This is a genomic window from Clostridium sulfidigenes (assembly GCF_052067195.1).
Lineage (GTDB): Bacteria > Bacillota > Clostridia > Clostridiales > Clostridiaceae > Clostridium_J > Clostridium_J sulfidigenes.
Window position 1 is genome coordinate 1 of the sequence record NZ_JBQHQR010000001.1, and the last position, 406,988, is coordinate 406,988.

A 406,988-nucleotide genomic window follows, 5' to 3' on the forward strand; every position below is an offset into this window, starting at 1 on the left:
ATTTGTTGCTCATATAATCACTCCTAAAGCTATATATTAATTTTATTATACATAAAAATACCCTATATAATAGACTTTTTTTAAAGTGTCTACTATATAGGGTACATTTTAAAATTTGAGAAGACTTTAATTTTACAATAAAATAATTAACCTCTTATACCATTACTAAATATTTTAGGGATCATAGTATAGATATTTAACAGATGATTGAAAGCTTCAGGCTTAATTTCACTATTTCCAGTGTTGCCCTCATTACCCTCATTACCTTCATCTCCAGTATCATCACCAGGATCAGATGGTTCTACAGGAGGTGTAGTTGTATCACCAGGATTTGTATTTTCACCTGGTTTATTAGGGTTAGGTATTTTATCTTTATCCTTGTCTTTTTCTTTTTCTTCAACTTTATATTCTGTAGGATCTTTAGTCACTGGAGCTAGATATTTATTATCTAGCATGTTACCAGAATATAATCTAGTATCACGAGTTATAAATACTACCTTTTGTATTTTATCTTTAGGTGTTTTATCAGAAGGTAAGTAGTATTTACCATCAGCAGCCTTTACAACGTCAAGTTCCACATGGATATTATCCAGAGTAGTTGGTTGAGTACCACTTATAAAGATTTCAGAGTAAATTCTATTTCCCCTAGGATCCCTCTTAGTAAGCGCCGTTGGAAGGGTTCCAGAATCTTTAGAAATATAAGCACTAGTTAATCCACCAGGAGCCTGAAGAGATTTATATTCAAGTCCCTCATGAGCTGCTGCCATAATCTTACCCCATAGACCAGCTGGAACGCTACTACTAGTAAAAGGTAATTCCTTACTATTATCATAACCCATCCATACAGCGCCTGAGTAGTAAGGAGTTAATCCACTGAAATAAAGGTTTTTGGTAGATTCAGAGGTACCAGTTTTACCCCTAACTTCCATATTCCCAAATCTTGCTTGTGGACCTGTATTGTTCACAGAACCTTCAAGCATATCATAAACAATATAAGCTGTTTGTGGAGAAATTACTTGCTTAGATTCAAGTTTTGGTTCAAGTAGAACTTTACCATCCTTATCAGTAACCTTAGTGTATATTCTTGAAGTAGTCATATTTCCTTGATTTCCAAAGGTACCAAAGGCTTGAGCCATTTCATAAGGTGTAGTTCCATCTATTTCACCTAGAGATAAAGCAGAAATACTAGTTCTATCTCTATCAGTTATACTTAACCCAAATTTTTCTCCATAGGATGCTGACGTATTTAGACCTATTCTGTCAACTACAGATACAGCAACAGTATTTTTAGAAAGAGCAAGAGCATCACGGATAGTAATATATCCGTCAAATGCACCATTCCAGTTTTGTGGATTATAAGGACCGTTACCACCAGGATATTTAGAACCAATAGAAGTTGGTAATGGACCATCTACAAACACTGATCCGGCAGTTAAAGTTTTACCTTCAATAGCTGGAGCATATACAGTAAGTGGCTTTATACTAGAACCTGGTGAACGTAGGAAGGTTTGACCATCCTTTCCAACAGAGATAGCTCTATTATAAGACATAGCTGGTTGATCACCAATACCACCAATTATAACTTTAACTTCACCCTTAAGATAATCTGTTATTACAGCAGAGGTTTGAACTCCATCTGCCCTAGAGCCTTGAGTCTCTTTAAGATAATTGTTCATAATTTTTTGTACTGAATCCTGAAGTTTTCTATCCATGGTTGTATATATTCTTAAACCACCAAAGGTGATTTTTTCATAGGCTTCAGCTTCAGTATATCCATAGGTTTTCATTAAATCTTTTGCAACTTGTTTTATTACAGGTCTTGAAAACCATTCATAAACCATTTTGTCACCCTCTAAAGTTGAGAAATTTAGCATAAGAGGTTCTGCTAAAGCAGTATCATATTCCTCTTGAGTTATTTTTCCAAGCTCTAGCATTTTAGCAAGAACCAATTTAGTTCTTGGTGAGTCAAAGGCTTCTTTCTTTTCAAAGGCTTCATAGGCATTCATATAAGATATAGTTGGATTCTGAGCAGCACTTGCTAAAAATGCACATTGCTTAAGGGTTAAACCATCTGCTACAGATTTTCCAAAATACATGGTTGAAGCAGCTTCAATTCCGTGAGCGTTACCGCCTAAAAAGATAGTATTCATGTATTCGTTAAGAATTTGTTCCTTAGATAGAAGCTTTTCTAACTTACGTGCCAAATAAATCTCTTGAACTTTTCTTTCTATATTAGCCCTATTATTTATAGAATCTTCAAGGAAAAACTTATACTTAACCAACTGTTGAGTAATAGTTGATGCACCTTGGATTTCATCATTAGATAAACCAAGAATTATTTTAGCATCTTGGATTACAGCTCCTCCAAGTCTTCTTATGTCAACTCCTTTATGTTCTAAAAATCGTTGATCTTCAATACTTACAAAGGCGTCCTGTAGATATTTAGGTACTGTAGATATATCTACAGATATTCTCTTTTCAGGAGTCTTATACTCATCCATTTCTTTTCCTTTATTGTCATATAGAAGTGTAGTTTCTCCATTCGATAAAAATATATCAAGATCAAGCTCTGGAGCTGTTTTAATCATGCCAGATATAATACCAAAACCAGCAGCTGCACAAGTTATGATTAAAAGTAGTAAGACTATATATATTACTTTAAAGACTTTACGACTTTTCTTCTTGGGCTTTTTTTGCTTAGGTTTAATTTTTTTATTTTCTCCCATATTCTCCTCCTTTTATGATGAACATATCTTCGATACTATATTATAACTTATATGCTAGTATAAATACAATATAGTATTCTTCAATGAAGTTCTTATACATATACATATATTATGTATAGAATAATTTTATGTAACATATTATACATATATTAACATTATACCACATTTATAAAGGAGTAATACTATGAAATCATCGTTGAAGTTAAAATTTACCATAATAATTTTTTTAATTATGACCTTTTTAATAACTTTTATATATACTTTAGATAAAATTATAATGCCAACGGTTAAATTAGTGGCAGATGCACAGATGAGAGCAGAGGTCACTAATACAATAAATAAAACAATTTTCCAGGAATACTCTAAGAATTTTAATTATAATGATATAATAAAATTTGATAAGGATAATGATGGAAACATCATAATGATGTCAGCAGATACTTTAAAACTAAGTGAAATTGCTACATTGACTGTATTAAAAGCACAAGATGAATTAGAGGAAAAATCTAAAGTAGACATAAAGATACCAATGGGATATGTGACTAAAAATAATATTTTAGCTAGATTTGGTCCAGATGTAAAAATAAGAATGAGGCCTATAGGGCATATTACTACTAGATATATATCCGAATTTGAAGATGCAGGAATAAATCAAACTAGGCATAAAATTTATATAGAAACCACCACTAGAGTAAAGATGATTATGGCAGTATCTTCTAGTGAGTTAGAAATAGTTAATGAAATACCTATAGTTGAAACCATTATAGTTGGAAGGGTACCAAGTACTGCAATACAAATGGATCTTAACGGTAATTAGAAAGTGTGATGCTAATCACTGAATAAATTCTTTTTATAGTGTACTATTTATGTAAATAAATATAGATATATAAAAATATATAATTAATTTAAATAGTAGGAATTTCCTATAGAATAAATAATTAAAGAACAGGAGATGAGTAGTATGGATCAATGTATAAAATTTTATAATGCCTTAGCTAAATATTATGATGATATTTTTCCAGCACCATTAGGTAAAAAGAAGTTTGCTTTAAAGAATATAGAAAAGGGTGGATTTGTTTTAGATATTGGATGTAGTACTGGAGAAACTACAGAATATATTTCTTCACAAGGATATAGGGCTTTAGGCATAGACTTAGACCAAGAAATGATAAGAATAGCTAAGGATAGGTATAAGGAAAGTGATACTTTGAAGTTTGAAGTTATGGATATGAAAACTATAGCTAAGTCCTTTGGAGAAGAGTTTAATGGTATTGTATGTATAGGGAATGTACTTCCTCACCTAGGAGGAAAAAGTCAAATAAAAGAATTTTTAAAAGGATGCTATGAAGTATTAAAAAAGGATTCACCATTATGTATTCAAACTATTAATTTTGATAAGGTGAAGAGAGAGCATATTAAAGAATTGCCTCTTATTGATGGTCCTAAAGTTAAATTTGAAAGGTTTTATAGTATTAAACCAGATAGTGATATTGTAAAGTTTACGGGAAGAATAACTGATAAAGAAAATAATGAGATTTTAGAAAATACAGTAGATCTATTTATGTTAGAAAATGAAGAGTTATTTGAAATGTTAAAGGAAATTGGATTTGAAAAATCCTGGAGCTACGATGATTTTAATAGAAGTACATATACAGGAAATGCTCTTCCTTTAATAGTAGAGGCTATTAAGTAGAAAATTATAGTAATGTAAATATATAATTTAATAAATAAAAAAACATACTAGAAGTTAATAAGTTAATATTAGCTTTTAGTATGTTTTCATGTTTTTTCTTCTATTAATATATATTAAGTATTTAAAACATTTGTAAGATTATTATTTAGATTCCCAGTTAAATATGTAAGGAATATTTCTGTATAAGTCACCATAATTTAAGCCATATCCAACTACAAATAAATCAGGAATCTCAAAACAACAATAGTCTGGAGATATTTCTACAGTTCTTCTTTCTGGTTTGTCTAAAAGAGTACAGCATTTTACACTTTTAGCACCCAACTTTTTAACGTGTTCAACCACAAAGTTCATAGTAATACCACTATCTACAATGTCATCTACTACAAGTACATCCATACCTTCAATATTATCAGGTACATCTTGAACTATTTTACAAGTACCACTAGTTTCTTCACCATGACCATAGCTTGATGTAGTCATAAAACCTATAGTTGTAGGTACAGTAATTTCTCTAACTAAGTCAGCAGCAAATATGAAGCTTCCTCTAAGTAGAGATAATACGTAAACAGATTTTCCATCATAGTCTTTAGAAATTTTTGCTCCAATTTTAACTACAGCCTCATTGATTTCTTCTCTAGAAAAGAGAACATTTCTTTGTTTATCTTCCATGTAATCACACCTCAATTTATATTTACATTAATGTTTTCATAGTATAAAATTAAGGTGAAATTGTCAATAGTATAAAATGTATAAGAATGCAGTGTTTGTTTAATGTAGAAAAATTATTAATAAAGAAAAAATAAAATTTGGAGATGATTATATGATAAATGGAAATACTGATGGAGTTAAAAACTTCATCTTGAAAAAGTTAGATACTATATATGATATGAGATTTCAAAAATCAGACATATTAACTGAAGAGTTAGCAGAACTTCTAAGAGAGGTTACCCTTGAAATTGAAAGAGAGGTTAGCGTTGCTATAGATAGAAAAGGAAGTGTTGTTAGTGTTGCCATCGGAGACAGCTCAACAGTTGAAGTTCCTATGATTGACACTAGAGAGGGGAGATTATCTCAAGTGAGAGTAATCCATACCCATCCCAATGGAAATCCTAAACTATCTGCATTAGATTTATCTGCACTTCTAAAATTAAAACTAGATTGTATAGTTGCCATTGGTGTATCAGAGGATAAACCTCTAATTTATAATATGGGTTTCTGTGATGTGAAGGATAACATGCTCATAGAAGAAGAAGTTGAAAATTTAACTATCAATAAAGTTTTAAGCTACAAGTTTTTAGATAAGGTTAGATATATTGAAGATGTTTTTAAAGTAGATAACATAGTGGAAGATAATTCAGAAAGAGCAATATTAGTATCTATAGAAGATGAGGAAAGCCTAGCTGAGTTAAAGGAACTTACTAAAGCCTGTGATGTAGAGCCAGTTTTTGAAATACTTCAAAAACGTAATAAAATTGATTCAGCTTATTTTATAGGTAGTGGTAAGGTTGAAGAAATAGCATATTTAAGACAGTCACTAAGAGCCAATGTAGTAATATTTGATGAGGAATTATCGGGATCTCAAGTAAGAAATCTAGAGCAAGCCATAGGAACAAAGGTAATTGATAGAACTACTCTTATCTTAGAGATATTTGCAAGGAGAGCCAGAAGTAAGGAATCTAAAATTCAGGTAGAGTTATCCCAGTTAAAATACAGATTAAGCAGGCTTAGTGGATTAGGAACTATGCTTTCAAGAACAGGAGGAGGTATAGGAACAAAGGGACCAGGAGAGAAAAAGCTAGAGACAGACAAAAGAAAGATCAGAGATACTATCTATGATTTAAATAAAGAATTAGAAAAGATAAAAAGTATAAGAGCAACCCAAAGAGAAAGAAGAAGTAAGGATAATATTTCTAAGATATCATTAGTGGGATATACTAATGCAGGAAAATCTACCCTTAGAAATGCTCTTTGTGAATACTCACCAGTTAAGTCAGCTACGGTAAAAGAAAAAGTTTTTGAAGCTGATATGTTATTTGCAACCTTAGATATTACAACCAGGGCTATGGCTCTTCCAGACAATAGAGTTGCCACAGTGACAGACACTGTAGGGTTTATAAGAAAATTACCTCACGATTTAGTAGAAGCTTTTAAATCAACTTTAGAGGAGGTAGTTTATTCAGACTTATTACTTCACGTAGTAGATGCATCTAGTAATGCAGCAGAAAAGCAAATAACAGTGGTAGAGGAAGTACTTAAGGAGTTAGGTGCAGGAGATAAGCCAACTTTATTGGTGCTCAACAAAATTGATAATTCTAATGATGATATTTTAAATTCTTTAAAGGAAACATTTAATAACTACTCTATTTTAGAAGTTTCAGCTAAACATAAAATCAATTTTGAAGAGTTGCTAAATAGATGTACAGAAATACTTCCTTATAAATTAAAAACCTTTAAGGTATTAATACCATATAGCGATTCTTCATCAGTTGCATATCTACATAGAAATGCTTTGGTAGAAAGTGAAGAGTACGGTGAAGAAGGTACTATTCTTGTAGTTCAAGGTGATGATGAGGTCTACAATAAAAGTTCTAAATATATTATAGAGTAGTAACTAAAGTATCATTATATTGTTAGGATAGAAATTAGAGCATTATTTGAAGGGGAGAGTAGGGAGAAAATTTGAGTACAGGATTAGTTAAATATGATTGGAATTTCATTGAAAATTATAGTGATGAAGAAATCAGCTATTTTCTAAGCTTAGAAGGAAAATCTATAGAAGCCATATGTAAAATTAGAAATTTAGATAGAGCCACAGTTCAAAAACATCTCATAAATTGCAAAATAAAATACAGGTTTTTAGTTAAAAGTGAATCGTCATCAGATCTATTTAAATCCCTAATCTTAGCAGCTAAGGAAGAAAGAATTTTGGTTTTGAATAGTTTAGATAGAGTTAATAAAGAAAAGTTAATTCATTTTTTAGTTAAAAACTATATGGAGCTAGGACTTAAGGACAAAGAAGCCGCCATATGGATCATGGGTGAACTTAGAAGTAATGTCACTGTAGACATACTTATAAAGGCAACGGTTAATAATCATGTAAATATTAGAAGAATGGCAATTTCAGCTCTTGGAAAAATAGGTAATTCAAGAGCTGAGAGAGCCCTTATTAGAGCTTTGGAGGATAAAAATCCTCAAGTAATAAGTTATGCAGTTAAGTCCTTACAGAAGATAAGCAGTGGAGAAGCCGATGATAAAATTCGAGCTTTATTTAATAGTACTGATAAAGAGTATATTAAAAAGGCTTGTGAGAATTATATTAACCAAAGAGAAAATGAAGAATTAAATTTTCAAGATATAAGTGACGGAGATAAAAATAATGATTAATATTTTATTATCTATATTATGCAGTTCTTTAATAGCTATTGTATTTAAGTTTAGTGAAGGCAGAGAAAGTAATAGATATATGGTAACTAGCATAAATTATCTATCAGGAATGATGGCAAGTATAATAATGATGGGAAGTTTAAATATTTTCCACATAAATTGGTTTTCTATGTTTATGCAGGAATTTAATCAGGTACTTATAAGTGGACAACTTTTCTCCAAAGAAGGAACAGGAGCTTTAGCAATAATTCTAGGGATAATAACAGGTATTTTATATTTTTTAAGTTTTATTCTATATCAAAAATCTGTAGGAAAGAATGGAGTATCTGTATCTGCAACTTTTATGAAGCTAGGAGTATTAATACCTACAATTTTATCTGTTATACTATTAGGAGAGACCATAGAATTATTACCTATATTAGGAATAATCTTGTCTATCATAGCTATAATAGTTATAAATCTAAATAACAAAGAAGAACAAAAGGTTAAAGATACTATGAAAGTAGATTTAATACTTCTTTTTATACTAGCTGGTGGAGGAGATTTTGTAACAAAGCTATTCCAAAACTTTGGTATGGTACAATATAAAAATTTATATTTATTTTATACTTTCCTAACAGGATTTACTATAAGCTTAATTATGTTAATTATTAAAAATAGAAAAGTAAAGTTAATAGATATGTGTTTTGGTGTCATGGTAGGTATTCCTAATGTATTAATGCCAAGCTTTTTAATAAAGGGATTAGAAGAAGTAAGAGCAGTTATAGCCTTTCCTATGGTAAGTGCAGGAACTATTTTAATCACAAACTTTTGTGGAGTTATATTCTTTAAAGAAAAGTTAGGGAAGAGGGAGATTACTGCTATAGTGCTTACCATAATAGCCATAATACTTATGAGCTAACAGTCTTCGAGAAATCTTCATTATGGTTTAGAGTACAGGAATCTATTTTAAATATTATAGAGGGGGCTTAAATATGAGTTATTTTACAGTGAAAGGGAGTGCTACTTCAGAATTTCAAGAAAAGAAATCTACATTTATAGGATACATAAAGAGAGTAAATACTGAAGAAGAAGCAAAGAACTTTGTAAATGAAATAAAGAGTATGCATAAAGAAGCAACTCACAATGTTTATGCTTATATAGTGGGAGAAAATAAAGGCATACAAAGATACAGTGATGACGGTGAACCCCAAGGAACAGCAGGTATTCCAGTTTTAGAAGTCATAAAGAAAAATGATTTAACCGATGTAGCGGTGGTAGTTACTCGTTACTTTGGTGGTATTCTTTTAGGGGGAGGTGGGCTAATAAGAGCTTACTCTAAAGGAGCCTCTTCAGCCATTGAAGAAGCAGGTGTTGTAGAAAAAGTAAAGGGCTTAAAATTAAGATTTACTTTAGAATATGATTTAATAGGTAAAATACAATACCTATGTGGTACAAATAATTGGCATATTGAAGATACCATATATACAGATAAAGTGGAGTTATCACTGTTCACAGAGGTAGAAAATAAGGAAACAATAATTGCAGATTTTGTAGAGGCTACTAGTGGAAAAGTAACTATATGTGAAGAGGATGAAGAGTATTTATTTAAAGAAGGATACAGATATTATAGAGCTATTGAAGGATAGCTCTTGAAATTTGAAATTATTAGACATATTATGTTATAATAGGTACATTGATTTTAAAGTTAATAATTATATATATAGTACAGGAGGAAGTTAATATGTCAGGACATTCAAAGTGGCATAATATCCAAGCTAAAAAGGGTAAAGCAGATGCTAAGAGAGGTAAAATATTTACTAAAATAGGTAAGGAAATAGTTGTTGCAGCTAAAAACGGTGGCTCTAATCCAGAGACAAATGCTAAGCTTAGAGACGTTATAGCAAAAGCAAAAGCAGCTAATATGCCTAATGATACAATTACTAGAGCAATTAAAAAAGCCGCAGGAGAGTTAAGTGCAGTAAACTATGAAACTATAATCTATGAAGGATACGGACCAGAAGGAATAGCAGTTATAGTTGAGTGTCTTACTGAGAATAAAAATAGAACAGCAGGAAATGTAAGATACGCCTTCTCTAAACAAGGTGGAAATATGGGAACCGTTGGATGTGTAGGCTTCATGTTCCAAAGTAAAGGTGAAATCATCATAGAAAAAACTGATGAACTAGATGAAGATGAGTTAATGATGATGGCTTTAGATGCAGGTGCTGAGGACTTTGTAGCTGAAGATGAAGTACTTGTAGTAACTACAACTCCAGAAGACTTTGGTACTGTGAGAGAAGCTTTAGAATCTAATGGAATAGAATTCTTAGAAGCAGATGTTAAAATGATTCCAGACACATACACTGAAATTAATGAAGAAGTTGCGACTAAATTCCAAAAGATGTTAGATGTTTTAGAAGATGATGATGATGTACAAAACGTATACCATAATGCTGAATTCCCAGAAGGATGGGAAGGTTAGTAGTGAGTAACCGTTGGTATTACTAACTTTGAAATTTATTCATTAATTACTAATAAATAATATGATTATGACATACAATGATTATGAATGATATGTGTTTAAAATTGCAAGTTGCTTTCTATAAATAGGATAGTAAGTAACTTGCAACCATATAATTTAACTTTAATGTTGCATTATTAATAACAATATACCCTTAATGATACTCTTATTGAATTTCATGTTGCGTTTCATCCATCTTAGGCTTTATTAGTTGTATTATTATTGATTCTAGCATAAACTATAACAAAATATCATAAATGATAATTGAACTAGTTGTCTTTTACATAAAATAACTTCTTATTTTATTAAGTAATCTTAAGGAGGATGTATAGAATGGGATTAATAGTGACTCTAGTGAAAGAAGTAAAACCTTATGATAAGAATAGTATGGAATCATTGTTAATTAAATTTGATTCTATTACTAATAGTTTACCGAGGAAGCTAAGATATGACTGTGCTAAAAATAATTTATTCAATTAAGGAATATCTTTAATTTACCTGAGGGAACATTAGTAAATTACATCAAGAAATCCTTATATTAGATTATTATAGTCTAAATAAGACTCATATTTAATGAAGTTGAAATGGATAATGAATTTTCAGAATTATCAGATAATTTATAACTGTAAAATAGAATACTTTTATATTAATTTATAGGCTTTAGGCATATAAATAATAAACCCAAAATGTGTTCTCTTAGCAAAAAGTCATTACAGTCTTACTAATAAATAAATATATCAAGTAAGGAGTGTGAAATAAATGATGGAGAATGAAATTCTAAAGGTGGCTTTGTCCCAAGGTATTTGGGCTGTACTAAGTATATTTTTATTATTCTATATACTAAAAGCTCAAGAAAAAAGAGATGTGAAGCAAGAAGAAAGAGAAAAAAATTATCAAGATGTAATATCACACCTTACCGATAAATTAAGGATAGTAGATGAAGTGAAAAAAGATGTGGAAGATCTAAAGAAGGATGTAGGGGATCTAAAAAATTATATGAGAAAAAGTTAATAAGTCAAAAATATAATTAAAGCATTAATTCTTATATAAAATCATAACACTCCTAAATGAAAATCCTTGAAACCCGCATGGACAGAACAACTAGTTAACTATTTAACTAGTTAACTAGCAAAAAAGTCATATATTTATATATTTAAAAATTTCCCTATATAATTATTTATATAGGGAAATTTTTAAATAATAGGTCTAGTAAATTAGCAATTTCTATAGAGACTTCTCTGCTAATCTTTATTAATAAGTTATTTCATCCTTCTCAGAATGATCTTTGCTATTAGCGTAGGAGCCTATTTTAACTCCATCTATTATTCCTACATCTGCACCATCCTTAGGATACATTTTTCTTAGTTCAGCTTGACTTCTTTTTTGATCCTTAAGACGACTTTTATTATTATCAACCATAAAAACACCTCCTTAAATTATATAAAGGATAACTACACAATTATTTTGTCCTTAAAGTAAGAAATTATTAAGGAAAGTAAAGGATTAGCTTCCTTAGAAAGAGACATTACCATTTTATTAGAGGTATATATTGAATGATTGGACACATAATAATATTGACAATAAAATTATATGGGAGGTATTAAAAATGGCTAAAAATCATAAAAAGCATGAACATACTCCAAGTAACCCTAAGACTGGAAATGTAAAAGATCATATATCTTCAAAGGCAGGAATTAAATCTCCTAAGGAAAAAGAATAATTTAATATGTTTGTTTATGCCATAGAGTGATTCAAATAAGTAAAGGACTATCTCTTTGTTGAGATAATCCTTTATTTAAATAGGAATATAAAAATTTAACTATAAGACTGTTTATCTGTGGATGCATTCATTAGATAAATAAGTTAAGTCCAGCATCTTCTGTGGAAGCTAAATACGTTGCAACTCCACCAACCTCAACTTCAGGAATTAATTCCTCATGTTTAATACCCATTAAATCCATAGACATAGCACAAGCAATGATTTTAACTCCCATTTTAAGAGCATTAGCAATTAAAGTATCAAGGTCATCTACATTATTTTTAGCCATAATGTTTTTAATCATAGCAGGGCCCATACCAGCCATATTCATTTTAGATAATGGAAGCTTTCCTGTGCTACTTGGAAGCATCATATCAAACATTTTTTCCATAGTATCCTTTTTAACAGAAGGCTTATCTTTTCTTTTTAAGATATTAAGTCCCCAGAAAGTAAAGAACATGGTAACTGGTTTTCCCATGGATGCTGCACCAGTAGCTATGATGAAGGAAGCTATAGCTTTATCAAGGTCACCACTAAAGACTACAAGGGTTGCACCATCTTTTTTAGAAATATCACAACTAATAGGTGATGGGCTACTTGTTAAATCTTGAGAGGTGCCTTTTTTGATTAATGCTACAAAGGCTTTTTCTTTTTTATCAAATTCACCTTTTACAAGAGTATTTCCTGTTTTACTACACCAACTATTGATGTCCTTTTGGAAACCTGGATCAGAAGCTTTAACTTCTAAGATATCTCCACCCTTCATTTTGCCCATTTCCTCAAAAACTCTTCTAATAGGACCTGGGCATTGAAGTCCACAAGCATCAAGACTTACAGTAACTTTACTAGAATCTTCTATATTAGGAGAAGCACTAGTTTCACAAGTGCAGTCTTCAGTATTATTATTTAAGTTAGATTGAGTATCTTTATCATTTAAAGAAGATTTAACGGTAGCATAAGTTTTATAACCACCATCTAAGTTCACACAATTAAATCCATATTGAGAAAGTATTCTACAGCCAATATATCCACGAAGACCTACTTGACAATAAACATATATTGTTTTATCCTTTGGTATCTTATTTAAGTTATTTCTAAGAGTACCTAGAGGAATATTTATAGCGTTTTCTATATGACCAACTTCAAACTCCATCTCTTCTCTTACATCTAGAATAAATTCATTGTTAGCTATTAAATTATCAACTTCATCCCATTGAACTATAGAAACCAAATTATCCATTATATTAGTTCCTATATATCCAGCCATATTAACAGGGTCTTTTGCAGAAGAATATGGTGGAGCATAGCATAATTCAAGTTCTGGTAAGTCCATTATTTTTAGATTTCCTTTTATAGCAGTAGCTATAACATCAATACGCTTTTCTACCCCATCTAAACCTACACCCTGTGCTCCTAATAGTTTTCCGTCCTTTGGATTAAATAAAACTTTAAGAGAGATAGGGAAGGCACCAGGATAGTAACCAGCATGGGAATTTGGATGTAAATGGATTGCTTTATACTCTAAGTTAAGTCTTTTTAAAGTTTTTTCATTATTGCCTGTAGTTGCAACAGTTAGTGAAAATACCTTTGCTACAGAAGAACCTAAAGTACCATTATATTCAGCTTTTTTACCACAGATATTATCAGCTACAACATGCCCTTGTCTATTAGCTGGCCATGCAAGTGGAATCATAGTTGGATTACCATTTATATAATCAATTACTTCTACAGCATCACCAAGAGCGTAGATGTTTTCATCAGAAGTTTTCATTTCTTTATTTACAACAATTGCTTTTCTATTATTAACTTCTAGACCAGCATCTATGGCAATCTTACTTTCAGGAGAAACTCCTATTGATAAAACAATCATGTCTGTTACAATTTCTTTACCACTATTTAAAATTACTTTTTTACCACGGTTTTCAAAGGATTTAACTCCATCTTTAAGAATTAAATTAACTCCATTTTGAAGTAGATGTTCGTGAACTATTGCTGCCATTTCGTAATCTAGAGGAGCCATTACTTGATCTGCCATCTCTACAAGAGTTACAGAAACTCCTCTTTCATTAAGGTTTTCAGCCATTTCAAGACCTATAAAGCCACCACCAACAATTACAGCTTCCTTTGGAGAGTTATTATCAACAAAGGCTTTAATCTTATCTGTATCTGGTATATTTCTAAGAGTAAATAAATTGGTTGCTTCTTTAAGGCCAGGAATAGGTGGAGTTATTGGACTAGCACCCGGTGATAAAACTAATACATCATAACTTTCTTCATAAACTTGAGAAGAACTATGATTTTTTACAGTAACTTTTTTAGCATCCTTATCAATTTTAATAACTTCACTAAGGTTTCTTATGTCAATGTTAAATCTAGAACTCATGCCTTCTACTGTTTGCACTAGAAGATTATCTCTTTCCTTTATAGTTTCGCCTATATAATAAGGAAGTCCACAATTGGCAAAAGAAATATATTCCCCTTTTTCAAACATAATTATTTCTAAAGATTCATCTAGTCTTTTTAAACGTGCAGCAGTAGAAGCGCCACCAGCAACTCCACCAACGATAATAACTTTTTTACTCATAATAAAATCTCCTTTCAATATTAAACAATATAAATAGTATAAACAATATAACCTTTACAATACTTAGGAACATTTAAATCTTAATATTTATATATCATAATAATACGATTTAAAATATTTATAAAAAAGAAGTCTAAAGAATTTTGACTTCTTAATAGTTAAAATAATACTTCTATTAACTTTTTTATATTCTCATCACTAACACTATATATAATTTCAAGACCGTTACGTTGCCAGTCTATAATGCCAAAAGCTTTTAGCTTTCCAATGTGTTGCGATATAGTTGATTGAGGCATATCTAAGCAATTTTGCATATTGGTAACATTGCTTCCACCAGTTTCAATGAGACCTTTAACAATGCAGAGTCTTACTGGGTGGGCTAATGCCTTTAAAATATTTGCTTTTTCTTCAAAAAGTTTTGGGTTAGTTAAAAATGTGTCATTCTCAGTCATGTTTTATACACCTCCATATCACTATATTCATATAATACGATATAGTTCCAAATGTGTCAATGAAAAGTAAAAAAATTTATATATTTTAAAAGAATAACTTATTTTAATTTTAGATATTGTATTGTAATATAAAAAGTTAAACTCAACTAAACTTCAGTGAGAATAAACCTCTCTATGAAGTTTAGTTGAATTACACATTACAAGAAGAATAGGGCTGCTATGGTAGTAACAATTAAACCTAAAACTACTGGTTTAAAGTTGCGCTTTGCAAGCTCAAAAGGTGATACCTTACATATAGCAGAAACGGGGATAATTGCCCAAGGTATTAATGTGCCTCCACCTACCCAAATAGCACCTAATTGTCCAAGAGCGGTTAAAGTAGCCACATTTCCACCAGTGGCTGTTCCAAATAAATTTGCAGTGGAACCAGCTAGAGCTATACCTGAAAATCCAGAACCATCTAGTCCAGTGATTGCACCTACAGTAGTTACACCGAAAGCACTTAAAAAATTGTTTAGTGGAACTGCCTTAGAAAGGGCATAGCCCAAGTCGTTTACTATACCTAAGGAGCCAGTAGGTAAATAGTTACCTATAATAGATGTAAATCCATCACCACCTACATAGAAAAAGGCAGCAATTGGAACTACTATTCCAAAAACTTTAAAGCCAAATTGGAGGCCTTCTACCAGATGTCTAGTAATTTTATCAAGAGAAGCCTTTTTATAAGCTTTTACAGATATCAATATGAGTATAATTAAGGTTGTACCACCGATTAGTGCTGTAGCATCTCCACCTTTTAAGTTTAAAGAAACCATTAAAAATACATCAATAGCAAAGAGAAGAGGAATTAATATTGCAAAAAAGGATTTCCATCCTTTGCTTAAAAGAGTTTCATCTGTAGACTCAACCTCTTCTGAATATTCAGTGTAGGTGAGATTTTCAAGGGTTCCATTTTTCATATCTTTCTTTAACATGATAAAGGCTGTAACAGTAGTCACAATTCCCATAATAATTATAAGAGGAACACTAGCTTTAACTACTTCAGATACAGGAATACCAGCAGCATCCGCAGTTAACTTTGGAGCAGCTTGAATTACAAAGTCTGTAGACAATGCAATACCATGACCGAAAAGATTCATAGCTATAGCAGCACCTATGGCAGGGAGACCAGATTTGATAGCCACAGGAACTAATACAGCTCCAACTAATGCAACGGCTGGAGATGGCCAAAAGAAATAAGAAATAATCATCATTATTATACCTATACCCCAAAAGGCTATAAAATCATTTTTCATAAACTTACTAAAGGGTTCTATCATAACTTTACTTATGCCAGTATAGGATAATGCTTTACTTAATCCAGCAATTATAGATATTATAAGTATTGTTGGCAGTAATTCCGTAATTGAGTAGATAAAACTATTAAAAATACTAATTAGAGATGCAGGAATAGATTTAGTGCTAATTAATGCAATTAATACTACTCCAACAATGCAAATAAGGGAACAGTCTAATTTTTTTATCATTGCTATTAAAATTAATATAATAAAAATTAAATATATATAGTGTATTGCGGTTAATTCAATCATTTGTAGCCTCCTACTAACTTATCCTAATTTAATAATAGAATATGCTGACAGGAGAAATTAGTGTTAAAAAAGCAAGATGGAAATTTTAAAAATTCAGATTTTCATTAGTTAGTTCTATGGACTAAAAATATAAGAGGTTTTATATTATGAATAAAACTGTTTAAATAGTTTTAAATAATATATAATAATAGTATGATATTTTGGAACAAATTGAAGAATTGAGGAGAAATAATATGAATAATTTTAAATTTAAACATAAGGATGAAGAGTTTATTTTATCAGAAGATAACCTTTCTTATATTGAAGCTGAGGAAGTACAAGATTTTACCATAGGAAAAGTATTAGAAATTTTAGAAGAAGGTAAAGAAAAAGTAGAATTTGACTATGAATATTATGCTGATAACTGTGAAGCATGTGGAAATAGTGAAGCTATAGATAAAAAACATTATAGATATTTAGAGTATCATTTTTATATTTTTACTAAAGAAGGAAAATATATAATTAGTAATATAAGTAATGAGTTTGAAACCACTACTTATTCCCAATTAGAGAGAATGAAAAAAATTGATGAAAGTTATATAGTATCTATTATCATCTGTGAAAGTTGTAAGAATTTTGCAATAGAAGTTGAACAGTGTGATATGTAAATAAATAACTGTGATATATAATTAAATAATTGTGACATGAAATTAAATAACTGTGACATGAATTTAAATATCTGTGGCATGAATTTAAATAATTGTGTATATTTTTAGGTTAATTCCATATACTCTTTAATGGAAGAAGAGTGGAGATGTATAATTTATAAATTTTTGTAAGCAATAGTGTATAAACATATCAAAGCTGGATACAATTCCTAGTAGGAGGGATTGTATGATTGAAAGATATAAAAAAAATAAAGGATTATATATTTTTATAGCCTCTGTAGGAATAATAGTTTTTTTACTTAGCTATACTGTGAGTATAGCCTTCTTAAGAAGTTCAAAAGATGGAGGAGCTGGAATTTTAGGCGAAGCATCTCAAGCAAGCTTTTTAAATATGAATGATGTATTAATTTCAGATAAAAGTAATATAGAGTTCATGTTAAACTATAAAAACTCTTTAGGTAAGGTAAAGATTAATGATAAATTAGATAAAACTATAAATGTAGAAAAAGATAATTTGATTGGTCTTAATCAGGAGCAGGCTGAAAAGATATTTTCTAGTTTTGGATACAAGGTAGAAAAATTCACAAAAGAAGATATTATATTTGTAAAGGACATAGAAGGATATTCCTACAAAGAAGATTCTTATTTTATAGGAATAAAGGATGAAAATATTGTTATTTATAATAAGGATTCTAATGGAACAATAAAAGTAGTAGAAGAGAAGATATTGAATCCTAAAGATGATAATGGACAGTCGTATTTAAAAATTAACGACATAGAGAACAGAGGTAATCTTTTGAGGACATTCTACGAAGGACATAAAGATTATCAGTTTTCCAATATACAAGAGGCTATGGAATATGCTCAGGCTCTTTGTAGCACATAGTATCAGAAAAGGAGTGTTTCGAAAGGAATTTTGAAGCACTCTTTTTTCATGAGAAATTGTAGAAATGGTATAAATTTAATTTGAAATAAGTTTAAAATAGTTTTTATTGAATTGTTACATTGTAGATGGTAAAGTATAATATAGTTACGATTGTAAGGTAATATAATTAATTAGTGAAGTTTAATATCAATACATATAGGTATATAATAGATTATAGGTCTAAATTTGCAGATGATGACTATATAGTAATGAAGAATTAACAAATGGTTAAATAAAAAAGATAGGTGACAAAGCATGTATGAATATATAAAAGGAATTTTTAAGTCTATAGAAAAGGAATATATAGTTATAGAATGTGGTAATATTGGATATAAAATTTTCACATCAGGTAGTACAATTTCTAATATGCCAGCTATCGATCAACAAATAAAGATTTATACTCATCAAATTGTAAGAGAAGATTTCATTGGACTTTATGGTTTTTTAACTAAAGATGAAATATCCATGTTTAATCTTCTTATTTCCATTAATGGTGTAGGACCTAAGGCGGCACTATCACTTATGTCTATTGCCAATGTTTCTACATTAAAGTATGCTATAATTACCGATGATGATAAATTAATAACTAAGGCACCGGGCATTGGTAAGAAAACTGCTCAAAGGATCATATTAGAACTTAAGGATAAGATAACCGTAGGAGGCGCCATGCCAAAGGGAACTACTATTAGTGATATTGACATTGATAATGAAAAACTATCAGAAGCAGTGGGGGCACTTATAGCTCTTGGATACTCGGATAAAGAGGCAGAAAAAGCAATAGAAAAAGCTGATAGGAGTAAGAGTGTTGAAGATATTATAAAAGAATGTTTGAAAATTTTAATGGGATAATAACCTTATTAAGGGTTTTTAGTTAAGGAGGGGGATTATGGAAGATAGAGTTATTACATCTAATATTATTGAGGAAGATATAGAAGTAGAATATTCCTTAAGACCTCAGCGACTTAAGGAATATATAGGACAAGAAAAAGTTAAAAATAAGTTAGATATATTTTTAAAAGCTGCAAAGATGAGAAAAGAACCCTTAGACCATTTATTATTATATGGACCACCAGGCCTTGGTAAAACTACATTAGCTAACATAGTAGCAAAAGAAATGGGTGGAAATTTAAAAATTACATCTGGGCCAGCTATAGAGAGAGCAGGAGATTTAGCAGCATTGTTAACTAATCTAAATACTAACGATGTATTATTCATAGATGAAATTCATAGATTGAATAGGTCTGTAGAAGAAATTTTATATCCAGCCATGGAAGATTTCGCTTTAGATATTGTTATTGGTAAGGGGGCATCAGCAAAATCTATAAGACTAGATTTACCTAAATTTACCCTCATAGGAGCAACTACAAGGGTAGGACTTTTAACTGCACCTTTAAGAGATAGATTTGGAGTACTCTGTTCAATGGAATATTATAATGATGACGAGCTTAAAGAAATTATTTTAAGGTCTTCTGAAATATTAGGAGTTGAAATTGATAAGGAAGGTGCCTTTAGTCTGGGAATGAGATCTAGAGGAACACCAAGGATAGCTAATAGGTTACTAAAAAGAGTTAGAGATTACTCTATGGTTAAAGGTATAAATGTAATTGATAGTAACATGGTGGAGCAAGCAGCTGAACTTTTAGAAGTGGATAGAGAAGGCTTTGATAGATTAGATAATAAGATATTAGAAGCCATAGTGGATAACTTTAATGGGGGACCCGTTGGAGTTGAGACACTAGCTTATTTTATAGGTGAAGAAGTCAGTACCATTGAGGATGTATATGAACCATACCTGATACAAAAGGGGTTTATTGTAAGAACTCCAAGAGGTAGAATGGCGGCAAAGAAAGCCTATGAACATTTAGGAAGGATTATTCCAGATCATATATTATAGAAATAAACATATAGATAGAATAGGGAAGTGTATAGACTTTGAAAGTAAAGGATTTTTATTTTGATTTACCAAAGGAATTAATAGCCCAGCATCCTTTAAAAAAAAGAGATGAATCAAGGCTTATGGTTCTAAATAAAAAAAGTGGTGAAGTAGAACATAAAGTGTTTAAAGATATTATAGAGTATTTAAATCCAGGAGATTGTCTTGTATTAAATGATACAAGAGTTATGCCGGCTAGACTTTATGGAGCTAAGGAAGGCTCCGGTGGTAAAATGGAGTTTTTGCTTTTAAATAGGCATGAAGATGATATATGGGAAACCTTAGTTAAGCCTGGCAAAAGAGGAAAAGTTGGAGCTAAATTTGTATTTGGAAATGGAGAACTAAAAGCCGAGGTAGTAGAAGTTTTAGACAATGGAAATAGAAAAGTAAAGTTTTACTATGATGGTATATTTGAAGAAGTATTAGATAGACTTGGTGAAATGCCATTGCCACCATATATAGAAGAAAAACTGGAAGATAGAGAAAGATATCAAACGGTTTACTCAAAGGAAGTAGGTTCTGCAGCAGCTCCTACAGCTGGACTACACTTTACAGATGAGCTACTACAAGCTATCAAAAAAAAGGGGATTAATATAGCTTTTGTAACTTTACATGTGGGACTTGGAACCTTTAGACCGGTAAAAGCTGAAGATATTCAAGATCATGAAATGCATTCTGAGTATTATATTTTAGATAAGGAAAATGCTGAAATAATAAATAATGCTAAAAGAAGTGGGAAAAGAGTTATAGCTGTGGGAACCACATCAAATAGAACCCTTGAAAGTATAGCTAATGAAGAAGGTCAAGTTAAAGAACAATCAGGATATACTAGTATATTCATATATCCAGGGTATAAATTTAAAATAGTAGATGCCATAATAACTAATTTTCATTTGCCAGAATCTACTTTAATAATGCTTATAAGTGCTTTTTCAACTAGGGAAATAGTGATGAATGCTTATAAAATTGCAGTAGAAAACAAATATAGATTCTTTAGTTTTGGTGATGCTATGTTTATCCATGAATAGGAAGGACGATGAATAGGTGTATAAATTACTTAAAAAGAGTGGAAAAGTTAGACGTGGGGAATTTGTTACTCCTCATGGTACAATACAGACCCCTGTGTTCATGAATGTTGGAACTTTGGCTGCAATAAAAGGAGCAGTATCATCCATGGATTTAAAAGAAATCGGGTGTCAGGTAGAATTGTCAAATACATATCATCTTCATTTAAGACCAGGAGATGAAGTAGTTAAAAAAATGGGAGGACTTCATGAATTTATGAATTGGGATAGACCTATTCTTACAGATTCAGGTGGTTTTCAAGTATTCTCATTAGCAAGCATGAGAAAAATTAAAGAAGAGGGTGTATACTTTAGCTCTCATATTGATGGAAGAAAAATATTTATGGGACCTGAAGAAAGCATGCAAATTCAAAGTAACCTAGCTTCAACTATTGCTATGGCCTTTGATGAGTGTATTCCAAATCCATCCTCAAGAGAATATGTAGAAAAATCTGTAGCAAGAACTACTAGATGGCTTGAAAGATGTAAAGTAGAGATGGATAGATTAAATGCAGATCCTAATACTATAAATAAAAAGCAAATGCTATTTGGTATAAATCAAGGTGGAGTTTACGAGGACATTAGAATAGAACATGCTAAGACCATTAGAAAACTAGACCTAGATGGATATGCAATTGGAGGATTGGCTGTTGGTGAAAGTCATGAGGATATGTATAGAATTATTGATGCTGTGGTTCCATATCTTCCAGAGGATAAACCAATTTATCTTATGGGAGTTGGGACTCCAGAAAATATATTAGAGGCAGTTTCAAGAGGTGTAGATTTCTTTGATTGTGTATTACCAGCTAGAAATGGAAGGCATGGACATGTGTTTACTAAGTATGGTAAAATAAACATCATGAATGCTAAATATGAATTAGATAAAAAACCTATAGATGAAGGATGCGACTGTCCGACTTGTAGGCATTATACAAGAGGATACATAAGGCACTTATTTAAAGCCAAGGAAATGTTGGCAATGAGACTTTGTGTGCTTCATAACTTGTATTTCTATAATAAATTAATGGAAGATATAAGAAATGCAATTGATGGGGATTACTTTGAAGAATTTAAAAATCAAAGACTTTCAGAGTGGGGAAAAAAATAATTAGGTATCTATTTTTTAAATATATACATAACTAGTGAAAGGAGAGATATTATGCAAAACTTAATGGCGTTTCTTCCAATGGTACTTGTACTTGTGTTGTTTTACTTCATGATTTTCATGCCAGAAAAGAAAAGAAAGAAACAATACAATGATATGTTGAATTCTTTAGCTATAAATGATGAGATTATGACTAAAGGTGGAATCATGGGAAGAATAATAAATATTCAAGAAGAATATATTATTTTGGAAAGTGGTCCAGATAGAGCGAGAATAAAAATGAGCAAACTAGGTATTGCTTCAGTTACAAAATCAGCTAATGAACCAGAAGAAATAAAGGCATAATCATCATAAAACCCCTTATATAAACATATTTATTAATATAAGGGGGTTTTGGGTATGTATAAAAAGTTTAATTATTCCGCTATAGGAGTAGGGGTGCTAAGAGCATCAATTTTAACAGTAATTTGCGTTTTAGTATATTCATTGGTTACTTCATATTTCCCATTTAGTGACGCAGTCACATCAGTATTTTTAGTTATAGCTACATTGGCTAGTGTGGTATATGGAGCTATATATGCTACATTAAAAATGGGAAGTAAAGGTTGGCTTGTGGGGTTGCTAGTAGCAGTATTTTATATGTTAATACTTTATATAGTATCCTTATGCTTTGGAAATGACTTGGCATTAGGAGGAAAAGACGTAGTTAGATTAATTTTAGCATTAGCAGCAGGATCATTGTCAGGAATGCTAGGAGTGAATCTATAGATATTATCAATTTTAGGAGGAATAAAAATGAAACATATAAAAACTATCAACAAATCTAACATTAAAGAAAGTTTAAAAAAACCAGGTTGTAAAGAGTGTGCTAACTCATGTCAATCAGCTTGCAAAACTTCTTGTACAGTAGCTAATTTAGAGTGTGAAAACTAATCATTTTAAAGGCAGTAACAAAAAGTTACTGCTTTGTGTTTAGTTAGGAGGAAAAACAATGGAATTAATTCACAAATTTAGACAAGGCAATGATTTTTATGTTATAGATGTAAATTCAGGTGCAGTTCATGAAGTAGATGAGCTTGTATATGACATGTTAGACTCAGATAAACTTAAAACTAAAGACGAGTTAAAAGAAATATATAAGGATAGATACTCAAGTGAAGAAATTGATGAGGTATATGAGGAATTAGAATCTTTAGTTCATGAAGAAATGCTTTATTCTAAAGATTTATATGAAAATATAGCAATGATGAGTGGACAAGCAGAGGTAGCTATTAAAGCCCTTTGTCTTAATATAATTCATGATTGTAATTTGAAGTGCAAATATTGTTTTGCAGATGAAGGAGAATATAAGGGTTGTAGAAAAACCATGAGCGCACAAACCGGTAAAGACGCTATAGATTTTGTTATAAAAAACTCAGGGAAAAGAAAAAATATAGAAATTGACTTATTTGGTGGAGAGCCACTTATGGCCTTTGATATCATAAAGGAAATAGTAGATTACGGTAGAGAACAAGAAAAACTTCACAATAAAAACATTAGATTTACTATGACTACTAACTCTACTCTTTTAAATGATGAAATAATGGACTACCTTGATAAAAACATGGGAAATATAATTTTAAGTATAGATGGAAGAAAAGAAGTCAATGATAAAGTAAGAATAAGATTTGATGGAACTGGTACCTATGAATCCATATTACCTAAAATAAAGAAAATGGTAGATATAAGAGATAAGTCTAAGACTTATTATGTAAGAGGTACTTTTACAAGAGAAAATACAGATTTCTTTGAAGATGTAAAGCATATGGTGGAGCTAGGCTTTGATGAAGTATCTATTGAACCAGTAGTACTTCCTGATGACCATGAACTTTCATTAAGAGAAGAGGACCTTCCTACAATTTTTGAACAATATGATAGATTATATGAATATATGGTTGAAAAATATGAAGCAGGAAAATCCTTTAAATTCTATCACTTCAATATAGATTTACAAGGAGGTCCATGCATCTATAAGAGAATTTCAGGATGTGGAGCTGGACATGAGTATGTAGCAGTTACTCCTGATGGAGAAATATATCCTTGTCATCAATTTGTAGGGAATAAAGACTTTCTTATGGGAGATATATATGAAGGGGTTAAGGACTTTTCTATAGTTCAAAATCTTAAGGATGCTCATATATATAATAAACCTACATGTAAAAACTGCTGGGCAAGATTCTACTGTAGTGGAGGATGTCAAGCTAACAACTTTAACTTTAATGGTGATGTTCACGTGCCATATGAATTAGGTTGTAAAATGCAAAAGAAGAGAATAGAGTGTGCTATTGCTTTAAAAGCGAAAACAATGAATAGATAATTGTGTTTTAAAGGATAGAATTAAAAATTCTATCCTTATTTTGATAAAAATGAGGAATATACAGAAAATTAAATTATATATACTTGATTTTATCCATACAATACCTGTAAAATAAATAATAAATAGACAATTAGAAAAATACAATTAAATAACAGGAAGGGGATAACCATGAGGAGGAAAAATAGAAAAAGTGGAATTGTAGTTATCATAGCAATAATATTAATAGGTCTTTTTGCATACGCTGGTCTTTATGGGGTGAATTTAGGTAATTATAGAATCAAAACCTTTGGAAGTAGTATTGATAAAGGTCTTGATTTAGTAGGAGGAACTTCTCTTTTAATGGAGATAAAGGAGGAGAAGGTAGATCAAGCTGTTATAGATAGAACTATAGAGCTTATTTCTATGAGAATAAATAAAGATGGAGTAAGCGAAATTCCCATAACTCAAGAAGGCGAAAATAGAATTAGAATAGAAATACCGGGAGAGTTTGATACAGATAAGGTTTTAGACACCATTGGTAAAACTGGTGAATTAACCTTTGAAGGTCCAGATGGAAAAGTAATTTTAACTGGTAAAGAGGTTAAGGAAGCAGGAGCATATATATCTCAAGATAATAAGTATGTTGTTAATCTTGAATTAAATGAAGATGGAACTGCAAAATTTGCGGAAGCAACTAAGACTTTCTTAAATAAAAGTATAGCTATAAAAATGGATGGTGAAGTTTTAACTAATCCACAAGTTAATGCTGTTATTAGTGATGGAAAGGCAATTATTGAAGGTATGAGTTCTTTAGAAGAGGCAAATTCCATTGCTAGTATCATAACTTCAGGAGCTCTTCCAGTAAAAATAGAAGCTACTTCAGTTAAAACAGTAGGACCAACTATTGGAGCTGAGGCATTATCCCTTAGTAAAAAGGCAGCAATGATTGGTATAGCTTGTATAATACTATTTATGGTTGCATACTATAGAGTTCCAGGAATAATTGCTTCTGTGGCTATAGTTTTATATGTAAGTTTATTACTTGTAATATTCTCTCAATTTGGAGTAGTATTAACTTTAGCAGGTATAGCAGGGTTAATTCTTACCATTGGTATGGCTGTAGATGCTAATGTTCTCATATTTGAAAGAACTAAGGAAGAGTTAAGATTAGGTAAATCTATAAAGACTTCTGTTGAAGCTGGTTATAGTAGAGCATTATCGTCAATTTTAGACTCTAACATAACTACAATTATTGCAGCACTAGTATTATATTTTCTAGGTTCAGGTTCTGTTAAGGGATTTGCAGTAACGCTACTTATAGGTATTATTGTAAGTATATTTACTGCCTTATTTGTTACAAAGTTTCTACTCAATAATGCTGTAAATGCAGGTTGGATAAATAAACCATCATATTTTGGCGTGAGAGAAGGAAAAAAACATGAATTTACTAGTTTAAAAATAATAGAAAAGACTAAAATATGGTTTGCTATATCAATTATTATAATTGCTATTGGAGTTGGATTTATAGCAACTAAAGGTTTAAATTATGGTATAGATTTCAAGGGTGGTACATTAATTACTTTAGATATGAATAAAGAATTCAATAAAGCAGATATAAATAATATTATTGATAAGTATGCTAAAGATAAATACTCTACCAAGTTAGCTGATGAAGGAAAAGAGATACAAATTATTGTTCAAGAAGGGGTATTAAATGAAGAAAAGACTAATGCTCTTATTGATGAAATAAAAGAAAAGTATTCATTAGAAGATAGTGCACTTATTGGCAAGGAAAGTATAGGAGCTACTGTTGGAAATGAATTAAAGAAAAAGGCATTGTTAGCATTAGGAGTAGCATCTATTGCTATGCTTATATATATCACTGCTAGATTTGAATTTAGCTATGCAGCAGCATCTATTATAGCTTTACTTCATGATGTGTTAATTACAATTTCTTTCTATGCTATATTTGGAATTCAAGCCAATTCACCATTTATAGCAGCTATTTTGACTATAGTAGGATATTCTATTAATGATACTATTGTTATCTTTGATAGAATAAGAGAAAATGTTAAGAGAAACAGAAGAATGGATCAATCAGAGGTTGCTAATATGAGTATAACAGAAACTATGACTAGAAGTATAAATACATCCTTAACAACACTTATAACTATAGTGGCAGTTTACGTTTTAGTGCCATCCATAAGAGAGTTCTCACTTCCACTTATAGTGGGAATTGCCTGTGGAGCGTATTCTTCAATATTTATAGCTTCACCACTATGGGTAATAATTAAAAATGCAAAGCAAAAAAAGAAAGCTAAAGTAGTAGCATAATATAAACAAAGTTCATGGCGAAAAACATTTTATCATGTTTTTCGCCATTTTTATAATAATTTGTTTGTAAAATTGTCAGTTTTAAATTATAATATATTTGTTTTCTATAAATAGATTTCTTAAACTCCATAATATGTACAAGTAATATGGAGTTAGAAGTTTTTTGTTCAAGGAGAATGTGATCACTGAAATATATGATGAAATTATAAGGGATCAAAAAACTACTCATGGAACTAATTTGGAGGAGCGCATATGGAGTATAGTATGAATAGGAAAGATAATGATCCGTTTCTATTAGGAAATATGAAAATTGCATTAAACAGAATTGTGAAAGCTATCAATGAGAGAGAAAAGATAGTTATATATGGCTATCATGACTTTGATAGCGTATGTGCCATATCTCTTCTTATGTTAGTATTACGATATGTAAATAGTGATGTAGAGTATTATATACCCAGTGTATATAGAAATGATAGAAATTTAAATAAAGAAGATATAGAGAATAATTTATTATGTCTTGGAGCAAATTTAATTATAACAGTTGGTTGTGGAGTTAAATCTAAAGCAGAAATACAACTTTGTAAGGAAAACAACATAGATATAATTGTAACGGATTATCATAATCACATAGTAGAGGATAATAATTGTATAACAATAAATACCTATCAAACAAATTGTAATTATCCTTTTAAGGATTTTACAGCTTGTTCCCTTACATATAAATTCATAGAAGTTATAGCTTCTTATTATAAGATAAGTTGCACACAAAAGTATTTAGATTTAGTAATGATGGGTATAATTACAACAGAGATAGAAATAGAAGAAGAGAATAAATACTTTGTAGAAGAAGGGTGCAAAAAATTAAAACAAACTAATAACTATGGAGTTAGGGCGTTGATAAGAGAACATGAGCGGAATTATGGTGGTATAATGAAGTTTTATGATGAAGGTATTATAAAGCTCTTACCAAAGATGATTTCCAAGAATAAGCTAGATAATGCAAGAATAATTGTTGAACTTTTTACTACTAATGATAGTTATAGAGCAAAGCAAATATCAAAATACTTATATAAAGAGGTTATGATGAGTTTAGAATAGAATAATATATATAAGCATTTAAATATACATATTTTTTAAAGTATTGCATTAAATATCAAGGTTAATATATAATTTAATTATGGTAAAGATGTGTTTGGGTAAAGGCTTTAGGAGGAGTAGAAAATGAATTTAAAGGATAAAGTTAGAATAATAGAAGATTTTCCGAAAAAAGGTATAAGTTTTAAAGATGTAACTACTTTACTTCAAGATAGAGAGGCATTAAGAGAGTCAATAGATGTTATTGCCAATCATTTGAGGGATAAAAAAATTGATATAGTAATAGGACCAGAGGCTAGAGGGTTTTTATTTGGAGTACCAGTAGCTTATGCTTTAGGAGCTGGTTTTGTGCCAGTTAGAAAACCTGGTAAATTACCCTATGAAACTATTAAAACTTCCTATGATTTAGAATATGGAAGTGATGCGTTAGAAATTCATAAGGATGCTATTAAAAAAGGTCAGAGAGTAGCAATTGTTGATGATTTACTTGCTACAGGAGGAACCGTAGCTGCTGTTGCAAAGCTTGTTGAGGAATCAGGTGGAGAAGTTGTAGCCATAGACTTTTTAATAGAGCTAACAGAACTTAAAGGTAGAGAAAAAATAGCACAATATGATATTATGTCTGTTATAGACTATCCATTTTAGAATTGAACATAAATTGCAATAATTTGGGTTATAGTATATAATTATTACTGAGTTTAAATAGGTGGCTGGTTCATTAACCAGCCTTTAATTTTAGGAGTGTATTACAATGATTGATAAATTGATAGAAAAAATTAATAGTAATTGTCACAATGTAGATATCAATTTTGTAAATAAGGCCTATGAATTTTCTGTAAATGCCCATAAAGAACAAAAAAGAGAGTCAGGAGAGCCTTATATTATTCATCCTTTAGAAGTAGCTTGTATTTTGGCTGAACTAGGACTTGATACCTCTACCATAGTGGCAGGTCTTTTACATGATGTAATTGAAGATACAGAATATACATATGAAGATGTTTGTAACATCTTTTCTATAGAAGTGGCAGATTTAGTAGAAGGGGTATCTAAGCTAGGTAAAATAAAATATAAGTCAAAAGAAGAACAACAAGCAGATAATGTTAGAAAAATGCTTCTTGCTATGGCTAAGGATATAAGAGTAATACTTATAAAATTGGCTGATAGATTACATAACTTGAGAACGTTAAAATACATGCCAGAGAATAAACAAAAGGAAAAGGCTAAGGAAACTCTAGATATATATGCTCCATTAGCTCATAGATTAGGTATATCAAAAATAAAGTGGGAGCTAGAGGATTTAGCATTAAGATACTTAAATCCAACAGAATATTATGACTTAGTAAAGCTGATTTCAGATAAGAGAAATGAAAGAGAAGAGCAAATAAGTCATATCATATCACAACTTAAATTAAATCTTAATATGGGTGGAATTACAGCAGAAATAGAAGGTAGACCAAAGCACTTCTATAGTATTTATAGAAAAATGATAAAAAGTAGTAAAACCATAGATCAAATATTTGATCTTACAGCAGTGAGGATATTAGTAGATGATATTGGAAATTGCTATGCTGCATTGGGAATAGTACATACTATGTATAAGCCTATACCGGGCAGATTTAAGGACTATATTGCTATGCCTAAACCTAATATGTATCAGTCACTTCATTCAACGGTAATAGGACCTTTCGGAAAACCATTTGAAATACAAATTAGAACCTTTGAAATGCACAGAACTGCTGAATATGGTATTGCAGCTCACTGGAAATATAAAGAAAGTGTTCAAGATGAGGATAAATCTCTAGATTCAAAGCTATATTGGCTTAGAGAAATGCTAGAATGGCAAGGAGAGACTTCTGACGCAGAAGAATTTATGGAAGGCTTTAAGATAGATTTATTTTCAGATGAAGTATTTGTTTTTACTCCAAAGGGTGATGTTATAAATTTACCAAATGACTCTACACCTATAGACTTTGCCTATGCTATCCATACTGCAGTAGGTCATAAGTGTGTTGGAGGTAAGGTAAATGGGAAGATAGTACCTCTAGATTATAAGCTCAGAACAGGGGAAATTGTAGAGGTAATTACAGCTACTAATTCAAAAGGACCTAGCATTGATTGGCTTAATATAGTTAAGAGTAATCAAGCAAGGAGTAAAATTAAACTTTGGTTTAAAAAGGCAAATAGAGAAGAGACCATAGCAAAGGGAAAAGAATTAGTAGATAAAGAGTGTAAGAAGCAAAATTGTATATTTTCTCAAGTAATTAATGAGGATATTATTGAGAAAATTATTAGGAGATATAACCTAAAGAACATGGATGATTTATACCATGGTGTAGGCATTGGAGACATAAACCCTAATAATATGATAAGCAAGCTAAAGGATGCTTATGATAAAGAGAGCTCTAAGCAGTTAAAACTTGATGAATTAAGGCTAATTCATGAGGAAAAAAGTAAAAAACAAAAGAATAATACTTATTCTGGAGTTACAGTTAAGGATATGTCTAATATTCAAGTAAGATTTGCAAAATGTTGTAGTCCTGTATATGGAGATGATATTATTGGATATATTACAAGAGGCAAGGGTGTATCTATTCATAGAAGTGACTGTAAGAATGTAATTAACTTACAGGATAAAGAAAGCCACAAAATAGTTGAAGTAGCTTGGGGAAAAGAAAATAAAGATAAATATATTGCTGACATAGAAGTAATAGCTGAGGATAGATTAGGTCTTCTTACAGATATTATAGAGATACTAGGGCTTGTAAAAGCTAATATTTTATCAATAAGTGCTGTAACAAATAAAAAAAATACAGCAGTTGTAAGCCTAAAAATAAATATTTCTAGTATAGAGCATTTAAAGGATATTCAAACTAAACTTAAGAAAATCAAGGATGTTAAGGATGTCTATAGAAAGAAACAATAAAAAGGAGTGCTTAATATGAGAGCTGTTGTACAAAGAGTTAAATCTTCAAAGGTTGAAGTAGATAATAAAGTTATTAGTGAAATAGGAAAAGGAATTAACTTACTTGTGGGAATAAGTAAGGAAGATACTAAAGAAGATATAGATTATATAGTAAGAAAAGTTCTTGGAATGAGAATTTTTGAAGATGAAGATGAGAGAATGAACTTTTCACTTCAAGATATAGAGGGGGAGCTATTAATAATATCCCAATTTACTCTATATGGTGATTGTAGAAAGGGCAAGAGACCTGACTTTATGAAGGCACAAGGTGGAGATGCTGCTAGAGAATTATATAATGAACTAGTAGAAGCCTTTAAAAAAGAAATACCTAATCTTCAAACTGGGGAGTTCGGAGCTGATATGAAGGTTGAAATTATAAATGATGGACCAGTAACACTTTTATTAGAGAGTAAGAAGGATTTTTAAAATTTTAAGAAATATATGGCATTTTGAGGTGATACTATGATTATAAAAAGAATGATGGCAGGAGTTTATGCTGCTAACTGTTATATATTATTTGATGAAGAAACAAAGGAAACTGTAGTTTTAGACCCAGGTGGAGACATAGATGATGTATGTAAAGCTCTTAATCAACTAGAGGCTAAGGTTAAATATATCATATTAACCCATGGTCACTTTGATCATACTACAGGGGTAGATGGATTAAAGGCTGAAACAGGAGCAACTGTAGCTATGGCTAAAGAAGATAATGATATGATTTTAAATAATATAATGTATTATGGACCACTTATTGAAGGAGGAGCAGAACTTTTATTAAAACATGGTGATATATTAAAGTTTGGTAATTATAAAATAGAAGTTTTAGCAACACCAGGACATACACCAGGAGGAATAAGTCTTTTAGTAGATGGAAATGTGTTTACTGGAGATACTCTATTCAAGGGATCTGTTGGCAGAAGTGATTTAGCTGGTGGAGATCACAATGAGCTTATAACAAGTATAAAAAATAATTTAATGCCTCTTAGTGATAGTGTGGCAGTTCACCCAGGTCATGGACCAAGTAGTACCATAGGCCAAGAAAGAATGGAAAACCCATTTCTATAGGTAAAATTAAACTGTATATTGGGTTATAAGAAGGTAATTTGAAATAAGGATTTGATAAATATGACAAAGGATATGAAGTCTATAAAAGTAAAGCTAAGTAATATGAATTTTAGATATGATGTATTTCTTATGATAAATCTATTTTATAGTTTTATTAATATAGAATTTGTAAATGAGGAATTTGACTTATCTATAGATATAGATGAAGAAACGGGAAGTATTATAATTGGAGGAACCGAAGGATTCTTTAATTATAAAATCAATAGAAATTATAAGCTTTCAGAGGAAGTTAAAAAGTCCTTATTCATATATCTTAGAAATATCACTGGTAAGGTTCTTCCATGGGGAACTTTAGTTGGGATAAGGCCTTCTAAAAAAGCACTAGATCTTTTAGAAAAAGGATATAGTGAAGAAGAGGTAATAAAAGAATTTAAGGATAGACATGAAACTAGCAAGGAGAAGACAAAACTTTGTATTGATGTAGCTAAGTACGAAAAAAGTGTAGTTAACAAAGATAAAGATACTATAAGTATATATGTGGGTATGCCCTTTTGTCCAACTAGATGTGTTTATTGTTCTTTTACCTCAAATCCTATAGGCGGAAAATCAGCTTTAGTTAAAGACTATCTTAATGCTATTACCAAGGAAATAAAAGCTATAAGTAAATATGTATCTGAAAAGAATTTAACGATTGAAAGTGTTTATTTTGGAGGAGGAACTCCTACTTCTGTAAATGATGAAGAATTTGAAGATATAATGAATAAGATATATAAGTGTTTTGTTGAAGGTAAGGGTGTTAAAGAATTTACAGTAGAATGTGGAAGAGTAGATAGTATAACAGAAAGAAAACTTCAATCTATGAAAAAATATAAGGTTCATAGGATTAGCATAAATCCTCAAAGTATGAATGATGACACTTTAAAAAACATTGGTAGAAATCATAGTAGTAAGGATGTAGAAAATTGCTTTAATCTAGCACGAAGTCTAGGCTTTGATAATATAAATATGGATATGATAGTTGGGCTTCCAGGAGAAGAGCTAAGTCATATAAATAGAAGTTGCGAAGAAATACTTAAACTAAATCCAGATAGCGTAACTATACATGGTATGTCTATTAAAAGAGGCTCTAGACTACATGAAAATCTAGTTAATAAGGGACAGTTTACTATTCCTAATCAACATGAGTTAAATGCTATGTATGAAGCTACAAAAAATCTTTCTTTAGATTTAAATATGAAACCTTATTATATGTATAGACAAAAAAATATGGTAGGTAACATGGAGAATGTAGGCTACTGTAGAGATGAAAAAATATGTATATATAATATTCAGATGATAGAGGAAAAGCAAACTATTATTGCTCTTGGAGCAGATGGAGTTTCAAAGGTTGTTTTCCTAGATGAGAATCGAATAGAGAGATTTGCAAATGTTAAGGATGTAAAAGAGTATAATAGTAGAATAGACGAGATGATAGCTAGAAAGATAGAATTACTCAATACTCTATATTAAAACAATTATGTACATAGGTTTTAAAGAAAAATTCATTTGGGTAATGATATTATAATATATTTTAGACTTAATAAGTAAATAGGAGGAATTTAAATGGGAGAATCACTTAATGGACTTAAAAGAACCATTATGTGTGGTGAAGTAAGAGAATCAAATATCTCTGAAAAAATCACTGTTATGGGTTGGGTCCAAAGAAAAAGAAATTTAGGAAGTTTAGTTTTTGTAGATTTAAGAGACAGAACTGGATTGTTACAAGTTGTATTTGGTGAAGAAATAAATAAAGAAGCCTTTGAAAAAGCTGATTTAGTTAAATCTGAGTACTGCATAGCTGTTACTGGAGAGGTTATAAAAAGAGAATCTCCTAATAAAAATTTACCAACAGGAATGGTAGAGCTTAAAGGGGAAAGTATTAAAATACTTTCAGAATCAGAAACTCCACCTATATATATTAAAGAAAACTTAGATGCTGGTGAAAATATAAGATTAAAATATAGATATTTAGATCTTAGAAGACCAGATATGCAAAAAATATTAATGATTAGACATAAAGCTGGAAAAGTAGTAAGAGATTATCTAGATGAAAATGGATTCTTAGAAATGGAAACACCAATGCTTACTAAGAGTACTCCAGAAGGAGCTAGAGACTACTTAGTGCCTAGTAGAAATTATCCAGGAATGTTTTATGCATTACCTCAATCTCCACAAATATTTAAGCAATTATTAATGGTTTCTGGATATGATAAATATTTTCAAATAGTTAAATGTTTTAGGGATGAAGACTTAAGAGCTAATAGACAACCAGAATTTACGCAAATAGATTTAGAGATGAGCTTTGTTGAAATGGAGGATATCATAGCCCTAAATGAAGGTCTTTTAAAAAGAGTATTTAAAGAAGTTATAGATGTAGATGTACAACTTCCAATAAAGAGAATGCCTTATGCAGAAGCTATGAATAAATATGGTAGTGACAAGCCAGATTTAAGATTTGGTATGGAGATACAAAATATTACTGAAGCAGTAAGAGGTACAGATTTTGCTGTGTTTAAAGGAGCCATTGAAAATGGTGGTTCAGTAAGAGCTATTGTAGCTAAAAACTGTGCAGACATGGGTAGAAAGAAAATTGATAAACTAGGTGAGTTTGTTAAAACTTATAAAGCAAAAGGTCTTGCTTGGATAGCTTATAAAGAAGGAGAAATAAAATCTCCAATAGCTAAATTCTTCTCAGAAGAAGATATGGCTAAATTATTAAATGCTGCTGGAGCAGAAGTAGGAGATTTAGTTTTAATAGTTGCAGATGTTGATAGTGTAGTACTTCAATCTCTTGGAGCTTTAAGATTAGAACTTGCTAAGGAACTTGGAATCTTAGAAGGAAACAAAGAATTTAACTTTGTATGGATTACTGAATTCCCAATGTTTGAATATGACGAAGAAGAGAAGCGATTCGTAGCTCTTCACCATCCATTCACAGCACCTATGGATGAAGATTTACAACTTCTAGAAACAGATCCAGGAAGAGCTCGTGCTAAGGCTTATGATATAGTATTAAATGGAGAAGAACTTGGTGGAGGAAGTATAAGAATTCATGATACAAACCTTCAACAAAGAATATTTAATCTTCTAGGCTTTACTGATGAAAGTGCGTGGGAAAGATTTGGATTCTTATTAGAGGCATTCAAATATGGACCACCACCACATGGCGGACTTGCATATGGTTTAGATAGAATGGTAATGTTCCTTGCAGGAACTGATAACATAAAAGACGTTATTACCTTCCCTAAAAATCAAAATGCTTATTGCCCAATGAGTGAAGCACCTAATGTAGTTGATAAAAAGCAATTGATTGACTTAGGAATAGAAGTAAGTAAAGTAGAAAAATAATTTAATAGAAGATTTTATTATTATAGAGAATAATAATAAGCTATATGGACATAATAACTTCATAAAACTATTGATACTTAGTGATTAATATTTATTTTACAATTGCAATTTAATTACAATTGCTATATAATAATACTAAAGAATATTCTGCTGTGTGCGTGGAAATGGTTTATGTTGAGCCAACATTTAAACGTTGTGGCTGATGTTCTCATTATGGAGTGTTGACTGACTATTTTATAGTCGGTACCAGAAGTAGTGAGGCGATTCCACCCCTGGTAGACAGGGTTCAAATACATCATGAATACGGCACAGTGGGTATCAATAGTTTTAATATTAAAGAGTAAATACTTTGTATTTACTCTTTTTTTTACATCCATGGATATTATTAAAAAAGTTAAGAAGAAAGTGAAACACTGGAGGGAATATAAATAATAGAATAGGTAAAAAAATTATAAGTCTATTGAATAAAAGAGTATACGTATAAATTAAGTTGGTTACATAATTATAGCGAATTTGCATAATAGTTATTAAATACCTAAGTATTGTGATTTTATAGCAACTACTTCTTAAAGGTGGTATAGCAATCTAAAAATTTATCTCTATTAGCGTTATCACCTAGACCTTCATAACATTCCGAAAGAAGTTTATATACATTAGAATTAGTTGCATCGATAGATAATGCTTTATTTAATAGAAGTATTGAATCGTCATATTTTTTTAGATACATTAACTTTGATACTCCCTTTATTATATTTTCAAGAATCTTTGTGTCTTCAGTAAGATTATTTAATCTATAGATTAGTGAATTAATTTTGTCTGTAGTAAATGGCTTAAGTAAATATTCAACAGCTCCCAATTTAGTACAATCAACAGCATTTTTAACTGTTGGGAAAGCTGTCATAATTATTACCGTAGAAAATATTCCATCTTCCCTAATTCTTTTCAATACTTCAGTGCCACTTAATGTTGGCATTTTAATATCTAAAAAGATTAAATCAAAGGGTTCTCTAGATAATATTTCTAATGCCTCTAATCCATTTAGAGCTTCAGTGACAATGTATTCATTCAGCTCTAATGATGTTTTTAATAATTTTCTTATATTTTTAGTATCATCAACTACAAGTGCTTTTTTCATAGTACCTCCTAATTATATGGAATAATAATTGTAAATGTTGCCCCTTCACCTAAATCACTTTCACATGTTATTTCACCATTGTGAGCAGCTATTATGTCTTTACATATCCAGAGACCAAGACCAGAATTATTTTTAATGTCTTTATTAGTTAATTGAGTATATTTATCAAATATTTTTGTAGTATTATCCTTTAAAATTCCAACACCAGTATCAGTTACAGTTATATTTAATTTATTATCTTTTAAGAATCCTCGTATAGAAATTAAATCGCCATCCTTGCAGTGTCTAATGGCATTTATTGTTAAATTATTAAGTACCCATACTAATTTTTCACCGTCACAGGATAATGGTTTTACATTTATATCTACATTGTATTCAAGAATAATTCCACTATAATTTGCGATACCCTTGTTACTAGAGACTGAGGCTTTTATCAAATCCTCAATGGAATTATACTCTTTATTATAAATCTCAGTTGAAGATTCCAGTTTCGATAATAAAAGCATATTTGAAACAAGTAAGTTTAATCTTTCGCCATCTTCCTTAATAGTGGTTAATATTTTTCTTTGTTCGTAACTTAAATCTCCTAATTTACTACTTTCTAGTAGACCTGTACCAATCATAATTGAAGTTAATGGAGTTTTAAATTCGTGTGAAATTGTTGCAAAGAAATCCTTACTAGTTTGCTCTATTTCTTTTAAGTGTGTTACATCCTTTAATAAAATTACATAGCCAACTTGAAGATCTTCCTCTTTAATTTCTTTAATTGATATATTGTAATAGAGTATATCTCCATTTTTGTTTTTTAGAGTGATAATATTCAAAAAATCCCATTGACAGTTATTCAATGTTATATCATAGATAACTGAAAAAAAACTTCTATCATTAACCAAATGAGTTAAATATCGTCCTTCTGGTTTTTCATCGCTAATATCAAAGGCATCAATAAAATTTTCGTTAACCATGGTAACTTTATAATCTTTATCAATAACTACCATTGGAGAATCTATGCTTCTTAATATGGAGTTTGAATTATTTCTTTCTTTTAATATTTGACCTAGTGTGCTTTTTTCAAAACTTTCAATTCTTTTTGCCATTAAGTTAAATTGATTTGCTAATTCTCCAAGTTCATCTTTTGTTGTTATTTCCAATTCTTTATATGCAGAGTTAGTTTTTATATCTTTAATAGCATCAATGATATTATTTAATGGGTATAATATCTTTTTAAGAAGATGTCTTGATAAGAAAAATGAAATTAATATTGAAGCTAAAGTAAAAAGTATTGTTGTATTTATTATAATTTTAGTTTTATTTTCAACTCTAGCTTTTGAATTAATCATCATAGTTTCATTTAGACTACTTATATTATCTAGAGTCTTTACAATTGTATCATAATTAACTTTAATTTCATCGAAGAAAAAATTATACCCTGATACTTTACCATTATTTTGAATAATTTCAGATAAGGTAAAAAAATTCTGGCTATATTGAAGATAGTAAGTATCAAGACTATTTACATATTCCATTTCTCCATCTTCAGTTATATTATTTTTTTCAAAGTAAAAGTTATCTAAAAATAAAGAGTTATTTTTAGAATATTCAGCAAGACCTTCTTTTTTATCACCAGATATGTAAAGAAATAAGCTCTGTTGTTGATTATAAAGTGCATCTTTCATATTTTCAACAGATTGAATACTTTTATAATTGTTAGTTAAAAGTCCATCTATATCATTTGAAATTGTAATTAAATTTCTAACTGAAACTAATCCTAGCAATGACATTGCTAGGATTATAACAATATAAATAAGTGATAGTTTTCCATTTAAGGTTTTAACCATAGTTTTTCCTCCTTAAGTTAATTCTTATAGTAAAGCAAAGTAAAATATAGCAAAGCTAAGATTAATTAAGCTAATTTAAAAACTCCAATTTCTGAAGTATGGATAAGTGTTAATAGTACTTCTAGCTTACTTTGATATTTATATCTAATAAGATTAGAATTAGTAGGTAGTAAAAATTACGTAGGAAGGTAGTATTATGTATAACTTAATTATAGGTTACAATAACTCAAGTATCAACTTAATTAAATCACTTATTTGTAAAGAAAAAATTGTATTTTTGATTGATGATAAATCACCAGAAGAAATTAAAATAAAGAATAAATTTCTTTATTATTATCAAGTCAATATAACTGATATGAAACAGATACTAGATAAGTCATCGAAAGCAATGTTATCACATGTTTTTATAATAACTGAAGATGATTATTTAAATTTAATGATTGAAGATAATTTAAAATTTTTAGATAATGTACAAGTTGTTTATAATTTTAGAGCATTAGAAAAGATATCTAACAACGGTAATAAAAATTTATATCTTCAAGATTTCTTTGAGCCATTAGGTAAGGAGGTTATTTAATTTGTTTGTTGTTGTTATAAGTGAAAGTAAATTTATTAATCTATATAAGGAAAGTTTAGAAGATTTAAGCTTAGATTTCTCAAATGTAATTTCACCACAAGAACTTTCACCCGCGTCTTCCGATATTTTTAATAATTACTTATTAAAAAGAGCAGATGTGGTGGTGATTATCACACCTAAAGATCAGTTTAATTTCTATATTTCAAAGGTTTGTAAAACTTTCTATGAAACTAGAAAGGTTATTACATCAATTAACAATTCAAACAATAAAGATGTTTTCGCTTCAATTGGAGTTTTTGATGTAATAGATGTTAATTGTTATACAAAAGAAACTTTATATAAATTTTTAGAAAAAGGAGCAATTTAAATATGTATATTATTATTATTGGATGTGGCAAGATGGGAAGCAAATTAGCTGCAGATTTAGCTGAAACATCCCATGATATATGTGTAATAGATAGGGATGAGGAGAAAACGAATAAACTAGGTTCAGGATTTAATGGAAGGATATTAAATGGGGTTGAAATTGATATTGATTTACTAGAAGAAGCAGGTATTGAGGAAGCTGATGTGCTACTTGCTTTGACTCAAAACGATAATATAAATATTGTTGCATGTGAAATAGCACAGAATATTTATAAGGTTCCAACTGTAATTGGAAGAGTATTTAATGATGATAGGGGCCACATTTATAATTCCTTAGGCATTAGAACAATTAATCCTATAAAACTAGCTGTTAGAAATATTAAGGAGGATATAAAATGCGAGCAGTTGTAATTGGTGGAGGTAAAGTTGGGTATTACTTAATAAAAAACCTCTTAAACATTGGGTGTTTAATAACTTTGATAGAAAAGAATTATGATATATGTAAGAAAATATCTAATGAACTAGATATTGAAGTAATATGTGGTGATGGTTCAAATTTAGAAGAATTATCAGAGGCTATAGAAGGAACAAATACTATTGTTGCAGCAGTTACAGGTAAAGATGAGGAAAATTTAATTATTTGCCAAATGAGCAAGCGTAATTTCTCTATTAAAAGTGCTATTGCAAGAATTAATAATCCTAAAAATAGACAGTTATTTAGTAAATTAGGTATAACATCTACTGTTTGTAGTACAGAAGTTATTTCAACTTTAATTGAAAATGAACTTGTAGAGGATAATTTTAAAATTGTAAAAACTTTAGATAGAGGAGAAATGGTAATAATTGAAGCTTATATAGATAAAAATTCCCACTGGAGAGATATGGAGATTAAAAGCTTAATTTTACCAAATGATAGTATAATAGTTTCTATTTTAAGAAACAACGAGATTATCTATCCTAGGGGATATACAAAGATCTTACTTGAGGACACTGTTGTATTGATAACAAATACCAGTGTATCTCATAAATTAAGAAAATCTATTTATGGAGATGGTAGTAATGGTAAGAAATTCGGATTATTTTAAGGGAATATTATTTGAAATCCTAGTTGTAGCTATGTATATAATAGTAATTTTTATTTTGAGTTTTTTAGGGTGATTAAATGAGTGAAAAATATTTAAAGGACTTTAAAGTCATAAATTATTATGTTGGAATTATTATATTGGGAACAATTTCATTAATGATTATACCTATCTTCGTAACTGTTTTTTATAAGGAGTGGAGTTCGCTTGTAGATTTTATTCTTGCTCTATTTATTGGATTATCTATAGCCTTTTCACTGATTCTTTCGGGAAAAGACGAAAAAGAAAATAATAAAATTGAATGGAAACACGGTCTTATAATTGCATCATATTCATGGCTGATTCTAATGCTTTTATGTGCCCTTCCTTATGTTTTTAGTGGACATGCAAAATCTTATATAGATGCTTGTTTCGATGTGATGAGTGGCTTTACTACAACTGGAGTATTTCTTATGCAGGATCTAGATCATATGTCCCTTGGACTTAATATGTGGAGACATATACTAACATTTGTAGGTGGGCAGGGCATGGTTGTATTAGCTTTATCAATACTAATTAAAAATTTTTCTGGTGGATATAAGATGTATGTAGGTGAAGGAAAAGATATTGGGCTTTTACCTAATATTAAAGGAACTACCAAGGCCATTTGGAAAATTAGTATAATATATTTAGTAATTGGTACAGTGGCACTTACAATTAATGGTTTATTTATAGGGTTATCACCATCTAATTCATTTATGCATGGACTATTTATATTTGCGTCAAGTTGGAGTACAGGTGGATTTGCTCCAATGTCTCAAAATATATTGTATTATCATAGTTTTTCATATGAATTAATTACAATGGTATTGTTCATCATTGGTTCATTAAATTTTGGTCTTCATTTTGCAGTTATAAAGGGTAAGAGAAAGGAAATTTTCAAAAATGTTGAAACACAAAGCTTTTTTATAACTTCTTTTATTCTTGCAGGATTATTAGTTATGTTCTTATCAAAGACAGGAGTATACACAGATGCTGTTTCCCTATTTAGAAAGGGTGCTTATCAGCTCTTATCTGCACATACTACCACTGGATTTGGCAACCTTTATGCTAGGCAACTATTATTCGAATGGGGAGATTTTGCAATTTTTATTATGACAATTGCAATGCTTATTGGAGGAAGTGCATGTTCAACAGCCGGTGGATTTAAGGGACTAAGGATGGGGATTATCTTTAAGGGAATAATTGCAGATATAAAAAGAGTTCTTAGTTCTGATAGAAAGATTTTAACTACAAAAGTTCATCACATTAAGGATATAATTTTAGATAATGATTTAGTAAAATCATCAATGCTTATAATACTTTGTTATATTGCTATGTTTATTTTTGCAACTTTACTTGGAACATATTATGGTTACTCACTTGTAGAATCAGCTTTTGAGGCAGCTTCTATATCTGGAAATGTTGGATTATCTATAGGTGTAACTTCTATAACCATGCCTATACCACTAAAGATTTGTTATATCATTATTATGTATCTAGGGAGATTAGAGTTTATTTCAGTATTTGCATTAATAGGGTATTTTATAGGAGGAATTAAAAAGTTATGTGTAAGATACAAAAAATAATGTTAATTGTAATTATTACAGCGATTTTTTCTTCATTTCCAGTATTAGCTAGTGAGGCTATAACTTCTGTAAGTGAGCTTATTGATAAAGGTTGGGAATATGACTCTAAAATTATAAATATTCAAGGTGAGGCTATTGGTGAACTTTTAGAAAGGGGCAAATATTCATTTGTTAATATAAATGATGGAACCTCTGCCATAGGTATTTATTTAAAAACTACAGATGGGGAAATGATTAAATCTTATGGAAATTATCATAAGATTGGAGATTCAGTAAGAATTACTGGGGTTTTCAATAGAGCCTGCAAAGAACATGGTGGTGATATGGATATTCACTGTGATTCAATACAAATAGTTTCAGATGGCTATGAAAGGACTCATGACATAAACAAACATAAGATAATTTTAACTATCGTACTGATGCCTTTTGTAATCTATGGAACAATGAAGACTTATGGAGTAATTAGAAAAAATAGTAAGAATTAAATATGAGTAATTAAAGAGAAAAACCACATCAGTTTATATGTGTTTTTTCTCTTTTGTTATTCCTCAACATTTCCTAGTTTACGTTGAGCTCTTCTGATTTTTAATTTTTGCATCAATCTACTTAAGGTAGATACTAAAATAATTCCAACAGCTATAACTCCTGCTAAAGAAAGAGTTTCGATTCCATTATTTAAGGAACCAAATACATTACCTTCAACCGCTTCAAAAACTGTATAATACATTCCACTTCCAGGAACTAAGGGAATAAGAGAGCAAACTAAAAATAATGTTACAGGATTTTTTAAAACTCTAGAGAAGATTTCAGCATAGATACTGATGCTTATAGATGCTATAAGCATAGCTAAGATGCTAGAGTCAGATAAGTTCATAGTAAGGCTGTAAAAAAACCATCCAACGGCACCTCCAAGGGCTGCAAAGAACAAGTTTTTATCCCTTACATTAAAGAGAACTCCAAAACCTAAAGAAACAATAAATGCATATATAACTTGAAAAAACATTTTACATCCCTCCTATAATAGACATCCATATTTTGAAACTAAAAGCAGCTCCAATAGCAATGGCTCCAGCTATCATAATAGCTTCCAGAGTTCTTGAAAGGCCTGAAAGTAAATCTCCAGCTATGGTATCACGAATAGCGTTAGTTATAACTAAGCCAGGAACAAGTAACATAATTGAACCAATAATTATCTCATCTTTATGAAATATAGGATTTATGTAAGAGAAGAAAAGTCCAATTATAGAGGCTAACGCACCACCTGCCACATTAATGAAAAATTCATTAACGCTTAAACGAGATAACATGGAAGATAATAAATTAATTAAAATTCCTACACCAAAGGCTACAATAAAGTCGCTAAAGCTACCACCAAAAAGTAAGGTAAATGTACCAGTAGTTACTCCAGCAAAGAATGTTTTTATGCTGTTAGAATATTTTGGGAAACTGCGTATATATTTTAACTCTTTTCTAAGTTCATCTAAAGTTAAAGGATGACTTTGTATTTGTCGAGATAAATTATTAATTAAAGCTACCTTTTCTAAATCTGTGGCTCTAGAAGTAATTCTCTTAATTATGGTACTATTCCTACCGTTTTCATCCATAGTAGAGGTGATTATTGCTGTAGGAGATACAAAGCTTTCTGCATTATCTATGCCATAAGACTTACATATCATATTTATTGTTTGTTCAACTCTGTAGGTTTCACCACCATTTTCAAGCATTATTTTTCCCGCCTCTGCAGCCAAGTTTACTATATTATCAGTAATCATAATGGTACTCCTTTTGTTATATTAGGCATCTGAAAATAAATAATAAGTCAAAGATGAGAAGTATATTTTGAGTTAGTCAAGGAAACAGGTTCCGCAGATAGTAGCACTATCTAAGGGTGCTGTTGACACAGGATAGCACAAAATAGACGAGCGTTCTGGCTTATTTATTTTTTGAAGATGCCTTAACTAAAACATATACAATATCTTATTATTAACATTCATCAAAGATATTATAGAACAAAAAACAAGATAATGTATAATTGTTAGAATAATAAATTTATTATATTACAATATTGTGTTAAATTTATTATATAGGCAAATATTATAAGGTTACAATAATCAAGGACAACTTTCAATATGATATTGTTTTCAAGTTTAGGGTCAATTAAAGAGATAGCTAAGGGGGATTTTATGGATAATGTAAATATATTATTAGAAAGTCTAATTAGTAACTTAAAAGAAGGAATTCACATAGTTGATAGTAAAGGAAAGACCATCTATTATAATCATGCCATGGAAAACATAGAAGGTATGAAAAGTGAAGATGTTATGGGAAAGGAAATTCAAGAGTATCTTATAGATATAGAACATTCAACTATATTAGGAAGTTTAAAAAATGGACACACTTATAGAGATACTATACAAAACTATAGTAATGGAGCAGGAAAGATAATAACAAGTGTAAACTCTACTATTCCAGTAATGGTAGATGGAAAAGTTGAAGCAGTAATTGAGATAGCTAGAGATATGACACAAATAAAGAAATTAAATGAAACTATATGTCAGTTAGAAAATAAAAGTAAATCAAAGAAAAATTATTATACCTTTAATGATATCATAGGAAGTAGTAAGGTACTAAATGAAGAAATTTTAAAAAGTAAAAGAGCTAGTATATCTAATTCTTCAGTACTCATATATGGAGAAACTGGATGCGGTAAGGAACTATTTGCGCAAGGTATACATTATGAAGGAATAAGAAGAGACAAGCCTTTTATAGCTATTAACTGTGCAGCTATACCAAGTGCACTGTTAGAGGGAATGCTCTTTGGAACGGTTAAAGGTAGTTTTACAGGAGCAGAAAATAAAAAAGGGCTTTTTGAAGAAGCTCATAGAGGTACTATTCTACTTGATGAAATAAATTCTATGGATCCCTATCTACAATCAAAATTATTAAGAGTACTCCAAGATGGATATATAAGACCACTAGGAAGTAATAAGATTATTGATGTAGATGTGAGAATTATAGCAACAATAAATGAGGAAGCAGACAAACTTATAAGAGAAGGAAAGCTTAGAAAAGATTTTTACTATAGATTGAGTGTAATTAAAGTAATGATACCACCACTTAGAGAACGTAAAGAAGATATAAGCCAGTTATGTGATTTTTTTATAAACTATTATAATGGTATTCTATATAGAAATGTAAAAGGAATTAGTGAAGATGTTATGGAGGGATTTTTAAACTATAGTTGGCCTGGAAACGTAAGAGAACTTAAGAATAATATTGAAAGTGCTATGAACATGGTTGAAGATGGAGAAATATTAACAAAGGAGTGCTTTGGTAATAAGATTAATTCTGTAGTAGAAGTAACTGCAGAAGAAGGGTTTAGAGGAGATACCCCTTTAAATGAATATATAGATAGTCTTGAAAAAAATATAATAGAAAAAAGCTACAAAAAGAACAATAAAAACATAACAAAAACTTCAGAGGAATTAAAAATATCAAGGCAAAATCTTCAATATAAACTTAAAAAATATAAATTACTTTAGTTAACTATTTTTTATGAGGATATAATATGAAAATATAAACAATATGTTAATAAAAAGAATAAATTAAATATTAAAAAGATTTAGAAACATATATGCCTAAAATTCGGCAAAGCGTATGCAAATAATTTTGCATACGCTTTTTAAGTGGATAGAACCTAAGTAAATATAGAAAAATTTTTTGCGGTAAATTTTAAAAAGTGATGAAATTATATACATTTAACCTATTTAAAGTTATGAAAGCATCTAAATAATGTATTTTCTTTGGCATGTAAATTGCTCTAGTAAAATATAGAATTTATAAAAATAATTTAATCATGAGGGGGATTTTACAATGGAAAATGTTAAGGTAGCAATTTGGGGCTTTGGAGCTATGGGAAGTGGAATGGCAAAAATGCTATTAACTAAAAAAGGTGTAGACATAATAGGGGTTTGTGATATGCACCCTGCTAGAGCCGGAAAAAGTATTTTTCAAGTTTTGGGAGTAGAAAGAGGAGATAGGGAAGATGTAATAATAAAAGCTAACATAGATGAAGTGTTAACAGAAAAATGCTGTGATATTTGTTTATGTGCAACAGATTCTTTCACAAAAAATGCTTTTCCAAAGTTGAAATCTGTACTTGAAAAGAAAATAAATGTTATTTCTACAGCAGAAGAAATGTCTTATCCTCAAGCTAAAAATCCTGAACTAGCTGCAGAGTTAAATAGAATTGCAAAGGAAAATGGAGTTACAATTCTTGGAACAGGTATAAATCCAGGATTAATCATGGATTTACTTGTTGTATGTTTAACAGGTTGTATGACTGAAGTAACTCATGTTGAAGCGAAGAGAGTAAATAGTTTATCACCATTTGGACCAGCTGTTATGGAAGAACAAGGAGTTGGTATGAAGGTTGAAGATTTTAATGCAGGAGTTAAGGACGGAAGTTTAGCAGGACATGTTGGATTTATAGAATCTGTAAATATGATAGCTGATTCTATGGGCTGGAAAGTTGATAAGTTTGAACAACAAATGGCTCCAATAGTAACTACTGTAGATAGAAAGTCACCTTATGGCTTTGCAGCTGCTGGAGATGTTGCAGGTGTTAATATGACAGGTCAAGGATATGTTGATGGAGAAGTAAAAATAGATATGATTCATCCACAACAAATAGAACCTGAAATGGAAGGTACATTTACTGGAGATTACATCACAATAAAAGGTACACCAGAAGTTAATATGTCAATTAAGCCAGAGGTTGATGGTGGACTTGGAACAATTGCTATGTGCGTTAATATGATTCCACATGTAATTAATGCAAATCCAGGATTAAAAACTATGATAGATTTACCAGTACCAAGGGCTATAATGGGAGACTTTAGAAATTTCATAGATAGATAAACTTATTTAATTATAGATATTTACTTCGGAGGTGAAGGTGTTGATTAAGAAGGACACATTTATTGAAATAGAAACAGTGGTATTACAATGTGAGGATAGATCGCCAGCAATTCCAGAAGATACAAAGGAAACTCCACTTAAAATGTGGGTTAGGGGTTTCGTAAATTCAGATTGTGAGCTGGGTGATGAAGTTGAAATCACTACAACTATTGGAAGAACTATGAGAGGTATAGCTAAGGTGGTAGAACCTTCATATTCTCATAATTTTGGTAGCTATGTAAGTGAAATAGCCTATATTGGAAAGCAAGCTAAGGAAATGATTTTCAATAAATAGTTATACAGAAAGTAGGTGATTGATATGAATAAGTATGAAGAGGTTATGAGCAGAAAAAATCAAATTATGATTAAGTCTGTAGGAATGGATTTTGACAAATATGAAAAGGGTAGTATAGCTTTTGATTATGAAGCAATGATGAGAGATATAGGATATTCCCTAAGTGATATTATGAAAATTCAACGAGAGGTAGGCGTTGGAAATACACCTCTCTTAGAATTAAGAAATATTACTGCATTGGCAAGAAAGGTATCAAAGACTGGAAAAGCAGCTAGGATATTTGTTAAAGATGAAAGCTGTAATCCATCTGGAAGTTTTAAAGATAGAAGAGCATCTGTATCTGTGTATGATGCTAAGGAAAGAGGCTATAAGGGTGTAGCATCAGCTACTTCTGGAAACTATGGGGCAGCAGTAGCATCCCAAGCAGCTATGAAGGGATTAAAATGTACCATAGTTCAAGAATGTTATGACTCTAAAAAAGTAGGACAACCAGAAATTTTAGAGAAGGGCAGAAAATGTGAATGGTTAGGGGCTGAAGTTTTACAATTAACAGTAGGACCAGAATTATTCTACACCTATCTGGAGACTTTAGAAGAAACAGGTTTTTATAATGCATCCTTATATTCTGCTTATGGAATAGCGGGAGTTGAAACTTTAGGTTATGAGATAGCTACAGAATGTAGAGAGAGATTTGGAAAGGATCCAGAAGCAGTAGTAATTACCCATGCAGGTGGTGGAAATGTTACTGGTACCGCAAGAGGACTTATAAAGGCAGGAGCAAATAATACAAAAGTTATTGGAGCTTCTGTAAATTTACAAGGTCTTCATATGGCAAGTGATAAAGCCTTTAATAGAAAATCCTTCACTACTGGACACACTGGATTTGGTATTCCATTCATGGTATGGCCAGATAGAAGTGACGTACCAAGAAGTGCAGCAAGACCTCTAAGATATTTAGATAGATATGTAACCTTGCCACAAGGGGAAGTTTTCTACATGACTGAGCTTTTAGCACAGCTTGAAGGACTTGAAAGAGGACCAGCTGGAAATACTTCTTTAGCAGCAGCCTTTGTCATAGCTCAAGAGATGGAGGATGATGCAATTTTAGTAGTTCAGGAGACCGAGTATACTGGTGCTGGAAAGCATATAGTTCCACAATTAACCTTTGCAAAGGAAAATGGAATTAAAGTGCTTAGAGGTAATCCAATGGATGAAGTTCCAGGAGAAAATATTATACTTCCAGAGGATCCATCTTATTTGCAAATAGATAATAAAGAGCTAGACGATTATAGAAAATCACTAATTAAAAACACAGTAAAGCTCTTAAAAGAAAAAGAAATTGGACAGGTAGATTTAGATTTCTTATGTGAGGAAACAAAACTTAGAAAAGAATCAGTAACAGATATTCTTAAAGAATTTGGGGTTAATGTGAAATAGGGTTAATAAGTAAATAGGGTAAAGATAAATAATGTGTGAAAAGATAAAAAAACCATTAGGGGGAGAGAAGTAGTGAAAAGAGAAGACGATTTTGAAATAAGAAGAAAACATTTAGAAAGTTTAAGTGATGAAGAATTATATGAAAGATTTTGGAAATTGACAGAAGAAATAGTAAATCCAATGGTGGATTTAGCATATGGAAATACCTCATCATCTATAGAAAGGTCAGTACTTCTTAGAATGGGTTTCTCAAGCATAGAATCTCAAGGTATAGTTCAAGAAGGCTTAAAAGCAGGACTTCTTGGAAAAGGTATGGGAAATGTAGTTTTAAAATATGCAAAATTAAAGAGTGTGCCATATTTAGAAGCTGGTAGAGAACTTGGAGAAGGAAAAGGCTGGAATGAAGTAACTAATTTGTTTGGGGGGGTTAAATAATGCTAGATATAAATAAGAAAATAGATGTAGCAGAAATACTTAAGGACTTAGATAAGTATGAACCTAAAAGAAGAGGTTGGCATTGGAGAGAAGAATATAAAGAGCCAATGGGAGAGTTTGAATATAAGGAGATATCAAAACCCCTAAAAAATAGTAAAGCACTTCCATCAGCAACCAGCTTTGCTAATATAGACCCTCAACCAAAAGCTGTAATAACTTCAGAAATAGCTTCAGGAAGATTTGAAGATGATATTAGAAGAATGAGAATGGCAGCTTGGCATGGTGCAGATCATATAATGGTTATAAGAACATCAGGACAAAGTCACTATGATAGTTTAATTGAAGGAAGTCCAGAAGGAACAGGAGGAGTTCCAATAACTAGAAAAGAAGTTAGAGCTACAAGAAAAGCTCTTGATATGATTGAGGAAGAAGTAGGAAGACCAATAAATTTCCACTCCTATGTATCAGGGGTTGCAGGTCCAGATATTGCTGTAATGTTTGCAGAGGAAGGAATAAATGGAGCTCACCAGGATCCTCAATATAATGTACTTTACAGAAACATAAATATGGTTAGATCCTTCGTTGATGCAGCAGTAGCAAAACATATAATGGCATGGGCTGATATTTTACAAATAGATGGAGCACATAATGCAAATGCAACTGCAATGAAGGGTTATAAGGTAATGCCTGAACTTATGGTTCAACATGCTATAAATTCAAAATTCTCTGAGAAGGTTGGTATGAAACAAAGCAATATATCACTATCTACAGTACCACCAACAGCACCACCAGCTCCATGTTTAAGATATGATTTACCTTATGCTGTAGCACTTAGAGACTTATTTAAAAACTATAAAATGAGAGCACAGATGAACACAAAATACATGGCATCTTGTACTAGAGAAGCTACAGTAACCCATTCATTAAACTTGTTAATATCTGAACTTACTTCAGCAGATATTCAAAGTACAATCACTCCTGATGAAGGAAGAAATGTACCTTGGCATTATAATAATATCCATGCTGTAAATACAGCTAAGCAAGCTTTAATTGGTATGGATGGCTTAATGGATATGATAGAGCTTAAAAAGGATGGATATCTTCCGGGGAAGGTTAGAGAACTTAAGGAAAGAGCAGTATTATTCCTAGAGGAAATGATTGAAAATGGTGGATACTTCAAAGCTGTAGAAGATGGATTCTTTGTAGATTCAGGAGAATATCCAGAAAGAAATAGTGATGGTATTGTAAGAAAGATAGATGGAGGTATTGCTGTTGATACAGTAGTTCCAAGAGATAAAGAATACTTTGCTCCAGTATGTGCTCACTTTGGATATAATAATGTTCCAGAAGAATATAACAAACCATGTGATGCAATAGATGAATGTACATTATGTAATCATAGCAAAATAGTTTATATAGATGAACTTGATGAAGAAGATAATGTTAATGTAAGAATGGCTAAAAATAGTAAAGAGGAAGGAACTATAATTCCAGAAGTAGAGTGGAAGAATGATGGCTACGTATCTACAACATTATTCCTTACTGAAGAGGAAAATATAGCAGAGGCTGCAGCCCTTGAAATAGGAAGACGAATGAATTTAACTGATGTAGAAGTTATTCATAAACAAGTTATGCAAGATGCAGAAGGTACTTTAGTAGAAATCAAAGGTAGAGTAAGCTTTGCAATTAAAAAAGATGAACTTAAGATTCCAGAAAAGCAAGAGCTTTTGCCAGATGATGTAATGAGAGATTACGTTAAGAATAATCCTATTAGAGTGGTAGCTGCTACGGTTGGAGAAGATGAACACTCTGTTGGACTAAGAGAAATTATAGATATTAAGCATGGCGGTATTGAAAGATATGGTATAGATGTAGTATATCTTGGAACTTCTTGTCCAGTAGAAAAATTAATAGATGCAGCTATTGAAACAAAGGCTCAAGCTATAATAATGAGTACTATTATCACTCACAATGATGTACACACTAAGAACATGCAAAAGATTCATGATCTATGCATAGAAAAAGGTGTAAGAGACAAATTCATAATAGCTTGTGGAGGAACTCAAGTAACTAATGAGATTGCTGTAGCTCATGGTATGGATGCAGGCTTTGGTAGAGGAACTCATGGAAATAATGTTGCCTCCTTTATCATTGAAACCTTAATGAAAAAAGAACAATAATAATTTGAAGATTTATTATTAGATAAACTAGATTAAATAATAAAAAATATATGATATTTATATAAAGTATTGGGGGTGTCTCAAATAATTAAACTAAGTTTACCTTAAGGATAGATTAATGCTTAGTAAAATTTTGAGGTATCCCCTTTAAACTAGGAGGGAAGCTATGAGAGTTGAATATTTAATAGCGGAAATCGGAAGTACAACCACTGTAGTAACAGCCTTTAATTTTAAAAAAGGAGTTGAGGTTGTAGGACAAGGTAAGGCCTTTACTTCTGTTTTACAAGGTGATGTAACTATTGGACTTAGAAATGCAATTAATGAAATGGAGGAACAGCTAGGAGAATCCATTGAATATGACAGAATGATAGGTACTAGTAGCGCCGCAGGAGGATTAAAAATAACTGTTCATGGATTAGTGCAAGATATGACAGTTAAAGCTGCAAAGGAAGCAGCCCTAGGTGCAGGCGGAATTATAAAAATGGTAACAGCAGGTAGGCTGAGAAGAACGGATATTAAAAAAATAAAAGAAATAAATCCTAATCTTATAATGATTGCAGGTGGTACAGACTATGGAGAGAGAGAAACTGCCTTAGACAATGCTGAGATTATAAGAGATGCTGAGCTGAATATCCCTGTGGTTTATTGTGGTAATATAGCTAACCAAGAGGAAATAAAAGAGATTTTTGAAGGTAGAGAACTTTATGTAATAGATAATGTATATCCTAGGGTAGATGAATTAAATGTGGAGCCTGCTAGGGGGATAATTCAAGATGCTTTTGAAGTAAATATTGTTAAAGCAGGTGGCATGGATAAAATTAAGGAAATGGTGGATGGAGCTATAATGCCAACTCCTGGAGCTGTAATGGAAGCTACAAAGTTACTCTATGAAACAATTGGTGATGTAATAGTTGTGGATGTTGGAGGAGCTACTACAGATGTTCATTCCGTAACAGAAGGTAGTGTGGAAATTTTAGATATATTAGTCACTCCAGAACCAAAAGCAAAGCGTACTGTAGAAGGTGATTTAGGGGTATATGTAAATAGAGAAAATGTATTAGAACTTTTACAACATCACGAGTTAGAAGGAAGAACTAAGGATAGTATAAGTAGTTTCATTAAGCCCATTCCAACTACAGAAGAAGAGAAATATTGGAGTAGGGTCCTTGCTCAAAAGGCCGTAAACACTGCCATAGATAGACATGTAGGGCAAATTAAAAGAGTATACAATTCAGGAAGAAAGTTTAGTGCCTATGGAAAGGATTTATCAATGGTTAAATATATCATAGGTACAGGGGGTGCTCTAACTAGGTTAGGTAAAGGAAAGGAAATGCTAGAGAGTATAAAGGATGTTAAGGGAGACATTACCATGCGTCCCACAAAAGAGGCAAAGGTACTCCTAGATAATATGTATATCATGGCCTGTGCTGGAGTTTTAAGTAGAGAAAATAAGGAAGCTGCAATAGAATTGCTTAAAGCTAGTTTAAATTTATAATGACAAATTAAATTTTTAGTTTCTGTAAAGGAGGAGAGTTAGAGAATGGAAAAATGTTATTCAGAAGTAGAATTAAATAAAGAAAATTTAACTTATAATACTGCCCTTGAACAAGAATTATGGAAAGAGGAAGAAAAGGATAGATATCCTAGGATTGATATTGATTTAAAAAAATTGACTTACAATACTAAATTTTTATTAAACATGTGTAATGGAAAGATGATAGATGTAGCTGTAGTAACTAAAGTATTTTGTTCACACCCAGATATAGTTAAAGGTGTTTTAGATGCAGGGGTAAAAACCATAGGAGATTCAAGAGTGGCTAATTTAAAAAAGATAGCAAATTTAAATTGTGAAAAGCTACTTCTTAGAATTCCAGCTCTTAGTGAAGTAAGAGAAGTAATCATGTATAGTGATATTTCCCTTAATTCAGAGATAGATACAATTAAGGCATTATCAAAGGAAGCTATAAGAGCCAAGAAAACTCATAAAATAATTTTAATGGTGGATTTGGGAGATTTAAGGGAAGGTGTTTTAGAGAAAGATGCACTAGAAATGTCCAGGAAAATTATTAAATTGCCCAATATAAAGCTTATGGGGATAGGAACAAATTTAACTTGCTATGGAGGAGTAATTCCTGATGAAGTAAATTTAGGAAGGTTGCTAAAAATAAAAAACACCATAGAAGAAGAATTAAATATTAAGATACCTATAGTATCAGGAGGAAATTCTAGTAGTTTATATATGGTAATGAATAAAACTATTCCAGAAGGAATTAATAATTTAAGACTTGGGGAATCAGTGGTTTTAGGAAGAGAAACTGCATATGGAAGAGATATTCCAGGAATGTTTAAAGATGTGTTTACCTTAAAAGGTGAAATTATAGAAATTAAGGATAAGCCATCAGTACCAATAGGAAATATTGGCATGGATGCCTTTGGAGAGGTTCCCACCTTTGAGGATAGAGGAACAATAAAAAGAGCTATAATTTCAATGGGAAGACAAGATGTAAAAATTGATGGAATAACTCCTAGAGATGAAAAAATAACAATATTAGGTGGCAGTAGTGATCATCTTTTATTAGATGTAACGGAAAGCGAAGCTGACTACAAAGTTGGTGATATAATTTCCTTTGATGTAGATTATGGAGCATTATTATCTTCAATGACCTCCTCCTATATAAATAAGTGTATAATGTAAATAAAAAAATAATTTTAGGGAGAGATTTAAATGGTTGATTTTAAATTATTTACTGAAGACTTAAATGTAGCAATAAGGAATCTGCATGAAAAAGGTGCATTTTTAACTGTAAAGGCTGGAGATGAAGTTAATACTATGACAATAGGTTGGGGAAATGTTGGCTTCCAATGGGGAAAACCTATATTTACAGTACTAGTAAGAAAGCATAGACATACCTTTTCTATTATAGAAAAAGCTGATAACTATACAGTAACAATTCCTCTTGATGATAGCTTAAAGGAGGAAATTAAATTCTGTGGTACTAAATCGGGAAGAGATTATGATAAATTTAAGGAATGTAATTTAAAACTAATTCCAGCTAAAACTGTAGATACTCCAATAATAGAAAGATCTAATGTATTGACTTATGAATGTAAAATAGTTTATAAACAAGAAATGAATCCAGAGTTTTTATCTGATGCAATAAAGAACTCAAGCTATCCAGCAGAGGACTATCATGTATTATATGTAGGTGAAGTAGAAGCTTGCTATAAACTATAAAACTGTATTTTAAATTGAATTAATAGCTTCCTATATAAATATTTGTATAGGAAGCTATTTTTATATGGAACTATAAAAATAGTTAACTATGAAGCTATAAAACTATATAACTAGTTAACTATTTGTTCTATTCATGCGGGTTTCAGGGTTTTACTATATAATACCAGTGAAAATACACTGAAAGTTCAAGGAGTATGAAGCCATTTCTATAATTATAAACTGCTAAAATAAGTTAATATAGCTATTTGTATAACAAGGATAAGAGGAATGCCAATAGTGAATTTTTTATGCTTAGTTTTATGTCTAAAAGTGCTCATACCAGCTAACATTCCAATGGAACCTCCTATTATAGATATACATATAAGAGCTTTTTCACTAACCCTCCATTGTCTCTTTATAGCCTTCCTTTTATCTATTAACATTATAAAAAATCCAATTAGGTTTATTACTACTAAATATAAAATAAAATTATTAAACATAAGACCTCCTAAAGTTAATTATATATTTAATTTATATTATATAAAAATAAAAAGCAATAAGGATATATTTAATTTAAGTTCAAAAATAAAAAATAAAATAATAATTAAAAACCAAAGAAAATAGAGTATAATTAGTATGGAATTTAATTTTTTTATGTATGGGGGATAATTTAATGGATGCAGTAAATCAAGTTTTAGTTCTATCTATTATGATGGTTATAGGAATATATGCTAGAAAGAAAGGCTTTATAGATGATAGAGTAGAGAAGGGATTAAGTGCAATATTAATCAATATAACTTTACCATTAATGATAATAAATAGTTTTTGCTTAGAATTTGATAAAGCTATTATGGAAAATGCTATAAAGATATTCTTCTATTCCATAGTTATACATTTGGTGTTACTTATTTTATCAAGATATATTTATATTAAGGCTAGTGATAGAAAAAAACCACTACTTATATTTACAACATCTTTTTCTAACTGTGGATTTATGGGCTATCCAGTATTAAACAGCATATTTGGAGAAATAGGAGTGTTTTATGCTTCAATTTTTACTATGGTATTCACTGCTTTAGTGTGGACCGTAGGGGTATCTTTGTTTACAGGAAAAATATCTATGAAGGAAGCTAGTAAAAACATTTTAAAGAATCCATCCATATGGGCTGTAATTATAGGAATTATAATATTTGTAGGTCAAATTAAACTACCCTTTGCCATTAACTCAACGGTAAAAAGCGTAGGAAATATGACGACTCCAATATCTATGATAATCATTGGCTCTATGCTTTGTGGTTCTAACATAAAGGAAATGATAGGAGATTTTAGTTTATACTATTTATCTATAGTTAGACTAATTTTAGTTCCTATAGCAACATATTTTACTATGAATATGTTTAGTATAGATTCAATGTTGGTAGCTATATGCACTTTACTTATGGCTATGCCAGGAGCGGTGGTAGGACCTGTAATTGCATTATCTGCTGGTGGAGATGGTAAGTATGGCTCACAGTGTGTATTTATAACTACACTTTTATCCATTATAACTATTCCACTATTTATATATTTAGTAAGATAATTAATTATATAGATAATAGGTTTTAATGATTTAGCTATTTTAAATAAGTATAGAAGGGAATGTAAATTATATATGTTTGATTTAGATGATTGCATTGCATTTATAACAAATAAAAGTGCAAAGAAATTAGCTGACGAATTTAATAGAAGATTACAAGAGAATGGTACAACTAGAGTACAATGGATAGCTTTATTTTATATAGGTAAAGCAGGAGAAATTTCTCAAAAAGAACTTTCGGATTATATGGATATTAAAGAGTCTTCAATGGTAAGACTTATAGATAGAATGGAAAAGGAAGAGTTAGTGGAGAGAAGAAAGGATTCAGAAGATAGAAGAATAACAAAGATAATATTAACTGATAAAGGTAAGTTTTTAAAAGAAGAACTTATGCCTAGAGGACAAGAGTTCCAAGATGATGTATTAAAGGGAATATCGAAAGAAAATTTAGAAATTTTTAAAGAAGTTTTGAAAAGGATGACAGATAATATATGTTAGCTATTGACAATACCACCCCATGGTGGTATTTTTATATCATAAATACTTGTAGTGCTAACTATTGCACTAGCAACTATTAAATGATATGGGGGTATAGATATGAAAAAAGATGTAAGAGAAATGTTAAATGACTTTATGAACGGACTTGGTGAATTAGGCGAAACTAATGGAGAGAATGTTAACGCTTTCATGGGACTGTTAGGTAAGACTTATGAAGAGGGTGCATTAGATACTAAAACAAAGGAATTAATTAGCGTTGGAATTGCTGCTTATAACAGATGTGAATATTGTATAGTTTTCCACGTTTACAAAGCTTTAGAAGCAGGAGCAACTAGAGCTGAAATAATGGAAGCTGCTATGGTATCTGTTGCCTTTGGTGGAGGTCCTAGTATGGCATATTCTGTAACTTTATTAAAAGATGCCGTTGATGAATTTGAAAAAGATTTTAACTAAATAAGATTTTAAATTTAAGACCTTGAGTATTATACTCAGGGTCTTAAATCCAGAATCTTAAACTAATATATATTTGGTATTAAAGGAGAGGTTGAAATGGATATTAAGTTGGAAAGTCTATCAGGAAAAAGCAAGTCTGCTAAAGTAGGCAAAATTAATATACAAGTTGGAGAGAATGTTAAGTTAAATGATGTAATGTTCCAGCTAGAAACAAATAAAGGAAATTCACCTGTAAAAGCTAAAGGAAGCTATAAAATTGAAGAAATAAAGGTTACAGAGGGACAAGAGGTAAAGGTTGGAGATACATTACTTATAGTAAGTGGAGAAGCTTTAGCAGAAGAAACTAAAAAAGTTGATTACTTTGGTAGCTTAATAAAGGGTAAAAAAGAAAATTTAAATATAGACCTTTTAGTAATAGGTGCAGGACCAGGAGGATACGTTTCTGCTATATATGGAGCTAAAAAAGGTTTGGAAACTATAATAGTTGAAAAGGATAATTTAGGAGGGACTTGTCTTAATGTAGGATGTATTCCTACAAAATCTCTAGTTAAATCTGCTGAAGCATACAATGAAGCATTAAATGGAGAAGAATTTGGATTTGAAGTAAAAGATATAAAGCTAGACATGAAAAAGGTCATAGCTAGAAAAGATAAAATTAGAAATAATTTAGTTGGTGGCATCGACTATTTATTAAATAAAAATAATATAAGACTTATTAAGGGAGAAGCATCTTTTATAGATAACCATAAAGTATTAGTGAAAAAAGGTAAAGATGAGTATACTATTGAAGCTAAAAATATTATTATTGCTACTGGTTCTAAAATATCAAAAATAAGTATTCCAGGAATAGAACTACCTTTTGTATTAAACAGTACAGAAGCCCTTAGTAACACAGAATTACCAAAATCAATTACTATAATTGGTGGTGGAGTTATTGGTATGGAATTTGCATTCCTTTATTCAAATTTTGGAGTTAAAGTAAACGTGGTTGAATACGAAAATAGAATTCTTAACATGGTGGATTTAGATGTTTCAGAGGAAATACTTGATATAGCAAAATCAAAGGGCATAGGTATATATACAAGTTCAAAGGTTACTAGAATTGAAAAATCTGAATCAGGTGAAGGTATAGTTATATTTGAAAATGAAGGTAAAGAGAAGCTTTTAGTTTCAGAAAAGGTATTAGTTGCAATTGGAAGAGAGCCTAATATGGAAGGACTAAATCTTGAAAATACTGATATAGAACTAAATGATAGGAATAGAGGTATAAAGGTTGAAGGTAATTTAAAGACAAATGTGGAAGGAATATATGCTATTGGAGATGTTAATAGCAAGATCCAATTAGCCCATGTAGCTTCACATCAAGGAATTGTAGCAGTTGATAATATATTAGGAAAAAATAAAGAAATGAAGTATGAATGTATTCCTAATGTAATATTTACAGCTCCAGAAATTGCTTCAGTTGGTCTTACTGAAAAACAATGTATTGATAAAAATATGAATATAAAAATAAGCAAGTTCCCTTTTGCAGCCAATGGAAAAGCCTTAACTATGGGTCAAGAGTATGGATTTATTAAAATAATAAAAGATTTAGATTCAGGTAAAATGGTTGGAGGGTCAATAATAGGTCCAGATGCTTCATCACTAATAAGCACTCTAACTCTTATTATTCAGCAGAATATTTCAGAAGAGAGCATAGCAGAAACTGTATTTGCACATCCAACTACAGGTGAAGGTATACATGAAGCAGTATTAGGATTATCTATAGGAGCAATACATTATAATGAATAAAGTAATTATTTCAAAGGAAGTTAACCCTTATTATAATTTAGCCCTAGAAGAAGAATTGTTAAAAAATATAAAGTCCGAAGAAACCATATTATATCTTTGGCAAAATGAAAATACTGTAGTTATTGGAAGAAATCAAAATCCTTATAAAGAATGCGATTTAGATTATATGAAAGAAAACCATATTACATTAGCTAGAAGAATATCTGGAGGTGGAGCAGTTTTTCATGATTTAGGAAATTTAAACTTTACTTTTATAACAAAGGAAATTGAGAGTAATTTAGATAAACAACTTAAGGTTATAAAAGGTGCTGTAGAGTCCTATGGTTTTAAGGTTGAGTTTTCAGGAAGAAATGATTTACTTTTGAATAATAGAAAGTTTTCAGGACATGCATTTTATTGTGAAGATGGTAATTATTTTCATCATGGTACTCTTATGATTGACGTAGATATTACTAAACTTGAAAAGGTTCTTACTCCATCTAAGTTAAAATTAAAATCTAAAGGCATAGAATCAGTAAAAAGTAGGGTTATAAATTTAATAGAGGTTTGTAGTGAATTAAATGTAGACAATTTAATTCAGTCATTGGTAAGTTCCTTTAATAATATTTATGGAGATTTACAAAACTCATATATTTATAATATGAGTAGTTATGTACCTAAATTATATGATAAATACTCTAGTAAGTTATGGAATTATGGTGAGAGTCCACAATATGATGTAGTTCTCGAAGAAAAAACTGTTATAGGTAATATAGACATAAATTTATCAGTGGAGTCAGGAAAAATAGTAAAGGCTAAAATATTTTCAGACACTTTAGAGAATATAAATTTAGGAAAAGTTGAAGAACAGCTTATAGGCATTATATTCTCTAGAGATGAAGTTGTAAAATTAATAGATGACTATATAAGACAGGTATCAGAAAAATATGTATAAAAATATTTGTATAAACCATAATATTCTTAGACTAAAATATATTTACCTCATCTAGATAAGTCAAGAAAATTTAACATTTTTAATATGGATTATATTTTAATGATATAATCCGTATTTTTATGTAAAATAACCTTGGTAATTAAAAATAATGTAGGGTATAATATGTATATTGTAAATATAGTAGCTAACAAATAAATTTTTGCTAATATATTAACATTATATTTATTATTGTAAAACTATGGAGGATTATAGCATGAGAACAATTTATAAAAACCCTAAAGAATTAGGTGCTTGTTTAAGAGATATTGTAGATTTATACAGAGATGATTTAATGACCTATGAAAAATTATCAGATAAGGTTATTAAAATTGTAGATTCTAATGTAGAAAGATTCTTTAAAAATGGAGATGTTGAAATAAAGATTGCAAATATTCTAGAGGAAGATAGAATAGCAATTATAAAAGATATATTAGATAAAAATAATTAAAAAATCTTATTATAGATTTATAAAAAAAGATGAGCTTTATTGATTAAAATAATGTAAGCTTATCTTTTTTATTTAGCGTTAAAAAATAAGTATATAAAAATATACAAACATTTATATAGAAAGAGTTGTGTATACTAAAGTTAATATATTAAATTTAATTTATATATAGCAATGTTAAATCCGTGTTAAATAATCAGATTTTGTTACAAAATCTATTTAACAAGGTGTATAAATTATATATGATATATGAAGGAAATCAATTACAAAAAACTAAGTATAAAATTATAAGATATTTATTTCAAGACTTATAGACTGGAGGTTATTTTATGGAAAGTCTTAAAATTTTAAAAAAAACTAAATTTAGTGAAGTACAGGTATTAGCCCTTGGGTTTTTTATAGTAATTTTTATTGGAGGTACAATATTAAGTTTACCCATATCATCTGCTAGTGGAGAGGCCACAAATTTCTTGGATTCAATATTTACAGCTACATCTGCCACCTGTGTTACAGGGTTAGTTACAGTAGATACAGGTACTCATTGGAACCTATTTGGACAGACGGTTATTATGATATTAATTGAAATCGGTGGTCTTGGATTTATGTCTTTTGCCACTTTTATATCTGTACTAATAGGAAGAAGAATTACTTTAAAAAGTAGATTATTAATGCAAGAAGCAATGAATACCTTTAATATTCAAGGGTTAGTAAAAATGCTTAAAAAGGTTATGCTATTTACTTTTATAATACAGTTTATAGGAGCATTAATACTATCCACTCAGCTCATACCAGAGTTTGGTGTAGTTAGAGGTATATATATTAGTATATTTAGCTCTATATCTACCTTTTGCAATGCTGGTTTTGATTTATTTGGAAATTTTAATAGTTATACAGCATATTATGATAATTCCATTATACTTTTAACTGTAAGTGCATTAATAGCTATTGGAGGGTTAGGTTTTATTGTATTGTTAGAACTTTATAATTATAAAAGTACAAAAAAGTTATCTTTACACGCTAAGGTAGTGCTATTAATAACTACCATATTAATAGTGGGAGGAACTATAGTAATGTTTATTCTGGAGTATAATAATCCTAATACCATAGGAAATATGAATATTAAAGACAAAATAGTAAACTCTATTGTAGCTTCCATAAGTCCAAGGACGGCAGGAATTAACAGTGTACCAATAGATAAGATGACTACAACATCAAAATTTATAACTGTAATACTTATGTTTATTGGAGGTTCTCCAGGTTCTACAGCAGGAGGATTAAAAACATCCACCTTTGGTATAATTTTATGTACAGCTATTTCTGTAATTAAAGGAAAAGAAAATGCTGACATATTCGGAAGGACCATTCCAAGAGGATTACAATTAAAAGCTGTTACTCTTTTAATAATAGGAATGGGATTAGTAACCACTGTCACTATGGCACTTACTATAGCTGAACCTAATGAAGCCTTTTTAGATGTATTATACGAAGCTACATCAGCCTTTGGAACAGTAGGACTAACTACAGGTGTAACTCAGAGGCTCAGTGAACCAGGAAAAATTATAATCATTATGTTGATGTATTTAGGAAGAGTTGGTCCACTTACTGTAGTAATGGCTCTAATTAGCAGAAAGAAAGGTACTAATTACAAGTATCCTGAAGGAAAGATATTGATAGGATAAACACATTTGTGAGATATTAAAAAAACTATTTTATATACAAGGAGGTTAATATGGTATGGATAATAAATATATGAAAAGAAGTAAGGAAGAGTTGAAAAAAATATTAACCAAGGAGCAATATAACGTAACTCAAGAAAATGGTACCGAGCTACCTTATAAAAATGAATACTTTGACTTTTACGCAGAAGGTATTTATGTAGATATAATAACAGGAGAACCCTTATTTATATCTAGTGATAAGTTTAACTCAGGATGTGGATGGCCAGCTTTTTCCAAGCCAATAGATAGAGATTTTATTAAAGAAAATATAGATAAAAGTCATGGAATGGTCAGAACCGAGGTAAGAAGTAAAAGTGGAGATTCCCACTTAGGTCATGTATTCTGTGATGGACCTGAGGAACTAGGTGGATTAAGATATTGTATAAATTCAGCTTCACTTAAATTTATTCAAAAGGATAAGATGAAGGAAGAAGGGTATGAAGAGTACTTAGATTTACTTGATAAATAAATATACAGATGAGAGTATGGCATTAAGATGTGATTAGATGGATTTATCTATTTAATCACATCTTTTTCTATGTTTAAGAGATTAAATGTGGAAATCTACGGTTGTATTTTAAGGAGAAAAATGTGAAAATAAAGCTATGTTACAAAAAGTCTTAATAAGGAGGGATATAGATGTTTTGGTTTTCAGAAGATAGTAAGAAGGTAGATAAAAATCTTTCAAAAGAAGATGAATTACAGCAGCTAGTATGGAATTTTTTTATGAACAAAATTCCTAAACTAGGTTTTGAACAAAGAGAAGGACAAGAAGATATGGCTTTAGATATATGTAACGCTATAGCGGACAGACAACATACTATAGTGGAAGCAGGAGTAGGAATAGGAAAATCTTATGCATATATAGTTCCCTTACTTTATTATAATAAACTTTTTAATAAACCTGTATTAATAGCTACTTCAACTATAGCTCTGCAAGAGCAACTAATTAAGGATGTAAAAAAAATTTGTTCTTATATTAATCATAAACCAGAAATAGTTTTAGCTAAAGGCATGACTCATTTTGCATGTAAAAGTAGAGCCGATAAATATTTTAAAGAGATTAATAGGAAAGATTTTAATGATAATCTAGAAATACTATGTAATTACATAAATAATGGAGTAGTAGATAGAAAAAATATAAAATTAGATGTAGATAATAATATATGGGACAATGTGAATGTAAAGGCAACAGATCATAATAGGTGTGAACATTATAATAATTGCAGTTTTATGTCTCTAAGAAGAGATATGTTAAATACTGATGGCATAATTTTATGTAATCAAGACTTATTAACTGTACATTTTCAAAAGTTAAAGAAAGGTCAAAAGGGGCTTTTAAATGAGAAAATAGATTTAATTGTTATAGATGAAGCTCATAATTTGGAGGAAAAAGTTAGAGCATCTTTAATAGAAAGCTATAACAAATATAAAATAAAATCTATTTTAGGAGATGTAATTGAAACCATAAAAATATCAGCTATAAGAAGAGAGAGTTACGAAAATTTTAATAATATAACTCATATTTTGAATGTTATTTTTAATAAACTAAATAATCAAGTAAAAAAACAAATTAACTCATCACTTAAGGGTGAAGAAATGGAAAAGTATTTTATTAATATAGATGAAATACGAGAAGAGCTTTTACTTTTAAATAGTAAAGTTGATTTAATAAATTATAAAGTACAATTTTATAGTGATGATAATTTATGTGAAGAAGTATTCGAAGAGCTAGAGAATCTTCAAGACTTTATAAAAAGTTTGATATCTATAAAGAGCAGGGATTTATTTTGGTTAGAAAATTTTAATGATATTCATATATTTGCATGTCCTAAAAATATAAGTAAGGAGATAAATTCTTTATACTTTGATAAGTTAAAAACTACTATATTAACTTCAGCAACTATTGCAGATAAGAGTCAAGGTAGTGAAGAAGAGAGATATGAGTATTTTATTAAAAGTACAGGATTTCCAACTAGTACAGGATTTTTATCAACACCAAAACCATCACCTTTTCCGTACAATTACAATGCCATGATATATTATACAGAAAATATGCCTCATCCAGTAGAGGCGAGAGAAAGGTTTATAAAATTGGGGGCAGAAAAAATAGTAAGGCTTCTGAATATTACAAAGGGAAAAGCCTTAATTTTATTTACATCTAAAAGTGATCTAAAGGAAGTTTATGAGATATTAAAACATAAAAATTTAGAATATAGGCTTTTAAAACAGCAACATATGTCCTCTCAGGATGATATACTTGAAGAATTTAAAAAGGATAAGAATTCCGTATTATTAGCTACAGGAACATTTTGGGAAGGAATAGATGTGCCTGGAAAATCATTATCGAATTTAATTATTTTTAAGCTACCATTTCCGGTACCAGATCCAATTATAGAATATAAAAGGACTTTATCAGAAGATTTTTTAATGGAGGTAAGTGTACCATTAATGATAGTAAAACTTAGGCAAGGAGTAGGAAGGTTAATAAGAAAGCATGATGATAAGGGGATAGTGGCAATCTTAGATTCTAGAATTGGTGAATTGTCTAATAGCCCGTATAAAAATATAGTGTTTGATTCCCTCCCTATTAAAAATAGAACTAATGATATAAGAGAAATAGAAAGTTTTTGGATGAAAATGGATGAATAGAGCTTAAGCAAGATATAGAAAGGAAGTTATTCTATATCTTGCTTTTTATTATAAATATCATGAAATAACGACTTAAAGCACATTAACAGTAACTTGAAAATAATTTATATAAGTAATATAAATTAAAGTATATGGTTATATATTTATAAATATTTAATAATAAAGTAATATTTATTAAATTGAAAAACTATAATTTCTAAAGATAGAGAAATAGTTGTTTACAGTATGTTAAATAATAGTTAAATATATGTTATTTAGTAAATAATATGGTATAATATGGTGTTTAGATAATATGTAGAAGATTTATAAAACTAAATCTTTAATTGTTATTTTTAAGAGGGTAAAAGCTATATAGTATGGCATTTATTTAGGAGGATTTACTATGAAAATAGGAATTGATGTGGGCTCAACCACAATTAAATCTGTTGTTTTAAATAACTTTGGAGAAGTTATTTATCAATCATATGAACGTCATTATTGTAAAATAAAAGAAAAGACTTCAGAACTGCTAAAGAAAATTAGAGACAAGTATCCAAGAGAGAAGTCCATGGAACTAAGCATTTCTGGATCTGCTGCTATGGGCATGGCCGAAAAATGGAAGGTACCCTTTGTTCAAGAGGTTTATGCAACAAGGATTGCTGCAACTACTTTAGAAGATGATGTGGATGTTATCATTGAATTAGGGGGAGAAGATGCTAAAATACTATTTTTGAAGGATGGTATGGAAGTAAGAATGAATGGCTCATGTGCAGGTGGAACAGGAGCATTTATTGACCAAATGGCTACTTTGTTAAATATGTCCTTAGAAGAAATGAATGAGGCTGCTAAGGATTATAATAAGATTTATACTATTGCTTCTAGATGTGGAGTTTTTGCTAAGTCAGATATTCAACCTCTTCTAAATCAAGGAGTTGTTAAAAGTGATTTATCAGCAAGTATTTTCTTTGCTGTTGTAAATCAAACTATTGCAGGATTAGCTCAAGGTAGAGTTATAAAAGGTAATGTATTATATCTAGGAGGACCACTAAGCTTTAACTCAGAATTGAGAAAAGCCTTTGACAAAACTTTAAATTTAACAGGAAAGTGTCCAGATAACTCACTATATTATGTAGCTTTGGGGTCAGCCTATTATGCTAGTGAAAAGATAGATATAGATAACTTGATTATTACTTTAAATAATTATCGTGAAGATGAAACTTATTCTATGGCACCACCACTATTTAAAACAAAAGAAGAGTATGATGAATTTAAGCTTAGACATGAAAAAAGTAAGGTGCTTATCAAGGATGAAATTGATATTGCATCACCAATAACTATAGGAATAGATTCTGGTTCTACAACTATAAAAATTGTTGCTATTAATGAAAATAAAGAAATTGTATCTTCAATTTATAGACCTAATAGTGGAAATGCTGTAGAGGTAGTTAAGGAATACTTAGAAAATATATATAACACATATCCAAAAGTTAAAATTTCAGCAGTTGCAGCAACAGGATATGGTGAACAATTAATAAAAAATGCCTTTAAGGTAGATTATGGTATGGTAGAAACGGTAGCTCATTTTACAGCAGCAAAACATTTTATAAATAATGTTGACTTTATTATTGATATAGGAGGACAAGATATAAAATGTTTTAAAATACATAATGGAGCTATAGATAATATATTTTTAAATGAAGCTTGTTCGTCAGGTTGTGGCTCTTTCTTGCAGACCTTTGCTAATGCATTAGGATATTCAGTAGAAGAATTTGCCAACTTAGGGTTATTCTCTAAAAATCCAGTAGATTTAGGTTCTAGATGCACTGTATTTATGAATTCTTCTGTAAAGCAGGTGCAGAAGGATGGAGCTACCATAGAAGATATATCAGCAGGATTATCTGTTAGTGTAGTTAAAAATGCACTCTATAAAGTAATTCGTGCCAGTAATGCAGAGTCTCTAGGAAAAAATATTGTAGTTCAAGGAGGAACTTTCCTAAATGATGCTGTACTTCGTGCCTTTGAACAAGAATTAAATGTACAAGTCCTTAGACCTACAATTTCTGGGCTTATGGGTGCTTATGGAGCAGCTTTGTATGCTCAGGAAAAAAATAATGATAAAAGTACTATTCTTAGTAAGAGTGAATTAGAGAATTTTAATCATGAAGTAAAAATGACTAACTGTGGGCTTTGTAATAATCATTGTAGATTAACTATAAATACCTTTGGAGAAAGCAGAAAGTATATTGGTGGAAATCGATGTGATAGACCTATAAGTAATAAAAATCATGGAGAAGTGTCCAACATATATGAGTATAAGAGAAGCTTACTAGATAGTTATCCTAAAATTTCAGGTAAAAGAGGAAAAATTGGGATTCCTATGGGATTAAACATGTATGAATTATACCCATTTTGGTATAAATTTTTTACAACCTTACAGTTTGAAGTAGAAAAATCTGAGCCATCTTCAAGAGAAATTTATCTGAAGGGGCAAACAACTATACCATCAGATACAGTATGCTTTCCAGCAAAACTAATTCACGGACATGTACAGTCACTAATAGATGGTGGAGTAGATACAATTTTTTATCCATGCATGACCTATAATATACAAGATAGTTCAGCTGATAACTGTTATAACTGCCCAGTAGTTGCATATTACTCTGAAGTAATTCAAGGAAATATGCCAGATGTTTCAAAGGTAAACTATATTTATGATTATATAGGAATTCATAGACCTAAGGATTTTCCAAAGAAGATGCATAACATATTGGTGAAATATTTTATGGACATATCTTTAAAAGAAGTTAAGGAAGCAACTACTCTTGCTTACAAAGAATATGATAGATATTTAAAAAAAGTAAGGATAAAGGGTGAAGAAATTATTGATAAAGCAGAAAAGGAGGGGAAAGATATAATTGTCCTTGCTGGTAGACCTTATCATATAGATAGTGAAATTAATCATGGAATTGATAAGTATATTAATAGCTATGGAGCTGCAGTTATATCGGAAGATGTGATTTCTCATAAGGTAGATAAGGTAGACCTTCAGGTGTTAAATCAATGGACATATCATGCTAGATTATATAAGGCGGCTAAGTATATAGCAGACAAGCCTAACATGAATTTAGTTCAGTTAGTTTCCTTTGGTTGTGGTGTGGATGCAATAACTACCGATGAGGTAAGAGAAATTTTAGAAGAGTCAAATAAGATATACACCCAAATTAAGATAGATGAAATTACTAATTTAGGAGCGATACAAATAAGACTTCGTAGTTTATTTGCAGCAATCCATCAAGGGGAGGGTGAATAAGTAATGGATAATGAAAATAAAGTAACCTTTACTAAAGAAATGAGTAAAGATTATACTATATTAATGCCTATGATGGCACCCATACATTTTGAAATTTTAAAAAATGTATTCCTAAATAGTAAATATCACATAGAACTATTAACTAATAAAGGTGAATCAGTAGTACAAACAGGACTAAAATATGTTCATAACGATACTTGCTATCCAGCTTTACTGGTTATAGGTCAAATGATAGATGCTTTAAAAAGTGGAAAGTATGATATTAATAAAACAGCTTTAATTATCACTCAAACTGGAGGAGGATGCAGAGCATCAAACTATATATACTTACTTAGAAAGGCATTAAAAAAGGCTGGATATGGACAGGTTCCTGTTATTTCTTTTAATTTAGCTGGAATGGAAAAAGATAGTGGCTTTAAAATAACATTGCCTATGGTTCATAAAATGTTATCAGGAGTCATTTATGGAGATCTTTTGATGCATTTGAGCAATCAAGTGAGACCTTATGAAATAAGTAAAGGTGAAAGTGATAAAGTAATAAAAAAATGGATTGAAGAGTTAACTTTGCAATTTAAAAATAATAAGGCTTATTCTCTAAAAAAAATTAAGACCAATATGGATAACATAACAAAAGACTTTGCAAATATAAAAATTGAAAAAACTCCTAAAGTAAAAGTAGGTATAGTGGGAGAGATATATATTAAATATGCAAGCTTAGGGAATAATGATTTAGAAGCATTTTTAGCTACACAGAATTGTGAAGTTATGATACCAGGAATTCTTGGATTTGTATTTTATTGTACAGATGAAAGAATAGACAATATAAATCTTTATGGTGGAAGTAAGGTAGTTAAGTTTATTGTTCAAAAATTTATGAATTACCTATTGAAAATTGAGAGTTTACTTATATCATCAGTAAAGGAAAATTCAGATTTTATACCACCATCATCCTTTAAAGAAACTAAAAAGTTAGCAAAGGGTGTAGTTGGATATGGTAATAATATGGGAGAAGGATGGCTTCTTACAGCAGAAATGTTAGAGTTGAATAATTTAGGATATAAAAATATTATATGCACTCAACCCTTTGGATGTTTGCCAAATCATATAGTAGGTAAGGGAATGGTACGAAAAATAAAAAACATTCATCATGATGTTAATATCGTACCTATAGATTATGACCCTGGTGCTACTAGAGTAAATCAGGAAAATAGAATTAAACTTATGCTTGCCATTGCAAAGGAACAACTAGATCATAAGGAACTTAATATCAATCCTAAAGATATTAATAGTGATATAGATAAGGAAATTGCATTAGTGTAAAACTACAAATTTTAAAAAAGTTATTCAATTATAAAACTGAATAGATATTAAGAAATCTATTGTATAATAAAATAATTCATAATATGGAATTAAATTAAATTGTATGATATTATTAACAGGTAGAGAAAATAAGTAATCAAACTGTTAATAAGGCTTGTTGGTCAAGTGGTCAAGACGCCACCCTCTCACGGTGGAAACAGGGGTTCGATCCCCCTACAGGCTACCATATATTTGTAATAAGTGGCTTAAATCAATGGGTTAAGCCACTTTATTTTATTAAAAGAAGACAAAATGAAGACAAAAATTCTGCGAAGGTTTTATGAAGACATTTGATGTCTTCTTTTTTATTCTTCTTGAGGTAAATTATTATCATTGGGAGTGTCTTCTTGATGATTAAGAAAGATATTATCTAGAAGGGTGGCAGTATTAGCCTCCATATCGGGTATAACATGCATGTAAGTATTTAATGTAGTAGTTATATCTTTATGACCTAGTCTAGCTGATACTACCTTTACATTTTCACCATGTCTTAATAACATAGTGGCATGAGTATGACGAAGGCCATGAAAAGATATTTGTTTTAAATCCTCATACTTTTGTAATTTCTTAGTAAAGTCCATGGATAAATTACGAGGGTTTGCCATGGATCCATTTCTATCAGGTACAACAAAATCATTATCAAGTGGCTTTATTTCATCTTTAAGATTTTTCAAATATACTCCAAGTGTTTTAGGTGGTATACTTACTTTTCTATTACTTGAATCAGTTTTTAAGATTTCGGTAAATAAAAGTTTCTTTTCTTCTCTATCGTAGATAACTTGACTATTAACGTTGATATATCCTTTCTTCAAGTCTATATTACACCATCTAAGTCCACAAAGTTCAGCAACTCTTAATCCAGTTAATGAATCTATAAAGATAGCATTATATAGATATGTACCCTTTATTCTGTCCAGGAATATATTAAGTTCTTTATCTTCCCAAAATTCAACCTTAGGAGCTTCAACCTTTACTTTATCTATATCAGTAGGCAACTCATATATTAATTTCTGTTTTCTAGCATATTTAAAGCAGCTTATAAGTATTTGAAATATCTTTTCTATTGAAGCTGGCTTCATTTTCTCTATTAGACTATTATAAAATTCTTGCATTACAGAGGGAGTTATATCTCTAATCTTATACTCTCCTAAAGCTGGTATTATATAATTATTTATCCTTCCAGTATATGAGGCCCTAGTGGATATACCTAAAGTATGTTTCTTATAATCTTCATACCATTTTAATATAAAATCTTTAAAAGGGATATTGTTTTCACTAGTTGGAACATATCCCTTATTTTGTTGTTGTTTAAGTTCTGTTACATATTTTTCAGCGTCAGCCTTAGTCCTAAAGCCTTGTTTTGCAACTCTAGTTCTCTTACCACCTTCAAAGCCTAAGGATACAGTAACCTTCCAATTGTATTTAGATAATTGCTTATAACTAGCCATATATTCACCTTCTTTTTATTCATGTGTTTTAGTCATTTTTGACGATAACTATAACAAATTCTAATGTCTTATATAAAGACTTTAAAAAATTACTTTTATACGTATTTAATGAATTCCTTATTTTAGACTTATTGATATAGGAAAATCTTCACGACCATTAAGCTCTTCAATTAGTTGTTCAGTTGATACTTGTGACAATATTTCAGCAATTTTAACCTCTCGCCTTAACCCTTCTAAATCCATTTTCTCGTCAAATTCATCCCATATTTTCAATTCAGGATCTATATCAGTTGGATTAACTTCTAGTATTGATGATATTTTTAAGATTAATTTAGTATTTGGTGTTCTAACACCTCTTTCATATTGAGATATGGCCTGTTCAGTAATTCCTAAATTTTCACCTAATTGTTTCATTGTAATATTTTTATTTTTTCTAGCAATTCTTATATTTTCACCTATTGACATTCTAACACTTCCTTCTAATTTAAATTATATCATAATTTACTTATAATAAACAATTGCTTTAATAAATAGTAAAAAACTCTTGACAACTAAACAATAAGTTTAGTAAAATATATTTAATGACTAAATCAAGTGTTTAGTAAAAAGAGGTGATAATATGAATGCTAAATTAACACGTATTAAACAAAAATTAACTCAGCGAGAAGTTTGTGAAATGACTGGTTTGTCTAATACTACACTAGTAAAAATTGAAAAAGGTAATGTTGATAATATTCAACTAAGAACATTAAAAAAACTTGCTGCAGCTCTTAATAGTTCAGTAGAAGAATTATTTTTGTCTAGTGAAGATTAATCATTTTAAAACCACTATACATGGTCATATCGAGGATTTAAGCACATCAAAATGACATTACATAGTAAAGACACAAACAGAGTATCAGAAGCTCTTAAAACCATTATAAGGAGTGATTAAATGTTAAGAGTTGAATTACCTAAAGACATACAGAAGGTTGAAAAGCAGATTAAGGCTTTGAAATATCAAATATCTAGGGATATAAGTCCAAAGGATAAAAATATACATGAAGCAGCTCTTGGGGAGTTGATGGAGCATAGAGAAAAATTATTGAATAAGGAGGATTGATATTATGGGTAAGCCTAGAGAAATGTTAAAAACAGATGAAGTTGCTGCAGAGCTAGGCAAAAATAGAACTTTTATTACCAATCAAATAAGACAAGGTAAGTTAAAGGCTGTTAAGTCAGGAAAAGAATATTTAGTATCAAGAGAAGATTTGAATTCTTATTTAGGAATTTCAACCAATGAAGAAGAGTATAAAAAAGATTTATACATTAAAGAGCTCGAAGGAAAGTTAAAAGCTTATGAAGTTCAATTCAATACAGTTAAAGGACTTATAGGTACTTTGGGTACTTTAATTAATGTTTAGTAATAAGGAGGATTAACATGAATACTATAATTGAGTTAACAAAAGAGGAAGTAAGAGAATGTCTTAAACGTGCACTGATAAAGAATAACGTTAATAAGTCTGAGAATGAAATAGAAAATATGATAGATGAAATTCTATGCGTAAATAAAAGGTGATAACATGAATACTAGTAAAACTTATGATTTAATATTTAACAAGTATTATCCTTTAATAGCTGGAACTAAAAAACCAAATGTTAAAGAAGTGAATGAGGAATCAGCTCAGAGTTATAGTGACATATCAAAACTAGATGATTATGGAGCTACACTTAATCCTCAGACTATCATGGTTGATATTGATGATATGGTCCAAGCTAAGAGGGTTCAGAAGATATTAGAAAAGTTAAATGTTAATTGTGTAATTATCCAGACTTCCAATGGTATGCATTTTCACTTTTTAAATACAAATATAAAGTCAAATAAGCAGCATTATTATACTGCTTTGGGAATTAAAACAGAAACTAAATATCCACACCCAAATGTAGTAACTCCTATAAAATTAAACGGAGTGGAACGTAAGATAGTAAGAAGTACTGAAAAGTTAGATAAACTTCCAATATGGTTATATCCATTGAGTAAGAAATTCTCTATGGATTTCAGTAAGCTCCAGGAAGGTGATGGGAGAAACGATACCTTATTCTCTTATATACTCACTCTTCAGCAGCAAGCTATGACTAAAGATGAAATAAGAGAAGTAATAAGAGTTATTAATCAATTCATACTTAAAGAGCCAGTTTCAGATAAAGAGCTTGATGTAATTTTAAGAGATAAAGCTTTTCTTAAAGAGTCATTTTACCTTAAAAGTAAATTACAATATGAAAAGTTAGCTGATTATTTAATTAGGGAACACCATATTGTTAAGATGAATGATACACTTCATGTATACAAAGAAGGTTATTATACGGAAAATTTAAATGAAATTGAAAAGATAATGTTTCAATACATTATTAATTCAACTAGAAGTCCAAGATTAGAAATATTAAGATACTTAGAAATAAAATCAGAAGAAACTAAACAATGTAGATCGGAATTAATAGCCTTAAAAAATGGCATATTAGATATTGAAAATAAAACTTTAGGAGATTTCAATCCAGAATTTAAGATTAAAAACAAAATACCAGTGAATTATAATCCAGCTGCTTATTCTGAGATTATGGACAAGACTTTAAATAAAATATGCTGCAATGATAAGCAGTTACGACTACTTATAGAAGAAATGATAGGTTATATACTTTTTAGGAGAAATGAACTAGGTAAGTGTTTCATACTCACTGGTGGTGGTAAAAATGGTAAGTCAACTTTACTTGATATTATTAAAGAGCTAATTGGTAAAGAAAATCTATCAAGTGTGGCCCTTAATGAGCTAAATGATAGATTTAGGACTTTTCAACTTGAAGGAAAACTTGCAAATATAGGTGATGATATAGGTAATCAAATGATTCCAGATAACTCAACTTTCAAGAAACTTGTAACTGGAGAAACAGTAAATGTTGAAAGAAAGGGCAAGGATCCATTTGATTTTAATAATTATAGTAAATTAATTTTCTCATGTAATGAGATACCAAGAATTAATGATTTATCAGATGGATTAATGAGAAGGTTAATTATCATTCCTTTTAAAGCTGAGTTTAAAGAAACTGACGATGACTATGACCCATTCATAATAGACAAGCTAATGAGTAATGAATCACTTGAATATTTATTAAAATTAGCTTTGGAAGGACTAGAAAGAATTTTATATAATAGAGCATTTACTAAGGTTAAGGTAGTTGATGAGGCTAAAAATGATTATGAAAAAAGAAACAATCCCATTATTGGTTTCTTAGAAGAAGGTAAAATTGAGAATGAATCTACTAAGGATGTTTATCTTCAATATCAGACTTATTGCACAGAATCAGGTTTAAAGCATTTATCTAGAATTGCCTTCAGTAGAGAAATATGCAAGCATGGATTTAAAACTAAACCAGTTAAAATAAAAGGGGTAAATATTCAAATATTTAAAAGAAAAGAGGAGTTGTAATAGTGGGTTGGGTTACTATAAATAAATACATTGCTAATATGGAGCGATACCATAGAAGTTGGTCAAAGAAAGAAGGTCATGAAGATCACGTAGATTTTAAGAATATTGAAAGATTCAAATTGTGGTGTATGGCAAATAACGTTGATAAATGGTTTGATGGAGATATTAATTGGACATATTTAAACCCTAGTGGCAAATATATCAAGGACAGTAACGTTAATACTCCGGGCCAGGATCATATAGATCTATTTAAAACCAGCACGGGTGAAAAAATATTTGTATCACAACCTTATGGTATAGATCTATTTACACTATTAGCATGGGCATCAAGTACAGGTATTAAAATTGTAAAAGGTGATTCTTTGAGTTGGCACTCTAATAATTATACACATTTGATTGAATATAGATTAGACGACTTAGATGAATTTGAATCAGCTCTTCAAGAATTAAAATATTAAAGTTAAAGATGGTGAAAGATAGTTGATGATGTTTGAATTATATCTTTAACCTATTTTAACACCCTGATAGCAACGGATAGAATGAGTTAGGGTAAAGATGGTTGAAGATGTTTTAAACTCCTTTATATAAATATAAGAATTCTCAAAAAAAGTATATATATAAATATAAAGAATATATATATATATCTTCAACCCCAAATAATAGTGTAATATAGCTTAGAATATAGATATATCAATGCTTTGGATAGGTTGAATATATGGTTTTATATCTTTAACTATCTTTAACTATGATTTATTGACTAAATGTATAGGCTGACGTGTACAGACGTGGACACTGGTTCAATAAACCCAATAACTGCTTAAATAGTAGCAAATTAGATGGTTATTAGTGTTAATAGCATTAATAATAACTATAAATATGCGTTTAGTGTAAAGTAAAACATGCATTATTTATGAATATATACAAGATGTTAATGTATAAGGTACTCATATAGAGTATGCAAATGAGTTGAAATGCAGTAATATCAACAGTTTAGAAGGATTGAATAAAATTGTTATAATGTCGTGAAACCATTATTTCGCGACATTGATAAAATAATTGAAGTATAAGCTGTGTATTTGAGTGTAGAGCTATGGGGGGGGTGGTACCTTCTAAAATGGAGGTTTATAAATACCCCGTTGACCAGTTACACAATTTTTGAAATTTTTTAGAAAAACCAAGGAGGAAGTATGAAAGATAATCGTAAACGTGTGGAGAAAATATTGTATTCATATCCAATGATGAAAATTGAATTAGAAAACTTAAAATTAGAATTAGAAAACCTAAAAAATGAATATTCTGGAGTTGCTGCAATTAGTTCAAGTTATAATTCCAGTAAAACAAATAGAATAGTATCATCAGTGGAAGTAGAAGTGGAAAACAAGGATGAAGAAGTTAATAGATTACATTTATTAATAAAATATAAAACTAATAAGATATTAATGGTTGAAAGTGCTTTAAAAATTCTAAATGATATTGAAGTTAATATCATACAAATGAAGTATTATGAAAAGGCTGCTAGATATGATATTTCTGATAAGTTACACATAACTCCTGAGCATGTATCATATCTCAATGGTAAAGCATTGGATAAATTACAAAGTATGTTGATATTACAATCATCTTATAAAGTGCTTACCAATTGTTAAAACATAATATAGTATAATTAAGATATAGAAAATTAAGTTTTAACATAATACTCTCCTATTAAATAAATTTGTTAAAAAACAAGCACTTAATAAAATAAGTTCTTGTTTTTTAATTTTAAAGAGGTGATTAAATGTCTGAGTTATTAAAGGTTTCTGAAGTGGCCAGAGCCTTAAAAGTAAATGTAAATTATGTTCATAAATTAATTACTAGAGGACAACTAAAGGCTATTAAATTAGGGTGTTTAAAAGTTCCAGATGTAGAGCTTGATAGATTCATTAAAGACTCTATGGGTAAAGATCTAAGTGATTTAGATAATATAGAAAATTTATGTATGTAAGGTGATTAAATGAGTAAAAGTGTTGAGGTTAGAAATGAAACATTTGAGGAAATAGAAGAGAAACAAAATGAAATGAGAGAAAATCTCGATAAAGTTAGAGATGTGTTTGGAACTAAAAAATATTTAGAAAAGGAATTGACTTGGAATAGAGGTGATAATTCTTATTATGATTCCGAAGGGCACAGATTTTGCAGCGAACGATAATTTAGGGAGGAATGATTTATGTGGAGGATAAAATAAAAGATTTGGAAAAAGTGATTAAGAATTTAGAAAAAGAAGTCAAAGGATTAAGAGTTGAAATTAATAAAATAAATGAAGAGTTATTCCCAAAAATTCCCGAAACAGATATTCGAGGATGCCTAATAAAAAAATAAGGAGAAATAGTAGATGTCAAATATTTTAGAACAAAAGATTAAAGAAAAGAAAGAATTATATAATAATCTTAAGATCGAATTAGAAAAGGTTATTGGTATTGCTCAAAATGATTATAATAGCCTTTTAAATCAGTACGGAAAAGGGCTTGGATATATAAGACATAATAGTAACTTATCTAAGGAAGGTAAGCGAGTTGAAGCTAAGAAACTACATGATGAGTATTTAGAGAAAGTTCAAATGGCAGCAGTTAAGCACCTAACGAATTTAAATAAAGACATAGATAGTTGGACAGAGAAGTATAATGAGCCTTCTCAGGATCCTAAGTATTTGATTGGTAAGAAGTTACCACAACTTATATATGTTACTTCTATGTTGAATTCAATTGATTCTCCTGAGTTATTGAATGAAATGTTCGAGTATGTATCTGAAGATGAAAACTTTAGTGATGAGTTAGTTAATCTTGTATATGCTAAGGCTAAGTCAATGATAAATGCGTATGATAAGCCTAGAAATGAAACTGTTGATAATCCTTGGGAGTCTAAAGACGAGTCTACAAATGAACATACGGTCAATGCTCAAATGAATGTCATTGGTAGAATGAAATATAATAAAATAATTCAAGGTATACTTGATGAAATTAATCAGTATAAAACTGATTATTCTAAAGATGCTGCTGAAATGAAGCAAAGGTTTGAAGGTAGGATTAAAAATAAAGAATATCCAATAAACTTATACGTGACGGCTGATACTCAAAGAGATTTTGGAATACCAAATGATTTGAAAGCGACTTGGGGAGAAACAGAAGTATCCAATAAATTAATGGATCCATGGTCAAGATAATAACTTTCACTATTGAAGGATGACATAAATACCATATCTGAAATTGGACTACAATGAAAAATAATTTGGAATGTCGCGAGGATCTATATGGTGTTTGTGGGGTTAAAAAAATTATAGGTCATGTAGTTATTTTCAGGAATAGCACTCGACTTAATTGTTGGGTGCTTTTTTAATATAAATAGAATGGGTGATATTAATGAATCAAAATATAGAGGTGATTAATAAGTGTCTAATCGGTGTTAGATTTAGTTTAATACCGATTATTAATCAAATAAATTATGAGGGTGATATATCAGAAAATAATCCCTTTTTTTTATCAGATAAAGGAATAATTGTTTTAAATAAAGATCAAAAAAAGATGTATCCAATTATGAAAAAGGAGTTTTCTAAGTTAATTAATAAGTCTAATTTAATATTGAAAAATAAATTAGCTAAATTAGAAATGAAATGTAGTTTAGCACCAATTGAAATGGTTCAAAAGGCTGCTATTAGAGTGATAATAGAAAGTAAAAAATTGAGGTGATATAAAAATGGCAACGATAAGAACTGCAATTCAAATACAGGACAGTATGTCTCCAGCCTTTAGAGCTATGAATAATGCAATGAATATTGTAATTAGTAGTTTTGAAACACTTCAAAATGTATCAGGAAATGCAGTAAACACTAATAGTATTCAAGCTGTAAGAAGAGAGTTAGGTAATGCCAGCGTAGCAATTGACCAAATTGAAGACAATATTAGAAACTCAAATAATCAACAACAACAATTTAATAATAATTTGAGAAGTGGTGAAATTGCAGCTAATGGGCTATTAGGTAAAATCAAAGGGTTCATAGGTGCCTATGTTGGTATGAGAGCAGTTGGAGGAGTTGCTAATATTTCAGACAATTTAGTGCAGACCAAGGCTAGATTAAACATGATGAATGATGGTTTACAAACAACCGAACAACTACAACAAATGATATTTCAATCGGCTCAAAGGTCAAGAGCATCTTATTCAAGTACTGCTGATGCAGTTTCTAAATTAGGAATTCGTGCTAAAGATGCATTTGCAAATAATACAGAAGTAGTAGCATTTACAGAACAACTAAATAAAATGTTTGTAATAGCTGGTGCAAGTCAGGAGGAAATGAGTTCGGCGACATTACAATTAACGCAGGCTCTAGGTTCAGGAATATTAAGAGGAGAAGAATTTAATGCTGTATTTGAAGCAGCGCCTAATGTAATGCAATCAGTAGCAGATTATATGGAAGTTCCAATTGGTAGCTTGAAAGATATGGCCAGTGAAGGTGAGATAACTGCAGATATAGTTAAAAATGCTATGTTTGCAGCAGCAAATGAAACAAATGCTAAATTTGAAAGTATGCCAATAACAATAAGTCAAATGTGGACAAGTATTAAAGATAAAATTATTAAAGCTTTTGAGCCAGTATTGCTTAAAATTAATGAAATTGCAAATAATCCTAATTTTGATATTATGGTTTCTAACATATCAAATGGTATGGCAACATTAGCTAATATTGTTTTATCAACCATAGACATTATAGCTAACATATCAAGTACTATAGCTGATAATTGGGGGAATATAGGACCTATTGTGTGGGCAGTTATCGGGGCATATGTAGCATTTAATACAATAGCTTTAATTACAAATGGAATATTAGGAATTATGTCATTTATGGAATCAATGTCGGCAGCTTCAAAGGCATTACATGCGAGTGCATCATTAACACAAGCAGCTGCCACCCAAACAGCAACTGGGGCTCAAGTTGGATTAAATATAGCATTATTAGCATGTCCACTTACGTGGATAATTATTATAATAATAGCTGTTATAGCAGCGTTAGTTGCTTGGGCAGCTCATACAAACGGATTAAAAGCAACCTGGCTTATGTTTACTGATGCACTCATAACATCATTTGAGATGACTAAGTTAAGTGCATATCAAATGGTTTATGGTGTAATGAATGGATTTGATTCCATGTGTATAGGTGTGCAAGCTGCAACGATAGGAATACAAAATGCATTAGGTAACATGAAAGCTGGAGGACTTATGATAATTCAAAACTTTGTTAATGGAGCTATAGACTTAATAAATAGCTTAATATCATTTGTAAATAATATTCCAGGAGTTAGTATTGATGCTATATCTCACGTTACTTTTGGAGCTGAAGCAATGGCATTAAATGAAGCAGAAAAAAGTGCAAGACTTTCTGAATTTAAGGGATATGCTACAGAAAAAAACAAGGGAATTCAAGATAGAAAAAATAAAATAAATAATATGGCTAATGAAATAGTAGCTAATATGGCTGAAAGAAAAGCAAATATAGAAGCTGCTAAAGCTTCACACGCCAACGGTAAGGGTGAAAGTATACTTGATAAGGCAAAAGGTGCTTTAAACATGGATGATTTATTAGCAAATTCTAATCCTAGTGGTTACGGTGGCGCGCTTGATAATATAGGAAGTGGTGTAAGAGATACTGCTGGTAATACTGGAGCGATAAAAGATAGTCTAGACGTAGCGGAGGAGGATTTAAAATACCTAAGAGATTTAGCTGAACAGGAAGTTATAAATAGATTTACTGGTATAGATATCAAAGTTGATATGGGTGGAGTCAATAACAATGTAAGTTCAAATGTTGATTTAGATGGTATGGTTGCATATCTTGAAGAAACATTAACTGAAACTATGGAGAGTTGTGCAGAGGGGGTACATTAAGAATGGCATATAGTTTTTATATAGATGGTGTGCAGTTGTAACTTATATATTAAAGAATAATTGAAGTGATTAGGAAAATATAATCCACATACATAATTAATTAAACTTATGTATGTGGATTATTTTATAGGTGATGATATGAAAACCGTAGAGAATATGATAAAGGCCTATTGGGACAAGGCTCCTGGTGCTGAAGAAGATTTATATAATTATTTTACTCCTAAAGTAAAACAAATATCTTATGGTATTTTTAATAGAAATAAAGATCTATCATATGATATTGATGATTATTTTCAAGCTGGTTATTTGGCAATATTTGAAGCGTGTAATATGTATCAAGAAAAAGGTTTGCCAGAAAATATTGAAGCATCCATGTATTTAGTAATAAAATATAGAATCCTTAATCGAAGGTGTAGGATTAAAAATAAAAAGGGTGCTATTTTAGAGAGTTTTGATAAGACCAATGAGAATTCTTATGATCTAGTTGAGTTATTGGCTGATAAAAATAGTATAGAGCCTTATGAATTAATTGAAAAGTGTATTGATAATAGTACTCTTAGAAAAGAATTAAATCATATATTGAAAACTAAATTTGATAAATTAACAAGTGAAATAATTAAAATGAAATATGGTTGGTATGATGATCCTAAATCTGATGATTATATTGGTGAAGAATTAAGTCTTGAATCAGATAAAGTAGCAGCTATTCATACTGAAGCTTTATGTAAATTTAGAAAATTAAAGTGGACTAAAGAAGTTGGAGATATTTATTTATATGGATATAAAATTATGAGTATTAAAAATAAAATAGAAAATAATCTTGAAAAAGATAAAGATATTAGTGATTTTAAATTATACACAGATATAATAGATGAAAAAGTAAAAGGGCTGGAGAAATATGATTTAAAATCTATTTGGGGGTTGTAAAGTGAGTTATAGAGAGGCATATTTATGGGGAAAACCATATAAAAAATTAAATGATGAACAAAAAGAAACTAGAGATAAATTAATTAAGGCTTTTAGAAGTTATAAAACTGATATGGCAGATATAGAAAATAAAGAAATTTTATTAAACAATGGTACATTATCGAAAGTTGAAAAAAAGCAATTAGAAATTTCTATTGAGAAGGATAAATTAAGATTAATGTATTTAGATAATTTAATTAAACCTTTGATGAAAAAAGATAAAGAGCTTATTTATTACAAATATATTCAAGGACTAACGCACTCGCAAATAGTTCAATATAGTTCATACTATAATAAGTTAAGAGCAATTCAAGCTAGAGCTTCGAGAATAATTGGAATTTTAACACTTAGAATAGATCCGTTAATTTTTAAGGAGAACTATAATGAGTAAAGTTGGATATAAGCAAAAAAGTGATGCGTGGGGAACTTTTACAAAGGAATTAAGTAATATTCAAATGTATGAATCGGACATTGAAAATTATAAGGTTTTAAAACAATATGCAAAATTAATTAATAGTCCAGAAGAAACAATAAAGAATTATGAAAGAAAAAGTTCTTTATTAATTGAGAGGGTTGAATATATAAATAAGATTTTAAATTCTTTGTATTGGAAGGATAAAGAATTATTGATTAGATGCTATGTAAAAAGATACTCAAATAAATTAGCAGGAAGTAAATTCGGAATGAGTGATAAAGCTGTTAATAAAAGATTAGGATGTTCTTTAAAAAATAAAGTTACTCCAATATTAAATATGGATAAATTAAAGTGAGGTGTAAATTATGATAACTAAAGAGCAATACGATATGATTGATATGATAATACAAGGTACATCAATTGCAGCTATTGCAAGAAAATTAAATAAATCAAGAACAACTTTATATTTGTGGTTAAAGCTTGATGAAATAAATAAGGAAATGGAAAATAGAAAAACAGATATGAAAAATGCTGCTAAAGATAAGATTATTATTAATGTTGATAAATGCGTAAATAATATATTGGAATTAGCAAATCAAGCTAAAGATCCCAGGGTGAAGCTCCAAGCTAATAAGTACCTATTAGACCAGGCTATTGGTTCACCATCTGCAACCAAAGAAGAGACAAATACTCATGAGGGAAAATATAAAGACAAAGATAAGAATGACCTAAAAAGAGAGCTAGACGAGATTAAAAAGCTTACTGTAGTTAAGTAGCATATAGTAATTTTAGAGCCTGGGACTGATCCCAGGTCTTTTCTATTTTAATTGGTTAAGCCTCCCTTTTCTTAAGTTCATCTTCCTTCAAAATAGTTGACTAGGGAAACCTAGTCTTTTTTATTTGAAGGAAATTTATGGTATATGTAGAATAGTATATTGTAGGGGTGGTGTTATGGTTAAGAATAAACTCAAAGAGATAAGGATGAGAGAATATATGTTAAGTTCTAAAGAATTTTGTGAGATTTTAAAGATTCCAGAAAGCACTTATTCTAAGATAGAAGCTAATAAACAACAAGGTAATATAGAAACAATATTAAGAATATCAAAGGCTCTTAATCGCAAGGTAGAAGATATATGGTACCTGGATTAAGGGCCTTATTTTTATGTTTAAAATTCTTTTTAGAAAATTTATTTCTATTTGGAAACTTTATTGATATACATGCATATAGATATATTAAGAGACAAGAGAAAAGAGGAATTTAAAATGATTGTTATAGCTAAGTATGTCGCATTAGGTGGCACATGGTTATTAGTAAGCTATGTAGGATATATCATTAAGAATAATAGTGGTAAGACTAATAACACTAAATTAAAAGTTATGTCTTGTAGAAGGCAAATAAGACGATTTAAAAGGCTTGATGAAGCTGATAACAATAGTATTTTCTAGGAGGTAATGAAGATGTTTGAAAAGTTAAAAGAGGGGAGGGAGATAGCACAATTCCAAAATAAATGGATTAACATTATGTCTAATCTAGGCAAGTTTAATAAAATGAAGCAGACATATAGCCTTAACAATGTAGTGAAAACTCAGTATGGTTATAAAGCAGATATCTTAATTGTAGATGGACTTAGGTTTAAAGAACTAGAAGATATAAAGGACACTATAGAGGATAACTATGGATGTATGTGTGTGCTAAATAAAAATAAGAGAAGTAATGTGGTGTATGCAGATTTTATATTTGCAGAGCCTAACAAAGATAAATATTCAGTTATTACAGGATTAAAGCCTTGGGAAGTTTATTTGGGGAATGGTTATAATGGTGAGCCTATTATTATTGATATGATTAAATACCCTCATATTCTTATCACTGGAGGTACAAGGTCAGGCAAATCTAAAATGACAGATTGTATTATCACAGGACTTATATGTAATTGTAGTATAGAGGAGTTAGAGTTGTATTTAAGCCAAGTTGCTAAGAGTGATTTAATCCTATATGAGGATGTAAAACAGTGTAGAGCTTTTGCAGATACGTTAGAAAAAACTTTAACTATGCTTCAACATTTAGATAAGAAAATGGAAGATAGAGATAAATTAATAAGACCTTACAGAAAAAAGGCAATGGCTGATAATTACCAGGATTATAATAAGATAAATAAGGGAAATAAATTATCAACTGTATTTGTGATTTTTGATGAAATGAGTTCTCTATTTCAAACAAAAGGTGATTGTACTGATATTAAATCTTTAAAAGAAGAAATAGTAAGGTTAATTAGAAGAATAGCACAGTTTGGGGCAAGTCTAGGAGTATTTCTTATATGTAGTCTTCAAAGACCCACCGTAGATAATTTAGATCCATTCATAAAGAGCCAATCCACTTGTATTATTTCCTTTAGGCAGAACAATAGTAAGTCTAGTGAAGTAGCAACAGATGACTCTACCATGGCATTAGGACTAGAACAAAGAGAATTTGTTTACAAGACCAATTTAAGCAACTATGGGATAGTTCCCTTAGTAGATAACAAAAATATTTATAGTTTTATAGAACCCTCATTGCAACCTAATCACAGGACTATATTTATAGATTTAAAGAAATTAAAAAACATAAAAGTTAGTAAAGAAAAGATAGAAGAAAACTCTAAAGAAACACCTATATTTGATAAAGTCGATAAAAAAGAACCTCAACTTAACACATCTAATATACCTAATTATGTTCCATATAAGGACACTAAAGGACTTAAAGTAAAAGAAGAACCTAGGATGCCTATTAATACTCAGAAGCCAATCAAGGGAGGTAAAGAGCGTATATGATTACTAAAAGGGATAGAGAAATTATAAATTTTATCTATGACTTTGGATTTATTACTATAGAACAATGTAGTAAGATATTTTTTAACCAAAGTGTTAGTTCCTATGATTTAGCACGTAGAAGATTAAAAAAGATAGCTGAAAATAATAATTACATTAAATCTAAGTTGAATAGTGAAACTAAACAACTATTATATATACCAAAGGAATCCACAATAAAGGGAATTTCCAAGCATGATTTACTTGTTATAGATTATCTAGCTGAATTAAATAGCATGGGAGCAGAAGTGGAGAATGTTTTTATTGAGAAGAATTATGATGGAGTTATTCCAGATGCACTTTTAATTTTCAAGCTAGGAGGATACCGCTTCTATCAACTTATAGAGGTTCAATTAAGACACGATATAGTGAATATCAACCGATACGTAAGAGTTATGGATAAAATACTGCAAGACACAAACAATGTAATACCTAAAATAGTGATAATTCAAGATACTAAAAAAGACTATAACAAAGATAATACCGATATAGAAGTATTACAACTTAAAACAAGCCTAGAAGATATAGCAAAAGTATTAGTATAACTTAACCGTCACTACCGTAAAGATAGAGCAGTTAAAAGCAAGTAATAAAGCCATTTTAAAATCATCAGTAGGAGGGGTGAAATGGGGATACTTCCCCTTACATAAAACAAAAGAAAGATATATTTGCGAAGGATAGATATAGTTTCTAATGTTTATGTATTTTAAATTTTAATATAGTAATAAGTTATCTTGATTAATTCTTATGGATTACTTATTAGGTATTGTATTGGTGGTTAATTTTAGAGTATATGAGTAAAGGTAAAGTTTAGATACTTAGTCCTAACAAGTATATTCTAACTATTAATTGCTAGTATGATATCTAACAGAGTATTACATAAGTGATTAATTATAGATGTATCTTATTTTCTATCATTAAGATTTTAAAATAAATATTAACTGAGGAGGAAGTGTATATGTTTCAAACTGCTAAAGATGTATTAAAAGAATTACTTATTTTTCTTGCAATGGTGCAAGTTGTGTATTTTCTAATTCCAAGGTCACTAAAGATGATTATAAAAGGAATTGCTAAATGTTTAGGTAGAGGTTTAAAAGGAATTACTCGTTATGCTAAATCGCATATTTATTATCTAAACAAAGAGAAAAAGGTTACCCCAGTACAAATGGAGCAACCTAGCAATGTAATCAAAGTAATATATCCTAACCATAAAGTTAAGAAGTATTACAAAGTCAACTAATTATCTTAGGGTTGTAGATTAATTTCTACTTCCCTTCTCACTAAATATTATATACAGTTTTAAATTAAAATATACAAATTTAAAAAGGTTAAATATGGAGGTAATATATATGAGTACAGCTACAATAATTGCAATGATGTCTATAGGTGTGTCAGCTACAATAGCAGAGAAGGTTTTAAATAGTTTTGGAAAATGTGATATGGCTAGTTTTTGTAACATAGCTGGATTAAGTGGACTTGGGATTACTGCAATAGGACTAATCATAAAATTAATACAAACTTTAGCAACTATATAATAGAGGTGTAATATGGGATTGTTAATGGGGAAACTAGCAAAGGAAATAGTAATAAGTGTTATATGTCAAAAAGCTCTTAAATCTTTCGGTAAATCAGATTATGCAGATGTAGTTAGGCTTGGTGGATGGTGTGTGTATGGATGCACTATTGTTCAAATGTATAAGTGGGTTATGAGTAACAGTGTTATTATTAGTTTCTTTGAGAGTTTATTATAGAGTTAGTACCATTCAATAAGGATAAAGTTAAAAATGGTTCATGATGCAAAGACAATATAGGATCATGTAATTCATTTAATGGAAAAAGATTAAGAAGCTTATAAAAAAGATAAGTGATATTAATAATGGCGTATGAAGTTGGTGAAAACAGATTGACTCTTGATGTATATTCCTTTGAAATGGATACTAGAAATAACATACACGTTTACGCAAAAGGTATGAGATACTTTGGTATGATTGAAAATAGATCACAACTTGAATTAAGTGAATTTAGTGAACTTAAATACAAATGTCAGCAATGGTTAGTAGAAAACAAATAAAAAAGGTAGCACATCCTAAAGAATATACCACCTGTAACAAAGTAAATATAACTTCTAGGGATGATGTTAGTCAACGTTAAGGAGTGTATTAAATTATGGAATTAACAAATAAGATTATATGGAATTCTTATAAATCTTGGCTTGAGAGCAATGAAATTTTAAAAGATAATTTATATAAAGAGATTGATAAAGAAAATAAAAATGTATATATGGAACTTATAAAACTTATATCAGCTGATAAAAAGAACTTATTGATTAAACTTCAAGATACAAGTTTAAATAAGGCTGCCATAGAAAATAAAATTGCATATGAAGTAGGATTTAGAACTGGAGCTAAATTAATAATTGAATTGAGTAGAGAGGTGTAAAATGAGTATCAAAAATCATAAAAATCATAAAAATTGATTATACACTTGCGCCAAATGAATATTTCTTTATAGTGAATATGGAAAGAATAAAAACTATTTAGATTTAGTTAAAAATTTCGCTATATTGAATTTAGGCAGAGCATTGTATGGAATGGAAAAAGAATTTTGGGATAATTTTAAATAGTACACCTGTAGAAATATGGGTGTATTTTTATAGGAAAAAGAAGGAATTTAGGTCTAGGTGTAGAAATTGTAATGTGGATAATGAAAGATATAAGGGGATGATATTGTGGATAATAATAGAAATAGAGATAATGGGAATGGTAGAGGAAGTTATAATGCGCCATCAGAGAAACGTAGTATAAATGAGGGAGTTAGACAAGTACCACCTCCAAGATATGAAAGACCACGAAGACCAGGAGAGAGAGAAAGAAGTGGGAAGTAAGCAATAATTATGGATATTGAAAAAATACAGAAATTAATAGAAATACTACCAGGGATTTTTATAAATATTGCACCTGGATTTATTTTTATTAAAACATATAATTATATTTTTAATATAAAAGGTAAGAGTATAAAAGATTCATTATTAGATTACATAGTATGTAGTTTTATTATAAATTTGATTATTCAATCCATATTTGTATGTTTTAATAGAAGGTTGGTTATGACAAACGGGATTGCACAATTTTTTATTTGTATAATGTCATTAATCCTGGCTTATATAGTATCAATGGCATTACAATCTAAAAAGTGGTTATGTATAATGGAGATACTTAATATAAATAGAAGTAACGCGTCTAATATTTTTGATGAGATAATTGATCTTGAATTTGGAACATGGATTAGAGCATACATACCTTCGGAGAATATTATTTATGACGGTGCGTTTGTAAAATTTGAATATAAAGATTCTTATGATGATAGCTTTATTATATTGGATTCTTACGAAAGCTATTTATATGGAGAATCAAGAATAAATTCTAATAGATTAATAAACGATGGGGAAGAAAGAGATCAGGTTGTTTTGAAAATGTGTGAAATTAGCAGAATAGAAATTGAATATGATGAAGCAAGCAAAAAAATTATAGAGCGCAAACCAGCTAATAGTGTATCTCCAATTCAAGAGAAAAATATTGAAGAATCACAAGCAAGTGCAACAGATAGTGATTCTTATAAATAATAAATAATAGAAAAAGTTAGATTTTAAAAGTTAAACTATTGTAGAGTAATTTATGTGGAGGGGAAAACTATGTATGATATGTCAAAGTTAAATGAAGTTCTTGAATATTTAAGAAATAGATACGATTTATATTGTTTAGATTTATTATGTGAAGATTTAGAGATAATGGAAATAGATTTAAATAAAAGTTTGGTGTATGTTAAGAATATATCATCTAATAATATTAGTGAGGTAATGATATATATATTTACAAAATTCAAAATACATAAAGTAACATTTGAGTTGATGGATAATTGGACTAGTACATTTACAATTGATATATTTGATAAATGTGACATGACAAATGTGAGATATGAACGTAGTTCTAATGAACAATGTAGATTGAAATTTATATTAAAGGAAGAAGAAGAATTTAATCCTTTAAAAGAAAATAATTCATTTAAAAAGACATCCTATGCAATTATAAAATCAATTGTAAAGTATATTAATCAATAGATAGACCAAGAAGACACAAAGAAGACACTTCTCCAACATTAGACGAAAAATATAGTAATTTTAAAGTATAAAATAATAATGATGAACAAAGTAATACAAGTGCTTAAGGGGATATATTAATATATATTAGAATTTATCTAAATGTATAAAAATATCCCCCTACAGGCTACCATATTATATTGAAGGATTTAGCTATTATAGCTAAGTCCTTTAATTTTTTATATTGAAAATAACTTTTAAAGAATAGATAATAATTAAGTTTTTCCATTATATAAATAAGTATATGAATCTTACTTAATGAAGATAATAATATAAATTACATTTTAGGAGGTAAAATTATGACTTTAAAAAATGAACATCATTCTTTATTAAATAATAATCCAGGAACTATAGAAAGAGATCTTGGAAGGGAAGTAAGAAACAAGGTTAGTGATAATGAATTAAAGAGTGAAGCCAATACAAAGAGGAACAAGGAGTCTATAGAAAATTCCATAGAAAAGGGCGAAGGATATCTTTATAACACATTAGAAGATTAGTATTTTGAAATTATTATATCTTGAGAGAAGCAAGTTTACTTTATAAATAAGTAGATTTGCTTTATTTGTTTTAACATTTATAACCCTATAAAATAATTAATTTTAAATAAGTGTTAAAGTTAACTTTATATTCAAGTTATTAACCCTCTTATTGCTATAATTATAGCGAAAGGAGGGGCGATATGGTAAAAATTGATGAAATGGATAAAAAGGTTTGTGAAATGAGACTAAATTTACAAAAGTTAATTAGTGAAAAAACTAATTTACTAGATCCAGAAGTAATCATCGCAAGCCAAAAACTCGATGTGGTTTTAAATGAGTATCATGCAATACTGAGAAAAATCCTCGAGTAAAACAAAAGTTGGAGAGATCTAAAGTCTCTCCTCCAAGGAGATAAAATAAATAAAAGTATCTATATAATCTAAAATATAGATTTTAATGCATATAAGTAGTAGAATGGTAATATGTTGAAAATATAAGCTAAGTAAAATATATATATTTTATTTAGCTTTTAAATTGGATTAGGGGGACATAATGTGAGTGGTAATCAAGGAAAAAGCAAAGTGAAAAGTGGAGGAAAGATTTTAATTCCCATAATAATTATGCTTTTTGTAATTTATGAAGCTAGGAGTATATTTAAGGAGATAGATATAAATCAGGTTCTAGATATATTAAGAAATATACCTAATACATATCTTGTAATATTCTTAATATCTGCAATTATATCTATATCGTTTTTATGCTTTTATGATGTAGTACTAGCTGATCATTATAGATACAATATAAATAAGTTTAAGGTATTTGTAGTTGCATGGATTGCTCATAGCTTTAATGACATAATAGGGTTTGGAGGGCTTACAGGAGCTACACTTAGAACTGTTTTATTTAAAGATGAAAATATTGATACTAAGGACATGATAAATTTTAATATGATACTAATACCTACAACTATAGTGGGCTTATCAGTTATGTGCTATTTAGGTGTATTAGACGTATTTAAAATATATCCATTATTACATAGCCAAAAGTGGCTTTGGATAGTAATATTAATATTTTGTGCTTTTCTACCTATATATTATTTTTTAGATAGGTTCACTTGGTTAAGCAATAAACTTGAAAAATTTAATTTATACTTTGAAGGAAGCATAAATTTAAAGGTCAGATTAACCCTTCTATCTACCTGTGAGTGGATAGTGAGAAGTATGATGTTTTTTACCATAGCTAAATATTTTAAAGGTGATGCAAGCTTTGTATCGGTTACAGGAGTAAATATATTAGCATGTATTGCTGCACTTATAAGCTTTATACCAGGAGGTGTAGGGTCCTTTGATTTAGTAGCTATAATAGGACTAAAGACTCTGGGGTTTTCGCCTAACTCAGCTTTATCTATAACGCTTTTATTTAGACTATATTACTTTATAATACCTTGGGTTATTGGAGTAATTCTATGGGTAGGAAGAGTAGTATTAAGGTCAAATAAATTAGGTAATCATATACGAGAATAAAATAAGTTAATACAATAAAAGAAGAGGATGAATAATGAAAGATATATTAAAATTACTACAAAACAATTTCCTTTTTAAAGGAATTGATTCTGAGAATCTAAAAAAAATTTATGAGGAAACAAAATATCATATTAATAAATATGATAAAGGGGAAATTATCGCCCATGAAGAAGAAGAATGCAGTACTATAGGACTTATATTAGAAGGAACCATTGAACTTCAAAGGATATATCCAAGTGGTAAATATATAGTTTTAAATAAACTTACCCTTGGTGATGTATTTGGAGAAGCCATAATATTTTCAAAGCAAGAGAATTATCCAGCAACAGTTATTGCACTAAATCAATGCAGTATATTATACATTGATAAGGTAGATATGTTAGAACTATTTTCAAGAGAAAAAAGAATTCTTGAGAATTTTTTAGAACTTCTTAGTAATAAAGTGCTAATGCTAAATTCTAAAATTAAAAATATATCATTTAAGAATATAAAACATAGAGTTATAAATTACATATTAGAAGCTATGAAACTACAGAAGAATAGTACAATTAAATTAAAAGAAAGTAAAGAAAGTATTGCTGCAGCTTTAGGAATACCAAGACCATCATTGTCAAGGGAGCTAATAAATCTTAGGGATATGGGATATATAGATTTTGATAGAAGCAATATAAAAATATTAGATATAGAAGCTTTAGAAGAAGAAATGTTTAATTAAACATTATATAAAAGATAAGTATTAATAAATATGGAATACAAACAATGAATAAAAACATTTAAAAAAATATATTATTACAGGAGTTCGTAACATAGGTTACGGACTCCTGTATTTATTTTATGTACAATAAGACCATAGTTCAAATGAATTCAATTATTAAATCAACAAAGTAAAAAATATTATTAAGAAATAAAGGGGAGTTAAATATGGAGAATAAGATGTTTTGTTTTCAATGTCAAGAAGCAGCTGGTTGCAGCGGATGTACTGTAAGAGGAGTTTGTGGTAAGACTCCTGATCTTGCAAAACTTCAAGACTTATTAATATACAGTTCAAGAGGATTATCAGAAGTAGCTACAAGAGCTAGGGAAGAAGGAGTAACTGTTTCTAATATAATAAATAGAGCTGTGACTATGAATCTTTTCACTACAATTACAAATGCAAATTTTGATGACGCAGTATTCTATAAAATGGTTAAAGAAACTTTAAATCTTAAGGAAGAATTACTTTCAAAATTAAGCAATAAAGAAGGTTTAAGTGACGCTGCATTATGGACAGCTAAAACAGAAGCTGAAATGGATAGTAAAGCTGGTTTAGTAGGAGTACTGTCTACTGATAATGAAGATATTAGAAGTTTAAGAGAAATGATAACTTATGGATTGAAAGGATTAGCTGCATATGTTAAACATGCTAATGCATTAGGATATGATGATGAAGCCATATGTGCATTTATGCAAAAAGCTTTAGCTGCAACAGCAGATAATAAGATAACAATAGATGAATATATAGCATTAACATTAGAAACTGGTAAAGTTGGAGTAGACGGTATGGCATTACTTGATAAAGCTAATACTGAAAGCTATGGACATCCAGAAATTACAAAAGTAAATATTGGAGTAAGTAATAAGCCTGGAATTCTTGTGTCTGGACACGACTTAAAAGACTTAGAGCAATTATTAATTCAAACAGAGGGTACAGGAGTAGATGTATACACTCACTCAGAGATGTTACCAGCTCACTACTATCCAGCATTTAAAAAGTACTCACACTTCATAGGAAACTATGGAAATGCATGGTGGAAGCAAACTGAAGAATTTGAGAGCTTTAATGGACCAATTCTTATGACTACAAACTGTATTGTACCACCTAAAGATAGCTACAAAGCAAGAGTGTTTACTACAGGTGCTGCAGGATATACAGGATGTACACATATTGCAGCTGATGAAAAAGGAAATAAAGATTTTTCAGCATTGATAGAATTAGCTAAAACTTGTGAAGCTCCAATAGAAATTGAACATGGTGAAATCATTGGAGGTTTTGCACACAATCAAGTATTAGCCTTGGCTGATAAAATTGTAGAAGCAGTAAAAACTGGAGCTATAAAGAAATTCTTTGTGATGGCAGGTTGTGATGGTAGACAAAAGAAAAGAGAATACTACACTGACTTTGCAAAGGCATTACCACAAGATACGGTAATCTTAACTGCAGGATGTGCGAAATATAAATATAACAAGTTAGACTTAGGTGATATTGGAGGAATTCCAAGAGTACTTGATGCAGGTCAATGTAATGATTCATACTCACTAGCATTAATTGCTTTAAAATTAAAAGAAGTATTTGAGTTAGAAGATATAAATGAATTACCAATAGCATTTAACATTGCATGGTATGAGCAAAAGGCTGTAATAGTTTTATTATCTCTACTACACTTAGGAGTAAAAAACATTCACTTAGGACCAACACTTCCAGCATTCCTATCTCCAAATGTAGCTAATGTTTTAGTTGAAAACTTTGGAATAGGTGGAATAACTAACGTAGAAGATGATATGAAAATGTTCATGGAAATGTAGTTGAAAAAATAAATATATAATTAAGCCCAATATGTAACTATTAAAAGAGGTTCACTAAAATTGATATTCTAGTGGACCTCTTAATTTAGTATATATTTCTTTTATTTAAGACGAGATTCAATCCAATCTAGGGCACCTGGATGCATAGAACCATCATTATCCAAAGTAATTTGAGAAATGAAAAATATTTCATTATCTTCTTTTACTTCATCTAAAGCTAGCTTTATATCCTTAGAATTCATTTCAGTATGTAAAAGAAATGTGGTTGGCATAATGTTTGCCCAAGCCCCTAAAGATTTAATTTTTCTAGGCAGATTACTATGGTGGTGATGATGGTCGTGGTTGCAATTCTCATCATGCTGGTGATCATGGTCACATTCATGATTATGAGTTTCAGCTATATAATAAGTTATTTGATATACTGACATTTTATTACCTCCTCTAGGTAAGTTTATGGTTATTTAACATGTATTATACATAAAATGAAAGTGATTTGCAATTAATAATTCATTAAAATGATAATTAGTAAGAAATATAAAATATAAATTTTGTAGACCTAATAAATAAAATAATTTATTTATTAATAATTTATTATAATGTTTACAACTGAAGTAATGTATGCTATATTATTGGTAAATGATTACAAAGAAAAGGAGCGGTATGAAATGAAAAAATTATTTATAGTTTTAAAGAAATTTAATAAAATCCATACTGCTTATAATAATAGGGTCATTTAAGGCTTTATTTATGTAATTTATAATATTTTTTAATTAAGTAATTATAATACCTTGAGCAGAGAAATGGATAATTTTCTATGCCAAGGTATTTTTTTATTAAATAATTCAAGGTTATGGAGGCGTGTAAGATGAGAATTAAGAGTGGAATTTTTAGTGTTAGATTAAGAGGCTAAAAGGTGGATTTATGAGTTGCCTTAAATGTGGCTATCTAAACATATGATTTAGATAGTAGAATTTACTCCGTATATATCATGGAGATTTCTTTAAAGAAGTAAACTTTAAAGTTAAAATTCTATAATCATGAATCCGTACTATAGTAGTTTAAATAGTATGATTAAAGGAGATTATGGAAATGGAAAGAAAAGGAATAGTTGTAGGGATAAATATAAATAATGAAAATGGATTTGAAGAATCTATGGTTGAACTTAAGAATTTATGTATGGCCTGTGATATTGAAGCTATAGGAGAGCTTGCACAAAATTCAAAACAAATTAATAAGGCACATTATATTGGAAGTGGAAAGCTAGATGAATTAAAATCATTAGTAAATAGTGAAGAAGTAGACATAGTAATTTTTAATAATGAGCTATCGTCATCACAATTAAGAAATATAGAAAAGGCTATTGAATGTGAAGTTATTGATAGAACTGCACTAATACTAAGTATATTTGCTGAAAGAGCAAAAACTAGAGAAGCAAAACTTCAGGTAGAGGTAGCAAGACTTCAGTATTTATTACCAAGACTAATTGGGGCTAATGAAAATTTAGGTCGTCAAAGTGGAGGTGTAGGAACAAAAAACAAAGGTGCTGGAGAGAAAAAGTTAGAGCTTGATCGCAGAAAGATTGAGGCCAAAATAGCTGCCTTAAACAAGGAGCTTGAAGAGCTAAAACATCAAAGAGAAACACAGCGTAACTTAAGAAGAAAGTCTAGTGTGCCCCAAATAGCCTTAGTTGGATATACTAATGCAGGGAAATCATCAATTATGAATAGTATGATAGATACATTTAAAGATAGTGAAGAAAAAAAGGTTTTTGAAAAAGATATGCTGTTTGCAACCTTAGAAACGTCTATAAGAAGCATAAAGTTAGATGATAATAAAAAATTTTTATTGTCAGATACAGTAGGGTTTGTAAGTAACTTACCACACAATTTAATAAAGGCCTTCAGATCTACCCTAGAGGAAGTTTGTGAAGCTGACTTATTACTCCATGTTGTAGATATTTCTAATCCAGATTATAAACATCATCTTAAAGTAACAAATGAAACATTAAAAGAGATAGGAGCAGAATCAGTTCCTATGATTTATGTTTATAATAAGATTGACTTAGTAGATGATTATTTAACTGAAAAAAATGGAGTTTATATATCAGCAAAGAAAAATTTAGGTATAGATAAACTTGTAGAAACTATATCTAATAAGGTATTTAATAATTATATAAATTGTAATATGTTTATACCTTATGATAAAGGAAATTTGTTATCTTATTTAAATGATAATGCAAGAGTTATAGATAGAAAATATAGAAATGATGGTACTGAGTTATCTATTGAGTGTTCCAATATAGATTATGAAAAATATAGGGAATATGTAATAGGCTAAATTAAAAATAATTAAAAAATATTAAAAAGTATTGACAGAAGTTCAATATGCATATAATATTAATAGCATATAAATTCAAGAAATTCTATGAAGAGAAAAAGTAAGTAGTATTTTTGTTCCAAAGAGAGTTGGCATTTTGCTGAAAGCCAATGTTCAATATACAACTGAAAATCATCTCTGAGAAGCAACGCCGAAATATTTTAGTAGGTTTTGCCGGAGTCTTTCACCGTTAAAAGAAAAGCGTATTGTTAGATACGTATCTAAGTGTTGTAATTGAATCTATTAATGTATTGTTTTTAGATTTGTTTACAGAATTAGGGTGGTAACGCGGTTTAACCCGTCCCTTGTTTTTCAAGGGACGGGTTTTTTATTTTACATTAAAATTTGAAAATGTAAATAAGTAAAGGCATAGAAGATCTTTTGGATGTATATCAGTGCTAAAAGAAGAGAACTAAGGCACTAATAAACTGAAAAGGGGGAACATTATGGATATTCAAGGTGATATTATTAGCTAGTAGAAAATTCACAGCATAATCGAGGGGGAATAAAAATGAACAACTTATCAAAAAAAGATTTAGTATTAATAAGCTTAATGCTTTTCTCATTATTCTTTGGAGCCGGAAATTTAATATTTCCACCATTTCTAGGACAATTAGCAGGTGGAGCAACTTGGATTTCTATGGCAGGATTTTTTATAACAGCAGTAGGATTTCCTGTTTTAGGAGTAGTTGCAGTGGCTAAATCAGGGGGACTACATAATTTGGCTAAAAGAGTTAATCCGTTATTTGCAGGGGTATTTACAGTACTTATATATTTATCTATTGGACCTTGTTTAGGTATTCCAAGAGCTGGAAGTTTACCTTTTGAAATGGCTGTAGCACCATATTTGCCAGAAAGTATATCAAAAATCTGGGCACTTTTTATATTTACTTTAATATTCTTTTCAGTAGCTTATTGGCTTTCATTAACCCCTGCTAAATTAGTGGATCGTATGGGTAAGTTTTTGACACCAATCCTATTAGTACTAATTTCACTAATTTTTATAGCATCAATTTTCAGACCATTAGGTAGTTATGGGGTAGCCACAGAAGAGTATGTAAATTCACCTTTTGTTAAAGGCTTTTTAGATGGATACTTAACTATGGATACCATAGCCGCTTTAAATTTTGGAATAGTTATAGCTTTAGCTATAAAATCTAAAGGAATTGAGGATGAAAAAGCAATTATCTCTACATCTGTAAAGGCTGGTGTAGGCGCAGGCGGATTATTAATAGTAGTTTATTCTATACTGGCACATCTAGGAGCAACTAGTGGAGGAAGATTTGGAACTACTGAAAATGGAGCACAAACTTTAACAAATATCATGACTTATATATTTGGAAAACCAGGTGCTGTACTGTTAGCAGTGATATTTACATTAGCTTGTCTTACAACCTGTGTTGGACTTATAACTTCCTGTAGTCAATACTTTTCCGCATTAAATAGTAAATTATCATATAAAAATTGGGTTAGAATATTATCACTTTCCAGTATGATTCTTGCCAATATGGGATTAACAAAAATTCTTGCTATATCAGTACCAGTATTAAATGCAATTTATCCAATAGCAATAATGCTTATAGTCCTTGCAATGCTAGATAAGTTTTTTAATGGAAGTACAGTGGTATATGGATTAACAATATTGTTTACAGGAATTGTAAGTGTAGCTGATGCATTAGGACAAGTTGGAATACAATGGAACTTTATTGTGAATTTATTTAGCAAGTTACCACTCTATTCTAAAGGATTAGGATGGGTGGTGCCAGCGCTAATTGGTATAGTATTGGGAACTGTATACAAGTTAGTTGAAGAAAAAATAAGCTATAGTAAAGTAAGTGAATTATAAAAATACTCTATCACTATAATTTCCAACATAAACTAGAAGAAAGACATGGGATAAGTATATTAAAATTATAAGGGGAATAATTTTAATAAAACTGTTGACATTCACGTTACGTAAAGCTGTATATTGAATATTAGGAGGAGTGAGAATATGGAATATACAGTGCAAAATTTAGGTAAGTTAGCAGGGATAAGTACAAGAACCCTTAGATACTATGATGAAATAGGAATTCTTAAGCCGGCAAGAATTAATTCATCAGGATATAGGATTTATGGGCAAGCGGAACTTGATAGACTGCAACAAATACTGTTTTATAGAGAATTAGGGGTTAGTTTAATAGATATAAAAAATATAATAAATGAACCTTCCTTTGATGGGATTAATGCACTTATAGAACATCGCCTTAAACTCCTTGAAAAAAGAAAACAAATAGATTTATTAATAGCTAATGTTGAAAAGACCATAGCTAACAAAAAAGGAGGAATTAAGATGAGTAATAAAGAAAAGTTTGAAGGGTTCAAACAAAAACTAATAGATAAAAATGAGAAGAAATACGGTAAAGAAATAAGAGAAAAATATGGTGATGAGGAAGTAAATAAATCTAATGCAAAAGTAAAAGCTATGTCAGAAAAAGAATATGAGGAAGTAACAAACCTGGCAGAAGAAATTATGAATACTTTATCAGCAGCTTTTAAAACAGGTAATCCAGCTGGAGAACTAGCTCAGAAAACAGCAGAATTACATCGCAAATGGATAGAATATTACTGGAGCAGTTACAGTAAAGAAGCCCATGCAGGACTTGCCCAAATGTATGTGGATGATGAAAGATTTACAGCATATTATGATGCTAAACAACCAGGAATGGCAGCTTTTTTAAGGGATGCTATATTCATATATACAGGAACTGATAAATATTAATATAAACATTAAAATTTAAGGATATGAAAGGGTGTCTCCAAAGTATAAGTTTACTAAAATAAACTTAAGGTAAGGCTTTGGAGACACCCTTATTTATCAATTAAATGAGTTATAAAAACTTCCCTTTTTACAAAGTAGAGAATCTATATCTGCAAAAGGAATTTTGAAGGTAACAAAACCAGCAGCATAAGGTGCAATCTCATAAGGTGCAAAAAATATATATAGATTATCTTCATCTACATAAAAATTCTGGTTACTAGTAATACCTTTAAATCCATCTTCATATACATAAGAATATTGAGGGTCAGTTTCTATCATATTTTCTATGATTTTATTTATTTCATCTATCCAACGAGTAGTACAATCAAATAAATCAGATAAGGAATAAAACTCTCCAGTTTTTAAGTTAATATTTGGTGTGCTTCTAGCTGTCATTCCATGAGCAGCGCCAAAAGGATAATAATAGGTATTTATTTCTGGAATATATAAGTCTTTTTTAAAGAATAAAGTTTCAAAATTTCCATAGAGATTATAATCTAAAACTTCATTACGATCAACTATCTTAAGAGCACACAATTCCCTTAATTTTGAATTGATGTTTTCAATTACTGTAGATGGAGTAGACTGATTAATTTGAGGATAATATACTAAATAATCTACATTAGGCTTATATTTTAGTTTTAGTATAGTATATTCATCATTTAATTTAATTCGATTATTGGGTTTATAGATTATATCACCCTTCCTATTCAGGTAATAAGGAATATAGTCTATATCGGCATAAACAATGTCACATTGAAGCTCTAAGGTGCCAGTTCCTTTAACTACAGGTAGGTTTCTAACAATTCTACCACTAAGGTCTATAAAGAAACTATTTTCAAGATTATAAGCAGAGGCTAATCCATTTTTAAATTTTTGAATATCTAAAAATTTAAAATCTGTAAGGGTATTGCCCTTGTTGTCTCCTAACGCGTAGATACTATTAAAAGAAGTATTAACATTATTACCACGATAAATGCCTAGGGCAAATCTATTATCTCCAACATATCTTATATAGTCATAAATGAAAGGATATAGAATATGATCAGATAAAGTTACAACTCCATAATTACCTTTATAATTAGGTGCGGTGCTTACTACCATGTATCCATCATTTACAGGAGAAGCAGATGTAAATTTAGGCTTTATAAGAACACGACCATATATGTCTACATAACCAATAAGCCCTCCTAGGCTTTCGGAAAAAGTAAATACACCTTCATTATAATTACCTACAAATTTATAAGGAAAGGTTGTAATAACAGTTCCACTTTTATCAATGACTTGATAGGTACCATCACGAGATTTAACTAGTGCATAGTTATTTTTAAAGTCACTACCTTCCAAATAATTTGGTGGTAGTACTTCATTACCATCCATATCTATATAACCATATAGTTGGTCATCTGAAGAAGTTTTAATACTAACAAGGGCTAGAGAATCACTATAGCTAGAGATAAAGGTATATGGATTTTTAGTAATTATTTTTCCGCCTTCATCTATAACACCCATAATGTCTCCTTGTACATATACAGCTCTAGATTCAACAAAGGGTTCTATAGAATTATATATAGGTGGAATTACATATTCCCCATTAATGTTAATAACACCACAATTATTATATTTGCAAACTATAGCTAATCTATTTTCATTGAAGCTTGATGCTGTAGAAAAGTTAGGCGATATAATGAAGTTTCCTTTAGAATCGATATATCCGTATAAACTTCCTTTTTGTGTATTGGTTAGAGCTGGATATAAATTTATGCAAGCTCCCTTAAAATCACTCATAAATACTCTCCTATTCATTACTTAATATTAGTGTATTTAAGTTTATTTAATATGTTTCAATGAATTTATAAAGTTTAACATTATTAAGAATTAATTATTACATATAGGTATATCATAATAAAGGTTACTAAAAGGTGACCAATTGAAAGGTTAAGTGTATATTGATATATTTAGTGTAAATAACTTTGAAAGGAGTAAGATATGGAATATATTTTATTATTTTTAGAAGGAATTATAACCTTCATATCTCCATGTGTTTTACCAATGTTGCCTATATATATTTCTTACTTTGCGGGAGATAATAATTTAGAAGATGGAAAGAAAAATAATACTTTAATAAATGCTTTAGGATTTGTAATTGGTTTTACAATAATATTTACACTGTTAGGAACCTTAGCAGGGACTTTTGGAAGCTTTATTAGAAATTACTATACACTACTTAATATAATAGGTGGAACAATAATAGTTATATTTGGTCTAAACTATATGGGTTTACTTAGAATTTCATTTTTAGAGAGAAGTTTTAAGATGGATATGAAGATTAAGTCTCTAAAATTTATTTCTTCAATCTTATTTGGAGTAGTTTTTGCCATTGGATGGACGCCATGTGTAGGTACATTTTTAGGATCAGCCCTGATGATTGCTGCTAATAGTCAGCAGGTTTTAAAGGGCACTTTAATGCTATTTGTTTATAGTATAGGATTAGGAATCCCTTTTATTATATCTGCTATTTTGATAGGGAAGCTAAAGGAAACCTTAGATTTTATAAAAAGAAATTATAAAATAATTAACAGGATTTCTGGAATAATTCTTGTAGTTATTGGAATTGCAATGATGACAGGATATTTAAATAAAATACTTTCAATTTTAAGTTTTTAGGAGGCAGTTATGAAAAATAAGAATATAATTATATGGATTATAGGTTTCATTATATTTTTTATATTGGTTTATCTAGGATATAATGAACTATCATCTCGATATAATGAAAATGAGAAAAATAACAATAAAGGAATAAGTGATAGTCTTATCACTGGTGAGGAAGGTAAGACAGAGGATACAAAGGCCAAAGCTGTAGATTTTACAGTATATGATGAAGATGGAAAGGAAGTTAAACTATCAGATTACAAGGGCACACCAGTGGTACTAAACTATTGGGCTAGTTGGTGTGGACCTTGCCAGAGTGAAATGCCGCTATTTAAAGACGCAAATAAAAAATATGGAGACAATGTTAAAATATTAATGATAAATATGACAGATGGACAAAGAGAAACTGCAGAAAGTGCTAAAAAGTTCATGGTAGATAATGAATATGATATGCTCACTTTATATGATAAGGATTTAGATTTTGCTAATAAATACAATGTTGCAAGTATACCAAGAACTGTTTTTATAGATAAGGAAGGATTCATTACTATGGAAAGAATTGGGGTAGTCAATGAAGAATTTTTAGATGCTATGATAGAGAGGATTAAGAAATAGATAAAACTATTAATAATTAGTGAAAAAAGTGTATTAATAGTAGCTAAATAAAAATGATACAGATATAATATATACTTAATAGCGTATACTTATTTAATTATATAAAAATTTTTACAGGTATATACTAAAGGAGAGAAGTTATGTTTGTAGCAAATAATGAAGAATATCACTGCCCAGTAGAAGCTTTAGCAAATATTTTAGGCAAGAAGTGGGTAGCTAATATAATTTGGTCACTAAGTAAGGATAGTAAAAGATTTGGAGAATTAAATCGTCGAATGAAGGGTTGTAGCAAGAAAATGTTATCTCAGCAGCTAGAAATTCTTATAAACAGCGAGATCATAGATAATGAAAAAGAGATAAACAACAATCAAGTAGAGTCAGTTTATTATCTTACACCTAAGGGGAAATCCTTACTCCCAACTATTGAGCAAATGGTTTTGTGGGGTGAAAAAAATTTGCCTTGCAAGTAAGATTATAATATAAATGAGGGAAATCAAAATTAAAAAAATAAAAAGGATATCTTAAAGCTATTAAAGTTAATAAGCTAAGATATCCTTTTATATTAAGCTTACAATTAAATTCAGGTTTTAAAGTATTAATAAAATAAGTTATAATGATTATTAGTAATGATAATTTAAGCTATTTAAATATGAATCTATTTTAAAATATACCTATTTAAATAGGTAACTATATAAATATATAACTATTTAAATAGTTGTTCTGTTCATGCGGGTTTTAGGGGTTTGTCATTTAAGTAGAGCATTAAAAACATGCTAAAATATGAAGATTTAATAGCTATATTGTTAGTTCTTTTCATTAGTATGTTAAGTTAAAAAGCAAACACATAAGAGGATTAAAAAGGAGCTTAAGATGGAAAACTACATAACTAAAGATAATGAATTTTATAATGATGTGAAGAATTCAGATAATTTAAGTAAGTATAAATTAGACATAGATGAAGCAATCAAAGCTATAATTTCTAAAGAAGATAGATTAGTTTTTGCCAGTGTAGTAAAGGTAGCTGATATTACTAATATTACTGTTTTTAAGTATCCTGAATTAAGAGGATATATTTTAGAAAAAATAAAGTTTGAAAAGGAAATTCAAGCTATAGATAAAAAAATAGATAGAGCCATAGCTAGATTAAATAAAGGAAATAGAAGAATTACTTTTATTTCATTAATGAATAGTTGTAAATTTAACTCTGATCATATATATAATAATCCATACATAAAGGAGAAAATTAGAGCAGCTGTTATTGAAAACACTAGAGGCTTATGTAAAAAGAAGTAGATATTTTACAAAAAAATATGTATTAGGGTATAATAGTGATTAAGGAAAATTTTATCATTAAATAGTAATATGGAGGTGCAATATGGCAACAATGGAAAAGATAAAGACAAGAGAAGAAGTCGAAGAAAAATATAAATGGAAAGTAGATAAAATGTACGCCACTGATGAAAAGTGGGAAGAAGATTTTAAAAAATTAAAGGAAAAATCTCCAAGTCTTTTAGAATTTAAGGGACACCTTAGTATAGGAGCTAAACTATTAGATTACTTACATCAATATGAAGAGATGGCAAGTTTATATGAGGATTTAGTAGTATATGCTCACTTAAGAAGTGATGAAAATAAATCTAACTCTAAATATCAAGTTATGATGGATAAAATATCTACTTTTGGAGCTGAATTTAGTGGATTAATTTCATTTTTCCTTCCAGAACTGTTAACTATGGAAGTGGAAGATATTAAGAAGCTTATAGAAAATACTTCTGGATTAAAACATTATGAAAGATATATTACAAATATATTTGAAGGTAAACCTCATATTTTAAGTGAAGCAGAAGAGAATATATTAGCAAATGTTAGTGATTGTCTAAGTGCGCCAAGTAATATATTCACTATGCTTACTAATGCTGATATAACCTTTCCAAAAATAAAGGATGAAGAGGGTAACGAAGTAGAGCTTACAGCTTCAAATTATTCAGTATTTATCACAAGTAAAGACAGAAAAGTCAGAAAAGAAGCCTTTGAGGTGCTATTTAAAACTTATAAGAATTATGAAAATACCGTGTCAACTTCGTATACTGCTTCTGTTAAGAACTTTATTTTTGAAAGTAAAATTAGAAAATATAACTCTTGTCTTGAAGCATCTTTAAAACCTAATAAAATTCCTGTGGAAGTATATAAAAATGTAGTAAACACAGTGAATAAAAGAATAGATTCCCTTCATAGATATGTAGAGTTAAAAAAGAAATTACTTAACTTAGATGAAATTCATATGTATGATTTATATGTGCCAATTATTGATGCACCAAAGTTTAATATAGCTTTTGAAGAAGGAGTAGCTCTTTGTGAAAAAGCTCTAGAGCCAATGGGGAAAGAGTACATTGATATCTTTAGTAAAGGTGTTAAAGAAGGTTGGATTGATGTTTATGAGAACAAGGGAAAAAGAGGAGGAGCTTACTCTAGTGGTAGCTATACCTCTATGCCATATATCTTATTAAACTATAAAAATCAAGTGAATGATGTATCTACTTTAATTCATGAAATGGGGCATAGCATACACTCCTATTATTCAAGAAACAATCAACCATATACCTATGCTGATTATGAATTATTCTGTGCTGAAGTGGCATCTACTACTAATGAGTGTTTATTGATAGACTATTTAATAAAAAATGAAAAAGATAAAGCTAAAAGACTATATTTAATAAATCAACAACTTGAAGGAATTAGAACTACTGTATTCAGACAGACCATGTTTGCAGAGTTTGAAATGATTGTCCATGAAAAAATGGAGCAGGGGGAAGCTTTATCTAGTGATGATTTATGCAAGATTTATCATGACTTAAATGTTAACTACTTTGGAGATACTATGGTAGTGGATAGTGAAATTGACATTGAATGGGCAAGGATTCCTCATTTTTATAGAGATTTCTATGTATATCAATATGTAACAGGTTTTGCAGCAGCTAACTCTTTCTATGAAAAAATTCTTAATGAAGGGGAAGAGGCAGTTGAAAAATATAAAGGCTTCTTAAAAGCTGGATGTAGTGACTATCCAATTGAAATACTAAAAAAAGCTGGGGTAGATATGACTACACCGAAGCCTTTAGAAGATACTATTAATAGATTTGATGAACTTTTGGCTATGCTTGAAAAAGAATTATAAGAAAAATTATACTTGGAATATTGGAAAGTGAATTTAAATATATTAAGATTTTTTAGGTTATAATAGTAAATAAAGATGATTTTAAAATAATTATGTACTTTGAAATCATCTTTATTTTTTATTGCAATATAAAAATTGCTATTATGTGTTTAGAAAATTATCAACTATATTAAAGGTCACTAATGCATTTTTTTATATTAAATGATAAGTGATTATAATATATGCTGTTTACTAATATTCTTTGATTATTTATGAATTTTTTTTCTTTACTGCAGTCTTTTCCAAAGTTAATTAGTTCCATTCTATCTTGTATAAAGGCAGGTAATAAAAATAGATTCATTATGCCATGTTCGCTTTCGCTATCCTTTATATCTTTAATCATTTGATTAACAAGTTCATTATAGGTTTTTACTAACTTTTCACTACCATCCTTAATTTTATAAGGGAGTATGTAATTATTAACTAATAATGCTATTCCAGTTCCTATTATAACAAACATTATTCTTATCAAAGTAATTTTAACAAGAGCACCAGATAATGCAATTGTAGCTATTGATGATACTGTAATGCATATAACTAAGTATTTGTAATTTGTTGCAAAAGGATTTAAATATCCAGTTAAAAGAATTATTAAAAATCTAGCATTAGGATTTTTTATTAAAGTAAATAAAATAATTATTAATAAAGCTCCTATTAATGTTCCTTCTATTCTTTGCCTTGATTTTATCTTACAGTTCTCTGAGTATGGTTGAATTAAGGCAAATATAGTATAAGTAAGCCATCTTCCTTCTGGTAGCTTAAAATATTCAGTTATAAAAGCTGTTAAAGCACCAGCAATACCTAATTTTACTCCATAGGATACTCTTAAGTCCCTTATACTAAAATTTCTTTTTCGAATATGTAAATTTTGAAAGTGATTTGGTATTCTCTCATTATAGTCTATAGAAATTTTATTTTTTTTATTTAAATTTTCTATTTGGCACATTAGGCTGCTTAGTGTTTCTATTATGTTTTTAAATTCTTGTACATATAGCATATTTGAGTCAATATTTAAGTAATTTACACATAAATTATTAGAATTATAGTTTTTATCTTTTATATTTCTCAAGGAAGTGTATAAATCTCCTAAAAAATATATATAGTTTTCGTCTTTATTTTCAAGTTTTAATTTATCTAATAAAATATTAAATCGTTCTATTGTACATATTATATTAGTTATAATTTTTCCATCATTAGTTAAATAAAAGTTTTTTACTCTTTTATCATACACCATCTTTTTTAAAGTTTTTATAGACTCTTCTATACTTAAGTTGATAGTGTTTAAATCTAAGTTTTCTTTTAATAGATTAAGTTTTAATAATACATTTTCTAAAATGTTGTCTACTTTTTTCATACCTACTTTGGACATTTTATCCTTGTTAGCTAACAATTGAATGGCCATGGTAAACAATGCTCCAAAAGCTAATGCTAATATTCTCTTTAAAAAATTATTACCATACACTGGAGTATATAGCATAAATAAGTATTGAAGTCCAAAAGGTACAACAATAGATTTTCTTAAATTATAACTGAATAGATATGCTAGGGTAAATAGTACTAGAAAATTTATAATTAAACCTATCCATATATTACCAGATGATAAAAATGCGGATATTCCTAAAATTAAATTTATAACTAATAATTTACTTAAATTAGCCCATAGGCATGTTGTTAAATCTCTTTCTAATAAACATAAGGCTACTGTTATTATTCCAACTCCAAGAAGTTTATTGGCATCACCAAAAATACCAATAAAAACATTAATGAATAAGATAATAGCAATAAATAATATGGTTTTTGTTAATACATTCTTTTTATTCATTCTACTTCTCTCCTTTTTTGATATACAAGAAGCAATATTATCATAAGTAAAATATAAATTGCAATAATAAATTTAATTATTTTTATTTAGATCCTTATTTTATCTAATTAGCATATACGTGGGTGTGAAATATTTACAAAGATAATAACAATCTATTCATTAGATAGATATATAATTTATGGATATATATGAAAAAAACTATTGACTCTATACTAAGGATAGACTTTATTATGTATAAGGTAGTATAAAAAACAAAGGAGAATAAAGTATGGAAAAAGAGAATAGATTGAAAGAATTTTTTAAATATGCAGTGCCTTCTGCCCTTGCCATGTTCATATCATCTTTATATACAGTAGTAGATGGAATATTTGTTGGGCAAGGTGTCGGTGATTTAGCATTGGCAGCAGTAAATATTGTACTTCCCTTTACCGTGATGTTATTTGGACTTGCTTCAATGTTTGCCATAGGTGGAGGAACTTTAGTGTCGAAAAACATAGGTGCAAATAATATAGATAGAGCAGTAATTATTTTTAGACAAGTATTTAAGTTTCTTTTAATAACTAGCGGCATTATAAGTATTACATGTATTATATTCACAGAACAAATAGTAACTATTTTAGGAGCAACAACTAGTTTGAAAGGATTAGCAGTGGAATATTTAAGATTTTATGCAATCTTTTGTATCCCTAACTTGATAGGAATAGTACTAAGTAGTTTTGTAAGAAATGATGGAAGGCCAAAGCTTGCCATGATATCAACAATTGCAGGAGCAGTAACTAATATTATCTTAGATTATATATTTATATTTAAATTTGGATTAGGCATAAAGGGAGCTGCAATAGCTACAGGCCTTGGTCAAATTATTACAGTATCTGTGTTATTGCCACATTTTATTATGAAGAAAGGTTATTTAACCTTTGGTAATGTAAAAATAAATAAAAGGGATTTAAAAGAATTTTGTTTAATAGGATTTCCGTCTTTTTTTGCTCAAGGAAGTTATTCAATAATGGTATTAATACATAATATTGTTTTAGTTATGTTTATTGGAGAAAAAGGAATTTCAGCCTATAGTATAATTAACTATATAACAACAAATATATATATGGTTCTTTATGGCTTGACTTTAGGAGTACAACCTCTTATTAGCTATAATTTTGGTAAAAAAGATGGAGAACAAATGCTAGGATTTTTCAAGATAACATGTATATCTTCAACAATAATTAGTGGTTTCTCTGTTATAATATGTTTTATATTTGGTCCAGCACTTATAGGTATATTTACAGCAGATCCTGTAATTGCAAATCTTGCATATATAGCGCTTAGAATAGCAAGTGTAAGTTATTTTGCCGTTGGAATAAATTTAAATACATTAGTTTATTTCCAAGCCTTAGAGATGCCAAAATACTCAAATTTAAGTTGTCTTTTAAGGTCTGTTATTTACTTGCCAATTTCACTAATGATACTTTATAAAGTCTTTGGAGCGAATGGAATTTGGGCAGGTACAATATTATCGGAAAGCCTTACATTTATAACTATAAGTATAGTCGCTAATATAAGAGTATCTACTAAAGAAGTATTAAGTGCATAAAATTTAGAATAGTAGAGGGCTGTCCAAAATTTAAGGATTTTGGACAGCCTATTTTTGAAATTTAGGATATAATAATAATGGGGTGAGAGTATATGGATACAAGATTCTCAATTGGTGAAGTATCTAAATTACATAATATTTCTATACAAACATTGAGGCATTATGACAAAATTGGATTGTTAAAGCCGGCCTATGTAAATGAAAAGAGTAAGTATAGATACTACTCAGTAAAACACTTTATAATTTTAGATTTGATAAAACAATGTAAAGCTATGGGGTTATCTCTAGATGAAATAAAAATACTAGTGAATAATTACACTTCCGTTAACTCTATTTTAGATATAATAACAAAGCAAAAAGAAATAGTAGAAGAAAAGATAAAAGAGTTAGAAAGCATAAAAAATAATATATGTTTCTTAGAGGATAGAATTCAAACAGTATTAAAAGAGGGAATAAATGAGCCTTTTATAAAATATTGTACTGAAAGAAAATTTATAAAATATAGTAATACCCATAGATATACAGAAGAATTTGAAATAAATCTATCTAAAACCTTAGGATATATTGAAAAAAAGTATGGAAGCACTAATAAAGAGTTAGTTTTTCCAACATCTTATGAAGACTTTAAAAATCAAGAAAAGTTAACTTATAATAATTTAATGATAAGTATAAATGAAAACATGGATATAGATGAAAAGAAAGTAATTACACTAAAATCAGGAAATTATATTACAATAAATTTTGATGATGATTATAAAGATACAAGTAAATATTACAGAAAGTTAGTTGAGTATATTGAAAAAAATAATATAATAGTTAGTGGAAGTTTTTATGAGATATATATAATGACAAGATGCGGGATAGATAAAGAAGAAAAAGCTTTAGGACAAATTCAAATTTTAATAGATGAGAATAAGTAATTTTAAATGACAATATAGGAGAGATAGCATGAAGAACATTTATTTAATTAGACATTGTAAGGCATATGGACAGCCAGCTGAGGCAGAGTTAACAGAGGTTGGTATAGAACAAGCATTAGAATTAAAGGACTATTTACTAAAGTATAGTATTAATTATATTGTATCTAGTCCCTATGTAAGGGCTATAAAGACAATAACACCTTTTGCAAAGCATTTAGGGTTAGAAATAAATATTGATGAAAGAGTAAAAGAAAAGTTATTACTACCTCATGTGGTAGATGATTACACACCTTATTTATTAGCAGCCTATGAAGATATGGATATAACCTTTCATGGAGGAGAATCTTCAAATGAAGCTACTAAAAGGGCCATTGAAGCTTTAACAGATATTTTAAAGTTGGAAGAGGAAAATGTAGCAATAGTCACCCATGGAGAGTTATTTTCTTTAATAATGAGGTATTTTGATAAGGTTTCAGGTTTTGATTTTTGGAAGAACTTAAGTAATCCAGATGTATATTTATTGAGATTTGAAACTAATGATATAGAAAGTATAGTAGATATTAAGAGAGTATGGAAGGCTTAGAATAAGATAAAAATTTTCTTTGAAGAAACATAATAGATTTTGTTAAAATAAACTCAATTAGATATAATCATAGATGAGGTGGTTAACTTATGAAAGAAAAGATTTTTATTATTGAAGATGAAGAAAAGATTAGAAGAGAACTAGGTACTTTTTTAAATAGATATGGATATGACATTATAACCTCTGATAATTTTGAGAACATAGTAGAGGAGGCTTTAGAGGCAGAACCTAATTTAATATTATTAGATATTAATTTACCATATTATGATGGATACTATATCTGTAGAGAAATAAGAAAAACCTCTAGCGTGCCTATTATTGTTGTAACTAGTAGAGATAGTGATATGGACGAATTAATGAGTATGAATTTAGGGGCTGATGATTTTATTACTAAACCATATAACACTGAAATATTATTAGCTAGGATTGCTTCAATTATTAGAAGAACTTATAGAAGTAATGATATGGAGATTTTTGATTGTAGAGGACTTAAATATAATCTTTCTACCAGTGAAATAGAGTTTGATGATAAAAAACAAGAATTAACTAAAAATGAAAGTAAAATTCTCTATACATTAATTAAAAGTAAGGAAAAGATAGTATCTAGAGATGAACTTATGAAATGTCTATGGCAATCTGATGAGTTTGTAGATGATAATACTTTAACTGTAAACATAAATAGACTAAGAAAAAAATTAGAGGAAATAGGAGCTGTTGGCTATTTACAAACTAAAAGAGGTCAGGGGTATATTTTATCTTAGAACATTAAAATAAGTTAAACCTAAAGGAAGGAAATTTTAATGAGTTTTAAAGAGTATATAAAAGAAAAAATTGTTTTTTTGATTATAAATGCAATAATTTTTCTATTTACAGGAATATTGTTAAAAGCATTAAAGGTAGATATCTATGCCATTTTTTTTGTGGAAGTTCTGAACTTTATAGGCTCATCCTTATTTTATATATATGATTATTTTACAAAAAGAAAATTTTATAATAATCTTTTGCAAGGCTTAAATAATCTAGATAAGAAATATCTTATTTCTGAAGTTATAGAGGAGCCTAACTTCTTAGAGGGAAGAATTTTATACGAAGTAATTCAAGAGACAGATAAGGCTATGAACGATGAAATATCTACATTAACCATTAAAAATAGTGAATATAAAGATTATATAGAGTTGTGGGTTCATGAAATTAAAACACCTATTGCATCTAGTAGATTAACCATAGAAAATAACCCATCTCCCATTACAAAGAGTATAGAGGAAGATTTAGATAAGGTAGAAAATTATATAGAGCAAGCTCTTTTTTATACTAGAAGTAATAATATAGAGAAGGACTATATGATTAGAGAAATAAGTCTTAAAAACTGTATTAATGCAACAATAAAAAGGAATGCTAGAGTTCTTATTGAGAAAGGAATTAAAATTGAAATTGATAATGTAGATAAAATCGTTTATGCGGATAGTAAATGGGTAGAATTTATATTAAATCAAATTATATCAAATTCTATTAAATATATGAAATTTCCTAAAAGTGTTAGAAAAAACTCATTAGGTGAAGAGCATAAAAAACAAGACACTATTAAAATATATTGCATAGAAAAGGAAGAGGACATTATTCTAAACATAGAAGATAATGGTATAGGTATTGGCGAAAGCTCTATTGGTAAAGTATTTGAAAAAGGGTACACCGGAGAAAATGGAAGAATCTTTGGAAAATCCACAGGAATAGGCTTATACCTTTGTAAAAATCTCTGCGAAAAATTAGGGCTTGGTATAAAGATAAGGTCTAAAGCTTATAAAGGTAGTACAGTATCTATCTTGTTTCCTATAAATAAAATGTTCATATTAAAAGATTAACCTAACAAAAACGTAAGATTTCTGTTAGGTTTTTCTATGGATGGATATTTTCTATACATGTAATATATAGGTATAGAGAACAGGAGGAAAGAAAATGAATAAAGAAGTATTAAAAGTAAGTAATATAGAAAAGTACTATGGAAGTAATGGTAATATAACTAAGGCCATAAATAATATTAGTTTCTCTGTGGAAGAAGGAGAATTCATAGGAATAATGGGGGCTTCAGGTAGTGGAAAAACAACTTTGTTAAACTGTATATCCACCATAGATAAGGTAACTAGTGGTCATATTCATATTGAAGGAAAGGATGTAACTTCAATAAATTCTAAGGGATTAGCTAGATTTAGACGAGAAAATTTAGGTTTTATATTTCAAGACTTTAATCTTTTAGATACCTTAACTGCCTATGAAAATATTGCATTAGCACTAACTATTGGAAAGGTAAATCACAAAGAGATTAATAGAAGAGTTGAAGAGGTTGCTAAGAGTTTAAATATAGAGGAAGTCTTAAATAAATATCCCTATGAAATGTCAGGTGGTCAAAAACAAAGAGTAGCATCAGCTAGAGCTATAATTACAAATCCATCTTTAGTTCTTGCAGATGAGCCTACAGGTGCTTTAGATTCAAAATCAGCAAAGATGTTACTAGAAAGCTTGGAGGAGCTTAATACTAATTTAGGAGCTACTATTATGATGGTAACTCATGACGCCTTTACAGCTAGCTATGCTAGTAGAATTCTGTTTATAAAGGATGGTAAAATATTTAATGAGTTAATTAGAGGAAAGGATTCAAGGAAGGAATTCTTTAATAAGATAATTGAAGTGGTAACTCTACTTGGAGGTGACCAAAGAGATGTATTTTAAATTAGCTGCTAGGAATCTAAAAAGAAGTTTTAAGGATTATACTATATATTTCTTAACTCTAGTATTTGGGGTATGTATATTTTACACCTTTAACTCCATTGAAGCTCAAAGTATTTTAATGGAAGTTAGTGAAATGCATAAAAATATGTTTCACTTAATAAGTAAAATTATGGGAGTAGCATCAATATTTATTTCTTTTATACTAGGTTTTTTGATAGTCTATGCCAATAATTACTTAATTAAAAGAAGAAAAAAGGAATTTGGAGTTTATATGACCTTAGGTATGGAAAACTCTAGATTATCCTCCTTATTATTTATAGAGACTATGATGATAGGAGTAATTTCTTTAGCATTAGGTCTTATATTAGGAATATTTTTATCACAAGGACTATCTGTAGTTACAGCAAAACTTTTTAAAGTGGATTTAACAGGGTTTAGGTTTATATTTTCTATGGACGCCTTTATAAAAACTATTCTTTGCTTCGGTGTTATATACCTTATAATTCTTATTTTTAACTCCATTATAGTAAGAAAAGTAAAACTAATAAATCTATTAACTTCTGCTAAGTTTAATGAAAAAATGAAAATAAAAAACATATGGACTTCTGTAGTTGTATTTATAATTAGTGTAATAACCATAGGAAGTGGATATTACATAGTGCTTAAAAATGGAATAGCTAGTTTTGATAAAAATATATTAATAGCCATTGCACTTGGAGCTGTAGGAACATTTCTATTTTTCTTTTCCCTTGCAGGATTCTTACTCAAGGTAGTTCAAAGTAGTAAGAAGTTTTATTTAAGAAATTTAAATATGTTTGTGTTAAGACAAATAAATAGTAAAATTAACACTACCTTTATATCTATGACCTTTATATGTTTAATGCTATTTGTAGCTATATGTACTCTTTCAGGAGGACTTGGAATTAGTACCGCTATGAATACTGAAATTGAGGATTTAACTCAATTCGATATGAGCTTTTGGGACAATGAAGGAGAAGATGTAGACACTGTGTTAAAAAAATATAATGTAGATATATCAAAATATGAAGATAACTATGTAAGCTATAAGGAATATGATAGTGGAGTTAACTATAGAGATTTTTTAAGTGAAAAAGGCTTAGAAGATGGAAATAACTATTATCCTGTATTTAAGAATTTACCAATTAGTGTTATGAAGGTATCGGATTTTAATAAAATAATGAAAATGTTAAATAGAGAAGAAGTAAAACTTAAGGCTGGAGAATATGCGGTCTTTGGAGATATAAGCGATATGATTAAAAATTTACAAGAAACTGTAGATAGTGGAAAAGAAATTACTATAGGTGGTAATAAACTAAAACCATATCATGGTAATGTTTTAGAGGTAGTAACTTATTCTTCTATGATGAAGCAAAATTTTTGTGTATTTTTAGTAGAGGATTCTATAGTAGAGGGTCTAACTCCCACTAGGGGATATTTGAATTTGAACTATAGTGGGGATGGTAGTGAGATAAGAGAAGCTTTAGATGTTAATATTAGAGAATATAATGGCAATGATGATTTAAATACTAGATATATTACTAAGGAAGAAATTAAGGAGCAGTCTACAGGACTAGGAGCTTTAGCATCATACCTTGCCATATACATGGGAATTATATTCCTAATTACTTCAGCAGCGGTATTAGCCCTTCAACAGTTATCAGAATCTGCAGATAACACAGAAAGATATAATCTTCTAAGAAAAGTTGGAGTAGATGAATCTATGATAAATCACTCTGTATTAACCCAAGTAGCAATTTACTTTATGATGCCCTTATCCTTAGCTATAGTTCACTCTATAGTAGGATTAAAATTGGCTTCAGATATAGTAGCTATATTTGGAGGTGCAAGCATGGTGGATCATATAGTAGTTGCATCGGTGGTATTAGTAATAGTTTATGGTGGATACTTCTTAGCCACCTATTCTGGAAGTAAAAAAATGATTAAAGGAAATTAATAAAAAGTTTAAACTTTATAATATATTAGTATAGTAAACTACTTCAAATTAAATAGAATTTGAGGTAGTTTCTTTTTAATGTATAGATATATATAATAGAATATGTTACCATATAAGCTATAAAATTCAATTATATTTAATAGAAAATCTTTTTTAAAAGAAATAATTTGAGGAGCTTGTTGATTAGACAGAACAGATAATATTATCTTTATTCTATTAAGGAGGGGAAATTGTGAATGAATCATATTGGAATGGGAGATTGGATTTTTTAAAAGCTATACGTACTGGATGGTGTAATAATGATTATATAGAATTCCTTGTAGAGAAGGTTTGGAAAATTAGTAAGCCTGTAAATATCATTGATTTTGGTTGTGGCTTTGGATATGTTGGATTACTATTATTGCCCATATTACCTAAAGGAAGTACATATACAGGTATTGATATTAGTGATACTCTCTTAGATGATGCAAAAGACATTTTTGCAAATTCAGGCTATATAACAAAATTTATAAAGGCAGACTTGAATGAGTATATACCAACTGAAGATTATGATATAGCTATATCGCAAGCAGTATTAAGACATATTCCAAATACAAAGAATATTCTTGATAAAATGATACAATCAGTTGTAAGTGGTGGTTTAGTTGTTTGTATGGAAGCAGACCTAGAAATAGAAAAGACAGGTCAATATTTTAGTGGATTAGATTACACTGAACTTGGAATTATACATTTACATCGAAAAATGTATAAGAAGGAATTAGAAAATGGAGGTAGAGATTATAGAGTTGGTGTTAAAATTCCTGAAATTATGCAAGAGTTAGGATTATATAATGTTGATGTGCGAATGAATGATAGGGTTAAATTTATTAATCCCCATGGTAATAAAGAAGAACATGATAAACAATTTGATGCAATTACTACTGCTTGGAGTTGGAATAAACAGCTATCAGAGAATGAGAAGGTTGACTATATAAATTCTCTGATAAATAGAGGATTAAGTGAGCAGGAAGCTAAAGTATTCGTAGATGGTGAGTCAAAAATAAGTGAATATGTTATGAGTAATAAAGATAGTGCATATATTATTCAAACGCCATGTATACTTATATCTTATGGTACGAAGTAGGAGGTATTTTATGAAGATAAAAAAATAATAAAATCCTATAAGTTTAGTACAATTATATTATCTATAGTGTGCATATTTTTAATTTATTCCTTAATCAACATGAAGCATAGAGAAAATGTGCATATTTTAAAAAATTTTAATTATGGATTGGATAGTATCCATTATATTCTGGAAGATTATAATAAAAAAATCTATAATGAAGATAATGTTAATAGCAAGATTGATACTGTAAAAAGAACAATATTGAAGATAGATTTGTGTAGTGAGAGTTTAGATTATGGAATTATTAATAAAAAATTTAATAGACCAATAGAGGGATTTGTTTCTAAATTAATTGCAATTGATTATGATAAGTTAAAAGAAAACCCTGATTATTTAAATCAGGTATTAGAATTTTTAAATGAAGCTTATCTTGTATCTTCTAAAATTCATAAAATACCCCTAGAAGATTTTTATGAAGATAAGATGCTGGATATTTTTAGACTAGAATTAAGTGATGAAATAACAAATTACCTAAATAAAATGAATTCTCTAAAAATGTAAAAGTAGCTAGGTTTGCATCAATACAAACCTAGCTACTTTTATATTGAGATATTAAAGAATTTTAGCTACTAATACTATTATATAAGAAGCTGGTATAAGCAGTGGAAGAGCTGCGAAGGTTCCAATAGTTTTACTTCCTATCATGGCAATAACACAGCTACGAAAATCTTCTTCAGGACACTTACCGTCTATTACATCATCAGTCATAATGGATAGTTGTGGATCTATAAAAATAGACATTAGGATTGTAGCAAATCCATTTATTACTGAGGATAGGGTTATACAAGTTGCTCTTAACTCAGGAACTATGGTACCAGCATAAATTGGTGCTAAGGCTCCTACAGTTAATATTGCAACTGCAATTATATTATAAATTATTATTTTTAAAGGTAACTTTTTAAAATTAATTTTAGTTACACTTTCTTTCACTGGAATTGAAATACAGTCCCTCATATAATGGACACCTGCCTTTGAAAAACTGTGCATAATTAGCTTGGGTATAGATTTATCAATAGAAAATCTGATGACACCTTTATAAAATAATCTTTGAAAAGTAGGAATTAAAAAGGCGCCTACTAGGGTAGCTATACCAGAAACTATTATAATTAACTTAAAAAGGTTTAATACATCACTTCCACCTGTACTATTCTCAACAAACTTTGTTAGTAAAGGAGCTTGGAAGGTTAAGGCTGTTCTTGATACTAAAGATAATATATTAAATACAGCAAAGGTTATTGCTATTTTACCTGTTCTAACACCTACAAGTCTTACAGAGTAAGCTAATGTTCCTATTATGGCAATTATAAAATTCAAAACTAAAACAATTATAATTTGAGTACTCAAAGTTATTCCTCCGTTCCATTTTCAAATATATCTATATTTTTACAACAATTAGAAATGTATTAATAGTATATAACATATTCAGAAATAAAACTAGGTTATTCAATTATTATAAGAAGCACTAGGGAGAGGAAAATTCATATAAATATTTTCTAATATAACTTCACATATTGTTGACAAGCTCCAAGATGGTGCTATACTAGGTGTATATACAGATGTATAGTTACGTGACGGAGGTGTGTAAAATTTGGGTTTAAAAGAAGACATATTAAAGTTAAAAAAAGAGAAGAATACTTTAGTTTTAGCTCATCTTTATGAAAAAGCAGAAATACAGGAAGTTGCAGACATAGTAGGAGACTCATATTTTTTAAGCAAGAAAGCTATGGAAAGTTCTAAAGATATAATAGTATTTTGTGGAGTAAAATTTATGGCTGAGAGTGCCAAAATATTATCACCTAATAAAAGAATATTAATTCCAGTAAATGATACTACATGTCCAATGGCAGATATGGCTACAGTAGATAAATTAAAAGCTATGAAATTAAGAAATCCTAAAGCAAAGGTAGTAACATATATAAATTCAAATGGAGATATTAAAGCGTTATCTGATGTTTGTGTTACATCATCCTCTGCTAAGGTAATTTTAAATAATATAGAGGAAGAAGAAATAATATTCCTTCCAGATAGAAATCTAGGTAGTTATTTGCAAGAAAATATACAGAACAAGAAGTTTATACTTTATGATGGGTTTTGTCCAGTTCATGAGAGAGTTGAAGAGGAAGAGGTTTTAACTTTAAAGAATAGGTATCCAAATTTTAAGGTGCTAGTTCATCCAGAGTGCTCTAAAAAAGTAAGAGATTTAGGAGATTTTATAGGAAGTACTTCTGAACTTATAGATTATAGTGTTCAAGATGGAACTAATGGATTTATAGTAGTAACAGAGGAAGGCGTTCTTTATCAGATGAAAGAAAAAAGTCCCAATAAAACCTTTATCCCTATAGAAAGTGGAATGATTTGTCCCAATATGAAAAAAATATCAATGAAAGATTTATATAATTGCTTAATTAATGAGGAGTTTGAAGTGCATATTGAAGAGGAGCTAAGATTGAAAGCTCATAAATCTTTAGAAAATATGCATCTTCTATCTAATAAGTAAAATGAATAAAAAATATGATGTATTAATTATAGGGACAGGTATTGCAGGACTTTACACTGCTTGTAATTTGAAGGATAATCTTAGAGTTTTGATAATAACTAAAAATAAGTTAAGAGATTGCAATAGTTATTTAGCTCAAGGTGGCATTTCAACCCTAAGGGATATTGGAGACAAGGAAGCTTTTATAGAGGATACTTTAAAAGCTGGCAATTATAAAAATAAATTGGAGGCTGTTACTCAGATAGTTGAAAATTCTACTGATAATATTAATAGATTATTGAGTTTGGGAGTAGATTTTGATAAGGATATTGATGAATTAAACTATACTAGAGAAGGTGGTCATAGTAAGTTTAGAATAGTGCATTCTAAAGATGAAACAGGTAAGGAAGTAATTGAAAAACTAATAAATTATGTTTCTAGTAAAGAAAATATAACTATATTGGAAGACACTACATTACTAGATATAATTCAATATAAAAATAGATGTATAGGTGGAATTATAGAACGCTCAAGTGATATTATAACTATTAATGCTAAGGCTACAGTATTAGCTACCGGTGGCATTGGGGGGATTTTTAATTCTACAACAAATATAGAAACTATCACAGGTGATGGACTTAGCATTGCATTAAAGCATAATATTCTTATGAAGGATATATCCTATCTTCAACTTCATCCCACTGCATTATATGAAGAAGAAGTAAGGGGGCGAAAGTTATTACTATCAGAATCTCTTAGAGGAGAAGGGGGAGTAATAAGAAATGCATTGGGAGAGAAATTTGTAAATCCTTTACTACCTAGAGATATAGTTTCAAGAGAGATTTTAAAGGAAATATGCAAGACTCCACAAACACCCTATGTTTTTTTAGATATGACTAATAAATCTAAGGAGTTTTTAATAAATAGATTCCCATATATTTATGAGCAATGTTTAAAACGTGGTTATAGGATGGAGAAGGATTTATTACCAATTGCTCCAGCTCATCATTATTGCATGGGAGGAATTCAGGTTGATTTGAATTCAAAAACATCTATGAAAGATTTATATGCTATAGGAGAAGTTAGTTGTACTGGGGTACATGGTAGCAATAGACTAGCTAGTAATTCTTTATTAGAGGGCTTAGTTTTCAGTAGAAAGGCAGCACAGCATATTAATTTACTTGTAGATGAAGGTGATGATAAACTAAGTGGAGAATTAGTTGAAAGAATTAATCTTAAGGCTATAAGTGATGTTAAAAATGCAAATGAAGAATATAAGTATAAGTTTATTAGTTATTTGAAGGGAAAGGTAAATGGTGAATATGTTAAACTTTTTAATTGTTGATGATATTATTAAGAGGGCTTTAAAAGAAGATAGTCCCTATGGGGATGTAACTGTATCAGCTATAGTTTCTCCTCTAGAAAGAGCTGAGGTTGATTTAATAGCTAAAGAGGATGGGATAATTTGTGGATTGGATATTTTTAAAAGGGTATTTGAAATCTTAGGAGAAGTTGAAGTGAATCTGTTTGTTAAAGATGGAGACTTAGTTAAGAATACTATGGTTATCGGTAAAGTAACAGGAAACGCCGGCAATATATTAGTAGGAGAAAGAATAGCCCTCAATTTACTTCAAAGAATGAGTGGTATTGCTACATTAACCAACAAATATGTAAAGAAGCTAGAGGGAGCTAATACAAAAATATTAGATACTAGAAAAACTACACCTAATTTAAGGGTACTTGAAAAGTATGCAGTTAAAATTGGAGGAGGAGTAAATCATAGATTTTCCTTATCCGATGGAATACTAATTAAAGATAATCATATTGGATATGCAGGTGGCATAAAGGAAGCCATTGAGCTCGCTAAAAAGAATTCTTCTTTTGTAAGAAAAATAGAAGTTGAAACTGAAACTAAAGATCAGGTTTTAGAGGCGCTAGAAGCAGGGGCCGATATAATTATGCTTGATAATATGAGTCCAGACTTAGCAAGGGATATGGTTAAACTAATTAATGGAAGATCATTAACAGAGTGCTCAGGAAATATCACCTTAGATACTGTTACAGACTACGGCAAAACAGGAGTAGATTATATTTCCTCTGGAGAATTAACCCATTCTGTAAAAGCCTTTGATATTTCATTAAAAAACTTTAGAAAAATATAAATATAAAATGATATAATTGTTTTAAATATGATTACTATGTTGAAATATATGGTAATCATATTTTTTAAGTTAATATATTTAATAAATATTAGTAGGACAAAGGAAAGGACAATACATGAGGATTAATAAATTATTTAGTAATCTTGGAATTTGCTCAAGAAAAGAGACTAATAGGCTTATAGAAGAAGGAAGAGTAAAAGTAAATGGAGAACTGTCTATTCCTGGGCAGTGGGTAGAACTAGAGGATGAAATTTTAATTGATGATAAGCCTATCATAGCTAAAAAGAAAATTTACATAGCTTTCAATAAGCCCATAGGAGTTACATGCACTGCAGCTAGTGATGTGGAAAATAACATCATTGATTTTATAAACTATGAAGAATATATATTTCCAATAGGAAGATTAGATAAAGAATCTCATGGACTAATTCTCATGACTAATGATGGTGAACTAGCGAATAAAATATTAAATTCAGATAATTACCACGAAAAGGAATATGAAGTAAAAGTAGATAAACCTATAGATGATAATTTTCTTAGGAATATGTCTGCAGGAGTATATATACTAGGAGAAAAAACTAGACCTTGTAGCATCATAAAAGTAGATGAATGTACATTTAAAATTATATTAACTCAAGGACTAAATAGACAAATTAGGAGAATGAGTAAGGCATTAGGATATAATGTGGTAGATTTAAAAAGAATAAGAATTTGTTCTATAAATATAGAAGGCATAGAAGAAGGTATGTGGAGGTATCTTACTGAGGAAGAAGTTATGGGCTTAATGACATCAAAGAAGTAATATATTTCCTAATGTATATGCTATAACTTGGAAACTTTTGTTGCAATATTAATAAAAAATTTATATAATATTAATAGAAAATGTAAAAAATAAAATAATATTAAACATTAAGGGGGTAAAAAGGATGTTTTGTAAAAATTGTGGGAAAGAAATAGACAATAATGCAGAAATATGTCCACTGTGTGGAGTAAGAGTAAAAGAAGTCAAATCGGGAGCTGTAGATAATCCATCTCATTTAGCAGGTGTTGCATCATGTTGTTTTCCGGTAGTAGGAATAATTTTATATTTCTTATGGAAAGATGAAAAGCCAAAGTCAGCAAAAGTACTTTGTTACTGGATGATAGGTGGAGTAGTAGCTTGGATAGTATTCTATATTTTATGCGTTGTTATAGGATTTGCATCAGAAGCAATGTATTACTATTAAAATCAAATGAAATCTATAGATAAGTTGCTACATTATATATTTCTGTGTCATAGAATACCTGAAAGATCTTTTTTTTATAAGGGAAAACAGTTTCCAATATGTGCAAGATGTACTGGAATATTTATAGGATATTTATTTGGAATTATATATATTATATTTTCTAAAAAACCGCATCTTTTAATTGAAATTTTACTTATCATGCCATTGGCTATTGACGGCATTGGGCAATTTTATGGTTATTGGACAAGTAATAATATAAGAAGGTTAATAACTGGAATTTTTGCAGGTATTGCTACCATAGGATTTTTAAGAACTGCTATAGTTCTAGGGCTTAATACTGGAAGATACATATTTAAATTAATTACTATGTAAAAAGACATTCTAAATTTTAGAATGTCTTTTTTAAAATTATAACAATATTATATAGAATACCTAAATTAAATTAGCTAATAATAAGTAAATAAATATTTATAATAAGGATGTTAGTGTCATGTATAATAAACTAGTAAAGAAATTCAATATAAATACATATTCCATGATAAAGCATGGCTCAGTAGCTGTAATAACTCTATTTGGAGTAGGTATATTATTTGGAGTAAAGAATATAATGATTGCTTTTCCAATAGCTCTTACTTCAACAGTTATGGGAAGACAAAATTTTCAGGTTAAGACCTTTAATAAAGCAATTAAAATAATCCTTATTGATTTAATCATTGTTTTAACAGCATATTTTTCATCCATGAATATATTTTGGGGGATACCTATAAACTTTTTTGCTATTTTTCTTATAATGTATACTATCGTATCACCCTATGATTTAACTTTTTACAAACCCTTTATAATGTTATATGTATTTACTCAATATGCACAGGTATCATTAGGAGAACTTCCCTTTAGAGTTTTATCTGTAATCTTTGGAGTTTTAATAGTAGTAGGAGCAAGCTATATAAATAGAGTAAATGAAAGATCTGTTTTAGGAAAAAGTATGCAAGAGGCCTTTATTTTAATAAATAATCAATTTAAAAATATCTTAAAGGAAGAGTATGATCATACCATAGAAGATAAATGTTCTAAAATAATGAGAGATATTGCTTATAAAGTATATGTAACAAGGCATAGAAGATATTTGACCACTAATTTAGGAAAGGTTCAATTTCAAATATTTATCAATGTAGAATACTTTAATTTATATATGATTCAACTGTATGGAGGTATTAAAAATCTAAGTATTTCCAAGGAATATGTAGAAAAGTTAAAAGAAATAGTAGAAGCTATAATAGAGTTATGCAAAGATAATATAGAGTTTCAAACTATAAAAGAATCTACTGATAACTTTATAAAAGAGTGGAGTAAAGGTGAAGAATACCATTTAGAGATATCCCTAATACTAGAAAACCTTCTTGGTAGTATTAAGGAATTGAACTCCATAGAAAAAACAGGTTCTAATAAGGTATATAAAGAGTGGGCTAGAGCTGACATAGATAAAACTAGAGTAACCTTTAAAGAATATTTCAGACCTAACACTATAAGGTTTAAATTTGCTATTAGAATGGCAATAACTCTTACTATAGCATTACTAGTAGGAGGGTTTTTAGGATTTTATAAAATAATATGGGCAGCAATAACAATAATGTCTATTATGCAACCTTATTATGAAGATACCATTAAAAAGGCTAAAGACAGAGTTATAGGGAATATATTAGGAATTCTATTTACAGGTGTACTTATTAATGTGGCAGATTCTCAAATAATTACCTTGGGAATTTTAGTTATATCTCTTTATCTAATCTACGCCTTTAAGGAATACTATAAAATATCACTATTTGCAGCTATGGCATCTATATGTATAGCCTCATTAACAGAAAATATAAATGTATTGATTTTATATAGAATAGTATACGTGATTATAGGGGTAGTTGTGGTGGTTATAGTGAATAGAGTTGTTTTCCCATATAGACTAAAGGATGGAGTAGAACAACTTATAGATAAAATTGCTAGGTTGAATAAAAAGCTTATAGAAGATAGTATGGAATTTTTACAAAGTAATAAGCAGATTCATGAAATAAGGGATTTGATTATCCATTCTACGCTTTTATGTCAAAAACTATATATGAGAAATCTTCAATACAATGATGATGAGATTAATAAATTTATAGCTATTAATAATAAATATGTGATACAGGTAGGATATAAGGTATTAATAGTATATGGGAAAAATGAAAATGTTAAAAAGGAAAATATAAAATCTATATTGAATCTATACGAAGACTTTAATAATAATATACGGCATATGTAATGGTAATATAAAATATAGATTAAAGAAAAATATAAAGGAGTTAACAAGATGAAAAGGATTGTATTAGCAGGAGGATGCTTTTGGGGTGTAGAAGAATTTTTTTCTAGAATTCACGGTGTAACAAATACAGAAGTAGGATATGCCAACGGTAGAACAGCAAATCCTACCTACGAAGATGTGTGCTACGGGAATACATATTTTGCAGAAGTATGTGTGATAGATTATGATGAAAGTATAATTTCCTTAGAGGAAATACTAAATAAATTTTGGGGAATAATAGATCCAACCGCACTGAATAGACAGGGAAATGATATAGGAAGTCAATATAGAACTGGAGTTTATTATGTTGATAAATTAGATGAAGAAATAATTCGAAGAAATATAGAAAAAATACAGAAAAACTATATAAAGAAAATAGTTACAGAAGTAAAAACTTTAGAAAATTATTATAGAGCAGAAGAATATCATCAAAAGTATTTAAAGAAAAATCCTAATGGATATTGCCATATAAAATTAGATTAATAATAGGTTCAATGCAGTATTTCTACACTGTATTGAACCTTTATGTTACTATTAAGTATATAAATTTAAAATCATAGCGTGTTATAAAGGAGAGTTAATCATGGGATGGATTGAAGATATAAAAAATTATATTCCATATAATGAGGAAGAGGCACAGGATAAAAATGTAGCTTTATTAAGTATAAGTAAATTTAATAATTTGTTAACTAGAGAAAATCCATTAATTCATGTAACCAGTTCAGGATATATTGTTAATAAAAATAGAACTAAAGTTTTAATGGTTCATCATAATATTTATAAAACTTGGTGTTGGACAGGTGGACATGCTGATGGGGATGAAGATTTACTTCATGTAGCAATAAAGGAAGCAAAGGAAGAAACAGGAGTAGAAGATATAAGAGCTATTACTCCAGAGATATTATCTCTAGATATATTAGAGGTTATTGGACATTTTAAAAGAGGTAAATACGTCTCAGCCCATCTTCATTTATCTCTTGCATATTTGCTAGAAGCTGATGAAGAGGAAAAAGTTAAAATTAAAGAAGATGAAAATAGTGGTGTTAAATGGCTTCCTATTGATGAAATTCACAAACATAGTAATGAGCCTAATATGATAAAATTATATGAAAAATTTAATGATAAAATAAAAAGTAGAGGATGGTAATGAAAAATGGATAATTAGTTATAAGTGCATTTAAGATAGTAATCCTTTTGTATATAATAAAACTAAGAGATTAAATAGGTGAAGAGCATTAATTAACATATACATTATAAGCACTAAATTAGCAGTGATATTTGAAATGAAAAGCCCTTTTAAGGTTGCGCCTTTAAGTCTATAGTTCCAGTAAAGGATAACTAATAATACTATAGATATTTTTAAAAAGAAACATAGAGGAAAATTAGTCACAATGACTTTTGCAATAGCATTAGCCTCGTAAAATATACCACTGTACTTACCCACAAAGAGCCAAGTAAAAAGCAAATCACTAATATTTAAAAAAAGAATAAAGAGTAATTTTTTTCTTATAGGCTTTGAAGTTGTAACTTCTGATTTAGTTGTAAATTTAATAAAATTCATAAAATAACACCTCACAAAGAAATATATCCATTTTATGTTAAAATATGCCATTATATTAAAAGTTTATGTGAGTTACAACTTATATCGTAGAATAAATAGTTCTATGCGATAATGTAAAGGTGTATCAACATAGTTTGTATATTTTATCACTGTAATTTTCAACAGAATCTTTCAAATATAGTGTTGACATATCCACTTTATAAAATATATAATAGTAAAAACATACAATGGTAAAAATAAATATAATTTAATTTGATGATAAGGAAGAGTAGTTTAATTTAGCTTTGATAAAGAGAGCTGGGGATGGTGGAATCCTAGCATGAAGGAATTAGATGAATGGACCTTTGAGAAATAAGGGGAAATTATTGGTGAGAGTACCTGATATCGTAGGCTACACGTTATAGTAGATAGAGTATGTAAGTACTTGAAATTAAGAGGCATATTGATAAATTTGTATTAGTGTATTTATCAATAGCAATTTAGGTGGCACCACGGAAGTATCTCCGTCCTATTTTTATAGGACGGAGTTTTTTTATCTTTTTATTGTTGTATGGAAGTATTTGATTGTTTTAGGTGGTGGTATGTATGAAGTGAAAGTGCGAAGAATTAAAAGCTAAACTTAATATATTTAATGAAAATTATAGAAATAATTTTGGAGAGAAGGAGATTTTATCATGAAAGGATATTTTGGTAAGTATGGCGGAGCATTTGTTTCAAATGAGGTGAAAAAAGCTTTAAATGAGTTAGAAGAAGCTTTTGAAAAAGCTATTGAAGATAAGGACTTTATGAGGGAGTATAATTACTATTTAAAGGATTATAGTGGCAGAGAAACACCCTTATATTTTGCTGAGAACCTAACAAAGTTTTGTGGAGGCCCTAAGGTATATTTGAAAAGAGAAGATTTAAATCATACAGGAGCACATAAAATAAATAATGTTTTAGGACAAATTCTATTGGCTAAAAGAATGGGAAAAAATAAAGTGATTGCAGAAACGGGAGCTGGTCAGCATGGAGTAGCTACAGCAACTTTAGCTGCAAAATTTGGAATGGAATGTGAAATTGTAATGGGAGAGGAAGATATAAAAAGACAAGAGCTCAATGTATTTAGAATGAAAATATTAGGAGCAAAAGTTACTCCAGCAACTAGTGGCACTAAAACATTAAATGATGCAGTGAATGAAGCTTTAGAAAAATGGGTAAATAATATTTCAGATACTTTTTATGTCCTTGGTTCCGCTGTGGGACCTCATCCTTATCCAAAAATTGTTAAGGAATTTCAGAAAATAATTGGTGAAGAGGCTAGAAAACAAATATTGGAAAAGGAAAATAAACTTCCCAATTATGTAGTTGCATGTGTTGGAGGAGGAAGTAATGCCATTGGAATTTTTACAGCTTTCCTAGAAGATAAAGATGTTAATCTTATTGGAGTAGAGGCAGCAGGCTTTGGAGTAGAAACAGAAATGCATGCAGCTACAATAACAAAAGGAAAAGAGGCTATCATTCACGGTATGAATACCCTTGTATTAAAGGATGATAGTGGAGATATTAAGGAAGCTTATTCTATTTCCCCTGGGCTTGACTATCCAGGAGTTGGACCTGAACATGCATTTTTAAGTGAGATTGGTAGAGCAAACTATAAATATATTACAGATGATGAGGCTATAAAAGCTTTTATGCTTTTATCAAAGTTAGAGGGAATAATACCTGCAATTGAAAGTGCTCATGCCATTGCCTATACTATTAAACTAGCAAAAACCCTACAGAAAAATGAAGTCATAGTAGTAAATCTTTCAGGTCGAGGGGATAAGGATGTGTCTGCTGTAAATAAACTTCTTAATTAGTATGATTTTAACTGTTATAAATTTAATCATCTAATTTAAATTGAAAATCCTTTATTTAAAGTATGAAAACTTTACCTAGTTTCCTATATAAATATTTATATAGGAAACTAGGTAAATATAAAACTATTTAAATAGTTGTTTTATTCATGCGGGTTTGAGGAGTCTTTGATTTTCAAAAACATTAATAAATTATATTAAGCCACCTCTCATTGAGCTATATTTTTTTGTGTAATAACCCTTATTATCTACAATTTTCTTTATGGCATATAAGAATTTATCAATTTCATCTATTGTATTGTAAATACCAAAACTAATTCTAACCATACCAGGCTGAATATCCTTAGATGCAAGAGTCATTTCTTCTATCATAGATTTAGGAATTTTTAAAAGCCTTTGTAGATATGGATGAGCACAGAAACATCCACTTCTTACAGCAATGCCAAATTCATAGGCTAGTATTTTAGCCACTATAGTATGGTGTATTCCTTCTATATTAAATGGAATAATACTAACTTTATTTTGAAAATCGGAATAATTACTATATATTTTTACTGAATGTATAGATTGAAGATGTTTTGTAGTATATACAGTTAAATATTTTTCATATTCATCTATATTAGACATTCCAATTTTTGAAAGCTCATTTATAGCAGCACCTAAAGTTATTGAACCAATAAGGTTTGGGGAACCAGCTTCTTCCTTATCAGGGGAAGCGGTCCATATTACTTTATCGTGAGATACAAATTTAATGGTTCCTCCGCCGGTATGGTCAGGTTCATACTCATTAAAAAAATCTTTAGGTCCAATTAATACACCACAACCAAAGGGTGCATACATCTTATGTGCTGAAAAAGCAACAAAGTCAATAGGTCCTAAAGGGAGTTGAAGGCCTATAGAAAATTTACTATGAGGAATCAGTTGAGCTCCGTCCACTAAAATTTTAGCTCCATAACTATGAGCTAAATTTGCTATGGTATATATAGGATTTTTAATACCAGTAACATTTGAAGCTCCGGTTATTGCAACTAAAGAAATTCTTCCATTATATTGTTCTAGTTTAGACTTTAAATCATTCATATCTAAATAACCTTCATCATCTACTTCTATATATTTCACTTCAAAGTTTTTTCTCCATGGTAGATCATTAGAATGATGCTCCATAGAAGTGGATAGAATAATTGACTCCTTATCTTGATTAGCTAATATACCAGCTAGCTTATTTATAGCTTCAGTACAGTTTTTTACATATATAACATCCATCATATCACTATAATCATTAATGAAAAATTTCACAATTTCCCTTGAAGTTTCATACATATAGGTGGATAACTGAGATTTATATCCATCTCCTCGATGTATTGAGGAGTAATAAGGAGAAAAATTTACCACTTCATCAATTACAGATTTTAATGGAGGCGTTGTAGCTGCATTATCGAAATTGATACCTATGCAATATGATTTATCTATCAATGGGACTTTAATATCTACTCCATAAACTAAGTCTCGATATGGATTATCCCTAAAGTTACTCATTTTTTACCTCCTTAATTAAATAGTTGTTATTATATAATATTAAAGATATATTTTATTGGTGCAGATATTAAAAGAATAGTTGACATAAATACTCTGATTTGATATTATTAAACCATAGTAAAGTACTCAACATTAAGGAATGATTTTTATGAAGTTATCAACTAAGGGAAGATACGGGGTTAAAGCTATGGTTGACCTAGCTATTAACTACGGAAAAAGCCCTATATCTATTAAGAGTATTTCAAGTAGACAAAATATTTCAGAATATTATCTTGAACAGTTATTTTCTGTGTTAAGAAAAGCAGAGCTAATAAAGAGTATAAGAGGAGCCAATGGAGGATACATTCTAGCCAAGGATCCAAAAGAAATTACAGTATACCAAGTATTAGAGGTGCTAGAAGGACCTATCGAAATTTCAACCTGCTTAGATAGTGATGGCTGCAATAATATTGATTGTTGCGCAACTAGAATAGTATGGAAAAAAATTAAGGATAGCATTGATTCTGTAACAATGGCAATAACTTTACAGGATATTGTAGACGATTATTCTAACATATTGAAAATTAAAGGAGTGAACCTAAATGAATAAAACAGTTTATATGGATTATGCGGCAACAACATACACAAAACCAGAAGTATTAGAGGATATGATACCTTACTTTACGGAGTTTTATGGTAACCCATCATCTATATATTCGATTTCAAGGGAAACTAAAAAAGCTATAGATAAAGCAAGAAATAGAATAGCAAAAGCTATTAATGCGGATCCAGCAGAGATATATTTCACTGGTGGTGGATCAGAAGCAGATAACTGGGCAATTAAGGGAATAGCCCTTGCTAACAAAAATAAAGGAAATCATATTATAACTACTAAAATAGAGCATCATGCTGTACTTCACACTTGTGAATATCTTGAAAAACAAGGATTTGAAGTAACTTATTTGGATGTAGATGAAGAAGGGTCTATTAGATTAGAAGAACTAAAAAATGCTATAAAGCCAAGTACTATATTAGTGACTATAATGACTGCCAACAATGAGATTGGAACTGTACAACCTATTAAAGAAATAGGCGCTATATGTAAAGAAAGAAAAGTTTTCTTCCATACAGATGCAGTTCAAGCTATAGGTCATATAGATATGGATGTTAAAAATATGGATATAGATGCACTATCTCTATCAGGACATAAAATTTATGGTCCTAAAGGTGTTGGAGTTTTATACCTAAGAAAAGGCATAAAAATTCACAACTTGGTTCATGGTGGAGCTCAAGAAAGAAACAGAAGAGCTGGAACGGAGAACGTAGCTGGAATAGTTGGATTAGGAAAGGCTATAGAGCTAGCTATGGAAAATTTAACTGAAGAAAAAGAAAGATTAACTTATTTAAGAGATAAGCTTATAAAGGGATTACTAGAGATTCCATATTCTAAACTTAATGGTTCTGTAGGAGATAGAAGACTGCCAGGAAACGTAAATATTAGTTTTGAATTTATAGAAGGAGAGTCAGTACTTTTAATGCTTGATGCTAAAGGAATATGTGCATCAAGTGGAAGTGCTTGCACATCTGGATCTTTAGATCCATCTCACGTATTATTGGCTATAGGACTTCCTCATGAAGTTGCCCATGGTTCATTAAGACTTACAATGGGTGCTAAAACAACTGAAGAAGAAGTAGATTATGTAATAGAAACTGTACCTGCAATAGTACAAAGGCTTAGAGATATGTCACCATTATATGACAGTTTCTTAAATGGAAAAATTAAAAGTTTTTTTAACAAGGAGGACAAATAATTATGATATATAGTGAAAAAGTAATGGATCATTTTACAAACCCAAGAAACGTTGGAGAAATAGAAAATGCTAGCGGAATTGGAGAAGTTGGGAATGCTAAATGTGGAGATATAATGAGGGTTTATTTAAAAGTTGAAGATGAGAAAATCGTAGATTGTAAATTTAAGACTTTTGGATGTGGATCTGCCATAGCATCTTCTAGTATGGCTACAGAGCTAATAAAAGGAAAAACTTTAGATGAAGCGTGGACACTTACAAATGTAGCTGTAGCAGAAGCTTTAGATGGACTTCCACCAGTTAAAATGCATTGCTCAGTTCTTGCAGAAGAAGCTATTCATAAAGCTATAAATGATTACAGAGAGAAACAAGGATTACAGCCTTGGGATTACGAAGAACATGATGATATACATGATCAAGTTCATGGAGAATAGGTGTGATACTTAGATGAAGAAAAAAGTTGTAATAGGGATGAGTGGAGGCGTTGACAGTTCTGTAGCAGCATATCTTTTAAAAGAACAAGGATATGATGTCACTGGAATAATGATGAAGTTATCTCCAGATAATCCTGAATATGCAGAAAATGAAGGTGGTTGTTGTTCTCTTTCAGCAGTTAATGATGCAAGACGAGTAGCAGATGTTTTAGATATACCCTTCTATGTTATGAATTTTAAAGCTCCTTTTAAAGAGCATGTAGTAGACAATTTTATAGAGGAATATTTTAGTGGGAGAACCCCAAATCCTTGTATAGAATGTAATAGAAAAATTAAGTTTGAAGAATTTTTGAGAAAAGTTCAAGGGCTAGGCGCTGATTATATTGCTACTGGGCATTATGCTACTATAGATTTCAAAGATGGAAGATATAGATTAAAGCGTTCAGAAGATGATAGAAAAGACCAAACTTACGCCCTATATACTCTAACACAAGATCAATTGGCACATACATTGATGCCTTGTGGAGCTTATTCTAAAACAGAAATCAGGGCTATCGCTGAAAAAATAGGTTTGGAAGTATTTAGAAAGAAAGATTCTCAAGAAATTTGCTTTATACCTGATAACAATCATGGTAATTATCTTTCTAGATTTAGTGGAAGAGAAGTTGTACCAGGAAATTTTGTAGATAGTACTGGAAAAATTTTAGGTAAGCATAAGGGCATAGTATATTATACTATAGGTCAGAGAAAAGGTCTTGGAATTGCTCTTGGAAAACCTGTATTTGTAACTAACATAATCCCAGAAAGAAATGAAGTAGTTTTAGGCGAAGAATCAGAAATCTTTAATACTACGCTTATTGCTAAAAACATAAATTTAATTCCTATGGATAAAATAGAAGGAGAGATTATGGTTGAGGCTAAGGTAAGATATTCAGCTAAACCAGCTCCTGCAAAACTAACTCAATTAGATGAAAATCATATTAAGTTAGACTTTGAAACCCCTCAACGGGCTATAACTAAGGGTCAGTCTGTCGTTTGCTATCAAGGTGACCTTGTTGTTGGTGGAGGAATTATTGAAAGAGTTATAAAATAGTAAATTAAATATAATTTTAAAGTACAATAAAAAGATTGAATGATATTTTAGGGTTGTCTTAAAGAGAATTAGCTAGATTTATTGATATAAGTTTAGCAATCTTTAAGACAATCCTTGAAGTCATTCTAGGAGGGATTTTTATGGATTACAGTGATAAAGTTCTAGAACATTTTTATTCACCAAGAAATGTAGGTACTTTACCTGATGCTGATGGCATAGGTGAATGTGGAGATGTAAGGTGTGGAGATGTAATGAAGATATATTTAATTATAGAAGATAATGTGATTAAAAATGCTAAATTTATGACCTTTGGTTGTGGATCTGCTATTGCATCATCCAGTATTGCCACAGAACTTATTATTGGAAAGACTCTAGAAGAAGCCTGGAATCTTACTAATGAATCTGTTATAGAAGCTTTAGATGGATTACCATCTTCTAAAATTCATTGCTCCGTACTTGCAGAACAAACTATACACAAGGCTATTAATAACTATAGAGAATCTCATGGACTTGAAAAGTGGAAGGATAAGTATAACAATGAATAGATGATGTTTTTGGTTATATAACTTAGTCCACATTAATATTAGTATAAACTCTCTTTAAATAGGCAAGGATAGAAATATCATTTCCTATGAAGGGAGTTTATTTTATGGCTAAAAGTAGAGATTACATCTATATGGATGTAATGAATATCCAAGGAAAAAAGATAGGATATATAAAGGATTTATTAGTTGATTTTAATAAGGGGGAAGTGATAGGATTTAAAATTAGTCCATATAGATTATTGGGTAAGGAGTTTAACGTACTAAAAGAGAATATAGTATATTATAAGTCTCAGCTAGTAATTAACAATATAGTTAAGGATAAGTACTTAGAATTTTCAAGTATTCTGAATATGCATGTTATAGATAAATGTTCTAATATATTAGGTTTAGTAAGTGAGGTTATATTCGGTGATGATGACTTTAAAATAAAAGGACTTGCAGTAAAAGATTATAATATATTCAGCATGTTTAAAAGTAGAAGTATTTTATTAAAACCATACTTGATACTAGGAGATGATTATATATTATATACAGCTGAAAACACTAATATAGCTTTGGAATGTATGCCTAATGTAGGAAAGAAAAAAGCTACTAATAAGGATGTATATTATGAAAAAGATTGATTGGAATTGGAGTAACTTAGGTAGGTTAGCAATAGCTCTATTAATTATAGGTATAATAATATTTTTATTGTGGAAGTTTCCTATTTTTACTGAGGTTTTAGGAGTAGTGATAATATCCTTTATAATTTCATATAGTATTAGACCTTTTCATAAGTTCTTTATGGAAAGGGGACTTAATAGAAAGTTAAGTGCTTTAATAGTAATTCTATCTATTATATTATTTGTGGTTATAATATTTTCTATTTTAGTTCCGTGGATATATAATGAAAGCTCTAATTTTGCTGAAGTAATAGGTGAGATGAAAAGTTATTATGAAAGAATTACTGGAGATATTAAATATGTTACTGATAGTCCTTTCGTTAAGGAAGTATTATATAATTCCTATGAAAGATTCAAAGACGCTCTTATGGTAATTATATCGAATTTTTTATCAAAAATTGTATCTATAGCTGAAAATTTGTTATTGTTATTTATAATACCAACTTTAGTGTATTTCTTTTTAAGTGACGGAGAGAGTATTTCAAAGGGAATCATGAAGTATATGCCTTTTAGCAATAAATATGCCATTAGAAGAGCTTTAAATCACATGGATAAGGTAATGGAAAGATATATAATAACTCAGTTTGAATTGTGTGGAATAATTGGTATATTGACCTTTATAGCACTAAAGGTAAGTGGTATAAAATATGCTTTAATATTATCTTTAGTAAATGCAGTGTTTAATATAATACCATATTTTGGGCCGGTTATAGGAGCTATTCCAATAATTTTAATAGCACTTTTAACATCTACTAAGAAAGCTGTTATTGTTATATTTTGGTTGTTTGTAATTCAACAGCTAGAAGGAGATATTATATGCCCTAAAATTTTAGGTGAAACTGTAGATTCTCATCCAGTAACCATATTATTACTACTTATAATAGGTGGAAGTATAGGTGGAATTTTAGGGATGATTATTGTAATTCCAGTATGGGTAATGATTAAAATAGTTGTAGGAGAAATAGATTATTATTTATTTTAGTTTAGAATTATTGACAATTGCTGAAATGCTAAATATAATTTATCATATAAGTAGAGAACCAGAATCTATGATTTGGTGTGAATCACTTACTCAGTGAACGCAGTGAGTCGAGTTTCAATTAAATATGAAGTTATGATAAGAATTAGTAGATATGGGAAGCTTTCAGAGAGAAAGTGGTAGGTGAAAACTTTCAGTGAAACATATTGAAGCTGTCTTGGAGCTATAATTAATTAAGAGATACTAGTTAATCTAGTATAATTAGGGTGGTAACGCGGAAAACTTTCGTCCCTTTTCAGGGATGGAAGTTTTTTTTTATTTTATTTTAGAAAAATTGAATAAAAGTCATTGTTATTAGAAAGAATTAGGAGGAATGTAATATGAATAATATGGGTTTAAATGAAATAAGAGAAAGCTTTTTAAAGTTCTTTGAAAGTAAAGAGCATTTAAGACTTAATAGCTTTTCTTTAGTGCCTAAGAATGATAAGAGTCTTTTACTAATAAATGCGGGGATGGCTCCATTGAAGCCATATTTTACTGGTATTCAGACGCCACCAAGTAAAAGAGTAACAACTTGTCAAAAGTGTATAAGAACTGGTGATATTGAGAATGTAGGAAAAACCTCAAGACATGGTACTTTTTTTGAGATGTTAGGAAATTTTTCTTTTGGAGATTATTTCAAAGAAGAAATTATAGTATGGGCTTGGGAGTATATAACAGAGGTTTTAAAAATATCTAAAGATAAACTATATGTAACTATATATCTTGAAGATGATGAGGCTTTTGATATTTGGACTAAGAAAACTGATATAGAGCCAAGTAGGATCTTTAGATTAGGTAAAGAAGATAATTTCTGGGAACATGGTGCTGGTCCATGTGGTCCATGTACAGAAATTCACTATGATAGAAAATCAGATCTTCCGCAAATAGAAACTACTGAAGAATTTATTAAAGCTGGTGATGAAGATAGAGTAATTGAATTTTGGAATTTAGTTTTCACACAGTTTGACGGAGATGGTAAGGGTGGATATGAGAGATTAACAAATCCTAATATAGATACAGGAATGGGACTTGAGAGAATATCTACTATAATGCAAGGTGTAGATAATATCTTTGAAGTAGATACAATTAAGGATGTTTTAAGTGCAGTTTGTAAAAAAGCTGGAAAAACCTATGGCGAAAATAAAGATTTAGATGTGTCTATAAGAATAATAACTGACCATGTAAGAAGTATTACCTTTATGATTGGAGATGGAATATTACCATCTAACGAAGGTAGAGGATATGTATTAAGAAGACTTCTTAGAAGAGCTGCAAGACATGGAAGAATTTTAGGAATCACAGGTACATTTCTAAATGAACTTTGTAACGTAGTTATTGATAGTTCAAAGGGAGCTTATGAAGAATTAGAAGAGAAAAAAGACTATATTAAGAAAGTCATTAGTTTAGAAGAAGAAAGATTTGCAGAAACCATAGACCAAGGTATGGATATATTAAAATCCTATATCGATGAAATGAATACTGAAAAGATAAATGTATTAAGTGGAGAAAAAGCATTTAAACTTTATGATACTTTTGGATTCCCAGTTGAACTTACCGAAGAAATTTTAGTTGAAAAGGGAATGAAAATTGATTTTGATGCTTTCCATAAAGAAATGGAAAATCAAAGGAATACAGCAAGAGCTGCAAGAGGTACATCAAACTACATGGGAAATGATGAAGGTGCTTTAAACAATATTCCAATGGAAATAACTACTGAGTTTTTAGGCTATGGCACTATAAGTAGTAAAGGTAAAGTTTTATCTATGATAAAAGATAATGAGTTTGTAAGCAAAGTAGGAGAAGGGGAAAAATTTGTAGTTGTTACTGAAAAAACTCCATTTTATGCAGAAATGGGGGGGCAAGTAGGAGACGTTGGAACTATATACACGGATAAATTCCAAGGGAAAGTTTTTGATTGTAAAAAAAGTACCAGAGGTCATATACTTCACTTTGTAGAAGCTATTAAAGGAGAACTTAAGATAGATGAAATTGTTGAATTGTTAGTAGATTCCACTGTGAGAAGTAATATATGCAAAAATCATACTGCTACTCATATGCTTCATGAAGCTTTAAAAGAAGTCTTAGGAGACCATGTAAATCAAGCTGGATCTTATGTAGATGGGGATAGATTGAGATTTGACTTTACCCATTTCTCAGCTATGACTTCAAAACAACTTAAAGAAGTAGAAGAAAGTTTAAATAGTGAAATTCTTAAGGCTTATGATGTAAACACGGAGATTATGACTATAGATGAAGCTAAAGAAAAGGGAGCTGTGGCTTTATTCGATGATAAATATAAAGAGGATGTTAGAGTTGTATCTGTAGGTGAATATAGCAAGGAACTATGCGGTGGAATTCATGTTAAGAATTCTGGCGAAATAGGGCTGTTTAAGATTCTAAGTGAGAGTGGAGTAGCAGCAGGAATCAGGAGAATTGAAGCTGTTACAGGTATTAAATCTGAAAGCTATGTAAATGAAAAAGAGGAATTATTAAAAGAAATATCTACAACTTTAAAGTGTGGAGAAAAAGATTTAATAAATAAGTTAAATGGATTACTTACTACTTTAAAAGAAAAAGAAAAAGAAATACAAGGATTAAAGGAAAAATTAGCTAGTGGTATTGAAGATGAAATAATTAATAAAGCTGAAAATATTAAAGGAATCAATGTAATTGCAGCTGCACTAGATGATATTGAAGGAGATGCACTTAGAAACCTATGTGATAAACTTAGAAATAAGGTTTCAGATGCAGTTGTAGTTCTTGGGAGTAGAGTTGCTGGAAAGGTTCAATTTGTAGTAATGGCTAGTAAGGAAGCAGTTGCAAAGGGTGCTCATGCTGGAAAGATTATTAAAGAGGTAGCTATCATCACTGGCGGTGGTGGTGGTGGAAGACCTGACATGGCACAAGCAGGTGGAAAGAAACCAGAAAAACTAGATGAAGCAATTTCAAAGGTAAGTCAAATAGTAGAAACTTTAGTAAAATAGTATACTTTTTGCATCCAATGATGGTATAATAGAAAATAAAGTAAGGTTGAGAAGGTGATATAATGGATAAACAACATACAGTTCAGTTTGATGTAATGAAAGATAAGAAAGATATGACAAAAGTTATACTAACTGATGTATATGATGCTCTAATTGAGAAGGGCTATAATCCAGTTAACCAGTTAGTAGGCTATCTTATATCTGGCGACCCAACTTATATAACCAACTATAATGGCGCAAGAGCATTAGTAAGTAAACTAGAGAGAGACGAGATATTAGAAGAAGTTTTAAAATCTTATCTAGATATAAAATAAAAATGCCTTTTAAGGCATTTTTATTTTAAAATTACACATAATATGTAATAGGTAAAAGTGTAATATGGTCCGTTAAAGATGTATATAGTGTTGGAATAATAAATTGATTTTATCCATTAGTGTTAATTATAATAACATATAATTATTAATTTGTAATGATCAGAATAAGGAGCACCTATATAAGGATAAAGAAGAGGTTTATCCGATGACGACCCGCTCTAATACTCCCATCTTCTTCAAAGTGGGAGTAAAGAGCGGCTACGACCCTGGATAACGATTTCCCCTAAAGGACAACGAATTCTAAGTATCGAAAATACTGATACTAAGAATTCTGTTAGTAACCTTCAGAGGGAGTAAATAACTCTGTTTATCATAATGGAGCTCCTATATTTGTAATATACAGTTAGGAGAAGAGCATGAGAGTACTTGGATTAGATGTGGGTGATAGAACTATTGGAGTAGCTATAAGTGACCCACTAGGCTTCACAGCTCAAGGAATTACTACCATAAGACGTAAAAAGGAAGAGGCAGATATAGAAGAAATTATAAAAATATGCAACGAATATAATGTTGATACTATAATTTCAGGACTACCTAAGAATATGAATGGTACTATAGGTGAGCAAGCAGAAAAGGTACAAAGATTTTGTGAAGCTTTAAGGGAGCACGTAAACATAGAAATTAAATTTTGGGATGAAAGACTTACTACTAGGGCAGCACATATGGCTATGTTAGAAGCTGATATGTCAAGAAAAAAAAGAAAAGGCTTGGTTGATAAGATAGCTGCTACTTATATTTTACAGGGGTACTTAGATAGTCTTAGTAAATAATATTATCATGAATAAGATAATATATAGTATAAACTTAAATAGGCACTTATAGCTTACAGAATAGAATTATAATATAGATAATTTCTATATAGAAAAATACTACAAATATGTAGAAGGAGGGAATTTTTATGGAAAATTTTTTAGAAAATATAACATTAACTGACGAAGAAGGTAATGACGTTGAGTTTGAAGTTATAACCAAGTTAGAAATAGAAGATACAGAGTATTTTATAGTAGCGCCTATTGATGATGAAAATGAGGATGCTATTGCATTGAAGGTTCTTAAGGATGAAGATGGAGAAGAATACTTTGCAACAGTAGAGGATGAAGAAGAGTTTAACATGGTTAATGATGCTTTTGAAACTCTATATGATGAAGGCGTTATAGAATAAATATACTTCACCTAGTGGTGAAAGGAGTAGTGTTAATTTATGTCTAATGAGAAAATTGAAAATTTAAAACTTATTCTAAAAGAAAAGGGCTATAAATTGACACCTCAAAGAAGGTCTATACTTGATGAAATTATTAAAAATGAAGGTAGCCACTTAACCACAGAAGAAATATATGATTTAGTAAAGGTTAATTGTCCGGAAATTGGACTTGCAACTGTGTATAGAACTGTTCAGTTATTAGAAGAAATGGGAGTGCTATATAAACTTGATTTAGATGATGGATGCAGTAGATACGAACTTTGTGATGAAGATGAAAGTCATCAACATCATCATTTGATTTGTCAAAATTGTGGTAAAGTCATTGAGGTTGAAGGAGATCTTTTAGAGGAGTTAGAGCAGGGAATAGAAAAAAAGTATAACTTTAAAATAAAAAATCATAGTTTAAAGTTTTATGGAATTTGTGATAATTGTTCTTTACAATAATAACTTTATTATTAGTAGAGATGTTATATAAATCTATACTATATGATATTAAAATTTCTATTAGAAATTAAATGTATATATGTACAGATTAGATTAAGATGCTCAAAAACCTTATCTTTTATATTAATAAAGTTAGGCAGAGCATAAAGAAAATTATGTAGAAAAGGAGGGTAGGTTTTGAAAAAAGAAAAAGAGAAGATTAAAATAATTCCTTTAGGGGGATTAAATGAGATAGGTAAAAATCTAACGGCTATAGAATATAAGAATGATATAGTTGTTATCGATTGCGGATTAAAATTTCCAGATGATGAGATGTTGGGAATTGACGTAGTTATACCAGATGTTACTTATCTAGTTAAAAATGTTGATAGAGTAACTGGAATATTTTTAACCCATGCTCATGAAGATCATATTGGTGCTTTACCATATGTATTAAAGCAAATTAATGTTCCTGTTTATGGGACTAAACTTACACTGGGAATTGTGGAAAGTAAATTAAGAGAGCATGCATTATTAGGAGTGGTTGACTTAAGAGAAGTTAAGCCAAAGGATATCATAAAGCTTACTAGTGTATCTGTAGAATTTATTAAAACAAATCACAGTATAGCAGATTCGGTAGCTATAGCTATACACACACCATTAGGTGTAGTACTTCATACTGGAGATTTTAAGATTGACTTTACACCTATAGATGGCAAGGTTACAGATTTAACTAGATTTGCAGAGCTAGGGAAAAAAGGAGTAACTGTACTCTTAGCAGACAGTACTAACGTAGAGAGACCAGGATACACTATGTCTGAAAGCATAGTTGGAGAAAGTTTCGAAAAGATTTTCCATGGTGCTAAGGGAAGGGTTATTGTTGCAACTTTTGCTTCTAATATTCATAGGGTTCAACAGATAATAACAGCAGCTAGAAAGTATAATAGAAAAGTTGCACTTTCTGGTAGAAGTATGGAAAATATAATCGCAGTTGCTATAGAACTTGGATATATTACTATAGAAGAAGATGCATTAATAAGTATAGATTCTATGGGAAAATATCGTGATGATGAAATAGTTATGATAACTACTGGAAGTCAAGGAGAACCTATGGCAGCTCTTTCAAGAATGGCAGCTTCTGAACATAAGAAGGTAAATATACAAAAGGGAGACCTAGTAATATTATCTGCAACGCCTATACCAGGAAACGAGAAATTAGTTTCTAAGGTTATAAATCAGTTGTTTAAACAAGGGGCAGAAGTAGTATATGAATCACTAGCAGAAGTTCACGTATCAGGTCATGCATGCCAGGAAGAGTTAAAACTTATGCATTCTTTAGTAAAACCGAGATTCTTCATCCCAGTTCATGGTGAATATAGACATTTAAAACAACATGGTGAACTAGCTGTTAAGTTAGGTTTGTCGGAAAAAAATGTGTATATAGGAGAAAATGGAGATCTTATTGAAGTAAGTAGAACATCTATAAGAAAAGCAGGTACGGTAGCTTCAGGGCAAGTTTTTGTAGATGGACTTGGAGTTGGAGATGTAGGAAATATTGTTCTAAGGGATAGAAAACATCTATCACAAGATGGTATTCTAACTGTTGTAGTTACCATGGGTAAGGATACTGGAAGTGTTATTGCAGGTCCAGATATAATTTCAAGAGGCTTTGTCTATGTTAGAGAATCTGAGGATTTAATGGAAAAGGCTAGAGAGGTTGTTAAAGAGGCCCTTGCACATTGTGAAGAAAAACACATTACGGAATGGCCTACTATAAAAGCAACAATTAGAGAAGCTCTTAGAGAGTACCTTTATGAAAAGACTAAGAGAAGACCAATGATTTTACCTATAATTATGGAAGTTTAAAAAGCTTCATTTTTCATTAATTGCTATAAGTTAAGATTACACAAATAGTAATTAATGATAAATCTATTCTGTATTGGGATTTAATAATGTTTTAATAACATTGACTTTTTATCCACATAATATTAGAATTGAAATAGTTAATTTAAATTGGATACTTAAGTATCCAATTTTATTTTGTGGTTTATTATTAAAATAAAATTTTGGAGGAAAAATATGAATTTATATACAAGAGAAGATATAAGAAACATCGCTATAATAGCTCACGTTGACCATGGTAAGACAACTTTAGTGGATGCGCTTTTAAAGCAGAGTAAAGTATTTAGAGAAAATGAAGTAATGCAAGAGAGAGTTATGGACTCGAATGATTTAGAGAGAGAAAGAGGAATAACTATTCTTTCAAAAAATACTGCAGTAATGTATAATGGAGTTAAAATAAACATTATAGATACTCCAGGACATGCTGATTTTGGTGGAGAAGTTGAGCGTGTACTTAAAATGGTAGATAGCGTTTTACTTGTAGTAGATGCTTATGAAGGAGCTATGCCACAAACTAAATTCGTTCTAAAAAAGGCCCTTGAGCTTGGATTAGATCCAATGGTTGTTATCAATAAAATTGATAGAAAAGATGCAAGACCAGAGGCAGTTATAGATGAGATCTTTGACTTATTTGTAGAATTAGGTGCTACAGATGAGCAATTAGATTTTAAAATAATATATGCATCTGCTAGAGATGGAGTTGCAATATCAGAACTTGAAGATGAACCTGTAGATATGGTTCCATTATTCGAAGCAATTATTGAAACTGTGCACCCACCAAAAGGTTACATAGACGAGCCATTACAAATGCTGGTAACATCAATAGATTACAACGAATATGTTGGTAAAATTGGAATAGGTAAGATTGAAAGAGGAACTATTAGAAAGAATCAAACCGTAGCTCAAATGTCAAAGGACGGATCAAAGAAAAATGTAAAAGTATCAAATGTTTATACTTACGATGGATTAAAAAGAGTTGAGGTGGAAGAAGCTAAACTTGGTGATATTATAGCTATATCAGGAATTCCTGGTATAAATATTGGAGAAACAATAGCAGATGCTACAAATCCAGAAGCATTGCCATTTGTTGATATTGATGAGCCAACTCTTAGTATGAACTTTATAGTTAATAACTCACCTTTCGCAGGTCAAGATGGAGATTTTGTTACATCTAGACACTTAAGGGATAGACTTATGAAAGAACTTGAAACTAATGTAAGTTTAAGAGTTGAAGAAACTGATTCAGCAGACTCATTTAAAGTTAGTGGAAGAGGAGAACTTCATCTTTCAATTCTTATTGAAACTATGAGAAGAGAAGGATATGAATTCCAAGTATCTAAGCCATCTGTTATATACAAACATGAAAATGGAGAACTTTTAGAACCTATGGAAAACTTAACAATGGACGTACCAGAAGAGTATATGGGAGTTGTTATGGAAAAAATGGGTCCAAGAAAAGCAGAGATGATTAACATGACTAGTGCTGTTAATGGATACACTAGACTTGAATTTAAAGTTCCATCAAGAGGAATAATTGGATTAAGAAATGAGTTTATGACTGAAACTAGAGGAAATGGAATAATGAACCACGTTTTAGTTGGTTATGAAAAATACAAAGGTGATATAGTAGAGAGAAACAGAGGATCTCTAGTTGTGTTTGAATCTGGAGAGTCTATTGGATATGGATTATTCAATGCACAAGAAAGAGGAAGATTATTTATAGGACCAGGAGTTCCAGTATATCAAGGAATGGTTTGTGGAGAATGTTCAAGAAATGAAGATATCGAAGTTAATGTATGTAAGAAGAAACATCTTTCAAATACAAGATCTTCAGGATCAGATGATGCACTTAAATTAATACCAGTACCTAATATGTCATTAGAACAATGTATAGAATTTATAGCTTCTGATGAGCTTGTAGAGGTTACTCCAAAAACTATAAGATTAAGAAAGAAAATACTAGATCCAACCCTAAGAAAAAGAGCAGCATTAAAGAAATAATATTTCCGTTCATGGGGGTGTAATATGAAGAAAATTGTAGGTATAATTGTAATAGTGTTAATAGTAATATTAACAGTCAGTGGTTTTTATTACAATTATGCGACAAAGTCTCCATTAAAAGGTGAAGAAGTCACCGTAGTTGTAAATGAAGGGGATTCGCTTTACAACGTATTAGATAGGTTAGATAATCAAGGTTTTATAAAAAGTAAAACATTAATCAAGATTTATATGAAGTTGCATAATACTTCAGCAGAACTTGTACCAGGAACATTTAAGTTATCAGGTAATTTAAGCTTTGAGAAGATAATTGCTGTTTTAGAGAATAAAAATAATGAAGGCTCTATATCTGTAACTATTCCAGAAGGATATGATATAGAAAAAATGGCTATATTATTTGAGGAAAAAGGATTATTTACTAAGGATGAGTTCTTAAAAGCTATAAAGGAATATGCAGCTCCTGATTATATTCCAGCAAAGGAAGGAAGGAGATATGATTTAGAAGGATTTTTATTTCCGGATACATATTTCTTTAATCCAGGAGTTGAACCTAATGAAGTTATAGCTACTATGAATAATGCTTTTAATTCTAAAATTAAGAGTATTATTCCTGAAGGAACTAATATTTACGATATAATAACTATAGCTTCTCTTATAGAAAATGAAACTAGAGTAGATGAAGAGAGACCATTAGTTTCCTCAGTTATATACAATAGGTTGAAAAAGGAAATGAAGCTACAGATTGATGCTACAGTTATTTATGCTTTAGGTGAGCATGTAGATACTGTTTTAAATAAACATTTAGAGGTAGACTCACCTTATAATACTTATAAAAATGATGGATTGCCATTGGGGCCTATATCTAGTCCAGGAATATCATCAATTTTAGCAGCAGCTAAGCCTGAAAGTACTGATTATTTATTTTACGTTTTAGAAAAAGATAAAACACATCATTATTTTACTGATAATGATGTAGACTTTATGAATAAGTTAAAAGAATTAGGATACTAAGATATTAAATTTAGAATAAAAAGTTGTAAGCTCAATAATTTTGAGCTTATAACTTTGTATTATAAAATTATTATATTCTTAATAGTAAATGTATATGATATGTATAAGAGATTTTAAATAGAGTATATAAATAATGATTAAATTATATAGGATTATATGGAGGAAGAAATGAGCGGTATTACATATGATTATATGGAAAAGTACTTAAGAGGTCTCATAGGAGATTCTAAAGGGATGTTAAAAGAGTTAGAAGATTTTGCAGAAGAAAATGCAGTGCCTATAGTTCAAAAGGAAACTGCTAGATTAATAGAGTTTATGATTAATTTAAAAAAACCTAAAAAGATACTTGAGCTTGGCACAGCAATAGGATACTCCTCCATTTTAATGTCCTTAGCATCGGAAAATAATGTTACTATAACTACCATTGAAAGAGATGAGAAAATGGTAACCATAGCAACTGAAAATATAAAAAAAGCAGGTTTAGATGAAAAGATATCAATAATACAAGGTGATTGTTTGGAAGTTCTTGAAGGATTAGATGATAAGTATGATCTGATTTTTATGGATGCAGGTAAAGGTCATTATAGTGAATTTTTACCTCATTGCATAAGAATGTTATCAAAGGATGGAATAATTATATCAGATAATGTATTATTTAGAGGTATGGTTGCATGTAAAGACTTGATGATAAGAAGAAAAATTACTATAGTAAAAAGAATGAAGAAATATATGGAAACAATCTCAAAGGATGAAAATTTACTTACAACAGTAATACCAATGGGAGATGGTATAGCACTGACAGTTAGGAGGAATGAAAATGAAAACACCGGAACTATTAGCTCCAGCAGGGAACTTGGAGAAGCTTAAAGCAGCAATAAATTTTGGAGCAGATGCAGTATATCTAGGTGGTAGCAAGTTAAATCTTAGAGCTTTTGCAGATAATTTTAGCAATGAAGAATTATTAGAAGGTATAGAATTTGCTCATTCAAAAGGTAAAAAAGTATATGTAACTTTAAATGTATTTCCACATAATGATGACTTAGATGGTTTAGAAGATTATCTGAAGGAATTATATGAAGCAGGAGTAGATGCAATTATAGTATCAGATCCTGGTATAATTTTGATGGCTAGAGAAACTGTACCAAATATGGAGTTACATTTAAGTACTCAAGCAAATACTGTTAACTGGAAGACTTGTGAGTTTTGGCATAAGATGGGGGTAAAAAGAGTTGTTTTAGCTAGAGAATTATCCCTTGAAGAAATAAGAAAGGTACAAGAGAAAATACCTGAAACTATGGATTTAGAGATATTTGTTCATGGTTCTATGTGTATGGCATATTCAGGAAGATGTCTTATATCTAACTATATGGTAGGGAGAGATTCTAATAGAGGGTCTTGTGCGCAACCATGTAGATATAAATATCATCTAGTAGAGGAAAAACGTGAAGGAGAATATTATCCTATCATGGAAGATGATAAGGGAACATATATAATGAATTCTAAGGATTTATGTATGATTGAGCATATTCCAGAACTTATGGAAACTGGAGCACTGTCATTTAAAATAGAGGGTAGAATGAAGAGCACTTACTATGTGGCAAGTGTTGTTAAAGCTTATAGGGAAGCTATAGATGAATATATGAAGTCTCCAGAAGACTATAAGTTTAATCCAAGATGGTTAGAAGACTTAAATAAACCTAGTCATAGACAATACTATACTGGATTCTATTTCAATGAAGAAAATAAACAAGTTCAAGATAGTTCAGCCTATGTAAGAAATTATGACATTATAGGTATAGTTAAGGATTATAATAAAGAAACAGGAATAGTTACAATTGAGCATAGAAATAAAGTAGTTGAAGGAGCTCAAGTAGAGGTTTTAAGACCAATAGGAGAAAATAAGCAAGTTGTTCTTAGAGACCTTCATGATGAAAAAGGAAATAAAATTGAGTCAGCACCTAGTGCAAAAATGATATATACGGCTAAAGTTAATGAAGAATTAGAAGAAAATGATATTATAATAAAGGCTAAGGAGGAAGTTTAATGAAACGTCCAGTTATAATAGGAATAACAGGTGGAACTGGTTCAGGAAAAAGTACCATAGCAAAGGAAATATGCAAAAGTTTTGATGGAAATTGCATAGCTATGATAGAACAGGATTGTTATTATAAGGACCAAAGCCATTTAACTATGGAGGACAGAGTAAAGACAAACTATGATCATCCATATGCCTTCGATACAGCCTTATTAGTAAATCATTTAAAATCTTTAATTGATGGTAAAGCTATTGAGAAGCCTCAGTATGATTTTGAGGTACATAATAGAAAAAAAGAAACTATACTGGTAGAACCAAGAGAAATAGTAATAGTAGAAGGAATACTTGTTCTTGAGGATGAATCTCTTAGAGATATGTTAGATATAAAAATATATGTAGATACTGATGCAGATGTAAGATTCATAAGAAGACTAGTAAGAGATCTTAATGAAAGAGGAAGAACTGTAGATTCAGTAATAACTCAATATTTAACTGTAGTTAAGCAGATGCATGAACAATTTACAGAGAATACTAAGAAGTATGCAGATATTATTATCCCAGAAGGTGGACATAATAAAGTAGCTATAGAAGTTATTAAAGGAAATATCCACCAGATATTAGCAAGACAAGAGTAATTATTACATAGGTCAGTATAAACAAGTTTCAAAAATTTGGTATTAAACACCTTTCTTTAGTCAAAGATTATACTAAGGGAGGTGTTTTTATTGTTTCAAAAAAGTAATAAAGGACAGGTAACTAAGAGAAATTATTACCTATTATCCATTATGATATTAATGTTTATAGGATTAATTATTAGGTTTATCTATGTTCAATTAATGGAGGGGCCTACACTTTCAGTGTCTGCTAATGAACAATATTACTATGAAGAGGATATAAATAATATTAACTTTAAGTTGCTTGATCGAAATGACAATAATCTTTTTGAAAGTACATTAAAATATTATGTAGTGATAGATCCATTAACTTTTTATACATTAAACGAGGAAGCAGCTTTTATATCAATGAAAAATGTATCCTATATACTGCGAAGTTTTAATAGAGATTATGATATTTCCTTATTACAATATGAAATTGAAAATGGAAATAAGCAATATGAAATTGATAAAGAGTGTTATGAAAAGTTAAAAAATATAGAAGATGTAAGAGGAATGTATGTATACGAATATACTGAATATAAAAAGTATAATGATTGGAATATAAAGAATATACTAGCTAGTGGAGTGAAATATTCTGATAATTCAAAACTGAAAGACGAGGGAACCTTAGAAAGAGAAATATATGAATATATTAAAAATAATAAAAAAGAGCAATTAAAGCTTGAAAAGGATGTTAGTGGTAATATTATTAAAAAAGTATTTAGTGACATAAAAGGTAATAATAATGTAGTTACAACCCTAGATTATAATATTCAAAAAAAAGTAGAAGAGATTTTAAAAAGTAAAAATTATGAAGAGTACGGTCAAATTGGAGCAGTACTAATGGAAAGCACCACTGGGGATATATTATCAATGGCGCAGAAAAATGATAGTTTATCTAATGTAAATATTGGAATACCTAGTGGAAATGGTTTTTTACTTGGTTCTACCTTTAAAACTATACTATATGAAGCAGCTTTAGAAAATCAACTAATAGGAAGAGATGAAAAGTTCTATTTAAAGAAAATTTTCCCCAAAAGTATTGAAAAGCTAGGTTCATATAATATGGAGCAAGCATACATAGCATCATCTAATGATACTTTTGCCCAGATTGGATGGAAGGTTGGAATGGATAGAATATATGAATTATCTAATAGATTAGGGTTATTTAATAAGACGCTAAATCTTCAAGATGAGAAAAGTGGAACTATAGAAGGATATAAGGTAGAAAATAACTTAGATATCATTACTAATACATCTATAGGACAAACGGTGAGAACTACACCGCTAGCAGCATTATCCATTCCTAATACAGTAGTTAATGGTGGTAAATATATTAAACCTAAAATTATAAATAAAATAATAGGTGAAGAAGGAAAAATTTTAAAGAAGTATGAAAGTGAATCTATAGAGGTATTCAGTGAAAGTACTGCTAATATAGTTAAAGAAGGTATGATAGGTGTAGTAAATGATGAGCTTGGTACAGGAAGCAATGCTAAAATAGATAATATAGAAATCGGCGGCAAAACTGGTACTACTGAATATTTAAATGGAGATAAAAAGTGTTCTGATGGCTGGTTTGCAGGGTTTTTCAAATATGAAAACAAGTATTATTCAATGGTTATATATTTACCACAGGTAGAAGAAAAAAGTGGTAGTAGTCAAATTGCATGTTCTGTATTTAAGGATATAGTAGAAAGTTTAATTCATAGTGATATTATGAAATTAAACTAAAGTTAGATTTTACATTGTATAATATAATATTCCTAAAATTTAAAATTTTTCTTTCAAATAAATATTACCATATAGTCACTTTTCCCCTAAAGTAAACATATTATAATAATAAGCACTATTAGGGGGAGCATAAATGTTTTGCTTGAGTTGGTTATTGAATGTAATTAGCGAATATGCCTTACTTACAGGATATGTTTCAGGAAATAACTCTTTTCCACAGCCACTTACAGAAGTAGAAGAAAAAGAATATTTACAGAGATTAAAAGATGGAGATCCTGAAGCAAAGGGTGTCTTAGTTGAGAGAAATCTAAGATTAGTAGCACACATAGTAAAAAAATATTCATTTCCTGGGAAAGAAGTGGATGATTTAATATCAATTGGAACAGTAGGATTAATTAAGGCAATAGATTCATTTGATATGGATAAGGGAACTAGGTTAGCAACTTATGCTGCAAGATGTATAGAAAATGAGATTCTTATGCTTATTAGAAACAATAAGAAAATTAGAAGTGAAGTATATTTGCAAGATCCCATAGGTCTAGACAAAGAAGGAAATGAAATATCCCTTATGGACATATTAAGTAGTGATAAAGATTCCATTTTGGAGGTAGTGGAAAATAAGATACAAGTGAAAAAATTATATTGTATACTGCAAACATGTCTTCAAGAGAGAGAGAGAAGAATAATAGAAATGAGGTACGGGTTAATAGATGGGAAACCAAAAACACAAAGAGAGATAGCTTCAATATTAGGTATTTCAAGATCCTATGTATCTAGAATAGAAAAAAGAGCATTAAAGAAACTACTTAAAGAGTTAAATTTTGGAGAAGGCTAATAATATATATTAATTAATTATTTACTATATAATTATATTTATATTATAAAAGGTATTGATATGTATTGATTCATAAAGATATATGAATCAATACATATCATATTTTTTAGAAAACTTTAACTAATGTTAAAGAATTATATAAATATAAATATATTTAATACGATTATATAAATTGATATACTAATTAAAATTATAGTAAACTTAATGTAAAGTAGATAATTATAAAAATAACAATGTAGGTGGAAATGTATTTTATTATATGTAAGGAGATAAAAAATGGAACTAAAGGAACTTTTAAAATATGTGGTTGAAAATCAAGGTTCAGATTTGCATCTGTCTGTAGGAGCACCTCCTATTCTACGAAAAAATGGAGAATTATTAAATGTAATAGAAGAAGTTTTATCTGAAGAAATAGTTAAGAAATATAGTAAGGAAATCCTTGGAGAAGATTACTTTATATATAATGAAATAGGGGAGAGAGATATACTATATACTCTACCGGATGTAGGCAGGTATAGGGTTAATGTATATAAAGAAAGAAGTTTTGATACTATTGCAATTAGAGTAATACCAGTAAAAGTTCCAACTCTAGAAGATTTAAATATGCCTACAATTATAAAGGAATTTACAAATAAAAAGGATGGCTTAATTCTTATAACTGGGCCAACTGGAAGTGGTAAGAGTACTACTATGGCAGCTATGATAAATGAGATAAATTCAAATAAAAAAACTCATATTGTGACTTTGGAGGATCCTATAGAGTATTTACATAATCATAAGAAGTCTCTAATTAATCAACGGGAAATAGGAAGGGATACGGAAAGCTATGATAGTGGACTAAGAGCCATACTTAGAGAAGATCCAGATGTAATTTTAGTTGGAGAAATAAGAGATTTAGAAACTATGTCAGCAGTACTTCTAGCAGCAGAAACAGGACATCTAGTAATTTCTACATTACACACCATAAGTGCCTACAAAACAATTGATAGAATCATAAATTATTTTCCGTCAGAACAGCAATTAAGGATAAGAAATCAGCTTTCTACGGTGTTAAAAGGTATAGTATGTCAAAGATTATTTAAGAAGGTGGATGGTAGTGGAAGAATTGCAGCTCTTGAAGTAATGGTTAATACCCCAGCAGTTCAAAATTTAATTAGAGAAGGGAAAATACATCAAATACCATCAACTATGGAAACTTCATCAAAATATGGTATGCAGACTATGGAAATGGCTATAAGTAAAATTATAAGATATATTGATAAAGAAGAACTGTAAACAGAGTTCTTTGCTTCTTAGAAAACCTATAATATCAATGGTATAGGGAATTTAACTATTGTGTTTTTTTTAATTAAGTTTTATACTATAGATAGAATATAAATGATTAAATGGCGTATTTATAATATATTGAGATAATTTCGTTATTTACCTGTATATGGTAGTAAGGTATTATAGAGACTAGGCATTATATAAATATATTCTAAAAATATTCTGCTATTTTGAAGGAATTTCATTTTTCATGTTGAATATACCTTTGTACACTGTAAACTTCTTAGGGAGTAGAATGTGGGAGGAATATGTTATATGAATAATTACATTGTTGGAATAGATATAAGTTCTTCAAAGGTATGTGGAGTAGTTGGGAGATTAGACCAAGAAAACAAAATACAAGTTATGGGAATTACTACTTCAGATTATGAGGGAGTTAAGGATAATGTAATGTTGGATGAAGAGGATATTTCTTATATTTTACGCAATGTAGTGGAGCGTTTAAAGGAAATTGTAAATTCACCATTAGAAGAAGCATACTTATCTGTACCAATTTCTTTATGTGAAATCGTAAAGACTAAAGGTGTTTTGTCTTTCCCAGAAATGAAAGAGATTAGCAAAGAAGATATATTAAATGTAGGAGAAGTTGCAAAGTTTTGTGTTGGCAAGGAGCAAGAAATTGTCCAAGTTGATATTGAAGAATACATAGTTGATTCTATGAAGAATATTACTAATCCATTAGGAATGAAAGGGAAGGTACTAGAATCAGAAGGCAACGCATTTATACTAAGTAAAAAATATGTTGATGGATATAAAAAATGTTTAAAAGAAGCTGGAATCGAGATAAAGGGATGGGTAGTTAATGCTATAGGTATAAGCAAGGATATAATTGAAGATCTTGAACTTGCTAAAGGTGTAGCAATTATCGATATTGGAAGTTCTAATATGGAAATTACAGTTTTTAAGAATAATAGATTCTTAGATTACTTTTCAGTACCCTTAGGTGGTAATAATATTACAAATGATATTTCTATTTGCCTAAAGTTATCATTACAAGATAGTGAGAGATTAAAATTTAAATGTAATACATTATTGAAAGATAATTCAACTGAAAATCATAAAATAAAGATTAACACTAGTGGAAATAGTATAGTGGAAATTAATTATGAAATGTTAGTAGATATAATAGGTGAAAGAGTTAAAGAACTACTTGAAATACTAAATAAGCGCATTGAAAAAGAGCAATTAAGTGATCAAATTGGCAGTTTCGTAATTGTTGGAGGTGGAATATCTTTATTTAGAGATATTACGACTATAGCTTCAGAAATATTAGGAAAGCCAGTTAGAATAGGTGTTCCAAATTATGTTGGAGCAGCAAATCCAATATATTCAACAGCTACAGGAATCATAAGAGATGTTTTAAGCAAAGAAGAAATATTTAATAAAGAAAAAAGTTCCTGTGAAAGTTGTAATGAAAAGTTGAGTAGCAGCAATAATAGAAGTAAAGAAAATAAGTTTATAACAAGACTAAAGGGAATTCTAAAGAGTTTTTCTAATGAGGAGGTAATAAAGTGATTGATTTCGATGTTCAAAATGATGATTTATGTAAAATTAAAGTTGTAGGTTGTGGTGGCGGTGGAAACAACGCTGTAAATAGAATGATTGAAGAAGGACTTAAAAATGTTGAATTCATAGGTATTAATACAGATAAACAAGCATTAGTTTTATCTAAGGCTGAGTTTAAAATCCAATTAGGAGACAAGCTTACTAGAGGCTTAGGTGCTGGTGCAAATCCCGAAATAGGAAGAAAAGCAGCAGAAGAAAGTAAGGAAGAAATAATTGAAGCATTAAAAGGTGCAGATATGGTATTTGTTACTTGTGGAATGGGTGGAGGAACTGGTACAGGAGCTGCACCAGTAGTAGCAGAAATAGCTAAATCTATGGGGATTTTAACTGTAGGTGTTGTAACTAAACCTTTCCCTTTTGAAGGAAGAAAAAGAATGATTCATGCAGAAGCTGGAATTAAGGCTTTAAAGGAATCAGTTGATACATTAGTAACAATTCCAAATGAAAGATTATTATCTCTTGTGGATAAAAAAACTACCCTTGTAGAATCTTTTAGAAAAGCAGATGATGTTTTAAAACAAGGTGTACAAGGTATTTCTGACTTAATAACTATACCAGGATTAATTAACTTGGACTTTGCAGATATAAGCACTATTATGGTTAATAAAGGGCTTGCTCATATGGGAGTAGGTGTTGGAACTGGCGATAATAGAGCGCAAGATGCTGCAAGAGAAGCAATAGCAAGTCCACTTTTAGAAACTTCAATTATAGGAGCAACTGGAGTACTTTTAAATGTTACTGGGGGATCTGATTTGTCTTTGTTAGAAATTAATGAAGCTGCACAAATAGTACAGGAAGAAGCTGATCCAGATGCAAATATTATATTTGGTGCTGTAATTGATGAGAGCTTAAATGATGAGATAAGAATAACAGTTATTGCTACAGGGTTTGATTGTGAAAAAGCTAAAATGGAAAGTGGAGTAAGCTTTGACTCTATTAAAAGTCAGAGTCCTAAATCAGAGGTAGCAGCAACTCAATCAAGTGAAGCTACTACACCTTCTAAAGAGGAAAGTGAAGATTTTACAGTTCCTACATGGCTAAGAAAAAGCATGAGATAATATAAGATTATTATTTATTTTATTAAGAGACTATTGCAAAATGATTTTTAATCATTTTGCAATAGTCTCTTCTTATTTAAATTTTTTAAATTCCATGTAAAGGCTGAATTAGAATGATACGTATTCTATTTCAGCCCTTTATTATTTCAAGGACTTTTGTTTAAATTACACAGTTTATTTTTTAACAGATACTTAATTTAAAAAAAAAATCGTAAAATGACATAATTTTCTAGTAATAATATGAAATTTTACCATATGATTTTACAAATTTTACCGTAAGCAACCTATATAATAATCTTTAAGGGGGTAAATAAAATGGTAGTGTACTTAGATATGCTTTTGTTAGAAAATTTTTTAGTGAATTTATTTTTACTAACAATAACTATGCAAACTATAAAAAAGAAGGTTTCAATGGGTAGGTTAATGCTAAGTTCAGCTATTGGTGCTTCATATGTTTTTTCTATAGTTATTCCTAAACTACAGTTTTTTACATCTACGCCCTTTAAAATAGTAGTAGCTCTACTGATGATGATAATATCTATTAAAGATAAAAGTATGGGTGAAGTATTAAAAGCTACTGGAATATTTATATTGTATTCTGTACTTCTTGCAGGAATGTCTTTTTATATAGCCATAAAGGATAATCCATCTTTATCATCAAGTGCTATGATATATAATTTTTCCTATAAAAATCTTATATTGTCTTTAATGATTATTTATATGTTAATTTATAAGTTAACTGTATATGTAAAAGATAGACGCTCATTAACTAATTATGTATATACTACTGAAATATGTATCGATAATGTGAAGACTATAATAAAAGCCTTTTTAGATACAGGTAATGAACTTAGAGAGCCAGCAACAAATTTGCCTGTAATAATTGTAGAAAGGAAGTTTTTCAAAGATTTAAATTTAAAGAACCATAGCATATATAACATTCCTTATTCTGTGGTAAGTGGATGTAATGGAAAACTTATTGGAATTAGACCAGATAGTGTGAAGATAAACATTAATGGAAATATAAAAGAAGAAAGTTTGATATTGGCATTTTGTGATAATAAGCTTAGCAAACATAGTGATTATAATGGACTTTTACCAAGGGGGATTATAGAATAGGAGGAATTTTTATGAATAAAATATCAAAAAAATTTTTAGAAGTGAGAAATGGGTTGCAAAGCATACTAAGTAGATTTTTAAGTAAGTTTAAAGGCTTTGCAAAATCAATTTACTACATAGGGGGAAATGATGCATTACCACCACCATTGACTAAAGAAGAAGAGGAAGTATTGGTAGAAAACCTAGAAATGGGAGATGAAAGCATAAGATCCATATTAATTGAACGTAACTTAAGATTGGTAGTTTATATAGCAAGAAAATTTGAAAATACAGGAGTAAATGTAGAGGATTTAATATCAGTAGGTACTATAGGACTTATAAAAGCCGTAAACACCTTTGCACCAGAAAAGAAGATTAAATTAGCAACCTATTCTTCTAGATGTATAGAAAATGAAATACTTATGTATCTAAGAAGAAATAATAAGATAAAAACAGAAATATCTTTTTATGAGCCATTAAATATTGATTGGGATGGAAATGAACTGTTATTATCAGATATATTAGGAACTGATAGTAATGTAGTATATAACTATATAGAAGAAGAAGTAGATAAGCAACTTCTTGGAATTGCTATGGATAAATTAAATAGTAGAGAGAAAGAAATAATAGAGTTGAGATTTGGACTAAATGGAATTACAGAAAAAACCCAGAAGGAAGTTGCGGATATGCTTGGTATATCTCAATCCTACATTTCTAGATTGGAAAAAAGAATAATTAAGAGACTTAAAAAAGAAATTAATAAAATGTTATAAGGTTGTCTTTAGTATAAAAAAGCTACATCAGGAGATAATTTTAATGTAATTATTCTGAAGGGAATGAGACCTTATGATGATTAATAAAGTAGAAATTTGTGGAGTGAATACTTCGAAACTACCTGTATTAAAAGAGAAGGAAATGAGGGAACTACTAATCAAGATAAAGCAAGGTGATAAGGGCTGTAGAGAGGATTTTATAAAAGGAAATCTAAGGTTAGTATTAAGTGTAATTCAAAGATTTAATAACAGAGGGGAAAATGTAGATGACTTATTTCAAGTAGGTTGCATAGGTCTAATGAAGGCTATTGACAATTTTGATTTAAGTCAGAATGTTAGATTTTCCACTTATGCAGTACCGATGATAATTGGAGAAATTAGAAGATACCTTCGGGATAATAACTCTATTAGAGTAAGTAGATCTTTAAGAGATATTGCTTATAAGGCATTACAAGTGAGAGATAAGCTTGTTAACAAAGATAATAAGGAGCCAACTATCTCTCAAATTGCAAAAGAACTAGAAATGCCTAAAGAAGAGATAGTATTTGCACTAGATGCAATTCAAGACCCCATTTCATTATTTGAACCTATTTACCATGATGGTGGAGATGCCATATTTGTTATGGATCAAATTAGTGATAGTAAGAATTTAGATGATGGATGGCTTGAAAATATATCAATAAAAGAAGGTATGAAGAAGCTTACAGATAGGGAAAAACTAATCTTAAACTTAAGATTTTTCCAAGGAAGAACCCAAATGGAGGTTGCTGATGAAATTGGAATATCTCAAGCTCAGGTTTCGAGATTGGAAAAGACAGCACTTAAACATATGAGGAAACACGTGTAATATGCTTATTTACAGGTAGGTAGCTTAATTTAGAATTAAAACTAGTTGCAATAGTTTATGTAGTGAAATCATATTGTATTAAAATTCATTGCAATGAGGTTAAAATTAAAAATTTATAACTCAGCAAAAAGGAGCCTAGGCTCCTTTTTGCTTTATAAGATATTATAGATTTAGAGTATGTGGCTAATTTGATATGAACCTTTGTATGAAAATAAATATTTATATCTTATACAATATATTAAATAGGTAAGCTTAAAGTTATGAAAATTTCAAATTAAATAAAATTTGATTAAAAGATAGTTGTTCTGTTAAAATATTTTTAGAAGAGATATTATTTAACTTATGTGTTAAATTTTTTGAATTTATCATATCGATAAACAAAAATAGGGTTTTGTAATTTATTCACAAAATAAATTATCATAGTATAAGTTATTTCAGCAGATTTTAGTAATTCTGAAATATTGGATGAAGTTAAGTATATATTTGAAATTGAGGTGATGGAACAGTGGAAGGCGAAAGAATAAAGGAAATAATGATCCAGAGAAAAAATATGAAGTATAGATTAGTTTTTCAAGGAATTATTGTAGGCTTAGTAACAGGAGTAGTAATAGTACTTAATAGGATACTAATAAATAAATTCTCGCTACTTTTTAATAATTTTTATTCATGGGGAAATAAAGATTTATTAAAAGCAATTTTAGTTATTGGAATTTTAGCAACTGTTGGAATAATAGTAGGAATCATGGTTAAACGGGAAGGCATGATTTCAGGAAGTGGTATTCCACAAGTAAAAGGACGAGTTATAAATAAATTAAAAATGAATTGGTTTAGAATATTAATATACAAGTTTATTGGAGGATTTTTAGCTTTGTCAGCTGGACTTTCTGTTGGTAGAGAAGGTCCTTCAGTTCAAATTGGAGCTTCAATAGGTGAAGGAGTTGGAGAAAAAAGTTATAAAAATATGCCAGTTAAAAAGGAATTTTTAATAACAGCTGGAGCGTCGGCAGGTTTGTCTGCTGCGTTTAATTCACCTTTATCTGGAATAATCTTTGCATTAGAAGAAATTCATAGAAATTTTTCTCCATTAGTATTATTGACGGTTATGCCGGCGGCTATAACTGCAGATTTTGTGACAAAAAGATTTTTAGGCATCGAGCCAGCTTTAACTGTGGGTGCAATGGATGCATTGCCATTAAGTTATTATTGGATTTTAATTATATTAGGTATTTTAACAGGAATAATGGGAGTTATATTTTCAAAAGGAATATATTTATTTCAAGATTTATATTCTAAATTTAAAAATATACCTGAAGAAGTAAAAATAATGATCCCCTTTGTACTAACAGCAATTATTGGATTGACAGCACCTATGTTATTAGGTGGAGGTCATGAGCTGATATTACATTTATCATTAGAAGAAAAATCAATCTTATTTTTAATAATAATATACATAATTAAATTTTTATTACTTTTAATTTGTTTTGGTTCTGGGGTACCAGGGGGGATATTCTTACCAATGTTATTGTTAGGAGCAATTATAGGAGCCATAGTTGGAAATATTTCAATAGATGTTTTTGGAATAAACAGCTCATATATTATTAACTTTATAGCTTTAGGTATGGCAGGATATTTTGCATCTGTAGTCAAAGCTCCTATAACGGGAATTGTTCTTATAATGGAAATGACAGGTTCCTTTAATCATTTGTTGTCTTTATCAGTAGTAGTTATAATTTCATACATTACTTCAGAGTTGTTAAGAAATGAACCAATTTATGAGGTGCTATTAGAAAGATTGCTAAAAAGGGTTGGATTAACTAAAGAGGAAAGTGACAGTAAAAAGACCATATTAGAATTTTGCATTGAAATGGGAAGTATAGGTGAAGGGAAATTTATAAGTGAAGTTCATTGGCCGAAGGGCTGTCTTCTTGTCTCTATAAAAAGAGGAGAAAAAGAAATAATACCAACAGGCAATGTAAAATTAATAGGTGGAGATTATATAGTTGTTTTAGTAAATGTAGATAGACGATGTTTTGTAATAGAAGAAATAAATAAACTTACTTTAGTATAAAAAGGAGAGCCTAGGCTCTTTTTTTATGTTCTATATTATTTTAAAGAGAATATAGATTAAATGATATAAAATTTAAGGAGGGAGTTTTTTTATGGAAACTTCAATGTTTGCGATAAATAGTTTAAAAACTATGGAGATAATAGATATTAACACAGGTACTAAACTTGGCTATATAAAAGATTTTAAAGTTAATTGTGAAGAATATAAATTAGAAGCAATAATACTTCCAACACAGAAATCTGGATGGTTTTCAAAAAATGAAGATATAGAATTGCCTTGGGAGAGGATCAAAAAAATTGGAGTAGATGTTATTTTAGTAGATGGAGAGGGAATTGTTGAAAATAATTAGGAGAAAATAATTAATTATATACAAATAGTGAATACTTTGTGTATAATCGTAGTATAAACAGAAAAACTTAGAGGATGTGATTATAGTGAAGTGTCCTTATTGCAATGGAGAAGAAAGTAAGGTTGTAGATTCTAGAGCAACAGAAGATGATGGTGCAATTAGACGTAGAAGAGAATGTCTTAATTGCAATAAAAGATATACTACCTATGAAAAAATAGAGGATATACAAATATTTGTTATAAAAAGAAACTTAACTAGAGAGTTATTTAATAGGGATAAAATCATAAGTGGTGTTATAAGAGCCTGTGAGAAAAGACCTGTATCAAGATTAGAGATAGAGAACTTAGTAAATTCTATTGAAAAAAGACTTAATAATACCATGACTAGTGAAATAAGATCAGAGGAAATAGGAGAATTAATATTGGAGAAATTAAGGTATATGGATGAAGTTGCTTATATAAGATTTGCATCTGTATATAGAAAGTTTGATGATATTAATAGTTTTATAGAAGAGATAAAGGGTTTAAGTGGTGATAAGTAATATGAGATCCTATAACATAGAAAATAATGAATTTCTAACCTATGATTTAGGTGATATAACCATTGGATTTTCTACAGCAAAAAATAATTTAAACTTTAATAAAACATTTAATGAAGGAAAGTCTAGTTTAAATAATTTAAAAAAGTGGTTTAAAGTAAATGAGGTTGTATATTTAAATCAAGTTCATGGAACCAAAGTATTTTCTTACGAAGAAAATATGGATATAGTAAACTATGATGGAGATGGTATTGTAACAAAAGAAAAACAGGTTGCTATTGGAGTATTTACAGCGGATTGTGTACCAATAATTTTAGTAGATACTAAAAATAAAGTAATAGCAGCTCTTCATAGTGGTTGGAAAGGAACTTTGAATAATATAGTTTCTAAAGGAATTAAAGTTATGAAAGAAAATTATGGTTGTGATCATAGCTATATTAAAGCTTTTATAGGTCCTCATAATAAAAGCTGTTGCTATGAAGTAAGCCAGGAGCTTATAGATAATTTCAAGGATTGTGATTTATTTAAAAATCAACAGATTAATTATGGTAGAAATTTAGATTTACAAAAGTGTGTAGAGATACAGTTAATGAATGAAGGTATCAAGAATAGTGATATAGTATGTTTAAATTTATGTACATACTGTAGCAAGGATAAAAAGTTATATTCATATAGAAAAGAAGAAGAATCTCATGGTAGGTTATTTTCCTTTGTATTTATCCATGAGTTTAAGGAGTGATATTTATGGAAAAAACAATATTAGTAGTTGATGATGAGGCACATATTCAGGAACTAATTAAATTTAATTTAACTAAGAATGGATTTAAGGTTATAACTGCTGATAATGGAATTGATGCATTAAAAATAGCTGAAGATGAAAAACCAGATCTAATATTTTTAGACCTTATGTTACCGGGTATGGATGGGTTAGAAGTATGTAAGTCTATTAGAAAAAAATCATCTATAGAGTCTACACCAATAATTATGATTACAGCTAAAGGTGAGGAGTTAGACAAAATTTTAGGCTTAGAGTTAGGAGCAGATGATTATATAACAAAACCTTTTTCGGTGAGGGAACTAGTAGCTAGAGCTAAAGCGATATTAAGAAGAACTAGTTTTAAACAAGAAGATAATAGCTTTAAGTTTGGAGATATAAATATAGATTATCAAAAACATGAAGTATATAAAGGAAAAGAAAAAATAGAGCTTACATTAAAAGAGTTTGAACTTTTAGAAATACTGATAAAAAACAAAGGAAAAGTTATGACAAGAGATTTCCTTTTAGATAAGATATGGGGCTACGAATATGTAGGAGAAACTAGAACTGTAGATGTACATGTGAGACATTTAAGACAAAAGATAGAAGATAATGATAAAAATCCAATTTATATTCAAACTATTAGAGGTATAGGATATAAATTTAATTCTGGGGAAAGTTATGAAAGATAATTCACAAAGAACTATGAAAAAAAGACTAATGCTAAGTGTTTTTGCGGCATTAGTTTTTGTATTAGGATTTCTAACTACAGTATTTTATACAATAGTTACTTATGAAAGTGAAGAGAGTGCTAAAGAACAATTAAATGTTTATGCTTATTTAATAAGTGAGCAGTTACACAACATTGATCAGGCGAGTTTTTCTAATGTAGTAGATAAAATGAAAAATTTGAATATTAGAATTACTATTATAAATAGCAATGGCACTGCCCAATTTGATTCTTTAGGAAATGTGGAAAAATTAATAAATTATAATAATAAAGATGAAGTTATCATGGCTAAATCTAAAGGGGAAGGTACTGCTACTAGATATAGTGATAGGGAAGGAACGTATGTTATTTACTATGCTGTAGCTATAGAAGATGGTATAGTAGTTAGAGTTTCAACCCATGTAAAAGCAACACATAAATTAAATGATACATATATAGTATGGTATGGTAGTGCTATAATTATAATGATTTTTATATCTCTTTGGATTGCCAATAAGTTATCCTATATAATTGTTAAACCAATTAGGGATTTAGATGTTATTACTTCCATGATCACTAATGGAAATTTAAGTAGAAGAATTAAAATTACCACCAATGATGAGCTTGGGAAGTTAGCTTTGAACTTTAATCATATGGCTGATAGACTTGAAAGTAGCTTACATGAGGTAAGTGAAAAGCAAAATAGACTTTCAGCAATTCTTCAAAGTATGGAAAGTGGCGTAATTGCTATAGATAATAGTCACAATATAATAATGATAAACAACTATGCAAAGAAAATTTTTAATATTAAAGAAGATGTAGTAGGCAATCCAGTTGAAAATATATGTAAAGAAGTGAATTTAAAATTTATATTTTCTATGAGAGATAGAGATATTAAAGAGTTTAAGTTAAGTGCTCCTACTATAAAATTCCTTAGGGTTAGAACCGCAGATATTATAGTTCATAATCATCAGCATATTGGAGCAGTAGCAGTAATACAAGACATTTCTGACTTGAAAAAGTTAGAAAATATGAGAACTGAATTTGTGGCTAATGTATCCCACGAACTTAAAACTCCTCTTACATCTATAAGAGGTTTTGCTGAGACTTTAAAAGAGGTTGATGATGATGAGACTAAGAAAAAATTTTTAACTATAATAAATGAAGAAGCAGAAAGACTTACAACACTTATATCAGATATATTATTGTTATCACAAATTGAGCATAAACAAGAATTTAAAAAAGAAGTATTTAATGTAAATAAAGCTATAGAGGATGTATTTTATTTAATGAAGAATACTGGTGAACAAAAGCAGGTGCATGTAAGTATAGTTGGAGATGAGATACCTAATATTCTAGGAGATAAGGATAAATTTAAACAAATGCTTATAAATCTAGTAGATAATGCAATAAAATATAGTGAAGCCTTTGATACAGTAGTAATAACAAAGATAATTTATGATACCTACTTTAAAGTTATTGTAGAAGATAGTGGTATGGGAATTGCAAAAGAATATATACCAAGACTTTTCGAAAGATTTTATAGGGTAGATAAAGCTAGATCTAGGGCAAAGGGTGGAACAGGATTAGGTCTTGCTATAGTTAAACATATAATTATTGGTTTTAATGGTAGTATAGATGTAGAAAGTACTTTAGGCGTTGGTACAAAATTTATTATTACAATTCCATATCATATAGAAAAATAGAATAATTAAGATAAGATATTCATAAAAGACTAGAGAGAAAATTCTCTAGTCTTTTTCTTGTGAACTTAAGAACTTTGTTTATGTTAAGTATTATTAACCTAAGTAAAGTTTTTTTAATATATGGATAATAATAGCTTAACTAAGAAAGAATATAATCAATATTGTAAGATAAATAAAAAAACAAATTGGAGGGGAATTTAAATGAAAAAGAAGTCAATAAAAATATTAATAGCAGGAATAGTTGCAACAATGACCATGGGATTATTAGTAGGTTGTGGCGGAAAGGATACTTCCAATTCAAATAATAGCGGTAATAATACTAGTGATAATAAAGCAAAAGCTATAACTATTAAAATATCAGGTTCAACTTCTGTAGGGCCATTAATGGAAAAGGAAGCAGAGAGTTACAAAGGTGAAAATCCAAATGTTACTGTAGAGGTTCAACAAATAGGATCTTCAGCAGGAATAAAAAATGCTGTAGAAGGTATTAGTGAAATAGGTATGGCTTCACGTGAGTTAAAAGATGAAGAAAAATCAGAACTTGCTGAAACAGTAATTGCTTATGATGGAATAGCCTTAGTAGTCCATCCATCAAATAAAGCAGAAAACTTAACTATGAAACAAATTAAGGACATATATACAGGAGCTATAACTAACTGGAAGGAAGTTGGAGGAGTTGATGCCCCAATAGTGGTAGTTTCAAGGGAAGATGGTTCAGGAACTAGAGATGCGTTCCAAGAAATTGTAGGATATACTTCAGAAGAATTGGAGAAAAATGCAACTATAGCAGAAGGTAATGGAAGTGTTAAAACTACAGTTTCAACAAATAAAAATGCAATAGGATATATTTCTTTTGAACAATTAGATGATTCAATTAAGGATTTAAAAATAGAGGGAAGTGAAGCAACACCTGAAAAAGTATTAAGCAAAGAGTATAAATTATCAAGACCTTTCTTAGTAGTATATAAAGAAGATAAATTAACAAAGGATGGAAAACAATTTATTGACTACATTTTAAGTGAAAAAGGTCAAGGTATTGTTGAAGAAGCTGGTGGAATAAAAGTAAAATAGATAATTTATGCGCCACAATGGGTATAGACCTTTGAGAGAAAAATTATCTTAAAGGTCTATTGAATTTAAATTGGAGGTCAAATATATGTCAGTGAAATCAGTTAAGACGGAAAAACCCCACAAACTTAAGGGGATAAAATATATAATTGATGATGTATCAGAGAATGTTTTTAAAGTATGTGCTTTAATAGCAGTAATAAGTTTAATTTTAATAATAGGTTTTGTATTTTATAAGGGTTTGACACCGTTTATATCTAAAGGATATTCCTTTGGAGAATTTTTACTAGGAACAGAGTGGATACCTAGTTCAGAAAAGTATGGAATTCTTCCTATGATAATTGCTTCTATATATGGAACCCTAGGCTCTCTTGTTATAGGGGTACCCATAGGAATATTAACAGCTATTTTTATTGTTGAAATAGCACCTAAATCAGTAGCAAAGATAATGTCTCAGGGAGTGGAATTATTAGCAGGAATTCCTTCTGTATTATTTGGAGTCTTTGCCCTTGGAATAATAGTACCAGCTATTCAAAGTAAATTATCCCTTCCTAAAGGACAAAGTTTACTTGCCATTATAATAGTTCTTTCAGTAATGATGCTACCAACTATTATTTCAGTGGCAGAAACAGCTATAAGATCAGTACCAAAACAATATAAAGAGGCATCTTTAGCTTTAGGTGCATCTAAAATTGAAACTATATTTAAAGTAATTTTACCAGCAGCTAAGTCTGGAGTTTTAACAGCTATAGTACTAGGGATGGGAAGAGCAATAGGAGAAACCATGGCAGTTATCTTAGTTGCTGGGAATAGCCCCATAATACCAAATAATATAACAGATAGTGTAAGACCTCTCACTACTAATATAGCATTGGAAATGGGATATGCCTTTGGAACACATCAAGAAATGCTTTTTGCAACAGGAGTAGTTTTGTTTTCTTTCATTCTATTGTTAAACTTTGTAATAGCTAAAATATCAGAAAAGGCAGGTAATTAATATGAGAAAAATAAAAGACAATATATTAAAAACTATTTTATGGTTATCTGCAGCTATTACAGCTCTAATTATTGCTATTATAGTAGGATATATATTTAAAAAAGGTTTTGGACTTGTAGATTTTAACTTTATTTTTGGAGATTATTCTCCCACAAATGGTGGTGGTATATTTCCGATGATTGTTACTACATTGTTAACGGTAATATTATCTTTATTAATATCAATTCCGATAGGGATTTGTGGAGCTATATATTTACAAGAGTATGCAAAGCAAGGAAGAGGAGTTAAATTAATTAGGTTTGCAACAGAAAGTCTTGCAGGTATACCATCTATAATATATGGACTATTTGGAACAGTATTCTTTGTATCTACTCTTAAATTGCAATTTTCAATTGTATCAGGTTCTTTAACATTAGCTATTATTGTACTACCTGTAATTATAAGAACCACAGAAGAAGCTTTAAAGACAGTTCCTCAAAGTTATAAAGAAGGTGCAGTAGCTTTAGGTTCAACTAAGTTTGAAGTTTTATACAAAATAGTAGTTCCTAGTTCAATGCCAGGAATTTTATCAGGAGTAATATTATCTATTGGAAGAATTATAGGCGAATCAGCAGCAATTCTTTTAACCGCTGGTACAGTAGCTGCAATGCCACAAAACCTTATGTCTAGTGGTAGGACTCTTACTGTACATGCTTATCTAGTTACTAAGGAAGCCGGAAATATAGAGCTAGCATCTGCAATTGGAGTTATACTAATATTTATAATTTTAGCTTTAAGCTTGATAGCTAAGGGAATCACCAAAACAATAAATAAAGAAAAATTTTAATCATTAGAATGTAACTAGGAGGAAATATAATGTCAATAATATCTGTAAAAGATCTTAATTTACACTATGGAACAAATCATGCTCTTAAAAATATAAATATAGAAATAGATAAGAATAGTGTTACAGCTTTAATAGGTCCATCGGGGTGTGGAAAGTCTACTTTTCTTAGAACTTTAAATAGAATGAATGATTTAATTGATGATGTAAAAATAGAAGGGCAAGTTTTTTTTGAAGATAACAATATCTACAAAGAGCTAAATGAAATAGAGTTAAGAAAAAGAATAGGAATGGTATTTCAAAAACCAAATCCATTTCCAATGTCTATCTATGATAATATTGCCTATGGACCTAGAATTCATGGAATAAAGGATAAAAAGAAGTTAGATGAAATTGTAGAGAAATCTCTTCAAGGAGCAGCTCTTTGGAAAGAGGTAAAGGATAGGCTTAAAAAAAGTGCTATAGGATTATCGGGAGGTCAACAACAAAGACTTTGTATTGCCAGGACCATAGCTGTTGAACCTGAGGTCATACTAATGGATGAACCTACTTCTGCATTGGATCCAATATCAACTTCTAAGATAGAGGAACTTATGGACGTGCTTAAAGAAAAATACACTATAGTCATAGTAACTCATAATATGCAACAAGCAGGACGTATATCAGATAAAACAGCATTCTTCTTAAATGGAGAAATTGTGGAGTATGGAAAGACAGAAGAGATGTTTCATATGCCAAAGGATAAGAGAACAGAAGATTATATCACAGGAAGATTTGGTTAATAATAGAATGAAATTAGGTAGTTATCAATAATTAAAATTTATAAAGTGTAGGTGAAGAAGATGACAAGAAATAGTTTTGATCTTAAATTACAACAACTTCATGAAGATTTAATGGCCATGGGTGAGGCTGTAGCCAAACAAATAGAAGATAGCATTGATGCATTAAAAAAGCAGGATGAAATCTTAGCAGAAAAAGTAATTCAAAAGGATGATGTAATAGATGACTTTGAAGAAGATATAGAGGATAAGTGTATAAAACTAATGGCTACAGAGCAGCCCTTAGCCAGTGATTTAAGAAGGATATTTATTACTACAAAGATCATAACTGATTTAGAGAGAATGGGAGACCATGCTGTAGACATAGCTAAGATTGCAAAAAAACTTATAGGAGAAACTTATATTAAGGAACTTATAGATATACCTAATATGGCTAAAATTGTAGAAAAAATGATTAAAGACTCTTTAGAGGTATATATAACTACAGATATAAGTAGAGCTCATGAAGTAAGTAAAATGGATGATCAGGTAGATAGATTATTTAAGAGTATATTTGATGAATTACTTGTAATAATGAGAAATGATCAAACTACTATAAATCAAGCTAGTCAATTTTTATTTATATGCAAGTTTTTGGAACGCATGGCAGACCATGCTACCAATATTTGTGAATGGACTATATATTTAGAGAGCGGAGAAAAACTAAAATTAAATTAATTTAAATCCACCTTCAAATTACAAGTTGGCTATGTGTAGTCAGCTTTTTTATTTTACTTAGAAATTAAATTATATTTTTGTTGAAAAATAGAAAGCTTTGAGGTAATCTTAATTAGGTGCATTGACTAGGGAATATAATTAAGATAATATAACATAATAGTGGTATAATCATGCTATAGGAATGAAGGAGATACAAATATGAAAAATGAAATAAGTAAGGTTATTCCAAATTCTATTGCAGAAGAAGTAGATATCGAGGTTGGAGATAGACTTTTAAGGATAAATGAAAATGATGTTAAAGATATAATAGATTATAAATTTCTTATTACTGATGAAGTACTTCTTTTAGAAGTGGAGAAGAAAGATGGAGAGATTTGGGAAATTGAAATTGAGAAGGATTATGATGAAGATTTAGGGATAGTATTTAGAGAAGGAATTATTGATAAACCTATGACATGTCATAATGATTGTATTTTTTGCTTTATAGATCAATTACCTAAAGGAATGAGAGAAACTTTATATTTTAAGGATGATGATTCTAGACTATCCTTTTTACAAGGAAATTTTTTAACTCTAACTAATATGAAAGAAGAGGATATAGAAAGAATAATAAAATACAAGATAAGTCCTATAAATGTATCTGTACATACTACAAATCCAGAACTTAGAGTTAGAATGCTCAACAATAGATTTGCGGGTAAAATATATGATATACTTAAGAGGTTATCAGCAGCAGGAATAAAGATGAACACTCAAATTGTTTGCTGCCCAGGAATTAATGATGGAGAAGAATTAGTTAGCACTATAGAAGATCTATATAGACTTTATCCTAATGTTAATAGTGTAGCAGTAGTACCCTTAGGGATAACTAAGCATAGAGAAGGACTAAAAAAACTAAATTTATTTACACAAGAAACTTCTTTAAAGCAAATCAATTTAGTTAAAGAGCTACAAAAAAAGTACTATGAAGAAAGTGGAACACCCTTTGTTAGATTGTCAGACGAATTTTATATAGTATCAGGGGAACCATTACCAGACTCTGAGCATTACCAAGGATTTGAGCAAATTGAAGATGGTGTAGGAATGGTAACTCTATTAAAGGATACCATAGATACTACACTTCCAGATTTAAAGAAAGATGGAGTGGGATCTTTTACCTTTGTAACAGGGGCTTTAGTTTATCCTGAAATAGTACATATAAAAGATAAAATTCAAAGGTTAAATAATAATATAAATATTACCGTAGAGGAGATACCAAATAAGTTTTTTGGAGAGACTATAACAGTAACAGGGCTTTTAACAGGAATAGACATAATAAACACACTTAAAGAAAGAGAAGTTGGAGACTATATAATAATACCTGATAACGTCCTTAGAAAAGGCTATGAACTTTCTAATTCAGATAAAGCCATACTGTTAGATGATTATACTGTGGAAGATTTATCTAGAGAACTAAATAGAAAAGTTATTATTTGTGATTTCACAGGAGATGATTTAATAACTATAATAAATGAACATTTAAGGGAGGATTAATATGGGAAAACCAGTAGTTGCTATTGTTGGAAGACCAAATGTAGGTAAGTCTACACTTTTTAATAAATTAGCAGGAAAGAGAATAGCTATAGTAGAAGATACACCAGGAGTTACAAGAGATAGAATTTATGCAGAGGCTGAATGGCTAAGACATAACTTTACAATTATTGATACTGGTGGAATTGAGCCAGAAAATGAAGACATTATAATGGTTCAAATGAGAAGGCAAGCAAATATTGCTATTGAAACAGCAGATGTAATTGTATTTATAGTAGATGGTAAAGCCGGTCTTCATCCATCAGATTATGAAGTGGCACAAATGCTTAGAAAATCAGGAAAACCAATAACATTAGTAGTAAATAAAATTGATAGAAGAGAATTAGAAGATAATGCTTATGAATTTTATAACTTAGGTATAGGTAATCCAGTAACTATTTCAGCGACTCAAGCATTAGGTCTTGGAGATATGCTTGATGAAGTTGTAGCTCATTTTGATGAGTTAGGAAGTAGCGAAGAGGATGAAGAATACATAAAAATTGCCATGGTGGGTAAGCCTAATGTTGGAAAATCTTCACTTATAAATAAGTTACTAGGTGAAAATAGAAATATAGTAAGTAATATTCCAGGCACCACAAGAGATGCTATTGATAGTAAATTAGAAACTGATGAGGGTAAATTTATATTAATAGATACTGCAGGATTAAGAAGAAAAAGTAAAATTAAAGAAGAGATAGAAAGATATAGCGTTATAAGAACTCTTACAGCCATAGAGAGAGCAGATGTGTGTATATTGATTCTTGATGCTACAGAAGAGTTAAGTGATCAAGATGAAAAGATTATAGGATATGCCCATGAACTTAATAAGGCAATAGTTGTAATAGTTAATAAATGGGATTTAATTGAAAAAGATGATAAGACTATGAATGATTATAAAGCTAGAATCGGTAGAGGATTATCTTTTATGCCATATGCTAATTATCTATTTATATCTGCCTTAACAGGTCAAAGGGTAAACAAAGTTTTAAATGTAGCTAAAGAGTGCTATAATAATTATACTAAGAGGATAGCTACAGGGGTATTAAATGATGTGGTAAGTAAAGCTGTACTTATGAATGAACCTCCAGTAGTTGCATTAAGAAGACTAAAAATTTATTATGTAACCCAAGTGGATATAAAACCACCTACATTTATATTTTTTGTAAATGATCCAGCTTTACTACACTTCTCTTATGAGAGATATTTAGAGAATAAGCTAAGGGAAAGTTTTGATTTTAAAGGTACTGGAATAAAAACTATATTTAGGAAGAGAAAAGAAGATTAATAAAAGTTTTATATCTTTTATTACAAATGGATTTTTAGTAAATAAGAAGGAATTAATAGAGACAATGAGAATAAATAATATAATATTTATTCTCATTGTTTTATATAATTTAAGAAAGTAGGGATAAGGTGAATAAGATTTCTTTTATAGGAGGAGGAAGTTTCGGTACAGCTTTAGCTGTATTACTTTCTAAGAAAGGGTCAGAATGCTCTGTATGGTGCCATAGTGAAAGCACAGTTAATGATATTAATATAAAAAGAGAAAATACAAAGTATCTTAAGGGAATTGCCATACCAGAAAAAGTTACTGCCTATGGTGATCTTGAAGAAACTATAGAAAATAGTAATATAATAGTTCTTGCAGTACCTTCAAAGGCTATTAGAGAGATTTCAAAAAAAGTAGAGCCTTTTCTTAAAGGTGATGAAATAATTGTAACTGTGGCTAAGGGCATAGAAAATCATACATTAAAAAGAATGTCAGAAATAATTGAAGATGAAATAAAAGGTCATCCTATAGTAGTGCTATCAGGTCCTAGTCATGCAGAAGAAGTAGCAATGAATATACCTACTACAGTAACGGTATCATCAAAGGATATGAAAGCTGCAAAAAAAATCCAGGATGTATTTAGTAATAATACCTTTAGAGTTTATACAAATAATGATCTTATTGGAGTTGAAATAGGGGGAGCTTTTAAAAATATCATTGCCCTTGCTGCTGGGATTTCAGATGGCATTGGATATGGAGATAATACTAAAGCAGCTCTAATGACTCGAGGGATGAGTGAAATAATAAGGGTTGGAACTAAGCTCTCAGGAAAAGCTGAGACATTCTATGGGCTTACAGGAATGGGTGATTTAATAGTTACTTGCACTAGTATGCATAGTAGAAACAGAAGAGCAGGAATATTAATTGGAAGTGGAAAGACAATGGAAGAAGCCATAAAAGAGATAGGTATGGTTGTAGAAGGAATTGAGGCTGTTAAAGCCTTTCATGAATTAAAATCTAAAACTGATGTAGATATGCCAATAACTACTGCATTGTATGAAGTTCTTTTTAAAGGGAAGAATGCTAAAGAATGTGTTACAAAATTAATGGGAAGAAAATATAAGGATGAAAACAATGAATTGTAAACATTTATTTAATTAAAATATTTTATTTTGATAATATCTTAATATTTGATATAATGATATAAGGTTAGATAGATGAGAATTAATTTTATTTTCAATGGAAAATTGAAGATAAAGGTAGGAGGCTAACAAAAACGTATGTTGAATAATAAAAATTATACAAAGAAAAAAAATGCATTTTATAAAAGAAAAGATATTTTCTATAAAAAGAAATCAGGTTTTAATAATGGAACTACAATAATTATTGGGTTATTATTTTTAGTGGGTATAATGATTGGACTTGTGTTAAAGGAAGATTCAAAAGTCCTTGATACGGCTAATATATTCAACAATGATTATGAGAATAAAACTTCTAAATATAGCCAAGGGAAAACAACACCTTCTAGGGGCAATAGTATTAATGAACATGAATATAACGATTTAGAAGAAGTACCTGATTTAAATGACTCTACAGTTAGCGCTACCTTAACAAAAGATGAGATAAAAGAAATAAAAGATATTATTAATAGTGATACGACAGGATTATATACATTGGTAAACAAAGAAAATTTACTTTCTAAGGAGTATATGCCAGGTAATTTAGTTATTCCGAATATCAACTTAGTATCTGAAAGAAGTAATGAAAAAAACCTAGTTAGTGGAACTATGATTGAAGATTTAGAGCAGATGTTTTATGATGCTCAAGAAGAAGGTATTAATTTATTTTTAAGTAATGGATTTAGAGGATATGATTCTCAGACATATATCTACAATGAGGATATTCAAAATAAAGACAGTGAACATAGTGAATATGTAGCAAAACCTGGTGAAAGTGAACATCAACTTGGATTAGCTATTGATATTACTAGCAGAGATATGGCCTTTGATTTAAATCAATCTTTTGAGAATACCAAAGAGGGTGCTTGGGTTCTAGAAAATGCTTATAAGTATGGCTTTATTTTAAGGTATACTAAGACTAAAGAAGATATAACAGGTTATAAATATGAGCCATGGCATTATAGATATGTTGGAAATAAAACAATTAGTAAACTCTGTCACAATAAGGACTTAACGTTAGAAGAATTACTTAGTTATGCTAAAAGTGAATAATTTAATTTAAAAACTTATCAAGTATTAAAAGTTTTCCTTTTAAAATAAAAAGGGGAACTTTTTTATTTTATTAATGCATAATATTAATTCTATATCAATATATATATAATGTTAATATGTAGTTGCGGGAGGGTAGCCTTGGAAAATTTTGATATATATAAAGATATAGCAGAAAGAACTCAAGGGGATATATATGTGGGGGTAGTTGGGCCAGTTAGAACAGGTAAATCTACTTTTATTAAAAAGTTCATGGAACTAATGGTTATACCTAACATAGAAAATCCTCATAAGAAGGACAGAGCAAAAGATGAATTGCCACAGAGTGGATCAGGAAAATCTATTCACACTACAGAACCTAAATTTGTTCCTAATGAGGCTGTAGAAATTCAGTTTGAGGACGGAGTGAAATTTAAAGTTAGAATGGTTGATTGTGTTGGATATATAGTAAAGAATGCATTAGGCTATACAGAGGCTGATGCACCTAAAATGGTTTCTACTCCATGGCATGATTATGAAATTCCATTTGAGCAAGCGGCAGAAATAGGAACTAAGAAGGTAATAACAGATCACTCTACAATAGGTATAGTTGTAACTACAGACGGAAGTATTACAGGCTTAGATAGGGAGGATTATGTAGATGCTGAGGAGAGAGTTATAAAGGAGCTTAAAGAGATAAATAAGCCATTTATAATAGTTCTAAACACTGTAAATCCTAATTCAGAAGAGAGTAAAGACCTAGGAAGGGAACTAGAAGAAAAGTATGATGTTCCTGTAAAAGTTATGGATGTAATGAATATAGGAAACAATGAGATTACAGAAATATTTGATACAGTTCTAAGAGAGTTTCCAGTAAAAGAAATAAATATTGACATGCCTCAGTGGATGGAGAGTTTAAATTCATCTCATTGGTTAAAGGTAAACATAATGACTATTCTAAAAGCCATGTGTAAAGATATCTATAAAGTTAGAGATGTTAAGAGATGTCTTGATGCCTTTAAAGGAATTGAATTCTTATCAGACATAAAAGTTAAAGAAATGAATATGGGAGAAGGTACTTCTTGTGTGGATATTAATCCAAAACATGAATTATTTTATAAGATCCTTGGAGAGATTTGTAATACTGATATAAAAAATGAAAATGATTTATTAAGTATCATGGAGAGTTTCTACAAGGCTAAAATAGAATATGATAAGGTTGAGGAGGCATTAAAAGAAGTTAATGAGACTGGTTATGGATTAGTTGCACCACAGCTTACTGAAATGAAACTAGAAGAGCCTGAAATTGTTAAGAAGGGTAATCAATATGGAGTAAAACTAAAAGCCTCAGCTCCATCATTACATTTAATTAAAGCTGATATTGAAACTGAAATTCAACCAATAATGGGTAGTGAAAAACAAAGTGAAGAGTTCTACAAATCAATTTTAGAGCAATTTGAAAATGATCCTTCACAAATTTGGCAAAGTAACATGTTTGGAAAGTCTTTAGAAGAATTAGTTAAAGAAGGACTTCAAAATAAACTTTATAAAATGCCTGAAGATGTGCAAATAAAACTTCAAAAAACCCTTCAGAAAATTATTAATGAGGGAAATGGTGGACTTATCTGCATAATTATCTAATGAATGTTAAGACGTTTTCTTCAAATTCAAAAATATAGTTTTGAAATTAATATTAATTTCAAAACTATATTTTTTATTGTATAATTCTCATCATTGTAATATATTTAATTATGTAAAAGATTTCATTGGAATGATTATAATGGATAAGGTACATTTACAATGCCCTTGATAAAGAGATATAATTAAAATTGATTATAAATAAGTTAAGTGTAATTGAACTTTTATTTTGGATTGCAAATAATAAAGATTTTGGAGGTACATAAAGTATGAGTAAAGTTGTAGTAATATTTAATGGTGGAACTATATCTATGAAGGTAGATGAAAAAATAAAAGCAGCGGTGCCTAATTTAACAGGTGAAGAAATAATGTCCATGGTAACAGGTATTGAATCCTATGCAGAAGTAGAATCATATACATTTTCTAGTCTTCCAAGCCCTCATATGACCCCAGATATAATGATGGAATTATCAAATTATGTTAAGACGTTTTTAGAAAGAGAAGATGTAGATGGAGTAGTAGTTACCCATGGAACAGATACTCTTGAGGAAACAGCTTATTTTTTACAGCTCACTATAAATAGTGAAAAGCCAGTAGTAGTTACAGGTTCCATGAGAAATAGTTCTGAGCTAGGATACGATGGACCTGCTAACTTAGCAGCATCAATTTGTACGGCTACATCTAAAGAATCAAGAAATCGTGGAGTAATTGTATGTTTAAATAATGAACTAAATTGCGCTAGTGAGGTTACAAAGTCTCACTCTATGCACCTTAATACGTTTCAAAGTCCAGAATTTGGGCCAATAGGTATTGTTGACAGTAATGAAGTAAGGTTTTATAGAGGAAGCACTACAAAGGAATATATAAATACTGATGTAATAGAAAATAATGTTCAGCTTATTAAATCCTGTGCAGGGATGGATGGAACACTTATAGATTATTGTGTTAGTCAAGGTGCTAAGGGATTAGTAGTTGAAGCTATGGGGAGAGGTAATATTCCACCGTTAATGGCAAATTCAGTAGAAAAGGCTATAAATAAAGGAGTGGCAGTGGTAATAGTTTCCAGGTGCTATAAGGGGAGAGTTCTAGATAGTTATGGTTATGAAGGCGGAGGAAAACAATTAAGAAATATGGGTGTTATATTTGGGGATAGCATGCCAGGGCAAAAGGCTAGAATAAAGATGATTTTAGCATTGGGAAAAACAAGGAATTTAGATGAAATAAGAGAAGTATTTGAAAAAGGACATTATTAATATACGAACATTATAAAAGAAAATAAAATTAATATACGTAAAAATCATTGACATAGGTATATAAAGTTGATATTATAATCTTGTAAAAAGAAATAACCACTAATTTTCATATAGGTCTAATGCGATGGATTAGATGTTTCTACCGGATACCGATAAAATCCGACTATGAGAATTCCTATGTTAAAAAACTGTCACTGGGATTCTTATCCAGTGACTATTTTTTTGCAATAATACATATTAATAGGAGGACAAGTATTATGGAAAAATTTTTTAGGTTAAAAGAAAATGGTACCGATGTAAAGAGGGAAGTTGTTGGTGGGTTAATAACTTTCTTAACTATGGCATATATAATAGCCGTTAATGCCAACATATTAGGAGATCCTGGCGTTGGAATGAATCCAGGAGCAGTTGTTACAGCAACTTGCCTATCAGCTGGGGTTACTACTATTTTAATGGGAATCTATGCCAATCTACCATTAGGATTAGCTTCAGGCATGGGACTTAATGCATTCTTTGCATATACAGTAGTAATGGAAATGGGGATATCTTGGCAAATAGCTTTAACAGCAGTATTTGTAGAAGGAATTATATTTATTTTATTATCATTAACAAAGGTTAGGGAAGCTATCGTAAACTGTATACCAACTAACTTAAAATATGCAGTTACTGCAGGTATTGGATTATTTATAGCATTTATAGGTTTTGGTAATGCTGGAATAGTAGTTGGAAGCGAAGCAACAAAGGTAACCATGGGTAGTTTAGTAAGCCCAACAGCGTTAATTACAATATTAGGTGTAATGGTTATTGTAATTTTATCTAAAAAAAATGTAAAAGGTGCAATACTTTGGGGAATGGCCGCTAGTGCTATAGCTGCATGGATATATGCTGCTTTATCACCAGAAGCTGCTACAGCTGCAGGAATATATTTACCAAAAGGTATCTTAAAGTTTGAATCTATAGCACCTATTGCGGGTAAATTAGATTTCTCAGTATTCACTAATGCGGGAACTATATCAGAATTTATTTCAGTTGTATTTGTATTCTTATTTATAGACTTCTTTGATACAGCTGGAACTTTAGTTGGAGTAGCGTCAAAGATTGGAATGATAGATAAAGATGGTAAAGTTAAAAATGCAGGGAAGGCATTACTAGTAGATGCAATTGGGACAACTTTTGGAGCTCTTGTAGGAACATCTACAGTTACAACTTATGTAGAGAGTTCTGCTGGAGTTGCATCAGGAGCTAGAACCGGTCTTTCAGCAGTAGTTACAGGAATATTATTCTTACTTGCTATGTTCTTATCGCCATTATTTGTTGCTATACCAGGTTGTGCAACAGCACCAGCTTTAATTATTGTAGGGTTCTTCATGATAGAATCAGTTAAAAATATAGATTTTTCTGATTTCACTGAAGGTGTACCAGCGTTCCTTACTATAGCATTAATGCCTATGACATATAGTATAGGAGATGGATTAATGATAGGAATGTTATCTTACGCTATATTAAACCTAATAGCTAATATTACAACTAGGGAAGCTAAGGATAGAAAACAAGTATCTTTCGTTGTATATATTCTGGCAATAATATTCTTATTAAAAATAATCTTTGGTTAAATAAAGTTTTAAATATATATTTATTAATATCAGTGATGTTATTGAACTAATTTATAAATAAGGGACATAAGCTTAAAATACAAGCTTATGTCCCTTGTTTATAGAGTGAATATTTTAAATTATAATGGTTTTTCTAAGGTTTTCTAAAGAATATTTCATTTTTCTTTAAAATTCTTTTGTTTATGGGTTGAAATAAGCCACATACATTATGTATAATAAATAAAGAATTTAAGAAGGTCTAGAAGGGTGCGTTGTATATGATAAAAAGCATGACTGGATTTGGAAGAGGTACATCAGAGAGCGAAGCATCTAGTTTTATTGTGGAAATAAAGACAGTAAATCACAGATACTTTGAGCTTAATGCTAGAATGCCAAGAACTTTAATATCTTTAGAAGATGGTATAAGAAAATATGTAAATGACAAGATTAAAAGGGGAAAGGTAGATATATTTATTACTCAAAATCAAGGAGCTAACGAGGATATGTCTGTAGTGGTAAATGAGAGTTTAGCTGAAAATTATGTGGAGGTATTACATAATTTAAGGGATAAGTATGATTTAAGGGATGATATTTCTGCTACAACCTTAGCACGGTTTCCAGAAGTTCTAAAATTAGAACAAAAGGAAGAAGATTTAGAAAAAACATGGAAGATATTATTACCAGCAGTAGAAGAGGCAGTACACAATCTTGTGTCCATGAGGCAACAAGAAGGTGAAAAACTTTTGATAGATATTACAAAGAGATGTGAATGTATTTCAAGTAATGTTGATATAATTAATAGAAGGGTGCCAGAAGTTACAGAAGAGTATAGAGCAAGACTTCTAAAGAAAGTAGAAGAAATTTTAGCAGAAAAAAGTATTGATGAAAATCGCATTGCTATGGAAGTAGTTCTTCAAGCTGATAAATCCTGTGTTGATGAAGAAATTGTTAGACTTAAAAGCCATGTTGCGCAAGTCATCAAAACTTTTAAACTAGGAGAGCCAATAGGTAGAAAGCTAGACTTCATTGTTCAAGAAATGAACAGAGAAGCAAATACAATTGCGTCTAAAGTTAACGATTTGGAATTAACTAATATAGCACTTGATATAAAAAGTGATATAGAAAAGATTAGAGAACAGGTTCAAAACATAGAATAAATTTAGGAGGTAGGGCATGGGTATAAAACTTATAAATATTGGATTTGGAAATATTGTTTCAGCAAATAGATTAGTAGCTATTGTTAGTCCAGAATCAGCGCCTATAAAAAGAATAATTCAAGAAGCTAGAGATAGGGGTATGCTAATAGATGCTACCTATGGTAGAAGAACTAGAGCAGTTATAATAACTGATAGTGACCATGTAATACTATCTGCTGTTCAGCCTGAAACAGTAGCACATAGATTGTCATCTAAAGGTGATGATGCTATAGATGAGGTAGAGGATTAATATGGGAAGTAAAGGACAATTATTAGTTATATCTGGACCATCAGGAGCAGGCAAAGGGACTGTATGTAAGGCGCTAATTGAAAAAAGTCCAATATGGATTTCTACATCTTGCACTACGCGTAAGCCAAGAGAAGGTGAAGTAGAAGGAGTAAATTATTTCTTTATAGAGAGAGATGAGTTTTTAAATAGGATTGATAAAGAAGATTTTCTGGAATATGCAGAGGTTTATGGTAACTTTTATGGGACACCTAAATCTGAGGTTTTAAAGATGCTAGAAGAAGGTAAGGATGTAATATTAGAAATAGATATACAAGGTGCATTAAAAATTAAATCTTCATATCCTAAAGGAATATTTATTTTTATTATGCCTCCATCTATGGAAGAACTTAGAAATAGAATAACAAATAGAGGAAGCGAAACTCCAGAGTCATTAAAGACTAGAATGGAATGTGCTTATGATGAAATAAGCTTTGCATCTAAATATGACTATGCTGTTGTAAATGATAAGGTTGAAGATGCAGTTAAAAAAATTGAAAGTATAATAGTCGCTGAAAAATGTAGAGTATTTAAAATTAAAGATGAGCTATTAGGGAGGTTCTAAAAGATATGAGTAATTCAAAGAGCAATTCAATGATTAATCCATCTATTGTGGAATTATTAGAAAAAGTGGATAACAGATATTCATTAGTAGTATCTACTTCAAGAAGAGCAAGAAAAATAATTGACGGTGAAGAGCCAAAAGTACAAGGCGTAGGTGCAAAGCCATTAACTATTGCTATTAATGAAGTTAAACAAGGGATTATAGAAATTAGAGAGGCAGATGATAAGTTTACTAAGGTTCAAGAATTTGAACTAGTAAATGAAGAAGCGGAAGAAGGCTCAAATTTAGATGAGTAAGAAAAATGTAGTTATTGGAGTAACAGGTGGAGTTGCAGTCTATAAGGCTCTAGATGTTATAAGCAGATTGAAAAAGAAAGATATAAATGTGGACGTTATTATGACAAAGTCAGCTTGTGAGTTTGTTACTCCATTAAGTTTTCAATCATTAAGTCAAAATGCAGTAATAAAGAATATGTTTGATGAACCTAAGGTTTTTGAAATTCAGCATATATCTTTAGCTAAAAAAGCGGATGTACTAGTAGTAGTTCCAGCTACAGCAAACATTATAGGTAAAGTAGCAAATGGCATTGCTGATGATATGTTATCAACTACTATTATGGCTACTAATGCAAAGGTAATCTTTGCACCAGCCATGAATACTAATATGTATAACAATCCCATAGTTAAAGAAAATATTAAAAAATTGAAAAGTTATGGGTATGAGTTTATAAATCCTAGTAGTGGGCGATTAGCTTGCGGAGATGTAGGAGATGGAAAACTTGCTGATACAGAAGAAATTGCAGAAGTGATTTTATCACATCTTCATGAACCAAAGGACTTAGTAGGTAAAAAAGTGCTAGTTACAGCAGGACCTACTAGAGCTAATATAGATCCAGTAAGGTTTTTAACTAATAGATCTACTGGTAAGATGGGATATGCAATTGCTGAAGAGGCTAGAGACAGGGGAGCAGAAGTGGTTCTTGTTAGTGGTCCTACCAGTATAAAAGCACCATTAGGAGTTAAAATCATAAAAGTAGAAACCAATGAAGAGATGTTAAATGCAGTTAAAGCAGAATTTGATACCAGTGATATTGTGGTTAAATCTGCAGCAGTAAGCGATTATAAACCTAAGACTTATTCAGATAAGAAGATAAAAAAGGGACCAGGTAATTTAAATATAGAACTAGAAAGAGATAACGATATTCTAAAGGAACTAGGAACCCTGAAAAAACACCAAATCTTAGTTGGATTTGCAGCTGAGAGTAACGATGTAATAGAAAATGCTCACATAAAGCTAAAAAAGAAAAATCTTGATTATATTGTAGCTAATAATATAACTGAAAGTAATGCAGGCTTTGGAAGTGATACTAATAGGGTTACTGTTATAAATAGAGATGGGAAAGAAATATCTCTTGATAATATGAGTAAAAGATTAGTTGGACATGAGCTTTTTAATATGATTTTAAACAATAAATAAAAAGAGCGACTAAGTCGCTTTTTTTATTATTTATTTATATAATATATCTAATGGGTTTAAAAAAGAAAATATGGTTAATAGTTAATTTAGAATGGAGGTAGACACCTCTAGAAGGGGGACTAAAAGTGTATTTAGGAATTATAGTAAATAATGAAGCTGTAAAAGTAGATAAAATATTTACATATAAGGTGCCTGAAAGCTTATATGGTAAAGTAAAAAAAGGCAGAATGGTTACAGTTCCCTTTGGAAATGGAAATAAGAAAATATATGGATTTATAGTTGATATATTTTATGATATAGATGATAATACTAAATTGAAAGAAATTGTTGATATAGATGACAGTATGGAATTTCTTACGGAGGATAATATACGTCTTATAGAAATAATGAGAAGGAAGTATTTATGTACTTATTTAGAATGTATAAAAGTTATGATTCCCAGTGGAATAACTAAAGGAACAACCTTTAAAACTAAAAATAGTGTAATTATTGGTAGACCATTAACAGAAAAATATAGTAAAGAAGAATATATAAATATTGTGAGTTTTATAGGAGAACATAATGGAATTTATAATAAGACAGAACTTACTGGTGAGTTTAAATTTTCTTTGTCTAGGATTAATACATTAATTAAGAATGGATTCTTAGATGTTAAAAAGACTATAGTTAATAGGTATAATGAAAATATATATAAAAAATATGAGGAAAAAATATTAAATTCAATTCAACAAAGATGTGTTGATACTATATTAGCCAAGGGGAGTAGTAATAAATTTCTTATTCATGGTATAACTGGTAGTGGGAAAACTGAGATATATATGAACCTAGTAAAAGAGATGATTAAAAAAAATAAAGATTCTATAATATTAATTCCGGAAATTGCTTTAACTCCTCAAATGGTTGAAAGGTTTAAAGGAAGGTTTGGAAGAGACATTGCTATATTTCATAGTAGGTTATCTATAGGTGAGAGATTTGATGAATGGATGAGAGTAAAAACGGGAAATGTTAAAGTAGCCATAGGTGCTAGATCTGCAATTTTTCTTCCTTTTTCTAACTTAGGTCTTATTGTTATAGATGAGGAACATGAAACTAGCTATAAATCAGATAGTGACCCCAAATATCATGCAAGAGATATAGCTAGTTTAAAAGCTGAAATTGAAGGATGTAAAGTGGTGTTAGGATCTGCTACACCCTCCATTGAGACTTATTATAAGGCTACGGAAGGTGAATATGATATAATTACTTTAAATCACAGAGCCGATGGAGCTAATCTTCCAACTATAGAGATAGTGGATATGAGAGAAGAGCTAAAAGAAGGAAATAAGTCTATGTTTAGTAGAAGACTTTATGAAGAAATGACAGCATGTTTAGAAAAAAAAGAGCAAGCCATAATGTTTCTAAATAGAAGAGGATATTCTACTTTTGTATCTTGCAGAGAGTGTGGTTACGTATTTAAGTGTGATAATTGTGATATTTCGCTTACCTATCATAATGATAACAATTTAACTTGTCACTATTGTGGAGCAAAGCAAAGAGCATTAAAAACTTGTCCAAAATGTAAAAGTAAATATGTGAAATATTTTGGAGTAGGCACAGAGCAATTAGAACATAGTGTTAGAAAGACCTTTTTAGATAGTAAACCTCTTAGAATGGATTTTGATACTACAAGGGGAAAAGATTCTTATGAAAAAATATATAAAGACTTTTCTGCAAAAAGGTACAATGTGTTAATAGGTACTCAAATGATTGCTAAGGGCTTGGATTTTAAAGAAGTAACCCTAGTTGGAATAATTGCTGCAGATTTATCTTTAAATCTACCGGACTATAGAGCTGCAGAAAAGACCTTTCAATTAGTTACTCAAGTAGCTGGGAGAGCAGGTAGAGGTAATAAGGCTGGAAAAGTAATACTTCAGACTTATAATCCAGATAATTATAGTATAGTTTATGCTGCTGCAAATGATTATAAAAGTTTTTATGAAGAAGAAATAATTATTAGAAAGCTAAGGGATTATCCACCTTTTTCTAAGATTTTGTGTATAAATTTAAGCAGTGAAAATGAGGAACATTTAATAAAAAGTATACAAAGTTTAGCAGATAAAGTAAGGATAAAAAACTATAGAAGTGATAAAATTGAGTTATTAGGACCATGTCCTTGTGGGGTTTCTAAAATAAAAAGTTTGTATAGATGGCAAATTATAATTAAAGGTGATTTTGATGATAATTATGCTATGGATATAAAAAATTTAGTCTATGAACAGATTAATTATAAAAATATAAGAATTGGTATTGATATAAATCCAAATAATTTACTGTAAGGGAGAATGATTATGGCATTAAGAAATATAAGAATTAATGAAGACCCAATATTAAGGAAGATTAGTAAGGTAGTTAAAAATATTGATGAAAGAACACAAATATTAATTGATGATATGCTAGATACTATGTATGAATCTAATGGAGTAGGTCTTGCAGCACCACAAGTAGGTATTTTAAAGCGAGTGGTGGTTATAGATATTGGTGATGGACCAATAATACTTATTAATCCAGAGATTGTTGAGGCTAAAGGTGAAGTTAAGGATGTAGAAGGATGTCTAAGTGTACCAGGTAAACAAGGAAATGTTATAAGACCCCAATATGTAAAAGTTAAAGCTGAAGACAGAGATGGAAATTCTATTGAAATTCAGGGGGAGGATCTTCTAGCAAGGGCTCTTTGTCATGAAATAGATCATTTAAATGGAATATTATATACTGATAAGACAGTGAAATAGGAGGTATGAAGATGAATATAGTATTTATGGGTACACCAGATTTTGCAGTACCATCCTTAGAAGCAATTATTGAAAAATATGGAGTTAAGGCAGTACTTACTCAGCCAGATAGACCTAAAGGAAGAGGGAAATCTGTGGCAATGTCACCAGTAAAACAGGTAGCACTTAACCATAATATAAAGGTCTATCAACCAGAAAAATTAAAAAATGAAAAAAGTTTAATAGAAGAATTAAAAAATATGAATTTAGATTTCATAATAGTTGTAGCCTTTGGTCAAATTCTATCTAAGGAAGTCTTAGATATACCTAAATATGGATGTATAAACCTTCATGGTTCACTACTTCCTAAATATAGAGGTGCAGCACCAATTCATTATGCTATTATGAAGGGAGAAAAGGAAAGTGGAAATACCACCATGCTAATGGATATAGGTTTAGATACAGGAGATATGTTGTTAAAGAACAAAGTAGAGATTACAGAAAATATGACTACTGCAGAGCTCCATGATAAACTTATGAACAGTGGAGCTGAGCTTTTAATTGAAACTATAGAAGGTCTTTATAATGACAGGATAACTCCAATAAAGCAAGGAGAAAGTAAAAGTTGTTATGCCAGTATGCTGAATAAAGAGATGGCAAAGATTAATTGGAATCAAAGTTCTAAAGACATACATAATTTTGTAAGAGGACTTTACTCTTTTCCAATAGCTTATACTTATTATAAAGATGAGCCTATGAAGGTAATTGAAACTAGACTTACTAACGAGAAGTCTTCTAAAACTCCAGGGACTATTTTAAAAGTTGATAAAGAAGGAATGTTAGTTTCAACTGAAGATAATAATATATTAATAACTAAGGTTCAATTTCCTAATAAAAAGTCTTTAAGAGTAGAAGAATATATAAAAGGAAATTCTATTGAAGAAAACATATTATTAAAAAGTTCAAAAGAAGAGTAAAAATTAATTAAATAAAATAAGGAGATATATATATGGGATATTATTATGGAAGTTTTTTTGACAGAACGATGATTATTCTTATACCAGCTCTTATCATTTCAATATGGGCGCAGATGAAAATAAAAAGTAGTTATGCAAAGTATTCACAAGTATATAGTAGAAATGGATATACTGGAAGTCAAGTAGCTAGAATGATATTAGATGCCTACGGACTTTTTGATATTCCAGTATTAGTTACAGGGGGTCACCTTACAGATCACTATGACCCTAGTAAAAAGGTGGTAAAACTATCAACAGATGTATACAACGGTACATCACTGGCAGCTATAGGTGTAGCTGCCCATGAGATAGGTCATGCTATTCAACATAAAGAAGGATATGCACCAATTAAAATAAGAACAGCTTTAGTGCCAATTGCTAATATAGGCTCCCAAGCTTCATGGATATTATTCTTTATTGGAATTGTAATGTCTTTTACTCCATTAGTTAACTTTGGTATTATATTATTCTCAGCAGCAGTTCTTTTTCAGATAGTTACACTGCCTGTAGAGTTTAATGCATCCAGTAGAGCTGTAGCCATATTAAGTGCAAGGAATATACTTTATGAAGATGAAGTAAAGGGAGCTAAAAATGTTTTGACTGCAGCAGCATTAACCTATGTAGCAGCAGCAGTTACAGCTATTGCACAGCTTTTAAGACTCATTGCTATAAGAAATAGAAATGATTAGTAGGAAAATGGATAAACACTAGAAATCGTAGATAGGATGATATGAATGATAGGTGCTAGAGAAGTAGCAATAAATACAGTAATACAAGTCTTTGAAAATAAGGCTTATTCTAATATTGTTTTAAACAACAACCTTAGTCAATGTAATCTTGGAGATAAAGATAAAGCATTAGCTACAGAACTTGTTTATGGTACTATAAAATATAGGTATGCAATTGATAAAATACTTAAGACTTTTTTAGAAAAAAAATTTGACAAAACAGATAAATATATTTTAAATTTATTAAGGGTTTGTATATATCAACTTAGATATTTAGATAAAATACCCGAGTTTGCAGCAGTAAATGAGGGCGTTAATTTAGCTAAGACTAATGTGTCTGTGGGAGCTTCCAAATTAGTAAATGGTGTATTAAGAAGTTATTTAAGAAATAAGAATAAAGATTATTATAATAAAGAAAACATTAATGAAAGATTAGCATTTTCATATTCTTTTCCTCAATGGATGGTAAAATTATTTATTGAGCAATATGGAGAGGTAGTTGGAGAAAAGATACTAGATGGGCTTAATAAAAGACCTGCTGTTACAGTTAGAGTAAACTCCACAAAGGGAGATTTTGAACAGGTTTTTCATGAGTTAGAAAAAAATGCATACAACGTAGAAGAGGGGTCTATATGTCCTGAAGCCATAAGAATCGTAAGAGGAAAGAGTGTAGAGGAAAACCCACTGTTTAAGAAAGGTGCTATCACAGTTCAAGATGAAAGTGCTATGCTAGTAGCACCTAGTATGGATTTAAAAGAGCATATGACTATATTAGATTTATGTAGTGCTCCAGGAGGAAAAACTACTCATATAGCTGAAATAATGGATAATACAGGTATAGTTAAGGCTTTTGATATTTATGATCATAAGCTAGAACTTATAAGAAGTAATAGTGAAAGATTAGGACTAACAAACATTGAATTAGATATATTAGATGCTACTAAAGAATGCAAAGATTTAATTGAGGTGGGAGATAGAGTGCTTATAGATGTACCTTGCTCTGGCCTAGGAATAATAAGAAAAAAACCAGAAATTAAATATACAAAAAAAGAGAAAGAATTAAAATCTTTAATAACAGTTCAACGTGAAATAATGAAGAATGCAGCTAAATATGTGAAACCAGATGGAATAATTTTATATTCAACTTGTACTATAAATAAAACAGAAAATCAAGGGAATATAAACTGGTTTTTAAGTAATTTTAAAGATTTTAGTGTAGAGCCTTTAAACTTTGGACAGGTGGAAAATCTAGTCTATGACGAAAAGGGTTCTGTAACAGTGTTGCCTAATGAATATATGGATGGATTTTTTATATCAAAAATTCGTAGAAATAAATAGGAGTAGAAATGAAAAATATATTAGATTTAGATATAGAAGAACTTAAATCATGGATGAAAGAAAATGGTGAAAAAGAATTTAGAGCTAAACAAGTATTCTCTTGGATTTATAATGAAGTTTGGGACTTCAAAGAGATGACTAACATATCTAAAGATACTTTGAAAAAATTAGAAAAAAATTTTTTTATAGGAATACCTAGAATAGTAGAAACATATAGTTCTAAAAATAGTGATACTCGCAAGCATTTATTTCTTTTACATGATGGTAATATAGTTGAAGGAGTAGTTATGCAGTATAATCATGGAAATTCTATATGCATATCAACTCAGGTAGGATGTAATATGGGTTGTAAGTTTTGTGCTTCAACCATTGGAGGAGCTGTTAGAAGTTTAAGTAGTGGAGAAATGTTAGGTCAGATTATGGTTTCACAAAAACAACTTGGGGAGAGAATATCAAATATTGTACTTATGGGAAGTGGAGAACCATTAGATAACTATGACAATGTTGTAAAATTTATTAGGGATGTAAATTCTCAGTATGGACTTAATATAGGACAACGTCATATAACTCTTTCTACATGTGGAATTGTGCCTAAGATAAAGAGCTTAGCAAATTTAGATTTACAGATAACACTAGCAATTTCATTACATGCTCCTAATGATGGGTTGCGTGTGAAAACTATGCCTATTGCTAAGGTGTATTCTATAGCTGAGCTTATTGATAGCTGTAAATATTATATTGATAAAACAGGACGAAGAATTACCTTTGAATATGCATTAGTAAAGGGGGTAAACGACTCTAAAGAGCAAGCTGAGCAATTAGTAAAATTAATAAGAGGTATGTTATGTCATGTAAATTTAATTCCAATAAATGAAATAGATGAAAATGATTTAAAAAAATCAAATGAAGAGCAAGTTAAGTGCTTTAGAGATATTTTAATGAAACATGGGATTGAAACTACTGTTAGAAAAGAAATGGGTTTAGACATAAATGCTGCTTGTGGTCAGCTGAGAAAAAGTTATATAGAGAAAAGGGAGTTGTAGTTTTTAATGGGGAGATTGTTAGGAATAGAAACGGATGTTGGAAATAAAAGAACTTTTAATGAAGATTCCGTTGGTTACTATGAGGAAGAAGATTTCGGTATTTTTGTAATAGCCGATGGTATGGGAGGGCATAATGCTGGTGAAGTTGCTAGTAAGATTGCTATAGATACCATTATTGAATATGTAATTAATCATAAAAAGGATAGGTCAGAAGAGGAAATTTTAAATGAGGCAATCCTAAGTGCTAATAGAAAAATATATAGAGAAAGCTTGTTAAACGAAAGTTGTAATGGAATGGGAACTACTCTTGTGGGAGCTTTTGTGAGAGGAAATAACTTAACTATGGTAAACATAGGAGATAGTAGAGGATATATTTTAAAGGATGGACAGCTTGTTAAGGTTACAAAAGATCATTCATTGGTACAAGAACTATTAGATAATGGAACAATAACTAATGAGGAAGCTAAGAATCATCCTAATAAAAATGTTATAACAAGAGCTTTAGGAACTAATCCAGTGGTGACGGCAGATTACTACAGTTTAGATATAAGAGGGGTTTCCAAAATTCTTCTTTGTAGTGATGGACTTACTAATGAAGTAAGTGAGGAGGATATTTTTAGAGTTTTACAAGGTTATAATGGCAATCAATGTATGGAACTAATAAACATGAGTAAGAAAAATGGTGGAAGAGATAATATTTCTATCATCATTTTTAAAGGAGAGTGGGAGTGCAGATGATAGGAACTATGTTAGGAAATAGATATGAACTCATAGAAAAGATTGGCGAAGGGGGTATGGCAGTAGTATATAAGGCTAAATGTAGAATTTTAAATAGATTTGTAGCAATAAAAATACTAAAGCCAGAGTACTCTAATAATAGTGAATTTATGGAGAAATTTAGAAGAGAAGCTTTAGCTACAGCAACCTTTTCCCATAGCAATATAGTTAATATTTATGATGTGGGTTCAGAAGGAAATATTAATTATATTGTAATGGAATTAGTGAATGGAAAAACTTTAAAAGAATACATAAGAGAAAATGCACCTCTTTCCATGGACTCAACTTTAAAGATTTCAATACAAATTGCTAAAGCTTTAGAATGTGCTCATAAAAATAAAATTATCCATAGAGATATAAAACCTCACAATATATTAATAAATGAAGAAGGTGTAATTAAGGTTACAGATTTTGGAATAGCCAAAGCTACTTCATCTGATACAATAACTCATACTAATAAAGTTATTGGTTCTGCACATTACTTCTCTCCTGAGCAAGCCAAAGGAAAGATAGTTGATAATAGAACAGATATCTATTCTTTTGGAATTGTGATATATGAAATGCTAACAGGAAGAGTTCCCTTTGATGGAGAAAGTGCTGTAGCAGTTGCACTTAAACATATACAAGATACTATTGTGCCTCCTAAGGTTTTAGTTCCTGAAGTACCAGATAGTCTAAATAATTTGGTAATTAAGGCTACCCAGAAGGAAGTTATAAAAAGATATAATAATGTAACAGATATGTTAATAGATTTAATGAGAATAGAGAATAATAATAAGTATATAGTAACACCATCCAATATGGATAATGATTATACTACAGTAATGGATGCAACTCAAATTCAAAATACTATGTATGCTAGCAATCTTGGAAAGAAATTAACCAATAAGGATATGGATGATGAGGAAGAAGAGGAAGAAGACGAGGATTATGAAGATTATGATGGCGAAAAGAGAAAAACTAGCACCTGGAAAAAGGTATTAATAGTTGGAGGGGCTCTTTTATTAACTATTCTTTTAGGTGTATTTGTAGGTACTAGTATATATAACAAAGGTAACAGCAATGTTAAAAAAGACGAATTAAAGGTTCCAAAGATAATTGGTCTTACATCAGATGAAGCTAAAGATGCTGTAGAAAAATTAGAATTAACTTATGTAGTCTTAGGAGAGGAAGCTAGTGATAAGCCAGCTGGAACTATAATTGCAGTATTTCCATCGGAAGGTACTGCAGTAAAAAAAGAAAGTGAAGTTAGAGTAAGGATTAGTACAGGACCAGGAGAGATTGAGGTACCAGATGTTGTGAAACTGGGTAAAAGTGTTGCTCAAGACCATATAGTTACTCAAGGACTTAAGGTGGGAAAGATAACAGAAGACTATTCTGAAGAAATAGAAGAAGGTGCAGTAATAAGTACCAATCCAGTAGCAAAGACTAAGGTTAAAAAAGGTGATACAGTAGATATAGTTATAAGCAAAGGTTCTAGGATAAAGAAGACACAAGTACCAGACCTCATTGGATTAACACTAAAAGAAGCAGAGCAAGTATTAGCCGTAGTAAATCTAAAACTTGGATCTACTACTGCAGTAATAACTGATGATATAAGTAGGGATGGAAAGATATTTAACCAAAGTGAACCTGCCATGACTTCAGTACAAGAAAATGAAAAGATAAGTGTTAATTATTATCAATATAAGGATCCAGATGAAGGTAAGGTTGAAGTTCCTAATTTTATTGGAAGAACCATTGAAGATGCACAAGCAACAGCTAACTCACTTGGATTTAGAATAACTGTTACTGGAGATAGAAAAGGTCTTATAATAAGTCAAGATGTACCTGAAGGTAATAAGTTAGATAAAGGAAGTACTATAAATCTTATAGCTCAAATAAAAGCCCCTAATTTAGGCGGCGATGATGACGAAGATGAAGAACCTTAACCAATGAAGTTAATAATCCTTAGGTAAGTTTTAAACTTGCCTAAGGATTAGTTAAAATTTAGGAGGAATATATGCAAGGTTTAATAGTTAAAGGAATTGGTGGATTATACTATGTAGATGTTGAAGAAGAAGTTATAGAGTGTAAGGCCAGAGGAAAATTTAGGCATAAGGGTGAAACTCCTATGATTGGTGATGAGGTAATCATAGAAGAAGAAAATGGGAAGGGTGTTATAACGGAAATATTAAAGAGAAAAAATCAACTTATAAGACCTGCCGTTGCTAATGTAACTCAAGCTTTTGTAGTAGTTACTAGTAAGAATCCAGATTTGAATTTAAGCTTATTATATAAATTTCTAGTTTTATGTGAGTATAATCATGTAGTACCTATTATTTGCTTTAATAAAATGGACATTGAAAGTGATTATAGCAAGGAAATAGGTAATATGTTAAATGAAGCTGGATATGAAATAATGTATGTACAAGGAAAACATGGTGTTGGCATAGAACAGTTAAAGGAAAAGATAAAGGGTAATATTACTGTATTTTGTGGGCCTTCTGGAGTTGGTAAATCTACTATATTGAATAAAGTTTTAGGTAGAGATGCTATGAAAACTGGTGATATTAGTGATAAACTAAAAAGAGGAAAACATACAACTAGGCATAGTGAACTTATAAGGATAGAAGATGGATTTTTAGTTGACACACCAGGATTTTCTTCCTTGGAATTAGATTTCATAGATAAAGAAGAACTACAACATCTATTTCCAGAATTTGAAGAATTTAAAGATGGATGTAAGTTTAATAATTGTGTTCATTATAAAGAACCAGGTTGTATAGTAAAACAAAAGGTAGAATCTGGACAAATAAATAAAAGTAGATATGAATTCTACATAAAAACATTAGAAGAAATTATTAGTAGGGGGAATAGAAAATGATAAAATTATCACCATCTATATTATCAGCAGACTTTTCAAGGTTAGGAGAGCAGGTTAAAGAAATAGAAAAACATGGAGCGGATTGGGTTCATATAGATGTTATGGACGGGATGTTTGTACCTAACATATCCTTTGGAGTACCTGTTATAAAATCCATAAGAAATCTTACAACCTTAGTTTTCGATGTACATTTAATGATTGAAGATCCAGCTAGATACGTAAAGGATTTTGTAGATGCAGGAGCTGATATGATAACAGTTCATTATGAAGCAGATAGACATATAGACAGAACTATAAAATATATTAAAAGCTTAGGAGTTAAAGCTGGAGTAGCATTAAATCCTGGTACTCCTGTTTCTATGATAGAAAACTTAATTCCAGATTTAGATATGGTACTTATCATGTCAGTTAATCCGGGATTTGGAGGTCAAAAATATATAGAGTATTCAGTAGATAAAATATCACAGGTTAAAGAGTTAAAGGATAAATATAATAAAGAATTATATATACAAGTAGATGGTGGCATAGATGCAACCAATGTTAGTAAAGTTGTAAAATGTGGAGCTAATTCTATAGTAGCTGGTTCAGCAGTATTTAAAAATAATGAAATAGAAAAAAATATAAGTAATATAAAAAGTGGGTTTTAGTATGCAAGCAGTTATAGTTGGAGGAGGAGATCCTCCAAGTAAAAAGATTTTAGATAAATATATAAATGAAAAGTCTATAATTATAGCAGCTGATGGAGGCGCTAACGTTCTTTTAAATCATAAAATACATCCAAATTATTTGTTAGGGGATTTTGACTCTATTGATGAAAAAACGTATATAGAAATAAGTAATAGCTCTAAAACCATTAGATTTCCAAAAGAGAAGGATTATACAGATAGTCATATAGCTTTTAATAAGGCAGTGGAGTTAGGAGCTACAGAAATAATTTTTTTAGGATGTACGGGGAAGAGAATTGATCATTTCTATGCAAATTTATGTATTCTCAATGAAGGTTTAAAAAAATCAATAGATTGTCGTATAATAGATGAGTATAATGAAATCTATCTTATAGATAAACCTACAAATATCTTTGGGAAAAAAGGGGATATATTTTCTCTATTTAGTTATTTAGAAGATACCCATGATTTAACTATAGAGGGAGTCAAATATAAATTAAAGAATTTTGAACTAGCACAAGGAAACAATCTCACTGTATCTAATGAGTTTGAGGAGGAAAAAGTTAGCATAACTTTTTCTAAAGGATGTCTTATAGTAGTGAGAATTCATAAAATATAAATTTAAAATATAGAATTACAGTCATTATTACAATTGATGATTGTAATTTTTTTATTTATGTACCACTTTTTACGTCAATACATATAATGATACTAAAAAGGCTTATGGGGGAAGTAAGTATGAGGAGTAGGACAACTAAAAGGTTGGGACTTATTGTTAGTTCTGTAGGAGCAGGGATAGTATTAGCTATGCTAATTCCATTTTGGGGGTGGATGGTAGCCATAGGTTGTGCCATTATATGTGCTGGATGGTTTATAATGAATAAGTTTTGCTAACAATTGGTTAAGGAGGTTAAAGGGTGACTATAAGAGTAATTAAACTACCTAAGTTTTTATCTAAAATAGTTAAAATTTTTGTAAGAAAAAAACATAGTTATTAATTTTGCACATAAAAAAATGCAACTATAAAGGTAGTTGCATTTTTTTTACCAATTAAACGGCACGTTGAACCTTACCAGAACGTAAGCATCTAGTACAAACGTGTACTGTCTTAGGTGAACCGTTAACTATAGCTTTAACTTTTTTTAAGTTTGGAGCCCATTTTCTTTTTGATTGACGGTGAGAGTGAGAGAATTGTACTCCTGAAACTACACCTTTATCGCATATTTCACATCTTCTTGACATATATTACACCTCCTCAAAATTTCAACATACTGCTATAAATCAAACACAAGTTATTTTAACATAATTACTATGATTGTTGCAAGTATTAAGAAAAATAAACACATACCATTATATTATACATATTGTTATAATAAAATTCAATGATATATATAATTATATTAGTTGAATTAAATCTTAAGTTAATATAAAATGTTTATAAGGTATAATTAAGGAGGAATTGATTATGAAAGCTAATATAACAACTGAAATAGGAAATATATACTATTCTGAAGATGTAATAGCTAATATAGCAGGTGTATCAACCATGGAATGCTATGGAGTTGTTGGCATGGCTTTAAAGAATGCTAAGGATGGTTTATGGGAATTATTAAAAGCTGAAAACCTAGCAAAAGGAGTTAAAATAACTCAAAAAGAGAATGCTATAGCTATAGAACTATATATAATTGTTGAATATGGAACTAAAATTGCAGTAATCGCTAATAATATAATACAAACAGTTAGATACAATTTAGAAAATCTTACAGGTGTTAAGGTTTCTCAAGTTACTGTTAATATTCAAGGCATTAGAGTTTAAGGGGGAACATAAAGTGGCATATACACAGATTAATGGACGTGATTTTTCAAATATGATAAAAAGTGCTTCAAATGCATTAGAGAAGCAGAAAGAATATGTAAACTCCTTGAATGTATTCCCAGTACCTGATGGAGATACAGGAACAAATATGTCTTTAACCTTTAAGGCTGCAGCTAGAGAAATAGAAGGTTTAGAGAATAAGGGTATAGGAGAAGTATCTAAGAGGTTAGCTAAGGGTGCTTTAATGGGAGCTAGAGGAAACTCTGGAGTTATTCTTTCTCAGATTTTAAGAGGTATGGCAAAGGGACTTGAAAATGCAGAGGAGGCAACTATAGAGGAAGTTAAGAATTCTTTTGTAGAAGGCTCAAATTTTGCTTATAAAGCAGTTATGAGACCAACAGAAGGAACGATTTTAACTATAATTAGAGCGGCAGGAGAAGCTGCTATCTGCAGTGAAGCTGAAAACATAGTTGAATTATTTGAAGAAGTATGTGAAGAAAGTAAAAAGATGCTTGATAAGACTCCAGAAATGTTACCACAGTTAAAACAAGCTAAGGTAGTAGATGCTGGTGGAATGGGATTATTAATAATATTAAGAGGTATGTTAGAAGTTCTAAAAAATAAAAGTGAAGTTTCTTTAATTAATGATTTAGAAGGTGAGTCAGAAAATAATTATGATATTCCAGAGCTAAACATGGCTCCGGAAGATATTAAATTTGGATACTGCACAGAGTTTATCATACTTAATGAAGTAAAAGATATACCAAAATTTAAAGATTTCCTTGAATCTCAAGGTGATTCATTAGTTCTTGTAGGATTAGAGGATATAACTAAGGTTCATGTTCATACTAATGATCCAGGAGCAGTTTTATCTAAAGCAGTAACCTTTGGAGATCTTTCAAAAATTAAAATTGAAAATATGAGAGAACAACACAGATCTTTATTAGGAATAGATGAAAGTAGCAATGATGCAGTAGTGGAAGAAATAAAAGAAGATCCTAAAGCTTATGGATTTGTAACTGTAGCTAGAGGTAACGGGATTTCTTCAATATTTAAAGATCTTGGCGTAGATCAGGTTATTGAAGGTGGTCAGACTATGAATCCTAGTACAGAGGATATAGTTAATAGTATCAATAAAATTAATGCTGAGGTAGTATTTGTTCTTCCAAATAATAAAAATATAATAATGGCAGCTACACAAGCTGTAGATTTAATAGAAGATAAAAAGGTTATAGTAATTCCTACAAAAACTATCCCTCAAGGAATTACAGCTATAACTATGTTTAATCCAGATGGCTCTTCAGAAGAAAATGAAGCAGCTATGAATGAAACTATAGAAACTGTTACTTCTGGTTCTGTAACCTATGCGGTTAAGGATACCGAAGACAATGGTAGACATATTAAAGAGGGAGATATTCTAGGATTATTAGAAGGAAAAATAAATGAAATAGGTCAGGATGTATATGCTGTATGTAAAAAGCTTATAGAAAACATGGTAAATGAAGATAGCGAGCTTATTACTATATTCTATGGTGAAGACTGTGAAGAGAATAAGGTTAACCAGTTAATATCAGAATTAGAAGAAGCATATCCAGAGATGGATGTTCAATGTTTTAATGGTGAGCAACCATTATACTATTTTATTACATCAGTAGAATAAAAGCCTTAGGGCTTTTTTTCTATGTTAGCCATATGGAGTTGATAAGGTGAATATTTATAGTAGTGTTACAGCCATTAAAGGTGTAGGGCCTAAAATGGCTGAGAAATTGAGTAAATGTGGAATATATAGTATTTTAGATTTATTGTTATACTTTCCAAGGGATTATGAGAGTATCTTTATTGTTGAAGATTTAGATGAAGTGGATTCTAAGGGAAAGATAATATTGGAAGTTGGAGTGGAGAGAATTTTACCTGACATAAGGACAAAAACAGGCAAAATACTTACAACCATTAGATTTATTCATAAAGGCAGATTAGTTAAGGGAATATGGTTTAATCAGCCCTATGTGAAAAGTAGTTTTAGAATTGGCAGTAGATATGTTATAAGTGGCATTATAGAGAAACAAGGTAGAGATTTTATAATTAAAAATGGAACCATAATGAGGAATACTACTACAGAGAGTACAGATATTATGGCAAGATATCCCTTAAGAGATGATATTTCTAATACTTTTTTAAATAAAATTGTTACAGAAACTTTAAACACAGTAAAAATACAAGAAAATTTACCAAAGTCAATTTTGGATGAACATGATTTTATGTCTTTGGATAGTGCTATAAGAAATATACATAATCCTAAAAGTTTAAAGTTATTAGAAGAGGCAAGAAAAAGATTAAAGTTTCAAGAGTTATTTACATACTCTTTAAAGCTTATGGCCTTAAAAAATAGAAGTATTAATTCTAAGGGAATCTCCTTTTCTATATCAAAGGATCTGAAAGCTTTAAAGGATAAGTTGCCTTTTCAGTTAACAGATGCACAAACTAGAACTGTTAGAGAAATATTAAGAGATCAAAAGAAACCTAGTCCTATGAATAGATTAGTTCAAGGAGATGTAGGTAGTGGTAAGACTATAGTTGCTTTTATTGCCCTTTTTAATGTTATTATGAATGGGTATCAAGGTGCCATGATGGCGCCTACAGAAATATTGGCAAAACAGCATTACTACGAGGCAGAAAAAGTCTTTAAGGATTTTAATATTACCATAGAGTTACTAACAGGTAGTACCACAGAAAAAAATAAAAACCTTATAAAAGAAAAGTTATTAAAAGGTGAGATAGACTTAATAATAGGTACTCATGCTTTAATAGAAGATAATGTCCAGTTTAAAAACTTAGGACTTATAATAACTGATGAACAGCATAGATTTGGTGTTGGTCAAAGAACTAGATTTGGAAATAAGCGTGAAGATATTGATGTACTTGTAATGAGTGCTACACCTATTCCAAGGACTTTATGTTTATATCTTTATGGAGATTTAGAAGTATCGATAATTGATACTTTACCACCAGGGCGAAAACCCATAGATACCTATTACTTATCGACTCAGGAAAAGGGGAGAATATATAACTTTGCTTTAGAGGAGATAAAAAAAGGAAGACAGATTTATGTAGTTTGTCCATTGGTTGAAGAAAATGAAGATATGAAATTAAGTTCTGTAACAGCATTATATGAAGAACTAAAAAAAACTTACTTTAAAAGTATGGAAATCGCCATTCTTCATGGTAAAATGAGTAATAAAGACAAAAATTTAATTATGAATGAATTTAAAGAAGGAAATATTAAGGTGTTAATATCCACTACGGTTATTGAAGTAGGTGTAAATGTACCTAATGCAACGGTTATGATTATAGAAAATGCAGAGCGGTTTGGTTTATCTCAATTGCATCAGTTAAGGGGAAGAGTTGGAAGAGGATCTCATAAATCTTATTGTGTTCTTGTAGCTAATATAAAAAGTGAAACAACTAAAAAGAGAATGGACATAATGAAAAATAGCAATGATGGTTTTTATATAGCGGAACAAGATTTAAAATTAAGAGGAAGTGGAGAAATGTTTGGACTTAGACAATCTGGTGAAAATGGATTAATTCTTAGTGATTTATCAGAGGATTTTCAACTATTTAAAATAGCAAATCAGGAAGCTAAAAAATTTATTAATAACAAGGATGAAGAAAACAAAAGAATACTTAAAGAAATAATGATTAACTTAGAGAAAAGCACTAGTTATATTTGCTTTAACTAAGGTCAAAGGAGATAAAAATGAGAGTAATTGCAGGAAAAGCTAAAGGAAGAAAGTTACTATCACCAGAGGGGATGGGCACTAGACCTACTCTAGATAGAGTTAAAGAATCAATTTTCAGCATAATACAAAATAAAGTAAGAGGCAGTATAGTTTTAGATCAGTTTTCTGGTACAGGAAGCCTAGGTCTAGAGGCTGCAAGTAGAGGAGCTAAAGAGTGTCATTTAATAGACATGGGAGATGTAACTTATAAATATTTAAAAGAAAATATTAAAAATTTAAAGTTTGAAGATTTCTGTACATCTTATAAGGGTGATTCATACAAATACTTAGAGGAGTTTGGGAGAATAGGCAAGGTATTTGATTTAATATTTATAGACCCACCTTATGCAAAAGATATGATTCCACCAGCTCTAGAACTTATAAAAAAACATAATTTACTACAAAGAGATGGCTTAATTGTAACGAAAATAGATTCAGGTGAAGAAATTTGTGAAGGTTATGAAGACATCGTTTTAATAGACCAAAGAAAATACGGAAACACCACTGTATGTTTCTATGAATTTAAGGAGTAAAAAATGATTAAAGCAGTTTATCCAGGCAGTTTTGACCCAATAACAAATGGTCACTTAGATATTATAAAAAGATGTTCATACGTATTTGATCAGGTTACAGTAGCTGTATTACTAAATCCTAACAAAAGTGGCTGGTTTAGCATTGAAGAAAGAATTGATCAAATTGAGAGAGTGGTTAAAGCTTTACCAAATGTAAAAGTAAAAAGTTTTACAGGTCTTTTAGTGGATTTTATGGAAGCAGAAGACAGCGATGTAATGGTTAAGGGACTTAGATCTATGTCAGATTTTGATTATGAGTTTCAAATGGCACTAATGAATAAAAAGCTTGATAAAACAAAAGAAACTATGTTTATGATGACCAACTCTAAGTACTCTTATCTTAGCTCATCAGCTATAAAGCAAGTGGCTTTGTTTAAGGGACACTTGGATGGATTAATTCCAAAAGAGTTAGAAAATGAAATTAGAGAGAGAGCTAAAAGTTTTGAGGGGGAATTATAGTGAAGGTATTAGAACTATTAGATTATCTACAACAAACTATTGACATGTCACCAAAGAATTTAGTAGGTAAAGTATCTATTAATAAAAAAGAAGTCTTAAGAACTCTTAATGAAATGAGAAAATTGCTACCAGATGAGTTTGAAGAAGCTAAAAATTTAATGAATCGTAAAGAAATAATTTTAGACGAAGCAAGAAGTGAAGCAGAACGTATTATTCAGGATAGTAGAAAAAGAGCACAACAAGAATATGAAAACTGTGATGTGTTAGTAGCTGCTAAAAAAGAAGCAGAAGAAATATTAGAAAGTGCTAATGAGGAAGCTAAAAAAATTAAAGGTGAAGCTAATAAGCAAGCTAAGGATTTAAAATTTGGAGTTATGAATTATGCAGACAGCACTTTAAGTAATTTACAAAAGGATATAGACATTATAGGAGAAGAGTCTTTAAAAGTTATACAAAATGAAATGGAAGAAATGCTTGTAAAATTATATAAAGAAATTTCTTCCACTACATCTAAGGTAAGAGAAAATATTAAAGAATTAGGAAATGACTAAAAACAATCTCGTAACTTTTTAAATATTACAGGAATAGAAAATATAAATATTAGTAGGACCAAAAACCCTGGTTTAGATGATAGCATAGTATTGTTTATGAAAAAAGTTTCCTGATTAACTAGAGAAAATGGTAGCTTTAAAAATAACAATGTTATCAAGGTGCATATTATTCCCTGAACAACTTTTAGAAGTATATATTTTTTCATTGATACCTTATATTTGTAAACAAAGGAGTATACTTGGAAGGTTATAGATAACCCACTAAAACCTATTAAAAAGCTGCATATAAGAATTTTAATATTTAGGGTTAAGGGGCTTGTAGCTACAATGTTACATCCATTTGTAATTTCTATAAATCCAAGGAAGATTCCATCAAGTAGATTGTAATTAATAATACCAGAACTACATAAAGAAATAAGGGCAGTGTGATATATTCCACTGCTTTTTATTATGTTTATAATTACAGAGAAAATAACTACAAAGCTACCTATTGATAAGCAGGTTTTGGTAGCATCTTCAAGGGCATTTTTCATGGCTACCCCGAAGTTAAGGCTTTCTTTTATCTGTGTGGCAGCAACAGAAGAATTGCTATATATAGTATATTTATTAGTCTTTTTAGTAGGTAATATTAACCCCATAACAATACAAGATAAAGCATTAGAAATAAGAAGGATATAACCTAAAAATGCACTATGGAGCATTGCAGTACCAACAGTACCTATAATAAACAGAGGGCTTCCATTGGTGGCTATATTTAAAAGTCTTTCAAAAGTTGGTTTATCAATAACCTTCCTTTCATAGAGTTCACAAGCATATCTGGACCCAAGAGGATATCCACAAAACAAACTAGCTAAAATAACTACACTACACTCCTTTGGTAGTCTTAAAGGGGTACATAGTAATTTACCTAAAAACTTTGAATAAATTTCTATACCCCCAAAAGAAAAAATTAAGTTAACTATGACCAAGAAGGGGAATAGTGATGGAAATACCGAGTAAAAAAACAGTTTAGCTCCATTTATAGTAAAGGCTATGCAATCTTTAGGATTTAGTATGATATAAATAATTAAGAGAGAAAATATTGTTGTAAGCAGAAGGTTTTTTGATGATTTTCTAAATAATAAATATATTAAAAATATAATAAGCGCAATTACAATAAAAAATAATGCCTTCATTTAAATAATCCTTTTAAATTGATATACTTAAATATATTTTTTATCTTGGGAATATATGATAACAAAATATAGGTAAAATAAAATCTTCAAGGTACTTTCAAAACAATTCACTAAAAAATAATCTAAGATTTAGGTTGTTTTAGTATGGTTCCTTGAAGAATTATGTTTATAATATAATCGGGCTTTGTAGATAATCTTCCATAGCACTTATGGAAGGATTTAGAATGCTATAGCCACTAGTGCATTGTAAATCTAATTTTAAGGTAGGGTTTATATCCTTTGGTAGTTTTGAATATATTGGTATAGAAGAATTGTTCTTCATTGATTTTAATGCCATAGCTCCATGTTTAGTGAAGCCCAAAATACGAGCATATGGACAAGGTTCTTTACGCATTTCTAAGGTATTGTATTCATAAAAGCCTAGGAAATACTGACATAGTATTCTACTAATTCTAGTATAGGTATATCGTTTGCTTTTTATCATTTCAATACAATGTTCATAATCTTTAGCGTCTTTTATGGAAGCTAATATCTTATTATGGAGACCTTCAGAAGCGTCCGGAATTGATTCGAAAAAGTTGGTTTTGCTAGTTATAGCCTTATACTTTATATATGGATACATCATGTAATCAAAGGGAAAATTATAATTTTTATTTTTAAGTTCTACCATATCCTCGTAAACACTAGGAGGAACATGAGATATTAATTCTTCCATTGAAGTATTTGATTTCAAGGATTTTCTAATAGCAGTAGCGCTTGAGAAGATATTATTTAAATTGGTACTATTGTAATTTCCACCTTCCCTTTTTATGGTATAGGGTACAATATTACTATGAAGTTTTTTTATGCTCTTAAGATATTCAACACCTAAAATATTATTAGAAGAATTTAGATAATCAGCTAAGTCTTTTTCATTATAGTAATTTTTTTTATTTAAATAATGAATTAAAGCTGAAGAACGAGCCTTTGGAAAAGGTAATCCTCTATCTAATTCTTCTTTCAACAAGGACTTGAATAAAGGAGGTTCTTCTACTAGTAGATCAGATACTTCTTTAAGAAAGTCTATATCACCTGCTTCACTTCCAAAGCAAATTGAATCTACTATACCTAGACTATTAAGGAGACTTACGGAACCATAAGAAAAGAATTCCGCAGAAGATAGGCTGTATATTGCAGGGAGTTCTAAAACAATATCTACCCCGTTATTTAAAGCCATTGAAGTTTTTTTCCATTTATCTACTATAGAAGGAATACCTCTTTGATTAAAGTTTCCACTCATAACTGCAATAATTAAATCACTATTAGTCAATTCTTTAGTTTTATTTATATGAAAAAGGTGTCCATTGTGAAGAGGATTATATTCCACAATAATTCCTGATATTTTCATTTAAATTACCTCCTGTACTCATATAACCATAGATTATATCAAAAAAATGTTAATTATCATAGCCTAATTATTAAATTAAGTCAAAAAAATTCAATATAGAGGTTGAAAAATATATATGAAAAGGGGTATAGTAATAAGGGATATTTAGAATATTTTTACTGAAAGGGGTAAGAAAAATGAGTTTTACACAAAAGGTATGGAAATTAGCACAACAAGAGATGAAGACAATAGTACTTCCAGAAGGTGAAGAAGAAAGAAATTTAAAGGCTTCAGAAATTATCCATAAAAATAAAATAGCTAAAGTTATATTAGTAGGTAGCCAGGATAAGATTAAGGAAAATGCTAAGAATTTCGGGGTAAATATTGAGGGAATTGAAATTGTAGATCCTGAAGTATCACCTAAGACTGCAGAGTATGCAAAAGCATTTTATGAACTTAGAAAGAATAAGGGCGTTACAGAGGAAAAAGCATTACAAACAGTTAAGGACCCAGTTTATTATGGAACAATGATGGTTAAACTAGAAGATGCCCATGGATTAGTTTCAGGAGCAGTACATAGCACAGGGGACTTATTACGTCCAGGACTTCAAATTATAAAAACAGCTCCAGGAATAAAAGTTGTTTCAAGTTTCTTCGTTATGGAACTTGAAAATTCTCCATATGGAGATAATGGTACTCTATTATTTGGAGATTGTGCAGTTAATCCTAATCCAACATCAGAAGAGCTTGCATCAATAGCTATAAGTACAGCAGAAAATGCAAAGACTCTATGTGGAATAGATCCAAAGGTTGCAATGTTATCTTTCTCAACTATGGGAAGTGCTAAACATGAAAATGTAAATAAGGTTGTTGAAGCTACAAGAATGGCAAAAGAAGCTAGACCAGATCTTGCAATAGATGGAGAATTACAATTAGATGCAGCTATAGTTGATAAAGTAGCAAGTCTTAAAGCGCCAAATAGTACAGTAGCAGGAAATTCTAATGTTTTAATATTCCCAGATTTACAAGCAGGAAATATTGGATATAAATTAGTTCAAAGATTTGCAGGAGCTGAAGCTATAGGCCCAGTATGTCAAGGGTTTGCAAAACCAATAAATGACCTTTCAAGAGGATGTAGTGTAGATGATATAGTAAATGTTGTAGCAATTACAGCAGTGCAAGCGCAAAATAGTAAATAAATATTATATTGATTTAATTAAAAATATATTGTAATCTAATATAATGATATATTAATATATTACAAATGCGTCAGGAGGAAATGAGAATGAAAGTATTAGTAATAAACTGTGGAAGTTCTTCATTAAAGTACCAATTAATAAACATGGAAACAGAAGAGAGCTTAGCACAAGGATTAGTTGAAAGAATAGGAATTGAAGGTTCAATTTTAACTCAAAAGGTTCCAGGAAGAGATAAATATATAATAGAGCAACCAATGGCTGACCATAAAGATGCAATAAAATTAGTTTTAGGTGCATTAGTAGATGGTAACCATGGAGTTATTTCTTCAATGGATGAAATATCAGCAGTAGGACACAGAGTTGTTCATGGTGGAGAAAAATATTCAGAATCTGTAGTAATTGATGATGCAGTTATGGAAAGTTTAGAAGAGTGTGTAAAACTTGCACCACTTCATAATCCAGCAAACATAATTGGAATTAATGCTTGCAAGAGCTTAATGCCAAACACTCCAATGGTTGCAGTATTTGATACAGCATTCCATCAAACAATGCCAAAAACTGCTTATATGTACCCACTACCATATGAGCTATACACTAAGTATGGAATAAGAAAATATGGTTTCCACGGAACATCACATAAATATGTATCAGCAGAATGTGCTAAATTAATGGGCAAAGACATAAAAGATGTTAAAATCATCACTTGTCATCTTGGAAACGGAGCTAGCTTAGCTGCTATAAAAGATGGCCATTGTGTAGATACAAGTATGGGATTCACTCCACTTGAAGGAATAGCAATGGGAACTAGATGTGGAAACATTGACCCTGCTATAGTTACATTCTTAATGAATGAAGGAAAAATGACAGCTAAAGAAGTTGATAATTTAATGAACAAACAATCAGGAGTTCTTGGATTATCAGGAGTAAGTAGTGACTTTAGAGATATAGAAGATGCTGCTAAAGAAGGAAATGAAAGAGCTATTCTTGCTTTAAATGTATATAACTACAGAGTAAGAGAAATGATCGGTGCTTATGCTGCAGCAATGGGCGGAGTAGATGCAGTTGTATTTACAGCAGGACTTGGAGAAAATGCTATAGAAACTAGAGCAGAAATTTGTAAAGGCTTAGAATTCTTAGGTATTGAAATAGATGATGCTAAGAATAATGTTAGAGGAAAATCTACAGAAGTAAGCAAAGATGGAGCTAAAGTAAAAGTATTTGTTATTCCTACAAATGAAGAGTTAGTAATAGCAAGAGATACTAAAGAACTTACTTCAAAATAGTAAAAAATATTTATCAGCTTGAGTAAAAAATTAGCTTTTTATCTTAAGGAAAAAATATACATGTGTAAATTACCTTGACTTTTATCGGTATAATTTATATAATAACTTGTGTTTGAATGATATATTTAATTAACTTAAGGAGGGAAGTTGGAGCTTTACTCAAGCTATGCATTTTGCATTATATATAACTAGTCTTAGTTATATGAGAAAAAACAGGTATATTATGTTTTTTCAGAGTGTTGTTATGATTATAAACTTTAAAGATTTAAATGATAAGAACTATGAGAGAAAGAATATAGATATCGAAATTGAGAAAGATAAGTTTTACGATGGTAGTGAGATGGTAAAATACTCCAAGCCTATTAAGTTTAATGGGTTTTTGCGTCGCAAAAAGGAAGTTATAGAACTTGTTGGTGACGTAGATACTGAAGTATTATTAAATTGTTCTAGATGTACAAAAGCTTTTTCTTATGAAGTTAAGGTGCACATAGAAGAAGAAATATCAAACACTGATGATTGTGAGATTATCTCAACCAATACTGAGAATATAGATATTTATGAAATTATTGAAAACAGTATTCTTCTTGAATTACCTGTTAAAAGGTTATGTAAAGAGGATTGCAAAGGCTTATGCCAGACTTGTGGGAAAGATTTAAATTTAGGACAATGTTCTTGTACTGATTTTTATGTAGACCCTAGACTTGAAAAGCTATCACAAATGTTTTCTAACCATAAGGAGGTGTAATAATGGGAAATCCAGCTAGAAAATTTTCAAAAGCAAGAAGAGATTCAAGAAGAGCTCAAACTTTTAAACTTGGTTTACCAGGAATAGTAGAGTGTCCTCAATGCCACGAAATGAAGCTTGCTCACAGAGTTTGTAAGAACTGTGGTTACTACAAGAATAGAGAAGTTGTTTCAACTGAGGAATAAGAAGAAAGTCGATAGACTTTCTTTTTATTTTTATGTGGAAATTTAAATGAAAAAAATATATAATGTATTTAAATATTTTAAAATCATGAAAGGAGTTACTATGAAGGTTGTAGTTGATGGAATGGGTGGAGATAATTCACCTGAAGCTATAGTAGAAGGTTGTGTTCTTGCACAAAAAGAATATGATATAGATATAATAATTACAGGTCAAGAAGATCTTATAAAAAAAGAATTAGAAAAATATGAATATACAAAAGGAAGAATAACTATTTTAAATACTACTGAAATTATTTCAACTAATGAAGCACCAGTAAAAGCTCTAAAGACTAAGAAGGATTCATCTCTTGTTAAAGCTTTAGAATTAGTTAAGAATAAGGAAGCAGATGCCATTGTATCTGCTGGAAGTACAGGAGCCTTCTTAGCAGGCTGTACTCTTATTGTAAAGAGGATTAAAGGGATAAGTAGACCAGCACTAGCACCAGTTATGCCAGGTAAAAATGGTCCATTTATGATAATAGATGTAGGAGCTAATGCAGATTGTAAACCCCATTATTTAACTCAGTTTGCTCAAATGGGTAAGGTATACTTTGAAAGTGTATTATCTGTTGAAAATCCTACTGTAGGTCTTATAAATATAGGATCAGAGGAAGAAAAGGGAAATGAATTAACCAAGGAAGCTTATCAACTTTTAAAACAAGAGAATTTAAATTTTATAGGAAATGTAGAACCGAGAGAAATTCCTAAAGGAGAGGTAAATGTCCTTGTATGTGATGGTTTTGTAGGTAATACCGTATTAAAGATGTATGAAGGCGTTGCAGAAACTATATTAAGTGAGCTTAAAAATGAAATAATGAGTTCCACAACAACAAAAATAGGCGGACTATTATTAAAGCCTGTATTTAAGAAATTTAAAAAGCACTATGACTATAAAGAATACGGTGGAGCTGCATTTTTAGGGGTTGATGGTATTTGCATAAAAGCTCATGGAAGCTCCGATGCCAAGGCTTTAAAAAATGCAATTAAACTTTCTAAAACCTACTATGATACAAAAGTATTAGATAAAGTTAAAGATGCTTTTAAAGAAGAAAAATAAAAAAATTAAAATAAGTGAATAAAATTTTGTAGGTTTAGTATATTATAATATAGTATTTGAAAATAAACAGTTGATTATTATCCAATATGCTATTATATTAAATAGTGATATTATATTGAATTTTTAGGAGGTATATAAAATGTTTGAAAAGATAAGAGCAAAAATCGCGGAGCAACTAAGCATAGATGAAAATGATATAACTATGGACTCTGGATTTGTTGATGATTTAGGAGCAGACTCATTGGACTTAGTTGAGTTAATTATGGCCCTTGAAGAGGAATTTGACATGGAAATCCCTGATGAAGATGCAGAAAAAATAACTAGTGTTGGAGATGTAGTTGACTATATAAAAGCACGAGTAGAAGAATAATATCAGCAGGTTCCGTAGAAATGCGGAACCTTATTTTTAGATTTATTCTTGAATTTATCCACTTGAGTTTATTTACTTGAATAATAATATTAAGTTGGTAGGTTATTTAGATAAATTGAAGAATAAACCTTGGCGAAAGAGGTAAAAAGATGAAAATATTAAAAAGTACATTAGAATTAAAAAATAAATTAGGTATTGACTTTAAAGATTTAACTTTATTACAAACAGCAATAACTCATAGTTCTTACGCTAATGAAAGAAACACTGCCTTCAATGAACGATTAGAGTTTTTAGGAGATACAGTTTTAGAATTAATTATATCTGAATATTTATTTACTAATCACATAGATGAAACAGAAGGATACCTTACTAAGGTAAGAGCTTTAATTGTATGTGAAAATTCTTTATTTGAAATAGCTAAGAAGTGGGAACTAGGAAAATACATTTATATGAGTAAAGGTGAAGAATTAACCGGTGGTAGAACTAGAGTATCAATTTTAGCTGACGCTGTAGAAGCTATTATTGCTGCAGTATACTTAGATGAAGGACTTTTAGTAACTAAGGAGTTTGTCCTTAAAAATTTCAATTCAATTATTATTAAAGCAGTTAAAAACGAGATAATTTTAGACTATAAAACAAAGCTTCAAGAAATATTACAAAAGAATGGAGATGTAGATATTTCTTATTCTCTTATTAATTTTGAAGGACCACCTCATAGAAGAGAATTTTTTGTGAAGGTTTTAATTAATAGCGAAGCTAAAGGAAGTGGCTCAGGGTATAGTAAGAAAGAAGCTGAACAAATGGCCGCTAGGGAAGTTCTAATTAAGAGGGGTGATATTAGTGAGTAAAAATCATTATATTATACCTATATTTGTGCCTCATATAGGATGTCCTCATACTTGTGTGTTTTGTAATCAGGATAGTATTACAGGAGATGCAGGGTCAGCAGGTAGCGCAGGAAGTGTAGACGGTGCTTATGTAAAAAAAACCATAGAGGACTATTTAGAAACTATCGATAGTAGTGATGCTATAATTGAGGTATCATTTTTCGGTGGTACTTTTACAGGAATTAATATGTGCATCCAAAGAGAACTATTATCAGTAGCTCAAAACTATAAAAAAATAGGAAAGATTAAATTTATAAGATTGTCCACAAGACCAGATTATATAGACCAAGAGATTTTAAACCACCTAAAAAGTTTTGATGTAGATATTATAGAATTAGGAGTTCAATCCTTAGATGAAGAAGTTTTACATAAATCAGGAAGAGGGCATAGTTCAGAAGATGTGGAGAAGGCGTCAAAATTAATAAAAGAATATGGATTTACCTTAGGGCATCAAATCATGCTAGGACTCCCAGGAGATACAAGAGAGAAGGATATTGAAACTACAAGAAAAAGTATTTCTATGAATCCAGATATCTGTAGGATATACCCATCCCTAGTTATTAAGGAAACTCCTATGGAAAAGCTCTTAAGGGAAGGCCTATATAAACCATATACTTTAGAGGAAGCTGTAGATATAAGTAAGATAGTCTATGGAATGATGGAGGGTAATGATATAAAGGTTATCCGAATTGGACTTCAACCTACAGAGGAGATTAGTGCTGATGGAGATGTGGTAGATGGACCTTTTCATCCTGCTTTTAGAGAGCTGGTGGAGAGTAGTGTCTACTGTGATATGATTTATGATTACTATAAAGATAAAGAAATGGATAAGTTCAAAATATATATAAACCCTAAAGATATATCTAAGCTTTATTCTAATAAAAAGCAATATTTTAATCTGCTTCTAAAAAAATTAAAGAGTAAAGAAATTTTTGTAACTCAAGAAAGAAATATAGGAAAGTCTTCCATAGGGTTTTATAATGGTACAAAGTTAGATATAATTAATCAGAAGGATTATTTAAAACTTAAATATCAATAAAACTTTTGATTATATAGGCTAAAGTAAATATATATTTTAAAGTATCCTAGTAAGATTATAGGATATTTTCTTTAAATTAAAGTTAGGAGTGGATTTTATGAGGATGACTAAGAAGAAAAGAGAAAAGTATATAAAAATAATAACTACTTGTATATGCATTGCTATGGCTGCAGTACTTATTTTACCTATAATCTTAGGAGCTTAGGAGTGTGAATAGATGTTCTTAAAATCTATCGAAATAAGAGGATTCAAATCCTTTGCAGATAAGACAGAGCTTACATTTAAAAAAGGTGTAACTGTAGTTGTAGGTCCCAATGGAAGTGGAAAAAGTAATATCTCAGATGCTGTAAGGTGGGTGCTGGGTGAACAAAGTATTAGGAATCTTAGAGGAGATAAAATGGAAGATGTAATCTTTGCAGGTACTCAATATAGAAAACCTGTAGGGCTTGCTCAAGTTTCTCTTACTTTAGATAATAGCGATTCTGACTTAGATATAGCCTATTCTCAGGTAACCGTTGCAAGAAGATTATATAGATCAGGTGAAAGTGAGTATTTAATAAATAATACTGTGTGTAGATTAAAAGATGTACAAGCTTTATTTATGGATACAGGTATAGGTAAGGAAGGATATTCCTTAATAGGACAAGGTAAAATTGATGCAATCTTAAGTGCTAAGTCAGAGGATAGAAGAAAGTTATTAGAAGAGGCAGCAGGTATAGTAAAATATAAAACAAGAAAAGAAGAGGCTGAGAAGAAACTAGATAACACGGAGCAAAATCTTATTAGAATAAATGATATTATTTCTACCTATGAAGAAAGGCTTCCATCCTTAGAAGAAGATTGTGAAAAAGCCAAAATATTTTTAGAAGCTTCTGAAGAGATAAAAGTAAAGGAAGTTAATATAATCATAGATTTTTTGGAAAAAACTAAAATTAACATAGATAGATACAACAACACAATAAATGCTGTAACTACAGATATAGAAACCTTGAAGAAAGAAAAATGTGAATTAAAACTAGCTTATGAAAATAATAATGAAGAGCTAGAAGCTTTAAATAATATTTTAGAAGAAAAGAAAAAGATTTATTATGAAAGTCAAAATAAACATCAAGGAGTAATTGGAGAAGTTAAACTCTTTGAAGAAAAAATATTACATTTAGAAGACAGTATAAATAGATTAAACAGTGAAATAATGCAAAAAAATCAATATCTTGAAGAGGCGTATTTGAAAATAGAAAACCAAAGAAAGAGTATTGCTGCCTTAAAAGAAGAAGAATTAGACATAAATAATAAAATAGAAAAAAAACAATTAGAATTAACAAATGTATTAAATAGTGTAACTAGTGATAATAATAAATTGAAGGAATTAGAAGAGATAAAATTTAAGTACTATAATAATATTAATTCTAAAACTAGCGAAATAGATATTTTAAAAAATAATATCGAAATTAGTAGTGGAAATGTAGAAAATTTAATATTAGATGTTCAAACTTTTAAAAATTCTATATTAATAAATAACAAGACTAAGAATCATTTAATAGAAGAAGAGAATAAGGCTAGTATTAGTATTGAGAAATATGAAGAGGAAGTTAAGGAAAATAGAAAAAAACTATCTAAGTGTAAGCATGACTTAGAGATCTTAGAAAAAAAATTAAAAGAAATATTGAGAGAGCAAGGAAATAAAGAAGCTAGGCTAAATGCTTTGGTAACTTTAGAGAATTCCTATGAAGGATACAATAGATCTGTAAAACTTCTAATGCAACACATAGAGAATAGTAAAGATTATAGAGCAAATGAGGATTGCTATGTACTTGGAGATATAATAAAGGTTCCAGAGAGGTTTGAAAGAGCTATAGAGATTGCTATGGGAGCTAGCATATCTAATATTGTCACCAAGGATGAACACATAGCAAAAAATCTTATTAATTACTTGAAAAGTAGTAAAATAGGAAGAGCAACCTTTATGCCTATAAATATAGTAAAGGGTAAGAACCTAGTGGTAGATAAAACTGTAAGGGATACTAAGGGATATATAGGCATAGCTAGTGAACTTATAGAATTTGAAGATAAATTTAAGGGTGTAATCGATCAAGTTTTGGGCAAAACTCTTGTATGTGATACTATGGATAATGGACTACATATATCTAAAGTTTGTGGCTATAAATATAGAATTGTTACTTTAGATGGAGAAGTCTTTAATCCGGGGGGATCACTAACGGGAGGAAGTTATTCTAAAAATGCTAACGTAATTGGTAGAAAGAGAGAAATTGAAAAATTAACTGAGGAAGTAGAAGAAAGTCACGGAGTAGTTGCTCTTAAGAATGAAGAAATAACATCAGTTAATGTTAAGATTAAAGAACTAGATGATAGAGGTCTTAACTTAAGAGATGAAATACATTACGAGAGTATTAATATAACAAAGATTAAGGGTGAAATATCCAGGGTTACAGAAGAGGAACTAAGAAACAAAAGAGAACTTCAAAAAGCTAGCGAAAATCTGGGTAAGGAAGAGGAGAAAATTAAAGCCTTAAAAGCTAAATTAACTTTTTCACAGCAGGAATTAACTCAGCTTAAAGATAAGGTAATTGAATTAGAAGGTCAATATGATGAGCATAACAATAAAACTAAAGGGAAAAATTTATATATAGATGCCATTAAAGATGAATTAACCTCTATAAAAATAAATAAAGCAAAGCTTTTAGAAGTTATAAGTAATAATATTCAAGAATTAGATAGGATGACCCAGGCAGTAGATATTGAGAAAAGGCTAGTTGAAAGCAATTTGAAAAATATAGAAACATCCACTTTAGCTAAGGAAGAATATAGAATAAACATATCTAAAAGTACTGAAAATACTAAGGAAATTATTAAGTTACTTAAGGAGTTAGAGCAGTTTTTTGAAGAAACCCAAGTAGAAAAGTTAAAGATAAAAGATAAAATTCCAGTTATAACTTCAAAAATTGAAGATATTGATTTACAATTAGATAAACTAGAAAAAGAAATTCATAAAAATCAGATTTCTTTGGCTAAAATTGAATCAGAAGAAGAAGTTCTATTGAAGAAGCTTAATGAAGAGTATAATCTTACCTTTGCAGAAGGATTAAGCTTTAAACTAGAGGGTTATGATATAGCTATATTAAAGAATGAAGTTGCAGAATTGAAAAAGAGAATAACTGCTCTTGGAGTAGTTAACCTAGGAGCCATAGAAGAATTTAAAGAAGTAAATGAAAAGTATACTTTTATGAGCACACAGAGGGAAGATTTAGTTAAGTCTAAGGAAGAAATAATTGAATTCATAGGCGAGATAACTGAAAAGATGAGAGATGTGTTTATGGAGAATTTTAAGCAGCTCAGGATTTACTTCAATGAGACTTTTAAGGAGTTATTTAAGGGTGGAAGTGCTGATTTAAGTCTTCAAGGTGATGATGAGCTAACTTGTAAGATTGAAATAGATGTAGAGCCACCAGGAAAAAAACTTCAAAATATAAATCTACTTTCAGGAGGAGAGAAGGTTTTATCAGCCATTGCACTACTATTTGCAATACTAAAGATGAAGCCAACTCCATTCTGTATACTAGATGAGATTGAGGCAGCGTTAGATGATGCTAATGTACTTAGATATGGAGAATTTTTAAAAAAATTCTCTGAGAACATACAATTCATAGTAATAACTCACAGAAAAGGAACCATGGAAACCAGTGATATGATTTATGGAGTTACTATGGAAGAAAAGGGTGTATCTAAGGTAGTATCCATGGAATTTAATAAGAAATAAGGAGGCTTAATATGTTTGGAGGATTTTTTGATAAGTTAAAACAGGGGCTTAGCAAAACTAGAAATACTATAAATGATGCAGTGACTCAAGTATTAAAACTTGCAGTTACAATAGATGATGATTTATATGAAGAACTAGAAGAAGTATTAATAACTAGCGATATAGGGGTAGAAACCTCAGTAGAAATTATTGAAAGGCTTAGAAAAAAGGTTGTTTCTGAAAGAATCAATGATACTGAAGAGATACTTCCAGCTATGAAATCTATAATTATGGATATGCTAGGAGACTATGAAACCTCAATAATACCTGAATCAACACCAGAAGTAAGATTAGTCATTGGTGTCAATGGAGTAGGAAAAACTACATCCATTGGAAAAATGGCTGCTAGAATAAAAAATAATAATTATAAGGTTTTATTAGCAGCAGCAGATACTTTTAGAGCGGCAGCTATAGATCAATTAGAAGTTTGGAGTAATAGAGCTAATGTGGATATGATAAAACATCAAGAAGGTTCAGATCCAGCAGCTGTTATATACGATGCAGTACAGGCTGCAAAGGCTAGAAAAGTTGATGTGTTAATTTGTGATACTGCAGGTAGACTTCATAATAAGAAAAATCTTATGGATGAACTTGGAAAGATCAATAGAGTTATCGATAGAGAGTATGGAGAAGCTAAAAAGGAAACTTTACTAGTTTTAGATGCTACTACTGGACAAAATGCAGTTATTCAAGCAAAACAATTTATGGAGGTATGTCCTATAGATGGTATAATTCTAACAAAGCTAGATGGTACAGCTAAGGGTGGTATAGTTATCTCTATAAAACATACTTTAAATATTCCAGTTAGATATATAGGAGTAGGAGAAGGTATAGATGATCTTCAAGAATTTAATTCTAGGGATTTTGTAGAAGCTTTATTTTAACTGTTAAGTAAAAATACTTGACAGCTTAAAATTAATTTGTTAATATAAGTTTTGTGAGTTGGGTGATTATATGGAAAAAAGAGTTGAAATATCAATTTTACTAGATTTTTATAACTCATTACTTACTGATAAACAAAGAGATATTATGGATTTATATTATAATAATGACTTATCTCTATCAGAAATAGCAGAAGTTAATAATACTAGTAGGCAAGCAATTCATGACTTAATTAAAAGATGTGGTAATCTTTTAGAAGAGTATGAAAGTAAACTTCACTTAATGAAAAAAACCTTAGCTATAGAAAACTCTAAGACTGAAATTATTAACAAATTAAAAGGGTTAAAAGGTACTACTTCTGAAGAAAATATAAAAAAAGAAATAGACCATATAATTAAAGATATAGAAGAGAATGTATAGGAGGTTTTCATATGGCTTTTGAAGGACTATCTTCCAAATTACAAGAGACCATAAAAAAGCTAAAGGGTAAAGGTAAGCTTTCAGAGAAAGATATTAAAGAGGCTATGAGAGAAGTAAAACTTGCTCTTTTAGAAGCGGATGTAAATTATAAAGTTGTTAAAAACTTTGTAAAGTCTGTCAGTGAAAAATGTCTTGGTGATCAAGTCATGGAAAGTTTAACACCAGGTCAGCAAGTAGTTAAAATAGTTAATGAAGAATTAACTGAATTAATGGGAACCACTGAAAAGAAAATAGAATTTGTCAACAGTGGAATAACAATGATAATGTTAGTTGGTCTCCAAGGTGCAGGTAAAACAACCATGGCAGGAAAGCTGGCTCTAAATCTTAGAAAAAGCAATAAAAAGCCATTACTAGTAGCCTGTGACGTTTATAGACCAGCAGCTATAAAACAACTACAAGTTGTAGGAAAGTCAATAGATGTACCTGTATTCACTATGGGAGATAAAAATAGCCCAGTAGATATTTCAAAAGCTTCCATTGAACATGCTAAGAGCATTGGAGCTAATGTAGTTATCGTGGATACAGCAGGAAGACTTCACATAGATGAAGCGCTAATGGGAGAACTTGAAGATATAAAAGCTTCAATAAATCCATCAGAAATTTTATTAGTTGTAGATGCTATGACAGGTCAAGATGCAGTAAATGTAGCTGAAACCTTTAATAATACACTAGATATTACAGGCGTTATCGTTACCAAGTTGGATGGTGATACCAGAGGTGGTGCTGCACTATCAATTAAGGCAATCACTGAAAAACCTATAAAATATGTAGGTATGGGAGAGAAGATGACAGATTTGGAAATCTTCCACCCAGAGAGAATGGCATCAAGAATACTTGGTATGGGAGATGTACTTTCTTTGATTGAGAAAGCTCAATCAGCTATCGATGAGAAGAAAGCTACAGAACTCGGTAACAGAATGATGAATCAAGAATTCAATCTTGAGGACTTTTTAGAGACTATGAATCAAATGAAAAATTTAGGACCTATGGGCAAGTTAGTTGAAATGATTCCAGGCTTTAATGCAAAGGAATTAAAAGGCGTAGACTTTTCACAAAGTGAAAAGGCCATGGGAAAGATGGAAGCAATAATACATTCCATGACTGCCAAGGAAAGAAAAAATCCAAGTATAGTATCTTCTTCACCATCTAGAAAGAAGAGAATAGCCGATGGTTCAGGTTCTAACATTCAAGCAGTGAATAAACTTTTAAAAGACTTCGAGATGATGAAAAAAATGATGAAACAGATGAAGGGCATGGGAGGCAAGGCTGGTAAATTTGGTAAAAAAGGCTTGTTTGGAAAATTACCTTTCTAAGTTCAAATACACATAACCTTTGAAGGAGGTGAAAATATAATGGCAGTAAAAATAAGATTAAGAAGAATGGGTGCTAAAAAAGCTCCTTTCTACAGAATAGTTGTTGCTGATTCAAGATCTCCAAGAGATGGAAGATTTGTTGAAGAGATTGGATACTACAATCCAACTACAGAGCCAGTAACTGTTAAAATCGATGAAGAGAAAGCAGTTAAATGGGTAAAAAATGGAGCTCAACCAACAGACACAGTTAAAAGACTTTTCAACAATGCAGGAATAAAATAGGAAAGTTTAATTGATTGGAGGCGCAATCCATGAAAGAATTACTTACAATTATTGCAAGGTCATTAGTTGATAACCCTGATTCAGTGCAAGTAAATGAAATTGCTGGAGAGCATTCTATAATTTTAGAATTAAAGGTTGCTGAAGAAGATATGGGGAAAGTAATTGGAAAACAGGGAAGAATAGCTAAGTCTATTAGAACTGTTGTTAAAGCAGCAGCGATTAAAGAAAATAAAAGAGTTGTTGTAGAAATAATATAAGAGTTAGGAATACCTAGCTCTTATTTTTTTTATATATTGTAGTTGACAAGAATTACAAAGAATTATTATAATAAACAGAGTTTATGAAAATTTTTTTTGTTAATAATATTAAGTAATTAAATAGTGAGGAGATATATGATGAGGGAATTGATGAGCGTTGGGCAGATAACTAAGCCCCATGGAGTAAGAGGAGAAGTTAAGGTACTTTCTCTAACAGATAGCTTAGAAAGATTTAGAGAATTAGATAAGGTATACATAGATGATAAAGAAATAAAAATTACATCAGTTAAGCTTCAAAAGGATAGAGCTATATTAAAAATAGAAGGAATTGACTCTATTGAAGAAGCCGAACTTTATAGAAATAAATATCTTCAAGTAAAAAGAGAAGATGCTATAAAATTACCAGAGGGTAGCTACTATGTTGCAGATTTAATGGATTGTTATGTTTATGATACAGATGGAGAAGAATTAGGGAAAGTATATGATGTTATTGCAACGGGAAGTAATGATGTATATTGGGTTAAATCAGAAGGCAAAGAAGACGTGCTAGTTCCTGCTTTAAAGACAATTGTAGAAGAAGTAGACATAGAAAATAATAAAATTGTAATAAAACCAGTGAAGGTATGGTCTGAATAATGAAGATAGATATTTTAACTTTATTTCCAGAGATGTTTCAGGTATTTAATCATAGTATCATAGGAAATGCTATGGAAAAAGGAATATTATCTATAAATACTACTAATATAAGAGACTTCTCTACTAATAAACATAAAAAGGTTGATGATTACCCTTATGGGGGTGGAGCAGGCATGGTGATGACCCCAGAACCCATTGTAAACTCCATAAAACATCTAAAAGAAAATAATAAAGGAAAAGTTATATTTTTAGGTCCTAGAGGTAAGACTTTAAATCAAGAGTTATGTAAAGAACTTGCCAAAGAGGCGGAGTTAATATTTTTATGTGGTCATTACGAAGGTATAGATGAGCGAGTATATAAATATATAGATATGGAAATTTCTCTAGGGGATTTTGTTTTAACAGGGGGAGAAATGGCTTGCATACCTGTAGTTGATAGTATTGCTAGAATGATCCCAGGAGTTCTATCCTGTAATGAGAGTTATGAAGAAGAATCCTTTTATGAAGGATTATTAGAATATCCTCAATATACAAGACCTTTTTCCTTTGAAGGAGATGAAGTTCCAGAGGTATTAATATCTGGGCATCACGAAAATGTAAGAAAGTGGCGAAGGCTTAAATCATTACTGATTACAAAGGAGAGAAGAAGGGACTTATATAAAAATGTAGAACTGACTAAAGAAGATAAAAAGCTGCTGGAGAATCATCATAAAAAGGATAAATAATATTGCACATTGAAATATTATGTGATAAAATGAGGATTGTGCTAGTACGGGCGGTCCTCTGTCACCCAATGTGAGTAAGAACGTCATAATAAATTTTAGGAGGGAATGCACAATGTTAGATATAATAAAAGCTATAGAAGCAGAACAATTAAGAACTGACTTACCTGAGTTCAATGTAGGAGATACAGTTAAAGTTCACATCAGAATCAAAGAAGGTAACAAAGAAAGAGTTCAAATATTTGAAGGTACCGTTCTTAAAAGACAAAATGGTGGAGCTAGAGAAACTTTTACAGTAAGAAGATTTGCATCAGGAGTTGGAGTTGAAAAAACTTTCCCAATAAATACGCCTGTTATAGAAAAAATCGACGTAGTTAGAAGAGGAAAAGTAAGAAGAGCTAAATTATTCTACTTAAGAGATAGAGTAGGTAAGGCTGCTAAAGTAAAAGAGAGAATGTAAGAAAATGGGGCTAGATAGTCCCTTTTTTTATTACACATATAGAAGTATTTATTGTAAATGTGGTGAATACTAAAATAGTTAATTTAATATATCTAATTATAAAATTCTTAGGAGTGAGATAAATGAGTATAAACTGGTTTCCTGGACATATGGCAAAGACCAGAAGAGAAATAAAAGAAAATTTAAAGTTAGTAGATGCAATAATAGAAATTCGTGATGCAAGAATAGCTTATTCAAGTTCTAATCCAGACATTGAAGATATCTGTAGTGAGAAACCTAGAATAATATTATTTAATAAAAGCGATCTTAGTGAAGAATATGTAACAAAAAAGTGGGTAAATAAATTATCAGACGATAAAACTAGAGTATTGTCTGTTAACTGCCTTACAGGATCAGGGCTTAACAAAATTAAACCCACTCTAGAAGAGCTTTTAAAAGAGAAGCATGACAGACTTAAAAGTAAAGGCGTAGTAAATGTTATTACTAGAGTAATGGTTGTAGGAATCCCTAACGTAGGAAAATCTACATTTATAAATAGGATGGCAAAAAACAGTGCTGCTAAAACGGGAGATAGACCTGGTGTTACAAAGAGTAAACAATGGATAAAAACAAAGATGGGTATAGAACTTATGGATACTCCAGGGGTTTTATGGCCTAAATTTGAAGACGATACAGTAGGGCTTAATTTAGCCTTTACTGGAGCTATAAAGGATGAAATAATGGATGTTGAGGAATTGGCATTAAAGCTTATAGAAAGACTTCAAAGTACCCATGGATCAAGGCTAGTGGAGAGATATAAGCTTAAAGAATTAGACGAAAATCCTCTTACTAATATGGATAACATAGGTAAAAAAAGAGGTGCTATAATTTCAGGGGGCAACATAGATTATAATAGAGTAGCTGTAATGCTATTAGATGAATTTAGGGGGGGAAAGTTAGGTCCTATTTCACTAGAGGTACCTGATACAGAAAATAAATATGAGTAGTATAAATTTTTTAAAAGAAATTAAAACTATGAGATTTAACGATATAAAATCTTCTGTCCGTGGGTTTATGTCATTAAAAGATGTAAGTAGCCATGAAGCAGATTATGAAGCTATATATCAAGTATTAAACAATGATCATAGGAAAAATGTAAGAGCTTTAGGAGAAACCCTAAGAAAATATGTGGAGCATTATAAAAATGAATATGCTAGAGTAGAAAAATTATATGATTTTGATAAAAGCTATGGATATGATATTGTAGCTGGTGTAGATGAGGTTGGAAGAGGTCCCTTAGCAGGTCCTATAGTTGCTGCTGCAGTAGTTCTTGACAATAATTCAAGGAATTTAATATTACGAATAAATGATTCCAAGAAGTTAACTAAAGAAGTAAGAGAAGAGTTAAGTGATATAATAAAAAAAGAAGCAATAAGTTATTCTATAGCCCTAAAAACCAACGGAGAAATAGATAAAGAAGGTATAGGATTTTGTAACAATGAAATTTTCAAGATGGCTGTGGGAGAACTAAAAGTTACTCCTGATATAGTATTATCAGATGGATATACTATAAGAGAATTTAACCTTAGAAATGAAGCTGTAATTAAAGGAGACACTAAAAGTGCTGCCATTGCGTGTGCCTCTATAATAGCTAAAGTATATAGAGATAATTTAATGGAAGAGTATAGTAAGAAGTATACACAATATCACTTTGATAAAAATGTAGGATATGGTACCAAAGAACATATAGATGCAATAATTTGTCATGGTAGCTGTCCAATTCATAGAGAAAGTTTTCTGAAAAATATACTTAACAAATAATTAATAAAATAAAAAATACCTGAATAAAAAAGTTATCTAATTACTTTTTTATTCAGGTATTTACTTTTTAGAAAGCATTTTTAATCAGTGTAATATTAGGGGGTTCACCAGGAGAAATCAGTGTTACCTCTATGGCATCAAATCTAAAATAAGATTTATGTATATTTTTTAAACAAATATAATATTGTGCAGTTTTATACAATTTTCTTTTTTTAGCATTAGTGATACTTTCTAATGGGGTACCGTATCTTTTGCTAGATCGAGTTTTTACCTCTATAAAGCAAATATAATTATTATCCTTAGCTATAATATCAATTTCCCCTAACTTACATAAAAAGTTTTCTTCTAATATTATATATCCCTTTTTTTCAATATATTCTCTAGCTAGATTTTCTCCATAATTACCTATAGTTTTATTTAAAATCTTCATTTAAAACTCCCTTTAATGCAAAGAACTCTGTCTACATCTTAGACAATACAATCCAAAGCTAAACTTTCATTTAATTAAAATTTTTACAAAGTTGATTTATTCTAAATTCAATGGTCAATACTTACACTATTAAAGTTGGAAATTTATATTTAGAGGGTGAAATTATGTCAATTCAAATAAAGACTGCAGCCTTTTCTGGAGTGGAAGGTATATTAATTAATGTAGAGGTAGATATCACCTATGGGTTACCTAATTTTAATATTGTAGGTTTAGGGGATACTGCTGTAAAAGAATCTAAGGATAGAGTTAGATCAGCTATAACCAATTCTTCTTTAGATTTTCCAATTAGTAGAATAACTATAAATTTAGCTCCAGCTCATATACGAAAGGAAGGCTCACACTATGATTTGCCTATAGCTGTAGGAATTCTTTTAGCAACTAATCAACTTTTCTTAGAAGAGCCAGATAATTTTATATTTATGGGTGAGTTGTCCTTAAATGGAAATGTAAATAAAATTAAAGGGGCTCTTCCCATTGTAATTGAAGGTATAAAACATGGCGTAAAGAACTATATAGTACCTATTGAAAATAAAGATGAATGTGCTTGTATTGAAGAAGCCAATATATATCCTATTAGGAATTTGAGTGAGGTAATTCATCTTTTTACTTATAAGGATGTAAAACCCTATACATTTACCAGTAGAGAAAAGTATAAAAATAATAATTGTCCATTAGATTTTGAAGATGTCATAGGACAGCAAGCAGCTAAAAGAGCATTGGAGGTTGCTGTAGCAGGAAATCATAATGTACTTATGTATGGAACTCCAGGATCGGGAAAAACTATGCTGGCAGAGAGGGTTATTTCTATTATGCCGCCTCTTACCGATGACGAAGCTCTAGAGGTTACGAAGATATATAGTATTAGTGGAGAGCTTAAGGAAGAGGGATTAATGGGAAATAGACCATTTAGGAATCCTCATCATACAATTACTAGTACTGCTTTAATTGGTGGTGGCAGAAACCCCTCAGCAGGAGAAGTATCTTTAGCTCACAATGGAGTGTTATTCCTAGATGAAATATTAGAGTTTGATAAAAGGGCTCTTCAAGTTCTAAGACAGCCTTTAGAGAATAAGAGGGTAAGAATTTCAAGAGTAAATGGAACAATAACTTATCCAGCGGATTTTATGCTTGTGGCAGCTATGAATCCTTGCAACTGTGGGATGTATGGAAGTGAAACAAGGTTATGTAAATGTAGTGATAGTGAAGTGAAAAGATATTTATCTAGATTATCTGGACCTTTATTAGAGAGAATAGATATTTTCACTCCAGTAAATTCCATATCCTATGAGACTATAAATAGTGATAAAAAAGAAGAAAAATCAGAGGTTATGGCCCTTAGGATAGAAAGAGCAAGGGAGATACAAAGTGAAAGATTTAGGAATGAACATATAAAATATAATAGCAATATGTCTTCTAGTCATATAAAAAAGTACTGTAAGCTTAATGGGGATTCTAATAGGATTCTTGAATATACCTATAAAAAATACGGACTTAGTACTAGAGTTTATAATAGGATTTTAAAAGTAGCTAGAACTATTGCGGATTTAGATGGTAATAAATCCATAGAAGAAAATCATATTATTGAAGCACTTCAATATAGGAAGTACATAAGGGAAGATATAATATAAAGAATTAGGAGAGTATAGATGGTCGATTTATTTAAATTATGGATTATTACTACGGAAGTATCTAATAATATGAAAAAATACATTTATGATGAATATCATGATTTTGATACCTTGAGAAAAATGGTGATTAATGATAATATGACACTATTGCCTAAAAAAATTGTAGAAAAGTTTCAAAAGTCATATATAAAAATTGAAGAGTTGGCTGCTGAAGAATGTAAATCCATTAAGGATATACATATTTGCACTATTTATGATATGGATTATCCTATAAGTTTACTGCAGTATGAGGATGCACCTTTTGGTATATTTTACAAGGGTAATATTTCAACGGTTAATGAAAAAAAGAATATCTCTATTGTGGGTTCTAGAAAGTGTACTAGATATGGGATAGACGTAACTAATAGTATGGTGGAACAGTTAAGTCCTTATGAAATAAATATTGTAAGTGGTATGGCTAAAGGTATTGATTCTGTAGCTCATAGGGCCGCAATAAAGAACAACATTAATACAATTGCAGTTTTAGGTAGTGGAATTGATGTTATATATCCTAAAGAAAACTATAGACTCTACCATGAAATTTTAGAAAACGGTGGTTGTATAATTAGTGAGTTTCCCTTGGGAACACCACCTTTAAGTAGAAATTTTCCAATGAGAAATAGAATTATTAGTGGTATGTGTGAATTGTTAGTTGTCACTGAAGGCGGAGAAAAAAGTGGGACGCTAATTACTGTAGGAGCAGCTTTAGAGCAAGGGAAAAATATAATTGTTGTGCCAGGGAGTATATTCTCCAGTGAAAGTAAAGGGACCAATAAATTAATAAAAGATGGTGCCTATGTTTATACAGACATAGAAGATGTGTTAAATTTATTGAATATTTCTAGAGTTTCCATAGATAATAAAAATATAACTACTGTAAAAAGCAAATTAGAGGAAAGAATATATCAAGTTATAGATGATAATCCTATACACATTGATAAAATAATTAAATTAGTTGATGTTGACATTAATCGATTATATAAGTTATTATTTGAGTTGCAAGTAAAAGAGGAGATTTTATGTTTAAGTGGAAACTTTTATGTTAGAATTAATAAATAGTTAAAATTTTATGAAATATTTAATAAGGTTTGTATATTATGACTTGCAATGAGATAATAATATTTTAAAATATAGTAGGATGTAGGATTTTATATATAATAAAAAGATTATGAGAAATCTGCATGGTGCTTATAAATATGTAATAAAGTAAAAAATTATAAGCTATAATGGAGGGGTTAGAATGGGGCAAAAATTAGTCATAGTTGAGTCGCCAGCAAAAGCGAAAACCATAAAGAAGTATTTAGGAAAAAATTATGTAGTAGAAGCATCTATGGGTCATGTAAGGGATTTACCTAAAAGTCAGTTAGGGGTAGATATAGAAAAAAATTATGAACCAAAATACATAACTATTAGAGGTAAAGGGGAACTTTTAGATAAGATTAAGAAGCAAGCTAAAAAAAGTGAAAAAATATATCTTGCTACTGACCCTGATAGAGAAGGGGAAGCTATATCTTGGCATTTAGCTAACATATTAAAAATAGACACTGAAGAGTCATGTAGAATAGAGTTCAATGAGGTCACAAAAAGTGCTGTAAAAAATGCCATAAAATCTCCAAGAAAGATAAATGAAAATGTATTTGATGCTCAACAGGCTAGAAGAGTATTAGATAGATTAGTAGGATATGAGATAAGTCCTATACTTTGGAGAAAAATAAAGTGGGGATTAAGTGCCGGAAGAGTACAATCTGTAGCTCTTAGAATAATATGCGATAGAGAAAAGGAAATTCAAGCTTTTGTACCAGAAGAATATTGGACTGTGGAAGCAAAAGTATCTAAATTAGCAGAAACAAAAACCTTTACAGTGAAATTGCATAGTAAAAAAGGAAAAAAAATTATTATAAATAAGGAAGAAGAAGCTAATAATATTATAAAAGTTGTACAGCAAGGTGAATTTGTGGTTAAAGATATAAAAGATACAGCTAAATCTAAAAATCCACTACCACCATTTACTACTAGTACTCTTCAACAAGATGCCTATAGAAAAATAAACTTTTCAACTAAAAAAACCATGGCAACAGCACAACAGTTGTATGAGGGTATAGAAATTAAAGGACATGGAACTATCGGTCTTATTACTTATATGAGAACAGACTCAGTAAGAGTATCAGAGGAGGCTCAGGGAGCTACTCTTGAATTTATAAAAAATATCTATGGAGATAAATATGCACCAAAGGTTAAAAGAGCTTACAAAGGTAAGAAGGGAGCACAAGATGCTCACGAAGCTATAAGACCCACTAATGTAGAGATTACTCCAGAAATTGCTAAGGAAACCTTAAGCAATGATCAATTAAAGCTCTACACTTTAATTTGGAATAGGTTCGTAGCTAGCCAAATGGAGTCTGCAATAATTGATACTACATCAATTTCAATAAGCAATGGGGAGTATTTATTTAAAGCTTCAGGATTTAAGGTGAGATTTGATGGGTTTACTAAAATCTATGCTACAGATAATGAAGATGAGGATGAAAATGCAAAATTACCAACTTTAAATACAGATGAAAAGTTAATAGAAAAATCTGTAGATGGAAAACAGCATTTTACTCAACCTCCAGCAAGATTTTCAGAGGCATCCTTAGTTAAAACTTTAGAGGAAAATGGAATAGGTAGACCGAGTACTTATGCACCTACAATTACCACCTTATTAAGCAGGAAATATGTAGATAGAGAAAAGAAGGTATTATTTCCTACGGAATTAGGATTCATAGTTAATAATATAGTTAGTGAATATTTTAAACAAATAGTTGATGTAGAATTTACTGCTGAAATGGAAAGTAAACTAGACAGCATAGAAGAAGGAAATGCTAATTGGAAATCTGTAGTAGAAGAATTCTTCGTACCACTAAAGGAAGCTATAGAAATAGCCGAAAAAGAAATAGCTAAGATAACTATAGAAGATAAGGTATCTGACATACCATGTGATAAATGTGGAAGACTTATGGTGATAAAACAAGGAAGATTTGGTGAGTTTCTTGCATGTCCAGGATATCCAGAGTGTAAAAATACAAAGACCATGGCTAGAGAATTAGACGTAAAGTGTCCTAAGTGTGGAGGAAATGTTTTAGAAAAGAGAAGCAAAAAAGGTAAGATATTTTATGGATGTGGAAATTATCCGCAATGCGATTTTGTAAGTTGGCATGAACCTACAGAAAAGAAGTGCCCTCAGTGTGGAAGTGTAATGGCTAAAAGATATAGCAAAGCAAAAGGTGATTATTTAGAATGTATTAACTCAGAATGTAAACATAAGGAGTTAACAGATAATAAATAAAATGGGTTATATTAGTTAAAAATTACCTTGAAGTAAAATTTAATTTAAAAATAGGTTAAATATGTCGAAAATTAATAAAAAACATGTTGATAGAATAAATTCTATATGTTATGATGGTATATGGCAACGAAACAATTCTAAAATTTGTGAAAGAAAAGAATATTTTGAATTATTTAAAAGGTTGCAGTGATAAATAGCATTATGAAAAATGAAAAAAGAAGAAGGAGGAATAGTGATGTCATTATTAGAAAAAACAAGAAAATTAAATAAGATTTTACAAAAGTCAGGTTCAGAACCAGTAGTTTTTGATGATATATGTGAACTTCTAAGTGAAGTGTTAGATTGTAATGTATATGTTATTAGTAGAAAGGGGAAAGTTTTAGGATATAATCTTTCCTATGGATTTGAATGCGATAAAGTTAAAGAACAAGTAGTTGAAAATAAAAGATTTCCAGAGCAATATAATGCTAAACTGCTAAATATAGATGAGACAAAGGCAAATATGCCAAGCAGTGGTATTTGTGTATTTAATGGAGAAGTTCAATGTGACTTTAAAGATATGTTATCAACTATAGTTCCTATTAATGGGAATAGAGAAAGATTGGGAACTTTATTGTTATCAAGATTTTCTAACCAGTTTACTGAAGATGATTTAGTTATTGCAGAATATAGTGGTACTATTGTAGGAATGGAAATGTTAAGAGCTAAGACTGATGAAATAGAAGAAGAAGCAAGAAAAAAAGCTATAGTTCAATTAGCAATAGGAACATTATCTTATTCAGAGTTAGAAGCCGTAGAACATATATTTAATGAACTTGATGGTAGTGAAGGACTTTTAGTTGCATCTAAAATAGCAGATAAGGTTGGAATAACTAGATCTGTTATAGTAAATGCTCTTAGAAAGTTTGAAAGTGCTGGAGTTATAGAATCTAGATCTTTAGGAATGAAGGGTACTCACATAAAGATTCTAAATGAGAAATTAATAGATGAATTAAATAAGCTTAAATAATTTAATACAATATGTAGAAAAATATTAAAAATAAAAATCCTGATAAAGGATTTTTATTTTTAATAAAGAGGATTCTTTCAATACTCACATGTATTTTAAAAGTTTTCTAGGAAACTTTTAAAATAGTTGTCTAGTTAAACAGTTATAATGTAAACTATTTGTTCTATCCATGCGGGTTTCAGGGATCTATCTTTTAAAATTCTAGAATTAATATATATTAATTATGAAAAATTATAATTATTGTATTAACAGAATTTTAAATAATAAAAATTTAAAATTAACCTTGTTATTTAGAAATAAATTTGTTGAACATTGATTTTCTATGTGATATAATACACAAGGTAAGAAAATACACACACTACTGAATTTATTAAAAGGTGCTTTAAGGAGTATTTAATAAAAATGATGGTAGTGGAGGAAAAAACCAGGAGGTATATTAAAATGGCAGTTATTTCAATGAAACAATTATTAGAAGCAGGTGTTCATTTTGGACATCAAACAAGAAGATGGAACCCTAAAATGGCTCCATACATCTTCACTGAGAGAAATGGTATCTATATCATTGACTTACAAAAAACAGTTAAGAAAATTGATGAAGCATATGATTTCATAAAATCAGTATCAGAAGAAGGAAAAGATATATTATTTGTTGGAACTAAAAAGCAAGCTCAAGAAGCTATCCAAGAAGAAGCTATCAGATCAAGCATGCATTTTGTAAACAACAGATGGTTAGGTGGAATGTTAACTAACTTCAGAACTATTAAAACAAGAATAGGTAGACTTGAAGCTTTAGATAAAATGGAAGAAGATGGAACATTTGATGTTCTTCCTAAAAAAGAAGTTATTCAACTTAAAAATGAAAGAGAAAAATTAGAAAAGAACCTTGGCGGAATTAGAAACATGGATGCTAAGAATATTGGAGCTTTATTTATAGTTGATCCAAGAAAAGAAAAAAATGCTATACTTGAAGCTAAAACATTAGGAATTCCTGTAATAGCAATAGTTGATACAAACTGTGATCCAGATGATGTTGACTATGTAATCCCAGGAAATGATGATGCTATAAGAGCAGTTAAATTAATAACTGAAAGATTAGCTGATGCTATAATTGAAGCAAGACAAGGTGAAGAAGTAGCTGAATAATATAGCAACTTTCTAAGTAAATTTCAAACAGCCTCATCTATGGTTGTAAAACATATGAAATTTTAAAGGTAGATGAGAGAGAAATCTTTCATTTACCTTTTTGTTAGGAAATTAAAGGAGGAATAAAGATGATAACAGCAGCAATGGTAAAAGAGTTAAGAGAAAGAACTGGATCAGGAATGATGGATTGTAAAAAAGCTCTTAGCGAAACAAATGGAGATATGGAAAAAGCAGTAGAAGTTTTAAGAGAAAAAGGATTAGCAGCAGCAACTAAAAAAGCTGGAAGAATAGCAGCTGAAGGTATAGTTACTACTTATATATCAGAAGATATGAAAATAGGTTCTGTAGTAGAAGTTAACTGTGAAACTGACTTCGTTGCAGCAAACGATGACTTTAAAGCATTAGCAGCAAATGTAGCTAAAATGGCAGCAACTACTAATGTAACTACTGTAGAAGGATTATTAGCAGAAAAATATGTTGGAGATGAAAGCATAACTCTTCAAGACGCTGTTACAGCTCTAATTGCAAAATTAGGTGAAAACATGTCTGTTAGAAGATTTGAAAAGTTTGTAGTTGACAATGGAATAATTCAAAGCTATATCCATGGAAATGGGAAAATAGGTGTTTTAGTTCAATTAGCTTGTGAAAAACAAGATGAAGTATTAAAAACAGTTGCTAAAGATGTAGCAATGCAAGTAGCAGCAGCTAACCCATTATTCTTAAACAAAGATCAAGTAGACAATGAATCTTTAGAAAAAGAAAAAGAAATTTACAGAGTTCAAGCTCTTAACGAAGGAAAACCAGAAAACATAGTTGAAAAAATGGTTATGGGAAGAATAAGCAAATACTACAAAGAAGTTTGCTTAGTAGATCAAGTATGGGTTAAAAATGGAGATTACACTATAAGCAAGTATCTTCAAGAAGAAGGAAAGAAACTTGGAGCAACTATGGAAGTTGTTAAGTTTGCAAGATTTGAAAGAGGCGAAGGAATCGAAAAGAAAGAAGAAAACTTTGCTGAAGAAGTTCAAAGACAAATGCAAGGAAAATAATACAAGATAATATTAAAGAGAACCTAGGTTCTCTTTTTTTAAAATCTACATGTATTATAATAATTATGTAACTAGAGAAAGTCATATTTACATTGAAGTATCTAATGTAATTTCTATGGTTAATTTTAGTTATTAATTGATTAAATACAAAAATATGGTGTAAATATATTGAGTTGGAGGTATAATATATATATGGAAACTGCGAAATATAAAAGAGTCATGCTTAAACTTTCAGGAGAGGCATTAGCGTCAGAGAAGGGGTATGGCATTGATTTTGATACAGCGAACACTATTGCTTTACAAATTAAGAAGTTAGTTGAAATGGGTGTTGAAGTAGGTGCAGTTGTTGGTGGCGGCAACATATGGAGAGGTAGAAGTGGTGAAGGCATGGATAGAACTACCGCGGACTATATGGGTATGCTTGCTACATGTATAAATGCTTTAGCATTACAAGATTCCTTGGAAGCTATAGGTGTTAATACAAGGGTTCAAACAGCTATTGAAATGAGAGAAATAGCAGAGCCTTACATTAGAAGAAGAGCAATGAGACATCTTGAAAAGGGAAGAGTTGTAATATTTGCAGCAGGAACAGGAAATCCATATTTCTCCACAGACACTACAGCAGCTTTAAGAGCAGCAGAAATAGAAGCTGAAGTTATTTTGCTTGCTAAAAAAGTTGATGGGGTATATGATAAAGATCCTCATAAACATGAGGGTGCAGTTAAGTTTAATAATTTATCTTATATTGAGGTATTAGAAAAAGGATTGCAGGTTATGGATTCTACTGCTACATCCCTATGTATGGATAATCAAATACCTATTCTAGTATTTGGTTTAGATGAGCCTCATAATATTATAAGAGCGGTAAAAGGTGAAAATATTGGTACTTTAGTATCATCTAATATATGTAAATAATTGATGGAGGTAATTTTATGGTAAAAGATATCATTAAAAATGCTGATGAGAAAATGAACAAAACTATTTTAAGCTTACAAAATGAGCTTGGAACATTAAAAGCTGGAAGAGCAAACCCTACAATGCTTGATAGAATATTAGTAGAAAGTTATGGAACAATGGTACCTCTTAACCAAGTAGGGAACATATCTGCTCCAGAGCCAAGAGTTCTTCTTATTCAACCATGGGACAAAAGTTGCATGAAAGATATAGAAAAAGCAATTTTAAAATCAGATCTAGGTATTAATCCTAGTAATGATGGTCAGGTTATTAGACTAATTGTTCCAGAATTAACTGAAGAGACTAGAAAAAATTTAGTTAAATCAGTTAAAAAATGTGGTGAAGATGCTAAGGTTGCTATCAGATCCATAAGACGTGATGCAAATGATAAGATTAAAAACTTAAAGAAGAATAGTGAAATCAGCGAAGATGAATCTAAAAAAGCTGAAGATCAGATTCAAAAAGAAACTGATAAGTTTATCAAATTAATTGATAAGGCTATAGAAGAAAAAGAAAAGTCAATAATGTCAGTATAATATGTAAGATAAAACCTGCAAATATTGCAGGTTTTATTATTATGTATTTGTGATATAATAGCATCATGATTACTTGAAATGGAGAGGTATATTTTGGATATATTTAAGTTTAAAAAAGACACAATTAAAGAAAAAATACAATTAGATATGGAACGAATCCCTGCCCATATAGCTATAATTATGGATGGGAATGGTCGTTGGGCTAAACAAAGAAAACTTCCAAGAACTATGGGGCATAGAGCTGGTATGAAAAATATTAAAATGATGGTGGAGGAGTCTAGTAATCTGGGAGTTAAATATTTAACCTTATATGCTTTTTCAACAGAAAATTGGAAGAGAACAAAAGAAGAAGTAGGAGCTTTGATGGACTTAGTAGTAGAGTTTATAAATAAGGAATTTGAGGAACTACATAGAAATAATGTGAAACTTAATTCTATAGGAGATATAAGTAAACTTCCTGAAAAATCAAAGGCTGCCGTAGAGGATGCAATGTATAAAACTAGAAATAATACAGGTTTAACTCTTAACATAGCCTTAAATTATGGAGGAAGAGATGAGATTGTAAAAGGGGTTAAGGAAATAGCCAAGGAAGTATTAGAAGGAAAGTTACAAATAGATAACATAGATGATAAGATCATATCAGACCATTTGTATACTAGTGGTATGCCAGATCCTGATATTATTATAAGGCCTAGTGGAGAATTAAGACTTAGTAATTATTTATTATGGCAAAGTGCTTATTCTGAATTTTGGTTTTCCAATATAAATTGGCCTGACTTTACAAAAGAAGATTTGAGAAGAGCGATTGGTGATTTTCAAAAGAGAGATAGAAGATTTGGTGGAGTATAGTAAGAGGTGAGGCAAATGAATAAAAGATATATAGGGGCAATGATATTAGCTCCTCTATTACTATTTATATTTTTAGGGGGGTATTTTTTAAAGATTTCTGTAGTTTTATTATCCCTTGGTGGAATGTATGAATTTTATAAGGTAAGCAAAGTGGATGGATATAAACCTATATCTATAGTAGGATATTTATTATGTTTACTTTATTATATCTATTTAGGACATGGATTTAATTTAAACGTTGCTGTGGGTGTATTTATCCTTGTAGTATTCCTTTTAATGATAGTTCCTGTATTTGATACTGGTAGAAACTTCATTGATGTAGCATTGACCATATTACCTTGTTTTTATGTAGGCATATTTTTTAGTTTTATATTATTACTCAACAATATGGAAAATGGTAACTTCTTCATATGGCTTATATTTATATCCTCATGGGGATGTGATACTTTAGCTTATTATTTTGGTAGATATCTCGGAAAACACAAATTAAATCCAAGGGTTAGCCCTAAAAAAACCATAGAGGGAGCCATAGGTGGACTTATAGGAAGTATTTTAGGATGTACAATTTATGGATATATCATAACTAAATTTGGAGTAGTAGTCCCACTATATAACTATATGATAATTGGTCTATTAGGTGGAATTTTTGGGCAGTGTGGAGACTTGGTGGCATCTTCAATAAAAAGACATGCGGGTGTTAAGGATTACTCAAATTTGATTCCTGGACATGGTGGTATATTAGATAGGTTCGATAGTATATTGCTAGTATCTGTGGTGGTATATTATTATATTAATATTTTTGTAGCGTAATTATAAGAAATTATTAAGGTATTATTAATTTAAGGGATTTCTCAAAAAAATTACAAGTCTTTAAGTACTGAGCAGGAATAAGATAAGTGATGCTCAACATTTACTTAAGAGTAGCTTGTTTTGGGAAATCCCTTTTAAAATTTTGATTCTTTAAAATTAATTTAGCTATTAGTATTAAAATTATTTTAGCTATTAGTATTAAAATTAATTTAACTATTAGTATTTTGTATTATTACATATTATAGGGTATAATGTTTTTAGATAAAATTAAAGGAGCGTTAACAGTGAAAAACATAAGCATACTTGGAGTTACTGGTTCCATTGGAACACAGGCGTTAGATATAATAAGAAATAAAGAAAATAAAGTAAACCTAATAGGGGTTACAGCTCATAGAAACTTTAAAGGATTAGTGGATATTATAGAAGAGTTTAGTCCAAAATATATAGGTATAACAGATAAGAAATGTTATGAAGCTATAAAGGAGTACTGTGAAAGAGAAAATAAACAAGTAAACCTATTTGGTGGAGAAGAAGCGCTAGAAAAAGTTGCTACTTTAAAAGAAATAGATACAGTTTTGACTTCTGTAGTAGGAATTGCAGGATTGAAACCAACTATTAAGGCTATTGAAGCTAAGAAAAATATAGCATTAGCTAATAAAGAAACCTTAGTAGTTGCTGGAGATATAGTTATGGCAAAGGCAAAGGAAAATGGTGTTAAAATTCTTCCAGTGGATTCAGAGCATGGAGCTATATTTCAATGTATTCAAGGTAATGAAAAAAAAGATATAAATAAGATAATACTTACTGCTTCAGGTGGGCCATTTAGAGGTAAAACTAGAGATGATTTGAAGGGAATTACCCCTAAAGAGGCTCTAAAACATCCTAAATGGAACATGGGAAGAAAGATTTCTATAGATTCGTCAACCTTGGTAAACAAGGGATTAGAAGTTATAGAAGCACACTTTTTATTTGGAGTTAGCTATGATGACATTGAAGTTATAGTTCATCCACAAAGTATTGTACATTCCATGGTAGAGTATAAAGATGGTTCAATTATTGCTCAATTAGGAAGCACAGATATGAGGTTACCTATCCAATATGCCTTAAGCTATCCTGAGAGAAGGACAGCTATAGCAGATAAGTTAGATTTTAAAACTGTTTCAAGTCTAACCTTTGAACAGCCCGATATAAACACTTTTAGATGCTTAGAATTAGCATTTAAAGCAGGAAAACTTGGTGGCAATATGCCGGCAATTTATAATGGAGCTAATGAAATTGCAGTAGAATTATTCCTGGATGAAAGGATTAAGTATCTACAGATTGAAGAAATAATAGAAGATGCCATGAATAAGTTTCCACATGTGAAAAATCCAGATTTACAACAAGTTTTAGACATAGATAAGCAGGTTAGGGAATATGTTTTAAAGAGATATGTATAAGTGAATATAGTGGAAGGGGAGAAGAATATTGCAAAGTATTATAGGTAATATACCGTATTTTTTAATGGCTTTACTTGCATTTAGTGTATTAATTATAGGTCATGAATTTGGACATTTTATAATGGCTAGAGTTAATGGTGTAAAGGTCCTTGAATTTTCCTTAGGGATGGGACCAAAATTATTTTCTATTAAAGGTAAGGAGACAGAGTACCTTATAAAAGCACTTCCAATTGGTGGCTACGTAAGAATGTATGGAGAAGAGGATGATGTAACTGTAGTTGATGATAGAGCCTTTTCTAATAAGACATCCCTTCAAAAGCTAACTATAGTAGCAGCAGGTCCTATAATGAATTTTATAATAGCTATACTATTCTTTAGCTTAGTAGGAGGAATTAAGGGTCATTCTACTAACGTTGTAGATAAAGTAGTAGAAAATTCACCAGCAATGGAAGTTGGAATACAAGTTGGAGATAAGATTACAGAAGTTAATGGTAAGATGGTTACTACCTGGGAAGAATTTCTTACTGAGATTTTTACAGGAGAGGGAAAGCCTGTTAATATGGAAATAGAGAGAGCTGGACAAAAAATAAAATTTGATTTAGTACCATCCTATAATGAAGGAGAAGAAAGATATCAAGTTGGAATATATTCTAAGGTTGTAAATCCTAACTTTATTGAATCTATAAAATATGGACTTAATCAAACGGGAAGCACCATAAGACAGACCTTTGGTTTTTTTGGTCAACTGTTTAAAGGCAATGTTTCTGCTGATGATGTAGGAGGTCCTATAAGCATTATGAAAATTTCAGGAAGAGCTGCTCAGCAAGGAATTCTTACCCTATTAAATATTATGGCTTTATTCAGTGTTCAACTAGCAATATTTAATGTAATTCCCTTCCCTGCCTTAGATGGTGGATGGATATTCCTATTACTATTCCAGATCATAACTGGTAAGGAAGTAAATAAAGAAAAGGTTGCAACAATTAATTACTATGGATTTTTAGCATTGATGTCTCTTATGGTTTTGGTATTGCTAAAAGATATTATAAATCCTATTCAGTTTTAGGAGGAAATTATGAAGAGAAAAGAAACAAGAAAAGTTAAAGTTGGAGATATATACATTGGAGGAGATTCTAGAATTACAGTACAATCCATGACTAATACAGATACAAGAGATGTATCCTCCACAGTAGAGCAAATTTTAAGACTTGAAGAAAGTGGTTGTGATATAGTAAGATGTGCAGTTCCCGATATGGAGGCTGCAGAAGCTATAAAGGAAATCGTAAAACAAATTCACATTCCTTTAGTTGCAGATATACACTTTGATTATAGATTAGCATTAAAGTCTATAGAAAATGGAGTTTCTAAACTTAGAATTAATCCAGGAAATATTGGTGACATAAGTAGAGTTGAGATGGTGGCGAAAGCTGCAAAAGAAAGAAATATACCAATAAGGATTGGGGTTAACTCTGGATCTCTAGAAAAAGAAGTTTTAAATAAATACGGTAGAGTGTGTAGTGAGGCTTTAGCAGAAAGTGCTCTTAATCATGTGAAAATTCTAGAAGCAGTAAATTTTGAAGATATAATCATATCTATAAAATCTTCTGACGTAGTTCAAATGATAGAGGCTTATAATATAGTTTCTAGTAAGGTTAATTATCCGTTGCACATTGGAGTTACAGAGGCAGGTACCACATGGAGAGGCACTGTTAAGTCCAGCGTAGGTGTAGGAGCACTTTTAGCAGAGGGCATAGGAGATACCTTAAGAATTTCCCTTACGGGAGATGTGGTTGAAGAAGTTAAAGTGGGAAGAGAAATATTAAAATCTCTTGGAATGTTAGAGGATGGAATAAAATTTGTATCTTGCCCAACCTGCGGAAGAACTCAAATAGATCTTATTAGCATAGCAGAAGAAGCAGAAAAAAGATTAAGCCACATAAATAAAAATATAAAGGTAGCTATTATGGGATGCGTAGTTAATGGGCCAGGAGAAGCTAGAGAAGCAGATGTAGGAATAGCTGGTGGTAATGGAGAAGGTCTTATCTTTAGAAAAGGTGAGATTGTAAGAAAAGTAAAAGAAGAAGATTTACTGGATGAATTGATTAAGGAGATTGAAAGTTTATAGATAGGAGGAATCTAAATGACATTGTCAGAACTACTAGGATATGATAGTAGATTGCCTATTTATGAAGATATCATCATAAATAAAGTTCAATATCTAAAACAAAGCGAGATGATTAAGGTAGTATTAAAACATAAGAGTCCCTTAGATGATCCTATGAAGGAGAATATATGTAATCTTATTAAGGATAAACTTTGTGATTTAGGTACTATAGATATCTTGTGGTATAGAGATGTAGAACATGTTGCTTTAGAAGATGTGGTGGGGGAGTATTGGATAGATGTCATTAACTCTCTTGCCTCATCTTTTCCTTCTGCTAAGACTAGTTTACTAAAAGCAGTTAAAAAGCTAGAAAATGACAGAATTAATATAGGTATATCCAATGAATTTATATCTAAGATGCTCTGTCATAAGAATATAGATAGGTTAATACAAAGTGAAATTTATAATATGTTCAACATTAAAGTAGAAGTAAAAATATACTATGATGAATCAGCTATTGAAGAAGATTATATTCTAGAAAAGCAAATTGAAGAAAAGAGAATAGTAAGTGATATTATAGCAAATAGTCCTAAGATTTCTAGTAGATCTAGTGATAAAGCTAAAGAAAAGCCTAAAGAAACTAAGGGAGATAAAAAAGCTAGTCCTTGGAAGGAGAATTATAGAAAGAGCAAAGAGCCTTTAGATGACAATGTGGTATATGGTAATAGAAATATAAATGAAGAAACCACAGAAATGTGTGAATTAAATATGGGTTCTGGGAGAGTAGCTGTGGCTGGAGATGTATTTAAGGTGAATATATTTGAAGCTAAAAGTGGAAAAATATATCCTTCTTTATATATTACAGACTACACTAGCTCTATAACTATAAAAATATATCCAAGAAGTAATGAAGAAGTAGAAAAGCTGCTAGAAGAGTTAAAACCAGGAGTATGTTGCAAGGTTTATGGGGAAGTAGAAATTGATAGATTTTCTAAAGATTTAGTGCTTAATGCAAAGTCTATTGTAAAGTTGAAACCTAGTGAAAGAATGGATGGTTGTGAATTCAAGAGGATAGAGCTTCATGCTCATACTACCATGAGCTCCATGGATGCAGTGGTTACACCTTCAAAGCTTATTGCTAAAGCTGCTAAATGGGGACATAAGGCAATTGCTATAACAGATCATGGAGTAGCTCAAGCCTTTCCAGAGGCAATGGATGCAGGGAAGAAGCATAATATAAAAATTATATATGGAATAGAGGGATATTTAGTTAATGATGGAGTAGGTATAGCTACCGGGTGTAGAGGAATAGATTTTAATAGTTCCTTTGTAGTATTTGATATTGAAACTACAGGATTTTCAAGTCACCAAGATCGCATTATAGAAATAGGAGCTGTTAAAATAGAGAATGGACATGTTATTGATAGCTTTAATGAACTTATAAATCCAGAGATGAGGATTCCATATAAAATAACAGAGCTTACAGGTATAAGTAATGATATGGTGAAGGGCTGTAAAACCATAGAAGATGTTCTTCCTAGGTTTTTAGACTTTGTAGGGAGTTCTGTAGTAGTAGCTCACAATGCGGAGTTTGATACGGGATTTATTAAGTCTAAGTGCAGGAATCTTGGGTTGCAATTTAAAAATGGAATTATAGATACATTACCTTTAGCTAGATTTTTATTTCCACAACTTAAAAAGCATAAGCTTAATGTAATATGTGAACACTTAAAGATATCCTTAGAAAACCATCATAGAGCTGTGGATGATGCTAAGGCTACTGGAGATATTCTTTTAAAATCCTTTGATATGTTAAGAGAGAAGGGTTTTAATAATTTAGATGGAGTTAATAAGGAATATTTAAAATCCTTTGATGTAAAAAAAGCTCCTACATACCATGTAATAATTTTAGCCAAAAACCAGAGTGGATTAAAAAATCTATATAAGCTAATCTCCTTTTCTAACTTAGACTATTATCAAAGACGACCAAGGCTTCCTAAGAGTCTAATAGAAGAATATAGAGAGGGACTTATTATTGGTTCTGCCTGTGAGGCTGGAGAGATATTTAAGGGGGTTCTAGCAGGAAGGTCCCTAGAGGACATGGAACATATAGTAGAATTTTATGATTATTTAGAAGTACAGCCCATTGGGAATAATGAATTTTTAATAAAGAAGAACATGGTTAAAGACGAAGAAGGACTTAGGGATCTCAATAGAAGGGTATGCGAACTAGGAGATTTCTATAATAAAAAAGTAGTTGCCACAGGTGATGTACACTTTTTAGAACCACGAGATGAAGTTTTTAGAAGAATTTTAATGGCTGGAAAAGGGTTTGATGATGCTGATAATCAACCTCCACTATATTTCAAAACCACTACAGAAATGTTAAGAGAGTTTTCATATTTAGGTGAAGAAAAGGCCATGGAAATTGTGGTGGAAAACCCTGAGTATATACAAAGCTTAGTTGGAGAGGTTAAACCAATTCCAGATGAAACCTATGCTCCTAAAATAGAGGGTGCAGAGGATGACATTAGAAACATGACTTTAAATAAAGTAAAATCCATATATGGAGATAATCTTCCAGAAGTTATTCAGAAAAGACTTGATAAGGAATTAAACTCTATTATAAATAACGGATATGCGGTGCTTTATCTTATAGCACAAAAATTAGTGGCAAAGTCTATCAGTGATGGATATCTAGTTGGATCTAGGGGATCTGTTGGATCTTCCTTTGTAGCTACCATGTCAGATATAACAGAGGTTAATGGGCTTCCACCCCATTATGTATGTCCTAATTGTAAAAATAGTGAATTCATTTTAGATGGATCCATAGGTTCGGGAGTTGACTTACCAGATAAAAACTGCGAAAAATGTGGAACTCCTTATATAAAAGATGGTCACGATATTCCTTTTGAAACTTTCTTAGGCTTTGAGGGAGATAAGGAACCAGATATAGACTTAAATTTCTCAGGAGATAACCAAGGTGATATTCATAGATATACAGAAGTTCTTTTTGGAAAAGGTCATACCTTTAAAGCAGGAACCATAGGAACTATTGCAGATAAGACTGCCTATGGATATGTTAAAAAGTATTTAGATGAAAGAGATATAAATACTACTAATGCAGAAATAGAAAGATTAACTATTGGATGTACTGGGGTAAAGAGAACTTCAGGGCAACACCCAGGAGGAATTATGGTTGTACCTAGTGACAATGAAATATTTAATTTTTGCCCAATACAACATCCTGCAGATGATCCAAAATCAGATATAATAACAACTCACTTCGATTATCACTCTATTAGTGGTAGACTTTTAAAACTTGATATACTAGGCCATGACGATCCTACTATGCTTAGGATGCTTCAAGATTTAACTGGAATAAGTCCTCAAAGTGTACCTTTATCAGACCCAAAGGTTTTGAGTCTTTTCACAGGGACAGAAGCTCTTGGCATAACTCCCGAAGAACTGGGTTGTGAAGTTGGATGTTATGGTGTTCCAGAGTTTGGAACTAAATTTGTTAGACAGATGCTATTAGATACAAAACCACAAACATTTTCTGACCTAGTTAGAATTTCTGGTCTTTCTCATGGTACTGACGTATGGCTTAATAATGCTCAATATTATATAAAAGAAGGATATACTACCCTTAAAGATTGTATATCTACCAGAGATGATATTATGGTTTATCTTATATATAAAGGACTTCCGCCCAAGACTGCGTTTACCATCATGGAGAAGGTTAGGAAAGGAAAGGGTGTATCAGAAGAGTTTGAAGCCATAATGAGAGAACATAATGTTCCAGATTGGTATATAGAGTCCTGTAAAAAAATTAAATACATGTTTCCTAAAGGTCATGCTGTTGCCTATGTAATGATGGCTATGAGAATAGCTTATTTTAAGGTTCATCACCCAAAGGCTTATTATGCAACTTATTTTACTGTTAGAGCAGATGATTTTGATGGTGATTTAGTTATAAAGGGTGAAGAAGCAATGAAAGATACTATGGATGAATTAAATGCTTTGGGGAACAATATAGGTACGAAAGAAAAAGGTCTTCTTACCACCTTAGAACTTTGTTATGAAATGTACAAAAGAGGTATAAAATTTCTACCCGTAGATGTATATAAATCAGAGGCAGTAAAATTTACAATAGAAGGAGATAATATAAGAATTCCTTTAAGTGGACTTACTGGAGTAGGGGAAAATGCAGCAAAGGCTATAGCAGAAGCTAGAAATCATGGAGAATTTATATCTAAAGAAGATCTTCGTATAAGAAGTAAAGCTACAAAGACGGTAGTAGAAGCTTTGGCAAATCACGGAGCCATAGGGGATTTACCAGAAACAAATCAATTAAGTCTTTTTTAACAACTGTTTATTTAAATAATTTAAGTTAGGTGCCATTTCATTAACAGAGTTCTTAGCTTCTTTGAAGCTTAGAAATCGTTATCCAGGGACGTAGTAGCTCTTTACTCCAATTTTAAATAAAATGGGAGTATTAGAGATGGTAGTCATCGGCATAAATACCTCAAAGGAGCTAAAACCATTGCATATTGAAAATAGCTATGATATAATTGTACTTAATGAGCTAGTTATTATGATAATCTTTGAGGGAGAGTAGGATTTATGCCTACTCTCTATTTATTAAAACGCAACCCCAAGTTGCGTTTTAATTATAAAGTGAACCTTAGTTTGAACTAAGGTTTTACATCTCACTAAAGCTAGTTGAACTCATACCTTAAAGGGTACTGTGGTAATGTAAATATTATCCCATGACTATTTGACCAAATACTTTCAACTTCATAAAAAGATGGAAGTTGTGTAGCAATAAAAAATATTAAGTTTATTACTAAAGATTTAAAGTAAATATAATAAAAAGGAGGAAATGTATTATGAACAGTAGCGGTGTTGTGGAAAAACTCCATAGTAAAATTACTAATATAGTAGAAAAACTCGGATTTGAACTTTATCACTTAGAATATGTACGTGAAGGCGGACAAAATATTTTAAGAGTTTTTATAGATAATGAAAAAGGCGTTGCTTTGGATAACTGTGTAGAAGTAAGTAAGGCTGTTGGAGAAATGCTAGATAAAGAAGATCCTATAACAGAAGAATATAATTTAGAAGTATCATCTCCAGGTATATTTAGAACCTTATATACAAAAGAACATTTTAATAAGTATATAAATCATGATGTAGCTGTAAAACTTTCAGCATTATTTGAAGGAAAGAAAAAATATGAAGGGATATTGAAGGGGATTGATAGCGAAAACTTAATGTTAGAAATCAATGACAATGAAGTTGCAATACCAATGTCAAAGGTTTCTTTAGTTGCGTTAAACCCAACTTTATAAGGAGGATATAAATATAATGAGCACCGGATTTAAGGAAGAATTTATAGATGCTGTAAAACAACTAGTTGTTGAAAAAGGAATTAGTGAGGAAATGCTTTTTACTACTATAGAGGATGCTTTAGTAGCAGCATATAAGAAAAATTTTGCAAAGTCTCATGCCAAGGAACAAAACGTAAGAGTATGGGTTAATAGAGATACAGGAGAAACTCATGTATACTCATTAAAAGAAGTTGTAGAAGAAGTATATGATGATGTAATAGAAATATCCTTAGAGGATGCTAGAGAAATCAGTGCCAAATATAACTTAGAAGATATTGCGGAAATTGAAGTTACTCCAAGAGATTTTGGAAGAGTTGCCGCTCAAGCTGCGAAGCAAGTTGTTATTCAAAGAATTAAGGAAGCTGAAAGAACTCTTATATATAATGAATTTATAACTAAGGAATTTGACATAATAACAGGTATAGTTCTAAGAAAAGATAGAGGAAATGTATTTATAGATCTAGGTAAACTAGAAGCTGTATTAGGCCCAAATGAGCAAATGCCAGGAGAATCTTATATATTTAATGAGAAATTAAAGCTATATATAGTAGAAGTAAAGAAAAGTTCTAAGGGACCACAAATTGTAGTTTCAAGAACACACCCAGGCCTTGTAAAAAGATTATTTGAGTTAGAAGTTCCGGAAATATACAGTGGAATTGTAGAAATAAAAAGTATAGCTAGAGAAGCAGGTTCAAGAACTAAAATAGCTGTATGGTCTAATGATGAAGAAGTAGATCCTATGGGAGCTTGTGTTGGACCTAAAGGAATTAGAGTTCAAAACATAGTAAATGAACTTAGAAATGAAAAGATTGATATAATAAAGTGGAGTAAGTTACCAGAAGAGTATATTGCTCATGCGCTAAGTCCAGCTAAAGTTCTATCAGTTGATGTAGATGAGGATGGAAAGAGTGCTAAGGTTGTAGTAGATGATAATCAATTATCATTAGCCATAGGTAAGGAAGGTCAAAATGTTAGATTAGCAGCAAGACTTACTGGATGGAAAATAGATATTAAGAGTAAGAGTCAAGCTGAAAGCTTACAAAACGAAGAAAGTAACCTTTAAAGGTAGGTGATATTTTATGAAGGTAAAAAAGATACCTCAAAGAATGTGCACAGGATGCATGGAAATGAAACCTAAGAAGGAACTTATAAGAGTTGTTAAAAATAAGGAAAATGAGATATCTATAGATTTACATGGTAAAAAACCTGGTCGTGGAGCCTATATCTGCAGAAATATTCAATGTTTAGAAAAAGCCGTAAAGACTAAAAGACTAGAAAGAAATCTAGAAACTAAGATAAATGATGAAATATATGATAAACTAAAGGAAGAGATAGTTAATGCAGAATAAATTTTTAAGTTTTCTAGGGATTGCAAAAAAATCTAGAAACTTAGTAGAAGGATATAATGGATGTGAAGAAGAGATAAAAAGAAATAAAATCCATCTATGTATTTTATCCTTAGAGTGTTCAGAAAACACTAAGAAAAAATTTGAAAAATACTGTGATGACAGAAGAGTGCCTGTAATAGGAAATATACCTAAAAATGAATTGGGTATGGCCATAGGTAGAGAAGAAATCAATGTGTTAGCAGTAAGAGATGAAAAAATTTGTGAAAATTTAATAAAGTTATGGAAAGAGAATTACGGAATGTAAATTCGGGGGTGAAAGTTTTGTCGAAAATAAGAATATATGAGTTAGCTAAAGAATTAGAAGTTACAAACAAGGAACTTATAAGTGTATTAATGGAAGAGTTCGGTGTAGAAGCTAAGAATCACATGAGTGTCATCGATGAAGAGGATGCTGATCTTATAAAAGAGCTATATGAAGAACAGAAAAAAGAAGCAGCTGAAAAGAAAGAAATCATTGAAGAATATGAATCAAAAATCAATGAAGATATAAGTAAGCAGCAAAGAAAAAATAGCAAAATGAGAAAAGGCGGAAATAAGAGAAACGAAGAAAAAGTTGATGAAACTCCAGATGAAGTAATCGAAATGGAACAAACTATCGTTGTAAAAGACTTAGCTGATAAGCTAAAAAAACCAGTGGTAGAAGTTATAAGAGCTTTAATATTCCAAGGAGTTATGGCAAGTGTAAACCAAGAGATTGACTTTAACACAGCTGAAAAGCTTGTAGATAGCTTTGGATCTATTGCAGTATTAAAAGAGCAAAATGTTGGTGACATTGCTAAAGAACAAGAGGATGAGATTGATGAGATAGAAGACGAAGCATCAGAAGCAAAAGAAACTAAAAGACCACCAATAGTTACAGTAATGGGTCACGTTGACCACGGTAAGACATCATTACTAGATGCAATAAAGAAATCTAAAGTTACAGCAACAGAAGCTGGTGGAATTACTCAACACATAGGTGCTTATACTGTAGATGTAAATGGTGAGAGAATTACCTTCCTTGATACTCCAGGTCACGAAGCTTTTACTTCTATGAGAGCTAGAGGAGCTCAAGTTACAGATATAGTTATATTAGTAGTAGCAGCAGATGATGGAATTATGCCACAAACTGTTGAAGCTATAAATCACTGTAAAGCTGCAGAAGTACCTATGATTATAGCTATAAATAAAATGGATAAAGAAAGTGCAAATCCAGATAGGGTTAAGCAAGAGTTAACAGAATATGGATTAGTATCTGAAGATTGGGGTGGAGATACTATATGTGTACCAGTATCTGCTCACACTAAGGAAGGCTTAGATAATCTTCTTGAAATGATTACAATAAATGCTGAAATGTTAGAATTAAAAGCTGATGCTAACAGAAGAGCTAAAGGAACAGTTATAGAAGCTAAATTAGATAAAGGTAGAGGACCTGTAGCTAGTATACTAGTTCAAAATGGAACTTTAAAATCAGGAGATTCTATAATAGTTGGAACTACTTATGGTAGAATCAGAGCAATGATTGATGATAAAGGTAAAACTACAAAAGCAGCTGGCCCTTCTATGCCAGTAGAAATATTAGGACTTTCAGAAGTTCCAGCAGCAGGAGATAGATTTACTGTTGTTAGAGATGAAAAGACAGCTAGAATAATGGCAGAGTCAAGAAAAGAAAAGATTAGACAAGATCATTTCCAAACCTCTAATAGAGTGTCTATGGAAAATCTATATAACCAAATCCAAGAAGGTAAGGTTAAAGAATTAAGCGTAATAGTTAAGGCTGACGTTCAAGGTTCAGCAGAAGCTGTTAAGCAATCCATAGAAAAGCTTTCTACAGATAACGTAAAAGTTAGAGTTATCCACGGAGCAGTTGGAGCTATAACTGAAACAGACGTATCTCTAGCTTATGCTTCCAATGCTATTATTATTGGTTTCAACGTAAGACCAGACAATAATGCTATTACAGTTGCAGAAAGAGATAACGTAGAAATTAAAACTTATAGAATTATCTATGATGCATTGGATGATATTAAATCAGCAATGATTGGTATGCTTGAACCTGAATACAAAGAAGTTATTACTGGACGTTGTGAAGCAAGACAGGTATATAAAATTTCTAATGTTGGAACTATAGCAGGATGTTATGTTCTTAATGGAAAGATAACAAGAAACTGTAAAGTTAGAGTACTAAGAGATGGTATAGTAATTACAGAATCCACTCTTGCATCTTTAAAGAGATTTAAAGATGACGTTAAAGAGGCAGCAGCTGGATACGAATGTGGACTTAGCATTGAGAAATTCAATGATATAAAAGAAGGAGACATTATAGAAGGCTATATCATGGAAGAAATTAAACCAAAACAATTGTAATAGGAAGGAGTGATCTCCATGGCTAACTATAGAGGCGGCAGAATCAATGAAGAGATAAAAAAAGATGTTAGCAACACTATTCAAAACAAAATAAAGGATCCTAGACTTACAGCAATGGTAAGTGTAACAGATGTAGAAGTAACAAGAGACTTAAGCTATGCTAAAGTATTTGTTAGTATATTTGGTACAGAGGATCAAAAGACAGATGCTCTTAAAATTCTTAAAAGCTCAACAGGTTTTATAAGAAAAGAGATAGGAAAAAATGTTAAGTTAAGACATGTTCCAGAAGTTATCATAGAGTTAGATACAACTTTAGATAAAGCTAATCATTTAGAGTCTTTATTTAGAAAGATAAAGGAGAATGATTCTAATGATAACTAGGAATATAGTAGATATCATAGAGAAAAGTAATTCCATAGGAATTACTTTTCATCAATCACCAGATGGTGATTCTCTAGGAAGTGCCACAGCCCTACTTCAAGGGCTGAGGGCACTTAATAAAGAAGCATATATACTTTCTAAGGAGAAAGTTCCAGATACTTTTGAGTATTTGCCTTGTAGTGAGGAAATCACAGGTTTACTTCAACAGGTAAAGGATGGTACAGATTTAATAATTGTACTAGATTGTGGAGATTTCAAGAGAATAAATGCTAATTTAGATGCGGAGAATAGGCAATATAAGCTTGTAAATATAGATCACCATCTAAGTAATGAAAAGTATGGTGATTTTAATTATGTGGATATAAATTCTTCAGCAGTTGGAGAAATAATTTATGACCTATTAAATCAGTTAAAAGTAGATATTACAAAGAATATAGGTAAATCAATTTATACTTCTATTTTAACAGATACAAGTTCCTTTAAGCATTCTAATACTACAAGCAGAACTCATGAGATAGCTGGTGAAATTATTAAAACTGGAGTTAACTTTAATAAAATTCAAAGACAAGTCTTTGAAAATAAAGAATTTAATAAAGTTAAGTTCTTTGGAAAAGTCATCGATACTTTGACATTACATCTAAATAATAAAGTTGTATTTATGGAGATTAATGATGCTATGCTTAATGAAGTAGGCTTAGAATCCATGGATTCTTCCGAGGTTATTCACTTTGGAACTATGATAAGTGGAGTAGAGGTAGTAGCTTTATTTAAAGAAAGTAAGGGTGGAATAAAAGTAAGCTTAAGGTCTAAAGAAATAGTTGACGTTAGTAAAGTAGCGGAAAATTTTAATGGTGGAGGTCATAAAAGAGCTTCTGGTCTTTTTTGTGAAGGTTCCATCAGTGAAGTAAAGGATAAAATATACAAAATATTAGAAGAAGAGTTGATATCTTATGATAGAAAATAATAAACCCTTTGGAGTTTTAAATATAAATAAACCTCTTGGCATTAGTTCCTTTGACGTAGTGAGAAAAATAAAAAAGCTAGCTAAAGAGAAGAAAGTTGGACATGGGGGTACCTTAGATCCAGAAGCTTGTGGTGTGCTTCCAGTATGTATAGGAAGAGCAACAAAGGCCATAGACTTTATCATGGAAGGTGAGAAAGAATATATAGCAAAGGTTAAATTGGGAGTTGTCACAGATACTTACGATAGAGAAGGAAAAGTACTTCGTGAGAGTAAGGTAGATTCTACAGAAGAAGAAATTACTAAGGCTATAAATAAATTTGTAGGAACTATTGCCCAGGTTCCACCTATGTATTCTGCTCTTAAACAAAATGGGAAAAAACTTTATGAGTTAGCTAGAGAAGGAAAAGAAGTCTATAGAGAGCCAAGGACAGTTACTATCCATAGTATTGATATATTATCCATAGATAGCCCTATAATCCACATAAAAGTTAGATGTTCTAAAGGAACTTACATAAGAAGTTTATGCTATGATATAGGAGAAGAACTTGGTTGTGGAGCTATGATGTGGGAGCTAGAGAGAACAGCTACTGGTCCTTTTACTATAGATAGGAGTGTGGAACTAAAAGATTTAACAGAGGATAATATAAATAATTATATTATTTCCTTAGATGAAGTATTTAGTAAGTTTCCTAAACTTGTAGTTAATGAAAAGTTTGAAAGATTAATATTAAATGGTGTAACCATAAATGATAGAACTCTTTTAAATAGAATTGAAAAGTTTTGCAAATATGCAGTATATAACAATTCAAATAAGCTTATAGGAATTGGAGCAGAAAGCGATTCAGGATTTAAATTAATAAAACTTTTTCTTTAGGGGATATATTTATGAAAATTATACAAGATAATTTTAATGAAGTCATTGAAACTCCTAGTATAATTGTTCTGGGAAGTTTTGATGGTATACATAGTGGTCATAGAGAATTAATTAATAGTGCTAAGGAATTAGCAGAGAAGATTAAATTAACTAAAAAGATAGAAGATGTAGAGGTCATGGTATGTACCTTTAAAAATCATCCTTTGTCTGTTGTTAATAAAGAGATTTGTCCAAAATTAATAATGAGCAATGAAGAGAAAGCTATTTTATTTGAAAAACTTCAAGTGAATATATTGAATTTTATGGAGTTTAATAAGGAGTTCATGTCAATTTCACCAGAACAATTTATTAATAGTTTAAAGAAGCATTATAATGCTAAAGGTATAGTAGTTGGCTTTAATTATCGTTTTGGATATAAAAATTTAGGTGATGTAGAGATTCTTAAAAAATATAGTGAAATATTAGACTATGAACTTTTTGTAGTAGAGCCCATAACTTCAGATGGAGAAGTGGTAAGTAGCTCTGCCATTAGACATAATCTTCAAGAAGGAAATATAGAAAGAGCTAATAAGTTTCTTGGTAGACCATTTATGTTAAGTGGAAATATAATTAAGGGTAAGCAGATAGGTAGAACTATGGGATTCCCTACTGTAAACTTAAATTATGATAAAAAATTCGTAGTACCTAAGGGTGGAGTTTATGGAACTATTGTAGAGTATAAAAACTGCTTTTATAAAGCCATAACTAATATTGGATACAATCCTACCCTAGAAGGTAGTAAATTAAGTATTGAAACTAATATTTTAAATTTTGATAAAAATATATATGGAGAAGAAATTAAACTATATTTTATAGAGAAAATAAGAGAAGAAAAAAGATTCGGATCCATTGATGAACTGAAGAATCAACTATCCAAGGATAAAAATTATGTAAATGGCAAGAATTATTCTATATATATAGATAAAATTCCTAAATAACTAATTTTTACAAATTTTTAATTAGTTTTTCTATTTACAAAATAAATTTAGTTTGATATAATTTCATATGAACCTTATGCTATGTATTCTGAATGCCAACGGGGTACATGGCATATGGCGATTTAACTATTGGAGGTGCATACAATATGGAAAAGGCAAGAAAACAAGAAATAATGCAACAATTTGCAAGAACAGAAGGAGATACAGGTTCTCCAGAAGTACAAATAGCATTATTAACAGAAAGAATTAAAGAATTAACTGAGCATTTAAAAGTTCACAAAAAAGACCACCACTCAAGAAGAGGTCTTTTAATGATGGTTGGACAAAGAAAAGGACTTTTAAGCTACTTAAAGAAGCAAGATATCGAAAGATACCGTGCTATAATTGCTAAATTAGGAATTAGAAAATAATTAAGAGCGGCAAAGCCGCTCTATTATTTTAATTAAATAGCAAAAAAAAGATAATAATAAGTATATATCTATATATATATTTTTTTAATAACCGAAAGGAGGAGATTAAATGACAAATACGTTAAGTACTTCTGTAGCAGGAAGAGAAATGAAGATAGAAATTGGTAAAATTGGAAAGTTATCTGATTGTGCTATGTTTATTAGTTATGGAGAGACTGTAATCCTTGTAAATGTAAATGCGTCTGAAGAACCAAGACAAGGAATAGATTTTTTCCCACTAAGTGTAGAATATGAAGAAAGACTATATGCAGTAGGTAAAATTCCAGGGGGATTTTTAAAGAGAGAGGGAAGACCATCAGAAAAAGCTATACTAAATTGTAGAGCTATAGATAGACCTATAAGACCTCTATTCCCAAAAGGATATAGAAATGATGTTCAAGTGGTTTGTACGGTATTATCTGTAGACCAAGATAATTCTCCAGAAATATTAGCTATGAATGCAGCTTCAATAGCATTACTTTTATCAAGTATACCATTTACTGATGCAGTAGCTACAGTATCAATTGGATTAATCGATGGAAAGTTTGTAGTTAACCCTACATCTAAAGAAAGAGAATTAAGCTCAATGCAATTAACTGTATGTGCTACTAAAGACAGAGTTATGATGATAGAAGCTGGTGGAGATGAAATCCCAGAAGAAACTATGATTGAAGCTATAGACTTTGGATTTAATCAGTGTCAATCTATTATAGCGTTCCAGGAAGAGGCTAGAGCTAAATTTGGAAAGGTTAAACCTGAGCCAGTACTATACAAAGTAAATGAAGAAATCCAAGGTGAAGTAAGAAACTTTGCTTTTGATATGTTAAAAGAAGCTATGTATATCACTGATAAAGATGAAAGAAATCTTAAAGTAAGTGAAATTAAAGCTAAAATAAATGAAGAATTTTCTGAGAAGTATCCAGAGGGCGGAAGTGACATAGGAGAAGTTGTTTACAATATTCAAAAGGAAATTGTAAGAAACATGTTACTTAGAGATAAGAGAAGACCAGATGGAAGAGAATTTAATCAAATTAGATCTATATCTTGTGAAACTGGACTCCTTCCAAGAACTCATGGTACAGGATTATTTACAAGAGGATTAACTCAAGTAATGACTGTAGCTACATTGGGAGCTTTAGGTGATGTTCAAATCATAGATGGTATTGGAGAAGAAGACTTCAAGAGATATATGCATCACTACAATTTCCCAGCATACAGTGTTGGAGAAGTAAGACCACTTAGAGGACCAGGAAGAAGAGAAATAGGACACGGTGCTTTAGCTGAAAGAGCCTTAGAACCACTAATTCCTTCTATAGAGGAATTCCCATATGCTATAAGACTTGTTTCAGAAGTTTTAAGCTCTAACGGATCTACATCTCAAGCCAGTGTATGTGGAAGTACATTAGCATTACTTGATGCTGGAGTTCCAATAAAGAGACCAGCAGCAGGAATTGCCATGGGACTTATAACTAGTGAAGATTTAAGTGAAGAGGCTGTAATTACAGATATTCAAGGAATTGAAGACTTCTTTGGAGACATGGACTTTAAAGTTGCTGGTACAGAAAAAGGAATAACTTCAATTCAAGTTGATACAAAAATAAAAGGATTATCTAAGTATTGTATAAGAACAGCTATAGAAGATGCTAGAACAGCTAGATTATATATCTTAGATAAGATAAATGAATGTATAGCTGAGCCAAGAGCAGAGCTATCTCAATATGCTCCAAGAATGTACACTATAAATATAAAACCAGACAAAATTAGAGATATAATAGGACCTGGTGGAAAAACTATTAAGAAAATAATAGCAGATACAGGTGTTAAAATTGATACTAATGATGATGGTAAGATAGTTATAATGTCTACTGATAGTGAAAGTGCTAATGAAGCATTAAGAATTATAAAGGAAATCACTAAAGAAGTAGAAGTTGGAGAAATATACTTAGGTAAAGTTACTAAGATTATGGCTTTTGGTGCTTTTGTAGAGGTACTTCCAGGTAAAGAAGGTTTAGTACACATATCTAAATTAGCTAACGAAAGAGTAAATAAAGTGGAAGATGTAGTAGCTATAGGTGATGAAATACTTGTAAAAGTAACAGAAATCGATTCTCAAGGAAGAGTAAATCTTTCAAGAAAAGATGCATTAAAAGATAGTGAAGAGTCTAAAACAGAAGAGTAAATAGAAGTTAAAATAAAAAGGTAAAATACCTTTTTATTTTTTTTATTATAAAACATAAGAACATACTAGTGTATAATTTCATAAATTATATTATAATTGTATTAAGTTTCGTTAATTTACTCATAAATATATAATAGAAAACATATTAATCATAGTAATTTATATAATTATGTATGAGGTGATATGTGATGGAAGAAAAATATAGATATTTAAGTGAAATGGAACGATATGAAATAATAAACATTAATGATGGAGATAAGTATAGTGTCCTGGGCAATAATGATATAGTTATAAATGAAAATGGTGAGCTAAAGCTACTATTACTTGGAGATGGAAAGTCTAGTAAGATGTTTTTTAGAAATAATGAGATGCTGGAAGTTTCATGGGATTATGTAAAGAAGATAGGCTCTAAAACTATAATCATCGATGTTGATGGGGAAACACTAAGAAAATCCCATATATAATATGGAGGTAAGTATGGATATAGTTGTTCAGAAATTTGGTGGTACATCAGTATCTAGTGAAAATAATAGAATATTAGTTACAAAAAAGATAAAAAAAGCTATAAAGGATGGATATAAACCTGTAGTAGTAGTATCAGCTATGGGGAGAAAAGGATCTCCTTATGCAACAGATACATTATTATCTTTAGTTAGTGAAGAATTTAAGATAAATAATCCAAGGGCCTTAGACTTACTTTTGTCCTGTGGTGAAACTTTAAGTACAGTGGTAATGTGTAATGATTTATTAAGAGAAGGTGTAGAGGCAGTTCCACTTATGGGTGGAGAAGCTGGTATAAGGACTGATAATAATTTTAATAATGCATCTATTTTAGATGTTAATCCGAAAAATGTACTAAAGGTATTAGAGCAGGGAAAAGTACCTGTAGTAGCAGGTTTTCAAGGTATAAGTGAAGAGGGTAGCATCACTACCATAGGAAGAGGTGGAAGTGACGTTACAGGGGCAATTTTAGGAGCAGCACTAAAGGCAAAGGAAGTTCAAATATATACAGATGTTGATGGTATAATGACAGCAGATCCAAGAATAGTTTCTAAGGCTTCATTAATTGAGAGTATAAGCTATGATGAAGTATTCCAATTTGCTGATCAAGGAGCTAAAGTAATACATCCTAGAGCTGTTGAAATATCTAGAAAATATAATATTCCATTAGTAATTAAAAATACTCTTAGTGATTGTGAAGGGACTACTATTTCTTCTTATGGGGAGGACATTGAAAGAATTATCACTGGAATTACTCATATGAGTAATAGAGTTCAAATAAGAATTAATGGAGGCTCAAAGGAGCACTGCAATAATATATTTCATATTTTAGCTGAAAATGAAATAAGTATTGATTTGATAAGTGTATTTATAAATGATAAAATATTTACTATAAGTGAAGTAGATTTAGATAAGTTTAAAAATATAGCAGCTAATTATGAAATTGATTATCAGTATACAGAAAATTGTAGCAAAATATCTATAATAGGTTCAAAGATGAGAGGAATACCTGGAGTTATGTCTAGAATTCTAAAGGCTTTAGAAGAAGGCAATATAGATATTCTTCAAACTGCTGATTCACATACAACTATTTGGTGTCTTGTAGAAAGTAATAAAGTTAAAGATGCTATAAATTTACTTCATAATGAATTTAAATTAGGATAGTATATAAACACCTCTTAATGCACAGAATAAGAAACATTAGGAGGTGTTTTTCCATGATTAATGAAGCGGAAAATAAAAAACATAAGGAAGATAAAGATACTAAACACAAAAAAAATAATAAAAGTAAAGTTATAATAAATGAAGAAAATGATGATGAGCAAAATGAAGATGATAACTCTAAAGGGGTAAGTAAGGAAGTTGCAAACTTAAAAGAAGTAGGGGTCATGTCTGTAGCAAAGGCTGATGACAGGATTCAAGTTATACCTATAATAGGTCAGGTTGAAGGTCATAATATTTCTGGTAATCAAACTAAGTCTACTAAATATGAGTTAATTATTCCCCAGTTAATAGCTATTGAGAGAGATAGTAATGTAAAAGGTATACTCATAGTATTGAATACTGCAGGAGGGGATGTAGAAGCAGGCTTAGCCATTGCAGAAATGATAACTAGTCTTAGTAAGCCTACAGTATCCATAGTCATAGGTGGAGGACACTCTATAGGAGTTCCATTAGCTACAGCATCAGATTATTCCTTTATAACTCCTTCAGCTACAATGATAGTGCACCCTGTAAGAATGAATGGATTTGTTATAGGTGTGCCTCAAACCTTTGAATATTTTAGAAAGATGCAGGAGCGAATAGTTGAGTTTGTAGTTAGAACTTCAAAAATTGATTCAGACGATTTTAGAAGGCTTATGAGTCAAACAGATGAATTACTAAATGATATAGGAACTATATTGATAGGGGATCAAGCCGTAGAATGTGGTCTTATTGATGAAGTAGGTGGAATTAGAGAAGCCTTAGATAAATTAGAAGAGTTAATAAGTGAAGGTGAAAAAAATCAACTAGAAATAAGTTCAGAAGAAAATATTAGTGAAGAAATAGATAAAATTTAACAATTCATCATTGAGTTGTCAGCAAAATCATGTTGGCAACTTTTTATTTGTAAAAAAATTTGAAATATAGGTGGATTTCAATGTACAATATATTGAGATGGATAAATGGAAATTATTTTCATGAATCTTAGGAAGAGTTTTGGAGGAGATACTATGACTAAAGGAAAAGAACCTTTAAAAAGGAAAAATGGTAGTAAAAAGAATACTGTTAAAAATAATAGTTCAAAAGCTAATAAAGCAAAAAAGGATAAACTTTTTGATTTTAATGGAATTATACTGATAACCATAGGAGTTTTAATATTTTTAGCTTTACTATCAGTTTTGTTTTCAGACCCAACATCTTTGGCAGGTTCTATGGGAGTATTTATTAATAGAATTTTTATAGGACTTCTTGGAATTGGTGCCTATGCTTTACCCTTTGTGCTTATATACATGGGAGTAAGTTACATAAAAATAGATAAATATTTAAAGGTAACAAAAAAATCCCTTGGAGTTTTAATGTTTATAGTTACTACCATGATTTTTGTTGAGCTTATAGTATTACCTGCTTACTACGTAAAAGGAAACATGGCAAGTGCTATTATAAATCAATTTAAATCTAAGTCTGTACTTCATGGAGGTATTATATCTTTAGTAATTACTGTTCCTATAAGTTCACTTTTAGGAAAGGTAGGTAGCTATATAGTTTTATTTGCTTTATATATAATATCTTTAGTGTTAATTAATAATATTACTATAAAAGAGTTATTTACATTTGAAAAAGTAGAAAGTAAAAAAAAGTCAAGGGATTTGAAGCAAACAAATATTGCAATTGATGAAGCTATGGAATATGTATCAGCAGATGGGAATACTAGAGGCAATGGAAGCAGTGAAGAGTCGAAGATTAAAATTATAGATTTTATGAAGATGGATGAACAAGAGAATAGATTTGAAGGAAAAACAGAAACAAGTATAGAACAACCTAATAAGTCAAAGGAAAATAGAAATAGTATAGAGGATATAGATATTGACATTTCCTTTGGTGATGGAAACAAAATATATGCTTATGAACATCCTGCACCAGAACTCCTTCATAAAAATTTAAGTAGTATAGGTAAAAATAGTGATAAAAAAGACCTCCTTAATAGTGCTAATAAACTTCAAGAAACCTTAGAAAGTTTTGGAGTTGAAGCTAAGGTAATACAGGTTACAAAAGGTCCATCTGTAACTAGGTTTGAATTACAACCTCATGTAGGAGTTAAGGTTAGCAAGATAGTTAATCTATCAGATGATATAGCTCTAAACTTAGCAGCCTCAGGAGTTAGGATAGAGGCTCCAATCCCAGGAAAGGCAGCAGTAGGTATAGAAGTACCTAATAAAGATTTATCGGCAGTATTTTTAAGAGAGGTAATAGAAAGTGAAGAGTTTACACTTGCTAAGAAAAATTTAGCCTTTGCCCTTGGAAAGGATATTGCAGGTAATTGTGTAGTGGGAGATTTATCTAAGATGCCTCACCTTTTGATTGCAGGAGCTACAGGGTCAGGAAAAAGTGTATGTATTAATACTCTTTTAATAAGTTTATTATATAAATATACACCTCAAGAGGTTAAATTGCTGTTAATAGACCCTAAAGTGGTAGAACTTAATATATACAATGGAATACCACACCTATTAATTCCAGTAGTTACAGAACCTAAAAAAGCTGCAGGAGCATTAAATTGGGCAGTTAATGAAATGACTAGAAGATATAAACTCTTTGCAGATAATAACGTAAGAAATATTGAAGGATATAACGACTTTGTAGAAAAGGGGATAATAGAAGAAAAACTTCCATGGATTGTAATCATAATCGATGAGTTAGCAGACTTAATGATGGTATGTCCAAATGATGTTGAGGAATATATAGGTAGACTTGCTCAAATGGCTAGGGCCGCAGGAATGCATTTAGTAATAGCAACACAAAGACCATCTGTAGATGTAATTACAGGGGTAATTAAAGCTAATATACCATCTAGGATATCCTTCGCTGTTTCAAGTCAAATAGACTCAAGAACTATACTAGACTCTTCAGGAGCAGAGAAGCTTTTAGGTAAAGGGGATATGCTATATTATCCTGTAGGTGAATCGAAGCCACTTAGAATTCAAGGAGCCTTTGTGTCTGAGGAAGAAGTAGAGACTGTAGTAGAATTTATTCGTAATGGATTAAAGGAATTAGAGTATAAAAAAGAAATCATGGATGAAATAGAAAATAGTGTTTCCAAATCTAAAGGTGGAGAAGATTGTGATGAGTTAATAGATGAAGCTATTAAAATTGTATTAGAAGAAGGGCAAGCTTCAACATCCTTGTTGCAGAGAAGGCTAAAAATAGGGTATAATAGAGCGGCTAGAATTATAGATGAAATGGAAGCTGAAGGGATTATCTCTGGTCGTAATGGAAGCAAGCCAAGACAGGTTTTTGGAAGAGATGATACCATGAGACAATAACTTCTTAATGAAACTTTCATTACAACACAAAAGAAGAGGTTTTAAATAATATAGAGATCACTTAGGAGGATAAAGGTGGAAAAATTAAAATTTGGAGTAATAAATTTAGGTTGTGACAAGAATAGAATAGATGCAGAAATTATAATAAGTAGTTTGAAGAGTAGATATGAAGCGGTGACAGATGAAAGGCAGGCAGACATATTGCTAGTTAACACCTGTGGATTTATAGAAACTTCAAAGCAAGAATCTATTGATACCATATTAGAAATGGCAAAATATAAGAAAGATAAATGCAAGGTGCTCATAGCTACTGGGTGCTTAACTCAGAGATATGGTAGTGAGCTTTTAGAACTTATGCCGGAACTAGATATAATTTTAGGTGTAAATGATTATGATAAATTGCATGAATGTATTGAAAAATCTATGAAAACTGGAGAAAAGAGCTGTATTACAACTTATAGTGATACCAATATAAACATTGGTAAGAGACAGGTTACAACAGGAGGAAGTACTGCTTATATAAGAATATCTGAAGGGTGTAACAATATTTGTGCCTACTGTGCAATTCCGAAAATAAGAGGAAGATACAGAAGTAGGGATATGGAAGATATCCTTAAAGAAGCTAAAGAGTTAGCTTTAAATGGATATAAGGAGTTAATTATAGTAGCGCAAGATACTACTAATTATGGGGTAGATATATATGGAGAAAAAACTTTACATATTCTTTTAAAAGAGCTAGGTAAAATTAAAAGTATAAAATGGATAAGACTTCTTTATTGTTATGCAGAAGAGCTAACTGATGAAGTTATAAATGAAATAGCTATCAATGATAAGGTGTGTAAGTATATAGATATTCCTATACAACATATCAGCGATGATGTTTTAAAGTCTATGAGAAGAAAAGGAAGAAAGAAAATAATCACTGAAAATATTAAAAAGCTTAGAGATGCAGTTCCTAATATAACTATAAGAACTACTCTTATAGTAGGATTTCCAGGAGAAACAGAAGAGAACTTCTTAGAATTATTAAATTTTGTCAAAGAAACTAAATTTGATAAGCTAGGAGTATTTACTTACTCTCAAGAGGAAGGTACTGTGGCTGCAGAAATGGAAGGTCAAATAGAAGAAAATATTAAAGAAGAAAGACTTCACTCTATAATGATGGCTCAGCAAAGTATATCAACAGAAATAAATGAAAATAAAATAGGTAGAACCTATGATGTATTGATTGAAAGTAAAGAAAAAGGAACATATTGTGGAAGAAGTTATGAAATGGCTCCAGAAATTGACGGAGAAGTTTATGTAAAATCTAATAAATTAAGTATAGGTGATTTTGTTAAGGTAAGAATAAAAGATGCACTAGAGTATGATTTAATAGGAGAAATCCTTAAATAATTTTTAGATTTATATATTTATAATAAAAAAATATTAATTAATAATATAGATAAGGATATAAAGTAAAATTAGTATTAATAAACTAAATAATTTTTAGATTTTATTGTATAATGTTTGTATATGATAAAATAATTTATAATTACTATTATAAAAAATTTGTTTCTGCTATTTACAATAAGAAGTAAATTTTAATTAGGTAAACAGATTATAAGATTGTTAAATTTCAGGAGTAGGAGATGTTAATGATGAATCTTGCAAATAAGCTTACAGTGCTAAGAATAATGTTAGTTCCGATATTCTTAATATGTGCAATGATTGATACCACCACAACTAATATTATTGCTTTATCAATATTTATTATAGCTTCAGCAACAGATAAATTAGATGGATATATAGCTAGAAGCAGAAATCAGATAACTAACTTTGGAAAATTCATGGATCCTCTAGCAGACAAGCTTTTAGTTACCTGTGCTCTAATACTTTTAGTTGAAAAAGGAATTGTTGCAGCTTGGGTAGTAGTTGTAATAATTGCTAGGGAATTTATAGTATCAGGATTAAGGACATTAGCTGCTTCACAAGGCGTGGTAATAGCTGCAAGTAATTGGGGAAAGCTGAAGACTGTAATTCAGATGATAGCTATCATAATGGGACTATTATCTCTAGTATATAATCCAGAGTGGCTTAACATTACAACCCAGGTTGCCATATACCTAGCAGCTGTTATAACTATTGGATCTGGAGTGGATTATTTTATTAAAGGAAAAGATATTATAAATATTAATGAATAATGTTTATAATTCTATAACTATGTCAAAAATGGTAAAGAGTTCCTTGAAAGAAATTTAAAGGAACTCTTTACTATAACACTTGACCTGATAAATTAAATACTATATAATAAATATATAAGAACTATTGTTCGCAATGGAAGGATGTGAACCCTAAAGGGGAATTTATGAATAACGATAAATTAAAAGCATTAGAAGCAGCTATGGGTCAAATAGAAAAGCAATTTGGTAAAGGCTCAATAATGAAATTAGGGGAAGAGAGCACTTTAAATATAGACTGCATATCTACAGGATGTTTAGGGCTAGATATTGCACTGGGAATTGGCGGAGTTCCAAGAGGAAGAATAATTGAGATTTTTGGACCAGAATCCTCTGGTAAAACTACTGTAGCTTTACATGTAGTTGCAGAAGCTCAAAAGAATGGTGGTTGTGCAGCATATATAGATGCAGAACATGCCCTTGATCCAGTTTATGCAAAGGCATTAGGCGTAGACATAGATAACTTAATAGTATCTCAACCAGATACAGGTGAGCAAGCTCTTGAAATTACAGAAGCATTAGTTAGATCTGGTGCAATAGATATAGTAGTTATAGACTCTGTTGCTGCCTTAGTTCCAAAGGCTGAAATTGAAGGTGAAATGGGAGATGCCCATGTAGGTCTTCAAGCTAGACTTATGTCTCAAGCTTTAAGAAAACTTACAGGTTCTATAAACAAATCAAAATGCTCTACTATATTTATAAACCAATTGAGAGAAAAAGTTGGAGTTATGTTTGGAAATCCAGAAACAACTCCAGGAGGAAGAGCTCTTAAATTCTATGCCTCTGTAAGAATTGATGTAAGAAAGATAGATACTATTAAACAAGGAGAAACCTTCTTAGGAAATAGAACTAGAGCTAAGATAACTAAGAATAAAGTTGCACCACCATTTAAACAATCAGAATTTGATATTATGTATGGTGAAGGAATATCTAGGGTTGGCGATATATTAGACATTGGTGTTAAAGAAGAAATTGTCCAAAAAAGTGGCGCTTGGTTTGCCTACGGAGACGTAAGACTAGGCCAAGGAAGAGAAAATGCTAAAAACTTTTTTAAGGAAAACCCAGAAATTGCTAATGAAATAGAAAATAAAATAAGGGAAAAATACTCTTTGCCATTAAATAACAATCAAGTAAAAGTTGAGAATAAAGTAGAAGAAAAGTAAATTACTTTATTAAATCAGATAAAAGATATGTGAAGCTTTAAGTAAAAATATATAACTTAAGCTTTACATATCTTTTTTAATTAAAATTTTAAATATTGTGTATGAAATATACAAATAAATGTATAATTAAAGTATGTGATATTTTAATGTAAAAATTAAAGGTGATATTCTAATTAAAAATTTTTTTTAAAAGGTTCAAGTCGAGCCTAAGAGCTAAGTTGAGAGAATTTGTAGTATTTAGTAATAACCTTGACAATGATGTTAAAGTAATATAAAATGAATACAAATACTGGTTTAATATAAGAGGAATTGAATAGAATATGCACCTTTTCGAGCTTTCATTTTACTGCTAATATATGTCATAAAAAAAGCAAAGGAGGTGTTGGAAATTGACTGAACCAAGTCAAATTATTTTAATAATAGCTATTGCGCTAGTTGTTTGTTTAGTCGCTATTTTTGTTTTTATTTATACAAGAAAGAATATATCTTTAGCTAATGTATCTAAATCAGAGGAAGATGCTAAAAAGATTTTAGGTGAGGCACAAAAAGAAGCAGAATCTAAAAAGAAAGAAGCAATCCTTGAAGCTAAAGAAGAAGTTCATAGATTAAGAGCTGATTTTGATAAAGAGTCCAGAGAAAGAAGAAATGAAATTCAGCGATTAGAAAGAAGGGTTCTTCAAAAAGAGGAAACTTTAGATAAGAAAACCCTATCAATAGAAAGAAAAGAAGAAGTATTATCTAAAAAACAACAAGAGGTTGAGACATTAGAATCAGGAATACAAGAATTATATAATAGTGTAAGAGAAGAATTACAAAGAGTAGCAGGATTAACCTCAGAAGAAGCAAAGCAAATACTATTAGACGAAGTAAAAAAAGAAATTAAACATGAAACAGCAATAATGATTAAAGAAATTGAAGCTAAAGCTAAAGAAGAAGCCGATAAAAAGGCAAGAGAAGTTATAACATATGCTATACAGAGATGTGCAGCAGACCATGTAGCTGAATCTACAGTACATGTTGTATCACTTCCTAACGATGAAATGAAGGGAAGGATTATTGGGCGTGAAGGTAGAAATATAAGAGCCCTTGAAACTTTAACTGGAGTTGATTTAATAATAGATGATACTCCGGAAGCTGTTATTCTTTCAGCTTTTGATCCTATTAGAAGAGAGGTAGCTAAAATTGCCTTAGAAAAACTAATAGTTGATGGAAGAATACACCCAGCAAGAATTGAGGAAATGGTTGAAAAAGCGAAAAAAGATGTTGAGAATGACATAAGAGAAGAGGGCGAGCAAGCCACCTTCGAAACTGGTATCCATGGATTACATGTGGAAATAATCAGACTTTTAGGAAGATTGAAATATAGAACTAGTTATGGTCAAAATGTATTAAAACATTCTATAGAAGTTTCATACTTAGCAGGTCTTATGGCGTCAGAGCTTGGAATGGATCCTACCATGGCAAAAAGGTGTGGATTATTACACGATATCGGCAAAGCTGTAGATCATGAAGTAGAAGGACCACATGCACTAATTGGTGCTGAGTTAGCTAAAAAATGTCATGAATCTCCAATAGTTGTAAACGCTATTGCAGCTCATCATGGAGATGTAGAGTATCAATCTCTAGAAGCAGTACTAGTTCAAGCAGCAGATGCTATATCAGCAGCTAGACCAGGTGCTAGAAGAGAAACTCTAGAAGCCTATATAAAAAGATTAGAAAAATTAGAAGAAATCGCAAACTCATATGAATGTGTAGAAAAGTCATATGCAATTCAAGCCGGAAGAGAAATCAGAATTATGATTAAACCAGATGATGTTGATGATGCAGGTGCTATTGAAGTGGCTAGAGATATTGTGAAGAAAATAGAATCAGAACTAGAATATCCAGGTCAAATAAAGGTTAATGTTATCAGAGAAACAAGAGCAGTAGAATATGCAAAGTAAAATTAGGTAATGAAAAAGGTGAGTCTCCTATTTAATAGGAGGCTTTTATTTTTGTCTATTATTTTAAGTGAAACTATAATTTGCAATAATCTAAAATCGTATTTTCAATAAAAGGAATTTTCAATTAAATGTAGAAATAATATATAGGATTCTAATAATATTAGTTTAATAAGTAGTAATAGTAGTAGGAGGTTTAATATGGAAGTATTAAAAGTTTCAGCAAGATCTAATCCTAATTCAGTAGCAGGAGCCCTGGCAGGAGTACTAAGACAAAGTAGTGGGGCAGAAATTCAAGCTATAGGAGCAGGAGCAATCAATCAAGCAGTAAAGGCTGTAGCTATAGCTAGAGGATTTGTAGCGCCTAGTGGAATGGACCTGGTGTGTGTACCGGCATTTACAGATGTAGAAATTGATGGGGAAGAAAGAACTGCAATTAAATTGATAGTACAATCTAAAAATAATTTTTAGGTTATAAAGACATGAAATTAAATTTTTAATTTCATGTCTTTAGTCTTTATATGTAGGTAAATAAGTTTTAGAACTTTGGACAAATGTTATAAAAAGTTAGTATGTAAATATAAAAAAATGAGAATAATAATAGTAAGTTAAAATTACCATATAATCTTTACACTATATAGAATAAGTGGTATCATACAGATATGAAGTATATCTTTCATATGAAGTTCTAATGCATTTTAAAATTCATTAGATGTAGAATATCCAACTCGTTTATTATATTTTTGAGAATATAATTGAATGAAAAGGTTTAAATAATATTTCTTTTATTTGGATAGTTTTAATTATTTTATATTGTAAAGAATAAATATTAATGGGGGTAGTTATAATGATGCTATCAAAAAAAGCAATGGAAATTTCACCATCACTTACATTAGCAATTACAGCAAAGGCTAAAAAGATGAAAGCAGAGGGGATTGACGTTATAGGCTTCGGTGCAGGAGAGCCAGATTTTAATACTCCAAAAAATATACAGCAAGCTGCTATAAAGGCAATTGAAGCAGGTCAAACAAGATATACAGCGGCTTCAGGTATAATTGAATTAAAGGAAGCAGTTGTAAATAAGTTTAAAAAAGATAATAACTTAACTTATAAAACTTCTCAAATTATTATTTCAACAGGAGCTAAACAATGTTTAGCAAATATTTTTCAAGCTATATTAAATCCGGGAGATGAAGTTTTAATAGGTGCTCCATATTGGGTTAGTTATCCAGAACTTGTACAATTGGCTGATGGAGTTCCAACTTTTGTTGACACAGAAGAAAGTAATTCTTTTAAACTAACAATTGAATCTTTAGAAAAAGCAGTAACTAAAAAAACTAAAGCTATGATACTAAATAGCCCTAATAATCCAACAGGAACAGCTTATACGAAAGAAGAGTTAGAGAAAATTGCAACTTTTGCACAAAAACATGATATAATAATTATATCAGATGAAATATATGAAAAACTTTTATATGGAGAAAGTGGTCATATTTCTATAGCAAGTTTATCTGAAGATGCTTATAATAGAACAATAGTAATAAATGGGGTTTCAAAAGCTTATGCTATGACTGGATGGAGAATTGGTTATGCAGCAGCTAGTGAAAAGATAACTTCATTAATGTCAAACATACAAAGTCACACTACTTCAAATCCATGTTCAATATCTCAATATGCATCTGTAGAAGCTTTAAATGGAGATCAAAGCGAAGTTGAAAAAATGAAACAGGAATTTAAAAAGAGAAGAGATTTTATGGTAGATAAAATTAATTCTATAAATAACTTATCCTGCGTTAAACCAGAAGGTGCATTCTACGTTATGGTAAACATATCAAAGGTGTTAAATAAGGAAGTGGACGGAAAGATTATAAAAGACTCTCTTACATTCAGTGACTTACTTCTTGAGAAGGAGAAGGTTGCAGTAATACCTGGTATTGCTTTTGGAGTAGATGATTTTATAAGATTATCTTATGCTACATCTATGGAAAACATAGAAAAAGGATTGAATAGAATAGAAGACTTTGTTAATGGCATAAAATAATTTCTCGTAAATGAGGTGATAATATGCTAACAAAGGAAATAATCATTAATAATCCACAGGGATTGCATGCAAGACCAGCAACTTTATTAGTTCAAAAGGCTACTACTTTTAAGTGTGAAGTTACTATAGAATGTAATGGTAAAGGAGCTAATGCAAAAAGTCTCATTGGAGTATTATCCTTAGGAGTTAATAAGGGATATACAGTAAAAATTATAACTAACGGAACTGATGAGGAACTTGCACTTACAGAAATCATTTCTACTGTAGAAGGATTATAATTCAAATAAAAGAACTGCTTAGGCGGTTCTTTTGTTCTATAGTAGCCTTTGTAAAGGAGGAGGATTTTATGAATGAAATAATATTACATAGTAAAAAAGAGCTTTATTTAGAAAAAAATAAACATTTTATTCAATGCTTCCTAGATATTAAGGGTGGAAGAAGTAAATATACAGCCATTAGCTATGAGAAAGACATAAAGGATTTTTTTAATAAGTCAGATGTAACTGAAATAACAATAGAACATATAAGAGAAATAAATATATTTCATGTTCAAAAATTTATCCTTGATTTGCAAAATCAAGGATTATCTTCTGCAACTATTAATAGAAAGATATCATCTCTTTCTGCTCTTTATAAGTGGCTTATGAAGTATGAAGATAATTACAGTGATATAAGAATTATTAAGTTTAATCCTTTTGCTAATGTGAAGGAAGAAAAACCTATTGTAACTAATAAAGTTACAGAATTTTTGACTGAGGAAGAAACTAAGATTTTACTGGGAAGTATTGATACTACAACTGTACTAGGACTTAGGAATAAAGCTATATTAGCCTTAGCACTCACCACTGCACTAAGAAAATCAGAAATGATAAATGTAAAAATATGTAATATAAAAAAGTATGGAGAGTATGATGTTATAGAAGTCACTAGAAAAGGAAATAAAAAAGATTTAGTAAAGCTTCAACCTAAGGTGAAAAGTTTAATTGAAAAATACATTTTAGTTACAGGAAGAGATAAAGAAGAGTATAACAATAGTTATTTATTTATAGGACACTCCTCTAATAATAGAAATGGAGAGAAGTTAAATCCTAGTACTTTAAACTATATGCTTAAAAATATATGTAGTAAGTGCAATATAAATAAAAAATTAAAAGTTCACTCCACTAGACATACAGCTATAACTATGGCCATTACTCAAGGAGCTACCATAGAAAAAGTTAGAGAATTTGCAGCTCATAGTAGTATTGCTACTACCAATAGATATGTTCACTCTATAGACAAGCTTAAAGATAATCCAGGAGATAATATGGATATAATATAAAGTTATAGGAATTTATTAGAGGCTAAAGGCATACATTTTTAATGTAATATAAAAAATGGAGGTATGTTCATGGCTTTTGATAATGAATATGAATTTGTACCCTTGGCGCCTATGACACATAATTCTTTGCCCGATGAAATGAAGGATTTCATATCTGTATGTGGCATGATGGGAATAATGCCAAGAAATAATTTTATACATCCAATGCAAAAAGAGCTGGCTCAAGTTATAGATTTAAAAGAAACTAATGAGGACATAGATATTCCTGCGGAGACTTATTTAGATGAAGACTTTGAAGATGATGTTGAGAGATATGTAGAGGAGAATGGAAATAGATTATTGAAAGATTTTGATGATGAAAAAGACTTTAATCCTACACCGGTTTCATCAAAAGAAGATAATAATGATGAACTTATGAGGATAGAAAAAGTTATTAAATCCATAGAAAGAAATAATCTAGGAGTATTCAAATTTTTAGAAGTTAATGGAATGCCTTATGACAAGGCAAAAAAATTTATTAGAAGAATAGTAAGGCTATCAATTCGTTATAATGAATAACATGAATAAAAAAATCGACTATGTCGATTTTTTTAATTTTTTATAATAAATTATATAGTAATATTTATCCCTAATTATATATATAAATTAATAGGACAGATTATTTTAAGGTTTAAATTTAAAATTAATGTTTATTAATTAGAAATGGGGGTATAAAATGAAGTACACAAGATACAATATTAAATCTAAACCAAAGAGTAGTAACAGTTTTTTATTTTATTTAGCTATAACCTTACTTTTGGCATTACTATTAGGAACTTTTATATTTAAATTTGTACTTAAAGACTCAGGTAAAATAGGATTTATTAAAGGCATAGATATGAATAATTCTCAGCAACAACAAAATAGTGGTAAAGTGCCTGGTAAAAGCGAAGTAAAGGAAGAAGGAAATTCAACTGGAATAAAGGAAGAAAAAGCTGTGTCAGAATATAATTTTTATATACTACAGTGTGGTGTATTTAAAGTTAAAAGTAATGCTGATGAAACTTTAAATAAATTATCAGCCTTTGGTAATCCTTTTATAGGGCAAGAGGGAGAGCTATCTAAGGTGTATTTTGGAATGTATTCTGATAAAAACATAGAAAATGGAGCTTCAATATTAAAAGAAAAGGGAATAGATAATACTAAAGTAACTATAAATATACCTATGGAAGATAATTCTACAAAACAATTTTGTGAAATTGTAGATAGTTTGTTGCAAGTTGTAAATAAGACTTCAGAAAGTGGTGTAAAATCTATTAATACCAGTGAACTTAAAAAGTGGATAGCTGGATTGGAGAAAATAGATGAGAACATGAAACAATACAATGAAGTTAATTCTTTGAAGGAATATATAAAGGCTCTTCCAGATGAAGTAGATAAAAATAAGGATGGAGAAGTATTAAAATATGTTTATGACCAGCTAATAAAGTTTAAAAAATAAGATATATATTATTTTTAATAAGTTGATATAAGGCTATCTGTGAACAAAAGTTCACAGATAGCCTTAATTTATAAAAAAAGTTTAAAAAATTTGTTATAGTCTTGTGTAAAAAAATATTAAATGTTACACTATATTAGATATAAAATGTTATATTGATTAATTCAAATAGTATATTGCACATTTTAAATATACTGGGGGATGTTTTTTATGGGAAAATCATATAAAACCGCTAAAGAGTATGTATTTATAACTCTTCTGGGCGCTATTTCTGGAAGCTTTATTGGAGAATTTTTAGGAAATACTTTTAAAGCCTTAGATTTTTTAGGAAAAAACTACTTTATAGGATTAAAAAATCCTTTAGTCATTGATTTAAAGGTCTTAGAATTAACTTTTGGACTAGGATTTGGTCTGAATTTAATGGCTATAGTAGGTATGGTTTTAGCAATAGTATTATTTAAGAGATTCTAGGAGGAAGTTATGGATATAGTATTAGCTTCTGCATCACCAAGAAGACAGGAATTATTAAAAAGGTTAGTAGATAATTTTAAAATAGAGATTAGTAACTTTGATGAGGATTCTGTTGAATTTCAAGGTGATATAGATAAACATGTGTGTGATTTAGCTGAAGGAAAAGCTAGAAATATTTTGAATAAAGTGCAGAAAGATAGTATTGTCATAGGCTGTGATACTGTAGTATATTTAAATGGGAAAATTCTTGGGAAACCAATAAATGATAAAGATGCATTTGAAATGCTAAGGTCACTCAGTGGAAATGTACATAAAGTTTATTCGGGGCTAGTTTTAATAAACAGTAAAACCAATGAATTAATAAGAAAAAGCGTTTGTACTGAAGTTAAATTTATGAACCTATCTGAGGATATGATACTTAGGTATATTGAATCAGGTCAATGTAATGGTAAAGCTGGTGCCTATGGGATACAAGATAATGCTGCTATTTTTGTGGAGAATATTAATGGCTGTTATTACAATGTAGTAGGATTGCCTTTAAATACTTTATATTTATCACTAAGGGAGATGGGGGTAAATCAATAAAGGAGTTAGTTTATGAACTATAAATTAAAGATTAAAGATTTACCTAAAAATGAAAGACCTAGAGAAAAAATATTAAGGTATGGGGCAGAATACCTGTCTAATTCTGAACTTTTAGCCCTTATATTGAGGACTGGAACAAAGGAAGATAGTGTTTTAAATCTATGTGATAGGTTATTATCTCATTGTGGAGGCATAAATGGAATTTCCAGCCCCAGTATTAATGATTTAAAGCAGGTAAAAGGAATAGGGGAGGTTAAAGCTACTCAAGTTTTAGCCCTTGCAGAGCTAGCTACCAGATTTAATTCTTTTAAATCCGGTGAAGAGCATATTGTAAGTAGTCCTAAAGATGTGTCTAATTATATGATGAGACAAATGAAAGGTTTAAAAAAAGAATATTTTAAGCTAATTATGTTAAATACTAAAAACATAATTATATCAGTTAAAGATATTTCTATAGGAAATTTAAATAGTTCCATTGTTCATCCGAGAGAAGTCTTTATAGAAGCTATAAAGCTTAGTAGTGCATCAGTGATATTGTGTCACAATCATCCATCAGGTGATCCAACACCTAGCAAAGAGGATATACTAATAACTAAAAGACTAAAGGAGTGTGGAACATTACTAGGAATTGAAGTTTTAGATCATATTATTATTGGTAACGAAGCTTATATAAGCTTAAAAGAAAAAGGTATTATATAGATTGAGAGGAGAGTTTTTATGGGTTTTTTTGGAAGTTCTAGAGACATTGGAATAGATTTAGGAACTGCAAACACGTTAGTATATATTAAAGGAAAGGGTATCGTACTTAGAGAGCCTTCCGTTGTAGCAATAAATAAAAATACAGGAAAAGTTTTAGCTGTAGGTAATGAAGCTAAAAATATGATAGGTAGAACACCAGGAAATATTGTAGCTATAAGACCAATGAAAGATGGAGTTATAGCAGATTTTGATGTAACTGAAAAAATGCTTAGACATTTTATTGAAAAAGTTGGAGGTAAAAATTCCTTTAAAAGTCCAAGAATCGTAGTTTGTTTCCCATCTGGAGTAACTGAAGTAGAGAAGAGAGCAATTGAAGAAGCAACTAAGAGTGCTGGAGCTAGAGAAGTTGGATTATTAGAAGAACCAATGGCAGCAGCTATAGGTGCTGGACTTCCAGTTGGAGAACCTACAGGAAGTATGGTTGTAGATATCGGTGGAGGTACTACAGAAGTAGCAATAATATCTTTAGGTGGAGTTGTTACAAGTATGTCATTAAGAGTTGCAGGTGATGAATTAGATCAAGCAATTATAGCATACATAAAAAAACAATATAACTTAATGATTGGTGAGAGAACTTCAGAAAATATAAAAATACAATTAGGTTCAGCTTACGAGGTAGAAGAAAAGGCAGAGAATATGCAAATTAGAGGAAGAGATTTAATAAGTGGTCTTCCTAAAGTAGTAGAAATAGGTGAAGATGAAGTAAGAGAAGCTTTAAGAGAACCTGTATACTCTATTATAGAGGCTATAAAAACAACACTAGAAAAAACACCACCAGAACTTGCAGCAGATATTATGGATAAAGGTATAATGCTTACAGGTGGAGGAGCCTTATTAAAAGGATTAGATGCACTAATAGCCCATGAAACCCATATGCCAGTAAATATAGCAGAAATACCATTAGATTGTGTAGCTGTAGGAGCTGGAAAAGCATTAGATAATGTAGATATTATGAGTAGAAGATAAAAAATGAAGATATTCAAGAATAAGCTGGCAGTAATAGTTATACTACTGTCAGTGTCCTTTTTGGGGTTAATTGGTTATTCAGTTCAAAAAGATAATATGTCAATGGTGGAAAATGGTGTAGGAAGTGCTATAAACTCTGTTCAAGGTGTTGTTTATAAAATAGGTAGTAAAATAAAAAGTTCTTTTAGTTTAGTACTTAATATAGGAAATATAAAAAGTGAAAATGATGAGTTGAAAAATCAAAATGAGAAGTTGAAATTTAATGCCATTCAAAATGATCTTTTAAGAAAAGAAAATGACAGACTTAGAGGCATGTTAAACTTTTCTAGTGCAAATGCTCAGTATAATTATATAGGTGTAGATATTTTGGGTTTAGTTGGAAATAATTTTTTGGATGGATATGTAATCAATAAAGGTGAAAAAGATGGAATAGAAAAAGGTATGATTGCATTGGAAGGAGAAGGACTAGTTGGTCAAATTACTAGTGTTGGTAGTAATTGGAGTATAGTTCAATCTATTTGTAATGAGAATATGGCTGTAGCAGGATATGTATTGAGCACTGAAGAAAGTAATGGTATTGTAAAGGGTTATAAGGGGAATGAAGATAAATTTCTTACGGAAATTACAGGACTTTCCTTAGATTCAAAAATTAAAGAAGGGGACACTATACTAACTTCTGGACTAGGTGGCATATATCCAAAAGGAATTAAAATAGGAGAAGTTCTAGAAATTTATGAGGATAGAGCAAAGGTCGTGAAGAGTGCAATTGTGAAGCCTGCAGTAGATTTTAATAAGGTAGAGCAACTTGTAATTATAGTGCCAAAGGAAAAAAGAGATGTCAAAAACTAATAATAAATTTAAAAAAATATTATATTTATTTTTAATAATCACCATTCTTTTTATTTTTGATAATACCATTATAACTTTTTTTGCTATTAAAAATATATATCCAAGCGTTCTTTTTGTATTTATAGTTTGTTATTCCATTATAAATGGATATGGTGAAGCAACAATTATTGGTGTTATAACAGGGATTCTTCAAGACATTTATTTTCCGGGAGTCATGGGAATTAACATGTTAATAAACATGTTAATTTGTTTAATGGCAGCTAAAATTGGAAAAGGAATTTTTAAGGATAAGGTTGTAATACCTATTTTTTCAACATTCCTACTAAGTTTACTAAAGAGTATTGCTATTTTTGCTATATTTATATTAATAGGAGCTAGTAATAATTTTTTACACTTAATCATATATAAAGCTATTTATGAGATGATAATAGCTTTACTTATATATAGGATTATACTTAAGTTTAGTGAAACCAAAACTATAAAAAAGGAATGGAGATTCTAAAGAAAGTATGAAAAAAAATAAAAAAATAATTAGAAATAAAAAAAATAAAAAAAGTTTTTCAAGATATAATTTATTTTATATAGCTATGGTAGTTATCTTCATTGGAATTACTTCAAGATTACTTTTTTTACAAATAGTAATGGTAGAGGATTATAGAGAAAGAGCAAATAGCAATAAATATAAAACAGTATCCGTTGCAGCAGCTAGAGGAGATATAGTAGATAGAAATGGTAAAGTTTTTGCCCAAAGTGTTCAAAATTATGTATTACAATTTAGTGAGACAGAAGAAAGTAAAGAACATTTCTTTAAAACTATGTCTAGAGTTTTTGAAATATTAGATAAAAAGCAAATACCAATTGTAGATGAATTTCCTATAATTATAAATAATGAAGGAAAGCTAGAATATAACTTCAAAGCTACTGATGAATCAAGTAGAAAATGGCTAGAACTTAGATTTAAAAAGGATAGAGGTTTTTTAGAGCAGGTAGTAAAGAAAGAATATGGTGAGGGTAAGAAGGTTTCAGAGCTTACGGAAGAGCAAAAAAATTATATGGATGTTTTGTTATTACAGATAACTGCAGAAGAGGCCTATAAAACTTTAGAGAAAGATTATGGTGTAGATAGGTACTATGAGTTAACTCTTCATGAAAGAAGAAGATTTTTACTATTAAAAGATGCTATGAAGATGCAAAGTTTTTCAGGGTATAGCCCAGTAGTAATTGCAAATACTTTAGATCAAGAAACTGCCTTTGTGTTTGAGCAACTACAACCAGATATGCCAGGTATAATAGTTGATACTCAGCCTATGAGATCTTATCCTAATGGAGAGTTAGGTTCTGCATTTCTAGGGTATATGTCTCAAATTAACCCTTGGGAACAAGAAAAATATGAAGAAAAGGGTTATGATGTAAGTACTGATGACATAGGAAAAGCAGGTATTGAAGCAGCCTATGAATCCTATCTAAAGGGAACTAAGGGACAAGAGAGTATAGAAATTAATAAGCAGGGACGTAGAGTTAGAACTCTAGGACAGGTAGAAGCTTATCAAGGAAAAACTGTGCAATTAAATATTGATATGGATGTACAAAGAGCTGCAGAAAAGGCACTAGATGAAGTGATGACTAATCTTCAAAAGAGTGGCAAAAATTATTATGGAGATAGTACTAACGCAACTAGAGGAGCAGCAGTAGCCATAAGCACTAAGGGGGAAGTGTTAGCCCTTGTTAGTAAACCTGGTTTTGATCCTAATATATTCACAGACCCTGGAAAATTAACCACTGAATTGTCACAACAATACTTTAACCCAGATTTAGAAGCCATGGGAAAAGAATATATTAAAAGAAGAGGTCTTGCAAATATAAAGGGTATTTTAACAGCTGATGAATTAACAACTTTAAGCTTAGAAAAAAGGGAACAACTATTGCTTGATAGAATGTTCCCAATAGATAAAAGTATACCAGGAAATACTACAAGAAGAGAAGATAGATATGATATTTTCCCTAAACCTTTTTATAATTACGGAACCTTATCATTAGTTCCACCAGGATCTACCTTCAAGCCAGTTACCGCTCTTGCAGGGCTAGAGGAGGGTATTATTACTGGGGATACTGAGATTTTAGATGATGGTATATATGGGAAATACGGATATGGAGGATCTTGTTGGATATGGAATATGAATGAACAACATGGTTCCCATGGTCGAATTAATGTTAAAGAAGCATTGGAAGTTTCTTGTAACTATTTTTTCTTTGATGTGGCAGATCGCCTTTTTACAAAGGGTGGTGGAATGAAAAATCCTAAAAATGCTTTAGATTTAATAGCAAAATATGGTTGGCAACTAGGACTAGGATTACCACAAGGGAGTGAACTAAAGGCCTCTACTGGTATAGAAATTGAAGAAAATTTTGGTCAAATATACAATTATGAATCAAATAAAAATGTTCAAGCCAATACATTTATAAATCGAATGGCTGAAGACTTACAAAAAGGAATTAGTTCTATGAATGCAGCATCTCATTATAAGCCTTTTGACATTGTACAGCAAGAGGAGATTGGAACAGGTAAAGAACTAGAGCAAATAAAACTTACCAATTCTAAGAAAAAGACTTTAGTGGATGTAATTAGAGAAGAAATAAAAAAAGAAGAGATGTCTACCTCTGATGATATCCTAGAAAGATTTAAACCTTTAATTCAAGATATAATTAATACTAATGAGACTATAAAAGCCTTAGGATATTCTGAAGCAGATATAGAAAATATTGCTCTAGCAATGTTCTATTGTGTAAATGATGCGCATTCATATATAAAGTCTCCAGGTAATGCCTATGATGCATCCATAGGTCAAGGTATGAATCAATTTACACCACTACAACTAGCTAGTTACCTTGCTACCCTTTTAAATGGTGGAGAAAGATATGAGGTAAAGCTAGTTGATAAAATTATTGATAGTAAGACTAAAGAAGTTATTGAAGATATAGAGCCAAAGCTTATAAGCAAAGCTAGTTTCAATAAGGCAAATATTGAAATTATTAAAGAGGGAATGGGAAAGGTTACTCGAGGAGAAAATGGTACAACTTCAGCTGTATTTAATGGGTTTCCTATACCTACTGGAGGTAAAACCGGTACTTCTAACGTTGTAACTTATGATCTGCAAAAACCTCTTGGAAGGGATGCAGCTTCTGTATATGTAGGCTTTGCACCTTATGAAAATCCAGAGATTGTAGTATGTTCTATAGTATTCGATGCTGCCCATGGTGATGGAACTATTGCCAAGGCAATGTTCGAAGCTTATTTTAAGGAAGAAATATTAGAAAAAATTCCTAATTATGAATTTAAATATAAATAAAGAAAATAACAAATGGATTACCATTTGTTATTTTTTTAAAGGAATATTGTTATATAATAAGTATTTCAACAAAAAAATTATTTTTTCTCAATATAAAGAAGGAATTTAGGCTCTATACGTTGAAATAGTAAGAATATCTCGATATGTGGAGGTTGCATATGCAAGATGATGGTATAAAATTTAAAGGCGAAAAAGATGGACTTAATTTAGTTGTAAATATTAAACTCTTTAGCTCTATAGAAAGCTTAATTGAAGCATTGAGAGTAAAGCTTCGAAAGGGTAGGCGGTTCTATAAGGGTGCCTCCATTAAAATAACTGTAGATATGAGGCAATTAGAATCTAGAGATTTAAGAGCAATACGAGACTTTTTATCAACGGAATTTATGATAAAGGATTGCTCCTTTATAAATTTAGAAGATAGTAATAAAAAGGTTTTTAATGGTATACATGAAGGGAAAACTAAATTTGTCAGAAAAACTATAAGAAGTGGTCAAAGATTTGAATATTCAGGAAACATAGTTATAGTAGGAGATATAAATTCTGGAGCAGAGGTATATGCTGCAGGAAATATAGTGGTATTAGGCTCTGTTAAAGGTAGTGTGTACGCTGGAATTAATGGTAATAATGGTGCTATAATAGCAGCCTTTGCATTAACACCACAAATAATGCAAATTGCTGATCTTATCACTAGATCTCCAGAAGATATGGACAAACCTAGGTATCCAGAATTGGCAAGAATTAAAAATGGAAATATTGTTTTAGAACCATATTCAATAAATAAATATATTTAATCGGAGGTATTAGTAAATGGGAGAGGCCATAGTTATAACATCTGGGAAAGGTGGAGTAGGAAAAACTACTACTACAGCAAATATAGGTACAGCTTTAGCATCAATGGATAAAAAAGTAGTTGTTATCGATGGAGATACAGGATTAAGAAACTTAGATGTTCTCATGGGACTTGAAAATAGAGTGGTATTTACATTAGTTGATGTTATTGAAGAAAAGTGTAGATTGAAACAAGCACTTATAAAAGATAAGAGGTTTAACAATTTATTTCTTCTTCCAACAGCACAAACTAGAGATAAAAATGATGTAGATATAAATGAAATGTTAAGAGTGGTAACACAATTAAAACAAGAGTTTGATTATGTAATTTTAGACTGTCCTGCAGGTATTGAACAAGGCTTTGAAAATGCCATTGTAGGGGCAGACTGGGCAATTGTTGTTGTAAATCCAGAAATCACATCTGTCAGAGATGCAGATAGGGTTATTGGAAAGTTAGATGCTAAGGGGATAGAAAGACAGGAACTTATAGTTAACAGAATGAACTTTGATATGGCTAAGAATGGGGAAATGTTGACTATAGAAGATATAAAGGAGTGTTTAGCTATTAAAGTTATAGGGGTAGTTCCCGATGATAGAAAAGTAACCATATCTACTAATAAAGGTGAACCTATAGTGTTAGACAGTTCTGCTTATGCTGGTCAAGCCTTTAAGAACATTGGAAATAGAATTTTAGGAGAAGAAGTACCATTCCTAGATTTTAATGAAATATACGGTCAAAAAGGATTTATGGGTGCAATAAAAAAATTATTTGGAGGAGGTAGAAATTAGATATGGACTTGTTTAAAATTTTTTCAAGCAAAGTATCTTCAAAGGATATTGCTGCAGATAGATTAAAACTTATTCTAGTCCATGATAGAGCTACCGTTTCGCCAGATTTTTTAGAGAATATTAAAATGGAGTTGCTTAAGACTATATCTAATTATGCAGAAATTGAAAGTGGAGAAGAAATTGAAATAAGAATAACTACTAGTGATGAATATGATGGGAATTCCCCGGCTTTAGTGGCTAGTATACCTATTAAAAAAGTTAAGAGAAGATAATCAATAAAGCTATGTTTTTCATAGCTTTTTTTCCTTGTTATGATATAATAGGAACAGGTATGGAGGGAGATGCAAATGAATAAATTATTAGAAAAATTTAAAATTAATGATAAGTTAATTAAAAATATAGATTTTAGTATTTTAATTGTAGTATTTTTAATTGTAGCCTTTGGTATAGTTAATATTTACTCTGCCATTGGAGCTAAATATGCCATGCTTCAATTTGCTTGGATGATTGTAGGTATGATAACTATATACTTCATATTAACTTTAGACTATGTGCAAATATTAAATTATGCACCTGTTATATATTGGGCAGCGGTTATACTTTTACTTTTTAATGATATAACTGGTAAAGCGGTAAATGGAGCTAATGCATGGATTAGTTTGGGAAATAGAGCTATTCAGCCTGGAGAGTTTGCCAAAATAGGTATGATTCTTATGGTTGCAAAGGTTATAGAGGATGCTGAAGGTGATATAAATAATATAAAAACATTTTCTAAAATAGCCATGTATGCAGCTATTCCAATGATACTCATTGTAATACAGCCAGATATGGGGCTTACCATGGTTTCATTTTTTATAATGCTGGGAATTGTAATTGTAGCAAACTTAAATTGGAAAATCATAGTTGGAGGTCTTTCTGCAGTAGTAGTGGCAGTTGTAGGAATTTGGAACTCACCTTTTATGAAAGAATATTGGAAAATAAGATTTAAAGCTGTTATTGATCCAGATAGGTATGCACAAGCAGAAGGGATGCAGCTAATTCAATCTAAAATAGCAATAGGTTCTGGTGGAATATTTGGTATGGGATTTATGAATGGGAAGCAATATAAGTTTGTACCAGAAAACCATACAGACTTTATCTTTGCTGTATTAGGTGAAGAATGGGGATTAGTTGGAGCGCTAGTACTTATGATGTTATATGGAATACTTTTATGCAAACTTATAAATATAGCAAAGAACTCAAAAGATATAGCTGGAGGTATTATAGTGGTAGGTGTAATAGCATCTATACTATTTTCAATAATTCAAAATATCGGGATGACCATTGGATTACTTCCTATATCAGGTATAACATTACCTTTTGTTAGTTATGGTGGAAGTTCTATGTTAACTTATTTTATATCTTTAGGGTTAGTTTTAAATATAGGTATGAGAAAGAATAAAATTAATTTTTAGGAGTGATTTATATGAGAGTTGCATTGGTTGCACACGATAAAAAGAAGGATGACATCATTGATTTTGCTAAAAGATATAAGGATGTGCTAAAGGATCATGAACTTTATGCTACAGGCACTACAGGGAAACTTATAAATGAAATAGTTGGTCTTCCTATATATAGATTTTTATCAGGCCCCTTAGGCGGCGACCAACAAATAGGAGCAAGACTTGCAGAAGGAAATATGGATATGATAATTTTTTTAAGAGATCCTCTTACAGCTCAACCCCATGAACCCGATGTAACAGCCCTTATAAGACTCTCAGATGTTCACTGTATACCTCTTGCAACTAATATAGGTACAGCAGAAGTATTCATGAAGGCTTTAAAAAACAGATAATAAAATTAATTATAATATTAATAATAATATTAATAAAAGAAGCTGTCTCAAGACAATTTGTCAATCTTTTTAAAATGTTGAATTTGTACTTTAATATAAGTCCATGATTAACATTATTTTAGGATTGACATATACTGAGACAGTCTTTTTTTATTATGCTCTTATGAAAATAAATTTTCATACCCATCATAAAGTTAGTTTTTTTTAATATATATAAATTAGTAATAATAAATTATGGGGGGATATTTTATGGGAATTTATAATGAATATTATCAAAAATATTATTCTAATATGAAAAAACAAACAGGAACCAGTGAGTATAAACCTACAAAATATAGTGGAAATAGTACTAAAGGTAGTAACTATAAATTAAATAGTAGAAGAAATACCTTCCCCATTTATTTAAACATTTTTGGGAAAGGCTTTGCTAATATATTGATTATTCAATGCGTAATAGTTCTAGTTCTTCTAGCTGGACTATTTCTCGCTAGAACATATCCTAACAGTTACGTTAATAAGGTATATGATAAGAGTATAGCAATTATAAATAATGGTTTATTGAAGGAAAAAAATATTACTGTGGAAAATATAGTCCAAGCATTTAAAGAAAAAAATATATTGGATGTATTTAAGGAAGAAAAAATAACTGAAGTTTTTAATGAAGTAAAGTCTATGGTTAATTTTGAAGAAAAGAAAGAAAATTATATAAAAGAAAACTATGTAAACCCTATAACCATAAAGGATAAAAATCAAATCACTATAAAAGATAATAGACTTTCTTTAAGCCTAACTAATGAAAGTGATATAAAGGCATCCTTTCCAGGAAAGGTAAAGAGTGTAACTGAAGGAAAAGAAATTACCTTAATCCTAGACTATGGTGATGGTATTGAGATGAAATATTATGGTCTTAGTGGTAGCAAAGTTAAAATTGGAGATGCTGTTGATACAGGAGAAGTTATTGGTACAGTTAAGGGAGATGAAGGCAATATATTAAGTATAGAAGTATTTTATATGGGAAATATTTTAAACCCAGAGAAATGCTTTAATTTTGAAACTATGATATAGCAAGATTATTAGGGGGAAATCATTGATACGAATAAGCAAATACTTAATACCCTATATAATTTTAATATTGATTATAGGATTTAAAAGTGAGTTAATTATAGGTTTTATAATCATAATCATCCATGAAATCATTCATTTAATAACAGCAAGAATATTAGGTTATTCAGGATTTTCTATAGATATATTACCAATAGGTACTACACTAAAATTAAAGGAGCTAGAAGAGGCAACTCCTAAGGAAGATATTATTATATCCTTAAGTGGTCCTATAGGGAATTTTTTAATTGCTTTAACCAGTTATTTTTTAGGCAGATATTTTTCTAATTCTAGTTTTATTGAATTTTGCAATTATAATTTAGTTATAGGCATATTTAATCTTATACCAGCATTTCCTTTAGATGGAGGTCGTATATTAAGAGATATTCTTAATATTAAGCTCATATATAAAAAAGCTAATAAGATTGCGCTAAATATAAGTATAGTAATAGGATATATATTTGGAGCAATCTTTTTAATGGGATTATGCATGGAGCGACTGGTTTTAGATTTTGCCTTTTTTTCTATATTTATATTAATGATTTCCTATAAGGAAAAAGGGAGGATAGCTTATATAATAATGGGATATATCATCAAAAAAAAGGAAAAGCTAATAGGTAGAGGATACCTAGAAAATAAAAGTATTTCTGTTTATTACAAAATAAATATATTACAATTAATAGAATTAATAGATAAAAACAAGTATAATGTATTTACTGTACTTGATGATGAAATGAACATGATAGGAGTTTTATATGAAGAGGACATATTAAATGGAATTAAGGAATTGGGAAATATAACTCTTGAAGAGCTTCTAGAAAGCTATGAAAAATAGTATAGTTACTTGAAATATTATATAGTTGTGCTAAAATGAAACTTAGCTTTAGCGGATGTAAAATCCTCTTAAGCTAAGTTGAATTAACTTAAGGAGGATACTCAATGAATAAAATTTCCGACGATATTTTGTACAGAGTTGAGAAACCAGCTAGATATATAGGTGGAGAATTAAACTCATATAATAAAGATAAAAACAGTGTAGATATTAGATATGCTTTTTGTTTCCCAGATGTTTATGAAGTGGCAATGTCCCACTTGGGAACAAAAATTCTATATCATCTTATGAATGAGAGAGAGGATACCTTCTGTGAAAGATGCTTTGCACCTTGGCCAGATATGGAAAAACTACTAAGAGAAAATAACATTCCACTAGGAACTCTTGAAACTAAGGATTCCCTTAGTGAATTTGATATTTTAGGATTCACTCTTCAATATGAAATGAGCTATACTAATATTTTAAATATGTTAGATATGTGTAATATACCAGTTAGAGCTTCAAAAAGGGGAGAAGAATATCCTATCATCATGATGGGAGGTCCTTGTGCTTATAACCCTGAGCCTTTATATGATATAGCTGATGTCTTCATATTAGGAGAAGGAGAAGAAGTTACCCATGATGTTTTAGATGTTTATAAGGAAATGAAGGGTAAATCAAAGGCTGAATACCTAAGAGCTATTTCAAAGATTCAAGGAGTTTATGTACCATCCCTTTATGACGTAAATTACAACGAAGATGGTACTATTAAGGACATGACTCCAAAATATGAGGATGTACCTAAAACTGTTAAAAAGAGAATAATTTCAGATTTTAATGCTAACAATTCTCCAGAAAAATTCATAGTTCCTTATACAGAAATTATTCATGATAGAATAGTTATAGAAACCTTTAGAGGCTGTACAAGGGGATGTAGATTCTGCCAAGCAGGAATGATATACAGACCAGTTAGGGAAAAAACCACAGAAAAGCTTATGGAAGAAATCGATGTTCTTGTAAAAAACACAGGTTATCAGGAGATTTCTCTAAGTTCCTTAAGTATTTGTGACTACTCTAATATCCAAAACTTAATTTTCTCTTTAATTGAAAAGTATGGAGAAGAAAAAATAGGAGTATCTATACCATCAATTAGAATAGATGCCTTCTCTGTAGATTTAATAAAGGAGATACAAAAGGTAAGAAAGACAGGATTAACCTTTGCTCCAGAAGCTGGAACTCAAAGGATGAGAGATGTAATAAACAAAGGTGTAACAGAGGAAGACTTATTAAGATCTGCTAGAAATGCCTTTGAATCAGGTTGGTCAACTATAAAGCTATACTTTGTTATAGGACTTCCTTATGAAACCGTAGAAGACGTAGAAGGAATTGCACATTTAGCAGAAAAGGTAGTAGAGGAATATTTCCATGTACCTAGAGATGTAAGAAAGAGGGGCTTAAGAGTTACAGTAAGTACTTCTATATTAGTACCAAAGCCATTTACACCTTTCCAATGGGCTCCAATGAATCAAGTGGCTGAAGTGAGAGAAAAAATTTCAAGTCTTAGAGATGCTATAAAAAGTAAGGCTATTAACTACAATTGGCATGAATCGGCACTTAGCTACCTAGAAGCAGTATTTGCAAGAGGGGATAGAAAACTTTGTGATGTTCTAGTGAAGGCCTTTGAAAAGGGCGCTAGGTTTGATGGCTGGAACGAGTACTTCAACTTTGAATTGTGGCAAGAAGCGTTTGAAGAATGTGGGGTAGATGGAGATTTCTATGCTTATAGAGAAAGAAGTTATGATGAAATCTTACCATGGGACTTCATTGATATAGGAGTAAGTAAAAGCTATCTAATAAGTGAAAATGAAAAAGCTAAAGAAATGGTTTTAACACCAGACTGTAGAGAGAGATGTACAGGATGTGGAATCAATACTAGCTTTAAGGAAAGGGAGTGCTTTCATGGTGCGTTATTTAATAAAATACACTAAAGAAAGTGAAATAAAGTTTTTATCTCATTTAGATTTAATGAGAACTATACAAAGAGTTATAAGAAGAGCAAAACTACCAATAGAGTATTCTAAGGGGTTTAATCCTCATATGAGCATATCTATAGCACAACCCCTATCAGTAGGGGTATATTCTACAGGAGAATACTTAGATGCAGTGTTTATTGAAGCATTTGATGAAAAGGAAATTCTAAAGACTTTAAATGAAAATACAGTAGGTGGAGTTAAATTTTTATCCGTTACCAAGGTAGCCAGAAAAGAAGGACAGAAAAATCAACAAGCAATGGCTACCATAGATGCAGCTAAATATATAATAAAGTTTAAACTTCAGGATGAGTCTGCACTAGATATGGATTCTTTATTGGATTTAAGTCAATGGACAATTTTAAAGAAATCTAAATCAGGAGAAAAGGAAACAGATATTAAGCCTTTAGTTAAAGAGATAAAGTACTCCATAGATAATAAAATGTTAACTATAGAAGGACTTCTTAGTTGTGGAAGCAGAGAAAACCTATCAGCAAGTTTACTTAGTGAATTTATAAAAACTCATGTAAAGGGAATTAAGGAAGATGCCTTTGTTGATATAAAAAGAGTAGAAATGTATGCTTTTAAAGGAAAAGAACTACTTACACTTCAAGAGTATTTTGCACAGTACTAGGAGTTGATTTAATGAAAAAAATATTCATTGAAAGACAAAATACATTATTAAAGATTGCAGTGAAATATGGTGATACTCTTAAAGAATGTTTTATAGAAGAAGATACAGAAGGACCTAAGGTAGGAGACATATATAGAGGTGTAATTAAAAATATAGTACCTTCTATTCATGGTGCTTTCATAGATATAGGTTATGAAAAAAATGGATATCTTTCCCTAGAAAAAAATCAGCATATAAACACCTTAAAAAAAGGTGATGAAGTTATGGTAGAGGTAGTAAAGGAAGAGATAGATAAAAAAGGCCCAAAGGTAACTAGAAACCTTTCCTTACCAGGAGCCTATGCAGTAATTACTAAAGAACATAGCCATATAGAAATTTCAAAAAAGATTAAAACACCAAATTTTAAAGAATTAATAGAAGAAGATATATCAAAACCTGAGGATGTTGGAATAATAATTAGAACAAAAGCAGAAAATATTGATATAAACATTTTAAAGGAAGAAATAGGTGAGTTAATACATAGATATGAAGAAATATGTAATAAGTTTACTTACTCATCTAAAGTAGGACCTCTCTATAAAGATAATGGGATCCTAAGTAGGGTCTTAAGAAATTATACTGAAGGTGGAGCTGAGATAGTAGTTGATAATTATGAAGATTACCTTTACTATGAAAAGTTAATTAAAGAAAAGCGCTTAGAAAATCTTCATCTAAGTTTTTATGAAGGAGCTTTATCCATATTTGATAATTATGGCATAGAAAAAGAAATTTTAGCGTTAAGACATAATAAAATTAACTTATCCAGTGGTGGTAACATTGTGTTAGAACGTACTGAAGCCATGAATGTGGTGGATGTAAATACGGCTAAAAACATAAAGCCATCCTTAAAGGAAAAAAATATTTTAGTAACTAATATGGAGGCTGCTAAGGAAGTAGTAAAACAGATAAGACTGAGAAATCTAGGTGGGATAATAGTAGTAGATTTTGTAGATATGAAATCTCATGAAGATAAAGCTGAAGTTTTAAAAGTTTTACAAGAGGAGTTTAAGGATGATAAGCATAATACTAAAATATATCCTTTCACAGAATTAAATTTAGTTCAGATAACTAGAAAAAAATATGGCAAATCCATATGTGATTATGTTTTTAATTCCTGTATTCATTGTAAAGGTACAGGAGAAAAAGTATCTTTAGAATATATATTAAGCATTTTAAAAGGTAAAGTGAAAAAAATAAAATCAGAGCAGGGAATTAAAAATATCTATATAGAACTAGATAGAAACTATGAGAATGAAATAAACAATGATATTGTAACTTTTGTGGAGAAATTAGATGGGCTAGACTGTGATATTTTTATTAGATTTCAGGAAAATCTAGATAATTTTAAAGTTGAATCTTTAATTTTTCATAGCCAAATTGAAGCTATGCAAGAATTAAAAGTATTTTCTGCAAAAACTAGATGTAACTAATAATTTTGAAAAACATGGCAGTATTAGAGATGATAGTCATCAATAAAAAAATACCATAAGTTGCTTTACAATCATCAGCGTATGTGTTAAAATGTCATTTGTAGACCGCACACATAAGGTTTTTAAACTAACTTTAAAATTTTGTAAAGAATTTGTAAGTTATACCTGAGATGGCGAGACTGGATTGAGGAGGTGTATTTAATGTACGCAGTTTTACTTACTGGAGGAAAGCAATACAGAGTTCAAGAGGGAGACGTTTTATTCGTTGAAAAACTTGAAGCTGAAGTTGATTCAACTGTAGAATTCGATAAGGTTTTAGCAGTTGGAAAAGAAGACGGTTTAGTAGTTGGAAAGCCTGTAGTTGAAGGAGCTAAAGTTGTTGCTAAAGTAGTAGCACAAGGAAAAGCTAAGAAAGTTATAGTTTTCAAATATAAGCCAAAGAAAGACTACAGAAAGAAACAAGGTCATAGACAACCATTTACTAAAGTTGTAATTGAGAAGATTGAAGCTTAATTATGATTAAGGTAACTTTCAAAAGAAAAAAAAGCATGGTAGTATCATTTCATGTATATGGGCATGCTGAGTATTTTGATGTTAAGCAAAATACAACTGTTTATGATGATGTTGTTTGTGGTTCTGTAAGTAATTTAGCCCAGGTAACAATCTTAGGAGTGTTAGAGGTGCTAAAGTTAAAACCTACATATATCGCGGAAGAGGGAAACATAGCTTTAGATGTATCTAAGTTATCTCATGTGGAAATAGAAAGTACACAAGTCCTACTAGAAACGATGTTATTGGGATTAAAGAATTTAGAAATTAGTTATGGAAAATATATCAAAGTTGTAGTAGAGGAGGTGCAGTGATATGTTACTAATAAACCTTCAGTTATGTGCTCATAAAAAAGGAGTAGGTAGCTCTAAGAACGGTAGAGATAGTGAATCTAAGAGATTAGGGGTTAAACGTGCAGACGGACAATTTGTACTTGCAGGAAACATCCTTGTAAGACAAAGAGGAACAAAAATTCACCCAGGTACAAACGTTGGTATCGGTGGAGATGACACTCTTTTCGCTAAGGTTGATGGAGTTGTAAGATTTGAAAGAATGGGTAAAAGCAAGAAAAAAGCTAGTGTTTATCCAATCGATGTAGAAATTGCAATAGCTGAATAGTTAATTAAGCACCCGTAAGGGTGCTTTTTTATGACATAGGACAATTATTTACTCATAGGGCAATTATTTATTCTATGTTATAAAAAAACATCCCTAGGTGTTAATTAGTTTTAAAATAAAACATAGGTAAAATTATTATTTTTGTAAATAATAATAATATACGTATACTTAATTCGTAAAAATATCAAAGGATATTTTGTTAGGAAGGTGAAATAATAATGTTTATAGATACAGCCAAGATTTTTGTACAGTCCGGAGATGGTGGTAATGGTTCCATTCATTTTAGAAGAGAAAAATTTGCTCCACTAGGTGGACCAGATGGTGGAGATGGAGGAGATGGTGGAAGCGTCATATTAGTAGTAGATAGTAATATGACTACCCTATTAGATTTTTCTTATCACCGTAAATTCGTAGCTCCTAATGGAGGAAAGGGTGAAGGCTCTAAATGCTACGGAAGAGGTGGAGAAGATATTATTATCAGAGTTCCAATGGGAACTATAGTTAAAGACTTTGAAACAGATAAGATTATGTGTGACTTAGCTCATGATGGGGATAAATTTGTAGTATGTAAAGGTGGAAAAGGCGGAAAAGGAAATGCAAAATTTTGTACTCCTACAAGACAGGCACCAAACTTTGCAGAGCCAGGTATGCCAGGAGAAGAAAGATGGATTAAGCTAGAACTTAAACTTTTAGCCGATGTAGGACTTCTAGGATTCCCTAACGTAGGAAAATCAACACTTTTATCCATGGTATCTAAGGCTAGACCAAAGATAGCTAACTACCACTTTACTACTATAAAACCAAACCTTGGAGTAGTAGCTGTGAAGGGTATAGAACCTTTTGTTATTGCTGATATACCAGGTATCATAGAAGGAGCAGCAGAGGGAGTAGGATTAGGCTTAGAGTTCTTAAGACATATAGAGAGAACTAGAATGCTTATCCATGTAGTTGATATTTCAGGAGTTGAAGGAAGAAATCCTATAGAAGACTTTAAAAGAATTAATGAAGAACTTAAAAAATATAGCATAAAGCTATGGGATAGACCACAGATAATTGCAGCAAATAAATCTGATATGCTCTATGATGAAGAAGTTTATGAAAACTTTAAAAAAGAATTACAAGCTATGGGCTATGATAAGATATATAAGATATCTGCAGCTACCAATGAAGGTGTAGATGATCTTATGAAGGCTGCAGCTGAAATGCTTAGCACAATTCCAGTTAAGGAATTAGAGATTTCAGAAGATGATAAATTTATTCCTGAAGAAAAGAGATTTACCTATGAAATAAATGAAGTCGAAGAAGGTATATTTGAGATTACAGGATCCTTTGTAGATAGATTATTAACTAGTGTAAATGTAAATGAGCCAGATTCATTAAGATACTTCCATAAAGTTTTAAGAAACAAAGGAATTATCGATGAGTTAAAGGATATGGGAATACAAGATGGTGACCTAGTAAGATTAAATGATTTTGAATTTGAATTCTTATTATAGAATTAGGGGGAAATAAATAACATGATAACAACAAAACAAAGAAGCTATCTTAGATCTCTTGGAAGTCAATTAGCACCTATATTCCAAGTAGGAAAAGGTGGCATAGAAGAAAACTTTCTTAAGCAGATAGATGGGGCTCTAGAATCAAGAGAGCTAATTAAGATAAAAACTTTAAATAATAGTGGGATTACAGCAAGAGAAGCTTCAGAAATTTTATGTGAAGAATTAGGTTGTGAAGGAATTCAAGCTATAGGAAGTAAATTAGTTATATATCGCAAATCCAAGAAAAATCCTAAAATAGAACTTCCTAAATAATATACATTTAATTGAGTTTTAGAAACCTTTAAATATATGTAACTTTTAAACAAGTATTCCAATTGCAGTTGGTAAAATACTTCATATATGGTATTATAATTTAAAGAGGTAATAGCATGAAAAAAGCGATTTTTGGAGGAACTTTTGATCCTATACATATAGGACATATTCATATAGCTTATGAAGCACTATATAATTTAAGCCTAGATGAAGTCATATTTATGCCAAATGGTCGACCACCACATAAAAGGGCTAGGGCTGTGACAGAGGAGAAAATTAGGTATAAAATGGTTTCTCAGGCCATAAAAGGTGAGAAAAAGTTCTCCATAAGTGATTTTGAGATAAAAAGTGACAGTTTAAGTTATACTTATAATACTCTAATGCAGTTTAACCATAGAGAACCTTATACTCAATGGTATTTCTTAGTTGGAGTAGATAGTTTAATGACTTTAAGGCAGTGGAAAAATATTCACATCATATTAGATAACTGCACTTTAGTTGTGTTTTCTAGAACTGGATATGCTATGGATGATGTATTAAAAATGAAAAAGGATTTAGAGAAAGAGTATGGCAAAGAGATAATTTTGTTAGAAATGTCTCTTTTAGATATATCATCTACAGAAATTAAAAAGAAAATTTCAGAAGATAAAATGGTTAATTACCTTCTTCCCCAAGGGGTAGAGGAGGTAATTAATCAATATAATTTATATAGAAATAAGGTGTAAGGTATGTGGCAGGAAAATAGAATAAAAGATTATATAAAAATTCATCTTACCAAGGAGAGATATAACCATAGTTTAGGTGTAATGAAAACTAGTGAAGACCTTGCAAAACATTATGGTATAAATCCTAATAAAGGTAGAATAGCTGGGCTTTGTCATGATTGTGCTAAAAATTTTTCTGCCAATGATTTAATTAATAAAGCAAGGAGTAATGGAATAATTATTTCAGATATATATTATAAATCTCCTCAGCTTTTACATGGTTTAATTGGAGCATATATATCAAAGGAAATGTTCCGTGTGGAAGATGAAGATATTTTAAATGCAATAAAATATCATACAACAGGACGAGAAAATATGTCAACATTAGAAAAAATAGTTTATATTGCTGATTGTATAGAGCCTTCAAGAAATTTTAAAGGTGTGGAAGAATTAAGAACTTTAGCCTATGAGGATTTAGATAAAGCTCTTTTAAAATCCTTTGACGATACTATAACGTATATTTTATCTAGAAACTCAATAATGCATATAGATACCATTAAAGCTAGAAATTATTTGTTAGTTACTAAAAGAAACTGATATTACTAGGTAAAAATTATCTAATAATATATAATAATTTAATTTGGGGAGGCAAAAAAATGGATAAAATCATAATCAACACTGAAAAAGCACCTGCAGCTTTAGGACCATACTCACAGGCAGTAAAGGTAGGAAATTTACTATACACTTCAGGTCAATTACCAATAAATCAAGCTGGAGAATTAGTAAATGATGATATACAAAAGGCTACAGCTGTGTGCTTAGAAAATGTTAAAGCTATTCTTGAAGAGGCTGGTACATCTTTAGATAAAGTTGTAAAAACTATGGTATTTATAAAGGATATGAATGACTTTGCAGCCATGAATGAAGTATATGGAAAGTATTTCAATGCAAATCCACCTGCAAGATCTTGTGTTCAACCAGGTAAATTACCAAAAGATGCTTTAATAGAAATTGAAGTAATAGCAATAGTAGAATAATTAAGTATATGATTAAGCCTCCTACACAAGGAGGCTTAAATATTTATAAATAGAGGTGACTAGAAGATGAGTGTTATTACATATAAGGTAGGAAAAGAAGGCCAGGATGTGAAGATAAGAGACTACATGAAGGAGAATTTAAGTCTTTCTGGTAGATTCATTCGTGGTTCCGCTATGGATAGAAGATTAAGAGTAAATGGTAAGGAAGTAAAGCTTAACTATAAACTTCAAGAAGATGATGTTATTGAAGTTACTGTTAATGCAGAGGAAAGCCAAAATATAGAAGGTGAAGATTTAAACATAAAGGTTATTTATGAAGATGATGATCTATTAATAGTTGATAAGCCTCCTTTTATGGTAGTTCACCCAACTAAAAGTCATCCTATGGGAACCTTAGCCAATGGAGTTATTCATCATTTTAGAAGTAACAATGATAATTCAATAGTAAGATTAGTTAGTAGATTAGATAGAGATACTTCTGGACTTATTATGATAGCTAAAAATCAATTTTCTCACATGAATTTAGCAAAATCTATGGAGAAGAATTTAATTAAAAAGTCTTATTTAGCTATAACTCATGGAAACCTTGAAAATCAAGAAGGTACTATAGACCTACCTATAGGAAGACCTACAGATGAAACAATAAAAAGAGCAGTTTTAGAAGATGGTCAAAGAAGTATTACTCATTACAAGATAAAAGAGAGCTATAAAGAGGGAGCTTTAGTAGAATTGGTCTTGGAGACTGGAAGAACCCATCAAATAAGGGTACACTTAAGCTATGTAGGATGTCCTATATATGGAGAACAACTCTATAGTGATTTTAATGATGAAGAATTAATAAGTCGTCAAGCCCTACATGCCTATGCTCTAACATTGCCACATCCTCGAAGTGGTGAGATTTTAAACTTTGAAAGTACTCTGCCAGAGGATATGACAAAGCTTATACATAACCTTCAATCCAAATAGAAAATTCATAGCCGGAGACCTAGCAGCTCTTTACTCCACGTTGAAAAAGATAGGAGTATTAGAGTTGGAAGTCACGGGATAAAGAAATGGTGCTTCATTAGTTAATAATGCAGCACCATTTATATTTTGGTAAATTAATATTTATTTTTGTATGAATTATAAGAAGAGAAAAGTTTTTTTCGTTTTTGGGCTAATCTTCTTTTCTTAATAATATATATAATAGCCAATATTAGAAGAATAATTCCTAAAACTATTCCACCTATAATCATAAATAGATTTTTATAGCTTATAGTGTTATCCTCTGTAGTAACTAGATTACCAACTACAGGAAGCACTTCTTCTTCATAATCACTACCACTTAAAACCTCACTACTATAGCCTTGACCATTATAATTAACTGCAACAGTGGTAATAGGCTCCCCCTTATTAAAAAATTTATTACTAAGAGTATCCTTATTAATTACTATGGATGGCTTTTCTTTAGAACTATTATCCTTTGTATATAGTATGTCCTTATCAGCCAACAAAGGAATAATTGAACCATTAGTAGTTTCGTAAGTACCTATTTCTTCACCTTTTGAAAAAGCTTTTTCAGTGGAAAAGTTTTTAAAGGCCCAATCAAAAAGTTTAGGAGTTTCATCATAATAGGCTTTATTTTCATCAAATAATATTGCTATTATAAACTTGTTATTACCCTTACAAGCAGAAGCTACAAAAGAATGACGAGATTCATCAGTATAGCCTGTTTTACCAGCAATGGCATCTGGATAATAGCATTCATAAGCATCGTGAAGTAGTCTATTATCGTTCCAAAGAGGTCTTTTTTCTTTAAAAATATTTGTAGGCTGTAAGAAAGTAGATTTAGTTTTAGATATTTCAATATATTTTTCGTGATTTAATAATTCTTTTTCCATAAGAGCTAAATCATAAGCTGTAGTTCTATGTTTATCATCATAAAGTCCATGAGGATTTACAAAGTTGGTATTTTTACAGCCCAGTTCCTTTGCACGTTGATTCATTAATGCGGCAAACTCTTCAATGGAGCCAGAGATATGCTCTGCTAGAGCAGCAGCACAATCATTTGCAGAAACCATTATTACTGAATATAACATTTCTTCTACAGTCATCTTTTCTCCCACATCTACATAGATTTTTGAACCCTCAATGGTAGGAGGAAATTCACCTACAGTTACAACTTCATCTAGATCACAATTTTCTAGAGTTAGAAGTACTGTCATTAGTTTTGTTGTAGATGCTGGTGGATAAGGTTTATTTTCATCTTTCCCATAGACCACTGCCCCAGTATTAGCATCCATAACTACCACGCTTTTACCAGTTATTGAAGGTGGGTCTGAGTATGCATATGCATTACCATAACTTAATAAGGTTATAGTAAAAAATGATAATATGATAAATAATAGTTTTTTCATAGAAATCTCCTTACTATACATATTTAATTTTTATCTAGTAACTTTTTTAACACATAATACATAATTATATCAAAAAAAAGTTGGAAGTACGATAATAATTTATAAAAAATATGGATAAGATGTTAATTGAGAGGTGTATTAAAGTGAAATTAAAAGAAAAAATAATTGGAGCATTATCCATATTAATACTTAGCATTATATTTTTGGTAGCAGGATACATAATTAATCATAATAAAGAAGAAGAATATAAAGAGGTATTCCTTGATGAACAACAGTATTTCCAAAGCCAAAATTCAAAAGGTAATGGCGAAGATGAAAATACTGAGAATAAAGATAGTAATAATAAAGATAGTAATAAAAAAGATAGTAATAAAAAAGATAGTGAAAATCAAGAAAATGTAAATGATAGTAAAATAGTTGTAGATATAAAAGGTGCAGTGAAAGCTCCTAAAGAATATGAATTAAAAGCAGGTTCTAGAGTAAGAGACTTAATTGAAATAGCAGGGGGACTGACACCAGAAGCTGATGAGGAAAAGATATATTTTTCTAAAATACTAGAAGATGAACAATGTATTAAAATATATAAAATAGGCGAAGAAGTATTAGATTCAGAAATTGAAGTTGAAGAACAGCAGGAAAAGGGTACAGGAGCTGTAGATTCAAAAGGAAAAATAAATATAAATAAAGCAACGGTGGATGAACTAATGACCATTCCAGGTATTGGTCAAGTAAAAGCTCAAAGTATAGTAGATTACAGAAATGAAAATGGAAAGTTTAACTCTGTAGATGAACTGACAAATATAACGGGTATAGGAGTAAAAACCTTAGAGAAATTGAGAGATAAGGTAGACATAAAATGAGTATTAGTATAGAATTATTAAAGAATTAGTATAATTTTCAATACTAAATAAAGTTAAATTTAATAAAAAATAGTGTTTGTTTTTATTATAAAATAAGGAGGTAAAACCATGTCAAAAAGATTAACAGAACTTTCAAAGACCTCTGGATGAGCAGCGAAAATAGGGCCGGAGACCCTTTCAAAAATACTAGACAAATTACCTAAAATGTCAAATGAAAACCTATTAGTAGGAATAGAAACTTCTGATGATGCAGCAGTTTACAAGCTAACAGAGGATATAGCAGCTATTCAAACCTTAGATTTCTTTACACCAGTGGTAGATGATCCTTATACCTTTGGAGCCATAGCAGCTGCAAATTCCCTAAGTGATGTTTATGCCATGGGAGGAAAGCCTACAGTAGCCATGAATATAGTTTGCTTTCCTAATTGCCTTAATATAGATATATTAGGAGAAATTTTAAAAGGTGGCGCTGATAAAGTCATAGAAGCAGGTGCCGTAGTGATTGGTGGACATACTGTTGAAGATGACGAACCTAAGTATGGGTTATCTGTTATGGGAATAGTACATCCTGAAAAGGTCCTTAAAAACCATGGTTGTAAGGTGGGAGACGTACTTATATTAACAAAGCCTATAGGTACAGGAATTGTTAATACAGCTATAAAGGCAGAAATAGCATCAAAGGAAGTATATGATGAAGCTGTAAAGGTTATGAGTACCTTAAATAAATATGCAGGTGAAATTATAGTAGATTACAATATAAATGCATGCACAGATGTTACTGGCTTTGGAATAATGGGTCATGGATATGAGATGGCATCAGCTTCTGATATCACTATAAAGTTATTTAAAGATAAAATTCCAGTGATTAAAGGTGCTAGAGAATATGCTGAGATGGGTTTAGTGCCTGCAGGAACTTATAACAATAAAGGATATTTAGATGGCAAGTATAAATTAGAGAATATTCCAGAATGGTTAGAGGATGCTTTATTTGATCCACAAACCTCAGGAGGTTTATTAATATCTACTCCTCAAGATCAAGTTCAGTCTATGATGGAAAGATTAATGAAGTTAGATATAAAACCTGCTATTATTGGTGAAGTAATTGAAAAGGGTGAAGTGCCTCTAGTGGTAGAATAGATAGTTGTAAAATTATTGGTATCTTATTAAAAATGCATGGGAGAAGTAAAATGAATAAGGAATTATTAAGAAAATTACCTAAGATAGATGAACTTTTAAAACTTCAATCAGTAAATAAGTTAATAGAAGAAAATTCTAGAACCATAGTTTTAGAATCCTTAAGGGAAGCCATAGAATTTTATAGAAATGGTATATTAAAAGGCAATGTAGATAGTTTAAATACAGAGCAAGTACTAGATTTTGCAGTTCATACTCTAGAAAGCAAAAACAAAATGCACCTAGAAAGGGTGATAAATGCCACAGGAACTGTTATACATACTAATTTAGGTCGTTCACTTTTAGGAAAAAAAGCTATAGAAAATGTGATAACAGTGGCAGGTAGCTATAATAATTTAGAATATGACATTGAAAGTGGGAAAAGAGGTTCTAGATATTCTCACATAGAAGAAATTATTAAAAAGGTTACTGGAGCAGAAGCTGCCATGGTAGTAAATAATAATGCTGCTGCCATAATGTTAGTTCTAGATACCTTAGCAAAGGAAAAGGAAGTCATAGTTTCTAGAGGAGAACTAGTAGAAATAGGTGGATCCTTTAGAATACCAGAAGTTATGAAGTTTAGTGGAGCTAAGCTAGTGGAAATAGGAACTACTAATAGAACTCATCTATATGATTATGAAAATAATATAAGAGAAAACACAGGAGTACTTTTAAAGGTTCATACCTCTAACTTTAAAGTTTTAGGCTTTACAGAAGGAGTGTCCTTAGAGCAGCTTGTAGAACTGGGAGAAAAGCATGAAATTCCAGTGGTAGAAGATATAGGTAGTGGAGTTCTTATAGACTTTGGTAAATATGGTTTTACCTATGAACCTACCGTCCAGGATAGCATAAAAAAAGGTATTGATGTAGTAACCTTTAGTGGGGATAAAATGTTAGGTGGTCCACAGGCGGGAATCATTGTTGGTAAAAAGAAATATATCGATAGAATGAAAAAGAATCAATTAACTAGGGCCCTAAGAGTTGACAAAATGACTTTAGCAGCCTTAGAAGGTACCTTAAAATATTATATAGATGAAAAAGAAGCTATAGATAACATTCCATCTTTAAATATGATTTTGATGCCTAAGGAAGAAGTTAAGAAAAAATGTATACTTCTAAAGAGAAAGCTACAAAGTAAGACTCAGGACTTTAAATTTTATATAGACAAAGGCGAATCCATGGTAGGTGGAGGGTCTATGCCTACAGAAAAAATTGAAACCTATGTAGTTAAAGTAACCAGTGAAAAATTTTCTCCAGAGGATATGGAGAGAAAACTTAGATTAGGAGAAACTCCACTAATAGCTAGGGTTTATAATGATGAGCTAGTTTTAGATGGAAGAACCTTATTTAAAGAAGATTTTGATGAAATAGTACAATGTTTTAAGGCTATAGAGTAGATTAGATCAATCAGGTGGGTTACTACCTACCTGCTCTATTATAAAACAGATGCTTTGAAAGGATGAAGTAAAATAGATGAAGCATATAATTATAGGTACTGCTGGACATATTGACCATGGTAAAACTACCCTAATTAAAGCTCTTACAGGAAGGGAAACAGATACTCTACAAGAAGAAAAAAATAGAGGAATATCTATAAATTTAGGATTTACCTATTTTGACTTACCTTCAGGGAGAAGAGCAGGAATAATTGATGTACCAGGTCATGAGAAGTTTATTAAAAATATGTTAGCAGGAATAAGTAGTATAGATGTGGTGTTACTTGTAATAGCTGCTGACGAAGGAATAATGCCGCAAACCAGGGAACACTTTGAAATATTAAAACTTTTAAATATAAAAAAAGGTATAGTAGTATTAACCAAGTCAGACTTAGTAGAAGCTGACTGGTTAGATATGATAAAGGAAGACATAAAGGAAGAATTTAAGGATACTTTTTTAGAGGATGCACCTATTCACGCAGTATCCTCTAAGACTAAAATGGGTTTTGAAGAATTAATTGTGGATATAGATAAATTAACTGAAGAAGTAGAAGCAAAGGATACAGAAGGTCATTTTAGATTACCAGTAGATAGATCCTTTAGTATAAGTGGTTTTGGTACAGTGGTAACTGGAACTATAATAAGTGGAAAGGTATCCCTAGGTGATACCGTGGAGATATATCCAGGTAAGGTTAAGGCCAAGGTTAGAGGAATCAGAGTCCATGATGTGCCTTCAGAACTTGGAGAAGCAGGACAGCGTTGTGCCATAAATCTTGCCAATATTAAGGTGTCAGAGGTACAAAGAGGTAATGTGGTAGCTAAGGAAGATATTATGGAGCCCTCTTTAATCATAGATTGTAAGTTGTACCATATAAAAACCGCTGAAAAATCTATAGTAAATAGACAAAGGGTAAGGCTATATCATGGTACAGAAGAAATAATCTGTAGAATTATACCCTTAGATAAAGAAGAAATTAAACCTGGACAGTGGGCTTACGTTCAACTGAGACTAGAAAAGCCTATTACAGCTCAAAGAAATGACCGCTACATCATAAGAAGCTATTCTCCTATGAATACCATAGCAGGAGGTATAATAATAGAGCCTAATGCTAAAAAATCTAAGAAGGTTACTGCTGAGTATTTAGAAGAATTAAAATTAAAAGAAAGTGGTAAATCTACTAATATTTTAGAAAATACAGTGAAAAATTTAAGCGATACCTATCCAGATTCTTTAGCTATATTAAAGAGTCTTGGTAAAAACATGGATAACATAGAAGAGGAATTAAAAGCTTTAGAAGATCAAGGAACCATAATAAGACTAGGTGGACAGGATAATAGCATATTCATCCATAAAGATTTCTTAAAGGATAAAACAAAAGAATTAAAGGCACTCATAGAAGATTTCCATAAAAAGAATCCATTAAAATTTGGAATGTCTAAGGAAGAAGCTAAAAATAAAATATTTACTAAAAAATTAAAACAAAAGAATTATGATGAGATATTAAACATGTTAGTAGAAAAGAAAACATTAAAAGTAAGTGAAAAGTTTATAGCTTTATATGATTTTAATGTAACCTTGAATAAAGAACAAGAAAGAATGAAAAACTTTATAATAAATGAATATAAAAAGTTAAAGTTTACCCCTCCTAAATATGTAGACTTAGGTCAAGGGGAAAAAGATAGAGCAGGATTTAAGATGGTATATGAACTTCTAATAGATAAGGAAATTTTAATTAAATTAAATGAAGACTGCACTCTTCTTAAGGAAAATTATGAAGAAGCTAAGAATAAGGTAAGAAATTATATCCTTGAAAATGGCTCTATATCAGCAGCTACCGCTAAAGAAATTTTTGAAAGTAACAGAAAATATACCATTGCTATCCTAGAACATCTAGATAGTATAAAATTCACTAAACGTGTAGAAAATGATAGAGTAATGTATTAATAGTGAAAAAAATCAAGTATTGATGATTTTAATACTTGATTTTTTATCTATTACATCTTATAATACCAAGTGTAGGAAGTAATATGGGAGTAGATAGGTGCTGGTGTGCCTGCCGGTCTTCAAAACCGAGTTGCCGTGCTAAGACCACGACGGGTGAGTTCGATTCTCACATATTCCCGCCAAAGTAATATAAGGACTTGAAAGTTAGTAATACCAACGGTAAGTAACTTTTGAGTCCTTATTTTATGCCTAAAAAACTAGAAATATGTTTGTAGGCTGCGAGAGTAAATTGAAAAATATCGATGAAATTTGTTGTAATAAAAAGTAAAATGTTTTAAAAAAATACAGTAAAAATATTGAAAATGAATAATTCAAATGGTAATATAGGTATATGTAATACGTAACACGTACTACATATACCTATATTTTATTTGGAGGGGAGGAGATTTTATGAAGTATATTGGAAATGCCTATGGCGCAGGTGGAATTAGCCCAATGTGCGCAGTAGATGGATGTCCAGCTAAGGCTTGTGGAGCTGATGGATGTGCAGGTAAATTATGTGGCGGAAACGCATGTGGTGGAAATGCATGTGGAATTGAAGCATGTGCAGTAGATGTTTGTCCTGTAGATGCTTGTTGGATCGATATTTTTTCAACTACTGGTGAAAATTAGGAGGTGTTTATATGTTTATTGGAAATTTATATTCAGAGGGAGATCATTACAAGGGAACTATAGAAACAGCTTGTTGGATTGACGCTTGTGGAGCTAAGGTTTGCGGACTTAAGTTCTGGTAAAAAAATTAAGAGCATTAGAGAGCAAGATTTTACTGTAATCTAATGCTCTACATATTGGAGGGATATTAATTAATGAAGTATTCAAAATTTAATCTTTTAATACCATACAATAAAGAAGAAAATATTTTATTTAATACATTATCAGGAAATAGTTTTTTAGTTGATGATAAGACTATGGGAAAAATGAAAGAAAATGATATGAGTGAAATAGATGAAGAGCTAAAAAAAGAAATGATTGAGAAAAAATTAATAGTACCAGATGAGATAGATGAAAATAGATATTTTGATTTTTATCATAATAAAGCTAAGTATGGAAATAATAATTTATCTTATACAATTTTATTGACATGGGCATGTAATTTGAGATGTGTATATTGTTATGAAGGTGCAGGAGAGGCAAAGAGTAATTCAATGACAATAGAAACAGCTAATTCTATAATAAAACATATAAAAAATGAATCTCTTCAAAGAGGAACAAAAAGTGTAAACATTATACTTTTTGGAGGAGAACCTCTAGTAAATTATAAAGAAGGAGAACACATACTAGAAGAACTTAGTCAATTTTGTAAAGAAAACAATATGACACTTGTAACATCAATTATAACCAATGGTACATTGTTAGACGAAAGAATAGTAGAATCATTAGTTAAATATAATTGTAAGTATGTACAAATAACAATAGATGGAACGAGAGAAATTCATAATACAAGAAGAATAGGAAAAAATGGAGAAGGAACCTTTGATAAAATAATAGAAAGCTTAGAATTGCTAAAAAAATACAAGGACAAGCTGCATACAGTAATTAGAGTAAATGTAGACAAAACTAATATAAAAGATATGAATGAACTTATGGATTTCTTTCATAGCAAAGGGCTTGATGAATTAAGTATAGATTTTGGAATAGTAAGAGGGGGAACAGATGCATGTTCATCCTATGAAGATAACTGTTATGTAGAGGAAGAATTAGGTGATTTATTAAGCAATTTGTGGACAAAGGCAGGTAAAGTAGGCTTTGATGTTAAGAGAAGACCAATGAGAAAATGGACATACTGTGGACTTAATTGTGATAATAATTTTACCATTGAACCAAGTGGAGAAATGTATAAGTGCTGGGAACATACTGGTGAAGAAGAACATAGAATTGGTAAGTTAGATGCAGATGGAAATATAAAAGATATAACATATAAATATTTTGAATGGATGACTAGAAATCCACTAAATGTAGAGGAGTGTAGAGAGTGTGTATATCTTCCAGCATGTGGAGGTGGATGTGGATCAGTTAGCTATGGAAAAAGTGAGAAGTATGAAGATTCAGGTTGCTTTAAAATAAAGGGGATAGTAGAAGAACAAGTTAAGAGTTACTTTTCAGAAATTATAAATAAGGGTTAGTGAGTTTAATGAAAATATTTCGTTTAATTCAATTTAGTCTATCAAAAAGAAAATCTGAGTTTTTTACATTTTTGATTTTAAGTATTTTATCATGGAGTATTAATATAATAATGCCTTATATTATTGGAGATTATATTGATAATTTAATAAATGTAAAAGCAATGGAAAATATATATCGTTTTACATTAATATCTATCGTACTTACGATTTTTGCAATAATAAGCTCATATCTATCAAACATGAAAAAAGTAAAAATTGTTACTAATATATCTTATGATTTAAAAGAAAAGTTATTATTACAGTTGACGAAAACAAGTCAAATTGAATTAAAGAAAAAAGATGCAGCTTATTTAAGTCAAAGAATCTTTTCAGATACAGAAGAGATATCAAGTTTTTTTATAACTAATTCAATAGGTATAGTAATACAGGTATTAAGTATTATAATTGTAGGATTTATGCTTTTTAAAATAGATTGGTTAATGAGTTTAGTATTAATGATATTTGTTCCTATATATATTATTTCTTATTTAGCATTTAAAAAGCCTTTATATGAGAAAGGATATTCAGTAAAAGAAGAAGAAAATATATTTTTTTCAGATGTAAGTTATAAAATAAGTAATATTTATTTTATTAAGTTAAATTCTTTATATCAAAATATATTAACTGAAGTACGTGAAAAATATGAAAAGTTATATAATATCATTATGAAATTTACTAAACTGGCTTATATTTTTTCATCGCTAGGTTCTACAATAAATAATTTAGCCAAAATAGCACTTATATTTATAGGTGGAGTAAGAATTATAAGTGGTAATTTAACTATTGGAGAATTTACAATAATGAGCAGTTATTTTGCTATTTTTATTGGAGCAGTAAATTACTTTTTAGAATTAGGAAAAACCTATCAAAGTGCTTTAATATGTCTTAATAGAATAGGGGAAGTTAGTACTTTAGAAAAGGAAAGTAATGGAAGTGAACTGGTGGGACACATTGATGAGATAGAGTTAAAAAATGTTTCTTTTAGTTATAATGGTAATGGAAATATTTTTAAGCCCATCAGTTATTTATTTGAAAAAGGAAATATATACTGTATTGTTGGAGAAAATGGAAGTGGAAAAAGTACTTTAATTAATGTCATATTAAATATATATAATAATTATCAGGGCGAAGTATTTATAAATAATAAAAGTATAAAAAATATAGATATGATTTGTGCCAGAAGAGATTTATTTTCAGTTGCAGAACAAAATCCTGCTTTATTTGAAAGCAATTTGGAGGCAAATTTGAAATATTCAATAGATAATTGTGACCTTGAGCTTTTAAATTATTATGTAGAAGCGTTCAAATTATATAATGGAGAGTCCAGATCAAATTTGAGCGAAAAAAAAGTAAATAAAAAGAATGACACCATATCTGGTGGAGAAAAACAAAAAGTTTCATTAATTAGAGCACTTTTAAAAGATTCACATTGTCTCATATTAGATGAACCATCAACATATTTAGATGAAGATGGAATGAATGCGTTAAAAAAGATTTTATATGAAGTTAAAGATAATAAGATAGTAATTATAGTTACACACGATGATAAGATAAGAGAAATCGCAGATCATGTTTTTTCTGTTAATAAGTAATATTTTTGAGATTTTTAGATATTAACCCATGACTACAAGTCTAATACTCCCATATTTTTTTTAATGAGAATAAAGAGTTGCTACGTCCGTGGGTAAGTATTTCACTAAAGGACAACAACCTATTAGTATGGAAATATTGATACTGAAAAGTCTGTTAGTGAGTATCAAAAATACTGATATTGAGAACTCTGTTAGTAGGTATCAATAATGCTGATACTAAGAAGTATATTAGTATGTATCACAATAGGATACTAAGAAATCTGTTTATGGTAATATAAATTTTTCTCTTGCATTTAATTCAATAGAGTATTAAAATGATGTACTACGTAGAACATATTAAGTAATGTGTAGTACATCTTTTTATTATAGAAAAGTTTACTATAAAAGGATCTAAAGACAACAATAGATTAGTAATATTGATTTTAGATTTACCACAATAATACATAACAAAAAGTTTAAAGGCAATAACAGAGTAATTAATATTTGGAATTGGAGGTTAATAATAAAAATTAAAGATGGAAGATAAGTATAAACCATTAACAGAATCAACCTATTATGTAATGATAGCATTTCTTTATGAAAAACATGGATATGCTATAAAAATGTTTTTAGAAGACAAAACTCATGGCAGAATTAGTTTAGGACCTGGCACTCTATATGGAATTATAAATAAACTCAGTGAAAAGAACTATTTAACCCCTATAGAAGATGATGATAATGACAAAAGAAACTCTTACGAGTTAACAGATGAGGGAAAAGAAGTACTTAAGAATGAATATGAAAGAATAAAAGAAATCTATACCTTTGGAGAAAGATTTATTGATAAGAAGTTATAAATTTAAAGGGAGGTAAAAAAGTGATAAAAAAATTTAGGTTTTTTTTAGATCCAATTGAAGGTCAGGAAAGGTGGTTAAACAATATTGCAAAACAAGGATACAAACTAGAAAGTGTATCTCAAAGGGGATGTTTATATACATTTTCAAATGAAAAAGATAACCACTATATTTACACAGTAGAATTAGTTTCTAATCGCAGTAATGAGTATATTGACAATTATATAAAAGAACTAAATGATTTTGGAATTAAGTGTTTTATAAAGGGAAGTAACCTTGGACAGTATTCTTTTGGAAAATTTAAACTTAGACCATTTATTAAAGAAAGTAAATCTAGAGTTGCAACTTCTAAAAGTATAAATAGGGAATTATTAATTTTGGAAAAACCGAAGGAAAAGGATGAAGATAAATTTGAAATATATACAGATGTAGAGGATATTAATCAATATTACTCTAATATGGTTTCCTTATTTAGCTATTTTACATTAATTCCATCATTATTTTTACTTTTAGTTTTATATGATCTTCTATGGAAAGGAAACTATAATACTTTAGAATTAAAGATAATTCTTGCAATTGTTTTATTTATATTCACAGTTTTTTGGGGATATAAAAGTTTATATTATAAGAAAAAAGTCCAAAAGTAGAAACCTAATCAGTAAATAGATAAATAATTAAATGAAATAACAAGTAAAATATACAGAAAAAGTAAGGCTGGTATTGAAGGTGTACAAAAACAATGATATAATAATTATATTATAATACGAGTGACGTATTATAATGCAATTATCAGACAGGAGGTATAGTTAAAATTTTAAGAATATTTGTTTTATTTTTAGGAGGTATATTTTGAAAAAGTTAGTATTATGTTTTTTTATCATTGCATTAACATTTATGTCATTGGTAGCTTGTAATAACTATAGTACAGAGAATTCAAGTTATAAGATTAATAGTGGAGACATAAGTAAAGATAATAATGGGATAAAAGGTTCTTATAAAGAATACAACGGATATTATGAATATAGTGTAAAATTTGCAACAGAAGAAGTGAAATTTCATATTGATTCAGAAACTTTAAATGGTGATATAAATATTAAATTGATAGACAAAGAAAAAAATGAAGTTTTTTCAGTAGAAAAACCAGATGATTTTAAAAAAGATGTGGAGATAAACAAAGATGAAAAATATACTATTGTCATAGAAGGAAAAAATCATGAAGGTGATTTTAATATTAAATGGGAATAGATTAATTAAAATAAATACTTAAAAGGGAGTAAAACTCCCTTCCTTTTTTTGTAACGGGGTCAGACCCCATCCCATAAAATGGGAGGGGGTCTGACCCCGTTACTTTTTTTGGAAACCCGCATGAACACAACAAATAGTTAACTAGTTAACTATTTATATAGTTTTATAGGTAAATAGGTAACTATATAAATAGTCATATAGTTACCTATACAAATATTTCTATATTTACATATCATTTCATTGATATATTCATACAATTTTATATTTACATACCCTATATTAACTTCAATGAAATTATAAATGAAAATTTTTATTATATAAATAAAGGATTTTCATCCTAAAAAAAGAATAATAGATATTACATTTAAGAATAGAAAACTTATATTCTATATTGGGAAATAAGTTATATATTATATTTCTACGATTGTAAGGGAGAAATGGATTATGAAGAAAGTTTTGACAGTGGTATTAGTAGCAATTTTATATTTATCCTATTTCGGAGCAACCGTTGTAAAATCGAATTTTTTTGGGAACATTTTGTCTCCCATTGTAACTTTTATAGCAGCTTATTATGTTTTTAAAGGTTTTTATATGGAGGAGAAAAATAAGACATTAAAAACTTCAGGATTATTTTTGGCTCTAAGTATTTTAAACTGGGCTGTTTGTGATGTTATGTGGGCAGTGGAAGCTATAATTCTGAAAATTAATCCAGAACAAGTTAGTGCTATAGTAAGTGGGTATTTATTAACTAATTTACTGTTACTATGTTCCTTAATTATAGGTGGATATGATCAATTTAAAAAATGGAATGCAACCCAGGTTTTAATTGATACTGTTGCAATAACAATCTGTACTATGACTTTAGTTTGGGTTATATTTTTAAATACTGATATGCAAAATGCAATACTTATGAAAAGTGATTGGATTTTTATGATTTGTGTATTTGTAGACTTTTTAATATTTATATGGGTTGCTAGTTGGTTCTTGTCTATAAGAAAAGGGAAAATACCTTTATATTTAAGGGTTACAGCTGGTTCATATATACTTTATATAGTTTTTGATATTATTTATTATTATGAATATTTTTACAGCCTATATGAGCCGAATTCATTATTAGATGCTGCATATGCAATTGCTTTTGGAATGGCAGCTATAGGGTCAATTATTAAAATTAAAACTCAACATAAGATAGAACGTACTGAATTCATGAATAGTGGTAGAAATAAAAAGGGGCTTTTATTATTAACTGCTCCAATAATTTTAATCCTATTTAAAGGGGTGCAGTTAGAATATTTATTATTAATGCTTATTGTTATTACCTTTTACTATATACACTCAAATCATGTTCAAACCAATATACTTAAAGAAGAATTATTAAAAAATGAAAAGCAATTAAACTTAAGATTGGAAAGCAAGGTTCAGGAAAGAACAAAAGAGTTAAATGATATGATAAATAAAGATGTAGTTACAGGATTACATAGTAGGAGATATTTTCTTCAACAGATAGATAATAATATTAATAGTCTGAAAAAAGATGAAAATATTATTCTTTTTTACATTGATTTAAATAAATATAAAATGCTAAAAACCATGTTTGGTAATTATATTGGAGAAGAAGTATTAGTGGAAATAGGAAAGAGACTTAAAGAGTATGTTTACAGAGAAGAAGATATTTTAGCTTCCTTTGGTGAGGATGTTTTTGTTCTTACTAAGGAAGGTTCTTATACCTATGAAGATGGACTAGAAATGGCTAAAAATCTTATACATGCCTGTAGTGACATATTTACCATTGAAGAGTATGATATACGAGTTACTTTAAATGTAGGAATATCTATATATCCCCTTGATGCAAAAAATAGAGACGAAATGATTAAACATGCAGATATAGCCATGCTACAAGCTAGGCTATTAGCATTTAATAGGGCAATGGTCTTTACCCAAAAACTAGGAGAATTAGCATTTGCTAAAAATGAAATTGAAATTATGATTAAAAAAGCTGACTTTAATGAAGAATTTCAATTGTATTATCAGCCACAAGTATCCATTGAAGATGAAAGAATTATAGGCTTTGAGGCACTTATGCGCTGGCAAAGAAATGATGGAAAATTCATTTCTCCTGGTGAATTTATTCCCATTGCAGAGGAAACAGGATTTATAATTCCCATAGGATATTGGGTTATGGAAAATGCCATGGCACAGCTATCCCAGTGGAAGAAAAAAACTAAAAAACACCTTAGAATTGCAATCAATGTTTCTGTAAGACAGTTAAAGGATAATAGTTTCATTATAAAATTAAAAGAAATCATGGAAAGATATCATATTGCACCTGAAGAAGTAGAAATTGAAATTACAGAGACTTTAGAATTGGAAGAAGATATAAAAGTTAAAGATACATTGTTAAAGATTAATGCAATGGGGATTTCAATAGCTGTTGATGACTTTGGAACTGGATATTCTTCTTTATATTATTTAAAGCAGTTACCAGTAGATAGGATAAAAATAGCCAAACCTTTAGTAGACCTAATAGATAAAGATAACTATGATTATGCAATCGTTAAGGCTGTAATTACCGTTGCTAAAGCAATAGGGGTTCCTGTAATAGCTGAAGGGGTTGAAAGAAAAGAACAATTGGAATGTCTAAGAAAATTACAATGTGATGAGATTCAGGGATATTACTTTGCAAAGCCAATGCCAGCAGAAGAAATATATAAAAATTGGTTATAAAACTGAATTACAATTTATTACTTTGGCAATGATACTACAGGGTGATATTATGGATAAATCAATGGTTCAGATATGCTTGGCAGGGATTTTTGGATGTACTATATACTTTTTATATAGCTACATGGGAATTTTACCAGCTGTAGTTTTTATAGTAATTTATATACTTTTACTTAAAAAAGATTTTAAGAAACCCCTAGCTTTTATAGTTATGGGGTTTTCTGTATTGTTTTTTATAAACTGCATTATATATTTTTATTCCATGGACCTAGGGGAAAATATTAAGTGCAGAATCGTAGAGGAAGGGAAGGATTACTATATTGGTAGTCTTCAAAATAGAAGAATTAAAATTTTTCCTAAGAACAAGGAGATTCAATTGGGAAGGCAGTACATATTAAAAGGAGAATTTCATAGAAAGGTAGATTATAGTAAAGGAATTGTAGGTGAGTATAACCTAATAGCTTCAAAGCCTTTAAAGGAAGATTTAATATATAAGGGATACTTGATAAAAAGTCATCTTTATAATAAGCTTTTAGCTGCTACGGATGAAGAAGGAGCTGCTATTATACTAGCGGTAAGTGGTGGTGATGATAGCTATATTGATTATGATAAAAGAGAAGAATTCAATGCTCTAGGTATATCTCATATAATAAGTGTATCAGGACTTCATGTATCATTAATTTATGTTGTACTTCAAAGTATAATTGGATATAAACTAGCTTTAATAGTTCTTTTCTTTTATGTTATATTTACTGGAGGAAAAAGCTCTACCTTTAGAGCCTTTATAATGATATTTTTGCTGGTATTAGGCCCTAAGGTGAAAAAGACCTATGAAGGTATATCAGCCTTAGCCTTTGCAGCATTTTTACTTCTGTTAATAAAACCTTACTACATATTAGATATAGGTTATGTACTTAGCTTTTTAGCCGTATTAGGAATCTTCACTTTAAATAATAAAATTAAAAGGAAATTTTATAAGCTCCCCAATTTTATAGCCACCTCCCTTAGTTTAACCTTTAGCTCTATGATTTTTACTACACCCTATATAATAATGAGATTTAATGCTGTGAGTTTAGGTGGACTTATTTCTAATCTATTTCTGATTCCCTTTTACACCTTTCTATTAGTTTTAGGTAACCTTCTACTTCTATTTATTAAGGTTCCGGCAGTGTTTAATCTTTTGTCTCTCATTACTAACTCAGTGCTACTTATAATTAATACCATGGAGGATTTTTTAGTTAATCTTTTGCCCTTACCCTTAGAATTTACTTACATAGAAGGAGTTATGATTCTCATATTATACCTAAGTTATATCCTTATAAGAAGAGGGGTGAAGTCTTTAAGATACTTGCCTATATTACTATTTCTTTTAACTATAAAGCAGCAATATATAATTTACCCGGAAATAAATTTTATAGGGGGTAAAAAGGCAGATATTGTAGAAATAAACTATGGTACCAGAAAAGTAATGGTATGTAAGCAAAAGGTGAAGTTGAAATATGTCTATGAAAATTATAAGGGGTTAGATAGAATCTATGATGAATTTGAAGAAGAGCTAACCTTAAAACTATCAAAGCATTGCATTATAGATGTAGAAGATAAGGATGGAGTTCTCTCTTTAAAAATAAATCATAGGGGTAAAATTAGTAATATAATTATAGACAAGGAATATGAAAAAGAAGCCACTCAATGCTGTTATAAAAGCAATTCTTCATCAACAAGTCCAAACTGTGATATAATAAGGATTAACAGAAAAAGAGAAGGAATTATTCTAGGACATTATTATGAAAACTATAAACTCATAGGTGGAGAATTATATCATAATTATGTTCACTAGAATAAGTATTATGCTGAAATAAGTATTATACTGAATTAAAGAGTGGAGGAATTTTTCTTGATAACCTTAGAACAATTTGAAAAACACATAAAAGAAAATAAACTAAAAAATTGTTATATACTTTGTGGTTCTGATGAAGGACTTATAAAGACAGCTATAAAAAAAATAAGAAATTTAAAGATAGATGAAGGTTTTGCTGATTTTAACTATACAAGAATTTCTGGAGATAAACTTGATGTAGATGCTTTAATAAATAATTGCGAAACTATACCCTTTATGAGTGAAAATAGAATGGTAGAAATCTTTAGAGCTAACTTTTTAAGAGATAAGGGAGAAGATATAGATAGCCTTAGAAACTATCTTAAGGATATTCCTCCCTATACCTTTTTAATTATGTACTATGTATTTGAAGATGATAGAGAAAAACTTAGTAATAAGGTTAAGAAGCTTCAAAATGTATGTGAGGTTGTAAAAGTTGATAAACTAAAGGGCATGGGCCTTCAAAGTAAAGTAAAAGCCATCTTTGAAGAAAAGGGAAAGTCCATAGGAAAAAGTGAAGTTGGATACTTTTGCTCCATCATAGAAAATAACATGAACATAGTAGATAACGAGATAGAGAAGCTTATTTTATATACTGAAGGAAGGGAGATAACTAGAGAAGATATAATAAAGATGTGTCCCTATGAAAAGGAGAATGATATATTTAATTTAGTGTCCTATCTTTCAGAAAGAAATATAAAGGCAGCCATAGATACTTTAAATCAATTGATATATAGGGGTGAAAAACCACCTAAAATTTTATCTATGATAGAGCGTCAATTTAAGCTTTTATTTGCCATAAGAATAAAGATTGGAAAAGGGGTTAGAAAAGAAGACATGGTAAAGGAATATAACTTAAATCCCTATATTGCAGATAAGATGATAGTTCAAAGCAAAAAGTTTTCTCAGGAAGCTCTAAAGAAGAATATAGAAAATTGCATTGAAACGGAAAGTGAAATAAAAAGTAAATCTGTAGATCAAAAGAATGCCATTGAAATGCTTATGGTAAAAACCATGATGAATAAATAAAAAGTTTTAAATTAAATATATGCGAAAAAATAAATAACCGGTGAATACACCGGTTTATTTATTAAGCAGATAATCCATTTAACTTAGCTGCTAATCTAGATTTTTTCTTAGCTGCTTTATTCTTATGTATTATGCCTTTAGAAGCAGCCATATCAAGGGCTTTAACTACAGTTTTAAAGCTTTCTTGAGCAGCAGCAACGTCATTGCTAGCTAGAACAGCTTCAAATTTCTTTATAGTTGTCTTTAAAGAAGACTTTATCATAGTGTTTCTCATAGTCTTAGCTTGAGTAACTTTGATTCTTTTTTTAGCTGACTTAATGTTTGCCATTATTAATTCACCCCCTTGTATTTTTATCAATCTCTCAGCGGCAGCTTTGGGGAAGTCTGCTTACGAGTTTCATATAACAAAAGCTATTATAACATTAAATTTTACGTACTTCAAGTAGAATTTACCTTTAACATATTAGTATATGAAAGAAACTTTGGGAAAAGATAAATATAAATACTAATGTATATAGGAATGATATGAAAAATACCATAAATGAGGTGTAATGATTATGATGAAGGAAAGCAAGTCTAAGGATAAAGAAGAAGTAGTTTACAGTGTAAGGACAGATTTAGCGTTAGAAGCTAAAGAGATTTATAGTGAGAATAATCCTGGAAAATTATCAGGAGTAAAATCGGAGGAATACATAGATAATAACGTTAGAGTTACTGCTGTAAAAATATTAGATGAAGAAGGAGCTAAAAACATAGGAAAACCTATTGGTGAATATATCACCTTAGAATTTCCAGAATTCGTATACTATGATGGTGAGAGAATAATAGATGTAAGTGAAGTTATGGCTAAAGAATTATCAAAGCTGATTAATCTAAATGAAGATATGGTAGCTTTAGTGGTAGGGTTAGGTAACTGGAATATCACTGCTGATGCCGTAGGACCAAAGGTAGTGTCAAAGATAATGATAAGCAGACACTTAAAAGAATATGTTCCAGATAGCATTGATGAGGGTGTAAGACCAGTGTGTGCTATATCCCCTGGTGTCTTAGGACTTACAGGTATGGAAACCAGCGAAATTATAAAGGGTATAGTAGATAAGGTAAAACCTAGTGTAATAATTTGTATAGATGCTCTTGCTTCTAGGAAAACACAGAGGGTAAATAGAACTATACAGCTAGGTAATACAGGTATATCTCCAGGAGCAGGAGTGGGAAATAGAAGATTAGAGCTCAGTGAAAAGACCCTAGGAGTCCCTGTAATAGCCATAGGAGTGCCTACAGTTGTAGATGCAGGAACTATAGCTAATGATACCATAGACTTAGTTTTGGAAAGCTTAATCAAGTCTTCAACTAAGGGCGGGGCATTTTATAGCATGCTTAAGGAAGTTGACAGAGATGAAAGACAAACATTGATTAGAGAGGTTCTAGACCCAGAATTAGGAGGCATGGTAGTAACTCCTAAAGATATTGATAAAGTAATAGATAGTGTATCTAAAATAATTGCCAATGGCATAAACATAGCCCTTCAACCAGCTTTAACCTTAGATGATATAAATACCTATTTAAACTAAAGTAATAAAATTTATTCCCCCCTCATATAAATTATTAGAGTAATTAATTATACCTATGTATAACTCAAACAGGGGGGGATACGGTGAATAACAAAAGTAAGACAGATGCTGGAAAGTATTGTTCTAGAGCTATCCTTGCTATAATAGCAGTAGTCATGGTGATATCTATAGGTTTATCTAGGTCTACCCAAGCCTTAGATGATGATAACTTAGAAAGTATCAATAGAACTAATTTTTTTATGAAGCTCATAGGGCAAAGTGTCAGTACTTTAAAGCCAGCAGTAAATAAGGATGATACAAAATTTATAGGTAATTTTACCTTGAATCCTTTGGATATAGTTAGAAAGGAAATAAGCTTTTTAGACGAAGAAAATTTAAGGGATAAAACTGCTCTAGAGAATGTGAAGGAACATGCTAAGGTAGTACAGAAAATTACAATAAATCCTTTCGAACTAAAAGATACGGACATAAATAAATTTCAAGAAGGGGTAGATGTAGTTGGTGATCCTAAAGATAATTCTAAAAAGAAGATATTGATATATCATACTCATACTAATGAAGCTTATGCAGAAGGAAATGGTGGATTATCTACCACTGTAGCAGGAGTGGGGGATGTTCTTACTTCTGAACTAGAAAAATTAGGCTTTACAGTTGTCCATGATAAAACAATTCATGATAAGGCTGATTATAATAGAGCTTACCATGCTTCTAGAGAAACCATAAGTAAAAATATAAGTAGTTATGGAGAGTTTGATTTAATAATAGATCTTCATAGAGATGGTGGTCCTAGAAAAGAAGACGTTACTGGAAACATAAAGGGCGATGATGTTGCAAAGCTTACTTTAGTAACAACCATGCAGGACCCTAAATATCCTAAGCATATAGAAAATGTTAAATCCATATTTGCTATAGCAAATAAGCTTTATCCTGGATTGTATAGAGAGAGGGGCATTATAGCCTATGACCATGGAGGTATTTTATTTTACAACCAAGATTTAAGTGATAATGCTATACTCATGGAGGTTGGAGCAGATACCAACAAATTACAAGAAGCTAAAAACTCAATGAAATATATGAGTATAGTTTTTGCACAATATTTAAATTCTAAGTAAGGCATCTGAAAATAAATAGACGAGCATTCTGACTTATTTATTTTTTGAAGATGCCTAAGAAAGAATAAAAATATAAGAAAAAGTACATCATTAAATGTGAGGTGCTTTTTTTATTTTGAGCACCTATAGGTAAAGGAGAAAAGAGAAGATGAATAGTAAGACACTAAGGACAGGATTATGCAAGTTTTTAATAATAATTTCAGTAGGATTTATGATATACGGAATTTTAGTGGTAAATATGAATTTACCTCAGGTGGTTAGACAAAGCTCTAGTTTTTATGTAAGCTCTAATGACATGGATTCGAAGGTTAATATAAAAATAGGGGAATTTAATATAATCCTTAATGGTCAGCCTTTTAAGAATTTTGTTAAAGGCACTAAGGTTATAGGAGATACTATTAAGGAACTAGTATTGCCATCCAATGAAACTTAAAAGTTAACATTATAAAGTATATTGACAAGGAACCTTTATTTTATGGTATAATTTACTTTGGTTTATTATCTAACTAAGTATAGTTGATAATTAGATTAGAAAAGGTGACTTTAATAAAGAGTTAATATAAATTTACGGGGGTATTTGAGTAGATGCAAACTAACAGACAAAAACACATAAGAAATTTTTCTATAGTAGCACATATAGATCACGGCAAGTCTACTTTAGCAGATAGATTACTTGAAAAAACAGGTACTTTAACAGCTAGGGAAATGGAAGCCCAAGTACTAGATAACATGGAATTAGAAAGAGAAAGAGGAATTACAATCAAGGCTCAAGCAGCAAGACTTATACATAGAACAGAAGAGGGCGAAGAGTATATTTTAAATCTAATAGATACTCCAGGTCACGTAGACTTTAACTATGAGGTTTCTAGAAGTTTAGCAGCTTGTGAAGGAGCTGTATTAGTTGTGGATGCAACTCAAGGTATACAAGCACAGACCCTTGCAAACTGTTACTTAGCCTTAGATCATGACCTTGAAATTGCTCCAGTTATAAACAAAATAGATCTTCAAAGTGCAAGACCTAATGAGGTTAAGCAAGAAATTGAAGATGTTATTGGAATTCCAGCAGATGATGCACCATTAATATCTGCTAAAACAGGATTAAATATAGAGGATGTAATTAAAACTGTTATAGCTAAAGTACCAGCACCAGAAGGGGATGAAGAAGCTCCTCTTAAGGCCTTAATCTTTGACTCTTACTATGACTCATATAAAGGTGTAGTAACCTACATCAGAGTATTTGATGGGGTAGTAAAGCCAGGAACTAAAATCAAATTAATGAATACTAATAAAGTCTACGATGTAACTGAGGTAGGAGTATTTACTCCAGGTCCATTAAAGGTGGATGAACTTAGAGCTGGAGACGTTGGATACTTAAGTGCAGCTATTAGAAATGTAAAAGATGCTAGAGCTGGAGATACCATCACAGAAGCAGGAAGACCAGCAGCTCAACCGCTAGAAGGATATAGACCAGCTATACCTATGGTGTTTAGTGGAATATACCCTGTAGATGGAGCTAAGTATGAAACATTAAAGGAAGCTCTTGAAAAGCTACAGCTTAACGATGCAGCCCTATCCTTTGAACCAGAGACATCTATAGCTCTAGGTTTTGGATTTAGATGTGGATTTTTAGGATTACTTCACATGGAGATAATTCAAGAGAGGATAGAGAGAGAGTTTAATCTGGATATAATTACCACTGCACCTTCCGTTGTTTACAAGGTAGCTAAGACTGATGGGGAAATTATAGAGATTACAAACCCAACTAACTTACCAGAGCCAAGTGAAATATCCTATATGGAAGAGCCAGAAGTTAAGGCTTCAATAATATCACCTTCAGATTATGTAGGAGCAATCATGGAGTTATGCCAAGAGAAGAGAGGAACCTTCATAGATATGCAATATATCGAAGAAACTAGGGTTGTAATTAACTATGATATTCCACTTAATGAAATAGTATATGATTTCTTTGATGCTTTAAAATCTAGAACTAGAGGATATGCATCCTTTGACTATGAACTTAAAGGGTATAAGAGAACTCAACTTGTTAAGCTTGACATACTTCTTAATGGAGATGTAGTGGATGCACTATCTATGATAGTTCCAGCAGATAGAGCTTACCATAGAGGAAGATCCATGGTAGAAAAGCTTAAGGAGATTATTCCAAGACAAATGTTTGAGATTCCAATTCAAGCAGCCATAGGAGCTAAAATAATAGCTAGAGAAACTGTAAAAGCTATGAGAAAAGACGTACTTGCTAAGTGTTACGGTGGAGATATCTCAAGAAAGAAAAAACTTCTTGAGAAACAAAAAGAAGGTAAGAAGCGAATGAGACAAGTAGGAAGCGTTGAAGTTCCACAAGAAGCATTCATGGCAGTACTTAAAGTTGACTAGTTATTAGTACTTATAATAAATTAATTTATTAATGTCATGAAAATTCTTCGCAATGACAATAGGTAATCGGCGTAGAAACAATCATAAATTTGATTTTAGAAATTCTTAGTCGGAGCGTTATAAAATTACCGTAATTCTTGCCACGACGGCAAGAGCCGAACCCTGAGCCATGACGGCGAATGGTGAGGGTAGGTAAATTTATAAAAGCGAAGACTTAGAATTTCTTAATCAAATTTAGTTTCCTAGCGATTAACCTTGTCATGGAGAAGAATTTTCAGAAGTTAATGAAGTGGATATTAAAGGAGAAGAAAAATGGATACAGTAGGATTAAATACAGTGGGATTATATATTCATATACCCTTTTGTAAGATGAAATGTCATTACTGTGATTTTCCTTCCTATAGTGGTAAAGAAAGTTTAATGATAGATTATGCTAAGGCATTGAGTGAGGAAATTAAAGTATCTTGCCAGGATAAAATTATAAGCACCATATTTATAGGTGGGGGAACTCCCACCTATTTGTGCATTGATGGATGGAAAATTATAGAAAAAGCCCTAGGGGGATTAAACAGGATAGTGGAAGGTTTTGAGTTTACTATTGAGGGGAATCCTAAGACTTTTAATGAGGAGCAACTAAAAATTTTTAAAGCCATGGGAGTAAATAGAATTTCTATGGGACTTCAAGCTGTGCAACAGTGTCACCTTAATTCACTAGGAAGAATTCATTCCCTTGAGGATTTTAAACATAGCTATGAAATGTTAAGGAATTTTGGTTTCAATAATATAAATGTAGATTTAATGTTTGGACTTCCAGATCAAAGTTTAGCTCAGTGGAAGGAAACTTTAAGTCAGGTTGTAGAGTTAAACCCAGAGCATATTTCTTGCTACAGCTTAATCATAGAAGAAGGAACTAAGTTTTATAATCTTTATGAAAAGGATAAATTAATTTTACCTGATGAAGATGTGGAAAGGGACATGTATGCTGAAGCCATTAATTTTTTAGAGATAAAAGGATATCACCAGTATGAGATTTCCAATTTTGCAAAGGATGGATTAGAGTGCAGGCATAATAAAATATATTGGAATTTAGAAAATTATATTGGTTGTGGCTCATCTTCCCATTCCTATGTTAATGGCATTAGGTATAGAAATGAAGAAAAAATAGAAACCTATATAATGTCTATGGAAAATAAAAGCTCTGCAGTGGTAGAGAGTAATGAAAATTCCTTAAAGGATGATATAGAAGAGTTCATGTTCTTAGGATTAAGAAAAATAGAAGGTATAAGTATAGAAGAATTTAAGAGAAGGTTTAACATCTCCATTTTTGAAAAATATAAAGAGGTTATAGATAAGTATGTAAAGTTGGACTTATTAAATTTAAAAGGAGATAGATTATACCTTACTAAAAGAGGGATAGAACTAAGTAATCAAGTAATGGCAGATTTAATTTTGTAAATAATTTATCAATCAGATAATTTTGTAAATAATTTATGAATCATATTGACATTAAATTTTATAAGTGATATATATTAAATATAGTCATTAGCACTCGTGAGTAGTGAGTGCTAACAAAGAGGTGATAACATGGATATGGATGAAAGAAAGATTAAAATCTTACAGGCTATAATAAATGATTATATAACTTACGGAGAACCTGTAGGTTCAAGAACCATATCTAAAAAATACGATTTAGGAATAAGTTCAGCTACTATTAGAAATGAAATGGCTGATCTTGAAGAAATGGGATTTTTAGAACAACTCCATTCATCCTCTGGAAGACGACCTTCTGATAAGGGTTATAGACTTTATGTAGATAGACTTATGACCCCTAGCAGACTTACAGAAGAAGAGCATGAAACTATAAGACATGACCTGATAAAGGACACATCTATAAGTGAAATAGATAGTATAATTAAGGGTGCTATAGATGTACTTTCTAATATTACTAGACTAACTTCTGTAGTAAAAGTTGCTCCTGTTAAAAAGTCAAGTATTAAGTATATAAAGTTATTAGCAATAGAAAAGCACATAATTTTATCTACAATAATAACAGACAATGGTAATATAAAAAATAATACTATTAGAGTAACAAATCCAGTAGATGACAATAAGCTAGTAAAAGTGAATAATGCTCTTAATAGACTACTTGTAGGGATTAGCATAGAACAAATTACTCTAGATTTCCTTGTTAATTTAAAAAATGAATTAGTTGGTTACGAAGAGATATTTGACTGTATAATTCCTGTTCTTCATGAAACACTAGTGTTGGGAGATTATGGTGAAATTTATACTAAGGGTGCTACAAATATATTTAACTATCCTGAATATAATAACATCGATAAGGCAAAGGCATTTTTAGGGTTAGTAAATAATGAAGAAAACCTAAATGAAATTCTTAGCAAAGGAAACAAGGAATCTTTATTTATTAGTATAGGAGAAGAAAACTTTGTGGAGTGCGCTAAAGAGTGCAGTATAATCACTGCTAGCTATAGTTGCAATGGCCGTATTATGGGTACCATAGGAGTTATAGGACCTACAAGAATCCATTATGATAAAGTTATAGCTGTTCTTGATACTGTGGTTAATGAGATAAACGACAAGATCTCTAGCATATATGATCCAGATTAACTATGGGTTTATATATATTCAAAATTCAAAGTAAATGAGATAAACATTTAGATTGGAGGAAAGAGCATTGGAAAATAATATGGAAGAAAACCAAGAGCTAGATAAAAAAGATATGGAAGATAATGCGGATGAAATTTTAGAAAATGACCCTTCTGAAAAAGAACAAAATGAAGAGGAAGGCACTTCCGGTGAAGAAACCTCAGAGGTTAAAGAGGAAGATGATAAGGAAGATGAGATGAAAAAATTCAGAAATCGCAAAGAAGAAATTAAAGAGCTTAAAGAAGAAAATGATTCTTTGAAAGATAAATTATTAAGAACTGTAGCTGAATATGATAACTTTAGAAAAAGAACTTCTAAGGAAAAGGAAAATATATATACAGAAGCTTGTGCTGATGTATTAAAGGAAATACTACCTGTATTAGACAATTTAGAAAGAGCTGTTGCAGTAGATGGTAGTGCAGAAGATCTTAAAAAAGGTATTGAATTAACTATAAATCAGTTTACAGCTTCTTTTGAAAAGCTAGGCGTTGAAGAAATCTCATCTGATGGAGAATTTGACCCTAACTTCCATGATGCAGTAATGCATATAGAAGATGAAAACTTAGGAAAAAATCAAGTAGCTGAAGTATTCCTAAAGGGATATAAAAAAGGCGATAAAGTATTAAGACATAGTATGGTTAAAGTAGCAAATTAATCTATGATTTATAAAGATTTTAATCTTTAATTAAAAATAAATGTATATAGTAAATTAGAAGAAAATAAGTGTATTAATTTATAGGAGGAAATTACAATGGCAAAAATTATAGGAATTGATTTAGGAACAACAAACTCTTGTGTATCAGTTATGGAAGGTGGAGATCCAGTTATAATACCAAACGCAGAAGGTGCTAGAACTACTCCATCAGTAGTATCTTTCTTACAAGATGGTGAAAGACTTGTTGGTCAAGTAGCAAAAAGACAATCAATAACAAACCCAGATAAAACTATAATCTCAATTAAAAGAGAAATGGGAACAAATCATAAAGTAAATATAGATGGAAAAGAATATACTCCACAAGAAATATCTGCAATGGTACTTCAAAAATTAAAAGCAGATGCTGAAGCATACCTTGGAGAAACAGTTACAGAAGCTGTTATCACAGTTCCAGCATACTTCAATGATAGCCAAAGACAAGCAACTAAAGACGCAGGAAGAATTGCAGGTCTTGATGTTAAGAGAATTATAAACGAGCCAACAGCTGCATCTCTTGCTTATGGTCTTGACAAAATGGATACAAACCAAAAGATATTTGTATATGACCTTGGTGGTGGTACTTTCGACGTATCTATCTTAGAACTTGGAGATGGAGTTTTCGAAGTTAAATCTACAAATGGAGATACTCGTCTTGGTGGAGATGACTTTGACCAAAAGGTTATGGATTATATAGCTGAAGATTTTAAAGCTTCTAATGGAATTGATTTAAGAAATGATAAAATGGCACTTCAAAGATTAAAAGAAGCTGCTGAAAAAGCTAAAATAGAATTATCATCTTCTACTCAAACAAACATCAATCTTCCATTTATCACAGCTGATGCTACAGGTCCAAAACATATAGATATGAACCTAACAAGAGCTAAATTCAATGAATTAACTCATGATTTAGTACAAAGAACTATTGAGCCAATGAGAAAAGCTCTTCAAGATGCTGATCTTTCAATAGGAGAAATTGACAAGGTTGTATTAGTTGGTGGATCTACAAGAATCCCAGCTGTTGTAGAAGCAGTTAAAAACTTTACAGGAAAAGAACCATCAAAAGGAGTTAACCCAGATGAGTGTGTTGCAGCAGGTGCAGCTATTCAAGGTGGAGTTTTAACAGGAGATGTTAAAGATGTATTACTTCTTGACGTTTCACCATTAACTCTAGGAATTGAAACTTTAGGAGGAGTTGCTACTCCATTAATCGAAAGAAATACAACAATTCCAACTAAGAAGAGCCAAGTATTCTCAACTGCAGCAGACGGTCAAACATCTGTTGAAATTCACGTAGTTCAAGGTGAAAGACAAATGGCAGCTGACAACAAAACTTTAGGAAGATTCACTCTTTCTGGAATTGCAGCAGCTCCAAGAGGAATTCCTCAAATCGAAGTAACTTTTGATATAGATGCTAACGGTATAGTTAAAGTTTCTGCTAAAGACAAAGGAACTGGAAAAGAAGCTAATATAACTATCACAGCTTCAACTAACTTAAGTGATGATGAAATCCAAAATGCAGTAAATGAAGCAGAAAGATTTGCAGAAGAAGATAAGAAGAGAAAAGAAGCTATAGAAGTTAAAAACACTGCAGATCAAATGGTTTACCAAACAGAAAAAACTTTAACTGACCTAGGAGATAAAGTTTCTGCTGATGATAAAGCTAAGGTAGAACAAAGAATCCAAGTATTAAAATCAGTTAAAGATGGAGAAGATATAGAAGCTATTAAAAAAGCTACAGAAGAGTTAACACAAGAATTCTACGCTGTATCTTCAAAGGTATACCAAGCTGAAGGCGGACAGCCAGGAGCAGAAGGTTTTGATCCAAACAACATGGGTGGAGCAGCAGGAGCAGGAGCTCAAGATGCACCACATGATGACAATGTTGTAGATGCAGATTTTAAAGTAGATGGAGAATAATATTCATTAAATTATTTAAGGGATGATGAAACACTCATCCCTTAAAACTGATTTTAATGTTAAATTTTAATGTGAAAATTTAATGTTCCCATTAATACATGGTTGCAATTATACATAATATATCTTAATATATTATTCGAAGTAAAATAGGTGGTGAATTTTAAATATGGCTAATAAAGATTATTATGAAGTACTTGGCATAGATAAAAGTGCCAGTGATGATGAGATAAAAAAAGCTTTTAAAAAGGCTGCTTTAAAGTATCATCCAGATAGAAATCAAGGAAATGCTGAAGCAGAAGAAAAGTTTAAAGAAATAAATGAAGCATATCAAGTTTTATCAGATCCAGAGAAGAAACAGAGATATGATCAGTTTGGTACTGCAGACTTTAACGGAGCCCAAGGTTTTGATGGATTTGATTTCGGTGGAGGCTTTGGAGGCTTTGGAGATATTTTTAGCGATATCTTTGGAGGAGGATTTTCCTCTTCATCTAATAAAAATGCTCCAAGAAAGGGTGCAGATTTAGAATTTAATTTAAATTTAACCTTTGAAGAGGCTGTATTTGGCTGTGAGAAGGAAATTAAAGTTACTAGAAGAGAAAAATGTGAAACTTGTGGAGGCACAGGAGCTAAAAAAGGTACTACTCCTAAAACTTGCTCTAAGTGTAGCGGTAGAGGTAAGATAAATGTTCAAAGAAGAACTCCATTAGGAGTGATTTCTACAACTACAACTTGTGATGCTTGTGGAGGTAAAGGTACTATAATAGAGGAAGCATGCTCAACTTGTAGAGGAAATGGTAAAGAAAGAAAAACTAGAAATTTAACAGTTAATGTTCCAGCAGGTGTTGATACAGGTAATGTAATGCCGCTAAGAGGACAAGGTGAAGCAGGCGAAAATGGAGGTCCAGCAGGAGATCTTTATATAAATATAAGAGTTACATCTCATAATATATTTAAACGTAAAGGCTTTGACATCCATATGGAAACCCATATATCCTTTGCAAAGGCTGCTCTTGGTACAGACATAAAGGTTCCAACAGTGGATGGAGATGTTACTTATAAGGTTCCAGCAGGAACTCAACCTGGAACTGTATTTAGATTAAAAGCTAAAGGGGTTCCTAGAGTTAACTCTGTAGGTAGAGGAGATCACTATGTTAAGGTAATAGTGGATGTACCAAAATCTCTTAATGAGAAACAAGAAGAAGCTCTAAGAATGTTTATGGAGGCTAGTGGAGAAGCTCCAGAAACTACTGTGGAAAAGAAAAAACACAAAAAAGGAATATTTGGAAAGTAATAAAGAAATTAATATAACCACAAATATTTAAATATAGCTAAAGTCTTGTAATAGTTAGTATAGGACTTTAGCTATTTTTGGTGCTTATATATCCTATCACTGTAATTTTCAACAGAGCCAATTTATATTAAAATCTTAAATTTCAGTATATTAATGGTAAAATCAATCATTGGCAAAATAGAGATAACAATATGAATATTTTAAAAATTTAATAATTGACTTTTTTAGACAAAATATTTATAATATTACTGTAGAATTTAATGATATTTTAGGGTTTATTGCGCTTTTATTACTAGTGGTGTAGAAGTTAAGTTTTTAGCACATGTAAACCTTTTAGTCATGTCTGAATTATGTTAATTTCTACAAAATCATAAGATATAACTTTAATAAAAAGGTTGGAGGCAATAACATGAAAATTGAAAAACAAAAGATCTATGACATTACCATTGATACCTTCTATGACATCATTGGTAGTATACTTTATGCTGCTGGTATTTATACCTTTGCATTATCAGCTAACTTTGCTCCTGGTGGAATTTCAGGTTTATCAATAATTATAAACTTTTTTACTAAAATACCAATAGGTGTATGTAGTTTATTACTTAACATACCAATAATAATAATTAGTTATAAAGTACTTGGAAAATGGTTTTTAGTTAAATCTCTAAAAACCATGGTAATTTCAGCCTTCTTTATGGATGTAGTGTTTCCACTTATCCCAATTTATTCAGGAAATCCTATACTGGCAGCTGTGTTTGCAGGAGTATTATCTGGAGCTGGACTAGCACTCATATATATGAGAAATTCATCTACTGGAGGAACAGACTTTTTAATTCTTTCTGTAAGAAAAAAAGCACCTCACCTATCTATTGGACAGATTACAATTGCTATTGATGGTTGTGTTATCCTTCTAGGTGGATTAGTATTTGGAACTATTGATGCTGTATTATTAGGAATTATTATGACTATATCAAGTTCTACAATTATAGATAAGATTATGTCTGGTTTTGAAGCAGGAAAAATGGCAATGGTAATAACTAATCATGGAAAGGAAATTGCAGATGTCATTGGAAAGGAAGTTGGACGAGGAGTAACTATAATGAATGTTACCGGTGCTTTTTCAGGAGAGAGTCGTCAAATGTTAATGTGTGCTTGCAGTAAATCTCAGGTATATAATTTGCGTAGAATTGTAAGTACCATAGACCCAACAGCTATGACTATGATTTCTTCCTTTGATGAAGCCTTTGGTCTTGGATTTAAAGATAACCTAATTGACTAAGGCTATATAGAACAGTAGAATATTAGGAGCCGATGAAAATTACAGAGCCAAATAAAACTCTTTCTTGCAATAGAAAAGATTCACTATTGCCAAGGAAGAGTTATTTTGTTATTTTGTAATATGTGATATATAATTACACAATAAAGATTATTTAGTGTATAATACCATAGACATCTTTTAAAATAATGGCAATAATATTAATTAAAACCTATTAACTATTGTTCATATAACTTAAGTATAATTTAATGTATAGATATGGAGGAAGTAGAAATGGATCAGGATTGGATTGAAGTAACGGTACTTACCAGCAGTGAGGCTACAGAAGCTGTGGCTGGTTTTCTTTATAACTGTGATGTAGAAGGAGTTTCCATAGAAGATGTGGCAGATGTGGAATTTAAGAAGGAAAACCTGGGCTTTGCAGATTTTATAAATGAGTCAGTTTTAACTATTGAAGAAGGTGCTATGGTTAAAGGGTACTTTAAAGATAGTGAAAACTTTATGAATACACTAAACTACATAAAGGAAAGTGTAGATAAGTTAGGTGAATTTGGCTTTGATAAAGGTGAAGGCATAGTAACTTATCATAAGGTAAATGAAGATGATTGGGCAAATAATTGGAAGCAGTACTATAAACCAGCTAAGGTTGGGGAGCACATTGTAGTAAAGCCTACCTGGGAAGATTATGAAGAAAAACCTGGAGAGGTTGTAGTAGAGTTAGACCCAGGAATGGCCTTTGGAACAGGAACCCACGAAACTACAAGAATGTGCATAAAAGCTCTAGAGAAAAAAGTTAAGAAAGATACTACTGTATTTGACATAGGTACTGGTTCAGGAATATTATCTATAGCTGCAGCTAAATTAGGAGCAAAACATGTAGTAGGAGTAGATTTAGACCCAGTAGCTGTAGAATCTGCAAAGAAAAATCTGGAGTTTAACAAGGTAAATAACATCGAAATTCTTTACGGAGATTTAATGGAAGTAGTAGAAGGTAAAGCTAATATAGTAGTAGCTAATATCTTAGCTGATATAATCATGTTTTTAAGTGAAGGTGTTAGAGCCTTTATAGAAGATGAGGGATACTTCATAGCTTCTGGTATCTTAAACACTCAAAGAGATAAAGTTGCTGACAAGTTAAAGGCCCTAGACTTTATAATTGAAGAAGTCATGGAAGATGGAGAATGGATTTGTATTATTGCTAAAAAGTAAAATTGTGTGATGGGAGTATATTTAAAATGCATAAATTTTTTGTGGAAGATAATAGCATAAATGAATCTCTGTGCATCATTGAAGGCGATGATGTTAAGCATATATATAAGGTGCTTAGACTTAAAGAAGGGGATAAAGTAAATATCAATAACTGCAAGGGTGTTGAATATATAGGAGAAATTTTAGAGGTAAATAAAAAGGAAGTAAGAGTAAACCTAATTGAAAAGGTTGCTTTAAATAATGAAAGTCCTTTAAGAGTTCAGCTTTTTCAAGGATTACCAAAGGCAGCTAAAATGGATTTAATAGCTCAAAAGTGTACTGAGCTAGGAGTCAGTGAAATCACCCCTATAATTACAGAGAGAGTTGTAGTTAAGGGCAATGAGTCCTCAGAATTTAAAAAGGTAGATAGATGGAACAGAATAGCCTTAGAAGCTTGCAAACAAAGCAAAAGAAGTATAATTCCAACTATAAACCAACCTATAGATTTTAATAACCTAAAGGAAGAGATAAAGAACTTTGATTTAGTTATAGTACCCTATGAAAATCAAGAAAATCAAGGAATAAAATATGTAAAAAACCAAGTATCAGATAAAAATATAGAAACAGCAGCCATTATCATAGGACCTGAGGGTGGCTTTGAAGAGAATGAAATTCAGGCGTTAAAGGATGCTGGAGCATTTATAGTAACCTTAGGGCCTAGAATACTAAGAACGGAGACTGCTGGCTTTGTAGCTCTTAGCTTAATTATGTATGAGCTTGGTGACTTAGGAGGAAATTAAAATGAAAGTAGCACTATATACACTAGGATGTAGGGTTAACTCTTATGAATCAGAAGCCATGGCAGAAAAATTCATAAAAGAGGGATATGAAGTTGTAAGTTTTGATGAATTTTCAGATGTGTATGTTATAAATACATGTACAGTAACTAACATGGGAGATAAAAAGTCAAGACAGATGATAGGAAGAGCAAGACGTCATAATCCGGAGGCTATAATAGCAGTAGTTGGATGCTATTCACAAATTGCTTCCGATGAAATAGCACAAATTGAAGGTGTAGATGTAGTCTTGGGAAGTAGAAATAAGGGAGACATTGTTTACTGGGTTAATAGAGCAAGAGAAGAAAGTAAGCAAGTAGTAGAAGTTAAAGATGTACTTAAAAACAATAAATTTGAACAGCTAGCCATCAATGAATATCAGGATAAAACTAGAGCCTTTTTAAAGATACAGGATGGATGTAATAGATTTTGTTCATACTGCCTTATTCCCTTTGCTAGAGGGGGAGTTTGTAGTAAAGAGCCTGAGAAAATATTAAAGGAAGTAAAAGAACTAAGTAAAAATGGTTTTAAAGAAATAATTTTATCAGGAGTTCACACTGCTTCCTATGGAGTGGATTTAGAAGGTAATTGGGATTTAGTTAAAATCCTAGAAGAGATAAATAAAATAGAAGGAATAGAGAGAATTAGAATAGGTTCTATAGATCCAACCTTCTTCACTGAAGGGGTAATAGAGAGAATCTGCAACCTAGAAAAGATGTGTCCCCATTTTCACCTATCCCTTCAAAGTGGCTGTGATGCAACAATTAGAAGAATGAATAGAAAATATACAGCACAGGAATATAAGGATGTAGTAGAAAATCTTAGAAAGTATATGAAGGACGTGTCTATAACTACAGATATAATTGTAGGTTTTCCAGGGGAGTCTAATGTTGAATTTGAAGCTACCTATGAATTTTTAAAAGGGATAAAACTAAGTAAAATGCATATCTTTAAGTATAGTAAAAGAACAGGAACTAAGGCAGCGGAAATGCCTTTCCAAGTAGATGGGCTTATAAAGGAAGAAAGAAGTAAAAAGTTAATAGAACTAAATAATGCTTTAGAAGTAGAATTCATGGAGAAATTCCTTGGAAGAGAAATGAGAGTACTTTATGAGGAAGCTATAAGTGGAAAAGAAAACACTTATGTAGGCTATACAGAGAACTATATAAAAGTAATAACAGAAAGTGATGAAAACCTAGAGGGTAAAATAGTGCCTACAAAACTGGCAGCTGTAAAACAAGAAAACATGGTAGGAATCATAGAATAATACAAAATATAGATACACTAACATGGATTTTTAGAGTATAATATAAGATATGAGAAATCATATTATACATTATAGGAAACTATAAATGTAGGTTTTTACTACTGAGAATGGAGGTGAAAAAATGTCAGATTGTTTATTTTGTAAAATTGCAAAGGGTGAGATTCCTTCAAATAAGGTCTATGAAGATGATAAGATATTAGCATTTCATGACATAAGTCCTGAAGCACCTGTGCATATTCTTATAATCCCAAAGGAGCACATAAGCTGTGTTAATGATATAAATCATGAGAATAGTAGCATTATAGCTCATATTTTCGCCACCATACCAGAACTGGTAAAAAAACTAGGAATAGATAAAAGTGGATATAGAGTTGTAACTAACACTTTAGACCATGGAGGACAGACTGTTCCACATTTACATTTTCATTTGTTAGGTGGAAGAAATTTAAAATGGCCACCAGGCTAAAAATAAGGACTAAAAATATGTAAATAAAACTAATGAAAATCTTGACATAAGTTAATGTGAATTGTATAATTGAAAATGTGCTATTTAGGCCTCGCATTGGCTACTTTTAATTAAAATTAAATTGAGCTAGCGGAGGGAGGGATATAAATGTCAGAGATAAAAGTTGGAGAAAACGAATCATTAGAGAATGCATTAAGAAGATTTAAAAAGAAATGTGCAAGATCAGGTGTGCTTTCAGAAGTTAGAAAGAGAGAACATTACGAAAAACCAAGCGTAAAGAGAAAGAAAAAATCAGAAGCTGCTAGAAAAAGAAAATTTAAGTAGAATTTGAAAGAAGGTTTATTAATGTCATCCATTAAGGAAACATTACAGGACGACTGGAAAAATGCTATTAAACAAAGAGATAAGTTTAAAGCAAATGTAATAAGCATGGCTAAAGCTGCTGTTTTAATGGTTGAAAAATCAGGGGCAGGAGAAGTAGATGATAGTAAAATCATCGAAATTTTAGCAAAGGAAGTTAAACAAAGAAGAGATTCTTTGGTTGAGTTTGATAAAGGAAATAGACAAGATTTGGTTGATCAAACAAAAGCTGAAATCGAAATCTTATTACAATACCTTCCTCAGCAGTTAACGGAAGAAGAAATCCGAAAAATTGTTCTGGAGTCAGCCGAAAAACTTGGTACTAGTAGCATTAAAGATATGGGAAAACTTATGGCAGATGTTAGACCTAAGGTAAATGGTCGAGCAGATGGCAAAGTAGTTAGTCAAATAGTAAAAGAATATTTGAATAAATAAAGAACTCAGTTTACTGAGTTCTTTTTATTTTAAGTAATTTATCATGAAAAGAAATCATAAAATTTAAAAGAGAAACTTTGTAAGTAAAAATTATGATTTAGAGGTGATGAAATTGAGTGATAAATTAGTGAGGGTAAAGGAAAAGGTCATTTATGGATTAGACTTACCAGTAGATGTAGCCCTTAGTTTACCTAAAATAATAGTGATAGCAAGAAAAGAGGTAACGGTAGAGAATCATAAAGGGATAATAAAATTTAGTGACAGTGAATTAGTTATAAATACCAGTATTGGACCTTTGAAAATTCTAGGTAAGGATTTTGAAATTATATTTGTAGGAGGTACCACCATAACTTTAAGTGGATATTTTAGCTCTATGGTGTATGAAAACTATGAAGAAGATTAATAATTTTAATAAAAGCTATATAACTGTTCAAGTAGATTCCCTTGAAGGAGAAAAAATTCTCAATTATCTCTGGAATAAAAATGTCAGTGTGAAAAATATAAAAAGAAATAACGCCTTTTCTATTACACTAGAAATATCAGTATCAGATTATCTTCATTTAAAAGAAGCTGTTAAAAAAGTAAATGGAAAAGTAAAGATTTTGCATCGTAAAGGGATAAACTTTTTTTATCTTAGATTAAGTACTAGAAAACTTTTAATTGCAGGTATTGCTGCATTTTTCTTTATTTTATACTATTTGAGTAGCTTTATTTGGAGTGTGGATATAAATACAGATAAATATCTAGCTCCCCTTGAAGTTAGAAATATACTGAAAAGCTATGGAATAATGGTTGGAAGTAAAAAGGGTTCAATAGATGTTCTAAAGGTTGAAGAAAAGTTAGTTGCTGATATAGATGAAATAATGTGGGTTAAAGTTAGAATTGAAGGTTCTATGCTCACTGTAGATATAGTAGAGAGGCAAGAACCACCAAAGATAAAAGAAAAGGAGTACACAGGAGATTTAGTAGCTAAAAAAAGTGGAGTTATAAATAGAATATATACCAGTGCTGGAACTCCTGTGAAACAACTTGGCACAGTAGTTGACAAAGGTGAGATAATTGTAAAAGGTCAAGAAGGAAAAGAAGGCATGGAGTTCTCTGTAAAGGCTGAAGGAAAAATATATGCTACTACTTTTTACGAAGAATTTACAAAAGTACCTATATCTATTACCTCAAAAAGAAGAACGGGAAATAAGCAGGTACGATATGGAGTAAATGTAAACAATAATAAAATTTATATTAAGAAATCATTAAATAACTATACAACTTATGATAAAATAGAAGAAAACTGGGGCATCTTTATAAAAGAGACTTATTATGAAACAGAAGAGGTGGAAGAAGCTACTGACACTGACACTGTAATAAAGGAACTACAAAACAAAATTACATTAAATTTAGATAGAGGAGTTAAAATACTAGATATAACTCCAGAAGTTAAAAAGCAAGAGAAGGAATATGAAATTAGAGTATTAGTTACTGTAGAAGAAGACATAGCAGAAAGCCAAGTTGTAGCTACAGAAACAGAAACAGAAAGAGAAAAGGAAGATGAATCCCCTGAGACTTAAAAAGAGGTGTAAATATGGGACATAAAAAAAGATTATCAAGGATAAGATTTCCAAGAATAAAACCCTATATTACTTTTATAATTACAACTTTAATAGTTTATTTGATTTTAAGCACTGTAGTAGTAAGTAAAAAATATAAATTTCAAGTAGGTGAAATAGCTAAATTTGATATTAAAGCACCAAGAGATGTGGAAGATAAGGTAGCAACTCAAAAGAGTATTGAAGAAGAGCTAAAACACGTACAAGAAACCTATACCTATGATGCTAATATAAGAAAAGGTGCTTTAGATAATATAAATAAACTTTTTGAATTAGTTAAAAAGATAAATTCTGAAAATCCTCCTTATAATCCTTCCAGTGAAGATGATAATGAAAAAATTAAGTCAGAACAGGATAAAATCAATGGGATAAAGCTGAAAAAGTTAAAAGAGGAAGGTGTGATAAAAAATCTTTCTACTGAAAACTATGGATTACTTTTATCCTTAAATGATACTGGATTAAATAGCCTAAATGAAGAGATAGTAGAATGTATGAATAATTTATATGATACTACCCCTATATACGAGAATAAACCTCAGGATATAGTTTCAGCACAAGGATATATAACCGCCTTCTTTAACAATACTAGCTATGCTAAAAATGTTAAGGATTTAGCCATGGCCATAGGGTATTCACAAACTAAGGCCACCTATTTTGTAGATCATGAAAAGACAGAAGAAGCAAGACAAAACATAACTAAAAATGTAACACCTGTAATCTATAAAAAGGATCAAACTATAATAGCAGAAGGTCAACCTATTACTGAATCACAAATTGAGCTTCTAAATGACTTAGGCCTTCTAGATAATGATAAATCTACAGGCATTTATATGAACCTAGTTTTACTTCTAGTAGTTGCAGGAGTATTAGGATTACAGTGGAGATATATAAAAGAAAAGCGTAGAGACATATATGAAGATAATAGTAAGGTTATCCTGATAAACCTACTGACAGTACTAACTGTAGTATTAGCTAGGATATCTATTCTCATATCTCCTTATGTTATACCCTTTGCTTGTATTTCAATTTTATTATCTGTACTAATTGATAGTAAAACATCTGTAACCATAGGAATATTAAATGTAATATTTATATCCTTTATTGTTAAATTTTCAGTAGATTTAACTCTTATAGCTATGGTCAATGCAGTAATAGTTCCAATGGTATTAAAAAGGGTTCAGCAAAGAAATGACATATTGTATTCTTCCTTGCTCATTGGAGCTATAAATGTAGTATTTACTGGTGCCATGGGATATTTCCTAAGCACTAATGTGACTAGTATAATCAATAAGGCTATGCTTACAGGAATATCTGCTATAGTATCAGGAATATTAGCCATAGGAATACTGCCAGTTTTAGAAAATATATTTGACGTATTAACTAATATTAAACTTCTAGAGTTAGCTAACCCTAATCATCCCTTGATGAGGAGATTACTTTTAGAAGCACCAGGCACTTATCACCACTGTGTGTTAGTTGCAAACTTAGCAGAGATGGCGGCAGAAAGTGTGGGAGCCAATCCAATACTAGCTAGGGTAGCCTCCTATTATCATGATGTTGGAAAGCTAGAAAGGCCCTATTATTTTAAGGAAAATCAAATAGGTATAGTAAATCCTCATGATGATATGTCACCAGCTATGAGCTCTGCCATAATACTATCCCATGTGGAAGATGGGGTTAAATTAGCAGAAAAATATAACTTACCTGAAGGCATCACTGATGTTGTGAGAGAGCATCATGGAGATTCCCTCGCTAAGTATTTTTATATAACTATGAGAAATAAAAGTGAGAATCCTGATGAGGTGAATGAGGCAGATTATAGATATGGTGGACCACCACCAAGATCAAAGGAATCTACCATTATAATGTTAGCAGATGGGGTTGAAGCCTCTGTAAGGTCCATTAATAAGCCTAACAAAAAGAAGATAGAAGAAATGGTAAATAACATAATTAAGAGTAGAATTGATGAAAATCAGTTTGTCAACTCTGACCTAACCTTTAAAGATTTAGAGAAAATAAGAGAGAGTTTTCTAAAGGTTCTATCTGGAATTTACCATGAAAGAATTGAATATCCTAAAGACAAGATTAATTTAACAAAAGAAAACAATGAAAAAAACCTTGAAGAAGATAAAGAAGTGGTATCAACTAAGGAAGAACAGTTTAAGTTAAAAGAGCCAGAAGCAGTTATACAAACTAAAGAAGTTGAAAAAGAAAAGCAGATATAGGATAAATAGGAGATAGAATATGATTTATATGGACGATAGGCAAAGTCTTATTTCAGTTGAAAAAGACTTAGAAGAAAACATTAAAGAAATTATAGATTATGCTTTAAAAGAGGAACAGGTTCTGATTCCCTATGAAGTAAGTCTAATTTTTGTAGATAATGAAGCCATAAGAGAAATAAATTCAGACACAAGAGGAATAGATAGGGCTACAGATGTACTATCTTTTCCCATGCTAGACTATGATGAGAAAAAAGTATTCAAGGAGTGTTATTTAGAACATGAATTTTCAATTATTGATTTAAATGAAGGAAATTTAGTCCTTGGAGATATTGTGTTATCCTTAGAGAGAGCAAAGGAGCAGAGTGAAGAGTTTGGACACTCCTTTATAAGGGAAGTGTGCTACTTAGTAACTCACTCCATTCTTCATTTGCTAGGATATGATCACATGGAAGATGATGATAAAGTAATAATGAGAGCTAGAGAAGAAGAAATTCTAAGTAAGTTTAACATTGAAAGATAATAGACTATATATAGGTTATATCAGCTTTAATTAAGGTGGGGTTATTATGAAGGTAAAGAAGCTAGTGGATAGTTTTAACTATGCTATAGAGGGAATAATTTATTCAATACGAACTCAAAGAAATATGAGAATACATATGATAATAGCTATGTTAATACTAACAGCTTGTTTTTTCTTTGACATGACAAAGATGGAACTTTTAGTAATTTCCATTACAATAACAATGGTTGTGGTTGCAGAGATGATAAATACAGCAGTGGAATGTGCCATAGATGCCACCACCAACTTTTATCATCCCCTAGCAAAGATTGCGAAAAATGTAGCTGCAGGAGCAGTATTAGTCACTGCAATAAATGCAGTTTTAGTAGCCTATATAATTTTTGGTGATAAAGTTCTACCTTTTTCTATAATTATTCTTTTAAAAATTAAAAATTCTGACCCTCACATGATATTTTTAATGTTAGTAATAGTTAGTATTGCCACCGTAGTAGTAAAGGCTGTATATGATGAAGGTACACCTTTAAGAGGCGGAATGCCAAGTGGTCATAGTTCCATAGCCTTTGCTGTGGCAACCACCATTACTCTATTAACCACAGAGCCACTAATAATGATATTGGCATTTTTATTAGCCTTCATAGTAGCCCAAAGCAGAGTAGATTCTAATGTACACTCCATCCTTGAAGTAGTCCTTGGAGGAGCCTTTGGATCACTACTAACCTTACTGTTATATCAGCTTATTGGGTAATTACTAAATGAATGAAGCTAAATAAAATATAAGCAATAAAAATAATGTGATAAAATTCGTATTCTATGGTAAACTAATATAACTAAGAAACTAAAGTAACTTAAGAAATGTGTGATTATTTTAAACCATGGATAGATTTGAGTAATTAGGTTGGAGGAAGATAAAATGGAGATAAAAGAATTGGTAAAACTTGCTATAGAGGCTAGAGAAAAAGCTTATGTGCCATATTCTAAGTTTAAAGTTGGAGCAGCAATTGAAATGGAAGATGGCAGTGTATTTACAGGCTGCAACATAGAAAATGCTTCTTATGGAGCTACTAACTGTGCTGAAAGAACGGCTATATTTAAGGCTGTATCTGAAGGTCATTCTATAATGAAAAAAATTGCCATAGTAGGAGATATGTCAACATATACAGCTCCATGTGGAATATGTAGACAGGTTATTGCTGAGTTTGCAGCTAAAGATATAGAAATAGTATTAATTAAAAATCAAGATGAGTATATAGTAAAAACTTTAGAAGAAATACTACCAGGAGCTTTTACTAAAGAGGACTTACTTAATTAAGGAGAGATATATGTTTAAATCAGGATTTATAACTATAATAGGAAGACCAAATGTGGGTAAATCAACCCTTTTAAATTATTTAATGGGAGAGAAATTATCCATAGTATCAAGTAGACCACAAACTACAAGAAACAATATACAAACAATACTTACAAGGGATAACTTTCAAATAGTATTTGTAGACACACCAGGTATGCATAAACCTAAACATAAGTTAGGTGAGTACATGGTGAAGATAGCTAAAGATTCCATGCAGGATGTGGATGTGGTGCTATTTTTAACAACACCAGAAGGGGAGATAAACAAGGCAGACCTTCATATTTTAGAACAACTAAAGCAGTGCAATACTAAAGTATTTTTAGTAGTAAATAAAATAGATGAAAACCCTGCTGATAGAGTAGCTAAAACTCTAGAAGAATACACTAAAGTTTTAGATTTTAAAGAAATAATACCTATTTCAGCTATTAACGGAAAGAACACCGAAAAATTATTAGAATTAGTAGTTGATCAGTTACCAGAGGGACCAATGTATTACCCAGAAGACATGATAACAGATCAGCAAGAAAGATTTATAGTAATGGAGACTATAAGAGAAAAAGCCCTAAGACTTTTATCTCAAGAAGTACCGCATGGTATTGCTGTAGAAATTTTAACCATGAAGAAGAATGAAAATGGAAGTTATCTTATTGAGGCAAATATGCTATGTGAGAAGAACTCCCACAAGGGTATAATAATTGGTAAAAATGGAGCTATGATGAAGAAGATATCTACCTATGCAAGACAAGATATTGAAAAGTTCCTAGGCTGTAAAGTAAACCTAAAGATTTGGGTTAAGGTTAAATCAGAGTGGAGAGATAGTGCATTTGTACTCAAGGAACTTGGTTATAAGTAGAATTGCAGGTGTTATTCATTGAATACTATCAAGACTAGAGGGATAGTTTTAAAAACCCAAGAATACAAAGAAAATGATAAATTACTATGGATATTTACAGAGGAGTTTGGAAAGGTAACTGTCATTGCAAAGGGAGCTAGAAAAAGTAAAAATAAAAATTTTTCAAATACCCTACCTTTCTCCTTTGGTGAGTATGTATTATATAAAGGAAGAACTTTATATACCTTAAATGAAGGGAGGATTATAGATTCCTTTCAAGATATATTAAATGACTATGATACCTTAATATATGGTTCTTATTTTAATGAACTCATAGATATTGCCATAGAAGAAGGTGAGAGTCATCCCATATTTATAGATTTAGTGAAATGCTTTTATCTTATGAGAAACAAGGCTATAGACTTAGATCTTTTAGCAAGAGCCTTTGAAGTTAAGGTTTTAAAGGCTACAGGCTATGGTATATCTTTAGAAAACTGTGCCCTATGTGGAAATAAGATAAATACCGCAGACTATATTTCTTTTCAGTTCTATGGTGGAATTTGTAACCAATGTGAAAAACAATATGGTACGAAAGTATCTGCTGCCACATATAATGGATTAAAGTTTCTAAGTAAAGTGGAGCTGGAGAAGGTAGGAAGACTTAATTTAGATATGAATACAAAGGAACAAATAGGGAAAATCCTAGAAACCTTTATAAGTCTAAATTATAGAAAAAAACCTAATAGCCTATCCTTACTTAAAAAGTTTTAGTATATAAGTGATATAATATACTTAAGTATTAAATATTGCTAGGGAGGAAATATTTATGGATGAAGCTACATTAAAAAAGATAAATATATTAAAAGAAAGAGCTAATCTATCTGAAGAAGAAGCTAAGGACTTATTAGAAAGATTCAATGGGGACTTAATCGAAGCATTAATTCATTGTGAAAGAGAAAAACAAAAGGACAATAGAAATTTCAATGAGAAAATTTCTCAAAGTGAATTTGTAACCTATATAAAAGAGCTGATAAAGGCTGGTAATGTTTCTAGAATTATTATCAGAAAGGATGATTCTATCCTAGTGAATATTCCTGTAAATGCAGGAATTGTGGTGGGTATAGCATTATTATTGCAACCAGTTTTAATAGTTTTAGGAGCTGCAACTGCAGTATTTATTGATTTAGAAATAGATATAATTAAAGAAGATGGAACTGTAGAAGTAGTTAATAAAATTGTAAAGAGCACCATGGAAACAACTGCAAAGAAAGCTACAGAAGTAACCCATGAACTAAAAGAGATCTTCTCTGAAACCTCAGGAAAGATTAAAGAAAAAATTTCTGAAGCAAAGAATAATATGAAAAGATAACATAAATTTTATATATTTGGATATTAATTAAAGATGAGCATATACTCATCTTTTTTTATTTAGAATAAAATTTACCCAAGAATTAACGAAATATTTTAAAAATTTTTAGAGAAAGTTGCAAATTAAATAAATCTCTTATACAATATAATAGAAAATAACTTAAAAATAACACTTACTCACCCCAATGTGTGATATAATTAAAATTATAGAATTTGGAGTGAATAATAGAATTTTGAAAGGTGGCGAATTGTCATTAAACTCTCGCTTAGACAGGAACAAATAATAGAATTAGTTAAAGAAAATGAACCAATAACCAGTGAAGCTATCGCAAAAGAGTTAGGGCTTACGCGATCCGCCATAAGACCAGATTTATCTATATTGACTATGACAGGTATACTTCAAGCAAGACCTAAAGTTGGATATGTGTGTGTTAAAAATTCAAATAAAGGACCTAAAAACAGTGAAATTAGAAATATAAAGGTTAAGGATGTAATGTCTGAACCTGTTTTAGTAAAGGAAGACACACCTGTTTATGAGGCCATTCTAACACTTTTTTTAAATGACACAGGAACTTTATTCATTGAAAATGAAGGAGCACTATTAGGAGCTGTATCTAGAAAAGACTTTATAAAGATGGCTATGGGAACAGCTGATATGCATAGAGTACCCGTTGGAATTATCATGACTAGAATGCCGAATATTGTTAGTGTATCAGAGGAAGATTCAGCCTTTGATGCTGCAAAAAAAATAATTGAGCATCAGGTAGATTCCTTACCTGTTGTAAGACTAGAACTTTTAAGGGGAAAAGAAGTTCCAAAAATTGTAGGAAAAATATCTAAGACAACAATTTCTATGGTATTTGTAAAATTGGGTGAAAATGAATAATTTTATTCATTTGACTATATAACTATAATTTAAGAGTTAAGGGGTTGTATAACATGGAAAAGAAAAAATATGTGTACCTTTTTAATGAAGGCAACGGCGGCATGAAAAATTTACTAGGTGGAAAGGGTGCAAACCTTGCAGAAATGACAAGCATAGGAATTCCAGTGCCACAAGGCTTCACAGTAACAACTGAAGCTTGTAATAAATACTATGATGATGGAAAGAAAATTGCAGAAGAAATCGTTGACGAAATTCATGAAAAAATGACTGAACTTGAAAAACTTACAGGTAAAAAGTTTGGAAGTTTAGAAAATCCACTATTGGTTTCAGTAAGATCTGGTGCTAGAGCATCTATGCCTGGAATGATGGATACTATCCTTAATCTAGGATTAAACGATGAAACCGTTGAAGTAATGGCTAATAAAACAAACAATCCTAGATTTGCATACGATTCATACAGAAGATTCATTCAAATGTTTGCTGATGTAGTTATGGAAGTAGAAAAGAGAAACTTTGAAGATATCATGGATGAGATGAAGGCTGCTAGAGGCGTAAAACTTGATACAGAATTAAATGCAGAAGACTTAAAAGAATTAGTAGCTAAATTTAAAGCTTACTACAAAGAAGCTAAGGGAGAAGAATTCCCAAGCGACCCTACAGAACAATTAATAGCTTCTATCACTGCTGTATTTAGATCTTGGAACAATCCTAGAGCTATAGTATACAGAAGAATGAACGATATTCCTGGTAGTTGGGGAACTGCAGTAAACGTTCAAGAAATGGTATTTGGTAATAAAGGAAATACTTCTGGAACAGGGGTTGCATTCTCAAGAAACCCATCTACAGGAGAAAAGAAAATATTTGCTGAATACTTAATGAATGCTCAAGGAGAAGATGTTGTTGCTGGTATCAGAACACCTCAAAAAATAGAGCAATTAGAACAAGAAAATCCAGAAGTGTATAAACAATTTATGGATATTGTAAACACTTTAGAAAACCATTACAGAGATATGCAAGATATGGAGTTCACTATAGAAGAAGGTAAGCTTTACTTCCTACAAACAAGAAACGGTAAGAGAACAGCTCAAGCTGCCCTTAAAATAGCTGTTGACCTTGTAGAAGAGAAAATGCTTACTAAGGAAGAAGCAATTCTTAAAGTTGAACCAAAACAATTAGATACATTATTACACCCTGCCTTTGATTCAGCATCACTTAAGGCTGCAGCAGTTATAGCTAAAGGACTTCCGGCATCTCCTGGTGCTGCTTGTGGTAAGGTTTACTTCACTGCAGAAGATGCAAAAGCTGCCCATGAAAATGGTGAAAAGGTAGTTTTAGTTAGACTTGAAACTTCACCAGAAGATATTGAAGGTATGATTGCTTCTGAAGGTATATTAACAGTAAGAGGTGGAATGACTTCTCACGCAGCTGTTGTTGCTAGAGGAATGGGAACATGTTGTGTTGCTGGTTGTGGTGACTTAACAGTAAATGAAGGAAATAGGACCTTTGCAGTAGGTGGAGTTACTTATAAAGAAGGAGACTACATCTCAATAGATGGAAGTACAGGAAATGTATATGCAGGACAAATTAAAACTGTAGATCCTGAAATAAGTGGATATTTTGGAACATTCATGGCATGGGCTGATGAACTAAGAACCTTGAAAGTAAGAACTAATGCTGATAATCCAAGAGATACAGCTCAAGCAGTTAAATTCGGAGCAGAAGGAATAGGACTTTGTAGAACAGAGCACATGTTCTTTGAAGGCGAGAGAATAATGGCTATAAGACAAATGATCGTTGCTAAGGATGAAGCTACAAGAAGAGCAGCTCTAGAAAAATTATTACCAATGCAAAAGGGTGACTTTATAGGAATCTACGAGGAGTTACAAGATAGACCAGCTACTATAAGATTCTTAGATCCACCACTACACGAGTTCCTTCCTCATGAAGATGATGAAATAGTAGAATTAGCTAAAGAACTTGGAATTACCTTTGAAGATCTAAAAAATACTGTTGAATCATTACATGAGTTCAACCCAATGATGGGTCACAGAGGTTGCAGACTTGCAGTTTCTTACCCAGAAATAGCTGAAATGCAAACAAGAGCAGTAATAGAAGCTGCTATAGATGTTAAAACTAGAAAAGGTTATGATATAGTACCTGAAATCATGATACCATTAGTTGGAGAAGTAAAAGAGCTTAAGTATGTTAAAAACATAGTTACAGAAACAGCTGATAAAATCATAAAAGAATCAGGCATAGATATGAAGTACATGGTAGGAACAATGATAGAAATTCCAAGAGCTGCTTTAACTGCTGATGAAATAGCTAAAGAAGCTGAGTTCTTCTCTTTTGGAACTAATGACTTAACACAAATGACCTTTGGATTCTCAAGAGATGACGCTGGAAACTTCTTAAAACACTACTATGATAAGAGCATATATGAATCTGATCCATTTGCAAGATTAGACCAAGTTGGAGTTGGAAAACTTGTTAAGATGGCTGCAGACCTAGGAAAATCTACTAGACCAGACATCAAACTTGGAATATGTGGAGAGCACGGTGGAGATCCATCTTCCGTTGAATTCTGCCACGAAGTAGGATTAAACTATGTATCATGCTCACCATTCAGAGTTCCAGTAGCAAGACTTGCAGCTGCTCAAGCTGAAGTTAAAAATCCAAGAAAAAAATGCTGCTGTGGATGCAAATAAAATAAAAAATAATAATTAACAAAGAGGCTATCTGAAAAGAATTAAAATATTTTCAGATAACCTCTTTATATATCTTTAAGAGTCTTATTTAAAGGAAATTTTAGTGCTAAATTTATTTTCAATATAATCCAGTAGTTTATAACTGAAATCAATATGAATATCATTGTGGATTACAGCTTTATTAAGAAGATTAATAAAGGCTTTTTTATTGCATTTTGATATATTTTTATAGTAATCCCTGGATAATTTCCAATATTTCTGTGGAAAGGCTAAGTAGGCAAGGATATATTTATAATCATCAAAGGTCAAAGGGTGACTGCTCTCATATTCCTGTAAAAAGTTTATGGCTAAATCTCCATTCCAGCAAGTGTTTTCTCTTCTCATAAGTCTCCTTAAACAATAAGAAATATCAAAAGCTGAATAGTCGTATCTACATTTATCAAAGTCTATAACGTAAATTTTACCCTGATTTACAATAAGATTTTTACTTACATAATCATTGTGACAAATGGATATGGATAAGTTGGCATAGTCTATAGTATTGGCTACGTTAGTTGATAAATTTGCTAGGCACATGCTATTAGTAAAACTAACTCTATATATTTTAGAAAAATAATCTTTATACTTTAATGCTAGCTTCTCATTTTTAACAAGTTGAAGAGTATGTTTATTTAAAGAGTCTGTAAGATTGGTGAAACCTTCCTTATGTTTACTACCTAAAATTGGGGAGAATCCTAAAGAAGTCTCATGAATTTGTCCTAAATTTCTACTTGCCATATTTACATTATTTATATCATCAAAATCGCATTTGTCTCCTTTAACCCAATCTGTGAGAATAAATAACATATCATTATACCTTACATATCTTCCATGATTAGTAGTAGATAGTATTCTAGGTACATTTATATTATTACGATATAACCATTCTATGGCTGAATAAATAAAAAGCAGTTCATCTACATCATAATATACTTTTTTCAAACAATACTCATGGGAATCACTTTCTATTTTATATACAGCTCTTTGTTTATCTGTATCCTTAAACTTCACCTGATATATACTGCAGTTATTAGATAAATTATAATAAGGTAATACATTTTTCTTAATATTACTTGGCGATAGTAAATTTGAGTTAGAACTATCTGCTATTGCGTTACTCATTGTACTTCTCTCCTTAAAAATACTATAAGATAATATTAAATATCTCTACTATAATTATGTTTATGAAAAATTTATGATAAATATATCAATTCCTTGAAATATTGAAAAAATTTTATGGTCCATTAAAGGAATATTCATGGATAGTAAAGAAACTATATACATAATAAAGAAATTATATACATACATAATGTAGTTATTAAATATAATAAATAGGGATTAAATTTAATATTTTAAATATATAGAATACTTAAAGGTTGTAGAAATAAAACAATAGTTTATGTTATAATATAAAAGTTTTTATAAGCTAAATTTGAGCATCTAAGCATAACTTTAAGTATTCAATAAGAAATAAAGGTAGGTGCAATGATGAATATTAGGGAAAACATAGAAAAGAGTGAAGAGTATAGTATAATACCACAAGGCTCAAAATCTAAAAACTCTATGGGTAGGGCTAGAAGGGAAGAATTAGATGAAGTTAGAACTGCCTATATGATTGACCGAGATAGAATAATACACTGTAAATCCTTCAGGAGGCTAAAGAGAAAGACTCAAGTATATATTAAAACCTGGAGCGACCACTATAGAACCAGGCTTACCCATACCTTGGAAGTGGCGCAAATTGCTAGAACTATAGGTAGAGGTATAGGACTAAATGAAGACTTAATAGAAGCCATAGCCCTAGGTCATGATATTGGCCATGTTGCCTTTGCTCACAGTGGAGAAGAAGTGCTTAATGAATTACTTACCAATGGTTTTAGCCACAACCAAAATAGTGTTAGGGTATTAACATATATAGAGAATAATGGACAAGGGTTAAATTTATCAAAGGAGGTACTGGACGGAATACTATATCATAGTGGTTTTTCTAATAACAGTAGCAAGGCTTTTACCTTAGAGGGTCAAGTAGTAAAGTATAGCGATAAAATAGCTTATGTAAATCATGACATTGATGACTCCCTAAGAGCAGGAATTTTATCTATGGAGGATATACCAAAGGATATACTTGAGATTTTAGGGAATACTCATGGAGAGAGAGTAGATACCTTGGTTAAGGACTGTATCTATAGAACAAAAAGCAATATAAATTCCAATGATATTCAAGTGTCATTATCTAAAGATATAGATTATAACTTTAAAAAGCTTAGAGATTTTATGTTTAAAGAAGTCTATAATGGAGAATTTCTAAAAGAAGAAAGGGATAAAGCTAGGTTTATTCTTATTCAGCTTTATAAATATTTTTATTTTCATGAAGAAAAGCTACCTGAATTTTACAAGTCCATAGCTAAGGAAGAAGGACTTAATCAAGGTGTTGCTGATTACATAGCAGGAATGAGTGATGAATACTGTATAGATCTGTTTAAGGACATATATATACCTAGTTAAGGATATTTATTTAAAGTAATTACTATACAAATATTTATTTAAATAAAATAACTCTTTATGAAGGAAAACTATATCTTATAAAGAATATATATATAGCATACAATACAATTATATTACAAAAAACTTTTTTTAAAAAAAGGATTTAAGAAATATATGTCGAATTATAAGAGCTAGGAATTTATCCGAATACTACCTGCTCTGTTTAATAATAAACAGTTAGTTTATTATTAAAAGTAGGTAAAGTTAAAGAATGAGTTAAATTCTTTTAGACTTAATGAATAACATATTTAGTAGGTTTCTTTAAGTTTAGAATCACTTGAGAGTGAGGTGAGTTAATAATGTTTTCTGAAGAAATAATACAAAAAATAAAAGAGGAAAATGATATAGTGGATATCGTTTCAGAGGTAGTAACCTTAAAAAAAACGGGGAAAAATTATTTAGGAAGATGTCCATTTCACAATGAAAAAACACCTTCATTTACTGTATCAAGTGAAAAACAAATTTATAAATGCTTTGGATGCGGAGAGGCTGGTAATGTAATAAGTTTTGTTATGAAAACTAGGAACATGGCTTTCCCAGAAGCAGTAAAACTTCTTGGAGAAAAGGTAGGCATTGTAGTAGATGATGCAGATTCACCAGGTAAAAGTTCAGCAACTAATGAAAAATTTAAGCGAATGTATGATATAAACATACAAGCAGCCAGATATTTTTATACTAATTTAAAAAGATTTAAGGCTCCTTATGAATACCTAAAGGGAAGAGGTATAACAGATGAAACCATTAAAAAATTTGGTATTGGTTTTTCACTAGACAATTGGCAGGGAATACGTTCCTATTTAAAACAAAGAGGCTTTAGTGAAGAAGAAATATTAGAACTAGGACTTACTACAAAAAATGAAAAAGGAAATATATACGATAGATTTAGAAATAGAATTATATTTCCTGTATTTAATGTCAGTGGTAGGGTAATAGGCTTTGGTGGAAGGGTTTTAGATGATTCTAAACCCAAATATTTAAACTCTCCCGAAACCCCAATATTTCATAAAGGAACAAATCTTTATGGATTAAATTTAGCAATAAAGAATAATCCAGCTAGAACAGTTATCATGGTTGAAGGTTACATGGATGTAATCTCTCTTTCCCAACAAGGAGTAACAAATGTAGTTGCCACCCTAGGAACTGCATTAACAGAAGGTCAATGTAAATTATTAAAGAGATATATTGATACTGTAATAGTATCCTTTGATTCAGATGTAGCAGGTCAAAATGCTACTATAAGAGGATTAGAAATATTACAAAAATCTGGATTTGACCTTAAAATTCTTCAAATCCCTAGTGGAAAAGACCCCGATGAATTTATTAGATCCTACGGCAGGGAAAAATTTCTAAATCTAGTAGACGGGGCTCTACCAATTATAGATTTTAAACTAAGGATGGCAGAAAAGGGAATTGACTTTTCAAAACAGGAAATGGTGATTAAATATCTAAAGAGAGTAGTTAGCGTGCTAAAGTACCTTGATCCACTAGAAAAAGCTGTATATATTAAGCAGGTTTCAGAGAAAAGTGGTATAGGTGAAGAAGCTATAATGGAGTCCTTAGATAAAAATCCCAATAAATCTATAGAAAATAACAAAAATCATAATATAAATAGGAAATTTGGGCAAAAATTATATTTAGAGCCTGGGTTTGTTAGGGCTGAAAGAACGGTATTAAGCCTTGCCCTTGATAAAAGGCTAAGTGATAAAATATTTAGTAATGTAAGTGAAGATGACCTTATATTAAAGGCACATAAAGTAATTTATACAATCATTAAAGAAAATAATATGTGCTCTAAGGAAGAATTGATAAAGATTATTAACCTGCAAACTATGCAGGATAGTGAGTTCACAAAGGAATGGATAAAAATTCAAGAATATAAAGTTGATATAGATGAAGGATCCATAGACAAAATGGTAAGTGACTGCGTGAATAACATAAAAAAATACAAGTTAGAGGAGTCAAGAAAGAAAATTATGGATAAAATTAGGAAGTGTGAGTCTGAAGGATTGGTTGAGGAAACTTTGATGTTAGCTAGAGAGCTTATGGATATACAAAAGGAAATGGGAAAACTATAGATGAGAGGAGGTAATGGAATGAAGGATAAAGCAGGAAAAGTTGCTATAGTAAAGAAGTTAGTAGAAAAGGGTAAGAAAAAGGGAAATTTAACTTATAAAGAAATAATGGAAGAAGTAGAAGGTGTAGAACTAACTCCAGAGCAAATAGAAAAGATTTATGAAGTTCTAGAATCTATGGGCATAGACGTTATAGGTTTAGAGCCAGAAGTTGAGGATGAAGAAGAAGTAGAAATAGAGGTTGACATAACAATTCCAGAAGGAATTGCCATAGATGATCCAGTTAGAATGTACCTTAAAGAAATTGGTAAGGTTCCTCTATTATCAGCTGAAGAAGAGATGAGACTTGCTAAGCTTATAGAAAATGGTGATGAATATGCTAAAAAGAAATTAGCAGAAGCAAACCTTAGATTAGTTGTAAGTATTGCTAAAAGATATGTTGGTCGTGGTATGTTATTTTTAGATTTGATTCAAGAAGGTAATTTAGGACTTATAAAAGCTGTAGAAAAGTTTGACTACAGTAAGGGATTTAAATTCAGTACCTATGCTACATGGTGGATTAGACAGGCGATTACAAGAGCTATTGCAGACCAGGCTAGAACTATTAGAATACCAGTACACATGGTAGAAACTATTAATAAGTTAATTAGAGTATCAAGGCAGCTTCTTCAAGAATTAGGAAGAGAGCCATTACCAGAAGAAATCGCAAAACACATGGATATGAGCGTAGATAAAGTTAGAGAAATAATGAAAATTGCTCAAGAACCTGTATCTTTAGAAACACCTATAGGTGAAGAAGAAGATTCTCATCTTGGAGATTTTATTCCTGATGATGATGCCCTTGCTCCAGCAGAAGCAGCAGCTTTCACCATGTTAAAGGAACAATTAATAAGTCAACTTAGAACTTTAACTCCAAGGGAAGAAAAGGTGTTAAGACTTAGATTTGGTCTTGATGACGGAAGAGCTAGAACCCTTGAGGAAGTTGGAAAAGAGTTCAATGTAACAAGAGAAAGAATTAGACAGATTGAAGCGAAGGCATTAAGAAAATTAAGACATCCAAGTAGAAGTAAAAAACTTAAGGATTATTTAGATTAGTGAGGGGCTGTCTTTTGGCAGCTCTTTTGTTATATATACAAAATTTGTAATAGACAAAATCCCTTAGTATAATATAAAATAAAAGTATATACAATTTATAAGGAGGTAATCCATGAATAGTTTCAATAGCAATAAGAAACTAGAAATAATTCCAACTATATTCACTTTTGTTATGTTTAATGTAATAGGGGTTTGGTCTGCCTATGTTCTAGATTCCTATCTTATGTTGAGTTTAATAAGAGTAATGTTGGTGATTTGTAATATATTCTACTTATATCATATTGGAGTATGGGTAACTGTAAAGTATGAAATAACAAATAGTGAAGTGAGAATAAGTGCACTGGGAGGACTTAAAAAAGTAATTTTACCCTTAAGTGATGTAGAATGCTACACTGTGGAAAAGGGAAAAATAAGAGGTATAAGCCTTTCAGGTATATCCTCTAATAAATTTGCCATAGGAAGAATTGTAGTAAAAAATTTAGGAACCGCTAGAATGTTTGTAACAAGCGGAAGTAGTGTTATATATTTAAAAACTCAAGACATAAGCTATGCTGTGTCACCTAAGAACTCTGAAAAATTCCTAGAAATTTTAAACAAACTAGGTATTGAAGAAAAGACTTGGACAAAGAAATATAATAAGGTAAGTAGACTACATAAGGATAAAAAGTTTATGCATCCATTGATTTTAACTAGTACAATAATTTTATTTACAACTTTTTTTCCAATGGTTTTATATATACTAAATAAACTTCCAGATGTAATGCCCTTAGTTATTAACGTGTCCAAGGAAGTTGGAGAAGTAGGTACAGACAAGCAGTTTGCTTTTGCCCAGATGTTCTATGGTCTATTAAATATGGCAGTGATGTTCTGTATGTATTATGCAGCTCACTTTTGTGCAAAATATGATAAAAAGTCTGCTTATAGGTATATCTATATTTCACTTTTAGTGGCAATAGTATTCCTATATCTTCAAATGAGACTTATTATGTCTGTTATATAAATAAGGTGTTAGGTGAAAATATGATAATTAGCAAAAGATTAAAGTTAATAAGTGATTTAATCACAGGAGTTAAATCTATGGTAGATGTAGGAACAGACCATGGATATGTACCCATAGAACTTTTAAAAAGAAATAAAATAGACTTTGCCATAGCTAGTGATATTAATAAAGGTCCCGTGGAAAAGGCTAAAAAAAATGTTAGAGATAATAATTTGCAACATAAGATACAATGTAGACTTGGAGGAGGACTTACAACTGTAACTCCTAGAGAAGTAGAGGCAGCTGTAATTGCCGGTATGGGAGGAAACTTGATAAGAGATATCCTAGAGGAAAGTAGGGATGTCTTTAAAGAGTTAGACTATGTTATAGTTCAGCCAGTACAAAATCCAGAAGTCTTAAGGGAATATCTTTATACCTCAGGGTGTAACATCCTAGATGAGTGGATAATATATGATGAAGAAAAATACTATGAAATTATGAAGATATCCTGGGGAGATAAGCCTGAAGTTATTGATCCTATTTTTTATGAAATAAGTAAGCTGCTTTTAGGTAAGAAAGATAATACCTATAGGGAATATTTAAATTATAAGTTAGAAAAGTATTTAAGAATCCATGAAGAACTTAAGGGTGACACAGAAAATTCAAGAAAAAGAAAGCTGGAGTTATGGGATAAAATTCAAAGGATAAAGGGCTTTTTACTTGAGTAAATGGGCGGAGGTATATTTTTATGGTAAAAATAAATGAAATCATTGATATAATGGAGGGCCTTGCACCATTAAACCTAAAAGAAAGCTACGATAACGTTGGATTTATGGTTGGTAACAGAGAAAGGGAAGTAACAAAGGTCCTAGTTGCTCTAGATTGCACCATAAAGGTCATAGAGGAAGCAAAGGAACTAGGAGCTCAGCTTATTTTAACTCATCATCCACTGCTGTTTATAAAGCCTAAAACCATAACTACAGATAGTCTCCAAGGTAAAAAGCTAATGAAGTTAATAGAAAATGGTATAGCCCTATATTCTAGTCATACTAATTGGGATACTGTAAAGGGTGGCTTAAATGATGAATTTGTAAAGATTCTTGGCTTTCAAGAAAGTAAAATCATTGAAGTAGCTCCATCAGATCCTACAGCAGGAGTGGGAAGAATAGTTCAGCTTAAGGAAGAGACTACCCTAGAGGAAATAATAAAAAGTATTAAAGATAAATTAAAATTACAAAATTTAAGATACTCCGGAGAGTTAAATAAAAAAGTAAGAACTATAGCTTTAGTCAATGGAAGTGGAGAAGATTACTTGCAGCAATCCTATGACCTAGGTGCTGAACTATTAATCACAGGGGATACTACCTATCACTTTGTATCTGACTATGAAGAGATGGGACTCTCTGTAATAGATATAGGACATTTTAATTCAGAATGGCCTCTTGTAATGAGTTTATCAGAAAAAATTAAAAAAATATTAGAGACTAGGGGTGTGGAGGTTATTATATCAAAAACTACTAAGGATCCCTATAATTTTATTTAATTAATACTAGCTCTAATACTCCCATAAAAACAGCCTGAATAGAGGGGAAAACGCTGAAACCCGCACTACGCCAACAACTAGTTAACTATTTAAATAGTTAACTAGTTTAAATTTTATATATTTAACTAGGTATATAGTTAAAATTTTCTATAGTTTCATAGGTAAATATAAACATAGGTATATAGCTTTATATTTATCTATTAATCTAGTCAAATAGTTTCATATATGGGTATTATAACTAAAAATAGAAAATTTAAAGGCGTTGCAATGATAAAAGATTTATGTTAATATTAATTTTGCGAGTAAGCCAGACAATCGCTGCTGAGAAATCAGGAGAGGAAAGTCCGAGCTCCATAGGGCAGGGTGCTGGGTAACTCCCAGTGAAGGCGACTTTAAGGAAAGTGCAACAGAGATATACCGCCTTAATGATTTTTTTAGAGGAATACATTCTAACAAGTTAGAATGCATAAATTCCACTAACCAAATCGTAGATTTGGAGTGTCATTTAGGGTAAGGGTGGAAAGGCGAGGTAAGAGCTCACCAGCGCAATGGCGACTTTGCGGCTATGTAAACCCCATCTGGAGCAAGATCGAAAGTGGAACATTATGGGGCTGCCCGTCCCGTTCCCGGGTGTATCGCTTGAGCCCATTAGTAATAATGGGCCTAGATAGATGATTGTCTAACACAGAACTCGGCTTATAGACTTACTCGATCCATTAAAAACACTAAGGTATGAACTTAGTGTTTTTATTTTGTCGTTTTTGAACAAAACATACTCAAAGGCTTATATGTCAACTATTCATCATACCTTTATACTATTATATACTTGCTTAAAAATAAAGCACCAAATTGAAAATAACTAAGTTATGTACTACTATAATTTTATGTTTTAAAAAGTTATAGAAATTCATTGTTTTAAACTTGATACTTTGGTACAATTGAAGTATAATAAGACATTTAGTTTTCAATAGGATTAATGATGAGGAATCGCATATGACAAATTTAGATTATAAAGAAACAGTACGAGGATATCATGGCACTTTTGAAAGTGTTGTGAAAGATATAATAGATTCAGGTTTTAAAACAAAAATACGTAAAGACCATTGGTTAGGGCAAGGTATATATTTATACACAGACTTTGCATTAAGTAAATGGTGGATTCAAACAAAAATTGAAAAACTTCTTTTAAATGAGGAGCCAGCAGTAATAGAGGTTGTATGTAAAGATAATATAAAAGTTTTAAATTTGGATAATTTTGAAGGTATGAATTTCTTTTATAGTTCTTTCGAGAAAGTATTTGAAGAATTGAAAACACTTAATGTTACTGTCAAATTAAAGAATGATTCATCACGTGAAAGCAAAATTAAAAACTTATGTTTTGCACTTGACCTTATAAAGAAAAAATATGACATAGGTGTAGTAATATATACATTTACAAAGACTAATCCATCTTATGGGGAGTTTGATTCGAAGAAGTTTGAAAGCGAATATTTCCCTTTTGGTCTTAGTTATAAAGAAACACAAGTTTGCATAAGTAATAATAAGTGTATAGGTAGTAAAAAATGTGTCTATCCTATAAGAGAGTATAAATATAATAGAATTGAAAATAAAGTTATGATAAAAAAGAGAGGTAGGTTAATATGAGTAATATTACAAGAGAGTATGCACTTGAATTAGCCAATTTATACGGAATTGAAATAAATCAAAATTCGAATGAACATTTAGTTGAAGATATGAATGGAGATATAACTGAATTAAGAATACAAGATGTACCTGATTTGTTTGGTATTGATTTTGATGCTAGTATAAAGTGGCATAATATAAATAATAGTGACTTCAACTGTGATAATGTAAATGAACACTCTATCAATATTAAATTTAGATTAGAAGATAATATTTGTGAGTTTACTGTTGAAGAGTTAAAAGGAGTTGCCTAATATGTTTTCTGGAGTTTTAAAATTTAATGGTTATAATGTTGAAAAATTCAACTATATTAGAAATAATTCTAAGGATACAAATAGTAATGAGCCTGTAAGTTTATCACCACAAATTATGTTTAAGATAGTGTTAAAAAAGGATAATCCTTTAAAAAGCAATGTGCTTATAGGTGTGCGCTTAGGCTATGAGGATAATGCATTACCTTTTAAGGTTGAGGCTGTTGTGAGGGGATATTTTGAATTGGAAGGTGAAGAAACTACGGAGTTAGATAGTATATATAAGTTCTATCTACAAAATGGAACTGCAATTCTTTATCCGTATCTTAGAGCAATAGTTACTACACTTACAGGTACAGGAAATTATCAAGCTATAATATTACCTACAGTAAACTTTTATAAATTGATTGAAAATAGTGATTTAGAGGAAATTTCATTACCAAATGAAATGTATGAAGAATTTTATGAATAGATATAAAATATAAAATCAGATGGAGATTAGTCTTCATTTGATTTTTTTATATCTAATTTTAATTAAAACTATTGACAAGAATTATAAAAAATTATACAATTTGAACATAGTTCAGAATCTTTGGATTTATAACAAGGTAAGTATAAAATTTTTTTATGCCTGTATGAACGTTGTTCAAGGTGTTGTATAATATAAAGTACAATGGAAAATTAGGGGGGAGCAACGTGGCAGGAAAAGCGGATTGGTTTGAAGATCAGAAGGCTTCATTGGAGGTTATGGTGAAGCTATACTGCAAAAAAAATCATAATAGTAAGGAACAAATTTGTGAACAGTGTGAAGAGATTTTAAATTATGCACTACATAGACTAAGGAAGTGTAGATATGGGGAAAATAAACCCAATTGTGGAGATTGTAAAACCTGTTGTTACAAGAAGGATATGAAGGAGAAGGTAGTAAATATCATGAGGTATTCAGGTCCAAGATTATTGCTACATAATCCAAGGATAGTATTCAGTCATTTTATAAATAAATTTAAATGTAAATAAATTTATTTATAAATTATTTTAAGTTTAAAAAAATATTTAATAGAATTATAAATAAAAAAATAGAAAAAATAAAATTTTGAAAAAAATCCAAAAATTATATTGACAAATAATTTAGTAAATAATATACTAACTTTAAGATAAATAGACAATTTAATAATTAAATGTGATGACGGAGACAAAAATATTCATTTAATTAACTACAGAGAATCAACGGTTGCTGAGAGTTGGTGTTAATGTGAGTATAATGATCACTCCAGAGCTTCCCAAGTTGAAAGGGGTTCCAAGTAAACAAGGGCGTACACCAGCGATACATGGTTAGGGTTAAAGAAAATAACTTATTTTATGATTTTTTCTCGACCTGATAAGAGGCAATCATTTTTGATTGCAATTAAGGTGGTACCACGGAAGTATAGTCTTTCGCCCTTATAGATATGTTTCATATTTATAAGGACGAAGGACTTTTTTTATTTTAGAAATATCATGCGCAGGATATTTCTAAGGTGAAGATTCAAAACAATACAATGTAAAACTAAACAATTATTATACTGAATATTCGCGGTATTCGGGAAATAGCACTTAAATTTATATTGTATTAAAAGCCTAAAAAATTTATAAAAAGGTGGTTAATATGCAGATAAATGCTAAATTAAATGAAGGTATGGATAGCTTCGTCAGAATAGTAAACTATCTGAGAAGAAAAGAAATTGGAATAAATTCAATTAACATGAGGTCATCAGAAGGTTCCACTATTTATATAAATATGGACTTTGGTGATGCACTTTCAACAAAGTATATTATAAATAATATTTCAAAACTGGAAGATGTAGAAGATATAGAAGTGTTTTAAGGAGGAATTTTATTATGGCAAAAATGTTTTATGAGGAAGATGGAAATCTTCAGGTTTTTAAAGGAAAGAAAGTTGGAATAATTGGATATGGCAGTCAAGGTCATGCACATGCACTAAACTTAAAAGATAATGGTGTAGATGTAGTTGTTGGACTTCATGAAGGCAGTAAGTCATGGGAAAAAGTTAACAGTGATGGTCTTCAGGTAAAAAAAGTTGATGAAGTAGCAAAAGAAAGTGATGTAATTATGTTCCTATGTCCTGATACAACTCAAAAGGAAGTATATGATGAATTTGTTAAACCATATTTAAGAGAAGGTCAGGCTATTGCCTTTGCCCATGGTTTTAATATTCACTATGGTCAAATAGTGCCCCCAACCAATGTGGATGTGTTCATGGTAGCACCAAAGGGACCAGGACATCTTGTAAGAAGAGTTTTTGTTGAAGGTAAAGGAGTACCTGCATTAATCGCTGTTCATCATGATTTCACAGGGAAAGCTAGAGAGCTAGCTATGGCCTATGCTAAAGGAATTGGAGCAACTAGAGCAGGGGTTTTGGAAACTAGTTTTAAAGAGGAGACAGAGACAGATTTATTTGGAGAACAGGCTGTATTATGCGGTGGTGTTACAGAACTTATAAAAGCAGGCTTTGATACCCTTGTTAAAGCAGGTTACCAAAAGGAAATAGCTTACTTTGAGTGTCTACATGAAATGAAGCTTATAGTGGATTTACTCTATGAAGGCGGATTTGAAAATATGAGGTACAGCATTAGTGATACAGCAGAATATGGAGATTATTTAGTTGGAAAAAGAATTATAAATGATTCTACAAGAAAAGAAATGGAAGCAGTGTTAAGTGAAATACAAACAGGTAACTTTGCAACAGAGTGGATTTTGGAAAATAAAATAAACAGACCAGTATTTAATGCTCTTAAGAAGAGAGAGCTGGAGCATCCACTGGTGCAGGTTGGTAAAGATTTGAGAGAAATGATGAGTTGGATTAAGAAGTAATGGAGGTTTATGGTGAGAAGCAAGGAGATAAAACATGGTATAACTAAAGCGCCACACAGAGCCCTTTTAAAAGCAGCAGGTCTTACAGAAGAGGAGATCAATAGACCACTAATTGGTATTGTAAACTCCTTTAATGAAATAGTGCCTGGGCACATTGAACTTAGGCAAATAGCTGATGCTGTTAAGAGAGGAGTTTTAATTGAAGGCGGAACCCCAATGGAATTTCCATCCATAGCAGTATGTGATGGAATAGCCATGAATCATGAAGGAATGAAGTATTCTCTAGTAAGTAGAGAAATAATTGCAGATAGTATTGAGATAATGGTAAGGGCCCATGGCCTAGATGGAATGGTTCTTATACCAAGCTGTGACAAAGTTGTACCAGGTATGCTCATGGCAGCTGCTAGAGTAAATATACCTACCATAATAGTAAGTGGTGGCCCAATGCTTGCAGGTAAGTTTAAGGGGAAAAAGGCAGACTTAGTAACAGTTTTTGAAGGAGTAGGAAAGGTTTGTAGTGGTACCATGAGCAACGAGGAATTAACTTCTCTAGAAGAAAGTGCCTGCCCAACCTGTGGGTCTTGTGCAGGGATGTTTACTGCAAACTCTATGAATTGCATCACAGAGGCCCTTGGAATGGCATTGCCTGGCAATGCAACTATTCCAGCAGTTTATTCTGAGAGAAAGAGATTAGCTAAAAAAACAGGAATGCAGATGATGAAACTTTTTAAGGCAGGGGTGCTTCCTAGAGATATTATGAAGGATGAAGCCTTTGAAAACGCACTAACCCTTGACATGGCTCTTGGGTGTTCGTCTAACACTGTTTTACATTTAACTGCCATTGCCCATGAAGCAGGTATTAGCCTAGATTTAGATAAGATAAATCATATAAGTGGCAGGACTCCAAATTTATGTAAACTTAGCCCTGCAGGACAGTACCATATGGAAGACTTGTACGAAGCTGGTGGAATTGGAGCTGTAATGAAAGAACTCTCTAAGAAGGCGCTACTTCATCTGGATTTAAATACAGTGAGTCTCCAATCTATAGGAGAATTGATTTCCAAGGCAGAAAAGTTAAATGCTGAAGTAATTGCAGATATTGATAAACCCTATAGCACTACAGGTGGAATCAAGATTTTAAAAGGAAATCTTGCAGAACATGGAGCTGTAGTTAAACAGTCTGCCGTAGACAAAAACATGATGCAAGTAACTGCTAAAGCTAAGGTTTTTGATTCAGAAGAAGAGGCAGTAAAGGCAATAGCTGGAGGAGAGATTTACCCTGGGGATGCAGTTGTTATTCGTTACGAAGGACCTAAAGGAGGTCCGGGAATGAAAGAAATGCTGACCCCAACCTCCATCCTAGCTGGGATGGGACTTGATAAAACCGTATCTCTCATAACCGATGGACGTTTTTCAGGTGGAACTAGAGGTGCTGCCATAGGCCATGTTTCACCAGAGGCTTCAGAAGGCGGAACAATTGCCTTAGTACAGCATGGTGACCTAATAAAAATAGACATTATAAATGGTGTTCTTCAGCTCTTGGTAGATGAAGAGGAACTAATGAGAAGAAGAAGGAATTTCAAATTAAAAGAGAAAAATCTTTCAGGATATTTGAAAAAATATTCAAAACTGGTTTCTTCTGCATCAACAGGAGCCATATGTGATTAGGTAAAAAGGAGGCACTATTAATGAACGGAGCAAAAGCATTATTAGAATCTTTAAAAGAATGTGGAGTTGATACTGTATTTGGTTATCCAGGAGGATCTGTAATCCCTCTCTATGACGCTTTATATGAAGATGAACATTTTAATCATATAAGAACGGCCCACGAACAAGGTGCAGTTCATGCAGCTGATGGCTATGCTAGAAGTACAGGGAAAGTAGGGGTTTGCTTTGTAACCTCAGGACCAGGGGCTACTAACACTATTACAGGTTTAGCAACTGCATACATGGATTCAGCTCCCTTAGTTATTATTTCAGGGCAAGTGGCAACTCCATTGCTAGGCAGGGATTCCTTTCAGGAAGTGGATATAGTAGGTATTACATTTTCCGTTACAAAACATAATTATCAAGTAAGAGAAGTTGAAAAGATTCCCGAAATTATAAAAAAGGCTTTTGAAATAGCTAACAGTGGAAGACCAGGTCCAGTACTAATAGATATCCCAAAGGATATATTTCTTAAGGAGTTTAATTATGAAAAATATATAAAAAATGAAGATAACCATAAAGAGTCAAAGCTCAGGGATACTGATATGGAGGTCATAGCTCAGTTAATAAATAAATCTAAAAGACCAATTATTTATGCTGGCGGAGGGGTAAAGATTTCCCATGGTGAAAATGAGCTTTTAGAGCTCATAGAAAAAGCTGATATTCCAGTTGTTAATACCCTTATGTCCCTAGGAACAACTCCTAGGGATCACCAATTATCTTTAGGCCTAGTTGGTATGCACGGTTTTAAGGAGTGTAACCTAGCAGTTGCAAACTGCGACTTGCTTTTGGCCATAGGTGCAAGGTTTAGCGACAGAGTAGTAGGAGATGCAACTAAGTTTGCCTCCAAGGCAAAGATAATTCATTTAGATATTGACTCCAGTGAAGTTCATAAAAATGTAAATGCCCATTTAGCAGTAGTGGGGGATATTAAAAGCATGGTTAAAGCTATTACAAAAAGGGTAAAGGCTAAAGATAACAGTCAGTGGAAAAAAGAAATTGATAGTTGGAAAAGACAATTAAAAGATGAAGGAGCATTTAATCCTAAAAATATATTGGATAACTTCTATGAAAAACTAGGAAAGGAAGCCTTCGTAGCAACAGATGTGGGTCAACATCAAATGTGGACTGCACAACACTGGAGATTCAATGAAACTAATAAGTTTATTACTTCTGGGGGCCTTGGAACCATGGGCTTTGGTCTTGGAGCTGCCATTGGAGCAAAGGTAGCAAATCCTGATAAACCCGTTCTACTAGTTACAGGGGATGGAAGTTTTAGAATGAATAGTAATGAGCTATTTACAGTGGCAAAATACAATATTCCTTTGACCATTTTATTAATGAATAATTCAGCTCTGGGAATGGTAAGACAGTGGCAGAGGATGTTTTGTGGAGGAAGGTATTCAGAAACCGATGTAGATGAATCTATTGATTATGTAAGATTGGTAAATGCATACGGCATAGAAGGTCATAGCGTAGATTCTTTGAAAGGATTAAAGGATGTATTAAGTAAGGTTGAATTAGGCAAAAAAACTGTTTTCATCGAATGTAAAATTTTAAAGGATGAAAGTGTGTATCCAATAGTTCCACCTGGGAAGCCTATTGACACAATATTACTTGAAGGATAAAAAATAGGAAATGGAGGTTGTAAATATGGAAAAAAGTTATGTATTTTATCAGGGAGAAATTGTTGAGGAAAAGGATGTAAATATAAGCTTTAGATGCAAAGCATTCAATTACGGTTTGGGGTGCTTTGAAGGAATAAGGGCATACTGGGATGAAGAGAGTGAGCAGTTATACTTATTTAGATTAAAAGAACATTATGAAAGATTATTGCAATCCTGCAAGGCACTATGGATAAACCTATCCTATACTGCAGAGGAACTTTGCCAGTTTACTTTAGAACTGTTAAGGAAAAATAATTTTAAGACTACAGTTTATATAAGGCCCGTAGCTTTTAAAGGCTCCAATGCATTATTTCCAACTTTATATGATGATGATAATAGGATGCTTATATACTGTCAGCCCTTACACAAGCTATCAGAGAAGGAAGAGTTAAGAGTAGCGGTTTCATCATGGAGAAGAATTTCCGATAATATGATTCCTGCTAGGACTAAGCCTACGGGAGGATACCTAAATTCCGCTTTAGCTTCTTTGGAAGTATTACAAAATGGATATGATGAGGCAATATTACTTACAAATGAAGGTTATGTTTGTGAGGGGCCTGGAGAAAATATTTTCATATTTAAAAATAATCAGTTAATTACACCTCCACCATCAGATAACATATTGGAAGGAATTACGAGAAAAACTATTATGGAATTAGCAGGGAAGGAACTTGGTATTGAAGTTGTTGAAAGAAGCATAACAAGAACAGAACTTTATTCTGCCCAAGAAGCATTTTTTAGTGGGACAGCCATGGAGGTAACATCCATTGTAGAGATTGACAATAGAAAAATAGGAGATGGAAAACCAGGGGAAGTGTGCAAAAAAGTCAAAGAGTTATTCTTTGGATTAACAACAGGGAAAAATCCGAAATATTCTTCATACTGTACAGCAGTATATTAGTTGCATATATATTTTTCACATAAATAATTCTACATTATAGCACAATGGATTTATGTGAAAAATATTCCTTGAATCATAAACAGTAAAGAAAAATAGTTAGGAGGGCGGAAATGAATTTAAATACATTAACATTGGATGATATATTGGAAGCTAAAGAAAGAATCAGAGATATATGCGTCGACACAAAGCTCATATACAGTTCTGATTTAAGTAAGAATTGTGGAAATCAGGTTTATATAAAGCCAGAAAACCTCCAACTTACAGGAGCCTTTAAGCTTAGAGGAGCCTTAAATAAGATAAGAAAATTGACGGATGAACAAAGACGAAGAGGGCTTATTGCTTCTTCTGCAGGAAATCATGCTCAAGGAGTTGCCTATTCAGCAAATAGACTTGGTATTAAAGCAACTATAGTTATGCCAAGAACAACACCTCTGATAAAGGTACAAGCAACAAAGGAATATGGTGTAAATGTGATTCTGCGTGGAGAATGTTATGATGAGGCCTATGAAGAGGCAAAAAGGCTTGAAAAAGAAAAGGGGTATATATTCATCCATCCCTTTGATGATGTTGAAATAATGGCTGGACAAGGAACAATAGCATTGGAAATCCTTGAGGAACTAAAAGATACAGATGCTATTTTAGTCCCAATCGGTGGGGGCGGATTAATAAGTGGAATTGCTGTTGCAGCAAAGTCTATTAATCCAAAGATAAAGGTAATAGGAGTTGAACCTGAAGGCGCAAAGGCTATGAAAGTGTCAATGGATGAAGGTAAGCTAGTGAATCTCCTCCAGGTTGATACTATAGCAGATGGAGGGGCAGTTAAAAATCCTGGACATATAGCCTTTGATATAATAAAGGAATATGTAGATGAAATTATAACAGTAGATGATTTTGAGCTTATGGAAGCAGTATTTATCTTGATGGAGAAGCATAAACTTGTGGTGGAAGCAACAGGAGCACTCACTGTAGCAGCTCTGAATAAGTTAAAATTAAAGGGTAAAAAAGTTGTATCTTTAGTAAGTGGAGGAAATATAGATGTTGTAACTATGGCATCTATGTTAAATCGTGGGCTGCTATTAAGAGGTAGGATTTTCTGTTTTTCAGTAAAACTACAGGACAATCCTGGACAACTCTTAAATATATCACGAATATTAGAAAAACGTGGTGCAAATGTTATAAGACTTCAACATGATCAATTCAAGGCTATAGATAGATTAAAACATGTTGTTCTAGAAATTACCGTAGAAACAAACGGTTATGAACACATAGATGAGATAATTAAAGAATTGAATTGGGAAGGTTATGAAGTTTATAGAGTATACTAGAAAAGTAGTTAAAAAATAGCCCCATATGTTATTCTTGAACCAATCATTAACAGAGTTCTTTGCTTCAGAGGGAGTTTACTTCCGCTGAAGGTTAGAAATCGTTATCCAGGGACGTAGCAGCTCTTTACTCCCATCTTGGAGAAGATGGGGGTATTAGAGCTGCTAGTCATCGGATGAATAATTTACTTTTTAAAATCTTATTCTTTCAATTAGAAAGAATAAGATTTTTATTTTTCATCAGAATTGAGTATTAACCTTATGGAGGAAAAATATACTTTTAGAAAATGAAACTTAATATAAAATAAAATGTATCATAAGATAAAAATAATCAGTGGAAATCTTTAAAATAGCTACAAAAATGTAGGAATATATAGGAAAATAAGGTTATTTTACATAGATAGCCTTAAATGAGATGAAATAAAGTTTCATAATTATTAAATATGTTATATTATACTAATATAAAGAAAATTTAGTAAATTGCATGAAAATGAAACAATTAACTTCAAACTTGGTTTCAAAATAGTTACATAGCTATAGCTTCTATAAAAATAATACTTGTAGGAATAGCAATAGTATCCATAGGTTTATTAATAATAGTAAATAAAAAATCCCTAAAATCTAATAAACAATAAGCATTTCCTACAAGCACTAAATATATGCCTCGTAGTGTTTGTATATACCATAAAGAGACTAGGATTTCCCCCAATCCTAGTCTTTTGCTTTATGAAAAAATAATTTTAACTATAAAAAATTTTCAAAAAAATAAAGAAAATTCATTAAAGCAATGGTAGAATAAAGATATATTTTTATAAAGAAAGGGGTATCTAACTAGGAGGTTAAATCATAGTCCTATGAAGGGTTTGAATAAGGAAGTACATAAAAACATAAAAAGCTAAGAATATAAAACATAGGAATATAGTATTGCTTTAAATAAATTAAAATTTGTATAAAAGATTTAATTAAAGGATATATTTGGATATAATCCTATGCGATAACAGTAAAATATATGGCAAATTATTATAAATTGTGATATAATTTTTTGAGTAACGACAGAAATAAAGAGTTCACGTTAACGAAAGCTAGCAACTGTGTAGGTTAACAGAGATTCATGGAGCTTAAAAATTAGACAAGCTCACTTGGTTGTACATAAATAAAATATAGAAAATAAGACTCATTACAGAAGATGAAATGAAATATATGGTGTTATAGGTAATATGTCTCTTTTAATATCGTATATTATATAAGGGAAGTTTATAGTAATTTAAAGAATATGTAGGATTAAGAATTAATTAAATTTATGAAGATTGGAAATTTCGTATATTTGATTGGAGGAAGTAAAAAGTGAAAAGGGCGTTTGATTTAGTGATAAGTGTTATAGCATTAATAGTATTATCACCTATAATTCTAATTATTTCTATATTAATCAAGTTAAACAATAAGGGCTCTGTAATATTTAAGCAATATAGAGTAGGAAAAGATAATAAAGAATTTGTAATTTATAAGTTTAGATCAATGGTGGAATATGCACCGGAGGTAGCTAGTACAGCTTTAGAAAATCCTGATGAGTATATAACTACTATGGGTAAGCTCTTAAGAAAGACAAGTTTGGATGAATTGCCACAGCTGTTGAATATTATTAAAGGTGATATGAGCTTAGTGGGACCAAGGCCTGTTATTAATGATGAAAGTGAAAAGGAATTATTGAAATTAAGGACAGAGTATGGGGTTTATAAACTAGTTCCGGGACTTACTGGTTGGGCTCAGGTTAATGGTAGAGATAATATGTCTACAGCAAGAAAAATAACCTTAGAGAAAGAGTATTTAGAAAGACGAAGTTTGATATTCGACATAAAAATACTTTTCATGACTTTTGTGAAGGTTTTTAGACAAGAGGGTATTGTTGAAGGTTCAGAAATAAATGAAAGTTATGAAGTAGATAAGGTTACAAAGGTTATGTAATAAAAAATATAAATAGGGGTAGTTGGATTAAAACTAATATCCAACATATTAAAGCGGAGGATTAAAATGAAGTATAGTGTGCTAATGTCTGTGTATGTAAAGGAAAATCCAGAGTTTTTAAGATTGAGCTTAGATAGTATGGTTAATCAAACCTTAAAGCCAGATGAGATTGTATTGATAAAAGATGGTCCATTAACACAAGAGCTAGAAGAAGTTTTAAATGAGTATATAAATAAGTATAATGATTTATTTAATATAATTGAGTTTGAAACTAATAAAGGTTTAGGGGAAGCTCTTAGGGTAGGTGTGATATCTTGTAAAAATGAGCTTATAGCTAGGATGGATACTGATGATATAGCCAAATTAGATAGATGTGAGAAGCAGGTTAATGAATTTATAGAGAATAGTATGTTAGATATTGTAGGATGTCAAATTATAGAGTTTGAAAGCGAAATATCAAATGAATTATCTAGACGTATATTACCTACAAGTCACGAAGAAATATATAAGTTTGCGAAAAAAAGATGCCCATTTAACCACATGACTGTTATGTATAAAAAAAATAGTGTTATAAATGCTGGCAATTATCAGCCATTACCCCTATTTGAGGATTACTATTTATGGACAAGAATGCTTATATCAGGATGTAAAGCTAAGAATATTAATGAATGTTTAGTATATGCTAGAACGGGAAAAGAGATGATTAATAGGCGTGGTGGAGTAGGTTATATGAAGAAAATTCTAACTGGAAAGAAAAAAATATTTAAGAGTGGATTTATATCTTTTAAAGAATTTATTTATTCAGCTGGATTACATTCCATTGTTTGTTTAATGCCACCTAAATTACGTGGGGTTACTTATAGTAAGCTTTTAAGAAGATAGTATATGAATTTAAGATATGGGAGATAAGAATGAAAAAGATATTAACGATTTCAGCTGTAAATGAAAAAAGTCCTGCATTGAGATATAGACTAACTTATCCTTTGAGAATATTAGAAAAAAATGAAGAAATAACTTATGATGAATTAAGTTTTTATTCTGTTAAGACCAATAGTGCAATGAATGGAACTAAAATGCTTGCAAAAATAATTTGCATTATAAAAGACTTAATTATGTTTTTCTATAAACTTACAACATGTAAGGAGAAGTATGACATTATAATAATAAAAAACTATGTATTTCCATTTGGTGGTTCTAAAGTTGAGAAACTTATACATAAAAAGTTTAAAGCTAGTAGGTTTATTTTTGACATTGATGATGGGATATATCTGAATGAAACTAGACAGCAAAATAGATTATTTAAAAATTTAAGAAATGCATGTGAAAAGGTAGGGTATTGGACAGAAACATGTGATAAAGTAATGTTGTCTAACGAAGTGATTTATAATGATCTGAATAAATTATTTAAGGTTAATAGTGAAAAGGTGGTTCAATTTTTAAGTTGTCCATATGAGAATCAATATTTTAGAAGTAATGATGAAATAGAAATATATAAAAAGCAAAATACAGTTAATTTTATTTGGTTAGGATCGCCACATACTCAAGAAAATTTGGTGAAATGTAAAGAATTTATCAATGAATTACCTAAAATTATTCCTAATTCACATGTATACATAATTGGAGCTCATAAAAGTTTTAAAATGTTTAGAGAATTAAATTATGTGGAATTTGTAGATTGGAATATGGAGAATGAGAAAAAGTACATGCAAATTTCACACATTGGACTTAATCCACTAATCGATAATAAATTTGAGCAGAGAAAAAGTGCATTTAAGGTTATTCAATACTATAGGGCAGGAATAGTACCTATTGTATCTGATGTAGGAATAAATAAAAATTTAGTTGCAACATATGGTGGGTACTGTACAGAAAACTTTGATATTGACTATATGAACAGTTGCATTAAAAAAATATTAAATGAGTACGATGAAATTAGTAGCAAAATATATATGAATACTATAGAACTGACAGTGGAAGCAAATAAGGAGAAGATAAAAGATGCAATTTTTAACCAATAACAAAGTAATAGCAATAGTTGTTGCATATAATCCGGATATTAATTTGCTAAATAAAAACATTGGTATAATAAGTAATCAAGTTGAAAAAATTGTAGTCGTAAATAATGGGTATGGGGAACTTATAATAGATAGTGATTATAAAGAAATTGTATATGTCATTAATAATAATGAAAACTTAGGAATATCAAAAGCTTTAAATATTGGGATAAATTATGCAGTCACTAATAACTATTCTTATGCATTGTTGTTAGATCAAGATAGTACATTAGGTGATGATGCAGTTAATATAATGCTAAAAGGATTTATACATGATAAAGTTGGGGTGGTGGTACCACGTATATCATACATAAACGGAAATATAGATAAAATTGATGAGAGTAATACGTTTAATTATGTCACGCTTGCAATAACATCAGGTAGTTTAGTGGATTTAAATGTTATAAAATTAATTAATTGGAAGGAAGGAAAAGTTTTCAATGAAGATTTTTTTATAGATTGTGTTGATTTTGACTTTTCTTTAGAACTCAAGGCTAGTGGATATAATATTTTAAAATCTACAAAGGCTATTTTATATCAAAGATTAGGAGAAATGACTGAGATAAAGTTTTTATTTTTTAAAATTTGTCCAACTAATCATAGTGAGTTAAGACGATATTATATAACAAGAAATAGATTATATATGTGGAAGAAGTATTTTAGGCGTGAATTTCAATTTGTAGTAAAAGATATTTTATATTCATGTAGAGAACTATTGATATTAACTTTCTTTGAAAAAAATAGAATTGCAAAATTTAAATACATGAAAAAAGGAATTTGTGATTTTACACAAAATAAGGTGGGTAAAATTGAAAAATAAAGTTAACATAAAAAACATATTAAATTTTATAGAGGATAGGAAGTTAATTGAAGAAGGATACCTTTTGTTTATATTAATAGGTATGTTTTTCTTAACTAGACAATTAGTTTTTCCGCATGCATCAACCCTAGCACTGGTAAGTATTATTACTTCATTTATTGCTGCAGTAATACCTTTATATAAGAATTTTTCTCTTTTTGAGAAAAAAGAAAAAATACTTTTCATAGGGTATTATATTTTTATGACGTTGATATTAGCATATTCTTTATTTATAGTTAAAAATAAACCTTACTATGCTATACATACCTATGCGACTTGCGTGTTGTTAATAATGGCATATATATATCCTAAAAATAAAAAAGTAGTCGATATTTTTATTTGGGTTATGGTTATACATGCATTGGTATTAATTTTTATAGAAATATATATGATTTTAAATTATACTCCAGAATTTGCATCTAGAGTTAGAAATTATATTATTGGAAATGGATTTGGAGACATATATACAAGGAATGGAATATATTTTAGAGCAATTTTAAGAGGAAATGAATTATTGCTAATTCCATACATGATACTATGGAGAGACAAAACAGTTAGAACTAGAATAAAAAGAATTATTCTGCTATTAGGTATAATTGTTAGTGGAAATATGGCCTATTTTATATCATTAGCGATTTTTTATCTGTTAAATATTATACTTATTGATAAAAATTACAAAGTTATTAAGATAATGTTAGTAGCTTGCTCTGTAATATTTATTATATTTAATAAACCGATTATCTCAAAAGTGCATTATACCTTTCAACTTAAAATGGAAAAATCGTTTCCTACAAGAATAGATCAAGTCAATGTATTAATTGATGACATGGAAAGTGTAACAGATGTTATTTTAGGCAAAGGAATGGGTAATACATTGAATGCAGTTACGAAGTATCGAAACTATACAGGAGATAGGTATTTTGAATTACAATCTATATACTTTTATAATCAACTAGGATTAATCGGATTTTCTATTTTTGTTTTCTTACATTTATTTTTAACATATAAATTTATAAAAAATAGATTTTCTTTAATAATATATTTTTGCTATTTAACTTATGCGGTAACTAATCCATACATATTTAACTTGACTCATTTAATTATTATATTAGTATTAACTTCAATGGACAATAGTTTAAATAACAAAGATACTTATATAAAATTGGACTGTGAAAATAAATAATATTTCAATTAAGATCAAAATGAAAAGGAGATGCTTATATGAAAGGAATAATTTTAGCTGGTGGAGCGGGAACAAGACTCTACCCTTTGACAATGGTAACATCAAAACAACTTTTACCGGTTTATGATAAACCAATGATATATTATCCATTATCAACATTAATGTTGGCAGGAATAAAGGATATATTATTAATATCTACACCAACAGATTTACCTAATTTTGAACGTTTATTGGGGGATGGTAGTCAATATGGTATTAATTTATCATATAAAGTACAACCTAGTCCTGATGGACTTGCACAAGCTTTTTTACTTGGAGAAGAATTTATTGGTGATGATAAATGTGCTATGGTTTTAGGAGATAACATTTTTTATGGTAATGGATTTGGTAAATTATTAAGAAATGCTGTAGATGATGCAGAAAAAGGAAATGCTACAATATTTGGTTATTATGTAAATGATCCTGAAAGATTTGGAATAGTTGAATTTGATGATAATGGTAAAGTTATATCTGTGGAAGAAAAACCACAGAATCCAAAATCTAATTATTGCATTACAGGACTTTACTTCTATGACAAACGTGTTGTAGAGTTAGCAAAGCAAGTTAAGCCTTCACATAGAGGAGAATTAGAGATTACTGATTTAAATCGTTTGTACCTTGAAGATGGAAGTCTAAATGTACAATTATTAGGACGTGGGTTTGCGTGGCTTGATACTGGAACAATGGACAGTTTAGTTGAGGCATCGGATTTTGTACAGATGATTCAAAAAAGACAAGGAATTGAAATATCTGCACCTGAAGAAATTGCATTTATAAATGGATGGATTGATAAAGAAAAATTACTTGAGTCTGCTACTCGCTATGGAAAATCACCATATGGGGAACATTTAAGAAAAGTTGCAGAAGGAAAAATTAGATATTAGGGGGATACATATATGAAGGTATTAGTAACAGGAGGGGCTGGATTTATTGGAGGTAATTTCGTACACCATATGATAAATAAGTACCCAAACTATGAGATAGTTAATTTAGATTTATTAACATATGCAGGAAATTTAGAGACATTAAAGGAAGTGGCAAATAAACCTAACTACAAATTTGTAAAAGGGGACATTGCTGATAGACCTTTTATTATGGAGTTGTTTGAGAAGGAAAAGTTTGACATAGTTGTAAACTTTGCAGCTGAAAGTCATGTAGATCGTTCTATAACAGATCCTGGCATCTTCGTTCAAACTAATGTTATGGGAACACAAGTATTATTGGATGCAGCAAAGGCAACAGGTGTAAAGAGATATCACCAGGTATCAACTGATGAGGTGTATGGAGATTTACCGTTGGATAGACCGGATTTATTCTTTACAGAGGAAACTCCGCTTCATACATCAAGTCCATATTCCTCTTCAAAAGCAAGCGCTGATTTATTCGTTCTTTCATACTATAGAACATTTGGACTACCAGTAACAATATCTAGATGTTCAAATAACTATGGTCCATATCATTTTCCGGAGAAATTAATTCCTTTAATGATTAGTAGAGCATTAGCAGATGGCGAACTTCCTGTGTATGGAAAGGGAGATAATGTAAGAGATTGGTTACATGTAGATGATCACTGTGAAGCTATAGATTTAATTATTCATAAAGGAAAAATAGGTGAAGTTTATAACGTAGGTGGTCATAATGAGAGAACAAACCTAGAAGTAGTTAAAACTATACTTAAAGCTTTAAATAAGCCAGAATCACTGATAAAATATGTAACGGATAGACCTGGACATGATATGCGTTATGCAATAGATCCTACAAAACTAGAGACTGAACTTGGATGGAAACCAAAATATAATTTTGATACAGGTATAGAAATGACAATTCAGTGGTATTTAAATAACAAAGAATGGTGGCAAAATATTTTGTCAGGAGAGTATTCTAAGTATTTTGATAAGATGTATGGAGATAGATTAACTGAGTAAATGCTGTTAGGAGAATCTAATATGAGAGTTTTAGTAACTGGAGTAAATGGTCAATTAGGCTTTGATGTTATAAATGAATTGAAAAAACGAGGTCATGACGCAATAGGTGTTGATGTAAAGGAAATGGATATTACAGATCCTGTTGCTGTAAATAAAGTTATTGGAGAAGCTGATGTGGAGGCTGTAATTCACTGTGCTGCATATACTGCAGTTGATGCTGCAGAAGACAATAAAGAAATATGCAGTAAAGTAAATGGTTATGGTACAGAGAATATTGCTAAAGTGTGTAAGCTGATGGATATAAAGATGATATACATTAGCACAGACTATGTATTTAGTGGTGAGGGTGAAAGATGTTGGGAGCCGGAAGATGAAAGAAATCCATTAAATACATATGGGCAAAGCAAATATGAAGGTGAATTAGCAGTGCAAAGAAACCTTGATAAATATTATATAGTAAGAATTGCATGGGTTTTTGGAGTAAATGGAAATAACTTCATTAAAACTATGCTAAATTTAGGGAAAACAAGAGATATGCTTACCGTTGTTGATGATCAAATAGGCTCACCTACATATACAAAAGATTTAGCTACATTACTAGTAGACATGGTTGAAACTGATAAGTATGGTATTTATCATGCAACCAATGAGGGCTTCTGTAGCTGGTATGATTTCGCATGTGAAATTTTTAAACAGGCGGGTATGGATCATGTTAAAGTTACACCCGTAGATAGCAGTGCTTATATTACAAAGGCAAAAAGACCGAAGAATAGCAGAATGAATAAGAAAAAACTACAAGAAAATGGATTTGCACTATTACCAACTTGGAAAGATGCATTAAATAGATATTTAAAAGATATAAATTTATAGGGAGGTGCATATAATGGGAAAAATAAAAGTTACACCCTGTAATATTAAAGGGTTATATGTAATAGAGCCTTCAGTATTTGGCGATGAACGTGGATATTTTATGGAAACATACAACCAGAATGACTTTAAAGAAGCAGGACTGGATATGGTATTCGTTCAAGATAATCAATCTATGTCCGTTAAAGGAGTTTTGAGAGGACTGCATTTTCAAAAACAATTTCCTCAAGGAAAGCTAGTGAGAGTAGTACGTGGAGAAGTGTTTGATGTTGCTGTAGATTTGAGAGCAGATTCAGATACTTATGGGAAATGGTTTGGAGTAAGATTGTCTGCTGAAAATAAAAAACAATTCTATATACCAGAAGGATTTGCCCATGGATTTTTAGTTTTATCTGATGAAGCTGAATTTGTATACAAGTGCACTGACTTCTATCATCCTGGTGATGAAGGTGGGCTTATGTGGAATGATCAGGATATAAAAATAGAGTGGCCAATAGAAGAAGGAATGAAACTGACCATTTCTGATAAAGATCAAAAATGGTTAGGGTTGAAGGATACCTTTAGGTTCTAGATTAAATAGAGAAATAAGAATTGCACTATAATTGCAATTCTTATTTTATAAATTATGTTATGAAATAAGAATAAAAATAATATAGTAAAAAGCCATAGTTTTAACGATAAAATTACTATAGAGGGTGGAGTATAATGGATGAAAATATTAATATTGCAGTAAGTATTGTAATGACTACATATAATCAGGATAAGTACATTGCTAAGGCAATTGAAAGTGTGTTGATGCAAGAAACATCATTTAAGTATGAGCTTGTGATTGGTGACGATTGTTCTCCAGATGATACTCAACTTATTATTAAAGAATATGCAAATAAGTATCCAGATAAAATTGTAGCTATATTGAGAGAAAAAAATATTGGTATGAGAAATAATGCTGATCACTTACGAAGAATTTGTAAAGGGAAATATATGGTTAGTTTAGAAGGCGATGATTATTGGACTGACCCTGAAAAATTACAAACAGAATTTGATTTTTTAGAATCACATAATGATTATATTGCGGTTGCACACTGGTGTGATGTTGTAGATGAAAATGACATGATTACTGAAGCATATAAAAATAAATATAAAGTTTTTAATTTTAAAAAGGATACTTATACATTAAAAGATTATAAAAATAATAAAATACCTGGACATGCAAATACCATAATGCATAGAAATATATATTTAAATCCTGAATATGATTTTGAAAAAATCTATAAGGCTAGTAGCATAATAGGTGATAGGACATCATATTTAATATTAACATTAATGGGAAAAGTTCATGTTATACATAGAATAATGAGTCACTATAGATATGTACAAAAAAAAGGACAGACAAATTATTGCTCAAGAGTATTGGATAAAAATCAAACTCTTGATTGGTATGATTACTATGTTAATTTGGAACAGTACATTAAAGAAGTTCTTGGGATAAAAATTAGCTTAAAGAAATTAAGGTATGAGCAAGTTATTTCAGCAGTTGCGATTTCTTTAAAACAAAATAATGCTGAAAATAAAATCATTAGAAAGCAGATTTTCAGCAAACTAAATAAATTTGAGATGATTGTTAATATGCCCATAGCAACTATATTGAAAATCTATAGAAAAATTTTATGGAGGATTAGTGCTTAATGGGAAATGAAAAAAAGGTGATTCTTTCAGGTTTAATTTGGAAGGGGTTGGAGAAGAGTGGAAGTCAAGGAGTTCAATTTGTAATACAAATTATTTTGGCTCGTATCCTATTACCAGAAGATTATGGAGTTATTTCTCTCATAACAATATTTATAACAATAGGTAATGTATTTATACAAAGTGGATTTAGTACATCCCTTATACAAAAAAAAGATGCAGATGAAGTTGACTTTTCATCTGTACTTTACTTAAATTTAATTGTTGCTATAATTGTATATGTTCTACTGTTCTTGTTTGCGCCTACTATAGCTGAATTTTACAACGAGCCACAGCTTAAAAGTATTTTAAGAATATTGGCTATTATATTATTCTTTGGAGCTATCAACTCTATTCAAAATTCTATTATATCTAGGAGGATGCAATTTAAAAAAAGTTTTTTCAGTAGTTTGGGAGGAAGTATAATCTCAGGTATTATTGGTGTTACCATGGCTTATGCAGGATTTGGTGTTTGGTCATTAGTTGTACAACAGATTACAAACCAATTACTGATAACTGTTATACTATGGTATACGTTAAAGTGGAGGCCTAAGCTATATTTTTCTTTAGGAAGGTTGAAATTTTTATTTTCATATGGATGGAAGTTATTATGCTCATCGTTGTTAGACACTCTATATAATAATATATATGGATTAGTAATTGGTAAACTATACAATCCTCAAATGCTAGGATATTATAATAGGGGAGATCAATTTCCACAAATGATAATAATGAATATTAATGGGTCCATTCAAAGTGTAATGTTACCAGCTATGGCTGCAAAACAAGATGATAAGTTAGCAGTAAAGGAAATGGTTAGGCGTTCAATCGTCACTAGTTCATTTGTAATATTTCCAATGATGATAGGACTTGCAGTATGTGCAGATTCAGTTGTGCGAATTGTATTAACGGATAAGTGGCTTCCATGTGTTCCTTTTTTACAACTTCTTTGCTTATCATATGCATTATGGCCAATTCATACTGCAAATTTACAGGCTATCAATGCTTTAGGTCGTAGCGATATATTTTTAAAATTAGAAGTTGTAAAAAAATGTATTGGAATAACAACTTTATGTATAAGTATACCTTTTGGTATTTATGGAATGGTTATATTTAAACTGATTGTGGCATTTATATCATCGATTATTAATGCTTATCCTAATATAAAGTTATTAAATTATAGTATTAAGGAACAATGGCGTGATGTTATGCCTTCTTTAATCTTATCAGTTATCATGGGTATAATTATTTATCCTATAACTTTTATAGGATGGAATAGTTGGATAACTTTATCAATACAAGTTTTGGTGGGTATAAGTATATATATTGGATTTTCTTTTATATTTAAATTAGAATGTTTAAATTATATTTTACATACAATTAAAGAAATAAGGAATAAAGGTTAGAAATACAAATTTAATGGAGGATAAGTTATATGAATTGTTTAGTGTTAGCTGGAGGATATGATCAAATAGCTTTAATAAAAGAATTAAAGAAAAAAAATATTAGAGTGATACTCGCTGATTATTTTGAGAATCCTCCAGCAAAGGATTTTGCAGACAAGCATTATCAAGCAAGTACTTTAGATACAGATGAAATAAAGAAAATAGCAATATCGGAAAATATAGATTTGATAACTACGGCTTGTACTGACCAAGCGTTACTTACTGTAGCTCAGGTTTCAGAGGAGTTAGGTCTTCCTTGTTACATTTCTTATGATATAGCGAGAAATGTGACAAACAAACTATATATGAAAGAAAAATTTACAAATGCAGGAATACCTACAGCTAAATATAGAGTTATTGATAAGTTTGATAAAGAGCTAATTAATGAATTTAAGTATCCATTAGTTGTAAAACCGGTAGATTGTAACAGTTCAAAGGGGGTAATAAAGGTATTTTCAGATATTAAACTTAATAAAGCTGTTAATGAAGCATTGAGTTTAAGTAGAAGTAAAACTGCAATTATTGAGGAGTTTAAAGAGGGAAAAGAAGTATCTGTTGATGTTTATATAGACAATGGTGTTGCAAAGGTACTTTCTATTACAGAATCCACTAAAAGTAGAATTAATGAAGAAGGATTCACAATTACGCAAAGTAAATATCCAGCTAATATTTCAGATTTTCAAAAAAAAGAAATAGGTGTAATAGCACAAAAAATAAGTGAAGAATTTAATCTAATAAATAGCCCTATGTTAATACAGTTAATATTAGGTGAGGATGAAATTAATGTATTAGAGTTTAGTGCAAGAATGGGTGGGGGAACAAAATATAAATTGATTGAAATAATTTCTGGTGTAGATATTATGAGTAAGTATGTTGAATTAATTTTAGGTCTTAAACCTTCAGTTGAACCGTCACATAAAATCAAATATGCTTATATGAATTATTGCTATGCTAACAATGGAATATTAGATAGAATAGAAAATTTTGATAAGTTAAAAAAAGAAAAAATTATATATGATTATTTTAAATATAAAACCAAGGGAATGAAAATTGAAAAAGCTCTAACAAGTAGTGATAGGGTTGCAGGATATTTAGTAATAGGAGATACTATAGAAGAGATTTATAAGAAGCAAGAATTGGCTGATAAAGAGTTAAAAATCATATCAAGTGAAGAGAGAGATATTAGCATTAGAGGATGGATATCTAAATAATGCAATGTATAAATTCATTTAGTATTTAAGAACAGGAGGGTTTATTATGAATAAGAAAAAGATAGTACTAGGTGCATCGATTGGTAATTGTGTACATGTTGCTGGAGTTTCGCACTTTTTAGATCTTGCAGAAAGAGAAGGATATGGGGTTGTTTATCTTGGACCAGCTGTTTCTATAGATAGTCTCTTTGAACAAATAAAAAAATACAAGCCAGATATTATTGGAATAAGCTATAGGCTTACGCCAGAAAATGTAGATTTATTATTAAAGCAAATAGATAGTAGGCGCAAAGAATTAAGTTATTGTCCTATGTGGTGTTTTGGAGGTACAAAGCCGGTTACACAAATAGCCCAAAAGTATGAGATGTTCGCTTTTATTTCTGATGGTACTGATGATATAAATGACTCTATTAGATTTTTAAGAGGAGATAAACTACAAGGTGGAAGTGAAAGTTATGGAAAGAATTTTAGAGAAAGAGTAAATCAGAATTATCCATATCCAGTACTAAGACATCATTTTGGTTTACCATCAATGGAAGACACTATTAATGGTGTTGAAAAAATTTCTGAAGCTAAGGTACTTGACATTATATCATTAGGAACTGATCAAAATGCTCAACAATATTTTTTCAATCAGAATAATATGAGAAAAGAATATGATGGAGCAGGTGGTGTTCCAATAAGGACTAAAGAGGATTTGAAGTGCTTAAAACAAGCTACTCAAAAAGGTAATTATCCACTTATTCGTTGCTATAGTGGAACAGAAGAGGTTTTTAAATATGCAGAAATGCTAGTAGATACAATAGACAATGCATGGACAGCAATTCCTTTATGTTGGTATAATGAACTGGATGGACGTGGCACAAGAACAATTGAAAATTCTATTGTAGAAGCTCAACAGTTAATAAAATGGCACGCAGATAGAGATATTCCTGTAGAAATAAACGAGCCTCATCATTGGGGATTACGCGATGCACATGATGTTATGTCGGTTGCAATGGCTTATATAAGCGCCTATAATGCAAAAAAATTAGGAGTAAAAGATTATATTGCCCAATATATGTTTAATACTCCAAGTGGATTAACATTTTCTATGGATTTTGCAAAAATTTTAGCTATGATTGAAATGGTTGAATCCCTAAAAGGTGATAATTTTAGGATTTATCGTCAAACAAGGGCGGGTTTACCTTTATTTAATCCAGATTTAGATGTTGCAAAAGGCCAACTTGCCGCTACTACTTTTATGCAGATGGCAATTAAACCACATATTATACATGTAGTAGCATACTGTGAGGCTGATCATGCTGCTTCAGCAGAAGATGTAATAGCAAGTTGTAGAATAGTAAAAGGTGTAATACGACATACATTGTCTGACATGTTTTCTATTGAAAAGGATAGTGAAATAGTAAAGCGTAAAGAAGAGTTAATAAGTGAAGCTAAAGTTTTAATTAATTTTATAGAAAATCGCTTTGTTAATTATGAGGATCCACTTGCAAATCCTGAAGTTTTAGCTGAAAGTATAAAAAGAGGATATATTGATGCAGTGCACATAGTTAAAAACTCAAAGTTTAGAGGAAATTTAACAACAAAATTTGTAGATGGGAAATGTGTTGCTTATGACAAAGAAACAGGAGAACTATTAGATGAGTCTACTAGATTAAAAAGACTTCTAGAAATTGAGAATTCACTATTAAACAAAATAAGTTAATTTATATTTTTAATAATGCTATAAAAGATTCGGAAAAAAGATTATTTATGACAAGAGGTAGAAAAATGAAGTTTACAGTAATAGGAGCAGGTCATGGTGGACAGGCAATGGCAGGATATATTTCTTTGCTTGGGTATGAAACAACATTATATAATAGAACTGCGTCAGTAATTGAGTCTATTAAGGATAATAAAGGCATAGAATTATGTGATTATATTAATGGTAAAGCAGAAAATGTATCATTGACAAGTAATTTAAGTGAGGCCTTAAAGGATACAAATGTAATTATGATATCAATACCAGCAAATGCACATAAAAATTTAGCACTTAACATAGCTCCATATATTAAGGATAATCATATTATAGTAATTAATCCAGGAAGAACATTAGGGGCGTATTACTTTAAAAAACATTTAAAAGAATTTGGATGTATTGCTTCACCGATAATAGCTGAAACTGATACGTTTATGCTTACGTCAAGAAAAATAAGAGACGGATTAAGTGCCATAATGTCATTAAAAAAGGAAATATATGTTGCAGCAGATACAAGTGAAAATACAAGAAAGGTTTGTGATATACTATCAAAACCATTCTCAATGGTACGTGATGCTGAATCTTATGTATATACATCTTTTGCTAATATTGGCTCTATATTTCATCCATTACCTGCTATTTTTAATATTGGGCGTATTGAAAATAGGGATAAATATTTACACTATAAAGAAGGAATTACACCAAGCATATGCAATTTAATGGAAAAACTTGATTGTGAGAGAGTTGCTCTAGCAAAAGAGTTAGGTGTTGAAGTACCAGATGCTAAGAAATGGCTAGAAAATGTGTACAGTTCTTCAGGAAAAGATCTTTATGAGACTCTTCAAAACACAACTGCATATAATGGTGTATTAGCACCTACAGAAATTAGTACAAGATATATTTATGAAGACATAACAACTGGAATAGTACCTATGTATTGTATTGCAAAACAAATAAATTCTCCGCACCATATTCTAGGTCTCATAATAGAACTTGCTACAGAAGTGTTTGAATATGATTTTGTAAAACAAGGGAGATTTGATGTAAAAGACTTTGTGGATGAATTAAAGTTATACAATAAAGAAAAAATAAATTAATTACAATAGGGGGAATGTAGGTGAGACACTCAATTCAAGTTACTCGCTCTTCAATGCCTGAGTTTGAAGAGTATGTTGAGGAAATAAAAGAGCTATGGGAAAGTCATTGGCTAACTAATATGGGATCAAAACATAAGAAATTAGAATCTAAACTAAAAGAATATTTAAAAGTTCCCAATGTAACACTTTTTGTTAATGGACATTTGGCATTAGAATGTGCGATTGCTTCAATGAACTTAACAGGTGAGGTTATTACAACACCATTTACATTTGCATCAACAACCCATGCAATTGTTAGAAATGGTTTGACTCCTGTATTTTGTGACATTAATCCAGAGACATATACAATAGATACAACAAAGCTAGAAAGTTTAATTACGGAGAAAACATCAGCTATTATTCCAGTTCATGTTTATGGTAATGTTTGTGATGTTGACAAGATTGAAGAAGTAGCAAAAAAATATAACTTAAAGGTTATTTATGATGCTGCTCATGCATTTGGAGTAACAGTGAATGGAAAAGGTATTGGTACATATGGTGATGCATCAATGTTTAGTTTTCATGCAACAAAAGTATTTAATACTATTGAGGGTGGCGCTATTACTTATAATAATAGCGAATTAACTAAAGTATTAAATGAGGTTAAGAATTTTGGAATAACTGGACCTGAAACAGTAGAATATATTGGTGGTAATGCAAAAATGAATGAATTTCAGGCAGCTATGGGAATTTGTAATCTCCGCAATGTAGATAATGATATACAGAAAAGAAAAATTATTTTTGAAAGATATAGAGAACGATTAAAAGATATAAAAGGAATTAAATTTGTTCAATGTCAAGAGGGTGTAAAAAGTAATTATTCTTATTTACCAGTTTTATTTGATGGATTTAAAATGGATAGAAATGAAGTAATGGAAAAACTGGCTAGTGAAAATATATATACAAGAAAATATTTTTATCCTCTTGTAAATAATTTTGAATGTTATAAAAACAGATATCATTGTAGTGAAACTCCAGTTGCAGAATATGTGGCAAATAGAATTTTAACATTTCCACTATATTCTGACTTATCCGTTGAAGATGTGGATAGGATTTGTGATATTATTATTAATGAATAAAATAAAATTATACTAAATTTATGGGCTATCTAAAAATGATATTATAATACATTTTTAGATAGCCCATTGTATAACAATGAATTATTATATTGGAATGTAATTTTATAAGTGAAATTTTAAACAATTACTTGAGTAGAATTTTATTGAAGTAAGATTTCAATTATTACACCCCACACATCAAAATTATTAAGAAATTTATCATAATCTCAAAGAAAAAAACTGATAATATATTAATAGATGATATAATACCTAATTTGTGGTATATTTGTTAAGTATGAAATTTTATTAAACATAAGAAAAAAATATTTTATTTTTTTGCAAGTTGGTGTACAATTTGTATATGTAAATTAGGAGGGATTTTTTTGAAAATCAATTTTTATGAATCACAAAGAGAATATAAAGAAAAAAAACATGAATTTGATGGAGCTATAAAAAATATAATAGATAGTGGAGCTTTTATATTAGGGAATGAAGTTAAAACCTTTGAGGAAGAAATAAAAGATTTTACTGGAGCTAAACATGCCATAGGAGTGGCATCAGGAACAGATGCTTTAGTTATTGCATCAGATATCCTTGGCTTTAGTGATAATAAGGAAATAGTAACTACACCTTTTACTTTTTTAGCTTCTACATCTTGTCTTGCAAAGCATGGTGGAAAACCTGTTTTTGTAGATATAGATGAAGAGTCTTGTGGTATGGATGTAGATCAATTAGAGGCTGCTATTAATGATAATACTGTAGGAGTACTTCCAATACATTTATTCAATCAAATGTGTGATATGGATAAAATAATGGAAATTGCTAAGAAACATGATTTAAAGGTGTTAGAAGATGCAGCTGAAGCCTTTGGAATGAGATGGCAGATGCAGGGTGAAGAGAGACATAGACATGCAGGAACCATTGGAGATATGGGTGTGTTTTCATTTTTCCCTACTAAAACCTTAGGTGGATATGGTGACGGTGGAATGATAGTTACTAATAGTGATGAGTTAGCCGATATGTGCCGTATGTTTAGAGTTCATGGAGCATCAAAGAAATATCACTATGACTATATAGGCTATAACTCAAGATTAGATGCTATGCAAGCAGCTGTGTTAAGGGTTAAACTTAAATATATAAACAATGCTATTGAAAATAGAGGAAGAGTTGCGAAGCTCTATACTGAAGGATTAAAAAATATAGAGGGTGTAAAAGTTCAAGGTATTAAGGCAGCGAACCAAAAGAATGTTTATTATGTATTTAATATCTTTGCTGAAAACCGAGATGGTCTTGCAGAGTTCTTGAAATCTAAAGGTGTGGCAACTAGTATATACTATCCAAAGCCATTGCACCTACAAAAGTGTTTTGAATACCTAGGATACAAAGAAGGTCAGTTCCCAGTTACTGAAAAGATGTGTAAGCAAATTCTTGCATTACCTATATATCCAGAGCTTACTAATGAAGAAGTTGAATATATATGTGACTGCATAAAAGAATTTTATAATTAATAAAGCTTTGTTTATCCAACAACAACCAGGTTGTTGGATAAATCTAATTAATTGTTAAAAATATATCAATATTTCTTAAAATAATAATTGCTAATTTGAACAGTAGGAGACGATATAATGAAAGATTTAAAAATATCCTTAGTAGGACTTGGCTATGTAGGAATGCCTTTAGCAGTAGCTTTTGCTAAAAAGGCTCCTGTAGTTGGATTTGATGTAAACAAGGAAAAGATAAATAAGTACTTAAGTGGAGTAGATGTAACTAATGAAGTTGGGGATGAAGCTATTAAAGCATCTACTGTAGATTTTACAAGTGATGAAACAAAATTAAGAGGATGTAATTTCCACATAGTTGCAGTACCTACTCCAACTAATGAAGATAAAACTCCAGATCTAAGACCAGTTATAGGTGCTAGTGAAATTTTAGGAAGAAACCTAACGAAAGGTTCTATAGTAGTATATGAATCTACAGTATACCCAGGGGTAACAGAGGAAATCTGTGTACCAATCCTAGAAAGAGAATCTGGACTTATCTGCGGACAAGATTTTAAAATTGGATATTCTCCAGAGAGAATAAACCCAGGTGATAAGGTTCATAGATTAGAAAACATAATGAAGATAGTATCTGGTATGGATGAAGAAACTCTAGATACAGTTGCTAAAGCTTATGAACTAGTTATAGAAGCTGGAGTATATAGAGCAGAAAGCATAAAGGTTGCAGAAGCAGCTAAATTAATAGAAAACTGTCAAAGAGATGTTAACATAGCCTTCGTTAATGAACTTGCTATGATCTTTGATAGAATGGGTATAGATACTAAAGCTGTAATAGATGCCGCAGGTAGTAAGTGGAACTTTATAAAATTAAACCCAGGTTTAGTAGGGGGACACTGCATTGGAGTAGATCCATATTACCTAATTCACAGAGCTAAAGAGGTTGGTGTTGAATCAAAGGTTATAGCTGCTGGAAGAAACATAAATGATGGAATGGCTAAGTATATTGCAGAAAATACAGTGAAAAGTCTAATAAAAGCTAATAAGAGAGTTAAAAATGCAAAGGTAGCAGTTCTTGGACTTACCTTTAAGGAAGATTGTCCAGATACAAGAAATACAAAGGTAGTGGATATCATAGATGAACTTAAAGACTATGGAGTAAATGTATTAGCCACAGACCCTGTAGCAGGTAAGGAAGAAATTAAACATGAGTATGGAATTGATATGGTTTCTATGGAAGATATTAAGGATGTAGATGCTATTATCCTTGCTGTATCTCATCATAATTACAGAGAAATGACCATAAAGGATTTTGCTCCACTATATAGAAGCGAAGCTTTAGATGAAGTAGCAGCAGCTAAGGATGAAGTAGAAAAAGATGTATTCATAGATGTAAAAGGCATCATGGATAGACATAGTGTAGATACAGATACTATGGTTTACTGGAGATTGTAATTTAAGATTAAAAATAAACAACATAAATAAAACACCGAATATCAGCGATATTCGGTGTTTTTACTATTATTTCTTATCAGCAAATATATAATCTCTCATTTGCTTTTTAACGGTTTCAATATCAAACTTTAAGTAGTATATTCCGGTGCTCATATCACCAGCGCCATCTTCATCCCTTGGAAATCTTTCTTGCTCTAATTTCCCATTTCCTAAACCTGCTACCTTAGAGGCTAGAGATATAAAATCACCAGAACTTAGGTTAGTTTGAACTAGAGGAAGGATGTTATTTAGAATACTAGGATAAGATGTAGGAGATGCAGCAAGAGCTTTATTAAACACTGCAGACATTACATTTCTATGTCTGTGAGTTCTTTCATAATCTCCACCACTAGCATATCTTATTCTAGAATAGGCTAAGGCTTGCTTACCTGTTAATAAGGTAGGGCCTGTAGAACTTACTCCAGGTATATGAGATATTTCTTCTTCAGTAATATCTATTGTAATTCCACCAAGAATATCAATGATTTCTGGTAATGAAGAAAAGTTAACTGATACAAAATCCTCTACATCAAGTCCAAAGTTTTCATTTAAGGTTCTTAAAGCTAAGGTTGGACCTCCAAAGGCATAGGCATGATTTATTTTATCCATACCATGGTCTGGGATATTAACATAAGAGTCCCTCATAATAGATGTTACCTTAACCTTATTATGAGCGGAATCAATAGTAGCTATCATTATTGAGTCTGAACGACCAGCTTGTCCTTCTTCTGCATCAATACCATATAAAGCTATATTTTTTATGGATTCATGGTTATCATATTCCTTAAAGGCGTCCTTTGAAGCAATACCTAACTTGGATTTGTCAATTTCTACCTTATCCATCTTATTATAAAGTGAATAAAAATATCCTCCTCCAATAGCTAATATAAATATCAACACGCCTAGAATTCCCATTGAAATTTTAAATCCCAGTGAGTGTTTTTTCTTTTTTCTTCTTTTATTTTTCTTTTTTTCAGGATCAATTCTATTTTGTGACATAGTTACACTCCTCTCTGTACCTAATTCTATCACCATATGTTAGAGGTGTAAATATAAAGAAAAGCATAATGGTGAATTATTCCATGAAATTTATTATAAATTTTTATGAACTTGATACGATGATATAAATATGAACTAATAATATAAAATAATAGTATATATAGGCGCAAAATCAAGGATATTGTAGAATACATTAGGTTATTATTCATAATTATACATAATATTACTAGTAACGATGGTTTTTTACTAGTAATGTTACTGGAAATATGATATTATACAAATGTGACAGTTATGTATTCAATTGAAATATAAAGAAATATGTACTATTATACGGATGTTACAACTAGATATTCAAATTATATTTTTATATGGTAAAAATATACATAAAATGTTGTAATGTGTATAAATTGATTTTGTGAGGAGAATTAATTTGGAAGAGAATATTATTAGTTTAAATGACATCTTCGAAATTTTAAAAAGAAAGTGGAAGATTATATTAGTATTTGCTTTGACCTCTACCTTAGTAGCATCAATAGCATTATTTTTACTAATAACTCCACAATATGAATCAACCACTAAGGTATTTATAGGTAAAGAAGAAAGTCAGCAGGAAGGGTATAATATTTTAGATATACAAATGTATCAAAAATTATTAAAGACCTATGCTGAAATTATTAAAACTGAAGATTTGGTAAAAAAAGCTATAGATAAAACAGGATTAGAAATAAAGCCTAAAGATGCAGTTGGAAATTTAACAGTAGTATCCCTAGCTGATACGCAAATTATAGAAATAAAGTATAAGAGCAGCTCTCCAGAAGAAGCTGTGAAGTTAGTATCTGCTATAAAAGATGAGTTTGTTAAATTATCCACAGAATTAGTTCCTAATGGAAATGTACAAGTTATTGAAGAACCTAGGTTTCCATTAAGAGCAGTAAGTCCTAACAAGAGTATGGGGCTTATAATAGCTATAGTATTGGGAGTGTTTATGGGAGTAGGAGTTATCTTCCTTATAGAGTTTATGGATAACACCTATAAAAATAAAGATAGAATAGAAGAAGAACTAAACATACCAGTTTTAGGAATAATACCAAAGATGGACCTATAAAATCTTAAGTAGGATGATTAACACAAGATGGAAACGGAGGAATAATAATTTTGGAAGAACAAGTAATTAGCCTTGGAGAAATTCTAGAAGTGTTAAAGAAAAGGTGGAAGATGATACTAATAGTAACTTTATTAGCAACCTTAGTATCAGGTTTGGTAAGCTTTTTCTTAATAAGTCCTAAGTATGAAGCAAGTACTAAGTTGTTTATAGGTAAGGAAGCAGGGGCTGGAGCAGTAGCGGGTTATGATCAAAATGAAATAGCCATGTATCAAAAGTTAATGAAGACTTACTCTGAAGCTATAAAAACTAGAGATTTAGTAGGTAGAGCTATAAAGGTTGCCAATAGTAATCTAACAGAAGATGAAGTTCTTAAGAAGCTTACAGTGGTAACAGTAGCTGATACACAAATCCTTCAAATTAAAATTGATGATAAAAATCCTAATATGGCAGTATCCTTAGTAGAGGCCATAACTAATGAATTTGTAACTACATCTAAGGCTTTGGTGCCAAATGGTAATATAAAAGTTATAGAAACAGTAAAGGTTCCAGAAACACCAGTGAGTCCTAATAAAAAAATGAACATAGCTATAGCCTTTTTACTAGGAGCAATGGTAAGTGTAGGAGTAAGCTTTTTACTAGAGTTTTTAGATAATACATATAAAAATAGAGAACAATTAGAAAAGGAATTAGATATTCCTGTAATAGGAACTATACCTTACACTGAGCAGTAGAAATTTACAGCAGATAATCTTATTAGATTTTTACTTAAGGAGAGAAGTTAATGTTTATAGTAGAAAAAGATCCCAGGTCTATAGCTTCAGAAAGTTATAGGACTCTAAGAACAAATTTACAATATTCATCCTTTGATGAGGAATATAAAGTAATAGTAGTAACTAGTGCAGAACCAGGAGAAGGAAAGAGTACTACAGCAGGAAACTTAGCATTATCCATAGCTGAAGGAGATAAAAAGGTGGTACTTATAGATTGTGACTTAAGGAAACCATCACTACATAAAAAATTTGAAATATCTAATACTGCAGGACTTTCTGATGTAATAGTTGGAAAAGAGAGTATTTCTATAGTAGGTCATAGATACAATAATAATCTTACCATATTAACTTCGGGTAAGATTCCACCTAATCCATCTGAGATGTTAGGTTCAAAATCCATGAAGGCTCTCATAGATGCCTTAAAAAAGGTTTTTGATTATGTAATATTAGATACGCCACCAGTTCAAGCCGTTACTGATGCGCAGATACTATCTACTAGAGCCGATGGAACATTACTTGTAATTAGAGCAGAAAAAACAAAAAAAGATTCAGTTGTAAACTCTATTAATCTTTTAAAAAAGGTTAATGCAAATATCATCGGCACCATATTAAATGGAGTAGACACTAAAAGAAATAGCTATTATTACTATTATGGTGATAAATAATATATAAAATTTCACTTAAAGGTTGGAGGAGTGCTTATGATAGATTTTCATAGCCATATACTTCATGGAGTGGATGATGGATCTAAAGATGAAGATATGACTGTAGACATGCTTAAATTAGCAAAAAAGTCAGGAACCACAGGAATTGTTGCCACTCCCCATTTTTTTAGGGGGAGGTTTCAAGTACCTTATGAAGAAATTAAAAAAGAAGTAGCTAAATTGAAAATTTTAGCTAAAAATAAGGACATAGATATAGAAATATATTGTGGGCAAGAAGTTTACTATAACAGTAGAATTCTAGAAAGCTATAAGTGGGGTGATATAGGTACCATAGAAAACAGTAGATATATGTTAATAGAATTTCCTTTAAGAGAGTTTTCTGTGGATGAAGTTATAAATGATATCTATGAACTTCAATTAAAGGGAGTTGTACCTATCATTGCTCATCCTGAGCGGTATAAAAAGTTTATAGAAGCCCCAGGATTAATAAATAAATTTATTGAAGAGGGTTTTTTATTTCAACTAAACACAGGGAGCATAACAGGAGACTTCGGCAGTGGAGTTAAAAACACTGCAAAATTATTTGTAAAACATAAATTATATAGCACTATAGGTTCCGATGGCCATAGATCCCAAGTTAGAACCACAGATATGACAGCGGGGATAAAATCTATAGAAAAAATAAACCCTGGATATGTAAGGGAGATGGAGAACATTTCTCAGGAAATCTTCATGAATAATAAGGTTGAATTTAGTGGAGAAAGAATTAGAAAACAAGGTGGGATTTTTAAAATATTTAGAAGATAAGTTGAACATTGTTCAATGTACATAAATTTAAACTGGGTGTATCGGTTGTATAAAGGTCGGGAAATTGGGGGAACTTTTTACAGCTGATAGGGGTTAAATAAAATTCGACATAAATAACTTAAATTTAAAGGGAATTATGAACTGTAGTCTCTACTTGGGCGCTTGGACTACAGGGAGTTAGTAGCGCAACCCACCTTTATCTTGCTAATTCAGGGAAACTATAAGTTTGAAGGGGAAATTTATGGAAAATGAGTTAGTAAAAGATAGCGGTGGGTTATTTTTATCTGGTTTTATAAATTAAGAATTGGTGGGCAGTCTTAATTAAGGGTAAATATAAAAGATGAAGATAAAGTTTTAGGGGGTTATTATATGGCAAATCATAACTCAAATAAGAATTTAATAATTCTAGGAGCTGGGGGCCATGGTCATGTAGTTAAGGAAGTTGCAGAAGCTATGGGGATATTTAATAAAATAGACTTTTTAGATGATAATTCTAATGAAGCCATAGGGTTATGCTCTGAAAATTCGAAATTTATAGACGAGTATACCCATGCAATACCAGCCTTTGGAAATAACAAACTACGTATGGAGTGGATTGAAAAACTTGAGAAGAATAAATTTCAAATTCCAACTTTAATTCATCCTACAGCATATATTAGTCCATCAGCTACAGTTTCTTTAGGTACAGTAGTAGAAGCTAAAGCAATTGTAAATACAAACTCAAAGATTGGAAAGGGCTCTATTATAAGTATTGGAACCATTATTGATCATGATGCCACCATTGGTTACGGATGCCATATAGACTGTGGAGCAGTGGTAAAGTCTAGCTGCATCATTGCTGAATTATCTAAAATTAATAGTGGTCAGGTTATAGAATATAATAGCTTAAAGGGATGAAGTAATAGGTCATAATATTATTTTAATTTAGGGGGGAGATTTATTTGTATTTAATAGTTAAAAGATTATTTGATTTTATACTTGCACTTATAGGATTAATTTTACTATCGCCATTATTTTTGATAATTATTATATCTATAAAACTTGACTCAAAAGGTCCTGTTTTCTTTAAACAAAAGAGAGTTGGGGTTAATAAAACTCATTTTAATATATTAAAGTTTCGCACTATGAGAATAGATACACCTAAGGACATGCCAACGCATCTCCTTAAAAATCCAGAGCAGTATATAACTAAGGTTGGTAAGTTCTTAAGAAAGACTAGCTTAGATGAATTGCCACAAATTTTGAATATAATAGCTGGCTCCATGGCAATAGTTGGACCTAGACCTGCTCTATGGAATCAATATGATTTAATAGCAGAAAGGGACAAGTATGGAGCTAATAACATACGTCCAGGTCTCACTGGATGGGCACAGATCAATGGAAGAGATACAGTATCCATTGAAGATAAAGCAAGATATGATGGAGATTATGTTGAAAATTTGGGAGTAAAAATGGATGTTAAATGCTTCATTGGAACTATTGTTACTGTAATAAAGAGAGATGGAGTTTTAGAAGGTGGAGTTAAGGAAGCAGTGAAAGGGAATGAAGTTGAGGTGCAGAGGGATTCGGTGTCCTTTTGATAAGTTGAGTATGTATAAGCATTAAATCATAGTAATTATGAGATAAATTAGAATAGGTTACACAGTAAAGAAGACAAGGAGTTAACGCAAATGAGGATATTAGTTGTTTGTCAGTATTATTATCCAGAACAATTTAGATTAAACGATATATGTGAACAATTGGTACAAGATGGTCATTCAGTGACAGTACTGACGGGCTTGCCAAACTATCCAACTGGAAAGATACCCAATGAATATCGATGGGGTAAAAAGAGAAAAGAAAATATCAATGGAGTTGAAATAATCCGTTGTTTTGAAATAGGTAGAAGAAAAGGTGCAGTTGGGATGGCATTAAATTATATGAGTTATATGCTGTCAGCTTCTTTAAAGGTACCGTTTCTAAAAAAGGATTTTGATATTATTTTTTCTTATCAACTTTCACCTGTGACAATGGTGCTTCCAGCTGTTATTATGAAAAAATGTTCTAGGAAGCCTTTGTATTTATATTGCTGTGATATTTGGCCTGAATCAATAAAGAATATAATATCAGATGAGAATAGTCTTATTTATAGAATTGTTAAGAATTTTAGTAGATATCTTTATTCAAAGTGTGACGCTATCTCTGTGACGTCAAAACCTTTTATTGAGTATTTTAATCAAGAACACTCAATACCAATTAAAAGGATTTCATATATTCCTCAGCATGCAGAAGATATTTATTTGAAAATGAATTTTACACCAGCAGATGATATAACTGACTTTGTTTTTATGGGGAATATAGGAATAGCTCAAGATATTGAATGTATTTTAGATGCTGCTGAAAAAATCAAGCATATTCCTAAATTTAAAGTACATTTTATAGGAGACGGGTCATATTTAGAAAATAGCAAGTCTATAGTTAAACAAAAAGGACTTGTGAATATAGTAGTTTTTCATGGAAGACATCCATTAGATAAACTGCCGGAGTTTTATAAAATGGCGGATGCTTGCCTTTTAACATTAAAGGCAGATAATTTAATAGGTCTAACAATGCCTTCAAAATTGCAGGGGTATATGGCAGCAGGGAAAGCTGTAATCGGAGCAATTAATGGGGCTGCCCAAGATGTAATTAATGAATCGAAATGTGGTATTTGTGTTAAGGCTAGTGATTCTAAAGCTTTGGCAGAAGCTATGCAAGATTTTATAGAGAATTCTAATAAGTATAAGGATTGTGGTGAAAATGGGAGAAGATATTTTATCAACCATTTCACCAAAGAAAAGTATATGGATGAACTAAAAAAAATATTGAGTAATTTAGTAAAGGAGAAAGAGATATGTTCAAGAAAAAGACACTGTTAATAACAGGCGGTACAGGTAGTTTTGGAAACGCTGTACTTAATCGTTTCCTAAATACAGATATCGGTGAAATTCGTATTTTCTCAAGAGATGAGAAAAAACAAGATGATATGAGGAAGCTTTATAAAAATGACAAAATTAAATTTTATATAGGTGATGTAAGAGATTTAGCTTCTGTTAAAAATGCAATGTATGGAGTGGATTATATGTTTCATGCAGCGGCATTAAAGCAAGTACCTTCTTGTGAATTCTTCCCACTTGAAGCCGTAAAAACAAATGTAATTGGAACAGATAATGTACTTACAGCTGCAATAGAGTATGGAGTTAAAAAGGTAATATGTCTTTCAACTGATAAGGCTGCTTATCCTATAAATGCTATGGGGATATCAAAAGCTATGATGGAGAAAGTTTTTGTAGCAAAATCACGAACTGTATCCCCAGATAAAACTGTTATCTGTGGAACAAGATATGGCAATGTTATGGCTTCTCGTGGATCTGTAATTCCTTTATTTGTAGATCAAATAAAAAATGGACAGCCGTTAACTATAACGAATCCAAATATGACAAGGTTTTTAATGAGTTTAGATGAAGCTGTAGAACTTGTTGTATTCGCATTTAAAAATGCAGAGTCTGGAGATATCATGGTTCAAAAATCACCTGCATCAACAATAGGTGATTTGGCACAAGCAATTAAGGAATTATTTGATGTTGATAATGAAATTAAAATAATAGGTACACGTCATGGAGAAAAGCTTTATGAGGCATTGCTAACTAAAGAAGAATATCTTCATTCAGAAGATATGGGAGGATTCTTTAGAGTTTCAGCTGATAAAAGAGATTTAAATTATGATAAATACTTTGAAATAGGAAATGAAAAGTTATCTATAGAAAAAGAATATAACTCTCATAACACAGAAATTTTAACTGTAGAACAAATTAAAGAAAAATTATTAGAATTAGATTATATAAAAGAAGAATTAGAGATATGGGGAACAATGAAAGAAGCTGCTGTTACTAAATAAGAACATAAATAAGATAAATGAAAGGTAGGAATTATAGATGAAATTTCTTGTCTTAGGTGCAACAGGTATGGCAGGACACACTATTTCAATATATTTAAAAGAGAAAGCTCATGATGTAACAGCCTTTTCTAAAAGTCCATTTCCTTATTGTAAGAATATAAATGGAGATGCTATGGATAAAGCTTTTATAACATCAATACTGAAAGAAGGTAACTATGATGTGGTTATTAATTGTATAGGTGTATTAAACCAAGATTGTGATAGAGATCCTTCAAAAGCCGTATATCTTAATAGTTACTTGCCGCACTTAATTGCAGATGTACTTAGTGAAACAAAAACTAAATTCATACATATGAGTACTGATTGTGTATTTTCAGGAAAGAAGGGGGCTTATAGTGAGGATAGCTTCATGGATGGTGAAATTTTCTATGATAGAACAAAGGCACTTGGTGAAGTAAAAGATGATAAGAACTTAACTTTTAGAAATTCAATTGTTGGTCCTGATATGAAAGAGAATGGAATTGGTTTATTTAATTGGTTTATGAAGCAAAGTGGTAATATAAACGGATATTCTAAAGCTATATGGACAGGTGTTACAACTTTAACACTTGCTAAAGCAATGGAAAGAGCGGCGATAGAAAATCTAGCAGGTATATATAATTTAGTAAATAATCAAAGTATAAGTAAATTTGATTTGCTTCATTTGTTTAATAAGCATATGAGAGATGGCGAGATTAATATTTTACCAAGTGATACAGTGAATTTAAACAAATCTCTTGTTAATAATAGAAAAGATTTTTCATTCGAAGTACCTAGCTATGAACAAATGGTGATAGAGATGAAAGAATGGGTTCATAATCATAAAGAGCTTTATCCACATTATTTTAAATAAAGAGGAGTGGCAGTATTGAGTAAATTAAAAGTAATGACAATAGTGGGCACACGTCCAGAAATTATTAAATTATCAGAGACCATAAAAAAGTGCGATAAGTACTTTGAACACATATTGGTACATACAGGTCAGAACTATGATTACGCCTTGAATGAGGTATTTTTTGAGGAATTAGGACTTAGAGCTCCAGATTATTATCTTGGTGTTGTAGGTGATAATTTAGGACAAACTATGGGTAATGTTATAGCTAAATCTTATGAGTTGATGACTGAGGTAAAGCCAGATGCAATACTAGTTCTTGGAGATACTAACTCATGCCTTAGTGTAATATCTGCAAAGAGATTAAAGATTCCAATATTCCACATGGAAGCTGGGAATAGATGCTTTGATGAGAATTTACCAGAAGAAATTAATAGAAGAATTGTTGACCATACAAGTGATGTGAATTTATGCTACACAGAGCATGCAAGGCGTTATATAAATTATGAAGGAGTACCTAAAGAAAGAACATATGTAGTAGGTTCACCTATGGCAGAGGTTCTTACAGCAAATATTGAAAAGATTAAAAATAGTAAAGTTCTAGAAACTTTAGGTTTGGAGAAAGAGAAATATATTCTACTTTCAGCTCATCGTGAAGAAAATATTGATAATGAACAAAACTTTTTAGCATTAATGAATGCTGTTAATGCAATGGCTGAGAATTACAATATGCCTGTTATATATAGTACTCATCCAAGAAGTAAGAAATTTATAGATCAAAGAGGATTTAAATTCCACCCTAATGTAAGAAGTTTACAGCCTTTTGGATTTTCAGATTACAATAACTTGCAACTTAATGCTTTTTGTGTAGTATCTGATAGTGGTACAGTACCTGAAGAAGCATCTTATTTTAAATTCCCTGCTGTATCAGTAAGAACAAGTACAGAAAGACCTGAGGCTATTGATAAAGGTAACTTCGTTATTGGAAGTATTACTACTGAACAGGTATTGCAAGCTGTTGATATGGCAGTTGAAATGAATAAAAATAATGATTTAGGTATTGATGTACCAAATTATGTTGATGAAAATGTTAGTGTAAAAATAGTTAAGATAATTCAGAGTTATACTGGAATTGTTAATAGAATGGTGTGGAGAAAATCATGAAGATAATGGTTTTTGATGTTCCGGCAGAGAGTGGTGGAGCACTATCTGTTTTAAAGGATTTTTATAATGAGTACAAAGTTGATGAAAATAATGAATATATATTTGTTGTAAGTAAGCCTGAGTTGGAAGGAACTAAAAATATAAAGGTACTAAGATACCCTTGGATTAAGAATAGTTGGCTACATAGGATTTACTTTGATAATTTTATTGCTCCTAAAATAATTAAAACTCATGATGTTGATGAGGTACTTTCATTGCAAAACGTTATTATACCACATACTAAAGTAAAACAAAAAGTTTATGTTCATAATTCTTTACCTTTTGCTGAATATAGATTTAAATTTTTAGAAAATAAGTTGCTTTGGGTGTATCAAAATATTATAAGTAAAAGTATTTTTAAATCAATAAAGAAAGCTAATAAAGTGATAGTACAGACTAAATGGATGAAGAGAGCATGTATAGAAATATTAAAAGTTAATGGAAATAAGATAGAAGTGATGGCTCCTAAAGTTAATGTTAATGTTAGGCAATATTACAAGCAAAGCAAAGAAAGTATGTCTACCTTTTTTTATCCAGCAAGTGGGGTTGAGTTTAAAAATCATAAAGTAATAGTTGAAGCTTGTATGGAGTTAAAAAAAGAAGGTATAAAGGATTATAAGGTTATTTTTACTTTAAAAGGTAATGAAAATAGGAACATACAAGATTTATACAAAAGGGTAAAAAAATTTGACCTACCTATATATTTTGTTGGAAATATAACAAGGGATAAGGTATTTGATCATTATTCTAAATCAATATTAATTTTTCCGTCTTATATAGAAACGGTTGGTCTTCCTCTAATAGAAGCTAGGATGCATGGTACACCTATATTAACTTCTAATTGTGTGTTTTCACATGAGATACTGGATGGATACGAGTATAGGTACTTTTTTAATCCGTTTGATACAAATAAGCTATATAACTTAATTAGTTCAATAGTTAAAGATTCAAATGAAATTTAAGGTAGGTAAAGCATGAATACTATAAATCATTCTTTTAAGAAAACAAAAAGGTCAACAGTTTTAAATATAATTTTTACAGTATTAGTAAGTGTTGCTGTAATAGCATACTTAACTCTTAGCGTGCTGAATTTCTATAAAATTGCATATACATCAGTGGTGCTTTATATAATGTTCTTTTTTTCATGGTTTGTACAGTGTAAAAAAAAGCTTAACTTCTATACAATTTTTTTAAGCTTTACATATATATTTTATTTTGGACAGTTTTTCTTACTTTTACTAGGTGTTCCATTCAAAACTAATAGAACAATTATGGGTGGACTCCTTCCATACCATAGTATGATAAATACTGGTGTTTTAATCCTTATTTTTATGATAGTATTACATTTTGGACTTCTTTTATCGACGTTTAATATAAATATATACTGCAGTGATTATGAATCTAATGAAAAGCAAATCAATTCTGAGTATAGAAATATAAATAAAGGATTTGAAAAGGTAGCATTAATACTATTCATAGTGTCAATTATTCCAAGTCTTATTATACTAATAAATAACATTAAGATTACATTTACATATGGATATGGAGCTATTTTTCAATCAGAAAGTTATACTTCTGGAGGATTTAATAATGTTCTTAGGTTTATTTCTAGATTTACAATACCTTCTTTTTTAATGCTTTTTATATTATATAAAAATAATAAAAAGTTAAGAGTAATAAGTATTATATTTACAGTGTATATAGGAATGTATTTTTTGAGTGGAAGTCGATTAAATGGTGTATTGTTATTAACTATTATTTTATTAATTAAACATAACTGGTACAAGCCACTGAATAAAAAAGCTTCTGTAAAAATCTGCATTTATATTATGGTAGGGTTAATTTTAATGAGCTTGATTTCAGCAGTTAGAAATAGTATTTATATTTCGAATAATTTAGGTTATTTGATTACAACTACTATTGAAAATATAATTTCAAACAATCCTATATTTATAGCATTAGAGGAGGCAGGATATACTTTTTTGGCTACAGCAACAGTAGTTAGTTACTGCCCATTAGAAGTACCATATAATTTTGGATTATCATATGCTAATAGCTTATTCATGCTGATACCAAATTTATTTTGGGATGTTCATCCTGCGGCAAAATCCAATACAGATATTGTATTTAAGGGTTTTTTAACACAATATGGAGGAATTGGTTCTTCATTCATAGCAGAATCATATTATAATTTAGGCCTTCTATGTTTTATTCTAGCATTGATATTTGGAATATTAATTGGTATTTTAACAAAAAGTATCATAAAATATTCAAAGGAAAGAAATATAATGAGGTTTTATCTTGTCACTTATATTGCACAGTTTACTTTATTTTATGTTAGAAGTGATACAGTTAGCTTTTGGAGAAATTTTATTTATTATGGGTTAATACCAATTATAGTTGCAATTTTGTTTTCTGGGAAAGGAACTAATGTAATTATTGTACAAGAGAATATTAAAAAGAATTAATCACTAATTAAATATAAGTGTATATATATTTGGAAGATATACGATACCATATCAAAATATGAATGAAAGTTAATATATATTAGGAAAATTATTTAGCTAATTTGGAGGTTGAAGAATTGCATATTGTTTTTATTGTAGGAAGCTATTACCCCTATTATTCTGCAGTTGGTAAATGTGTTGGTAATGTTGTTGATGAATTAGCAAAGGAAAATAAGATAACTGTAATTTGTCAAAAAAAATTTACTAAACAAAAGGAGAGTGAAGAAATTAATAATCAGAAGATTATTAGAGTAGATACAAGAGAGAACCAAGTCAGAAACAAATTAAATGAAATAATTGAAATAGAGAATGGGTTAAAGAGAAAAATGTATCAATTAATTTTGAACATATATAAAGTATCAAGGATTGTTAATACTTTATTTTCAACAGTAACTATTAAAAAAGATTTAGTAAAAGAGTATTTAAGAGCTTTAGGTGATATTAGTGAACCAATTGATTTGATAATTCCTGGGAGTATGCCATTTGAAAGTGTTGTAGCTTCATCGAAATATATTGAGGATGAAAATGTTAAAAGTAAGATAGTGCCGTATTTATTTGATCAATTCACGGAGAGTGATACTCTACACAGAAATAATTTAAATAAGTTACTTAAGAGAAAGCAAAATTTAAATCTTGAAAGAATAGTTTTCTTAAAATCACATAAAATTTTAGCTATGCATTCATTAAAAGAGCATTTTTCAAACAATTTGCCGGAAATTAAAAACGTGTATTATGTTGAACATCCATTACTTTTAGAATGTAAAAACTTTAAGAAAGAAAAAACTGGTAAAATTACAATATCCTATGTAGGAGGATTGTATAAAAATTATGTTGAACCAAACTATTTTTTAAAGATTTATCAACAAAGTAGTATAAAGAATGCAATTTTACATTTTTATATTATAGGCAATTGTTATGAAATTGTAAATAAATATGTGGATATTTCATCAGGTAAAATAATTAATCATGGAAGTGTAGATAAAGAAAAAGCAAGTAAGGTGGTAGTTCAAAGTGATATTTTAATTAGTATTGCAGAGAAAAATGGTATTCAAATGTCCAGTAAAATATTTGAGTATATTTCTAATAGAAAACCTATTATTCATTTTTATACAGTTGATAATGATGTGAATCTCAAAATTCTTAATAAATACCCACTGTCATTATGCTTAAAACAAGATATAAATAATCTAGATGAGAATGTAAATAAGTTCAATGAATTTTGTAGTCAGTATTCTAATGGGAATTTATCTTTTGAGGACGTTGAAAAATTATACTGTGATGCTACCCCTAAATATACTGCAAATGTTATAAAAGAATTAATGAAAAATAATTAGTTATTGTAAAATATTAATCAAGTTAATAAATATAAGTTTAATACTGTAAGAGGAGGTTTTAAAATGGAATCTACTATAGTCGATATTGAAATAAAAGATGTGCAGAAAGTTGAATTAGAAATATTAATTGAGTTTGATAGAATATGCAAAAAAAATAATATAAAATATCAATTATTTGCAGGAACTTTGTTAGGGGCTATTAGACACAATGGATTTATACCATGGGATGATGATATAGATGTATGCTTGTTAAGGAAGGATTATAACAGGTTTATTAAAGCTTGTGAAAAAGAGTTAAATTCTAAATATTTTTTACAAACACACGAAACTGATAAAAACTATATTATGCAATTTGCAAAAATAAGAAAAAATAATACTGTATTTATGGAAAAAGCAACATCAGAATGTAAAATACATCAAGGTATTTATATTGATGTATTTCCAATGGATAATATACTTCCAGGTTCATTAATTGGAAAAGCACAACAAAGATTATTATATATAATAGGAAGAATAAATCTTAGTAGAGTTAAGATGCATTGTTTAGATGCAAATAAACCTATAGAAAAATATTTAGGTATTATGACTCATTATATGTTGAAGCTTATCCCTAAAAAATGGACAGATATATTACAAACCAAAATTACTTGTATGTTTGAAAATAAAGATACAAAATACATTTCACACTTAACTAACGGGGCTTCATACGAGCGTTATGTAAGGTATATGATGGAGAAAAGTAGTTTTTATGATAGTATAGATGGAAACTTTGAAGGCAATGATTTCCCAATTCCTAGAAATTACAATGAAGTGTTATTACAACTCTTCGGAAAGTATATGGAACTACCACCTGTTGAAAAACGTAGTCCACACCATGGAGTTATTAATATCGATTTGGGTTATGATAAAAAATAGAAAACAGTAAGAAATGTATTGTTTTTAATTGGAGGGATTAATGTGAAAAAATATAAAATAGGATATACCACTGGTGTATTTGATATGTTTCATATTGGGCATTTAAATATACTAAAAAGAGCTAAAGAGGAATGTGAGTTTTTAATTGTAGGTGTTACAACTGATGAATTAGTGGCATATAAAAATAAAAAAGCTGTAATACCTCATAATGAGAGAATGGCAATTGTTGAAAGTATTAAGTATGTGGACAAGGTAGTTTCTCAAGAAAATATGGACAAAATGAAAGCGTGGAAAAAATATAATTTTGATGTCATGTTTGTTGGAAGTGACTGGAAAGGCACAGCGAAATGGAATGAATTTGAAAAACAATTTAATGCTGTTGGAGTTGATATAGTATATTTTTCATATACTCAAGGTACTTCATCAACACAATTAAGAGAAGTACTACAAAAAATTCTTAATAGCGATGTAGCTATCACAAAATAATAGGAGCAAAATTTATGGATGATAGTAATGTATATAAATTGGGAGTAAAAAATATAATATACTCAGTAATAGCGCAAGGAATATCATTTATACTTAGTATTATTACTGGTTTTGTACTTCCCAAAGTTATGGGGATTGCCCAATATGGATATTGGCAAGTATATTTGTTTTATGTTGGATATGTAATGATTTTTTGTTTTGGTTATAATGATGGATTATACTTGCGATATGGAAATCTTAATTATGAACAACTACCATTTAAAAAATTGCGTAGTTCTATGAGAATATTTATAGGAATAATTTCAGCTATGACATGTATTCTATTTGCATTATCATTTCGTGAACATGACACAAATAAAATATTTGCATTTTGTACAACAAGCTTGAATCTAATTATCCTTGGGATAAATGGAACACTTTTAACAGTTTTACAATTTACTAATCGTATAAAATTGAATAGTATATTGACTATTGCAAATAAGGTTATATTTGTTTTTATAATTGTCTTATTATTGCTAATAAAAAGAATGGACTTTAGATTAATTATTTCAGCAGATATATTTACGAAATTATTATTATTAAGTATTAATATAAATAAATCTAAAGAATTATTTATAGGTGAAACACAGAGTGTAAAGCAAGGGTTCAAGGAATTCTGGGAAGATACTAGTATTGGAATTAAACTAATGCTTGCGAATATAGCAAGTACACTTCTTATTGGAATCGGTAAATTTATTGTTGAAAGATTTATGTCTATTGAAACATATAGTTTATATTCGTTTGCAACAACTATTACATCCTTTGCTTTAATATTTATTACTGCATCGAGTCTTTCATTATATCCGCTATTAAAACGTGTTGATGAGGACAAGCTATCCACTTTTTATGTTAATTTGAATCAATTACTATGCTTTATATTATTTGTTCTATTATTTGGATATTACCCAATTTATTACCTAATAAAATTTCAGTTTCCTAGTTATGTAGGTATATTTGAGTATTTTTATCTTTTATTTATTATAATTGTTTCACAAGGAAAAATGCAATTTTTAATAAACACATATTATAAAGTTTTAAGAGAAGAAAAAGCTATGCTTATTGCGAATTTATCAGGAGTAGTGGTTGCACTTATTATAATTGTTCCGTCTTTTTATTTTACTCACTCTATATTTGCAATTGTTGCTGGAACAACTATTACACTCATATGGAGGTGTTATGCTTCTGAGATTTATTTGAAAAAGAAGATGAGAATCAAACAATATAGTAATATTATAGTTGAATTATTAATGATGTTTTTGTTTATTATCTCTGTAATATTCAAAAGACAGATTATAGGATTAACTATATATACTATAGCTGTATGTGGTTATTATTATAAAAATAGAACTGCACTTAATAGTTATGTTAAAAAGATAGCGAAATTGACATTATAAAGAATAAAATCCAAAGGCTCAATACCATTGTTAGCAAGCTCAAGGCAAGCCTTTCGCAAGGACCCTTGGGGTATGTGAACAAAATGTAAACATGGAACTAGAAGTCTACGAAAATGGTATGTAAATTAAGGTAGTAAGATTACTAGTTAACCAGTAGAAAGAATAAAATAAAACTATTGCAAGGGTATCCCATATGATAGGATGGGAAAGCTAGTGCAGTTAGGCAAGTTCTTCTAATGCTATTAAGTATGAAAATAACAATATGAGCACTAGAGGAAGCATTTACTAATGCTTTGTGTAGAGAAGTGGTATTTAGCCAGTATAAAAAATACTAGGAGATTGAAATATGAAGGATATAGACATTAGGAATTTATTAGGTAGGGATACAATACAACTTAAATCAGAACATATAGATAGATATATCAAGGATAAGGTTATTCTTGTAACCGGTGGTGGAGGAAGTATTGGTTCAGAGATAATTAGACAAATTACTAAATTTTCACCAAAGAAAATTCTTATTTTAGATATATATGAAAACAATGCTTATGATTTACAAATGGAGCTTAATAGAGAATGTCCCCAGCTGTGTAAAAGTGTGATAATTACTTCAGTGAGGGATATAGTGAGAATGGATCAGGTGTTTTGTCAGTATAGACCTGATGTGGTTTTTCATGCTGCTGCGCATAAGCATGTTCCTTTGATGGAAGAGAATATGGCTGATGCAATTAAAAACAACATAATAGGCACCTATAATGTGGTTAAGTGCGCTCATAAGTATGGAGTAGATAAGTTTGTATTAATAAGTACTGATAAAGCTGTGAATCCTACTAATATAATGGGAGCTACTAAGAGGTTTTGTGAACTTATAGTACAAGCTTTTAATGAAGTTAGTAAAACTGATTTTGTAGCAGTGAGATTTGGAAATGTTTTAGGAAGTAATGGTTCTGTGATACCACTATTTAAAAGGCAGATTGAAAAAGGTGGACCTGTCACAGTAACACATCCAGAGATAACTAGGTTCTTTATGACTATACCAGAAGCAGCTCAGCTTGTAATTCAAGCAGGAGGCTTTGCAGAGGGTGGAGAGATTTTTGTCCTTGATATGGGTAAGCCAGTTAAGATGGTGGAGCTAGCTAAGGAATTAATATCACTTTCAGGTTATAAACCAGAGGTTGATATAAAGATAGAGTATATAGGCCTAAGACCTGGAGAAAAACTTTATGAAGAACTACTCATGGATGAAGTTGCATTAACTTCTACAGAACACGATAAAATCTTTGTAGAAAAACCTAAGGAAGCAAATATAACCTTCATAGAATCATCTATAAAAGAATTTAAAAACGTAGACAATATGTCTAAAGAAGAAATTATAAAATTAATGAAAGAAAAGGTTCCAACCTACTACCCTATGGGGTTAGGTTACGGGGGAACCCAAATAGCTGAAATCTCGAAAACCCTTGCTACGACAACAACTAGTTAACTAGTTATATAGTTTTATAGTTAAATATGGATAAAGTTAACTAGTTTTATAGCTTTATATTTATATAGTTTCCTAGGGAAAATTTTAAATAGTTAAATAAGAAAATATAAGAGTAGAAGAAAGACTAGCAAATTTTAAAGCTAGTCTTTTATTTGTGAGATTTTTTAATAATGAACTTTAAAATAATAAAATAAATTACATGTAAATAATTCAAAATATTAGTATATATAGTATAATTATATTGGAAAGTAATTTGTCATAATACAAATAAAAGGGGGAAAAGAAGTGAGAAATTATAAAAAATTTATTGCTATGATTTTGGTATTTTCTATTACATTTTTACAGATACCAAACTTAATAGTATATGCAGCTGCGGATGTAACACCACCAACAATTGATGTATCAACATTAAAGGTGGATAAAACAGAAGCTACAGTAGGAGAAAGTGTAAAAGTAAGCATTAAGGCAACAGATGAAGAGAGTGGTATAAAAAGTATTAATGTATATTATTATAAACCAATAACAGGAGATATTTATGATGTAACAATGAATTATAATACATCAGAAGATATTTATGAAGGATACATAAATATAGATGAAAATACTATAAGTGGATTATGGGAAATAGATTTCATTGTGTTAAAAGATAATAATAATAATTCAAAGACTATACTAAATAGTAATAAATATCCTACTTATACTGATAGAGAAGACTTTAGTGCTGGGGATTTTACTGTAAGTGGAACAACTGCAGATGCAACGCCACCAACAATGGATGTATCAACATTAAAGGTGGATAAAACGGAAGCTACAGTAGGTGAAAGTGTAAAAGTAAGCATTAAGGCAACAGATGAAGAGAGTGGTATAAAAAGTATTAATGTATATTATTATAAACCAATAACAGGAGATATTTATGATGTAACAATGAATTATAATACATCAGAAGATATTTATGAAGGATTAATAAATATAGATGAAAATACTATAAGTGGATTATGGGAAATAGATTCCATTGTGTTAAAAGATAATAATAATAATTCAAAGACTATACTAAATAGTAATAAATATCCTACTTATACTGATAGAGAAGACTTTAGTGCCGGAAATTTTACTGTAATAGAGGATCCAGATCCAGTAATACCTATAGAAGGAGTTAGCGTTGTTACTGATAATCAATCTTGGTCTAATAAAACCATAGAAGGAGATTTATATATAGGACCTGGGGCAGTACTTACCGTAACAGATACTGTAGTTAAAGGAAATGTATATGTAATAGGTGCACTAAAGTCTAATGGGGGACTTTCTGTACAAGGTACCTTATATGGAAAACAAATGTACTTGGGAGGAAATCCCACTATCTATAATGGAACCATAATTGTAAATGGCTCGAATTCTTTATCTTCTAGTATCATGTCAAATTATCCAGTTAAAGATTTACCTGTAAGAATAGATAATTCACCACTTAAAGCTATCGATGGTAAATTAGATATATTAGGTGCAACTCTTGATGTTGTTGATATGTATATTGATGGAAATAAATATGATATAGGGTATAATGGTAAAATTAGAGTATATGATTTAAATGTAGTAGATAAGGATAAAGTTACGATTAAATTTAAAACAGTATTTGGCAATGAAATTGTAAAGGATTATAATATTGAACATTATGTAACCTCACCCTCTGGAAAGGTAAATAAATTACCTGTAATAACTGGAGCGGATGATTTAACCATTAAAGTTGGAGATAGTTTTAATCCTAAAGCAGGCATTGTAGTAAATGATGATGAGGATGGCGATATTACTTCTTCCATTGTAGTTTCTGGACAAGTAGATACAAATAAAATTGGGGATTATAAACTAACCTACAGCGTAACTGACAGCTATGAAAGCATAGTAACAAAGGAGAGGACTATAACAGTAAGAAGTAATGAAAAGCCAGTTATTTCAGGAGCTACAGCTAAGAATGTAACAGTAGGAAATGTCTTTGATGCTAAGGCTGGAGTTACAGCCGCTGATCTTGAAGATGGAAGCTTAACTGCTAAAATAGCTGTTAGTGGAACCATAAATACAAATAAAGTAGGTAAATACACATTAACTTATACATTAACAGATAGCGATGGAAACAAGGTAAGTATACCTAGAGTTATTAATGTGGTTGCTAGAAATGTACAAATTAATGCATTAATGGGTACTGATAGATATGATACAGCAGTTAGACTAAGTAAAGGTCAATTTACAACTGCAAACACTGTAATGATAGCAAATGGAGGAGCTTTAGCAGATGGATTAGCTGCTACACCACTAGCAACCTTTAAAAAAGCACCTTTACTTTTAACAGGAGCAAGTAGCCTTCCAGAAGGAACTAAAGGTGAAATAAAGAGATTAGGTGCTAAAAATGCTATTATTGTAGGTGGAAGTGGAGTAGTTAATGACAGTGTAATTAAGGAATTAAAATTACTAGGTGTAACGAATGTAGAAAGAATTGGTGGAAGAGATAGATATGACACATCTTTAGAGATTGCTAAGTATATTGATAAAAATTGCTATGATGTAAATAAGGTAGTTATAAGTAATGGACTAGGCCAAGCAGACGCTCTATCCATAGCTTCCGTAGCAGGTAGAGATAAGATGGCAATAGTTTTAGTACAAAAGGACGTAGTTCCAACAAAGGTTTATAGTTGGTTACAATCAGAATCTTTACAAAATGCCTATATCATAGGTGGTACTGGTGTAGTTTCTGACAATGTTTTAAACAAAGTTAATGGAATCACTTCAACAAATATATCAAAAAATAGATTAGGTGGCAAAGATAGATATGCAACTAATGCCATGGTTATAGATAAATTCTATGGAAGTGTTGTAGATAAAACCTATATAGCAAAAGGACTACAACTAATAGATGCTCTAGCAGCAGGTCCAGTTGCAGCCCTTAATGGATCACCAGTGGTTTTATCAGGTGTTGACTTAACAACAGAACAAAAAACTGTGTTAGATAAGAGATATGGAAATATCATCATAAGAACTGGTGGAGGAATTGCAGATAAAGCAGTAAACTCATTAAAAAGCTGCATAGCGCAATAAATACCATTTAATACCACGGGGTCAGCCCCCCACCCATTTTATGGGAGGGGGTCTGACCCCGTTACATTTAATTCCATAAAATCTTTTTTTCTGCAATCAGCATTTATGCTGAGCCGGTAGGCTGAAAGAATTTTAAATTCCCCACCGGGGTTTGATAATAGAAGAAGCTAGAAACAACATAAAATATAGTGCAGTTTTTAGTGAGTTTGGTTATAATATAAAAAAGTCATATATTCTTTCAGATTATGAGGAGTTAGAATCTGATATAGTTTATAAAGCAACAATAGAAAATAAAGAAGTTATATTTTATATTTTGTTAGAATTTTAGTCATATGTGGATTATAGCATGCCTATAAGATTATTTTTATATATGACAGAAATATGGAGAGAAGTTTTAAAAAACACTAAAAAAGTAGAAGTAAAAAGCAAAGACTTTAAATTACCAGCAATAGTTCCTATAGTGTTATATAATGGTGAATATAAGTGGACAGTAGAGAGAAAGTTTAAAAATGTTATAAGTAAAAGTGAATTATTTGGAAATAACATAATTGATTTTGAGTATATATTAATAGATATAAATAAATATGAAAAAGAACAATTAATGGAACTAAAGAATATAGCATCAGCAGTGTTTTTATTAGATCAAAAAGTTGATATTGAAGAATTTATAAGTAGAGTTAAGGATATTGCTATAGGATTTAATACCTTAAGTGAAGAACAAAAAATCATGTTAAGGCGTTGGCTAAAGAATACTTTATCAGATGAAATTAAAGATAAATTAGGAGAAAAAATAGAAGATATTTTAATTGCAAATAAAGAGGAGGTGGCTATCATGACTTCTAACATTTCAAAGACAATAAAAGAAACTTTTGAAAAAACAAGAGAAGAAGGCGAAAAAAATAAAGCTATAGAGATAGCTAAAAACTTATTAGATATTTTAGATGATGAAACTATTTCTATAAAAACAGGGTTAACAATAGAAGAAGTAAAAAGATTAAGAGGCTAGCAAGTTAAAGCTAGTCTCTAATTCTAGGAGCACTGTCCAATGAAAGAAGAATATTTATGTATTCTTCTTTTTTGCGTAATCAGCATTTATGCTGAGGCCGTAGGCTGAAAGAATTTTGCTTCCCCACCGGGGCTTGAATTTATTTTAAGCAATTATAATACAGAATATAATAAACAATCACAACACAAAATATAATAAACAATCACCATGTAGAATATAATATTAGTAATAAATCAGAGACCACATTAATTACATGTAGTTTATGTAAAACCATCGCTATGACAAGGGCTTTCTGCTTTGTATAAAAGATATTAAAAGGAGTGTAAAGAATGGACAATCCTCAATCTATAAAAGAGGAGTTTAATACCCTTATAAACTCTATTACTAATGAAATTTTTAAAAATGCCTTATATAAAAATGTAAATAATTTAAACAATAAAATGATAGATGTAAGTGGAAGTATTAAAGAAAACCTAGAGGGTATCAATAAGTCAGTTAATCATTTGTCTCAACTAGATCATAAGATTACACCTACTGCAGTATCTATAGAAAATGCAGCTAAGAATATCAATGAAAATGTAGACAAGTTAAATACTTATGTTATAGAAATAGTTTCGAAAAATAAAGAAGATCTCTTTAATTCCATAAAATTAAGTATTGGAAATTCATTAAGAAGTTTTCGAAATAAGTTATTAGTTTTACTTGGCGGAAATATAGTATTAAGTTTAATTATTTTAATTTTATTAATAATAAAGAGGTAATAATGGGAGAAGAATTATTATATGAAAATTATACACTGTTATTAAATTCAGTAATGTTAAGAAAATTAGATAACAATAAGAAAGCTATAATGAATTTTAAAAATTCTATAATAACACAAGTAAATGATATACTTACCGTTGCACCTTTCCAGAGTAGAAAAAATATATTCTCAACCTTTAATTTTCAAAATAACTATAATACTTTATTAAACTTTCATCTTAAAGAAAAAAAGGTTGATTTAAATTTAATAGGTTCTAAATTATTGATTACAGATTTCATAAACATATTATATGATAAATTTAACTTTCCCTATTATCATATTATAAGAGATAAATTAATTATAACTAATAATCCTTCACCAAGCTTAGTGAGGATTAATAAATTAAATCATAATTTTAACAATGTAGAACTTGAAAGATACATTTCTAATTTACTATTAGCTCAACTTCAGAATAAAGATGATATAGCCCATAAAATCCAGCATATATACATTAATAGCGTGGATAAAAAAATTTTCAATTTAGTTAATATAACAGGTTATTTTAGCAAATTTGAAGAAAGGATTCCCTCAGTAAACTTTGTTTTTGTTAATAAAGATAGTTATGAAGAAAATAACACATATATTGAAAAGTTAAAAGAAAATAATTATATCTTTGCCAGTGGTACAGAAGACTTTATAAGTTCCATATCAAAGAAGGATAGGTTAATTAGGTTAAGAGATATAAATTTTATTCACATTGAATCTTTAATTACCACAATTTATATAGATAAAAATTATGAATCTTTTCAAAATGAAAAATATAACCTAGAAAAAGCCATTGTTAATGTTGTAGATGTTTTAAAAGAAGAGAAAAAGCGTACTAGAAATAGGTTAGAACAACATAAAAATGAACTAAAAGAATTATATGATACAACTGAGGAGTATAAGGAAAAGGCTAAAAATGAAATAAGTAACAACATATTAAATTATAGACAAAAGGTTAAAAAGGAATTTAACTTTTTTTATAAATCCTCATCAAATGGTATTAGTGGATCTGTACTTATTAAACAAGTTTTTAAAAGTGCAAAATTACAAGAAAAATTAAATGAATTAAAATATTGCCAAGTACATCAGCTTAATAATAAGTTAAATAAAAATAGTAATGAGTGTTCTAAATATAATGAATTAATTAATTATAAAGAAGTAGCAAATAATTATCCTTTAGAAATGTTAGAAGCCTTAGAAGAATTAAATAAGAAAAGTGTTAATTGGTATATGATTTTTATACTTGGATTAATTGTAGGATTTGCCATACCTCCTGGGTTATTACTGTTTTTACCTGCTGTATGGATTTACATTAATTTTATCATAGGATCTAATAAAACTTTAAGACAGGAATATGAAAGTAACATAGAGGAATTTATAAGTAAAGCTGCCTATGCCACCTTGGATATTAATAGTCATATTATTAGTAATATCTATGAACAAGCTCTTAGAAGGGTAGAGGGTAAGTATAATTCAACCTATGGAAACCCTAAAGATCAAGAAAGGTTTATTAAGAAGGTTAATTTAATTGAAAATGTGGATTTAAGCTATAAATCCATAAATAGCATAATGTCTATAGTAAGTGGAGATGATAAATTTGGCCTATAGTAACAAATTTCTTAAAAGTATACCAAAGGGGATGTATGAAAAGGTAATTAATAAATGTAATGAGTTTTACAATGAATTGATAGATTATCAATGGGATATTAGAGGGCTAAGAAAGGGATTTTGGACAAAAAAGCTGTCATGTTTATATAAAAATACCTATGAATTTAGACTGAATATTGGTGATCGTATTATTTTTTGCTATCTTCAGGATGGAGAAGAAGATAATTATAATAAAATTTTATTTTTATTCTACAAAAAACATAATGATGTAAATAAATCTATTAAACATTTAAATTCTATGAATATAGAAATAGATAAAAGTTACGTTAAACCAATGGAACATGGTGAAATTTTAGAGGATAAAATAGAATATAATAAATATGAAAAAATTGTTTATTCATATCTTGATTTACAAACCTTAGAACTTGGAATGGAAAACATAATTAATTATGATAAATATAATGAAATATTAAATAAAGAGTATGAAGACAAATATCTTTATAGAATGAATTATAGCCAAAAGGAAGCTATTGTTGCAAGTAATGGAAAAGCATTTATTTTAACAGGATCAGCAGGCAGTGGTAAAACCACAGTTAGTTTTTATAAACTTTTAAGTTTATTAGATAAATGTGAAAGGATTGCTTATATCACCTACACTAAAGAGTTAAAGGATAAAATGGAAGAGGATTTTAAAAATATAACCATTGAAAAGTATCATAATAAGGTAGATTTTATTACCTTAGAAAACTTATTTAATGATTATTCTAAAGAAGACTCCTTCAATAAAGCTTCTAGACTAAAGTTAATAACATATAATGTATTTAAAAATTGGTATGAAGATTTAAAAGTATTTGATAATAATTTTAAAAGTAAATATGACAAGGAAATAAAAGAAAAATATGATTCCTTTGATGTATATAGTGAAATTAGAGGCCAAATTAAAGGGGGAATGGGTAAGGATTTCATCAGAGCCATGAAAGGCAAAGATCAAGTTAAAGATATTTTGTCAAAGAAACTTTACTTAGATTTGCCAGAGGATTACTCTTATTTTCATAAAGATGCCAGAAAGATTATTTATAAATTTACAGAGGAATATTATGATAAATTATTCCTAGTAGAACAGCTTAAAAAGGACTATATAGACGATAACAATGAATGCTATAAATTATTGAAAAAGAATACTTTGGAGAATAAATATGATTATATAATTATAGATGAAGCTCAAGATTTTACGGATTTACAACTTTATACTTTTATGGATTTGGTTGAAGATAAAAATAATGTATTCATATCAGGGGATAGTAATCAAATAGTCAACTCTACCTTTTACTCTGATGAAAGAATTAATAGTTTGTTTTACTCTTTGGGAATAAAGCCTGTTAGAAAGGATTTAAGAGTAAATTATAGAAATCAACAGCAGATTCTTAATTTAGCTAATGGATTGGAAGAAATAAGATGTAAAAAGCTTGGTAGGTTTGGGAAGATCCATGAAAAGGAAGAAGCTATAGAGAGGGGAAATTTTCCTGTTTTCTGTAATATTAATTCTGATGAGTTAGATAAATTTTTCAATATAGCTACTGAAAAAAGTTACATTACAGTATTAGTTAGTAGTTACAAGGATAAAAATCTATTGAGAGCTAAACATAGTGAATTAGATATATTTGAGGTAAGGGAATTTAAGGGCTTAGAGCAAAGATATATTATCTGCTATAATTTAGTTTCTTCAAATTTAAAGTATTTTAATAACATATTTAAGGAAGGTTATTGGGACAAAACCAATATATATAGTCAAAAATATAGATACTATTTCAATTTATTATATGTAGCTATTACTAGAGCAAAAGAAAATATATGTTTTATTGAAAGGGAAGATGTAAAGGTTGTATATAAGCAATTTAAGGATTTCATAAAAGAAGTCAATGTATTTTCTGAAGAAGAACTTCATTTATTAGAAGCCTCAAGTATAGAAGAATATTTAGTTAATGCTAGAACCTATGAGAAAAACCATAAATATGAACAAGCTGCTAATAATTATAAAAAGGCTGGAACATGTTATAAAAATGACTATTATAGAGTGTTGAGTCTTAAGGAATATGAAGAAGGAAAATATAAAGAGGCTTTTAATATTATTTTAAAAAATATATCAGATGACTATGAATATGAGAATATTACAAAGGATGACTTATCCTTCAAGATGTTAAGAGAATTTAACACTTTAGAAGATAAGTTAAATGGAATTGTAAAGTTAAAGAATCCAATAAAATATTTCTATAAATTAATAGAAAAATATTCATTTAAAGAAATACTAGAAAACCATAAGACTTATAAGCCTTATAATAATGAAGTGCTAGAGTTATTAACTGTATATTTAATACAAAAGCTACAAGATAAATCTTATGAATTGAAAATATCCAATTACTATTATGAAGAGTTGCTGGAGGTACTAAAAAATGAATCAAATAAATTTAATAGAAGAATTAACTAAAATTAATAATAACTTGGACTATATTTCGGATTTATCTAATAATGCTGAAAACTTAAAAGGTATTACTAACAACTTAATTGAAATACTATCATCTATAGATAGTACATTTAATGAAAATCAAATAGTATTAAAAACAGATAAATTTACTGAAGAGTGTAAGAGGTTTTACAATGATATACACGATAAGGTTGAAGGTTTGGAAAATATATGTAACAGATACTATAATTTAAATGTTACTCTAAAAGATAGCCTTAAAAGTAGTATTGTAAATGAACAAGTAAGTTTAAAAACAGTGGAAGAAATTTCTAAACATATAAGAAATAACATAAATAATTTTAGTAAACACATAAATGAAAGTAGACAACTTCAAAGCAATCTTAATTCATTTATAGATTCCCAAGGTGACCTTAAATCTCTATTAAAAAGTATAGAGGTTAAAATAAATGAGGTAAATAGTGCCTACACTGATGTTGACTTAGATTCTATTGCCAATAGACTTGGAGGCTTAGTAGATAAGATAACTACTCAATCTTTAAAAGTTAAAGAAATAAATGATTTAGTAAAAAATATAAATATGATTTCTGGAAAAGAAATTGACATGGTTAAGAATAACCTTAGCAAACTTAACAGTACCTTTAATGATAATATAGTATATATTAAAAAGACCACCCTAGGCTTAACTAATTATTTAAAAGAGGAATTTCTAGAAGAAATATCACAATTAAGACAAGAATTAGAAGCTTTGCAAAAGGATAAAGAAGCAATCTCTAACAACTTGTTAGAAATTAAAAAGTTAATAAATGATAAGATAGTACCAACCACCCATGAAAATCAAAAAAACACCTATGAAATGTATAGCAACTTAAAAGAAGAAAATGGCATCTTAAAAAAACAATTATATGAAATTATAAATCAAAATAAAGAGATAATAGCTTTTGCAAAAGAAATTCAAGAAGAGAATAAAAGCTACAAAGATATTTTCAGCGAAATATTCTCAGAATGGAGCAAGAATAATATTAGAAGCTTTGCATTGAAGTCCAAATAATGGAATGAGGTCCACTTTATGTAATGGGGTCAGACCCCCTTCCATTTAATGTAACGGGGTCAGACCCCGTTACATTAAATTCCAGGAACTCTTTTTTTCTGCAATCAGCATTTGTGGTGAGTTGGTAGGCTGAGAGAGGTTTGAGTTTCCCACTGGGGTTTGATAATAGAAGAAGCTAGAAACAACATAAAATATAGTGCAGTTTTTAATGAGTTTGGTTATAATATAAGACGGAGAGAAGTTTTAAAAAACACTAAAAAAGTAGAAGTAAAAAGCAAAGACTTTAAATTACCAGCAATAGTTCCTATAGTGTTATATAATGGTGAATATAAGTGGACAGTAGAGAGAAAGTTTAAAAATGTTATAAATAAAAGTGAATTATTTGGAAATAACATAATTGATTTTGAGTATATATTAATAGATATAAATAAATATGAAAAAGAACAATTAATGGAACTAAAAAATATAGCATCAGCAGTGTTTTTATTAGATCAAAAAGTTGATATTGAAGAATTTATAAGTAGAGTTAAGGATATTGCCATAGGATTTAATACCTTAAGTGAAGAACAAAAAATCATGTTAAGGCGTTGGCTAAAGAATACTTTATCAGATGAGATTAAAGATAAATTAGGAGAAAGAATAGAAGATATTTTAATTGCAAATAAAGAGGAGGTGGCTATCATGACTTCTAACATTTCAAAGACAATAAAAGAAACTTTTGAGAAAACAAGAGAAGAAGGCGAAAAAAATAAAGCTATAGAGATAGCTAAAAACTTATTAGATATTTTAGATGATGAAACTATTTCTATAAAAACAGGCTTAAGAATAGAAGAAGTAAAAAGATTAAGAGACTAGCAAATTAAAGCTGGTCTCTAATTCTAGGACCTATGCTAAATGAAAGAAGAATATCTAGGTATTCTTCTTTTTTTGCGTAATTAGCATTTATGCTGAGCCGGTAGGCTGAAAGAATTTTGAATTTCCCACAGGGGTTTGAATTTACCTTATGAACATTAGTGCGTATAATTTCCTAGATTAAGGATATACTATAAACCCTAAAGAAAAAGTGTTTACTATAAAGTAAAGGTATTTAAGTACTGGAATTATGACTTAGAGAAACACTAAGATATATAGATAAAGCTTATAATCATGATAAAATAAATATAGAAGATTATAATGAAATGACAATAATAATGGAGAATATTAATTCTTATTTTTTAGATATGTATGGGAAATATGAAAATATAGATGAGGAGGTCAGAGTAATGGTAAAAAGTTTTTAAAATAACAGATCCAATAAAATAAGTATTGGAGATTTTTTTAATTAAATAATAATATGTATAAAATGATTACTAATACTAAATGAAAAATATGGTTAATTTAGGAGCAATAATACTGTAATTTTTAGAAAAATATAGATATGTATATAATTATATGTTAATATGTATATGTATTGGAAAATGTGTTGAACACATAATTAAAAATTTGCAGTGCAATTAAATAGGAGGGTTTTATGAATAAGAAAAAGGTAAGTGCTTGTATATTATCTGGAATATTAACTATAACTATGTTAGGGAATATTACGGTTTATGCAGCAGAGGAGTATACTAATGAAAAAAATATAGAGATAGTAGATAGCAATAATAGCATTAGAGCTATAGATAAGAATGAAAGTGTAAAAGAAAACAATAATTACAGTACAATTGAGGAGTATACTATAAAGAGCAATAGGGCTATTGATAATTATTTAACTGAAGTTAAGGCCGTGGAAAAGCCTTTTGCAAATAATATATCTATAAGCTCTATATCTGCTGGGGACGATTATAAGGCTAATATAACTATATCTGGACAAGCTAGAACTGGAAATACTGTACATGCAGTTATTCCAGGTGGAACTGCAGAACAACTAATAGGATCAAATCAATCATTTGCGTTTAATATAACAACACAAAGTACTGATATTACAGTTCAATTATATGCTGTAGATCCTAAAGGCAATAAATCTGAAAGTGTTTCAGTGAGATTGACAAAGGATGGATATGATATAAGTAATAATGGAACTACCCCGTCAACAAATACTCTTCCAGTAATAACAGCTGAGAATGTAAAATTAAGAGTAGGGGATTCCTTTAATGCTTTAGATAATGTGACTGCTAATGATAAAGAAGATGGAAATTTAACTTCTAAAATAATTGTTAGTGGAACCGTGGATACAAAGAAAGTAGGTAATTACAAGGTAATTTATAAAGTTACAGATAGTGATGAAAATACAGTAACAAAAGAAAGAATAGTAACAGTAGTTGAAAAAACTAATGAAAAGCCAGTTTTATCTGGAGCATCAGATATAAATATAAAGGTTGGAGACTCCTTGGATGCTAAGGCTGGAGTTACAGCTACTGATCTTGAGGATGGAAATATAACTTCAAAAATAATTGTTAGCGGAACAGTGGATACAAAAAAAGTAGGTAAATATACTTTATCTTATACAGTAACAGATACTGATGGAAATAAAGTAAGTATCAATAGGATTATTAATGTCATTGCTAGAAATGTACAAGTTAATGAATTAATAGGTACTGATAGATATGATACTGCAGTTAGACTAAGTAAGGGTCAATTTACAACTGCAAACACTGTAATGATAGCAAATGGAGGAGCTTTAGCAGATGGATTAGCTGCAACACCACTAGCAACCTTTAAAAAAGCACCTTTACTTTTAACAGGAGCAAGTAGTCTTCCAGAAGGAACTAAAGGTGAAATAAAGAGATTAGGCGCTAAAAATGCTATTATCGTAGGTGGAGCAACTGTAGTAAATGATAATGTAATAAAGGAATTAAAAGCACTAGGCGTAACTAATGTAGAAAGAATTGGTGGAACAGATAGATATGATACATCTTTAGAGATTGCTAAATATATTGATAAAAACTGCTATGATGTAAGTAAAGTAGTTATAAGTAATGGACTTGGTCAAGCAGATGCTCTATCCATAGCTTCAGTGGCAGGTAGAGATAAGATGGCAATAGTTTTAGTGGAAAAGGATAAAGTCCCAACTAAAGTTTATAGTTGGTTAAAAGGAGAGACCCTAGAAAATGCTTATATCATAGGTGGTACTACCGTTGTAGCTGACAGTGTTTTAAACAAAGTTAATGGAATCACTTTGGCAAATATTTCAAAAAATAGATTAGGTGGAAAAGATAGATATGCAACTAATGCCATGGTTATAGATAAATTCTATGGAAGTGTTGTAAATAAAACATATATAGCAAAAGGACTACAACTAATAGATGCTCTAGCAGCAGGTCCAGTTGCAGCACTAAATGGATCACCAGTAGTTTTATCAGGAGTTGACTTAACAACAGAACAAAAAACTGTACTAGATAAGAGATTTGGAAATATCATCATAAGAACTGGTGGCGGAATTGCAGATAAAGCAGTAAATTCTTTAAAAAGCTGCATAGAGCAATAAATACCATTTAATACCACGGGGTCAGACCCCCACCCATTTTATGGGAGGGGGTCTGACCCCGTTACATTTAATTCCAGAAGATCTTTTTTTGCGTAATCAGCATTTATGCTGAGCCGGTAGGCTAGAAGAATTTTAGTTTCCCCACCGGGGTTTGAATTTTATAGTAAAATTTGTAGAACTGATATGTTTGAAATTATATGAGGTATAATATATGATATAGTTGTAAAGTTGCAAATAAAAATTAAGAGTGGAAGTTGATATATGTGAAAGTTGATAAAGTAAAGGAATTCCTCAGTAATGGAGAAAGTATGACTGTTGAGTTTAAACAGAGTCATAAAAAATTAAATAAGGATGTCTTTGAATCAGTATGTGCATTTTTAAATAGAAATGGAGGACACTTGTTTCTTGGCGTTGAAGACAAGGGTAATGTTATAGGTATTGCTTCAGAAGCGATAGATAAGGTTAAGAAGGATTTTGTGACTTCTATGAATAATCCACAGAAAATAAGCCCAACCTTTTACTTATCTGTTGAAGAATTAGAGATTGATGGAAAAACAATACTTTATATCTTTGTACCAGAGAGCTCACAGGTTCATAGATGTAATGGTAAGATTTTTGATAGAAATGAAGATGGAGATTTGGATATAACGGATAATACAAATCTTGTTTCAGGAATGTACATGAGAAAGCAGGGGACTTATACAGAAAATAGAATTTTCCCTTTTGCAGAAATATCTGAACTCAAATCTGAACTTTTAATAAAAGTTAGGAAAATGGCTGCTAATGAAAGAGCAAATCATCCTTGGAAATCAATGAACGATTTAGAACTATTAAAAAGTGCAGGTCTATATCTTAAGGATCCTCAAAGTGGTGAAGAAGGAATAACTCTTGGAGGTATTTTGATTTTAGGGAGTGAAGAATTAATTCATGCAGCATTGCCTCATTATAGAACTGATGCTATTTTGAGAAGAGTAAATATAGATCGTTATGATGATAGGGACGATATTAGGGTTAATCTAATAGAGAGTTATGAACGTCTGATGCAGTTTGTTTCGAAACATCTGAATGATAATTTTTATCTTGAAGGCGATAGAAGGATTAGCCTTAGGGATAAAATTTTTAGAGAAGTTGTTTCAAATTTACTCATTCATAGAGAATTTGCTAATCCATTTCCGGCAAAGCTAGTTATAGAAAAAGATAGAGTTTATGCTGAAAACAGTAATAAGTCTCATGGTAATGGAATTATTGATCCCGAAAACTTTTCGCCATTTCCAAAGAATCCAACCATAGCAAAGTTTTTTAAAGAAATAGGATGGGTGGATGAGTTGGGTTCAGGTGTAAGAAATATTACTAAATATAATAAAGTATATTCTGGTGCTATTCCAATATTTATAGAGGGAGATGTTTTTAAGACTATAATTCCTTTGATACCTCAAGCTACCGAGCAAGCTACCGAGCAAGCTACCGAGCAAGCTACCGAGCAAGCTGACGATGAAACAAAGATGCTTTTAGAGTTTTGCAAAGTTCCAAGAACAAGAAATGAAATGCAAAAATTCCTAAACTTACATCACAGAGAATATTTTAGAACAAAAATTTTAAATCCTTTGATTAAAGGGGGATTGTTAAAATTGACAATTCCAGACAAACCTACAAGTCCAAAACAAAAATATTATTCTAAAAAAAATTAAGCTCGAGACAAACTTATTGCAAGAACCTTCATGGATGTGAACATAATTAAATATGTAATGGGAGTGACTCCTAAAGAGAGGGGGCATCGAAAATAGCTAATTAGTTATTTTTCGACGCTCCCTTTTTTCTGCAATCAGCATTTATGCTGAGCCGGTAGGCTGAAAGAATTTTAAATTCCCCACCGGGGTTTGAATTTATTGTATGAACGTTAGTTCGTATACTTTCATAGATTAAGGATATACTATAAACAGAGTTCTTAGCTTCAGAGAAGCATACTAACAGAATTATTAGTATCAATTTATTTGATACTTAGAAGTCGTTGTCCTTTAGGGGAAATCGTTATCCAGGGACGTAACAGCTCTTAACGACCACTCTAAAAGTGGGAGTATTAGAGCTGGTAGTCATCGGATTAAGGATGATATAAGTTATAAGGCTAAAATAACCTATGGAGATAAAGAAATAACTTCTATAAATAAAGAAAAAATTAAATTTCTAAGTTTTTATGCAGATATGTATATAAGGGTAGAGGATAAGGATAAAATCCTAGAATATGAAATTGAATTTCAAACAGTATATGATAATACCATGGCAATTAGAATGTTTAGATATGGATTTGAAAGAGCTGCTAAAGTTTTAGATTTTAAAAATAGAAGGGATACCATAGAAATAACGCTGCCAGAGCCATATCTTATAGTTATGGAAGAAGACGAAAAAACACCAGATGAGATGATTTTAAAACTCATTATTCCTAAAGGAAAAAGTGTTTACTATAAAGTGAAGGTATTTAAGTACTGGAACTATGACTTAGAGAAACTGTATAAAGAAAATATGTATCTTTTGTATCCACTTCAAATATTTAAGCTAAGAAAAATTATGAGCAGTATAAATAAATCTAATAAATCTATGGCATACAAAGAAGAGAAGATGAAAGAAGCATATCTTAAGTTGAAAGAAATTATAAGAGAAACATTAAAATATATAGATAAAGCTTATAATCATGATAAAATAAACATAGAAGATTATAATGAAATGACAATAATAATGGAGAATATTAATTCTTATTTTTTAGATATGTATGGGAAATATGAAAATATAGATGAGGAGGTCAGAGTCATGGTAAAAAGTTTTTATGATCCTAAGGTAGAGGAAAGAGGAATTCAAAAAGGCATCGAAAAAGGAATCGAAAAAGGCGAAAAAAATAAAGCTATAGAGATAGCTAAAAACTTATTAGATATTTTAGATGATGAAACTATTTCTATGAAAACAGGCTTAACAATAGAAGAAGTAAAAAAATTAAGAGACTAGCAAATTGTAAAATGTACCCTATATAGTAGACACTTTAAAAAAAGTCTATTATATAGGGTATTTTTATGTATAATAAAATTAATATATAGCTTTAGGAGTGATTATATGAGCAACAAAT

Annotated in this window: 394 protein-coding genes, 2 tRNA genes, 2 other RNA genes, 1 pseudogene, 2 riboswitches and 4 other annotated features; of the genes and pseudogenes, 371 read left to right on the top strand and 28 right to left on the bottom strand. The window is 30.3% G+C overall.

Features of this window, described 5'->3' with window-relative positions:
- Positions 1-146: 146 nt before the first annotated feature.
- The gene (locus tag ACTNBA_RS00005) at positions 147-2,726 is read right to left on the bottom strand and encodes a transglycosylase domain-containing protein (protein WP_441071551.1); all 2,580 of its coding nucleotides are present in this window, start codon (positions 2,724-2,726) and stop codon (positions 147-149) included.
- A gap of 184 nt (positions 2,727-2,910) precedes the next feature.
- On the opposite strand from ACTNBA_RS00005, the gene yunB reads away from it, so the two are divergent.
- Both yunB and ACTNBA_RS00015 read left to right on the top strand, forming a co-directional pair.
- On the top strand, positions 2,911-3,543 hold the full coding sequence (gene yunB, locus ACTNBA_RS00010; protein ID WP_441071553.1) for a sporulation protein YunB: 633 nt from the start codon (positions 2,911-2,913) through the stop codon (positions 3,541-3,543).
- A 144-nt stretch (positions 3,544-3,687) separates the two neighbouring features.
- Positions 3,688-4,419 carry a class I SAM-dependent methyltransferase gene (locus ACTNBA_RS00015; RefSeq protein ID WP_035134424.1) on the top strand — a complete coding sequence of 244 codons (732 nt, stop codon included), beginning with the start codon at positions 3,688-3,690 and terminating at the stop codon, positions 4,417-4,419.
- A gap of 141 nt (positions 4,420-4,560) precedes the next feature.
- Here ACTNBA_RS00015 and hpt read toward each other — a convergent pair whose 3' ends face one another.
- Positions 4,561-5,088, bottom strand: coding sequence for a hypoxanthine phosphoribosyltransferase (gene hpt / locus ACTNBA_RS00020; RefSeq protein ID WP_346877785.1), 528 nt, complete (start codon positions 5,086-5,088; stop codon positions 4,561-4,563).
- Positions 5,089-5,239: 151 nt separating this feature from the next.
- Here hpt and hflX (ACTNBA_RS00025) point away from each other — a divergent pair, with 151 nt between their 5' ends.
- From hflX (ACTNBA_RS00025) to ACTNBA_RS00055, 7 genes are all read left to right on the top strand, one after another.
- Positions 5,240-7,027, top strand: a complete 1,788-nt coding sequence (gene hflX / locus ACTNBA_RS00025; protein ID WP_441071556.1) for a GTPase HflX — start codon at positions 5,240-5,242, stop codon at positions 7,025-7,027.
- Positions 7,028-7,098: 71 nt separating this feature from the next.
- The gene (locus ACTNBA_RS00030) at positions 7,099-7,803 is read left to right on the top strand and encodes a HEAT repeat domain-containing protein (RefSeq protein WP_441071558.1); all 705 of its coding nucleotides are present in this window, start codon (positions 7,099-7,101) and stop codon (positions 7,801-7,803) included.
- Complete coding sequence (locus ACTNBA_RS00035) at positions 7,796-8,704, top strand: EamA family transporter (protein ID WP_441071559.1); 909 nt, start codon at positions 7,796-7,798, stop codon at positions 8,702-8,704. The genes ACTNBA_RS00030 and ACTNBA_RS00035 overlap by 8 nt, the downstream gene beginning before the upstream one ends.
- Positions 8,705-8,777: 73 nt before the next feature.
- Positions 8,778-9,431 carry a YigZ family protein gene (locus ACTNBA_RS00040; RefSeq protein ID WP_346848638.1) on the top strand — a complete coding sequence of 218 codons (654 nt, stop codon included), beginning with the start codon at positions 8,778-8,780 and terminating at the stop codon, positions 9,429-9,431.
- A gap of 95 nt (positions 9,432-9,526) precedes the next feature.
- Positions 9,527-10,267: a YebC/PmpR family DNA-binding transcriptional regulator gene (locus ACTNBA_RS00045; protein ID WP_441071561.1), complete on the top strand. Its 741-nt coding sequence runs from the start codon at positions 9,527-9,529 to the stop codon at positions 10,265-10,267.
- Between the two features lie 372 nt (positions 10,268-10,639).
- Complete coding sequence (locus tag ACTNBA_RS00050) at positions 10,640-10,786, top strand: hypothetical protein (protein WP_441071563.1); 147 nt, start codon at positions 10,640-10,642, stop codon at positions 10,784-10,786.
- A gap of 282 nt (positions 10,787-11,068) precedes the next feature.
- Positions 11,069-11,317, top strand: a complete 249-nt coding sequence (locus tag ACTNBA_RS00055; protein WP_150843415.1) for a BhlA/UviB family holin-like peptide — start codon at positions 11,069-11,071, stop codon at positions 11,315-11,317.
- A gap of 240 nt (positions 11,318-11,557) precedes the next feature.
- Here the strand turns inward: ACTNBA_RS00055 and ACTNBA_RS00060 are convergent, their stop codons facing one another.
- The 4 genes from ACTNBA_RS00060 to ACTNBA_RS00075 all read right to left on the bottom strand — a co-directional run bounded on the left by ACTNBA_RS00060 (position 11,558) and on the right by ACTNBA_RS00075 (position 16,690).
- Positions 11,558-11,725: a hypothetical protein gene (locus tag ACTNBA_RS00060; RefSeq protein ID WP_198028596.1), complete on the bottom strand. Its 168-nt coding sequence runs from the start codon at positions 11,723-11,725 to the stop codon at positions 11,558-11,560.
- A 431-nt stretch (positions 11,726-12,156) separates the two neighbouring features.
- On the bottom strand, positions 12,157-14,649 hold the full coding sequence (locus ACTNBA_RS00065; RefSeq protein WP_441071565.1) for a CoA-disulfide reductase: 2,493 nt from the start codon (positions 14,647-14,649) through the stop codon (positions 12,157-12,159).
- 158 nt (positions 14,650-14,807) lie between these two features.
- Positions 14,808-15,101, bottom strand: coding sequence for a metalloregulator ArsR/SmtB family transcription factor (locus tag ACTNBA_RS00070; protein WP_150843918.1), 294 nt, complete (start codon positions 15,099-15,101; stop codon positions 14,808-14,810).
- Between the two features lie 197 nt (positions 15,102-15,298).
- On the bottom strand, positions 15,299-16,690 hold the full coding sequence (locus ACTNBA_RS00075) for a hypothetical protein (protein ID WP_441071568.1): 1,392 nt from the start codon (positions 16,688-16,690) through the stop codon (positions 15,299-15,301).
- A 233-nt stretch (positions 16,691-16,923) separates the two neighbouring features.
- Here ACTNBA_RS00075 and ACTNBA_RS00080 point away from each other — a divergent pair, with 233 nt between their 5' ends.
- The 19 genes from ACTNBA_RS00080 (at position 16,924) to ssrS (ending at position 35,863) form a co-directional block, all read left to right on the top strand.
- Positions 16,924-17,337, top strand: a complete 414-nt coding sequence (locus tag ACTNBA_RS00080) for a DUF3785 family protein (RefSeq protein WP_035134451.1) — start codon at positions 16,924-16,926, stop codon at positions 17,335-17,337.
- Between the two features lie 226 nt (positions 17,338-17,563).
- Entirely contained in the window at positions 17,564-18,223 is a 660-nt protein-coding gene (locus ACTNBA_RS00085) for a hypothetical protein (protein ID WP_346848649.1), read from the top strand.
- A 294-nt stretch (positions 18,224-18,517) separates the two neighbouring features.
- Complete coding sequence (gene ruvA, locus ACTNBA_RS00090; protein WP_441071570.1) at positions 18,518-19,111, top strand: Holliday junction branch migration protein RuvA; 594 nt, start codon at positions 18,518-18,520, stop codon at positions 19,109-19,111.
- A 37-nt stretch (positions 19,112-19,148) separates the two neighbouring features.
- Positions 19,149-20,156 (top strand): Holliday junction branch migration DNA helicase RuvB, encoded by a 1,008-nt coding sequence (gene ruvB, locus ACTNBA_RS00095; protein WP_441071572.1) that lies wholly within the window; start codon positions 19,149-19,151, stop codon positions 20,154-20,156.
- A 38-nt stretch (positions 20,157-20,194) separates the two neighbouring features.
- Entirely contained in the window at positions 20,195-21,223 is a 1,029-nt protein-coding gene (gene queA, locus ACTNBA_RS00100) for a tRNA preQ1(34) S-adenosylmethionine ribosyltransferase-isomerase QueA (RefSeq protein WP_441071574.1), read from the top strand.
- Positions 21,224-21,239: 16 nt separating this feature from the next.
- On the top strand, positions 21,240-22,367 hold the full coding sequence (gene tgt / locus ACTNBA_RS00105) for a tRNA guanosine(34) transglycosylase Tgt (RefSeq protein WP_441071576.1): 1,128 nt from the start codon (positions 21,240-21,242) through the stop codon (positions 22,365-22,367).
- 51 nt (positions 22,368-22,418) lie between these two features.
- Entirely contained in the window at positions 22,419-22,709 is a 291-nt protein-coding gene (gene yajC / locus ACTNBA_RS00110) for a preprotein translocase subunit YajC (RefSeq protein WP_346848654.1), read from the top strand.
- Positions 22,710-22,763: 54 nt separating this feature from the next.
- Complete coding sequence (locus ACTNBA_RS00115) at positions 22,764-23,132, top strand: TIGR04086 family membrane protein (protein WP_035134467.1); 369 nt, start codon at positions 22,764-22,766, stop codon at positions 23,130-23,132.
- 27 nt (positions 23,133-23,159) lie between these two features.
- Positions 23,160-23,297 (top strand): six-cysteine ranthipeptide SCIFF, encoded by a 138-nt coding sequence (scfA, locus tag ACTNBA_RS00120; protein ID WP_035134469.1) that lies wholly within the window; start codon positions 23,160-23,162, stop codon positions 23,295-23,297.
- A 58-nt stretch (positions 23,298-23,355) separates the two neighbouring features.
- Entirely contained in the window at positions 23,356-24,720 is a 1,365-nt protein-coding gene (gene scfB, locus ACTNBA_RS00125) for a thioether cross-link-forming SCIFF peptide maturase (RefSeq protein WP_441071580.1), read from the top strand.
- A gap of 168 nt (positions 24,721-24,888) precedes the next feature.
- Positions 24,889-27,033: a protein translocase subunit SecD gene (secD, locus tag ACTNBA_RS00130; protein WP_441071582.1), complete on the top strand. Its 2,145-nt coding sequence runs from the start codon at positions 24,889-24,891 to the stop codon at positions 27,031-27,033.
- 252 nt (positions 27,034-27,285) lie between these two features.
- Entirely contained in the window at positions 27,286-28,131 is an 846-nt protein-coding gene (locus ACTNBA_RS00135) for a DHH family phosphoesterase (protein ID WP_441071584.1), read from the top strand.
- Between the two features lie 123 nt (positions 28,132-28,254).
- Positions 28,255-28,773 (top strand): adenine phosphoribosyltransferase, encoded by a 519-nt coding sequence (locus ACTNBA_RS00140; RefSeq protein WP_035134477.1) that lies wholly within the window; start codon positions 28,255-28,257, stop codon positions 28,771-28,773.
- Between the two features lie 106 nt (positions 28,774-28,879).
- Positions 28,880-31,051, top strand: coding sequence for a RelA/SpoT family protein (locus tag ACTNBA_RS00145; RefSeq protein WP_346898030.1), 2,172 nt, complete (start codon positions 28,880-28,882; stop codon positions 31,049-31,051).
- Between the two features lie 15 nt (positions 31,052-31,066).
- The gene (gene dtd / locus ACTNBA_RS00150; RefSeq protein WP_346886308.1) at positions 31,067-31,516 is read left to right on the top strand and encodes a D-aminoacyl-tRNA deacylase; all 450 of its coding nucleotides are present in this window, start codon (positions 31,067-31,069) and stop codon (positions 31,514-31,516) included.
- 36 nt (positions 31,517-31,552) lie between these two features.
- Positions 31,553-32,155, top strand: a complete 603-nt coding sequence (locus ACTNBA_RS00155; RefSeq protein ID WP_441071587.1) for an MBL fold metallo-hydrolase — start codon at positions 31,553-31,555, stop codon at positions 32,153-32,155.
- 60 nt (positions 32,156-32,215) lie between these two features.
- The gene (locus tag ACTNBA_RS00160) at positions 32,216-33,664 is read left to right on the top strand and encodes a coproporphyrinogen III oxidase (RefSeq protein WP_441071589.1); all 1,449 of its coding nucleotides are present in this window, start codon (positions 32,216-32,218) and stop codon (positions 33,662-33,664) included.
- A gap of 93 nt (positions 33,665-33,757) precedes the next feature.
- On the top strand, positions 33,758-35,542 hold the full coding sequence (gene aspS / locus ACTNBA_RS00165) for an aspartate--tRNA ligase (protein WP_441071591.1): 1,785 nt from the start codon (positions 33,758-33,760) through the stop codon (positions 35,540-35,542).
- Between the two features lie 141 nt (positions 35,543-35,683).
- Positions 35,684-35,863: non-coding RNA, 6S RNA (gene ssrS, locus ACTNBA_RS00170), on the top strand.
- A gap of 238 nt (positions 35,864-36,101) precedes the next feature.
- Here the strand turns inward: ssrS and ACTNBA_RS00175 are convergent.
- Together ACTNBA_RS00175 and ACTNBA_RS00180 are read right to left on the bottom strand one after the other, a co-directional pair.
- On the bottom strand, positions 36,102-36,677 hold the full coding sequence (locus ACTNBA_RS00175; RefSeq protein WP_035134488.1) for a response regulator: 576 nt from the start codon (positions 36,675-36,677) through the stop codon (positions 36,102-36,104).
- An 8-nt stretch (positions 36,678-36,685) separates the two neighbouring features.
- Positions 36,686-38,515: a sensor histidine kinase gene (locus ACTNBA_RS00180; RefSeq protein WP_441071593.1), complete on the bottom strand. Its 1,830-nt coding sequence runs from the start codon at positions 38,513-38,515 to the stop codon at positions 36,686-36,688.
- Between the two features lie 196 nt (positions 38,516-38,711).
- Between ACTNBA_RS00180 and ACTNBA_RS00185 the strand changes: the two genes are divergently transcribed.
- The 6 genes from ACTNBA_RS00185 (at position 38,712) to ACTNBA_RS00210 (ending at position 42,632) form a co-directional block, all read left to right on the top strand.
- A complete protein-coding gene (locus ACTNBA_RS00185) occupies positions 38,712-39,092 on the top strand; it encodes a hypothetical protein (protein ID WP_346848664.1) in 381 nt (126 codons plus the stop codon).
- A 1-nt stretch (position 39,093) separates the two neighbouring features.
- Complete coding sequence (locus ACTNBA_RS00190) at positions 39,094-39,459, top strand: NAD-binding protein (protein WP_441071596.1); 366 nt, start codon at positions 39,094-39,096, stop codon at positions 39,457-39,459.
- A gap of 2 nt (positions 39,460-39,461) precedes the next feature.
- On the top strand, positions 39,462-39,869 hold the full coding sequence (locus ACTNBA_RS00195; RefSeq protein ID WP_051824143.1) for an NAD-binding protein: 408 nt from the start codon (positions 39,462-39,464) through the stop codon (positions 39,867-39,869).
- Positions 39,854-40,543 (top strand): potassium channel family protein, encoded by a 690-nt coding sequence (locus tag ACTNBA_RS00200; protein WP_441071599.1) that lies wholly within the window; start codon positions 39,854-39,856, stop codon positions 40,541-40,543. The genes ACTNBA_RS00195 and ACTNBA_RS00200 overlap by 16 nt, the downstream gene beginning before the upstream one ends.
- 77 nt (positions 40,544-40,620) lie before the next feature.
- Positions 40,621-42,147, top strand: a complete 1,527-nt coding sequence (locus tag ACTNBA_RS00205; protein WP_441071601.1) for a TrkH family potassium uptake protein — start codon at positions 40,621-40,623, stop codon at positions 42,145-42,147.
- Entirely contained in the window at positions 42,126-42,632 is a 507-nt protein-coding gene (locus ACTNBA_RS00210) for a hypothetical protein (protein WP_441071603.1), read from the top strand. Before ACTNBA_RS00205 ends, ACTNBA_RS00210 begins: the two co-directional genes overlap by 22 nt.
- Positions 42,633-42,688: 56 nt before the next feature.
- Here the strand turns inward: ACTNBA_RS00210 and ACTNBA_RS00215 are convergent, their stop codons facing one another.
- Positions 42,689-43,150 carry a threonine/serine exporter family protein gene (locus ACTNBA_RS00215; RefSeq protein WP_441071605.1) on the bottom strand — a complete coding sequence of 154 codons (462 nt, stop codon included), beginning with the start codon at positions 43,148-43,150 and terminating at the stop codon, positions 42,689-42,691.
- 1 nt (position 43,151) lies between these two features.
- The gene (locus tag ACTNBA_RS00220; protein ID WP_441071607.1) at positions 43,152-43,919 is read right to left on the bottom strand and encodes a threonine/serine exporter family protein; all 768 of its coding nucleotides are present in this window, start codon (positions 43,917-43,919) and stop codon (positions 43,152-43,154) included.
- Between the two features lie 411 nt (positions 43,920-44,330).
- Here ACTNBA_RS00220 and ACTNBA_RS00225 point away from each other — a divergent pair, with 411 nt between their 5' ends.
- From ACTNBA_RS00225 to ACTNBA_RS00265, 9 genes are all read left to right on the top strand, one after another.
- The gene (locus ACTNBA_RS00225; RefSeq protein ID WP_441071608.1) at positions 44,331-45,689 is read left to right on the top strand and encodes a sigma-54 interaction domain-containing protein; all 1,359 of its coding nucleotides are present in this window, start codon (positions 44,331-44,333) and stop codon (positions 45,687-45,689) included.
- 331 nt (positions 45,690-46,020) lie between these two features.
- Positions 46,021-47,067: a 2,4-diaminopentanoate dehydrogenase gene (gene ord / locus ACTNBA_RS00230; RefSeq protein ID WP_346877804.1), complete on the top strand. Its 1,047-nt coding sequence runs from the start codon at positions 46,021-46,023 to the stop codon at positions 47,065-47,067.
- Positions 47,068-47,104: 37 nt separating this feature from the next.
- Positions 47,105-47,401, top strand: coding sequence for a 2-amino-4-oxopentanoate thiolase subunit OrtA (ortA, locus tag ACTNBA_RS00235; RefSeq protein WP_346886316.1), 297 nt, complete (start codon positions 47,105-47,107; stop codon positions 47,399-47,401).
- A 24-nt stretch (positions 47,402-47,425) separates the two neighbouring features.
- On the top strand, positions 47,426-48,838 hold the full coding sequence (gene ortB, locus ACTNBA_RS00240; protein ID WP_441071611.1) for a 2-amino-4-oxopentanoate thiolase subunit OrtB: 1,413 nt from the start codon (positions 47,426-47,428) through the stop codon (positions 48,836-48,838).
- A 72-nt stretch (positions 48,839-48,910) separates the two neighbouring features.
- The gene (locus ACTNBA_RS00245) at positions 48,911-49,273 is read left to right on the top strand and encodes an ornithine aminomutase subunit alpha (protein ID WP_441071613.1); all 363 of its coding nucleotides are present in this window, start codon (positions 48,911-48,913) and stop codon (positions 49,271-49,273) included.
- A complete protein-coding gene (gene oraE, locus ACTNBA_RS00250; RefSeq protein ID WP_343824374.1) occupies positions 49,273-51,453 on the top strand; it encodes a D-ornithine 4,5-aminomutase subunit OraE in 2,181 nt (726 codons plus the stop codon). Before ACTNBA_RS00245 ends, oraE begins: the two co-directional genes overlap by 1 nt.
- A 166-nt stretch (positions 51,454-51,619) precedes the next feature.
- Positions 51,620-52,948: a GlmL-related ornithine degradation protein gene (locus ACTNBA_RS00255; RefSeq protein WP_441071615.1), complete on the top strand. Its 1,329-nt coding sequence runs from the start codon at positions 51,620-51,622 to the stop codon at positions 52,946-52,948.
- Between the two features lie 45 nt (positions 52,949-52,993).
- Positions 52,994-54,148: an ornithine racemase Orr gene (orr, locus tag ACTNBA_RS00260; RefSeq protein ID WP_441071617.1), complete on the top strand. Its 1,155-nt coding sequence runs from the start codon at positions 52,994-52,996 to the stop codon at positions 54,146-54,148.
- 30 nt (positions 54,149-54,178) lie between these two features.
- Complete coding sequence (locus ACTNBA_RS00265; RefSeq protein ID WP_441071619.1) at positions 54,179-54,688, top strand: flavin reductase family protein; 510 nt, start codon at positions 54,179-54,181, stop codon at positions 54,686-54,688.
- Positions 54,689-54,900: 212 nt separating this feature from the next.
- Here the strand turns inward: ACTNBA_RS00265 and ACTNBA_RS00270 are convergent, their stop codons facing one another.
- Positions 54,901-55,167: a DUF1294 domain-containing protein gene (locus tag ACTNBA_RS00270; protein WP_343824367.1), complete on the bottom strand. Its 267-nt coding sequence runs from the start codon at positions 55,165-55,167 to the stop codon at positions 54,901-54,903.
- Positions 55,168-55,340: 173 nt separating this feature from the next.
- Here ACTNBA_RS00270 and ACTNBA_RS00275 point away from each other — a divergent pair, with 173 nt between their 5' ends.
- The 12 genes from ACTNBA_RS00275 to ACTNBA_RS00330 all read left to right on the top strand — a co-directional run bounded on the left by ACTNBA_RS00275 (position 55,341) and on the right by ACTNBA_RS00330 (position 69,608).
- Positions 55,341-56,246, top strand: a complete 906-nt coding sequence (locus ACTNBA_RS00275) for an AEC family transporter (protein ID WP_441071622.1) — start codon at positions 55,341-55,343, stop codon at positions 56,244-56,246.
- A gap of 72 nt (positions 56,247-56,318) precedes the next feature.
- Positions 56,319-56,741 carry a MarR family winged helix-turn-helix transcriptional regulator gene (locus tag ACTNBA_RS00280; RefSeq protein WP_441071624.1) on the top strand — a complete coding sequence of 141 codons (423 nt, stop codon included), beginning with the start codon at positions 56,319-56,321 and terminating at the stop codon, positions 56,739-56,741.
- Between the two features lie 99 nt (positions 56,742-56,840).
- The gene (locus ACTNBA_RS00285) at positions 56,841-57,194 is read left to right on the top strand and encodes a carboxymuconolactone decarboxylase family protein (protein ID WP_035134524.1); all 354 of its coding nucleotides are present in this window, start codon (positions 56,841-56,843) and stop codon (positions 57,192-57,194) included.
- A 96-nt stretch (positions 57,195-57,290) separates the two neighbouring features.
- Entirely contained in the window at positions 57,291-58,985 is a 1,695-nt protein-coding gene (lpdA, locus tag ACTNBA_RS00290) for a dihydrolipoyl dehydrogenase (protein WP_441071626.1), read from the top strand.
- Positions 58,978-59,919, top strand: a complete 942-nt coding sequence (lplA, locus tag ACTNBA_RS00295; RefSeq protein ID WP_441071628.1) for a lipoate--protein ligase — start codon at positions 58,978-58,980, stop codon at positions 59,917-59,919. The genes lpdA and lplA overlap by 8 nt, the downstream gene beginning before the upstream one ends.
- Before the next feature lie 253 nt (positions 59,920-60,172).
- Entirely contained in the window at positions 60,173-60,406 is a 234-nt protein-coding gene (locus ACTNBA_RS00300) for a TIGR04540 family protein (RefSeq protein ID WP_035134530.1), read from the top strand.
- 326 nt (positions 60,407-60,732) lie between these two features.
- Entirely contained in the window at positions 60,733-62,082 is a 1,350-nt protein-coding gene (locus ACTNBA_RS00305) for a TrkH family potassium uptake protein (protein ID WP_441071631.1), read from the top strand.
- A 55-nt stretch (positions 62,083-62,137) separates the two neighbouring features.
- Complete coding sequence (msrB, locus tag ACTNBA_RS00310; protein ID WP_441071633.1) at positions 62,138-62,590, top strand: peptide-methionine (R)-S-oxide reductase MsrB; 453 nt, start codon at positions 62,138-62,140, stop codon at positions 62,588-62,590.
- Between the two features lie 170 nt (positions 62,591-62,760).
- Positions 62,761-64,773: an ATP-dependent DNA helicase gene (locus tag ACTNBA_RS00315; protein WP_441071635.1), complete on the top strand. Its 2,013-nt coding sequence runs from the start codon at positions 62,761-62,763 to the stop codon at positions 64,771-64,773.
- Between the two features lie 382 nt (positions 64,774-65,155).
- Positions 65,156-68,062: an acyl-CoA dehydratase activase gene (locus ACTNBA_RS00320; protein WP_441071637.1), complete on the top strand. Its 2,907-nt coding sequence runs from the start codon at positions 65,156-65,158 to the stop codon at positions 68,060-68,062.
- Positions 68,063-68,065: 3 nt separating this feature from the next.
- A complete protein-coding gene (locus ACTNBA_RS00325) occupies positions 68,066-69,382 on the top strand; it encodes a 2-hydroxyglutaryl-CoA dehydratase (RefSeq protein ID WP_441071639.1) in 1,317 nt (438 codons plus the stop codon).
- 151 nt (positions 69,383-69,533) lie between these two features.
- Positions 69,534-69,608: transfer RNA gene (locus ACTNBA_RS00330), tRNA-Glu, on the top strand.
- A gap of 118 nt (positions 69,609-69,726) precedes the next feature.
- Here the strand turns inward: ACTNBA_RS00330 and ACTNBA_RS00335 are convergent.
- Together ACTNBA_RS00335 and ACTNBA_RS00340 are read right to left on the bottom strand one after the other, a co-directional pair.
- A complete protein-coding gene (locus ACTNBA_RS00335; protein ID WP_441071641.1) occupies positions 69,727-70,869 on the bottom strand; it encodes a site-specific integrase in 1,143 nt (380 codons plus the stop codon).
- 117 nt (positions 70,870-70,986) lie between these two features.
- A complete protein-coding gene (locus ACTNBA_RS00340; RefSeq protein WP_441071643.1) occupies positions 70,987-71,334 on the bottom strand; it encodes a helix-turn-helix domain-containing protein in 348 nt (115 codons plus the stop codon).
- Between the two features lie 154 nt (positions 71,335-71,488).
- Between ACTNBA_RS00340 and ACTNBA_RS00345 the strand changes: the two genes are divergently transcribed.
- From ACTNBA_RS00345 to hcp, 34 genes are all read left to right on the top strand, one after another.
- Positions 71,489-71,683, top strand: coding sequence for a helix-turn-helix domain-containing protein (locus tag ACTNBA_RS00345; protein ID WP_441071645.1), 195 nt, complete (start codon positions 71,489-71,491; stop codon positions 71,681-71,683).
- 120 nt (positions 71,684-71,803) lie between these two features.
- Positions 71,804-71,971 (top strand): hypothetical protein, encoded by a 168-nt coding sequence (locus tag ACTNBA_RS00350; protein ID WP_441071647.1) that lies wholly within the window; start codon positions 71,804-71,806, stop codon positions 71,969-71,971.
- A 4-nt stretch (positions 71,972-71,975) separates the two neighbouring features.
- Positions 71,976-72,272 carry a helix-turn-helix domain-containing protein gene (locus tag ACTNBA_RS00355; protein ID WP_441071649.1) on the top strand — a complete coding sequence of 99 codons (297 nt, stop codon included), beginning with the start codon at positions 71,976-71,978 and terminating at the stop codon, positions 72,270-72,272.
- Positions 72,273-72,289: 17 nt separating this feature from the next.
- The gene (locus ACTNBA_RS00360) at positions 72,290-72,427 is read left to right on the top strand and encodes a hypothetical protein (RefSeq protein WP_441071651.1); all 138 of its coding nucleotides are present in this window, start codon (positions 72,290-72,292) and stop codon (positions 72,425-72,427) included.
- A gap of 4 nt (positions 72,428-72,431) precedes the next feature.
- Positions 72,432-74,330 (top strand): DNA primase family protein, encoded by a 1,899-nt coding sequence (locus ACTNBA_RS00365; RefSeq protein ID WP_441071652.1) that lies wholly within the window; start codon positions 72,432-72,434, stop codon positions 74,328-74,330.
- Between the two features lie 2 nt (positions 74,331-74,332).
- Entirely contained in the window at positions 74,333-74,788 is a 456-nt protein-coding gene (locus ACTNBA_RS00370) for a hypothetical protein (protein WP_441071654.1), read from the top strand.
- A 729-nt stretch (positions 74,789-75,517) separates the two neighbouring features.
- The gene (locus ACTNBA_RS00375) at positions 75,518-75,976 is read left to right on the top strand and encodes a sigma factor-like helix-turn-helix DNA-binding protein (protein WP_441071656.1); all 459 of its coding nucleotides are present in this window, start codon (positions 75,518-75,520) and stop codon (positions 75,974-75,976) included.
- 131 nt (positions 75,977-76,107) lie between these two features.
- Positions 76,108-76,314, top strand: coding sequence for a helix-turn-helix domain-containing protein (locus tag ACTNBA_RS00380; protein WP_441071658.1), 207 nt, complete (start codon positions 76,108-76,110; stop codon positions 76,312-76,314).
- Positions 76,315-76,323: 9 nt separating this feature from the next.
- Positions 76,324-76,518, top strand: coding sequence for a hypothetical protein (locus ACTNBA_RS00385; RefSeq protein WP_441071660.1), 195 nt, complete (start codon positions 76,324-76,326; stop codon positions 76,516-76,518).
- 20 nt (positions 76,519-76,538) lie between these two features.
- Positions 76,539-76,688: a hypothetical protein gene (locus ACTNBA_RS00390; protein WP_441071662.1), complete on the top strand. Its 150-nt coding sequence runs from the start codon at positions 76,539-76,541 to the stop codon at positions 76,686-76,688.
- 13 nt (positions 76,689-76,701) lie between these two features.
- The gene (locus tag ACTNBA_RS00395) at positions 76,702-77,529 is read left to right on the top strand and encodes a hypothetical protein (protein WP_441071664.1); all 828 of its coding nucleotides are present in this window, start codon (positions 76,702-76,704) and stop codon (positions 77,527-77,529) included.
- A gap of 196 nt (positions 77,530-77,725) precedes the next feature.
- Positions 77,726-78,052: a hypothetical protein gene (locus ACTNBA_RS00400; protein ID WP_441071666.1), complete on the top strand. Its 327-nt coding sequence runs from the start codon at positions 77,726-77,728 to the stop codon at positions 78,050-78,052.
- 7 nt (positions 78,053-78,059) lie between these two features.
- Positions 78,060-80,246: a tape measure protein gene (locus ACTNBA_RS00405; protein ID WP_441071668.1), complete on the top strand. Its 2,187-nt coding sequence runs from the start codon at positions 78,060-78,062 to the stop codon at positions 80,244-80,246.
- A gap of 108 nt (positions 80,247-80,354) precedes the next feature.
- The gene (locus ACTNBA_RS00410) at positions 80,355-81,173 is read left to right on the top strand and encodes a hypothetical protein (RefSeq protein WP_441071670.1); all 819 of its coding nucleotides are present in this window, start codon (positions 80,355-80,357) and stop codon (positions 81,171-81,173) included.
- 1 nt (position 81,174) lies between these two features.
- Positions 81,175-81,603 (top strand): hypothetical protein, encoded by a 429-nt coding sequence (locus tag ACTNBA_RS00415; protein ID WP_441071671.1) that lies wholly within the window; start codon positions 81,175-81,177, stop codon positions 81,601-81,603.
- Positions 81,596-81,982: a hypothetical protein gene (locus ACTNBA_RS00420; RefSeq protein WP_441071672.1), complete on the top strand. Its 387-nt coding sequence runs from the start codon at positions 81,596-81,598 to the stop codon at positions 81,980-81,982. Before ACTNBA_RS00415 ends, ACTNBA_RS00420 begins: the two co-directional genes overlap by 8 nt.
- 10 nt (positions 81,983-81,992) lie before the next feature.
- Positions 81,993-82,403, top strand: a complete 411-nt coding sequence (locus ACTNBA_RS00425; protein WP_441071674.1) for a helix-turn-helix domain-containing protein — start codon at positions 81,993-81,995, stop codon at positions 82,401-82,403.
- A 175-nt stretch (positions 82,404-82,578) separates the two neighbouring features.
- Positions 82,579-82,776: a helix-turn-helix transcriptional regulator gene (locus ACTNBA_RS00430; protein WP_441071676.1), complete on the top strand. Its 198-nt coding sequence runs from the start codon at positions 82,579-82,581 to the stop codon at positions 82,774-82,776.
- Positions 82,777-82,890: 114 nt separating this feature from the next.
- The gene (locus ACTNBA_RS00435) at positions 82,891-83,073 is read left to right on the top strand and encodes a hypothetical protein (RefSeq protein WP_441071678.1); all 183 of its coding nucleotides are present in this window, start codon (positions 82,891-82,893) and stop codon (positions 83,071-83,073) included.
- Between the two features lie 12 nt (positions 83,074-83,085).
- Positions 83,086-84,435, top strand: coding sequence for an FtsK/SpoIIIE domain-containing protein (locus ACTNBA_RS00440; RefSeq protein ID WP_441071680.1), 1,350 nt, complete (start codon positions 83,086-83,088; stop codon positions 84,433-84,435).
- A complete protein-coding gene (locus ACTNBA_RS00445; RefSeq protein WP_441071682.1) occupies positions 84,432-85,016 on the top strand; it encodes a hypothetical protein in 585 nt (194 codons plus the stop codon). Before ACTNBA_RS00440 ends, ACTNBA_RS00445 begins: the two co-directional genes overlap by 4 nt.
- A gap of 413 nt (positions 85,017-85,429) precedes the next feature.
- On the top strand, positions 85,430-85,711 hold the full coding sequence (locus ACTNBA_RS00450; RefSeq protein WP_441071684.1) for a hypothetical protein: 282 nt from the start codon (positions 85,430-85,432) through the stop codon (positions 85,709-85,711).
- 109 nt (positions 85,712-85,820) lie between these two features.
- Positions 85,821-86,006: a hypothetical protein gene (locus ACTNBA_RS00455; RefSeq protein WP_441071686.1), complete on the top strand. Its 186-nt coding sequence runs from the start codon at positions 85,821-85,823 to the stop codon at positions 86,004-86,006.
- 12 nt (positions 86,007-86,018) lie between these two features.
- A complete protein-coding gene (locus tag ACTNBA_RS00460) occupies positions 86,019-86,222 on the top strand; it encodes a hypothetical protein (protein WP_441071688.1) in 204 nt (67 codons plus the stop codon).
- 125 nt (positions 86,223-86,347) lie between these two features.
- Positions 86,348-86,542 carry a hypothetical protein gene (locus ACTNBA_RS00465; RefSeq protein WP_441071690.1) on the top strand — a complete coding sequence of 65 codons (195 nt, stop codon included), beginning with the start codon at positions 86,348-86,350 and terminating at the stop codon, positions 86,540-86,542.
- A gap of 95 nt (positions 86,543-86,637) precedes the next feature.
- Positions 86,638-86,910 (top strand): DUF6809 family protein, encoded by a 273-nt coding sequence (locus tag ACTNBA_RS00470; protein ID WP_441071692.1) that lies wholly within the window; start codon positions 86,638-86,640, stop codon positions 86,908-86,910.
- 289 nt (positions 86,911-87,199) lie between these two features.
- The gene (locus tag ACTNBA_RS00475) at positions 87,200-87,355 is read left to right on the top strand and encodes a hypothetical protein (protein WP_441071694.1); all 156 of its coding nucleotides are present in this window, start codon (positions 87,200-87,202) and stop codon (positions 87,353-87,355) included.
- 9 nt (positions 87,356-87,364) lie between these two features.
- A complete protein-coding gene (locus ACTNBA_RS00480; protein ID WP_441071696.1) occupies positions 87,365-88,093 on the top strand; it encodes a hypothetical protein in 729 nt (242 codons plus the stop codon).
- A 69-nt stretch (positions 88,094-88,162) separates the two neighbouring features.
- Positions 88,163-88,588, top strand: a complete 426-nt coding sequence (locus tag ACTNBA_RS00485) for a hypothetical protein (RefSeq protein ID WP_441071698.1) — start codon at positions 88,163-88,165, stop codon at positions 88,586-88,588.
- Positions 88,589-88,926: 338 nt separating this feature from the next.
- Positions 88,927-89,124 (top strand): hypothetical protein, encoded by a 198-nt coding sequence (locus ACTNBA_RS00490; RefSeq protein ID WP_346866684.1) that lies wholly within the window; start codon positions 88,927-88,929, stop codon positions 89,122-89,124.
- Positions 89,125-89,306: 182 nt separating this feature from the next.
- Positions 89,307-89,477 (top strand): aspartyl-phosphate phosphatase Spo0E family protein, encoded by a 171-nt coding sequence (locus ACTNBA_RS00495; RefSeq protein WP_441071700.1) that lies wholly within the window; start codon positions 89,307-89,309, stop codon positions 89,475-89,477.
- A gap of 183 nt (positions 89,478-89,660) precedes the next feature.
- A complete protein-coding gene (locus tag ACTNBA_RS00500; RefSeq protein WP_441071702.1) occupies positions 89,661-90,629 on the top strand; it encodes a lysylphosphatidylglycerol synthase domain-containing protein in 969 nt (322 codons plus the stop codon).
- A gap of 34 nt (positions 90,630-90,663) precedes the next feature.
- Positions 90,664-91,344 (top strand): Crp/Fnr family transcriptional regulator, encoded by a 681-nt coding sequence (locus tag ACTNBA_RS00505; RefSeq protein ID WP_441071704.1) that lies wholly within the window; start codon positions 90,664-90,666, stop codon positions 91,342-91,344.
- Between the two features lie 206 nt (positions 91,345-91,550).
- Positions 91,551-93,191, top strand: coding sequence for a hydroxylamine reductase (hcp, locus tag ACTNBA_RS00510; RefSeq protein WP_346866681.1), 1,641 nt, complete (start codon positions 91,551-91,553; stop codon positions 93,189-93,191).
- A 101-nt stretch (positions 93,192-93,292) separates the two neighbouring features.
- Here the strand turns inward: hcp and ACTNBA_RS00515 are convergent, their stop codons facing one another.
- Positions 93,293-93,619: a hypothetical protein gene (locus ACTNBA_RS00515; protein ID WP_441071707.1), complete on the bottom strand. Its 327-nt coding sequence runs from the start codon at positions 93,617-93,619 to the stop codon at positions 93,293-93,295.
- A gap of 661 nt (positions 93,620-94,280) precedes the next feature.
- On the opposite strand from ACTNBA_RS00515, the gene hflX (ACTNBA_RS00520) reads away from it, so the two are divergent.
- The 3 genes from hflX (ACTNBA_RS00520) to ACTNBA_RS00530 all read left to right on the top strand — a co-directional run bounded on the left by hflX (ACTNBA_RS00520) (position 94,281) and on the right by ACTNBA_RS00530 (position 98,328).
- Positions 94,281-95,528 carry a GTPase HflX gene (hflX, locus tag ACTNBA_RS00520; RefSeq protein ID WP_441071709.1) on the top strand — a complete coding sequence of 416 codons (1,248 nt, stop codon included), beginning with the start codon at positions 94,281-94,283 and terminating at the stop codon, positions 95,526-95,528.
- Positions 95,529-95,606: 78 nt separating this feature from the next.
- Positions 95,607-95,876, top strand: a binding site (T-box leader).
- A 202-nt stretch (positions 95,877-96,078) separates the two neighbouring features.
- A complete protein-coding gene (gene brnQ / locus ACTNBA_RS00525) occupies positions 96,079-97,413 on the top strand; it encodes a branched-chain amino acid transport system II carrier protein (RefSeq protein WP_441071711.1) in 1,335 nt (444 codons plus the stop codon).
- Between the two features lie 147 nt (positions 97,414-97,560).
- Entirely contained in the window at positions 97,561-98,328 is a 768-nt protein-coding gene (locus ACTNBA_RS00530) for a MerR family transcriptional regulator (protein WP_035133202.1), read from the top strand.
- A gap of 96 nt (positions 98,329-98,424) precedes the next feature.
- Here the strand turns inward: ACTNBA_RS00530 and ACTNBA_RS00535 are convergent, their stop codons facing one another.
- Positions 98,425-100,155: a WG repeat-containing protein gene (locus ACTNBA_RS00535; RefSeq protein WP_441071713.1), complete on the bottom strand. Its 1,731-nt coding sequence runs from the start codon at positions 100,153-100,155 to the stop codon at positions 98,425-98,427.
- A gap of 201 nt (positions 100,156-100,356) precedes the next feature.
- On the opposite strand from ACTNBA_RS00535, the gene ACTNBA_RS00540 reads away from it, so the two are divergent.
- The 5 genes from ACTNBA_RS00540 (at position 100,357) to pepF (ending at position 104,809) form a co-directional block, all read left to right on the top strand.
- On the top strand, positions 100,357-101,034 hold the full coding sequence (locus ACTNBA_RS00540) for a cytochrome c biogenesis CcdA family protein (RefSeq protein WP_441071715.1): 678 nt from the start codon (positions 100,357-100,359) through the stop codon (positions 101,032-101,034).
- A gap of 9 nt (positions 101,035-101,043) precedes the next feature.
- Positions 101,044-101,634, top strand: coding sequence for a TlpA family protein disulfide reductase (locus ACTNBA_RS00545; RefSeq protein WP_441071717.1), 591 nt, complete (start codon positions 101,044-101,046; stop codon positions 101,632-101,634).
- 140 nt (positions 101,635-101,774) lie between these two features.
- A complete protein-coding gene (locus tag ACTNBA_RS00550) occupies positions 101,775-102,104 on the top strand; it encodes a winged helix-turn-helix transcriptional regulator (protein WP_035133205.1) in 330 nt (109 codons plus the stop codon).
- 400 nt (positions 102,105-102,504) lie between these two features.
- Positions 102,505-102,927 (top strand): hypothetical protein, encoded by a 423-nt coding sequence (locus ACTNBA_RS00555; RefSeq protein ID WP_441071720.1) that lies wholly within the window; start codon positions 102,505-102,507, stop codon positions 102,925-102,927.
- Between the two features lie 82 nt (positions 102,928-103,009).
- Complete coding sequence (gene pepF, locus ACTNBA_RS00560; protein ID WP_441071722.1) at positions 103,010-104,809, top strand: oligoendopeptidase F; 1,800 nt, start codon at positions 103,010-103,012, stop codon at positions 104,807-104,809.
- Between the two features lie 169 nt (positions 104,810-104,978).
- Here pepF and ACTNBA_RS00565 read toward each other — a convergent pair whose 3' ends face one another.
- On the bottom strand, positions 104,979-106,670 hold the full coding sequence (locus ACTNBA_RS00565) for an FUSC family protein (protein ID WP_441071724.1): 1,692 nt from the start codon (positions 106,668-106,670) through the stop codon (positions 104,979-104,981).
- Between the two features lie 268 nt (positions 106,671-106,938).
- Between ACTNBA_RS00565 and ACTNBA_RS00570 the strand changes: the two genes are divergently transcribed.
- The 9 genes from ACTNBA_RS00570 to ACTNBA_RS00610 all read left to right on the top strand — a co-directional run bounded on the left by ACTNBA_RS00570 (position 106,939) and on the right by ACTNBA_RS00610 (position 116,126).
- Positions 106,939-108,258 carry an MATE family efflux transporter gene (locus tag ACTNBA_RS00570; protein ID WP_441071726.1) on the top strand — a complete coding sequence of 440 codons (1,320 nt, stop codon included), beginning with the start codon at positions 106,939-106,941 and terminating at the stop codon, positions 108,256-108,258.
- A gap of 92 nt (positions 108,259-108,350) precedes the next feature.
- Entirely contained in the window at positions 108,351-109,178 is an 828-nt protein-coding gene (locus tag ACTNBA_RS00575) for a MerR family transcriptional regulator (RefSeq protein WP_441071729.1), read from the top strand.
- Positions 109,179-109,206: 28 nt separating this feature from the next.
- Entirely contained in the window at positions 109,207-109,761 is a 555-nt protein-coding gene (locus tag ACTNBA_RS00580; RefSeq protein ID WP_441071731.1) for a histidine phosphatase family protein, read from the top strand.
- A gap of 89 nt (positions 109,762-109,850) precedes the next feature.
- Positions 109,851-110,522, top strand: coding sequence for a response regulator transcription factor (locus ACTNBA_RS00585; protein ID WP_441071733.1), 672 nt, complete (start codon positions 109,851-109,853; stop codon positions 110,520-110,522).
- A gap of 39 nt (positions 110,523-110,561) precedes the next feature.
- The gene (locus ACTNBA_RS00590; protein WP_441071735.1) at positions 110,562-111,620 is read left to right on the top strand and encodes a sensor histidine kinase; all 1,059 of its coding nucleotides are present in this window, start codon (positions 110,562-110,564) and stop codon (positions 111,618-111,620) included.
- Between the two features lie 94 nt (positions 111,621-111,714).
- Positions 111,715-112,485, top strand: coding sequence for an ABC transporter ATP-binding protein (locus ACTNBA_RS00595; RefSeq protein ID WP_035133213.1), 771 nt, complete (start codon positions 111,715-111,717; stop codon positions 112,483-112,485).
- Positions 112,475-114,460, top strand: a complete 1,986-nt coding sequence (locus ACTNBA_RS00600; RefSeq protein ID WP_441071738.1) for an ABC transporter permease — start codon at positions 112,475-112,477, stop codon at positions 114,458-114,460. The genes ACTNBA_RS00595 and ACTNBA_RS00600 overlap by 11 nt, the downstream gene beginning before the upstream one ends.
- Before the next feature lie 232 nt (positions 114,461-114,692).
- Positions 114,693-115,583, top strand: coding sequence for a class I SAM-dependent methyltransferase (locus ACTNBA_RS00605; RefSeq protein WP_441071741.1), 891 nt, complete (start codon positions 114,693-114,695; stop codon positions 115,581-115,583).
- 117 nt (positions 115,584-115,700) lie between these two features.
- On the top strand, positions 115,701-116,126 hold the full coding sequence (locus ACTNBA_RS00610) for a hypothetical protein (protein ID WP_441071743.1): 426 nt from the start codon (positions 115,701-115,703) through the stop codon (positions 116,124-116,126).
- A gap of 51 nt (positions 116,127-116,177) precedes the next feature.
- On the opposite strand, the gene ACTNBA_RS00615 is transcribed toward ACTNBA_RS00610, so the two are convergent.
- On the bottom strand, positions 116,178-116,969 hold the full coding sequence (locus tag ACTNBA_RS00615; RefSeq protein WP_441071744.1) for a lipid II flippase Amj family protein: 792 nt from the start codon (positions 116,967-116,969) through the stop codon (positions 116,178-116,180).
- Between the two features lie 244 nt (positions 116,970-117,213).
- On the opposite strand from ACTNBA_RS00615, the gene nadA reads away from it, so the two are divergent.
- The 9 genes from nadA (at position 117,214) to ACTNBA_RS00660 (ending at position 124,971) form a co-directional block, all read left to right on the top strand.
- Positions 117,214-118,122, top strand: coding sequence for a quinolinate synthase NadA (gene nadA, locus ACTNBA_RS00620; RefSeq protein ID WP_441071747.1), 909 nt, complete (start codon positions 117,214-117,216; stop codon positions 118,120-118,122).
- Between the two features lies 1 nt (position 118,123).
- Positions 118,124-119,446 carry an L-aspartate oxidase gene (locus ACTNBA_RS00625; protein WP_441071749.1) on the top strand — a complete coding sequence of 441 codons (1,323 nt, stop codon included), beginning with the start codon at positions 118,124-118,126 and terminating at the stop codon, positions 119,444-119,446.
- Positions 119,424-120,263 (top strand): carboxylating nicotinate-nucleotide diphosphorylase, encoded by an 840-nt coding sequence (gene nadC, locus ACTNBA_RS00630; RefSeq protein ID WP_441072136.1) that lies wholly within the window; start codon positions 119,424-119,426, stop codon positions 120,261-120,263. Before ACTNBA_RS00625 ends, nadC begins: the two co-directional genes overlap by 23 nt.
- Before the next feature lie 115 nt (positions 120,264-120,378).
- Positions 120,379-121,065 (top strand): pseudouridine synthase, encoded by a 687-nt coding sequence (locus ACTNBA_RS00635; protein WP_441071751.1) that lies wholly within the window; start codon positions 120,379-120,381, stop codon positions 121,063-121,065.
- A gap of 124 nt (positions 121,066-121,189) precedes the next feature.
- Positions 121,190-121,489, top strand: a complete 300-nt coding sequence (locus ACTNBA_RS00640) for a zinc-ribbon domain-containing protein (RefSeq protein WP_441071753.1) — start codon at positions 121,190-121,192, stop codon at positions 121,487-121,489.
- A gap of 6 nt (positions 121,490-121,495) precedes the next feature.
- Complete coding sequence (locus tag ACTNBA_RS00645) at positions 121,496-121,861, top strand: DUF2085 domain-containing protein (RefSeq protein ID WP_441071755.1); 366 nt, start codon at positions 121,496-121,498, stop codon at positions 121,859-121,861.
- Between the two features lie 118 nt (positions 121,862-121,979).
- Positions 121,980-123,785 carry an FUSC family protein gene (locus ACTNBA_RS00650; protein ID WP_441071757.1) on the top strand — a complete coding sequence of 602 codons (1,806 nt, stop codon included), beginning with the start codon at positions 121,980-121,982 and terminating at the stop codon, positions 123,783-123,785.
- 48 nt (positions 123,786-123,833) lie between these two features.
- Positions 123,834-124,307: a peptide-methionine (S)-S-oxide reductase MsrA gene (msrA, locus tag ACTNBA_RS00655; protein WP_441071759.1), complete on the top strand. Its 474-nt coding sequence runs from the start codon at positions 123,834-123,836 to the stop codon at positions 124,305-124,307.
- Between the two features lie 100 nt (positions 124,308-124,407).
- Positions 124,408-124,971 carry an NUDIX hydrolase gene (locus tag ACTNBA_RS00660; protein ID WP_441071761.1) on the top strand — a complete coding sequence of 188 codons (564 nt, stop codon included), beginning with the start codon at positions 124,408-124,410 and terminating at the stop codon, positions 124,969-124,971.
- A 30-nt stretch (positions 124,972-125,001) separates the two neighbouring features.
- On the opposite strand, the gene ACTNBA_RS00665 is transcribed toward ACTNBA_RS00660, so the two are convergent.
- Entirely contained in the window at positions 125,002-125,385 is a 384-nt protein-coding gene (locus ACTNBA_RS00665; RefSeq protein ID WP_441071763.1) for a DUF5658 family protein, read from the bottom strand.
- A gap of 246 nt (positions 125,386-125,631) precedes the next feature.
- Positions 125,632-125,899, top strand: a binding site (T-box leader).
- Between the two features lie 160 nt (positions 125,900-126,059).
- Between ACTNBA_RS00665 and trpB the strand changes: the two genes are divergently transcribed.
- Positions 126,060-127,226, top strand: a complete 1,167-nt coding sequence (gene trpB / locus ACTNBA_RS00670; RefSeq protein WP_441071765.1) for a tryptophan synthase subunit beta — start codon at positions 126,060-126,062, stop codon at positions 127,224-127,226.
- Positions 127,227-127,415: 189 nt separating this feature from the next.
- Here trpB and ACTNBA_RS00675 read toward each other — a convergent pair whose 3' ends face one another.
- Positions 127,416-128,759, bottom strand: a complete 1,344-nt coding sequence (locus ACTNBA_RS00675) for an aminotransferase class V-fold PLP-dependent enzyme (RefSeq protein WP_441071767.1) — start codon at positions 128,757-128,759, stop codon at positions 127,416-127,418.
- Positions 128,760-128,907: 148 nt separating this feature from the next.
- On the opposite strand from ACTNBA_RS00675, the gene ACTNBA_RS00680 reads away from it, so the two are divergent.
- The 61 genes from ACTNBA_RS00680 to ACTNBA_RS00980 all read left to right on the top strand — a co-directional run bounded on the left by ACTNBA_RS00680 (position 128,908) and on the right by ACTNBA_RS00980 (position 191,759).
- Positions 128,908-129,348, top strand: coding sequence for an RrF2 family transcriptional regulator (locus tag ACTNBA_RS00680; RefSeq protein WP_035133236.1), 441 nt, complete (start codon positions 128,908-128,910; stop codon positions 129,346-129,348).
- Positions 129,341-130,549, top strand: a complete 1,209-nt coding sequence (gene nifS, locus ACTNBA_RS00685) for a cysteine desulfurase NifS (RefSeq protein ID WP_346848302.1) — start codon at positions 129,341-129,343, stop codon at positions 130,547-130,549. Before ACTNBA_RS00680 ends, nifS begins: the two co-directional genes overlap by 8 nt.
- 2 nt (positions 130,550-130,551) lie before the next feature.
- Positions 130,552-130,980, top strand: a complete 429-nt coding sequence (nifU, locus tag ACTNBA_RS00690) for a Fe-S cluster assembly scaffold protein NifU (RefSeq protein WP_035133240.1) — start codon at positions 130,552-130,554, stop codon at positions 130,978-130,980.
- A gap of 13 nt (positions 130,981-130,993) precedes the next feature.
- Entirely contained in the window at positions 130,994-132,073 is a 1,080-nt protein-coding gene (gene mnmA / locus ACTNBA_RS00695; protein ID WP_346848303.1) for a tRNA 2-thiouridine(34) synthase MnmA, read from the top strand.
- A gap of 140 nt (positions 132,074-132,213) precedes the next feature.
- Positions 132,214-132,618, top strand: a complete 405-nt coding sequence (gene nifU, locus ACTNBA_RS00700; protein ID WP_346848304.1) for a Fe-S cluster assembly scaffold protein NifU — start codon at positions 132,214-132,216, stop codon at positions 132,616-132,618.
- Positions 132,619-132,722: 104 nt separating this feature from the next.
- The gene (locus tag ACTNBA_RS00705) at positions 132,723-133,241 is read left to right on the top strand and encodes a PRC-barrel domain-containing protein (RefSeq protein ID WP_035133245.1); all 519 of its coding nucleotides are present in this window, start codon (positions 132,723-132,725) and stop codon (positions 133,239-133,241) included.
- On the top strand, positions 133,228-134,262 hold the full coding sequence (locus tag ACTNBA_RS00710) for an AI-2E family transporter (protein ID WP_441071772.1): 1,035 nt from the start codon (positions 133,228-133,230) through the stop codon (positions 134,260-134,262). Before ACTNBA_RS00705 ends, ACTNBA_RS00710 begins: the two co-directional genes overlap by 14 nt.
- Before the next feature lie 123 nt (positions 134,263-134,385).
- Positions 134,386-134,555 (top strand) — a binding site (T-box leader).
- Positions 134,556-134,639: 84 nt separating this feature from the next.
- Positions 134,640-137,285 (top strand): alanine--tRNA ligase, encoded by a 2,646-nt coding sequence (gene alaS / locus ACTNBA_RS00715; RefSeq protein WP_441071775.1) that lies wholly within the window; start codon positions 134,640-134,642, stop codon positions 137,283-137,285.
- A 62-nt stretch (positions 137,286-137,347) separates the two neighbouring features.
- On the top strand, positions 137,348-137,599 hold the full coding sequence (locus ACTNBA_RS00720; protein ID WP_035133250.1) for an IreB family regulatory phosphoprotein: 252 nt from the start codon (positions 137,348-137,350) through the stop codon (positions 137,597-137,599).
- A 416-nt stretch (positions 137,600-138,015) separates the two neighbouring features.
- Positions 138,016-138,429 carry a Holliday junction resolvase RuvX gene (ruvX, locus tag ACTNBA_RS00725; protein WP_035133253.1) on the top strand — a complete coding sequence of 138 codons (414 nt, stop codon included), beginning with the start codon at positions 138,016-138,018 and terminating at the stop codon, positions 138,427-138,429.
- A 128-nt stretch (positions 138,430-138,557) separates the two neighbouring features.
- Entirely contained in the window at positions 138,558-138,821 is a 264-nt protein-coding gene (locus ACTNBA_RS00730) for a DUF1292 domain-containing protein (RefSeq protein WP_035133255.1), read from the top strand.
- 39 nt (positions 138,822-138,860) lie between these two features.
- Positions 138,861-139,304 (top strand): Fur family transcriptional regulator, encoded by a 444-nt coding sequence (locus tag ACTNBA_RS00735; protein WP_035133257.1) that lies wholly within the window; start codon positions 138,861-138,863, stop codon positions 139,302-139,304.
- 177 nt (positions 139,305-139,481) lie between these two features.
- Positions 139,482-141,149 carry a ribonuclease J gene (locus ACTNBA_RS00740; protein ID WP_441071780.1) on the top strand — a complete coding sequence of 556 codons (1,668 nt, stop codon included), beginning with the start codon at positions 139,482-139,484 and terminating at the stop codon, positions 141,147-141,149.
- Positions 141,150-141,362: 213 nt separating this feature from the next.
- Positions 141,363-143,186 (top strand): translational GTPase TypA, encoded by a 1,824-nt coding sequence (gene typA, locus ACTNBA_RS00745; RefSeq protein ID WP_441071783.1) that lies wholly within the window; start codon positions 141,363-141,365, stop codon positions 143,184-143,186.
- A 24-nt stretch (positions 143,187-143,210) separates the two neighbouring features.
- Positions 143,211-144,194, top strand: coding sequence for an endolytic transglycosylase MltG (gene mltG / locus ACTNBA_RS00750; RefSeq protein ID WP_441071786.1), 984 nt, complete (start codon positions 143,211-143,213; stop codon positions 144,192-144,194).
- Positions 144,195-144,362: 168 nt separating this feature from the next.
- On the top strand, positions 144,363-145,061 hold the full coding sequence (locus ACTNBA_RS00755) for an O-methyltransferase (RefSeq protein WP_441071789.1): 699 nt from the start codon (positions 144,363-144,365) through the stop codon (positions 145,059-145,061).
- A complete protein-coding gene (locus tag ACTNBA_RS00760; RefSeq protein WP_346886376.1) occupies positions 145,012-146,238 on the top strand; it encodes a peptidase U32 family protein in 1,227 nt (408 codons plus the stop codon). Before ACTNBA_RS00755 ends, ACTNBA_RS00760 begins: the two co-directional genes overlap by 50 nt.
- Complete coding sequence (gene udk, locus ACTNBA_RS00765) at positions 146,238-146,864, top strand: uridine kinase (protein WP_035133265.1); 627 nt, start codon at positions 146,238-146,240, stop codon at positions 146,862-146,864. Before ACTNBA_RS00760 ends, udk begins: the two co-directional genes overlap by 1 nt.
- Before the next feature lie 90 nt (positions 146,865-146,954).
- Positions 146,955-148,619, top strand: coding sequence for a penicillin-binding transpeptidase domain-containing protein (locus ACTNBA_RS00770; RefSeq protein WP_441071794.1), 1,665 nt, complete (start codon positions 146,955-146,957; stop codon positions 148,617-148,619).
- A gap of 133 nt (positions 148,620-148,752) precedes the next feature.
- Complete coding sequence (gene sigK, locus ACTNBA_RS00775; protein ID WP_035133266.1) at positions 148,753-149,454, top strand: RNA polymerase sporulation sigma factor SigK; 702 nt, start codon at positions 148,753-148,755, stop codon at positions 149,452-149,454.
- 276 nt (positions 149,455-149,730) lie between these two features.
- Positions 149,731-150,729, top strand: a complete 999-nt coding sequence (locus tag ACTNBA_RS00780) for a type IV pilus twitching motility protein PilT (protein WP_441071797.1) — start codon at positions 149,731-149,733, stop codon at positions 150,727-150,729.
- A gap of 306 nt (positions 150,730-151,035) precedes the next feature.
- Complete coding sequence (gene ftsA / locus ACTNBA_RS00785) at positions 151,036-152,295, top strand: cell division protein FtsA (RefSeq protein ID WP_441071800.1); 1,260 nt, start codon at positions 151,036-151,038, stop codon at positions 152,293-152,295.
- Positions 152,292-153,404, top strand: coding sequence for a cell division protein FtsZ (ftsZ, locus tag ACTNBA_RS00790; protein WP_343824218.1), 1,113 nt, complete (start codon positions 152,292-152,294; stop codon positions 153,402-153,404). The genes ftsA and ftsZ overlap by 4 nt, the downstream gene beginning before the upstream one ends.
- A gap of 315 nt (positions 153,405-153,719) precedes the next feature.
- Positions 153,720-154,523: a sigma-E processing peptidase SpoIIGA gene (gene spoIIGA / locus ACTNBA_RS00795; RefSeq protein WP_441071804.1), complete on the top strand. Its 804-nt coding sequence runs from the start codon at positions 153,720-153,722 to the stop codon at positions 154,521-154,523.
- Positions 154,524-154,534: 11 nt separating this feature from the next.
- Positions 154,535-155,275 (top strand): RNA polymerase sporulation sigma factor SigE, encoded by a 741-nt coding sequence (sigE, locus tag ACTNBA_RS00800; RefSeq protein ID WP_346848319.1) that lies wholly within the window; start codon positions 154,535-154,537, stop codon positions 155,273-155,275.
- 73 nt (positions 155,276-155,348) lie between these two features.
- Positions 155,349-156,122, top strand: a complete 774-nt coding sequence (sigG, locus tag ACTNBA_RS00805) for an RNA polymerase sporulation sigma factor SigG (RefSeq protein ID WP_035132671.1) — start codon at positions 155,349-155,351, stop codon at positions 156,120-156,122.
- A 505-nt stretch (positions 156,123-156,627) separates the two neighbouring features.
- A complete protein-coding gene (locus ACTNBA_RS00810) occupies positions 156,628-158,190 on the top strand; it encodes a ClC family H(+)/Cl(-) exchange transporter (RefSeq protein ID WP_441071808.1) in 1,563 nt (520 codons plus the stop codon).
- A 91-nt stretch (positions 158,191-158,281) separates the two neighbouring features.
- Positions 158,282-158,539, top strand: a complete 258-nt coding sequence (locus ACTNBA_RS00815; RefSeq protein WP_346848320.1) for a YlmC/YmxH family sporulation protein — start codon at positions 158,282-158,284, stop codon at positions 158,537-158,539.
- Positions 158,540-158,624: 85 nt separating this feature from the next.
- Positions 158,625-159,080: a transcriptional regulator NrdR gene (gene nrdR / locus ACTNBA_RS00820; protein WP_035132824.1), complete on the top strand. Its 456-nt coding sequence runs from the start codon at positions 158,625-158,627 to the stop codon at positions 159,078-159,080.
- Between the two features lies 1 nt (position 159,081).
- Positions 159,082-159,816 carry a peptidoglycan editing factor PgeF gene (gene pgeF / locus ACTNBA_RS00825; protein ID WP_441071811.1) on the top strand — a complete coding sequence of 245 codons (735 nt, stop codon included), beginning with the start codon at positions 159,082-159,084 and terminating at the stop codon, positions 159,814-159,816.
- Positions 159,816-160,526: a response regulator gene (locus ACTNBA_RS00830; RefSeq protein WP_441072138.1), complete on the top strand. Its 711-nt coding sequence runs from the start codon at positions 159,816-159,818 to the stop codon at positions 160,524-160,526. The genes pgeF and ACTNBA_RS00830 overlap by 1 nt, the downstream gene beginning before the upstream one ends.
- Entirely contained in the window at positions 160,516-162,249 is a 1,734-nt protein-coding gene (locus ACTNBA_RS00835) for a HAMP domain-containing sensor histidine kinase (protein ID WP_441071813.1), read from the top strand. Before ACTNBA_RS00830 ends, ACTNBA_RS00835 begins: the two co-directional genes overlap by 11 nt.
- A gap of 201 nt (positions 162,250-162,450) precedes the next feature.
- Complete coding sequence (locus tag ACTNBA_RS00840) at positions 162,451-163,320, top strand: phosphate ABC transporter substrate-binding protein (protein WP_441071815.1); 870 nt, start codon at positions 162,451-162,453, stop codon at positions 163,318-163,320.
- Between the two features lie 85 nt (positions 163,321-163,405).
- Positions 163,406-164,314 carry a phosphate ABC transporter permease subunit PstC gene (gene pstC / locus ACTNBA_RS00845; RefSeq protein ID WP_441071817.1) on the top strand — a complete coding sequence of 303 codons (909 nt, stop codon included), beginning with the start codon at positions 163,406-163,408 and terminating at the stop codon, positions 164,312-164,314.
- A gap of 1 nt (position 164,315) precedes the next feature.
- The gene (gene pstA / locus ACTNBA_RS00850) at positions 164,316-165,140 is read left to right on the top strand and encodes a phosphate ABC transporter permease PstA (protein ID WP_346848325.1); all 825 of its coding nucleotides are present in this window, start codon (positions 164,316-164,318) and stop codon (positions 165,138-165,140) included.
- Positions 165,141-165,169: 29 nt separating this feature from the next.
- Complete coding sequence (gene pstB, locus ACTNBA_RS00855; RefSeq protein WP_346848326.1) at positions 165,170-165,919, top strand: phosphate ABC transporter ATP-binding protein PstB; 750 nt, start codon at positions 165,170-165,172, stop codon at positions 165,917-165,919.
- A gap of 60 nt (positions 165,920-165,979) precedes the next feature.
- Positions 165,980-166,633 (top strand): phosphate signaling complex protein PhoU, encoded by a 654-nt coding sequence (gene phoU, locus ACTNBA_RS00860; RefSeq protein WP_441071820.1) that lies wholly within the window; start codon positions 165,980-165,982, stop codon positions 166,631-166,633.
- 198 nt (positions 166,634-166,831) lie between these two features.
- Positions 166,832-168,166 (top strand): DUF512 domain-containing protein, encoded by a 1,335-nt coding sequence (locus tag ACTNBA_RS00865; protein WP_441071822.1) that lies wholly within the window; start codon positions 166,832-166,834, stop codon positions 168,164-168,166.
- A gap of 1 nt (position 168,167) precedes the next feature.
- Positions 168,168-169,487: a ribosome biogenesis GTPase Der gene (der, locus tag ACTNBA_RS00870; RefSeq protein ID WP_035132691.1), complete on the top strand. Its 1,320-nt coding sequence runs from the start codon at positions 168,168-168,170 to the stop codon at positions 169,485-169,487.
- 128 nt (positions 169,488-169,615) lie between these two features.
- Positions 169,616-170,617 (top strand): NAD(P)H-dependent glycerol-3-phosphate dehydrogenase, encoded by a 1,002-nt coding sequence (locus tag ACTNBA_RS00875; protein ID WP_035132693.1) that lies wholly within the window; start codon positions 169,616-169,618, stop codon positions 170,615-170,617.
- Positions 170,618-170,752: 135 nt separating this feature from the next.
- Positions 170,753-171,703 carry a M15 family metallopeptidase gene (locus ACTNBA_RS00880; protein WP_441071824.1) on the top strand — a complete coding sequence of 317 codons (951 nt, stop codon included), beginning with the start codon at positions 170,753-170,755 and terminating at the stop codon, positions 171,701-171,703.
- A gap of 138 nt (positions 171,704-171,841) precedes the next feature.
- Positions 171,842-173,320 carry a stage IV sporulation protein A gene (gene spoIVA / locus ACTNBA_RS00885; protein WP_035132695.1) on the top strand — a complete coding sequence of 493 codons (1,479 nt, stop codon included), beginning with the start codon at positions 171,842-171,844 and terminating at the stop codon, positions 173,318-173,320.
- Between the two features lie 266 nt (positions 173,321-173,586).
- A complete protein-coding gene (locus ACTNBA_RS00890; RefSeq protein ID WP_441071827.1) occupies positions 173,587-174,570 on the top strand; it encodes an asparaginase in 984 nt (327 codons plus the stop codon).
- Positions 174,571-174,656: 86 nt separating this feature from the next.
- Positions 174,657-174,756: riboswitch (purine riboswitch) on the top strand.
- Between the two features lie 71 nt (positions 174,757-174,827).
- Positions 174,828-176,183: an NCS2 family permease gene (locus ACTNBA_RS00895; protein ID WP_035132699.1), complete on the top strand. Its 1,356-nt coding sequence runs from the start codon at positions 174,828-174,830 to the stop codon at positions 176,181-176,183.
- Between the two features lie 257 nt (positions 176,184-176,440).
- Positions 176,441-177,319: a YicC/YloC family endoribonuclease gene (locus ACTNBA_RS00900; protein ID WP_035132701.1), complete on the top strand. Its 879-nt coding sequence runs from the start codon at positions 176,441-176,443 to the stop codon at positions 177,317-177,319.
- Between the two features lie 16 nt (positions 177,320-177,335).
- Positions 177,336-177,608 (top strand): extracellular matrix/biofilm regulator RemA, encoded by a 273-nt coding sequence (gene remA, locus ACTNBA_RS00905; RefSeq protein WP_035132703.1) that lies wholly within the window; start codon positions 177,336-177,338, stop codon positions 177,606-177,608.
- Between the two features lies 1 nt (position 177,609).
- Positions 177,610-178,209, top strand: a complete 600-nt coding sequence (gene gmk, locus ACTNBA_RS00910; RefSeq protein ID WP_035132704.1) for a guanylate kinase — start codon at positions 177,610-177,612, stop codon at positions 178,207-178,209.
- 5 nt (positions 178,210-178,214) lie between these two features.
- Positions 178,215-178,505: a DNA-directed RNA polymerase subunit omega gene (gene rpoZ, locus ACTNBA_RS00915; protein ID WP_441071830.1), complete on the top strand. Its 291-nt coding sequence runs from the start codon at positions 178,215-178,217 to the stop codon at positions 178,503-178,505.
- On the top strand, positions 178,498-179,685 hold the full coding sequence (coaBC, locus tag ACTNBA_RS00920; RefSeq protein WP_441071832.1) for a bifunctional phosphopantothenoylcysteine decarboxylase/phosphopantothenate--cysteine ligase CoaBC: 1,188 nt from the start codon (positions 178,498-178,500) through the stop codon (positions 179,683-179,685). The genes rpoZ and coaBC overlap by 8 nt, the downstream gene beginning before the upstream one ends.
- A gap of 125 nt (positions 179,686-179,810) precedes the next feature.
- Positions 179,811-182,000, top strand: coding sequence for a primosomal protein N' (priA, locus tag ACTNBA_RS00925; protein WP_441071834.1), 2,190 nt, complete (start codon positions 179,811-179,813; stop codon positions 181,998-182,000).
- 12 nt (positions 182,001-182,012) lie between these two features.
- Positions 182,013-182,453, top strand: coding sequence for a peptide deformylase (def, locus tag ACTNBA_RS00930; RefSeq protein WP_441071836.1), 441 nt, complete (start codon positions 182,013-182,015; stop codon positions 182,451-182,453).
- 11 nt (positions 182,454-182,464) lie between these two features.
- Positions 182,465-183,409: a methionyl-tRNA formyltransferase gene (gene fmt, locus ACTNBA_RS00935; RefSeq protein ID WP_441071838.1), complete on the top strand. Its 945-nt coding sequence runs from the start codon at positions 182,465-182,467 to the stop codon at positions 183,407-183,409.
- Positions 183,410-183,441: 32 nt separating this feature from the next.
- A complete protein-coding gene (locus ACTNBA_RS00940) occupies positions 183,442-184,137 on the top strand; it encodes a zinc metallopeptidase (protein WP_035132709.1) in 696 nt (231 codons plus the stop codon).
- A gap of 45 nt (positions 184,138-184,182) precedes the next feature.
- A complete protein-coding gene (rsmB, locus tag ACTNBA_RS00945; RefSeq protein ID WP_441071840.1) occupies positions 184,183-185,514 on the top strand; it encodes a 16S rRNA (cytosine(967)-C(5))-methyltransferase RsmB in 1,332 nt (443 codons plus the stop codon).
- 8 nt (positions 185,515-185,522) lie between these two features.
- The gene (gene rlmN, locus ACTNBA_RS00950; protein ID WP_441071842.1) at positions 185,523-186,557 is read left to right on the top strand and encodes a dual-specificity RNA methyltransferase RlmN; all 1,035 of its coding nucleotides are present in this window, start codon (positions 185,523-185,525) and stop codon (positions 186,555-186,557) included.
- A 6-nt stretch (positions 186,558-186,563) separates the two neighbouring features.
- Entirely contained in the window at positions 186,564-187,295 is a 732-nt protein-coding gene (locus tag ACTNBA_RS00955) for a Stp1/IreP family PP2C-type Ser/Thr phosphatase (protein WP_207656761.1), read from the top strand.
- Positions 187,280-189,265 carry a Stk1 family PASTA domain-containing Ser/Thr kinase gene (pknB, locus tag ACTNBA_RS00960; protein ID WP_441071844.1) on the top strand — a complete coding sequence of 662 codons (1,986 nt, stop codon included), beginning with the start codon at positions 187,280-187,282 and terminating at the stop codon, positions 189,263-189,265. Before ACTNBA_RS00955 ends, pknB begins: the two co-directional genes overlap by 16 nt.
- 71 nt (positions 189,266-189,336) lie before the next feature.
- On the top strand, positions 189,337-190,200 hold the full coding sequence (gene rsgA / locus ACTNBA_RS00965) for a ribosome small subunit-dependent GTPase A (RefSeq protein ID WP_441071846.1): 864 nt from the start codon (positions 189,337-189,339) through the stop codon (positions 190,198-190,200).
- Positions 190,197-190,847, top strand: coding sequence for a ribulose-phosphate 3-epimerase (gene rpe / locus ACTNBA_RS00970; protein WP_035132714.1), 651 nt, complete (start codon positions 190,197-190,199; stop codon positions 190,845-190,847). The genes rsgA and rpe overlap by 4 nt, the downstream gene beginning before the upstream one ends.
- 1 nt (position 190,848) lies before the next feature.
- The gene (locus tag ACTNBA_RS00975) at positions 190,849-191,484 is read left to right on the top strand and encodes a thiamine diphosphokinase (RefSeq protein ID WP_441071848.1); all 636 of its coding nucleotides are present in this window, start codon (positions 190,849-190,851) and stop codon (positions 191,482-191,484) included.
- Positions 191,485-191,603: 119 nt separating this feature from the next.
- The gene (locus ACTNBA_RS00980; protein WP_198028577.1) at positions 191,604-191,759 is read left to right on the top strand and encodes a hypothetical protein; all 156 of its coding nucleotides are present in this window, start codon (positions 191,604-191,606) and stop codon (positions 191,757-191,759) included.
- A gap of 156 nt (positions 191,760-191,915) precedes the next feature.
- Here the strand turns inward: ACTNBA_RS00980 and rpmB are convergent, their stop codons facing one another.
- A complete protein-coding gene (gene rpmB / locus ACTNBA_RS00985; protein WP_035132719.1) occupies positions 191,916-192,107 on the bottom strand; it encodes a 50S ribosomal protein L28 in 192 nt (63 codons plus the stop codon).
- Between the two features lie 223 nt (positions 192,108-192,330).
- Between rpmB and ACTNBA_RS00990 the strand changes: the two genes are divergently transcribed.
- Genes ACTNBA_RS00990 through ACTNBA_RS01015 form a run of 6 tightly spaced genes read left to right on the top strand, consistent with a single transcriptional unit; the run spans position 192,331 to position 198,042 of the window.
- Positions 192,331-192,681, top strand: coding sequence for an Asp23/Gls24 family envelope stress response protein (locus ACTNBA_RS00990; RefSeq protein ID WP_147519512.1), 351 nt, complete (start codon positions 192,331-192,333; stop codon positions 192,679-192,681).
- 13 nt (positions 192,682-192,694) lie between these two features.
- Complete coding sequence (locus tag ACTNBA_RS00995) at positions 192,695-194,341, top strand: DAK2 domain-containing protein (RefSeq protein WP_035132723.1); 1,647 nt, start codon at positions 192,695-192,697, stop codon at positions 194,339-194,341.
- 46 nt (positions 194,342-194,387) lie between these two features.
- A complete protein-coding gene (gene recG / locus ACTNBA_RS01000; protein ID WP_441071852.1) occupies positions 194,388-196,421 on the top strand; it encodes an ATP-dependent DNA helicase RecG in 2,034 nt (677 codons plus the stop codon).
- Positions 196,422-196,438: 17 nt separating this feature from the next.
- A complete protein-coding gene (rsmD, locus tag ACTNBA_RS01005; protein ID WP_035132725.1) occupies positions 196,439-196,993 on the top strand; it encodes a 16S rRNA (guanine(966)-N(2))-methyltransferase RsmD in 555 nt (184 codons plus the stop codon).
- 3 nt (positions 196,994-196,996) lie between these two features.
- Positions 196,997-197,491, top strand: coding sequence for a pantetheine-phosphate adenylyltransferase (coaD, locus tag ACTNBA_RS01010; RefSeq protein WP_035132727.1), 495 nt, complete (start codon positions 196,997-196,999; stop codon positions 197,489-197,491).
- A complete protein-coding gene (locus tag ACTNBA_RS01015) occupies positions 197,491-198,042 on the top strand; it encodes a F0F1 ATP synthase subunit B (RefSeq protein ID WP_035132729.1) in 552 nt (183 codons plus the stop codon). Before coaD ends, ACTNBA_RS01015 begins: the two co-directional genes overlap by 1 nt.
- Here ACTNBA_RS01015 and spoVV read toward each other — a convergent pair.
- Positions 198,039-199,217 carry a dipicolinic acid transporter SpoVV gene (spoVV, locus tag ACTNBA_RS01020; RefSeq protein ID WP_441071855.1) on the bottom strand — a complete coding sequence of 393 codons (1,179 nt, stop codon included), beginning with the start codon at positions 199,215-199,217 and terminating at the stop codon, positions 198,039-198,041. The genes ACTNBA_RS01015 and spoVV overlap by 4 nt on opposite strands.
- A gap of 166 nt (positions 199,218-199,383) precedes the next feature.
- A complete protein-coding gene (locus ACTNBA_RS01025; RefSeq protein ID WP_441071857.1) occupies positions 199,384-200,604 on the bottom strand; it encodes a nucleotidyltransferase in 1,221 nt (406 codons plus the stop codon).
- Between the two features lie 176 nt (positions 200,605-200,780).
- On the opposite strand from ACTNBA_RS01025, the gene pta reads away from it, so the two are divergent.
- The 19 genes from pta to rnhB all read left to right on the top strand — a co-directional run bounded on the left by pta (position 200,781) and on the right by rnhB (position 218,030).
- Positions 200,781-201,782, top strand: a complete 1,002-nt coding sequence (gene pta, locus ACTNBA_RS01030) for a phosphate acetyltransferase (RefSeq protein ID WP_035132736.1) — start codon at positions 200,781-200,783, stop codon at positions 201,780-201,782.
- Between the two features lie 86 nt (positions 201,783-201,868).
- On the top strand, positions 201,869-203,065 hold the full coding sequence (locus tag ACTNBA_RS01035) for an acetate/propionate family kinase (protein WP_346885728.1): 1,197 nt from the start codon (positions 201,869-201,871) through the stop codon (positions 203,063-203,065).
- 244 nt (positions 203,066-203,309) lie between these two features.
- Positions 203,310-203,810 carry a YceD family protein gene (locus ACTNBA_RS01040; RefSeq protein ID WP_035132835.1) on the top strand — a complete coding sequence of 167 codons (501 nt, stop codon included), beginning with the start codon at positions 203,310-203,312 and terminating at the stop codon, positions 203,808-203,810.
- A gap of 2 nt (positions 203,811-203,812) precedes the next feature.
- Positions 203,813-203,995, top strand: a complete 183-nt coding sequence (gene rpmF / locus ACTNBA_RS01045; protein ID WP_035132741.1) for a 50S ribosomal protein L32 — start codon at positions 203,813-203,815, stop codon at positions 203,993-203,995.
- 100 nt (positions 203,996-204,095) lie between these two features.
- Positions 204,096-205,088 (top strand): phosphate acyltransferase PlsX, encoded by a 993-nt coding sequence (gene plsX / locus ACTNBA_RS01050; protein ID WP_441072140.1) that lies wholly within the window; start codon positions 204,096-204,098, stop codon positions 205,086-205,088.
- Between the two features lie 139 nt (positions 205,089-205,227).
- Entirely contained in the window at positions 205,228-205,458 is a 231-nt protein-coding gene (gene acpP, locus ACTNBA_RS01055; RefSeq protein ID WP_035132743.1) for an acyl carrier protein, read from the top strand.
- A gap of 149 nt (positions 205,459-205,607) precedes the next feature.
- On the top strand, positions 205,608-206,306 hold the full coding sequence (gene rnc / locus ACTNBA_RS01060; RefSeq protein ID WP_441071861.1) for a ribonuclease III: 699 nt from the start codon (positions 205,608-205,610) through the stop codon (positions 206,304-206,306).
- On the top strand, positions 206,299-207,384 hold the full coding sequence (locus ACTNBA_RS01065) for an elongator complex protein 3 (protein ID WP_441071863.1): 1,086 nt from the start codon (positions 206,299-206,301) through the stop codon (positions 207,382-207,384). The genes rnc and ACTNBA_RS01065 overlap by 8 nt, the downstream gene beginning before the upstream one ends.
- Before the next feature lie 217 nt (positions 207,385-207,601).
- Entirely contained in the window at positions 207,602-211,159 is a 3,558-nt protein-coding gene (smc, locus tag ACTNBA_RS01070) for a chromosome segregation protein SMC (protein ID WP_441071865.1), read from the top strand.
- A gap of 11 nt (positions 211,160-211,170) precedes the next feature.
- On the top strand, positions 211,171-212,082 hold the full coding sequence (ftsY, locus tag ACTNBA_RS01075; RefSeq protein WP_035132751.1) for a signal recognition particle-docking protein FtsY: 912 nt from the start codon (positions 211,171-211,173) through the stop codon (positions 212,080-212,082).
- A 70-nt stretch (positions 212,083-212,152) separates the two neighbouring features.
- Positions 212,153-212,500, top strand: coding sequence for a putative DNA-binding protein (locus ACTNBA_RS01080; RefSeq protein ID WP_346848355.1), 348 nt, complete (start codon positions 212,153-212,155; stop codon positions 212,498-212,500).
- An 11-nt stretch (positions 212,501-212,511) separates the two neighbouring features.
- On the top strand, positions 212,512-213,873 hold the full coding sequence (gene ffh / locus ACTNBA_RS01085) for a signal recognition particle protein (RefSeq protein WP_441071868.1): 1,362 nt from the start codon (positions 212,512-212,514) through the stop codon (positions 213,871-213,873).
- 39 nt (positions 213,874-213,912) lie between these two features.
- A complete protein-coding gene (gene rpsP, locus ACTNBA_RS01090; protein WP_035132758.1) occupies positions 213,913-214,155 on the top strand; it encodes a 30S ribosomal protein S16 in 243 nt (80 codons plus the stop codon).
- Positions 214,156-214,184: 29 nt separating this feature from the next.
- Entirely contained in the window at positions 214,185-214,412 is a 228-nt protein-coding gene (locus tag ACTNBA_RS01095) for a KH domain-containing protein (RefSeq protein WP_035132761.1), read from the top strand.
- 138 nt (positions 214,413-214,550) lie between these two features.
- Complete coding sequence (gene rimM, locus ACTNBA_RS01100) at positions 214,551-215,048, top strand: ribosome maturation factor RimM (protein ID WP_441071871.1); 498 nt, start codon at positions 214,551-214,553, stop codon at positions 215,046-215,048.
- Positions 215,048-215,773 carry a tRNA (guanosine(37)-N1)-methyltransferase TrmD gene (trmD, locus tag ACTNBA_RS01105; protein ID WP_441071873.1) on the top strand — a complete coding sequence of 242 codons (726 nt, stop codon included), beginning with the start codon at positions 215,048-215,050 and terminating at the stop codon, positions 215,771-215,773. The genes rimM and trmD overlap by 1 nt, the downstream gene beginning before the upstream one ends.
- Positions 215,774-215,885: 112 nt before the next feature.
- Positions 215,886-216,230: a 50S ribosomal protein L19 gene (gene rplS / locus ACTNBA_RS01110; protein ID WP_035132767.1), complete on the top strand. Its 345-nt coding sequence runs from the start codon at positions 215,886-215,888 to the stop codon at positions 216,228-216,230.
- A gap of 122 nt (positions 216,231-216,352) precedes the next feature.
- A complete protein-coding gene (ylqF, locus tag ACTNBA_RS01115) occupies positions 216,353-217,216 on the top strand; it encodes a ribosome biogenesis GTPase YlqF (protein ID WP_441071875.1) in 864 nt (287 codons plus the stop codon).
- A 67-nt stretch (positions 217,217-217,283) separates the two neighbouring features.
- Positions 217,284-218,030 (top strand): ribonuclease HII, encoded by a 747-nt coding sequence (rnhB, locus tag ACTNBA_RS01120; RefSeq protein WP_441072142.1) that lies wholly within the window; start codon positions 217,284-217,286, stop codon positions 218,028-218,030.
- A 67-nt stretch (positions 218,031-218,097) separates the two neighbouring features.
- Here rnhB and ACTNBA_RS01125 read toward each other — a convergent pair whose 3' ends face one another.
- On the bottom strand, positions 218,098-218,460 hold the full coding sequence (locus tag ACTNBA_RS01125; protein WP_441071877.1) for a YraN family protein: 363 nt from the start codon (positions 218,458-218,460) through the stop codon (positions 218,098-218,100).
- A gap of 164 nt (positions 218,461-218,624) precedes the next feature.
- Here ACTNBA_RS01125 and ACTNBA_RS01130 point away from each other — a divergent pair, with 164 nt between their 5' ends.
- From ACTNBA_RS01130 to ACTNBA_RS01455, 66 genes are all read left to right on the top strand, one after another.
- On the top strand, positions 218,625-220,148 hold the full coding sequence (locus ACTNBA_RS01130; RefSeq protein ID WP_441071879.1) for a YifB family Mg chelatase-like AAA ATPase: 1,524 nt from the start codon (positions 218,625-218,627) through the stop codon (positions 220,146-220,148).
- Between the two features lie 18 nt (positions 220,149-220,166).
- A complete protein-coding gene (gene dprA / locus ACTNBA_RS01135) occupies positions 220,167-221,246 on the top strand; it encodes a DNA-processing protein DprA (RefSeq protein ID WP_441071881.1) in 1,080 nt (359 codons plus the stop codon).
- Positions 221,247-221,427: 181 nt separating this feature from the next.
- Positions 221,428-223,512, top strand: coding sequence for a type I DNA topoisomerase (topA, locus tag ACTNBA_RS01140; RefSeq protein ID WP_441071883.1), 2,085 nt, complete (start codon positions 221,428-221,430; stop codon positions 223,510-223,512).
- Positions 223,513-223,744: 232 nt separating this feature from the next.
- Positions 223,745-224,521, top strand: a complete 777-nt coding sequence (gene codY, locus ACTNBA_RS01145; RefSeq protein ID WP_035132780.1) for a GTP-sensing pleiotropic transcriptional regulator CodY — start codon at positions 223,745-223,747, stop codon at positions 224,519-224,521.
- 441 nt (positions 224,522-224,962) lie between these two features.
- On the top strand, positions 224,963-225,664 hold the full coding sequence (gene rpsB, locus ACTNBA_RS01150) for a 30S ribosomal protein S2 (RefSeq protein ID WP_035132782.1): 702 nt from the start codon (positions 224,963-224,965) through the stop codon (positions 225,662-225,664).
- 128 nt (positions 225,665-225,792) lie between these two features.
- A complete protein-coding gene (gene tsf, locus ACTNBA_RS01155; protein ID WP_035132784.1) occupies positions 225,793-226,713 on the top strand; it encodes a translation elongation factor Ts in 921 nt (306 codons plus the stop codon).
- 192 nt (positions 226,714-226,905) lie between these two features.
- Positions 226,906-227,628, top strand: a complete 723-nt coding sequence (pyrH, locus tag ACTNBA_RS01160; protein WP_035132786.1) for a UMP kinase — start codon at positions 226,906-226,908, stop codon at positions 227,626-227,628.
- A 17-nt stretch (positions 227,629-227,645) separates the two neighbouring features.
- Positions 227,646-228,203 carry a ribosome recycling factor gene (gene frr, locus ACTNBA_RS01165; RefSeq protein ID WP_035132788.1) on the top strand — a complete coding sequence of 186 codons (558 nt, stop codon included), beginning with the start codon at positions 227,646-227,648 and terminating at the stop codon, positions 228,201-228,203.
- Between the two features lie 90 nt (positions 228,204-228,293).
- Positions 228,294-229,052 carry an undecaprenyl pyrophosphate synthase gene (gene uppS, locus ACTNBA_RS01170; protein WP_441072144.1) on the top strand — a complete coding sequence of 253 codons (759 nt, stop codon included), beginning with the start codon at positions 228,294-228,296 and terminating at the stop codon, positions 229,050-229,052.
- A gap of 15 nt (positions 229,053-229,067) precedes the next feature.
- A complete protein-coding gene (locus tag ACTNBA_RS01175; protein WP_441071886.1) occupies positions 229,068-229,862 on the top strand; it encodes a phosphatidate cytidylyltransferase in 795 nt (264 codons plus the stop codon).
- Positions 229,863-230,146: 284 nt separating this feature from the next.
- Positions 230,147-231,301 carry a 1-deoxy-D-xylulose-5-phosphate reductoisomerase gene (locus tag ACTNBA_RS01180; protein WP_441071888.1) on the top strand — a complete coding sequence of 385 codons (1,155 nt, stop codon included), beginning with the start codon at positions 230,147-230,149 and terminating at the stop codon, positions 231,299-231,301.
- A 64-nt stretch (positions 231,302-231,365) separates the two neighbouring features.
- Positions 231,366-232,367, top strand: a complete 1,002-nt coding sequence (rseP, locus tag ACTNBA_RS01185; RefSeq protein WP_441072146.1) for an RIP metalloprotease RseP — start codon at positions 231,366-231,368, stop codon at positions 232,365-232,367.
- 9 nt (positions 232,368-232,376) lie between these two features.
- Entirely contained in the window at positions 232,377-233,426 is a 1,050-nt protein-coding gene (gene ispG, locus ACTNBA_RS01190) for a flavodoxin-dependent (E)-4-hydroxy-3-methylbut-2-enyl-diphosphate synthase (RefSeq protein ID WP_441071890.1), read from the top strand.
- Between the two features lie 15 nt (positions 233,427-233,441).
- Positions 233,442-237,773, top strand: coding sequence for a PolC-type DNA polymerase III (locus ACTNBA_RS01195; RefSeq protein WP_441071892.1), 4,332 nt, complete (start codon positions 233,442-233,444; stop codon positions 237,771-237,773).
- A 121-nt stretch (positions 237,774-237,894) separates the two neighbouring features.
- Positions 237,895-238,026 carry a hypothetical protein gene (locus ACTNBA_RS01200; protein WP_441071894.1) on the top strand — a complete coding sequence of 44 codons (132 nt, stop codon included), beginning with the start codon at positions 237,895-237,897 and terminating at the stop codon, positions 238,024-238,026.
- A gap of 271 nt (positions 238,027-238,297) precedes the next feature.
- Entirely contained in the window at positions 238,298-238,759 is a 462-nt protein-coding gene (gene rimP, locus ACTNBA_RS01205; RefSeq protein ID WP_441071896.1) for a ribosome maturation factor RimP, read from the top strand.
- Between the two features lie 16 nt (positions 238,760-238,775).
- Positions 238,776-239,861 carry a transcription termination factor NusA gene (gene nusA, locus ACTNBA_RS01210; protein ID WP_035132801.1) on the top strand — a complete coding sequence of 362 codons (1,086 nt, stop codon included), beginning with the start codon at positions 238,776-238,778 and terminating at the stop codon, positions 239,859-239,861.
- A 16-nt stretch (positions 239,862-239,877) separates the two neighbouring features.
- Positions 239,878-240,147 (top strand): RNase P modulator RnpM, encoded by a 270-nt coding sequence (gene rnpM / locus ACTNBA_RS01215; protein WP_035132803.1) that lies wholly within the window; start codon positions 239,878-239,880, stop codon positions 240,145-240,147.
- Positions 240,137-240,451, top strand: a complete 315-nt coding sequence (locus ACTNBA_RS01220; protein WP_035132804.1) for a ribosomal L7Ae/L30e/S12e/Gadd45 family protein — start codon at positions 240,137-240,139, stop codon at positions 240,449-240,451. The genes rnpM and ACTNBA_RS01220 overlap by 11 nt, the downstream gene beginning before the upstream one ends.
- 17 nt (positions 240,452-240,468) lie before the next feature.
- The gene (gene infB, locus ACTNBA_RS01225; RefSeq protein ID WP_441071899.1) at positions 240,469-242,553 is read left to right on the top strand and encodes a translation initiation factor IF-2; all 2,085 of its coding nucleotides are present in this window, start codon (positions 240,469-240,471) and stop codon (positions 242,551-242,553) included.
- 18 nt (positions 242,554-242,571) lie between these two features.
- Entirely contained in the window at positions 242,572-242,934 is a 363-nt protein-coding gene (gene rbfA, locus ACTNBA_RS01230; RefSeq protein WP_035132809.1) for a 30S ribosome-binding factor RbfA, read from the top strand.
- Positions 242,924-243,898, top strand: coding sequence for a DHH family phosphoesterase (locus ACTNBA_RS01235; protein WP_441071901.1), 975 nt, complete (start codon positions 242,924-242,926; stop codon positions 243,896-243,898). The genes rbfA and ACTNBA_RS01235 overlap by 11 nt, the downstream gene beginning before the upstream one ends.
- On the top strand, positions 243,885-244,772 hold the full coding sequence (truB, locus tag ACTNBA_RS01240) for a tRNA pseudouridine(55) synthase TruB (protein ID WP_441071903.1): 888 nt from the start codon (positions 243,885-243,887) through the stop codon (positions 244,770-244,772). The genes ACTNBA_RS01235 and truB overlap by 14 nt, the downstream gene beginning before the upstream one ends.
- Positions 244,773-244,783: 11 nt before the next feature.
- On the top strand, positions 244,784-245,749 hold the full coding sequence (locus ACTNBA_RS01245; RefSeq protein WP_441071905.1) for a bifunctional riboflavin kinase/FAD synthetase: 966 nt from the start codon (positions 244,784-244,786) through the stop codon (positions 245,747-245,749).
- Positions 245,750-245,895: 146 nt separating this feature from the next.
- A complete protein-coding gene (rpsO, locus tag ACTNBA_RS01250; RefSeq protein ID WP_035132815.1) occupies positions 245,896-246,159 on the top strand; it encodes a 30S ribosomal protein S15 in 264 nt (87 codons plus the stop codon).
- 109 nt (positions 246,160-246,268) lie between these two features.
- Complete coding sequence (locus ACTNBA_RS01255) at positions 246,269-248,377, top strand: polyribonucleotide nucleotidyltransferase (protein WP_035132816.1); 2,109 nt, start codon at positions 246,269-246,271, stop codon at positions 248,375-248,377.
- A gap of 188 nt (positions 248,378-248,565) precedes the next feature.
- On the top strand, positions 248,566-248,841 hold the full coding sequence (locus tag ACTNBA_RS01260) for a YlmC/YmxH family sporulation protein (protein WP_035132817.1): 276 nt from the start codon (positions 248,566-248,568) through the stop codon (positions 248,839-248,841).
- Positions 248,842-248,854: 13 nt separating this feature from the next.
- Positions 248,855-250,042: an aspartate kinase gene (gene dapG, locus ACTNBA_RS01265; RefSeq protein ID WP_441071908.1), complete on the top strand. Its 1,188-nt coding sequence runs from the start codon at positions 248,855-248,857 to the stop codon at positions 250,040-250,042.
- Between the two features lie 53 nt (positions 250,043-250,095).
- Positions 250,096-250,938: a ClpP family protease gene (locus ACTNBA_RS01270; protein WP_084178140.1), complete on the top strand. Its 843-nt coding sequence runs from the start codon at positions 250,096-250,098 to the stop codon at positions 250,936-250,938.
- Between the two features lie 153 nt (positions 250,939-251,091).
- Positions 251,092-253,401 (top strand): FtsK/SpoIIIE family DNA translocase, encoded by a 2,310-nt coding sequence (locus ACTNBA_RS01275; RefSeq protein ID WP_441071910.1) that lies wholly within the window; start codon positions 251,092-251,094, stop codon positions 253,399-253,401.
- 75 nt (positions 253,402-253,476) lie between these two features.
- Positions 253,477-254,796, top strand: a complete 1,320-nt coding sequence (gene rimO / locus ACTNBA_RS01280; RefSeq protein WP_441071912.1) for a 30S ribosomal protein S12 methylthiotransferase RimO — start codon at positions 253,477-253,479, stop codon at positions 254,794-254,796.
- A 245-nt stretch (positions 254,797-255,041) separates the two neighbouring features.
- On the top strand, positions 255,042-255,584 hold the full coding sequence (pgsA, locus tag ACTNBA_RS01285) for a CDP-diacylglycerol--glycerol-3-phosphate 3-phosphatidyltransferase (protein WP_441072148.1): 543 nt from the start codon (positions 255,042-255,044) through the stop codon (positions 255,582-255,584).
- A gap of 164 nt (positions 255,585-255,748) precedes the next feature.
- A complete protein-coding gene (gene recA, locus ACTNBA_RS01290; protein ID WP_441071914.1) occupies positions 255,749-256,783 on the top strand; it encodes a recombinase RecA in 1,035 nt (344 codons plus the stop codon).
- A gap of 389 nt (positions 256,784-257,172) precedes the next feature.
- Positions 257,173-258,726 carry a ribonuclease Y gene (gene rny, locus ACTNBA_RS01295; protein WP_051823775.1) on the top strand — a complete coding sequence of 518 codons (1,554 nt, stop codon included), beginning with the start codon at positions 257,173-257,175 and terminating at the stop codon, positions 258,724-258,726.
- A 198-nt stretch (positions 258,727-258,924) separates the two neighbouring features.
- A complete protein-coding gene (locus ACTNBA_RS01300) occupies positions 258,925-259,194 on the top strand; it encodes a stage V sporulation protein S (RefSeq protein ID WP_035128739.1) in 270 nt (89 codons plus the stop codon).
- A gap of 376 nt (positions 259,195-259,570) precedes the next feature.
- Positions 259,571-260,764, top strand: a complete 1,194-nt coding sequence (locus tag ACTNBA_RS01305) for a pyridoxal phosphate-dependent aminotransferase (protein ID WP_346848378.1) — start codon at positions 259,571-259,573, stop codon at positions 260,762-260,764.
- Between the two features lie 23 nt (positions 260,765-260,787).
- The gene (locus ACTNBA_RS01310) at positions 260,788-261,042 is read left to right on the top strand and encodes an HPr family phosphocarrier protein (protein WP_035128745.1); all 255 of its coding nucleotides are present in this window, start codon (positions 260,788-260,790) and stop codon (positions 261,040-261,042) included.
- A gap of 68 nt (positions 261,043-261,110) precedes the next feature.
- The gene (locus ACTNBA_RS01315) at positions 261,111-262,085 is read left to right on the top strand and encodes a tyrosine-type recombinase/integrase (protein WP_441071918.1); all 975 of its coding nucleotides are present in this window, start codon (positions 261,111-261,113) and stop codon (positions 262,083-262,085) included.
- A 69-nt stretch (positions 262,086-262,154) separates the two neighbouring features.
- On the top strand, positions 262,155-262,643 hold the full coding sequence (locus tag ACTNBA_RS01320; protein WP_441071920.1) for a hypothetical protein: 489 nt from the start codon (positions 262,155-262,157) through the stop codon (positions 262,641-262,643).
- A 157-nt stretch (positions 262,644-262,800) separates the two neighbouring features.
- Positions 262,801-263,565 carry an SPOR domain-containing protein gene (locus ACTNBA_RS01325; protein ID WP_441071922.1) on the top strand — a complete coding sequence of 255 codons (765 nt, stop codon included), beginning with the start codon at positions 262,801-262,803 and terminating at the stop codon, positions 263,563-263,565.
- 207 nt (positions 263,566-263,772) lie between these two features.
- Positions 263,773-264,033: a DUF4321 domain-containing protein gene (locus ACTNBA_RS01330; protein WP_035128757.1), complete on the top strand. Its 261-nt coding sequence runs from the start codon at positions 263,773-263,775 to the stop codon at positions 264,031-264,033.
- Positions 264,034-264,042: 9 nt separating this feature from the next.
- Positions 264,043-264,618, top strand: a complete 576-nt coding sequence (locus tag ACTNBA_RS01335; protein ID WP_150843821.1) for a Maf-like protein — start codon at positions 264,043-264,045, stop codon at positions 264,616-264,618.
- Between the two features lie 12 nt (positions 264,619-264,630).
- The gene (gene radC / locus ACTNBA_RS01340) at positions 264,631-265,317 is read left to right on the top strand and encodes a RadC family protein (RefSeq protein ID WP_441071925.1); all 687 of its coding nucleotides are present in this window, start codon (positions 264,631-264,633) and stop codon (positions 265,315-265,317) included.
- Positions 265,318-265,335: 18 nt separating this feature from the next.
- Positions 265,336-266,343, top strand: coding sequence for a rod shape-determining protein (locus ACTNBA_RS01345; protein ID WP_035128766.1), 1,008 nt, complete (start codon positions 265,336-265,338; stop codon positions 266,341-266,343).
- A 3-nt stretch (positions 266,344-266,346) separates the two neighbouring features.
- Complete coding sequence (gene mreC, locus ACTNBA_RS01350) at positions 266,347-267,192, top strand: rod shape-determining protein MreC (protein ID WP_441071927.1); 846 nt, start codon at positions 266,347-266,349, stop codon at positions 267,190-267,192.
- Positions 267,179-267,694, top strand: coding sequence for a rod shape-determining protein MreD (gene mreD, locus ACTNBA_RS01355; protein WP_441071929.1), 516 nt, complete (start codon positions 267,179-267,181; stop codon positions 267,692-267,694). The genes mreC and mreD overlap by 14 nt, the downstream gene beginning before the upstream one ends.
- Before the next feature lie 7 nt (positions 267,695-267,701).
- A complete protein-coding gene (locus tag ACTNBA_RS01360) occupies positions 267,702-270,539 on the top strand; it encodes a penicillin-binding transpeptidase domain-containing protein (protein WP_441071931.1) in 2,838 nt (945 codons plus the stop codon).
- Positions 270,540-270,697: 158 nt separating this feature from the next.
- A complete protein-coding gene (gene minC / locus ACTNBA_RS01365) occupies positions 270,698-271,330 on the top strand; it encodes a septum site-determining protein MinC (protein ID WP_441071933.1) in 633 nt (210 codons plus the stop codon).
- A 16-nt stretch (positions 271,331-271,346) separates the two neighbouring features.
- Entirely contained in the window at positions 271,347-272,156 is an 810-nt protein-coding gene (minD, locus tag ACTNBA_RS01370) for a septum site-determining protein MinD (protein ID WP_441071935.1), read from the top strand.
- Between the two features lie 2 nt (positions 272,157-272,158).
- A complete protein-coding gene (gene minE / locus ACTNBA_RS01375) occupies positions 272,159-272,428 on the top strand; it encodes a cell division topological specificity factor MinE (RefSeq protein ID WP_150843815.1) in 270 nt (89 codons plus the stop codon).
- Between the two features lie 75 nt (positions 272,429-272,503).
- The gene (gene rodA, locus ACTNBA_RS01380) at positions 272,504-273,610 is read left to right on the top strand and encodes a rod shape-determining protein RodA (RefSeq protein ID WP_441071938.1); all 1,107 of its coding nucleotides are present in this window, start codon (positions 272,504-272,506) and stop codon (positions 273,608-273,610) included.
- Positions 273,611-273,621: 11 nt separating this feature from the next.
- A complete protein-coding gene (gene mgsA / locus ACTNBA_RS01385) occupies positions 273,622-273,990 on the top strand; it encodes a methylglyoxal synthase (protein WP_035128787.1) in 369 nt (122 codons plus the stop codon).
- A gap of 249 nt (positions 273,991-274,239) precedes the next feature.
- Positions 274,240-275,055 carry a peptidoglycan DD-metalloendopeptidase family protein gene (locus ACTNBA_RS01390; RefSeq protein ID WP_441071940.1) on the top strand — a complete coding sequence of 272 codons (816 nt, stop codon included), beginning with the start codon at positions 274,240-274,242 and terminating at the stop codon, positions 275,053-275,055.
- 22 nt (positions 275,056-275,077) lie between these two features.
- The gene (locus tag ACTNBA_RS01395; protein WP_035128790.1) at positions 275,078-275,926 is read left to right on the top strand and encodes a site-2 protease family protein; all 849 of its coding nucleotides are present in this window, start codon (positions 275,078-275,080) and stop codon (positions 275,924-275,926) included.
- A gap of 104 nt (positions 275,927-276,030) precedes the next feature.
- Positions 276,031-277,890, top strand: a complete 1,860-nt coding sequence (locus ACTNBA_RS01400) for a TIGR03960 family B12-binding radical SAM protein (RefSeq protein ID WP_441071942.1) — start codon at positions 276,031-276,033, stop codon at positions 277,888-277,890.
- Positions 277,862-278,566 carry a TIGR03936 family radical SAM-associated protein gene (locus ACTNBA_RS01405; protein WP_441071944.1) on the top strand — a complete coding sequence of 235 codons (705 nt, stop codon included), beginning with the start codon at positions 277,862-277,864 and terminating at the stop codon, positions 278,564-278,566. The genes ACTNBA_RS01400 and ACTNBA_RS01405 overlap by 29 nt, the downstream gene beginning before the upstream one ends.
- A gap of 11 nt (positions 278,567-278,577) precedes the next feature.
- A complete protein-coding gene (locus tag ACTNBA_RS01410) occupies positions 278,578-280,035 on the top strand; it encodes an Rne/Rng family ribonuclease (protein WP_441071946.1) in 1,458 nt (485 codons plus the stop codon).
- Between the two features lie 201 nt (positions 280,036-280,236).
- A complete protein-coding gene (gene rplU, locus ACTNBA_RS01415; RefSeq protein ID WP_035128800.1) occupies positions 280,237-280,548 on the top strand; it encodes a 50S ribosomal protein L21 in 312 nt (103 codons plus the stop codon).
- A gap of 2 nt (positions 280,549-280,550) precedes the next feature.
- Positions 280,551-280,898 (top strand): ribosomal-processing cysteine protease Prp, encoded by a 348-nt coding sequence (locus ACTNBA_RS01420; protein ID WP_441071948.1) that lies wholly within the window; start codon positions 280,551-280,553, stop codon positions 280,896-280,898.
- A gap of 1 nt (position 280,899) precedes the next feature.
- Positions 280,900-281,202, top strand: a complete 303-nt coding sequence (gene rpmA, locus ACTNBA_RS01425) for a 50S ribosomal protein L27 (RefSeq protein WP_346848395.1) — start codon at positions 280,900-280,902, stop codon at positions 281,200-281,202.
- 218 nt (positions 281,203-281,420) lie between these two features.
- On the top strand, positions 281,421-282,698 hold the full coding sequence (obgE, locus tag ACTNBA_RS01430) for a GTPase ObgE (RefSeq protein ID WP_346867857.1): 1,278 nt from the start codon (positions 281,421-281,423) through the stop codon (positions 282,696-282,698).
- Between the two features lie 21 nt (positions 282,699-282,719).
- Positions 282,720-283,013: a ribosome assembly RNA-binding protein YhbY gene (gene yhbY / locus ACTNBA_RS01435; RefSeq protein WP_035128811.1), complete on the top strand. Its 294-nt coding sequence runs from the start codon at positions 282,720-282,722 to the stop codon at positions 283,011-283,013.
- Between the two features lie 116 nt (positions 283,014-283,129).
- On the top strand, positions 283,130-283,738 hold the full coding sequence (gene nadD, locus ACTNBA_RS01440; RefSeq protein WP_441071951.1) for a nicotinate-nucleotide adenylyltransferase: 609 nt from the start codon (positions 283,130-283,132) through the stop codon (positions 283,736-283,738).
- A gap of 3 nt (positions 283,739-283,741) precedes the next feature.
- Positions 283,742-284,314: a bis(5'-nucleosyl)-tetraphosphatase (symmetrical) YqeK gene (yqeK, locus tag ACTNBA_RS01445; RefSeq protein WP_441071953.1), complete on the top strand. Its 573-nt coding sequence runs from the start codon at positions 283,742-283,744 to the stop codon at positions 284,312-284,314.
- A 59-nt stretch (positions 284,315-284,373) separates the two neighbouring features.
- Positions 284,374-284,754: a RidA family protein gene (locus ACTNBA_RS01450; protein WP_035128819.1), complete on the top strand. Its 381-nt coding sequence runs from the start codon at positions 284,374-284,376 to the stop codon at positions 284,752-284,754.
- 66 nt (positions 284,755-284,820) lie between these two features.
- Positions 284,821-285,720 carry an RluA family pseudouridine synthase gene (locus ACTNBA_RS01455; RefSeq protein WP_441071956.1) on the top strand — a complete coding sequence of 300 codons (900 nt, stop codon included), beginning with the start codon at positions 284,821-284,823 and terminating at the stop codon, positions 285,718-285,720.
- Positions 285,721-285,854: 134 nt separating this feature from the next.
- Here the strand turns inward: ACTNBA_RS01455 and ACTNBA_RS01460 are convergent, their stop codons facing one another.
- Positions 285,855-287,150 (bottom strand): serine hydrolase, encoded by a 1,296-nt coding sequence (locus tag ACTNBA_RS01460; protein WP_441071957.1) that lies wholly within the window; start codon positions 287,148-287,150, stop codon positions 285,855-285,857.
- A 143-nt stretch (positions 287,151-287,293) separates the two neighbouring features.
- Between ACTNBA_RS01460 and ACTNBA_RS01465 the strand changes: the two genes are divergently transcribed.
- The 14 genes from ACTNBA_RS01465 (at position 287,294) to holA (ending at position 304,082) form a co-directional block, all read left to right on the top strand.
- Complete coding sequence (locus ACTNBA_RS01465) at positions 287,294-288,010, top strand: helix-hairpin-helix domain-containing protein (protein ID WP_441071959.1); 717 nt, start codon at positions 287,294-287,296, stop codon at positions 288,008-288,010.
- A 108-nt stretch (positions 288,011-288,118) separates the two neighbouring features.
- Positions 288,119-289,147: a selenide, water dikinase SelD gene (gene selD / locus ACTNBA_RS01470; protein WP_441071961.1), complete on the top strand. Its 1,029-nt coding sequence runs from the start codon at positions 288,119-288,121 to the stop codon at positions 289,145-289,147.
- 50 nt (positions 289,148-289,197) lie between these two features.
- Positions 289,198-290,580 (top strand): L-seryl-tRNA(Sec) selenium transferase, encoded by a 1,383-nt coding sequence (gene selA, locus ACTNBA_RS01475; protein ID WP_441071963.1) that lies wholly within the window; start codon positions 289,198-289,200, stop codon positions 290,578-290,580.
- Between the two features lie 76 nt (positions 290,581-290,656).
- Positions 290,657-292,564: a selenocysteine-specific translation elongation factor gene (gene selB / locus ACTNBA_RS01480; RefSeq protein ID WP_441071965.1), complete on the top strand. Its 1,908-nt coding sequence runs from the start codon at positions 290,657-290,659 to the stop codon at positions 292,562-292,564.
- An 85-nt stretch (positions 292,565-292,649) separates the two neighbouring features.
- A tRNA-Sec gene (locus ACTNBA_RS01485) sits at positions 292,650-292,746 on the top strand.
- Positions 292,747-293,014: 268 nt separating this feature from the next.
- Entirely contained in the window at positions 293,015-293,236 is a 222-nt protein-coding gene (locus ACTNBA_RS01490) for a Cys-every-fifth RiPP peptide CefA (RefSeq protein ID WP_441071967.1), read from the top strand.
- Between the two features lie 194 nt (positions 293,237-293,430).
- Positions 293,431-294,747, top strand: coding sequence for a Cys-every-fifth radical SAM/SPASM peptide maturase CefB (locus ACTNBA_RS01495; RefSeq protein WP_441071969.1), 1,317 nt, complete (start codon positions 293,431-293,433; stop codon positions 294,745-294,747).
- Positions 294,748-294,755: 8 nt separating this feature from the next.
- The gene (locus tag ACTNBA_RS01500) at positions 294,756-296,378 is read left to right on the top strand and encodes an ATP-binding cassette domain-containing protein (protein WP_441071971.1); all 1,623 of its coding nucleotides are present in this window, start codon (positions 294,756-294,758) and stop codon (positions 296,376-296,378) included.
- 515 nt (positions 296,379-296,893) lie between these two features.
- Complete coding sequence (locus ACTNBA_RS01505; RefSeq protein ID WP_441071973.1) at positions 296,894-297,214, top strand: PadR family transcriptional regulator; 321 nt, start codon at positions 296,894-296,896, stop codon at positions 297,212-297,214.
- A 20-nt stretch (positions 297,215-297,234) separates the two neighbouring features.
- Positions 297,235-297,858: a DUF2812 domain-containing protein gene (locus ACTNBA_RS01510; protein ID WP_441071975.1), complete on the top strand. Its 624-nt coding sequence runs from the start codon at positions 297,235-297,237 to the stop codon at positions 297,856-297,858.
- 202 nt (positions 297,859-298,060) lie between these two features.
- Positions 298,061-298,456 carry a hypothetical protein gene (locus ACTNBA_RS01515; RefSeq protein ID WP_441071977.1) on the top strand — a complete coding sequence of 132 codons (396 nt, stop codon included), beginning with the start codon at positions 298,061-298,063 and terminating at the stop codon, positions 298,454-298,456.
- Between the two features lie 444 nt (positions 298,457-298,900).
- Complete coding sequence (locus ACTNBA_RS01520) at positions 298,901-301,180, top strand: putative bifunctional diguanylate cyclase/phosphodiesterase (RefSeq protein ID WP_441071979.1); 2,280 nt, start codon at positions 298,901-298,903, stop codon at positions 301,178-301,180.
- Positions 301,181-301,229: 49 nt separating this feature from the next.
- Entirely contained in the window at positions 301,230-303,014 is a 1,785-nt protein-coding gene (locus ACTNBA_RS01525) for a ComEC/Rec2 family competence protein (protein WP_441071981.1), read from the top strand.
- 57 nt (positions 303,015-303,071) lie between these two features.
- Positions 303,072-304,082: a DNA polymerase III subunit delta gene (gene holA / locus ACTNBA_RS01530; RefSeq protein WP_441071983.1), complete on the top strand. Its 1,011-nt coding sequence runs from the start codon at positions 303,072-303,074 to the stop codon at positions 304,080-304,082.
- A gap of 61 nt (positions 304,083-304,143) precedes the next feature.
- Here holA and rpsT read toward each other — a convergent pair whose 3' ends face one another.
- Positions 304,144-304,410, bottom strand: a complete 267-nt coding sequence (gene rpsT / locus ACTNBA_RS01535; protein WP_035128853.1) for a 30S ribosomal protein S20 — start codon at positions 304,408-304,410, stop codon at positions 304,144-304,146.
- A gap of 229 nt (positions 304,411-304,639) precedes the next feature.
- Here rpsT and gpr point away from each other — a divergent pair, with 229 nt between their 5' ends.
- The 27 genes from gpr to ppdK all read left to right on the top strand — a co-directional run bounded on the left by gpr (position 304,640) and on the right by ppdK (position 333,044).
- Positions 304,640-305,653, top strand: coding sequence for a GPR endopeptidase (gene gpr, locus ACTNBA_RS01540; RefSeq protein WP_242844057.1), 1,014 nt, complete (start codon positions 304,640-304,642; stop codon positions 305,651-305,653).
- Positions 305,654-305,736: 83 nt separating this feature from the next.
- Positions 305,737-306,765, top strand: a complete 1,029-nt coding sequence (locus tag ACTNBA_RS01545; protein ID WP_441071986.1) for a stage II sporulation protein P — start codon at positions 305,737-305,739, stop codon at positions 306,763-306,765.
- A gap of 148 nt (positions 306,766-306,913) precedes the next feature.
- Positions 306,914-307,198: a hypothetical protein gene (locus ACTNBA_RS01550; RefSeq protein WP_441071988.1), complete on the top strand. Its 285-nt coding sequence runs from the start codon at positions 306,914-306,916 to the stop codon at positions 307,196-307,198.
- Positions 307,199-307,350: 152 nt separating this feature from the next.
- The gene (gene lepA / locus ACTNBA_RS01555; RefSeq protein WP_441071990.1) at positions 307,351-309,156 is read left to right on the top strand and encodes a translation elongation factor 4; all 1,806 of its coding nucleotides are present in this window, start codon (positions 307,351-307,353) and stop codon (positions 309,154-309,156) included.
- Positions 309,157-309,468: 312 nt separating this feature from the next.
- Positions 309,469-310,611: a radical SAM family heme chaperone HemW gene (hemW, locus tag ACTNBA_RS01560; RefSeq protein WP_441071992.1), complete on the top strand. Its 1,143-nt coding sequence runs from the start codon at positions 309,469-309,471 to the stop codon at positions 310,609-310,611.
- A 135-nt stretch (positions 310,612-310,746) separates the two neighbouring features.
- Entirely contained in the window at positions 310,747-311,784 is a 1,038-nt protein-coding gene (hrcA, locus tag ACTNBA_RS01565) for a heat-inducible transcriptional repressor HrcA (RefSeq protein WP_207656747.1), read from the top strand.
- Positions 311,785-311,851: 67 nt separating this feature from the next.
- Positions 311,852-312,478, top strand: a complete 627-nt coding sequence (grpE, locus tag ACTNBA_RS01570; RefSeq protein WP_278245209.1) for a nucleotide exchange factor GrpE — start codon at positions 311,852-311,854, stop codon at positions 312,476-312,478.
- A 96-nt stretch (positions 312,479-312,574) separates the two neighbouring features.
- Entirely contained in the window at positions 312,575-314,434 is a 1,860-nt protein-coding gene (dnaK, locus tag ACTNBA_RS01575) for a molecular chaperone DnaK (protein WP_035128867.1), read from the top strand.
- Between the two features lie 166 nt (positions 314,435-314,600).
- Positions 314,601-315,725 carry a molecular chaperone DnaJ gene (gene dnaJ / locus ACTNBA_RS01580; protein WP_441071995.1) on the top strand — a complete coding sequence of 375 codons (1,125 nt, stop codon included), beginning with the start codon at positions 314,601-314,603 and terminating at the stop codon, positions 315,723-315,725.
- 409 nt (positions 315,726-316,134) lie between these two features.
- Positions 316,135-317,004 (top strand): YitT family protein, encoded by an 870-nt coding sequence (locus ACTNBA_RS01585; RefSeq protein WP_035128873.1) that lies wholly within the window; start codon positions 316,135-316,137, stop codon positions 317,002-317,004.
- A 270-nt stretch (positions 317,005-317,274) separates the two neighbouring features.
- Positions 317,275-318,210: a 50S ribosomal protein L11 methyltransferase gene (gene prmA, locus ACTNBA_RS01590; protein WP_441071997.1), complete on the top strand. Its 936-nt coding sequence runs from the start codon at positions 317,275-317,277 to the stop codon at positions 318,208-318,210.
- Positions 318,211-318,236: 26 nt separating this feature from the next.
- On the top strand, positions 318,237-318,989 hold the full coding sequence (locus tag ACTNBA_RS01595; protein WP_441071999.1) for a 16S rRNA (uracil(1498)-N(3))-methyltransferase: 753 nt from the start codon (positions 318,237-318,239) through the stop codon (positions 318,987-318,989).
- Position 318,990: 1 nt separating this feature from the next.
- Positions 318,991-320,292: a tRNA (N(6)-L-threonylcarbamoyladenosine(37)-C(2))-methylthiotransferase MtaB gene (gene mtaB, locus ACTNBA_RS01600; protein WP_035128882.1), complete on the top strand. Its 1,302-nt coding sequence runs from the start codon at positions 318,991-318,993 to the stop codon at positions 320,290-320,292.
- 121 nt (positions 320,293-320,413) lie between these two features.
- Positions 320,414-320,758 carry a histidine triad nucleotide-binding protein gene (locus ACTNBA_RS01605; RefSeq protein WP_035128885.1) on the top strand — a complete coding sequence of 115 codons (345 nt, stop codon included), beginning with the start codon at positions 320,414-320,416 and terminating at the stop codon, positions 320,756-320,758.
- A gap of 147 nt (positions 320,759-320,905) precedes the next feature.
- Positions 320,906-321,082: a 30S ribosomal protein S21 gene (gene rpsU / locus ACTNBA_RS01610; protein WP_035128888.1), complete on the top strand. Its 177-nt coding sequence runs from the start codon at positions 320,906-320,908 to the stop codon at positions 321,080-321,082.
- A gap of 21 nt (positions 321,083-321,103) precedes the next feature.
- Positions 321,104-321,553 carry a GatB/YqeY domain-containing protein gene (locus ACTNBA_RS01615; protein WP_441072150.1) on the top strand — a complete coding sequence of 150 codons (450 nt, stop codon included), beginning with the start codon at positions 321,104-321,106 and terminating at the stop codon, positions 321,551-321,553.
- Positions 321,554-321,665: 112 nt separating this feature from the next.
- Entirely contained in the window at positions 321,666-321,956 is a 291-nt protein-coding gene (gene yqfC / locus ACTNBA_RS01620; RefSeq protein WP_346848424.1) for a sporulation protein YqfC, read from the top strand.
- Entirely contained in the window at positions 321,943-323,118 is a 1,176-nt protein-coding gene (gene yqfD / locus ACTNBA_RS01625) for a sporulation protein YqfD (RefSeq protein ID WP_441072003.1), read from the top strand. Before yqfC ends, yqfD begins: the two co-directional genes overlap by 14 nt.
- A gap of 14 nt (positions 323,119-323,132) precedes the next feature.
- Positions 323,133-325,382, top strand: a complete 2,250-nt coding sequence (locus tag ACTNBA_RS01630; RefSeq protein WP_441072005.1) for an HD family phosphohydrolase — start codon at positions 323,133-323,135, stop codon at positions 325,380-325,382.
- Between the two features lie 19 nt (positions 325,383-325,401).
- Positions 325,402-325,902: an rRNA maturation RNase YbeY gene (gene ybeY / locus ACTNBA_RS01635; RefSeq protein ID WP_346848427.1), complete on the top strand. Its 501-nt coding sequence runs from the start codon at positions 325,402-325,404 to the stop codon at positions 325,900-325,902.
- Between the two features lie 46 nt (positions 325,903-325,948).
- Positions 325,949-326,647, top strand: coding sequence for a diacylglycerol kinase (locus ACTNBA_RS01640; RefSeq protein ID WP_441072007.1), 699 nt, complete (start codon positions 325,949-325,951; stop codon positions 326,645-326,647).
- A gap of 165 nt (positions 326,648-326,812) precedes the next feature.
- Positions 326,813-327,211 carry a cytidine deaminase gene (locus tag ACTNBA_RS01645; RefSeq protein ID WP_441072009.1) on the top strand — a complete coding sequence of 133 codons (399 nt, stop codon included), beginning with the start codon at positions 326,813-326,815 and terminating at the stop codon, positions 327,209-327,211.
- Between the two features lie 10 nt (positions 327,212-327,221).
- Entirely contained in the window at positions 327,222-328,103 is an 882-nt protein-coding gene (gene era / locus ACTNBA_RS01650; RefSeq protein WP_035128906.1) for a GTPase Era, read from the top strand.
- A gap of 18 nt (positions 328,104-328,121) precedes the next feature.
- A complete protein-coding gene (gene recO / locus ACTNBA_RS01655; RefSeq protein WP_441072011.1) occupies positions 328,122-328,853 on the top strand; it encodes a DNA repair protein RecO in 732 nt (243 codons plus the stop codon).
- A gap of 55 nt (positions 328,854-328,908) precedes the next feature.
- Entirely contained in the window at positions 328,909-329,451 is a 543-nt protein-coding gene (locus tag ACTNBA_RS01660) for a DUF4342 domain-containing protein (protein WP_441072013.1), read from the top strand.
- 252 nt (positions 329,452-329,703) lie between these two features.
- Complete coding sequence (ccpN, locus tag ACTNBA_RS01665) at positions 329,704-330,336, top strand: transcriptional regulator CcpN (protein WP_035128912.1); 633 nt, start codon at positions 329,704-329,706, stop codon at positions 330,334-330,336.
- A gap of 53 nt (positions 330,337-330,389) precedes the next feature.
- On the top strand, positions 330,390-333,044 hold the full coding sequence (gene ppdK / locus ACTNBA_RS01670; protein ID WP_441072015.1) for a pyruvate, phosphate dikinase: 2,655 nt from the start codon (positions 330,390-330,392) through the stop codon (positions 333,042-333,044).
- 84 nt (positions 333,045-333,128) lie between these two features.
- Here ppdK and ACTNBA_RS01675 read toward each other — a convergent pair whose 3' ends face one another.
- A complete protein-coding gene (locus ACTNBA_RS01675) occupies positions 333,129-334,205 on the bottom strand; it encodes a CotS family spore coat protein (protein WP_441072017.1) in 1,077 nt (358 codons plus the stop codon).
- Between the two features lie 366 nt (positions 334,206-334,571).
- On the opposite strand from ACTNBA_RS01675, the gene ACTNBA_RS01680 reads away from it, so the two are divergent.
- The 17 genes from ACTNBA_RS01680 (at position 334,572) to ilvA (ending at position 351,721) form a co-directional block, all read left to right on the top strand.
- Positions 334,572-335,588 (top strand): deoxyguanosinetriphosphate triphosphohydrolase, encoded by a 1,017-nt coding sequence (locus ACTNBA_RS01680; protein WP_441072152.1) that lies wholly within the window; start codon positions 334,572-334,574, stop codon positions 335,586-335,588.
- Between the two features lie 338 nt (positions 335,589-335,926).
- Positions 335,927-337,702, top strand: a complete 1,776-nt coding sequence (dnaG, locus tag ACTNBA_RS01685; protein ID WP_441072019.1) for a DNA primase — start codon at positions 335,927-335,929, stop codon at positions 337,700-337,702.
- An 18-nt stretch (positions 337,703-337,720) separates the two neighbouring features.
- Positions 337,721-338,794, top strand: a complete 1,074-nt coding sequence (gene rpoD / locus ACTNBA_RS01690; protein WP_035128925.1) for an RNA polymerase sigma factor RpoD — start codon at positions 337,721-337,723, stop codon at positions 338,792-338,794.
- Between the two features lie 112 nt (positions 338,795-338,906).
- Positions 338,907-339,794, top strand: coding sequence for a PH domain-containing protein (locus ACTNBA_RS01695; protein WP_441072021.1), 888 nt, complete (start codon positions 338,907-338,909; stop codon positions 339,792-339,794).
- Between the two features lie 20 nt (positions 339,795-339,814).
- Positions 339,815-340,501, top strand: coding sequence for a tRNA (adenine(22)-N(1))-methyltransferase (locus ACTNBA_RS01700; protein WP_441072023.1), 687 nt, complete (start codon positions 339,815-339,817; stop codon positions 340,499-340,501).
- Between the two features lie 20 nt (positions 340,502-340,521).
- Positions 340,522-341,316: a Nif3-like dinuclear metal center hexameric protein gene (locus ACTNBA_RS01705; protein WP_441072025.1), complete on the top strand. Its 795-nt coding sequence runs from the start codon at positions 340,522-340,524 to the stop codon at positions 341,314-341,316.
- Between the two features lie 299 nt (positions 341,317-341,615).
- Positions 341,616-342,031: RNase P RNA component class A (rnpB, locus tag ACTNBA_RS01710), an RNA gene on the top strand.
- A gap of 278 nt (positions 342,032-342,309) precedes the next feature.
- Positions 342,310-342,960 carry a hypothetical protein gene (locus ACTNBA_RS01715; RefSeq protein WP_441072027.1) on the top strand — a complete coding sequence of 217 codons (651 nt, stop codon included), beginning with the start codon at positions 342,310-342,312 and terminating at the stop codon, positions 342,958-342,960.
- The gene (locus ACTNBA_RS01720; RefSeq protein WP_441072029.1) at positions 342,957-343,253 is read left to right on the top strand and encodes a hypothetical protein; all 297 of its coding nucleotides are present in this window, start codon (positions 342,957-342,959) and stop codon (positions 343,251-343,253) included. The genes ACTNBA_RS01715 and ACTNBA_RS01720 overlap by 4 nt, the downstream gene beginning before the upstream one ends.
- A 1-nt stretch (position 343,254) precedes the next feature.
- Positions 343,255-343,722: a protein-export chaperone SecB gene (locus ACTNBA_RS01725; protein ID WP_441072031.1), complete on the top strand. Its 468-nt coding sequence runs from the start codon at positions 343,255-343,257 to the stop codon at positions 343,720-343,722.
- A 224-nt stretch (positions 343,723-343,946) separates the two neighbouring features.
- Positions 343,947-344,267: a nitrous oxide-stimulated promoter family protein gene (locus ACTNBA_RS01730; RefSeq protein WP_441072033.1), complete on the top strand. Its 321-nt coding sequence runs from the start codon at positions 343,947-343,949 to the stop codon at positions 344,265-344,267.
- A 157-nt stretch (positions 344,268-344,424) separates the two neighbouring features.
- Positions 344,425-344,695 (top strand) — a binding site (T-box leader).
- Between the two features lie 200 nt (positions 344,696-344,895).
- The gene (locus ACTNBA_RS01735; protein WP_441072035.1) at positions 344,896-345,114 is read left to right on the top strand and encodes a hypothetical protein; all 219 of its coding nucleotides are present in this window, start codon (positions 344,896-344,898) and stop codon (positions 345,112-345,114) included.
- Between the two features lie 14 nt (positions 345,115-345,128).
- The gene (gene ilvC, locus ACTNBA_RS01740; RefSeq protein WP_441072037.1) at positions 345,129-346,121 is read left to right on the top strand and encodes a ketol-acid reductoisomerase; all 993 of its coding nucleotides are present in this window, start codon (positions 345,129-345,131) and stop codon (positions 346,119-346,121) included.
- A gap of 12 nt (positions 346,122-346,133) precedes the next feature.
- Positions 346,134-347,789: a dihydroxy-acid dehydratase gene (ilvD, locus tag ACTNBA_RS01745; RefSeq protein ID WP_441072154.1), complete on the top strand. Its 1,656-nt coding sequence runs from the start codon at positions 346,134-346,136 to the stop codon at positions 347,787-347,789.
- Between the two features lie 20 nt (positions 347,790-347,809).
- On the top strand, positions 347,810-349,456 hold the full coding sequence (gene ilvB, locus ACTNBA_RS01750) for a biosynthetic-type acetolactate synthase large subunit (RefSeq protein ID WP_441072039.1): 1,647 nt from the start codon (positions 347,810-347,812) through the stop codon (positions 349,454-349,456).
- A 25-nt stretch (positions 349,457-349,481) separates the two neighbouring features.
- Positions 349,482-350,396 carry a branched-chain amino acid transaminase gene (locus ACTNBA_RS01755; RefSeq protein WP_441072041.1) on the top strand — a complete coding sequence of 305 codons (915 nt, stop codon included), beginning with the start codon at positions 349,482-349,484 and terminating at the stop codon, positions 350,394-350,396.
- Between the two features lie 110 nt (positions 350,397-350,506).
- Positions 350,507-351,721, top strand: coding sequence for a threonine ammonia-lyase (gene ilvA / locus ACTNBA_RS01760; RefSeq protein WP_441072043.1), 1,215 nt, complete (start codon positions 350,507-350,509; stop codon positions 351,719-351,721).
- A 523-nt stretch (positions 351,722-352,244) separates the two neighbouring features.
- On the opposite strand, the gene ACTNBA_RS01765 is transcribed toward ilvA, so the two are convergent.
- A complete protein-coding gene (locus ACTNBA_RS01765; protein ID WP_441072045.1) occupies positions 352,245-352,370 on the bottom strand; it encodes a hypothetical protein in 126 nt (41 codons plus the stop codon).
- A gap of 692 nt (positions 352,371-353,062) precedes the next feature.
- Between ACTNBA_RS01765 and ACTNBA_RS01770 the strand changes: the two genes are divergently transcribed.
- The 17 genes from ACTNBA_RS01770 (at position 353,063) to ACTNBA_RS01850 (ending at position 371,871) form a co-directional block, all read left to right on the top strand.
- Positions 353,063-353,680: a sugar transferase gene (locus ACTNBA_RS01770; RefSeq protein WP_441072047.1), complete on the top strand. Its 618-nt coding sequence runs from the start codon at positions 353,063-353,065 to the stop codon at positions 353,678-353,680.
- A gap of 66 nt (positions 353,681-353,746) precedes the next feature.
- Positions 353,747-354,562 carry a glycosyltransferase family 2 protein gene (locus tag ACTNBA_RS01775; protein WP_441072049.1) on the top strand — a complete coding sequence of 272 codons (816 nt, stop codon included), beginning with the start codon at positions 353,747-353,749 and terminating at the stop codon, positions 354,560-354,562.
- A 29-nt stretch (positions 354,563-354,591) separates the two neighbouring features.
- On the top strand, positions 354,592-355,698 hold the full coding sequence (locus ACTNBA_RS01780) for a glycosyltransferase family protein (protein ID WP_441072051.1): 1,107 nt from the start codon (positions 354,592-354,594) through the stop codon (positions 355,696-355,698).
- Positions 355,679-356,554 (top strand): glycosyltransferase, encoded by an 876-nt coding sequence (locus ACTNBA_RS01785; RefSeq protein WP_441072053.1) that lies wholly within the window; start codon positions 355,679-355,681, stop codon positions 356,552-356,554. The genes ACTNBA_RS01780 and ACTNBA_RS01785 overlap by 20 nt, the downstream gene beginning before the upstream one ends.
- Positions 356,544-357,776: a hypothetical protein gene (locus ACTNBA_RS01790; RefSeq protein WP_441072055.1), complete on the top strand. Its 1,233-nt coding sequence runs from the start codon at positions 356,544-356,546 to the stop codon at positions 357,774-357,776. Before ACTNBA_RS01785 ends, ACTNBA_RS01790 begins: the two co-directional genes overlap by 11 nt.
- 38 nt (positions 357,777-357,814) lie before the next feature.
- Positions 357,815-358,699, top strand: coding sequence for a glucose-1-phosphate thymidylyltransferase RfbA (gene rfbA / locus ACTNBA_RS01795; protein WP_441072057.1), 885 nt, complete (start codon positions 357,815-357,817; stop codon positions 358,697-358,699).
- Positions 358,700-358,711: 12 nt separating this feature from the next.
- Complete coding sequence (gene rfbB / locus ACTNBA_RS01800; RefSeq protein WP_441072059.1) at positions 358,712-359,740, top strand: dTDP-glucose 4,6-dehydratase; 1,029 nt, start codon at positions 358,712-358,714, stop codon at positions 359,738-359,740.
- Positions 359,741-359,761: 21 nt separating this feature from the next.
- Positions 359,762-360,610, top strand: coding sequence for a dTDP-4-dehydrorhamnose reductase (rfbD, locus tag ACTNBA_RS01805; protein WP_441072061.1), 849 nt, complete (start codon positions 359,762-359,764; stop codon positions 360,608-360,610).
- A gap of 13 nt (positions 360,611-360,623) precedes the next feature.
- The gene (rfbC, locus tag ACTNBA_RS01810) at positions 360,624-361,178 is read left to right on the top strand and encodes a dTDP-4-dehydrorhamnose 3,5-epimerase (protein WP_441072063.1); all 555 of its coding nucleotides are present in this window, start codon (positions 360,624-360,626) and stop codon (positions 361,176-361,178) included.
- Positions 361,179-361,312: 134 nt separating this feature from the next.
- Positions 361,313-362,293: a glycosyltransferase gene (locus ACTNBA_RS01815; RefSeq protein WP_441072065.1), complete on the top strand. Its 981-nt coding sequence runs from the start codon at positions 361,313-361,315 to the stop codon at positions 362,291-362,293.
- On the top strand, positions 362,293-363,735 hold the full coding sequence (locus tag ACTNBA_RS01820) for a lipopolysaccharide biosynthesis protein (RefSeq protein WP_441072067.1): 1,443 nt from the start codon (positions 362,293-362,295) through the stop codon (positions 363,733-363,735). Before ACTNBA_RS01815 ends, ACTNBA_RS01820 begins: the two co-directional genes overlap by 1 nt.
- Positions 363,736-363,764: 29 nt before the next feature.
- Positions 363,765-364,985, top strand: coding sequence for an ATP-grasp domain-containing protein (locus ACTNBA_RS01825; RefSeq protein WP_441072069.1), 1,221 nt, complete (start codon positions 363,765-363,767; stop codon positions 364,983-364,985).
- Positions 364,986-365,031: 46 nt separating this feature from the next.
- Positions 365,032-366,693: a cobalamin B12-binding domain-containing protein gene (locus ACTNBA_RS01830; RefSeq protein ID WP_441072071.1), complete on the top strand. Its 1,662-nt coding sequence runs from the start codon at positions 365,032-365,034 to the stop codon at positions 366,691-366,693.
- Positions 366,694-366,758: 65 nt separating this feature from the next.
- Positions 366,759-367,823: an NAD/NADP octopine/nopaline dehydrogenase family protein gene (locus ACTNBA_RS01835; RefSeq protein ID WP_441072073.1), complete on the top strand. Its 1,065-nt coding sequence runs from the start codon at positions 366,759-366,761 to the stop codon at positions 367,821-367,823.
- A 20-nt stretch (positions 367,824-367,843) separates the two neighbouring features.
- Entirely contained in the window at positions 367,844-368,941 is a 1,098-nt protein-coding gene (locus tag ACTNBA_RS01840) for a DegT/DnrJ/EryC1/StrS family aminotransferase (protein WP_441072075.1), read from the top strand.
- A gap of 362 nt (positions 368,942-369,303) precedes the next feature.
- Positions 369,304-370,428 carry a DegT/DnrJ/EryC1/StrS family aminotransferase gene (locus ACTNBA_RS01845; RefSeq protein WP_441072077.1) on the top strand — a complete coding sequence of 375 codons (1,125 nt, stop codon included), beginning with the start codon at positions 369,304-369,306 and terminating at the stop codon, positions 370,426-370,428.
- Between the two features lie 117 nt (positions 370,429-370,545).
- The gene (locus ACTNBA_RS01850; protein ID WP_441072079.1) at positions 370,546-371,871 is read left to right on the top strand and encodes a nucleotide sugar dehydrogenase; all 1,326 of its coding nucleotides are present in this window, start codon (positions 370,546-370,548) and stop codon (positions 371,869-371,871) included.
- Between the two features lie 66 nt (positions 371,872-371,937).
- Here the strand turns inward: ACTNBA_RS01850 and ACTNBA_RS01855 are convergent, their stop codons facing one another.
- On the bottom strand, positions 371,938-372,909 hold the full coding sequence (locus tag ACTNBA_RS01855) for an LCP family protein (protein WP_441072081.1): 972 nt from the start codon (positions 372,907-372,909) through the stop codon (positions 371,938-371,940).
- A 430-nt stretch (positions 372,910-373,339) separates the two neighbouring features.
- Between ACTNBA_RS01855 and ACTNBA_RS01860 the strand changes: the two genes are divergently transcribed.
- The 28 genes and pseudogenes from ACTNBA_RS01860 to ACTNBA_RS01995 all read left to right on the top strand — a co-directional run bounded on the left by ACTNBA_RS01860 (position 373,340) and on the right by ACTNBA_RS01995 (position 406,870).
- Positions 373,340-374,014: a YveK family protein gene (locus tag ACTNBA_RS01860; RefSeq protein ID WP_441072083.1), complete on the top strand. Its 675-nt coding sequence runs from the start codon at positions 373,340-373,342 to the stop codon at positions 374,012-374,014.
- Positions 374,015-374,064: 50 nt separating this feature from the next.
- Entirely contained in the window at positions 374,065-374,745 is a 681-nt protein-coding gene (locus ACTNBA_RS01865; protein ID WP_441072085.1) for a YveK family protein, read from the top strand.
- Positions 374,746-374,795: 50 nt separating this feature from the next.
- Complete coding sequence (locus ACTNBA_RS01870) at positions 374,796-375,449, top strand: CpsD/CapB family tyrosine-protein kinase (protein ID WP_346847823.1); 654 nt, start codon at positions 374,796-374,798, stop codon at positions 375,447-375,449.
- Between the two features lie 36 nt (positions 375,450-375,485).
- A complete protein-coding gene (locus ACTNBA_RS01875) occupies positions 375,486-376,256 on the top strand; it encodes a tyrosine-protein phosphatase (RefSeq protein ID WP_441072088.1) in 771 nt (256 codons plus the stop codon).
- Between the two features lie 120 nt (positions 376,257-376,376).
- A riboswitch (cyclic di-GMP riboswitch) is annotated at positions 376,377-376,460 on the top strand.
- Between the two features lie 165 nt (positions 376,461-376,625).
- Positions 376,626-377,153 (top strand): PglD-related sugar-binding protein, encoded by a 528-nt coding sequence (locus ACTNBA_RS01880; protein ID WP_441072090.1) that lies wholly within the window; start codon positions 376,626-376,628, stop codon positions 377,151-377,153.
- A gap of 44 nt (positions 377,154-377,197) precedes the next feature.
- A complete protein-coding gene (locus ACTNBA_RS01885; protein ID WP_441072092.1) occupies positions 377,198-377,836 on the top strand; it encodes a sugar transferase in 639 nt (212 codons plus the stop codon).
- Between the two features lie 90 nt (positions 377,837-377,926).
- A complete protein-coding gene (locus ACTNBA_RS01890; RefSeq protein ID WP_441072094.1) occupies positions 377,927-379,153 on the top strand; it encodes a glycosyltransferase family 4 protein in 1,227 nt (408 codons plus the stop codon).
- Positions 379,129-380,172 (top strand): polysaccharide biosynthesis protein, encoded by a 1,044-nt coding sequence (locus ACTNBA_RS01895; protein WP_441072096.1) that lies wholly within the window; start codon positions 379,129-379,131, stop codon positions 380,170-380,172. The genes ACTNBA_RS01890 and ACTNBA_RS01895 overlap by 25 nt, the downstream gene beginning before the upstream one ends.
- A 37-nt stretch (positions 380,173-380,209) precedes the next feature.
- Positions 380,210-381,064, top strand: coding sequence for an SDR family oxidoreductase (locus ACTNBA_RS01900; RefSeq protein ID WP_441072098.1), 855 nt, complete (start codon positions 380,210-380,212; stop codon positions 381,062-381,064).
- 15 nt (positions 381,065-381,079) lie between these two features.
- Positions 381,080-382,207, top strand: coding sequence for a non-hydrolyzing UDP-N-acetylglucosamine 2-epimerase (wecB, locus tag ACTNBA_RS01905; RefSeq protein ID WP_441072100.1), 1,128 nt, complete (start codon positions 381,080-381,082; stop codon positions 382,205-382,207).
- A complete protein-coding gene (locus ACTNBA_RS01910) occupies positions 382,204-383,208 on the top strand; it encodes a glycosyltransferase (protein ID WP_441072102.1) in 1,005 nt (334 codons plus the stop codon). Before wecB ends, ACTNBA_RS01910 begins: the two co-directional genes overlap by 4 nt.
- Before the next feature lie 12 nt (positions 383,209-383,220).
- A complete protein-coding gene (gene wzy, locus ACTNBA_RS01915) occupies positions 383,221-384,714 on the top strand; it encodes an O-antigen polysaccharide polymerase Wzy (RefSeq protein WP_441072104.1) in 1,494 nt (497 codons plus the stop codon).
- A 116-nt stretch (positions 384,715-384,830) separates the two neighbouring features.
- Positions 384,831-386,087, top strand: a complete 1,257-nt coding sequence (locus ACTNBA_RS01920; RefSeq protein WP_441072106.1) for a glycosyltransferase family protein — start codon at positions 384,831-384,833, stop codon at positions 386,085-386,087.
- 63 nt (positions 386,088-386,150) lie between these two features.
- Positions 386,151-387,002, top strand: coding sequence for a LicD family protein (locus ACTNBA_RS01925; protein ID WP_441072108.1), 852 nt, complete (start codon positions 386,151-386,153; stop codon positions 387,000-387,002).
- Positions 387,003-387,044: 42 nt separating this feature from the next.
- Positions 387,045-387,488, top strand: coding sequence for an FAD synthase family protein (locus ACTNBA_RS01930; RefSeq protein ID WP_441072110.1), 444 nt, complete (start codon positions 387,045-387,047; stop codon positions 387,486-387,488).
- A 14-nt stretch (positions 387,489-387,502) separates the two neighbouring features.
- Positions 387,503-388,921: a lipopolysaccharide biosynthesis protein gene (locus tag ACTNBA_RS01935; RefSeq protein WP_441072112.1), complete on the top strand. Its 1,419-nt coding sequence runs from the start codon at positions 387,503-387,505 to the stop codon at positions 388,919-388,921.
- Between the two features lie 361 nt (positions 388,922-389,282).
- Positions 389,283-390,401, top strand: a pseudogene (locus ACTNBA_RS01940) (UDP-N-acetylglucosamine 4,6-dehydratase family protein); the annotation flags it as partial.
- A 285-nt stretch (positions 390,402-390,686) separates the two neighbouring features.
- Complete coding sequence (locus tag ACTNBA_RS01945) at positions 390,687-393,482, top strand: cell wall-binding repeat-containing protein (protein ID WP_441072114.1); 2,796 nt, start codon at positions 390,687-390,689, stop codon at positions 393,480-393,482.
- 151 nt (positions 393,483-393,633) lie between these two features.
- On the top strand, positions 393,634-393,810 hold the full coding sequence (locus tag ACTNBA_RS01950; protein WP_441072116.1) for a hypothetical protein: 177 nt from the start codon (positions 393,634-393,636) through the stop codon (positions 393,808-393,810).
- A gap of 6 nt (positions 393,811-393,816) precedes the next feature.
- Positions 393,817-394,488, top strand: a complete 672-nt coding sequence (locus ACTNBA_RS01955) for an Rpn family recombination-promoting nuclease/putative transposase (RefSeq protein WP_441072118.1) — start codon at positions 393,817-393,819, stop codon at positions 394,486-394,488.
- 329 nt (positions 394,489-394,817) lie between these two features.
- Positions 394,818-395,249: a hypothetical protein gene (locus tag ACTNBA_RS01960; RefSeq protein WP_441072120.1), complete on the top strand. Its 432-nt coding sequence runs from the start codon at positions 394,818-394,820 to the stop codon at positions 395,247-395,249.
- Positions 395,250-395,251: 2 nt separating this feature from the next.
- A complete protein-coding gene (locus ACTNBA_RS01965; protein WP_441072122.1) occupies positions 395,252-396,883 on the top strand; it encodes a hypothetical protein in 1,632 nt (543 codons plus the stop codon).
- Positions 396,873-399,368: a UvrD-helicase domain-containing protein gene (locus ACTNBA_RS01970; protein WP_441072124.1), complete on the top strand. Its 2,496-nt coding sequence runs from the start codon at positions 396,873-396,875 to the stop codon at positions 399,366-399,368. Before ACTNBA_RS01965 ends, ACTNBA_RS01970 begins: the two co-directional genes overlap by 11 nt.
- Positions 399,334-400,413, top strand: a complete 1,080-nt coding sequence (locus ACTNBA_RS01975; RefSeq protein ID WP_441072126.1) for a hypothetical protein — start codon at positions 399,334-399,336, stop codon at positions 400,411-400,413. Before ACTNBA_RS01970 ends, ACTNBA_RS01975 begins: the two co-directional genes overlap by 35 nt.
- A gap of 159 nt (positions 400,414-400,572) precedes the next feature.
- Positions 400,573-401,268 (top strand): Rpn family recombination-promoting nuclease/putative transposase, encoded by a 696-nt coding sequence (locus ACTNBA_RS01980; protein WP_441072128.1) that lies wholly within the window; start codon positions 400,573-400,575, stop codon positions 401,266-401,268.
- A gap of 655 nt (positions 401,269-401,923) precedes the next feature.
- Positions 401,924-403,876 (top strand): cell wall-binding repeat-containing protein, encoded by a 1,953-nt coding sequence (locus tag ACTNBA_RS01985; protein ID WP_441072130.1) that lies wholly within the window; start codon positions 401,924-401,926, stop codon positions 403,874-403,876.
- Positions 403,877-404,139: 263 nt separating this feature from the next.
- Entirely contained in the window at positions 404,140-405,564 is a 1,425-nt protein-coding gene (locus tag ACTNBA_RS01990) for an RNA/DNA-binding domain-containing protein (protein ID WP_441072132.1), read from the top strand.
- Positions 405,565-406,075: 511 nt separating this feature from the next.
- Positions 406,076-406,870, top strand: coding sequence for an RpnC/YadD family protein (locus ACTNBA_RS01995; protein WP_441072134.1), 795 nt, complete (start codon positions 406,076-406,078; stop codon positions 406,868-406,870).
- Positions 406,871-406,988: the final 118 nt, after the last annotated feature.

Bases quoted from the DNA above. Each gene is read 5' to 3' on its own strand.
- ACTNBA_RS00005 (WP_441071551.1), bottom strand. From the start codon at position 2,726: ATGGGAGAAAATAAAAAAATTAAACCTAAGCAAAAAAAGCCCAAGAAG.
- yunB (WP_441071553.1), top strand. From the start codon at position 2,911: ATGAAATCATCGTTGAAGTTAAAATTTACCATAATAATTTTTTTAATT.
- ACTNBA_RS00015 (WP_035134424.1), top strand. From the start codon at position 3,688: ATGGATCAATGTATAAAATTTTATAATGCCTTAGCTAAATATTATGAT.
- hpt (WP_346877785.1), bottom strand. From the start codon at position 5,088: ATGGAAGATAAACAAAGAAATGTTCTCTTTTCTAGAGAAGAAATCAAT.
- hflX (WP_441071556.1), top strand. From the start codon at position 5,240: ATGATAAATGGAAATACTGATGGAGTTAAAAACTTCATCTTGAAAAAG.
- ACTNBA_RS00035 (WP_441071559.1), top strand. From the start codon at position 7,796: ATGATTAATATTTTATTATCTATATTATGCAGTTCTTTAATAGCTATT.
- ACTNBA_RS00040 (WP_346848638.1), top strand. From the start codon at position 8,778: ATGAGTTATTTTACAGTGAAAGGGAGTGCTACTTCAGAATTTCAAGAA.
- ACTNBA_RS00045 (WP_441071561.1), top strand. From the start codon at position 9,527: ATGTCAGGACATTCAAAGTGGCATAATATCCAAGCTAAAAAGGGTAAA.
- ACTNBA_RS00050 (WP_441071563.1), top strand. From the start codon at position 10,640: ATGGGATTAATAGTGACTCTAGTGAAAGAAGTAAAACCTTATGATAAG.
- ACTNBA_RS00055 (WP_150843415.1), top strand. From the start codon at position 11,069: ATGGAGAATGAAATTCTAAAGGTGGCTTTGTCCCAAGGTATTTGGGCT.
- ACTNBA_RS00060 (WP_198028596.1), bottom strand. From the start codon at position 11,725: ATGGTTGATAATAATAAAAGTCGTCTTAAGGATCAAAAAAGAAGTCAA.
- ACTNBA_RS00065 (WP_441071565.1), bottom strand. From the start codon at position 14,649: ATGAGTAAAAAAGTTATTATCGTTGGTGGAGTTGCTGGTGGCGCTTCT.
- ACTNBA_RS00070 (WP_150843918.1), bottom strand. From the start codon at position 15,101: ATGACTGAGAATGACACATTTTTAACTAACCCAAAACTTTTTGAAGAA.
- ACTNBA_RS00075 (WP_441071568.1), bottom strand. From the start codon at position 16,690: ATGATTGAATTAACCGCAATACACTATATATATTTAATTTTTATTATA.
- ACTNBA_RS00080 (WP_035134451.1), top strand. From the start codon at position 16,924: ATGAATAATTTTAAATTTAAACATAAGGATGAAGAGTTTATTTTATCA.
- ACTNBA_RS00085 (WP_346848649.1), top strand. From the start codon at position 17,564: ATGATTGAAAGATATAAAAAAAATAAAGGATTATATATTTTTATAGCC.
- ruvA (WP_441071570.1), top strand. From the start codon at position 18,518: ATGTATGAATATATAAAAGGAATTTTTAAGTCTATAGAAAAGGAATAT.
- ruvB (WP_441071572.1), top strand. From the start codon at position 19,149: ATGGAAGATAGAGTTATTACATCTAATATTATTGAGGAAGATATAGAA.
- yajC (WP_346848654.1), top strand. From the start codon at position 22,419: ATGCAAAACTTAATGGCGTTTCTTCCAATGGTACTTGTACTTGTGTTG.
- ACTNBA_RS00115 (WP_035134467.1), top strand. From the start codon at position 22,764: ATGTATAAAAAGTTTAATTATTCCGCTATAGGAGTAGGGGTGCTAAGA.
- scfA (WP_035134469.1), top strand. From the start codon at position 23,160: ATGAAACATATAAAAACTATCAACAAATCTAACATTAAAGAAAGTTTA.
- scfB (WP_441071580.1), top strand. From the start codon at position 23,356: ATGGAATTAATTCACAAATTTAGACAAGGCAATGATTTTTATGTTATA.
- secD (WP_441071582.1), top strand. From the start codon at position 24,889: ATGAGGAGGAAAAATAGAAAAAGTGGAATTGTAGTTATCATAGCAATA.
- ACTNBA_RS00135 (WP_441071584.1), top strand. From the start codon at position 27,286: ATGGAGTATAGTATGAATAGGAAAGATAATGATCCGTTTCTATTAGGA.
- ACTNBA_RS00140 (WP_035134477.1), top strand. From the start codon at position 28,255: ATGAATTTAAAGGATAAAGTTAGAATAATAGAAGATTTTCCGAAAAAA.
- ACTNBA_RS00145 (WP_346898030.1), top strand. From the start codon at position 28,880: ATGATTGATAAATTGATAGAAAAAATTAATAGTAATTGTCACAATGTA.
- dtd (WP_346886308.1), top strand. From the start codon at position 31,067: ATGAGAGCTGTTGTACAAAGAGTTAAATCTTCAAAGGTTGAAGTAGAT.
- ACTNBA_RS00155 (WP_441071587.1), top strand. From the start codon at position 31,553: ATGATTATAAAAAGAATGATGGCAGGAGTTTATGCTGCTAACTGTTAT.
- ACTNBA_RS00160 (WP_441071589.1), top strand. From the start codon at position 32,216: ATGACAAAGGATATGAAGTCTATAAAAGTAAAGCTAAGTAATATGAAT.
- aspS (WP_441071591.1), top strand. From the start codon at position 33,758: ATGGGAGAATCACTTAATGGACTTAAAAGAACCATTATGTGTGGTGAA.
- ACTNBA_RS00175 (WP_035134488.1), bottom strand. From the start codon at position 36,677: ATGAAAAAAGCACTTGTAGTTGATGATACTAAAAATATAAGAAAATTA.
- ACTNBA_RS00180 (WP_441071593.1), bottom strand. From the start codon at position 38,515: ATGGTTAAAACCTTAAATGGAAAACTATCACTTATTTATATTGTTATA.
- ACTNBA_RS00185 (WP_346848664.1), top strand. From the start codon at position 38,712: ATGTATAACTTAATTATAGGTTACAATAACTCAAGTATCAACTTAATT.
- ACTNBA_RS00195 (WP_051824143.1), top strand. From the start codon at position 39,462: ATGTATATTATTATTATTGGATGTGGCAAGATGGGAAGCAAATTAGCT.
- ACTNBA_RS00200 (WP_441071599.1), top strand. From the start codon at position 39,854: ATGCGAGCAGTTGTAATTGGTGGAGGTAAAGTTGGGTATTACTTAATA.
- ACTNBA_RS00205 (WP_441071601.1), top strand. From the start codon at position 40,621: ATGAGTGAAAAATATTTAAAGGACTTTAAAGTCATAAATTATTATGTT.
- ACTNBA_RS00210 (WP_441071603.1), top strand. From the start codon at position 42,126: ATGTGTAAGATACAAAAAATAATGTTAATTGTAATTATTACAGCGATT.
- ACTNBA_RS00215 (WP_441071605.1), bottom strand. From the start codon at position 43,150: ATGTTTTTTCAAGTTATATATGCATTTATTGTTTCTTTAGGTTTTGGA.
- ACTNBA_RS00220 (WP_441071607.1), bottom strand. From the start codon at position 43,919: ATGATTACTGATAATATAGTAAACTTGGCTGCAGAGGCGGGAAAAATA.
- ACTNBA_RS00225 (WP_441071608.1), top strand. From the start codon at position 44,331: ATGGATAATGTAAATATATTATTAGAAAGTCTAATTAGTAACTTAAAA.
- ord (WP_346877804.1), top strand. From the start codon at position 46,021: ATGGAAAATGTTAAGGTAGCAATTTGGGGCTTTGGAGCTATGGGAAGT.
- ortB (WP_441071611.1), top strand. From the start codon at position 47,426: ATGAATAAGTATGAAGAGGTTATGAGCAGAAAAAATCAAATTATGATT.
- oraE (WP_343824374.1), top strand. From the start codon at position 49,273: ATGCTAGATATAAATAAGAAAATAGATGTAGCAGAAATACTTAAGGAC.
- ACTNBA_RS00255 (WP_441071615.1), top strand. From the start codon at position 51,620: ATGAGAGTTGAATATTTAATAGCGGAAATCGGAAGTACAACCACTGTA.
- orr (WP_441071617.1), top strand. From the start codon at position 52,994: ATGGAAAAATGTTATTCAGAAGTAGAATTAAATAAAGAAAATTTAACT.
- ACTNBA_RS00265 (WP_441071619.1), top strand. From the start codon at position 54,179: ATGGTTGATTTTAAATTATTTACTGAAGACTTAAATGTAGCAATAAGG.
- ACTNBA_RS00270 (WP_343824367.1), bottom strand. From the start codon at position 55,167: ATGTTTAATAATTTTATTTTATATTTAGTAGTAATAAACCTAATTGGA.
- ACTNBA_RS00275 (WP_441071622.1), top strand. From the start codon at position 55,341: ATGGATGCAGTAAATCAAGTTTTAGTTCTATCTATTATGATGGTTATA.
- ACTNBA_RS00280 (WP_441071624.1), top strand. From the start codon at position 56,319: ATGTTTGATTTAGATGATTGCATTGCATTTATAACAAATAAAAGTGCA.
- ACTNBA_RS00285 (WP_035134524.1), top strand. From the start codon at position 56,841: ATGAAAAAAGATGTAAGAGAAATGTTAAATGACTTTATGAACGGACTT.
- lpdA (WP_441071626.1), top strand. From the start codon at position 57,291: ATGGATATTAAGTTGGAAAGTCTATCAGGAAAAAGCAAGTCTGCTAAA.
- lplA (WP_441071628.1), top strand. From the start codon at position 58,978: ATGAATAAAGTAATTATTTCAAAGGAAGTTAACCCTTATTATAATTTA.
- ACTNBA_RS00300 (WP_035134530.1), top strand. From the start codon at position 60,173: ATGAGAACAATTTATAAAAACCCTAAAGAATTAGGTGCTTGTTTAAGA.
- ACTNBA_RS00305 (WP_441071631.1), top strand. From the start codon at position 60,733: ATGGAAAGTCTTAAAATTTTAAAAAAAACTAAATTTAGTGAAGTACAG.
- msrB (WP_441071633.1), top strand. From the start codon at position 62,138: ATGGATAATAAATATATGAAAAGAAGTAAGGAAGAGTTGAAAAAAATA.
- ACTNBA_RS00315 (WP_441071635.1), top strand. From the start codon at position 62,761: ATGTTTTGGTTTTCAGAAGATAGTAAGAAGGTAGATAAAAATCTTTCA.
- ACTNBA_RS00320 (WP_441071637.1), top strand. From the start codon at position 65,156: ATGAAAATAGGAATTGATGTGGGCTCAACCACAATTAAATCTGTTGTT.
- ACTNBA_RS00325 (WP_441071639.1), top strand. From the start codon at position 68,066: ATGGATAATGAAAATAAAGTAACCTTTACTAAAGAAATGAGTAAAGAT.
- ACTNBA_RS00335 (WP_441071641.1), bottom strand. From the start codon at position 70,869: ATGGCTAGTTATAAGCAATTATCTAAATACAATTGGAAGGTTACTGTA.
- ACTNBA_RS00340 (WP_441071643.1), bottom strand. From the start codon at position 71,334: ATGTCAATAGGTGAAAATATAAGAATTGCTAGAAAAAATAAAAATATT.
- ACTNBA_RS00345 (WP_441071645.1), top strand. From the start codon at position 71,489: ATGAATGCTAAATTAACACGTATTAAACAAAAATTAACTCAGCGAGAA.
- ACTNBA_RS00350 (WP_441071647.1), top strand. From the start codon at position 71,804: ATGTTAAGAGTTGAATTACCTAAAGACATACAGAAGGTTGAAAAGCAG.
- ACTNBA_RS00355 (WP_441071649.1), top strand. From the start codon at position 71,976: ATGGGTAAGCCTAGAGAAATGTTAAAAACAGATGAAGTTGCTGCAGAG.
- ACTNBA_RS00360 (WP_441071651.1), top strand. From the start codon at position 72,290: ATGAATACTATAATTGAGTTAACAAAAGAGGAAGTAAGAGAATGTCTT.
- ACTNBA_RS00365 (WP_441071652.1), top strand. From the start codon at position 72,432: ATGAATACTAGTAAAACTTATGATTTAATATTTAACAAGTATTATCCT.
- ACTNBA_RS00375 (WP_441071656.1), top strand. From the start codon at position 75,518: ATGAAAGATAATCGTAAACGTGTGGAGAAAATATTGTATTCATATCCA.
- ACTNBA_RS00380 (WP_441071658.1), top strand. From the start codon at position 76,108: ATGTCTGAGTTATTAAAGGTTTCTGAAGTGGCCAGAGCCTTAAAAGTA.
- ACTNBA_RS00385 (WP_441071660.1), top strand. From the start codon at position 76,324: ATGAGTAAAAGTGTTGAGGTTAGAAATGAAACATTTGAGGAAATAGAA.
- ACTNBA_RS00395 (WP_441071664.1), top strand. From the start codon at position 76,702: ATGTCAAATATTTTAGAACAAAAGATTAAAGAAAAGAAAGAATTATAT.
- ACTNBA_RS00400 (WP_441071666.1), top strand. From the start codon at position 77,726: ATGAATCAAAATATAGAGGTGATTAATAAGTGTCTAATCGGTGTTAGA.
- ACTNBA_RS00405 (WP_441071668.1), top strand. From the start codon at position 78,060: ATGGCAACGATAAGAACTGCAATTCAAATACAGGACAGTATGTCTCCA.
- ACTNBA_RS00410 (WP_441071670.1), top strand. From the start codon at position 80,355: ATGTATGTGGATTATTTTATAGGTGATGATATGAAAACCGTAGAGAAT.
- ACTNBA_RS00420 (WP_441071672.1), top strand. From the start codon at position 81,596: ATGAGTAAAGTTGGATATAAGCAAAAAAGTGATGCGTGGGGAACTTTT.
- ACTNBA_RS00425 (WP_441071674.1), top strand. From the start codon at position 81,993: ATGATAACTAAAGAGCAATACGATATGATTGATATGATAATACAAGGT.
- ACTNBA_RS00430 (WP_441071676.1), top strand. From the start codon at position 82,579: ATGGTTAAGAATAAACTCAAAGAGATAAGGATGAGAGAATATATGTTA.
- ACTNBA_RS00435 (WP_441071678.1), top strand. From the start codon at position 82,891: ATGATTGTTATAGCTAAGTATGTCGCATTAGGTGGCACATGGTTATTA.
- ACTNBA_RS00440 (WP_441071680.1), top strand. From the start codon at position 83,086: ATGTTTGAAAAGTTAAAAGAGGGGAGGGAGATAGCACAATTCCAAAAT.
- ACTNBA_RS00445 (WP_441071682.1), top strand. From the start codon at position 84,432: ATGATTACTAAAAGGGATAGAGAAATTATAAATTTTATCTATGACTTT.
- ACTNBA_RS00450 (WP_441071684.1), top strand. From the start codon at position 85,430: ATGTTTCAAACTGCTAAAGATGTATTAAAAGAATTACTTATTTTTCTT.
- ACTNBA_RS00455 (WP_441071686.1), top strand. From the start codon at position 85,821: ATGAGTACAGCTACAATAATTGCAATGATGTCTATAGGTGTGTCAGCT.
- ACTNBA_RS00460 (WP_441071688.1), top strand. From the start codon at position 86,019: ATGGGATTGTTAATGGGGAAACTAGCAAAGGAAATAGTAATAAGTGTT.
- ACTNBA_RS00465 (WP_441071690.1), top strand. From the start codon at position 86,348: ATGGCGTATGAAGTTGGTGAAAACAGATTGACTCTTGATGTATATTCC.
- ACTNBA_RS00470 (WP_441071692.1), top strand. From the start codon at position 86,638: ATGGAATTAACAAATAAGATTATATGGAATTCTTATAAATCTTGGCTT.
- ACTNBA_RS00480 (WP_441071696.1), top strand. From the start codon at position 87,365: ATGGATATTGAAAAAATACAGAAATTAATAGAAATACTACCAGGGATT.
- ACTNBA_RS00485 (WP_441071698.1), top strand. From the start codon at position 88,163: ATGTATGATATGTCAAAGTTAAATGAAGTTCTTGAATATTTAAGAAAT.
- ACTNBA_RS00490 (WP_346866684.1), top strand. From the start codon at position 88,927: ATGACTTTAAAAAATGAACATCATTCTTTATTAAATAATAATCCAGGA.
- ACTNBA_RS00495 (WP_441071700.1), top strand. From the start codon at position 89,307: ATGGTAAAAATTGATGAAATGGATAAAAAGGTTTGTGAAATGAGACTA.
- ACTNBA_RS00505 (WP_441071704.1), top strand. From the start codon at position 90,664: ATGAAAGATATATTAAAATTACTACAAAACAATTTCCTTTTTAAAGGA.
- hcp (WP_346866681.1), top strand. From the start codon at position 91,551: ATGGAGAATAAGATGTTTTGTTTTCAATGTCAAGAAGCAGCTGGTTGC.
- ACTNBA_RS00515 (WP_441071707.1), bottom strand. From the start codon at position 93,619: ATGTCAGTATATCAAATAACTTATTATATAGCTGAAACTCATAATCAT.
- hflX (WP_441071709.1), top strand. From the start codon at position 94,281: ATGGAAAGAAAAGGAATAGTTGTAGGGATAAATATAAATAATGAAAAT.
- brnQ (WP_441071711.1), top strand. From the start codon at position 96,079: ATGAACAACTTATCAAAAAAAGATTTAGTATTAATAAGCTTAATGCTT.
- ACTNBA_RS00530 (WP_035133202.1), top strand. From the start codon at position 97,561: ATGGAATATACAGTGCAAAATTTAGGTAAGTTAGCAGGGATAAGTACA.
- ACTNBA_RS00535 (WP_441071713.1), bottom strand. From the start codon at position 100,155: ATGAGTGATTTTAAGGGAGCTTGCATAAATTTATATCCAGCTCTAACC.
- ACTNBA_RS00540 (WP_441071715.1), top strand. From the start codon at position 100,357: ATGGAATATATTTTATTATTTTTAGAAGGAATTATAACCTTCATATCT.
- ACTNBA_RS00545 (WP_441071717.1), top strand. From the start codon at position 101,044: ATGAAAAATAAGAATATAATTATATGGATTATAGGTTTCATTATATTT.
- ACTNBA_RS00550 (WP_035133205.1), top strand. From the start codon at position 101,775: ATGTTTGTAGCAAATAATGAAGAATATCACTGCCCAGTAGAAGCTTTA.
- ACTNBA_RS00555 (WP_441071720.1), top strand. From the start codon at position 102,505: ATGGAAAACTACATAACTAAAGATAATGAATTTTATAATGATGTGAAG.
- pepF (WP_441071722.1), top strand. From the start codon at position 103,010: ATGGCAACAATGGAAAAGATAAAGACAAGAGAAGAAGTCGAAGAAAAA.
- ACTNBA_RS00565 (WP_441071724.1), bottom strand. From the start codon at position 106,670: ATGAATAAAAAGAATGTATTAACAAAAACCATATTATTTATTGCTATT.
- ACTNBA_RS00570 (WP_441071726.1), top strand. From the start codon at position 106,939: ATGGAAAAAGAGAATAGATTGAAAGAATTTTTTAAATATGCAGTGCCT.
- ACTNBA_RS00575 (WP_441071729.1), top strand. From the start codon at position 108,351: ATGGATACAAGATTCTCAATTGGTGAAGTATCTAAATTACATAATATT.
- ACTNBA_RS00580 (WP_441071731.1), top strand. From the start codon at position 109,207: ATGAAGAACATTTATTTAATTAGACATTGTAAGGCATATGGACAGCCA.
- ACTNBA_RS00585 (WP_441071733.1), top strand. From the start codon at position 109,851: ATGAAAGAAAAGATTTTTATTATTGAAGATGAAGAAAAGATTAGAAGA.
- ACTNBA_RS00590 (WP_441071735.1), top strand. From the start codon at position 110,562: ATGAGTTTTAAAGAGTATATAAAAGAAAAAATTGTTTTTTTGATTATA.
- ACTNBA_RS00595 (WP_035133213.1), top strand. From the start codon at position 111,715: ATGAATAAAGAAGTATTAAAAGTAAGTAATATAGAAAAGTACTATGGA.
- ACTNBA_RS00600 (WP_441071738.1), top strand. From the start codon at position 112,475: ATGTATTTTAAATTAGCTGCTAGGAATCTAAAAAGAAGTTTTAAGGAT.
- ACTNBA_RS00625 (WP_441071749.1), top strand. From the start codon at position 118,124: ATGAATAAAAAATATGATGTATTAATTATAGGGACAGGTATTGCAGGA.
- nadC (WP_441072136.1), top strand. From the start codon at position 119,424: ATGTTAAACTTTTTAATTGTTGATGATATTATTAAGAGGGCTTTAAAA.
- ACTNBA_RS00635 (WP_441071751.1), top strand. From the start codon at position 120,379: ATGAGGATTAATAAATTATTTAGTAATCTTGGAATTTGCTCAAGAAAA.
- ACTNBA_RS00640 (WP_441071753.1), top strand. From the start codon at position 121,190: ATGTTTTGTAAAAATTGTGGGAAAGAAATAGACAATAATGCAGAAATA.
- ACTNBA_RS00645 (WP_441071755.1), top strand. From the start codon at position 121,496: ATGAAATCTATAGATAAGTTGCTACATTATATATTTCTGTGTCATAGA.
- ACTNBA_RS00650 (WP_441071757.1), top strand. From the start codon at position 121,980: ATGTATAATAAACTAGTAAAGAAATTCAATATAAATACATATTCCATG.
- msrA (WP_441071759.1), top strand. From the start codon at position 123,834: ATGAAAAGGATTGTATTAGCAGGAGGATGCTTTTGGGGTGTAGAAGAA.
- ACTNBA_RS00660 (WP_441071761.1), top strand. From the start codon at position 124,408: ATGGGATGGATTGAAGATATAAAAAATTATATTCCATATAATGAGGAA.
- ACTNBA_RS00665 (WP_441071763.1), bottom strand. From the start codon at position 125,385: ATGAATTTTATTAAATTTACAACTAAATCAGAAGTTACAACTTCAAAG.
- trpB (WP_441071765.1), top strand. From the start codon at position 126,060: ATGAAAGGATATTTTGGTAAGTATGGCGGAGCATTTGTTTCAAATGAG.
- ACTNBA_RS00675 (WP_441071767.1), bottom strand. From the start codon at position 128,759: ATGAGTAACTTTAGGGATAATCCATATCGAGACTTAGTTTATGGAGTA.
- ACTNBA_RS00680 (WP_035133236.1), top strand. From the start codon at position 128,908: ATGAAGTTATCAACTAAGGGAAGATACGGGGTTAAAGCTATGGTTGAC.
- nifS (WP_346848302.1), top strand. From the start codon at position 129,341: ATGAATAAAACAGTTTATATGGATTATGCGGCAACAACATACACAAAA.
- nifU (WP_035133240.1), top strand. From the start codon at position 130,552: ATGATATATAGTGAAAAAGTAATGGATCATTTTACAAACCCAAGAAAC.
- mnmA (WP_346848303.1), top strand. From the start codon at position 130,994: ATGAAGAAAAAAGTTGTAATAGGGATGAGTGGAGGCGTTGACAGTTCT.
- nifU (WP_346848304.1), top strand. From the start codon at position 132,214: ATGGATTACAGTGATAAAGTTCTAGAACATTTTTATTCACCAAGAAAT.
- ACTNBA_RS00705 (WP_035133245.1), top strand. From the start codon at position 132,723: ATGGCTAAAAGTAGAGATTACATCTATATGGATGTAATGAATATCCAA.
- ACTNBA_RS00710 (WP_441071772.1), top strand. From the start codon at position 133,228: ATGAAAAAGATTGATTGGAATTGGAGTAACTTAGGTAGGTTAGCAATA.
- alaS (WP_441071775.1), top strand. From the start codon at position 134,640: ATGAATAATATGGGTTTAAATGAAATAAGAGAAAGCTTTTTAAAGTTC.
- ACTNBA_RS00720 (WP_035133250.1), top strand. From the start codon at position 137,348: ATGGATAAACAACATACAGTTCAGTTTGATGTAATGAAAGATAAGAAA.
- ruvX (WP_035133253.1), top strand. From the start codon at position 138,016: ATGAGAGTACTTGGATTAGATGTGGGTGATAGAACTATTGGAGTAGCT.
- ACTNBA_RS00730 (WP_035133255.1), top strand. From the start codon at position 138,558: ATGGAAAATTTTTTAGAAAATATAACATTAACTGACGAAGAAGGTAAT.
- ACTNBA_RS00735 (WP_035133257.1), top strand. From the start codon at position 138,861: ATGTCTAATGAGAAAATTGAAAATTTAAAACTTATTCTAAAAGAAAAG.
- typA (WP_441071783.1), top strand. From the start codon at position 141,363: ATGAATTTATATACAAGAGAAGATATAAGAAACATCGCTATAATAGCT.
- mltG (WP_441071786.1), top strand. From the start codon at position 143,211: ATGAAGAAAATTGTAGGTATAATTGTAATAGTGTTAATAGTAATATTA.
- ACTNBA_RS00755 (WP_441071789.1), top strand. From the start codon at position 144,363: ATGAGCGGTATTACATATGATTATATGGAAAAGTACTTAAGAGGTCTC.
- ACTNBA_RS00760 (WP_346886376.1), top strand. From the start codon at position 145,012: ATGAAAACACCGGAACTATTAGCTCCAGCAGGGAACTTGGAGAAGCTT.
- udk (WP_035133265.1), top strand. From the start codon at position 146,238: ATGAAACGTCCAGTTATAATAGGAATAACAGGTGGAACTGGTTCAGGA.
- sigK (WP_035133266.1), top strand. From the start codon at position 148,753: ATGTTTTGCTTGAGTTGGTTATTGAATGTAATTAGCGAATATGCCTTA.
- ACTNBA_RS00780 (WP_441071797.1), top strand. From the start codon at position 149,731: ATGGAACTAAAGGAACTTTTAAAATATGTGGTTGAAAATCAAGGTTCA.
- ftsA (WP_441071800.1), top strand. From the start codon at position 151,036: ATGAATAATTACATTGTTGGAATAGATATAAGTTCTTCAAAGGTATGT.
- spoIIGA (WP_441071804.1), top strand. From the start codon at position 153,720: ATGGTAGTGTACTTAGATATGCTTTTGTTAGAAAATTTTTTAGTGAAT.
- sigE (WP_346848319.1), top strand. From the start codon at position 154,535: ATGAATAAAATATCAAAAAAATTTTTAGAAGTGAGAAATGGGTTGCAA.
- sigG (WP_035132671.1), top strand. From the start codon at position 155,349: ATGATGATTAATAAAGTAGAAATTTGTGGAGTGAATACTTCGAAACTA.
- ACTNBA_RS00815 (WP_346848320.1), top strand. From the start codon at position 158,282: ATGGAAACTTCAATGTTTGCGATAAATAGTTTAAAAACTATGGAGATA.
- pgeF (WP_441071811.1), top strand. From the start codon at position 159,082: ATGAGATCCTATAACATAGAAAATAATGAATTTCTAACCTATGATTTA.
- ACTNBA_RS00835 (WP_441071813.1), top strand. From the start codon at position 160,516: ATGAAAGATAATTCACAAAGAACTATGAAAAAAAGACTAATGCTAAGT.
- ACTNBA_RS00840 (WP_441071815.1), top strand. From the start codon at position 162,451: ATGAAAAAGAAGTCAATAAAAATATTAATAGCAGGAATAGTTGCAACA.
- pstC (WP_441071817.1), top strand. From the start codon at position 163,406: ATGTCAGTGAAATCAGTTAAGACGGAAAAACCCCACAAACTTAAGGGG.
- pstA (WP_346848325.1), top strand. From the start codon at position 164,316: ATGAGAAAAATAAAAGACAATATATTAAAAACTATTTTATGGTTATCT.
- pstB (WP_346848326.1), top strand. From the start codon at position 165,170: ATGTCAATAATATCTGTAAAAGATCTTAATTTACACTATGGAACAAAT.
- phoU (WP_441071820.1), top strand. From the start codon at position 165,980: ATGACAAGAAATAGTTTTGATCTTAAATTACAACAACTTCATGAAGAT.
- ACTNBA_RS00865 (WP_441071822.1), top strand. From the start codon at position 166,832: ATGAAAAATGAAATAAGTAAGGTTATTCCAAATTCTATTGCAGAAGAA.
- der (WP_035132691.1), top strand. From the start codon at position 168,168: ATGGGAAAACCAGTAGTTGCTATTGTTGGAAGACCAAATGTAGGTAAG.
- ACTNBA_RS00880 (WP_441071824.1), top strand. From the start codon at position 170,753: ATGTTGAATAATAAAAATTATACAAAGAAAAAAAATGCATTTTATAAA.
- ACTNBA_RS00890 (WP_441071827.1), top strand. From the start codon at position 173,587: ATGAGTAAAGTTGTAGTAATATTTAATGGTGGAACTATATCTATGAAG.
- ACTNBA_RS00895 (WP_035132699.1), top strand. From the start codon at position 174,828: ATGGAAAAATTTTTTAGGTTAAAAGAAAATGGTACCGATGTAAAGAGG.
- ACTNBA_RS00900 (WP_035132701.1), top strand. From the start codon at position 176,441: ATGATAAAAAGCATGACTGGATTTGGAAGAGGTACATCAGAGAGCGAA.
- remA (WP_035132703.1), top strand. From the start codon at position 177,336: ATGGGTATAAAACTTATAAATATTGGATTTGGAAATATTGTTTCAGCA.
- gmk (WP_035132704.1), top strand. From the start codon at position 177,610: ATGGGAAGTAAAGGACAATTATTAGTTATATCTGGACCATCAGGAGCA.
- rpoZ (WP_441071830.1), top strand. From the start codon at position 178,215: ATGAGTAATTCAAAGAGCAATTCAATGATTAATCCATCTATTGTGGAA.
- coaBC (WP_441071832.1), top strand. From the start codon at position 178,498: ATGAGTAAGAAAAATGTAGTTATTGGAGTAACAGGTGGAGTTGCAGTC.
- def (WP_441071836.1), top strand. From the start codon at position 182,013: ATGGCATTAAGAAATATAAGAATTAATGAAGACCCAATATTAAGGAAG.
- fmt (WP_441071838.1), top strand. From the start codon at position 182,465: ATGAATATAGTATTTATGGGTACACCAGATTTTGCAGTACCATCCTTA.
- ACTNBA_RS00940 (WP_035132709.1), top strand. From the start codon at position 183,442: ATGGGATATTATTATGGAAGTTTTTTTGACAGAACGATGATTATTCTT.
- rsmB (WP_441071840.1), top strand. From the start codon at position 184,183: ATGATAGGTGCTAGAGAAGTAGCAATAAATACAGTAATACAAGTCTTT.
- rlmN (WP_441071842.1), top strand. From the start codon at position 185,523: ATGAAAAATATATTAGATTTAGATATAGAAGAACTTAAATCATGGATG.
- ACTNBA_RS00955 (WP_207656761.1), top strand. From the start codon at position 186,564: ATGGGGAGATTGTTAGGAATAGAAACGGATGTTGGAAATAAAAGAACT.
- rsgA (WP_441071846.1), top strand. From the start codon at position 189,337: ATGCAAGGTTTAATAGTTAAAGGAATTGGTGGATTATACTATGTAGAT.
- rpe (WP_035132714.1), top strand. From the start codon at position 190,197: ATGATAAAATTATCACCATCTATATTATCAGCAGACTTTTCAAGGTTA.
- ACTNBA_RS00975 (WP_441071848.1), top strand. From the start codon at position 190,849: ATGCAAGCAGTTATAGTTGGAGGAGGAGATCCTCCAAGTAAAAAGATT.
- ACTNBA_RS00980 (WP_198028577.1), top strand. From the start codon at position 191,604: ATGAGGAGTAGGACAACTAAAAGGTTGGGACTTATTGTTAGTTCTGTA.
- rpmB (WP_035132719.1), bottom strand. From the start codon at position 192,107: ATGTCAAGAAGATGTGAAATATGCGATAAAGGTGTAGTTTCAGGAGTA.
- ACTNBA_RS00990 (WP_147519512.1), top strand. From the start codon at position 192,331: ATGAAAGCTAATATAACAACTGAAATAGGAAATATATACTATTCTGAA.
- rsmD (WP_035132725.1), top strand. From the start codon at position 196,439: ATGAGAGTAATTGCAGGAAAAGCTAAAGGAAGAAAGTTACTATCACCA.
- coaD (WP_035132727.1), top strand. From the start codon at position 196,997: ATGATTAAAGCAGTTTATCCAGGCAGTTTTGACCCAATAACAAATGGT.
- spoVV (WP_441071855.1), bottom strand. From the start codon at position 199,217: ATGAAGGCATTATTTTTTATTGTAATTGCGCTTATTATATTTTTAATA.
- ACTNBA_RS01025 (WP_441071857.1), bottom strand. From the start codon at position 200,604: ATGAAAATATCAGGAATTATTGTGGAATATAATCCTCTTCACAATGGA.
- pta (WP_035132736.1), top strand. From the start codon at position 200,781: ATGAGTTTTACACAAAAGGTATGGAAATTAGCACAACAAGAGATGAAG.
- ACTNBA_RS01035 (WP_346885728.1), top strand. From the start codon at position 201,869: ATGAAAGTATTAGTAATAAACTGTGGAAGTTCTTCATTAAAGTACCAA.
- ACTNBA_RS01040 (WP_035132835.1), top strand. From the start codon at position 203,310: ATGATTATAAACTTTAAAGATTTAAATGATAAGAACTATGAGAGAAAG.
- rpmF (WP_035132741.1), top strand. From the start codon at position 203,813: ATGGGAAATCCAGCTAGAAAATTTTCAAAAGCAAGAAGAGATTCAAGA.
- plsX (WP_441072140.1), top strand. From the start codon at position 204,096: ATGAAGGTTGTAGTTGATGGAATGGGTGGAGATAATTCACCTGAAGCT.
- acpP (WP_035132743.1), top strand. From the start codon at position 205,228: ATGTTTGAAAAGATAAGAGCAAAAATCGCGGAGCAACTAAGCATAGAT.
- rnc (WP_441071861.1), top strand. From the start codon at position 205,608: ATGAAAATATTAAAAAGTACATTAGAATTAAAAAATAAATTAGGTATT.
- smc (WP_441071865.1), top strand. From the start codon at position 207,602: ATGTTCTTAAAATCTATCGAAATAAGAGGATTCAAATCCTTTGCAGAT.
- ftsY (WP_035132751.1), top strand. From the start codon at position 211,171: ATGTTTGGAGGATTTTTTGATAAGTTAAAACAGGGGCTTAGCAAAACT.
- ACTNBA_RS01080 (WP_346848355.1), top strand. From the start codon at position 212,153: ATGGAAAAAAGAGTTGAAATATCAATTTTACTAGATTTTTATAACTCA.
- ffh (WP_441071868.1), top strand. From the start codon at position 212,512: ATGGCTTTTGAAGGACTATCTTCCAAATTACAAGAGACCATAAAAAAG.
- rpsP (WP_035132758.1), top strand. From the start codon at position 213,913: ATGGCAGTAAAAATAAGATTAAGAAGAATGGGTGCTAAAAAAGCTCCT.
- ACTNBA_RS01095 (WP_035132761.1), top strand. From the start codon at position 214,185: ATGAAAGAATTACTTACAATTATTGCAAGGTCATTAGTTGATAACCCT.
- rimM (WP_441071871.1), top strand. From the start codon at position 214,551: ATGAGGGAATTGATGAGCGTTGGGCAGATAACTAAGCCCCATGGAGTA.
- trmD (WP_441071873.1), top strand. From the start codon at position 215,048: ATGAAGATAGATATTTTAACTTTATTTCCAGAGATGTTTCAGGTATTT.
- rplS (WP_035132767.1), top strand. From the start codon at position 215,886: ATGTTAGATATAATAAAAGCTATAGAAGCAGAACAATTAAGAACTGAC.
- ylqF (WP_441071875.1), top strand. From the start codon at position 216,353: ATGAGTATAAACTGGTTTCCTGGACATATGGCAAAGACCAGAAGAGAA.
- rnhB (WP_441072142.1), top strand. From the start codon at position 217,284: ATGTCATTAAAAGATGTAAGTAGCCATGAAGCAGATTATGAAGCTATA.
- ACTNBA_RS01125 (WP_441071877.1), bottom strand. From the start codon at position 218,460: ATGAAGATTTTAAATAAAACTATAGGTAATTATGGAGAAAATCTAGCT.
- ACTNBA_RS01130 (WP_441071879.1), top strand. From the start codon at position 218,625: ATGTCAATTCAAATAAAGACTGCAGCCTTTTCTGGAGTGGAAGGTATA.
- dprA (WP_441071881.1), top strand. From the start codon at position 220,167: ATGGTCGATTTATTTAAATTATGGATTATTACTACGGAAGTATCTAAT.
- topA (WP_441071883.1), top strand. From the start codon at position 221,428: ATGGGGCAAAAATTAGTCATAGTTGAGTCGCCAGCAAAAGCGAAAACC.
- rpsB (WP_035132782.1), top strand. From the start codon at position 224,963: ATGGCAGTTATTTCAATGAAACAATTATTAGAAGCAGGTGTTCATTTT.
- tsf (WP_035132784.1), top strand. From the start codon at position 225,793: ATGATAACAGCAGCAATGGTAAAAGAGTTAAGAGAAAGAACTGGATCA.
- pyrH (WP_035132786.1), top strand. From the start codon at position 226,906: ATGGAAACTGCGAAATATAAAAGAGTCATGCTTAAACTTTCAGGAGAG.
- frr (WP_035132788.1), top strand. From the start codon at position 227,646: ATGGTAAAAGATATCATTAAAAATGCTGATGAGAAAATGAACAAAACT.
- ACTNBA_RS01175 (WP_441071886.1), top strand. From the start codon at position 229,068: ATGAATAAAAGATATATAGGGGCAATGATATTAGCTCCTCTATTACTA.
- rseP (WP_441072146.1), top strand. From the start codon at position 231,366: ATGGCTTTACTTGCATTTAGTGTATTAATTATAGGTCATGAATTTGGA.
- ispG (WP_441071890.1), top strand. From the start codon at position 232,377: ATGAAGAGAAAAGAAACAAGAAAAGTTAAAGTTGGAGATATATACATT.
- ACTNBA_RS01195 (WP_441071892.1), top strand. From the start codon at position 233,442: ATGACATTGTCAGAACTACTAGGATATGATAGTAGATTGCCTATTTAT.
- ACTNBA_RS01200 (WP_441071894.1), top strand. From the start codon at position 237,895: ATGGGAGTATTAGAGATGGTAGTCATCGGCATAAATACCTCAAAGGAG.
- rimP (WP_441071896.1), top strand. From the start codon at position 238,298: ATGAACAGTAGCGGTGTTGTGGAAAAACTCCATAGTAAAATTACTAAT.
- nusA (WP_035132801.1), top strand. From the start codon at position 238,776: ATGAGCACCGGATTTAAGGAAGAATTTATAGATGCTGTAAAACAACTA.
- rnpM (WP_035132803.1), top strand. From the start codon at position 239,878: ATGAAGGTAAAAAAGATACCTCAAAGAATGTGCACAGGATGCATGGAA.
- ACTNBA_RS01220 (WP_035132804.1), top strand. From the start codon at position 240,137: ATGCAGAATAAATTTTTAAGTTTTCTAGGGATTGCAAAAAAATCTAGA.
- rbfA (WP_035132809.1), top strand. From the start codon at position 242,572: ATGGCTAACTATAGAGGCGGCAGAATCAATGAAGAGATAAAAAAAGAT.
- ACTNBA_RS01235 (WP_441071901.1), top strand. From the start codon at position 242,924: ATGATAACTAGGAATATAGTAGATATCATAGAGAAAAGTAATTCCATA.
- truB (WP_441071903.1), top strand. From the start codon at position 243,885: ATGATAGAAAATAATAAACCCTTTGGAGTTTTAAATATAAATAAACCT.
- ACTNBA_RS01245 (WP_441071905.1), top strand. From the start codon at position 244,784: ATGAAAATTATACAAGATAATTTTAATGAAGTCATTGAAACTCCTAGT.
- rpsO (WP_035132815.1), top strand. From the start codon at position 245,896: ATGGAAAAGGCAAGAAAACAAGAAATAATGCAACAATTTGCAAGAACA.
- ACTNBA_RS01255 (WP_035132816.1), top strand. From the start codon at position 246,269: ATGACAAATACGTTAAGTACTTCTGTAGCAGGAAGAGAAATGAAGATA.
- ACTNBA_RS01260 (WP_035132817.1), top strand. From the start codon at position 248,566: ATGGAAGAAAAATATAGATATTTAAGTGAAATGGAACGATATGAAATA.
- dapG (WP_441071908.1), top strand. From the start codon at position 248,855: ATGGATATAGTTGTTCAGAAATTTGGTGGTACATCAGTATCTAGTGAA.
- ACTNBA_RS01270 (WP_084178140.1), top strand. From the start codon at position 250,096: ATGATTAATGAAGCGGAAAATAAAAAACATAAGGAAGATAAAGATACT.
- ACTNBA_RS01275 (WP_441071910.1), top strand. From the start codon at position 251,092: ATGACTAAAGGAAAAGAACCTTTAAAAAGGAAAAATGGTAGTAAAAAG.
- pgsA (WP_441072148.1), top strand. From the start codon at position 255,042: ATGAATCTTGCAAATAAGCTTACAGTGCTAAGAATAATGTTAGTTCCG.
- recA (WP_441071914.1), top strand. From the start codon at position 255,749: ATGAATAACGATAAATTAAAAGCATTAGAAGCAGCTATGGGTCAAATA.
- ACTNBA_RS01300 (WP_035128739.1), top strand. From the start codon at position 258,925: ATGGAAGTATTAAAAGTTTCAGCAAGATCTAATCCTAATTCAGTAGCA.
- ACTNBA_RS01305 (WP_346848378.1), top strand. From the start codon at position 259,571: ATGATGCTATCAAAAAAAGCAATGGAAATTTCACCATCACTTACATTA.
- ACTNBA_RS01310 (WP_035128745.1), top strand. From the start codon at position 260,788: ATGCTAACAAAGGAAATAATCATTAATAATCCACAGGGATTGCATGCA.
- ACTNBA_RS01315 (WP_441071918.1), top strand. From the start codon at position 261,111: ATGAATGAAATAATATTACATAGTAAAAAAGAGCTTTATTTAGAAAAA.
- ACTNBA_RS01320 (WP_441071920.1), top strand. From the start codon at position 262,155: ATGGCTTTTGATAATGAATATGAATTTGTACCCTTGGCGCCTATGACA.
- ACTNBA_RS01325 (WP_441071922.1), top strand. From the start codon at position 262,801: ATGAAGTACACAAGATACAATATTAAATCTAAACCAAAGAGTAGTAAC.
- ACTNBA_RS01330 (WP_035128757.1), top strand. From the start codon at position 263,773: ATGGGAAAATCATATAAAACCGCTAAAGAGTATGTATTTATAACTCTT.
- ACTNBA_RS01335 (WP_150843821.1), top strand. From the start codon at position 264,043: ATGGATATAGTATTAGCTTCTGCATCACCAAGAAGACAGGAATTATTA.
- radC (WP_441071925.1), top strand. From the start codon at position 264,631: ATGAACTATAAATTAAAGATTAAAGATTTACCTAAAAATGAAAGACCT.
- ACTNBA_RS01345 (WP_035128766.1), top strand. From the start codon at position 265,336: ATGGGTTTTTTTGGAAGTTCTAGAGACATTGGAATAGATTTAGGAACT.
- mreC (WP_441071927.1), top strand. From the start codon at position 266,347: ATGAAGATATTCAAGAATAAGCTGGCAGTAATAGTTATACTACTGTCA.
- mreD (WP_441071929.1), top strand. From the start codon at position 267,179: ATGTCAAAAACTAATAATAAATTTAAAAAAATATTATATTTATTTTTA.
- ACTNBA_RS01360 (WP_441071931.1), top strand. From the start codon at position 267,702: ATGAAAAAAAATAAAAAAATAATTAGAAATAAAAAAAATAAAAAAAGT.
- minC (WP_441071933.1), top strand. From the start codon at position 270,698: ATGCAAGATGATGGTATAAAATTTAAAGGCGAAAAAGATGGACTTAAT.
- minD (WP_441071935.1), top strand. From the start codon at position 271,347: ATGGGAGAGGCCATAGTTATAACATCTGGGAAAGGTGGAGTAGGAAAA.
- minE (WP_150843815.1), top strand. From the start codon at position 272,159: ATGGACTTGTTTAAAATTTTTTCAAGCAAAGTATCTTCAAAGGATATT.
- rodA (WP_441071938.1), top strand. From the start codon at position 272,504: ATGAATAAATTATTAGAAAAATTTAAAATTAATGATAAGTTAATTAAA.
- mgsA (WP_035128787.1), top strand. From the start codon at position 273,622: ATGAGAGTTGCATTGGTTGCACACGATAAAAAGAAGGATGACATCATT.
- ACTNBA_RS01390 (WP_441071940.1), top strand. From the start codon at position 274,240: ATGGGAATTTATAATGAATATTATCAAAAATATTATTCTAATATGAAA.
- ACTNBA_RS01400 (WP_441071942.1), top strand. From the start codon at position 276,031: ATGAATAAAATTTCCGACGATATTTTGTACAGAGTTGAGAAACCAGCT.
- ACTNBA_RS01405 (WP_441071944.1), top strand. From the start codon at position 277,862: ATGGTGCGTTATTTAATAAAATACACTAAAGAAAGTGAAATAAAGTTT.
- ACTNBA_RS01410 (WP_441071946.1), top strand. From the start codon at position 278,578: ATGAAAAAAATATTCATTGAAAGACAAAATACATTATTAAAGATTGCA.
- rplU (WP_035128800.1), top strand. From the start codon at position 280,237: ATGTACGCAGTTTTACTTACTGGAGGAAAGCAATACAGAGTTCAAGAG.
- ACTNBA_RS01420 (WP_441071948.1), top strand. From the start codon at position 280,551: ATGATTAAGGTAACTTTCAAAAGAAAAAAAAGCATGGTAGTATCATTT.
- rpmA (WP_346848395.1), top strand. From the start codon at position 280,900: ATGTTACTAATAAACCTTCAGTTATGTGCTCATAAAAAAGGAGTAGGT.
- obgE (WP_346867857.1), top strand. From the start codon at position 281,421: ATGTTTATAGATACAGCCAAGATTTTTGTACAGTCCGGAGATGGTGGT.
- yhbY (WP_035128811.1), top strand. From the start codon at position 282,720: ATGATAACAACAAAACAAAGAAGCTATCTTAGATCTCTTGGAAGTCAA.
- nadD (WP_441071951.1), top strand. From the start codon at position 283,130: ATGAAAAAAGCGATTTTTGGAGGAACTTTTGATCCTATACATATAGGA.
- yqeK (WP_441071953.1), top strand. From the start codon at position 283,742: ATGTGGCAGGAAAATAGAATAAAAGATTATATAAAAATTCATCTTACC.
- ACTNBA_RS01450 (WP_035128819.1), top strand. From the start codon at position 284,374: ATGGATAAAATCATAATCAACACTGAAAAAGCACCTGCAGCTTTAGGA.
- ACTNBA_RS01455 (WP_441071956.1), top strand. From the start codon at position 284,821: ATGAGTGTTATTACATATAAGGTAGGAAAAGAAGGCCAGGATGTGAAG.
- ACTNBA_RS01460 (WP_441071957.1), bottom strand. From the start codon at position 287,150: ATGAAAAAACTATTATTTATCATATTATCATTTTTTACTATAACCTTA.
- selA (WP_441071963.1), top strand. From the start codon at position 289,198: ATGAATAAGGAATTATTAAGAAAATTACCTAAGATAGATGAACTTTTA.
- selB (WP_441071965.1), top strand. From the start codon at position 290,657: ATGAAGCATATAATTATAGGTACTGCTGGACATATTGACCATGGTAAA.
- ACTNBA_RS01490 (WP_441071967.1), top strand. From the start codon at position 293,015: ATGAAGTATATTGGAAATGCCTATGGCGCAGGTGGAATTAGCCCAATG.
- ACTNBA_RS01495 (WP_441071969.1), top strand. From the start codon at position 293,431: ATGAAGTATTCAAAATTTAATCTTTTAATACCATACAATAAAGAAGAA.
- ACTNBA_RS01500 (WP_441071971.1), top strand. From the start codon at position 294,756: ATGAAAATATTTCGTTTAATTCAATTTAGTCTATCAAAAAGAAAATCT.
- ACTNBA_RS01505 (WP_441071973.1), top strand. From the start codon at position 296,894: ATGGAAGATAAGTATAAACCATTAACAGAATCAACCTATTATGTAATG.
- ACTNBA_RS01520 (WP_441071979.1), top strand. From the start codon at position 298,901: ATGAAGAAAGTTTTGACAGTGGTATTAGTAGCAATTTTATATTTATCC.
- ACTNBA_RS01525 (WP_441071981.1), top strand. From the start codon at position 301,230: ATGGATAAATCAATGGTTCAGATATGCTTGGCAGGGATTTTTGGATGT.
- rpsT (WP_035128853.1), bottom strand. From the start codon at position 304,410: ATGGCAAACATTAAGTCAGCTAAAAAAAGAATCAAAGTTACTCAAGCT.
- gpr (WP_242844057.1), top strand. From the start codon at position 304,640: ATGATGAAGGAAAGCAAGTCTAAGGATAAAGAAGAAGTAGTTTACAGT.
- ACTNBA_RS01550 (WP_441071988.1), top strand. From the start codon at position 306,914: ATGAATAGTAAGACACTAAGGACAGGATTATGCAAGTTTTTAATAATA.
- lepA (WP_441071990.1), top strand. From the start codon at position 307,351: ATGCAAACTAACAGACAAAAACACATAAGAAATTTTTCTATAGTAGCA.
- hemW (WP_441071992.1), top strand. From the start codon at position 309,469: ATGGATACAGTAGGATTAAATACAGTGGGATTATATATTCATATACCC.
- hrcA (WP_207656747.1), top strand. From the start codon at position 310,747: ATGGATGAAAGAAAGATTAAAATCTTACAGGCTATAATAAATGATTAT.
- dnaK (WP_035128867.1), top strand. From the start codon at position 312,575: ATGGCAAAAATTATAGGAATTGATTTAGGAACAACAAACTCTTGTGTA.
- dnaJ (WP_441071995.1), top strand. From the start codon at position 314,601: ATGGCTAATAAAGATTATTATGAAGTACTTGGCATAGATAAAAGTGCC.
- ACTNBA_RS01585 (WP_035128873.1), top strand. From the start codon at position 316,135: ATGAAAATTGAAAAACAAAAGATCTATGACATTACCATTGATACCTTC.
- prmA (WP_441071997.1), top strand. From the start codon at position 317,275: ATGGATCAGGATTGGATTGAAGTAACGGTACTTACCAGCAGTGAGGCT.
- ACTNBA_RS01595 (WP_441071999.1), top strand. From the start codon at position 318,237: ATGCATAAATTTTTTGTGGAAGATAATAGCATAAATGAATCTCTGTGC.
- mtaB (WP_035128882.1), top strand. From the start codon at position 318,991: ATGAAAGTAGCACTATATACACTAGGATGTAGGGTTAACTCTTATGAA.
- ACTNBA_RS01605 (WP_035128885.1), top strand. From the start codon at position 320,414: ATGTCAGATTGTTTATTTTGTAAAATTGCAAAGGGTGAGATTCCTTCA.
- rpsU (WP_035128888.1), top strand. From the start codon at position 320,906: ATGTCAGAGATAAAAGTTGGAGAAAACGAATCATTAGAGAATGCATTA.
- ACTNBA_RS01615 (WP_441072150.1), top strand. From the start codon at position 321,104: ATGTCATCCATTAAGGAAACATTACAGGACGACTGGAAAAATGCTATT.
- yqfD (WP_441072003.1), top strand. From the start codon at position 321,943: ATGAAGAAGATTAATAATTTTAATAAAAGCTATATAACTGTTCAAGTA.
- ACTNBA_RS01630 (WP_441072005.1), top strand. From the start codon at position 323,133: ATGGGACATAAAAAAAGATTATCAAGGATAAGATTTCCAAGAATAAAA.
- ybeY (WP_346848427.1), top strand. From the start codon at position 325,402: ATGATTTATATGGACGATAGGCAAAGTCTTATTTCAGTTGAAAAAGAC.
- ACTNBA_RS01640 (WP_441072007.1), top strand. From the start codon at position 325,949: ATGAAGGTAAAGAAGCTAGTGGATAGTTTTAACTATGCTATAGAGGGA.
- ACTNBA_RS01645 (WP_441072009.1), top strand. From the start codon at position 326,813: ATGGAGATAAAAGAATTGGTAAAACTTGCTATAGAGGCTAGAGAAAAA.
- era (WP_035128906.1), top strand. From the start codon at position 327,222: ATGTTTAAATCAGGATTTATAACTATAATAGGAAGACCAAATGTGGGT.
- ACTNBA_RS01660 (WP_441072013.1), top strand. From the start codon at position 328,909: ATGGATGAAGCTACATTAAAAAAGATAAATATATTAAAAGAAAGAGCT.
- ppdK (WP_441072015.1), top strand. From the start codon at position 330,390: ATGGAAAAGAAAAAATATGTGTACCTTTTTAATGAAGGCAACGGCGGC.
- ACTNBA_RS01675 (WP_441072017.1), bottom strand. From the start codon at position 334,205: ATGAGTAACGCAATAGCAGATAGTTCTAACTCAAATTTACTATCGCCA.
- ACTNBA_RS01680 (WP_441072152.1), top strand. From the start codon at position 334,572: ATGAATATTAGGGAAAACATAGAAAAGAGTGAAGAGTATAGTATAATA.
- dnaG (WP_441072019.1), top strand. From the start codon at position 335,927: ATGTTTTCTGAAGAAATAATACAAAAAATAAAAGAGGAAAATGATATA.
- rpoD (WP_035128925.1), top strand. From the start codon at position 337,721: ATGAAGGATAAAGCAGGAAAAGTTGCTATAGTAAAGAAGTTAGTAGAA.
- ACTNBA_RS01695 (WP_441072021.1), top strand. From the start codon at position 338,907: ATGAATAGTTTCAATAGCAATAAGAAACTAGAAATAATTCCAACTATA.
- ACTNBA_RS01700 (WP_441072023.1), top strand. From the start codon at position 339,815: ATGATAATTAGCAAAAGATTAAAGTTAATAAGTGATTTAATCACAGGA.
- ACTNBA_RS01705 (WP_441072025.1), top strand. From the start codon at position 340,522: ATGGTAAAAATAAATGAAATCATTGATATAATGGAGGGCCTTGCACCA.
- ACTNBA_RS01715 (WP_441072027.1), top strand. From the start codon at position 342,310: ATGACAAATTTAGATTATAAAGAAACAGTACGAGGATATCATGGCACT.
- ACTNBA_RS01720 (WP_441072029.1), top strand. From the start codon at position 342,957: ATGAGTAATATTACAAGAGAGTATGCACTTGAATTAGCCAATTTATAC.
- ACTNBA_RS01725 (WP_441072031.1), top strand. From the start codon at position 343,255: ATGTTTTCTGGAGTTTTAAAATTTAATGGTTATAATGTTGAAAAATTC.
- ACTNBA_RS01735 (WP_441072035.1), top strand. From the start codon at position 344,896: ATGCAGATAAATGCTAAATTAAATGAAGGTATGGATAGCTTCGTCAGA.
- ilvC (WP_441072037.1), top strand. From the start codon at position 345,129: ATGGCAAAAATGTTTTATGAGGAAGATGGAAATCTTCAGGTTTTTAAA.
- ilvB (WP_441072039.1), top strand. From the start codon at position 347,810: ATGAACGGAGCAAAAGCATTATTAGAATCTTTAAAAGAATGTGGAGTT.
- ACTNBA_RS01755 (WP_441072041.1), top strand. From the start codon at position 349,482: ATGGAAAAAAGTTATGTATTTTATCAGGGAGAAATTGTTGAGGAAAAG.
- ilvA (WP_441072043.1), top strand. From the start codon at position 350,507: ATGAATTTAAATACATTAACATTGGATGATATATTGGAAGCTAAAGAA.
- ACTNBA_RS01775 (WP_441072049.1), top strand. From the start codon at position 353,747: ATGAAGTATAGTGTGCTAATGTCTGTGTATGTAAAGGAAAATCCAGAG.
- ACTNBA_RS01780 (WP_441072051.1), top strand. From the start codon at position 354,592: ATGAAAAAGATATTAACGATTTCAGCTGTAAATGAAAAAAGTCCTGCA.
- ACTNBA_RS01785 (WP_441072053.1), top strand. From the start codon at position 355,679: ATGCAATTTTTAACCAATAACAAAGTAATAGCAATAGTTGTTGCATAT.
- rfbA (WP_441072057.1), top strand. From the start codon at position 357,815: ATGAAAGGAATAATTTTAGCTGGTGGAGCGGGAACAAGACTCTACCCT.
- rfbB (WP_441072059.1), top strand. From the start codon at position 358,712: ATGAAGGTATTAGTAACAGGAGGGGCTGGATTTATTGGAGGTAATTTC.
- rfbD (WP_441072061.1), top strand. From the start codon at position 359,762: ATGAGAGTTTTAGTAACTGGAGTAAATGGTCAATTAGGCTTTGATGTT.
- rfbC (WP_441072063.1), top strand. From the start codon at position 360,624: ATGGGAAAAATAAAAGTTACACCCTGTAATATTAAAGGGTTATATGTA.
- ACTNBA_RS01815 (WP_441072065.1), top strand. From the start codon at position 361,313: ATGGATGAAAATATTAATATTGCAGTAAGTATTGTAATGACTACATAT.
- ACTNBA_RS01820 (WP_441072067.1), top strand. From the start codon at position 362,293: ATGGGAAATGAAAAAAAGGTGATTCTTTCAGGTTTAATTTGGAAGGGG.
- ACTNBA_RS01825 (WP_441072069.1), top strand. From the start codon at position 363,765: ATGAATTGTTTAGTGTTAGCTGGAGGATATGATCAAATAGCTTTAATA.
- ACTNBA_RS01830 (WP_441072071.1), top strand. From the start codon at position 365,032: ATGAATAAGAAAAAGATAGTACTAGGTGCATCGATTGGTAATTGTGTA.
- ACTNBA_RS01835 (WP_441072073.1), top strand. From the start codon at position 366,759: ATGAAGTTTACAGTAATAGGAGCAGGTCATGGTGGACAGGCAATGGCA.
- ACTNBA_RS01850 (WP_441072079.1), top strand. From the start codon at position 370,546: ATGAAAGATTTAAAAATATCCTTAGTAGGACTTGGCTATGTAGGAATG.
- ACTNBA_RS01855 (WP_441072081.1), bottom strand. From the start codon at position 372,909: ATGTCACAAAATAGAATTGATCCTGAAAAAAAGAAAAATAAAAGAAGA.
- ACTNBA_RS01870 (WP_346847823.1), top strand. From the start codon at position 374,796: ATGTTTATAGTAGAAAAAGATCCCAGGTCTATAGCTTCAGAAAGTTAT.
- ACTNBA_RS01875 (WP_441072088.1), top strand. From the start codon at position 375,486: ATGATAGATTTTCATAGCCATATACTTCATGGAGTGGATGATGGATCT.
- ACTNBA_RS01880 (WP_441072090.1), top strand. From the start codon at position 376,626: ATGGCAAATCATAACTCAAATAAGAATTTAATAATTCTAGGAGCTGGG.
- ACTNBA_RS01890 (WP_441072094.1), top strand. From the start codon at position 377,927: ATGAGGATATTAGTTGTTTGTCAGTATTATTATCCAGAACAATTTAGA.
- ACTNBA_RS01895 (WP_441072096.1), top strand. From the start codon at position 379,129: ATGTTCAAGAAAAAGACACTGTTAATAACAGGCGGTACAGGTAGTTTT.
- ACTNBA_RS01900 (WP_441072098.1), top strand. From the start codon at position 380,210: ATGAAATTTCTTGTCTTAGGTGCAACAGGTATGGCAGGACACACTATT.
- ACTNBA_RS01910 (WP_441072102.1), top strand. From the start codon at position 382,204: ATGAAGATAATGGTTTTTGATGTTCCGGCAGAGAGTGGTGGAGCACTA.
- wzy (WP_441072104.1), top strand. From the start codon at position 383,221: ATGAATACTATAAATCATTCTTTTAAGAAAACAAAAAGGTCAACAGTT.
- ACTNBA_RS01925 (WP_441072108.1), top strand. From the start codon at position 386,151: ATGGAATCTACTATAGTCGATATTGAAATAAAAGATGTGCAGAAAGTT.
- ACTNBA_RS01935 (WP_441072112.1), top strand. From the start codon at position 387,503: ATGGATGATAGTAATGTATATAAATTGGGAGTAAAAAATATAATATAC.
- ACTNBA_RS01960 (WP_441072120.1), top strand. From the start codon at position 394,818: ATGGACAATCCTCAATCTATAAAAGAGGAGTTTAATACCCTTATAAAC.
- ACTNBA_RS01965 (WP_441072122.1), top strand. From the start codon at position 395,252: ATGGGAGAAGAATTATTATATGAAAATTATACACTGTTATTAAATTCA.
- ACTNBA_RS01975 (WP_441072126.1), top strand. From the start codon at position 399,334: ATGAATCAAATAAATTTAATAGAAGAATTAACTAAAATTAATAATAAC.
- ACTNBA_RS01985 (WP_441072130.1), top strand. From the start codon at position 401,924: ATGAATAAGAAAAAGGTAAGTGCTTGTATATTATCTGGAATATTAACT.
- ACTNBA_RS01995 (WP_441072134.1), top strand. From the start codon at position 406,076: ATGTATATAAGGGTAGAGGATAAGGATAAAATCCTAGAATATGAAATT.